Annotated in this window: 376 protein-coding genes, 6 tRNA genes, 6 pseudogenes and 1 riboswitch (1 of these 389 only partly in view); of the genes and pseudogenes, 187 read left to right on the top strand and 201 right to left on the bottom strand. The window is 73.6% G+C overall.

Translation table 11 applies throughout. The annotated features are described in order from the left end of the window. The 9 genes from FH609_RS01945 to FH609_RS01905 all read right to left on the bottom strand — a co-directional run. A protein-coding gene (locus tag FH609_RS01945; RefSeq protein ID WP_139665560.1) for a histidinol-phosphatase crosses the window boundary here: on the bottom strand, positions 1-942 show its 5' portion. It extends 768 nt beyond the left edge of the window; 942 of the gene's 1,710 nt are visible here — the first part of the coding sequence; its start codon is at positions 940-942; the stop codon falls past the left edge of the window. A gap of 234 nt (positions 943-1,176) precedes the next feature. Then, positions 1,177-2,700 carry an alpha-N-arabinofuranosidase gene (locus tag FH609_RS01940; RefSeq protein WP_139665561.1) on the bottom strand — a complete coding sequence of 508 codons (1,524 nt, stop codon included), beginning with the start codon at positions 2,698-2,700 and terminating at the stop codon, positions 1,177-1,179. Between the two features lie 179 nt (positions 2,701-2,879). Beyond that, positions 2,880-3,731: a carbohydrate ABC transporter permease gene (locus FH609_RS01935; RefSeq protein ID WP_139665562.1), complete on the bottom strand. Its 852-nt coding sequence runs from the start codon at positions 3,729-3,731 to the stop codon at positions 2,880-2,882. After that, a complete protein-coding gene (locus tag FH609_RS01930) occupies positions 3,728-4,675 on the bottom strand; it encodes a carbohydrate ABC transporter permease (RefSeq protein WP_139665563.1) in 948 nt (315 codons plus the stop codon). The genes FH609_RS01935 and FH609_RS01930 overlap by 4 nt, the downstream gene beginning before the upstream one ends. Further along, positions 4,672-6,012: an extracellular solute-binding protein gene (locus tag FH609_RS01925; RefSeq protein ID WP_139665564.1), complete on the bottom strand. Its 1,341-nt coding sequence runs from the start codon at positions 6,010-6,012 to the stop codon at positions 4,672-4,674. The genes FH609_RS01930 and FH609_RS01925 overlap by 4 nt, the downstream gene beginning before the upstream one ends. Before the next feature lie 187 nt (positions 6,013-6,199). Next, complete coding sequence (locus FH609_RS01920; RefSeq protein WP_139665886.1) at positions 6,200-7,225, bottom strand: NADP-dependent oxidoreductase; 1,026 nt, start codon at positions 7,223-7,225, stop codon at positions 6,200-6,202. A 163-nt stretch (positions 7,226-7,388) separates the two neighbouring features. Continuing rightward, on the bottom strand, positions 7,389-8,243 hold the full coding sequence (locus tag FH609_RS01915) for an SMP-30/gluconolactonase/LRE family protein (protein ID WP_139665565.1): 855 nt from the start codon (positions 8,241-8,243) through the stop codon (positions 7,389-7,391). Positions 8,244-8,337: 94 nt separating this feature from the next. Then, positions 8,338-9,108: an IclR family transcriptional regulator gene (locus tag FH609_RS01910; protein ID WP_139665566.1), complete on the bottom strand. Its 771-nt coding sequence runs from the start codon at positions 9,106-9,108 to the stop codon at positions 8,338-8,340. 205 nt (positions 9,109-9,313) lie between these two features. Continuing rightward, positions 9,314-9,616 carry a YtxH domain-containing protein gene (locus FH609_RS01905; RefSeq protein WP_139665567.1) on the bottom strand — a complete coding sequence of 101 codons (303 nt, stop codon included), beginning with the start codon at positions 9,614-9,616 and terminating at the stop codon, positions 9,314-9,316. A 167-nt stretch (positions 9,617-9,783) separates the two neighbouring features. Here FH609_RS01905 and FH609_RS01900 point away from each other — a divergent pair. Both FH609_RS01900 and FH609_RS01895 read left to right on the top strand, forming a co-directional pair. Further along, positions 9,784-9,856 (top strand) — tRNA-Asn (locus FH609_RS01900). A gap of 188 nt (positions 9,857-10,044) precedes the next feature. Further along, a tRNA-Ile gene (locus FH609_RS01895) sits at positions 10,045-10,118 on the top strand. A gap of 83 nt (positions 10,119-10,201) precedes the next feature. Here the strand turns inward: FH609_RS01895 and FH609_RS01890 are convergent. Continuing rightward, on the bottom strand, positions 10,202-11,254 hold the full coding sequence (locus FH609_RS01890; protein WP_139665568.1) for a LacI family DNA-binding transcriptional regulator: 1,053 nt from the start codon (positions 11,252-11,254) through the stop codon (positions 10,202-10,204). A gap of 240 nt (positions 11,255-11,494) precedes the next feature. On the opposite strand from FH609_RS01890, the gene FH609_RS01885 reads away from it, so the two are divergent. The 5 genes from FH609_RS01885 (at position 11,495) to FH609_RS01865 (ending at position 17,388) form a co-directional block, all read left to right on the top strand. After that, entirely contained in the window at positions 11,495-12,610 is a 1,116-nt protein-coding gene (locus tag FH609_RS01885; RefSeq protein WP_139665569.1) for a glycoside hydrolase family 172 protein, read from the top strand. 42 nt (positions 12,611-12,652) lie between these two features. Further along, positions 12,653-14,035 carry an ABC transporter substrate-binding protein gene (locus FH609_RS01880; RefSeq protein WP_139665570.1) on the top strand — a complete coding sequence of 461 codons (1,383 nt, stop codon included), beginning with the start codon at positions 12,653-12,655 and terminating at the stop codon, positions 14,033-14,035. Beyond that, positions 14,032-14,994: a carbohydrate ABC transporter permease gene (locus FH609_RS01875; RefSeq protein ID WP_139665571.1), complete on the top strand. Its 963-nt coding sequence runs from the start codon at positions 14,032-14,034 to the stop codon at positions 14,992-14,994. Before FH609_RS01880 ends, FH609_RS01875 begins: the two co-directional genes overlap by 4 nt. After that, complete coding sequence (locus tag FH609_RS01870) at positions 14,984-15,805, top strand: carbohydrate ABC transporter permease (RefSeq protein ID WP_139665572.1); 822 nt, start codon at positions 14,984-14,986, stop codon at positions 15,803-15,805. The genes FH609_RS01875 and FH609_RS01870 overlap by 11 nt, the downstream gene beginning before the upstream one ends. An 80-nt stretch (positions 15,806-15,885) precedes the next feature. Then, a complete protein-coding gene (locus tag FH609_RS01865) occupies positions 15,886-17,388 on the top strand; it encodes an FGGY-family carbohydrate kinase (RefSeq protein ID WP_139665573.1) in 1,503 nt (500 codons plus the stop codon). 37 nt (positions 17,389-17,425) lie between these two features. Here the strand turns inward: FH609_RS01865 and FH609_RS01860 are convergent, their stop codons facing one another. The 7 genes from FH609_RS01860 to FH609_RS01830 all read right to left on the bottom strand — a co-directional run bounded on the left by FH609_RS01860 (position 17,426) and on the right by FH609_RS01830 (position 25,329). Continuing rightward, positions 17,426-18,220: an SAM-dependent methyltransferase gene (locus tag FH609_RS01860; RefSeq protein WP_139665574.1), complete on the bottom strand. Its 795-nt coding sequence runs from the start codon at positions 18,218-18,220 to the stop codon at positions 17,426-17,428. A 195-nt stretch (positions 18,221-18,415) separates the two neighbouring features. Then, a complete protein-coding gene (locus FH609_RS01855; RefSeq protein ID WP_226961318.1) occupies positions 18,416-19,324 on the bottom strand; it encodes a decaprenyl-phosphate phosphoribosyltransferase in 909 nt (302 codons plus the stop codon). After that, the gene (locus tag FH609_RS01850; protein WP_139665575.1) at positions 19,321-20,520 is read right to left on the bottom strand and encodes a glycosyltransferase family 4 protein; all 1,200 of its coding nucleotides are present in this window, start codon (positions 20,518-20,520) and stop codon (positions 19,321-19,323) included. The genes FH609_RS01855 and FH609_RS01850 overlap by 4 nt, the downstream gene beginning before the upstream one ends. Beyond that, positions 20,517-21,500 (bottom strand): lysylphosphatidylglycerol synthase domain-containing protein, encoded by a 984-nt coding sequence (locus FH609_RS01845; protein WP_139665576.1) that lies wholly within the window; start codon positions 21,498-21,500, stop codon positions 20,517-20,519. The genes FH609_RS01850 and FH609_RS01845 overlap by 4 nt, the downstream gene beginning before the upstream one ends. Then, entirely contained in the window at positions 21,478-22,587 is a 1,110-nt protein-coding gene (locus tag FH609_RS01840; RefSeq protein WP_226961317.1) for an NAD-dependent epimerase/dehydratase family protein, read from the bottom strand. The genes FH609_RS01845 and FH609_RS01840 overlap by 23 nt, the downstream gene beginning before the upstream one ends. 109 nt (positions 22,588-22,696) lie before the next feature. Further along, positions 22,697-24,073 carry an ABC transporter substrate-binding protein gene (locus tag FH609_RS01835; protein WP_139665577.1) on the bottom strand — a complete coding sequence of 459 codons (1,377 nt, stop codon included), beginning with the start codon at positions 24,071-24,073 and terminating at the stop codon, positions 22,697-22,699. Further along, entirely contained in the window at positions 24,070-25,329 is a 1,260-nt protein-coding gene (locus FH609_RS01830; protein WP_139665578.1) for an endonuclease/exonuclease/phosphatase family protein, read from the bottom strand. Before FH609_RS01830 ends, FH609_RS01835 begins: the two co-directional genes overlap by 4 nt. 554 nt (positions 25,330-25,883) lie before the next feature. On the opposite strand from FH609_RS01830, the gene FH609_RS01825 reads away from it, so the two are divergent. From FH609_RS01825 to FH609_RS01805, 5 genes are all read left to right on the top strand, one after another. After that, positions 25,884-27,344, top strand: coding sequence for an NB-ARC domain-containing protein (locus FH609_RS01825; protein ID WP_226961316.1), 1,461 nt, complete (start codon positions 25,884-25,886; stop codon positions 27,342-27,344). Positions 27,345-27,550: 206 nt separating this feature from the next. Continuing rightward, on the top strand, positions 27,551-28,195 hold the full coding sequence (locus tag FH609_RS01820; RefSeq protein WP_139665579.1) for a hypothetical protein: 645 nt from the start codon (positions 27,551-27,553) through the stop codon (positions 28,193-28,195). A 340-nt stretch (positions 28,196-28,535) separates the two neighbouring features. Next, the gene (locus tag FH609_RS01815) at positions 28,536-29,249 is read left to right on the top strand and encodes an SDR family oxidoreductase (protein ID WP_139665580.1); all 714 of its coding nucleotides are present in this window, start codon (positions 28,536-28,538) and stop codon (positions 29,247-29,249) included. Between the two features lie 205 nt (positions 29,250-29,454). Next, positions 29,455-30,402, top strand: coding sequence for an RDD family protein (locus tag FH609_RS01810; RefSeq protein WP_139665581.1), 948 nt, complete (start codon positions 29,455-29,457; stop codon positions 30,400-30,402). Between the two features lie 143 nt (positions 30,403-30,545). Beyond that, complete coding sequence (locus FH609_RS01805) at positions 30,546-33,722, top strand: DUF6531 domain-containing protein (protein WP_139665582.1); 3,177 nt, start codon at positions 30,546-30,548, stop codon at positions 33,720-33,722. Positions 33,723-33,782: 60 nt separating this feature from the next. Here the strand turns inward: FH609_RS01805 and FH609_RS01800 are convergent, their stop codons facing one another. Further along, on the bottom strand, positions 33,783-34,199 hold the full coding sequence (locus tag FH609_RS01800; RefSeq protein WP_139665583.1) for a VOC family protein: 417 nt from the start codon (positions 34,197-34,199) through the stop codon (positions 33,783-33,785). A gap of 187 nt (positions 34,200-34,386) precedes the next feature. Here FH609_RS01800 and FH609_RS01795 point away from each other — a divergent pair, with 187 nt between their 5' ends. Beyond that, on the top strand, positions 34,387-34,869 hold the full coding sequence (locus FH609_RS01795) for a hypothetical protein (protein WP_193317738.1): 483 nt from the start codon (positions 34,387-34,389) through the stop codon (positions 34,867-34,869). On the opposite strand, the gene FH609_RS01790 is transcribed toward FH609_RS01795, so the two are convergent. Next, positions 34,847-35,317, bottom strand: a complete 471-nt coding sequence (locus tag FH609_RS01790) for a nitroreductase family deazaflavin-dependent oxidoreductase (RefSeq protein ID WP_139665584.1) — start codon at positions 35,315-35,317, stop codon at positions 34,847-34,849. The genes FH609_RS01795 and FH609_RS01790 overlap by 23 nt on opposite strands. Positions 35,318-35,470: 153 nt before the next feature. Here FH609_RS01790 and FH609_RS01785 point away from each other — a divergent pair, with 153 nt between their 5' ends. Further along, the gene (locus tag FH609_RS01785; protein ID WP_139665585.1) at positions 35,471-36,187 is read left to right on the top strand and encodes a TetR/AcrR family transcriptional regulator; all 717 of its coding nucleotides are present in this window, start codon (positions 35,471-35,473) and stop codon (positions 36,185-36,187) included. 9 nt (positions 36,188-36,196) lie between these two features. On the opposite strand, the gene FH609_RS01780 is transcribed toward FH609_RS01785, so the two are convergent. Continuing rightward, positions 36,197-37,501 (bottom strand): MFS transporter, encoded by a 1,305-nt coding sequence (locus FH609_RS01780; RefSeq protein ID WP_139665586.1) that lies wholly within the window; start codon positions 37,499-37,501, stop codon positions 36,197-36,199. 70 nt (positions 37,502-37,571) lie between these two features. Between FH609_RS01780 and FH609_RS01775 the strand changes: the two genes are divergently transcribed. Then, complete coding sequence (locus tag FH609_RS01775) at positions 37,572-38,609, top strand: GlxA family transcriptional regulator (RefSeq protein ID WP_226961315.1); 1,038 nt, start codon at positions 37,572-37,574, stop codon at positions 38,607-38,609. A 780-nt stretch (positions 38,610-39,389) separates the two neighbouring features. Here the strand turns inward: FH609_RS01775 and FH609_RS01765 are convergent. From FH609_RS01765 to FH609_RS01745, 5 genes are all read right to left on the bottom strand, one after another. Continuing rightward, positions 39,390-41,318, bottom strand: a complete 1,929-nt coding sequence (locus FH609_RS01765) for a glycoside hydrolase family 127 protein (protein WP_139665589.1) — start codon at positions 41,316-41,318, stop codon at positions 39,390-39,392. 187 nt (positions 41,319-41,505) lie between these two features. Continuing rightward, positions 41,506-42,852: an ABC transporter substrate-binding protein gene (locus tag FH609_RS01760; RefSeq protein WP_139665590.1), complete on the bottom strand. Its 1,347-nt coding sequence runs from the start codon at positions 42,850-42,852 to the stop codon at positions 41,506-41,508. Positions 42,853-42,889: 37 nt separating this feature from the next. Next, entirely contained in the window at positions 42,890-43,861 is a 972-nt protein-coding gene (locus FH609_RS01755; protein WP_139665591.1) for a carbohydrate ABC transporter permease, read from the bottom strand. A 13-nt stretch (positions 43,862-43,874) separates the two neighbouring features. Beyond that, positions 43,875-44,822 (bottom strand): carbohydrate ABC transporter permease, encoded by a 948-nt coding sequence (locus FH609_RS01750; RefSeq protein WP_139665592.1) that lies wholly within the window; start codon positions 44,820-44,822, stop codon positions 43,875-43,877. A 3-nt stretch (positions 44,823-44,825) separates the two neighbouring features. Then, a complete protein-coding gene (locus FH609_RS01745) occupies positions 44,826-47,054 on the bottom strand; it encodes an alpha-galactosidase (RefSeq protein ID WP_139665593.1) in 2,229 nt (742 codons plus the stop codon). A 299-nt stretch (positions 47,055-47,353) separates the two neighbouring features. On the opposite strand from FH609_RS01745, the gene FH609_RS01740 reads away from it, so the two are divergent. From FH609_RS01740 to FH609_RS01715, 6 genes are all read left to right on the top strand, one after another. Further along, a complete protein-coding gene (locus FH609_RS01740; RefSeq protein ID WP_139665594.1) occupies positions 47,354-47,884 on the top strand; it encodes a DinB family protein in 531 nt (176 codons plus the stop codon). Positions 47,885-47,984: 100 nt separating this feature from the next. Further along, positions 47,985-48,473, top strand: coding sequence for a MarR family winged helix-turn-helix transcriptional regulator (locus tag FH609_RS01735; RefSeq protein ID WP_139665595.1), 489 nt, complete (start codon positions 47,985-47,987; stop codon positions 48,471-48,473). A 277-nt stretch (positions 48,474-48,750) separates the two neighbouring features. Then, positions 48,751-50,109 (top strand): MFS transporter, encoded by a 1,359-nt coding sequence (locus FH609_RS01730; protein WP_139665890.1) that lies wholly within the window; start codon positions 48,751-48,753, stop codon positions 50,107-50,109. A 38-nt stretch (positions 50,110-50,147) separates the two neighbouring features. After that, complete coding sequence (locus FH609_RS01725) at positions 50,148-50,654, top strand: pyridoxamine 5'-phosphate oxidase family protein (RefSeq protein WP_139665596.1); 507 nt, start codon at positions 50,148-50,150, stop codon at positions 50,652-50,654. A gap of 89 nt (positions 50,655-50,743) precedes the next feature. Further along, entirely contained in the window at positions 50,744-51,574 is an 831-nt protein-coding gene (locus tag FH609_RS01720) for an alpha/beta fold hydrolase (protein ID WP_139665597.1), read from the top strand. Beyond that, positions 51,571-52,302, top strand: a complete 732-nt coding sequence (locus FH609_RS01715) for an alpha/beta hydrolase (protein WP_139665598.1) — start codon at positions 51,571-51,573, stop codon at positions 52,300-52,302. Before FH609_RS01720 ends, FH609_RS01715 begins: the two co-directional genes overlap by 4 nt. Positions 52,303-52,312: 10 nt before the next feature. Here the strand turns inward: FH609_RS01715 and FH609_RS01710 are convergent, their stop codons facing one another. Then, a complete protein-coding gene (locus tag FH609_RS01710) occupies positions 52,313-52,768 on the bottom strand; it encodes a MarR family winged helix-turn-helix transcriptional regulator (protein ID WP_226961314.1) in 456 nt (151 codons plus the stop codon). Between the two features lie 202 nt (positions 52,769-52,970). On the opposite strand from FH609_RS01710, the gene FH609_RS01705 reads away from it, so the two are divergent. The 10 genes from FH609_RS01705 to FH609_RS01660 all read left to right on the top strand — a co-directional run bounded on the left by FH609_RS01705 (position 52,971) and on the right by FH609_RS01660 (position 65,530). Next, positions 52,971-54,422, top strand: coding sequence for an MFS transporter (locus FH609_RS01705; RefSeq protein ID WP_226961313.1), 1,452 nt, complete (start codon positions 52,971-52,973; stop codon positions 54,420-54,422). 237 nt (positions 54,423-54,659) lie between these two features. Then, entirely contained in the window at positions 54,660-55,433 is a 774-nt protein-coding gene (locus FH609_RS01700; protein WP_139665600.1) for a DeoR/GlpR family DNA-binding transcription regulator, read from the top strand. 45 nt (positions 55,434-55,478) lie between these two features. After that, positions 55,479-57,050: an APC family permease gene (locus FH609_RS01695; protein WP_139665601.1), complete on the top strand. Its 1,572-nt coding sequence runs from the start codon at positions 55,479-55,481 to the stop codon at positions 57,048-57,050. Beyond that, a complete protein-coding gene (locus FH609_RS01690; RefSeq protein ID WP_139665602.1) occupies positions 57,047-58,471 on the top strand; it encodes an FGGY family carbohydrate kinase in 1,425 nt (474 codons plus the stop codon). Before FH609_RS01695 ends, FH609_RS01690 begins: the two co-directional genes overlap by 4 nt. An 89-nt stretch (positions 58,472-58,560) precedes the next feature. Then, a complete protein-coding gene (locus FH609_RS01685) occupies positions 58,561-60,060 on the top strand; it encodes an NAD(P)/FAD-dependent oxidoreductase (RefSeq protein ID WP_139665603.1) in 1,500 nt (499 codons plus the stop codon). Next, on the top strand, positions 60,057-61,373 hold the full coding sequence (locus FH609_RS01680; RefSeq protein ID WP_139665604.1) for an NAD(P)/FAD-dependent oxidoreductase: 1,317 nt from the start codon (positions 60,057-60,059) through the stop codon (positions 61,371-61,373). The genes FH609_RS01685 and FH609_RS01680 overlap by 4 nt, the downstream gene beginning before the upstream one ends. A gap of 133 nt (positions 61,374-61,506) precedes the next feature. Beyond that, the gene (locus FH609_RS01675; RefSeq protein ID WP_139665605.1) at positions 61,507-62,346 is read left to right on the top strand and encodes an LAETG motif-containing sortase-dependent surface protein; all 840 of its coding nucleotides are present in this window, start codon (positions 61,507-61,509) and stop codon (positions 62,344-62,346) included. Positions 62,347-62,398: 52 nt separating this feature from the next. Beyond that, positions 62,399-63,226, top strand: a complete 828-nt coding sequence (locus tag FH609_RS01670) for a hypothetical protein (protein WP_139707819.1) — start codon at positions 62,399-62,401, stop codon at positions 63,224-63,226. Between the two features lie 107 nt (positions 63,227-63,333). Continuing rightward, positions 63,334-64,545 (top strand): hypothetical protein, encoded by a 1,212-nt coding sequence (locus tag FH609_RS01665; RefSeq protein ID WP_139665607.1) that lies wholly within the window; start codon positions 63,334-63,336, stop codon positions 64,543-64,545. Continuing rightward, positions 64,535-65,530, top strand: coding sequence for a hypothetical protein (locus FH609_RS01660; protein WP_139665608.1), 996 nt, complete (start codon positions 64,535-64,537; stop codon positions 65,528-65,530). The genes FH609_RS01665 and FH609_RS01660 overlap by 11 nt, the downstream gene beginning before the upstream one ends. Here the strand turns inward: FH609_RS01660 and FH609_RS01655 are convergent. Then, positions 65,502-66,122, bottom strand: coding sequence for an RBBP9/YdeN family alpha/beta hydrolase (locus tag FH609_RS01655; RefSeq protein WP_139665609.1), 621 nt, complete (start codon positions 66,120-66,122; stop codon positions 65,502-65,504). The two genes, FH609_RS01660 and FH609_RS01655, sit on opposite strands and share 29 nt — an antisense overlap. A gap of 77 nt (positions 66,123-66,199) precedes the next feature. On the opposite strand from FH609_RS01655, the gene FH609_RS01650 reads away from it, so the two are divergent. Further along, complete coding sequence (locus FH609_RS01650) at positions 66,200-66,586, top strand: MerR family transcriptional regulator (RefSeq protein ID WP_139665610.1); 387 nt, start codon at positions 66,200-66,202, stop codon at positions 66,584-66,586. On the opposite strand, the gene FH609_RS01645 is transcribed toward FH609_RS01650, so the two are convergent. Both FH609_RS01645 and FH609_RS01640 read right to left on the bottom strand, forming a co-directional pair. Next, entirely contained in the window at positions 66,563-67,012 is a 450-nt protein-coding gene (locus FH609_RS01645) for a DUF1992 domain-containing protein (protein ID WP_139665611.1), read from the bottom strand. The two genes, FH609_RS01650 and FH609_RS01645, sit on opposite strands and share 24 nt — an antisense overlap. Before the next feature lie 110 nt (positions 67,013-67,122). Next, complete coding sequence (locus FH609_RS01640) at positions 67,123-67,746, bottom strand: hypothetical protein (protein WP_139665612.1); 624 nt, start codon at positions 67,744-67,746, stop codon at positions 67,123-67,125. A 367-nt stretch (positions 67,747-68,113) separates the two neighbouring features. On the opposite strand from FH609_RS01640, the gene FH609_RS01635 reads away from it, so the two are divergent. Continuing rightward, the gene (locus tag FH609_RS01635; protein ID WP_139665613.1) at positions 68,114-69,427 is read left to right on the top strand and encodes a YeeE/YedE family protein; all 1,314 of its coding nucleotides are present in this window, start codon (positions 68,114-68,116) and stop codon (positions 69,425-69,427) included. Between the two features lie 73 nt (positions 69,428-69,500). Here FH609_RS01635 and FH609_RS01630 read toward each other — a convergent pair whose 3' ends face one another. The 12 genes and pseudogenes from FH609_RS01630 to FH609_RS01575 all read right to left on the bottom strand — a co-directional run bounded on the left by FH609_RS01630 (position 69,501) and on the right by FH609_RS01575 (position 86,951). Next, positions 69,501-70,586 carry a hypothetical protein gene (locus FH609_RS01630; protein ID WP_139665614.1) on the bottom strand — a complete coding sequence of 362 codons (1,086 nt, stop codon included), beginning with the start codon at positions 70,584-70,586 and terminating at the stop codon, positions 69,501-69,503. Continuing rightward, positions 70,583-71,236, bottom strand: coding sequence for a hypothetical protein (locus tag FH609_RS01625; protein WP_139665615.1), 654 nt, complete (start codon positions 71,234-71,236; stop codon positions 70,583-70,585). The genes FH609_RS01630 and FH609_RS01625 overlap by 4 nt, the downstream gene beginning before the upstream one ends. Before the next feature lie 130 nt (positions 71,237-71,366). After that, positions 71,367-72,230 (bottom strand): fructosamine kinase family protein, encoded by an 864-nt coding sequence (locus FH609_RS01620; RefSeq protein ID WP_139665616.1) that lies wholly within the window; start codon positions 72,228-72,230, stop codon positions 71,367-71,369. 58 nt (positions 72,231-72,288) lie between these two features. Next, positions 72,289-72,942 carry a class I SAM-dependent DNA methyltransferase gene (locus tag FH609_RS01615; RefSeq protein WP_139665617.1) on the bottom strand — a complete coding sequence of 218 codons (654 nt, stop codon included), beginning with the start codon at positions 72,940-72,942 and terminating at the stop codon, positions 72,289-72,291. Between the two features lie 70 nt (positions 72,943-73,012). Continuing rightward, positions 73,013-73,327 (bottom strand): annotated as a pseudogene (locus FH609_RS31345) (hypothetical protein); the annotation flags it as partial. Next, positions 73,324-74,133, bottom strand: coding sequence for a helix-turn-helix domain-containing protein (locus FH609_RS01605; protein ID WP_139665618.1), 810 nt, complete (start codon positions 74,131-74,133; stop codon positions 73,324-73,326). The gene FH609_RS01605 and the pseudogene FH609_RS31345, both read right to left, overlap by 4 nt. A gap of 96 nt (positions 74,134-74,229) precedes the next feature. Further along, a complete protein-coding gene (locus FH609_RS01600) occupies positions 74,230-78,228 on the bottom strand; it encodes a discoidin domain-containing protein (protein WP_139665619.1) in 3,999 nt (1,332 codons plus the stop codon). Continuing rightward, entirely contained in the window at positions 78,212-81,406 is a 3,195-nt protein-coding gene (locus FH609_RS01595; protein ID WP_139665620.1) for an alpha-mannosidase, read from the bottom strand. Before FH609_RS01595 ends, FH609_RS01600 begins: the two co-directional genes overlap by 17 nt. A gap of 1 nt (position 81,407) precedes the next feature. Then, a complete protein-coding gene (locus FH609_RS01590; protein ID WP_226961312.1) occupies positions 81,408-83,375 on the bottom strand; it encodes a DUF2264 domain-containing protein in 1,968 nt (655 codons plus the stop codon). Between the two features lie 17 nt (positions 83,376-83,392). After that, positions 83,393-85,009 (bottom strand): extracellular solute-binding protein, encoded by a 1,617-nt coding sequence (locus tag FH609_RS01585; RefSeq protein ID WP_139665621.1) that lies wholly within the window; start codon positions 85,007-85,009, stop codon positions 83,393-83,395. A gap of 29 nt (positions 85,010-85,038) precedes the next feature. Then, a complete protein-coding gene (locus FH609_RS01580) occupies positions 85,039-85,917 on the bottom strand; it encodes a carbohydrate ABC transporter permease (RefSeq protein ID WP_226961311.1) in 879 nt (292 codons plus the stop codon). A gap of 89 nt (positions 85,918-86,006) precedes the next feature. Beyond that, on the bottom strand, positions 86,007-86,951 hold the full coding sequence (locus tag FH609_RS01575) for an ABC transporter permease (protein WP_139665623.1): 945 nt from the start codon (positions 86,949-86,951) through the stop codon (positions 86,007-86,009). A gap of 214 nt (positions 86,952-87,165) precedes the next feature. On the opposite strand from FH609_RS01575, the gene FH609_RS01570 reads away from it, so the two are divergent. Continuing rightward, positions 87,166-89,340 (top strand): ROK family protein, encoded by a 2,175-nt coding sequence (locus FH609_RS01570; protein ID WP_139665624.1) that lies wholly within the window; start codon positions 87,166-87,168, stop codon positions 89,338-89,340. A gap of 180 nt (positions 89,341-89,520) precedes the next feature. Then, a complete protein-coding gene (locus FH609_RS01565) occupies positions 89,521-92,568 on the top strand; it encodes an alpha-mannosidase (RefSeq protein ID WP_139665625.1) in 3,048 nt (1,015 codons plus the stop codon). Between the two features lie 188 nt (positions 92,569-92,756). On the opposite strand, the gene FH609_RS01560 is transcribed toward FH609_RS01565, so the two are convergent. Continuing rightward, positions 92,757-93,251, bottom strand: coding sequence for a MarR family winged helix-turn-helix transcriptional regulator (locus FH609_RS01560; RefSeq protein ID WP_139665626.1), 495 nt, complete (start codon positions 93,249-93,251; stop codon positions 92,757-92,759). A 105-nt stretch (positions 93,252-93,356) separates the two neighbouring features. Here FH609_RS01560 and FH609_RS01555 point away from each other — a divergent pair, with 105 nt between their 5' ends. Continuing rightward, complete coding sequence (locus tag FH609_RS01555) at positions 93,357-94,184, top strand: SDR family NAD(P)-dependent oxidoreductase (protein ID WP_139665627.1); 828 nt, start codon at positions 93,357-93,359, stop codon at positions 94,182-94,184. Positions 94,185-94,280: 96 nt separating this feature from the next. Beyond that, positions 94,281-95,273: a phosphotransferase enzyme family protein gene (locus FH609_RS01550; RefSeq protein WP_139665628.1), complete on the top strand. Its 993-nt coding sequence runs from the start codon at positions 94,281-94,283 to the stop codon at positions 95,271-95,273. A gap of 54 nt (positions 95,274-95,327) precedes the next feature. On the opposite strand, the gene FH609_RS01545 is transcribed toward FH609_RS01550, so the two are convergent. Both FH609_RS01545 and FH609_RS01540 read right to left on the bottom strand, forming a co-directional pair. Further along, positions 95,328-96,539: an ROK family transcriptional regulator gene (locus FH609_RS01545; protein WP_226961310.1), complete on the bottom strand. Its 1,212-nt coding sequence runs from the start codon at positions 96,537-96,539 to the stop codon at positions 95,328-95,330. A gap of 342 nt (positions 96,540-96,881) precedes the next feature. Continuing rightward, entirely contained in the window at positions 96,882-98,177 is a 1,296-nt protein-coding gene (locus FH609_RS01540) for an enolase C-terminal domain-like protein (protein WP_139665629.1), read from the bottom strand. Positions 98,178-98,306: 129 nt separating this feature from the next. Between FH609_RS01540 and FH609_RS01535 the strand changes: the two genes are divergently transcribed. From FH609_RS01535 to FH609_RS01515, 5 genes are all read left to right on the top strand, one after another. Next, on the top strand, positions 98,307-99,704 hold the full coding sequence (locus tag FH609_RS01535) for an ABC transporter substrate-binding protein (protein ID WP_226961309.1): 1,398 nt from the start codon (positions 98,307-98,309) through the stop codon (positions 99,702-99,704). Next, positions 99,701-100,726, top strand: coding sequence for a carbohydrate ABC transporter permease (locus FH609_RS01530; RefSeq protein WP_139665630.1), 1,026 nt, complete (start codon positions 99,701-99,703; stop codon positions 100,724-100,726). Before FH609_RS01535 ends, FH609_RS01530 begins: the two co-directional genes overlap by 4 nt. 43 nt (positions 100,727-100,769) lie before the next feature. Beyond that, positions 100,770-101,687, top strand: coding sequence for a carbohydrate ABC transporter permease (locus FH609_RS01525; protein ID WP_139665631.1), 918 nt, complete (start codon positions 100,770-100,772; stop codon positions 101,685-101,687). 150 nt (positions 101,688-101,837) lie between these two features. After that, positions 101,838-102,761: an NAD-dependent epimerase/dehydratase family protein gene (locus FH609_RS01520; protein ID WP_226961308.1), complete on the top strand. Its 924-nt coding sequence runs from the start codon at positions 101,838-101,840 to the stop codon at positions 102,759-102,761. A 57-nt stretch (positions 102,762-102,818) separates the two neighbouring features. Beyond that, positions 102,819-104,093, top strand: a complete 1,275-nt coding sequence (locus tag FH609_RS01515) for a glycoside hydrolase family 71/99-like protein (RefSeq protein WP_139665632.1) — start codon at positions 102,819-102,821, stop codon at positions 104,091-104,093. Positions 104,094-104,368: 275 nt separating this feature from the next. Here FH609_RS01515 and FH609_RS01510 read toward each other — a convergent pair whose 3' ends face one another. Next, positions 104,369-104,839: a hypothetical protein gene (locus tag FH609_RS01510; protein WP_139665633.1), complete on the bottom strand. Its 471-nt coding sequence runs from the start codon at positions 104,837-104,839 to the stop codon at positions 104,369-104,371. Between the two features lie 57 nt (positions 104,840-104,896). Continuing rightward, positions 104,897-105,856: an SDR family NAD(P)-dependent oxidoreductase gene (locus tag FH609_RS01505; RefSeq protein WP_139665634.1), complete on the bottom strand. Its 960-nt coding sequence runs from the start codon at positions 105,854-105,856 to the stop codon at positions 104,897-104,899. Between the two features lie 123 nt (positions 105,857-105,979). Here FH609_RS01505 and FH609_RS01500 point away from each other — a divergent pair, with 123 nt between their 5' ends. Then, on the top strand, positions 105,980-106,654 hold the full coding sequence (locus FH609_RS01500; RefSeq protein ID WP_139665635.1) for a TetR/AcrR family transcriptional regulator: 675 nt from the start codon (positions 105,980-105,982) through the stop codon (positions 106,652-106,654). Between the two features lie 46 nt (positions 106,655-106,700). On the opposite strand, the gene FH609_RS01495 is transcribed toward FH609_RS01500, so the two are convergent. The 12 genes from FH609_RS01495 to dgoD (FH609_RS01445) all read right to left on the bottom strand — a co-directional run bounded on the left by FH609_RS01495 (position 106,701) and on the right by dgoD (FH609_RS01445) (position 121,694). Then, positions 106,701-107,669: a sugar kinase gene (locus FH609_RS01495; RefSeq protein ID WP_226961307.1), complete on the bottom strand. Its 969-nt coding sequence runs from the start codon at positions 107,667-107,669 to the stop codon at positions 106,701-106,703. After that, positions 107,666-108,298 (bottom strand): bifunctional 4-hydroxy-2-oxoglutarate aldolase/2-dehydro-3-deoxy-phosphogluconate aldolase, encoded by a 633-nt coding sequence (locus tag FH609_RS01490; RefSeq protein WP_139665636.1) that lies wholly within the window; start codon positions 108,296-108,298, stop codon positions 107,666-107,668. The genes FH609_RS01495 and FH609_RS01490 overlap by 4 nt, the downstream gene beginning before the upstream one ends. 94 nt (positions 108,299-108,392) lie before the next feature. Next, positions 108,393-109,538, bottom strand: a complete 1,146-nt coding sequence (dgoD, locus tag FH609_RS01485; RefSeq protein ID WP_139665637.1) for a galactonate dehydratase — start codon at positions 109,536-109,538, stop codon at positions 108,393-108,395. A 75-nt stretch (positions 109,539-109,613) separates the two neighbouring features. Next, on the bottom strand, positions 109,614-110,339 hold the full coding sequence (locus tag FH609_RS01480) for a FadR/GntR family transcriptional regulator (protein ID WP_139665638.1): 726 nt from the start codon (positions 110,337-110,339) through the stop codon (positions 109,614-109,616). Between the two features lie 186 nt (positions 110,340-110,525). Then, positions 110,526-111,836 carry a phosphopyruvate hydratase gene (gene eno, locus FH609_RS01475; RefSeq protein WP_139665639.1) on the bottom strand — a complete coding sequence of 437 codons (1,311 nt, stop codon included), beginning with the start codon at positions 111,834-111,836 and terminating at the stop codon, positions 110,526-110,528. Next, positions 111,836-112,879, bottom strand: a complete 1,044-nt coding sequence (locus tag FH609_RS30755) for a phosphotransferase (protein ID WP_193317740.1) — start codon at positions 112,877-112,879, stop codon at positions 111,836-111,838. The genes eno and FH609_RS30755 overlap by 1 nt, the downstream gene beginning before the upstream one ends. Next, positions 112,876-115,137 carry a hypothetical protein gene (locus FH609_RS30750; protein ID WP_193317741.1) on the bottom strand — a complete coding sequence of 754 codons (2,262 nt, stop codon included), beginning with the start codon at positions 115,135-115,137 and terminating at the stop codon, positions 112,876-112,878. Before FH609_RS30750 ends, FH609_RS30755 begins: the two co-directional genes overlap by 4 nt. Positions 115,138-115,243: 106 nt before the next feature. Next, a complete protein-coding gene (locus FH609_RS01465; RefSeq protein ID WP_139665641.1) occupies positions 115,244-116,158 on the bottom strand; it encodes a carbohydrate ABC transporter permease in 915 nt (304 codons plus the stop codon). Continuing rightward, entirely contained in the window at positions 116,155-117,150 is a 996-nt protein-coding gene (locus FH609_RS01460; RefSeq protein ID WP_139665642.1) for a carbohydrate ABC transporter permease, read from the bottom strand. Before FH609_RS01460 ends, FH609_RS01465 begins: the two co-directional genes overlap by 4 nt. Position 117,151: 1 nt before the next feature. Further along, entirely contained in the window at positions 117,152-118,636 is a 1,485-nt protein-coding gene (locus FH609_RS01455) for an extracellular solute-binding protein (protein ID WP_139665643.1), read from the bottom strand. Positions 118,637-118,940: 304 nt separating this feature from the next. Beyond that, entirely contained in the window at positions 118,941-120,458 is a 1,518-nt protein-coding gene (locus tag FH609_RS01450) for an alpha-N-arabinofuranosidase (RefSeq protein WP_139665644.1), read from the bottom strand. Positions 120,459-120,554: 96 nt separating this feature from the next. After that, positions 120,555-121,694, bottom strand: a complete 1,140-nt coding sequence (gene dgoD / locus FH609_RS01445) for a galactonate dehydratase (RefSeq protein WP_139665645.1) — start codon at positions 121,692-121,694, stop codon at positions 120,555-120,557. A 235-nt stretch (positions 121,695-121,929) separates the two neighbouring features. Between dgoD (FH609_RS01445) and FH609_RS01440 the strand changes: the two genes are divergently transcribed. Genes FH609_RS01440 through FH609_RS01430 form a run of 3 tightly spaced genes read left to right on the top strand, consistent with a single transcriptional unit; the run spans position 121,930 to position 124,372 of the window. Beyond that, positions 121,930-122,679, top strand: coding sequence for a FadR/GntR family transcriptional regulator (locus FH609_RS01440; RefSeq protein ID WP_139665646.1), 750 nt, complete (start codon positions 121,930-121,932; stop codon positions 122,677-122,679). A gap of 53 nt (positions 122,680-122,732) precedes the next feature. After that, the gene (locus FH609_RS01435; protein ID WP_139665647.1) at positions 122,733-123,611 is read left to right on the top strand and encodes a fumarylacetoacetate hydrolase family protein; all 879 of its coding nucleotides are present in this window, start codon (positions 122,733-122,735) and stop codon (positions 123,609-123,611) included. Beyond that, positions 123,608-124,372, top strand: a complete 765-nt coding sequence (locus FH609_RS01430; RefSeq protein ID WP_139665648.1) for an SDR family NAD(P)-dependent oxidoreductase — start codon at positions 123,608-123,610, stop codon at positions 124,370-124,372. The genes FH609_RS01435 and FH609_RS01430 overlap by 4 nt, the downstream gene beginning before the upstream one ends. Here the strand turns inward: FH609_RS01430 and FH609_RS01425 are convergent. Beyond that, on the bottom strand, positions 124,335-124,982 hold the full coding sequence (locus FH609_RS01425; RefSeq protein WP_226961306.1) for a TMEM175 family protein: 648 nt from the start codon (positions 124,980-124,982) through the stop codon (positions 124,335-124,337). The genes FH609_RS01430 and FH609_RS01425 overlap by 38 nt on opposite strands. A gap of 118 nt (positions 124,983-125,100) precedes the next feature. Between FH609_RS01425 and FH609_RS01420 the strand changes: the two genes are divergently transcribed. Continuing rightward, on the top strand, positions 125,101-125,901 hold the full coding sequence (locus FH609_RS01420; protein WP_139665650.1) for a phytanoyl-CoA dioxygenase family protein: 801 nt from the start codon (positions 125,101-125,103) through the stop codon (positions 125,899-125,901). A gap of 99 nt (positions 125,902-126,000) precedes the next feature. On the opposite strand, the gene FH609_RS01415 is transcribed toward FH609_RS01420, so the two are convergent. Continuing rightward, the gene (locus FH609_RS01415) at positions 126,001-129,756 is read right to left on the bottom strand and encodes a S8 family serine peptidase (RefSeq protein ID WP_139665651.1); all 3,756 of its coding nucleotides are present in this window, start codon (positions 129,754-129,756) and stop codon (positions 126,001-126,003) included. Between the two features lie 239 nt (positions 129,757-129,995). Between FH609_RS01415 and FH609_RS01410 the strand changes: the two genes are divergently transcribed. Then, entirely contained in the window at positions 129,996-131,000 is a 1,005-nt protein-coding gene (locus tag FH609_RS01410; protein ID WP_139665652.1) for a helix-turn-helix transcriptional regulator, read from the top strand. A 32-nt stretch (positions 131,001-131,032) separates the two neighbouring features. Here the strand turns inward: FH609_RS01410 and FH609_RS01405 are convergent, their stop codons facing one another. The 4 genes from FH609_RS01405 to FH609_RS01385 all read right to left on the bottom strand — a co-directional run bounded on the left by FH609_RS01405 (position 131,033) and on the right by FH609_RS01385 (position 135,861). Then, entirely contained in the window at positions 131,033-131,689 is a 657-nt protein-coding gene (locus FH609_RS01405; RefSeq protein WP_139665653.1) for a response regulator, read from the bottom strand. Then, a complete protein-coding gene (locus FH609_RS01400) occupies positions 131,686-132,894 on the bottom strand; it encodes a sensor histidine kinase (RefSeq protein WP_226961336.1) in 1,209 nt (402 codons plus the stop codon). The genes FH609_RS01405 and FH609_RS01400 overlap by 4 nt, the downstream gene beginning before the upstream one ends. Positions 132,895-133,708: 814 nt before the next feature. Continuing rightward, positions 133,709-135,178 carry an MFS transporter gene (locus tag FH609_RS01390; RefSeq protein ID WP_139665655.1) on the bottom strand — a complete coding sequence of 490 codons (1,470 nt, stop codon included), beginning with the start codon at positions 135,176-135,178 and terminating at the stop codon, positions 133,709-133,711. Then, the gene (locus FH609_RS01385) at positions 135,175-135,861 is read right to left on the bottom strand and encodes an ArsR/SmtB family transcription factor (RefSeq protein ID WP_139665656.1); all 687 of its coding nucleotides are present in this window, start codon (positions 135,859-135,861) and stop codon (positions 135,175-135,177) included. Before FH609_RS01385 ends, FH609_RS01390 begins: the two co-directional genes overlap by 4 nt. 179 nt (positions 135,862-136,040) lie before the next feature. On the opposite strand from FH609_RS01385, the gene FH609_RS01380 reads away from it, so the two are divergent. The 3 genes from FH609_RS01380 (at position 136,041) to FH609_RS01370 (ending at position 139,565) form a co-directional block, all read left to right on the top strand. Then, positions 136,041-136,520: a cation:proton antiporter regulatory subunit gene (locus FH609_RS01380; protein WP_122184457.1), complete on the top strand. Its 480-nt coding sequence runs from the start codon at positions 136,041-136,043 to the stop codon at positions 136,518-136,520. A gap of 146 nt (positions 136,521-136,666) precedes the next feature. Continuing rightward, positions 136,667-137,884: a cation:proton antiporter gene (locus FH609_RS01375; protein ID WP_139665657.1), complete on the top strand. Its 1,218-nt coding sequence runs from the start codon at positions 136,667-136,669 to the stop codon at positions 137,882-137,884. Between the two features lie 256 nt (positions 137,885-138,140). Further along, complete coding sequence (locus FH609_RS01370; RefSeq protein ID WP_139665658.1) at positions 138,141-139,565, top strand: FGGY family carbohydrate kinase; 1,425 nt, start codon at positions 138,141-138,143, stop codon at positions 139,563-139,565. A gap of 203 nt (positions 139,566-139,768) precedes the next feature. Here the strand turns inward: FH609_RS01370 and FH609_RS01365 are convergent. From FH609_RS01365 to dnaG, 3 genes and pseudogenes are all read right to left on the bottom strand, one after another. Further along, positions 139,769-140,071: pseudogene (locus FH609_RS01365) on the bottom strand (thioredoxin domain-containing protein); the annotation flags it as partial. Between the two features lie 116 nt (positions 140,072-140,187). After that, positions 140,188-141,306 (bottom strand): RNA polymerase sigma factor, encoded by a 1,119-nt coding sequence (locus tag FH609_RS01360; protein WP_405378816.1) that lies wholly within the window; start codon positions 141,304-141,306, stop codon positions 140,188-140,190. 78 nt (positions 141,307-141,384) lie between these two features. Beyond that, entirely contained in the window at positions 141,385-143,316 is a 1,932-nt protein-coding gene (gene dnaG, locus FH609_RS01355) for a DNA primase (protein WP_139665659.1), read from the bottom strand. 70 nt (positions 143,317-143,386) lie between these two features. Between dnaG and FH609_RS01350 the strand changes: the two genes are divergently transcribed. Next, positions 143,387-143,866, top strand: coding sequence for a GNAT family N-acetyltransferase (locus FH609_RS01350; RefSeq protein WP_139665660.1), 480 nt, complete (start codon positions 143,387-143,389; stop codon positions 143,864-143,866). An 82-nt stretch (positions 143,867-143,948) separates the two neighbouring features. Continuing rightward, positions 143,949-145,691, top strand: a complete 1,743-nt coding sequence (locus tag FH609_RS01345; protein ID WP_139665661.1) for a pyruvate dehydrogenase — start codon at positions 143,949-143,951, stop codon at positions 145,689-145,691. Between the two features lie 30 nt (positions 145,692-145,721). Here the strand turns inward: FH609_RS01345 and FH609_RS01340 are convergent, their stop codons facing one another. The 4 genes from FH609_RS01340 to FH609_RS01325 form a co-directional block, all read right to left on the bottom strand. Next, positions 145,722-146,714: an Acg family FMN-binding oxidoreductase gene (locus FH609_RS01340; protein WP_139665662.1), complete on the bottom strand. Its 993-nt coding sequence runs from the start codon at positions 146,712-146,714 to the stop codon at positions 145,722-145,724. Between the two features lie 52 nt (positions 146,715-146,766). Beyond that, the gene (locus FH609_RS01335) at positions 146,767-148,062 is read right to left on the bottom strand and encodes an NAD(P)/FAD-dependent oxidoreductase (RefSeq protein WP_226961305.1); all 1,296 of its coding nucleotides are present in this window, start codon (positions 148,060-148,062) and stop codon (positions 146,767-146,769) included. A gap of 73 nt (positions 148,063-148,135) precedes the next feature. Further along, on the bottom strand, positions 148,136-149,455 hold the full coding sequence (locus tag FH609_RS01330) for a deoxyguanosinetriphosphate triphosphohydrolase (RefSeq protein WP_139665664.1): 1,320 nt from the start codon (positions 149,453-149,455) through the stop codon (positions 148,136-148,138). Positions 149,456-149,488: 33 nt separating this feature from the next. Further along, the gene (locus tag FH609_RS01325) at positions 149,489-150,220 is read right to left on the bottom strand and encodes a sirohydrochlorin chelatase (protein WP_139665665.1); all 732 of its coding nucleotides are present in this window, start codon (positions 150,218-150,220) and stop codon (positions 149,489-149,491) included. A 183-nt stretch (positions 150,221-150,403) separates the two neighbouring features. Between FH609_RS01325 and FH609_RS01320 the strand changes: the two genes are divergently transcribed. From FH609_RS01320 to FH609_RS01305, 4 genes are all read left to right on the top strand, one after another. Next, entirely contained in the window at positions 150,404-152,611 is a 2,208-nt protein-coding gene (locus tag FH609_RS01320) for a molybdopterin oxidoreductase family protein (RefSeq protein WP_139665666.1), read from the top strand. Between the two features lie 157 nt (positions 152,612-152,768). After that, positions 152,769-153,122 (top strand): cupin, encoded by a 354-nt coding sequence (locus FH609_RS01315; protein WP_139665667.1) that lies wholly within the window; start codon positions 152,769-152,771, stop codon positions 153,120-153,122. Positions 153,123-153,465: 343 nt separating this feature from the next. Then, positions 153,466-154,860, top strand: a complete 1,395-nt coding sequence (locus FH609_RS01310) for a hypothetical protein (RefSeq protein ID WP_139665668.1) — start codon at positions 153,466-153,468, stop codon at positions 154,858-154,860. A 1,604-nt stretch (positions 154,861-156,464) separates the two neighbouring features. Next, positions 156,465-157,928 (top strand): bifunctional phosphatase PAP2/diacylglycerol kinase family protein, encoded by a 1,464-nt coding sequence (locus FH609_RS01305; RefSeq protein WP_139665669.1) that lies wholly within the window; start codon positions 156,465-156,467, stop codon positions 157,926-157,928. Between the two features lie 22 nt (positions 157,929-157,950). Here FH609_RS01305 and FH609_RS01300 read toward each other — a convergent pair whose 3' ends face one another. Both FH609_RS01300 and FH609_RS01295 read right to left on the bottom strand, forming a co-directional pair. Beyond that, the gene (locus FH609_RS01300; protein ID WP_139665670.1) at positions 157,951-158,460 is read right to left on the bottom strand and encodes a GNAT family N-acetyltransferase; all 510 of its coding nucleotides are present in this window, start codon (positions 158,458-158,460) and stop codon (positions 157,951-157,953) included. Between the two features lie 162 nt (positions 158,461-158,622). Continuing rightward, the gene (locus FH609_RS01295) at positions 158,623-159,597 is read right to left on the bottom strand and encodes an AraC family transcriptional regulator (protein ID WP_139665671.1); all 975 of its coding nucleotides are present in this window, start codon (positions 159,595-159,597) and stop codon (positions 158,623-158,625) included. An 81-nt stretch (positions 159,598-159,678) separates the two neighbouring features. Here FH609_RS01295 and FH609_RS01290 point away from each other — a divergent pair, with 81 nt between their 5' ends. Next, complete coding sequence (locus FH609_RS01290) at positions 159,679-160,620, top strand: NmrA family transcriptional regulator (protein ID WP_226961304.1); 942 nt, start codon at positions 159,679-159,681, stop codon at positions 160,618-160,620. A gap of 113 nt (positions 160,621-160,733) precedes the next feature. Continuing rightward, the gene (locus FH609_RS30745) at positions 160,734-162,212 is read left to right on the top strand and encodes a hypothetical protein (protein WP_193317742.1); all 1,479 of its coding nucleotides are present in this window, start codon (positions 160,734-160,736) and stop codon (positions 162,210-162,212) included. 24 nt (positions 162,213-162,236) lie between these two features. Here FH609_RS30745 and FH609_RS01280 read toward each other — a convergent pair whose 3' ends face one another. Together FH609_RS01280 and FH609_RS01275 are read right to left on the bottom strand one after the other, a co-directional pair. After that, positions 162,237-162,782 carry an AAA family ATPase gene (locus FH609_RS01280; protein WP_139665672.1) on the bottom strand — a complete coding sequence of 182 codons (546 nt, stop codon included), beginning with the start codon at positions 162,780-162,782 and terminating at the stop codon, positions 162,237-162,239. Next, positions 162,772-163,317: a GNAT family N-acetyltransferase gene (locus FH609_RS01275; protein WP_405378790.1), complete on the bottom strand. Its 546-nt coding sequence runs from the start codon at positions 163,315-163,317 to the stop codon at positions 162,772-162,774. The genes FH609_RS01280 and FH609_RS01275 overlap by 11 nt, the downstream gene beginning before the upstream one ends. A gap of 344 nt (positions 163,318-163,661) precedes the next feature. On the opposite strand from FH609_RS01275, the gene FH609_RS01270 reads away from it, so the two are divergent. The 5 genes from FH609_RS01270 (at position 163,662) to FH609_RS01250 (ending at position 169,881) form a co-directional block, all read left to right on the top strand. Beyond that, positions 163,662-164,918 carry an NAD(P)/FAD-dependent oxidoreductase gene (locus tag FH609_RS01270; protein WP_139665674.1) on the top strand — a complete coding sequence of 419 codons (1,257 nt, stop codon included), beginning with the start codon at positions 163,662-163,664 and terminating at the stop codon, positions 164,916-164,918. After that, positions 164,915-167,539, top strand: coding sequence for a nitrite reductase large subunit NirB (nirB, locus tag FH609_RS01265; protein ID WP_139665675.1), 2,625 nt, complete (start codon positions 164,915-164,917; stop codon positions 167,537-167,539). The genes FH609_RS01270 and nirB overlap by 4 nt, the downstream gene beginning before the upstream one ends. Then, on the top strand, positions 167,536-167,943 hold the full coding sequence (locus FH609_RS01260) for a nitrite reductase (NAD(P)H) small subunit (RefSeq protein WP_139665676.1): 408 nt from the start codon (positions 167,536-167,538) through the stop codon (positions 167,941-167,943). The genes nirB and FH609_RS01260 overlap by 4 nt, the downstream gene beginning before the upstream one ends. 157 nt (positions 167,944-168,100) lie before the next feature. After that, positions 168,101-168,991: a universal stress protein gene (locus FH609_RS01255; RefSeq protein ID WP_139665677.1), complete on the top strand. Its 891-nt coding sequence runs from the start codon at positions 168,101-168,103 to the stop codon at positions 168,989-168,991. Between the two features lie 194 nt (positions 168,992-169,185). Then, on the top strand, positions 169,186-169,881 hold the full coding sequence (locus FH609_RS01250; protein WP_193317743.1) for a D-Ala-D-Ala carboxypeptidase family metallohydrolase: 696 nt from the start codon (positions 169,186-169,188) through the stop codon (positions 169,879-169,881). A gap of 1,275 nt (positions 169,882-171,156) precedes the next feature. On the opposite strand, the gene FH609_RS01245 is transcribed toward FH609_RS01250, so the two are convergent. The 3 genes from FH609_RS01245 to FH609_RS01235 form a co-directional block, all read right to left on the bottom strand. Beyond that, the gene (locus tag FH609_RS01245; protein WP_193317762.1) at positions 171,157-173,601 is read right to left on the bottom strand and encodes a glycoside hydrolase family 65 protein; all 2,445 of its coding nucleotides are present in this window, start codon (positions 173,599-173,601) and stop codon (positions 171,157-171,159) included. A gap of 65 nt (positions 173,602-173,666) precedes the next feature. Then, complete coding sequence (locus tag FH609_RS01240; RefSeq protein WP_226961303.1) at positions 173,667-174,401, bottom strand: HAD family hydrolase; 735 nt, start codon at positions 174,399-174,401, stop codon at positions 173,667-173,669. Positions 174,402-174,612: 211 nt separating this feature from the next. Next, complete coding sequence (locus FH609_RS01235) at positions 174,613-175,299, bottom strand: helix-turn-helix domain-containing protein (protein ID WP_139665680.1); 687 nt, start codon at positions 175,297-175,299, stop codon at positions 174,613-174,615. A gap of 157 nt (positions 175,300-175,456) precedes the next feature. On the opposite strand from FH609_RS01235, the gene FH609_RS01230 reads away from it, so the two are divergent. Beyond that, a complete protein-coding gene (locus FH609_RS01230; RefSeq protein ID WP_405378793.1) occupies positions 175,457-176,461 on the top strand; it encodes an arabinan endo-1,5-alpha-L-arabinosidase in 1,005 nt (334 codons plus the stop codon). 121 nt (positions 176,462-176,582) lie between these two features. Here the strand turns inward: FH609_RS01230 and FH609_RS01225 are convergent, their stop codons facing one another. Beyond that, positions 176,583-177,194, bottom strand: coding sequence for a DedA family protein (locus FH609_RS01225; RefSeq protein WP_139665901.1), 612 nt, complete (start codon positions 177,192-177,194; stop codon positions 176,583-176,585). 216 nt (positions 177,195-177,410) lie between these two features. On the opposite strand from FH609_RS01225, the gene FH609_RS01220 reads away from it, so the two are divergent. From FH609_RS01220 to FH609_RS01210, 3 genes are all read left to right on the top strand, one after another. Then, on the top strand, positions 177,411-178,568 hold the full coding sequence (locus FH609_RS01220; RefSeq protein WP_139665681.1) for a sensor histidine kinase: 1,158 nt from the start codon (positions 177,411-177,413) through the stop codon (positions 178,566-178,568). Continuing rightward, entirely contained in the window at positions 178,559-179,209 is a 651-nt protein-coding gene (locus FH609_RS01215) for a response regulator transcription factor (RefSeq protein WP_193317744.1), read from the top strand. The genes FH609_RS01220 and FH609_RS01215 overlap by 10 nt, the downstream gene beginning before the upstream one ends. A 206-nt stretch (positions 179,210-179,415) precedes the next feature. Further along, a complete protein-coding gene (locus FH609_RS01210; RefSeq protein ID WP_139665682.1) occupies positions 179,416-180,408 on the top strand; it encodes a peptidoglycan-binding protein in 993 nt (330 codons plus the stop codon). On the opposite strand, the gene FH609_RS01205 is transcribed toward FH609_RS01210, so the two are convergent. The 6 genes from FH609_RS01205 to FH609_RS01180 all read right to left on the bottom strand — a co-directional run bounded on the left by FH609_RS01205 (position 180,401) and on the right by FH609_RS01180 (position 185,842). Continuing rightward, the gene (locus tag FH609_RS01205; protein ID WP_139665683.1) at positions 180,401-180,916 is read right to left on the bottom strand and encodes a hypothetical protein; all 516 of its coding nucleotides are present in this window, start codon (positions 180,914-180,916) and stop codon (positions 180,401-180,403) included. The two genes, FH609_RS01210 and FH609_RS01205, sit on opposite strands and share 8 nt — an antisense overlap. 90 nt (positions 180,917-181,006) lie before the next feature. Continuing rightward, complete coding sequence (locus FH609_RS01200; RefSeq protein WP_139665684.1) at positions 181,007-181,231, bottom strand: DUF397 domain-containing protein; 225 nt, start codon at positions 181,229-181,231, stop codon at positions 181,007-181,009. A gap of 60 nt (positions 181,232-181,291) precedes the next feature. Continuing rightward, positions 181,292-182,122, bottom strand: a complete 831-nt coding sequence (locus FH609_RS01195) for a helix-turn-helix domain-containing protein (protein WP_226961302.1) — start codon at positions 182,120-182,122, stop codon at positions 181,292-181,294. Continuing rightward, positions 182,119-182,646, bottom strand: coding sequence for a DUF6879 family protein (locus FH609_RS01190; RefSeq protein WP_139665686.1), 528 nt, complete (start codon positions 182,644-182,646; stop codon positions 182,119-182,121). The genes FH609_RS01195 and FH609_RS01190 overlap by 4 nt, the downstream gene beginning before the upstream one ends. Further along, positions 182,630-182,821 (bottom strand): hypothetical protein, encoded by a 192-nt coding sequence (locus FH609_RS31335; protein ID WP_139665687.1) that lies wholly within the window; start codon positions 182,819-182,821, stop codon positions 182,630-182,632. The genes FH609_RS01190 and FH609_RS31335 overlap by 17 nt, the downstream gene beginning before the upstream one ends. Positions 182,822-182,941: 120 nt before the next feature. Next, positions 182,942-185,842 carry a CHAT domain-containing protein gene (locus tag FH609_RS01180; RefSeq protein WP_139665688.1) on the bottom strand — a complete coding sequence of 967 codons (2,901 nt, stop codon included), beginning with the start codon at positions 185,840-185,842 and terminating at the stop codon, positions 182,942-182,944. Between the two features lie 1,283 nt (positions 185,843-187,125). Here FH609_RS01180 and FH609_RS01175 point away from each other — a divergent pair. Further along, positions 187,126-188,356: pseudogene (locus FH609_RS01175) on the top strand (IS4 family transposase). 360 nt (positions 188,357-188,716) lie between these two features. On the opposite strand, the gene FH609_RS01165 reads toward FH609_RS01175, so the two are convergent. Continuing rightward, positions 188,717-189,478, bottom strand: a complete 762-nt coding sequence (locus FH609_RS01165) for a barstar family protein (RefSeq protein ID WP_226961301.1) — start codon at positions 189,476-189,478, stop codon at positions 188,717-188,719. Between the two features lie 386 nt (positions 189,479-189,864). On the opposite strand from FH609_RS01165, the gene FH609_RS01160 reads away from it, so the two are divergent. The 11 genes and pseudogenes from FH609_RS01160 (at position 189,865) to lysA (ending at position 199,118) form a co-directional block, all read left to right on the top strand. After that, positions 189,865-190,182: a Dabb family protein gene (locus FH609_RS01160; RefSeq protein WP_264372745.1), complete on the top strand. Its 318-nt coding sequence runs from the start codon at positions 189,865-189,867 to the stop codon at positions 190,180-190,182. 74 nt (positions 190,183-190,256) lie between these two features. Further along, positions 190,257-191,267: a DMT family transporter gene (locus tag FH609_RS01155; RefSeq protein WP_139665690.1), complete on the top strand. Its 1,011-nt coding sequence runs from the start codon at positions 190,257-190,259 to the stop codon at positions 191,265-191,267. Continuing rightward, complete coding sequence (locus FH609_RS01150) at positions 191,264-191,686, top strand: DUF2000 domain-containing protein (RefSeq protein ID WP_139665691.1); 423 nt, start codon at positions 191,264-191,266, stop codon at positions 191,684-191,686. Before FH609_RS01155 ends, FH609_RS01150 begins: the two co-directional genes overlap by 4 nt. Before the next feature lie 151 nt (positions 191,687-191,837). Beyond that, positions 191,838-193,262 (top strand): phenylacetate--CoA ligase family protein, encoded by a 1,425-nt coding sequence (locus FH609_RS30740; RefSeq protein WP_193317745.1) that lies wholly within the window; start codon positions 191,838-191,840, stop codon positions 193,260-193,262. Next, on the top strand, positions 193,259-194,275 hold the full coding sequence (locus FH609_RS30735) for a branched-chain amino acid transaminase (protein ID WP_193317746.1): 1,017 nt from the start codon (positions 193,259-193,261) through the stop codon (positions 194,273-194,275). The genes FH609_RS30740 and FH609_RS30735 overlap by 4 nt, the downstream gene beginning before the upstream one ends. A gap of 231 nt (positions 194,276-194,506) precedes the next feature. Beyond that, on the top strand, positions 194,507-195,190 hold the full coding sequence (locus tag FH609_RS01140; RefSeq protein ID WP_226961300.1) for a prephenate dehydratase domain-containing protein: 684 nt from the start codon (positions 194,507-194,509) through the stop codon (positions 195,188-195,190). Further along, a complete protein-coding gene (locus FH609_RS01135; RefSeq protein ID WP_193317747.1) occupies positions 195,187-196,188 on the top strand; it encodes an ornithine cyclodeaminase family protein in 1,002 nt (333 codons plus the stop codon). Before FH609_RS01140 ends, FH609_RS01135 begins: the two co-directional genes overlap by 4 nt. Before the next feature lie 163 nt (positions 196,189-196,351). Continuing rightward, positions 196,352-196,756, top strand: a complete 405-nt coding sequence (locus FH609_RS01130) for a DUF6879 family protein (RefSeq protein WP_139665693.1) — start codon at positions 196,352-196,354, stop codon at positions 196,754-196,756. Beyond that, positions 196,690-197,160, top strand: a pseudogene (locus FH609_RS01125) (tetratricopeptide repeat protein); the annotation flags it as partial. The gene FH609_RS01130 and the pseudogene FH609_RS01125, both read left to right, overlap by 67 nt. A gap of 213 nt (positions 197,161-197,373) precedes the next feature. Further along, positions 197,374-197,724 (top strand): SAV_915 family protein, encoded by a 351-nt coding sequence (locus FH609_RS01120; protein ID WP_139665694.1) that lies wholly within the window; start codon positions 197,374-197,376, stop codon positions 197,722-197,724. Between the two features lie 41 nt (positions 197,725-197,765). Beyond that, positions 197,766-199,118 (top strand): diaminopimelate decarboxylase, encoded by a 1,353-nt coding sequence (gene lysA / locus FH609_RS01115; RefSeq protein WP_139665907.1) that lies wholly within the window; start codon positions 197,766-197,768, stop codon positions 199,116-199,118. A 27-nt stretch (positions 199,119-199,145) separates the two neighbouring features. Here the strand turns inward: lysA and FH609_RS01110 are convergent, their stop codons facing one another. The 10 genes from FH609_RS01110 to FH609_RS01065 form a co-directional block, all read right to left on the bottom strand. Then, entirely contained in the window at positions 199,146-200,528 is a 1,383-nt protein-coding gene (locus tag FH609_RS01110) for an alkaline phosphatase family protein (RefSeq protein WP_139665695.1), read from the bottom strand. Between the two features lie 48 nt (positions 200,529-200,576). After that, positions 200,577-201,761, bottom strand: coding sequence for a metabolite traffic protein EboE (gene eboE / locus FH609_RS01105; protein ID WP_139665696.1), 1,185 nt, complete (start codon positions 201,759-201,761; stop codon positions 200,577-200,579). 16 nt (positions 201,762-201,777) lie between these two features. Next, positions 201,778-202,635: a TatD family hydrolase gene (locus FH609_RS01100; RefSeq protein WP_139665697.1), complete on the bottom strand. Its 858-nt coding sequence runs from the start codon at positions 202,633-202,635 to the stop codon at positions 201,778-201,780. Then, on the bottom strand, positions 202,635-203,258 hold the full coding sequence (locus FH609_RS01095) for an EboA domain-containing protein (protein ID WP_139665698.1): 624 nt from the start codon (positions 203,256-203,258) through the stop codon (positions 202,635-202,637). The genes FH609_RS01100 and FH609_RS01095 overlap by 1 nt, the downstream gene beginning before the upstream one ends. Beyond that, positions 203,255-204,172, bottom strand: coding sequence for a sugar phosphate isomerase/epimerase family protein (locus FH609_RS01090; protein WP_193317748.1), 918 nt, complete (start codon positions 204,170-204,172; stop codon positions 203,255-203,257). Before FH609_RS01090 ends, FH609_RS01095 begins: the two co-directional genes overlap by 4 nt. Continuing rightward, positions 204,169-205,026, bottom strand: coding sequence for an SCO3242 family prenyltransferase (locus FH609_RS01085; RefSeq protein ID WP_139665699.1), 858 nt, complete (start codon positions 205,024-205,026; stop codon positions 204,169-204,171). The genes FH609_RS01090 and FH609_RS01085 overlap by 4 nt, the downstream gene beginning before the upstream one ends. Continuing rightward, complete coding sequence (locus tag FH609_RS01080; RefSeq protein ID WP_139665700.1) at positions 205,023-206,144, bottom strand: inositol-3-phosphate synthase; 1,122 nt, start codon at positions 206,142-206,144, stop codon at positions 205,023-205,025. The genes FH609_RS01085 and FH609_RS01080 overlap by 4 nt, the downstream gene beginning before the upstream one ends. Positions 206,145-206,416: 272 nt before the next feature. After that, positions 206,417-208,375 (bottom strand): family 16 glycoside hydrolase, encoded by a 1,959-nt coding sequence (locus tag FH609_RS01075; protein WP_405378796.1) that lies wholly within the window; start codon positions 208,373-208,375, stop codon positions 206,417-206,419. A gap of 5 nt (positions 208,376-208,380) precedes the next feature. Next, positions 208,381-210,807, bottom strand: coding sequence for a PQQ-dependent sugar dehydrogenase (locus tag FH609_RS01070; protein WP_226961298.1), 2,427 nt, complete (start codon positions 210,805-210,807; stop codon positions 208,381-208,383). A 301-nt stretch (positions 210,808-211,108) separates the two neighbouring features. Then, positions 211,109-211,714 (bottom strand): TetR family transcriptional regulator, encoded by a 606-nt coding sequence (locus FH609_RS01065; protein ID WP_405378799.1) that lies wholly within the window; start codon positions 211,712-211,714, stop codon positions 211,109-211,111. A 250-nt stretch (positions 211,715-211,964) separates the two neighbouring features. On the opposite strand from FH609_RS01065, the gene FH609_RS01060 reads away from it, so the two are divergent. Next, positions 211,965-213,449, top strand: a complete 1,485-nt coding sequence (locus tag FH609_RS01060; protein ID WP_139665702.1) for a glycoside hydrolase family 30 protein — start codon at positions 211,965-211,967, stop codon at positions 213,447-213,449. A gap of 158 nt (positions 213,450-213,607) precedes the next feature. Here FH609_RS01060 and FH609_RS01055 read toward each other — a convergent pair whose 3' ends face one another. Further along, positions 213,608-214,183, bottom strand: coding sequence for a DUF5919 domain-containing protein (locus FH609_RS01055; RefSeq protein WP_139665703.1), 576 nt, complete (start codon positions 214,181-214,183; stop codon positions 213,608-213,610). Positions 214,184-214,286: 103 nt separating this feature from the next. Between FH609_RS01055 and cutA the strand changes: the two genes are divergently transcribed. Then, positions 214,287-214,634, top strand: coding sequence for a divalent-cation tolerance protein CutA (cutA, locus tag FH609_RS01050; RefSeq protein WP_193317749.1), 348 nt, complete (start codon positions 214,287-214,289; stop codon positions 214,632-214,634). A gap of 1 nt (position 214,635) precedes the next feature. On the opposite strand, the gene FH609_RS01045 is transcribed toward cutA, so the two are convergent. Further along, complete coding sequence (locus FH609_RS01045) at positions 214,636-215,952, bottom strand: XRE family transcriptional regulator (protein WP_139665704.1); 1,317 nt, start codon at positions 215,950-215,952, stop codon at positions 214,636-214,638. Positions 215,953-216,212: 260 nt separating this feature from the next. On the opposite strand from FH609_RS01045, the gene FH609_RS01040 reads away from it, so the two are divergent. The 6 genes from FH609_RS01040 (at position 216,213) to FH609_RS01015 (ending at position 224,687) form a co-directional block, all read left to right on the top strand. Beyond that, positions 216,213-216,923, top strand: a complete 711-nt coding sequence (locus FH609_RS01040; protein WP_264372748.1) for a hypothetical protein — start codon at positions 216,213-216,215, stop codon at positions 216,921-216,923. 299 nt (positions 216,924-217,222) lie between these two features. After that, positions 217,223-217,627, top strand: coding sequence for a ChaB family protein (locus FH609_RS01035; RefSeq protein ID WP_139665705.1), 405 nt, complete (start codon positions 217,223-217,225; stop codon positions 217,625-217,627). Positions 217,628-217,746: 119 nt separating this feature from the next. Further along, a complete protein-coding gene (locus tag FH609_RS01030) occupies positions 217,747-220,119 on the top strand; it encodes a phosphoketolase (RefSeq protein ID WP_139665912.1) in 2,373 nt (790 codons plus the stop codon). Positions 220,120-220,341: 222 nt separating this feature from the next. After that, complete coding sequence (locus FH609_RS01025) at positions 220,342-221,610, top strand: glycosyltransferase family 4 protein (protein WP_139665706.1); 1,269 nt, start codon at positions 220,342-220,344, stop codon at positions 221,608-221,610. After that, complete coding sequence (locus FH609_RS01020; protein WP_139665707.1) at positions 221,607-222,452, top strand: transferase; 846 nt, start codon at positions 221,607-221,609, stop codon at positions 222,450-222,452. The genes FH609_RS01025 and FH609_RS01020 overlap by 4 nt, the downstream gene beginning before the upstream one ends. A gap of 111 nt (positions 222,453-222,563) precedes the next feature. Continuing rightward, entirely contained in the window at positions 222,564-224,687 is a 2,124-nt protein-coding gene (locus tag FH609_RS01015; protein WP_139665708.1) for a tetratricopeptide repeat protein, read from the top strand. Between the two features lie 268 nt (positions 224,688-224,955). Here FH609_RS01015 and FH609_RS01010 read toward each other — a convergent pair whose 3' ends face one another. After that, a complete protein-coding gene (locus FH609_RS01010; protein WP_226961296.1) occupies positions 224,956-226,560 on the bottom strand; it encodes a hypothetical protein in 1,605 nt (534 codons plus the stop codon). 350 nt (positions 226,561-226,910) lie between these two features. On the opposite strand from FH609_RS01010, the gene FH609_RS01005 reads away from it, so the two are divergent. The 3 genes from FH609_RS01005 to FH609_RS00995 all read left to right on the top strand — a co-directional run bounded on the left by FH609_RS01005 (position 226,911) and on the right by FH609_RS00995 (position 230,860). Next, positions 226,911-227,777, top strand: a complete 867-nt coding sequence (locus FH609_RS01005; protein WP_226961295.1) for an alpha/beta fold hydrolase — start codon at positions 226,911-226,913, stop codon at positions 227,775-227,777. Positions 227,778-228,092: 315 nt separating this feature from the next. Further along, positions 228,093-229,394 (top strand): histidine--tRNA ligase, encoded by a 1,302-nt coding sequence (gene hisS / locus FH609_RS01000; RefSeq protein ID WP_139665709.1) that lies wholly within the window; start codon positions 228,093-228,095, stop codon positions 229,392-229,394. Between the two features lie 197 nt (positions 229,395-229,591). Beyond that, the gene (locus FH609_RS00995; RefSeq protein WP_139665710.1) at positions 229,592-230,860 is read left to right on the top strand and encodes a phosphoribosyltransferase family protein; all 1,269 of its coding nucleotides are present in this window, start codon (positions 229,592-229,594) and stop codon (positions 230,858-230,860) included. 1,005 nt (positions 230,861-231,865) lie between these two features. Here the strand turns inward: FH609_RS00995 and polX are convergent. Then, on the bottom strand, positions 231,866-233,593 hold the full coding sequence (polX, locus tag FH609_RS00990) for a DNA polymerase/3'-5' exonuclease PolX (protein WP_139665711.1): 1,728 nt from the start codon (positions 233,591-233,593) through the stop codon (positions 231,866-231,868). Positions 233,594-233,739: 146 nt separating this feature from the next. On the opposite strand from polX, the gene FH609_RS00985 reads away from it, so the two are divergent. Further along, complete coding sequence (locus FH609_RS00985; RefSeq protein WP_226961294.1) at positions 233,740-234,981, top strand: site-2 protease family protein; 1,242 nt, start codon at positions 233,740-233,742, stop codon at positions 234,979-234,981. A gap of 133 nt (positions 234,982-235,114) precedes the next feature. Here FH609_RS00985 and FH609_RS00980 read toward each other — a convergent pair whose 3' ends face one another. The 4 genes from FH609_RS00980 to FH609_RS00965 all read right to left on the bottom strand — a co-directional run bounded on the left by FH609_RS00980 (position 235,115) and on the right by FH609_RS00965 (position 238,565). After that, the gene (locus FH609_RS00980; RefSeq protein WP_139665712.1) at positions 235,115-236,125 is read right to left on the bottom strand and encodes a glycoside hydrolase family 5 protein; all 1,011 of its coding nucleotides are present in this window, start codon (positions 236,123-236,125) and stop codon (positions 235,115-235,117) included. Between the two features lie 667 nt (positions 236,126-236,792). Then, on the bottom strand, positions 236,793-237,488 hold the full coding sequence (locus FH609_RS00975) for a cation transporter (protein ID WP_139665713.1): 696 nt from the start codon (positions 237,486-237,488) through the stop codon (positions 236,793-236,795). Next, positions 237,488-237,823, bottom strand: coding sequence for an ArsR/SmtB family transcription factor (locus FH609_RS00970; RefSeq protein ID WP_139665714.1), 336 nt, complete (start codon positions 237,821-237,823; stop codon positions 237,488-237,490). The genes FH609_RS00975 and FH609_RS00970 overlap by 1 nt, the downstream gene beginning before the upstream one ends. 82 nt (positions 237,824-237,905) lie before the next feature. Further along, positions 237,906-238,565, bottom strand: coding sequence for a TetR/AcrR family transcriptional regulator (locus FH609_RS00965; RefSeq protein WP_139665715.1), 660 nt, complete (start codon positions 238,563-238,565; stop codon positions 237,906-237,908). An 81-nt stretch (positions 238,566-238,646) separates the two neighbouring features. Between FH609_RS00965 and FH609_RS00960 the strand changes: the two genes are divergently transcribed. Continuing rightward, positions 238,647-240,161 carry a DHA2 family efflux MFS transporter permease subunit gene (locus tag FH609_RS00960; protein WP_139665716.1) on the top strand — a complete coding sequence of 505 codons (1,515 nt, stop codon included), beginning with the start codon at positions 238,647-238,649 and terminating at the stop codon, positions 240,159-240,161. Here FH609_RS00960 and FH609_RS00955 read toward each other — a convergent pair. Then, on the bottom strand, positions 240,134-240,676 hold the full coding sequence (locus FH609_RS00955; RefSeq protein ID WP_139665717.1) for a GNAT family N-acetyltransferase: 543 nt from the start codon (positions 240,674-240,676) through the stop codon (positions 240,134-240,136). The two genes, FH609_RS00960 and FH609_RS00955, sit on opposite strands and share 28 nt — an antisense overlap. A gap of 160 nt (positions 240,677-240,836) precedes the next feature. On the opposite strand from FH609_RS00955, the gene FH609_RS00950 reads away from it, so the two are divergent. The 8 genes from FH609_RS00950 to FH609_RS00915 all read left to right on the top strand — a co-directional run bounded on the left by FH609_RS00950 (position 240,837) and on the right by FH609_RS00915 (position 247,459). Then, the gene (locus FH609_RS00950; protein ID WP_139665718.1) at positions 240,837-241,448 is read left to right on the top strand and encodes an RNA polymerase sigma factor; all 612 of its coding nucleotides are present in this window, start codon (positions 240,837-240,839) and stop codon (positions 241,446-241,448) included. Further along, entirely contained in the window at positions 241,435-242,271 is an 837-nt protein-coding gene (locus FH609_RS00945; protein ID WP_139665719.1) for a hypothetical protein, read from the top strand. The genes FH609_RS00950 and FH609_RS00945 overlap by 14 nt, the downstream gene beginning before the upstream one ends. A 199-nt stretch (positions 242,272-242,470) precedes the next feature. Beyond that, a complete protein-coding gene (locus FH609_RS00940) occupies positions 242,471-243,421 on the top strand; it encodes an AurF N-oxygenase family protein (RefSeq protein ID WP_139665720.1) in 951 nt (316 codons plus the stop codon). Positions 243,422-243,507: 86 nt separating this feature from the next. Then, positions 243,508-244,236 carry a TetR/AcrR family transcriptional regulator gene (locus FH609_RS00935; RefSeq protein ID WP_139665721.1) on the top strand — a complete coding sequence of 243 codons (729 nt, stop codon included), beginning with the start codon at positions 243,508-243,510 and terminating at the stop codon, positions 244,234-244,236. Positions 244,237-244,273: 37 nt separating this feature from the next. Further along, positions 244,274-244,552, top strand: coding sequence for a hypothetical protein (locus FH609_RS00930; RefSeq protein ID WP_139665722.1), 279 nt, complete (start codon positions 244,274-244,276; stop codon positions 244,550-244,552). 123 nt (positions 244,553-244,675) lie between these two features. After that, entirely contained in the window at positions 244,676-245,743 is a 1,068-nt protein-coding gene (locus FH609_RS00925; protein ID WP_139665723.1) for an NlpC/P60 family protein, read from the top strand. A gap of 91 nt (positions 245,744-245,834) precedes the next feature. Beyond that, positions 245,835-246,482 (top strand): RNA polymerase sigma factor, encoded by a 648-nt coding sequence (locus FH609_RS00920; protein ID WP_139665724.1) that lies wholly within the window; start codon positions 245,835-245,837, stop codon positions 246,480-246,482. Between the two features lie 5 nt (positions 246,483-246,487). Then, entirely contained in the window at positions 246,488-247,459 is a 972-nt protein-coding gene (locus FH609_RS00915) for a CU044_5270 family protein (RefSeq protein WP_226961334.1), read from the top strand. Between the two features lie 113 nt (positions 247,460-247,572). On the opposite strand, the gene FH609_RS00905 is transcribed toward FH609_RS00915, so the two are convergent. Both FH609_RS00905 and FH609_RS00900 read right to left on the bottom strand, forming a co-directional pair. Next, entirely contained in the window at positions 247,573-248,097 is a 525-nt protein-coding gene (locus FH609_RS00905) for a roadblock/LC7 domain-containing protein (RefSeq protein ID WP_139665726.1), read from the bottom strand. Next, positions 248,094-250,859: a nitrate- and nitrite sensing domain-containing protein gene (locus FH609_RS00900; RefSeq protein ID WP_193317750.1), complete on the bottom strand. Its 2,766-nt coding sequence runs from the start codon at positions 250,857-250,859 to the stop codon at positions 248,094-248,096. The genes FH609_RS00905 and FH609_RS00900 overlap by 4 nt, the downstream gene beginning before the upstream one ends. A 403-nt stretch (positions 250,860-251,262) precedes the next feature. On the opposite strand from FH609_RS00900, the gene FH609_RS00895 reads away from it, so the two are divergent. The 6 genes from FH609_RS00895 (at position 251,263) to FH609_RS00870 (ending at position 260,217) form a co-directional block, all read left to right on the top strand. Further along, on the top strand, positions 251,263-252,060 hold the full coding sequence (locus FH609_RS00895; RefSeq protein WP_139665728.1) for a protein phosphatase 2C domain-containing protein: 798 nt from the start codon (positions 251,263-251,265) through the stop codon (positions 252,058-252,060). A 265-nt stretch (positions 252,061-252,325) separates the two neighbouring features. Next, on the top strand, positions 252,326-253,198 hold the full coding sequence (locus tag FH609_RS00890) for a lysozyme (RefSeq protein ID WP_139665729.1): 873 nt from the start codon (positions 252,326-252,328) through the stop codon (positions 253,196-253,198). 53 nt (positions 253,199-253,251) lie between these two features. Next, positions 253,252-254,001, top strand: a complete 750-nt coding sequence (locus tag FH609_RS00885) for a spermidine synthase (RefSeq protein ID WP_139665730.1) — start codon at positions 253,252-253,254, stop codon at positions 253,999-254,001. A 116-nt stretch (positions 254,002-254,117) separates the two neighbouring features. Then, positions 254,118-254,987 carry a response regulator transcription factor gene (locus tag FH609_RS00880; RefSeq protein ID WP_193317751.1) on the top strand — a complete coding sequence of 290 codons (870 nt, stop codon included), beginning with the start codon at positions 254,118-254,120 and terminating at the stop codon, positions 254,985-254,987. Between the two features lies 1 nt (position 254,988). Then, positions 254,989-256,080: a sensor histidine kinase gene (locus FH609_RS00875; RefSeq protein ID WP_139665732.1), complete on the top strand. Its 1,092-nt coding sequence runs from the start codon at positions 254,989-254,991 to the stop codon at positions 256,078-256,080. 342 nt (positions 256,081-256,422) lie between these two features. Next, positions 256,423-260,217 carry a multifunctional oxoglutarate decarboxylase/oxoglutarate dehydrogenase thiamine pyrophosphate-binding subunit/dihydrolipoyllysine-residue succinyltransferase subunit gene (locus tag FH609_RS00870; RefSeq protein ID WP_139665733.1) on the top strand — a complete coding sequence of 1,265 codons (3,795 nt, stop codon included), beginning with the start codon at positions 256,423-256,425 and terminating at the stop codon, positions 260,215-260,217. A 924-nt stretch (positions 260,218-261,141) separates the two neighbouring features. On the opposite strand, the gene fxsT is transcribed toward FH609_RS00870, so the two are convergent. From fxsT to FH609_RS00830, 8 genes are all read right to left on the bottom strand, one after another. Further along, complete coding sequence (gene fxsT, locus FH609_RS00865; RefSeq protein ID WP_139665734.1) at positions 261,142-264,159, bottom strand: FxSxx-COOH system tetratricopeptide repeat protein; 3,018 nt, start codon at positions 264,157-264,159, stop codon at positions 261,142-261,144. A 237-nt stretch (positions 264,160-264,396) separates the two neighbouring features. Further along, a complete protein-coding gene (locus FH609_RS00860) occupies positions 264,397-265,797 on the bottom strand; it encodes an aKG-HExxH-type peptide beta-hydroxylase (protein ID WP_139665735.1) in 1,401 nt (466 codons plus the stop codon). After that, positions 265,794-267,005: an FxsB family cyclophane-forming radical SAM/SPASM peptide maturase gene (locus tag FH609_RS00855; protein ID WP_139665736.1), complete on the bottom strand. Its 1,212-nt coding sequence runs from the start codon at positions 267,003-267,005 to the stop codon at positions 265,794-265,796. Before FH609_RS00855 ends, FH609_RS00860 begins: the two co-directional genes overlap by 4 nt. A gap of 204 nt (positions 267,006-267,209) precedes the next feature. Further along, positions 267,210-267,407, bottom strand: a complete 198-nt coding sequence (locus FH609_RS00850; protein ID WP_139665737.1) for an FXSXX-COOH protein — start codon at positions 267,405-267,407, stop codon at positions 267,210-267,212. Between the two features lie 360 nt (positions 267,408-267,767). Further along, on the bottom strand, positions 267,768-271,073 hold the full coding sequence (locus FH609_RS00845) for an SAV_2336 N-terminal domain-related protein (protein ID WP_139665738.1): 3,306 nt from the start codon (positions 271,071-271,073) through the stop codon (positions 267,768-267,770). A gap of 6 nt (positions 271,074-271,079) precedes the next feature. Then, positions 271,080-272,087 (bottom strand): AAA family ATPase, encoded by a 1,008-nt coding sequence (locus FH609_RS00840; RefSeq protein ID WP_226961333.1) that lies wholly within the window; start codon positions 272,085-272,087, stop codon positions 271,080-271,082. Positions 272,088-272,297: 210 nt separating this feature from the next. After that, positions 272,298-274,391, bottom strand: coding sequence for a trypsin-like peptidase domain-containing protein (locus tag FH609_RS00835; protein ID WP_139665739.1), 2,094 nt, complete (start codon positions 274,389-274,391; stop codon positions 272,298-272,300). Then, positions 274,388-274,789, bottom strand: a complete 402-nt coding sequence (locus tag FH609_RS00830) for a CU044_2847 family protein (RefSeq protein WP_405378802.1) — start codon at positions 274,787-274,789, stop codon at positions 274,388-274,390. The genes FH609_RS00835 and FH609_RS00830 overlap by 4 nt, the downstream gene beginning before the upstream one ends. 273 nt (positions 274,790-275,062) lie before the next feature. Between FH609_RS00830 and FH609_RS00825 the strand changes: the two genes are divergently transcribed. The 3 genes from FH609_RS00825 (at position 275,063) to FH609_RS00815 (ending at position 277,362) form a co-directional block, all read left to right on the top strand. After that, complete coding sequence (locus FH609_RS00825) at positions 275,063-275,242, top strand: DUF6104 family protein (RefSeq protein ID WP_122185515.1); 180 nt, start codon at positions 275,063-275,065, stop codon at positions 275,240-275,242. Positions 275,243-275,498: 256 nt separating this feature from the next. After that, on the top strand, positions 275,499-276,359 hold the full coding sequence (locus FH609_RS00820) for a DUF4097 family beta strand repeat-containing protein (protein ID WP_139665740.1): 861 nt from the start codon (positions 275,499-275,501) through the stop codon (positions 276,357-276,359). Position 276,360: 1 nt separating this feature from the next. Beyond that, a complete protein-coding gene (locus tag FH609_RS00815) occupies positions 276,361-277,362 on the top strand; it encodes a PadR family transcriptional regulator (protein WP_139665741.1) in 1,002 nt (333 codons plus the stop codon). 43 nt (positions 277,363-277,405) lie between these two features. On the opposite strand, the gene FH609_RS00810 is transcribed toward FH609_RS00815, so the two are convergent. Next, entirely contained in the window at positions 277,406-278,368 is a 963-nt protein-coding gene (locus tag FH609_RS00810; protein WP_139665742.1) for a zinc-binding dehydrogenase, read from the bottom strand. A 243-nt stretch (positions 278,369-278,611) separates the two neighbouring features. Here FH609_RS00810 and FH609_RS00805 point away from each other — a divergent pair, with 243 nt between their 5' ends. Next, positions 278,612-279,160, top strand: coding sequence for a GNAT family N-acetyltransferase (locus tag FH609_RS00805; protein WP_139665743.1), 549 nt, complete (start codon positions 278,612-278,614; stop codon positions 279,158-279,160). A gap of 38 nt (positions 279,161-279,198) precedes the next feature. Here the strand turns inward: FH609_RS00805 and FH609_RS00800 are convergent, their stop codons facing one another. The 3 genes from FH609_RS00800 to FH609_RS00790 form a co-directional block, all read right to left on the bottom strand. Further along, positions 279,199-279,951 (bottom strand): amino acid ABC transporter ATP-binding protein, encoded by a 753-nt coding sequence (locus FH609_RS00800; protein ID WP_139665917.1) that lies wholly within the window; start codon positions 279,949-279,951, stop codon positions 279,199-279,201. A gap of 31 nt (positions 279,952-279,982) precedes the next feature. Next, positions 279,983-280,885, bottom strand: a complete 903-nt coding sequence (locus FH609_RS00795) for an amino acid ABC transporter permease (protein WP_226961292.1) — start codon at positions 280,883-280,885, stop codon at positions 279,983-279,985. A 106-nt stretch (positions 280,886-280,991) separates the two neighbouring features. Next, positions 280,992-281,960 carry an ABC transporter substrate-binding protein gene (locus FH609_RS00790; RefSeq protein ID WP_139665745.1) on the bottom strand — a complete coding sequence of 323 codons (969 nt, stop codon included), beginning with the start codon at positions 281,958-281,960 and terminating at the stop codon, positions 280,992-280,994. Positions 281,961-282,587: 627 nt separating this feature from the next. Between FH609_RS00790 and FH609_RS00785 the strand changes: the two genes are divergently transcribed. Next, positions 282,588-283,826, top strand: coding sequence for an NADP-dependent malic enzyme (locus tag FH609_RS00785; protein ID WP_405378805.1), 1,239 nt, complete (start codon positions 282,588-282,590; stop codon positions 283,824-283,826). Positions 283,827-283,885: 59 nt separating this feature from the next. On the opposite strand, the gene FH609_RS00780 is transcribed toward FH609_RS00785, so the two are convergent. Continuing rightward, on the bottom strand, positions 283,886-284,644 hold the full coding sequence (locus FH609_RS00780; RefSeq protein WP_139665746.1) for a class I SAM-dependent methyltransferase: 759 nt from the start codon (positions 284,642-284,644) through the stop codon (positions 283,886-283,888). A 113-nt stretch (positions 284,645-284,757) separates the two neighbouring features. On the opposite strand from FH609_RS00780, the gene FH609_RS00775 reads away from it, so the two are divergent. Further along, entirely contained in the window at positions 284,758-285,480 is a 723-nt protein-coding gene (locus FH609_RS00775) for a CGNR zinc finger domain-containing protein (protein WP_226961291.1), read from the top strand. Between the two features lie 92 nt (positions 285,481-285,572). On the opposite strand, the pseudogene FH609_RS32355 reads toward FH609_RS00775, so the two are convergent. Continuing rightward, a pseudogene (locus tag FH609_RS32355) lies at positions 285,573-285,743 on the bottom strand (nickel-type superoxide dismutase maturation protease); the annotation flags it as partial. A gap of 278 nt (positions 285,744-286,021) precedes the next feature. On the opposite strand from FH609_RS32355, the gene sodN reads away from it, so the two are divergent. Continuing rightward, positions 286,022-286,417 (top strand): superoxide dismutase, Ni, encoded by a 396-nt coding sequence (gene sodN, locus FH609_RS00765; protein ID WP_139665748.1) that lies wholly within the window; start codon positions 286,022-286,024, stop codon positions 286,415-286,417. 118 nt (positions 286,418-286,535) lie between these two features. Here the strand turns inward: sodN and FH609_RS00760 are convergent, their stop codons facing one another. Continuing rightward, positions 286,536-288,959, bottom strand: a complete 2,424-nt coding sequence (locus tag FH609_RS00760) for a HelD family protein (protein ID WP_319789545.1) — start codon at positions 288,957-288,959, stop codon at positions 286,536-286,538. Between the two features lie 260 nt (positions 288,960-289,219). Between FH609_RS00760 and FH609_RS00755 the strand changes: the two genes are divergently transcribed. The 4 genes from FH609_RS00755 (at position 289,220) to FH609_RS00740 (ending at position 292,576) form a co-directional block, all read left to right on the top strand. Next, complete coding sequence (locus tag FH609_RS00755; RefSeq protein ID WP_139665750.1) at positions 289,220-290,344, top strand: hypothetical protein; 1,125 nt, start codon at positions 289,220-289,222, stop codon at positions 290,342-290,344. A 102-nt stretch (positions 290,345-290,446) separates the two neighbouring features. Then, positions 290,447-290,929, top strand: a complete 483-nt coding sequence (locus FH609_RS00750) for an NUDIX domain-containing protein (protein ID WP_139665751.1) — start codon at positions 290,447-290,449, stop codon at positions 290,927-290,929. 274 nt (positions 290,930-291,203) lie between these two features. Continuing rightward, positions 291,204-291,617, top strand: coding sequence for an anti-sigma regulatory factor (locus tag FH609_RS00745; RefSeq protein WP_122182798.1), 414 nt, complete (start codon positions 291,204-291,206; stop codon positions 291,615-291,617). Between the two features lie 47 nt (positions 291,618-291,664). Then, entirely contained in the window at positions 291,665-292,576 is a 912-nt protein-coding gene (locus tag FH609_RS00740; protein WP_405378808.1) for an RNA polymerase sigma factor SigF, read from the top strand. Positions 292,577-292,626: 50 nt separating this feature from the next. On the opposite strand, the gene FH609_RS00735 is transcribed toward FH609_RS00740, so the two are convergent. Further along, on the bottom strand, positions 292,627-293,085 hold the full coding sequence (locus tag FH609_RS00735) for a hypothetical protein (protein ID WP_193317753.1): 459 nt from the start codon (positions 293,083-293,085) through the stop codon (positions 292,627-292,629). A gap of 61 nt (positions 293,086-293,146) precedes the next feature. Here FH609_RS00735 and FH609_RS00730 point away from each other — a divergent pair, with 61 nt between their 5' ends. Beyond that, on the top strand, positions 293,147-294,115 hold the full coding sequence (locus FH609_RS00730; protein WP_139665753.1) for a diacylglycerol/lipid kinase family protein: 969 nt from the start codon (positions 293,147-293,149) through the stop codon (positions 294,113-294,115). 335 nt (positions 294,116-294,450) lie between these two features. Further along, the gene (locus FH609_RS00725; RefSeq protein ID WP_062206726.1) at positions 294,451-294,708 is read left to right on the top strand and encodes a WhiB family transcriptional regulator; all 258 of its coding nucleotides are present in this window, start codon (positions 294,451-294,453) and stop codon (positions 294,706-294,708) included. Positions 294,709-294,902: 194 nt separating this feature from the next. On the opposite strand, the gene FH609_RS00720 is transcribed toward FH609_RS00725, so the two are convergent. Both FH609_RS00720 and FH609_RS00715 read right to left on the bottom strand, forming a co-directional pair. After that, entirely contained in the window at positions 294,903-296,387 is a 1,485-nt protein-coding gene (locus FH609_RS00720; protein ID WP_193317754.1) for a sensor histidine kinase, read from the bottom strand. A 311-nt stretch (positions 296,388-296,698) separates the two neighbouring features. Further along, entirely contained in the window at positions 296,699-297,331 is a 633-nt protein-coding gene (locus tag FH609_RS00715) for a TetR/AcrR family transcriptional regulator (protein WP_139665755.1), read from the bottom strand. A 117-nt stretch (positions 297,332-297,448) separates the two neighbouring features. Here FH609_RS00715 and FH609_RS00710 point away from each other — a divergent pair, with 117 nt between their 5' ends. Further along, positions 297,449-298,207 (top strand): SDR family oxidoreductase, encoded by a 759-nt coding sequence (locus FH609_RS00710; protein WP_139665756.1) that lies wholly within the window; start codon positions 297,449-297,451, stop codon positions 298,205-298,207. A gap of 14 nt (positions 298,208-298,221) precedes the next feature. Here FH609_RS00710 and FH609_RS00705 read toward each other — a convergent pair whose 3' ends face one another. From FH609_RS00705 to FH609_RS00685, 5 genes are all read right to left on the bottom strand, one after another. After that, positions 298,222-299,274 carry an SIS domain-containing protein gene (locus FH609_RS00705; RefSeq protein WP_139665757.1) on the bottom strand — a complete coding sequence of 351 codons (1,053 nt, stop codon included), beginning with the start codon at positions 299,272-299,274 and terminating at the stop codon, positions 298,222-298,224. A gap of 144 nt (positions 299,275-299,418) precedes the next feature. Then, a complete protein-coding gene (locus tag FH609_RS00700) occupies positions 299,419-300,972 on the bottom strand; it encodes a glycoside hydrolase family 3 protein (protein WP_139665758.1) in 1,554 nt (517 codons plus the stop codon). A 6-nt stretch (positions 300,973-300,978) separates the two neighbouring features. Continuing rightward, positions 300,979-301,791 carry a carbohydrate ABC transporter permease gene (locus FH609_RS00695; RefSeq protein ID WP_139665759.1) on the bottom strand — a complete coding sequence of 271 codons (813 nt, stop codon included), beginning with the start codon at positions 301,789-301,791 and terminating at the stop codon, positions 300,979-300,981. After that, positions 301,788-302,771: a carbohydrate ABC transporter permease gene (locus FH609_RS00690; protein WP_139665760.1), complete on the bottom strand. Its 984-nt coding sequence runs from the start codon at positions 302,769-302,771 to the stop codon at positions 301,788-301,790. Before FH609_RS00690 ends, FH609_RS00695 begins: the two co-directional genes overlap by 4 nt. Positions 302,772-302,848: 77 nt before the next feature. Further along, positions 302,849-304,108, bottom strand: coding sequence for an extracellular solute-binding protein (locus FH609_RS00685; protein WP_139665761.1), 1,260 nt, complete (start codon positions 304,106-304,108; stop codon positions 302,849-302,851). Between the two features lie 274 nt (positions 304,109-304,382). Here FH609_RS00685 and FH609_RS00680 point away from each other — a divergent pair, with 274 nt between their 5' ends. The 6 genes from FH609_RS00680 (at position 304,383) to FH609_RS00655 (ending at position 313,266) form a co-directional block, all read left to right on the top strand. After that, the gene (locus FH609_RS00680) at positions 304,383-305,144 is read left to right on the top strand and encodes a GntR family transcriptional regulator (RefSeq protein WP_139665762.1); all 762 of its coding nucleotides are present in this window, start codon (positions 304,383-304,385) and stop codon (positions 305,142-305,144) included. Between the two features lie 209 nt (positions 305,145-305,353). Continuing rightward, the gene (locus FH609_RS00675) at positions 305,354-307,510 is read left to right on the top strand and encodes a carbon starvation CstA family protein (RefSeq protein WP_139665920.1); all 2,157 of its coding nucleotides are present in this window, start codon (positions 305,354-305,356) and stop codon (positions 307,508-307,510) included. Then, positions 307,507-307,713: a YbdD/YjiX family protein gene (locus tag FH609_RS00670; RefSeq protein ID WP_319789540.1), complete on the top strand. Its 207-nt coding sequence runs from the start codon at positions 307,507-307,509 to the stop codon at positions 307,711-307,713. Before FH609_RS00675 ends, FH609_RS00670 begins: the two co-directional genes overlap by 4 nt. Positions 307,714-307,857: 144 nt before the next feature. Then, complete coding sequence (locus FH609_RS00665; protein ID WP_139665763.1) at positions 307,858-309,291, top strand: DUF2079 domain-containing protein; 1,434 nt, start codon at positions 307,858-307,860, stop codon at positions 309,289-309,291. Between the two features lie 241 nt (positions 309,292-309,532). Further along, positions 309,533-309,678, top strand: a riboswitch (cobalamin riboswitch). 118 nt (positions 309,679-309,796) lie between these two features. Next, on the top strand, positions 309,797-312,202 hold the full coding sequence (locus FH609_RS00660) for a ribonucleoside-diphosphate reductase subunit alpha (protein ID WP_139665764.1): 2,406 nt from the start codon (positions 309,797-309,799) through the stop codon (positions 312,200-312,202). A 71-nt stretch (positions 312,203-312,273) separates the two neighbouring features. Next, positions 312,274-313,266 carry a ribonucleotide-diphosphate reductase subunit beta gene (locus tag FH609_RS00655; RefSeq protein ID WP_139665922.1) on the top strand — a complete coding sequence of 331 codons (993 nt, stop codon included), beginning with the start codon at positions 312,274-312,276 and terminating at the stop codon, positions 313,264-313,266. 79 nt (positions 313,267-313,345) lie between these two features. Here FH609_RS00655 and FH609_RS00650 read toward each other — a convergent pair whose 3' ends face one another. The 6 genes from FH609_RS00650 to FH609_RS00625 all read right to left on the bottom strand — a co-directional run bounded on the left by FH609_RS00650 (position 313,346) and on the right by FH609_RS00625 (position 318,336). After that, positions 313,346-314,080: a D-Ala-D-Ala carboxypeptidase family metallohydrolase gene (locus tag FH609_RS00650; protein WP_139665765.1), complete on the bottom strand. Its 735-nt coding sequence runs from the start codon at positions 314,078-314,080 to the stop codon at positions 313,346-313,348. A 134-nt stretch (positions 314,081-314,214) separates the two neighbouring features. Continuing rightward, complete coding sequence (gene def / locus FH609_RS00645) at positions 314,215-314,838, bottom strand: peptide deformylase (protein ID WP_139665766.1); 624 nt, start codon at positions 314,836-314,838, stop codon at positions 314,215-314,217. Between the two features lie 149 nt (positions 314,839-314,987). Further along, complete coding sequence (locus FH609_RS00640; protein ID WP_139665767.1) at positions 314,988-315,980, bottom strand: tetratricopeptide repeat protein; 993 nt, start codon at positions 315,978-315,980, stop codon at positions 314,988-314,990. A 269-nt stretch (positions 315,981-316,249) separates the two neighbouring features. Next, entirely contained in the window at positions 316,250-316,564 is a 315-nt protein-coding gene (gene rsrA / locus FH609_RS00635; RefSeq protein WP_139665768.1) for a mycothiol system anti-sigma-R factor, read from the bottom strand. Further along, positions 316,561-317,211: a sigma-70 family RNA polymerase sigma factor gene (locus FH609_RS00630; RefSeq protein WP_193317765.1), complete on the bottom strand. Its 651-nt coding sequence runs from the start codon at positions 317,209-317,211 to the stop codon at positions 316,561-316,563. Before FH609_RS00630 ends, rsrA begins: the two co-directional genes overlap by 4 nt. A gap of 306 nt (positions 317,212-317,517) precedes the next feature. Beyond that, complete coding sequence (locus FH609_RS00625) at positions 317,518-318,336, bottom strand: SOS response-associated peptidase (protein WP_139665770.1); 819 nt, start codon at positions 318,334-318,336, stop codon at positions 317,518-317,520. Positions 318,337-318,544: 208 nt separating this feature from the next. On the opposite strand from FH609_RS00625, the gene FH609_RS00620 reads away from it, so the two are divergent. Then, positions 318,545-319,405 (top strand): hypothetical protein, encoded by an 861-nt coding sequence (locus FH609_RS00620; protein WP_139665771.1) that lies wholly within the window; start codon positions 318,545-318,547, stop codon positions 319,403-319,405. Positions 319,406-319,684: 279 nt separating this feature from the next. On the opposite strand, the gene FH609_RS00615 is transcribed toward FH609_RS00620, so the two are convergent. Next, positions 319,685-321,754 carry a glycoside hydrolase family 48 protein gene (locus tag FH609_RS00615; protein WP_139665772.1) on the bottom strand — a complete coding sequence of 690 codons (2,070 nt, stop codon included), beginning with the start codon at positions 321,752-321,754 and terminating at the stop codon, positions 319,685-319,687. Positions 321,755-322,333: 579 nt separating this feature from the next. Here FH609_RS00615 and FH609_RS00610 point away from each other — a divergent pair. Further along, positions 322,334-323,728, top strand: a complete 1,395-nt coding sequence (locus tag FH609_RS00610) for a glycoside hydrolase family 6 protein (RefSeq protein ID WP_139665773.1) — start codon at positions 322,334-322,336, stop codon at positions 323,726-323,728. Between the two features lie 260 nt (positions 323,729-323,988). Here the strand turns inward: FH609_RS00610 and FH609_RS00605 are convergent, their stop codons facing one another. The 3 genes from FH609_RS00605 to FH609_RS00595 all read right to left on the bottom strand — a co-directional run bounded on the left by FH609_RS00605 (position 323,989) and on the right by FH609_RS00595 (position 329,211). After that, the gene (locus FH609_RS00605; RefSeq protein WP_139665774.1) at positions 323,989-326,664 is read right to left on the bottom strand and encodes a WD40 repeat domain-containing protein; all 2,676 of its coding nucleotides are present in this window, start codon (positions 326,662-326,664) and stop codon (positions 323,989-323,991) included. Between the two features lie 195 nt (positions 326,665-326,859). Then, on the bottom strand, positions 326,860-327,915 hold the full coding sequence (locus FH609_RS00600; RefSeq protein WP_139665775.1) for a hypothetical protein: 1,056 nt from the start codon (positions 327,913-327,915) through the stop codon (positions 326,860-326,862). A 258-nt stretch (positions 327,916-328,173) separates the two neighbouring features. Further along, a complete protein-coding gene (locus tag FH609_RS00595) occupies positions 328,174-329,211 on the bottom strand; it encodes a LacI family DNA-binding transcriptional regulator (protein ID WP_122182792.1) in 1,038 nt (345 codons plus the stop codon). Positions 329,212-329,448: 237 nt separating this feature from the next. Between FH609_RS00595 and FH609_RS00590 the strand changes: the two genes are divergently transcribed. The 4 genes from FH609_RS00590 to FH609_RS00575 are packed head-to-tail and all read left to right on the top strand — an operon-like array spanning position 329,449 to position 334,215. After that, positions 329,449-330,777: an ABC transporter substrate-binding protein gene (locus tag FH609_RS00590; protein WP_139665776.1), complete on the top strand. Its 1,329-nt coding sequence runs from the start codon at positions 329,449-329,451 to the stop codon at positions 330,775-330,777. A gap of 13 nt (positions 330,778-330,790) precedes the next feature. Further along, positions 330,791-331,816: a carbohydrate ABC transporter permease gene (locus tag FH609_RS00585; protein WP_139665777.1), complete on the top strand. Its 1,026-nt coding sequence runs from the start codon at positions 330,791-330,793 to the stop codon at positions 331,814-331,816. Further along, positions 331,816-332,739, top strand: coding sequence for a carbohydrate ABC transporter permease (locus FH609_RS00580; RefSeq protein ID WP_139665778.1), 924 nt, complete (start codon positions 331,816-331,818; stop codon positions 332,737-332,739). The genes FH609_RS00585 and FH609_RS00580 overlap by 1 nt, the downstream gene beginning before the upstream one ends. A 57-nt stretch (positions 332,740-332,796) precedes the next feature. After that, entirely contained in the window at positions 332,797-334,215 is a 1,419-nt protein-coding gene (locus tag FH609_RS00575; protein ID WP_139665779.1) for a GH1 family beta-glucosidase, read from the top strand. A 316-nt stretch (positions 334,216-334,531) separates the two neighbouring features. Here the strand turns inward: FH609_RS00575 and FH609_RS00570 are convergent, their stop codons facing one another. Both FH609_RS00570 and FH609_RS00565 read right to left on the bottom strand, forming a co-directional pair. Next, positions 334,532-335,398 carry a spermidine synthase gene (locus tag FH609_RS00570; RefSeq protein ID WP_139665923.1) on the bottom strand — a complete coding sequence of 289 codons (867 nt, stop codon included), beginning with the start codon at positions 335,396-335,398 and terminating at the stop codon, positions 334,532-334,534. A 173-nt stretch (positions 335,399-335,571) separates the two neighbouring features. Then, positions 335,572-335,946, bottom strand: coding sequence for a hypothetical protein (locus FH609_RS00565; protein WP_139665780.1), 375 nt, complete (start codon positions 335,944-335,946; stop codon positions 335,572-335,574). A gap of 174 nt (positions 335,947-336,120) precedes the next feature. Between FH609_RS00565 and FH609_RS00560 the strand changes: the two genes are divergently transcribed. Further along, the gene (locus FH609_RS00560; RefSeq protein ID WP_139665781.1) at positions 336,121-337,545 is read left to right on the top strand and encodes a hypothetical protein; all 1,425 of its coding nucleotides are present in this window, start codon (positions 336,121-336,123) and stop codon (positions 337,543-337,545) included. Between the two features lie 124 nt (positions 337,546-337,669). Here the strand turns inward: FH609_RS00560 and FH609_RS00555 are convergent, their stop codons facing one another. Then, positions 337,670-338,275 carry a histidine phosphatase family protein gene (locus FH609_RS00555; RefSeq protein ID WP_139665782.1) on the bottom strand — a complete coding sequence of 202 codons (606 nt, stop codon included), beginning with the start codon at positions 338,273-338,275 and terminating at the stop codon, positions 337,670-337,672. A 198-nt stretch (positions 338,276-338,473) separates the two neighbouring features. Between FH609_RS00555 and FH609_RS00550 the strand changes: the two genes are divergently transcribed. The 3 genes from FH609_RS00550 to FH609_RS00540 all read left to right on the top strand — a co-directional run bounded on the left by FH609_RS00550 (position 338,474) and on the right by FH609_RS00540 (position 340,011). Then, positions 338,474-339,421 (top strand): phosphatase PAP2 family protein, encoded by a 948-nt coding sequence (locus FH609_RS00550; protein WP_139665783.1) that lies wholly within the window; start codon positions 338,474-338,476, stop codon positions 339,419-339,421. A gap of 19 nt (positions 339,422-339,440) precedes the next feature. Beyond that, positions 339,441-339,797, top strand: coding sequence for a hypothetical protein (locus tag FH609_RS00545; protein WP_139665784.1), 357 nt, complete (start codon positions 339,441-339,443; stop codon positions 339,795-339,797). A 140-nt stretch (positions 339,798-339,937) separates the two neighbouring features. Then, positions 339,938-340,011: transfer RNA gene (locus FH609_RS00540), tRNA-Lys, on the top strand. A 69-nt stretch (positions 340,012-340,080) separates the two neighbouring features. On the opposite strand, the gene FH609_RS00535 is transcribed toward FH609_RS00540, so the two are convergent. Further along, entirely contained in the window at positions 340,081-341,298 is a 1,218-nt protein-coding gene (locus FH609_RS00535) for a M6 family metalloprotease domain-containing protein (RefSeq protein ID WP_226961290.1), read from the bottom strand. A 403-nt stretch (positions 341,299-341,701) separates the two neighbouring features. Between FH609_RS00535 and FH609_RS00530 the strand changes: the two genes are divergently transcribed. Beyond that, positions 341,702-343,453 (top strand): putative bifunctional diguanylate cyclase/phosphodiesterase, encoded by a 1,752-nt coding sequence (locus tag FH609_RS00530; RefSeq protein WP_139665785.1) that lies wholly within the window; start codon positions 341,702-341,704, stop codon positions 343,451-343,453. A gap of 106 nt (positions 343,454-343,559) precedes the next feature. Further along, a complete protein-coding gene (locus tag FH609_RS00525; RefSeq protein WP_139707816.1) occupies positions 343,560-344,012 on the top strand; it encodes a hypothetical protein in 453 nt (150 codons plus the stop codon). A 123-nt stretch (positions 344,013-344,135) separates the two neighbouring features. On the opposite strand, the gene FH609_RS00520 is transcribed toward FH609_RS00525, so the two are convergent. Together FH609_RS00520 and FH609_RS00515 are read right to left on the bottom strand one after the other, a co-directional pair. Further along, positions 344,136-344,897: a decarboxylase gene (locus FH609_RS00520; RefSeq protein ID WP_139665787.1), complete on the bottom strand. Its 762-nt coding sequence runs from the start codon at positions 344,895-344,897 to the stop codon at positions 344,136-344,138. An 8-nt stretch (positions 344,898-344,905) separates the two neighbouring features. Further along, entirely contained in the window at positions 344,906-345,826 is a 921-nt protein-coding gene (locus FH609_RS00515) for an aspartate/glutamate racemase family protein (protein ID WP_139665788.1), read from the bottom strand. 171 nt (positions 345,827-345,997) lie between these two features. Here FH609_RS00515 and FH609_RS00510 point away from each other — a divergent pair, with 171 nt between their 5' ends. Then, complete coding sequence (locus FH609_RS00510) at positions 345,998-346,969, top strand: D-2-hydroxyacid dehydrogenase (protein WP_139665789.1); 972 nt, start codon at positions 345,998-346,000, stop codon at positions 346,967-346,969. Beyond that, positions 346,966-348,393: an amidase gene (locus tag FH609_RS00505; protein WP_139665790.1), complete on the top strand. Its 1,428-nt coding sequence runs from the start codon at positions 346,966-346,968 to the stop codon at positions 348,391-348,393. The genes FH609_RS00510 and FH609_RS00505 overlap by 4 nt, the downstream gene beginning before the upstream one ends. A 28-nt stretch (positions 348,394-348,421) precedes the next feature. On the opposite strand, the gene FH609_RS00500 is transcribed toward FH609_RS00505, so the two are convergent. Then, positions 348,422-348,955 carry a DUF3830 family protein gene (locus FH609_RS00500; RefSeq protein ID WP_139665791.1) on the bottom strand — a complete coding sequence of 178 codons (534 nt, stop codon included), beginning with the start codon at positions 348,953-348,955 and terminating at the stop codon, positions 348,422-348,424. 647 nt (positions 348,956-349,602) lie between these two features. Between FH609_RS00500 and FH609_RS00495 the strand changes: the two genes are divergently transcribed. Together FH609_RS00495 and FH609_RS00490 are read left to right on the top strand one after the other, a co-directional pair. After that, entirely contained in the window at positions 349,603-350,091 is a 489-nt protein-coding gene (locus FH609_RS00495) for a DUF4365 domain-containing protein (RefSeq protein ID WP_226961289.1), read from the top strand. Beyond that, positions 350,088-351,245 carry a hypothetical protein gene (locus FH609_RS00490; RefSeq protein ID WP_139665793.1) on the top strand — a complete coding sequence of 386 codons (1,158 nt, stop codon included), beginning with the start codon at positions 350,088-350,090 and terminating at the stop codon, positions 351,243-351,245. Before FH609_RS00495 ends, FH609_RS00490 begins: the two co-directional genes overlap by 4 nt. 456 nt (positions 351,246-351,701) lie before the next feature. On the opposite strand, the gene FH609_RS00485 is transcribed toward FH609_RS00490, so the two are convergent. From FH609_RS00485 to FH609_RS00465, 5 genes are all read right to left on the bottom strand, one after another. Further along, positions 351,702-352,358 carry a hypothetical protein gene (locus FH609_RS00485; RefSeq protein ID WP_226961288.1) on the bottom strand — a complete coding sequence of 219 codons (657 nt, stop codon included), beginning with the start codon at positions 352,356-352,358 and terminating at the stop codon, positions 351,702-351,704. 183 nt (positions 352,359-352,541) lie between these two features. Continuing rightward, positions 352,542-353,267, bottom strand: coding sequence for a GntR family transcriptional regulator (locus FH609_RS00480; protein WP_139665794.1), 726 nt, complete (start codon positions 353,265-353,267; stop codon positions 352,542-352,544). A gap of 2 nt (positions 353,268-353,269) precedes the next feature. Then, positions 353,270-353,518: a hypothetical protein gene (locus tag FH609_RS00475; RefSeq protein WP_139665795.1), complete on the bottom strand. Its 249-nt coding sequence runs from the start codon at positions 353,516-353,518 to the stop codon at positions 353,270-353,272. Then, entirely contained in the window at positions 353,518-353,766 is a 249-nt protein-coding gene (locus FH609_RS00470) for a hypothetical protein (RefSeq protein WP_139665796.1), read from the bottom strand. The genes FH609_RS00475 and FH609_RS00470 overlap by 1 nt, the downstream gene beginning before the upstream one ends. Next, positions 353,763-354,035 (bottom strand): hypothetical protein, encoded by a 273-nt coding sequence (locus tag FH609_RS00465; RefSeq protein ID WP_139665797.1) that lies wholly within the window; start codon positions 354,033-354,035, stop codon positions 353,763-353,765. The genes FH609_RS00470 and FH609_RS00465 overlap by 4 nt, the downstream gene beginning before the upstream one ends. An 80-nt stretch (positions 354,036-354,115) precedes the next feature. Between FH609_RS00465 and FH609_RS00460 the strand changes: the two genes are divergently transcribed. Further along, positions 354,116-354,874 (top strand): GntR family transcriptional regulator, encoded by a 759-nt coding sequence (locus FH609_RS00460; RefSeq protein WP_139665798.1) that lies wholly within the window; start codon positions 354,116-354,118, stop codon positions 354,872-354,874. On the opposite strand, the gene FH609_RS00455 is transcribed toward FH609_RS00460, so the two are convergent. After that, a complete protein-coding gene (locus FH609_RS00455; RefSeq protein WP_139665799.1) occupies positions 354,861-355,643 on the bottom strand; it encodes a glycosyltransferase family 2 protein in 783 nt (260 codons plus the stop codon). The two genes, FH609_RS00460 and FH609_RS00455, sit on opposite strands and share 14 nt — an antisense overlap. A 5-nt stretch (positions 355,644-355,648) precedes the next feature. Beyond that, complete coding sequence (locus FH609_RS00450) at positions 355,649-356,440, bottom strand: GntR family transcriptional regulator (protein ID WP_139665800.1); 792 nt, start codon at positions 356,438-356,440, stop codon at positions 355,649-355,651. A gap of 224 nt (positions 356,441-356,664) precedes the next feature. On the opposite strand from FH609_RS00450, the gene FH609_RS00445 reads away from it, so the two are divergent. From FH609_RS00445 to FH609_RS00395, 11 genes are all read left to right on the top strand, one after another. Continuing rightward, positions 356,665-357,033 (top strand): hypothetical protein, encoded by a 369-nt coding sequence (locus FH609_RS00445; protein ID WP_139665801.1) that lies wholly within the window; start codon positions 356,665-356,667, stop codon positions 357,031-357,033. Between the two features lie 101 nt (positions 357,034-357,134). Continuing rightward, complete coding sequence (locus FH609_RS00440; RefSeq protein WP_139665802.1) at positions 357,135-357,413, top strand: hypothetical protein; 279 nt, start codon at positions 357,135-357,137, stop codon at positions 357,411-357,413. After that, positions 357,410-357,730, top strand: a complete 321-nt coding sequence (locus FH609_RS00435; RefSeq protein ID WP_139665803.1) for a DUF6303 family protein — start codon at positions 357,410-357,412, stop codon at positions 357,728-357,730. Before FH609_RS00440 ends, FH609_RS00435 begins: the two co-directional genes overlap by 4 nt. Beyond that, a complete protein-coding gene (locus FH609_RS00430) occupies positions 357,727-358,602 on the top strand; it encodes a DUF2637 domain-containing protein (RefSeq protein ID WP_139665804.1) in 876 nt (291 codons plus the stop codon). The genes FH609_RS00435 and FH609_RS00430 overlap by 4 nt, the downstream gene beginning before the upstream one ends. Before the next feature lie 87 nt (positions 358,603-358,689). Beyond that, a complete protein-coding gene (locus FH609_RS00425) occupies positions 358,690-360,810 on the top strand; it encodes a cell division protein FtsK (RefSeq protein WP_139665805.1) in 2,121 nt (706 codons plus the stop codon). A 143-nt stretch (positions 360,811-360,953) separates the two neighbouring features. Beyond that, a complete protein-coding gene (locus FH609_RS00420; RefSeq protein ID WP_139665806.1) occupies positions 360,954-361,205 on the top strand; it encodes a hypothetical protein in 252 nt (83 codons plus the stop codon). Positions 361,206-361,240: 35 nt separating this feature from the next. Further along, the gene (locus FH609_RS00415) at positions 361,241-361,444 is read left to right on the top strand and encodes a hypothetical protein (protein WP_139665807.1); all 204 of its coding nucleotides are present in this window, start codon (positions 361,241-361,243) and stop codon (positions 361,442-361,444) included. Positions 361,445-361,766: 322 nt separating this feature from the next. After that, complete coding sequence (locus FH609_RS00410) at positions 361,767-362,642, top strand: bifunctional DNA primase/polymerase (protein ID WP_226961287.1); 876 nt, start codon at positions 361,767-361,769, stop codon at positions 362,640-362,642. After that, positions 362,639-363,688 (top strand): AAA family ATPase, encoded by a 1,050-nt coding sequence (locus tag FH609_RS00405; RefSeq protein ID WP_139665808.1) that lies wholly within the window; start codon positions 362,639-362,641, stop codon positions 363,686-363,688. The genes FH609_RS00410 and FH609_RS00405 overlap by 4 nt, the downstream gene beginning before the upstream one ends. Then, a complete protein-coding gene (locus tag FH609_RS00400) occupies positions 363,688-363,906 on the top strand; it encodes an excisionase family DNA-binding protein (RefSeq protein WP_139665809.1) in 219 nt (72 codons plus the stop codon). Before FH609_RS00405 ends, FH609_RS00400 begins: the two co-directional genes overlap by 1 nt. An 11-nt stretch (positions 363,907-363,917) precedes the next feature. Then, on the top strand, positions 363,918-365,195 hold the full coding sequence (locus FH609_RS00395) for a tyrosine-type recombinase/integrase (RefSeq protein WP_226961286.1): 1,278 nt from the start codon (positions 363,918-363,920) through the stop codon (positions 365,193-365,195). A gap of 517 nt (positions 365,196-365,712) precedes the next feature. Here FH609_RS00395 and FH609_RS00390 read toward each other — a convergent pair. The 3 genes from FH609_RS00390 to FH609_RS00380 all read right to left on the bottom strand — a co-directional run bounded on the left by FH609_RS00390 (position 365,713) and on the right by FH609_RS00380 (position 367,654). After that, positions 365,713-365,784: transfer RNA gene (locus FH609_RS00390), tRNA-Cys, on the bottom strand. A gap of 84 nt (positions 365,785-365,868) precedes the next feature. Next, on the bottom strand, positions 365,869-366,942 hold the full coding sequence (locus tag FH609_RS00385) for a Gfo/Idh/MocA family protein (protein WP_139665811.1): 1,074 nt from the start codon (positions 366,940-366,942) through the stop codon (positions 365,869-365,871). 142 nt (positions 366,943-367,084) lie between these two features. After that, complete coding sequence (locus FH609_RS00380) at positions 367,085-367,654, bottom strand: DedA family protein (RefSeq protein ID WP_139665812.1); 570 nt, start codon at positions 367,652-367,654, stop codon at positions 367,085-367,087. Between the two features lie 234 nt (positions 367,655-367,888). Between FH609_RS00380 and FH609_RS00375 the strand changes: the two genes are divergently transcribed. Then, the gene (locus FH609_RS00375) at positions 367,889-368,101 is read left to right on the top strand and encodes a heavy-metal-associated domain-containing protein (RefSeq protein ID WP_139665813.1); all 213 of its coding nucleotides are present in this window, start codon (positions 367,889-367,891) and stop codon (positions 368,099-368,101) included. Positions 368,102-368,402: 301 nt separating this feature from the next. Here the strand turns inward: FH609_RS00375 and FH609_RS00370 are convergent, their stop codons facing one another. Next, entirely contained in the window at positions 368,403-369,716 is a 1,314-nt protein-coding gene (locus FH609_RS00370) for a citrate synthase (protein WP_139665814.1), read from the bottom strand. Positions 369,717-369,855: 139 nt separating this feature from the next. Then, positions 369,856-372,114, bottom strand: coding sequence for an ATP-dependent RecD-like DNA helicase (locus FH609_RS00365; protein WP_139665815.1), 2,259 nt, complete (start codon positions 372,112-372,114; stop codon positions 369,856-369,858). A gap of 437 nt (positions 372,115-372,551) precedes the next feature. Here FH609_RS00365 and FH609_RS00360 point away from each other — a divergent pair, with 437 nt between their 5' ends. Both FH609_RS00360 and FH609_RS00355 read left to right on the top strand, forming a co-directional pair. Next, entirely contained in the window at positions 372,552-374,810 is a 2,259-nt protein-coding gene (locus FH609_RS00360) for a PEP/pyruvate-binding domain-containing protein (RefSeq protein ID WP_226961285.1), read from the top strand. Further along, positions 374,807-375,727: a hypothetical protein gene (locus tag FH609_RS00355; RefSeq protein ID WP_226961284.1), complete on the top strand. Its 921-nt coding sequence runs from the start codon at positions 374,807-374,809 to the stop codon at positions 375,725-375,727. Before FH609_RS00360 ends, FH609_RS00355 begins: the two co-directional genes overlap by 4 nt. Positions 375,728-375,812: 85 nt before the next feature. On the opposite strand, the gene FH609_RS00350 is transcribed toward FH609_RS00355, so the two are convergent. The 3 genes from FH609_RS00350 to FH609_RS00340 form a co-directional block, all read right to left on the bottom strand. After that, complete coding sequence (locus tag FH609_RS00350; RefSeq protein ID WP_139665817.1) at positions 375,813-376,397, bottom strand: hypothetical protein; 585 nt, start codon at positions 376,395-376,397, stop codon at positions 375,813-375,815. 77 nt (positions 376,398-376,474) lie between these two features. Then, positions 376,475-377,698, bottom strand: coding sequence for an AAA family ATPase (locus tag FH609_RS00345; protein WP_139665818.1), 1,224 nt, complete (start codon positions 377,696-377,698; stop codon positions 376,475-376,477). 229 nt (positions 377,699-377,927) lie between these two features. Next, a complete protein-coding gene (locus FH609_RS00340; protein ID WP_139665819.1) occupies positions 377,928-378,980 on the bottom strand; it encodes a LacI family DNA-binding transcriptional regulator in 1,053 nt (350 codons plus the stop codon). A gap of 88 nt (positions 378,981-379,068) precedes the next feature. Between FH609_RS00340 and FH609_RS00335 the strand changes: the two genes are divergently transcribed. From FH609_RS00335 to FH609_RS00310, 6 genes are all read left to right on the top strand, one after another. Then, a complete protein-coding gene (locus tag FH609_RS00335) occupies positions 379,069-380,244 on the top strand; it encodes a Gfo/Idh/MocA family protein (RefSeq protein WP_139665820.1) in 1,176 nt (391 codons plus the stop codon). A 110-nt stretch (positions 380,245-380,354) separates the two neighbouring features. Next, positions 380,355-381,545 (top strand): dihydrodipicolinate synthase family protein, encoded by a 1,191-nt coding sequence (locus FH609_RS00330; protein WP_139665821.1) that lies wholly within the window; start codon positions 380,355-380,357, stop codon positions 381,543-381,545. Further along, positions 381,542-382,399 carry a sugar phosphate isomerase/epimerase family protein gene (locus FH609_RS00325; protein WP_139665822.1) on the top strand — a complete coding sequence of 286 codons (858 nt, stop codon included), beginning with the start codon at positions 381,542-381,544 and terminating at the stop codon, positions 382,397-382,399. Before FH609_RS00330 ends, FH609_RS00325 begins: the two co-directional genes overlap by 4 nt. A 184-nt stretch (positions 382,400-382,583) precedes the next feature. Further along, positions 382,584-384,647, top strand: coding sequence for a SpoIIE family protein phosphatase (locus FH609_RS00320; protein ID WP_226961283.1), 2,064 nt, complete (start codon positions 382,584-382,586; stop codon positions 384,645-384,647). A 29-nt stretch (positions 384,648-384,676) separates the two neighbouring features. Beyond that, positions 384,677-385,192 (top strand): NUDIX domain-containing protein, encoded by a 516-nt coding sequence (locus FH609_RS00315; RefSeq protein WP_226961282.1) that lies wholly within the window; start codon positions 384,677-384,679, stop codon positions 385,190-385,192. Then, positions 385,189-385,407 (top strand): hypothetical protein, encoded by a 219-nt coding sequence (locus FH609_RS00310; RefSeq protein ID WP_139665823.1) that lies wholly within the window; start codon positions 385,189-385,191, stop codon positions 385,405-385,407. Before FH609_RS00315 ends, FH609_RS00310 begins: the two co-directional genes overlap by 4 nt. Positions 385,408-385,873: 466 nt before the next feature. Here the strand turns inward: FH609_RS00310 and FH609_RS00305 are convergent, their stop codons facing one another. Further along, positions 385,874-389,611, bottom strand: coding sequence for an ABC transporter ATP-binding protein (locus FH609_RS00305; protein WP_226961281.1), 3,738 nt, complete (start codon positions 389,609-389,611; stop codon positions 385,874-385,876). Positions 389,612-390,092: 481 nt separating this feature from the next. On the opposite strand from FH609_RS00305, the gene erm reads away from it, so the two are divergent. From erm to FH609_RS00280, 5 genes are all read left to right on the top strand, one after another. Then, positions 390,093-390,962: an ErmE/ErmH/ErmO/ErmR family 23S rRNA (adenine(2058)-N(6))-methyltransferase gene (erm, locus tag FH609_RS00300; protein ID WP_139665825.1), complete on the top strand. Its 870-nt coding sequence runs from the start codon at positions 390,093-390,095 to the stop codon at positions 390,960-390,962. Positions 390,963-391,036: 74 nt separating this feature from the next. Further along, positions 391,037-391,588 carry a hypothetical protein gene (locus tag FH609_RS00295; protein ID WP_139665826.1) on the top strand — a complete coding sequence of 184 codons (552 nt, stop codon included), beginning with the start codon at positions 391,037-391,039 and terminating at the stop codon, positions 391,586-391,588. 1 nt (position 391,589) lies between these two features. Beyond that, entirely contained in the window at positions 391,590-392,030 is a 441-nt protein-coding gene (locus FH609_RS00290; protein WP_139665827.1) for a phage holin family protein, read from the top strand. Continuing rightward, a complete protein-coding gene (locus FH609_RS32035) occupies positions 392,006-392,542 on the top strand; it encodes a DUF3618 domain-containing protein (RefSeq protein ID WP_139665828.1) in 537 nt (178 codons plus the stop codon). The genes FH609_RS00290 and FH609_RS32035 overlap by 25 nt, the downstream gene beginning before the upstream one ends. Positions 392,543-392,692: 150 nt before the next feature. Then, positions 392,693-393,490, top strand: coding sequence for a phosphatase (locus FH609_RS00280; RefSeq protein ID WP_139665929.1), 798 nt, complete (start codon positions 392,693-392,695; stop codon positions 393,488-393,490). Positions 393,491-393,515: 25 nt separating this feature from the next. Here FH609_RS00280 and tesB read toward each other — a convergent pair whose 3' ends face one another. From tesB to FH609_RS00265, 3 genes are all read right to left on the bottom strand, one after another. Further along, on the bottom strand, positions 393,516-394,397 hold the full coding sequence (gene tesB, locus FH609_RS00275; protein WP_139665829.1) for an acyl-CoA thioesterase II: 882 nt from the start codon (positions 394,395-394,397) through the stop codon (positions 393,516-393,518). A gap of 123 nt (positions 394,398-394,520) precedes the next feature. Next, a tRNA-Met gene (locus tag FH609_RS00270) sits at positions 394,521-394,597 on the bottom strand. Between the two features lie 42 nt (positions 394,598-394,639). Next, positions 394,640-395,059, bottom strand: coding sequence for a Fur family transcriptional regulator (locus FH609_RS00265; protein ID WP_122184074.1), 420 nt, complete (start codon positions 395,057-395,059; stop codon positions 394,640-394,642). A 142-nt stretch (positions 395,060-395,201) separates the two neighbouring features. Between FH609_RS00265 and FH609_RS00260 the strand changes: the two genes are divergently transcribed. Then, a complete protein-coding gene (locus FH609_RS00260) occupies positions 395,202-396,665 on the top strand; it encodes a catalase (RefSeq protein ID WP_139665830.1) in 1,464 nt (487 codons plus the stop codon). Between the two features lie 131 nt (positions 396,666-396,796). Here FH609_RS00260 and hisN read toward each other — a convergent pair whose 3' ends face one another. Beyond that, positions 396,797-397,591 (bottom strand): histidinol-phosphatase, encoded by a 795-nt coding sequence (gene hisN / locus FH609_RS00255; protein ID WP_139665831.1) that lies wholly within the window; start codon positions 397,589-397,591, stop codon positions 396,797-396,799. Positions 397,592-397,734: 143 nt separating this feature from the next. On the opposite strand from hisN, the gene FH609_RS00250 reads away from it, so the two are divergent. Continuing rightward, positions 397,735-398,259: a TetR/AcrR family transcriptional regulator gene (locus FH609_RS00250; RefSeq protein WP_139665832.1), complete on the top strand. Its 525-nt coding sequence runs from the start codon at positions 397,735-397,737 to the stop codon at positions 398,257-398,259. Positions 398,260-398,278: 19 nt separating this feature from the next. Here FH609_RS00250 and FH609_RS00245 read toward each other — a convergent pair whose 3' ends face one another. The 4 genes from FH609_RS00245 to FH609_RS00230 form a co-directional block, all read right to left on the bottom strand. After that, a complete protein-coding gene (locus tag FH609_RS00245) occupies positions 398,279-400,588 on the bottom strand; it encodes a protein kinase domain-containing protein (protein ID WP_139665833.1) in 2,310 nt (769 codons plus the stop codon). Between the two features lie 89 nt (positions 400,589-400,677). After that, positions 400,678-401,685: a ribosome small subunit-dependent GTPase A gene (rsgA, locus tag FH609_RS00240; RefSeq protein WP_139665834.1), complete on the bottom strand. Its 1,008-nt coding sequence runs from the start codon at positions 401,683-401,685 to the stop codon at positions 400,678-400,680. A 17-nt stretch (positions 401,686-401,702) separates the two neighbouring features. Further along, positions 401,703-403,073: a 3-phosphoshikimate 1-carboxyvinyltransferase gene (gene aroA / locus FH609_RS00235; protein ID WP_139665835.1), complete on the bottom strand. Its 1,371-nt coding sequence runs from the start codon at positions 403,071-403,073 to the stop codon at positions 401,703-401,705. Positions 403,074-403,114: 41 nt separating this feature from the next. Further along, positions 403,115-403,828, bottom strand: coding sequence for a M50 family metallopeptidase (locus FH609_RS00230; RefSeq protein ID WP_139665836.1), 714 nt, complete (start codon positions 403,826-403,828; stop codon positions 403,115-403,117). Between the two features lie 225 nt (positions 403,829-404,053). On the opposite strand from FH609_RS00230, the gene FH609_RS00225 reads away from it, so the two are divergent. Beyond that, positions 404,054-404,734 (top strand): DUF2637 domain-containing protein, encoded by a 681-nt coding sequence (locus FH609_RS00225; RefSeq protein WP_226961279.1) that lies wholly within the window; start codon positions 404,054-404,056, stop codon positions 404,732-404,734. Positions 404,735-404,783: 49 nt separating this feature from the next. Here FH609_RS00225 and FH609_RS30730 read toward each other — a convergent pair whose 3' ends face one another. From FH609_RS30730 to FH609_RS00205, 4 genes are all read right to left on the bottom strand, one after another. Then, positions 404,784-405,236: a hypothetical protein gene (locus FH609_RS30730; protein WP_193317757.1), complete on the bottom strand. Its 453-nt coding sequence runs from the start codon at positions 405,234-405,236 to the stop codon at positions 404,784-404,786. A 186-nt stretch (positions 405,237-405,422) separates the two neighbouring features. Next, a tRNA-His gene (locus tag FH609_RS00215) sits at positions 405,423-405,498 on the bottom strand. Positions 405,499-405,611: 113 nt separating this feature from the next. Continuing rightward, on the bottom strand, positions 405,612-406,223 hold the full coding sequence (gene orn / locus FH609_RS00210; protein ID WP_139665838.1) for an oligoribonuclease: 612 nt from the start codon (positions 406,221-406,223) through the stop codon (positions 405,612-405,614). Between the two features lie 65 nt (positions 406,224-406,288). Further along, positions 406,289-407,395, bottom strand: coding sequence for a GlxA family transcriptional regulator (locus tag FH609_RS00205; RefSeq protein WP_122184058.1), 1,107 nt, complete (start codon positions 407,393-407,395; stop codon positions 406,289-406,291). A gap of 743 nt (positions 407,396-408,138) precedes the next feature. On the opposite strand from FH609_RS00205, the gene FH609_RS00200 reads away from it, so the two are divergent. Continuing rightward, the gene (locus tag FH609_RS00200) at positions 408,139-408,660 is read left to right on the top strand and encodes a universal stress protein (protein WP_139665839.1); all 522 of its coding nucleotides are present in this window, start codon (positions 408,139-408,141) and stop codon (positions 408,658-408,660) included. 359 nt (positions 408,661-409,019) lie between these two features. On the opposite strand, the gene glmS is transcribed toward FH609_RS00200, so the two are convergent. The 8 genes from glmS to FH609_RS00160 all read right to left on the bottom strand — a co-directional run bounded on the left by glmS (position 409,020) and on the right by FH609_RS00160 (position 418,755). Then, a complete protein-coding gene (gene glmS, locus FH609_RS00195) occupies positions 409,020-410,840 on the bottom strand; it encodes a glutamine--fructose-6-phosphate transaminase (isomerizing) (protein WP_139665840.1) in 1,821 nt (606 codons plus the stop codon). A gap of 79 nt (positions 410,841-410,919) precedes the next feature. Continuing rightward, positions 410,920-411,195, bottom strand: a complete 276-nt coding sequence (locus FH609_RS00190; protein ID WP_139665841.1) for a hypothetical protein — start codon at positions 411,193-411,195, stop codon at positions 410,920-410,922. A gap of 97 nt (positions 411,196-411,292) precedes the next feature. Continuing rightward, positions 411,293-412,216: a DUF4429 domain-containing protein gene (locus tag FH609_RS00185; protein WP_139665930.1), complete on the bottom strand. Its 924-nt coding sequence runs from the start codon at positions 412,214-412,216 to the stop codon at positions 411,293-411,295. A 164-nt stretch (positions 412,217-412,380) separates the two neighbouring features. Further along, positions 412,381-412,815: an ASCH domain-containing protein gene (locus FH609_RS00180; RefSeq protein WP_139665842.1), complete on the bottom strand. Its 435-nt coding sequence runs from the start codon at positions 412,813-412,815 to the stop codon at positions 412,381-412,383. Between the two features lie 28 nt (positions 412,816-412,843). Beyond that, positions 412,844-414,001 (bottom strand): acyl-CoA dehydrogenase family protein, encoded by a 1,158-nt coding sequence (locus FH609_RS00175; RefSeq protein WP_139665843.1) that lies wholly within the window; start codon positions 413,999-414,001, stop codon positions 412,844-412,846. Positions 414,002-414,015: 14 nt separating this feature from the next. Beyond that, positions 414,016-414,957, bottom strand: coding sequence for a hydroxymethylglutaryl-CoA lyase (locus FH609_RS00170; RefSeq protein ID WP_139665844.1), 942 nt, complete (start codon positions 414,955-414,957; stop codon positions 414,016-414,018). Next, on the bottom strand, positions 414,957-417,125 hold the full coding sequence (locus FH609_RS00165) for an acetyl/propionyl/methylcrotonyl-CoA carboxylase subunit alpha (protein WP_139665845.1): 2,169 nt from the start codon (positions 417,123-417,125) through the stop codon (positions 414,957-414,959). The genes FH609_RS00170 and FH609_RS00165 overlap by 1 nt, the downstream gene beginning before the upstream one ends. A gap of 13 nt (positions 417,126-417,138) precedes the next feature. Then, a complete protein-coding gene (locus FH609_RS00160; RefSeq protein ID WP_139665846.1) occupies positions 417,139-418,755 on the bottom strand; it encodes a carboxyl transferase domain-containing protein in 1,617 nt (538 codons plus the stop codon). Between the two features lie 46 nt (positions 418,756-418,801). Between FH609_RS00160 and FH609_RS00155 the strand changes: the two genes are divergently transcribed. Then, positions 418,802-419,437, top strand: a complete 636-nt coding sequence (locus tag FH609_RS00155) for a TetR/AcrR family transcriptional regulator (RefSeq protein ID WP_139665847.1) — start codon at positions 418,802-418,804, stop codon at positions 419,435-419,437. 690 nt (positions 419,438-420,127) lie between these two features. Here the strand turns inward: FH609_RS00155 and FH609_RS00150 are convergent. Both FH609_RS00150 and FH609_RS00145 read right to left on the bottom strand, forming a co-directional pair. Further along, on the bottom strand, positions 420,128-421,789 hold the full coding sequence (locus FH609_RS00150) for a sel1 repeat family protein (protein WP_405378811.1): 1,662 nt from the start codon (positions 421,787-421,789) through the stop codon (positions 420,128-420,130). A 386-nt stretch (positions 421,790-422,175) separates the two neighbouring features. After that, a complete protein-coding gene (locus FH609_RS00145; protein WP_193317766.1) occupies positions 422,176-425,130 on the bottom strand; it encodes a UPF0182 family protein in 2,955 nt (984 codons plus the stop codon). Positions 425,131-425,266: 136 nt separating this feature from the next. Here FH609_RS00145 and FH609_RS00140 point away from each other — a divergent pair, with 136 nt between their 5' ends. Then, complete coding sequence (locus FH609_RS00140; protein ID WP_139665849.1) at positions 425,267-425,830, top strand: PPA1309 family protein; 564 nt, start codon at positions 425,267-425,269, stop codon at positions 425,828-425,830. 87 nt (positions 425,831-425,917) lie between these two features. On the opposite strand, the gene FH609_RS00135 is transcribed toward FH609_RS00140, so the two are convergent. The 4 genes from FH609_RS00135 to FH609_RS00125 all read right to left on the bottom strand — a co-directional run bounded on the left by FH609_RS00135 (position 425,918) and on the right by FH609_RS00125 (position 428,946). Then, positions 425,918-427,012, bottom strand: coding sequence for a PDZ domain-containing protein (locus FH609_RS00135; RefSeq protein ID WP_139665850.1), 1,095 nt, complete (start codon positions 427,010-427,012; stop codon positions 425,918-425,920). Positions 427,013-427,037: 25 nt separating this feature from the next. Next, positions 427,038-427,211: a hypothetical protein gene (locus FH609_RS30725; protein WP_193317758.1), complete on the bottom strand. Its 174-nt coding sequence runs from the start codon at positions 427,209-427,211 to the stop codon at positions 427,038-427,040. Between the two features lie 63 nt (positions 427,212-427,274). Further along, positions 427,275-427,760: a molybdenum cofactor biosynthesis protein MoaE gene (locus FH609_RS00130; RefSeq protein WP_139665851.1), complete on the bottom strand. Its 486-nt coding sequence runs from the start codon at positions 427,758-427,760 to the stop codon at positions 427,275-427,277. 28 nt (positions 427,761-427,788) lie between these two features. Further along, positions 427,789-428,946: an SDR family oxidoreductase gene (locus FH609_RS00125; protein ID WP_139665852.1), complete on the bottom strand. Its 1,158-nt coding sequence runs from the start codon at positions 428,944-428,946 to the stop codon at positions 427,789-427,791. A 145-nt stretch (positions 428,947-429,091) separates the two neighbouring features. Between FH609_RS00125 and FH609_RS00120 the strand changes: the two genes are divergently transcribed. Both FH609_RS00120 and FH609_RS00115 read left to right on the top strand, forming a co-directional pair. After that, a complete protein-coding gene (locus FH609_RS00120; RefSeq protein ID WP_139665853.1) occupies positions 429,092-430,570 on the top strand; it encodes a zinc-dependent metalloprotease in 1,479 nt (492 codons plus the stop codon). After that, positions 430,567-431,094: an NUDIX hydrolase gene (locus tag FH609_RS00115; protein ID WP_139665854.1), complete on the top strand. Its 528-nt coding sequence runs from the start codon at positions 430,567-430,569 to the stop codon at positions 431,092-431,094. Before FH609_RS00120 ends, FH609_RS00115 begins: the two co-directional genes overlap by 4 nt. A gap of 49 nt (positions 431,095-431,143) precedes the next feature. On the opposite strand, the gene FH609_RS00110 is transcribed toward FH609_RS00115, so the two are convergent. The 4 genes from FH609_RS00110 to FH609_RS00095 form a co-directional block, all read right to left on the bottom strand. After that, entirely contained in the window at positions 431,144-431,893 is a 750-nt protein-coding gene (locus tag FH609_RS00110) for an AIM24 family protein (protein WP_139665855.1), read from the bottom strand. A gap of 15 nt (positions 431,894-431,908) precedes the next feature. Further along, positions 431,909-432,595, bottom strand: a complete 687-nt coding sequence (locus FH609_RS00105; protein WP_139665856.1) for an AIM24 family protein — start codon at positions 432,593-432,595, stop codon at positions 431,909-431,911. A gap of 12 nt (positions 432,596-432,607) precedes the next feature. Continuing rightward, positions 432,608-434,242, bottom strand: coding sequence for a TerD family protein (locus FH609_RS00100; protein ID WP_139665857.1), 1,635 nt, complete (start codon positions 434,240-434,242; stop codon positions 432,608-432,610). Between the two features lie 93 nt (positions 434,243-434,335). Then, on the bottom strand, positions 434,336-434,938 hold the full coding sequence (locus FH609_RS00095) for a M48 family metallopeptidase (protein WP_139665858.1): 603 nt from the start codon (positions 434,936-434,938) through the stop codon (positions 434,336-434,338). A gap of 211 nt (positions 434,939-435,149) precedes the next feature. Here FH609_RS00095 and FH609_RS00090 point away from each other — a divergent pair, with 211 nt between their 5' ends. Then, a complete protein-coding gene (locus FH609_RS00090; RefSeq protein ID WP_139665859.1) occupies positions 435,150-436,235 on the top strand; it encodes a ThiF family adenylyltransferase in 1,086 nt (361 codons plus the stop codon). 50 nt (positions 436,236-436,285) lie between these two features. Then, positions 436,286-437,779: an ABC1 kinase family protein gene (locus FH609_RS00085; RefSeq protein WP_139665860.1), complete on the top strand. Its 1,494-nt coding sequence runs from the start codon at positions 436,286-436,288 to the stop codon at positions 437,777-437,779. Positions 437,780-437,868: 89 nt separating this feature from the next. On the opposite strand, the gene FH609_RS32350 is transcribed toward FH609_RS00085, so the two are convergent. The 4 genes from FH609_RS32350 to FH609_RS00065 form a co-directional block, all read right to left on the bottom strand. Further along, positions 437,869-438,039, bottom strand: coding sequence for a hypothetical protein (locus tag FH609_RS32350; protein WP_405378814.1), 171 nt, complete (start codon positions 438,037-438,039; stop codon positions 437,869-437,871). A gap of 170 nt (positions 438,040-438,209) precedes the next feature. Continuing rightward, complete coding sequence (locus FH609_RS00075) at positions 438,210-438,560, bottom strand: WhiB family transcriptional regulator (protein ID WP_122399379.1); 351 nt, start codon at positions 438,558-438,560, stop codon at positions 438,210-438,212. 127 nt (positions 438,561-438,687) lie between these two features. Then, positions 438,688-439,005, bottom strand: a complete 318-nt coding sequence (locus FH609_RS00070; RefSeq protein ID WP_139665862.1) for a hypothetical protein — start codon at positions 439,003-439,005, stop codon at positions 438,688-438,690. A gap of 144 nt (positions 439,006-439,149) precedes the next feature. Further along, complete coding sequence (locus FH609_RS00065) at positions 439,150-441,306, bottom strand: UvrD-helicase domain-containing protein (RefSeq protein ID WP_226961332.1); 2,157 nt, start codon at positions 441,304-441,306, stop codon at positions 439,150-439,152. A gap of 293 nt (positions 441,307-441,599) precedes the next feature. Here FH609_RS00065 and FH609_RS00060 point away from each other — a divergent pair, with 293 nt between their 5' ends. After that, complete coding sequence (locus FH609_RS00060) at positions 441,600-441,854, top strand: mycoredoxin (RefSeq protein ID WP_139665864.1); 255 nt, start codon at positions 441,600-441,602, stop codon at positions 441,852-441,854. Positions 441,855-441,875: 21 nt separating this feature from the next. Here the strand turns inward: FH609_RS00060 and nudC are convergent, their stop codons facing one another. The 4 genes from nudC to FH609_RS00040 form a co-directional block, all read right to left on the bottom strand. After that, positions 441,876-442,823, bottom strand: a complete 948-nt coding sequence (nudC, locus tag FH609_RS00055; RefSeq protein ID WP_139665865.1) for an NAD(+) diphosphatase — start codon at positions 442,821-442,823, stop codon at positions 441,876-441,878. A 10-nt stretch (positions 442,824-442,833) separates the two neighbouring features. Further along, positions 442,834-446,298, bottom strand: coding sequence for an ATP-dependent DNA helicase (locus FH609_RS00050; protein ID WP_139665866.1), 3,465 nt, complete (start codon positions 446,296-446,298; stop codon positions 442,834-442,836). A 67-nt stretch (positions 446,299-446,365) separates the two neighbouring features. After that, positions 446,366-449,659: an ATP-dependent helicase gene (locus FH609_RS00045; protein WP_139665867.1), complete on the bottom strand. Its 3,294-nt coding sequence runs from the start codon at positions 449,657-449,659 to the stop codon at positions 446,366-446,368. A 135-nt stretch (positions 449,660-449,794) separates the two neighbouring features. After that, positions 449,795-450,157, bottom strand: coding sequence for an MGMT family protein (locus FH609_RS00040; protein ID WP_405378819.1), 363 nt, complete (start codon positions 450,155-450,157; stop codon positions 449,795-449,797). 113 nt (positions 450,158-450,270) lie between these two features. Here FH609_RS00040 and FH609_RS00035 point away from each other — a divergent pair, with 113 nt between their 5' ends. The 7 genes and pseudogenes from FH609_RS00035 to FH609_RS00005 all read left to right on the top strand — a co-directional run bounded on the left by FH609_RS00035 (position 450,271) and on the right by FH609_RS00005 (position 461,186). Then, the gene (locus FH609_RS00035) at positions 450,271-452,949 is read left to right on the top strand and encodes a lysylphosphatidylglycerol synthase transmembrane domain-containing protein (RefSeq protein WP_139665869.1); all 2,679 of its coding nucleotides are present in this window, start codon (positions 450,271-450,273) and stop codon (positions 452,947-452,949) included. A gap of 93 nt (positions 452,950-453,042) precedes the next feature. After that, entirely contained in the window at positions 453,043-453,444 is a 402-nt protein-coding gene (locus FH609_RS00030) for a TOBE domain-containing protein (RefSeq protein ID WP_139665870.1), read from the top strand. Positions 453,445-453,452: 8 nt separating this feature from the next. Further along, a complete protein-coding gene (gene modA, locus FH609_RS00025) occupies positions 453,453-454,286 on the top strand; it encodes a molybdate ABC transporter substrate-binding protein (RefSeq protein ID WP_226961278.1) in 834 nt (277 codons plus the stop codon). A 32-nt stretch (positions 454,287-454,318) separates the two neighbouring features. Beyond that, positions 454,319-455,101, top strand: a pseudogene (locus tag FH609_RS00020) (ABC transporter permease); the annotation flags it as partial. Between the two features lie 1,118 nt (positions 455,102-456,219). Next, on the top strand, positions 456,220-457,818 hold the full coding sequence (locus tag FH609_RS00015) for an alpha/beta hydrolase (protein WP_139665871.1): 1,599 nt from the start codon (positions 456,220-456,222) through the stop codon (positions 457,816-457,818). Between the two features lie 90 nt (positions 457,819-457,908). After that, positions 457,909-459,549 (top strand): alpha/beta hydrolase, encoded by a 1,641-nt coding sequence (locus tag FH609_RS00010; protein WP_139665872.1) that lies wholly within the window; start codon positions 457,909-457,911, stop codon positions 459,547-459,549. A gap of 8 nt (positions 459,550-459,557) precedes the next feature. Continuing rightward, a complete protein-coding gene (locus FH609_RS00005) occupies positions 459,558-461,186 on the top strand; it encodes an alpha/beta hydrolase (protein ID WP_226961277.1) in 1,629 nt (542 codons plus the stop codon). Positions 461,187-461,373: the final 187 nt, after the last annotated feature.

Here is a 461,373-nt window from a genome sequence, read left to right as displayed (position 1 = left end):
CGTCATCCAGTCGAAGCCGCCCCAGGTGCGGTAGCTCTCCGCCGGGTAGCCGGGGAACGAGTTGGGGCCAGGGCTTCCGGTGTAGTAGCCACGGCCGCTGCCCTGGCCGTGCGGCGCGGGGATGCCGGCGGCCTGGTGGCCGGGGGCGCCCTCGAAGCCGACGGCGATGCGGGGCTGGGCGTCGCGCCAGGCGCGGATCTCGTGGGGCGAGTCGACGCCCTGCCGGGCCGGGTGGTTGGCCAGCATCAGGGCGTCGCGCACGGTGCGGCGGCGGACCTGCTCGGCGAGGAAGTCGAGGCCGGCGATGGCGAGCGCCTCGTTGGCGGGCGAGTTGCCGCTGGCGCCGTTCACGCTGCCGTCGTAGTCGACCTCGAACTGCTTGAGCACCCGCACCTCGTCCGAGCCCGGGTGGACGAAGACGGTGCCGTGCTCGGCGGACGGGATGTTCCACTCCAGGCCCTGGAAGACCAGGGTCTCGTCGTAGGTCTCGCGAGCGGCGCGGATCTCGGGGTTGACCTTCTCGACGCCGATCCGGCTGTGGTTCTCGCCGCCGTGGTCGGTGATCACCATCCAGCCCAGGCCGAACCGTGAGCCGTTGCGCACCTGGTCCTCGACCCGGTACATGGCGTCCGAGCTGAACTGGGTGTGGATGTGGTGGTCGCCGGCGATCCAGCGCAGCCGGCCGCCCCGGCCGCCGCCCCGCCCGGCCCGGCTCGCGGCCGCAGCGGGCGTGGCGACGGCTCCGGCGGCCAGCCCGGCCCCGGCCATGCCGGCGCCGAGCAGCCCGGCGGAGCGCAGCACGCCCCGGCGGGAGAGCTGGCCCGGGCTCAACTCCTCGTCGGGAACGGCCGGATCGAGCGCCTCCGGCAGCGGTCTCGCCTCGGCCTCGTGGTGCGGGTGGTGGTGGTCGTGACCGTGATGGTGGTGGTGCCCGTGGCCCATGATGCTGCTCCCGGCGGTTGGTTGTGCCCTGAACAACCGCACTCTCCGACCGCCGCGTGAACGGCGGATGAGCGCAAGGGGACACCAACGCGCCCGCAGAGCGGCTGTTTTCGGACACTCCGGGTCATGCGCGAACGCCGCGCCGCCCGACAGCCCGCCGCCGCCCGGACGGCGAGGTCGACGGGCGGCGGCGGGGGCTCGGACGGGACGGACGCGCGGATCAGGCCGGACGCATCACGCCAGGCGGATCACGTTCCAGGAGAGCGGCTCCAGGGTGGCCCTCAGCGTGCCGTCGCTCAGGGTGGTCCCGGTGCCGGCGTGCGGGGTGACGCGGTCGGGCTCGTCCGCGGTGTTGCGCGCGTCCGGGTCGGCGTCGGAGAGCACGCTGTGCTCCACGACCTCGCCGAGGCCCAGGCCGGCCAGCGTGACCTCCAGCGGCAGCGCCTCGCGCTGGTCCCGGTTGACGGCGAACACGGTGACGGCGCCGGTCTCCTCGTCCCGCACGGCGGTGGCGTGCAGCAGGTCCACCTCGCCGTATTTGGCGGTCTCGTGGGTCGGGCCCTGCGGGCGCACCTCAAGGACGGTGCCCCGGCCGTACCTCGACGCCTGGGCGAACGGGTGGAAGATGGTCTGCCGCCAGGCCGGGCCGCCGGGCACGGTGGCGATCGGCGCGATGACGTTGACCAGTTGGGCCTGGCAGGCGACCTTGACCCGGTCCGCGTGGCGGAGCAGCGCGATCAGCAGCGAGCCGACGACGACGGCGTCGGTCACCGAGTAGTTGTCCTCCAGCAGGCGTGGCGCCTCGGCCCAGTCCTCGCCCCGGCCCTCGTCGCTGAGCTGCGGGGCGCTGCCGTCCTGGTACCAGACATTCCACTCGTCGAAGGAGAGGTTGATGCGCTTCTTCGACTTCAGCCGGGCGCCCACGTGGTCGGCGGTGGCGACCACGTTCTCGATGAAGGACTCGGTGTCCACGGCGGAGGCCAGGAACGAGTCCCGGTCGCCCTCCTGCTCGTAGTAGTAGGCGTGCAGCGAGATGTGGTCGACCAGGTCGTAGGAGTGTTCAAGAACGGTCGACTCCCAGCTGGCGAACGTCGGCATCCCCTGGCTGGAGCTGCCGCAGGCCACCAGCTCGACGTCCGGGTCGATCTGCCGCATGGCGCGGGCCGTCTCGGCGGCCAGCCGGCCGTACTCCTCGGCGGTCTTGTGGCCGGTCTGCCAGGGGCCGTCCATCTCGTTGCCCAGGCACCACAGGCGGATGTCGAACGGCTCCCGGTCGCCGTGCTCGGCCCGCAGCTCGGACAGCGCGGTGCCGCCGGGGTGGTTGGCGTACTCCTGGAGCTCGATGGCCTCGGCGACGCCCCGGGTGCCCAGGTTGGCGGCCAGCATGGGCGCGGCGCCGACCTTGCGGACGAAGTCGACGAACTCGCTGAGCCCGAACTGGTTGCTCTCGGTGGACCGCCAGGCCAGGTCGAGCCGGCGCGGCCGGTCCTCCCTGGGGCCGACGGAGTCCTCCCACTTGAAGCCGGAGACGAAGTTGCCGCCCGGGTAGCGGACGACCGTGACGCCCATCTCCTTCACCAGGTCGAGGACGTCGGTGCGCAGCCCGGCCTCGTCGGCGCTCGGGTGGCCCGGCTCGTAGACGCCGTTGTAGACGCAGCGACCCAGGTGCTCGACGAAGGAGCCGAAGATCCGCTCGTCCACCGGGGAGACGGCGAAGGCGGGGTCCAGGGTGAAACGGGCGGTGTGCTCAGAACTCATGCGGGTCCCTGCTTGCTCAACGGGGCGTTCGGTGCGGTCAGTCCCGCGATCGCATTCGTTCGATATTTCGCACTGCGATCGCAACTTCGAACAAAATCTATGGTCGGGAACGATCCCCCGTCAACGGCTCACGGGGGATCGTTCCGACCCGGCTCGGCCGCGCGTTCAGCGCGGGAACGTCACTGGCCGGCGATCCCGGTGTGCGCCACGCCCCGGACGATCTGTCGCTGGAAGAAGACGAAGACGATCAGCAGTGGAAGCGCGGCCAGCAGGGCGCCCGCCATCACATGCGCCCAGCGCACGCCGAACGAGGACTGCACGGTGGCCAGTCCGACCGGCAGCGTGGCCAGGTCCGGATCGGTGGTGACCAGATAGGGCCACATGAAGTTGTTCCACGATCCGATGAAGGTGAAGATCGACACGGCGGCGAGCACCGGCCGGGAGAGCGGCAGCACGATCTGGAGGAAGATCCGCCACCGCCCGGCCCCGTCGATCCGGGCCGCCTCCTCCAACTCCCTGGGCACGCCCTGGAAGAACTTGTACAGGATGAAGACCGTCGCCGGCGCGGAGAGCTGCGGCAGGATGATGCCCCAGTAGGTGTCCACCAGGCCCATCGCCCGCACGTTGGCGAAGAGCGGCGCGGTGATCACCGTTCCCGGCACCAGGATGCCGGCCATCGCCAGGCCGAAGAAGAACCGCTTGTAGCGGAAGTCGGTGCGCGCGAAGCCGTAGGCGGCCAGCGCCGAGACCGCCACGGCCAGCGAGGTCACGCCGACCGAGACGATCACCGAGTTCAGCAGCCAGGTGATGATGTCGCCCTCGCCCAGCACGTCGCGGTAGGCGTCCAGCGTCATGTTGGACTGGAGCCACTTCAGCGGCAGCTTCTGGGTGTCGCCCTCGGGCTTGAGCGAGGTGGACAGCGACCACAGCAGCGGCACCAGCCAGAGCGCGGCGAGCGCGCTCGCGACGGCGGTCAGCACGATCTGTCCGGCGTTGCGCCGCAGCCGGACGGTCAGGGTCGGGTCGCTCACTGCGTTGCCCCCTCACGGTTCCGGCGCGCCAGCAGCAGCCGCAGCAGCGTCACCGAGACGATCAGCACGAAGATGATGTAGGAGACGGCCGAGGCGTAGCCGATCCGGTAGCCGGTGAAGCCCTGTTGGACGACGTACTGCACGACGGGGGTGGTCTCGCCGTTGGGTCCGCCGTTGGTCATCAGGAAGATCTGGTCGAAGACCTGGAGCGAGGCCAGGATCTGGAGGATCACCAGCAGGCCGGTGATGTTGCGGACCATCGGCACCGTGATGTGCCACATCCGCTTCAGCGGCCCGGCGCCGTCCAACGCGGCGGCCTCGTAGAGGTGTTCGGGGATGGACTGGAGCGCGGCCAGATAGAGCAGGAAGCTGAAGCCGACGGTCCACCACAGCGTCGCCAACACCACCGAGAACATGGCCCAGTCGGCCTCGATCAGCCAGGGCACCCGGTGGTTGAGCGTGTTGTTCAGCAGCCCGAAGTCCGGCTCGTAGAGCCACTTCCACAGGTCCGACATGACGGCGGACGGCAGCAGGAACGGCGCGAAGAAGGCGAGCCGCCAGAACCACTTCCCGTGCCGGATGTTGTGCGCCAGCATCGCCAGCAGGAAGGCCGTCAGGATCACCATCGGGGTGATCATCGCGGTGAACTTCAGGGTGTTGCCGAACGCGTCCCACATCTCGCCGTCGCGGAACGCCTCGCGGTAGTTGTCCAGGCCGATGAAGTCGGTGTCGATGCCCGCCAGGTTGGTGTCGGTGAAGCTGTACCAGAGCCCGGAGACCAGCGGCCAGATCAGGAAGATCCCGTAGAGCAGCAGGAACGGGGCGACGAACCAGCCGCCGTGCTGGAGCACCCGGCTGAGCCGGCTCGGCTCGCGCGGCTCGGTCGCGTCCGGGCGGGCGCCGGCGGCCTCGGCCGGCCGGCTGACGGGGGCGACGGCGGTCATGCGGTGCTCCCTTCGCCCCACGGGTTCGGGGTGTTGAGCAGCCGGTCGACGGCCCGGCGGACGTCGCGCACGGCGCTGGCCGGGTCGGCGAAGCCCATCGCGGCGGCGGATATCGCGTTGCCGACGTCCTCCTGGAGGCTGGAGGCCGGCCCGGAGAACCAGGCCGGCGGGTCGAACGTCGCCTGGTCCATGGCGTCCCGGTACTCGACCTGCGGCTGGAGTTCCAGGTACTCCGGCTCCGCCAACACCGGCAGATACGCCGGCACATGGCTGGCCTTGGCCCACTCCAGGCTGTTGCTCACCAGCCAGGCCATCAGCTGGTGCGCGGCCCGGTTGGTCTCGCCGCCCCGACCCTCCTGGTGCGGCAGGACCAGGGTGTGCGACTCGGACTGGCCGGCCGGGATGTCGCCGAAGAACGTCGGGAAGCGCTGAACTCCCACGTCGGCCTGGGCGTTGAGCATGTCCACCACCAGCCAGCTGCCGAACCAGGCGAACGGGCCGCCGTTGACCAGGAAGGCCACGATGTCCCGGCCGGGGATCGTGTAGCGGTCGGCCACCAGCCGCGCCAGGAAGGCGATGACCTCCTCGGCCGCCGCGTCGTCCAGGGTGATGTCGGTGGCGTCCTCGTCGATGATGGTGCTGCCGGTCTGGGAGTAGAGGGAGAGGAAGGCCCACCAACACTCGCCCGGCGCCAGCGCGTTCCAGCCCAGCGGGCCGTCGCCGTAGACCTCGCGGGCCGCGTCCAGCATCCCGAGGTAGTCGTCCACGGTCTCCACCGGGAGCAGCCGGCGGTCGGCGTCGAGGAGCCCGATCCCCTCCAGCACCGGCCGGTTGTAGAAGTGGACGAACGCGTGGATGTCCAGCGGCAGCCCGTAGAGCTGGCCCTCGACCATCGCGCCCTGCCAGAGCCGGGGGTTGAAGTCCTCCTCGCGGACCCCGAACTCGGCCAGCAGGTCCACGTCGATGGGGTCGATCAGCCGCCCCGGCGCGAAGCCGGGGATGCGTCCCAGGTGGAGCACGCCCAACTCGGGGGCGCGGCCGCCGGAGCCGGCCATGGCCAGCTTGGTGTAGTAGGGCTCGCCGGCGGCCAGCGTGGTGTCGCGGACCTCGATCCCCGGGTGCTCGTCCCGGAAGACGTCGAGCATGGCGCGCATGTTGGCGCCGTCGCCCCCGGTGAACGGGTTCCAGAACCGGACCCGGTTGTCGGCGGCGCCCAGCGAGGCCGCCGAGCCACAGGCCGAGGTGCCACCGAGCGCGGCGAGACCCCCCAGTCCGGCCAGGCCGTGCAGGAGTTGACGCCGCGAGAAGCCTGGCGGCGACAGGGAACCTGGGGACATAGTTCACCCCTCGTTCGGAATGTCGGACGTTGACCGGATATCCGAACCGCAAACTATGAGCCCGCCGCAGGGCGGTCAACAGCTTGAACCAAAAACCGCAGAAACTCTAGAAGTTCCGCCAGAAACCAACAGGTCAGCGGGCGGGGCGCCCCGCCGCGCGGCGAAGCGCCCCGCCACCGGCGGGTGGTCAGCCCTCCAGGGCGACCAGCATCTTCCCGACATTGCCCCCGCGCATCATGGCGAGAAACGCCTCCGTCGCCCGCTCGATGCCCTCGAACACCGTCTCCCGGTACCGCAGTTGACCGGAGCGCACCCACTCAGCCGTCTGCCGCAGGAACTCCGCACGCCGCGCCTGGTGATCCGTCACCAGAAAGCCCTCGACCCGCAGCCGCCGGCCCAACACCAGGCCCAGGTTGCGCGGCCCCGGCACCGGCTCGGTCGCGTTGTAGGAGGAGATCAGCCCGCAGACGGCCACCCGGCCGAAGACGTTGAGCGCGTCCAGCGCGGCCTCCAGGTGATCGCCGCCCACATTGTCGAAGTAGACGTCGATCCCCTCGGGGGCGGCCTTCGCCAGCTGCTCGCCGACGGGCGCCGCCTTGTAGTCGATGGCCGCGTCGAAGCCGAACTCCTCGGTCAGCAGCCGCGCCTTCTCCGGCCCGCCCGCGCTGCCGATCACCCGGCTCGCCCCCAGCAGCCTGGCGAGCTGCCCGGCCGGGCCGCCCACCGCGCCGGCGGCGCCCGAGACGAAGACGACATCCCCCTCCCTGACCCGGGCGATGTCCTTCATCCCCACATAGGCGGTGAGCCCGGTCATCCCGAGCACGCCGAGGAACGCCGTGTCGGGCACGCCGAGGTCCCGGGGCACCACAGCGGCGTCGGCGGCCGGCAGGGTCGCGAACTCCCGCCAGCCCAGCTGGTGCACCACCAGGTCGCCGACCGCGACGCCGTCGGCCCGCGAGGCCACCACCTCGCCCAGCGCGTCCCCGAGCATCGGCTCGTCGAGTTCGAAGGGCGCGACATAGGACCTGCCGGCGTTCATCCGGCCGCGCATATAGGGGTCGACGGAGAGATACCGGTTGCGCACCAGGATCTCCCCCGCGCCCGGCTCGCTGACCGGCGCGGTGCGCAGGGCGAAGTTCGCGTCGGTCGGCCAGCCTGTCGGGCGCGCGACCAGATGCCACGCGCGGCCGGTGGTGGGCAGGGTGCTGGGCAGGGCCATGGGGAACCGCCTCCTGAGACGTCGTTGTTCGCGGTGACCGCGCCGCGCGCGCCGGCGCGGTTACGGCCCCCGGGGCAACGAGCGCCCGCCCCCCGCGCATTCCGGTGCGCGCCAACTCCCCCTCGAACGGGCTGAGTTCAGCCAGGTTCAGCCGGATTCAGCCGGCGAACGCCGGCTGCGGCAGCCCCCGGCCGATGCCGGGCAGCACCAGCAGCGAGCCGGCCAGCGGCTCGGCCTCCGGCTGGATGCCGATCCGCGCGGTGCTCACATACAGGTCGGTCAGCCCGGGCCCGCCGAACGCGCACGCGGTGGTCCTGGTGGCCGGCAGCTCCACGGTCCGGTCCAGCGCCCCCTCGGGGGTGAACCGCCGCACCGCGCCGCCGTCCCAGAACGCCACCCACAGGCAGCCGTCCGCGTCCACCGTCATCCCGTCGGGGAAGCCCGACAGCCGCCCGGTGTCCACCAGCACCCGCCGCTCGGCGATCGAGCCGTCCTCGGCGACCGCGCAGGCGTCGATGCGACGCGTCGGGGTGTCGATGTAGTAGAGCGTGCCGCCGTCCGGGCTCCAGCCGAGCCCGTTGCTGACCGTCACCTCGGGCAGCACGGTCGTCACCGCGCCGTCCGGCGCGACCCGGATCAGGGAGCCGCCGCCCGGCCGCTCGTCGTACCGCATGGAGCCGGCCCACAGCGAGCCGTCGGGCGCGACGGCCGCGTCATTGCCCCGCCGGCCCGGCACCGCCTCGCGGTGCAGCCAACGGAACGCGCCGTCCGCTTCGTACACCCCCACCCCGTCGCGGAGGTTGACCACCAGGCCGCCGCCCCGCCGGGGCTTGGCCGCGCCCACGTGCTGCTCGGTGGGCAGCACCACCCGGCGGCCCGTGGCCGGATCGAACGAGTGGACGCGGGCGGAGAGGATGTCCACCCACAGCAGCCGCTCGGCGGCGGGGTCCCAGGTCGGCCCCTCCCCCAGCTCGGCCCGTGCTCGAACCGCGATCTCCCAGCCGTGTGCCACGGCGACTCCCCTTCCCCGCCTGCTGTTCGCGTACTGTGCCGAAGCGCCCCGTGCCGGCGCGCGCACGGTGTTCGCGCGCCGCCGGAAGGTGCCGTCAGCCGGCCCGGTGGTGGCCCAGCCGTTCGGAGAGCCGCCCCGCGCCCTCCCGGGCCAGCTCGGTCAGCTCCCGCTGCCGCGCCTCGCTCCAGCGGATCATCGGGACCGAGACGCTCAGCGCCGCGACCACCCGGCCCGAGCGGTCGCGCACCGGCGCGGCCACGCAGGTCACGTCGGCGTTGGACTCCTGGCTCTCGGTCGCGACCCCGCGCTCGGCGATCTCGGCCAGGGCCCTGCGCAGGGTCGCCACGTCCGTGATCGAGTTGGGCGTCATGGCCGGCAGCTCGCCCTCGGGCAGCCGCGCGTCCAGCTCCTCGGCGGAGAGCGAGGCCAGCAGCATCTTCCCGACGGCGGTGCAGTGCGCCGGCAGCCGCCGGCCAGCGGCCGAGACCATCCGCACGGCGTGGGTGCTGTCGACCTTGGCGATGTAGATCACGTCGGTGCCCTCCAGCACCGCGACATGGACCGTCTCCCCGCAGGTCTCGGCGACCGAGCGGGCGACCTGCTGCCCCTCGGCGGCCAGGTCCAGCTGCTCCGCGTACCGGCTGCCGAGCTGGTAGGTGCGGACCCCCAGCCGGTAGCGGCCCGGCTGCTCGGCCACCGGCACCAGATAGGAGCGCGCCGCCAGCGTGGTCACCAGCTCGTGCACCGTGGTGCGCGGGAGTTGGAGACGGCGGGTGATCTCGGGCGCGGACAGCGTTCCGTCACCTTCGAGAAAGAGTTCCAGTATGTCCAGTGCCCGGCTGACCGCCGGTACCCGTCTCCCCATGCCCGTTGCCTCCCCGACCGCACCGGTCCTGCTCCACCATGTTCGCGCTGTTCGGCATCCCGACCATGCGACGACATGCCGAACACCACGCTAGCCATCGGCGCGACTCTCGGCAATGCCCACCCGATGTCCGGGACTCCCGGACGCCCTCCCCACCGACCGGACCCGAGGCGGAGGCGACGGGGCCGGCCGGTTCAGCGGCCGGTCAGCGGGTGCCCCAGTCGTCGGCGAGCGAGGCGTCGGCGGCCTCGCGCCCGCCGCTCACCGCCCGCAGCCGCCCGGCGACGCCCTCGGGGAGGCGGTCCCCGGCCCGGTCGGCGACCACCTCGGCCGCCTTGGCGGCAGCCTGCCGCCCGGCGTGCGCGGCGGAGTCGACGCTGTTCCGCACGGCGGGGTTGGTCCGCAACCGCTCGGCCGCCGCCGCCAGTTGCTCGTAACGCTCACGCCCGGCCCTGGCACCCAGGACGTACCCGACCGCCACTCCCGCGATGAACACCAGCTTGCGCATGGGATGCTCCTCTTCTCGCTTCCGTTGATCTTCTCCTGACCCGCCGGGCCCTCCATAAGCGGGTGGCTCGGATACGGATTTCGAAGCACCCCCTCACATGCGCTAATGTATGGCCCGCAGCGCGGTGTCGCCTCCGCCCCGGTGGTGGCCGACTCCGAGCGGAGCAGTCCCCTGTAGCTCAATTGGCAGAGCAGCCGGCTGTTAACCGGCAGGTTACTGGTTCGAGTCCAGTCGGGGGAGCATCACTCCAAGGGCCCCGTTCGGGGCCCTTCGTCGTATCCGCGGCATCTCTCCCCGAACCCCGGGAACCGATCACCCCGTGCCCGGTGTCCCTGCCTGCGTACGCCCGGGCCGGCCCGGGCGGCAGATCGTATGAGCAGCTATGCTGCGGCAGACGGCGCGCACAGATGTGCGCGGCACGCCGAGAAGGGGCAGTAGCTCAGCCGGTTAGAGCAACGGACTCATAATCCGTCGGCCGTGGGTTCGAGTCCCACCTGCCCCACCTTCTCGCAGCGCGAAGCCCGCGCGAGGACACGCCCCCGGCGCGCCGAACCGCCGGCCGCGCGGGCCGACGGGCCGCCCGGCTCACTCCAGGGCGGCGGCCGGGAGGCGTGCGCCTGGCCCTGCGGTGGAGTCACGGACGCTCAGCCCGGTGCGCAGGACCACCGTCTGGAGCGGCTTGGCGGAGCCGGCGATGCGCTCCTGGAGGAGGGTCGCCGCAGTGAACCCCAGCTCGTAGGACGGGAGTTCGACGGTGGTGAGGCTCGGCCGCACCAGCCCGGCCCAGGGCACGCCACCGAAGGAGAGCACCCCGAACCCGGGGGGCGTGCGCCCGGCCGCGCGCAGTGCCTCCAAGGCGCCGACCGTCATCAGGTTGTTGGCGACGAAGGCGGCGTCCGGCGGCCGTTCCATGGCAAGCAGGTCAGCCATCGCGGAACGGCCGCCGCCCACGCGGAAGTCGGCGTGCCGGACATAGGCGGTCAGCAGGTCGTCGGGCCCGTCGGACGGCAGGGTGCCGTCGGCCAACGCGTCGCGGATCGCGGCGCGGTAGCCGGCCAGCCGCTCCTCCGAGGTGGAGGCGCCCTCGGGGCCGGTGACGCAGGCGACGCGTCGGTAGCGGGAGCGCAGCAGGTGCTCGGTCGCGGCCTCGCCGCCGTGCTGGTTGTCCACCAACACGGCATCCACGGACGCCCCCTTGGGCCTGCGGTCCACGGCCACCACCGGCATCCCCCGGGCGGCCAACGGGGAGAGGTCGGTCCCGACGCGGGAGGCGGCGGCGACGATGACGCCGGCCATCTGCTCGGCCAGCGCTATGCCGAGGTAGCGGCGCTCCTTGTCGACGTTCTCGTCGGTGTTGCACAACACCACGGACAGACCGGTCTGTTGGGCCGCGTCCTCGACGCCCCGGGCCAGCGAGGTGAAGAACGGGTTCTCGATGTCGGGGATCAGCAGCCCGATCACACTGCCGCGCTGCTTGCGCAGCGACTGGGCCACGCGGTTGGGCTCGAAACCCAGCTCGGCCGCCGCGCGCCTGACCCGGGCGGCGCGCTCGGGGGTGACCCGGCCGCCGTTGAAGACCCGGGAGACGGTGGCCGGCGAGACGCCGGCGGCCCGGGCCACGTCCGTGATGGTCGTCATGCGCTCCGCATCCCCACCCCGGTTCGCCGACCGGGCTCTTGACACCGCTGTAGGGCGACCCTATGTTCGCGTGAAATGGATTTCAAGCGAGGTCGGGCGAACCTCGGGAAATCTCGACGCGCAGCCCCATACAACCCGTTCTCTCACTGCGGGATTACGCTTCCCCATCTTTGAAATCGATTTCACGCACCGGGGGTTCCCGTTTCTCCGCTACCGGCCCGAGGGGTGACCTGAAAGACGATGACGTACCTGGGAGTTGGACTCGAAGGACTGGCCCGCCGGCGCCGGGCGGTGACCCGTTCCCTCAGCGCCGAGAACGTCACCGGCGCCAAGGGGGCCGGCGGCATGGCCACGGAGGGAACGGGCGCCCGCGCGGCGAGCCTGCTGGGGCGCGGCTGGAAGGTCTCCCCCAGCATCGAGATCGCGCCGGGCGAGACCGCCACCCTGGCGGACGTCGAGGGCCCGGGCACCATCACGCACCTGTGGTGCACCACGTCCCCGCACCGGGCGTGGCGCGGCACGCTGTTGCGGATGTACTGGGAGGGCGAGGAGAGCCCGGCCGTCGAGGTGCCGCTGGGCGACTTCTTCTGCAACGGCTGGAACGCCTTCAGCCAGGTGTCGTCCGTGCCGGTGGCCGCCAACCCCAACGGCGGGTTCAACGCCTACTGGCCGATGCCGTTCCGCGCGGCGGCCCGCGTCACGTTGGAGAACCTGTCGGCCGAGACCGTGACCCTCTACTACCAGATCGACTACGAGCTGACGGAGGCGGACGAAGCGCCGGGTGAGGACGAGGCGTCCTGGTTCCACGCGGTGTGGCGGCGCAGCCGTCCGGTGCCCGAGGGGGAGGTGCACACGCTGCTGCCGGGGGTGCGCGGCGCCGGGCACTACGTGGGGACCTACCTCGCCTGGGGCGTCAACAGCCCGGGCTGGTGGGGCGAGGGAGAAGTCAAGTTCTACCTGGACGGCGACGAGGAGTTCCCCACCATCTGTGGCACGGGCACGGAGGACTACTTCGGCGGCGCCTGGAACTTCGACGTCCCCGGGCAGGGCTACACCGCCTACTCCACGCCCTACCTGGGGCTGAACCAGATCCTGCGCCCCGACGGGCTGTACGCCAGCCAGCAGCGGTTCGGGATGTACCGCTGGCACATCCCCGACCCGGTGCGGTTCGCCGAGGACCTGCGGGTGACCGTGCAGAGCCTGGGCATCGGCCCCGGCCACCACAACGGGCTGCCCCACCGCTACCGGCCGACCAGCGACGACATCGCGTCGACCGCGCTGTTCTACCTGGACGCGCCGAGCGCCCCGGGACCCCGGCCGGCCGCGCCCACCCTGCTCGCGCTCGAAGTGGACTGAAGACGGCCCCCACATCCGACTCCAAGGACGGGAGCACGGACCATGCTCCAGCACGACAACGACGTCGCGCGCCCCACCCGGCCGCCGGGCCGCGGCAGTTCGCGCCGGGGCTTCCTCGCGCGGGCGGCGGGCGCGGCCACGGCCGCCGCGACCCCGGCGCTGCTCACGGGGTGCGGCACGGCCGGCGGCAGCGGCTCGGCGCTGACCTTCTGGAACTTCTACGCGCCGCAGAACACCGACGACCCGGCCGTGCGGCGGCAGGCCCGGTGGTTCGTCGACCTGGTGGCGGAGTGGAACGCCACCCACGACCGGCGCGTCGAGCTGGTCTTCGTCCCCGGCACCACCTACACGGACGGCTTCAAGCTGCCGTCCGCGTTCGCCGCCGAGGCGGGCCCCGACATCTTCCTGCTCTCGCCCGGCGACTTCCTGCGCTACTACAACGGGGGCGTCCTGGCGGACCTCACGCCGTACCTGGAGCGGGAGGCCATCGCGGACTTCGGGATCGCGCTGGACACCCGCACCGTGGACGGCCGGGTCCACGCGCTGCCGATGGAGGTCGAGCCGCTCGCCGTCTACTACTCGGTCGCCGCCTTCGAGCGGGCCGGGCTCTCCGAGGGGGACATCCCCACCACCTGGGACCAACTGCTCGACGTCGGCGACCGGTTGCGCGGCGACACCCGCGCGGGGATGGTCTTCGACACCGAGCCCGGCTACTACCAGAACTTCACCTGGTACCCGTGGATGTGGCAGGGCGGCGGCGAGATCCTCGGCGAGGACGGCTCGGTGACGGTGAACTCGCGCGCCACCCGCGCGGCGCTCCAACTGTGGCAGGACGCCGTCGAGTTCGGCATCGCGCCGCGCACCCTGCCGGCGGCCGGCGACGTGATCAGCGCCTTCCGTGGCGACCACGTCGCGATGTGGCAGTCCGGCATCTGGGAGGTCTCCAGCTTCCGCGCCTACGCCCCGGACTTCGAGTACGGGATCTTCCGGCTGCCGGTGCCGGACGGCGGCACGTACACCACGGCCATGGGCGGCTGGGCGTTCTGCGCCAACGCCCAGGGGCGCGACCCCGAGACGGCCGCCGAGTTCTGTGCCTGGGCGCTGGGCACGATGGACGAGCGCTGCATCGACCGGATGGTCGAGTGGTGCGTCGGCGCCAAGTCGGACATCGCGCCGCGCGACACGGTGCTGGAGCGGGGCGAGGCGGCCGGCGGCTACGACCTGTGGGCGATGCGGAAGTTCAAGGACGAGATCCTTCCCGGCGGGCGGCCCGAACCGCGCTATCCGCCGGTGGTCTACAAGGCCGTCTCCGACGCCATCCAGGGCGCCATGCTCGCCGGCCGGGACGTGGCCGGCGAGGCGGAGCGGGCGGCGGCCTCCATCGACGCCTATGTCAGGAGCTACGAGGGGGCGAGTCTCCTATGACCGGGGTGATCGCGCCCGAGGAGCGGACGGCCGCCCCCGGGAAAGGGGCGCCGCGCCGTCGGGGGCGGCGCGCGTTGAGCAGGCGGCACCGCGAGTGGGTGGCGGCCGGGCTGTTCCTCGCGCCGGACGTGCTGGGGCTGTTGGTCTTCGTCGGCGTCCCGATGGTGCTGTCGATCGCGCTGGGCTTCTTCCAGGTCAGCGGCTTCGGTTCCTACACGTGGGTCGGGCTCGGCAACTACGAGCGGATGATGAACGACCCGCTGTTCTGGGAGTCGATGCGGATCACCGGGCTGTATGTGGTGGTGCTGGTCCCGGTGTTGTTCGGGGTGAGCCTGGGCCTGGGTCTGCTGGTGAAGCAGCGGCTGCCGGGCATGGCGGTCTACCGGGCGGCGCTGTTCCTGCCGTATGTGATCAGCCTCGTCGTGGTCGGCCTGCTGTGGAAGTTCATGTTGGACGAGCAGGTGGGCGTCGTGAACCGCGCGCTGCGGACCGTCGGCCTGGAGGGCGAGTCCTGGCTGGGCGACCCCGACTTCGCCCTGCTCTCCGTCATCGCCGTCATGGTCTGGGTGATGATGGGCTACTACATGATCATTTTCCTGGCGGGGCTCCAGGACATCCCCACCGAGTACTACGAGGCGGCCCGGATCGACGGCTCGGGCCCGTGGTCGACGTTCCGCCACATCACCTGGCCGCTGCTCCGCCCCACCAGCTTCTTCGTGCTGCTGATGTCCACCGTCGCGGCCATCACCGGCGGCCTCGACCTGATCTTTGTGCTCACCAACGGCGGGCCGGCCAACGGCACCTCGCTGGCGATCTTCTACATCTACCAACAGGCGTTCGGCTTCGGCGAGTACGGTTACGCCTCGGCCATGGGCTCGTTCCTCGTGCTGGTCATGGTCGCGTTCTCCGCGGTGATCTTCGCGGTCACGCGCGGCGGGAGGTTCGACCATGACGGCTGAGAACCGGATGCGACGACCCGCGCTGACCGCCCTGGCGATCGTGCTGTCGGCGGCGAGCGTCTTCCCCGTGCTGTGGATGGCGACCTCCTCGCTCAAGCCGCGCGACACCGTCACCGACGGGCGGCTGATCCCCCGCGAGGTCACCTTCGACAACTTCGTCTACGTCTTCACCGAGGTGCCGTTCGCCCGCTACCTGTGGAACAGCTTCTTCGTCTCCGCCGTGATCACCGTGGCGGCGCTGCTGTTCCACTCCATGGCGGCCTACGCGCTGGCCCGCCTGCGGTTCCCCGGCCGGGAAGCGATCTTCCTGTCGATCTTCGCCACCCTGCTGGTCTCCGCGCCCGTGGTGCTGATCCCGCTCTTCCTGGTGGCCCGCGAGCTGGGCCTGCTGGACAGCTACGCGGGGCTGATCATCCCGGCGATCTTCAACGCCTTCGGCATCTTCCTGCTGCGCCAGTTCTACCTGGCCTTCCCCCGGGAGATCGAGGAGGCCGCGATCGTCGACGGGGCCGGCCACTGGCGGATCTACTGGAGCATCGTGCTGCCCATGTCGCGGCCGATCCTGGCGGCGCTGACCGTGTTCTTCTTCCTCGCCAACTGGAACGCGTTCGTCTGGCCGTTGGTGGCCACCAGCAGCGAGGAGCTGACGGTGGTGCAGCTGGGCATCGCGTCCTTCCAGACGCAGTACGCCTCCAGTTGGAACTACATCCTGGCCGCCGCCACCGTCGCGGCGCTCCCCATGCTGGCGCTCTTCTTCGCCTTCCAGCGCCAGATCGTCGAGTCCATCAAGACGTCGGGGCTCAAGTCCTGACGGACCCGTCGCCTGCCGGACGCGGGGCGCGCGCGGCACACTGGGGACCCGTGAAGCCGGCCGCCGTGAAGGAGCCCCGCGTGACCCTGCTGCTCGGCATCGACATCGGCACCTCGGGCGCCAAGGGCGTGCTGGTGCGGCCCGGCGGGGAGTTGGTGGCCACGGCCGCCCGTGAGCACCGCACCGCGACGCCGCGCCCGGGCTGGGTGGAGCACGACGCCCTGGACGTGTGGTGGGCCGATTTCCTCGCGTTGAGCGGGGAGTTGACGGCCCGCGCCGGCGGCGAGGAGATCGCCGGCGTCGGGGTCAGCGGCATCGGCCCGTGCCTGCTGCCGGCGGACGCCGAGGACAACCCGCTGCGGCCGGCGATCCTCTACGGCGTGGACACCCGCGCCGGGCGGCAGATCGACGCCCAGCACGCCCGCTTCGGCGAGGCGGCCGTGCTGGCGCGCTGCGGCTCGCGGCTCACCAGCCAGGCCGTCGGGCCGAAGCTGGCCTGGGTGCGGGAGGAGGAGCCGGCGGTGTGGGCGGCCACCCGCCGCTGGTACATGGCGACATCGTTCCTGGTGCGGCGGCTGACCGGGGCGTATGTGCTGGACCACCACTCCGCCAGCCAGTCAACGCCGCTCTACGACCCGGCGGCGGGCGCCTGGATCGAGGACTGGTGCGAGGAGATCGCCCCCGGCCTGGAGTGGCCCGAACTGCGGTGGCCGGCCGAGGTCGCCGGCGAGGTCACGCGGGAGGCGGCGGCAACGACCGGGCTGCGGGCCGGAACTCCCGTGGTGGCGGGCACCGTTGACGCCTGGGCCGAGGCCACGGCCGCCGGCGTCAGCCGGCCCGGCGACCTGATGCTGATGTACGGCTCGACGATGTTCCTGGTGAACGTCGTCACCGGGCCCCGGCCCACGCCCCACCTGTGGACGACGCGGGGCGTCTTCCCCGGCACCTCCTGCCTGGCCGGCGGGATGGCCACCTCGGGCGCGGTCACCGGCTGGCTGCGGGACCTGACGGGCGCGGCGTTCGACACCCTCGTCGAGGAGGCGGCGGCGATCGGGCCGGGCGCGGAGGGGCTGGTGATGCTGCCGTACTTCGCCGGCGAACGGACCCCGCTCCTCGACCCGGACGCCCGGGGCCTGGTGCTGGGGCTGACGCTGCGCCACGGCCGGGGCCATCTGTACCGGGCGGCGCTGGAGGCCACGGCGTTCGGGGTGCGGCACAACCTGGAGGTGATGGCCGCCTCCGGCGGGGAGTTGGGGCGGCTGGTGGCGGTCGGCGGCGGCGCGCGGGAGCTGTGGACGCGGATCGTCTCGGATGTCACGGGCCGGGCGCAGGACGTGCCGCGCCACACGATCGGCGCGCCGTACGGGGACGCGTTCCTCGCCGCCGTGGGCACCGGGCTGGCGGCGGCCGGGGACCTGCCGGCGTGGAACCCGGTCGAGCAGACCGTGACCCCCGACCCGGCGGTCACCGCCCGCTACGACCGGTTCTACGCGCTCTACCGCGACCTCTACCCCGCCACCCGCGAGGCCGCGCACGCCCTGGCGGCCGAGCAGCGGGCGGCCGTGGCCGAGGACCGGGGCTGACCGCCGGCCGGGCACCGGGCCGGCGGGGATGCCGTGGTCAGGGCTTGCGGGCGACCGCGCCGTACTGGTGGACCTCCTCCGGCAGGCCGAGGGCCAGGGTGTCGGGCCGCCAGCGGGAGCAGGAGATCAACCCCGGCTCCAGCAGTTCGAGTCCGTCGTAGAACGGCCGCAGCTCCTCCGGGTCGCGCAGGATGTACGGCACCGGGGCCTGCGCGTTGTACCCGGCGATGGCCGCCACATAGTCCTCGCTGGTGCTGGTGCTGTCGTAGTGCACCAGATAGCTCCCGGACGGCAGGCCGGCGACCAGGCGGCGGGCGATGGACCTGGCCTCGTCGAGGTCCTCGATGTGCCCGAGGATGCCCATCAGCATCAGCGCGACGGGGCGGGTGAGGTCCAGGTGCTCGGCGGCGCGTTCCAGGATGGTCTCGGGTTCCCGGATGTCGGCCAGCAGGTAGCGGGTCGTGCCCTGCGGCGCGCTGGTCAGCAGCGCCCGCGCGTGGGCGATGACCAGCGGGTCCTTGTCCACGTAGAGGGTGCGGGCCCGGGGGTTGGCGCGTTGGGCGATCTCGTGGGTGTTGTCCACGCTGGGCAGCCCCGTCCCGATGTCGAGGAACTGCCGCACGTCGCGCTCCTCCGCCAGGTGCCGCACCGCGCGGGCGAGGAAGTACCGCGCGGCCCGCGCGCCGACGGTGATGCCGGGAAAGCGGTCCCGGAACGCGTCCCCCGCCACCCGGTCCACCTCGTAGTTGTCGCGCCCGCCCAACCAGTAGTTCCAGATCCGCGCGGAGTGCGGCACCGTGGTGTCGATGGCGTCACCGGTGTTCTCGTTCACGTGCTGCTCTTCCTGACGACTGCTGCGCACTGCCGGCCCGCCGGCGCTTCTGCCGCGCGGGCCAAGTGACGATTATGCGCCCGGAGTTCGCTCATCCGCACGGCGACGGGGCGCCGCCGGCCGAGGCGGCCGGCCGGGCGCCGGACGGGCCGCCGTTCCCCAACCGGTCGCCCGGGCCCGGCCGTTGGCGTCGGGTCAGCCGTACCCGACCACGCCGAGCGTGCCGATCCAGACCACGGCCAGCGTCTGCAACACCCGGTCGCCCAGGACGACCTCCTCGGGTTCGCCGGCCCGCCCCCGGTCGACCTCCATGGCATAGCGCAGCACCGCCATGACGAACGGGGCGATCGACAGCAGCGGCCACACCGCGCTGTTCTCGGCCTCCCGGATCTCGAACGCCCACATGCTGTAGGTGGTGACGAGCACCGTGGCCGAGAGCGCCCACACGAACCGCAGGTAGGAGGCCGAGTACGCCTCCAGCGACCGGCGGAACCCGGTGTGGGTGCGCTCGGCGAGCATCCGCTCGGCGTAGCGCTTGCCGGTCACCATGAACAGCGACCCGAAGCCGGCGACCAGCAGGAACCACGGCGAGAGCGCGATGCCGGTGGCCACTCCCCCGGCGATGGCGCGTAACAGGAAGCCGGCGGAGACGCAGCAGATGTCGAAGACCGGCTGGTGCTTGAGCCAGAGGCAGTACGCGAGCTGGATCACCACATAGGCGCCGAGCAGCGCCGCCAGCTCCCAGCGGGCCAGCGCGGCCAGCGCCACCGCCCCGGACAGCAGCACCCCGGCGACGGCGAGCGCCAGTTGGACCGGCACGACGCCGGCCGCTATCGGCCGCTCCCGCTTGGTGGGGTGCGCCCGGTCGGCCTCGACGTCCCTGGCGTCGTTGACGAGGTAGATCCCGGAGGCGGCCAGGGAGAACGCCGCGAACGCGATCGCCAGGCGCGGTCCGGTGCCGCCGTCCAGCAGCGCGCCGGCGGCGAACGGCGCGGCGAGCACCAGGACGTTCTTCGTCCACTGGCGCGGGCGCATCGCGCGGAGCAGCCCCATGGCGGTGGTGCCGGGGCGGGCGGGCGCGCCGGTCTGGGTCGTCGCGCTCACGCGGCCTCCCCGTTCGGTCGGCTTCCGGGCGGGGACGCGGGTCGGTGCCCGAGGGGCACGCCGGAGGCGGCCCGGTCGAAGAGTTCCTGGTAGGCGTCCAGGCAGGCGGCGACGCCGAAGCGGTCGCGCGCCTCCTTGGCGTGCACGGCCCGCTGTTCGGCGGGCAGGTCGCGCAGCTCCTCGACCGCCCGCCAGATCGCGTCCGGGTCGCGGGGCGGCGCGAGCCGGCCGAAGCCGGTGGCCACCACGGGGTACCGGCCGCCCGGCAGGTCGGAGGTGACGCAGGGAACGCCGGCCATCATGGCCTCGGCCTGCACGATGCCGAAGGACTCGGCCACCGAGGGCAGCGCGAAGACGTCGATCGAGGCGTAGAAGTCGGCGATCTGCCGGCCCTTCAGGAAGCCCAGCAGGGTGATCCGTTGGTCGTCGCCGATGGCTGCCCGCACCTCGGCGACGGCGCTCCGGCCGCGCACGTCCTGATGGTCGCCGCCGATGAGCAGCCGGTCCTGGGGCGCGGCGTGCCGGCGGAAGGCGCGCACCAGGTACGGGATGCCCTTGTCCTCGACGATGCGGCCCAGGAACCCGACGTGCAGCCCGTCGGACGAGCGGTGGACGGGCCGGCCGTCCTCGCGGTGCACGCAGGGCGCGGAGATCGCCTGCCACGGGCGGCCGCGGATCACCGGCCACTGCGACGAATATCTGGCCTGGTCCTCGCTGTTGACGACCACGGCCGTCGAGCGGGCGAGCGCGCGCCGGGCCGAGCGGTTGACGGCCGCCACCTGGAGCGGGGTGGTCAGCGTGCGGGGCACCCAGACGTCGATGTGGTAGGTGCTCACCACGGGGACGTTCCCGCAGCGGGCCGCGATCCAGGCCGCCTCCAGCATCGGCAGGTGCAGGTTGAGCACGCGGGAGCGGCGGGCGACTTGGGCGACCAGCCTCGGGAAGCCGGGGGCGACCACGCCCCGGCCGACCTGGGCGAGGACGGGGGCGCGGAACACCTCGACGCCCGCGATCCGTTCGCGGCGCGGCAGGGAGCGGTCGTGGCGGGAGGTGACGACAGCGACGGACCGGCCGCGCGCGGCCAGCCCCTCGGCGAGCACCCGGGCCACCTCGGTGAGCCCGCTGACGTAGGGCGCGTAGTAGTTGAGGGCGATGCAGACGTCGTAGCGCGGGTCTTCCGTTCGCGCGTCGTTCACGGTCCTGCTCCTTCCGGGACGGGAACGCCGGCCCGCTGGGGTGCGCGCCGGTCGGCGAGGGTGGCCGCGAGGGCGACCAGGCACTCGCCGAAGAGGGTGAGCAGCCGGCTGGCGGCGGCGACCACGCCGGCGGCCGGCAGCGGCAGCAGGGTGGCCAGCACGCCGACGAGCACGGCCTCCCGGGCGCCGAGGCCGCCGGGCGCGATGACGACGAGGCTGCCGACGACGGTCGCCAGGGCCAGCCCGCCGACGGCGGGCGCCAGGGCCGCCAGCGCGGGCGCGCCCAGCGCCAGCGCGAGGAACCACACGTGCAGCCCGGTGACGACCCAGCCGAGTACCGACAGCAGCAGGCAGGCACGGACCGCGCCGGGCCGCACCCGCTCCGCCGGGCCGCCGGTGACCCGGGCCAGCAGCCGGCCCAGCCCGTGGGTGATCAGCCGGGGCCTGGCCAGCACGGCGAGGAACGCGGCGGCGAGCGCCGCGACCAGCGCGGTGGGCCAGGGGCCGCTGGCCCAGCCGCCGCCGAGCACGGCGACCGTGCCGACCAGCGCGCCTGCGCTGAGCGACGCCCCCAGGCTGACGGTGAAGGCGGTGACGACCAGCAGCCGGGGAACGCCCCGCCGCCCCGCCAGTTCGGCCTGCACCATCGCGGGCCACAGCGAGCCCGGCAGGTACTTGCCGAGCTGGCCCACCAGGCACACCCGCAGGCAGGCGCGCAGCGGCAGTTGGGCCCCGGTCCCGCTCAGCGCGGCCCGCCAGGCCAGCGCGGCGACCACCGCGCCGGCCGAGGTCGCCAGCAGCGCGGCGGCCAGCGGCACGGGGTGCAGGGAGCGGGCGGCGTCGAACGTCTCGGCGCCGTTGCCGACCAGCCAGGCGACCAGCCCGGCCAGCACGGCCACCAGCGCCAGGGCGGTCCAGACCGCACGCGCCGGCCGGCGGGCGGGGCGGGCCGCCCGGTCAGAACGCCAGCTTCGCGACACGGAGGGCCCCCTCCCGCCAGGGTGAGCGGTGGGTGCGCCCGGCGGGGGTGGCGGCCAGGGCCGCCTGGTTCTCCCGCCACCAGCGGTAGGTGCGCAGGATCGACGCGCGGTTGGACCAGCGGGGCCGGAAGCCCAGCACGGCGGCGGCCCGGTCGGTCGTCACATAGGAGTCGCGACGCAGCTTGGCCAACAGCCGGCCGTACACGGGCGAGAGCCCGGTGGAGTCCAGCAGGCGCAGCAGCGGCAGCGCCGGCGCCGCCGGCACGGAGCGGATGCGGCGGCCGTAGCCGGCCTCGTCGAGGACCGCCTGGAAGTCCTCGGCGAGGGTGCCGAACTCGGTCGCGGCGATGTTGACGTCGGTGTTCACCCGCTTCGCCGGGCCGCGCACGGCGGCGCAGGTCGCGGCCACCAGGTCCTCGACGTCGAGCATCTGGGTGCGCACCCGCCCGCCGTCGAGGAGCGGGAAGTGCCGGCCCTCGTCGGCCCACTGGAAGAGCATGGCGAAGAGGCCGAGGCGCTGCGGGCCGAGGAAGGTCTTGGGCCGCAGCACCGGCACCGTCAGGCCCTCGGCGCGGGCCGCGCGGCAGGCCAGCTCGGCCTCGATCTTGGCCCGGCTGTAGGGGTCGACGGGCCCGAAGTCGGCGGTCTCCGGGGTCGGTACGTGCTCCGGCAGGCCGTAGACCGCCGTCGAGGAGACGTGCACCACGCGCGGCACGCCGGCCGAACGGGCCGCCGCCAGCACCGACTCGGTGCCGCGCACGTCGACGTCGACGATCTCGGCGGCCGGGTAGCTGGGCAGCGCGGCCGCCGCGTGGACCACGACGTCGGCGCCGGCCACGGCCGCGCGCACGGCGGCGGCGTCCCGCACGTCGGCCCGCACCGTGCGCGGCCGGGGGCCCGGCGCCCCGGCGGGCGCCAGGTCGTGCACCTCGGGGGCCACGTCCAGGGCGACGACGGAGTCGCCGTCGGCCACCAGCCGTTCGACCAGGTGCCGGCCGAGCATTCCGGCGGCCCCGGTGACCGTGACCGTGAGCGGGGTTCGCCGCTCGTCGTCGCGCGTCGGTTCGCCTGCCTGTCGTCCACTCACCGCTGCCTCCGCCCTGGTCGTGGTCGCCCGCCGGGGTGGCGGACCCGCCCGTGCCCCTCGGCCGCCGGGCACCGGTCGCCGGCGCCGGCCGTGGGGTTCGTCCGGCCGCTCACTCCGCCGGCCAGCCGGTCTCGATCGCGCGCAACACGTCCTCGGTGTCCGCGCCGAGGAGCCAGTCGGTCATGCCGGACCAGAACGACCCGGTGCCCACGGCGGACGGCATGAGGTCGGAGCCGTCGAACCTGACGACGGCTTCCGGGTGTTGCAGCAGCTCGGCGGCCAGTCGCTCGGCCTCGCCCGGGATGCGGTCGGCGTCGAGTCCGCCGTTGGGCGAGACCCAACTCCCCAGTTCGGCACGGCTGTTGGCGAACTCGGGGCCGGCCAGGTAGGCCCGCACCGCCTCGACCTCCGGGCGGTCGGCGAGGCCGACGACGAAGTGCCCGCCGACCACCGTGGCGGGCGCCGCCCCGGCGTCGATCGGCGGCAGCGGGAAGGCCGCCACGTCGCCGTCCGCGCCGATGTCGGTGCCCGAAGGCCAGTGGGTCGCGAACGACGACGCCTGGTTGTACAGCGCGCAGCCGCCCTCCAACAGGCGTTGGCCGGCCACCTGGTACGGCGTCTCGGCGATCGCGGCGGCGTCGCCGCCGGCGCCGTCCCCGGCGAGGTCCGGGTCGCGGAGGATCGCGCCGGCCCGCTCGGCCGCCGCCACGACGCGCGGGTCGTCGAACGGGATGGCGTGCTCGACCCAGGCGTCGTAGACCTCGGGCCCCTCGGCGCGCAGCAGCACGTCCTCGATCCAGTCGGTCGCCGGCCAGCCGGTCGCGACCCCGGACTCGATGCCGACGCACCAGGGGGTCGTGCCGGTGGCGGCGATCTCGGCGCTCAGCTCGGTCAGTTCGTCCCAGGTGCGCGGGACGCTCCAGCCGTGCTCCCGGAACAGGGCGGCGTCATACCAGACGAAGCCCTTGACGGTGGCGTCCAGCGGCGTGGCGTACAGCTCGTCGGCGACGGTTCCGTAGGCCAGCCAGCTCGGCGAGAAGTGGGCGCGGGCGGCCGTCGCCACGTCGCCGGCGGCGGGCGCCAGCACGCCCTGCTCGGCGAGGGCGCGGACCAGGCCGGGCTGGGGCACGAGGGCCACGTCCGGCGGGTTGTCCTCGGCGACCAGCTCGCCGATCCGGGTCTCGAAGTCGTCGCTGCCCTCGTAGGCGAGCCGGATGCCGGTGCACTCGGTGAACGTCGCCCAGGACTCCTGGAACCGCTCCGCCTCGGCGCCCCGGACCGGGCTGAACAGGCTGACGGTGCTGCCCTCGTGGCCCTGGTAGGCGGCGTAGGCGGCGCAGGGGTCTCCTTCGCCTGCGGCGGCTTCGGTGGCCTCGGGGTCGGGGGCCGCCTCCTCGGCGGCGGGGGCGGACGAGCAGCCGGCGGCCAGCGCCACGGCGGCGGTGAGGGCGACGACCAGGGTCACCCCACGGGGCGTGGTGTTCAACGGTCTTCCTCCGGTGCGGTCGGCACGGTCAGTTCGAGCAGCTGCGCGGTGTGGTCGGAGTTGCCGCGCGGGTCGAGGAACTCGTAGTTCCGGACGCCGAGTCCGCCGGCGACGAGCGCCCAGTCGTTGCGCCACAGCCGCGGGACGCCGCCGCCGACCCGCCAACTCGTCGGGTGGAGCAGGCCGGTGCTGGCGACGGCGTCGGTGGTGACGTCGAGCAGCGCGCGGTTGTCGCCCATGGCGGGGCTGGTGTTGAAGTCGCCGGCGACGAGCAGCGGCCTGGGGTTGTCCTCGACCGCCTCGGCGAGCGCCCGGTACTCCTCGGCCCGGCGTTGGCCGCGCTCCCTGATCTCGCGGTAGAAGTCCGGCGTCAGCGGGTTCTCCTCCATCATCAGCTGGACGGGCATGTGCACGTTGTAGGTGGAGACCACCTCGCCCCCGACCGCGAGGTCCACGCGCAGCCCGTAGGGCGCGGGGAAGGCGAGCGCCGGCTCGTCGCGGGAGTGCACGACGTCCCGCCCGGCGACCGGCAGCCGCGACAGGGTGAGCAGGGTGCCGTCGGCGACCGCCTCGTACTCGGGGAACGCCTCCCGCACGTCGGCGACTTCGGTGATCGGCACGGGCGTCTCGTCGACGCGCCGCATGTGCTCCTGGAGCAGGTAGACGTCCGCGTCGAGGGACCTGAGGTAGGCGAAGAGCGCGCCCCGGTCGCGGCGGTCGGTCCAGATCCCGTCGCGGTTCTGGGCCCAGTAGTCGGTGTTGAGGGTCACCACCCGCACGGTCGGCCCGGGGCCGGCCGACCAGTCGGGCCCGTCGAGCGCGGCGAGGTTGATGCCGGACCAGGGCAGGCCGACCACCAGGGCGATGGCGGCCCGCCCCAGGACCAGCGGCCGCCAGCCGCGCAGGAACACGCCGGCGGCGAGCAGCAGGAGGGGAACGGCGAGGAAGGTGATCGGCGGCAGCGTCCCGGGGATGACCCAGAGCCAGAAGTTCCCGGTCAGCAGGTTGTGGGCCAGGGCGAAAACCATCCAGGCCAGCGCCGCCGTGGCGACGACGCGCACCAGGAGCGGGCGCGATCGTGGCGGGGCGTCCTCGGGGACGGGCGCGGTCTCGGGGACGGCCTCCGTCTCGGGGACGGCCTCGGACTTGGGGGCCGGCTCGGGCTCGGGGACGGCCTCCGTCTCGGGTACGGCCTCGGACTTGGGGGCCGGCTCGGGCTCGGGCCCCTCGGTGCGGGTGTCGGCGGTGGTGGTCACGAAGCGGTTCTCCTCGGGGGCGCTGAACGGACCGGTTCCCGAGCGGCGCGGGAGCGGACCTCGGCGGTTGCTCTTCGCTTTCGTAACTGCGACATGGCGTGAACCAGGAGTTTGCGGTGACCGGGTGTGGCCGGCAAGGGCGGGCGGTTGTCCCGGACGGCCTGTCCGTCCTTTTCCGGCGCCCTTTTCGGCGTCCTTTACGACGTCTTCTCCGGTGCCTTTTCCGGCGTCGTCGGCGGCCTGTCCGGATGCCCGTCCGGTCCGTCCGGCGCTTTCGGACCGGACAGCGGAACGCACCGGACTGCGTCACTCTTCACGGGGAGTCCGACCAATTTCGTTCATCTGAGGCCGCTTTCATGCCACATGGCATCGAAATTCCGCGAACTCCCCATGAGGAACCGTCCCAACCGGTCCGGGCCGAACTGGGGGACATTCGGGCACCGACGGTCCGCCCGCCCCTCGAAGGGAGCGCCATGGAAGGTGATATGCATCCCATGATTCATCGCCCGTGCAATGGGTCAGGCTTGCGTGGATCGCTCGTTGAGGGGAGATACATGCAGCGCTTCCGATCGCACCCCGACATGCCCTGCCCGCAGCAGATCACCACCGTTGGCGAGTTCGTCCACGCCCTCGGGAAACTCAAGTCCGCCTCGCGCCTCACCTTCCGGCAGTTGGCGGAGCGCGCCTCCCGCTGCGGCGAGTCCCTGCCGCGCAGCACCGTGGCGGACATGCTGAGACGGCCGACCCTGCCACGGGCCGAGCTGGTGGCGGCGTTCGTGCGCGCCTGCGGCTGCTCGCCGGGAGGCGTCGACGCCTGGCTGGCCTCGCACCGCCGGATCGCGCTCCTCGACCGGACACCCCCCGCCGGCCTCCTCCCCTCCCCCGCCCTCGGCGCCAGACCCGGCCGCCCGTCGCCGCCAGCCGGCCGGGCCGCTCCCGGAACGGCGCTGCCCAGTCAACTCCCCTCGGTGCCCGGCGCGTTCACCGGCCGGGAGGCCGAGCTGCGCGCGCTCGACCGGGTCACGACCGGGGCCGACGGCGTCGGCCTGGTGGTGGTCACCGGGGCGCCCGGCATCGGCAAGACCAGCTTCGCGCTCCGCTACGCCCACCAGGTGGCCGAACGCTACGCCGACGGCCATCTCCACCTCGATCTGCGCGGCCACTCGCGCGCCCCGGCGCTGCGGCCGATCGAGGCGCTGGCACGCCTGACGCGCAGCCTCGGCGACGAGGCGTGGCGCGCGCCGGCGACCGAGGAGGAGGCGGCGGCGCGCTACCGGTCCCTGCTGGCCGACCGGAAGGTGCTACTCCTGCTCGACAACGCCGCGTCCGCCGAGCAGGTGCGGCCGCTGTTACCCGGCACGCCGCACGGCCTGACCCTGGTGACCAGTCGCCGGCGGCTCTCAGGACTGCTCATCTGGGAGGGCGCGCACCGGATCAGGCTGGGCGTCCTGCCGGCCGATGACGCCCGCAGGCTGCTGGCCCGGCTGCTCGGCACCCGGCGGGTGGCCGCGGCGCCCGAGCAGACCCAGGCGTTGATCAGCGCCTGCGCCGGCCTGCCGCTGGCCCTGCGGATCGCCGCCACCCAGCTCGCCGACGAGCCCTGGCGCCCCCTCGCTGACTACGTGGCCGAGCTGCGCGGACACGGGCTGGCCGCGCTCTCCCTCAACGACGAACGACGCACCGTCAGTTCGATCTTCGACCTCTCCTACCGGAAGCTCGACGCGGTGACCCGGCGGGTGTTCCGGCTCCTCGGGCTCGTGCCGAGCCGGGACATCACGGTGGACGCCGTGGCGGCCATCAGCGGCACCACACCGGCCACCGCGCGCGGGCTGCTGCGCTCGCTCACCGAGGCGCACCTGCTGGACGAACACGCGCCCGGCCAGTACCGCTTCCACGACCTGCTGCGCCAGTACGCGCGGCAGCTCGCCGAGCTGGAGGACCCGGCCGACGCCCGTGCCGAGGCGCGCGAACGGCTGTCCGCCTGGCTCTACCGCACGCCGACGGCGGCCGGGTAGCCCCCGGCTCCCCGACTCCCCGGCTCGGGTGGCCCGTTCGGTTGCCGAGGCCGACCGACGCATCCCCGCCGCCCGGCACCGGGCGGCGCGGGCGCGTTGTCACGGAAACACAACCAACGGCCGCAAGCGTGGAGCTTTTTCACCCGGGTGCCCTCATCATCTCAAGTCCCCCCACACCGTTGGCCTTTCACCCAGAGGGGGACACCATGACCCATCCGGAACAGCAGCCGGCCCCGTCCGTCTGGAACGGTCCGCACAACCCGACCGGGCCCCGGCCGCCGATGCCGCCGAGTCGACCGAGGCGGACGCGGGCCGTGCTCAGCCACGTGGGCGTCGGCGTCGCGTGCCTGATCATCGGCGCTGCGATCGGCGGGGCGGGCGACGAACCCGCCGGGAACGAGCCGGGCGGGGCGGCGGCCGACCGGGCGGCGCCGGGCGCCGAACCGGAGCCGGCGGCGAGTGCGGGGACCGAGGAGGAGGCCGAGGAGGAGGCCGTCGAGGCCGAGCCGGCCGACGAGGCGTCGGAGGCGTCGGGGGAGACGGAAGAGACGGAAGAAACGGAAGAGACGGAGGCGGACATCACGGAGGAACCGGCCGTGGACGAGGGCGGGCCGGTGACGTCGTTCCGCGACGGGACCTATCTGGTGGGCGTGGACATCGCCGCCGGGGAGTACTTCACCGAGGGGCCGGGCGACGAGGTGTTCTCCGTCTGTTACTGGTCGCGGAACGCCGACTCCAGCGGCGAGTTCGACGCGATCATCGCCAACGGGCTGCCTGAGGGCCCGAGTCGGGTGACGGTCAACGAGGGCGAGTACTTCGAGACCACGGGCTGTTCCTGGGAGCTGCGCTGAGCCGCCCGGTGCCCGTCCCGCGTGGCGGGAGCCGGGTGGGCCTCGGCCTCCCGGACCAGGGCGCCGAGCGCGACCAACAGCACGGCGGCCCCCGTGCCGCACACCATCCGCCAACCGCCGTTACCGATCATCCCGCACGCACCCCCGTACGCACCCGCACGTTCCGCGTCAGCCCGTTGTCGTGAGGACGCCGCCGGTGCGCCGCGCGGTTCCCGGCGGAGCGCGGTGACCGGGCCGGCCGTGGCATCGGGAGCGACTTGACATCGAGAGCGCTTCAACTGGTGCACTGCGGCGGTCCGTCAAGCGATCGCGGCCGAGCGCCGCGCCAGGAGGTGCCACCATGACCGCCCGCGAAGAAGCGTCCCCGGTCACCCTGATCACCGGCGGCGGCAGCGGCATCGGGGCCGCCGTCACGCGGCGGCTGGTCGCCGCCGGGGGGCGCGTGGCCGTGACCGGGCGCGGCACGGCGCGCCTTGACGCCCTCGCCGAGGAAGTGGACTCCCCCGAACGGCTGTTGACCATCCCCGGCGACGCCGCCAACTGGCCGACGGTGCGGGACGCGGTGGCGGCGACGGTCCAACGGTTCGGGCGGCTGGACCACGCGGTGGCCAACGCCGGGTTCGCCAGCCACGACACGGTCACCGAGGGCGACCCGGAGGGGTGGCGGGAGATGGTGCTGACCAATGTCCTGGGCCCGGCGCTGCTGGTGCGGGCCGCCGTGGCGGCGCTGCGGGAGACCGCCGGGCGGATCGTGTTCGTCGGCAGCGTCGCCGGGACGATCCATGTCCCGGGGAACCTGTACGGGGCGACCAAGTGGGCCGTCACCGGGCTCGCCGAGAACACCCGGCGCATGGTGACGGGGGACGGGATCGGGGTCACGCTGATCGCGCCGGGCCGCACCGAGACGCCGTTCTGGGACGGGCTGGGCGAGTTGCCGGACGGGCGGCTGCTCAGCGCGGACGAGGTGGCGGACTCGGTGGTGTGGGCCCTGGGGCAGCCGGCCGGCGTGGACGTGAACACGGTCACCGTGCGGCCCGTGGGTCAGCCGAACTGAACGGGCCCCTGCGGCGTCCCTGTTGGTGGCGGGGTCGGGCACCGGGCGGCCGGGAGGCTGGGCGGCTTTGGCCGGCGCCCCGGGGCGTTGTCAGTGGGCGCCGCTACGATATGGCATCGGAGAGTAACCGTCTGGCCCTCCCCTCGGGGGGAGTTGGGGCGGGCTCGGCAGGGTGCGGGGTCTCAAGGGGGAATCGGGGGCAGGCATGGACGGCACGGGTGAGGGTTTCGGCGGGGCGGGGGCGCCGGTGGCGGCCGGGGCCGGGCAGGGCGCGGGTGTGGCGCGGGTGCCGGGGTGGCGGCGGGTCTCCGCCTGGCTGGTGGACTATGCGCTGGTCATCACGGTGGCGGTGCTGCTGGGCATCCTCACGTTCAACCGGATCAGCGCCATGCTCGGCGATGTCGAGGGGCTGGCGGGGACCGGGGTGTGGAAGGTCGTCACCTCGGACGGCGATCTCGCGGAGGCGGGGCAGGCGTTGGGCGAGTCGCTGTGGCGGCGCTCGATCCGCGCGGTGCAACAGGGCTTCGCGCTGCTGGTGTTGTGTACCTTCCTCTACCAGTTCCTGGCGCTGGCCTTCGCCGGCACCACCCTGGGCAAGGCGCTGTTGGGGCTGCGGGTGAGCGCGGCGGGCGGGGCGGCCGGCGAGGCGCGCCGGCCGACGCGGCGGGCGGCGGCGGTGCGGGCCGCGGTCACCACGGTGGCCGACGTGGGGCTGCTGTCGCTGGCCTGCTGCCTGCTGCTGTCGGGCGCCTTCCTGGCGGCGGGGGTGGTGCTGGTGCTGACGGTGGTCGGGTATCTGGCCAACGCGATACCGGCGTTGCTGGGCGGCCGGCGCTCGCTCGCCGACCGGTTCGCCGGGACGCGGGTGCACGGCGGCCTGCTCGGGACGACGGCCGCGCTGACCGCGCGGTACACGGCGCAGGGCGGCCGGGCCGCCTGGCAGGCGGCGCAGCGCGTCGCGGAGTCGGAGCGCACCAGGGCGGTGCTCGGCCGGGGGCGTCAACTGCTGCCGCAGGGGCGCCGGGAGGGCGCCGACCCACGACCGGCCGACGGCATACCCGGCAGCGGCATACCCGGCGGCGGCGCGCCGGGCGAGGTGCCGGCGGGTGAGGGTGGGCGGCCGGCGGACGACGGGGCCGCGCATCAGAAATGATCACTCTAACAGCGAACATGGTTGGCTCGGACCCCTGTTGAACGGCTTCGCCCGTCGCCTTACGGTCGGTGAGCACAACAGGCCGATCGGGGGCGGCGTCGGAGAGCGGCCTCGCCGGTGGCCAGGGAAGGTGGAAGAGCGCCATGGCCGGGTCACCGTTGGAGGGTTCCCCACGGGGCGGGGTGCCGGGGGTCGAGGCGCCCTCGCTCGTCGAGCCGGAGGAGCTGTGGCGGGGGCCCTGGCTGGGCCCCGTCGATCCGGAGAGCGGGTGTCCCCGGCTGGCCCCGCTGTGGGGCGGCGAGGAGCGGCCGGCCGGGTGGCCGTTGCCGGGGGCCGACGGCGTGGACCCGCTGCGGGGCCGGCTCCGGCTGTCCTCGGAGGACGTCCGGCTGCCCGGGGTGTTGCCGCTGACGCTGGCGCGCCACCACCGGGGGCGGACCAGGGCCGGGCGGGCGTTCGGCGTGGCCTGGGCCTCGACGCTCGACCAGCGGCTGCTGCTGCGGGACGGCTCGGTGCGGCTGGTGACGGAGACCGGCCGGCTGCTGAACTACCCGAGGCCGGAGGCGGGTTCGGGGCAGCCGGTGCTGCCGGAGCGGGGCGGGCGCTGGCCGTTGACCTGGGACGGCACCCCGGGCGGCACGATCACCGTGCACCGGCCCGAGGCCCGACTGACCCTGCGGTTCCGGTCGTTGCCCGGGAGCGGCGGCGCCGAGCTGCCGCTGGTCGCGGTCGTGGACGGCTGGGGCAACGCCCTGGCGATCCGGCACGACGCCGATGGCCGCCCCCGCGAGATCGCGCACAGCGGCGGCCACCGGCTGGGCATCGCGACGGACGGCGCCGGCCGGGTCGTCGAGGTGCGGCTGCTGAGCGCCGCCAACCGGCCGGCCCTGCTGCGGTGCCGCTACGACCAGGCGGGCAACCTGGCGGAGGTCGAGGACGCGGCCGGCGCGGTCGAGGCTTATGTCTACGACCGGGACCGACGGATCGTCGAGCGCCGGGACCGGGCCGGGGACACCTTCCGGTACGGCCACGATGCCAGGGGCCGGATCACGGCGGTCTCGGGCCCGGAGGGGCTTCGTTCCCGCACCCTGGAGTACCGGGGCCCGGTGACCACGGTGGCCGACGCGCTGGGCAACCGCTGGGTCCACGAGCGCGACGGGGCGGGTCAACTGGTCGCGCTCACCGACCCGTTGGGGAACGTCACCCGCTACACCGGCGACACCGAGGGCCGGGTGCTGACCGTCGAGGACCCGCTCGGCCGCACCACCACGCACCGCTATGACGCGCTCGGCCACCTGGTCGAGACCGTCCGGCCCGACGGCACCCGCCGCACCACCGAGCACGACGCGTTGGGCCGGCCCACCCGCCGCACCGCCGAGGACGGCGCCGTCACCGACCTCGCCTGGGACGAGCGCGGCGGCCTGGCCTCGGTGACGGCCCCCGGCGGCCGGAGCCTCCGGCTGACGTACCACCCGGGCGGCGGCCCGGCCACGGTGACCGACGCCCTCGGCGCGGTGTGGCGGTACACCTGCGACCGCACGGGGCTGCCCGTCGCCGTCACCGACCCGGCCGGTGAGACCACCGGTCTTGAGCGCGACGAGCGGGGCGCCGTGGTGCGGATCACCGGCCCGCAGGGCGACCAACGGCGCCTGGAGCGCGACGCGTTGGGCCGGGTCGTCGCGCTGACCGACGCTCTGGGCGGGACGCGCCGCTGGCGCCGCGACCCGGTGGGCCGCCTCCTGGCGCACACCGATCCGGCGGGCGCCGAGACGACGCTGGAGCGCGGCCCGCTGGGCGTGTGCCGTTCGCTGACCCGCCCGGACGGCTCCGTGCTGCGGTACCGGTACGACGCCGAGCTGCGGCTGTCCGGGATCACCGACGCGGCCGGCCGGGAGTGGGAGTACCGCCATGACGCGGCGGGCCGGCTGGTCGAGCTGGCGGACGTCGGCGAGCGCCAGGTCCGGCTGCGCCGCGACGCGGCGGGGCGCTGCGTCGGCTGGACCAACGGCGCCGGCCAGCGCGTCTCGCTGCGCCTCGACGCCGCCGGGCGGCTGGCGGAGCGGCGCACCGACCTGGGCCGGGACGTGTTCCGCTACGACCCGGCGGGCCGGCTGGTGGCGGCGGAGAACAGCGAGGTCCGGCTGACGGTGGAACGGGACGCGTTCGGCGCCGTGTCGGCCGAGACCGTGACCGACCTGACGGGGGCGGTGGGCGACCGCACGGTGGCGTACGAGCGGGACGCGGCCGGCCGGGTGACCCGGCTGCTGCGGCCCTCGGGCGCCGCGACCGAGCAGCCGCGCGACGCCGTCGGCCGGCTGGTCGGGCTGACCGCCGATGGCCACCAGGTGACGCTGGATCTCGACGCCGAAGGGCGCGAGGTGGAGCGGCGGTTCGGCAGGTCGGGCGGGGTGCGGCAGCGGTGGGACGCGGGCGGCCGGCTGGTCGAGCAGACCCTGCTGTCCGGCGGCTCGCGGCGGCGCCGCGCCTGGGAGTACCGCGCGGACGGCGCGCTGCTCGGGAGCACGGACGAGGTGGCCGGCTCGGTGACGTTCGAACGGGACGCGGCCGGCCGGCCCACGCTGGTGCGGGAGGCGACGGGCGAGGCGCGCTTCGCGTACGACGCGCTGGGTCAACTGGCGGGCGAGGGACGCGAGTTCGACGGGCCGCTGCTGGTCGCCGACGCCTCGGGCGCCGGCTGGCGGCACGACGCGCGGGGCCGGGTGGTCGCGGTGACCCGCAAGCTGCCCTCGGGCGCGGTGGGCACCTGCCACTACACCTGGGACGCGCTGGACCGGCTGACCGATGTGGTGATGCCCGACGGGCGGCACTGGCACTATGTCCACGACCCGCTGGGCCGGCGGGTGGCGCGGCAGTTGCTGGACGAGTTCGGCGAGGTCAGGGAGCGTTCGGTGGTGGACTGGGCGGGCGGGCTCCCGGTCGCCCGCACGGAGCCCGACGGCTCGGTGACGAGCTGGCACTGGGCGCCGGGGGACCATCGGCGGCCGCTGGCGCAGACGGAGAGCGGCGGCCGGTTCCTCGCGGTGGTCACCGACCCGGACGGCACCCCGACGGAGCTGGTCGACGAGTTCGGGGACGTCGCCTGGCGCCGGCGGGCGACGCCCTGGGGCGCGCCGACCGGCCAGGGTTCCGACACGGCCCACTGCCCGCTGGGCTTCCCCGGCCAGCTCTACGACGAGGAGACGGGTCTCTTCCACGACTACCGGCACGGCCACCGGGCCTACGACCCGGCCGACGCCCGCTGCCTCAGCCCGGTGGCCGACCCGGCGGGCCCGTTCACCCTGCTCCCCTGGCGAGGCTGAGCGGCGGGCTGAACGACGGGCTGAACGACGGGCGGCACGGCGGCGGGCGGCACGGCGGGTTCAGGCCCGTTCGGGAGGTTCGGGCTCGGTCCAGAGGCAGAACGGGTGGCCGGCCGGGTCCAGCAACACCCGCACGTCGTCCTGCGGTTGGAACGCGGCGAGGGTGGCCCCGGCGTCGAGCGCGTGGGCGGTGGCCGACGCCAGCTCGTCCACGCGGATGTCCAGGTGGAGCATCATCTGCTGCCGCTCCCGCCCGCTCGGCCAGACGGGCGGCAGATAGGCGGGCTCGCTCTGGAAGGAGAGCCCGGTGCCGCCGCCGGGCGGCGCGAGGCGCACCCAGTCCGGCTCGTCGTCCAGGACCTGCCAGCCGAGCAGCCGCCGGTAGAAGCCGGCCAGCTCCCGCGCGTCGGGCGCGTCCAGCACCACCCCGGTCAGCCGGAACCCCGGCGTCCCCCCGCTCTCCCGCCTCGCGTCCATCGCTCGCCCTTCCCGTGCGACACCCCGCGCGAGCTGCCGTTTCCTCGCTCGCCCACGGGCCGGGCGCACGTTCGTCGGTGGTCCCCTGAGCGTGCCCAGGGCCCGTTCGGGCATTCGCGACACGGTGGATGCGCGAGGCAGGGACCGGCGCTAGGGTCTGCTCTGCGAACCGCACCGAGGAGCACGCATGACGTACTACGCCGACCTCAGCCCGTACACCCGAAGGCCCGAGAGCGTTCCGGCGGGGATCGCGGCGCTCAACGTCGGTTGGCTCTCCTGGGCGCGGCGCTACCCCCGGTTCGCCAGGGGCGAGGTGCCCGGCGACTTCGTGGCGGCGCTGGGGGCGCTGTGCCGGGACGGCCAGCGGGAGCGGACCCGGGGCTTCCACCCGTGCGGGCTCCCCCATCTGGTCGGGGAGCGGCGCCGGCCGGTGCGGATCGAGGTGGGCGACGACGAGGTGCTGCTGGGCAACGCGGAGGTCGCCGTCGTCGCGGCCTCGGGCGCGTGGCTGATCGCGCCGACGCTGGTGCACCACTATGTGACGCGGCACCGCTACCGGCCGCCGGAGGAGTTCGTCGAGGCGGTCCTGGCCGACCGCCCGCTGGAGCGGGACCGCCCGACGCGGCGCCGGGCGGGCGGGGGCGCGGTCAGGGCCGGGTCCCGGCGCTGAAGCTCAGCTCGAAGACCGGGTGGTCGGCCGCCACCGCGCGCAGTTCCTCGTCCGTGGAGTCGGCGGTGACGCCCCGGAAGAACGCGCCGACCTGCTTGCCCCAGCGCCCGAGGTAGGCGCGCAGCAGCTCCGGCTTCCGCTCGTCGGCGACCTCGTCGGCGGTGAAGGGGCTGACCCTGCGGCCCAGGCCGAGCTGTCCCTCGCCGGCGGCGCGCAGGTTGTGCGTCCACTGCACATGGCCGCGCGGCGCCACCAGGTAGTGCCGCCCGTCGACGACGAGCAGGTTGACCGGGGCGCGCCTGGGCTCGCCCGACTTCCGCCCACGGACGGTCAGTTGGCGCGATCCGGCGACCCCGAAGCCGAGCCGGTGCAGCCCGCCCATCAGCGGGTTGGCGATCCTGCGGGTGGTCCAGCCGGGGCGCATGACATGGGGCTGCTGGGCGTTCATGGGAACCTCCGAGGCGGTTGTGTGAGCACTCCTGGCGAGCGCTCCGTGAGCACTGCTCTCCGTTGAGAGCAACTGTGACAGAAGCGCCGCACAGAAGCAAGAGCAGTGCTCTTGTTCTTGGCCGCCGCTCCGGAAACTGGCACACTGCTCGCCATGACCGCCATCCGCACCGCACGGGAACGGGCCCGCGACGAGGTGACCCGCGCCATCAAGGACGAGGCCCGCCGGCAGCTGGCCGCCGACGGCGCGAGCAGGCTCTCGCTGCGCGCCGTCGCCCGCGAGCTGGGCATGGTCTCCTCGGCGCTCTACCGCTACTTCCCCAGCCGCGACGAGCTGTTGACCGCCCTGATCGTGGACGCCTACAACGCCCTGGGCGACGCCGTCGACGGGGCCCTGGGTGCCGCCCCCGACGCCGAACCCCCCGACCGCTGGGCCGCCGTCTGCCGCGCCGCCCGCGCCTGGGCGCTGGCCCATCCGCACGAGTACGCCCTGATCCACGGCACGCCCGTGCCCGGCTACGCCGCCCCCGACGACACCTCGGGACCCGGGGTGCGGCTGCCGTTGGCGCTGGCCGCCATCGCCACCCAGGCCCGGCGGGCCGGCCAGCTCGCCCCGCCCGACGGCGGCCCGCCGCCGGCCCCCGTGCTGGCCGACGCCGCCACCCATGTCCCCGAGCACGCGCCCGGGTTGGCGCCGGAGACCCTGGCGGCGGTGCTGGCGGCCTGGGCGCAGCTGCTCGGCCTGCTGAGTACGGAGATCTTCGGCCAGTTCAACGGGGTGATCGCGGCGCGGGAGCAGTTCTTCGACCACGCGGCGGCCCAACTCGGGCGCTCCGTCGGCCTGCGCCGGGCCGGCGAGGCCACCGGCTGACCCGGGGCGCTACCGCCGCCCCGGCGGCTCCACCGCGACCAGCGCCAGCGGGGCGGCCACCAGGCAGGCCGCGCTCAACACCAGCCACACCGGGTCGTAGCCGCCCAGCAGGTCACGCGCCGCGGCGGCCGCGAACGCCGCGACGCCGGCGCCCAGTTGGTGGAAGGTGGTGACCCAGCCGAAGACGATCGGGCCCGCCGCCCCGAACCGGTCGTTGGCCAGCGCGATCACCGGCGGCACCGTCGCGACGTCCACCAGCCCGTAGACCACGGTGAACGCCAGCAGCGCCGGCCCGGCGCCCGCCGCCAACGCCTGCGGCAGCGCCAGCAGCGTCAACGCCCGCACCGCGAAGTAGCCGACCAGCAGCCGGCGCGGGTCGATCCGGTCGGTCAGCCAGCCGGAGGCCAGCGCCCCCAGCGCGGAGAAGATCCCGATCAGCGAGAGCATCGAGGCCGCCGCCGTCGCGCCCACCCCGTGGTCGTGCGCGGCCGGCACCCAGTGCGACCACATGATGCCGTTGGTGGTGGCGCCGCAGATCGCGTAGACCCCGGCCAACAGCCAGAACGCGCCGGTGCGGGCGGCGCGCAGCAGCACCCGCAGCCCGTGCGCGGCGGCGCCCGGGGCGCGCGGCGGCCGGGGCACCGGGCGCGCGGCGCCGTAGGGCGCGAGGCCCACGTCCGCCGGGTGGTCGCGCAGCGCCAACGCGGCCAGCGCCGCGACCGCCAGCGCGACCAGCGCGAGCGTCACCACCGGCGGCCGCCAGCCGAGGCGGTCCACGGAGGTGGCCAGCAGCGGCAGGAAGAGCAGCTGCCCGAGGTGGCTCGCCGCGCTCAACCCGCCGGTCACCAGCCCGCGCCGGGCGCGGAACCAGTTGGCGCTGACCGTCGCCGCGAAGGTCATGGTCAGGCTGCCGGTGCCAAGGCCGATCAACACCCCCCAGTAGAGGGTGAGTTGCCAGGCGGCCGCCATCACGGAGGTCAGCAGCGCGCCGGCGCCGACCAGGCCGAGCGCGGCCAGCACCACCCGGCGCACCCCGAACCGGTCCATCGCGGCGGCGGCGAACGGCGCCGTCACCCCGTAGAGCACCATGTTGACGGCGGTGGCCAGCGCGATCTGCCCCCGGTCCCAGCCGAACTCCGCGTGCAGCGGCGTGACCAGCAGCCCCGGCACCGTCGAGAACGCCCCGGCGGTGACGATGGTGACGCCCGCCACCGCCGCGATCCCCCACGCGCGGTGCGGGCGGCGCCCCCCGGCCGGTGCGGGGGGAACGGCGGCGGTCGTGGGGGCTTCCGAGGGCAGCGTCTCGCAGGTCATGCCCCCAGCCTCGGCCGCGCGCGGCACCCCGCCCAGTGGCCCGATGGACCAGATGCGCAACAATCGGGCCATGAGCACCCTCGCGACACTCCGAGCCCCAGAAGCGCCGGCCACGCCCCGCCACCGGGTCGCGGTCCTGGCCCGCCCCCGCCTGCTCAGCCTCGAACTGGGCATCGTGCACCAGCTCTTCGGCCAGGCCAGAACGGGCGGCACGGTGACCGGCGAGCCGCTCTACGAGGTGCTGACCTGCGCCACGGAGCCCGGCGAGCTGGAGACCGACGGCGACTTCACGCTCACCGTCCGGCACGGCCCGGAGGCGCTGGCCGAGGCCGACACCGTGGTGGTGCTCTCCTCACCCGAGGACTACGTCCAGCGACGCCCCGAGTTGACGCCGCCGTTGGCGCGCGCGTTCGCCCGGCTGCGCCCGGACGCCAGGATCGCCTCGATCTGCACCGGCGCGTTCGTGCTGGCCTCCGCCGGGCTGCTCGACGGGCACACCGCGACCACCCACTGGCGCTACTCGGAGTCCTTCGCCCGGCTCTTCCCCCGGGTCACCCTCGACCGGGACGTCCTCTACACGGACGGCGGCACCGTCCTGACCTCCGCCGGCTGCGCCGCCGGCATCGACCTGTGCCTGCACATGATCCGCCGCGACCACGGGATGGCGGTGGCCAACGACGTCGCCCGCCGCACGGTGGTGCCCCCGCACCGCGAGGGCGGGCAGACGCAGTACATCAGGGAGCCCGTTCCCCAGCCCGCCTCCCCCGGCACGGCGGCGGCCCGCGCGTGGGCGCTGCGGCGGCTCGGCGAGCCGATCACCCTGGCCATGCTGGCGGACCGGGAGGCGATGAGCGTGCGCAACTTCACCCGCCGCTTCCGGGCCGAGGTCGGGATGGCGCCGATGGCGTGGCTGACCGAGCAACGGGTGCGCTTCGCGCGGGAGTTGCTGGAGGACTCGGACCTGTCCGTGGACCGGGTCGCGGAACGCGCCGGGCTCGGCACGGCGGCGAACCTGCGCCAACACTTTCACGCTGCGCTGGGCACCTCGCCGAGCGCCTACCGCACGACGTTCCGAGGGACGCTCGCCCGGCAGCGCCGGGCGAGCTGAGCCGGCCCGCAGGGCCGGGCCGGCACCGGGGGTTCTCCTTCGCCGGGCGGAGCCCGAGAGCCACGGGTGCCTTCCCGGGCCGGGCCAGGGAAGCCGGGCCCCGCCCGGGCGGGGTGCCGGCACGGCGGAGCCCGGACAGCCGGCACGGCCCGGCCCCAGGCGCGCGGATGCGACCCGAACCGTGGGCGGACAGGCCGACGGCCCCGCCGGGAACGTTCAACGCGGCCGGGCCGGGCGAACCATCGCCTCGTGCGAACTCGCAGGCGGCAGCGGGCAGTACGGGAACCGCGACGACCGGCCGGGACGGGAGCCCGGTGCCGTTCGGGTCAAGCGGTCGCCCGGACGAGCGCGACAGCCGAGGCCCGTCCAACGTGGCGGGGCCGCGCGCGCCGAGCGGCCGCTCGGGGCAGGATCAGACGAACCCGGCACGCCCCGGGCGGAACAACGGTGACCGTGGCGGCGACGAGCGCTCCGCACGCGGAACGCCGGGCGGCAGCCGACCGGTCGACCATGCGCCGGCCAGAAGGCCAACGAGAGCGCGGGCGTTGCCCCGCACCGGCGGCAACCGCCCGGTGCGGGAGCCGCCGGTCAGCACCGGCGCCCCCACGCACAACCAGCCGAGCCCCCCACGACGCCCAACAGGCGCCACCCGTACCGACGTTCCGCGCCTGACCGGACCCCACAGACCGGCGGAGCCGCCCCAGGCGGAGCCGCCCCAGGCGGAGCCGCCCCAGGCGGAGCCGCCGCCAGGGCGGCTCCGCCACCCGCACACACCCCGGCCTAAACGGGCAGCCACACCCGCATCGTGCCCTGGTCGCGGTGGCCCCACAGGTGGTAGGGGATCAGCGTCAACTCCACGTCCCCGGCCGCCCGTTCGGCGGCCGACGCCGCCTCGTGCGGCGGGTACGCCCACCACCCGTCCGCCGCCGGCAGGCGCCCCGTGCCCGTCGCGCGCACGGCGACCGCGACGCCCGGCGCGTCCGTCTCCGCGCTGTCGCGCAGCGGCGCGCCGGCGTTCAGCCGCAGGTCGTCGAGGACGGTGCCGTCCGGCTGGTCGGCCGCCTCGGCGCAGTAGACCAGCGGGCCGCGTTCCACGGCCACGCAGCCGCGCAGCGCGTCCGCGCGACTCGGCGGCGCGGTGAGCCTCGGCGCCACGTCCACCTCCAGGACCACGCTGTCGCCCGGCTGCCAGCGGCGGGCCAGCCGCAGCCACCCCTCCTCGGCCGCGAGATCCTGCGGAAGACCGTTGACCGAAAGGCGCCAGCCCTCGCCGGCCCAGTGCGGGACGCGCAGCGTCAACGCCCGTTCGTCCGAGGGCGCTTCGAGGATCTCCACGGAGACCCGGCCCTGCCACGGGTAGTCGGTGGCAACCCGCACCCCGAGATCGTCGGCGGCGAAGCGGCCCGGCGCGTACTGGTGGACCAGCAGCCCGCCCGCCCCGTCGGAGGCGGCGAAGGCGTGCGGCAGCGAGGCCAGCAGCCGCATCACGTTGGGCGGGCAGCAGGCGCAGGTGAACCAGCGCACCCGGAACGCGCCGTGGTCGCCGCCCTGGGCGTCCGGCCGGTGGCCCTCGCGCACCTGGAGCGGGTTGCAGTAGCTGTAGTGCTCGCCGTCGAGGCCGACGCCGGACAGGAAGCCGTTGTAGAGCACCCGCTCCAGGTGGTCGGCGTAGCGGGCGCGGCCGGTGGCGAGCAGGAGCCGCCAGCTGAGGTGGACGGCGGCGATCGCCGCGCAGGTCTCCGTGTAGGCGCGCTCCGAGGGGAGTTCGAACGGGTCGCCGAACGCCTCGTCGCTGTGGTGGGCGCCCAGACCGCCGGTCACATACGACTTCCTGGCGACCATCTCCTCCCACAGTCGCTCACCGGCCGCCAACAGGGTGTCATCGCCGGTCTCGGCGTAGACGTCGACGACGCCGGCCAGCAGATAGAGCTGACGCACCGCGTGCCCGGTGACCGCCTCGGCCTCGCGGACCGGCGCGTGGTCCTGCCAGTACCCGGCGCCGAACCGGCCGGGCGGCAGCGTCCCGTGCCCGCGCCGGTCCACGAAGAAGCGCGCCAGGTCCAGGTACCGGGGCTCGCCCGTGACCCGGAAGAGTTCCACCAGCGCGGTCTCGATCTCAGGGTGGCCGCAGACCGCGTCCCGCCGGCCGGGGCCGAAGACGGAGTCGATGTGGTCGGCGAACTTCCGGGCTATCTCCAGGAGTTCGGTGCGCCCGGTGGCGCGGACCCGCGCGACGGCGGCCTGGATCAGATGGCCGGCGCAGTACAGCTCGTGGCCCCAGTCCAGCTCCTGCCAGCGCCGGTCGGGGCGCACCACCTGGTAGTACGACTGGAGGTAGCCGTCGGGTTCCTGGGCGTCGCGCAGCAGCCCGACGATCTCGGTGACCCGCTCGTCGAGCCGGGCGGCCAGCTCGGGGTCGGTGGCCGGGTCGCCGAGTTGCCAGGACACGGCCTCCAGCCACTTGTAGACGTCGGAGTCGAGGAACGGCAGTTCGTTGACGTAGGAGCCGGTCGTGGTGCCGGCGGCGAGCCGGAGGTTGTGCAGGTTGCCGGCGTCGACCAGGCGTTGGTAGCCGTCGGGCACGCTGGTCCGTTCGTTGACGGCGCGGCGTTCCGCCCACAGACCGCCGTCGATCACCGCCTCGTCCGCCGGGCGCAGCGCCCCCCGGGCGGTGGCGGTGGGCAGGACGGGACCTGGGCGGGCGGGCATGAGCACTCCTGAACACGGCCGGGAACAGCGGACAGCAACGGACAGCGGCGGGCCATGAGGGGCCGCGCCGCCCGCGAGAAAAGCCTTTCTCCCGTGCGAATCTAGGCATTTCCGCCAGCTCGGGTCAAGGCCGCACGGAACGCGACCGGCGGCCGGCGCCCGGCGGAGCGCGCCGGGCGCCGCCCGGCTACTCGAAGAGCCGGTTGACCTGTTCGTTGACGCGAGTGAACGAGTCCACCGACGCCTGCCCCGACATCACCGACTCCAGCGCGGGTTGCATGATGGCGGCCACCTCGGAGGCGTGGTCGGTGATCGGGAACAGTTCGGTGGTGCCCTCCTCCACGTGCCGGGTGAACGGGGTGACGTCGATCCCGTCGGCGGCGAACTCCTCGCGGGCGACCTCCCACGCCTCGGTGATCGCGGGGAAGACGACATGGTGTTCGCCGACGATCCGCTGGCACTCGGGCGAGGCCAGGTACTTCACCCAGCGCCAGGCGGCCTCCGGGTTGTCGGTGCCCTTGTAGACGGAGTCGGCCAGCCCGTTGAACATGGTGGCCCGCTCGCCGGTCGGCCCGACCGGGGTCGGCGCCAGGCCCACGTCGAGGCCGTCGTAGGAGAAGAACGTGCCGGTCATCCAGGAGCCGTTGGTGGCCATCGCCGCCCGGCCCGCCGCGAGTTGGTCGCTGGACTGCACGCCGCGCGAGGCGGCGAGGCTCGGCATGTAGCCCTTCTCGATCAGGCCCTGCCACCAGGCGATCGTGTCCTGGAACCTCGGGTCGTCGAAGTTGAACTCCGTGCCCCAGGGGTTGGTGTCGGTGGCCTGCCAGCCGTTGGCGTAGGCGTACATGGAGTACTGGGTCTGGCCGTGCGCGAAGCCGTCGGTCATCTCCAGCCACAGGCCGTAGGTGGCGACGCGGTCCTTGTCGAAGCCGGGTTCGTCACCGCGCACCCCGTTGACGTCGACGGTGAGCCGGGCGATCAGCTCCTCGTAGCTGCCGCCGTCCTCCGGGTTCCAGGTCAGCTCGGACAGCTCGGCCTCGTCGACGCCGGCCTCGGCGAGCATCGCACGGTTGTAGAAGATGCCCACCGCGTCCCAGTCCTTGGGCAGGCCGTAGCGCCTGCCGTTCTCCCCGACCCACAGGTCGGCCAGGCCCTCCTCGTAGATGTCCAGCGGCATCTCGTCCCGCTCGACATACTCGTCGAGCGGCAGCAGCAGGTCCCTGGTCACGTACTCCGGGTACTTGTTGAGGTGGTTGGTGAAGACGTCCGGCGCCGACTCGGCGACGAAGCCGAGGGCGAGGGAGTTCCAGTAGTCGTCCCAGCCGCGTTGCTCGATGCGGATGGTCAGGTCCGGGTTCTGCTCCTCGAAGCGGTCGGCGCACTCCTGGTAGGCGGGCTGCTGGTTGGCGTCCCAGAGCCAGTAGTCCACCGTGTTGGGGTCGCCGCCGCCCATGGTGTCGCCGCAGGCGGTCAGCGTCGCGCCCAGGGTCAGGCAGGTGAGGACGGTCAACGTCCGTCGTGTGGTGGTGCGCATGGTGGGTGCGCCTCCCCTCTCGTGGTCCACGGTGGCCTCACTTCACGCCGGTGAACTGGATGGAGTTGACGATCCGCCGCCCGAACGCCAGGAAGAGCAGCATGGTGGGCACGGCGGCGACCAGGGTCGCGGCCATCAGGCCCGCCCAGTCGGGGCCGGTGTTGGGCGTGGCGGAGTGGAAGGCGCTGAGCGCGACGGTCAGCACCCGGACGCTCTCCTCCTGGCCGACCAGCTGCGGCCAGAAGTACTCGTTCCAGGCGTTGATGAACGTGAGCACCGCGAGGGTGGCGATGGGCGCGGAACTCATCGGCAGGATGACGCGGAAGAAGATCCGGAAGTAGCCGGCGCCGTCGATCATGGCGGCCTCCTCGACCTCGCGGCTGATGCCGAGGAAGAACTGCCGCAGGAAGAAGACGGCGAAGGGCGTCATGAAGAAGAAGGGGGCGATGATGCCGGGGTAGGTGTTGAGCAGGCCCAGGTTCTTGATCAGCACGAAGTTGGGCAGCATGGTGAAGACCGGGGGCACCATCAGCGCGGTGAGGAAGGCGAAGAAGACCTTGTCCCGGCCCGGCCAGCGCAGCCGGGCGAAGGCGTAGGCGGCCATGGCGCTGAAGAAGACCTGGCCGAGGGTGATCAGGGTGGAGACGATCACCGAGTTCCGCAGGTAGACCCAGAACCGCAGCGAGGCGCCTGAGCCGCCCTGGGCCTGGGCCTCCTCGGTGGTGGCGGAGCCGAGCACGCGCTCGAACGGACCCCAGGTGAAGTCGACCGGCAGCCAGGAGCCGGGGTCGGTGAACAGGACCCGGTTGTTGGACAGGGCGGTGCGGGCCATCCACAGGAACGGCGCCAGGGTGATCACGATCATCACGAAGAGGGCCACCCAGGCCAGCAGCCGCCCGACGTTCAACCGGCGTGCGGGGGACGGGCGTTCCCGGGCGGAACGGGTGGCGGACGGGGTGGCGGACGGGGTACGGGGTTCGGCCGGGGCGGGCCGTCGCTGGGTTCGCATCGTGGCTCCTCCTTCAGGCCTGGTCGGACTCGCCGGCCCGCAGCAGCTTGAGTTGGGCCAGCGCGACGCCGGCCAGGATCAGGAACAGCACCACGGAGATCGCCGAGGCGTAGCCGAAGTCGAAGCGGTTGAACGCCTGGTCGTAGATGTAGTACTGGACGACCCGGGTGGCGTCGACGGGTCCGCCCTGGGTGGTGACGGCGACGGTGTCGAAGATCTGCCAGGAGCCGATGACGGTGAGCACCAGCACCAGGGCCATCACCGGGCGCAGCAGCGGCAGGGTGATGCGGAAGAAGATCCGCACCTCGCCCGCGCCGTCCACGGCGGCCGCCTCATAGACGTCGCGGTTGATGAACTGGAGCCCGGCGAAGATCAACAGCGCGGTGTAGCCGAGGTGCCGCCAGACGTTGACCAGCGCGATGCTGGGGATGGCCCAGCTCTCGTCGCCGAAGAAGGCGACGGGGTCGAAGCCGACCCAGCCGAGCATCTCGTTGATGATGCCGAGGTTGTAGTCGGCCATCCAGTACCAGAGGAGGGCGACCACGACATTGGATATGAGGTACGGCAGCAGGATGATGCCGCGCAGCACCACGGAGCGGGTCAGCCGGTGGATCAGCACGGCGAGCAGCAGCGCCGCGACGGTCTGCACGCCGATGTTGATCAGGACGTACTGGAGCGTCACCCACAGGGAGTTCCAGAAGACGTCGTCATCGAGGAGCCTGCGGTAGTTGTCGAGGCCGCTGAACTCGGCCGGGGTGAGCAGGTCGTAGTCCGTGAGGCTGAGGTAGAGGCCGCGCACGGTCGGCCAGGCGAAGAAGACCAGGAAGCCCAGCAGGGCGGGGGCGACGAAGACCAGCGCGGCGCGGGTCTCCCGGCGGCGCCAGCCGGGCGTTGGGTTGTCGACGCGGGCGGGGCCGTCCTTGCTGGCCGCACCGGGGACGGTGGGGGCGGCGGATGCCATCGCTCACTCCTTCGTGAGGTGGAGCAGTACGAGCTGTTCGGGGTGGAGGGTGGGCAGTTGGAGGCCGGCCCGCTCCAGCACGGAGCCGCGCAGCCCGGTGACGCCCTCCTCGACGCACCAGGCGGGGCGGCCCCGGCCGAGGCCCGGCGTCTCCGGGCCGGGCGGCAGCACCGCCAGCCGGTAGCCGGCCGCCGGGTCGAGCCCGGGCAGCCGCACCCGGCCGTGCGGCCAGGTGGCGGAGGTGCCGACGGCGACCAGGGCGAAGACGGCCTCGGCGCGGTCGGGCGCGACGACGCCGTGCATCCACAGCGCCGGGTCGGGGTGGTCGACGCGGACCACCCGGCCGCCGTGCAGCAGGCCGCGCAGCCGCTTGTGGTGGGCGATCCAGCGGGCCAGTTCGCGGCGTTCCGCTGCGGAGGCGCGGGTCAGGTCCCACTCGATGCCGAGGTGCCCGAAGAGCGCGGTGCCGGCGCGGAAGGCCAGGTCGTGGGTGCGTCCCGTGGTGTGGGAACGGGCGGCGCCGACATGGGAGCCGACCAGCTCGGGCGGCACCAGGGCCATGGTCCAGCGGTTGATGGACTGCCGTTCCAGGGCGTCGTTGCAGTCGCTGCCCCAGATCCGGTCGGCGTGCTCCAGGATGCCGAGGTCCACCCTGGCGCCGCCGCCGGAGCAGGACTCGATCTCCAACCCGGGGTGGTCCGCCCTGAGTTGGTCCATCAGCCGGTAGACGGCGAGGGTCTGGCCGTGGACGGCGGCCTCGCCGCCCGGCTGGTGGCCGGCGTCGGCCAGCTCGCGGTTGTGGTCCCACTTGAGGTAGTCGATGGGGTACTCGCTCAGCAGCGCGTCCAGCCGCTCGCGCACATGCGCGTAGGCGCCGGGGTGGGTGAGGTCGAGCACCTGCTGGCCGCGCAGCTCGCCGGGGAGCCGGCCGCCGGTGGCCATGATCCACTCGGGGTGGGCGCGGGCCAGGTCGGAGTCCGGGTTGACCATCTCCGGCTCGACCCAGAGGCCGAACTCCAGGCCCAGGCCCCGCACATGGTCGACGAGCGGGTGCAGCCCATCGGGCCAGACGGTCTCGTCCACATACCAGTCGCCGAGCCCGGCGCTGTCGTCGCGTCGGCCACGGAACCAGCCGTCGTCCAGCACATAGCGCTCCACGCCGATCTCGGCGCCGAGGTCGGCGAGTCGCCTGAGCCGGTCCAGGTCGTGGTCGAAGTAGACGGCCTCCCAGGTGTTGAGGACCACGGGCCTGGGCTTCCTCGGGTGGTGCGGGCGGGCGCGGAGCTGGTCGTGGAAGCGGGCGGTGAGGCCGTCAAGGCCGGCGTCGCTGTGGCCGGCGTAGAGCCAGGGCGCGGTGTAGTGCGCGCCGGGGGCCAGGGAGATCTCGCCCGGCATGGGCAGCTCGCCGGCGCCCAACACGGCCTGGCCGGTGGGCAGTCGCTCCGCCCACAGCCGGTGGTTGCCGCTCCAGGCCAGGTGCAGCGCCCAGATCTCGCCGTGCCGGAAGCCGAAGCCGGCGGTGCCGGCGGCCAGCAGCAGCGGGGCGTCGTGCCCGGGCCGGCCCCTGCGGGTCTCCCTGGTCCAGGTGCCCTGGTGGAACGGCTGGCGCTGCGGGGAGCGTTCCCTGGTCCAGCGGCCGGTGAGGTCGAACAGCTCGTCGGCCTGGGTGGGCACGGGCAGGGTCAGGCCCAACCCGTCGAGGGTGTAGGGCAGTTCGGGGTGGTCGTTGCGGACGGTGGCGCGGGTGCGGAGCAACCCGGCGTCGGTCAGCTCCAGTTCGACGGTGAGCGCCAGGGCCGCCACGGGGTCGGCCGCCTGCACCCGGATCGCGCGGGCGGCGCCGGGGCGCGGGGCGAGGCCCACGGCGTCGACGTCGCCGGCCGGCGCGGTGACCGCCACGGTCTCGACGGCCAGCAGCGGGGACCAGTCGGCGCCGCCGGGCCGGTGCCCGAGCAGCCCGGGGAAGCCCTGCCAGCCGGCGCCGTGTTCGGCGAGCAGGCCGACGGCGGGCGGGATGTTCCAGTTGCCCGGCCGGCGCGGGTCGTCGGGGTCGCCGGGCGAGGCGGGGAACGCGCCGTGGGCGGCGAGCGCGGCCAGCCCGTCGGGGCAGAGCGGGCCCAGGTCGGAGCCCCAGTGCAGGAGGCGGGGCAGGCGCGGCCCGGTGATGTCGACGACCAGGCTGACGCCGGCGGAGCGCAGCTGCACCAGGGACGGGGACTCGGCTGGCGCCACGGCGGCGGACCTCCTTGGAGCGGGGGCGCACGGCGACGCCGCACCCCAGTGAATCTGTTCGGACGTGGGCGGAAATGTTGTCGGTGTATCGATCCATGTCAAGAGTTTGATCAACGGCTTTACTTGACGGAGGAGCGCCCAAAGCCGCTTATTTCCATCGGTGTAACGGCCGCTACCTGGAGTTTTGTTGACTTCGGCGGCGGGCAGAGCGGCGGCCGCGGAAGCGAAAACGTTTCACAGCCCGCCTCGTTGACGGGTCCGGCGGCGGGCCTGACGGCGGCCCGGCGTAGGGTGCGGGAATGCCCGAGGGAGAAGCACGGCCGCAGCCGGTGGAGCGGGTCGGCCCGCCCCTGGTGGCGGACGAACGCACCATGCTGCGCGCCTATCTGGACTTTCACCGCGCGACCCTCGCCGTCAAGTGCGAGGGGCTGGACGACGACCAGCTGCGGCGCGCGGCCTCGCCGCCCTCGACGCTGACCCTGCTCGGGCTGGTGCGCCACATGGCCGAGGTGGAACGCGCCTGGTTCCGGCGGACGATCAACCGCGAGGACGTCCCACTGGTCTGGTCGGAGCGCGGCGACTTCCAGGCCGCCTACGACGCCTCGTCCGCGAGCGGCGCGGAGGCGTTCGCCGCCTGGGAGGCGGAGGTCGCGGCGGCCCGCCGGATCGAGGAGGCGGCCGCCTCGCTCGACGTGACCGCGCCGCACGCGAAGACCGGCGAGCCGGTCTCGCTGCGGCTGGTCATGCTGCATCTGATCCACGAGTACGCCCGGCACAACGGGCACGCCGACCTGATCCGCGAGGCCGTCGACGGCACGGTCGGCGCCTGAGGGACGGCGCGCGGCGCCCAGGCGCCGGGACGGCCGGCGCCGGTTTCGTCCGTTCGCGGATGATCCGCGAACGGACGATTGACTGGCTATCCTCGACCCCATGACCAGCATGGCGCCCACCAGCGGCGAGCCCGACCTCTCCTACCTCCTCGACCACACCAGCCATGTGCTGCGCACCCGGATGGCCGCCGCGCTGGCCGAGTTGGGGCTGACCGCGCGGATGCACTGCGTGCTGGTCCACGCGCTGGCGGAGGAGCGCACCCAGATCCAGCTCGCCGAGATCGGCGACATGGACAAGACGACGATGGTGGTGACCGTCGACGCCCTGGAGGAGGCGGAGCTGGCCGAGCGCCGCCCGTCGAGCACCGACCGCAGGGCCCGGATCATCGCGGTCACCGAGAAGGGCGCCGAGCTGGCGCGCCAGAGCCAGCGGGTGGTGGACCGGGTGCACCGGGAGGCCCTGGCCGAGTTGGGGGAATCCGGGGCGAAGGACCTGGTGAGGGCGCTGACCAGGCTGACCGAGGGCTCGCTGGGCACCCCGGCCCCCACCCCGCAGCCGGCCCGCAGGGCGCGCCAGCGGGGGCGCTGAGCGCCGGCCCCGAGCGTTCCGACCGTTCCGACCGAGATAGATAGTCTGCAACAGAACTATCTGTTAAGGTCTCTCCTGTCGTCGTCCCCTCCGGACGGCCCGGCCGTCGCGGCCCGCCACGGCCCGTCGCGACAGACAGGAGACCCCGGTGTCCCACGCCCCGAGCACCACCCGCGTTCCCCCGCCCCCCGACCCCGGCGTCGAACCCGCCGCCGGCGCCCGACTCCCCGGCCCGCGACGCCGGTTGGCGCTCGGCGTGCTGGCGGGCGCGGTCCTGATGACCGTCCTGGACGGCAGCATCGTCACCGTCGCGCTACCCGCGATCCAGCACGACCTCGGCTTCTCGCCCGGCGGGCTGAGCTGGGTGGTCAACGCCTATCTGATCGCCTTCGGCAGCCTGCTGCTGCTCGCCGGCCGGCTCGGCGACCTGCTCGGCCGCCGCTCGCTCTTCCTCGCCGGGATCGCCGTCTTCACCGGCGCCTCGCTGCTCGCCGGGGCCGCCGGCGAACCCGCGCTGCTGGTCGCCGCCCGTTCCCTCCAGGGCGTGGGCGCCGCGCTCTCCTCGGCCGTCAGCCTCGGCATCCTGGTCACGCTCTTCCCGGAGCGGTCCGAACGGGCCGGCGCCATCGCGGTGTTCAGCTTCACCGGCGCGGCCGGCGCCTCGCTCGGCCAGGTGCTGGGCGGGGTCCTCACGGACGCCATCAGCTGGCACTGGATCTTCCTGATCAACCTCCCCATCGGCGCCGCGATCCTGCTGGCAGCGCGCCACGTGCTGCCCGCCGACCGGGGTCTGGGGCTCGCCGCCGGCGCCGACCTGCCCGGCGCGCTGCTGGTCACCGGCGGGCTGGTGTCCGGGATCTACGGGGTGGTCCGGGTCGAGTCCGTGGGCTGGACCGCGCCGAGCACCCTGGCCTGGGGCGCGGTGGGCCTGGCACTGCTGGCCGGCTTCGTGGTGCGCCAGGCGACGGCGGCCACCCCGTTGATGCCGCTGCGGGTGCTGCGCTCCCGGCGCGTGGCGGGGGCCAACCTGGTGCAACTGCTGCTGGTCGCCGCGCTGTTCTCGTTCCAGGTCATGCTGGCGCTCTACCTCCAGCAGGTGCTCGACCACAGCGCGCTGGCCACCGGGCTGGCCATGCTGCCGGCCGCCGTGACCATCGGCGCGGTCTCGCTGGGGGTCTCCGCCCGGCTCAACGCGCGGTTCGGCGAACGACGGGTGCTGCTGGCCGGGTTGACGCTGCTGGTCCTGATGCTGGCGCTGCTCTCACGGGTGCCGGCGGACGCGGACTACGCGACCCAGGTGCTGCCGCTGCTGCCGCTGGCCGCCGGCTTCGGCCTGGCGCTGCCCGCGCTGACCACGCTGGGCATGTCGGAGGCGCGGGAGGACGACGCGGGCCTGGTCTCCGGGATCTTCAACACCACCCAGCAGGTGGGCATGGCCATCGGCGTGGCCGTTCTCACGACGCTCGCCGCGACCAGGACCGAGGAGGGACTGGCCGCCGGCCTGCCGAGGGCCGAGGCCCTGACCGAGGGCTACCGGCTGGCCTTCGGGGTCGGCGCCGGCCTGCTGGTCGTGGCGCTGCTGGTGGCCCTGAGCGTGCTGCCGCGCCGCACCGGCCGGGCCCGTTCCGCCCGGTGAACCACCCCCGACACCGCATCGACGCAGGGAGCGAGACCATGACCGACGAGCAACGCAGGCCAGGGCCCAGGCCGTTGACCGAGGCGGAGACCTCGAAGCTGCTGGCGGCGGGGAGGTTCGGGGTGCTCGCCAGCCTCCGCCGCACCGGCGGGCCGCACCTGTCCACCGTGGCCTACCACTGGCTGCCAGAACGCGGCGAGATCCTGGTCTCCAGCACCGCCGACCGCCTCAAGACCCGCCAACTCCTCGCCGACGGCCGGGCCGCGCTCCATGTGCGCGGCCCCGACGAGTGGTCGTTCGCCGTCGCCGAGGGAACGGTCGAGGTGCTCGGGCCGACGCTGGAGGCGGGCGACGCCGCCGGCCGGGAGATCCTGGCGCGCACCGCCGAGGCGGCGGGCGCGGCGGGCGCACCCTCGACGACCGAAGCGGACGAGGCCGCCACCCTGACCGAACTGGCCGAACTGGCCGAACTGGCCGCCGAACGCCGGGTGTTGTTCGTGCTGAAGGTGGGCCGGCGCTATGGCACGGCGCTGGACTTCGGCTGAGGCGGGCCGGCGCGCCCCGAAATTCCCGGGGGCCGGGACCGCAGGACCCATAGGGTGCGCCCAGCAGCCACACACGAGGAGCGGTCAGGGTGAACGCGGGAGTCGTCGAGGAAGTGCCGGTGCCGCACGGGCGGTTGACGGTGGAGACCACGGGCGGCCCCGGCGCCGGCACGGTGGCGCTGGTGCACGCGGGGGTCGCCGACCGCCGCTCGTGGGACGGGGTGGTGCCGGCGCTCGCCGAGCGCTACCGGGTGGTCACCCACGACCTGCGCGGCTTCGGCGACTCGCCGCCGCCCTCGGCGCCCTACAGCGACGCCGAGGATCTGCTGGCGGTGCTCGAAGCGGCGGGCGCCGGGCCGACGTTCCTGGTCGGCAACTCCTATGGCGGCCGGGTGGCGTTGGAGGCCGCCGGGCTGGCGCCGGAGCGGGTCGCCGGCCTGGCGCTGCTGGCCGCGCCGCTGCCGGACCACGACTGGTCGGCGGCGGTGGCGGGCTACGCCGACGCCGAGGAGGCCGCGCTGGAGCGCGGCGACCTGGACCTGGCGGTCTCGCTCAATCTCGACATGTGGGTGCGCGGCCCGGTCCGCTCCTGGGACGCCGCGCTGCGCGGGCACGCGGCGGCGGTGCGCGAGGCGGTGCGGGTCTCGCTGGTCAACCAGCACCTCACGGACCGCCATGGCGTGAGCGCCCTGCCCGAACTCCTCGACGGGCTGGGCGGCTGGGACGTTCCGACGCTGGTGGCCCACGGCGAGGCCGACGTGCCGGACTTCCGGGTCATCGCGGAGCGGCTGGCCGGCGCGATCCCCGGCGCTCGGCTGCGCGCGCTGGCGGGCGTCGGCCATCTGATCCCGGTCGAACAGCCGGCCACCACGGCCGCGTTGCTGCTCGACTTCCTCGCGGAGCGCGGCCGAGCCGGATGAACGGAGTCGGCTACGGTCCGAGCGGGCAACGCCTGGACGTGCACCGGCCGGAGGGCGCGCGGGAGGGGCTGCCGGTCGTGCTGCTCTGGCACGGCAGAGGCCCGGACGAGCGCGGGGTGCTGGCGCCGCTGGCGCGCCTGACCGCGTCGGCGGGCGTGCTGGTTCTCGTTCCGGACTGGCGCTCGGACGCGCCCGACGGCGGGCGGGCGCACCTGCGGGAGTCGGTGGCGTTCGCCCGCGAGCGCGCCGCCGAGTGGGGCGGCGACCCGGGGCGCGTGGTGCTCGCCGGCTGGTCGTTGGGCGCCAAGGCCGCGCTCGGCGTGGGCCTGGCCGCCGAAGGGCTGGACGGTTGGCATCCCCGGGCGGTGGTCGGCATCGCCGGCGGCTACACCCGGCCGGCGCCCTCGACGGGCCGCGCGCCGATCGACGAGTTGGACGGCGCTGCGGCGGCGGGCCACGCCCTTCCCGTCTGGCTGGTGCACGGCACCGCCGACGAGATCGTGGACGTGGCGCACACCCGGCACCTGAACGCGGCGCTGCGGCAACGGGGTTGGCCCGTCGCGCTGGAGGAGTTGGACGCCGATCACGCGGGCGTCGTCCTGGCCGCCTACGACCGGGGGCTCGGGCGGTGCGTTCCGGCCGGCGCTGCGCGGGCCGTTCGGGCCGGGGCGCGGACGGCCGGCGTGCTGGCCCGGGCCGCCGGCGTGGCCCGGGGCGTGCGGGGCTGAGCGAACGGGGTCAGGGGCGGGGCCAGGGGCGGCCCTCCAGCCGCTCGATGTCCTCGTTGAAGCGGTGCAGGAGCGCGGTGAAGTCGGCCACGTCGTCGGCGGTCCACTCGCTGAGGATGCGCGCCAGGGCCTCGGCGTTGCGCCGCCGGTCCTCGGTGAGCCGACGACGGCCCTCGTCGGTGATGCTGAACTTGCGCGCGATCCCGCCGTCCGGGTCGGGGATGCGCTCGACCACTCCGGCCCTGAGCATCGCCGAGGTCTGCCGGCTGAGGGTGGAGGAGTCCAGGCCGAAGGCCGCGCTGAGCTGCGCGATGGACATCGGTCCTTCGATCTCGATGCGACTGAGCAGGACATAGGCGCTGCGGTCCAGCCCTCGACTGGCGCGCCTGGCCGGCGCGTTGAAGAGGTGGGCGTGGCGGGTGAGCAGCATCGTCTCGAACTCGAGCCGGCGGATGGGCATGTTCACTGGCGCATCCTCCTGCTTCCGGCGAACAGGGGGCGCCGGTTTGTTCATGGGGTTCTCCCAGGCAGGTATAGCACGAGCAATATGCACGATACATCCGGCGTGCATGATGCACGCGATATGTATGCTGCATATCGCCTCACGGCCCCCGCCGCCGCGCGGTCCGTGCGTCCACCGTCAGCTCCACCCGTCAGAAGGGACCCCCGTGTCCGTCTCCCCACCCGCCGCCCGTCCCGGCGGCATCGTCGGCATCCTCGCGTTCGCCGGCATCACCGCCGCGCTGATGCAGACCCTGGTGGTGCCGCTGCTCGGCGAGTTGGCGACCCTGTTGGACACCTCGGCTTCCAACGCCTCCTGGGTGGTCACCGCGACCCTGCTGGCCGCCGCCGTGGCCACCCCGGTCTCGGGCCGGCTCGGCGACATGTACGGGAAGCGGCGGATGCTGCTGGTCTCCGTCACGCCGCTGGTGGTCGGCTCGGTGGTCTGCGCGCTCTCCTCGTCCGTGGCGCCGATGATCGTCGGCCGTGGCCTCCAGGGGCTCGGCATGGGTGTGGTGCCGCTGGGCCTGAGCCTGCTGCGCGACGTGCTGCCGCCCGAACGGCTGGGCACCGCCATCGCGTTGATCAGCGCCTCGATGGGCGTCGGCGGCGCGCTGGGGCTGCCGTTCTCCGCGGCCGTCGCCGAGAACACCAGCTGGCGCGCGCTGTTCTGGGTCGCCGCCGCGCTGAGCGCGGTCGTGGGCCTGCTGATCTGGCTGTTCGTGCCGGCCGGCCGGCGGGCGACCGAACCCGCGCGGTTCGACGGGGTGGGCGCGCTGGGACTCGGCGGCGGGCTGGTCTGCCTGCTGCTGGCGGTCTCCAAGGGCTCGGACTGGGGCTGGGGTTCGGCCACCACGCTCGGGCTGTTCGCCGCGGCCGCCGCGCTGCTGCTGGCCTGGGGCCGCTGGGAGTGGAGGTTCGCCGAGCCGCTGGTCGACCTGCGGCTGGCGGCCCGCCCGCAGGTGCTCTTCACCAACCTGGCGTCGGTGCTGGTCGGGTTCTCGATGTACGCCCAGTCGCTGGTCGTGCCCCAGCTGCTCCAACTGCCCGAGGAGACCGGCTACGGCCTGGGGCAGTCGATGATCGCCATGGGCCTGTGGATGGCGCCCGGCGGGCTGATGATGATGGCGCTCTCCCCGTTCGGCGCCCGGCTCTCGGCCGCCCGGGGGCCCAAGGTGACGCTGGCGGTGGGCAGTCTGGTGATCGCCTGCGGCTACGCCCTGTCGCTGCCGCTGCTGGGCTCGACCTGGGGGCTGCTGCTGGTGACGGTGATCTCCTGCTCCGGGGTCGGGCTCGCCTACGGCGCCATGCCCACGTTGATCATGGGCGCGGTGCCGCAGTCGATGACGGCGTCGGCCAACAGCTTCAACACGCTGATGCGTTCGGTCGGCACCTCGGTGGCGGCCGCCGTGGTGGGCGTGGTGCTCGCCCAACTGACCGTGGACTACGGCGGGTTCGCGCTGCCGTCGGAGAACGGCTTCCGGGTGGCGATGGTGATCGGCGCGGGCGTCGCGCTGGCGGCGGCCGCCGTGGCCACGCTGATCCCGGCGCGCGGCGCGGCCCCGGCCGAGACGCCGGCCGAACACGCGGCGCCGACCCCCTCCGGAACCGCCGCCTGACCGCGCCTGACCGCGCCTGACCAACTCTCTCCTCGGCCCCCGCCGTCTGCCCGACGGCGGGGGCCGAGGCGTGCGCGCCCCCGGATGCGATCACAAGCCGTCATCGCCTCGACCCTCTTCTGTCACTTTTCCCAAGGGGGTTGACGCGACTCGGGCAGAAGTCCACACTCTCGGCTAAGTTCAGTCATCAATCCACAGCTCCGGTCATCCACAGGGCCGGTCATCCAGGGGGCCGACATGCTGCCAGCCGAGCGTCACCGGCGGATCACCGCAGCCGTCAACCAGGCCGGGACGCTCAGCACCGAGGCGCTCGCCGCCGAGTTGGGGGTCTCGGCGGAGACCGTGCGGCGGGACCTGGCGCAGCTGGAGGGCCGAGGGGCGCTGAGCCGGGTGCACGGCGGCGCGGCCGCGCTGTCCGTCGCGCGCGGACTGACCGGCGAGGAGGCCCCGTTCGACGAACGGGCGCGGGCCGGCGTCGAGGCGAAGGCGGCGATAGGCCGGGCGGCGGCCGGGCTGGTCAGCTCCGGCATGACGGTGGTGATCGACCTGGGGACCACGGCGGTTCAGGTGGCCCGCGCGCTGCCGGTCGACTTCCGTGGCCTGGTCGCCACCGCCTCGCTGCTGGTGGCCGGCGAGTTGGCCGGGCGGCCCGGGGTCGAGGTGCTGATTCCCGGCGGCCGGGTGCGCGGCGGCGACCTGGCCTGCTCGGGCCCGGGCGCGGTCGCGTTCTTCGACGGCCTCAACGCCGACCTCGCCTTCATCGGCTCCGGCGGCGTGACCGCCGAGGCCGGGGTGACGGACTTCCACTACGACGAAATCGCCACAAAAACGGCGATACTCCGCCGAAGCGCTCGCACCTATGTCCTGGCCGACGCGAGCAAGCACGGTCGGATCGCGCCCCACCGGGTCTGCGATCTCGACGGTTGCGCCGGGGTGGTCACCGACCTGGTGGGGGACCAGGCGCTGGCCGAGGCCGTCGGCCGGGCGGGCGGCGCCGTGATCACGCCCTGATCCGCGCCTCCCCCCTCTCCATCCGCTTGAAAGGCAACACCCCCCATGGACCACGTGACACACCGGGACGGCGCCGACCCCCGGCCCTCGTCCCCGACCACCGCCACCTCCCCGGGCCAGGCCGGCTACCGGCAGGAGATGGCCCGCGAACTGGGCTGGTACGCGTCCTTCTCGATCGCCTTCGGCTTTGTCTCGATCGCGACCGGAATCTTCACCGCCTACGGCTCGGTCCTCAACACCTCAGGCCCGCGCGGCATCTGGGCCTGGCCGATCGTGGTGGTCGGGCAGCTCGCGGTGGCGCTGATCTTCGGCGCGCTCGCCGCCCGCATCCCCATCAGCGGCTACGCCTACCAGTGGGTCTCCCGGATCGTCGGCCCCGTCTGGGGCTGGATCATGGGCTGGATATCGTTCGCGTTCCTGGGCGTGGTGGTGGTCGCGGTCGACTACACCATCGCCTCCACGATCCTGCCCGAGCTGTTCCGCTACCAGGGCACCGCGCAGAACGCCTGGTTCATCACCGCCGTGGTAATCCTGCTCCAGGCGGTGCTGGTCGCCGCCTCCACCCGGGCCACCCACCGGGTCAACAACGTGGCCGTCACCGTCCAGCTGATCGGGATGGTCTCGCTGACCGTGTTGCTCTTCGTGGTCGGCGCGGTCACCGGCAAGCTGGACTTCGGCACCCTCTTCGAGTCGGCCCCGGCGGAGTCGGCGGGCTACTACGCGTTGGGCGACATGACCCACGCCGGCCCGTTCGCGCTGGCCTTCCTGCTGGGCGCGTTCACCATCGTCGGCTTCGAGTCGGCGGCCAACCTCGCCGAGGAGACCAAGGAGCCGGCCCGCGTGATCCCCAAGGCGATGGCCCAGGCGGTCCTCTCGCTGGGCGTGCTGGGCTTCCTCTTCCTGATCGCCATCACCGCGCTCGCCGGCGACCCGGCCGAACTGGCCGCCTCCGACACCCCGGTGGCCACCGTGATCACGGCGGTGCTCGGCTCGGTCGTGGGCAAGATGCTGCTGGTCCTGGTGGTGCTGTCGATCTTCTCCTGCGGGCTGGTGATCACCCTCTCCGGCACCCGGCTGGTCTGGGCGATGTCCCGCGACGAGCGCTTCCCCGGCTGGCGTGCGCTGCGCCGGGTCAACCGGCGGCGCGGCACCCCGCTCAACGCGTCGATCTTCATGCTGGTCGTCGCGCAGGCCGTGCTGCTGGGCTTCTCCGGCTCCACGGACGCGCTCTTCGAGCTGTTCTCGGCCGCCACCCTGCTGCCGGCGATCATCTACGCCAGCACCGTGGTGATGTACATCGCCAAGCGCCGCTCGCTGCCGCCCAGCCAGGGCTTCACGCTGGGCCGCTGGGAGCTGCCGGTGATCGTGGTCGCCTCCGTCTGGCTCGGCTACGAGCTGCTGCTGTTCCGCGACGCCTCGTTCCGCAACCCGTGGCTGTATGTCCTGCTGCTCTTCGCGATCGGCGCGGTCTACTTCCTCTACCTGCTGGCCACCCGGGGCCGGGCCGGCCTGTCGATGCCCGAGATGCGGGACATCGACCGGGAGTTGGACGAGTCCCCCGATGCGCCGGAGGCGTCGGACGACGGGCGTCCCGCCGGCGTCGGCGGTGACCGATGAGCACCGTCCTCGCCATCGACCAGGGCACCTCCGGCACCAAGGCGATCGTGGTCGCCGAGGACGGCACGGCGCTGGCCGTCGCCGAGGAGCCGGTGCGGCCCCGCTACCTCGACGGCGGCCGCGTCGAGCAGGACCCCGACGAACTGCTCGACTCGGTGCTGACCGCCGGGCGGCGCGCGCTGGCGGAGGCCGGGCGGCCGGTCGACGCGGTGGCCCTCGCCAACCAGGGCGAGACCGTGCTGGCCTGGGACCCGGACAGCGGCGAGCCGCTGACCGACGCCCTGGTCTGGCAGGACCGCAGGGCCGAGTCGGTCTGCGCCGAACTCGCCGACCACGCCGAGCTGGTGGCGCGCCGCACCGGACTGGTCCTCGACCCGTACTTCTCCGCGCCCAAGATGGCCTGGCTGCGCCGCCACCGCACCCGCGAGGGCGTGGTCACCACCACCGACACCTGGCTGGTCCACCGGCTGACCGGCGCGTTCGTCACGGATGTGACCACCGCCAGCCGCTCCCTGCTGCTGGATGTGGACACGTTGACCTGGGACGGCGAGCTGCTGGAGCTGTTCGGGCTGGCCGGGGAACGGCTGCCGAGGCTGGTGGACTGCGACGAGATCGTCGGCACCACCGAGGCGTTCGGCGGCCGGCTGCCGGTGGCCGGGCTGGTCGTGGACCAGCAGGCCGCGCTGGTCGCCGAGGGCTGCCTGACGCCGGGCAGCGCCAAGTGCACCTTCGGCACCGGGGCGTTCCTGCTGGCCAACACCGGGACACGGGCGGTCCGTTCGCGCTCCGGGCTGACCTCCTCCGTCGCCTGGCGGGCCGGCGGCGAGACCGCCTACTGCGTCGACGGGCAGGTCTACACGGCGGCCTCCGCGATCCGTTGGCTGACTGATTCGGGGCTGCTGTCCGCGCCGGGCGAGCTGGACGCGGTGGCCGCGCCGGACGCCGGGGGCGTCCTCTGCGTGCCGGCGCTCGCCGGGCTCGCCGCGCCCTGGTGGCGCCCGGACGCCACCGCGAGCCTCACCGGCATGACGCTGGCCACCGGGCGCGGCCAGCTGGTCCGGGCGGTGCTGGAGGGCGTGGCGGCGCAGGTCGCCGAGGTGTGCCGGCTGGTCGCCGACGACCTGGGCGCGCCGCTGAGCCGGCTGCGCGCCGACGGCGGGCTCACCCACAGCCGCGCCCTGATGCAGGCGCAGGCCGACCTGGCCCAACTGCCCGTCGACGTCTACCCGTCGGGGCACGCGACGCCGCTGGGCGCGGCGGCGCTGGCCAGGGTGGCGCTCCGGCCCGGCCTCCCGCTCGCCGAGGCGGTCGGCGACTGGCGCCCGAGCACGGTCTACGAGCCGGCCTGGTCCCCCGACCGCGCCGCCGCCTTCCGCGACCGCTGGCGCCGCGCCGCCGAACTGGGCCTGCCCGGCGGATGAGGCGGCCCGCCCGGTGAACGACCGCCGCCGGGCCGGCCGTTGACCGACCGCGCCCGACCCCACCTGAGAAAGACAAGGAAGCACCCGCCATGGACCCCACCTCAGCCAGCAGGAACCCCGGCGACCCCGGCGTCCCCGACGCCTTCGACACCGGGGAGGTGTTCGACGTCGCGGTCATCGGCGCCGGCATCGTCGGCGCCGCCATCGCCCGCGAACTGTCGGGGCACCGGCTGTCGGTGGCCCTGGTCGAGGCGCGCGACGACGTCGGCGACGGCACCAGCAAGGCCAACACCGCGATCCTGCACACCGGCTTCGACGCCAAGCCCGGCACCCTGGAATCCCGCCTCGTCGCCCGGGGCTACGCCCTGCTGGGCGACTACGCCGAGCGGACCGGCATCCCCGTGGAGCGCACCGGCGCCGTGCTGGTCGCCTGGAACGAGGAGGAGCTGGCCGCCCTGCCCGGCCTTGCGGAGAAGGCCGAGGCCAACGGCTACCGCGGCTGCCGGCTGATCGGCCCCGACGAGGTGTACGCCCAACTGCCCGCGCTCGGCGAGGGCGTGCTCGGCGGGCTCACCGTGCCCGACGAGTCGATCATCTGCACCTGGACCACCAACCTGGCGCTGGCGACCGACGCCGCGCGGCGCGGCACCACGGTGCTGCTCGGCCACGCCGTCACCGAGGTCGCCGTGGGCGAGGAGCACACCACGCTCACCACCAACGGCGGCCCGGTGCGGGCCCGTTGGGTGGTCAACGCGGCCGGACTCGGCGCGGATGTGATCGACGGGCTCTTCGGGCACCGGCGGTTCACCGTCACGCCGCGCCGGGGCGAGCTGTTCGTCTTCGACAAGCTGGCCAGGCCGCTGGCCGACCGGATCGTGCTGCCCGTGCCGACCTCGCGCGGCAAGGGCGTGCTCATCTCCCCCACCATCTACGGCAACGTGATGCTGGGCCCCACCTCCGAGGACCTGAACGACAGGGCCGCCACCGGCACCTCGGAGGACGGCTTCGCGTTCCTGCTGGGCAAGGGCGAGCGGCTGATGCCCCGGCTGCTGGCCGAGGAGGTCACCGCCAGCTACGCCGGGCTGCGGGCCGCGACCGAACACGGCGACTACCTCGTCGAGGCCACCCCGGGGCAGCGCTATCTGCTGGTGGGGGGCATCCGTTCCACCGGGCTGACCGCCGGGATGGCGATCGCCGAACACGCCGCCGGACTCCTCGCCGAGGCCGGGCTGCCGCTGGTGGCGCGCGACGACCTGCCGGAGCCGCCCCGGATGGCCAACATCGGCGAGGCCGCCCCCCGCCCCTACCAGGACGCGGCCCGGATCGCCGCCGACCCCGCCTACGGCACCGTGGTCTGCTTCTGCGAGCGGGTCACGGCGGGCGAGATCAGGGACGCCTGCCACGCCACGCTGCCCGCCCGCACCCTGGAGGGCCTGCGCCGCCGCACCCGCGCGATGAACGGCCGCTGCCAGGGCTTCTTCTGCGGCGCCGAGGTCGGCCGGCTGCTGGCCGACGAGACCGGGCGGGCCCCACGGGACGAAGGGGCGAGCACGTCCACCCCGAGCGAGCGACAGGACACCACGGCATGAGCAGCACCGAACCCACCGGAGCCAACGGAGCTGCCGGCCCCGCCGGACCCGCCGGAGCGGCAACTCCCCGGCGCGAGACGGTCGATGTGCTGATCGTCGGCGGCGGCCCCGCCGGGCTCACCGCCGCCGCCCGGCTGGCGCCCCGGGTCGCCGGCCGGGTCCTGGTCCTGGACCGGGAGGCCGACGCCGGCGGCATCCCCCGGCACAGCGACCACCCCGGCTACGGCCTGCGCGACCTACGGCGGATGCTGTCGGGCCCGTCCTACGCCCGGACGCTGGTGGCGCGCGCCGCCGAGGCCGGCGCCGAGATCCGCACCCGCGCCATGGTCACCGGCTGGTCCGGCGAGCGGACCGTCGAGGTCACCAGCCCCGAGGGCCGATACGAGGTCGCCGCCGGGGCCGTGGTGCTGGCCACCGGCGCGCGGGAACGCCCGCGCACCGCGCGGCGCGTCCCCGGCGACCGGCCGCAGGGCGTGCTGACCACCGGCCAGTTGCAGAACATCGTGCACCTGCACCACGGCACGGTCGGCGAGCGCGCCGTGGTGGTGGGCGGCGAACTCGTCAGCTGGTCGGCGGTGTTGACGCTGCGCGAGGCGGGCTGCCGCACCGCGCTGATGGTCAGCCGCTACCCGAAGGCCGAGTCCTACGCCGCGTTCACCGTTCCCGGCCGCACCGTGCTCGGCGTGCCGGTCGCCACCCGCGCCCGGGTCACCCGGATCATCGGGAAGGGGCGGGTGAGCGCCGTCGAGATCGAGCACCTGGACACCGGACGGCGGCGGACCGTCGCGTGCGACACCGTGGTCTTCACCGGGGACTGGATTCCCGACCACGAGCTGGTCAGGTCCGCCGGGATCGACCTCGACCCGCACACCCTGGGCCCGCGCGTCGACCCGGCGCTGCGGACCAGCCGGCCGGGCGTCTTCGCGGTCGGCAACCTGCTGCACCCCGTGGACACGGCGGACATCGCCGCGCTCGACGGAGCGCATGTGACGGAACAGGTGCTGCGCTGGCTGGCCGCCGACGGGCGCCCCGGCACCGGCGAGGGCGTGCCGATCCTCGCCGAGGCGCCGCTGCGCTGGATCGCGCCCAGCCTGCTGCGGCCCGACTCGCCGGCCCCGGCGCGCAACCGACTGCTGCTGTGGACCGACGCGTTCGTCCGGGTGCCCCGGGTGACCGTGCGGCAGGACGGCCGGGTCGTCGCCCGCCGCACCCTGCCCTGGCCGGCGGCCCCGGGCCGGGTGCTGCGGATTCCGTCCTCGGTGCTGCGCGACGTCGATCTCCACGGCGGCCCGGTGCGGGTGAGCGTGCGGTGAACGGTTGCCCCCGTCCTCGGTGACGGGCTCGTGACACGCTCGTGACACTGCGGGGGCAACCTTGACGGGGGAACGTCCGTCGAACGTGTGTCGGGCCGGATATTCCGAACGGCCCGAGGCACGAGGAGAGTTCATGAGTCGTAGACGTTCCACCGGACGCCGGGTCGCGGCGGCCACCGTGGTCGGCGCGGTCGTCGCCCCCGGGCTGCTGTTCGCGGCATCCCCCGCCCTCGCCGACCAGGCGCCCGTCGAGCCGGCGCCGCTCGACGAGTTGCCGTGGTGCCAGACGGACGCCGAGGAGGAGTCGCTGGCCGTCTCCCTGACCGGCGTACCCGAGCGGCAGGCCGCGCCGACCGACTGGACCGAGTTCACCTACGAGGTCGTCAACACCGGTGCGGAGCCCCTCGTCCCGGTCTTCCTGCGCGCCGCCACCTGGTACGAGGCGGCCGACGGCGGGGAGGACGGGTTCGGCTACGAGATGGAGTGGCAGTACAACGGCGAGTGGCGCGAGCTCCAGTGGGAGTCCGACGCCGCCGACGGCCACTTCGGAATGGTCGACGAGCTGGCCCCGGGCGACTCCGCCGAGGTGCCGATCCGCACCCGCGCCCTGGAGGACCGGACCGGCTGGGTGACCGCGACCGCCTATGCCAGGGGCTACGACCCGGAGACCACCAGCGTCTGCCACTTCTCCAACGGCGTCGAGGCCCAGTGGGCCCTGGTGCCGGAGGACGCGGAGGCACCCGGCGAGCCCGACCCGGAGGAGCCCGGCCAGCCCTCCGAGGAGCCCCAGCCCGGCGAACCCTCCGAGGAGCCCAACGCCCCCGCCCCACAGGGCGGTTCGGACGACGACGCCGAACTCGCCGAGACCGGCGGCTCGAACGCCCTCCCCGTCGCCGCCGGCATCGGCGGAGCCGCCCTCGTCGCCGGAGCCGGCGCCCTCCTCATCGCCCGCCGCAGCCGCACGGCCGCCTGAGCCGAAGTCCGTCGGCCGAAGTCCTTCCACCGAAAAGAGAGTGACCCATCCCGTGAAGCGTTCCCAGCGCCGTGCCCTCGCCGCCCTGACCGTCGGTGCCGTGTCCCTGCCCGCCCTGTTGCTGGCCACGGCGCCCGCCGCCCAGGCGGCCGGCGTGCCGATCGAGCCGGTCGGCCCGATCGGCGAACTGCCGTACTGCGAGGACACGGTGGACTCCGAGGACGTCGCCGTCTGGCTCCAGGACGTCCCCGAGGACCACGCCTCGCCCACCGCGTGGACCGAGTTCCTGTACACCGTCGAGAACGGCGGCGACGAGCCGGTCGACACCATCTACACCAAGCTGGAGGGCTGGTACAACGCGGCCGACGGCTCCGACGAGCCGTTCCCGTTCCAGATCCAGTGGTTCGTGGACGGCGAGTGGCGCGACGTGCCGTTCGAGAGCGACGCCGCCGACGGCCACTTCGGGGTGATCGACCAGCTCGCCCCCGGCGACTCCGCCGACGTGCAGATCCGCACCCGCGCCGAGCAGGACCGGCCCGGCTGGTTCGAGAGCTGGGCCAGCATCCGCTACTACGACGCCGAGGACGAGACGCTGTGCGTGCGGGACAGCGTCGAGGCCGAGTGGGCGCTGGTGCCCGAGGGCGACGAGGCGCCCGGCGAGCCCGACCCGGAGGAGCCCGGCCAGCCCTCCGAGGAGCCCCAGCCCGGCGAACCCTCCGAGGAGCCCAACGCCCCCGCCCCACAGGGCGGTTCGGACGACGACGCCGAACTCGCCGAAACCGGCGGCTCCCACGCCCTCCCCATCGCCGCCGGCATCGGCGGAGCCGCCCTCGTCGCCGGAGCCGGCGCCCTCCTCATCGCCCACCGCAACCTGGCCTGACCAACCGGCAGGACCCCCTGGGCCGCGCCCCGCTCATCCAAAGCGGGGCGCGGCCCTCGCCGTTCGCTCTATCCTGACTCCGGGTCAGACGGCGGGGGGTGACCGGAGTGCGCTGGGGACCACCCGGGCGAACGGCGAGTGCGCTGGTGGTGCTGACCGCCTGCCTGCCGTTCGGCACGCTCTTCTGGGCACAGCACCAACTCGCCGCCGAGGGCCGCAGGTTGAAGCTGAGCCTGGCCGGCCTCGACCTCGACGCGTTCACCGTGGTCGAGAGCGGCGCCGTCGAACACTGGGTGCCGCAGCTCGTCTTCCTGCTGCTGTTCGTCGGCCTGGGGTACGCCGTGCTGCGGTCCTCGCCCCGGCGCGGGCCCACCGCGCGCGGCGTGCTGCTGGTGGTCGGCGCCGCCCTGCTGGCCGGCGCGGTCAGCGACCTCACCGACGTGGTGCTGGAACGCCGCACCTGGTCCGGGCCGCCCACCTGGGGCGACGTGGACGACATCCTGGGCACCGTCCACTCCTACGGCGAGGCCACGGCGTTCGCGCCCTGGGTCGCCGTGACGCTGCTGGCGGTCTGGCTGGAGTGGCGCCTGCTGTCCTGCGTGCTGTGGACGCTGCGCCGCCTGCCCCAACTGCGCCACCACGCCGACCTGAAGCCGCTGCCGCTGCTCGTCCGGGCGACGCTCGGCCGGCCCGCGCGCGGGCTGGCGGCGCCGCTGCCGCCGCCGGGCCGGCGCGAGCGGCGGGACGCGGCGCTGGTCGCGGTCGGGCCGATGCTGCTGCTGGCGCTGGCCGGCGGCCGGGTGCTCGGGCACGGCGCGGTCGAACCCTTCCGCTCCGAGGGCCCGTTCATCGACCCGGCGTTCTACGACCGGTCGCCGCCCTCGTTCACCGAACGCTGGTCAGGGGCGCTCTACCCGGCGCTGCGGCTGCGCCCGCTGGAACGGGAGCGGCCGGCCGCCTGGCTGGCGACGCTCACGGTGGCGCTGGTCTTCCTGGTGCTGCTGGGCTGGCTGGTGTACCGGCTGCGCTGGCGGCCGAGGCCGGCCGGCGCGGGCGCGGTGGTGGCGCTGGGCTGGGCGGCGACCACGGTGGCCGCCGCCGTGGCGTCGGTGGCCGACCACCTGTGGCTGACGGCGCTGGACGGCGGGAGCCCGCCGGGCACGACGCTGCTGGAGGCGGTCAGGTTCGCGCTGCTGTGGGGCTGGCTGCCCGGCGCCGCGCTGCTGGCGTGGGAACGGCACCGGGCGGGCGGCTCCGTTGCCGTCTCACGGGACGCCCGGCCGGTGGAGAGTGCGAGGGAGCGGGCCGATGTCGACTGACCGCAGGCCGGGCGGCGCGCGGCGCCCCCGGGTGCGCCCCGGGCGGGCGCTGACCCGGAGCAGCGTGCGCCGGGGCGCGCGCCCGCCGGCGCCCGAGCCGGAGCCCTCGCGGCTGCGCCGGCTGCTCAACTCGCCCCTCAACTGGCTGCTCGCCGTGGTGCTGGTGGTGGCCACCACGACGTTCCAGGACGTGTTGGGCTCCACCCTGGGCGCGCTGCTGCCGCTGGACCGGGTGCCCGACCGGGTCGCCGCCGGCGAAGCCATCGACGTGGTCACCGTGCGCTCCGAGCGGGAGATCGGCACCTGGATGGCGCGGGACGCCACCGTCTCCGAGATCGATGCGGCCCTCGAAGACCCGAACTGGCCACGGGAGTTGGACCTGATCGACGTCGGCTGGGGCTCCTGGATCATCACCCTGGAGGGCCGGGCCCAGCAGCAGGTGCGGATCACCGACATCGTGCCCGAGCTGGAGAACGGCCGCTGCGGCGAGCCCCTGACCGGCCCGCTGCTGCTGACCGCGCCCGAGGGCGGCGGCCCGGTGGTGCAACTCCAGGTCGACATCGACCAGCCGGGCGCCCGCCTGCACGGCTCGACCGACACCGGCGAGGACACCGGCCCCTACTTCACCGGCCCGACCGCCCAACACGTCACGCTGGACCGCAACGAGTCCGTCGCGTTCCGCATCACCGCCCGCGCGGACCAGGGCCACTGCCGCTGGACCTACCGCGTCGAGTACGAGGTGGCCGGCGCCGCCCACACCACCCGCATCGACGGGCCCGACGGCGCCCCGTTCGAGATCACCGCGCCCCGCCGGGACGCCGCCGACTACCCGGTGGTCTGGTTCTCGCCCCAGGGGTGCGGCCCCGGCCCGGAGTTCAGCGCCGAGCGGGTGCGGGGCACGGGCGAGGACTACGCGCGGGCGCTGGAGGAGTTCGATGCGCCCGTGGGCCAGCCGGTCAGCTGCCCGGAGCACCTGCGGCGTTGAGGTCCGCGTCCCGGTCCGGCGAACGGGGCGCGGCGACGGCCTCGTACGCCTCGGGCAGCGAGATCACGCCGTCGGAGGCGAGGAAGTGGCCGGCCCCCGGAACCACCCGGGCGGAGCTGCCGAGCAACCTGGCCAGCCGGTCCGTGTGGCCGGCCGGCACCAGCGGGTCCGCGTCGGACCGCAGCACCGCGAGCCGGTCCACGCGCTCGGCGAGCCCGGCCACCTCGGGGCCCTCGCCGATGAACGGGTCCAACTCCGGGAGCGCGGGCAGCCGGTCCACGAAGCCCGCGACCAGCACCAGGGTGCCCAGCCGCCAGGGGCCAGGGAGCGACCGCAGGTGCCGCAGCACGGTCAGGCAGCCCAGGCTGTGCGCGACGACGACCGTGTGCGCGTCGGGGACGCCCACCTCGGCCCGCAGCACCTCGGCCCACCGCGCCGGGTCCGGGGCGTCCGGGTCGGGAAGGGCCGGGACGGCGGTCGGCACGCCGTCCGCCGCCAGCCGCTCGGCCAGCCAGCCGAACCAGTGGTCGTCGGGGCTCGCCCCAAGCCCATGGATGATCGCGGCGCGGCGCACGGTTGTTCCAGGTGTCATGCCGTCGGATGGTACGGCCTCACGCCGGCGTGAAGGTCAAGGGCCCACGGCCCGAGACACGGAGGGGAGCAGCGGCGGTGCGGATCGGGGAACTCGCGGAGCTGGCCGGCGTGAGCGCGCGGGCGCTGCGTCACTACGAGGACCGGGGGCTGCTGGTCCCGGCGCGCGACGGGAACGGGTACCGGCGCTACGCCTCGGACGATGTCGCCCGGGTGGCCCGGATCAGGGCGATGATCTCCGCGGGCCTCGGCACCGCGACCATCCGGCGGTACCTGGACTGCGCCCGCGACGGCGAGCGAGGCGTCTCGCTGGAGATGTGCCCCGGGCTGCGGGCCGAGCTGGACGCCCTGGCCCGGCGCATCGAGGTCCGGCAGGCCGAACTCGCCGAGACCCGGCGGCGGTTGGCCGCGCTGGCCGGGGCTCCGCCCGGACCGGGCGTTTCAGCCGCGCCCGTTGCCCGCTGACCGTGGGGACGCGTTCTCACGCAGCCGGGCCGCGACCGCCGCCCGCCACTCGGCGACGACGGCCTCCTCGTCGAACGGCACCAGGTTGAGCGGCGGGCCCTCCAACGGGCCGCGCAGGCCCCGCCTGATCCGCTCGTTGATCTCCGCGAGAATCCGCCGCACCGCCCGCTCGGTGGGCGCGGCCAGCGCCGCCGCGTGCGCGTCCTCGGCCTCCCTGCGGAGCGCCAGGCTGGGCGGCAGGGCCGAGAGGTGCTCCCTGGCCATCTTCTCGCGCACCCACCACAGCTCGTCATAGGGCTGGGAGGCGTGCGGCAACGGCTTGCCCGCGCCCGGCAGGTCGCGGAACGCGCCGCGCTCCTCGGCCTCCCTGATCTGCTTGTCCACCCAGGACTCGAAGCTCAGCCCCGCCGGCTTCCGCTCGGTCATCAGCGCCTCCCGAAGCTCTGCCGCCAGTCTCGCACGCCGCCCCCGTCCCGCCCTGGCTCGGGGCAGGGGGCGGGGGCGGGGCGGCGCTCGAAGGGCGCCCGGGGCACGGATCAGATCGGCGGGACGGAGACCCAGAACCTGGTGTCGTTGCTGAGGTTGGCCGGGTCGCTGGTGAGCTGCTCCTGAATCCAGTTGATGGCCGTTCGGTAGGCCTGGATGTCGGGGGTGTTGGGGTTGTTGAGGCCCGACTCCCCGTTGCGGTGACCGGCGAACCAGCGGTCGATGCCGTAGTGCGCCTGGCTCTGGTTGAGGCAGGCGACGTCGGCGGCGAGGTCGCTGTTGAGCGCGGCGCCGTTGTTCCAGGAGTCGGCCCCCTGGCCCTGGAACCTGCCGCAGGCGTTGCGCAGCATGTGCCAGTTCTGCTTGAAGATCCCGAAGTTGGCGGCGTCGCCGGTCTTGTTGTCGCCGTAGGGGTAGTCGGTGCTCATGCCGTCGGTCTCCAGCATGGCGACGGCGAGGTCCTGGCTGTCCGCGCCCGCGCCGGTGACCTGCTGCTTGCGCGCGCCGAGCCCGGGGATGTCGTACGAGCCGCACTCCATCCCCGAGGGACAGGCGAGCGCGCCGACCTCCTCCGCGGCCGCCTGGCGCTCCGCCCCGTTCGCCTGCCCGGCGGGCAGGACGGCGCCGGCGGCGGCCACGGTGATGGCCGCGAGCAGCGTGAGTTGTCTCTTCATGGGCACAGTGCTCCTTTGCATGTACACGACTAGCCCTCGCCGCCGGCCAGCATGGTCTCGTTAACCGGTTTAGTCAACGCTCCGCACAGCGCGGAGACCGCGCGTCCCGCGCGGCCAGCGATGGGCGCAAAGGTGCCCCGGGGGTACCACCGGGCAGGGGGGACATTTAGGATGGCGCGCATGTTCGCACCAGGCCGCTTCCTCTGCCTCGCGCTCTTCGCGGGCTCGGCCTGCTGTGTCGACGACGGCCTCTGTCGCCGCTGACGGATTCCGCTCCCCTCCCCCGGCCCGGCCGCCGACGGCCGCGCCGCTTGGGGCGGTCCCTCCCCCTGGTCCCCGGGCCCGTTCGTTCCGTTGGAGTTCACCCATGACCACCGTGTCACCTCCCCCCTCGCCGTCCGATTCGTCCTCGGCTCGCGGGTCGGCGAAGCCGGCCGTCTCCTGGCTGGCGCCCGCGCCCACCCGGGTGCCGCCGCCCGAGGCGCCCGAGGCGCCGCCGGTGCGGCGCGGCCCGCTGGCCGGCGCGCTGCTGATCGGCGCCGCGCTCGACGCCTATGTCTTCGCCCGGCACGGCGCCAAGCCGGGCGTCCTGCTGCTGCTCGGCCTGGGCCTCGGCTTCGCGCTGTTCCACTCGCGGTTCGGCTTCACCTCCGCCTGGCGGCAGCTGATAGCCGTCGGCAACGGCGCCGGACTGCGCGCCCACACCCTGCTGCTCGGCACCACCGCCACCCTCTTCGCGCTGATCATCGGCACCGGCACCGGCCTCTTCGGCTCCGAACCCGCGCCCTCCGCCGGCTCGTTGGGCGTCGGCCTGCTGGTCGGCGCGTTCGTCTTCGCCATCGGGATGCAGCTCGGCGGCGCCTGCGCCTCCGGCACGCTCTTCGCCGTGGGCAGCGGCCAGACCTCGATCGTGCTGACGCTGGGCGGGTTCATCCTCGGATCGACGCTGGCCGCCTGGCAGTTCGACCTCTGGAACGACCTGCCGGCGCTCGACCCGGTGGTCCTCTCCGACCATGTCGGCTGGTTCGGCTCCTGGGGCATCACCATCCTGGCGCTGGCCGGGATCTACGGCCTGACCCGCCTCGTCCAGCGGCGCCGCACCCCGCCGCCCACCGGCGCGGTGCCGACCGCGCGGGGCGTGGCGCGGCGCGCGCTGCGCGGCTCCTGGCCGCTGGCGGCCGGCGCCGTTGCGCTGGCGGTGCTGGGCGCGGGCGTGCTGCTGGTCTCGGGCGGCCCCTGGGGCGTGACCAGCGCGTTCGCGCTGTGGGGCAGCGAGCTGGTGGGGGCGCTCGGCGGGCAGCCGGAGAACTGGAGCTTCTGGCAACAGCCGGGGAACGCCGACATGTTGGCCGGCTCGGTCCTCGCCGACAAGAACAGCCTCACCGACATCGGGATCATGGTGGGCGCGGCGATCGCCGCCTCGCTCGGCGGGACCTGGGCGCTGCACCGGGGCGTGCCGTGGCGGACCGGCGTCGCCGCCGTCCTCGGCGGCGTGCTGATGGGCATCGGCGCGCGGCTGGCCGGCGGCTGCAACATCGGCGCCTACCTCGCGGGGATCGCCTCCGGCAGCCTGCACGGCTGGATCTGGGGCCTGACCGCGCTGTTGGGCACCTACGCCGGGCTGAAGCTGCGCCCGCTGTTCGGGCTGGCCAACCCCAAGCCCAGCGACGGCGTCTGCTGAGCCGGCGGCCCGGCCCCGTGGCGGGGCCGGGCCGTTCCACCTCGGTGGGCACGTCCCTCTCCGGGCGCGCGGCTCAGCGGACGATCGCCTGGGACTCCGACACCACGATGTCGTAGGTCGTCTCGAAGACCCCGCCGGGCAGCGGGTGCGGCCCGCCCGACTGGGAGCCGGTCCAACTGACCTCCCAGGTCAGGCTCGCGGTCAGGGTGAACGAACCGTCCCGGTGCGTGGAACGCTCGTACCGCACCCCGCACGGCGGGTCCTCGCCCTCGTCGCCCCGCGTCCACGGCGCGCCGATCCGCCCGCCCTCGCTCACCGCGCACTCGCCGGAGGCGGGGAAGACCACGGCGTCCTCCGAACCCGGGTCGATGGTCAACGCGACCGGCTCGGCCGTGGTCTCCGCCCACACCCCGCTGATCGGCAACTCGGCCCGCACCGTGCGCGGTTCGAGGAGCGCCTCCTCCATCCAGATCCAGGTGGCGAGGTTGACCAGCTGCTCGCCGTCCGGGCTCAACTCGATCTCGGTCTCCGGGATGCCGATCTCGTCGTAGGCGTACTCGGCGAGCACCTCGTCGTCGATGGCCTCCGGCAGCTCGGGGACGTCCGTCGGGTCGCCCCAGAAGATGGGCTCGACGCAGTCGGTGCCGGCGCGGTAGTCGTTCCGCCGGTTGGGGTTGATCACCCCGTGCCACCAGAGTCCCTCGTCGGCGATGTCGAGGTTGTAGTTGTCGTAACCGACGCCGCTGTAGACGCTGTTGAAGTTCTCCGCCCAGTCGGCGGGGTTGTTGTCGCGGTAGATGTCGGTGAACGCCTGCGCCGGCGACCAGATGTTGAGCGCCCGGTTGGCGTGGCCGTCCAGGCTCTCGACGGCCGCCTCGAACTCCTCGGCGGTCATGAACGGTTCGTACCAGCAGACGGGCGGGGTCCACCCGGTGTCGATCGGCGCGAGGCTGCCGTCGCCCTCACCGCCGGTGTCCCCGGTGATCACGACCTCCGTCCGCGCCTCGGCGGTGAGCGTGTCCCCGTCCTGCCCACCCCCGTCGGTGTTGCCCCGGGAGTCGTCGTCGCCGTTGCCGAGTCCAACCGCCGGGCTGGTCAGCACCGTTGCCAGCATTCCTGCGGCGCACAGGACCACGGCGCCGCGTCTGAGTGGTCTCATCCGCACTGCCCACGTTGGGACTGGGCCGAGGTGGTGACCCACACGCCCCGCTCGTCCTTCTCCAGCAGGTTGGTGTAGGAGACGAAGGGCTCTCCCCCGTCCTCGGGGATCGGCTCCCCGGTGTTCACGTCGGTGGCCGTCGCCTCGCTCTCGTCGGCGCAGTAGGTCAACGAGGCCGCGTTCTCCGCCTGAAGCGTGACCTGCGGCGCGAAGTACCGCACGCTGCCGGCGATCGAACGGTCGTTCCGCACGAAGCCGCCGATCCAGTCCTGGGCGCTGGTCAGCGCCTCGGCGCGGTGGTAGAAGGCCAGGTGGTCGGCCTCGGGATCGCGCTCCAGGATCGCGAGGTCCACGCTGTTCTGCGCCTCCCTGGCGTCGTTGAGCACCTGCTGCTCCGTCGGGTCGTCCGACTCCCAGTCCTCGTAGACGTTGGTGAACCCCTCCGGGAGGGTGATCTCCGGGCGGTCGGCGACCTCGTCCGGCGGGGCGTCGGTGGGGGTCTCCGCCACCTCGGAGGTGCCGCCCTCGTCGACGCCCGGGATGTCGTCGCTGCCGCCGTCGTCCGAGTCGTCGCCGCAGGCGGTCGTGGCGGTCAGCAGCAGCGCGGTGGCGGTCGCGGCGAGGAGAGCGGTGCGGAGGCGGCGCGTCACAGGAGTCCCCGTTTTCGGTGAATGGGAGGCGGTATCGGACAGACCCACCGCCACTGTACCGACGCGCGGTGACAGCACCGGGTAACTCCGGGTGCTTGTTACCAACTTGCCGCGCCGCGCGCAGGCGCGCTCAGCGCCGGCGGAAGGGGGCGACCAGTCGTCGCACCATCGCCGCCGCGCCCCAGGTGTCGTCCTCGTGGGCGAGCGCGCTCAGCAACTCGCGCAGATACAGCAGCGGCATCCGCTCGCGCCAACCGTCCCGCAGCGGGGCCGCCTCCCCGTAGGCGGCGAAGAACGCGTCGGCCTCGGGCGGGCGCGGGCTGCACCAGAACATCGCGAGGTCGACCTCGGGCCAGGTGTGGGAGACCGCCGGGTCGATCAGCACCGGGGCGCCCTCGGCGGTGGCGAGGACGTTCTGGCTCCACAGGTCGCCGTGGGTGAGCGACGGCGGCTGGGCCGGGACGAGTTCAGGGAGGGCGGCGCAGAGGCGTTCCAGGGCGCGGCGGTCCTCGCGGTCCAGGGCGGCCTCGGCGCCGGGTTCGGGCAGCCAGCGCAGCAGGCGGCGTTCCGCGAAGAAGCGGTGGCCGTCGGTGTCCCAGGTGTTGTCCTGCCGCATCCGTCCGAGCCAGCCGTCGCGGTGCCAGCCGAAGCGGTCCCCGACGGTGGAGGTGTGCAGGGCCGCCGTCCGGCGGCCGAGCGCGGCCCAGAACTCGGGGGTGTCGGGGCGGGGTTGGCAGACGTCGAGCACCAGCAGGTGCGCGGACGCGTGGCGGACGGCGGGGACGGTGGCGCCGCCCTCGGCCCGGAGCGTCGCCAGCCCGGTGGCCTCGACCTCGAACAGGTCGCCCACCGGGCCGTCGACGGTCTTGGCGAAGACGCGCCGGCCGTCGGCGAGGAGCGCGATGCCGCCCTCGGCGATCGCGCCGCCCTCGGTCGGGGTGATCTCGACGACGGGAAAGCCGGCGGCCCGCAGCCGTTCCGGGAGGGTGCCCATGCCGCCCAGCACAGCACGGGCGGCGACCCCGGTCCAGGGGCCGCCGCCGGGGCGCACCCTAGCGGCTGGCCCGCACGATCAGGGTGCCGATGTGCCCAGGCGTCGGGGCGTCCAGTACCCGTGCCTCGACGCGGGTGAAGCCGGCGCGGCGCAGCAGGTTCCGCCACCCGCGTGGGGTGTGGCTGTAGCGGTAGGTGAACAGGGCGGGCCCGGCGAAGCCGCCCTTGTACATGCCCTGCGGGCCGTACGCTCCGGGAATGGCGGGGGGTTGGGAGAACGCGAACACGCCCCCGGGGGCGAGCCGCCGGGCGACGAGCGGGAACAGCCTGCTCGGGTCCGTGAACCAGGCGGCGCCGAAGACCGAGTACACCGCGTCGTAGGTGGCGCCGTCCTCGGCGAGGAAGTCGAGGACCTCGGCGCACTCGAAGCGCGCTCCGGTCGCCCGCCACCGCTCGCGGGCCTTGGCCACCATGACCGGGGACAGGTCAACTCCCTTCGCGTGCACGCCCCGCTGGGCGAGATGGGCCACCGCGCGGCCGGTGCCGCAGCCGATCTCCAGCACGGAGCGAGGGGCGCCCAGGAGTTCCGGCCCTGGGCCGTGATCCGCGTACTGCGTCCAGCGGAAGCGGGGCTCCGCGTCGTGGGCGAAGACGCTCTCGGCGTAGGCGTCCCAGAGTTCGCGTTCGGCGGCGATGTCGTGTCGGGCGGGCAACGGGGCTTCCTCCGAGGGGCGTTGGGCGGCGCCCGGTCTCGCGGGCCGCGCCCGGCACCGGCGTGAAGAAGGCGAACAGGACCGGGGTGTCCAGATAGATCTGGTGGACGCCCCGGTCGACGAGCTTGCCGACACCCAGGTGCCAATCCGGGCGCTCGATCGAAGTGATCATGTACATCACGGCGTTGCCCAGGATGCGCTCGGCCATGTCGCGCACCATCTCGTTGTCCCGCAGCAGGAGCGCCACCTCGCGGTCCCAGAGAGTCATGCCGCAGTCGAAGACGTTGATCGTGAGGTGCTCCACATGGGGCTTCACGGCGTTGAGGAGTTCACGCGGGTCACGGGTGTCGGGTGGCGCGAGTCGGGGTTCGACGGTTGCGGTCACGTCATGCGGTCCCTTCTGTCGGTGGGGACGCCGAAACACGCGCTCGCATAGGTGGCGATCTCACTGGGCGCCGTGACGTTCACGGCGGCCGTGAGCAGTTCCGTACTCACCTGCCGGTCGTCGAAGAGGTAGAACGCCTCCAACGGCCACATCCGGCGCTCGGCGTCGGCGGGGATGACGCCCAGGCTGACGTTCGGCAGGGCCATCACCGCCAGGAGATAGCCGAGTTGGGAAGCCATGGCCTCCGGGGGTCCGATGCGATAGCGGAGGACCGTTTCCTCGAGCACGAAGGCGAATCGGTGGTCTCCCTCGTACAGCACGCGGGAGCGCTCGATGCGGGAGGCGGCCGCCTCCGGGGCGTCGTCGGGCGTTTCCTGGAAGCGGGCTATCGACGAGAGCAACGCGCTGGCGTAGGCCTCGGTCTGGAGGATGCCCGGCACCACGTTGGAGCAGTAGACGCGGAAGCGTCTGGTGCGGGCGTACAGGGGCAGCACCTCGTCCTGGGCACGGCGCATCCCGTGCCGGTGGAGCTTCTTCCAGTGCACATACATCTGGTCGGCCTGCCGGTTGGCCGAGACCAGGTCGGCGGTCTGGTCCTCGGCGCCGCAGGCGGTGCACCAGTTCCGCACGTCCGCGTCGGACGGGGAGGTCCTGGCGTTCTCGATCCTCGAACGCTTCGAGGGGCTCCAGCCGCACCGAAGAGCCAACTCCTCGCCGCTGAGCCCGGCTTCGCGGCGGATGTCCCGCAGCCTCGCGGCCAAGCGTTCGCGAGCGGCCTGAGCGGCTGAGGACGGTGATGCGGTCATTGGTTCGGCCAGTTTTTCACGCGCGGGGAGCGGTCGCGCCCCCGGCGGCGCGCGCCCCCGTCGGGTGGGGGTCGCGCCGCCGGGGTGCGGGAGCGGTCACTCCTCCGTGAAGTGGGCCTCCAGGTGCAGCGGGCCGTCGACCGGGAGGGTCAACGTCGGGGTGTCGCCGAGGGGTTCGCCGGCGTGTTCCCAGTGGTCGAAGCGGTAGCCGGGGGCCGGTTCCGCCGTGGCGGTGATGTGGCTGTTCTCCTCGTAGGCGCCGGGCTCGGTCATGTTGCCGGTGACGGTGACCTCGCCGCCGTTCTCGGGCACCGGGCCGGCGGTGACGGGGTGGTTGACCATGTAGAGCGCCATCACGTTGAGCAGGGTGACCGGGCCGGTGCTGGTGGTGCCGTTGTAGCGCATCACGTTGACGGCCGTGACCTCGGCGTCGTCGCCGGCGGCGACGGTGTACCCGTCCTCGTGCAGGTTGTCGGAGCCCAGGTTGAACGCCGTGACCTGCCCGGAGTGGACGACCAGCGCGCTGTGGTAGCCGTAGCCGAAGACGTTGAGGGTCTGGAGGTCGACCGCGCCCTCCACCGTCACCAGGTCGGAGTTGGCGCGGGTGTGGCTGTCGATGACCTGCGGGAAGATGTGCTTCTCCAGGCCCCAGTCGGGCAGCGCGTAGCCGACCCTGGCGGTGGCGTTGCCGTTGGAGAGCACGCCCTCGATCCGGCCGCCCTCGCCCTCGCCGACCGCGATGCCGCCGGCGAGGAAGGCGCCGGAGAGCTTGCGGACGACGAAGGCGTCGTTGCGGTGGGTGGCGAGGTCGACGCCCAGCCAGGCGTTGGGCATTCCGACGTTGACCACATAGGTGCCGGTGCCGTTGCCCCTGATGGTGTACGGGTAGGGCGCGAGGCCGTCCGCGACGCCCGGGTTGTTCTCCGGGTAGAAGACCCGCAGGCCGCTGACGCCGGCGCGGTCGCCGTCAAGGGTGATCAGCGCGGTGGCGGTGGTGGGTTCGGCCGTGTCGCGGCCCTCGTGGGCGAAGAGCACGGTGCCGCCGCTGGCGCCCAGCAGGTCGCGGTGGGCGACGGGCGAGGCGCCGCGCAGTTCGACGTCGGTCGGCACGGTGAGGTGCCCGTCGACCCGGTACCAGCCGGCCGGCAGGTAGACGATGCCGCCGCCGTCCTCGGCGGCCGCGTCGAGCGCGTTCTGGATCGCCCCGGTGGCGTCCGTCTCGGGCAGCACGCCCACGGTGTGCGGCACCTCGGGGACGTAGAGCGCGCCGCGTTCGGCCCTCGGCGTGGTCGCCGGCTGGTACTCCGGTGCCTCGCCGGGGAGTTCGTACACGGTGCCGCTGGTCGGCCCGGTCAGCTCGGTGTCGGTGAGCTTGACATACAGCTCGCCCCGGTTCTGGACGGCGGCCTCGCTGCCCTCCAGCACGCTGTCCACCAGGCCGAAGCCCCAGCGCGAGGTGAAGTCGGCGGTGCGGACGGCGATGTCGGTGTCGGTGACGGAGGTGCGGACGAAGGAGCCGGCGAAGTTGATCCGCTGGCCCTCCACCACGTCGATGCCGATCCGGTAGTCGGCCACGGAGACGTCGATGAACTCGTCCCACTCCAGGTCGCCGAGGACCAGCCCGGTGCCGTGGGCGCGGGTGAACGCGTCCAGCGTCGCGCGGGCCGGCGGCCGGTAGGCGTCGGGGGCCTCGGCCCAGACGGCGTTGGTGAAGTGGACGTCCTGCCAGGTGCCGACGTCGGCGCCGTTGTAGGCGCGGACGCCTTCGAGGAGCGCGGTGCCCCGGATGTCGCGGAGGGTGGTGGACTCGTGGGTCTGGCCGCCGGAGGCCGCCTCGCCCTGGTCGTTGGGCATGGTGGAGATGCCGATGCCCCGGTAGGAGTTGAGCAGGTTCACTTCGGCGACGGTGGACATCATGTAGTTTTCGTTGCCGATCCAGGCGCGGCCCGGGATCTCGAACGTCGGGCCGTAGGGCACCGGGTCCTCGGCGTTCTGGTCCGGGTAGTAGGTGGTCAGCCCGATGACGCCGGCGCTGCCGCCGATCCGGAAGAGGCTGGGCCCTTCGTCGCCGGGCGGCAGCTCGGCGTGGACCACGGTGCCCAGGCCGGCGTCGGCGGCGCTTCCGGGGTCGGGGTTGCGGTCGCCGCGCACGGTGCAGAACGCGTGGACCTCGATGGTGTCGGTGACCCGGTAGCTGCCGGCCGGCAGCCAGACGGTGCCGCCGCCGGCGTCCACGCAGGCGTAGACGGCCTGTTGGATGGCGTCGGTGGAGTCGTCAGCGCCGGTGGGGTCGGCGCCGAAGTCGGTGGCGTCGAAGTCGGCGACGATCCAGTCCTCGGTGGGGAACTCGGTCTCCACGAGCCGGGGTTCGGGGCTGACGACCCGCTCGTGGCGGACCTCGAACTCGGTGACGCTCTGGCTGGCGGCGCCCTCGCCGTAGCCGTGGAGCTGGACCCGGACGTAGCGGGCCTCGACGGGTGCGAAGCGGACCTTCACGCCCCGGTCGGGCCCGGTGCCGCCGGCCTCGCGGACGGCGGTGAAATCCTCGCCGTCCGGGGAGGTCTGGACGGTGAACGCGGACGGGTAGCGGTCGTCGAAGGAGAGCCGCACGTCGTTGACGGGGGTGGTCTCGCCCAGGTCGACGGTGAGCCACTCGCCCTCGCCCGCGTCGCCGCTGTGCCAGGCGGTGTCGAGGGAGCCGTCCACGGCGGCCTCGGGCGCCTCGCCGCTGCTGGCGGTGATGGCGGCGCCGCGCGCCAGGTTGGTGACGACGGCGCTGTCGGTGACGGCGGTCAGCTCGTCGAGCAGCGCGCGCAGCGCGTCCCTGGCGGTGTTCTCGTCCGTGGCGGGGTCGTCGGCGACGGGCGTCGCGGCGTCGATGGCGGCGCGCAGCGCGTCGCGGCTGCCCGGCGGGTACTGGCCGTCGCGGTCGCCCTCGCGGAGCGCGGACCAGATCCGTTCGGCCTCGGCGAGCTGGCGGCGGAGCCCGCCGGCCGGGTCGAGTTCGTCGGCGAGGACGGCGATCCGCACGGCGGCGACGGTGAGTTCGCTCTCCGGGCCGCCGGGCGCGAGCCGGAAGTCGTTGTTGTTGGCGCGGTTGGTGAGCTGGGCGTCGTCCAGCGCGAAGGTGTGGGTGGCCCAGGCGCCGGTGTCGGTCAGCTCGGCGGGCTCGGACGGCTGGAAGGCGTTCTCCGGCGCGTCGTACTGGAGTTGGAAGGTGCCGGTGCCCTCGTCCAGGTAGTCGACGCTGACCAGGGTCGGGCCGCTCACCTGGTAGGCGAGGGTGTCGGCGACGTTGGCGTAGAAGTAGAGGGTGTTGGCGGCGCGGTCGGTGCGCCAGTAGCCCCGGCCCTCGTGCTCGCCGGTGACCAGCCCGGTGGCGTCGTCGCCCGCGGTGAACGTGACCTGCTCGGCGGTCGGCGAGGCGCCGAGCGTGGCGTGGGCGCCGGCGGTGCCCACGCGCAGCGCGGCGACGGTCAACGGGGCGGGCTCGCCGTCGGTGACGCCGGCCAGCCGCAGCTCGCCGTCCGCCTCGGCCGGCAGTTCCAGGGCGGCCGTGCGCCAGGCGTCGGTGCCGGTGAGCGGCACGCGCAGCTCCGAGTCGCCGCCGGTGAGGAGGAGTTCGTCGGCTCCGGTGTCGCGGAAGGTGACGCTGAGGGCGCGGGGCGCGTCGTCCGGCAGTTCGGCGAGCCAGTCGGCGTCGGGGGCGAGCGCCAGGTGGTCGGCGCCGGCGGCGGGGTCGGTGGCCCAGTAGCCGAGGCCGTCCAGCTCGCCGGCGGTGACGCCGTCGGGGTTCTCGCCGGCGGTGACCGTCAGGCCCAGGGTCTCGGGCTCGGGGCCGAGGTCGGCGCCCAGGCCCTCGGGGTACATCAACAGGGCGAGGGCTTCGTCGGGTTGGGCCGGTTGCGCCGGTTGCGCCGGTTGGGCCGGTTGGGCCGGAGCTGCTGACGTGGGGGCGGCGGTCGGCTCGGCGGCCCGGGCGGGCAGGGCGGGACCGGCCAGGGCCAGGCCGAGGGCCAGCAGGCCGGCGGTGCGGCGGGTGCCGGCCCCGGGTCTGGTCGGGGTTCCGGTCGGGGTTCTACGGGGTGTGCGCACGGACTTCCTCCCGGTGGGTGGGGGACGGGCTGAGTCGGATGGTGCGGATCTCGAACGGGCGTAGCCGCAGCGGGACTTCGCCGCCCGCCCCGGGCGCGGCGGGCGGCCGGAGCGGCTCCTCCAGCAGGTCGCAGTCGGCGACGGCGGCCAGCGGGAAGGCGGTGGTGAGGGTGGCGCGGGCGGCCCCGCCGTGCGCCTCGTAGAGGCGGACCACCAGGTCGCCGGAGCGGTCGTCGGCGAGCTTGACTGCCTCGACGAGCACCTGGTCGTTGTCCAACGCGACCAGCGGGGCGACGGGTCCGGCGCCGGCCAGGGCGCGGGGCGGCAGGTTGAGCTCGTAGCCGCCGGCGAGGGCGGCGGCCAGGTCGGCGCCGACCTCGACGGCGTAGGTGAAGGCGTGCGTTCCCCGGTCGGCCTCCGGGTCGGGGCTGTGCGGGGCGCGCAGCAGGCTGAGCCGGACCGTCGTGGTCGTTCCCCCGGTCCAGCCGGCTCCCCCGGTCCCGTCGTCGTCGACGCGGGTGGTGCGGGTGATGTCGTGGCCGTAGGTGGAGTCGTTGAGCAACGCGGCGCCCCAGCCGGGTTCGCCGACGTGGACCCAGCGGTGGTTCCACAGCTCGAAGCGGGCCGCCTCCCAGCTGGTGTTGGTGTGGGTGGGCCGCCGCACATGGCCGAACTGGATCTCGGCGCTCTCGTGCTCGGCGTGCACGTCCAGCGGCCAGGCGGCCTTGAGCACGGTGTCGCGGTGCTGCCAGTCGATCTCGGTGCGGACCGTCAACCGGCGGCTGCCGGCGGCCAGTTCGAGGTACTGGGTGATCCGGGTCGGGCCGGGGGCCCGGACCACGCGGACCACTGCCAGGTGGGGGCCGGTCTCCAGCAGGGTGACGGACTCGGCCTCGGTGAGGTCGGTGACGGTGTTGCGGTAGGAGGGGTCGATGTTCCAGGCGCTCCACCTGGTGGGGTCGTCGGGGTGGAGTTGGAGCAGGTTGCCGGCCGCGCCGGGCGCGATGGCCTCGCGGTCGGCGGCGCGGTCGTGGAGGGAGGTGACCAGGCCGCGCTCGTCGACGACGACCCGCAGCAGCTCGTTGGCCAACTCGATCCGTCCCTCGGCCGCGACGGCGGTGACGGGCTCGGGCGGGTCGGCCGGGGCGGCCGGGCCGCCGCCGAGCGCGGGGGCGGTGGCGGGCACGGCGGTCCGGCCGTCGAACAGCCGCTGGGCGCCGGCCGGTTGGGGCGCGCCGGGCGGCAGCACGGCGATGCCGGACCGGGGACAGGGGCCCGCGTTGAGCACGGTGACCCCCTCGCCCCCGCCGCGCGGCGTCGCGAGGGCGGCGAGGGCGGTCTCGATGATCCGCTCCAGCTCGGCGTGGATCTCGCCGTAGACCACCTCGGCCTCGCGGTGCACCCAGGCGATGGAGGAGCCGGGCAGGATGTCGTGGAACTGGTTGAGCAGCGTCCGCTGCCACAGCTCGGTCAGCCGCTCGTGCGGGTAGGCGAGCCCCGTCGTCAACGCGGCGGTGGCGGACCAGAGTTCGGCCTCGCGCAGCAGCGACTCGGCGCGCCGGTTGCCCCGCTTGGTGCGGGCCTGGCTGGTGTAGGTGCCCCGGTGGGTCTCCAGGTACAGCTCGCCGCGCCAGACCGGGAGCGGTTCGCCGCGCTCGGCGTACTCGGCGCGGGCGGCGGCGAAGAACGCGTCCGGGTCGGAGAGTTGGACGCGGGGCGAGCCCTCCAGGTCGGCGAGCCGGGCGGCGCGCTCCAGCATGTCCCGGGTCGGCCCGCCGCCGCCGTCGCCGTAGCCGAAGGGGGCAAGCGAGCGGCCGGCGACGTTCTTGTCGGCGAAGGTGGCGACGGCGTGGGCGAGTTCGGCGCCGGTCAGCTCGGCGTTGTAGGTGTCGACGGGCGGGAAGTGGGTGAAGATCCGGGTGCCGTCGATGCCCTCCCAGTCGAAGGTGTGGTGCGGCAGCCGGTTGGTCTCGTTCCAGGACAGCTTCTGGGTGAGGAACCAGCGGGCGCCGGCGAGGGTGGCCAGCTGCGGGTAGGCGGCGGTGTAGCCGAAGGAGTCGGGCAGCCAGACGCCCTCCTGGCGCACCCCGAACTCCTCGGCGAAGAAGCGCCGCCCGTAGACCAGTTGCCGCGCCAGCGCCTCGCCGCCGGGCAGGTTGCCGTCGGCCTCCACCCACATCCCGCCGACCGGCGCCCAGCTGCCGTCGGCGACGGCGTCCCTGATCCGTTGGAAGATCTCCGGGTAGCGCTCCTTGATCCAGGCGTACTGCTGGGCCGAGGAGCAGGCGAAGACCAGGCCCGGGTACTCGCGGGCCAGGGTGGTCATGTTGGCGAAGGTGCGGGCGCACTTGCGGATGGTCTCGCGGACCGGCCACAGCCAGGCCGAGTCGATGTGCGCGTGGCCGACGGCGTGCACGGTGTGCGCCGAGGCGTGCGCGGGGCTGGCCAGCGCCTCGGCCAGCTCGGCGCGGCCGCGCGCCGCCGTGCCGGCGACGTCGCCGGTGTCCACGGCGTCCATGGCGCGCTCCAGGGCGCGCAGGATCTGGTGGCGGCGCGGGGTCGTCTCGGGCAGCTCCCGCATCAGCTGGTCCAACACCCGCATGTCGTGCAGCAGGTGCCAGACGTCCTCCTCGCGGACGGCGATCTCGGCGACGCGCAGCGGGTACAGGGGCTCGTCCCCGGCGGTGGCCCGGTCGCCGTAGTGGGTTCCGGTGCCGGTGGAGCCGGCGATGGGCGGGTTGGCGGCCAACTCCACCAGCAGCGCGACGGGTTCGCCGCCGGCGGCGGGCTCGGCGAGCGGCACGGTGCGGTGGTAGGGGTGGAGGCCCTGGAGGGGCGTGCCGTCGGCGGTGTGGACCAGGCCCTCGGCCTGCCCACCGGGGCCCCTGGCGTAGTCGAAGCCCAGGTCGAAGACGGCCTCGACCCGGCGGCCCGCCCACGCGTCCGGCACGGTCGCCTCGGCCCGGAGCCAGGTGGTGCCCCAGGGCCCGCCCCAGAACTCGCCCTGGGCGAGCGGCCGGTAGGTGGCGGAGAGCGCCTCGGCGACCGGCACCGGCTCGCCCGGCACCCGCCAGGCGGACAGCGTCAGGGGCAACCGTGGCCCGTGGACCGCCGGTTCGATGTGGCGGGCCAGGAAGACGGTGACCCGTTCCTCGATGAGTCGTCGGTTGTCGTGCACGTCAGTCGCTCTCCGTCGCTTCGGGCGCGGCGGGCAGCCGCACCGTGTCGTGGGTGCCGTCGGGCCAGTCGACGGCGACGGTCTCGGCGGAGACCTGCCGGACCGTGGGCAGCGCGGCCGGGTCGTGGGGCGCGCCGCCCAGGTGGACGGCGGCGGCGTACAGCGCGCCGAACCGCACCGCGCCCTCGGTGCTCAGCAGCGGTGTCGCCGAGCGCGGGCCGAGCGGGTTGCTGTCGGCGGCGTGCCGCACCTCGGCGCGGTCCAGGCCGCGCAGGCCGACCAGGGTGGAGACCAGCCCGTCGGCGCCGGTGACGGTGGCGAGCGGGCCGGTGCGAGTGCGCGTCGGCCCGGCGGCCCGGCCGGCGCCGGCGTCGCGCACCGGCAGCGCCCAGCCGCCGAAGCGGAGCGTGAACGGGCCGCCCACGGCGCCGGGTTGGTGGCCGCCCGGGGCGCCGGCCGGCTCGACCCGCGCCAGCCGGATCTCGGTGGCGCCGCGCAGCACGGAGGCCACGGTGATCCAGGGGCCGAGCCGGTAGTCGGTGTCGGGGCCGCCGAACGGGTCCCAGCGCTCGTCGGCCGGCCAGTGCGCCCGGCTGCGGGAGACGCCGACGCGGCCCCGGACGCTGATCCTGGTCAACGGCCTGCGGTGGGCGGCGCGGCCGGCCGCGTCGACGAGGGTGACGGTGGAGTCGAGCGGCCCGCCGGTCGGATCGGCCGGCATCTCGGGCGCGGTGTGGGTGGAGTAGGCGAGCCGGGCGTAGACCGGGTCGTCGGAGGCGGGGCGGGCCGGGTCGGCGTGGTCGCTGCCGTGGTTGACGACCCGGACCACGCCGTCGGCGGCCGTGCCGGCGACCAGCCAGCCGGGCGCGTGCAGGGTTCCGGCGAAGTCACCGCGTTCCACCGGCAGTTGCTCCTCGGGCGCGGTCCACACGGGGTGGTCGGGCGGCAACAGCAGGCCGGCGAAGCCCTTGCTGGCCCAGTACGGCGAGGCGGGGCCCGAGTAGACCTGGCGGATGCGCGGGAAGGCGTGGTGCCAGCCGAGGGTGAGCAGCCCGCGGTCGTCGAGGGCGTTTCGGGTGAGGAAGTGGTCCAGGGTGGCGCCGGCCAGCCGCCGGGTCAGGCCGGGCGGCAGCGGGCTGGCGTCGAAGAGCGCGCCGGCCCAGACCGGCGCCAGCGCCGCCATCCGGTAGGTGAGGGAACGGCCCTGCACCAGCGGGGAGCCGTTGCCGCCGAAGAGGCGCGCGAGGTCGGGCAGCAGCCGGCGCAGCCGCTCCCGGTAGTGGTCCAGGCGCCCCGGCGGGGCCTGGTCGCCCAGGACGCGGCAGAACCACAGCGGGTAGAAGTGCATGGCCCAGCCGTTGTAGTGGTCGTAGTTGCGGTGCGCGCCGCCGGTCAGGCCGTCGCTGTACCAGCCGTCGCCGGCATACCACTGGTCGGTGAGCGCGATGGTCCGTTCCAGGTCGGCCGGCTCCCAGGGGCCGCCGACGGTGACGTTGAACGCCTCGGTGACCGCCTGGAACCAGATCCAGTTGTTGCCGGGCATCGCGTCGCCGACCATCCGGCCGAGCCATTCGCTGAGCAACGCCCGGGTGCGGTCCGGCAGTCGGTCCCAGATCCAGGGGCGGGTCTCGTGCAGCGCGATGGCGACGGAGGCGGCCTCGACCTTGGCCTGGTTGCGCTCGGCGAAGGTGGGCCAGCGCTCCGGCCCCTCGGGCTCGACGCCGGCGGCCAGGCCGCGCGCGTACCACTCGGCGTGGCCGTGCGGGTCGGCTCCGCCGGCGCCGGCGAGCCGGAAGGCGGCGAGCAGAAAGGTGCGGGCGAAGCCTTCGAGGCCGTCGCTCCACCGGCCGTTGGCGCTGGCCGGGCCCGGCAGGTGGATCAGCCCGTGGTGCGGCGTGGCGTGGGGGCGGACGGCCAACAGCAGCCGGTCGGCCGTGCGTTCCCACTGTTCGCGGGTGTTGGTGGGCAAGGTAGGCAAGGGCGCGGTCACGCGAAGTTCTCCCAGGACTCTTCGTACTCGGCGCGGATGGTGTCGCCCGCCTCGCGGCGCCACTCGGCGATGGTGTCGGACCAGGAGGAGACGGGCGCACGGCCGCGCATGATGCCCTTCAGCTCGTCGAAGAGCCGGGTCTCCAGCTGGGCGCCGAGGGTGACGTCGGTGTCGGAGTAGAGGCCCTCGGCGTCGTTGCGCACCAGCACCTCGACGGCGCGGCGGTGGAAGTCGTGCTGCACGGGCACCACCTCGGGCCACTCCGGCAGATAGAGCGTCTGGGGCGCGTCGGTGACGAAGATGGTGGGCAACGTGGTCTCCACCCGACCGGTCTCGGTCAGGATCGGATCGGAACCCTCCATCTCGTGGTCCACGCCGGGCACCCCGTACTTCCGGAGCCGGTAGGCGTCGGTGCCGAACGGCGCGGCCAACGCGTCGCAGGCGCGCAGCAGTTGACGGATGCGCTCCTTGGGCGCCTTCTTGAGGACGAGGGTGCCGAAGCTGGCCGGGCCGGCCCAGTGGGTGCCGGGCCCGCCGTCGAAGCCGGGGGCCACCATGGCGTCCAGCGCGAAGCCCTCGGTGCCGGGGGCATAGGTGCGGTAGTAGTCGTTCCAGCCGGCGACGCCGTCGTAGTTGATGGCGATCTGCCCGCTGCCGAACCAGTCCTTGAACCGGCCGACCACGTTGAACCCGTCCGGGTGGATCACCTCGTCGGCGACCAGCAGCCGCATGGCCTCCAGGGCCTGCTCGACGACCTCGGACTCCAGCCAGTAGCTGAAAAGGCCGTTCTCCTGCCGCCACTTGTTGGGCGCGCCCAGCATCTCCAGCACGAAGTAGAAGGTGGTGAGCGGGTCGCCCACCGCGTACTGGCGCGCGCCGGTGTCGGTGAGGCCGACGCACAGCTCCCGGAACTCCTCGAAGCTGCCGGGGCGCGGGTCGAGGGAGCGCTCCTCGGCTCGGTCGGCGCGCAGCAGCATCGCCGATCCGGCGGCGGCGCGCGGCATGGGCAGCCCGTAGATGCCGCCGTTGTAGACGGTGGTGCGCCAGCCCTGGGTGGGCAGGTTGGCGAGGAACGGATAGTCGCGGACGGCGCTGCCGGAGAGGTGTTCGCTGAGGTCCTCGAAGAGGGCGTGGAACATCGCCGGGCGCTGCGCGGTCTGGGGCAGGATCGCCATGGCGTCGGGCAGGTCGCCGCCGGCGACCACCACGGAGAGCTTGGTCGGGTAGTCGCCGACCGGCACGATCTCGAACGACAGGTCGGTGCCGACCTGTTCGTTGAGGGCGCGCCAGTAGGTGTTGCGGCCGACGGGCGGCGGCACCGGGTTGAAGATCAGGGTCATGATCGAGATGCTGGGGCCGGTGGCCGGCGGCCCGTCGGGGAAGGCGACGGTCGGCTCGGCCGGGTAGTGCAGGTGCCCGTCGAGCACCCCCTCGGGGGTGCCGGGCAGCGGCGTCTCGACGCCCCGGTAGGGGATGTACTCCGGCAGCCGCACATCGGCGTTGAGCGAGGCCGGCGGCAGGTCGGGGCCGTCGCCGCAGCCGGCGAGAGCCAGGCTCGCGGTGAGCCCGAGGCCGCCTCGGAGCAGGTTTCTGCGGGTCAGGGCGTGGCCCATGAGCGGTGTTTCCTTTCCATGCGGCGGGCTCATCCCTTGACGGCGCCGAGCATCACGCCCTTGGTCATGTGCCGTTGCAGGAACGGGTAGACGAGGACGACGGGGATGATCGACAGGACGAGGATGGCGGCCTGGAGCGCGTAGGACGGCGGGAGCGCGGCGCCCGCCGCGTTGGCCTCGCCGGCGCCGATGGCCGCGTTGTTGACGACATAGGTGCGCAGCACCAGCTGCATCGGCCACTTGGCCGACTCGTTGATGAAGAGCATCGCGTTGAAGAAGCTGTTCCAGTACGCGACGGCGTAGAAGAGGCCGATCACGGCGAGCGCCGCCTTGGAGAGCGGGGCCACGATCCGGGTGAGGACGGTGAGTTCGCTCGCCCCGTCGATCTTCGCGGCGTCGAGGAGTTCCCCGGGGATGCTCATGAAGAACGAGCGGAGCACGATCACGTTGAACGCGTTGATCAGCATCGGCAGGATCAGCGACCAGTAGCTGTTGATCAGGCCCAGCTCCTTGACCAGCAGATAGCTGGGGATCACGCCGGGCACGAAGAGCATCGACAGCACCAGCAGCAGCAGGATCGGCCGGTGGCCGAACGAGCCGGGGCGGGAGAGGCCGTAGGCGAGCAGCGCCGTGGTGACCAGGCTGAGCAGGGTGCCGACCACGGTGACGCCGACGCTGACCAGCATCGCGCGGGAGACGATCCCGCCGCCGAGGATCGCCCGGTAGGCGTCGAGCGAGGGGTTCTCCGGCCAGAGGACGAACCCGCCGGTGGCGTTGACCTGTTGGGCGTCGGCCAGCGAGGTGGAGACGATCGAGGCGAAGGGGACGATCACCAGCAGGCAGCAGACCAGCAGGATCAGGGCGCGCAGCACGCGCCAGGCCGGCGAGGCCGGGGTGCGGCCGGGCACCGGGCTGTGGCCACGGGCTGGGGTGCGGGCGCGGGCGCGCTCCCGACGGGGGCCGCTACGGGGACGGCGCTGGGACAACGGTGCGGCGGTCATCGCTTCTGGTAGATCCCTTCCTCGCCCATCAGATGGGCGAGTTTGTTGGCGCCGAGGACGAGCGCGACGCCGACCACGCCCTTGACCAGGCCGACGGCGGCGCTGGCGCCCCACTGCCCGGCGATCAGGCCGTTGTTGTAGACATAGGTGTCCAGCACCTCGCTGTTCTCCAGGCCGACCGCCGTCTGTTGGAGGATGATCTGCTCGAAGCCGACGCTCAGCGCGTCGCCGAGGCGGAGGATGGCCAGCAGCACGATCAGGCCGCGCAGCGAGGGCAGCGTGACGTGCCAGGTCTGCCGCCAGCGGCTGGCGCCGTCCACGGCGGCCGACTCGTAGAGGTCGCTGTCCACGCGGGCCAGCGCGGCGAGGAAGAGGATGGTGCCCCAGCCGGTGTCCTTCCAGATGACCTGGGAGGTCAGCAGCGCCTTGAAGGTGTCGGGGTCGCCGATGATGTTCCAGGTGCCCAGGTCCTGGGCTTGGAGGAAGACGTTGAGCAGGCCCGAGTTGCCGAGCATCTGCTGGAAGATGGCGACCACCACCACCCAGGACAGGAAGTGCGGCAGATAGAGGATGTTCTGCACCACGCGCTTGACCCGCTCGCTGAGCAGCCCGTTGAGGAGCAGCGCCAGCGCGATGGGGGCGGGGAAGACGAGCACCACCTGGATCAGCGTCAGTTGCAGGGTGTTGACGAGCGCGCGCAGGAACTCCTGGTCGCCGTCGAAGATCACGGAGAAGTTGTCGAAGCCGACCCAGCGGCTGTCGGTGATGCCGATGAACGGCTGGTAGTCCTGGAAGGCGATGACGTTGCCGAGCAGCGGCACATAGTGGAACAGCAGCAGCACGGCCGCCCCCGGCAGCGCGAACCAGAAGAGCGTCAACTCCCGTGCGCCACGCCGTCTTTGCCGGCCCTCCCGGCCCACCGGGTCCTTGAGTGTGCTCATACGTGCCCTTTCCTCCGCTGAGACGGAGGTCATGTAAATCCAATGGATTGATTAAGTCAATGCTTCGGGAGCGAAAGGCTCAGGTTTCCGCCGAAGATCGGGGCAACCATGCCCCAACGAAGCCGACAAACCGGGCGGTTGATGGAGCGGGCCCGGCGCGAGGTGGCCAGTTAGTACTTTTACAGCGGGCGGGCGGAGGGTGTTGGATGGGGCCATGCATGACCATCCCGAACTCCCGCTGACCGAGGCGGAACGCGCGGCCCTCCTCGCCTGGGCGGCCGAGCGCCCCGAGCGTGAGGTACGCGCGCGGATCGTGCTGGACGCCGCTGACGGCGTCTCGGTCTCGGACAGCGCGCGGGCCCTGCGGGTCTCCCGCCCCACCGTCACCTCCTGGCGCCGTCGCTACGCGGCGCAGGGCCTGGCCGGCCTCGAACACCGGCCGCGCAGCGGACGGCCGCCGCGCATAGACGAGGCGGACGTGGTCGCGGCGACGCTCGCCGGCCCGCCGGCGCCACGCCGCTCCTGGTCGGCCCGCGCCCTCGCCGACCATCTGGGCATCTCCCACACGGCGTTGAGCGCGGTCTGGCGCCGCTGGGGCATCGACGGCGAGACGCACTCCCCATTGACCCTGCCCACCAACCCGCCGCTGACCTGCGAACAGCCACTGCTGCTCGGGCTGTGGACGCACGCGGAGGCGGTGGCGCTGGTGGTCGCCGAGTCACCGGCGGAGGCGCGCAGGGCCGGGCCGCCGGCGCCGGTCGCCGAGCGGATGGCGCGCAACGCCGCGCTCACCGCCGAGCTGGCTCTGCCCCGGGTCAGCCGGGTGCGGTTCACCGCCGAGGGGCGCGCGGAGTTGACCGCGCTCCTCCACACGCTGTCACAAGCCCCCCAACGTGGGGGCCCACTGCGGGTGTTGCTCTGGGACCCGACCGGCGAGGTCGAGCCGGAGCCCCGGGTAGACGACGAGACCTGGCATCTGGCCTCGGACGCCATGAGCTGGCCCGCCACGCTCAGCGCGATCTGCTCCCTTGAGCTGCTGCACGGACCCCTGGCCGCCCGTCCGGTGCTCGACTCCCTGCTGGCGGCGCTCCGTTCGGACGGCACGGTCTGGCGCCGCCCCGACGAGGGCGTCGCCCCAGGCCCTCCGCCGCGCACCCCGCGCGCCTTCGACCAGCTGGCGTTGGGCTCGTTCAACGAGAAGCTGGTCATCGAGAGCATCAGGGAGGCCGGCGCGCTCTCCCGGGTGGAGATCGCCCAGCGCACCGGGCTGACCCCGCAGGCCGTGTCCCGGATCACGCGGAACCTGCTGACCAGCGAGTTCCTGGTGGAGGACGCCCACAGGCCGGCCGGCAAGGGCAAGCCGAGGGTGCCGCTGCGGCTGCGCGCCGACGCCTCGCACGCCGTCGGCATCCATCTGGACCCGGAGATGATCACCCAGGTCGTGGTCGACCTCTGCGGCGGGGTGGTCGCCAGGCGCCAGGTCTCGCTGCACGAGCGGAGCGACCCGGAATGGGTGATCTCGCTGGTGACGCGGATGGCGAGCGAGGCCATCGAGGCGGCGCGCCCGGCCACCGACCCGCTGCTGGGCGTCGGGATCGCGGTGCCGGGGCCGCTGGACGCCGAGGCCGGGGTGATCAAGAACCCGCCGCTCTTCGACGGTTGGGAGGACGTGCCGCTGCGCGAGGAGCTGTCCCGGCGGCTGGCGATGCCGGTGATCCTGGAGAAGGACGTCACGGCGGCGGCGATCGGCGAGCGGTGGATAGGAGCCGCCGAGCGCGCCGGGGACTTCGTCTATCTCTATCTGGGCACCGGCGCCGGCTGCGGCGCCTTCCTCAACGGCGACGTCTACCGGGGACGCACCGGCAACGCCGGGGAGTTCGGCGAGCTGTGCGCGCTCAGCGTCAACCGGCTGACCGAGGAGGGCGGCCCGGCGATGGTGGAGGAGTGCGCGCCGATCCCGACCGTGGTGCGCCGGGCCGCCGAGGCCGGGCTGGTCTCGGCCGACGACCCCAGGGCCTACGAGCTGGCCTGCCGGGCGGCGTTCGCCGGGGACGCCAAGGCCGTGGAGATACTGCGGTCCGTGGCCCGGGTGGTGGCACGCGGCGCGGTGGGCGTCACCGACCTGTTGGACACCGCGCTGCTGATCGTGGGCGGCCCGGCCGTGCGGCCCGAGGTGGCCGAGATCTATCTCGCCGAGATCGACACGGCGGTCAACCGCTTCCCGGTGGCGCGCGCCGTGCGGCCGGTGCGGGTGGCGCACTCGCTGCTCAACGAGTCGGCCGCCGCCGTGGGCGCCGCCTCCAGCGTCTTCCACGCCGCGTTCGCGCCCCGGCTGCGCACCCATGTCAGCCCGCAGGGCGCGCCCCAACCCCCTCCTCTCGGAAACTAACTCCCTTTACAGCCACGCGCTGTCGGCCCGCCGCGCCCGCCCCGCGTCTCCGCACCTGGGACCCCGCCTTGGGCAGGTAAGTTCGCGGCAGGCCCGGCGCCCGGGCGGCGCCCGTGGGGTCGGCGACCGGCGGGCGAGACGGCGTTGACTAACTCCATCCATTGGCTTTTCATAACAGCCATGCATCGTGACCCCGTCCTCATCGAACGACGCCTGCACCGCGTGCTCACCCAGCGTCTGCTCCCCGCCGTGCACGCGCACGGCGTCCCGCTCGACGTCGGGGTGTGGCCCGTCGGCGGCGAGCCGGTGCCCGTGGCCGAGGGCCTCAAGGCCGACTACCAGCCGGTCTCCGTCGGCCACCGCTGGGGCCCTGCGTGGTCCACCTGCTGGTTCCGGATCAGCGGCACCGTGCCGAAGGAGTGGGCCGGCCGCCGCGTCGAGGCCGTGCTCGACCTCGGCTTCGACGCCACCAAGGCCGGCTTCGCCGCCGAGGGCCTCGCCTACCGCGCCGACGGCACCCCCGTGAAGGCGCTCAACCCGCGCAACGCCTGGCTGACCGTCGCCGAGGAGGCCGTCGGCGGCGAGGAGTTCACGTACTACGTGGAGGCCGCAGCCAACCCCGTGATCCTGGACGACGGGCCCGGCGGCGTCCCGTTCCTGCCCACCCGCTCCGGCGACCGCGCGCCCTGGCTGACCGGCGAGGCGCCGGGCGCGGCGGGCGAGCCGATCTACCGGCTGGCCAGGGCCGACCTGGCCGTCTTCGACCGCACCGTCTGGGAGTTGACCCAGGACCTCGACGTGCTCGGCGGGCTGCTCGCCGAGCTGCCCGAGGAGGACACCCGCCGCTGGCAGCTGCTGCGCGCCGTCGAGAGCGCGCTGGACGCCGTCGACCTGCACGACATCGCGGGCACCGCGCCGGCCGCGCGCGAGCTGCTGGCGCCCGCGCTCGCCGTGCCGGCGGGCGAGCGGGCGCACCGGATCTCCGCCGTGGGCCACGCGCACATCGACACCGCCTGGCTGTGGCCGCTGCGCGAGACGGTCCGCAAGGTCGCCCGCACGGTCTCCAACGTGACCGCGCTGATGGACGAGCACCCGGAGTTCCAGTTCGTCATGTCCCAGGCCCAGCAGCTGGCCTGGCTCAAGGAGCACCGGCCCGAGGTCTACGCCCGCGCCCAGGAGAAGGCCCGCACCGGGCAGTTCCTGCCCACCGGCAGCCTGTGGGTGGAGCCGGACACCAACATCACCGGCGGCGAGTCCCTGGTGCGGCAGTTCGTCCACGGAAAGCGGTTCTACCTGGAGGAGTTCGGGGTCGAGACCGAGGAGATGTGGCTGCCCGACACCTTCGGCTACAACGCGGCCCTCCCGCAGCTGATGAAGCTGGCCGGGGTGCGCTGGTTCCTCACCCAGAAGATCTCCTGGAACACCACCAACGACTTCCCGCACCACACCTTCTGGTGGGAGGGCATCGACGGCACCCGGATCTTCAGCCACTTCCCGCCCGTCGACACCTACAACGCCGACCTGTCGGGCGCCGAGATCGCCCACAGCGAGCGGAACTTCCGCGACAAGGGCCTCGCCAACCGCTCGCTGGTGCCGTTCGGCTACGGCGACGGCGGCGGCGGCCCCACCCGGGAGATGCTGGGCCGTGCGGCGCGCCTGGGCGACCTGGCCGGCTCGGCCAGGGTCGCGATCGAGGGGCCGGCGGAGTTCTTCGCCAAGGCGCACGAGGAGTACGGCGAGCGAGCGCCGGTCTGGGTCGGCGAGCTGTACCTGGAACTGCACCGGGGCACGCTGACCAGCCAGTTGGGCACCAAGCAGGGGAACCGCCGCGGCGAACACCTGCTGCGGGAGGTCGAGCTGTGGTGCGCCACGGCGACGCTGCGCACCGGCGCCGCCTACCCGTACGAGGCGCTGGACCGGCTGTGGAAGACGGTGCTCACCCACCAGTTCCACGACATCCTGCCCGGCTCCTCCATCGCCTGGGTCCACCAGGAGGCGGAGGAGACCTACGCCGAGGTCACCGCCGAGCTGACCGAGCTGCTCGACGCGGCCCAGCGGGCGCTGGCCGGCGGCGGCGAGGGCGGCGGCACGGTTGTCTTCAACGCGGCCCCGCACGCGCGCGGCGACGTGCCCGCGCTGGGCGCGGCGCCGGCGCCCGCCGTGGAGCCGGTGCCCGCCCGACCGGCCGAGGCGCGGGCCCCGTTCACCCTGGACAACGGGCTGTTGCGGGTCACCGTGGACGAGCGCGGCCTGGTCACCTCGCTCTGGGACATCGCGGCGGAGCGGGAGGCCGTGGCCCCCGGCTCGGCCGCCAATCTGCTCCAGCTGCACCAGGACTTCCCCAACCAGTGGGACGCCTGGGACATCGACGCCTTCTACCGCAACGCGGTCACCGACCTCACCGAGGCGGACGAGGTCTCCGCCCTGCCGGACGGCGGGGTGCGGGTGGTGCGCACCGTGGGCGCCTCCCGGATCGAGCAGACCCTGACGCTGCCGGCCGGCGTGCGGCGGCTGGACGTCGACACCCGGGTGGACTGGCGGGAGCGGGAGAAGCTGCTCAAGGTCGCCTTCCCGGTGGACGTGCGGGCCGAACTGTCGCGCGGCGAGATCCCGTTCGGCCACACCCCGCGCCCCACCCACGCCAACACCAGCTGGGAGGCGGCGAAGTTCGAGTTCTGCGCGCACCGCTGGCTTCAGGTGGAGGAGCCGGGCTTCGGCGTGGCGCTGGTCAACGACTCGTCCTACGGCCACGAGGTGACCCGGGACGTGCGCGAGGACGGCGGTTCGACCACCACGCTGCGGCTCACCCTGCTGCGCGCCGCCAGCTTCCCCGACCCGGAGGCCGACCTGGGCGAACACCGGCTGAGCTACGGGCTGGTGGTGAACGCCTCGCTGGGCGACGCGATCCGCGAGGGGTACCACTTCAACCTGCCGGAGCGCCGGGTGCCGGGCGACCGCGCGGTGGCGCCGCTGGTCACGGTGGACAACGAGGCGGTGGTGATCGAGGCGGTCAAGCTGGCCGACGACGGCTCGGGCGACCTGGTGGTGCGGCTCTACGAGTCGCTCGGCGGGCGGGCGACCGCCCGGCTGGGCTGCGACCTTCCGCTGGCCGGCGCGGTGGTGACCGACCTGCTGGAGCGGCCGCTGGCCGACGAACCGGCCCCGGATCTCGGCCGGTTGCGGCTGCGCCCGTTCGAGATCCGCACCCTGCGGCTGACGCCGGCCTGACGCTCGGGCCTGAGCCAGGGCCGGCGTGCGGCGGCCGGCCGAGGGTCGGTGCACGCCGAGGCCCGGCCGGGCCTCGGCGTGCGCGCGGCGGAGGCCGCCCTGAACGCCCCCGCCCACCGCCCGGAAGAGGGTCGGTGGGCGGGGGTACGCGCATGTGGGGCCGGGGCCGCGTTCCGATCGGCCCGGGGTCAGCCCCCGTGACCGGGCTCGACGCAGGAGGTGGCGCCGGGGTCGCCGCCGTCGAGCCCGGCCGCCGGCGCGCCGGCCAGCTCGCGCAGCGTCGCGCGCAGCGCCTCGGCGGCGCCCGGCTCGCAGCCGGCCAACAGCCGCCGCTCGACGGCCGCCACCTCGGCCCTGGCCGCGGCGAGCACCCGGGTGCCCTCCTCGGTGACGGTCACGATCCTGGCCCGGCGGTCGGCGGGGTCGGGGCGCCGCGCGAGCAGCCCGGCGCGCTCCAACTCGTCGAGGATCTGGACGAGTTTGCTCTTGTCGACGGAGACCGCGCGGGCCAGCGCGAGTTGACTCCCGGCGGGGCTCTCGGCCACCGCGAGCAGCACCGTGTATCCCCAGTGACTCAGCCCGTGGCGCGCCAGCACGGGCGCCTGCGCGCTGGCCAACGCCTGCTTCAACCGCGCGAACACCCAGTGCAGGTCGTCGTGCAGCCGGGCCGGGGGAGCGCTCATGCCCAGGAGATTAACAAAGCGGCAGACCATCGCGGCCGGAGATGGTTTGTTTTCGAAACCGTATTGAACTCAACTCATTGTGGTCTACCCTGATCCGCGTCTCCCATGAGCCGTTCCCAACGAACGGGCGAGAAGGGCGGGTTCACCGTGCAGACCGAACTCAACGACCGCGTGGTGCTGGTCAGCGGCGCCTCCAGCGGCATCGGCGCGGCGACCGCGCGCGCCTTCGGCGCCGAGGGCGCGCGGGTGGCGCTCACCTACCGCTCGGGCCGGGAGCGCGCGGAGCGCGTGGCCGCCGAGGTGGCGGCCGCCGGCGGGCAGGCGCTGGTGGTCCCGTTGGACCTGACCGACCTGGACACCGTGGCCCGCGCCCACGCCACCGTCGTCGAACGCTGGGGCGGCGTGGACGTGTTGGTGGCCAACGCCGTGCGCTGGGGCGGCGCGGCGCCCGACCCGACCGCGCGCTTCGAGGACGTGCCGCTGGCCGAGTGGCGGGCCATGATCGACGCCAACCTCGTCGGCGCCGCCGCCCAGGTCCGTGAGGTGCTGCCGACGATGCGCGCCAGGGGCTGGGGGCGGATCGTCCTGGTCTCTTCGGGCGTGGCCGACGAGGGGCTGCCGGGGCCCGGCCCCTATGGCACGGCCAAGGCCGGACTGCACGGCATGGCGCGGGCGTTGGCCTGGCAGGCGGGCCCGGACGGCATCCTGGTCAACGTCGTCGCGCCCGGGTTCACCCTGACCGAGAGCCGGCCGCCGTTCCCGCAGTCCCTGATCGACGAGCTGGCCGCCGGCACCCCGACCCGACGGCTGTCGGACGCCGCCGACGTGGCCTCGCTGATCCTCTTCCTCGGCTCGGCCGCCAACGCGCATCTGACCGGGGAGTTGCTGCGCGAGGGCTCCTCGGCGGCCCGCGCGCACCGGGTGGGGCCCTGACCGCCGGGACGCTACCGTGTCCGGGCCCGCCTGCCCGCTCGACGGGCGGCGGGCGAGGGGCAGCGGCGACGGGCGACGGGCGAGGGGAGCAACGGGGTGACGGCGACGGCGGGTTCGGGCGAGTCGGGTTCGGGGGCGGGCGACGCGGGCCCGGGCGACGCGGGGGTGCGCCCGGGCCCGGGCGCACCTGAGATTCCCGAGGAGCTGCGACACCGGTGGCGGCTGACCGCGCCCGAGCACCTGGGCGAGCCGCACTCCCCCACCTGGCGCGTCACCAGGGACGGCGTCCCGCTGGTGGCCAAGTGCCTGAGCACGGCGCACTCCCCCGACTGGCAGTACCCGTGGGAGGTGGGCCTGGCGCTGCGCCGCCTCGGCTGGCCGACGCCGGAGCCGGTCGAGGAGCCCTGGGTCGACGGTGACGGTGCCTGGGCGCTCTTCGCCTTCCTGCCGGGGCGGCCGGCCGAACGCCCGGAGCCGCCGGCGGAACAGCGGGCGCGCGGACGGCTGTTGGCCGCGTTCCACGCGGCCGGCGCGGAGACCGGGATCGTGCGCCGCCGGGTCGGCTACCCGCCGCTGGAACGGATCGTGGCCGACCCCGAGCTGGCGCGCCGGGTCGCGGCCCACGAGCGGCGCCGGCCGGAGGAGGGCGCGCTGCTGCGGCGCCACCTCGACGCCGCCCGCGCGCACCTCGCGGAACTGGCGGACGCGGCGGTGCCGGTCGGCGTCGTGCACGGGGACTTCGCGCCCTGGAACCTGCTGCGCGAGGCCGGGCGCCTCACCGGGCTGCTCGACCTGGCGGGCGCTCACCGCAACCCGCTGGTCACCGACTTCGCCCTCGCCTGGCGCGGCCACCACGACGAGGTGTTGCGCGGGTACGAGGAGGTCCGCCCGCTCTCCGAGGCGGAGTGGCGGCTGCTGCTCCCGACCTACTGGGCCTGGCTCTTCCTCGGGGTGCGCGACGCGCTGGCCGCCCACCAGGCGGCGGGCGGCGACGGCCCCTCGCCGCTCGCCTGGCAGCTGGGACACCTGCGGCGGGTCTCGCCGCTGGTCGCCGAACGGTCCGGCCTCCGGTACCCGACCGCCGACTGAGCCGGGCCGGGCCGGAGTCCCCGGCCGGGCGGGGTGCCCTGCGGCCGGGCGCGGTCAGTGCAGCAGCAACGAGCGCGGCTGGGCGGAGAGGGTCTGGTCCAGCACCAGGCAGGCCGCGCCGACCGCGCCGACGTCCTCGCCGACTCCGGTGCTGGTGACGGCCGTCGGGTGGATCTTCTTCACAAAGGGCGACTGCGCCACCATGTCGGGGATGATTCGCAGGAAGCGCTCCTGGAGGTGCGGCCAGATCGGGCCGCCGAAGACGATCATCTCCGCGTCCACCAGGGTGGCCGCCGCGCACACGCCCCGGCCGACCCGCACCGCCCACCGGTCGATGATGTCCCCGGCCTTGGCGCTGTCGTCGCCCCCGCCGGGCGCCTCGGCGATCCGGCTCAGCTCCACCAGCCCGCGCTCGGCGTCCCTGGGCCCCGTCGGAGTGAACTCGTGGCCCAACACGCCCAGTTGCATGGCCTCGTCGACCATCGCCCGGGTGGTGCAGGCGGCGCCGAGGCCGCCGACCTCGCCCGCGTTCCCGGAGACCCCGCGCAGCACGGTGTCCTCCACGACCAGGCCCATCCCGGAGCCGGTGCCCAGATAGAAAAAGAGAAAGTTGCCGGTGTCGGTCGCCGCGCCCGCCCAGCGCTCCGCTATCGCGGCGGCGATGACGTCCTTGTCCAGCAGCACGGGCAGCCCGGTCTCCGCCGCCAGATAGTCCCGCAGCGGCACCCGGCGCCAGCCCTCCAACTCCGGTGGGTCGACGACCAGTCCGGCCGCCATGTCAACCGGTCCCGGGGCGGCGATGCCCAGGCCCAGGATGCGGTCCCGAGGAACGCCCGACTCGGTGACCAGCCGCCGCACGGAGGCGCTGATCCCCGCCAGGGTCTCGTCCGGGTCGGCCACCCGGGGCGTGGGGGTGCGGAGATGGGTCACCACCCGGCCCAGCAGGTCGAGCACCACATAGGTGATCACCGCCGGGTCGAGGTGCACGCCGAGCGCATAGCGCGCCTCGGGGCTGACCTGGAGCAACGTCCTGGGCTTGCCGCTTCCGGTGCTCTTCTTGCCGGTCTCCCTGGCCAGCCCGTGGTCGAGCAGCCGACGGCAGATGTTGGAGACGGTCTGCGCGGACAGGCCGGTGGCCTCGGCCAGTTCGACCCGGCTGAGCCCGTCGGGGACCCGGCGGATCGCGTCCAGCACCACGGACTCGTTGAAGTCGCCCATCTTCGGCAGGTTGGTGCCGCGCCGGATCGTCAACTGCTGACTGCCCATGGCCAAGGTCCTCCAAGGCGGAACGTGGGGAGCGCGTCGGATGCCCCTGGTCGCCGGGGTTGACGCCCCGGTTCGGCTCTCCCGTCCCGCCCCGCCCCCGCGCCGTCGCCCCCAGCCGTGCGCGAGGTCAGGGACGGCCAGGCCGTCATGACCGTGTTGCCCACCCAACCTACTCCGGGCCGCCGGAGGACTCGTTGCCCGGCCGCCCGGGGGCATTCTAAATCAAGACGATGGATGATGGAGAGGTCTCCCGGCACCGGAACTCCGCCCGCCCGCCCACGCGTCCGCCCACCCGCCCGCGCACCGCGGCGCGGCGGCCGCGCCCGTTCCCGCGCGGCGGGCTCAGGGGCGGGCCACGCTGCCGTCGCCCGCGCGCAGCAGCGCCCAGCGGTCGTGGGTGAGCGGCTCGGTCACCGGGTACCGGGCGGCGGCCCGCTCGTCGAAGTCGACGCCGAGACCCGGCCGTTCCGAGGGCCGCAGGCCCCCGCGCTCCGGCACCCGGGCGCCGGGGAAGACCTCCAGCGTCGCGTCGGTGAACCGCGCCGCCTCCTGGACGCCGAACGCCGGCGAGGAGATGTCCAGCGCCACGTTGACCGCCATCCCCACGGGGCTGACGTCGCCCGGGCCGTGGGGCGCGATGCGGACCCCGAACAGCTCGCAGGCGGCGACCAGTTTGCGGGTCGGTGTCAGGCCGCCCAGGGTCGGGACCCTGATCCGGGCGAAGTCGATCGCCCGCTCCCGCAGCAGCGGCAGGTACTGCGCGGTGTCGTGGTACAGCTCGCCGACGGCCAACGGAACGGTGCCGGCGGCGCGCAGCCGGGGGAAGTGCGCGGCGTCCTCGGGGGCGAGCACGTCCTCCAGGAAGAACAGCCGGGCCGGCTCCACCTCGCGGACCAGGGTCAACGCCTCGGCGGGGGTGAGGCGTTCGTGCACGTCGTGGAGGAGTTCCACGTCGGGGCCCACCCGTTCGCGCACCGCGTTGAGCGCGGCGGGGACCTGGCGCAGATAGGACAGGGAGTCCCAGGTGCCGGTGCGCAGCCGGCGCCGCTCGGCCTCGGCCGGGTCGGCGGGGCCCGCGCCGTAGGTGTCGGAGCCGGGCACGGCTATCTGCACCCGGACATGGCGGTAGCCGCGCGCGACGGCGGCGGCGACCCGCTCGGCGACCTCCTCGGGGTCGCGGCCGTCCACATGGGTGTAGGCGGCGGCGAACTCCCTGGCCCGGCCGCCCAGCAGCGCGTGCAGCGGGAGCCCGGCGACCTTGCCCTTGATGTCCCACAGGGCGACGTCCACGGCGGCCAGCGCGTTCTGCGCGATGGAACCGCCGCGCCAGTAGGCGCTGTTGAGGAGCAGCCGGTGGATGTCCTCGATGTCGGCGGTGTCGCGGCCGACCAGCAGCGGGCCGAGGTAGTCGTCGAGCACGGAGCGGATCGCGAGCGGGCGCTGGGGGTCACTGGCGCAGCCGAGGCCGTGGAGGCCGGGCTGGTCGGTCTCGACGCGGACGATCACATAGGGGCAGCCCTGGGGCGCGCACAGGAAGGTGCGGACGGCGGTGACGCGGGGGGAGCCGGGGGCCCCGGACCAGGGCGCGGGGGCGAGGAGTTCAGGGGCGGGGGCCTGGGGGTGCTCTGGTGATGCCATGGGGATCTCCGGAAGTCGGCCGCCGAGCTTGTTTCGGCGTGTGACGAGCGTTGACACCGTACATCAAGTCGATTTAGCTTCCGGGGCACACCGCTCCCCGCGGGTCGACTCCCGGGAAAGGATGGGCAGATGGGCGCTGTGGCCCTACGACGCCCCCGCCGCTTCACACGGCGCGGGAGAACTCTGGGTGTTGCCGTCGCGCTGACCACCGTGTTGGCCGCCTGTGGCGGTGGCGGCCAGGGCAGCGACGACCCGAACCAGCTGGAGATGTGGACCTTCAAGCAGTCCCATGTCGCCGGCCTCGAGGTCGCGGCGGAGATGTTCGAGGAGGAGACCGGCATCTCGGTGCGCGTCCAGGCGTTCACGCCCGACGACGCCTACAACACCAAGGTCGCCGCGTCCGCCAGGACCAACGACCTGCCCGACGTGCTGGAGGTGCACGCCAACGGCAGCGACTTCAGCTTCGGCGGGGCCGGCCTGCTGGAGGACCTCTCGGACGAGGTCACCGACGAGTGGACCGCCCCGTTCCTGCCGACCGTGGCCCAGGAGGGCACCGTCACCCGGCAGTACTACGAGCAGTCGCTGGCCCCGGGCGCCGCCACGGTGGGCATCGAGGAGGGGCAGCGCTACAGCGTGCCGTTCACCGTCGGCACCTTCGGCATCGTCTACGCCAACAAGGAGCGCCTCGCCCGGGCCGGCTACACCGAACCTCCCGCCACCTGGGAGGAATTCATCGAGATGCTCGACGCGGTGGGCCGGGAGTTCCCGGAGAACGGGGGCGTCACCATCGGGATGAAGGTGCCGTCGACCGGCCTGGAGTGGATGCTCCAGCCCATGGCGTACGGGCAGTTGGGGCCGGACGCCTATCCGGAGCTGTTCTCCGAGGACGAGTCGGCCAACTGGGCCTCCCCGGCCGGGGTGACGGCGCTGGAGACCTTCGGGCAGATCACGCCGTACTGGACCCCGGGCACCGGGATCATGGCCATCGACGAGGCGGACCTCTCCTTCGCCAACGGGGAGTCCTCGTTCGTGGTCGGCGGCACCTTCACCCTGGCCTTCCTCGCCGAGAACGGCTTCGACCCCGACAACATCCTCACCTTCCCCATCCCGCCCCCGGCGAACGGGGCGATGGAACGGACGGACCTCAAGCCGTTCGCCCTGACCGGGCTCTCCGTGGTCAGGGAGGGCGGCAACCAGGAGGCCGCGCTGGAGTGGGTGCGCTTCCTGGCGCGGGACGACGTGGCGCGCGGCTTCGCCCAGCGGGCGCTGGACCTGCCGCCCAACGACCTGGGCGAGAACCCGGAGGAGGCCGTGGGTCCGCTGCTGGGCTCGATGGCCGCCTCGCTCGGCGAGAGCGAGGACGCCTACCACGCCGGCGACACCAGCTACAAACCGAACGGCTACGACGGGGCTGATGTCGGGGCCGTGCTCGCCGAGTTCACGCCGCTGGAACGCGCGGACGCCGAGGGCACCGGCCGCGCCCTGGCCCAACTCATCAACTCCTACTGGGCGGAGTCACGGCGATGAGCGGCGAGACCATCGCGTCGGACGCGACACGACCGACCGCATCGGGGCGCGCCGGCGGCCCCGGGCCACGCGGAGGCGGGCAGCTCCCCGCCGTTCCGGAACGGGCCGAACGCGCCTCCCGGCGGGCACGGCTGCGGGAGGCCGCCTGGGGCTACGCCTTCGTGGGGCCGGCGCTGGTGCTCTTCGGGGTCATGGGTGTCTACACCATCGTCTATGGCTTCCTGTTGAGCTTCGCCGAGTGGAACGGCTTCTGGCCGCAGTGGAACTGGGTCGGCCTGGACAACTACGCCGACCTGCTCTGGCGCAGCCCGGTGCACGCGCCGGCCGTCCGGGAGGCGGGCGTCAACACCCTGTGGGTGATGATCGCCGTGCCGCTGCTCACGGTGGCCATCAGCTTCCCGCTGGCCGTGATCCTCAACTCGGCCCGGCGCATGGGCGGGCTGCTGCGCTCGGTCTACTTCCTCCCGTATGTCACGACCGGCATCGCGGTCTACTTCGCCTGGCAGTACATCCTGGAGCCCAACGGCGCCATCAACCTGCTGCTGCGCAGCGTGGGCCTCGGCTCCCTGGAGCAGCCGCAGGGCTTCCTGGGCAACCCCGACACCGCGCTGCCGACCATGATCGTGGTGATGGTCTGGTCGTCCGTGCCGGTGGCGATGCTGCTCTATCTCACCGGGCTCCAGGCCCTGGACAACTCCCTCCTGGAGGCCGCCCAGCTGGACGGCGCCGGCTGGTGGCGCACTCAACTGAGCGTGGTATGGCCGCTGTTGCGGCCGATCACGGCGGTGATCGTGCTGTTGAACCTGCGGGACTCCCTCCAGGGCTTCCAGGTCTTCCTGATCATGACCAACGGCGGTCCCGGCAACAGCACCAACGTGCTGGGGCTGGAGACCTATCGACTCGCCTTCCTCGCGGAGCTGGCTCCCACCCTCGGGCTCGCCAGCGCCCTGGGCTGGCTGCTGTTCCTGGCGGCCCTGGTCGTCGCCCTCGTCAACCAACGCGCGCTGCGCAGGGTCGGTTGATCCCCGTGCGGACGGCCGGGAGCTTCCAGGCAAGGAGATTGCGATGAGCGACACCGTGCGGACCGTTCCCCTGCGGGGGCGGGCGGGCGCGAGCAGCGACGCCGCGGTCCGGGGGCGGCGACCGGGCAGCCGGCCGGCCGCCGGGACCGTGGTGGCCAGGACGGTGATCGGCCTGCTGCTGGCCGCCTATGCGGCGATCAGTCTCTATCCCTTTCTGTGGATGGTCTCCGCCGCCTTCAAGGACAACCAGGAAGTGGTCTCGGGCGGCCATCTGATCCCCAGGTCGCCCACGCTCCAGACGCTGGCCGACACCTGGAACCAGCTCAACTTCTTCGACTACTTCCTCAACAGCCTCAAGGTCACGGTCCTGACCACGGTGTTGGTGGTGGTGATCTACGCGGCCGCCTCCTACGCCTTCGCCGTGCTGCGCTTCCCCGGCCGGACCGCGCTCTACCGGCTGTTCCTGGTGCTGTTGTTCGTGCCGGGCGTGGTGACCCTGCTGCCGATCGTGCTGTTGGAGCACGAACTGGACATCCTGGGCACGCACTGGGGCCTGGTGCTGCCCTTCGTCAACGGCAGCGCGCCCCTGGCGGTGCTCCTGCTGACCAGCTCGTTCTCCTCGATCCCGGGGGAGCTGCGCGAGTCCGCCCGGGTGGACGGCGCGGGCGAGCTGCGCATCTTCGCCACCATCTATCTGCCGCTGGCCCGGCCGGCGTTGATCACCATCGCGCTGCTCACGGCCATCCCGACCTGGAACGAGTACCAGCTGACCCGGGTCTCCCTCAACGACCCGGACACCTACACGCTGCCCATCGCCCTCCAGGCGATGCAGTCGGAGAACGTGGTCCAGTACAACTCGCTGATGGCCGCCGCCCTGATCATGGTCGTGCCCGTGGTGATCCTCTTCTTCAGCGCCCAGCGGTACTTCGTCAACGGGCTGATGGGGGCGGTCAAGGGCTGACGCATCCTTCTCCGGCGCCTCGCCGGCGCCACCCGGACTCCCCCACGCATGAGCCCCCGGACCGCGCGAACCCCCTTCGGAAGGAACCCTGTTGAGGTGTGACAGCTGTTCTCGGCGCCACTGGCTGGAGCCCGGTGGAAGGAGGCGGGCGTGAGCACGGTCACGGCAGGCGGCGGCGCGCGGTGGGCACCGCTGGGCCCCGGTGACACGGTGCTGGTCACCGGTGCCGCCGGCGGGATCGGCCGCCGGGTGGTCGGAGCCTGCGCCGGCGCCGGGCTGCGGGTGGTGGCCGTCGACCGGGTGCCGTTCGAGGACGACCGGGCCGCGCGCTGCCTGGTGGGCGACATCAGGGACCGGGAGTTCGTCGCCTCCTGCCTCACCGGGGAGGCGGGCGGCGTCGCTGGCGTGGCTCATCTCGCGGCCATCCCCGCGCCCGGGCACCACCCCGAGGAGGAGATCCTCGACACCAATGTCCTGGGCAGCTATGTCGTCTGCCAGGAGGCGGGACGGTCGGGCGCCCGACGGCTGGTGCTGGCCTCCAGCGTCTCGGCGTTCGGCCTGGCGTGGGCCGACCGCGACCTCTCGCCCCGCTACGCGCCGGTGGACGAGGACCATCCGACGCTCGCCGTCGACTCCTACGGGCTCTCCAAGGTCCTCGCCGAGGAGGTTGCGGCCTTCACCACCCGACGCTGGGGACTGCCAACGGTCGCCCTGCGCTTCCCCTTCGTGGGCTCCGGCGAGCGGCTCGCCCGGCAACTCGCCCAGGTCCACGCGGACCCCGGTGGCCACCGCCGCGACCTGTGGGGCTGGCTGGACACCGGGGACGCGGCGGACGCCGTCCACGCGGCGCTGACCGCTCCCCTGACCGGACACCATGTGATCACCGTGAGCGCGCCCGACACCTCGGCCCGCCAGCCGACCGGGGAGCTGCTGCGCGCCCACCACCCGAACACCCCCCTCACCGGCGAACTCGGCGGCCACAGCACCGTGTTCGACACCTCCAGAGCCCGAGAGCTGCTCGGGTTCGTGCCGCGCCACCGCTGGCGCGGCGAGCCGCCGCCCCAGGGCGGCTGAAGAGCGACGCCCGCCCCAGGGGCCACCCCCACACCGTCCCTCGAAAGGACCCCCACGATGGCAGTCTCCCGCCGCACCTTCGTGACCACGGCGCTCGCGCTCCCCGCCGCCGGCGCCGTGTTCGGCGCCGCCTACGCCCAGGCCGACCCCACCGAGACCCCGGAGCCCCGGGCCAACGGGCCGCGCGCCAGCGAACCCGGCGACGTGGTCGGCAAGATCACCACCGGCTACCAGGGCTGGTTCGCCGCCGCCGGCGACGGGTCCCCCATCGACGCCTGGTGGCACTGGGCGCCGGACATGGGGCGCACCCCCTCCCCGAGCAACAACGGCATCATCAGCTGGCCCGACATGCGGGACTACGACCGCACCTACCAGACGGACTTCCCGGCCCTGGGCAACGGCCAGCCCGCCACGCTCTTCTCCTCCCACGACGACCAGACCGTGGACACCCACTTCCGTTGGATGGCGGAGAACGCCATCCACACCGCCGCCCTCCAGCGCTTCAACCCCAACGGGCACGAGGGGCCGATCCGCGACGCGATGACCGAGAAGGTCAGGCTCGCCGCCGAGGCGCACGGGGTGAAGTTCTACGTGATGTACGACATCACGGACTGGTTGGCCATGCGGGAGGAGATCAAGGTCGACTGGACGGAGAAGATGTCGGCCTACACCGCATCCGGCGCCTACGCCGTCCAGAACGGCAAGCCGGTGGTGGGCATCTGGGGCCCCGGATTCGCCGACGAGAAGCGCCCGTTCACCCCGGAGGAGTGTCTGGATGTCATCCGCTGGTTCCAGGACCAGGAGTGCTACGTGATGGGCGGGGTGCCCACGCACTGGCGCACCGGGGACCGGGACTCCCGGCCCGGCTTCGACGAGGTCTACCACGCGGTCGACATGCTGTCCCCGTGGATGGTCGGACGGCTGGGCACCGTCCAGGAGTTGGACGCCTTCTACGAGTCCAACCTCGTCCCCGACCAGGCCGAGTGCGACGCCTCGGGGATCGACTACCAGCCGTGTGTGATGCCGGGCAACCTCCAGGAGGGGCACCGGGCGCACGGCGACTTCATGTGGCGGATGTTCTACAACACCATCCGCGCCGGCGCGCAGGGCCTCTACATCTCGATGTTCGACGAGTACAACGAGGGGAACCAGATAGCCAAGACCGCCGAGACGAGTGCCGACGTACCGGCCGGCACGGACTTCCGCGCCCTGGACGAGGACGGCACCGCCTGCTCGGCCGACTACTACCTCCGGCTGACCGGAGACGGAGGGCGAATGCTGGCCGGGGAGATCGAACTCACCGAGACCCGTCCCACCTCCCCCACGCTCTGATCCGCCACCCGCTCCCGATCCCCCGGGCGGCCCTTTACCTGCCGGAAGGGCCGCCCGGGCCCCGGCCGGACCTACGGCGGAGGCGGACGACGGCCAGATCATCGCCACGGCCAGCAGCAGGCCCAGCGCCACCAGCCACCCCGCCCACCGCACGTGTTTCCCCAGCCGCGCGCGGGGCCCGCGCCGCCCGGAACTCCCCAGCCGCGCGCGGGGCGAGGCCGCCCCCGTCACGTCCGTGCGGAGCACGGGAAGTTGACCGGGAAGTCGGCGCCCGCTCAGCCCACGCCGTGGAAGATGAACCCGAGGATCTCCCCCGACGCCAGATCCATCGACGCGTTCCAGAAGCAGGACCCGCCGTCCATGACCTCCAGCCAGCGCGTCTCCCACTCCGGGAAGCCCTCGGGATCGCAGATGCCCTGCACCAGCAGTCGGCGCTCCTCGCCGGCCACCAGTTCCGAGTACTGGCGGACGTAGGACTCGTCGAGCTGGATCGTCTCCGGGGCGTCCGGCACTCCCGTGAACACCTCGGTCGGGGGCAACGCCTCCTCGAACCGCTCCACATCCGACCGCTCGGGTATCCGCGGGTCCGCGTCGACGACCGAGCCGTCGGACAGCCTGAGGGAGCCCACCGAGGCCCTCAGCAGCGTGCCGCGCCAGCCGTCGCCCTCGACGACACCGCCCGAACTCTCCTCGCCCCCGCACGAGGTCAACACGATCGCGGCGGCCAGGCCGGCGGGCAGGAGCACTGCCTCTCTGATCCTCATGCCAGAGGGACGGGGCAGTCACCCGTCCGGTTCCCCCGGTCATGACGCCGACGCCCCGGGCGCGGGCACGGCCCGCTCGGCGGCCCGGCTGACCTCCTCCCAGGCCGCCCAGGTGTCCATGCGCTGTTGGGAGATCTCGAAGGCCAGGTCGTAGACCATGCTGCCCAACAACAGGTGCAGCGGCGGGTCCTCGGCCTCGACCAGGGCGAGCAGGGCGCGGGCCGCCAGGTCGGGCGGGCTGTCCACCGAGCCCTCGGCGAACCGCCGCTCCAACTCCGCGCGCAGCGGCGCGTACTGCGGCTGGGGCTCGGTGGCGACCAGACCGGTGGTGTAGAGATCGGTCCAGTAGCCGCCGGGCTCCACGATGGTGAGCTTGACGCCGAACTCGGCGACCTCCGCCGCCAGGGCCTCGCTCATCCCCTCGAGGGCGGACTTGCTCGCGCCGTAGATGCCGGTGAGGGGATGGCCGGCGAGGGCGCCGATGCTGGAGATCTGCACGATGTGGCCGGAGCCCTGCTCACGCAGGGTGGGCAGCACGGCCTGGCTCACCCACAGGGCGCCGAAGAAGTTGACCTCGAACTGGGCGCGGGCCTGCTCCTCGGTCAACTCCTCGACCATGCCCATGGTGAGGAAGCCCGCGTTGTTCACCACGACGTCGAGCCGCCCGAAGCGGGCGACCGCCTCGGCGACGGCGGCGAAGACGGCGGCGCGGTCGGTGACGTCGAGCGAGAACGACAGCAGCCGGTCCCGGTGGGCGGCGGCCAGGTCGTCCATCGAGCCCACCGTGCGGGAGATGGCGACCACCCGGTCGCCTGCGGCCAGCGCCGCCTCGGCGAAGGCGCGGCCGAGTCCCCGGCTGGCCCCCGTGATCAGCCAGACCCGGCCCTCGCGTTGCGCCCGGACGCGGGCGGCCACGGTGAGGTGGGAGGGCGTGGCCGGCGGGGTGGTGGCCTGGTCCGAGGCGGCCGACGGGAAGGACGCGGCGGATGCGGTGGTCATGTGGGTCCCTTCGACGGAGATCGAGACGAGACGGTGCGTCTCAACTCGTGACGAGACCCTACACACACCTCACCCGAAAAACAAGACGGTGCGTCTCGTCTCGTTATGGGGTACGCTGCGCACATGACGCCATCACGCAGAGCACCCGACAACGCGCGACGCAACGAGTCCACCCGCCAGGCGATCCTCAACGCCGCGCTGGAGCTGGTGAGCGAGGTCGGCTACGCCAAGCTGAGCGTCGAGGGGATAGCGGCCAGAGCCGGCGCCGGCAAGCAGACGATCTATCGCTGGTGGCCCTCGAAGGGAGCCGTGCTGTTCGACGCGCTGCTCGCGCTCTCCGGAGGCCAGGAGGGCGAGACCGGCGAGCTTCCCGACACGGGAGACCTGGAGGCGGACCTGCGGGCCGTCCTCCGCGCCACGGCCGACGAGTTGAACGACCCGCGCTACAGCGAGCCGATGCGCGCCCTGACGGTCGAGGTCCTGGTCGACCCGGATCTCGCGGCCGACTACCAGCAGCGCCTCGAGGAGCCGGTCCGCGAGATGAAGCGCCGTCGGCTGCGCAGCGCCCAGGATGTCGGGCAGCTCTCCCCCGGCGTGGACCTCGACGTGGCCGTCGACATGATCTGGGGGCCGGTGCGCAGCCGCTGGCTCCATCGGGACGGGCCGCTCACCGAGGAGTATGTGGACGTGGTGGTGCGCACGGCCCTCCAGGGCCTCCGCGCCCCCGACATCCCCGAGGAGGCGCTGGGCGACCAGGGCGCCGGGCGCGTCGACTCGCGGGGAGGTGACGGGGGATGAGGGCCGGGGAGGCGGTGGTTGGTCGGACGGTCGGTCTGGCGTCTGGTCAGCGGTTGACGGCCTCGGTCTGCTGGGTGAAGGACCGCAGCGCCCGGTCCAGGCCAGGCCGGTCCGGCAGTCCGTCGGTGTCGTTGGCGCTCTGCACCACCAACGCGGCCGTGGCGGCGGCCTGTTCGAGGGCCAGCGCCGGCGTGGCTCCCGCCAGCCAGCCGTCGAGGAAGCCGACCGCGAAGGCGTCCCCCGCGCCCACCGGATCGACCACGGGCACGGTGAACGCCTCCTGGCGCCAGGCCCCTTCCGCCGTGTGGCAACTGGCCGACTTGTCCCGGTGCTTGATCACCACGGCGGCGGCCCCGGCCGCCAGCAGCCGCCCCGGCGCGGACTCCGTGGGCTGCCCGGGATGGAGGAGTTCCAGCTCGTCCTCCCCCGCCAGCACCAGGTCGGCGCGCTCCAGCAGCGGGCCGACCACCTCGCGCCACCGTTCCGGCGGCCCCACCTTGAGGCGGATGTTGGGGTCGAAGGAGACCAACGCCCCGGCCTCACGGGCCAGTTCGAAGAGGCGCTCCGTGGCCTCGCGGGTCGGGTCCGAGAGCATCGGAGTGATCCCCGTGACATGGAGCAGTCGGGCGCCGGCCAGCGCCCCGGGGCGCAGTTCGTCGGCCGTCAGCCGGGAGGCAGCCGAGCCGGCCCGGTAGTACTGCACGTCGATGGCCCGCGCCGGGTGGCTGTCCCTGACCAGCATCCCGGTGAAGGCCGAGGAGTCCACGATCGCGTAGGAGGTGTCAATGCCGTCGGAACGCAGCTTCGCCAACACGGCCCGCCCGGCCGGGTCGTCGCCCACCCTGCCCAGCCAGCGGCTGTGGTGCCCCAGCCGGGCCAGGCCCGCCGCGACATTGCTCTCCGCGCCGGCGATCGAGCGACGGAAGGTGGTGGCGTGCTCCAGCGGCACGCCCGGCTCGGCCAGCAGCAGCGTCATCGCCTCGCCACAGACCACGATCTCGGCGGTCCCGCTCACGCCGACCGCCCCTCGACGAGGCGCACATGGGCACGCGCCCGATCCCGCAGGGCGTTCAGGTCTCCCCCGTGGGCCGCGTCCCCCAGCAGCGGGGAGCCGACGCCGATCGCCAGGGTCCCCTCCGCCAGATACGTCCGCGCCGCCTCCGCGTCCACCCCGCCCACCGGGATCAGCGGGACGTCGAGGAAGGGGCCCCGGAGCGCCCGGAGATAGCGCGGCCCGCCCATCGCGTCTGCGGGGAACACCTTGATCGCCGTGGCGCCCGAGGCGCGGGCGGCGATGATCTCGCTGGGCGTCAACGCGCCGGCCAGGGTGGGCAGTCCGAGGCGGTGCGCCTCGTCAAGGCCGGCGCCGAGCCCCGGGGTGACCACGAAGTCGGCACCCGCCTCGCGGGCGGCCCGCGCGTCGTCCGCCGTCAGCACGGTGCCGGCGCCGAGCGGGGCGTCCGGTCCCAGTGCGGCGCGGGCCGAGGCGATCACGTCCAGGGCGTCCCGCCCGGTCAGGGAGACCTCGACCAGGGGCACGCCCTCCTCGACGAGGGCGAGGACCGCGCGCAGCGAGGCGTCCCGGTCCGAGCCTCGGACGATGGCCAGCAGCCGCTTGGTGCGCAGGAGTTCGAGCAGGTTCATCGATCAGCCTTCTTCCGGAGTCACGGGGCGCTGTCCGGGGCACAAGCCTCGCAGATCGCCAGGGGCGGCGAGCCGAGGCCCGGTGCCCGGCCGGTCACCACTCGGCGAAGCCGCCGTCGGCGTGCCGCCAGACGGGGTTGCGCCAGGCGTGCCCGGCACGGTCCGCCGCGCGCACCGCGCCCTCGTCCACGGTCACGCCCAGCCCCGGGAGCCGGGTGCGGGTGGCGTGGCCCTCGGTGAAGCGGAAGGGCTCGGGGTCCACCACGTAGGAGAGCAGGTCGGCCTCCCGGTTGTAGTGGATGCCGAGGCTCTGCTCCTGGATCAGGAAGTTGGGGGTGGCGAAGACCACCTGGAGGCTGGCGGCCAGGGAGATGGGCCCGAGGGGACAGTGCGGCGCCAGGTGGGCGCCGAAGGTCTCGGCGAGCGAGGCGATGCGGCGCACCTCGGAGATGCCGCCGGCGTGCGAGAGGTCCGGCTGGACGACGGCCACCCCGGACTGGAGGACGGGCAGGAAGCCGGAGCGGTCGTAGATCCGCTCACCGGTCGCGATCGGCACGGGCCCTGCCTCGACCAGGCCGCCGAGGACGTGGTTCTGCTCGGGCGGCAGGGGCTCCTCGACGAAGAGCGGGTGCAGCGGCGCTATCTCGTGCAGCAGCCGGCGGGAGCTGGCGGCGCTGAAGCGGCCGTGGCAGTCGATCGCGATGTCGCGTTCGGAGCCGAGCACGTCCCTGGCGGTGGTGACGCGTTCCACCACCGCGTCGATCTCGGCGACGCTGGCGTGCGGGCGGGTGCGGCCGGCGGCGTTCATCTTCACGGCGGTGAAGCCGGCGTCGACCTGGGCGGCGATCTGGTCGGCGAGTTCGTGGGGGTCGTCGCCGCCGACCCAGGCGTAGACCCGGGCGCGGTCCCGCACCGGGCCGCCGAGCAGCGCGTGCACCGGCGCCTCGTAGTGCTTGCCGGCGATGTCCCAGAGCGCCTGGTCGATGCCGGCGACGGCGCTGGAGAGGACCGGGCCGCCCCGGTAGAAGCCGCCCTTGGTGAGCACCTGCCAGTGATCCTCGATCCGCAGCGGGTCCTGGCCGACGAGGTACTCGGCGAGCACGTCGACGGCGGCGCGCACCACCTCGGCCCGGCCCTCCACGACGGGCTCGCCCCAGCCGACCAGGCCCTCGTCGGTTTCGACCCGGCAGAAGAGCCAGCGCGGCGGGATGAGGAACGTCTCGATTCGGGTGATCTTCATGTGTGGTGCCTCGTGCGTGCTTTCCGTGCTGTCGGTGCGGGGTGCGCGGTCGCGGTGGCGGCCGCGCTGGGGGTGCTAGTCGTGGGGGCGTTGCTGCTCGCTGGCGCGGTCGAGGTCGCGGGCGGCCTGGGCGAGCAGCGTCCGCATGAGCGCCTCGGCGGCGTCGGCGTCCCGCTCGCGCACGGCCGTCAGGACGGCGCGGTGTTGGGGCACCGGGTCACCGGCGGCGGCGGAGCTGTGGACCAGCAGGTCGCGTCGTTCCAGGCCGGACTCGATGACGAGTTCCATCCGGGCGAGGAGTTCGTTGTGGGTGGCCGCCAACAGCCCCCGGTGGAACGCCAGGTCGGCGGCGGCAGCCTCGGTGGGAGAGGCCGCCCGGCCCATGGCGACCAGGGCCTCCTCCAGGACGGCGAGGTCGTCCGGGTCGCGGCGTTCGGCGGCGAGCCGGGCGGCGGCCGGCTCGACGATGGCGCGGACCTCCCCGAGATCCCGGTGGAGGGCGGCGTCTCCGCCCTCGCCGGCGGGGGTGGCGGCGAGCCGCCAGCGGAGCACGTCGGGGTCGAGCAGGTTCCAGTGGGCTCGGGGGCGGACGAAGGTGCCGCGCCGCTGCCGGGCGTCGACCAGGCCCTTGGCGGCGAGCACCTTGAGCGACTCCCGGAGCGCGGTGAGGCTGACGTCCAACTCGGCCTGGAGCGCGACCAGATCGAGCGTGGCGCCCTCGGGCCACTCTCCGCCCAGCAGGCGCCGGGCGAGCGCCTCGACGGTCTGGCCGTGGACGCCCCGGGAGGCGTAGCGCGTCATGCGCGTCCTCCCCGGGATCGTCGGTCCTCGTCCGTGCCCCAGCCTGCTTCCCGGCCCGCCCCCTGTCAACAATTCTTGGTAATTAATGAGTTTCTGGAGGGCGATCGGGCCGGCCCCGACCGTCCGGCCGGGCGCGGCGCCGGGGCCAGGGTCGGTGCCCCGGGGGCGGCCGGACCGGCGTCGGCCTCAGTCCCGCCCGGTGTCGGTCCCGCCGAGCGGCGCCAGGGAGGCGGCGCCGGCGAACTCGGCTGCGGCGCCCAACTCCCGCTCGATCCTGAGCAGTCGGTTCCACTTGGCGGTGCGTTCGGAGCGGGTGAGCGAGCCGACCTTGATCTGCCCGGTCCGCCAACCGACGGCCAGGTCCGCGAGCCAGCTGTCCTCGGTCTCGCCCGACCTGGCGGAGAGCACCGTGGCGTAGCCGGCGGCCTGGGCGGTCCTGACCACAATGTGGGCGTCGGAGAGGAGCCCGCACTGGTTGGGCTTGACCAGCACGGCGTTGCCGGCGCCGGACTCGATCCCGCGCCGCAGCCGGGTGGCGGTGGTGACGAAGAGGTCGTCGCCGACGAGTTGGTGGCCGCCGCCGAGGCGTTGGGTGATCCCGCGCCACCCGTCCCAGTCGTCCTCGGCCAGCGGGTCCTCGACCGAGAGCACGGGGAAGCGGGCGCACCAGTCGGCGACCAAGTCGGTCAGCTCGCCGGTGTCCAGCCGGCGCCCCTCGGCCGCCAGGTGGTAGTCGCCCCCGTCGAGGAACTCGGTGGCCGCCACGTCGATGGCGATGCCCACCTGGTCGCCCGGGCGCAGCCCGGCCCGTTCGATGCCGGCGGTCAGCACCTCAAGTCCCGTGGTGTTGCTGGGCAGCGGGACCCCGAAGCCGCCCTCGTCGGCGACCAGCCTGATGTCGTGGCCCGCCTCCGTCAGCACCTCGCCCGTGGCCCGCCGCACGCGGGCCACCCACTCCAGGGCCTGGGCGAAGCTGTCGGCCCCCACCGGCACCGCCAGCAGGTCCTGGATGTCCAGGGCGCCGCCGGCGTGGGCGCCGCCCGAGAGGATGTTGACCATGGGCATCGGGAGCAGCGGATCGCTCCCGGCGCCGAACCACCGGTAGGGCGGCTGCCCCAGGGAGGCGGCGGCCGCAAGTGAGGAGGCCAGGGAGACCGAGAGCACCGCGTTGGCGCCCAGCCGGCCGAGGTCGTCGGTGCCGTCCAGCGTTCTGAGCGCCGCGTCCAGGCCGATCTGGTCGGTGGCGTCCAGGCCGACGACGAGTTCCGCGATCTCGCCCTCCACCGACGCCACCGCCCGGCGGACGCCGCGACCGGCGTAGCGGTCGCCGCCGTCCCGGAGTTCCACCGCCTCGTGCGAGCCGGTGGACGCGCCGGAGGGCACGCTCACCGTGGCGCTGGCCCCGCCGCGCAGCCTGACCTCGCACGCGACGGTCGGGTTGCCACGGGAGTCCAGCACCTCGCAGGGCAGCAGGGCGTCGATGGTGGTCTCGGCCATCAGGGGGCAAGTCCTTTCAGCAACCGGCGCATTCCCCGCGCCGGGTCGGATGAGGTGAGGAGGTCCAGTGCCAGGCTCCGCACGGCCACGCCCTGGCCGGCGGTGAGATAGCCGGCGGGCGAGGTGCCGTCCACCCGGGACAGCAGCAGGCAGGCCAGTTGGTCCGCCAGGTGGTCGGGATCGCTCAGCCCGGGTCCGCCGGCCTGGCCGTAGGCGTCGAGGAAGCGCCGCGCCGCGTCGAGCAACGCGTCGGCGTGGTCCGGCAGATGAACGCTCTTGAGCAGGAGGTGACAGAGCAGGAACGCCACGTCGAACGTGGGGTCGCCCAGGTGGGCCACCTCGAAGTCCAACACCCAGCAGCCGAGTTCTTCGGCCGCTGGAGGGGTGCCGTCCGGCCCCACGGGTCCGGTCAGCACGTTCTTGGGCGAGAAGTCGCCGTGCACCAGGCACTGTCGCGCCTCGGCCGTCCGCCGCTCGCACGCGGTGATCCGCGCCGCCACGCCGGGGTGGCGCCCGGCCACGGTGCGGTGGAACGGCGCCAGCCGCAGCTGGTCGAAGGCCTCCGGGTCGTCCAGGCGCTCCGGCAGCCCGGCGCCGCCCTCGGTGGCGACCGCCCAGCGGCCCAGCAGCGTGCCCAGCCGCTCGGCCACCGACGGCCACACCTGGCCGGCGAGGAGCACCTCCTTCCAGTTGCCCCAGTCGGCCGGGGCCCGTTCGATGGTCATGGCCAGGCGCCGATGGTCGGTGTCCAGCACCGCCGGCACCGACCTCGGGGTGAGGCCGGCGGCCAGCGTCAGCGCGGCGGCCTCGTTGAGCGTGCGTTCCCGCTTGGCGTGCCAGGTCATCTCGGTGCGGAGCTGGGGCAGGGCCTGCTTGACCACCAGCCCGCGCCCGTCGCCGGTGTCGACGACCAGCGCCACGCTGGAGACGCCGCCGGAGAGTTCGTCGGCCGTGGCCGGTGCGCCGGGGGCGAGCAGGCCGCGCCGCCGGAGGTAGGGCAGCACGGTTCCGGTGTCGAGCAGGGGCTCGTTCTCCTCGGTCACGGCCGCTGCCCCGCCCTGCGGTTGCGCTCCCGGCGCTGTTCGGCGCCGAGTCGGTCCTCGATGGTCTCGATGTCCATCTCGCCGAATATGTCCTGGAGTTGGGAGAGCGGCTCGACCTGCGCGACGGTGACCCAGGGCAGCCAGGTGCCCACGCCGGAGTAGGTCATGTCGGTGAGCGAGATGGCCTCCTCGCAGAGCCCGTCCTCGCCGTAGCCGAGGTCGTTGCCCGGGTACTGGGTGGTGCGGTGCGCGGTGCCGGTGAGCAGTCGGGCCACCTCGCGGTAGTGCTCGTCGCCGGTGAACAGGTGCAGCCGGTAGAAGTTGGCCCCCTCGTAGGTGATCCAGTTGTCCATCCCGGAGTGCCCGGCCGCGATCAGGCTCAGCCCCAGCGGGCCGTCCTCCCGGTAGGCGGCCCGTTCGGTGGCGACCGGCCACCCCCTGGCCATGATCCAGGTCTCGGTGAAGTCCGCCGCCTCCCGCGCGTCCTCCAGCCAACTGTCGTCCTGCGTCACGTCGTACAGCGCCAGCGCCGCGTGCAGCGCCATGGCGCCGGCTTCCTTGTCCACCACGTTGGGATTGTCGGCGGTGCCGCCGATGAAGCGGAAGGTGCCGCGGGTCGCTTCGCGGTGGAAGCGTCCGGCGCGCAGCGCCGCCCGCAGATAGCGTTCCTCCCCGGTGAACAGGTGCAGATAGGCCAGGAAGCGAATCGGGTGGCTGGTGTTGGTCTTCTCCGGGCTCTCGATGGTCCCGTCCCAGGCATAGGCGCGCGGGAACGATCCGTCCTCGCCCTGGTTGTCGACCAGGAAGTCGCCAAAGGTGGTCAGATACCGCTCCCACGCGCGCACCGGCTCGCCTCTGCGTCGCATCAGCCGGGCGGCGTCGAGCACCCCCTCCATGCCGTCGGCCGCCACCCGGATGAACACCGGGTACCAGTCGCGCCAGCGAAGTTCGTCGCCGTCGGTCCAGAGCCTCGGCAGCCCGTTGTCCAGCGGGGACTCGGCCACCCAGAAGTCGATGATCGAGCGCCCCTTGGCGGTCAGCTCAGCGTCCCCCGAGGCCAGCCCGGCACGCAGCATCTGGTAGCCGGCCGGCGCCTGTTGACCGATGAAGCCCATCACATAGCTGACGGCGTCCGGCCGCCCGTGCGGCAGCTGGCAGCTGAAGGGCAGCCCGGGGTACCCGTTGTAGTCCCTGGTCAGCCGCCCGAGCCGGGCGAGGCCCGCCGCGTGGACCGGTTCGGCCGAGCCGCCGCCGAGCGGCGGCGCGAAGTGGTCCCAGTAGGCCCGCCAGTTCTCCCGGCCGGCCGACGGCAGCCCCTCGTGGACGCCCAGCCGCAGCAGCAGCGTGTACCGGTGGCTGAAGCCCTCGACCACCGGGTGGCTCCGGCGCATCCAGGAGTCCGAGCCGTACGCCTTCTCTCCCTCGAACGCCGGGTAGACGCAGGCGAGTTGGGGTTCGGGGGTGCGCTGCACGCCCAGTCCCGCGTACTGGATGCCCTCGTTGGTCCACCAGGTGCGGGCGTTCTCCTGGACCACGCCGTCCCGCGCGGTCGCTGGCGGGTCGCCGATCCGGCCCAGGGTGACGGTGCGTCCGCCGTCACGCTGCCGCAGCAGCACGAAGGGCAGGGTGAGCCGGGTCTCCTTGACATAGAAGTAGGTGTCCTCGGGGTCGCTGCCGATGGCGCCCTCGGGCAGGCCGGTGGAGTCGCCGTACCACATGCCGGGGTAGAGCACGTCGTAGTCGGCGAGTTCGGTGGGCCCTTCGGCGGTGCCCAGCGCGAAGCGGGAGTTGAAGCAGGTCTCCTTGAGGTCGACCGCGTGCTCCACGGTGACGGTGCGGTCGAGGGTGAGCGCGGCCCCGTCGAGGGCGTAGCGGTCGTCGAAGCGGTAGCGGCTGCCGGCGGCCGTGGTGACGGTGCCGCTGGCCTCGGCGCCGGTGTCCGTGATCTCGACGCTGGTGTAGCCGGTCGAGGTCTCCGCCGGCGTGTCGATGATCCTGACCATGATCTGGAGCGGCGCGAGGGAGCGGACGACGGCCGTGCCGGTGGCGCTCTCGACGACGGCGATGCCCTGTGTTCCGTCGTCGGCCGGCTCGGCCACCAGGGCGTAGGCGGGCCCGTCGCCCGAGGCGGCGGACGCGGCGTGGGCGCTGCCCGTGGTGGAGCCGAGGCCGGCGGGCAGTCCGGCGGCGAGGGCGGTGCCCGTCACGGTGCCGGCGACCAGCACGCTGCGGCGGGCGACTTCGGGGGGTGGGGTCATCGGGACGGCTCCTCGGATCGGTCGAGAAACGGGTGCGGCGGGAACACGGCAACGGGCGGGGAGGGGGCAACGGGGGGGGAACGGGGCAACGGGCGGGAGGGCGCGGCTACTTGATGCCGGTGGTCGCGATGCCCTCCACGATCCGGCGCTGGAAGAGCACGAAGACGAAGAGCAGGGGCAGCGCGCCGAGGATGGCCATGGCCATGTTCTGGGCGTACTGGACGCTGTAGCTGGACTGCACGGTGGCCAGCCCGACCGGGATGGTCATCAGCTTGGTCGAGGTCAGCACCAGCAGCGGCCACATGAAGCTGTTCCAGGCGCCGATGAAGGAGAAGATCGACACCGCCGAGGTCGCCGGCTTGCACAGCGGCATGTAGAGGGTCCAGTAGATCCGGAACCAGCCGGCCCCGTCCGCGCGGGCCGAGTCGACGATCTCCGAGGGGATGCCCCGGAAGAACGACATGTAGATGAAGACGGCGATGGGCGAGGCGACGCCGGGGAGGATCATCGCCCAGTAGGTGTTGAGCAGGTTGAGCGCGCTGAACTGCTGGAACATCGGGATGATCAGGATCTGTCCCGGGATGACAATCCCGGCCAGCATCAGTCCGATCACCAGGCGCCGGCCGGCGAACCTGGTGCGCGCCAGGGCGAATCCCGTCATCGAGCAGACAAGAACGGTCAGCAGCGCGGAGAGCGAGGCGACCACGAAGCTGTTCACGTACCAGACGGGCATGTTCCCCGCCCGCCAGACCGAGGTGTAGGCCTCGACCGTCCAGGTCTCGGGCAGCCAGGAGGTGGGGTTGGCGGTGGCGTCCTCCTCGGTCTTGAGCGAGGTGATCAGGGCGAAGACCAGGGGCACCAGCCAGATCACCACGAAGGTGCCGAGCACGGAGGCGCAGAGCACGTTGAACCAGCGCACCCGGTTCCCGCGCCACTGGTTCCGGTCGTCCAGCGCGCTCAGCCCGCGCCGGCGCGTTGAGTTCCGTCCGCCGTCGGCGGTCCGCAGTTGGGGAGCAGTCATGCCGCGCGCCGCCTTCCCGGCGTCGAGGCCCTCCGGTCGAGGTAGCGGGAGGTCAGCTGCCAGCCGAGGGAGAGCAGAAGGATGAGCAGGAAGTAGACCATCGAGGCGGCGCTGGCGTAGCCCGCCCGGTAGTCGGTGAATCCCGTGTCGTAGATGTACTCGAGGACGGGGCGGGTAGCGTAGTCGGGTCCGCCGGCGGTGAGTTGGTAGATCTGGTCGAAGACCTGGAGCGAGCCGAGCACCTGGAGCATCGAGACCAGCAGGGTGGTGCGGCGCAGCAGCGGGATGGTGATGCTCTTCATCTGCTGGAAGGTCGAGGCCCCGTCGATGTCCGCCGCCTCGTACACCTCGCGCGGGATGTCCTGGAGCGCGGCGGTGAAGAGGATGAAGTTGAAGCCGATGGACCACCAGACGGTGAGCACGGCGACCGAGAGCATGGCCCAGTCGGCGTCGCCCAGGAAGTCGGGCGGGGTGAGCCCGACGGCGGTGAACCAGTCCTGGAGCAGCCCCGACTGGGGGTTGTAGAGCCAGCCGAAGATGATCACGGCCGAGGAGACCGGGATGATGCCCGGCGCGAAGAAGACGAACCGGTAGAACCACTTGCCGCGCCGCATCCGGTTGACCAGCAGGGCCAGCAGCATGGCGACGGCGACCAGCGCGGGGGCCGTGAGGAGGGTGAAGTGGAGGGTGTTCCACATCGAGTCCCAGAAGGCGGGCTCGGTGAGGACCCTGGAGTAGTTCTCCAGGCCGACCCAGCCGCCGAAACCCGGCCTGAGCGTCGAGGAGTTGAAGAAGCTCATGGCCAGGCCGTAGAGGGCGGGGCCCACCATGAAGATCACATAGAGCGCGATGCAGGGCGTCGAGAGCAGCAGCCCGGAGCGGGACTCGTGCCGGGCGGCGGGGCTGCGCCGCTGGCGGCGGCCCGTTCCCCGGGGCCCGCCGGCCCCCTCGACGGGGCGCGCTCCCGAGTGGGGCGCGGTGCTGGCGGCCATGTCAGGTCCCCTCTCCCTGAGTTGTCTCTCCCCGGGCCGGCTCTCCCCGGGCGGTCGAACCCCGGGACCAGCCCGGGGACCAGCCCGGTGCCGCTCCCCGTGACGGGCCCTGGGCCAAGCCCCGGGCGGAGGCGTCGGGATGGGCCACGGGCGGCGGTATCTCGGCGAGCCGGCGCAGCCCGGCCCGCATCTCGTCGGCGGCGCGCTCGGGGCTGGTGTCCCCGTTGAGCACGGCGGCGGCCTTGAAGCCGATCATGGTCTCGAACTCGGAGCCCGCGCCCGAGTACCAGGCGGGAGGGTCGAAGACCGCGTTGGCGCCGGAGTCCACATAGAAGCGCTGGGGCTCCAGCTCGCCGAACGCGGCCGACTCCCTGACCTCGGCGAACGCCGGCAGGTGCCCGCCCTCCGCCCACAGCAGGCTGTTGCGCAGGCAGGACTCGACGAAGTCGAGGCACAGCTCGCGCCGCGCGCTGCCGCGCTTGGCGGAGCGGGGCAGGATGAACGAGTGCCCGTCGCCGTAGGTGCGGAACTCCGTGCCCCAGACGGCCGGCATGTTGGTGATGCTGAACGGGGTCCCGGTGGACTGGAAGAGCGGCACGTCCCAGTCGCCGTTGATCAGGAAGCCGACCTTCCCGAGCGTGAAGCGGTTGAGCGAGCCGGAGCCGTCGTTGCGGGCCGGCAACAGCTCGCGTTCGATGGTCAGTTCGCGCATGAAGGCGAGCGCCTGGACCGCCCTGTCGCGGTCGAGGACCACGGTGCGGCCGAGGTCCTCCAGGAAGGCGCCGCCCAGCTGGTAGTAGAGGGTGGCGAAGAGGTAGAAGCACATCGCCGGGGCGCCGTTGATGTTCATCACGCCGCCGAACTCGCCGGTGACCTCGGCGGCGGCCGCCAGGGCGTCCAGCAGCCCCTCGGCGCCGCTGATCGGCAGCAGCCGACCGTCGCCGTCGAGCAGTCCGGCCTGCTCGCAGACCTCCGTGTGGTAGTAGAGGACCAGCGCGACGGTGTCCAGCGGCACCGCCCACAGCTGGTCGTCGACGAGGGCGCTGTCCCAGCCGGCCTCGCTCATGGTCCCCCGGGTGATGCCACGGCGCGCCAACTCGTCCAGGTCGAACGGTTCGAGCAGGTCGCCGGCGGCCATGGTGGGCACCCGGGAGACATGGGCGACGCCGACGTCGGGCGGCATGTTGCCGACCGTGGAGAGCGCGACCTTGGTGTAGTAGGGGGCGCCCCAGGAGAGGGTGCTGGACTCCAGCCGGATCTCGGGGCGTTCGGCCTCGAACCGGTCGGCCATGGCGACCATGCTCGCGCCGTCGCCGCCGCCGAAGAAGTTCCAGAAGGTCAGGCTCTCCGCCGGGGCGCCGGCGCCGCCGAGCCCCATCAGCAGGGACTCGGGGCTGAGGCGCGCGGCCAACCCGGCCGCCGCGGCCACGCCGGTGGCACGCAGAAGGGTGCGCCGGCTGAGGGAGCCGGGCAGCGAAGCGGACACGTCGTTCACCTCACGTCGGTGGGAGGAGTGCGGACCGGCCCGTGGCAGCGCCGGTTCGGAAGCGACCCGCGGTCGGGAACCGGCGGGACCGGAATGCTCAGCGGCCGGGATCGGCCGGGATCGGCCGGGACCGGCCGGGACCGGCCGGGACCGGCCGGCATCGACCAACTGCCGATCAACCCACGGTCGGCGACCGTTCCGATCGGGAACCGGAACGGTCGGCGACCGGGATGGTCAGCGACCGGGATGGTCGGGAACGGCCGAGGGAGGTCAGCGGCCGAGGGAGGTCACCGACCGAGGGAGGTCACCGACCGGGGAACGTCAGGACGCTCCAGGAGACGGGTGGCAGCGTGACGCCGGCCCGCCCGTCGACCGGGCGCACCGCCGGGCCCTCGGCCGGCAGCACCCGGTCGGGGTCCAAGGCGTCGTTGACGACGTGCGGGTCGCCGTCGCCGTGCAGGACCCGCAACCGGCCCTCGCCGAGCGGGCCTTCGAAGGCGCGCAGGTCGAGGTCGAGGGTGACCGGCTGCTCGGTGTCGCGGTTGACGACGAAGACCGCGAGCGCCCCGGTCTCCGGGTCGTGGGTGGCGACGGCGTCCACCAGCGGCACCTCGCCGTACTTGGCGGTGTCGTAGCGCGGCGCGTCGAGACCGACGTCCAGCACCTGGCCCCGCGCGTGGGCGGAGGTGAGCGCGAAGGGGTGGAAGATGGTCTGCCGCCAGGCCGGCCCGTCGCCGGGCTCGGTGCGGATCAGGCCGAGGACGTTGACGAGTTGGGCCTGGCTGGCGGCGGTGACCCGGTCGCTGTTGCGCAGCAGGGAGATCAGCAGGCCGCCGACCACCACGGCGTCGGCGACGGTGTAGTCGTCCTCGGCGATGGGCGGGGCGGTGACCCACTCGCTGGGCGGGCCGGAGGTGTCGAACCTGGTCTGGTACCAGACGTTCCACTCGTCGAAGGAGAGCATGATGCGCTTCTCCTTGCGCCGAACCGATCGCACATGGTCGCAGTGGGCGACCACATCGGCGATGAAGCGGTCCATGTGGACGCCGCTGGCCAGGAAGCTGCCCAGGTCGCCGTCGCGCTCCTGGTAGTAGGCGTGCAGCGAGACATAGTCGACCTGGTCGTACGCCTCGGTCAGCACTGCTCGTTCCCAGGTGCCGAACGTTTCCATCTCGGGGCCGGAGCTGCCACAGGCGACCAGTTCCAGATCGGGGTCGATCATGCGCATCGCGCGGCCGGTCTCGGACGCCAGCCTGGCGTACTGCTCCGGCGTCTTGTGGCCGATCTGCCACGGCCCGTCCATCTCGTTGCCCAGGCACCACATCCGGACGTTGTACGGCTCGGCGCTGCCGTTGGCGATCCGGGCGTCGGCGAAGTGGGTGCCGGAGTCGAGGTTGGCGTACTCCAGCAGGTCACACGCCTCCTGGACGCCCCGGGTACCCAGGTTGACGGCCATCATCGGCTCGACGTCGGCCTTCTTCGCCCAGCGCATGAACTCGTCAAGGCCGAACTCGTTGGTCTCCACGCTGTGCCAGGCCAGATCCAGGCGTCGGGGCCGCTCCTCGCGCGGGCCGACGCCGTCCTCCCAGCGGTAGCCGGAGACGAAGTTGCCGCCCGGATAGCGAACGGTGGAGATGCCCAGCTCGCGGATCATCTCCAACACGTCGGTGCGGAAGCCGTCCTCGTCGGCGCTGGGGTGGTCGGGCTGGTAGATGCCCTCGTAGACGCAGCGGCCCATGTGCTCCACAAAGGAGCCAAAGGTCCGCCGCCGCACGGGGCCCACGGTGAAGGCGGGATGCAGGGTCAGTACGGCGTTGGGCATGACGCTCTCTCTCAGGGAAGGACCTTCGGGGGAAGGGACGGAAAAAGGGGGAACGGGCGCGGGCGGGCGGCGTTCGCGGCCCGGGTCACGCCCGGGTCACCACTCGGCGTGGGAGCCGTCGGCGTGGCGCCAGACCGGGGCGCGCCAGCCGTGTCGGCCGGCGACCTCGCGCACCCGGGCCTCGTCGATCTCGATGCCGAGCCCGGGACCGGTCGGCGGCAGCATGTGCCCCTCGTGGAGGGCGAACACGGACCGGTCCAGCAGGTAGTCCAGCGGTTCGATGGTGTTGTAGTGGATGCCGGTGCTCTGCTCCTGGATGAGGAAGTTGGGCACCGCGAGGTCGATCTGGAGGCTGGCGGCCAGGGCGATCGGCCCCAGTGGGCAGTGCGGCGCCAGCGTCACGCCGTGGGTCTCGGCGGCGGCCGCGATCCTGCGGACCTCGGAGATCCCGCCGGCGTGGCTGAGGTCGGGCTGGGCGACGGCGATGCCCGAGCGCAGCACCGGGTCGAAGTCCCAGCGGGAGTAGAGCCGTTCCCCGGTGGCCAGGGGGACGGAGCTGGCCGCCGCCAGCTCCGGCAGCCGGGCGGACAGCTCGGGCACGACCGGCTCCTCGACGAAGAGGGGCAGGTGCGGCTCCAGCAGCGGCAGCACCCGGCGGGCCATCGCCGGGCTGAACCTGCCGTGGAAGTCGACGGCCAGGTCGAGTTCGTCGCCGAGCGCCTCGCGCACGGTGGCGACGCGTTCGACGACCGCCCTGACCCGAGCCGGGGTGTCGACGGGCCCCAGCTCGGCCGAGCCGTTCATCTTGACGGCCGTCAGCCCCATCTCCGCGCTGGCGTTGGCCTGTTCGGCGAGGTCGGCGGGGCGGTCGCCGCCGATCCAGCCGTAGACCCTGATCCGGTCGCGGACCGGGCCGCCGAGGAGTTGGTGCACCGGGACGCCGTGCGCCTTGCCGGCGATGTCCCACAGGGCCTGGTCGATGCCGGCGACGGCGCTGGAGAGGACCGGGCCGCCCCGGTAGAAGCCGCCCTTGGTGAGGACCTGCCAGTGGTCCTCGATCCGGGAGGCGTCCCGGCCGATCAGGTACTCGGACAGCTCGGCGACGGCCGCCTCCACGGTGCCGGCCCGGCCCTCCACCACGGGCTCGCCCCAGCCGACCAGGCCGTCGTCGGTCTCGATCCGCAGGAACAGCCAACGCGGCGGCACCTGGAAGGTCTCGATGCGACTGATCTTCACGGCGGCCCTTTCGGGAAACGGGGGAACGGAGGGGTGAGGGGGCGCGAGGACGGCGGCGAGGCGCCCCAAAGGTGTATGACACGTTGACCCTAGGCAGGGGTGTCAGACACGTCAACGGGTCTGCGTCCACTTCCTCAACTGACCCATTGTGACGTGATTTGCTCCGTTTTTCGCCGCCCTCGACGAGGTTCGTTCACCCCTGGGCCGGCCGAAACCTGACTGATAGGATCGCCCGGTGAGTGAGCCACAGACGTCCAACACCACCCCGCCCACGCTGGAAGCGGCCGTGTCCGGGATCGAGGCGATGCTCTTCGACGAGCTGGAGCCGGGCATGTTGCTGCCCTCCGAGGCGGAGCTGGCCAGCACCCTCGGCGTCAGCCGCCTCACGGTGCGCGAGGCGCTCAAGGTGCTGGCGGCGCGTGGCCTGGTGGCCCTCAGCAAGGGCCGCAGGCCACGGGTCCTGGAGCCGGACAGCTCCGTGCTCTCCGGCCACTTCCGCGCCGCGATCCGGCGCGACCCCGGGGCGCTGCTGGAGTTCGCCGACGTGCGCGAGGCGTTGGAGATCCAGGCGGCCACGCTGGCCGCCCGGCACGCCTCGCGCTCCGCGCTCCAGGCCGCCGAGTCAGCGCTGGACGGGATGGTGGAGGCGGCCGCCGACCTGGCCGACCCCGCCAGGGTCGAGCGCTACCACCAGTGCGATGTCGCCTTCCACGAGTCGCTCGCGCTGGCCAGCGGGAACCGCATGTTGGTCTTCATACTGGAGGGCCTGCGGGACTCGCTGCGGCAGAGCTTCGAACGCAGCATCCAGGGCCACGCGCTGCGCGGGCGTTCCGTGGACGTCGTACTCACCGCGCACCGCACCGTGTTGGCCAGAATCCGCGCCCGGGACGCCGAGGGCGCCGCCGAGGCCATGCGCGGCTGCATCAGGGACGCCCGCAGCGACCTGCGCGCCGCCCTCGACCCCCGGTCGAAGTCATCGCCCTAGAGACGGTGGCCCACCCTGAAACTCCCGCACCGCACGCCCGTGGAGAGATCCCCATGAAACTCATACGCACCGGCCCGGCCGGCCGGGAGACGCCGGCCGTGCTGCTCGACGAGGGCCGCGCCGTGGCCGTCGGCGAGCTGCTCGACGACTACACGCCGCGCTGGCTCGCCGAGGACGGTCTCCAACGGCTGGCCGAGGAGCTGCCGGGCCGGCTCGACCGGCTGCCGTCGTTCGACCCGTCCACCACCCGGCTCGGCCCGCCGCTGGCCCGGCCAGGGAAGATCGTCTGCGTGGGGCTCAACTACCGCGAGCACGCCAAAGAGGCGGGCGCCGAGATCCCCGCCGAGCCGATCCTCTTCATGAAGGCGCCCGACACCGTGGTCGGCCCCGACGACGTGGTGCTGATCCCGCCCGGCAGCGAGGCCACCGACTACGAGGTGGAGCTGGCCGTGGTGATCGGCCGCACCGCCCGCTATCTCGCCGACGACGCCGACCCGTTGGCGCATGTCGCCGGGTACGCGATCAGCGACGACGTCTCGGAGCGCGTCTTCCAGATGGAGCGCGGCGGCCAGTGGGACAAGGGCAAGAACTGCGAGACGTTCAACCCGCTCGGCCCCTGGCTGGTCACGGCGGACGAGGTGCCGGAACCACAGGCGTTGGACCTGCGGCTGGCGGTCAACGGCGAGGTCCGGCAGGACTCCAGCACCTCGGACATGATCTTCCCGGTGGCCGAACTGGTCCGCTACATCAGCCAGTTCATGCCGCTCTACCCCGGCGACATCATCAACACCGGCACCCCGCAGGGCGTCGGCGCCGGCTTCGACCCGCCGCGCTTCGTGCGCCCAGGCGACGAGGTCACCGTGGCCATCTCGGGCCTTGGCGCGCAGCGCGGCCGCTTCGAGCGGGCCCTGGTGGAAGGCGACGAGCGATGAGCGGCGCTGGCGGGCCGGCCGGGCAGCGGGTCGCCGTGGTCGGCGCCGGCGCCGGGATCGGCGCGGCGACGGCGGCGCTGCTGGCGGCGCGCGGCGCCGAGGTGTGCTGCGTGGACCGGGACGGCGCGGCCGCCGAGGCCGTGGCGGCGGCGGCGCGGGAGGCCGGCGGCCTGGCGTCGGCGGCGCGCGCGGACGTGACGGAGCCGGCGTCGCTGGCGGCGGCGTTCGACGCGGCGGCCGGCGGGCCCGGCGGTCAGCTGCACGCCGTCGTCAACTGCGCCGGTGTGCAGGGCCCGTTGGGCCGGCGCAGCCACGAGGTGACGCTGGACGAGTTCGACGCGACCTACGCGGTCAACCTACGGGGCGCGCTGGCGGTCTCGCAGGCCGCTGTGGTGCGGATGCTGCCGTTCGGCTACGGGCGGATCGTCCATGTCGCCTCCATCGCCGGCAAGGAGGGCAACCCGGGGATGATCGGCTACTCGGCGACCAAGGCCGGGATGATCGGCATGGTCAAGGCGCAGGGCAAGGAGTACGCGGAGGACGGCATCACGGTCAACGCGCTGGCGCCGGCCGTGATCCACACGGCGTTTCTGGACACCCAACCCGCCGAGGTCGTCGCCTATATGACGGAGCGCATCCCGATGCGGCGCACCGGCAGGGTGGAGGAGGCGGCCGCGCTGCTGGCCTGGATGGCGTCGCCGGAGTGCAGCTTCACCACCGGCTTCACCTTCGACCTCTCCGGCGGCCGGGCCACCTACTGACCCGGCCCTCCGCGCCGTTGGCGGGGTCCCGGGTGAGCAGCCACTGGAGCGGGAAGACGCTCACCCACAGCACGGGCGCGAGGCCAGGACTGACCAGCGCCACCGGGATGCTGACGGCGAAGACGGAGGTCAGCGCCGTCAGCACCCGCAGCGAACGGCGGCGCTCCGCCGCCCGCCCGTCGTCGGGCGGCGGGCCGGCGCGGCGGTGGGAGGTGCCCAGCACCCCGAGATGGGCCGCGTTGGCGGCCGCGACGTTGGCGGCGTAGCTGGCGGCGGCGAGCGGCTGGTCGCCGTACTCGGCGACCAGCCCGGTGGGGAAGGGCAGCAGCGCGACCAGCGCGAGGCCGAGCAGGGTGAATCGGGTAACGGTCTCGTCGTCGCCCGGCGCCTGCGCCAACAGCGCGCGGTGGGAGCGCCAGAACTGCGCGATCACCGCGAAGCTCAGCGCGTAGGCGGCGAGATGGGGGCCGGTGTCGCGCAGCGCGGCGCGGAAGCCGGCATCGTCCAGCCCGTCGGGCACGGAGATGTCCAGCACGAGCAGGGTCATGGCGATCGCGAAGACGCCGTCGGAGAGCGCGGACAACCGCTCGGTGGCTGCGGAGCGTTGCACCTCGCGCACTCTAGGCGCTGCCCCGGGGCGCGGCGGGGCGCGGCGCGCCAGGCGGGGTGGAACGCGGCGCGCCAAAAGGGTTTGCCCGGGCGACGGTCCTGTTCCAGCATCGACGGCCATGAGCATCCAGGGCGGGACACTCGGCGAGCGGCAGATCGAGGACTTCGTGCGGGACGGCTTCGTCCGGGTGCCGGAGGCGTTTCCCCGGGAGGTCGCGGAGGCCGGGCAGGCGGAGCTGTGGCGGATGGCGGGCGTGGACCCGGACGACCCGGCCACGTGGACCGAACCGGTGATCAGGATCGAGGGATCGGCGGCCGAGCCGTTCCGTCGGGCGGCCAACACCGAGCGGTTGCGGACCGCTTTCGACCAACTCGTGGGCGTCGGGCGGTGGGTACCCCGGCTGGGGCTCGGTACCTTCCCGATCCGCTTCCCGCACCCGGACGACCCGGGCGACGCCGGCTGGCATCTGGACGCCGGCTTCGCCGGCGGGAAGGACTTCACGGAGCCCCGGATCAACCTGCGGTCGCGCGGCCGGGCGCTGCTGCTGCTCTTCCTGTTCACCGATGTCGGCGAGGAGGACGCGCCAACGAGGATCAAGGTCGGCTCGCACCGCGACGTGCCGCCCTTCCTGGCGGACGCCGGCGAGGAGGGGCGGGAGTTCTTCGAACTGTGCGGGGCGCTGGACGCCGCCGGGCGGCTGGACGCGCCGGACCGGTCCGTCGCGTTGGCGACGGGCCGGGCCGGCGACGTCTATCTCTGTCACCCCTTCCTGGTGCACGCGGCGCAGCCGCACCGGGGCAGCCGGCCGAGGATCATCGCGCAGCCGCCGCTGGAGCCGGTGGCGCCGCTCCAGTTGGCGCGGGCGGACGGCGCCTACTCCCCGGTGGAGGCGGCGGTGCGGCTGGGCCTCGGGCTGTGAGGGCCCGGCCGCGCCGCCGCCTCGGCACCGGCGCGGCCGGACCAACCGGCGTGGCCGGCGGGCCTCAGCCCCGGTGCGGGCCCGCGTGGCCGGCGGGCCTCAGCCCCGGTGCAGGTAGGCGTTCTCCACGGTCTGGGTGACGCGGTTGCCCGCCGCGTCCCGCGCGGTGACCCGCAGGGTGACGGGCGCGTCGCCCCGCACCGCGCGCGGCCGCTCCAGGGTGACGCGGAAGCCGTCGCCGTGGCCCGGCCTGATCCGTTCGGCCTCGACAAAGGACGCGCCGCCGTCCCAGGACGCCTCGACCGCGAGGCGCACGCCGCGCGGCGCGCGGAGCCCGTCCTGGTGCCTGACCCCGATCTCCACGGTGTGGGCGCGGGCCCGGCCCAGGGCGTTGTCGGCGCCGGTCCCGAGGTCGTAGTCGAGCTGGAGCAGCGGCAGCACGGCGGCCTCGTCGCCGGTCGCGGTCTCCGAGCGGAACCGCCAACTGGTCGTGGTGGCCGTGGAGTAGGCCCAGGCGGCGGAGGACCGGCCCGTGGTGAGGTCCAGCCGGTAGTCGGCCGGACCGGCCGGGACCGGCAGGTTGGCGTGGCCCGAGGTGGCCTCGCCGACCGGCTCGCCGTCCGCGCTCAGCGACAGCCGCACCGCGTCGCCGCCGATCGGGCGGGCGGTGTGGCCGTCCGCGTCGGTGAACTCCGGTATCCGCAGGGACAGCGTGTCGCCCTCGCGCACGGCCGCCGGACCGTCGCCGGCCGGGATCGCGGGCCGGACCGGGCCCTCGAACCAGGACTCCACAAGCCGCTCCCCAGCCCGGTAGTCGCGCTGCTCGCCCCGGATGCCGATCCCCGTGACGGGCAGGTCGTACTGCCACGGCAACACGAAGTGCACGAAGTGCTGCCAGACGGTGTCCCCGGCGGTCACATACTCGGTGCGCTCGGTGCCGGTGACCACGTCGCGGGGCGAGTCCAGCATCGCGACGCCCTGGTGCGGGCGCCAGCTGATGCGCTGCGCCGAGGCCCAGTCGGGCTCGCCGGTGTCGGTGTAACGGGTGTCGATCCGCGCGGACGCCCGCTCGTTGACGGTGTGGACAACGCGCTCCGGAATGTACCCCGGCGACACCTGCATCACGTCATAGAGATAGGGACTGGCCGCCTGGGTGCGGAAGGTGACCTCGGTGCGTCGCGAAGTGGCCCGTTCGCGCAGCGCGTTGCCCTCCTCGTGACCGACCCTGATCAGCGGCACGGCGGTCCTGGTGCTGCCGTTGGGCCGGTAGCGCGACCAGGCCGGCTGGCCCTCGTCGGCGACCATCAGCACGCCGCGCGCGCCCGCCTCCTCGGCCCGCCGTGTGAAGCCCAGGTAGTCGCCCGGGTCGCCCGTGACCAGCGCCAGCCGGCCGCGCACCCCCGAGAAGTCCGGGTCGTCGGCCGACCCGGCGTCCGCGACGCGCAGCCGCTCCCGTTCGTCGAAGAGCGACGAGGACGGCAGGTACCAGGGCGTCAACGCCAGCCGGCTGCCCGGCACGTCGGCCGTGAGCAGCGGCGCGACCAGCTGCCAGCGGGAGGCGAACTCGAAGCTGCCCTCGGTCACCGGCTCGGTCGGCGAGACCAGCAGATGGGCCTGCCCGACCGGATAGGTCACCGAGTGGGTCCAGCTGTGCCCGTCGAACTCGCGGTAGCTCTGGTAGTTGGACCAGTTCCGCTGCTCGGCCGGCCGGGGCGTGCGGATGTCCACCTCGGTGACCTCCCGCAGGTCGAGGGTGACCTCGGTGTCCTCGGTGATCTCCACCTCCGGCCGGTAGACGGCCCGGAGTTGGGGCAGCCCGTCCTCGGGATCGTGACCCGAGGAGCTGATCTGCGTGAACATGTAGGTGCCCTCCTCGACCTCGGCGCGCGCCGGGCCGGTGGCGTCGGGCACCACGAAGCCGTCGGGGCTCCAGATCAGCGGCCAGTACCGCTGGCTGGGCTCGCCCTCGGGCGTGATCACCGTGGGCGTGAGGGTGTGGGTGGGGCCGTTGACCACCAGGCTGACGGTGGTCCGCAGGGTGACCGCGCCGTCGGCCGAACGGGCGGTCAGCCGCCCGTAGTAGTCGCCGCGCGGCGCCGCCGCCGGGTCGGCGGCGAGGGTGACCTCGGCGCTCTCCCCCGGCGCGACGGTCACCGCTTCGGCGCTCAACGCCACCGCGTCGGCCGGCAGTTCCCGGCCGCCGCTGGTGGCGAGCCTGAGGTCCAGGTCGAGGGTGACCGGCGCCTCGGTGGTGTTGCGGTAGCGCACCGGCGCCGGCTCGGCCGCCGCCGCCCGCTGCTCGGTGGTGAACGGGCCCAGCGCGACCGTGCCGGTCGCGGTCAGGCCGCCGGTCGCGGTCGCCAGGTCGATCCGACCGCCGCCCTGCTCGGTGACGGCCGCGCCTTCGGCCGGCAGCGATGTGCTGATCAGCGCGTCCTTGAGCGCGGTCGCGTCCCAGTCGGGCCGCTGCTGCGCCAACAGCGCGGCGGCGCCCGCCACATGGGGCGTGGCCATCGAGGTGCCGGAGGCCGCCGTGTAGGAGTCGTCCACCGGGCTGCCCAGGGCGGTGCCCTCGGCGCGGGCCGCGACGATGTCCACGCCGGGCGCCGTCACATCCGGCTTGACGGCGCCGTCGCCGGGGCGCGGGCCCCGGCTGGAGAACGGGGCCAGCACGTCGTCGCGGTCCACCGCGCCCACGGTCAGCGCCGCGTCGGCCGCGCCGGGCGAGCCGACGGTGCGCGGCCCCGACTGCCCGTTGTTGCCGGCCGCGACGACGAAGAGGGTGTCGGTCTCGGCGCTGAGCGCGTTGAGTGCCTGGCTCATCGGGTCGGTGCCGTCGGTGGCCGCGTCCGAGCCCAGGCTCATGTTGACGACGTCGGCGCCCTGTTCGGCGGCCCACTCCATGCCGGCGATCACCTGCGACTCCGAGCCGCTGCCGTTGTCGCCCAGCACCTTCCCGACCAGCAGCTCGGCCCCTGGCGCCACGCCGCGGCGGGCGCCGTCCGAGCCGGCGCCGGAGCCGCCGACGGTCGCCGCCACATGGGTGCCGTGGCCGTGCGCGTCATGGGCGCCGCCGCTGTTGGAGAAGTCCTCGGCGGCCGCGATCCGGCCGGCCAGGTCCGGGTGGTCGGCGTCGGCGCCGGTGTCCAGCACCGCGACCCGCACGCCCGCGCCGTCCAGGCCGGCCTCCCAGGCGGCGGGCGCGTTGATCTGGGCGGTGCTGCGGTCCAGGTCGGCGGTGACCCGGGCGTCCAGCAGCACGCGCGGGCGCCGCGCGGCCTCGGCGAGGCCGACGTCCGCGCCTCCCCGGGGCGCCAACTCGGCCCAGAACGCGTCCAGTCGGTCCTCGGGTATCCGCACCGAGCGCGCGTCGAGGCTGTCCAGCGCGTGGCTGGGCGCGGACGCCTCGTGCAGCGCGGTCAGTTCGTCGACGGCGGCGGCCGAGACGCCGGGCGCGCGGCCGACCAGCAGCGGCAGCGCGTCGGTCGACCCCGTGTCGTAGCCCTGCTCGATCAGCGCGCTGACGTTGAACAGCCGCCGGTCCAGCACGCCGGCGGCCACCAGCGGCCAGGCGTCGGCGGGCAGCACGGTCAACTCGCCGTCGACCTCCAGGGAGTGGAAGAGGACGTCCTCCCGGTCGGGCGCGGGGCTGACCTGGGCGACCTGGCGCCCCTCGCCCACGGTCAGCACGGTGACCGCGTCGCCGGTCACCAGCCGCACCGTGTGGCCCTCGGCGGGCGCCGGTTCGGCCGGCGGGGCGCCGGGCCCCGGTTCGGCGGCGGCCGGGCCGGCGAGGCCCGCCGTCAGCAGTGCTCCCATGGCTGCCGCCGCGACGCGGCGGACGGATCGTCTCATCGGCGTGGTGCCTTCCTGTGCGGTGTCCACCCCCGGAACTCGCGCGCTCGGCACCAGAATCCGATGCCCGCCGGGCCCGTGTCACCGGCTGGCGCTGGCGCAGTGGCGACATGTCAGCGAAGCGACAGTGCGCACGCCGGGGCGGCCGGCCGGGTCCGCCGCCGGGCGGGAGTGCGAGGATGTGGGCACCGGCGGGCGCCCGGGCACGGTGGCCGGATGCCGCCGGCGGGAGGCAGCTGATGCTGGAGGCGGCGGGGGTCACGGCGGACGAGGAGGCCGTCTACCGGCTGTTGGTCACGGTGCGCTCGGCCACCGCAGAGGAGGTCGCGCGCCGCACCGGGCGCGCCCTGGGCGAGGCCGTCGGGCTGCTGGTCCGGCTGGAGCGCAAGGGGCTGGCGCACCGGGTCGACGACGAGGACGGCGGCGCGTTCGCCGCCAGCGCGCCCGATGTGGCGCTGCTGCCCGAACTCCAGCGGAACGCCGTGGCGTTGGACCGGGCCAGGGCCGCCGTCACCGATCTGCTGGACGTCTACCGGGGAACGCTGCGGCGCCACGACGCCGGCCAGCTGATCGAGGTGGTGACGGGCGCCGAGGCGCTGCGCCGCCGCATCCAGCAGGTGCAGGGGAACGCCCGCCACGAGATGATGTGGTTCTGCAAGGCGGAGTATGTGGCGATGTCCTCGGAGAGCAACACGGAGGAGTTCGCGGCCCTGGCGCGCGGGGTGCGCTACCGGGTGCTGTACGAGCGGGCCTATCTGGAGGGGCCGGGGGCGGTGGACAGCCTGGTCGCCGGGGTGCGGGCGGGCGAGGTGGCCCGCTCGGTGCCGACGCTGCCGCTGCGGATGGCCATCGCGGACCGGGAGTTGGCGATCTGCCCGCTGGTGCCGGGCGGGCCGCAGGGCAGCCCGGAGCGGCCGACGGCCGCCGTGGTGCGCGGCAGCAGCCTGCTGGAGGCGCTGCTGGCGCTCTTCGAGAGCTACTGGGAGCACGGCGTGCCGCTGCGGGTCGACGCCTCGGGCGCGGTGACCGGCGCCTCGGGCGAGGGCCCGGGCGCGGAACTCTCCGCCAGCGACCGGCATCTGCTGTCGCTGCTGGTGGCCGGGGTCACGGACAAGGCCATCGCCAGTCAGCTGCGGCTGAGCCAGCGGACCGTGCAGCGGCGGGTGCGGGACCTGATGACGGCGACGGGCGCGGCGACCCGGATGCAGCTGGCCTGGCTGGCGGCCCGCCGGGGCCTCATCTGACCCTCCCCGAAAGGGACATGGCCAACGGTCGGTCAGGGTCGGTCGGCGGCCAGGCCGTGTTGGACGGCGAAGACGGCCAGCCTGACCCGGCTGGGGCTCTCCGTCTTCCGCATCAGGCTGCCGACATGGGTCTTCACGGTGGTCAGCCCGACGTGCATCCGCGCGGCGATCTCCGCGTTGCTCAGCCCGGCGCCCACCCAGGCCAGCACCTCCCGTTCGCGCTGGGTCAACGCCGGCGGAACGGCGGCCGGCCGCTCGGCGCGCCAGGCCGTCGTCGCCTGCCCGACCAGCCGCCGCAGCACCGGCCCGCTGAACGGGCTGCCGCCGGCGGCCGCCTGGCGCACGGCGTCGAGCAGTTCGCCCGGCGTGGCGTCCTTGGCCAGGAAGCCGCAGGCGCCGGCCGCCAGCGCCGGGTAGAGGTGGTCGTCGTCGTCGAAGGTCGTCAGCACCACGACCCGGGTCGCCGGCCGGTCGGCGAGGATGCGGGCGGTGGCGGCGGTGCCGTCCATGCCGGGCATCCGCAGGTCCATCAACACCACGTCGGGGCCGGCCGAGTGGACCAGCCGCACGGCGTCGGCGCCGCCGGCGGCCTCGCCGACCACGGCGATGTCCTCGGTCGACTCGCAGAGCATCCGCAGCCCGGCGCGGACGAGTTGCTGGTCGTCCACGAGCAGCACCCGAATCGTCACGGTCCCTCCTCGTTCCTCGGCGCCCCGCCGCCGCCCGGCCCCTCGCCGGCGGGCACCGTGGCGCGCAGCCGCCAGCCCCGGCCCTCGGGCCCTGCGGTGACCGTGCCGCCGAGCAGCGCGACGCGTTCCCGCAGCCCCTCGATGCCGTAGCCGGAGTCCACCAACAGCCGGTCGGGCGCCGGTACTCCGTCTCCCCCGTCGTGGATCTCGACGTCGGCGGCGCCGTCGGCCAGCGCCACCGAGACCCGGGTCCTGGTGCCGACCCCGGCGTGCTTGGCCACGTTGGTCAGCCCCTCCTGGACGACGCGCAGCACCGCGAGCCCGCGCAGCGCGTCCAGCGCGGCGACGCCCGGGTCGACGCGGCTGGTCAGCACCAGCCCGTGGCGGCCCGAGCGCTCCACCACGGACGCGATGGCGGCGGGCAGTTCGGCCGGCTCGACCAGCAGGGAACGGGTGGGGTCGGTGACGGACGCGGGGTCGCGGAGCACGGCGACCAGCCGGCGCAGGTCGACCAGCGCGGTGGTCGCCGAGCCGTGCACGTCGTCGAGGACCGTGCGCACCCTCGGGTCGAGGTCCGGCAGCACCTCCCTGGCCACGCCGGCGCGCAGCGCCATGGAGGCGACATGGTGGGCCACCAGGTCGTGGACCTCGCGGGCCAGCTCGGCGCGCTCGGCGAGGCGGGCGCCGACCGCGGCCAACTCCCTGCGCTCCTCCGCCTCCTGCGCCCTGGCCTCGGCCTGGGCCAGGTTCTGGCAGGCGGCGCGCAGCCAGCAGCCCAGCAGCAGCGGCGCCGCGACCAGCACCACCAGCACATAGCCCAGGCCCACCGCGTCCCCGCACTCGACGCACCCGACGCGCACCACCACGTGCGCGGCGACCGGCGCCAGGCCGCCGAGCAGCGCCACCCTCGGGGCGCGCCGGGCCGCCAGCTCGACGAGGGCGAGGGCGGCGGTCACCTTGACGACGACCGGGGTGGCGTCGCCCAGCGCCTCGGCGGCGACCAGCAGCGCGGACTGGGCGACCAGCATCGACAGCGGCGCGTACCCGCCGGGCACGAAGAGCAGGGCGGAGGCCAGCGCGAACGCCCAGTCGGCCGGGGTGGGTTGGCCGGCGTGGAGCAGCAGCAGATAGCCGGTGCCGACCAGCAGCGGCAGCAGCCGCACCGGCCCCCTCCGGTCGCTCACGGCCTCGGTGAGCCAGGTCATCCGCACGCCCCCGACGGTAGTCGGCTCCTCGGGCGGACGGGTCATCCCGGGGAAGGACCCGGGGCTCCTCCCTTCGGCCGGGCGACCCGGCCGACCGCCCGATGCGGACGGCGCCCCCGACACCGAGGCTGGGCGGAGTACCGCGCCGCACCCCCAGGAGCGGCCAGCGCACCCCCACGAGCACGAACCCGAGGAACGCCATGACCGCCCCCGTCGCCCCCGTCCGGCCGCAGCCGTCCCCGTCCTCGCCCGAGGCGCGCGCGGAACGGGCCCTGTTCGCGCGGGAGTTCCTGCGGAGCCCGCTGCGCACCGCCTCGCTGGTGCCCAGCTCGGCGGCGTTGACCGCGCGGATGGTGGCGGGGCTGCCGGCCACCGGCGATCCGGTGGTGGTCGAACTCGGGCCGGGCACCGGCGTCTTCACCGCCGCCATCGCCCAGCGGCTGGGCGGGCGGGGCCGTCAGCTGGCGGTCGAGGTCAACGAGCGGCTGGCCGGGGCGCTCCGCCCGCGCCACCCGGGCGTCGAGGTGATCACCGGGGCGGCCGCCGAGCTGCCCCAGCTGCTGGCCGAGCGCGGGATCGGCCCGGTGGACGCGCTGGTCAGCGGGCTGCCCTGGACGGTGTACTTCGACGGGCCGCGCCCGCTGGCGCCGATCCTGGCGGAGGTGTTGGCGCCGGGCGGGGTGCTGACGCAGTTCAGCTATCCGTGGACCGCTTGGACGCCGCCCGCGCGGCGGCAACGGGCGCAGCTGCGGGCGGCGTTCGAGGAGGTGCTGGTCACCAGGACGGTGTGGCGGAACCTGCCGCCGGCCCTGGTCTATGTGGCCAGGCGGCCCCGTCCGTCGTCCTCACCGCCCTCGGCCGCCTCCCCCACCGTCTGGGAGGCCGTGCCGGACTCGCCGCCGGCACCGGCGCCGGCGGCCGGCTCGGCCCCGGCGGCCGGCTCGGCCCCGGCGGCCGGCTCGGCCCCGGCGGCCGGCTCGGCCCCGGCGGCGGGCTGACGGCGGCGGGCGCGGTCCATCTCCCGCCACTCGGGCCGCAGTCCGGCGACGGTGGTGGTCAGCAGATAGAGGCCGCCGGTCACCAGGAGCACCGGCCCGAGTCCGGCCGCCGTGACCGCGAGGCCGCCGAACAGGCCACCCAGCGGGATGCCGGACCAGGCCAGCGAGGTGGTGAGGGCCTTGGTGCGGCCGAGGAGGTGGCGGGGTATCAGCTCGAACATCACCGCGCCCATGATCGGGTTGAGGAAGCCGGCGCCCAGCCCGCCCAGCACGAAGACGACGGCGACCAGCGGCAGTTGACCGTCCGAGTTCAGCGCGATGGCCATGACCAGATAGCGCGGCAGGCCGCAGGCGGTGTAGCCGATCAGCAGCACCGGCCGGCGGGGCAGCCGGTGGCCGAGCGCGGTGGCGATCACGCTGCCGGCCACGGCGCCCACGCTGAACGTCGCCACCAGCAGGCCCATGCCGGAGGGGCCGACGTCGGTGCGCTCGGCCCAGACCGGGAGCAGCACCGCGCTGAACGCGGCGTCCAGCAGGTTGGTGACCGCGACGGTGAGCATCAGGGCGAACAGCAGCGGCGTGCCGCGCAGAAAGCGGAAGCCCTCCGCCATCCGCCGCCAGTACCCGTCGTCGGCGTCGTCGGTCTCGTCCGCCTCGCCGTCGGCGGCGGCCTCGGCCCGCACCGGCCGGCCCATCCCGGCGGGCAGGGTGAGCGCGATCACCAGCGAACCCGCCACGAAGCAGCCCGCGTTGACATAGAGCCCGGCCAGCGGGCCGATCAGGGCGATGAGTCCGCCGCCGGCCAGCGGCCCCACGGTGGTGGCCAGCCGTTCGATCACGCCGGCGGAGCCGGTCGCGCGCTCCAGCGGCAGCGCGCCGCGCTCGGCGGCCTCCGGGATCATCACCTCCTTGGCCAGGTCGCCTGGCCCCCGGGCGGCCCCGACCAGGGCGACCAGCGGCAGCAGCGCGCCCAGCGGCAGCGCGCCGGCGGCGTGCAGCAGCGGCACCAGGCAGATGGCGAACGCGCTGACCAGGTCGGTGGTCCAGGAGATCACCCGAGGTCCGAGCCGGTCGACGACCGGGCCGCTCGCCGCCTTCACCAGGACATAGGGCGCCATCTCGCAGAACGCGACCAGCCCGGTCCGCGCCGCGCTCCCGGTGGAGGTCAGCACGAACCAGGGCAGCGCGATCGCCGCGATCCGGCTGCCGGTGTAGGCGATGCCCATCGCCGTCAACACGCCGACCAGCGGCCGGAGTCGCCCCTCCCCGACGGCGGCCCCGCTCATGGCGCGGTGCCCGTCGCCTCGGCGCCGCCCGCCCCGTTGTCGTCGAGGCCGTCGTCGCCGTCGAGGCCGGGCAGGACATGGAAGACGACCGCGACCCGCTCCGCGTTCTCGGGCGCCGCCTCGCGCGCGGTCGGGTCGTGCGGCCGGTAGCGGCCCACCACCTCGGTCAGCTCCCGGCGCAGCGCGACGGCCTCCTCCGGGGTGAGGCACAGCTGGGCGTCGTTGAGGCTGACCGCCTCCCGCCAGGGCTCCGGCAGGGTCTCCAACTCGTTGAGCGCCCGCTGGGCGAGCAGGGTGTGGGCGGCGACGACCGAGCGGAGATAGCCGAGCGCGGCGTCCAACTCCCGGAAGGCCAGCTCCCGGTCGGTGAAGGACGTGGACTGGTGCACGGCGCGCCACCATCGCTCCCGCCCGTTGCCCCGTTCGGTGTCCTCGGCGACGAAGCCGGCGGCGGCCAGCTGGCGCAGGTGGTAGCTGGTGGCGCCGCTCGTCAGCTCCATGCGCTGGGCCAGACGGGTGGCGGTGGCCGGGCCGTGGGTGCGGAGCAGCCCGAGCAGCCGCACCCGGACCGGGTGGGCCAGGGCGCGCAGCCCCCGCGCGTCCAACTCGACGCGGGAGACGGGGGCCTCGGACGGGCGGGGGCGTCCCCCGGAGGCGTGGGCGTCACGCGGGTCATCGGTCATGACGCCCCACCCTAGAACCGCCAACACTTCTTTGCAAAGGGTTGTTGGCGGTTCGCTGACCGGCCCGCTTTACCTTTCCCATGCCTCGCTTTGCCAGGACTTTTCTTGACTGCGGAAACAGGCTGGTTTCCTCTTGACGTTATGCACAGCGCGAACCCCCGCCTGAGGAGGGCAATTTCATGGTGACTCGGCGCACGCCACTGCCGGGCGTCGGCACCCAGTACGACCTCGCCACCCGGGACGGTCGACACATCTCGGTGGTGGCCCACGACGACGGACGGCGGTTCATCGCCTTCTACTCACCGGACGATCCGGACGCCTGCCAGGGCACGGTGCCGCTGGACGCGCAGGAGGCCGCCCGACTGGCCTCGATCATCGCGCCGGACCGCGCGGACCACGCCCTGCCCGGCGGCGAACTCGGTCTCGACCTGGTGACGGAGCGCATCCCCATCGGGCCCGACTCCCCCTACCGGGGGCGCCCGTTGGGCGACACGCGGGCCCGCACCCGGACCGGGGCGTCCATCGTCGCCGTGCTGCGCAGGACGAGTACGCACCCCTCCCCCAGCCCCGACTACCGCCTGGAGGCGGGGGACACGCTGCTGGTCGTCGGCACCCGCGAGGGCGTGGACGACCTGTCCGACATCATCGCCGGCGCCTGATCAACGCGGTCCGGCGATCCGGGACCGCCAAGCGCTGGAACCCGGCGTTCGCGCGCCCCCGCGCGGGACGCCGTCCGCCGGGTCAGCGACCACCGACGACACGCGGCGCCCGGCGCGGCAGGGCGAACTGAAAGGTGCGGTGACTCTTGCACGACACCACCATCATGCTGATCGAACTGGGGGCGGTCGTCCTGGGCCTCGGCCTGGTCGGGCGACTGGCCGGCCGGCTCGGTCTCTCCCCCATTCCCCTCTACCTGTTGGCCGGACTCGCCTTCGGGCACGGCGGGCTGCTCCCGCTGAACACCACCGAGGGCTTCATCGAGGTGGGCGCCGAGATCGGCGTCATCCTGCTGCTGCTGATGCTCGGCCTGGAGTACACGGCGCCGGAGCTGGTGGACAGCCTCAAGACGCAGTACCCGTCGGGCCTCGTCGACCTGTTGCTGAACGCGACCCCGGGGGCGCTCGCCGGTTTCCTGCTGGGCTGGGGCCCGGTGGGCGCGCTGGCGCTGGCCGGCGTGACCTACATCTCCTCGTCCGGGGTGATCGCCAAGGTCCTCACGGACCTCAACCGGCTGGGCAACCGGGAGACCCCGGTGATCCTGGGCATCCTGGTGATCGAGGATCTCACCATGGCCGTCTATCTCCCGGTGCTCTCCACGGTGTTGGCGGGCGTCGGGCTGGTCAGCGGCAGCGTAACCCTGGCCATCGCGCTGGGCACCGCCAGCATCGCGCTCTTCGTCGCGCTCCGCCACGGCCGGTGGATCAGCAAGGCGGTCTCCTCGGACAACCCGGAGATGCTGCTGCTGGTGGTCCTGGGCCTGACCCTGCTGGTCGCCGGGATCGCGCAGAAGCTCCAGGTCTCCGCGGCCGTCGGCGCGTTCCTGGTCGGCATCGCGCTCTCCGGCGAGGTGGCGCACACCACCCGTCGGCTGTTCATGCCGCTGCGTGACCTGTTCGCCGCGGTGTTCTTCGTGTTCTTCGGGCTGTCCACCACGCCGAGTGACATACCGCCGGTGCTCGTTCCGGCGCTGCTGCTCGCCGTGGTCACGGTGTTCACCAAGATCGCGACGGGCTGGTACGCGGCCCGCCGTGCGGGCATCGGCCCGCGCGGCAGGCTGCGGGCCGGCGGCGCTCTGGTGGCGCGCGGGGAGTTCTCCATCGTGATCGCCGGGCTCGCGGCGGCGACCGAGCCACGGATCGCCCCGGTCGCCACCGCCTATGTGCTGATCCTGGTGATCCTGGGCCCGTTGGCCGCCCGGTGGACCGAGCCGGTCGCCCGGAACCTGATGGAACGCCGCGCCGCCAAGCAGGCGGAGTCCGCGGTGATGAGCGAGGTCAGGCCGGCGACCGAGGCCGGCTCGTAACGGGCGTTCGGCCCCGTGAGGGGAGACGCCGGGTCCCGCGCACCGGGGAGCGCGCGGGACCCGGCGGCCCCCGGGGGCCGTGATGTGGGAGCCGAACTCGCAGCGGAACGTGGGCTCGAAGTGCGCCCCCTCCCCGGCGGAACGCACCAACGCCCGCAGCGGCGCCAGCCGTTCGGCCGCCGGGGCGCCACAGGCCCGGTGCGCGAGCTGACCGGGTGTCCCGGGCCCCCGAACGGATGAGGCATCATTCGGACTCATGGGAATCGTCGCCGGCCTCGACTGCTCGTCCGCCTACACCCGCATCGTCGTCTGTGACGCGGAGACCGGAGAGGTCATCCGCCAGGGCCACGCCCAGCACCCCGACGGCGAAGCCCCCCCGGAGTCCTGGCTGTTGTCGCTCGGCGAGGCGGCCGACGGCGGGATGCTGGAGGACGTCTCCGCGATCGGGGTGTCCGCCCAACCCCACAGCGTGGTCCCGCTGGACGCCGACGGCCGGCCGGTGCGCCCGGCGCTGGCCGGCGCCGACGACCGGGCCCGCTCGGCGGCGTTCGCCCTGGTCGACGCGCTCGGCGGCAAGGCCGCCTGGGCCGAGGCGGTCGGCGCGGTGCCGCAGGCCACGCACCCGGTGGCCCAACTGCGGTGGCTGGCCGGCCAGGAGCCGGAGGCGGCGCGGCGCACCACCCATGTGCTCCAGCCGCAGGACTGGCTGGTGTGGCAGCTGCTGGGCCGGCCGAACCGCTGGACGACGGACCGGGGCGGCGCCTCCGGCACCGGCTACTGGTCGGCGGTCTCAGGGGCCTGGCGCCACGAGCTGGCCGAGCTGGCCATCGGCCATCCCGTCAGCCTGCCCGAGCTGTTGGGCCCGGCGGAGGCCGCCGGGCGCACCCCCGAGGGCCTGTTGATCTCCGCCGGCACCGGCGAGACCATGGCCGCCGCGCTCGGCCTGGGCGTCGGCAGGGGCGACGCGGTGGTCGCGCTGGGCGCCTCGGGTTCGGTGTGCGCGGTGCACCACGAGGCGCTCACCGACCCGAGCGGCACCATCACCGGCTTCGCCGATGCCACCGGCCACCACCTGCCCATGGTCCGCACCCTCAACGCGACGCGGGTGCTGCGCGGCACCGCCGAACTGCTCGGCCGGGACCTGCCCGAGCTGTCCGAGCTGGCCCTGACCTCGACGCCCGGCGCGCACGGCCTGGTGCTGCTGCCCTATCTGGCCGGCGAGCGCACCCCCGACCTGCCGCACACCGCCGGCACCCTGTCCGGGCTGCGCCGGGAGTCGATGAAGGCCGAGCACCTGGCCAGGGCGGCCTTCGAGGGGATGCTCTGCGGACTGGCCGACGCGGCCGAGGTGTTGCGCCGCCGGGGCGTGGCGATCAACCGGGTGTTCCTGCTGGGCCAGGCGGCCACCCTGCCGGCGGTCAAGACGCTGGCGCCGGCGCTGCTCGGCGCGGAGGTCGTCGTTCCCGAACCGGCCGACTACACGGCGATCGGCGCGGCGCGCCAGGCGGCCTGGGCGCAGGGCGTCGACGCGGGCCGGCTCACCGCCGACGAGCCGCCGGCCTGGGCGGCGGCCAGGGGCGAGCGGTTCGAGCCGGACGAGGAGGAGTCGGCGGTGGGCTCGGCGGTCCGCCAGCAGTACGCGGCGGTCCGCGAGGAGATCCACCCCGGAGCGCTGGGCTGAGCGGCCGGGGGCCGCTCAGCCCGCAGGGCCCTGCGGGGCGGGAACGGTGAACGGTGCCCTGGCGCCGGGCGGTTGTGACGGGGCTTCGGCCGGGACGCCGCCCGGGCGCACCCGGGTGTCGAGCATCCGCCCGCCGGAGGGGCTGCCCGTTCGCCGTCGGGGGTCCAGGACGGGCCCTGCCCCGGCCGCTGTCCCGGGCCCGTTCACAGGTGAGCGTCGAGGAACTCCGTGAGCTGCGTCTTCGACTGTGCGCCGATCCTGGTGCCGATCACCGCGCCGTGTCCGAACAGCAGGAGGGTCGGGACGGCCTCCAGGTCGTACCTGGGGGGCGTGGCGGGGCCGTGGTCGATGTTGTGCTCGAAGACCACGAGCCGCCCGGCGTACTCGGTGGCGATCTCGCGCAGATGCGGCCGCACGATCTTGCAGGGGCCCGCCCACTCGGCCCAGAAGTGCACCAACACCGGCCCCTCGACCCCGGTGACACTGCCGGCGAACGAGTCGTCCGTGAGCTGCGTGACGCTGTCGGACGTGGGGGAATCTCCGTCCGTCGGGGTCGGTGCCGGCCGGCGCCGGCCGCGCCGGCCGCGCCGTCCTCGCCTCGGCCGGCCGGCCGGCGCCTCGACTACTCCAGATAGCCCCGCAGTTGCTCCGCGTACGTGTGGTCGCGGAGCTTGCCCAGCGTCTTGTGTTCGATCTGGCGGATGCGTTCCCTGGTGACGCCGAAGAGGCCGCCGATCTCCTCCAGCGTGCGGGGCCTGCCGTCGAGCAGGCCGTAGCGCAGCTCGACCACCCGCCGCTCCCGGTCGCCCAGCGTGGAGAGCACCGCCTCCAACTGCTCGCGCAGCAGCAGGAACGCGGCCGACTCGGCGGGCGAGGGAATGTCGACGTCCTCGATCAGGTCGCCGAGCGCCACGTCGTCCTCGTCGCCGATCGGCGTCTGGAGCGAGACCGGGTCCTGGGCCAACCGCAGGATCTCGCCGACCCGGGCCGGGGTGAGCCCCAACAGGGCCGCCACCTCCTCCGGTTGCGGCTCGTAGCCGCGCTCCTGGAGGACCCGCCGCTGGACCCGGATCACGCGGTTGATCTGCTCCACCACGTGCACCGGCACCCGGATGGTGCGGGCCTGGTCGGCGATGGCGCGGGACATCGCCTGCCGAATCCACCAGGTGGCATAGGTCGAGAACTTGAAGCCCCTGGTGTAGTCGAACTTCTCAACGGCCCTGATCAGCCCGAGGTTTCCCTCCTGGACCAGGTCCAGCATGGTCAGGCCGCGCCCCACGTAGCGCTTGGCGACGGAGACCACCAGGCGCAGGTTGGCCTCGATCAGCCGGCGCTTGGCCATCCGGCCCCTGACCACCAGCCGGTCGAGGTCCAGGGCCAGTCGCTCGTCGAGTTCGGCGCCGCTGCTCAGCCGTTCCTCGGCGAACAGGCCGGCCTCCACCCGCTTGGCCAGCTCGACCTCGTCGGCCGCCGTGAGCAGCGGTATCCGGCCGATCTCCCGCAGGTACTGGCGGAACAGGTCGTTGGCCGAGCCGCCGCCCGTCTCGGCTCTGGCGGTCGCGGTCGGCCGCTCCGAGGTCTCCTCCCGCTCCGGCGGAAGGGGGGCGGCGGGAGCCGCGCGCTTGAGTGTCGGGGTCTGCACGTGGACGACCTCCAGGAGGGTCGCGGCGGGAGCGGAGCGGCACCGTTCCCCAGTGTGAGGTACACCTGACTCCGGCCACGAGATGCGTGCGGCCACTATTTTATGTTGTTCCGGTTCGGTTCGCGTTCGGTTCCGGTCTGTTCCGTGGCGTCGCGGAACCCGGAGGCCGCCCGGCGCTCAGACCGCGTACAGCGCCTCGACGCCGCGCTCCCGCAGGGCCGTCGCGTACTGCTGGAGCGTCCACAGCTCCTGCCGCACCTCGGCGGCCGTGGTGTTCCCCGACTGGGCCTCGGCGCGGCGGGCGTCGGACTCCAGCTGCGACAGGCGGCGGTTGACAGCGGCGAGCCGCACCTGGACGAGCCGGGAGCCCGCGTAGGCGTCCATCTCGCGCTGCCGCCGCCGGCCGACCTGGAGCGGCTCGACGGCCAGCTCGTTGACCAGCACCCGCACCGCGTCGTCGGGCGCGGCCTCCCGCACCCGGTCCAGATAGCTGTCGTCGGCCGAGGCGACGCCGCCGGCGTCCATGATGACGCGGCGCACCATGGCGTAGGGCGCGGCGGTGAACTCGTCCTCGCCGTAGGCGTCGAACGCGGGCGAGACCAGCTCGGGGAACTGGAGGGCGACCTTCAGCAGCTCGCGCTCCCCGAGGTGCGCCGGGTTTCGCAGGGTGAGCGCTGGTCCGCCGGGCGCCGGGGCCTGGGCGGGAACGGGGCCGGCGGCGACGGGCGCCGGCGGGGCGCCCCGGCCGCCGCGCTGCTGCTGGCGCTGCCGGCTCCACTGCGCCAACTGCCCGACCCTGCGCACCACGAAGCGCTCGTCGGGGATGCCGACCAGCCCGGCCAGCCGGACCGCGTACTCGTGCCGGATGGCGGTGTCCTTGATCTGGGCGACGAGCGGCGCCGCGTACTCCAGGGCGGTCGAGCGGCCCTCGGCGGTGTCCAGGTTGTGCCGGTTGACCACGGAGCGGATGGCGAACTCGAAGAGCGGGGTGCGGGTGTCGACCAGGCCCTTGACCGCCTCGTCGCCCTGGGCGATGCGCAGCTCGCACGGGTCCATCCCGCCGGGCGAGACGGCGATGAAGGTGTAGGCGGCGAACTTCTGGTCGTCCTCGAAGGCGCGTAGCGCGGCCTTCTGGCCGGCGGCGTCGCCGTCGAAGGTGAAGACCACCTCGCCGGCGCGGTGCGAGTCGGAGCTGTCCATCAGCAGCCGGCGGAGGATCTTGACGTGCTCGCCGCCGAAGGCGGTGCCGCAGGTGGCGATGGCGTTGGTGACGCCGGCCAGGTGGCAGGCCATCACGTCGGTGTAGCCCTCGACGACGACGGCCCGGTTGCTGTTGGCGATGTCCCGCTTGGCCAGGTCGATGCCGTACAGCAGCTGGGACTTGCGGTAGATCGGGGTCTCGGGGGTGTTGAGGTACTTGGGGCCGTTGTCGTCCTCGCGCAGCCGGCGGGCGCCGAAGCCGACGACCTCGCCGGTGATGTCGCGGATCGGCCACATCAGCCGGCCCCGGAAGCGGTCGATCGGGCCGCGTTTGCCGTCCTGGGCGAGGCCGGCGAGCAGCAGCTCGGTGTCGCTGAAGCCGGCGCCGCGCAGATAGCGCGTCAGGTGATCCCAGCCGGCGGGCGCGTAGCCGACGCCGAAGTGCTCGGCGGCGGCCTGGTCGAAGCCGCGCTCGGCGAGGAAGACCCGGCCGATCTCGGCCTCGGGCGAGGCCAGCTTCTCGGCGTAGAACCGGGCGGCGGCGCGGTGCGCCTCCAGCAGCCGGGTGCGCTCCCCGGCCTGCCGGTTCGGGCTGTACCCGCCCTGCTCGTACCGCAGCGTGATGCCGGCCTGGGCGGCGAGCCGCTCGACGGCCTCGGAGAAGGAGAGGTGCTCCATCTTCATCACGAAGGCGAGGGTGTCCCCGCCCTCCTGGCAGCCGAAGCAGTGGAAGAGGCCCTTGCTCGGGGAGACGTGGAACGAGGGGGACTTCTCGTCGTGGAAGGGGCACAGGCCCTTGAGGTTCCCCCCGCCGCCGGGCCGCAGCTGGAGGTACTCCGAGACCACGGCGTCGATCGGGACCGCGTCCCTGACCGCCCGCACGTCCTCGTCGTTGATCCTGCCCGCCACGTTCGCAGTCTACGGCGGGGCACCGACACCGCCGCAGGGGCCTTCTCGGGGCCGCGTTAGGTTGACGCGTATGAAGATCAGAACCTCCGTCGTGGATGTCGCCGAGATCCTTCCGCTGCGCTGGTCGGTGCTGCGGCCCGGACTGCCGGTCGAGAGCGCCGAGTTCGCCGAGGACGGGCGGCCGGACACGGTGCACCTGGCGGCCTACGGACCCGAGACGGCGGGGGTGTTGGCGTGCATCACGCTCTTCCCCGACCCGTTCCCCGAACCGTTCGCCGCCGAGGCGCCCGGGGAACCCGGTCGGGCCTGGCGGTTCCGGGGCATGGCCAGCGACCCCTCGGTGCGCGGGCGCGGCTACGGGGCGGCCGTGCTGGACGCCGCGAGCGAGGTGGCGGCCGAACGCGGGGCCGGGCTGCTGTGGTGCAACGGGCGCACCGAGGCGCGCGGCTTCTACGAGCGGCAGAAGTTCGCGGTGGTGGGCGAGGAGTTCATGATCGAGGGCGTGGGGCCGCATCTGGTCTTCGCCCGGAGAACCCACCTTTCCGGGTAATACGGATAATCCAGGTAATTCGCGTCATCCGGGATAAATTGCCCACTGGTCGGGAGGAACGTCCGAGAGGTGGTCGATGGCCATGGCCAAGCAGACGGTGGCGGAGCAGCTGGTGGACACGCTGGTGCGCTCCGGGGTGAGACGGCTGTACGGGGTGGTCGGCGACAGCCTCAACCCGGTGGTCGACGCGGTGCGCAGGACGAAGAACATCGACTGGGTCCAGGTGCGCCACGAGGAGACCGCCGCGTTCGCGGCCGGCGCCGAGGCCCAGCTCACCGGCGTGCTGGCCGCCTGCGCCGGCTCCTGCGGCCCGGGCAACCTGCACCTGATCAACGGCCTGTACGACGCGCACCGTTCGATGGCCCCGGTGCTGGCGCTGGCCTCGCACATCCCCAGCGCCGAGATCGGCACCAGCTACTTCCAGGAGACCCACCCGGAGCGGCTGTTCGTGGAGTGCAGCCACTACTGCGAGCTGATCTCCAACCGCCAGCAGATGCCCCGGGTGCTCCAGACCGCGATCCAGCACGCCATCGGCAGGGGCGGGGTCAGCGTGGTGGCGCTGCCCGGCGACATCGCGGCCCAGCAGGTCCCCGAGCAGGCCGAGGAGCACGCGCTGGTCACCGCCAGGCCGACGGTCCGCCCCTCCGACGAGCAGATCGACCGGCTCGTGGAGATGGTGGACCAGGCCCGGCGCGTCACCCTCTTCTGCGGCCACGGGGTGGCCGGCGCGCACGAGGAGGTGATGGCGTTCGCCGAGAAGGTCAAGTCCCCGGTCGGGCACGCGCTGCGCGGCAAGGAGTACATCCAGTACGACAACCCGTACGACGTGGGGATGAGCGGCCTGTTGGGCTATGGCGCGGCCTACGAGGCGACCCACGAGTGCGACCTGCTGATGCTGCTGGGCACCGACTTCCCCTACAACGCGTTCCTCCCCGACGACGTGCGGATCGTCCAGGTCGACGTGCGGCCCGAGCACCTGGGCCGGCGCTCCAAGCTGGACCTCGGGGTGTGGGGCGACGTGCGGGAGACGCTGCGCTGCCTGACGCCCCGGGTGAAGGAGAAGAGCAGCCGCCGGTTCCTGGACCGGATGCTGAAGAAGCACGTGGACGCGCTGGAGGGCAAGGTCCACGCCTACACCCGCAAGGTGGAGCGGCACACCCCGATCCACCCGGAGTACGCGGCGTTCGTGCTGGACGAGGAGGCGTCCGAGGACGCCGTCTTCACCGTGGACACCGGGATGTGCAACGTGTGGGCCGCGCGCTATCTGACGCCCAACGGGAGGCGGCGGGTGATCGGCTCGTTCCGGCACGGCTCGATGGCCAACGCGCTGCCGCAGGCCATCGGCGCCCAGTTCCTGGACCGGAGGCGCCAGGTGATCTCGATGTCGGGCGACGGCGGCTTCACCATGCTGATGGGCGACTTCCTGACGCTGGTCCAGTACGACCTGCCGGTGAAGGTGATCCTCTTCAACAACTCCTCGCTGGGCATGGTCGAGTTGGAGATGATGGTCGGCGGACTGCCCGCGTTCGGCACCGGCTACCGCAACCCGGACTTCGCGGCGATGGCGGAGGCGGTCGGGGTGCACGCCAGCCGGGTGGAGAAGCCCAAGGAGCTGCGGAAGGCGCTGCGGGACGCGCTGAAGCACAAGGGGCCCGCGCTGGTCGACATCGTCACCGACCCCAACGCGCTCTCCATCCCGCCCAAGATCAAGGCCGAGATGGTCACCGGCTTCGCGCTGTCCGCCGGGAAGATGGTCCTCGACGGCGGCGTCGGCCGGATGGCGCAGCTGGCCCGCTCCAACCTCCGCAACGTGCCCCGGCCCTGACTTTCGGCCGGACCGTTCTCGGGGGCCGCCTCAGTGGATGTCCAGCACCTGGTGGAGCGGGCGGCGCGGGGTGGGCGAGGCCGGCCCGCCGTAGCCGAGCCGCAGCACGGCGTGCACCTGGCCGGCGGGCAACAGCGGGTCGCGGGCCGTCCAGCCCAGCTCCGTCCAGGCCAGCGACTCGGAGCTGACCGCCGCCGACAGCGCGTGGCCCGTGGCCACCAGCAGCGCCCGTTCCAACGCCTGTCCGGCCCGCACCCAGTCCCCCGGGCGGTCCTCCACCGTGGACAGCAGCGCCAGCTGCGGCGGCGGGCCCTCCTCTCCGGCGGGCAGCCGCTCGGCGGGTGCCCTGCGGCCGGCGAAGTCCCGCACCGGGGACGGCTGGTGAGCCTGGTCGCCGGGCGGCGACTCGCGCTCGACCTCCACCTCGGTCCACTCGGCCAGCTCGGCCAGCCGCCCCGGGTCGGCGAAGTCCCGGCCCTCCGCGTCCCTGGCCAGCTCCAGCACCGCCGGCGCGTGCCAGGGCGAGGCGAACAGCAGCCGGGCGCCCTCCCGTTCGGCCGCCACCCGCAGCTCGTTCCGCACCGGGTCGGGCACCCGGTCGTCGGCGTAGGGCTGGCGGCTGGTGTGGCGGCGCGGGATCTGCTCGGCGAGCGCGGCCAGCGCCGCCAGCTCCCGCTCCCGCACGGTGCTGTCGTCGGCGGCGTCGTCGACGCGGCGCAGCCGCACGGAGGCCAGCAGCCTCGGGTCGTAGGGGTCGGGCAGCACCCGGAACGCCGCGCACCAGCCGGCGTCGGCGGCGGCGACCCGCAGGTTCAGCAGGGCCGCGCCGCAGCCCATGTGCAGCGCCCGGCCGTGCGGGTCGGAGTGCGGCAGGCAGCGGTCCATCGCGGCCCGCAGCTCCAGCCGCCCGCTCTCGGCCAGATAGTGGAACCGCCAGGGCTGCGCGTTGTGCAGCGAGGGGGCCGCCGTCGCGGCCTCGACCAGCCGGGAGACGGTCCGCTGCGAGGGACTCTCGGTGGCCACCGCACCTCCCGGAGGGGAACGTCGTCGAGGCCGGTTGGGCCTCGTCCCCTTTCTAACCCCCCTGGCCGGATCTCGCCTGCCCGGCGGGCTCCTCGCCGAGCAGCCCGGCCAGCGGGACGTCCGGGTCGGCCAGCACCTCCGGGTCCACCTCGCGGCCGGAGCGCACCAGCCGCTGCACGGCGTCGGTGACGTCCCACACGTTCATCGAGAGGCCGGCCAGCACCCGCCGGCCGCGCAGCCAGAACGCGACAAAGGTGCGCCGCTCCCGGTCGCCGCGCCACACCACCCGGTCGTAGTCGCCGGCCGGCGCCCAGCCCGAGTACTCCAGGCCCATGTCGTACTGGTCGGAGAAGAAGTACGGCACCCGGTCGAAGACCACCTCGCGGCCCAGCATCGCGCGGGCGGCGGCCGGGCCGGCGTGCAGCGCGTTGGCCCAGTGCTCGACGCGCCGCCGGTCGGGGCCGCTGCCCAGCTCCTGGGCGGCGACGTCGCCGGCCGCGAAGATCGCGGGGTCGCTGGTGCGCAGCGAGGCGTCCACGGCGATGCCGCCGACGCCCTCGTCCGCCAGCTCCAGGCCGGCCGAGGCGGCCAGCGCGGTGCGCGGCCTTGCGCCGATCGCGGCGAGCACCGCGCGGGCCGGCAGCCGCTCGCCGCCCTCGGTGCGCACCCCGGCGACGATCCCGTCCCGGCCCTCGATCGCGGCCAGCCGGTCGCCGAAGCGGAACGTCACCCCGTGCTCGGCGTGCAGCCCCGCCAGCACCTCGCCCAGCTCGGGCCCCAGCACCCGGTGCAGCGGCCCGGGCTCCGGCTCGACCACCACCACCGGAACGCCCAACTCCCGGGCGGCCGCCGCCACTTCCAGGCCGATCCAGCCGGCGCCCGCGATCACCAGCGGGTCCTCGTCCCGGCCTGGCCCGGTCAGCGCCCCGCGCAGATGGTCGGCGTGCGCCAGCCGCCGCAGATGGTGGACGCCCGCCAGCTCGGTGCCGGGGATGCCCAGCCGGCGCGGCTCGGCGCCGGTCGCCAGCAGCAGCCGGTCGTAGGGCAGCCGGGTGCCGTCGCCCAGCCGCACCTCGCGCCGCTCGCGGTCGATCGCCACCGCCGGCTGCCCCAGGTGCAGCTCGACGCGGTGCGCCGCGTACCAACCCGCCGGGTGCACGAAGACGCTCTGCCGGTCGGCCCGCCCGGCCAGGTAGTCCTTGGACAACGGCGGCCGCTCGTAGGGCTGTTCGTGTTCGTCGCCCAGGAGTATGACCCGCCCGCCGAAGCCCTCGGCGCGGAGGGTCTCGGCCGCCTTGGCGCCCGCCAGCCCTCCGCCGATGATCACGAACGTCCGTGTCCCGTCCACGCGCATTCCTCCCAGCGGCCTTGTCCACCCCCAAGGAGCCTGCCCCACCTCGGGCGACACCGGAAGGGGGATGTCAGCCTGTCAGGCGCGCGTGCCGGGCGCGGGCGGCCGAGTCGGTCAGCGCCGCGACCTGGTCGACCAGCACCCGCAGCCGCGCCCGGTCGTCGCCGGCCGCCGCGAACAGCGCCCGGTACTGCGGGTCGAGACCTTCGGGCGCACGGTGGCGCAGCGCCTCGCACAACTCCTCCAGCAGCGCGCGCTGTTCGCCGCGCGCCCGCGCGTGCTCCGGACGCTGCATCACATGAACGTCCGCCACCGCCTTGAGCACCGCGCACTCCAGCCGCGTCCCGCGCGGCACCACCACGTCGGCCCCGTAGCGGCGCAGCGGCCCCGGGCCGAACCGCTCCCGGGTGGCCCGCTCGGCGGCCAGGCAGAACCGGCCGATCAGCTGGCTGGTCGCGTCCTTCAGCCGGGCCTGCGCCAGCGCGCCCCCGTCGTAGCCGTGCGGCCACCACTCCTGCGCCAACAGCCGGTCCAGCGCCTCGGCCAGCTCGGCCTCGGCCACCCCGGACGGCGCGTAGCGCTTCGCGGCGACCTCGAAGACCGCCTCCCGCTCCGGGTCGGCGAGCAGCGCCGCCGGGTCGAGATGGCCGGCGTGCAGGCCGTCCTCCACGTCGTGCACCGAGTACGCCACGTCGTCGGCCCAGTCCATCACCTGCGCCTCGAAGCAGCGCCGGCCCTCGGGCGCGCCGAGCCGCAGCCAGCCGAAGACCGGCAGGTCGTCGTCGTACACCCCGTACTTGGGCGAGGACGGGTTCCCGGGCTGACCGCCGCGCGGCCAGGGGTACTTGGTGGCCGCGTCCAGGGTGGCGCGCGTCAGGTTGAGCCCGAAGGAGCGTAGGCCGGCGCCGTCGCCGGTGTCGGTGAGCCGCTTGGGTTCGAGGCGGGTCAGCAGCCGCAGCGACTGCGCGTTGCCCTCGAAGCCGCCGCAGTCGGCGGCCACCCGGTCCAGGACCCGCTCCCCGTTGTGGCCGAACGGCGGGTGCCCCAGGTCGTGTGCCAGGCAGGCGGCCTCCACGACGTCCATGTCGCAGCCGAGGGCGGCGCCGAGGTCGCGGCCGATCTGGGCGCACTCCAGCGAGTGGGTCAGCCGGGTGCGGGGCGCGGCGTCCCAGTCCTGGCGGGTGGCGGCCTCGTCGAGCGTCACCACCTGCGTCTTGCCGGCGAGCCTGCGCAGCGCTGAGGAGTGCTGCACCCGGGCCCGGTCCCGCTGGAACGCGGTGCGTCCCGGCCGCTTGTCCGGCTCGGGATCGAACCGCTCGGCGGCGTGCGGGTCGTAGCCGCCACCCGCGCCGCTCACCGCGTCCTCGACTGTTCCCGCGCCCTTGCCCATGCCCCGACCGTAGCGCGCCGGGCGGGACGGCTCTCAGCCGGTGGTGGCCGCCAGCGCGGGCGCGCGCCAGGCGGCGCGCGCCTGGTCGTAGCGGTGCAGCAGCAGCCGGGCGAGCGCCGGGTGGCTGCCCAGCGGGGCGGCCACCACGCCGGGCGCCGCCTCGGCGCAGCGCTCGGCGAACCGGCCCGGCGCCACGAAGCAGGACGCCACCGCGACCTCCCGGTGCCCCCGCGCGCGCAGCGCGGCGACCGCCTGCGGCACGGTCGGCGCGCTGGCGGAGGCGTACGCCGGCACGACCGGCACGCCGCCGAGCCGGGTGGCGAGCATCGCCGCCGTGTAGCGGGTGCCGGCGGCCGACTCCGGGTCGCGGGAGCCGGCGGCGGCCAACACCACGGCGCTGCCCGGCCGGTAGCCGGCCTCGACCAGCCGGCTGTGCAGCGCCTCGGCGAGCAGCGGGTGCGGGCCGAGCGAGCCGGCTACGGTGGCCCGCAGCCGGTCGGCCACCGTCGCCAGCGTGCCCGGGATGTCGTGCTTGACGTGGTAGCCCCGGCTGAAGAGGAGCGGCACCAGAACGGCCGAGCCGTGCAGCCGGTTCAGCGTCTCGCCCAGCAGCGGCCGGTCGCTCTCCAGGTGCCCCAGCTCCACGCGGACGGACGGCCGCAGGGCGCGGACCAGCCGCACCAGCGCGCGGACGACCGGCTCGGCCCTGGGGTCGGGCGAGCCGTGGGCCACGGCGAGGAGGGTGGGCTGGCTGCGGTCGGTCATGGGCACCAGCCTGCGCCCGCGAGATTGCCGCCGTGTTGCCGAGTCGTCACGACCGCCGGCCCCGTTCCTCACCCCTCGCGCGCCCGCGAGCTGAGGGGAACGCCGCCGACGGGTAACGCCCGGGGCCGTGCTCCGTAACCCAGGGCGTTGCCTTCCGTAACACGCCCGACAGACGATGGCGGCATGACGCGCCCCACGACCCCCGAGGCCCGTTCGGAACCCGGCTCCCTCTCGGCAGACGCAGCCGTCGACGCGGCCGCTGCCCCAGCCGTCGACGCGGCCGTTGACGCGGCCGTCGACACGCACTGTCCGTACTGCGCGCTCCAGTGCGGAATGCGGCTGGCGCCCGCGCCGGCGACGGCCGGCGGGGTCGAGGTGGTGGAGCGCGACGCGTTCCCCGTCAACCGGGGCGCCCTGTGCGGCAAGGGCCGCACCGCGCCCGAGGTGCTGGCGCGGGGGCTGCGGCTGACCCAGCCGCTGGTGCGGGACCCGGGCAGCGGGGCGCTGGTGCCGACCGACTGGGAGACCGCACTCGACCGGGTGGCCGCCGGCCTGTCCGGCGTCCGCGAGCGGCACGGCACCGACGCGGTCGGGGTCTTCGGCGGCGGCGGTCTCACCAACGAGAAGGCGTACGCGCTGGGCAAGTTCACGCGGCTGGTGCTGGGCTCGTCGCAGATCGACTACAACGGCAGGTTCTGCATGTCGTCGGCGGCCGCCGCCGGGAACCGGGCGTTCGGCGTGGACCGGGGGCTGCCGTTCCCCCTCGCCGACATCCCGCGCACCGGCTGCGTGATCCTCGTCGGCTCCAACCTCGCCGACACCATGCCGCCGGCGCTGCGCTACTTCACCGAGCTGAGGGAGAACGGCGGCACCCTGATCGTCATCGACCCGCGCCGCACCCGCACCGCCGAGCAGGCCGACCTCCACCTCGCCCCGCGTCCCGGCACCGACCTGGCGCTGGCCCTGGGGATGCTGCACCTGGTGGTCGCCGAGGGCCGGGTCGACGAGGCGTTCGTCGCCGAGCGCACCTCGGGCTGGGAGGAGGCCAGGGCGGCGGCGATGGCGCACTGGCCCGAGCTGGTGGAACGGGTCACGGGGGTGCCCGTTCCCCGGCTGCGCGAGGCGGTGCGGATGTTCTGCGCGCCGGAGGCCGCGATGGTGCTGACGGCCAGGGGGCCCGAGCAGCACTCCAAGGGCACCGACACGGTGGGCGCCTGGATCAACCTGTGCCTGGCCACCGGCCGCGCCGGCCGGCCGCTGTCCGGCTACGGCTGCCTCACCGGGCAGGGCAACGGGCAGGGCGGGCGGGAACACGGGCAGAAGGCGGACCAGCTGCCCGGCTACCGGATGCTCGCCGACCAGGCCGCCAGGGAACACGTCGCCGGCGTGTGGGGCGTCGATCCCGACACCCTGCCGGGCCCCGGGCGCAGCGCCTACGAACTGCTCGACGCGCTGGGCCGCGACACCCCCGACGGGGTGCGGGCGCTGCTGCTGATGGCCTCCAACCCGGTGGTCTCCGCGCCCAGGGCGGCGCATGTCGAGGAGCGCATGAGGGCGCTGGACTTCCTGGCGGTCTGCGACGTGGTCCTCTCGGAGAGCGCGCGGCTGGCGGACGTGGTGCTGCCCGTGACCCAGTGGGCCGAGGAGACCGGGACGATGACCAACCTGGAGGGCCGGGTGATCCTGCGGCAGCGCGCACTCGCCCCGCCGCCCGGCTGCCGCGGCGACCTGGAGGTGCTCAACGCGCTGGCGGCGCGGCTGGGTTGGGAGAAGGGCTTCCCGACCGACCCGGCCGAGGTGTTCGACGAGCTGCGGCGCGCCTCGGCCGGCGGCAAGGCGGACTACTCGGGGATCACCTACCGGCGGATAGCCGAGGAGGACGGGGTCTTCTGGCCCTGCCCCGAACGCGCGGAGGGGCCGCCGCACCCGGGCACGCCCCGGCTCTTCCTCGACCGGTTCGCCACGCCCGACGGCCGGGCCAGGTTCGCGCCGGTGCTGCACCGGCCGGCGGCCGAGGAGCCGGACGCGGAGTACCCGCTGCTGCTGACCACGGGGCGGGTGCTGGCGCAGTACCAGTCGGGGGCGCAGACCCGGCGGGTCGCGCGGCAGAACGCGGCGGCACCCGGGCCGTTCGTGCAGCTGCACCCGAGGCTGGCCGACCGGCTGGGGGTGACGGAGGGTGAGCGACTGGCGGTGGTCTCGCGGCGCGGCCGGGCGGTGGCGCCGGCCAGGATCAGCGCGGACATCCGGCCCGACACCGTCTTCATGCCGTTCCACTGGCCGGGTGAGGGGCGGGCCAACTCGCTGACGAACCCGGCGCTGGACCCGACGTCGCGGATGCCGGAGTTCAAGGTCTGCGCGGTGCGGGTGGAACGCGCCGACGAGGCGTGACGGGTGCGGGCGCGGTCCGGGTGCGGCGCGGGCGACGGGCGACGGGCGAGGGTGACGGTGCCGCCGGTCCGGTTGCGGCGGGCGACGGGCGACGGGCGGGGGTGACGGTGCCGCCGGTCCGGTTGCGGCGGGCGGTGGGGCGGGCAGCATGGAGGGCATGAACGACCTCACCCGGCTCGCCGACGAGCATCTGGCCCAGGCGCTGCGAGCCGAACACGGCCGCAGCGCCCATCTCTTCCTGCGGGACGGCCCGTTGCGGCAGAGCGTGATCGCGCTGGCCGGCGGGGCGCGGCTGGAGGAGCACGAGGCGCCGCCGGCGGCCAGCCTCCAGGTGCTGCGCGGCGAGGTGCGGATGCGCTGCGGCGAGGAGGATCTCGCGCTGCGCGCGGGGCAGCTGGCGCGGGTGCCGCAGGAGCGGCACGACCTGACGGCGGTGAGCGACGCGGTGGTGCTGCTGACCTCGGTGACGGCCACCGGGGAGCCGGTGGTCGTCACGGACACGCGCCGCTAGCCGCCGGCGCGGCGGGCAGTCCGGCGCGCTGGCCGCGCTGGCCGCGCCGGGCGGTGGTGCCGGCGGCGGACCGGCCCGGTCGGCCCGGGCGGCCCGGGCGGCCGAACGGGTGGGGCGGCGCCGGGCGTTGGCGGGCGGCGCCGGCCGTTGGCGGTCGGCGGGGGCCGTGCGTGCTTGGCGGCGCCGGGCGACGTCGTGGCCGGCGCCGTCGGCTCCCAGCCGTGCTGTCCCGGTCCTGGCCCGGCTGTCAAGGGGGATGGGCCGGTGTCATAGGCGGCCGCTAGGGTGACGGTGAGCAACGGCTCGGGAACACCCGAGGTCACAGCGGGGGAATCGCGGGGGGATGGGGCAGATGGAGGAGCAGGCGCGTCAGCCGGGGCAGGAGCGACTGCCGCCGTGGCCACCCGCGTTGCCCGCCGAGTTCGCCGACCCGCGCTATCCGCCCGGGGTGCCGCCCGAGGCCGGCGAGGCGGCGGCCCGGCTGCTGCGGCGGGTGCTCTCGCCGCTGCGACTCCTGGGGCATATGACACTGGCCGCGTTCTTCGCCCTGATCGCGATGATCTTCGTCGTCGCCAGCGAGTCCAGCGCGGACGGCGACGACATCAACGCCCAGACCGGCCTCGCCGTCGGCCTGCCGATGCTCGCCGTCGCCACCCTGCTGCTGGTCCTGCTGCTCCGCTCCGGGCACCGGGCCGTCGTCGAACTGAACGCGCTGCTGCGCCAGGTGCCGCAGGCGGTGCCGCCGATGCCGGGACGCCGGGCCCTGTGGGGCCTGGCCTCGGGCCTGGGGCTGCTGGCCTGCCTGGCGTGCGGGGCCGCCGGCATCACGGAGGTCGTGTCCGGGTCGGACGGGGAACCACCCGACCCGTACAAGGCGTTGGGGCTGTTCTCCTGGACGGCGGTGGCGCTGCTCTGGTCGGTGCCCGGGCTGGTGCGGGCCTTCGGGCACCGCGCCCCGCGCCGGCCGCCGATGCCGGCGATCCCGCCGGCCGGCTGGGCGCCACTGGGCATACCGGCGCCGCCGCCGGACAGTCACGAGGGGCGCACCCGGCGCCTCTACGCGAGCTATCGGGGCGCGGCGGAGCCGTTCGCGGTGAGCCGGCTCAGCGAGCGGCTCAGCCGCTGGATAACCAGCCTCTCCCGGGGTGGGGTGCTGGCGTTGACCGGGGCGTTGACGCTGGTGGGTTGTGGGCTGGCCCTGCTGGCCGCCGTGGTGCCGTGGCAGGTGGACGACTGGCTGATATGGCCGCTGCTGGTGGTGCTGATCGGCTATCTGGTGCTGCTGCTCATGGAGATCACGCACTACGGCACCCGCCCCGGCTACCTGGTGGTCTACGTCCTGGCGGGGGTGGCGCTGGTCGTCATGTCCTGGCAGGGCCACCAGGACCTGACGCTGCGGGAGCGCGGCGAGTGGGCCACGGCGGAGATCGTCAGCAAGCGGAGCCCGGCGCGCGGCAGCACCACGTGCGAGGTGCGGCTGGTCGACACCGAGGGCGCGGCGGCCGGGGCGGGCCGGGAGCTGTCCCAACGGCTCGGCAACTGCCGGTCGTTCGAGCCCGGCGACCGCCTGGACCTCTTCTACGACCCGCTCGACCGGGTGCCGCCCGCCCGCGAGGAGCCGACCCTGGTGATCCCCGCCTGGTTCGGCGCCATCGGCGCGACGACGCTGCTGGTGACGACGCTGTTCTCGGTCAGCAGGGGGTACACGCGGCGCCGCGAGCTGGATCTGCTCACCTGAGCCGGAGCCGGAGCCGGAGCCGGCGAGGCCCGGGGGCCTCGCCGGCGTGCGGTGGCCGGGGCCGGCCGCCGGGCGCCTGCCGCCTGCCGGCGGGGCTTCGGGGACGGGTCGCCGGGCCCGGCGACCGTGCCCGGCCGGCGGCCGGCCCGCCGCCGGCGCGCGTCCTGGGGACATGGGCAACGGCCGCTGCCAGGCCGGGACTTGACCGGCCCAAACGGGCGGGCGACGAGCCGGCGGACCCGCGACCGTGCCCGGCCGACGGCCGGATCGGCTCCGGGGCGCCTCCCCGGCGCCGGGCAAGGGCCGCTGCCGGGCGGGGACCTGGCCGGTCGGAAGGGCGCACCGCACGGGTCCGGCCTAGGAAGCGCCGTTCGCGCGTGGGGGCCAACCGGCCGGTGGGTACGGTGCGTTGCTCCGGCCGCCTGGTGGTGGGCCCACGGCGAGAACTCGGACAACGCACCAAGGCGGCGACGCCGAAGGCCCGGTGCCCAGCCAGGCGCCACCCGCTCGGGGCGGTCCGTGCTTCGCCGTGGGGCACCGGTGAGCCGGGGCCCAACCCCGACGGACCCGTTCCGCGTCTCACACGCCGTCACGGCACGACACCGGAACCCGCCGGGCACCTCGCCGGCCACCGCCCGGGCCGAAGGCCACGGACCCCCAGGCTCCGCACCGAGCCGCCGACCGGCGGGTCGACGCGGTCGGCGGACCGGCGACCATGCCCGGCCGGCGGGTCGACCCGACGCCGGGCGCAGCTCCTCGGCACCCGAGCAAGAGCCGCTGCCGGGCCGGGACTTGACCGACCGGGACGAGTAGGCAACAGGTCGCAGGGCCCGACGACCAGGCCCGGCCGGCGGCCAGCCCAGCGCCCGGCGCGGCTCCTCGCCACCCGAGCAAGCGCCGCTGCCGGGCGGGGACTTGAGTGGCCGGAACGGGTGGGGTGCACCGGTTCAGCCTGAGGGGTGCCGGTCGCGGGACCGGGGCGCCGGTGTGTGGGGTGCCGCGCTGGTTCGGTCCCCCGGGGGCGGACGGGCGGGCAGCCCCTGCCCGGACCAGCCGCGAGACGGCGGGCCAACGGGGACGGCGCGCCGAACCGGCCGGCCCACGGCGGGAGCCGGGCCCACGCGCCAGGGAAGCGATGGGGAAGACCTGTTGCAACGCCCGTCCGGCCAAGCCCCGTTGCCGCGCTGCGCGCCGGTCACGACGCGGCACGGAGTCGCCGCACTTCGTCGCCCGGAACGGGCCCCGGCCGGGGGCCACCACCCGCCACAGCCCGGACCGGCACCGCTCACCACAGCCACGGAAAAGCCCGGGCACCGCACCACGCGACCCGTCGGCCCAGAACCCGACACGTCCCGCCGCGCAACTCCACACCGACCGTGCCACCGCGCATCGCCCACAATCCGCCAACGTCCGTACCGGCAGGACCCGTTGGCCGGCCGCCCGGCACGGGCCTCGCGCCGCCCGGCGGCGGAGGTCCGGCGAGGCCCCCAGGGGCCTCGCCTCCGGTCCGCCCCGCCGGACGGCGAGCGGCGGAGTTGATCGGGGGCGGTCGGGTACGTTCACTCGCGGTGACGTCGATCGATCGGAAAGGAGCGTGGCCGGACATGTCCACGTTGGGACGGTGGGATCGGCTGATCTTCGCGCGGGTGGCGGCGGCCGAGCCGCCCGGGGTGCAGGCGGTGCTGCCCCGGCTGAGCAAGGCGGCCAACCACAGCCGGCTCTGGCTGGCCTCGGCCGCCGGCCTGGCGGCCCTCGGCGGGCGCCCCGGCCGGCGCGCTGCGGCCCGGGGCGTCGCGGCGCTGGCGCTCGCCTCGTTGACCACCAACGTCTTCGTGAAGTACGCCGCCCACCGGGAGCGTCCGTTGATCGACGGGGTGCCGTTGGCTCGGCGGCTGGCGCGGTCGCCGCGCACCAGTTCGTTCCCTTCGGGGCACGCCGCCTCGGCGGCCGCGTTCGCCACCGGCGTCGCCCTGGAGTCCGGCGGCCTCGGCGCCGCCGTGGCGCCGGTCGCGGCGGCCGTCGCGGTCTCCCGGGTCTATGTCGGGGTGCACTATCCGGCGGACGTGCTGGCCGGGTGCGCGCTGGGCGTGGGCGCGGCGCTGGTCACCCACCGTTGGTGGCCGCGCCGCCCCGCCGACACCACGTTGCCGCACCACGCCGCGCACGCGCCGGCCCTGCCGGAGGGCGCCGGCCTGGTGGTGGTCGTCAACGAGAGCGCGGGGCAGGCCGGTTCGGACGCCGACCGGCTGCGGGAGCTGCTGCCGCAGGCGGAGGTGGTGCAACGCGCCGAGGACGAGGACCTGTTGACGGTGCTGGACGCCGCCGCCGACCGGGCGGCCGAGCGGGGCGGGGCGCTGGGCATCTGCGGCGGCGACGGCAGCGTCAACGCGGCGGCGGCCAGGGCCGTGGAGCGGCGGCTGCCGCTGGCGGTCTTCCCCGGCGGGACGTTGAACCACTTCGCGCTGGACATGGGGATACACGCCTTCGAGGACACGGCGGCCGCGCTGGCGGAGGGCCGGGCGATCGCGGTGGACCTGGCGCGGGTGCGGCCGGTCGGCCGGGCGAAGGGGCCCACCACCCACTTCGTCAACACGTTCAGCCTGGGCCTGTATCCCGAACTGGTGCGGGCGCGCGAGCGGTTGGAGGACCGGATCGGCAAGTGGCCGTCGGCGGTGGTGTCGATGGCGCGGCTGATGCGCACGGGGCAGCCGATCGAGGTGGAGATCAACGGCCACCGCCAGCGGCTGTGGCTGCTCTTCGCGGGGAACGGCCTGTACTCGCCTGAGGGGTTCGCGCCCGCGCACCGCACCCAGCTCGACGACGGGCTGTTGGACGTGCGGACGGTGCGCGCCGACCGGCGGCTGGCCCGCACCCGGGTGGTGGTCGCGGCGCTCACCGGAACGCTGGGCAACTCGGGGGTCTACGCGGCAGCCCGGCTGCCCCGGCTGCGGCTCTCCGGGCTGCCGGGCGACGCGTCCCTCGCCTACGACGGCGAGGCCGGGCCGGCGCCGAGCGACCTGCTGATCGACAAGCACCCGGCGCCGCTGACCGTCTACCGCCGCGCCTGAGCCACGGCGGCGCGGCGGGCGGTCAGGGCTTCAGGTCGAGGACCATGGTGTCGGCGTCGCCGTCCCTTCCGACGGGGACGAAGCCACGGGAACGGTAGAGGGCGGCGACCCCGTTGCCGTCCTCGACGCTGAGGCTCAGCCGCGCGAGGCCGCGCTCGCCGGCGGCCGCCACCACGGCGTCCAGCAGCGCCTTCCCCACCCCGCGCCGCCGGTGGGCCGGCAGCACGCCCAGCGTCAACTCCGGTACGTCGGGCGCCACATAGCCGTAGCCGGGGGTCTCGGGGGGCAGCGGCCTGGCCCAGCAGGCGCCGATCCGCTCCCCCGTCGTCGGGTCCTCGGCGATGACGCCGAAGTCGTCGGGCCCGGGCCAGTCGGCCACATACTGGGCCGACTTGGGGTCGGCCAGCAGCTGCTCGCGGGTGAACCTGGCCTCCCCCGTCCAGTTGAACGCCTCCAGCAGGATGTCGGCCAGGAAGTCGGCGTCCCGCTCGGTGGCGGGGCGCAGGGTCACGGGCGGGCTGGTGTCGGTCATCGACGGCTCCTCACGGGATGGGCCGGGGCTCGGCGCACCCCGGGGACCCGAGAAGATCAACAGGCGGTGGGGGCCTGGTCAAGCGGGATGCGCCGGGGCGGCGCCGGTTCCCACGGGCGGCGCAGCCGGCTCCCCCCGAACGGGGCGCGCGGCCCGGGCTTCTCAGGCGTCCACCGTCGCGGCGGCCGTGGCGGCGGCCGCCGCGGCCGCGTCCCGGTGGTCGCTCGGGGTGATGCCGCGTTCCCGCTTGAACGCGGTGCTCAGCGCGAAGGCGCTGCCGTAGCCGACGCGCCGGGCCACCGCCTCCACCGTCAGGTCCGGGTCGAGCAGCAGCTCGGCGGCCAGGTCCAGGCGGCGGTCGGTGAGATGGGCCATCGGCGGCCGGCCGACCAGTTCGGTGAAGCGGCGGGCCAGGGCCGCCCGCGAGACGCCGACCTTGGCGGCCAGCGCGGCCACCGTCCAGGGGTGCGCGGGGTGTTCGCGGAGCAGCCGCAGCGCGGGGCCGACCACCGGGTCGCCGTGCGCCCGGTACCAGGCGGGCGGCTCGCTGCTGGGCCGTTCGAACCAGGCGCGCAGCACCGAGATCAGCAGCAGGTCGAGGACCCGGCCCAGCACCACGTTCTGCGCGGGCGCCTCCCGGGTGATCTCGGTGGTCAGCATCGGCAGCAGCGCGCAGTCCCACTCCCGGGGCCCCAGCGAGAGCACCGGTGGCAGGGCACGCAGCAGGGAGCCGGTCACCTCGCTGGAGAGCGGATAGGTGCCGATCAGCAGCTCGTTGGGAGCGTCGGTTCCGGTGCCCCAGGTACGGGTGCCCAGGTCGAGCGTCTCGCACAGGTCGGTGCCGTCCGGGGCGACGCCGCATCCGCCGGGCAGGATCTCGGCCTGGAGCGGGCTGGCCGGGTCGTCGGCGACCCGGTAGGGCGCGGGGCCGCGCAGCACCGCGACCGAGCCGGCCGTCAACTGCCGTGGCCCGCCGGGCTCCTCGGGGATCAGCCAGGCGGTGCCGCGCACCACGCACAGCACCGTGAGGGGCGCCTGGTCCCGCACCAGCACGGCCCACGGCGGGCCCAGCAGCGCGCGCAGCAGGAACGGGTCGCGCGCCCTGGGGCCTTCGAGGAGGCTGGCCAACGGGTCCATGCCGGACAGCCTAGACGTTCGCTTATGGCCGCGAGCCGGCCAGCCATGTCGCCCGCGCTCGTCGGGCGCTGAACTGGAGCCATGACAGAGCACACGTTCAACGCGCCCCGCACCTTCCCCGACCCGAGCGGCACCGGGCACACCGGGCACGCCGGGCACCGTGACCACGCCGAACGCCGTGACCGCGCCGGACAGGGCGAACGCATCGACGCCGGGCAGGTGTTGGTCGTCGGCGGCACCGGCAAGAGCGGGCGGCGGGTCGCGGCGCTGTTGCCCGGCGCCCGGGTCGCCTCCCGGGCCGGCAGCCCGCCCTTCGACTGGCGGCAACCCGCCACCTGGCCGGCCGCGTTGGGCGACGCCCTGGCCGTCTACCTCAGCTATCCGTCCGACATCGCCGCCCCCGGCGCCGCCGATGACCTGGCGGACTTCGCCGCGCTGGCGGCCCGCAGCGGCGTGCGCCGGCTGGTGCTGCTTTCCGGGCGCGGGATGCCGTGGGCCGCCGACTCCGAGGCGGCGGTCACCCGTTCGGGCCTGGAGTGGACGGTGCTGCGCGGGAGTTGGTTCGCGCAGAACTTCAGCGAGGAGTTTCTGGTTGATGAGGTGCGCCGGGGCTCGTTCACGCTGCCGGTGCCGGCCACGGCGGCCGAGCCGTTCGTGGACCTCGACGACCTGGCCGAGGTGGCGGTCGCCGCGCTGACCGGTCCCGGGCTCGCCGGGCGGGTCCTGGAGCTGACCGGGCCGCGCGCGCTGACCATGGCGGAGACCGCCGAGGCGCTGGGGTCGGCGATCGGCCGGCGGGTGGCGTTCCGGTCCGTGGGGCCCGCCGCCTACCGGGACGGGCTGGTCGCGCTGGGGCTGCCGGAGGACGAGGCGGAGCTGTTGACGCAGCTGTTCACCGAGGTCTTCGACGGCCGCAACACGCCCGTCACGGCCGACGTCCCCGAGGTGCTGGGCCGCCAGGCCCGGGACTTCGCCGGCTACGCGCGGCGCGCGGCGGCGGCCGGCGCCTGGCCGCCGGCCTGAGCGCGCGGGCGGCGGGGCCGGTCAACTCCGGGCGGCGGGCAACCTTTTGGGCGTCTCGCGGGTCATCTCCTCACCCCCGCCCGAGGACGGGCGGGCCGGGAAGGAGGTTCCCGATGACGAGCACCGCCTCTCCTCACCCGCCGCAGGCCGCCCCGCCGCCGGCCCCCGCGCCCTCGCGCCGCAACGCGGTCCTGCGCCTCTTCGACGCCCCGCTCCACCGCGACTGGTGCTTCTGGTCGACCGTCGGCTGGGGCGCCCTGATGGCGCTGTCCCTGGCGACGAGCGAGCCGGCCGAGGAGCCCGGGGCGCTCCCGGTCTGGCTCGACACCGTGCTGGCCACGGCGTTCGCGATGGCGCTCCTCGGGCTGTTGCCGGCCTGGCTCCGGTTGACGCTGCGCCGCTGGCGGTGGCGGCGTCGGCAGCGCTCGCTGCCGGCGTGGCCGGCGCCGGGCGAGCCGCGCGCCCGTGCGGCGGCCCCGCACCCGCCACACGGCCCAACCCGCCGGACGCGCACGGGCGTTCGGCCGACCGGGCGGCGGCCGGCGCCCGCCGGGCCCGGGCCCGCGGCCCCGCCCCGTGGCCCGCGCCCGCCCCACCCGCAGCCGCACCCGCAGCCGCACCAGCCCCTGCGGCCGGAGCCGGCCGCCCCCGCGCGGCGCGCCCCGGCGGCCGCCGGCCCCGGGCTCGCGCCGTCGGCCCCGCCGCCGCCCGCGCCGGCCCGCGCCGACGACCCGCTCGCCGAGGCGGCGGCCACGTTCCCGCACCCGGTGGCCCGCTTCGCGCGCCGGCTGCAACTGGCGCACGGCGCCCGGGAGCGCCACGAGGCGCTGCTGGACACGGCCGAGGCGCTGGCCGTCGTGCTGGGCGTCACCGCCGCCGGGCTGCTGCGCGCCCGGGCCGAGGACGACGCCACGCCGCCCGGCCCGCTCGCCGCGCTGAGCGCCGCCTGCCTGCGCGGCGGCGGCCTCACCTTCGGCGGCTGGACCCACTTCCTCGAACGGCTGGCCCGCGACGCGAACGCCGGGCCCGGCGAACCGCCGCCCGGGCTGGCCGCGTTGCCCGAGACACTGCGACACGGCGCGCCGCTCGCCGCGCTGCACCGGCTCAGGCGGGAGCGGAACGACTGGGCGCACGGCGGCCGGCCGCGCGCCGAGGGCGAGGCCGCCGCCCGGGTGGCCGACCTGCTGCCGACGCTGGTGGAGGCGTTGGCCGCCAGCCGGCCGCTGGCCCAACTGCCGTGGCTCTACGTGGAGTCCACCTCCTACTCGCCGCGCGAGCGGGTCTTCCATGTCACGGCGTTCGCGATCGCCGGCAGCCATCCGGACTTCGAGCGGGAGCGGTTCACCTGGGCGCGGCCGGTCGGCGACCACACCTTCCAACTCCTCACCGGGCAGGGGCCGGTGTCCCTGGCGCCGTTCGTCGCCCGGCCGTTCTGCCCGCGATGTCAGGCGCCCGAGATCTGCTACGCCCAGCGGGCCCCCCGCGCGGGCGGCCCGGCGACGCTGCGGAGCTTCGACCGGGGCCACGAGATCCCCGACGAGGAGGCGGGCGTCGAACTCCGCGAGCTGGCCGGCCGCCGGCAGCCCGGGTGAACGGGCGCGCGGAACGGGCCGGGCTCACGGCGACGACGACGGCGAAGGCACCGGCACCGGCGGCGCGTCGAAGAGCGCCAGCTCCTCGGGCGTCGGCGCCTCGAACCGCGTCGCCCAGTACTCGAACTCCGCCGGCGGAATGACGAAGGTGTGCCGGTCGGGCGCCGCGTTGCGCGCCGCGAGCCGGCGGCGCAGCTCGGGCAGCGGCGGGTCCAGCACGCACAGCACCACCCCCGCGCCGAGCGCCCGCGCCTCGTTCCGGTACCGGTCGCGCTCCTCGCGGGACCACAGGCCCCAGTCGAGCACCACGTCCGCGCCCAGCCGCAGCACCCGGGTCGCCACCTGCCACTGGAGCGCCTCCACGTCCTCCCGTCGCACATCCAACGCGGCGCCCGGCACGCCGGGTTGGAGGTCGTGCAGCCAGTCGTCCGCCGTCAGGCGCAGCGCGGGGCGCTCGCGCTCCAGCCGGCGGGCCAGCGTGGTCTTGCCGGCGGCCTGGCGGCCGCACGTGAGAAAGAGCGTGCCGGCGGTCCCGGCCGCCTCACCGGACGTCGCCGCGTCACCAGACATCGCCGTCCCGCCAGTCGCACACCAACTCGGCGGTCAGGTCGATCGCGACCCGGGGCAGCGGCAGCACGAAGACGCCGTCGTCGTCCTCCTCGGTGCGGGCGATGCCCAGCGGGGTGAGCGCCCAGGTCAGGCCCTGCCAGCGGCGCCAGCCCCTGGCCGCGTAGAAGTCGAGGGCCTCCTCGGTGGCGGACAGGGCGCCCAACTCGTAGCCGCCCCTGATCACCCGCTCCAACTCGGCCATCATCGCCGCGCCATGGCCCCGGCCCCTGCGGTCGGCGCGGACCACCACGCCCTCCACATAGCCGGTGCGAAGGGCGCGACCGCCGTGCAGCACGCGCCGTTGCACCACCGATGCGTGACCGATCAGCTCCGCGCCCTCCCAGACCAGCGCGTGCACCCCGCCCAGCGCGTGCTCCCAGTCCTGGTCGGTCATGTCGCCGCCGAAGACCGTGTCGAGCAGGGCTCTGGCGGCGGCCAGCGTGCCGGAGTCCAGGTCGGCCGTGTGGGCGATCCGCAGCTCGGTCATGTGTGCCATCCTCGCAGCCACCACCGGCATCGCGGCAGGTCGCCGGGGGCGGGCGTGCTCCCCGGCGGCCGGGCCGGCGCGGTGGCGGCGCCGTGTCGGGTCGGGTTCCGGCTGTGTGTGGTGGGGCCGGTGTGCCCGGTGGAGCCATTGTGGATCAACGGACGGGCCGGGTGAAGGGCGCCTTCGCGCCCGGGAACACGGCGCCCGCCCCCGCCGCGCGCCCCCTCCTCACGGCCGCCCCCGCGCCCCGGCCCGCTCTCTCACACCGCGCCCCGGCGCCCGCTGAGATCAGCGTTGCGCCGGGGAAACGGAGGCGATGCGGTCGGGTAACAGCCGCCCCGATACTGAGAGACATGAGTGAGACAACCCGGGTGGTGATCGTCGGCGGCGGGATGGCCGGCGCGCGGCTGGCCCGCACGCTGGGCGCGGCCCCGGCACTCGCCGTGACGGTGGTGGCGCAGGAGCCGCACCCGGCATACAACCGGGTGCTGCTCGCCGAGGTCGTCGCCGGCCGCTACCCGGCCGAGGTGATCACCCTGCCGTCGGCCGGGCCGGCCGTCACCTGGCGCGGCGGCCTGACCGCCACCGTTCTCGACCGGGAACGGCGGCTGGTGCGCTGCGCCGAAGGCGGTCACGCGGCCGGCGCCGAAATCCCCTACGACGTCCTGGTGTTGGCGACCGGCAGCGAGCCGGTTCCAGCCCCGCCCACCGAGCCCGAGGGCGGAACGGGCGGCCAACCGCCCGCCGGCGTCCACGCGTTGCGCACCCTGGACGACGCGCACGCGGTCGCCGGGGCCGCCGGGCCCGGCGTGCCGGCCGTGGTGGTGGGCGGCGGCCCGCTGGGCGCCTCGGCCGCCGCCGCGCTCGCCGAACGCGGCTGCCGGGTGCTGCTGGTCGAGGCGGCCGAGCGGCTGATGGCCGGCCAACTCGACGCGAACGCAGCCGCGTTGCTCCGCGCCCGGCTGACGGACGCCGGCGTCGCGGTGCGCACCGGGCGCGCGGTGCGCGCGCTGCGCGCCGACGCCGGGAATGTCACCGGCGTCGTCCTGGACGACGGCACCGCGCACGAGGCGGCGCTGGTGGTGGTGGCCCGTGGGGTCCGCCCCCGCGTCGCGCTGGCCCGCGCGGCCGGGCTGGCGCTCGGCGCGCACGGCGGGATCGCCGTGGACGACGCGCTGCGCACCAGCGACCCGGCCGTCCACGCGCTGGGCGACTGCGCCGAACACGCCGGCCGCCTCTACGGCCTGGCCGTTCCGGCCCAGGACCAGGCGGACGTGCTCGCCTCGGTGCTCACCGGCGGCGACCAACGCTACCGGGGCACCAGATCGTTGACCCGGCTCACGCTGGGCGCGACGGCCGACGAGCCGTGGGACCTGGCCGCGTTCGGCGTGCCCGAGGCCGGCCCCGGCGACGAGGAGATCCGGCTGGCCGACGCCACCCGGGGCGCCTACCGCAGGCTCGTGGTCCGGGAGGACCGGCTGCGCGGCGGCGTGCTCGTCGGCGACCTCGGCGGCGTGGGCACCCTGGCCCGCGCCTGGGAGGGCGACGAGCCGCTGCCCGACGCGCCCCTGCTCCATCTGCTGACCGACGACGGAGGGTTGTCAAGATGACCGAGCGGTCGCCGAGTCCCGTCCCGCCCGAGGAGACGGAGGAGACGGTGGTGGTGGTCGGCCACGGGATGGTCGGCCAGCGCCTCCTGGAGGAGTTGGCCCAGCGCGGCGTCACCGCCCGCGCCCGGGTGGTGGTGCTCGCCGAGGAGCCCCGCCCCGCCTACGACCGGGTCCATCTGACCTCCTGGTTCTCCGGCACCGGCGCCGAGGAACTCTCCCTGGTCCCCGACGGGTTCCTGGAGCGGCACGGCATCGAGCTGTCGCTGGGCGACCCGGCCGTCGCCCTGGACCGGGCGGCCCGCACCGTCACCACCCGCTCCGGCCGCGTCGTCCCCTACACGACGCTGGTGCTGGCCACCGGCTCGTCGCCGTTCGTCCCGCCGATGCCGGGCCGCGAGGCCGACGGCTGCTTCGTCTACCGCACCATCGAGGACCTGGAGGCGATACGCGACCACGCGGGCCGGGTCCGCACCGGACTGGTCGTCGGCGGCGGCCTGTTGGGCCTTGAGGCGGCCGGCGCTCTGCGCGACCTGGGCCTGACCACCCACATCGTCGAGTTCCACCCCCGGCTGATGGCCCTCCAGGTCGACGAGGGCGGCGGCAACGCGCTGCGCCGCACCGTCGAGGAGCTGGGCCTGCTGGTGCACACCGGCGTCGGCGGCCAGGAGATCACCACCGACGGGCGGGGCGCGGTCAACGGGATGGTGCTGTCGGACGGTTCGACCGTCGCCACCGACCTGGTGATCTTCTCCGCCGGCATCCGCCCCCGCGACGAGCTGGCCAGGGCGGCCGGGCTGCGGGTCGGCGAGCGCGGCGGGATCGCCGTGGACGAGCGGTGCGTTACCTCCGACCCGAACGTGCTGGCCGTCGGCGAGTGCGCGCTGGCCAGCGACGGAACGGTCTACGGCCTGGTCGCGCCCGGCTACGAGATGGCGGCCACCGCGGCCGACGTGGTGGCCGGCCGGGCGGCCACGCCGTTCACCGGGGCCGACACCTCCACCAAGCTCAAGCTGCTGGGCGTGGACGTCGCCAGCTTCGGCGACGCGCACGGCCGCACCGAGAACTGCCTCGACGTCGTCTACGCCGACTCCCGCGCCGGCGTCTACAAGAAGCTGGTGATCGGCCAGGACGGCACGCTGCTGGGCGGGGTGCTGGTCGGCGACGCCGACTCCTACGGGCTGCTGCGCCCGCTGACCGGCTCGGTGCCGCCGGCCGCGCCCGAACAGCTGGTGCTGCCGGCCGGGTTGGCGCCGGCGGCCGCGCTGGGCCCGGCCTCGCTGCCGGACGCGGCGGTCGTGTGCAGCTGCCACAACGTGACGAAGGGCGCCATCGTGGCGGCCGTCACCGAGGACGGCCGCACCTCGGTGCCCGAGGTGAAGAAGTGCACCCGGGCCGGCACCGGCTGCGGCTCCTGCGTCAAGGTGCTGGGCCAGCTGGTCAACGCCGCGCTGGAGGCCGGCGGGATCGCCGTGGACAACGGGCTGTGCGGCTGCTTCGCGCACACCCGGCAGGAGCTGTTCGAGATCGTGGCCAGCCTGCGGATCACCTCCTACCGGGAGCTGCTGGACGGGCACGGCCGGGCCGAGGCGCGCGGCGGCGACGGCTGCGAGGTGTGCAAGCCGGCGGTCGGCTCGATCATCGCCTCGCTGGCGCCCAGCATCGGCGCCGACAACCATGTGCTGGCCGGCGAGCAGGCCGCGTTGCAGGACACCAACGACCACTTCCTCGCCAACCTCCAGAAGAACGGCTCCTACTCGATCGTGCCCCGCATCCCCGGCGGGGAGATCTCGCCGGAGAAGCTGATCGTGATCGGCGAGGTGGCCCGCGACTTCAACCTCTACACCAAGATCACCGGCGGCCAGCGGATCGACATGTTCGGCGCCCGCGTCGACCAACTGCCGCTCATCTGGGCCCGGTTGGTGGAGGCCGGCTTCGAGTCCGGGCACGCCTACGGCAAGGCGCTGCGCACCGTGAAGAGCTGCGTCGGCTCCACCTGGTGCCGCTACGGGGTGCAGGACAGCGTGCGGATGGCGATCGACCTGGAGCTGCGCTACCGGGGGCTGCGTTCCCCGCACAAGCTGAAGTCCGCCGTCTCCGGCTGCGCCCGCGAGTGCGCCGAGGCGATGAGCAAGGACTTCGGGATCATCGCGACGGCCAACGGCTGGAACCTGCACGTCGGCGGCAACGGCGGCGCCACCCCGCGCCACGCCGACCTGCTGGCGCAGGACCTGTCGGACGCGGAGCTGGTCCGGCTGATCGACCGGTTCCTGATGTTCTACATCCGCACCGCCGACCGGCTGGAGCGCACCTCGGTCTGGCTGGAGCGGATCGGCGGCGGCCTCGACCACGTGCGGGACGTGGTGGTGCACGACTCGCTGGGCATCTGCGACGAGCTGGAGGCCCAGATGGCGGCCCATGTGGCCAACTACCGGGACGAGTGGGCCGAGACGCTCGACGACCCGGAGAAGCTGGCGCGCTTCGTCTCCTTCGTCAACGCGCCCGGCACCCCCGACCCCTCGGTCCGGTTCGTCGAGGAACGGGACCAGCACAAGCCGGATCTGACCGTGCTGGCCGGGCCCACGCTGCCCGTCCGCACCCTGGAAGGGAGCAACCCCTCATGACCACCTCGACCGCCACGCTCGCCCGCCCGGGAACCGTCGCCCCCGGGACCACCGCCCCCGAGACCACCGTGCTGGAGATCGCCCACGAGGGGGCGTGGGTCCCCGTCTGCCGGCTCGCCGAGCTGGTGCCGGGGCGCGGCGCGGCCGTGCTGCTGCCGGACGGGCGGCAGGCCGCCGTCTTCGTCGACCGGCACGGCCGCGCCTACGCGGTGGGCAACCAGGACCCGTTCACCGGCGCCTGGGTGCTCTCCCGTGGCCTGCTGGGCTCAACGGGCAACGAGGACCGCCCGTTTGTCGCCTCACCGCTGCTCAAGCAGCGCTTCGACCTGGTGACGGGTGCCTGCCTGGACGCCCCCGACGACCCGTCGCTGGCGCTGCCGGTCTACCCGGTCCGGACGCGCTGACGCCGATCCGCCACGCCGGGGAGGCGCGGGGGCGTGCCCCGGGCGGGCGCCCCTGACTCGCCGCCCGGCGGGAGACCCGGGATGGTGGGGGCGAGGGTGTGTTCCACGGCGTGGGACCACCGCCGTCGCCGAGAACAAGGCCGGAACGAGGTACGCCATGACCCGCCCCATCACCGTCGGCGTGGACGGCTCCCCGCAGAGCCGGGCCGCCGCCGAGTGGGCGGCCCGCGAGGCGGCGCGTCGCGGACTGCCCCTGCACCTGGTGCACGCCTGGATCAACGAGCCGCTGTACGCGCCGCCGGTGCCGGACGAGCCGGCGTCCCGGCAGCTGCTCCAGGACCACCACGACGAGGTCGCCGACCGCCACCCGGGGCTGACCATCAGCACCGAGCTGCTGGCCGAGATGGCCACGGCCGGGCTGGTGGAGCAGGCCGCGAAGTCCGAGCTGCTGGTGATGGGCTCCCGGGGCCACGGCCCGATCGCCGGCTTCCTGCTGGGCTCGGTGGGCCTGCCGGTGATCACCCACAGCACGCGGCCCGTGGTCCTCGTCCGCTCCGGCCCGTACGGGGAGCCGACCGACCGGGCGCCAGGGGAGGCGACCGAGGGCGACGAGATCGTGGTGGGCCTCAAGGACATGGGCGAACCGGCGGCCACGCTGCTGGAGTTCGCCTTCACCACGGCCTCGGCGCGCGGCGCGGCCGTGCGCGCGGTGCGCGCCTGGGGCACGCCCTCGCTCTTTGGCTCCACGCCCCCGGAGAACCTGGAGAACAACGACGAGCACCTGGACCTCCAGGCCCGCCAGGGCGAGGAGCTGGTCCGGGTGTTGGCGCCCTGGCGCCAGCGCTACCCGGGCGTCCCGGTGATCGAACACCTGCGGTACGGGAACGCCGCCGAGGTGCTGCTGGACGCGGCGTCCGTGCACGCCGCACTGGTGGTCACGGGACGCCGAACGCGCCGCCCGCTGCTGGCCATGCGCGCCGGGCCCGTCACCCACGCCGCGCTCCACCACGCCCGCACGCCGGTCGCCGTCGTCCCGCACGGCGACTGAGCCGGACTCGGGGCACCGCGCGTCGGGTGCCCGGGCCCGGGTGCCGCGCCTCCGCCGCGCCCGAAAGATCCTCAACTACGCGCGTCGCACGCGTGGTTGACGCGCGTTGACTCCCTCGGGCACGCTCGTGTTCCCACTCCCCTCACGGAGGTGCCACCTTGAGTCGTCTCCTTCGCATGTTCCTCACGTTTGTCATGATCGCATCAGCAGCCTTAGTGGGTACGGTGGCCACCGCCGGCACCGCGCAGGCCGACGGGTGCTACACCTGGAACCGCACCCTCAAGGAGGGCCACAGCGGCAACGACGTGACCCAGCTCCAGATCCGGGTCGCCGGCTACCCGGGCTACGGCGCCCAGTTGGCGATCGACGGCAAGTTCGGCCCGGCCACCAAGGCCGCCGTCAAGCGCTTCCAGCAGGCGTACGGCCTGTCGGCCGACGGCGTCGCCGGCCCGAACACCTACAGCAAGATCTACGCGCTCCAGGACAACGACTGCACCCCGATCCACTTCACCTACGCCGAGATGAACCGCTGCAACAGCAGTTGGTCGGGCGGGGCGGTCAGCGCGGCGACCGCCAAACAGAACGCCCTGCGGGCGATGTGGAAGCTGGAGGCGCTGCGCCACGCGCTCGGCGACCGGCCCCTCACCACCAGCAGCGGCTTCCGCTCGCACGCCTGCAACAACGCGGCCGGCGGGGCCGCCGGCAGCAACCACCTCTACGGCACGGCGATCGACCTGACCGGCTCGCCCAGCTTCTGCACGATCGTGAAGCAGGCGCGCTACCACGGCTTCAACCACATCCTGGGCCCGGGCTTCCCCGGCCACAACGACCACGCGCATCTGGCGGGCCAGAGCACGCGCCGCTGGTCGGCGCCGAGCTGCGGGATCTGACCGGACCGCCGTTCGCCCTGGGGGCGAACGGCGGGTTCCCGCCCCGGGAGGCGAATGACGCCTCCCGGGGTCTCTCTTGTGGGTCGTCGCGGATCGGTGGTGGGTGGGTGGGTGGGTGCGGGTGGTGGTGGTCGGGTGCGGGGTTTGTCTGCGGGCCGGTGGCCGGTGCGGGGCAGCCCGACTGATCGTTTGTCGGTCGACGAGGCTGTTGTGGGGGCGGAAGGCTCTGGCGCGGACCACGACGCCTGGCCTAGATGGCACACGACCAGCCGGGTGCGGGCGTAACGAATACCGGCAGGAGGCTGGCTGGGAAGGGGGGCGCGGCTTCCGGGAGGTGGAGTTCGTTGCCGCCAGGGGTGGTGGGTGATGGCGACCGTGCCCTCCGGGCGCGGGGACCGCGCCGAGTTCGAGGGTCGGCCGGCGGCTGGGGGCGTGCGTAGCGCGCACCGGCTTCGCCGGCCTGCCCCGGCATGTCGCCCGTCTCGAACGTGACCGATCGTCGGACGACTCGCAGGCTGGTGCTGGTTCTGTGTTGGGCGGGCGGTGGGTGGGGTGTTCGCTTAATGACCACGCTGCCGCGCGAACATCGCCTGTCGTCTTGGTAGTCCGCGCGCCGGCGACTCCCGAAGGCGGGCGCGCGGGGGGTGGGGGGACCTTTTTTATAGGTGCCCGTTTAGAAGTGAACAGATCGTTCAACTCTAGACGGGCACCTACAGAAAGAGACCCCCACCCCCCTGCCCGGAAGCCGACAAGGCGCGGACTACCTCACCGGCAGGCGATGTTCGCGCGGCAGCGTGGTCGTTGACCGAACGCCCCGTCCTGCCAGCAGGGGTGAGGCGGCGGGCCGTCCCCCTTCAGTCGCCCGACGATCCGCCACATCCGAGACGGGCGACATGCCGGGGCAGGCCGGCGAAGCCGGTGCGCGCTACGCACGCCCCCAGCCGCCGGCCGACCCTCGAACAAGCCGCAGTCCTTGCGCCCGTGGGGCACGGTCGCCATCACCCACCACCCCTGGCGGCAACGAACCCCACCTCCCGGAAGCCCCGCCCCCCTTCCCAGCCAGCCTCCTGCCGGTATTCGTTACGCCCGCACCCGGCCGATCGTGCGCCATCTAGGCCCGGCGTCGTGGTCCGCGCCAGAGCCCCAACCCCTCACAGCGAGTCTCGTCGAGGGACGGCGACCAGTCGGGCTGCCCCGCACCGGCCACCGGCCCGCAGACAAACCCCGCACCCAACCACCACCACCCGCACCCACCACCACTCCGCCCCGGTTCGGCTACCCCTCGGAGAGCCGCAGCGCCGTGTCCTCCCCCGGGGCGACCTCCACCGTGCGGTCCGCCAGGACCACGCGGACCGGGGAGGTCTCCCACGGCGGGACGCCGATCCACAGTTGGCCGGGCCGCATCCGCAGCCGCAGGCCGACGCCCCGGTGGCGCAACGAGAAGCCGAATTCCTGGAGTTGCGGCAGCGGCGACGGGTCGAGCCAGAGCGCGCCCTCCTCGGAGCGGAGCCCGGTCAGCCCGCGTTGCACCAGGTCGAGGGTGCCGGCCATCGCGCCCAGGTGGATGCCCTCGGCCGTCGTCCCGCCCTGGATGTCCGCGACGTCGCTGGCCAGCGCCTCCTTGACGAACGACCAGGCGTCCGCGTGCCGGGCCCGCGCGAGCACCCACGCGTGGACCACGCCGCTGAGCGTGGACCCGTGGCTGGTGCGCCGGAGGTAGTAGTCGACGGTGCAGCGCCACTGCTCCTCGGTGAGTTCGTATCCCATCCGGGCGAACTGCTCGGTGAGTTCGCCCGGCGTCAGCAGATAGCCGAGCATCAGCACGTCGGCCTGCTTGGACGCCTGGTAGCGGTTGACCGAGTCGCCCTCTGACTCCAGCAGCCGGTCGAGCCGGCGGATGTCGCCGTAGCGGCGGCGGTAGCCGTCCCAGTCGAGTTCGGCGAGTTCGCCGTAACCGTCGAACTGGCTGACCACGCCCTGGTGGAACGGGACCCGCAGCAGGCGGGAGACCTCGTCCCAGCGCTCCGGCTCGCCCTCCGACAGGCCGACGCGGTCGACGAGTTCGGCGCGGCGGGAGACCGGCATGGTGCGCACCAGCTCGGCGGCGCGGGCCAGGGTCCAGGACGCCATCACGTTGGTGTACGCGTTGTCGTCGAGTCCGGCGCGCTCGGCGTCCGGGTACGCCTCGTGGTATTCGTCGGGCCCGACGACGCCCCGGATGCGGTAGCGGCCCTCGTTCCGGTCGAACTCGGAGATCGCCGCCCAGAAGCGGGCGATCTGGGTGAGCATCTCGGCGCCCCTGGTGTGGGTGAACTCGGTGTCGCCGGTGGCCTGTCCATAGCGCCACACGTTGTAGGCGACGGCCGAGCCCACGTGGTGCTGGAGGCGGGAGTTGTCGGGCAGCCAGCGCCCTGAGCGCGGGTTGAGGTGGACCTCGGGGGTCTCCTCGCCGCCGTCCGAGCCGGACTGCCACGGGTACATGGCGCCCTCCCGGCCGGCCTCGGCCGCCGCCCGCAGCGCGGCGGGCAGCCGGCGGTGGCGGTAGCCCATCAACGCCCGGGACAGCTCGGGGAAGTGCAGGTTGAGGTAGGGCAGCACGAACAGCTCGTCCCAGAAGACATGCCCCCGGTACGCCTCGCCGTGCAGCCCGCGCGCGGGCACGCCGACGTCCAGGTCGGCGCTGTGCGGGGAGAGCGTCTGCAACAGGTGGAACATGTGCACCCGCAGCACATGCCCCGGCTCGCCCGGCACCTGAAGGTCGGCGCGCCGCCACAGCCGCGCCCAGGCGGCGGCGTGGTCGGCCAGCACGCCCTCGAAGTCCGGCGCGGCGCGCACCCGTTCCAGCGCGGCGGGCAGCGGGCCGACGATCGCCTGGTCGCGCGAGGTGTGCAGGGCGACGACCTTCTCGACGGCCAGCGGCTCCTCGGGGGTGAGGGGGAGGATCATTCGCTGGGCGGCGCGGAAGTCGGTCAGCCGGTCGTGGGTGGCCTCGGGCGGGCCCTGCGGGGTGGCGCGGGTGCGGGCGGCGAGCACGATCCGCACGTCGGAGGTGCTGGTGCGGCAGCGCAGCCACACCACGTCGGGCTCCTCGACGCCGGTGCCCATGCGGGTGAGGTGGTGGCTGGCGAGGTCGCGGTAGCGGGCGACGCCGGTGTTGCCGACCAGGCCGTCGATGGCGGACTCGACCTCGATGGAGCCCGACCAGTCCTCGGCGGTGAACTCGGTGCGCAGCGCCGCGAGATGGGGGTCGGCCATGGAGACGAGCCGGGACTGGCGGATGTTGAGGTGCCGGCCGTGGGGGTCGCGGAAGCGCACCTCGCGGTTGAGGACGCCGCGCCTGAGGTCCAGTTCCTGGTGGTAGCGGAGCAGCCCCTCGGGGTGCAGGTCGGGGGTGAACCACTCGCCGGTGGCGCCCTCGTCGGGGTGGATGCGGAAGCGCAGCGGCAGCCAGTTGGGCAGGTTGACGATCTCCTCGTGCGGCAGCCGGCGGCCGGCGAGCGAGGAGGTCAGCCGGTTGTAGAGGCCGGCGGCGTAGGTGCCGGGGTAGTGGGCGGGGCTGGCCTCGGTCTCGGGCGCGGCGCCCCGGGTCGCGAAGTAGCCGTTGCTGAGCGTGCACAGGGCCTCGCGGAGGCGTTCCTCGCGCGGGTCGTAGCCCTCGTAGGTCCACTCCCAGCCGTCGATCTGCCGCTCCCCCTCGGCCCAGGCGTCCCACCGTTCCATCGGCTCGGCGGGGGTCCACTCCGTCGTCGCGCCCGGGGTTCCGCTGGTCGTGCCGGTCATGTCGGTCACCTCCGCACGAGGCGGGCGAGGTCGTCCACGACCAGGTCGGCGCCGTGTTCGCTCAGGTCGTGGGCGGCGTCCTCGGTCTCGGCGCGGTTGACGCCGACGACCAGGCCGAAGCCGCCGCGCGACCCGGCCTCGACGCCGGCGAGCGCGTCCTCGACGACGGCCGCCGTGGACGGCTCGCAGCCGAGCCGGCGCACGCCCTCGAGGAACAGCGCCGGGTCGGGCTTGCCCGGCAGATCGAGCCTGGCCATGTCGTTGCCGTCGACGACGGTGCCCAGCAGGGAGCGGACACCGGCCCTGGCCAGCAGGTCCCTGGCGTGCCGGGAGGAGGAGACGGCGGCGCAGGGCACGCCGGCCTCGTGCAGCTTGTTCAACAGCCGGACGGTGCCGGCGAAGACGTCGACGCCGCGCTCGGAGAGGCGGCGCATGAACGCCTCCTCCTTGCGGGCCGCGACCTGGCAGACGGTCTCGGTGCCCGGGGTGTCCTCGACGTCGCCGACCGGCAGGTCGATGCCCCGGGCGGCGAGGAACGCGGCGGCGCCGTCCAGCCGGGACTTGCCGTCCACGTGGCGGCGGTAGTCCTCGTCGGCGTCGAACGGCGGGTCCACGCCGGGGACCTCGTCGAACGCCTCCTTCCAGGCCGAGGCGTGCACCGAGGCCGAGTCGGTGATCACCCCGTCGGTGTCGAAGATCACCGCGTGGCACTCCCACAGGTCCGGCACGGTCGCAGTCACCGGGCACCACCGCCTCCCTGGTCGGCCACGGACCGGCCGTGGCGTTCCTTCCATGGGAACCCGCCGCCGCCCGCCCCGCAAACCCACCCGAACGGGCACATCCCGCCGGGCCGCGCCGGCTCAGGGCTCAGGGCTCAGGGCTCAGGGCTCAGGGCTCAGGGCTCAGGGCTCAGGGCTCAGGGCTCAGGGCTCAGGGCTCAGGGCTCAGGGCTCAGGCGAGGGTGACCCGCCGGCCCGTGACCCGGTGCGGCGTGAGGCGCACCCACAGGTCGCGTTCGCCGCCGGCCCACGGCTCGCTGGCGTCGGGCTCGCCCTCGGGTCCGGTCAGCCGCTCGGTGAGCGACTGGATCTCGTCGAGGTCGGTGACCGGCCGGGCCGGGCCGACCAGCAGCACGCTCCAGCCGACGCGCTGCGCCTCGTCGAGGTGGTCGACCTCGAAGGCCAGCTCGTCGGCGTCGACCGCGTGGGCGGGGGCGGCGTCGGGCGCGGTGCGGTAGACCAGCGCGCGGCGGTGCGGCGCGCGGTCGTCCAGCGCGTAGTTCACCGGCACGATCGCCGGGCCGCCGTCGGTGGCCACCGCGACCCGGCCGACGCTGTGCTCGGCGAGCAGCTCCCAGCAGGTGTCCTCGTCCAGCGTCCGCAGCCCCTCGCGGTGGCTGACCTCGGGCGGGGCGGTGCCGCTGGGCGGCGGGCCGCCGCTCAGCTCGGCGACGGTGGTGTCCAGGGCGCGGGCGACCCGGGTCAGCGAGGCGTAGCTCGGCGAGGCCGGCCGTTCCTCCAGGTAGCGCAGGTACTCGGGGGCGACCCCGGCCTTCTCGGCGACCGCGCCCCGGTCCAGGCCCAACTGCTCGCGGCGCAGCGCGATCCTGCGCCCGACGTCCGTGCGATGGTTCTCCACCCCTTCACCCTCGCTGGAACGGGCCGGGCGCGCTCGTTGATCATCGCCGCCCACACCCGCGCCGATGTGACGCCGATCACATGGGCGGCCCGGCAACCTTTTCGCACGGAGAAGCGACCATTCCCACGCCAAATCCTGTCTGAACAAGGAGAGTTCTGTGCGTTTCCCCCCACCGGCGCGCGGGCGAGCCCGGCGTTCCCGACATCTGACGCGCGCCGCGCTGGCCAGCCTCCTCGGCCTGGCCTGCGCCCTGCTGCTGTGGCAGCCCACGGCCTCCGCCGCCTATCCGCCGCCCGGGCTGGTCACCGGCGACATCGGCATCCACGACCCCTCGATGGTGCGCACCGACCAGGGCTACGTGGTCTACGGCTCCAACGACCTGCTGGAGGCGCGGATCTCCCCCGACCGGACCGCGTTCACCGACGCCGGCTCGGCGTTCACCGGGCCGCTGGACTGGTGGGGCGAGATCTCCCCGGACCGCAACCCGTGGGCGCCGGACGTCTCCTTCCACAACGGCCGGTACTACCTCTACTACGCGGTCTCCAACTTCGGCCAGAACAACTCCGCCATCGGCCTTGCCACCAGCGACACGGGCCTGCCCGGCAGCTGGACCGACCAGGGCATGGTCCACCGCACCACCGCCGCCAACGACTACAACGCGATCGACCCCAGCCTGCTGGTGGACGACGACGGCCGCTGGTGGCTCTCGTTCGGCTCCTGGTGGACCGGGATCAAGGTCGTCGAGATCGACCCGGCCACCGGCAAGCAGTTCCCGGGCGACACCGCGCTGCACCCGGTGGCCTCCGCCGACGGCGGCATCGAGGGCCCGGCCCTGGTCAAGCACGACGGCTTCTACTACCTCTTCAACTCGTACGGCACCTGCTGCGCCGGCACCGACTCGACCTACCGCATCCGGGTCGGCCGGGCCAGCAGCCCCACCGGTCCGTTCCTCGACGCGAACGGCGTGGACCTGCGGAACGGCGGCGGCACGTTCGTGCTGGAGAGCCACGGCCGCTGGATCGGCCCCGGCGGGCAGAGCGTCCTGAGCGACGTGGACGGCGACCTGCTCGTCTACCACTACTACGACGGCGAGGACAACGGCGCGCCCAAGCTGGGCGTCAACCTCCTGGACTGGAGCAGCGGTTGGCCGGTGGCCTACTGAGGTCCGAAGACCGGAACGCGGCCCCGTCCCCGGCCGGGCGAACCGGCGGGAACGGGGCCGCGCGTCGCGTGCGGCCGGCCCTTCGTGCGGCCGGTCCCTCGTGCAACCGGCCGGGCGTCGGTCAGCCGTCGGAGCCCCGGCTGGAGGAGGCGCGCCGCTTGCCCCCGCCCGGGCGGGTCGCCCGGTAGACGATGAAGCCGACCAGCGCCAGCACCACCACCACGAGCACCACCTTGGAGTAGACGCTGACGAAGTCGGTCACCTCCTCCCAGTTCTCGCCCAAGTGGTAGCCGGCCACCACGAAAATGCTGTTCCAGATGGCGCTGCCCACCGTGGTCAGCAGCAGGAAGGTGCGGACCGGCATCTTCTCCACGCCGGCCGGGATCGAGATCAGACTTCGGAAGATGGGGATCATCCGGCCGAAGAAGACCGCCTTGTTGCCGTGCTTGGCGAACCACGCCTCGGTCTTCTCGATGTCGGCGATCTTCACCAGCGGCAGCTTCTCCGCGATCGCGATCAGCCGCTCCCGCCCCAGGGCCGAGCCCACCCAGTAGAGCGCCAGCGCGCCGACCACCGAGCCGATCGTCGTCCACACCAGCGCGGCCCACAGGTTCATCTCGCCCCGGCTGGCGGTGAAGCCGGCGAGCGGCAGGATGATCTCGCTGGGCAGCGGCGGGAACAGGTTCTCCAGGGCGATGGCCAGCCCGGCGCCCGGGGCCCCCATCGCCTCCATCAGGTCGGTGGCCCACCCGGCGATGCCGCCCGGGTCCTCGGCCGAGGAAGCGAGTTGGTGCGTTGCGGAGGATACGATCACACGGCAGACGCTACAAGTCGCCGGGGCCCCGCCGCCACGCGGTCCGCCCCCGGGCACGCCGTCCGGCCGACCCCACCCCGCCCTGTGGTCGACCGCAGTACCGGCCGCCCCACGCGTCGCCTACCGTTCACCGATGTGCGAGAACAGCTGCGCCGACGGCTCCGTGAGCTGACCGGCATCACCGCCGGGGCCGGCACCGGGCTTCTGCTGCTGCCCGTCGTCCTGCTCGGCTGGGCGGGGCGCGCGATCGATGTCGCGGGGGGCGCCTTCGGCGGCGCGGAGCGCGCGTTGGGCCGTGTGCGCCGGGCGGACGGGCCGCCGTTCGCGCCGCTCGTCGCGCGCGCCACCCGGCTCGAACGCGCCCGGCTGATCCGCTTCCTGGGCGTCGAGATCGCCGAGACCTGGCCGGCGCACCGCGCGCTGCCCTATCTCACCTGCCGCCTCGCGCTGGCCGCGCTCGGCGCGCTGGTGCTGGCCTCGCTGCTGGTCAGCGTCGTCTACGGCTCGCTGCTCGTGTGGGCGTGGCTGGTGTTCTCGCCGACCGTGACCGTGCCCTCCGGCATCGGCGGCGCGTTCCTGCTCTTCCTCACCGTCCAGGGCATGTCCGGGCTGATCACCCTGGAGGCCCGGCTGGCCCACCACTTCCTCGGGCCCAGCGAACGGGAGACCCTGCGCCGCCGGATCGCCGAACTCGCCGACAGCCGCGCGGGCGTCGTCGAGGCCATCACCGAGGAGCGGCGCCGCATCGAACGCGACCTCCACGACGGGGTGCAGCAGCGGCTCGTCGCCCTCGGCCTGTCCATCAGCCGCGCCCAGCGCTCCCCCGAGCGCGCCGGCGAACTCCTCGGCCAGGCGCGGCGGGAGGCCGCCCTCGCGCTGACCGAGCTGCGCGAGGTCGCCTGGCGGATCTACCCGACGGTGCTCGACGAGGCCGGCCTGGCCGCCGCGTTGGAGACCCTCGCCGAGCGCTGCCCGCTGCCGGTCCTGCTGCGCGCCGAGCTGGCGGACGAGCCGCCCAGGCCGGTGGCGACCGCCGCGTACTTCGTGGTGTGCGAGGCGGTCACCAACGCGGTCAAGCACGCCGACGCCCGGGAGATCGCCGTCACCGTCACCGGCCGCCCCGGGCCGGCCCTGGCGCTGCGGGTCGCCGACGACGGGCGCGGCGGCGCCGACCCGGCCGGCGGCGGGCTGTTGGGCCTGGCCCGCCGGGTCGCCGCCCTCGACGGGCACCTCGCCGTCCACAGCCCGCCCGGCGGGCCCACCGTCATCACAGCGGAGCTGCCATGCGCCTGATCCTCGCCGACGACTCGACCCTGCTGCGCGAGGGCCTCGCCCGGCTCCTCGCGGACGAGGGCCACCGGGTGCTGGCCGCCGTCGGCGACGCCGAGGCCCTGCTGGCCGCCGTCGCCGACGAACCCCCGGACGTCGCCGTGATCGACGTGCGGATGCCGCCCCACCACCGCGACGAGGGCCTGCGCGCCGCGCTCACCATCCGCGAACGCTGGCCGGCGGTCGGCGTGCTGGTCCTCTCCCAGTACGTCGAACGCCGTTACGCCACCGAGCTGTTGACCGGCTCGCCGGAGGGCGTCGGCTATCTGCTGAAGGACCGGGTGGTGGAGATCGAGGAGTTCCTCGACGCGCTGGAGCGGGTGGCCGCCGGCCGCACCGCGTTCGACCCCGAGGTCGTCCGCCAGCTCCTCGCCCGGGGCGGCCACGAACGGGCCCTGGACGCGCTGACCGCGCGCGAGCGGGAGGTGCTGACGGAGATGGCCCAGGGCCACACCAACGCGGCCATCGCCACCCGCCTGTTCATCTCGCGCAGCGCGGTCGAGAAGCATGTCAACGCGATCTTCACCAAGCTGGACCTGACGGCCCTGGCCGCCACCACCCACAGCCGCCGCGTCCTCGCGGTGCTGCGCTACCTCGGCGCATAGCCGCGCGCCGCGTGCGCGGCGCGCGGCGGGAGGGGGTTGGGGCCGGGCGGCCCCCCCTCGCGCTCAAGTCCCCCTCGCACGGGGGCAGTTGACGGGGAACGGGGTGTTGACGCGAGCATGTCTACGCGGGGAGAGTGCGGGAACCAACCGGGCCGGCGCCCACCCGTAGCCGGCTCCGCCCGTGACGCCGCGAAGGAGACACCGCCATGTGCGTCAGCTGCTCGGCGCCCGAACCCCACCCCGCCACCGAACCGGCCGAAGGCCGCCCGTCCCGCAGGCGACTCCTGCTCGGGGCCGGCCTCGGCCTCGCCCTCGCCGGGCTGCACGGCACGGCCCGCGCCGCCGATGGCACCGCCGGCACCGCCAACGGCCCGGCGCCCGCCGCGCTCAACGGCGCCTGGTGCGTTCCCGCCCAGGGCTCGTTCCCCTCCGGCGGCCACTTCGGCGCCCCGCGCGGCAGCGCCCGGCACGCCGGCCAGGACATCTCGAACCCCGTCGGCACCGCCGTCTACGCGGCGGCCGCCGGCACCGTCATCCGCCGGGGCTCCGCCGTGCTGCCCGGCCGCACCGGCAACGGCATCGTGCTCCAGCACTCCGGCGGCCTGTTCACCTACTACGGCCACCTCAACGCGTTCCGGGTCTCCCTCAACCAGAGCGTCTCCGCCGGCCAACGCATCGGCGACATGGGCGCCACCGGCAATGTCACCGGCCCACACCTGCACTTCGAGACCCACTCCGGCAGCCTGGGCGCTGCCGTCGACCCGGTGCCGTTCCTGAACGCCAGGGGCAGCGACCTCAGGGGCGGCTGGTCCCGGATCAACCCCGGCGCCGCCGGCCAACGGGTGCGCGCCATCCAGCACCTGCTCAACCAGCGCGGCGCCGGCCTCGTCGTGGACGGCGCGTTCGGCTCCGTCACGGCGGCCGCCGTGCGTTCCTTCCAGTCCTCCGCCGGGCTGGTCGCCGACGGGCAGGTGGGTCCCGCGACCTGGCCCGTGCTGGCCCCCTCGCTGCGGCGCGGCGCCGGCGGCCACGCCGTGCGCGGCCTCCAGACCGCGCTCAACAAGCGCAGCGCCGGCCTGGTCGTGGACGGCGACTTCGGCGCGGTGACGGACACCGCAGTGCGCGGCTTCCAGAGCGTCAACCGCCTCGTCGCGGACGGCGTGGCCGGCCCGGTCACCTGGCGCGCGCTCGTCAACTGACCGGCCCACGGGGCGGCGGCGCGCCGTCGCCGCCGCCACCGTGACCGCCGGTGGGGCAGGGCAGTTCGGGCGCGGCGCGGTTGGGGGCGCAGGTGACCAGGGCGACGGAGTGGAAGAGGGTGCCCCGCAGATAGTGCCCGAGGGACACGTCCCCGCCCCGCGCCAGCCGCTCGACCGCCGCGTCCACCAGGCCGGCCAGCCGGCCCGCCGACCGGTCCGCCTCGCCCGCGAAACGCGGCGCGACCTCCGCCAGGCGTTCCCCCAACCACCGGCCGGCGTCCCGGGGTTGCGCCCAGGTGCCGCGCACCAGCGCCGGCGGCTTCAGCAGCCAGTGCGAGGTCTGGAGCGGCGGCACCTCCGACGTCGGGTACGCCGCGACGGCCTCCCGATGCCGCTCCCGCACCTCCGCGTCGCACCCGGCCGCCGGCGCCTGCGGCGCGGGCCGCCGAACGCTCTCCCGGTCGAAGGTCCTCTTCTCTCCGAGCCACAGATACCCGTGGTGGTGCACAGCTCTCCGATGCGAGGGGTCGGTTGGACGGTAGAAGGGGCGGTCCTGCCCGGCACCGGGCGGGACCGCCCGCAGGGCTGACGCCCGCGATCAGGCGAGCAGGTCGAACCGCGCCGGGTCGATGCCGGCCGCGTTCAACTCCCCGGTGGTGAACCGCAACGGCTCAGCGTCCGGGCGCTTGCTGTCACCCAGGGCCCACGCGTCCGGCCCGATCCTCGCCAGGGTCACGCACGCCTCCCCGTCGGGATGCGTGTTGCCACCGCACGCCCTCGCGAATTCCGGTTCCCCGATGGGGATTTCATAGAGATCAGTCATGTCCGCGCCTTTCTGGTCCGAACAACGCGAGACCATGATGACCCCGTGAGTACCCGTCTCCTAGCCGGTTTCCTGTTCGCGCAAATACGCGTCCCTGATGCCGGTGACAAGCGTCCGCATCTCGTCACCGTGCACGGCGACCTCGCTGAACCGGTCGAACTTGTCCACATACAGGGCGATGTCCCGGGGGTCCGTCACCACGAGCTCCGCGTGCTCGGTCTCGACGGTGACCATGCGGTCGTCCTTGAGGACGAAGGAGTGCCCAGGGAAGTCGTTCTGTCGCGCGCTGAAGGGGACCACACCGATATCGACGTTGGGCAGCCTGGAGAGGGACACCAGACGGTCCAACTGCCCGACCATCATCAGAGGAGAAACGATCCGCCAGCGAAGAACGGACTCGGTGATGAGAAAGCGAAACCGCTTGCCCTCGGCATAGAGGACACGCTGCCGCGTCAGCCGAGCGCCGATGGTGCGTTCCAACTGCTCCTGGGACAGAGGCGTTCCAGCGAAGATCGCCCGTACATATTCGGGGGTCTGGAGGAGGCCGGGAATCACCGAGGGCTGGAACAGACGCAGCAGACTCATGCTCGACTCAAGCGCCTGGATCTGCTGCTGCTTACGGCTGTAGCCGAGTCGGCCGACAAGGCGCCAGGCCGTCACCTCCGTCGCGGCCTCCCGGGCGGCCGCCATGTACTCGGCCTTGACCTCGGCGGACACGCCCAGGGCCGTGAGGATGCAGTCAACATCCGTGACGCTCGGAGCCGTGTGCCCGTTCTCGATCTTGGACAGCTTGGAGCGCGACATGACGGCGCTGCGGGCGACCGCCTTGGCCTCCAGGCCGGAGGTCTCCCGCAGTTCCCGCAGCGCCGCCCCGAGTCCCGTTCTGTTCACGCGCCGTACTGGGCCCACCATTCGGCGAACGGCACGGCCCGCGCCAACGCCTCGTCCCGGTAGGCGAGGAAGCGGGGAAGCTGGTCCTCGGCGGGGAACTCGGCGCCGAGGAACGCGCCCTCGTCGTCGTACCGCATGGCCCCGACGACGCGCTCGTCGAAGAGCCAGAAGTCCGGGGCATCCGGGATCGGATTCTCCTGGTCGGTGGTGTCGAGGATGAAGAACTCCTCCCCCGCCCTCATGTTGCGCAGATAGCCCCAACCGAGTTCGAACCGCAGGTAGTCGGTCAGGGGGCGAGAGAGGATGTGGACGCGGTACATGCGCTTTCCCGCCTGGACGGCGCCTCCGATCGTCCGCGTCCAATCGGCGTCCCGAAACGACTCTGGCTGCGGCTTACCCGCAAGAAACGCCTGGTAGGCCGCCGAGTCACCGGACTTGCCGTATTCGTCCAGGGTCTCCAGCCGGAACGCCTCCCGCTCGAAGTCGTCGAACCATTCCCCGAGTGACTTAGACGAGGTTGTCACGAACTGCCTTTCGAATGAGGTCCGCCGGAATCTCCACCAGGGTTTCATGTCCGGGAACGCGCAGCCGGTGTCCCTCCACCCTGCGGCCCTGCACGACCAACGTCCCGCGATCCGTCGCGTAGATCGTCGGACAGTCTCCCTTTGTGCACTCCCCCACCAAGCGGGTCAGCTTCACGCCCCCACCCTTTCCCTTGTACGTTGCCAGATCCGATCCTGCCGTTGCTCACCCTGCGGAGCAAGTCCATCCCGTTTCCGTTACTGGAAACCGCGTGGGAGGGCTCCGCGCGGAACGGGGTCACGCTCCGGCGTGGAGGTGGGCGGCCCAGAGGGTGGGGAGGTTGGGGTAGGCGTCCCGCAGGGTGCGGATCGTGGCGTGCAGGGCGGCGGGGGCGTGGGCCGGGGTGGTGGCGAGGCGGGCGTAGAACGACTCGGCGATGTCGAGGGCGATGCGGTCGTCGACCTCCCAGAGGGTGCCGATGACGCGGGGAAAGCCGGCGAGTTGGAACGCCGAGGTGAGGTGCAGCGACTCGTCGGCCAGCCCGTTGGTCGCGCCGGCGGCGGTGTGGCAGGCCGAGAGGTAGGCGAGTTCCGCGCGTTCCAGCCGGGCGGTCGCGAGGGTTCCGACGGTGAACGGGCGCTCGGCGTGGTCGGCGAGCAGCAGCCGGCCGCGCGCCGGGTCGGTGTCCTGGCCCTCGGCGTGGCAGGCGAAGTGGGCGAGGGAGCGGTCGGCGAGTGCGGCGAGGACGCGGTCGGCGGTCGGGGCCCCGGCCGCGTTCGGGTGCCCGTCCTGGGTGGTCAACAACACGGTTTCGGCGGCCTGTTGGGCCACGAGGTCGGCCTCGGCCGCCGCGTGGCGGAGGCGGCCGCCGCCGGGCAGGCCCGGCGTGGTGGGCATGGCGATGACCAGGCCGCGGGCGGGTTCGGCCGGCCGTTCGGCCAGCCGCGCCAGGTGTTCGCGGGCGCGGCGCAGCGCCCGCACGGACGGAACGGTGGAGGGGATCGCGCGGTCCATGACGGTGCGCCGGTTCGGCGCTTCGGCGGGGTCGCTGTGGTGCCCGGCGGCGTGCAGCGGCAGCAGGCCCACCAGCCCGCCCGGCACCCACCACACGCGCGGCCAGGAGCCGTCGGCCCCGGGCCCGGCGATCCCGAGGGCGTCGAGCACGGGCCCGGCCGCCGCGTCCCACAGCCACTCCAGGACGGCGTTGACCGTCGCCTGCCCCCGCAGCCGCTGGGCGCGCAGCCGGCCGGAACGGGCCAGCCGCAGCGCGTGGCGCAGCGCGTCCACCCGGCGCGCGGTCAACGGGGCGGTCAGCGCGGGGAGTTCCAGCGCGCGCACCCCTTCGGGGGTGAGCAGCAGCGCGTGCCCGGCACGTTCCCCGCAGGTCAGGACGACGATGGGCCCCTCGTGGGCCTGCCCGCGCAACTCCTCGACGGTGGGCGGCCGTCCGAACGCCTCGAAGCCGGGCCGGGCGCGGATCTCGGCCAGCACCCGCGCCACCTCGCGCGCCGGCCGCGCCCGGTCGGCGCCCGCCGGCAGCGCGTCGGTGTCGGCCGCGTCGGTGTCGGCCCGGTCCAGCCAGTCGCGCCAGGTGACGAACCGCTCCGCCAACTCCGGGTGGTGAACTCGTAGTTCGGCGAGGTCGTCGCGGGTCTCCAGGGCCTGGCCGAGCAGCACGGCCCGACCGGCCTCCAGCAGGCGCAGCGCCCGTTCGGCGCGGGCGGGCGGGGCGTGGCGCGGGTCGGCGAGCGCCAGCTCGGCGGCGCGGCTGGCCAGGCCCGGGTAGCGGCCGAGCGCGCTCCGCTGCTCGGCCGGGCGCAGCCGGCGCGGGCTGACCAGGGGCAGCAGCGACACGGCCGCCTCCGCCGCGTCGGCGGCCCGCCCGATCTCCCCTTCCTCCTCGTGGAGGTGGGAGAGGCGCGCGGCGGCCTCGACGCGCAGCCCGGCGGGCGCGCTCGCCATGGCGTGCGCCTCCTGCCACGCGCTCGCGCCCTCGGCCGCGTCGGCCGCCGCGCGGGCCTCGTCCGGCCCGCCGAGCCGGTGGCGGGCGCGCAGCGCGAGGCCGTGGTGCAGCAGGTGGCTCGCGCGGGCCGGCCCTGGCTCCGGGGTGGCGGCCAGCGCCGCGCGGCCGGCGTCGATCGCGTCATCCAGGTCGGCGGGGTCGCCCCGTTCCTCGAAGCGGGTGTGCCGGGCGATGCCGAGCGTGGCGAACGCGTGGGCGAACGCCCGGTCGTCGCCGGCCCGTTCGACCGCGCCCGCCAACCAGCCGATGGCGGCGTCGAGATCGGCCGGGTCGCCCCGGTGGCCGTGGCGGGTCAGCAGCGCGTTGGCCAGCCCGACCAGCCGGGCGGGCTGGCGTTCCCCGCCGAGCGCGGCCGCCTCGGCCCAGGCGTCGACGGCCGCGTCGAGGTCGGCCGGGTCGCCCGCCGCCAGGAAGCGGCGGCGGAGCGCGCCGCCGAGGTTGGCCAGGGTCGCCGCCGTCTGACGGGCGTCGGCGTCGGCCCCGGCCGCCTCGGAGAGGAGCGTGACGGCCTCGGAGAGATCGTCGGCCGCGCCGAAGTGCCCGCTGCGGTCGAGCAGGGCGGCGCCCAGGGTGCTCAGGACCGCCGACCGGTGGGGCGCGTCCCGGGGCGTGTCGGCCACGGCGTCGCGGCCGAGTTCGACGGCGGCCTCGATGTCGGGCCAGTCGCCGAGGAGTTGGAAGCGTTCCCGCAGCACGGCGGCCAGGGTGGAGAGGCGGGCGGCGCGGGCGGGGTGCTCGGGCGGGGTGGCCGCGATGACGCGCAGCCAGAGCGCGACGGCGGCGTGCGCCAGGACGGGCTCGGGCTCGGCCGCCAACTCCTCGGCGAGGCGGACGGCCCGGGGAGCGGCGGCGTCCACCACGGCGGCGACCAGCTCCGCCGGCATCCCATAGGTCCCGTTCGCGGCGTCCGGCTCCCCCTCGACGTACCGGAAGTAGGTCGCGAACGCGGCCAGCGCGGCCTCGGCCTCGGGCGGCGCCTGCTCGCTGGGCAGCGCCAGGGTGCGGGCCCAGTGGAACCAGCCGAGGACGAAATGGCCGAGCCCGTCGTCCGCGTCCAGCACGTCGGCCAGTCGGCGCGCCTCCGCCACCGCCTCGGGCTCCAGCACCGGGGTGAAGTCCTCGCCCGCGATCCGCGACAGCCGCGCGTCGAGCGCCGCCAGCAGTTGGTCCCGCATTCGACCCGCCCCTCGGCCGGACCACCCGGCCACGGCGCAAGGATGCCACCATGCCGGGAGCGCGGAGGGGCCGCCGGGTCGGTGACGCCGCCCCAACCCGCAGCCGCCCGGCCTTACTTGAGCGACGTCTCGAGCGCGGCATACCGTCGGGACGGTGGAAGCGAGGCACCGGCCCGCCGCGCGGGTGGTCTGAGGGTCGCGGCGGCGTGCGCGCTGCGGGGCGCGTGCGGCGCCGGGGCCCTGGGGGCCCCGAGCGCCGGGGCCTTCGGGTGCGGGCCGGTGGCCGGTGCGGGGCAGCCCGACTGGTCGTTTGTTGGTCGACGAGACTCGTTGCGGGGGTGGAAGGTTCTGGCGCGGGCTACTACGCCGGGCCTAGATGGCTCACGATCGGCCGGGTGCGGGCGTAACGAATGCCGGCAAGGGGCTGGCTGGGAGGGGGGGCGCGGCTTCCGGGAGGTGGAGTTCGTTGCCGAACGGGGGTCAGCTCTGGCGGTGCGTGCCCTCCGGGCGCGGGGACCGCGCCGAGTTCGGGGGCCGGCCGGCGGCTGGGGGCGTGCGTAGCGCGCACCGGCTTCGCCGGCCTGCCCCGGCATGTCGCCCGTCTCGGACATGACCGATCATCGGGCGACTCAAGAGGCCCGTACCGGTCGTCGTTTCGAAGTGCGGCGCTTCGTCGAGTTCGGTCAACGACCACGCTGCCGCGCGAACATCGCCTGCCGTCTTGGTAGTCCGCGCGCCGCCGACTCCCGAAGGCGGGCGCGCCGGGGGGTGGGGGACCTTTTTTCTAGGTGCCCGTTTAGAAGTGAACAGATCGTTCAACTCTAGACGGGCACCTACAGAAAGAGACCCCCACCCCCCTGCCCGGAAGCCGACAAGGCGCGGACTACCCCACCGGCAGGCGATGTTCGCGCGGCAGCGTAGTCGTTAACCGGCGCCCCGTCCTGCCGGCGGAGTGGAGCGGAGAGGGCCGCCCCCCTTCAGTCGCCCGACGATCGGTCACATCCGAGACGGGCGACATGCCGGGGCAGGCCGGCGAAGCCGGTGCGCGCCACGCACGCCCCCAGCCGCCGGCCGACCCCCGAACAAGGCGCGGTCCCCGCGCCCGGAGGGCACGCACCGCCAGAGCTGACCCCCGTTCGGCAACGAACTCCACCTCCCGGAAGCCGCGCCCCCCCTTCCCAGCCAGCCTCCTGCCGGTATTCGTTACGCCCGCACCCGGCCGGTCGTGCGCCATCTAGGCCCAATACCGGTGTCTTTGGGGTGGGTTGGTCGTTGGGTGGGGTGTGCCTCGTCCTGGTCAGTTGAAGCAGCGGGTGTCTGGTGGTCGGTTTTCGGATCGGATTGCGTTGGGTGTGTTGACGCGTGCGTTTCCGCCGGAGTTGGTGGATGAGGTGGTGGCGGAGTGTGGGCGGGTGGAGCAGCGTCATCGGTTGTTGCCGGCGCGGGTGGTGATGTATCTCGTGTTGGCGATGTGTTTGTTTTTCGGGCAGGGCTATGAGGAGGTCGCGCGTTTGCTCACGCAGGGGTTGGAGCGTGAGGGGCGGTGGAAACGGGGGTGGCGGGTGCCGTCGTCCCCGGCGATCGGACGGGCGAGGTTGCGGTTGGGGGTGGAGCCGTTGCGTGTGTTGTTCGGGCGGGTGTGCCGGCCGGTGGCTGGTCGGGACACGGTGGGAGCGTGGTATCGGTCCTGGCGGGTGGTGGCGGTGGACGGCACGACGTTCGATGTGCCGGACACGCAGGCCAACGTGGGATTCTTCGGCCGTCCTGGGACGGGACGTGGACAGGGCCAGGGCGCGTATCCGCAGGTGCGGGTAGCGGCGTTGGTCGAGTGCGGCACACACGCTGTCTTCGCCGCTGACACCGCACCGCTCTCGGTGGGGGAGACCGCACTGGCTCGGCGGCTGTTCCCCGCGTTGACGCCGGGGATGCTGTTGCTGGCCGACCGCGGGTTTCGCGGTGTCGATCTGTGGCGGGCCGCCCGCGCCAGCGGCGCGGACCTGTTGTGGCGGGTGACCAGTGACGTCGTGTTGCCGGTGGTACGGGAGATGGATGACGGCTCCTATCTCTCCCACACCGTCGCCGCACGGGACTACCACCGCCGCGCCGACCTTCAACCGGTCCGCGTGATCGAGTACACCCTCCAACCAGGCGAAGACGCCGTCGTCTACCGGCTGATCACCAGCCTTCTCGACCCCCGAACAGCACCCGCCACGAAAGCTGGCAGCCCTCTACGCCCAGCGCTGGGAGATCGAGACCACCCTGGACGAGATCAAGACCCACCAAGGCGGTCCCGGCCTCGTCCTACGCTCCCGCCACCCCATCGGAGTGGAACAGGAAGTCTTCGCCTTCCTCCTGGTCCACCACGCGCTACGCGACCTGATCCACCAGGCCGCCCAACACGGCCGGCACGATCCGGACCGGATCTCCTTCACCCGCACCCTGCGCGTCGTCCGCCGCCACGTCACCGGCCAGGCGGCGTTTTCCCCCCTCACGCCTCACCCGCCGCCTTCATGACGCCATCACCGAGATCCTCCAACGACTCCTCCCACCACGACGCCCACGCGCCAACCCCCGCGTCATCAAACGCAAGATGACCAGCTGGAAACTCAAACACCCCCACCACCACAACCCACCCCCACCACCCCACCCCACCCCCGTCCTCACCACCCCAACCAGAACCACACCCACACCACGCAAACCAACCTAAAACACCGGTATTGCATCTAGGCCCGGCGTCGTGGTCCGCGCCAGAGCCTCCACCCCTGTGGGTGCGTCTCGTCGAGGGACGGCGACCAGTCGGGCTGCCCCGCACCGGCCACCGGACCGCAGACAAACCCCGCACCCACCCGCCACCCGCAACCACCCGCACCACCCCTACTCCTCCGTCACGGCCACGCCCGCCTCGCCGAGCAACGTCAACACGGTGTCCAAGAAGCCCCGTTGCGGGTCGCCCGGGGTCGGGCGTGGCCCCAGGTGGGCGCGGGCGACGGCCGCATGGTGCCAGCGCAGGCGAAACGGTGGGCGCGGGCCGAAGCCGCCGGCCAGGCAGTCGTGCAGGGCGTCGAGGTTCGCGCCGTAGTAGCCCGCCGGCCCGTTGAGCGCCTCGCCCAACGCGCAGTACAGCGCCGGCGGGTCGGTGAGGGCGCGGCCGTCGAGGTCGTAAGCGCCGCCGGTGCGCTCGGCCGGGCGCCCCCGGGGCGCGGCGGCGGCGTGCAGCCGGGCCGCCTCCAGCCAGGCGGCGCGGTGTTCGGGCCCGCCCGCCGCCCAGGCGCGCGCCGGGGGCGGGAACGCGCGGGCCCACGCCTCCCACACCGCGCCGGCCGCCGGGTGCGGGTAGCGGTGGAACGCGCAACGCAGCCGCAGATCACGGCCGTTGACCCGGCCGGCGGCCGCCGCCGCGCGGAGCGGATAGGCGCCCAGCACGGTGCCCCGGTCGTCGAGCAGCGCGAGTTCGGCGTCCTCGACGTCGGGGAGCCGGCCGCCCGGCGGAACGAGCGGGGCCCGAACGTCGCGCAGCAGGATCTCCCGGGGTCCGCCCGAGGCCCTGGCCGGCACGAAGAGGCCGTCGACCGCGCGGGCCTCGACGAGCACCGCGCGGGTCCCGCGCTCCCTCAGCTGACAACGCACCACGCACACGCCCCCATTCTGCTTCCCGTCCGGCGCCAGCGCGCGGACCGGGGCGCGCGGGAAATGGCGGGAGCCGGGTCGTTATCGGCCGAACCGCGTCGCGGGGAAAGGATGCTCCCGACCGGCCCCGGCCGGCGCCCTCATTCCGCCGGTTCGGCCCGGGGACACCGGGCTTCGGAGGCATGATCACGTTAACCTGATCATGCCGCCAGAAATACCGTCACACACCCCGGCCCACAAGGGTCATCTCGGCCATATCCGGGCCCTGTTCCAGATCTCAGATAGTGGACGAGGTTGAACGCCTCGGGGTCCGGATGCTTGGATGACGAGTCGCCAGCTTCGCGCCTTTGTTGGCCACGCATCCGGGGGGGTTGCGCATGGGTATTCGCCACGTTGTGTTGTTCAAATTCCGGGACGGCGTCGACTGGTCGGACCCCAGAGCGAAGGAAGCCGAGGCCGCCACGCGGGAGCATCCTCGTCATATCCCCGAGATAGTCGACTGGCAGTGCGGCAGGAACGTGACGGAGCGGTCCATCGCGCATGATTTCGCGCTCGTGGGCGACTTCGCGGACCGCGAGGCCGTCGCCCGTTACCTCGTGCACCCGGACCACCTGCGGGGCGTCGCCCTGTGGCGGGCCATCGCCGACTGGTCGGTGGTGGACTTCGAGGTGAACGATCCGGTCCGAGACGAACGGCCGGGTGCGGACGGGTGATCCGGAATTTGCCGAACGCACGCTGTCGTGCCAGCGTGGCCTGACGTCCGAAGAGGTTGACGGGAGATTCGTCCATGGGCAGAAGTGCGGTGTTATCAGCGAGATCCACCTCCCGGTCCGGTACGCCGTGGGCCGCGTTCCTCGCCATTGTCGCGGCGGCGCTGATCTGGAGCACTTCTTTCGCCGTGACCAAGGTCGTTCTGGAGAATGTTCCTCCGATGACCATCGGCGCCATTCGATTTACTGCGGCGGCATTGATTCTGGCGTTTCTTGTTCGTTTGCAGAAGGGTTGGCAACCGGTCGACCGCAGGGCCGCGTTGACCATGGGCGGCGCCGGGCTGCTGGGCATCACCGCCTACTTCGGGCTGGAGAACATCGGCGTCGACCTGGCCACGGCCGCCGACGCGGCGGTCATCGTGGCCGCGTTCCCGATGATCACCGTGATCCTGGAGGTCGCCGTCAACCGCGAGTGGCCCACGCTCCCCCGGGTCGCCGGCATGGTGCTGGCGATGGCCGGGGTCTGGCTGATCGTCCAGCAGAGCGCGAGCGAGGGCGGCACCAACCGGCTGCTCGGCGACATCCTGCTGCTGGTCGCCGGCGTGGCCTGGGCCGCCTACAACGTGGTCGCCCGCCGCACCAGCGGCGGGCACTCGCCGCTGACCGTCACTTACTACCAGACGGTGGCCGGAGCCCTGGGCTTCGTGCTGCTCAGCACCGTCGAGGTCGGCGAGTGGAGCGCGCCGGACCCGGCCGACTGGGGAATGCTCGCCTTCCTCGCCGGCGCCTGCTCCATCGCCGCATTCGTCCTCTACAACTACGGCCTGCGGGACGTCACGTCGAGCACCGCCGTCAACATCCTCAACCTCGTCCCGGTGTTCGGCCTGGTCTCCGCCGTGGTGGTCACCGGGGAGAGCGTCGGGCTGACCGAGGCCGTCGGCTGCCTGGTCGTCATCGCCGGCGTCGTGCTCGGCGCCGGCGGCCGGTCACGCCCCGCACGCCGGGCGGCCGAGGCCGCCGGCCCCGCCGAAGGCCGGCGGGACCCCGACCATCTGACCGCGAAGAACCCCGAGTTGGAAACGAAATGAGCCACGACATCAAGAACAGCAAGTGTGTGATCGTCGTCAACGGCGAGCTGCCGCTTGGCCTGACGGTGAACGCGGCCTCCGTGGTGTCGCTGACGCTCGGGCGCAGCGTCCCCGAGCTGATCGGCGAGGACGTCAAGGACGCCGAGGGCGGCGTGCACCTGGGCATCACGCTGATCCCGGTGCCGATCCTCAAGTCGACCGCCGAGCGGATCGCGGAGATCCACCAACTGGCCACCGTCGACCCCGAGGTCACCGTGGTCGGCTTCAGCGACCTGGCGCAGTCCTGCCGCACCTACGAGGAGTACATCGAACGGATGACAGGCGCCCAGCCGGCGGAGCTGGCCTACTCCTCGGTCGGCCTCTTCGGGCCGCGCAAGCAACTCAACAAGTGGACCGGCAGCCTGGCCCTGCTGCGCTGACCGACCCCGAGCGACCACCCGAGCGACCACCCGGAAACCGACTCCTACAAGCCGAACTAGCCAAACTAGCCGAACAGAAGCGGGTGCCCGCGGCTCCTACCCCGCAGGCACCCAAGCCCCGTAGCCACCGTTGAACTCACAGGCTGGGACCGTGTTCACTATATTCGACGACCGTCTTGACGCCTTCGCGCGTCGCACCCTCGACGACCACCGCCGCTTCGACGCGGGCGCGTGGCGACCGGAGGAGATCGAGGCGCACCAGCTGGGTGCGCTGCGCGAGACCCTCCGCTATGTCGCCGCCCGTTCCCCCTTCTACGGCGAACTCCTCGGCCACCTCGACGAGTCCGCCATCGCCGACCTGACCTTCGACTCCTTCGCCGAGCTGCCGTTCACCACCAAGGACGACCTGCGCGGCCGGCTGCTGGACATGCTGTCCCGGCCGGTGCACGAGGGGTGGATCTTCTACGAGACGACCGGCACCACAGGACGCGCCACCCCCTGCCCCCGGGACAACGTCGACTCCCTCGTCAACAACACGGCGCTGTCCGTCTGTTACCGGCACGTCTTCGAGGCGCACGGCGACCAGCATGTGATCGCCGTGATGGGGCCGAACGAACTCCACTCGACGGGCGACACGTTCGGCGACGTCTGCCGCAACCTGGGCGCAGCGCACGCCAAGATGTGGCCGCACTCGCCCGTCGTCGGCTTCCCGCGCGCGCTGGAGGTCATCCGGGAGATAGCGGTGACGGGCGTGTTCTGCACGCCGAATGTCGCCATGTCGATGGCCAAGGAGGCGCTGCGCGCCGGCCTGGAGCCGCGCGAACTCGGCATCCGCTTCCTCATGTTCACCGGCGAGCTGGCGACGCCGGGGCTGCTGCGGAACATCGGCGAGCTGTGGGGCGCCACCGCCTACAACTGCCTCTACGCCTCCCAGGAGGCGTCCATCCTGGGCGCGGTGCACGGCGACGGCCGGCTCCGCACCGTGCCGCTCAACGTGTACTACGAGCTGATCGACCCGGAGACCGGCCGGCCCGTTCCCCGGGGCGAGGGGCCGCGCCAGGGCGAACTTGTCGTCACCCACCTCTACCAGGGCAGCAAGCCCCTGGTCCGCTACCGCACCGGCGACCTGGTGCGGCTGACCCCGGCCGCCGCCACGGCCGACGGCGGCTACCCGTCCGAGGTACTGCTCCCGCTCGGCCGGGTCCGGGACCTGATCGACCTCAACGGGCACGGGGTGACCGCCTACGAGCTGGAGTCCACCATCCTGGACCGGCTCGCCGGCGCCATGGACTACCAGCTGGTCATCGACCGGGAGGACGGGACGGACACGCTGACCGTCGAGGTCGAGACCAGGGAGGGCCGGCCGCTGCCGCCCGACCACGTGACGGACCTGGTGCGGGCCGCGCGGGACGCCTGGGGCTGCCCGTTGACCGTCGCCTACGGCCGGCTGGGCGGGGTCACCACCACGGGCGCGATGGTCAGTTGGAAGGCCGCCCGGGTCCACGACCGGCGCCGGGCGCCGGACGCCGAGCGGCAGGTGGCGCTCGCCATGGCCGGCCAGCGGGAGGCCAGGTGAACGCCGCACCGGCGGGCGCCGCGCCGCGCGACCGTTGGGTGTTCCACCAGGGCGCGTTCGTGCGCGCCGGGGAGGTGGCGCTCGGCCCCGGCACCCAGGGACTCCACTACGGAACGGGCGTCTTCGAGGGCATCCGCTCCTTCGCCTCGGCGGCCGGCGGCGGCGAGGCGCTGATCTTCCAGGCGCGGGAGCACTTCGAGCGGCTGCGCGCCTCCTGCCGGCTGCTCCGACTCGACCTGCCGCATGGGGTTGACGAACTGGTCGACATCGCGCGGGAGTTGCTCCGCCGCAACGACCTGTTCGGCGACTCCTACCTGCGGCCCGTGGTGCACAAGCTGGCCCTGGAGCCCGGCACCCCGTTCGGGGTCAGGCTGCGCGGGGTGTCCACGGCGGTGACCGTGCTGGCGCTGCCGATGGGCGACTACGCCAACCCGGACGGCATCCGGTGCGGCGTCAGCTCCTGGCGCCGGGTGCCGGACTCCGCCCTGCCGGCCCGGGCGAAGATCACCGGCGGCTATGCCAACAACGCGCTGGCCGTGGACGAGGCCACGGCCGCCGGCTACGACGACGCGATCCTGCTCAACCAGCGCGGCACGGTCGCGGAGGCCAGCACGGCCAACGTGTTCGTCGTCCACGCCGGGCAGGTCGCCACGCCGGGACCCGACTCCGACATCCTGCCCGGGCTCACCCGCGCCGCCGTCACGCGCCTCCTCGCCGACGAGGCGGGCGTCGCGGTCGTCGAGCGCGACGTGCTGCGCTCCGAACTCCTGACCGCCGACGAGGTGTTCCTGACCGGCACCGGCTGCGGAATCGTTCCCGTGGTCGAGATCGACGGCCGCCCGATCGGCGAGGGCTGTCCCGGTCCTGTCACCACGCGGGTGCGCGAGGCGTACCGGCGCGCGACGCGCGGGGCCGAACCGCGCTACCGGCGCTGGAACACGCCGGTCGGCGTCGCCGAAGCCGCCGACGCCGACGCCGCCGCCGCGACCGCTCCGACGGGCGCCTCCGCCTAGGCCGGCGCCCGGCCGAACCGTCCGCGCCCCGGCGCGGGCCGGCGGCTGCGCGCCCCGGCGCGGGCTGAACCGTCCGCGCTCAGGCGCGCGGAAGCCGTCCGCGCGCCGGCGCGCCCGTTCCTCAAGTCCCGCCCCGTTCCTCTCCCGTGCCCGTGCCTCATCGGCCCGGCCCGTTGGCCGCGCCCGACCGTTCGCGCTCCGCGCGTCCCGTGCCTTCCTGAGGGGGAAACCATGACCATCCGTTCCCGACCCGACACGTCCGACGGCCAGGAGATGACCGATGTCGCGCTGCTCCGGCTGCCCGCCACCGGGCCGCTCCGGATCACCTCGCTCGGCCCCGCCGGGACCAGCAGCGAACAGGCCGCCCGCGCGCTCCAGGGCCATCTGCTGCGGCGCGGCCACGAGCGCGTGCCCATCGAGCTGTGCGACCGCTACGAGGAGGCCGGGGACCGACTGCTCGCCGGCGACTGCGAGTTGGTGGTGGTCGCCAACGCCTACTCCGGCATCGACCGCTTCTACATGGACCCGTCGCTGCGGCTGGCGGCGGTGTTCGTGAAGGACACCCCGCACTACGGCATCGCCTCCGTCGCCGGCGCCGAACTCGAACAGAAGACCCGCGTCATCACCCATCCCGCGCCCCGCGCGCTCGTCGGCGAGTTACTGCCCGAGCGGTTCGACCTCGCCGAGGTCGTCTTCGCGACCTCCACCAGCGCGGCGGCCGAGGCCGTGGAGCGCGGCGAGGTGCCGCTGGCCCTCACCACCGCGCTCGCCGCGCGGCTGCACGGCCTGGAGTTCCTGTCGCGGACCCGCCCCATTCGCATGGTGTGGTCGGTGTTCACCCGCGCCGACCTGCTCGACGAGGAACGCCCGGCGCCGCGCCGCCCGGCCGCCACCGCCCGGAGCCTGGCGTGGTGAGCGGCGCGGGACCGGTCTTCGTCAGCGACGCCGAGGTCAGGGAACTCCTGCCCGTCTCCACGGCGATCGCCGCCATGCGCGAGGTGATGCGCGCGTTCTCCACGGGCGAGGTGACCCAGCCGGTGCGCACCGTGCTGCGCCCGCCGGCGCGCGGGGGCGCGCACCCCGGCCTGTTCGGGTCGATGCCGGCGCATGTGCCGTTCGACGGCGAACGGTGGTTCGGCATCAAGTCCGTAGTGGTCCGCGAGGACAATCCGGCGCGGGGCCTGCCCACCCATGTCGGCACGGTGACGGTGTTCGCGCCGGACACCGGCCTGCCGGTGGCGGTGCTGCCCGCCGACACCGTGACCGAGCTGCGCACGGCCGCCGTGTCGGCCGTCGCCGTCGACGCGCTGGCCCTGCCAGGGCCGACGACGCTGGCGATCGCCGGCGCCGGCGCCCAGGCCAGGGCGCATGTGGCGGCGGTGGCGGCCGTCCGGCCGGTCCTGCGGGTGCGGCTGTGGAGCCGGCGGCGGGAGAGCGCGACGAAGCTGGCGGAGTGGGTGCGGGCCGAACACGGCCTGGACGCCGAGGTGTTCGGCACGCCGGCCGAGGCGGCCTCGGGCGCCGGGGTGATCTGCACGACCACCGCGGCGCGGGAGCCCATCCTCGACGACGCGGATGTCGCGCCCGGCGCGACGGTGTGCGCGGTCGGCGCCAGCCAGCCGGGCGCCAGGGAACTCTCCTCCCGGCTGGTCGCCGGGACCACCGTGGTCCTCGACAGCGCGGAGGCGGCGGCGCAGGAGGCGTCCGAACTGCTGGTGCCACGGCGGGAGGGCCTGATCGGCCCGGACCACCCGCGCGGCGAACTCGGCGCGGTCCTCGCGGGCGAGGTCCCCGGGCGGGGCGACGAACGGGAACGGATCGTCTACCTCTCCCTGGGCCTCGCCGCGCAGGACGTCGCGACGGCGGTGCTCGTCGCGAAGCGCCACGGCGAGTGGACAGGCCCGAGGCCCTGACCCACCGCCCCACCCACCGGCGTGGGGCCCGCCGGGGCCCACGCCGGTGACCGACCGAACTCACGTCCGCCCGGCGGGGGGCGCGCGCCGGCGCGACGGTTTGGCAGGTCGGCGCGGGAGTCGGGGGATTCCGAGGACAAGAACGGCTGTCCGGACGTCCCCGATGCCTGAGGCGCGCGGGCTCCGCCTCGACCCCGCGTGCGGGACGCGCCTCGCGTTGGAGGCCTACCGGCGGGACTTCGCGGAGCGCGATGGGGCCGTGCGGGATCACGCCTCCTGGAAGTGCGAGCGGCGCCAGCACTTCGACGAGCGGGGCGACCCCAGTCGGGAGGCCCTTCGCCGGGGCCACTGGGACGAGGCCCTGCGGCTGCTGGACGTGGAGCGGGACCGCTGGCTCGCCATCGCGCGCCAGGACGCGGCGCGCGGCGCCCCGTTCTCGCGGGTCCGGGTCGTGGAGGAGCCGCTGAGTGCCTATATGCGCTGGGAGTTCCCCCCGACGCCGTGCCGACCGATGTCGACGCGGCGGCCGCCCTGTACCGGTCGCAGCTGGCGGACCGTTGGGTTCTGATCGTTCTGGACAACGCCGCCACGACCAGCCAGGTGCGTCCGCTCCTGCCGGGAAGCGGCCGTTGCCTGACCATCGTGACCAGCCGCAACCGGCTGTCGGGGCTGGCCATAAGGGACGGCGCGCACCGCCTGACGCTGGGCACCCTGCCGGAGGGCGAGGCGGTGGCGCTGCTCCGGGCGGTGACGACCGGGTTCCGGCCGAGGGACGACGAGCGGGCGCTCGCGGAACTGTCGCGGCTGTGCGCACGGCTGCCCCTGGCCCTGCGGATCGCGGCCGAACGGGCAGCGAGCCACCCCCACATGCGGCTGGAGGAGTTGATCGCCGAGCTGCGCGACGGGTCCGCGCTGTGGGACGCGCTCAGCTCCGGGGACGAGGAGGAGGCGGAGGCGGTGCGGACCGTGTTCGACGATGCCCGGGCCGTCGCGCTGCGGGCGCGGCTCGCCGGTGGGTCGGAGGGCGGCGGCCGTGTCAACGGGCCGTAGGGATCGGGGGGCTGCCGCGCCAGGGGCGCGTCAGGGTCGGGTCAGGCCGGTTCGGGGCGGCCCTAGCGTCGGGTGAAGCGGAACCTGGTGGCTCGGCCCCGCGAGGGGGCCGGTCCGGTGCGGGAGGCGGAGACCATGACGCGGACGACGGAGCGGGACGACGAACCCGAGCCCGGGGCGCCGACCCGGCGAGGGCGCCTGTGGGTGCCGGTGCGCACGGCGGCCGGCGGCGGGGCGGTGGTGCGGCTCTTCCGCACCCCGCTGGGGGAACGGACGGCCGTCGCGTTCACCGGCCCGGAGCGGCTGGTGGCCGCCCTCGGCGCCGGGCACGGCTGGGTGACGCTCGGGGAGCCCGCGCTGCGGGCCCTGGTGGCGCCGTTGGGTGTCGAGGCGCTGTGCGTGGACCCGGCGCTCACGGCGAGCGCGCCCGCGCCCGTGGCGGAACGCGCGCCCCGCGTGCGGCCGTTGGCCGGCGCGTCCCGCTGAGCGCGGCAGCGGAGTCGGGCGTGGAAAGGGAGTTGATCGGGATGACGTTCGCCGCGCGTGACGCGGCCGCCGCCGGGGTGGTGGGCGGCGGGGACCCGCAGTGGCTGTCCGTCTGGCCGGCCGGCACGGCCGAACCGGCGGCGGGGCGGGTGACGGTCGGCGGGGTCGCGCTGGCCGCGCTCGCCGGGGAGCACGGCACGCCGCTCTATGTACTGGACGAGGCGGAGGTCCGCGCGCGGTGCCGGGCCTACCGGGACGCGTTCCCCGAGGCCACGGTCCTCTACGCGGCCAAGGCGTTCCTCTGCCGGGCGCTGGTGCGCTGGGTCGGGGAGGAGGGCCTGGGCCTGGACGTCTGCTCGGCCGGGGAGTTGGGGCTCGCGGTCGCGGCCGGCCTGCCGCCGGAGCGGATGGTGCTGCACGGCAGCGCCAAGTCGCCGGCCGACCTGCGGGCCGGGATCGAGCATGGGGTGGGCCGGGTGGTGATCGACGGCGCCGCCGAGATCGGCCGGATCGCGGCGGCCGTCGGGCCGACCGGGCGGCAGCGCGTGCTGATCCGGGTGACCCCCGGCATCGGCGCCGGCGCGCACCCCAAGGTGCGGACGGCCACCGACGACCAGCACTTCGGGCTGTCGATCGGCGACGGGCACGCGCAGCACGCGGTGGCCCGCGTGCTGCGCCAGCCGAACCTCGAACTGACCGGGCTGCACTGCCATCTGGGCTCGGGCATCACCGACGCCCGCCCCTACCTGGTGGCGGTGCGCCGGCTGGTGGGCCTGATGGCGCGGGTGCGGGACACCCACGGCGTGCTGCTGCCGGAGCTTGACCTGGGCGGCGGCCACGGGGTCGCCTATCGGCCCGGCGATCCCGCGCTGGACCTGCCGGCGTTCGCCCGCCGGGTGCGGGGCGCGCTCATCGCCGCCTGCGCCTCGGCCCGGCTGCCCGTGCCCCGGCTGCTGATCGAGCCGGGGCGGGCGATCGTCGGCCCGGCCGGGGTCGCGGTGTACCGGGTGTTGGCGGTCAAGCACACCGGGGGCCGGACGTTTGTCGCGCTGGACGGCGGGATGAGCGACAACCCGCGCCCCGCGCTGTACGGCGTCCGCTACGCGCCCCGGCTGGTGGGGCGCCACTCGACGGCCGAGCCCCGGCCGGTGACGGTCGTCGGGCGGCACTGCGAGGCGGGCGACGTGCTGGCCGAAGGCGTCACGCTGCCGGCCGACGTGCGCCCGGGCGACCTGCTGGCGCTGCCGGTCGCCGGCGCCTACCACCTGTCGATGGCCTCGACCTACAACCTGGTCGGCCGCCCCCCGGTGGTGGCCGTCGCCGGGGGAACGGCGCGCCTGCTGGTGCGCCGGGAGACCCTCGCCGACCTGGGCGCCAGGGACGTGGGCCGGTGAGGCTCCCGGCGTTCGCGCCGGGTGCGGCTACTCCTTCGCCAGCCCGGCGAGGCGCAGCAGCAGGGACTTGACCTCGGTGGCGGCGACCTCGTCGCCGGTGAGGGCTTCGGGGTCGGAGCAGATCAGCACCGGCTGTTGGCGCGGGTCGGTGGGCAGCCGGCCGTGGCTGCCGCGCACCTGGGCGCCGTCGAGGGGGACGACGTTGAGGCGGTAGCGCATCCCGATCTTCTTGCGGAGCAGCGCCGCGCCGGCGCGGGCCTTGACCAGGCGGTCCTCGGGGTTGAGGAACAGCTCCGCCGGGTCGTAGCCGGGCTTGCGGTGGATCTCGACGGTGGGCGCGAAGTCGGGCGCGTTGGCGTCGTCGAGCCAGTAGTAGTAGGTGAACCAGGAGTCCTCGTCGGCGACGGCCACCAGGTCGCCGGCGCGCGGGTGGTCGAGGCCGTGTTCGGCCTTGCCCTCGGCGTCGAGGAGTTGGGCGATGCCCGGCAGGTCGGCCAGGGCCTCGCGGGCGGGCGCGAGGTCCTCGGGCCGGCGGACGTAGACGTGCGCGACCTGGTGGTCGGCGACGGCGAACGCGCGGGAGACCCACGGGTCCAGGTACTCCATCCCGGCCTGGGTGTGGACCTCCAGCAGCCCGGCCTCGCGGAGCCTGCGGTTGATGTGGATCTGCCGGCTGACCGGGGTGATGCCGTACTCGGACAGCGCGACGACGGTGGCATCGTGGGCGCGGGCGGCGTCCAACAGCGGGGCGAGTTCGCCGTCGAGTTCGGCGGCGGCGGCGCGGGCCTGGGGCGAGTCGGGCCCGAAGCGTTGCAGGTCGTAGTCCAGGTGCGGCAGGTAGACCAGGGTGAGGTCGGGCTTGCGGGTGGAGAGGATGCGGCGGGCGGCGTGGGCGATCCACCGCGATGAGTCGATGGCGGCGGTCGGGCCCCAGTAGGTGAAGAGCGGGAACGCGCCGAAGCGCGAGGTGAGTTCGTCGTGCAGCTCGGGCGGCCTGGTGTAGCAGTCGGGGTCCTTGCGGCCGTCGGCGTGGTAGATCGGCCGGGGCGTGACGGTGTAGTCGGTGTCGGCGCCCATGGCGTACCACCAGCAGACGTTGGCCACCGTGTAGTCGGGGTCGACGCGCCGGGCGGCGTCCCACACCTTCTCGCCGCCGACCAGCGCGTTGTGCTGGCGCCACAGCAGCACGTCGCCCAGCTCGCGGAAGTACCAGCCGTTGCCGACGATGCCGTGCCCCGAGGGGAGTTCGCCGGTGAGGAACGTGGCCTGGGCGGAGCAGGTGACGGCCGGCAGCACGGTGCCGAGGGGGGCCTGGGAACCGGCGGTGGCGACCGCCTTGAGCGTGGGCATGTGGTCGAGCAGGTCGGGCGTGAGTCCCACGACGTCGATGACCACCAGTCGGCGGCTCATGGCGCGTTCCTTTCGCTGGGGGGCCGGGGGAACCTGGGGCGGGTGGCCTCAGGCCACCTCCTTGAGGCCCAGGTCGGTCAACAGGTCGCGGGCCAGGGAGAGTTCGGCGGCGATGCCGTCGGCGAGCTGGTCGGCGTCGCTGGGGCGCAGCTCGGGTGGGAGGACCTGCCAGGTGTAGGTCTCCACCTCCAGGTGGCGGGTGAGCGGGCGGCGCCCGCCGACCAGCCGGGCCAGGGTGCGGCGCAGCACCGGCAGCGTGGTGGACAGCGGCTCGGGCGGGGTGGCGTGCAGCGGGATGTGGTGGTGGACGCGCCACGGCCCGGAGCCGCTGAGCGGCGCGTCGCCTTCGAGGGCCTCGTCGAGGTCGTCGCGGGCGGTGACCGTGCCGTCGAGGGCGCGTTCCCTGGTCTGGTGGAGGAAGCGGTCCTCGACGAACTCGGCGAGCGCGGCCCGCACCTCGGGCCGCTCGGGGTGCTCGGCGTGCAGCGCGGCCGACAGCTGCGCCTTGTAGACGGGGATCTCCTTGCGGGTGAGGCGGTCGACGGCCTCGTCGGGGTCCTCGAAGGCGGTGGCCAGGTGGCAGGTGTCCAGGCAGAGCCCGATCCGGTCGGTGGGCGGCGCGTCGGGCCCGGTGAACATGCGGGTGGCCTGGTCGGTGGTCTCGATGACGCAGCCGGGCTCGGGCTCGACGGCGATCCGGATCTGCCGGCGGGTGCCGCTGGCCAGCAGGTCCAACTCGCGGGAGAGCCGGTGGAGTTGCTTCAACGCGGCGGACTCGGCTGCCGCGTCGTAGGGGGTGCGCCAGGCCAGCGGCAGGGTGGAGATGGTGCCCTCGGTCACGTCGTCGGGCAGCAGCCAGGCGAGCAGGGTGGCGAGCCTGAGGGTGTGGTCGTGGCGGGCGTCGGTGGTCCAGTCCGGGTGGTAGACCCGGTGCTTGACCTTCGCCGAGCCGAAGCCCCGGTAGGGGAAGCCGTTGAGGGTGACCACCTCCAGGCCCTCGCGGCGCAGGGTCTCGGCGAGGGCGGCGCGCGCCCTGGAGTGGGTCATCAGGGTGCTGACCACGTCGGCGGACAGCCACAGGCCGATGCCGAGGCGCTCCCTGCCCAGGCGGTGACGGACCGGGGCGCAGTGGTCGGTGAGCTGCGCCATCACCCCGTCGAGGGTCTCGGCGGGGTGGACGTTGGTGCAGTAGGCCAGGTGTATCAGCCCGCCGCTGGGGTGTCGGAAACGCACGGTGTCACAGTCCCTCTCAGCTGTCGGCGGGCGCCCCGCGCCGCAGCACATTGCCGGCGTAGTCGTCGCGTGTCGGCCGCTCGCCGAGGTCGAGGCGGCCGCTGAGAGAGTAGAACGCCACCGGGTTGCGCCAGAGCACCAGGTCCACCTCGTCCTCGGTGAAGCCGTCAGCGAGCATGGCCTCGCCGACCTTCCGCGTCTTGAGCGGGTCGCTGTTGCCCCAGTCGGCGGCCGAGTTGACCAGCACCTTCTCGGTGCCGTACTCGTGGAGCAGCCGCACCATCCGCGCCTCGTCCATCTTGGTGTCCGGGTAGACGGAGAAGCCGAGCCAACAGCCGCTGTCCTTGGCGGCCTTGACGGTGGTCTCGTTGAGGTGGTCCAGCAGGACGCGCTCGGTGGACAGGTTCGACTCGTTGACGACGTCGACGGTGCGGGCGACGCCGGCGGCCTTGTCGCGGTGCGGGGTGTGGACCAGCGCGGGCAGCCCGTGGTCGACGGCGAGCTGGAGCTGGGCGGCCAGCGCCTCGTCCTCGGCGGGGGTCAGCGAGTCGTAGCCGATCTCGCCGACGGCGACCACGCTGTCCTTGCGCAGGTAGCGGTCGAGTTCGGCGAGCACCGGCGTGCAGCGCGGGTCGTTGGCCTCCTTGGGGTTGAGGGCCAGCGCGCAGTGGTGGGCGATGTCGTACTGGGAGGCGCGGAACGGCTCCCAGCCGAGGAGCGCGTCGAAGTAGTCGAGGAAGCTGCCCACGTTGGTGCGGGGCTGGCCCAGCCAGAACGAGGGCTCGACCAGGGCCTGCACGCCGGCGTCCCGCATGGCGCGGTAGTCGTCGGTGGTGCGGGAGGTCATGTGGATGTGCGGGTCGAAGATGCGCATCAGGACTCCTGGGGGTGCGGCGTCTGGGCGAGGACGTCGCGCACGTCGTCGGGCACGGGGCGGCCGGCCGCCTCGCGTTCGGCGGCGTAGTCGGCGAGCATCCGGAGCAGTTCGGCGTCGGTGCGCGGGGCGAGTCCGGAGACGGCGGACAGCGGGACGCCGGTGAAGACGCACTTGAGGACGGCGTGCCGCCACTGGTGCTGGTCGAGGTGGGCGGCGGCGTAGTCGCCGACGGCGGCGACGATCAGCCGGGTGTCGTTGGTGCGCAGCGCGTCCTCGACCAGGCCGATCGCCTCGGGGCCCAGGCGCAGCCAGGGCAACGCCTGGAGCACGGCGCGGCGTTCGGCGGCGTCGCCCTGCTGGTAGAGGCGGGTGACGGTGGCGAGGTCGGCGTCGACGGCGTGCAGCAGCAGGACGCGGGCGGCGTCGGTCGCCGGCATCCCGGCGCGGGGCAGCGCGGCGCGGCCGACGCGGCGGGTGGCGACGGCGAACGACGACTCCCAGTCGGCGTCGGCGGCCCAGCGGAGGGTCGCCGCCAGCCACTCGGCGGCCTGTTCGGGCAGCGCCTCCACCAGTTCGGCGTGGAGCGCGGCCAGCGCCTCGGGCAGGGTGGGTGAGTTCATCGGGGGACCTCCGAGGGGCGGCTCGCCCGGGCGTCGGCGAGCGCGGCGGTCAGGAACGCGTGGGACTCGGCCGCCAGTTGGGGGCCGGCGTGGGAGTGGCGCGGCAGCTCGACGGAGAGCAGGCCGGCGTAGCCGGTGGTGGCGAGCGCGGCCAGCACCGGCGGGAAGTCGATCTCGCCGGCGCCGAACGGGAGGTGCTCGTGGACGCCGCGCCGCATGTCCTCGATCTGGACGTGCGCCAGCCAGGGCCCGGCCGCGGTGACGCAGTCGGGCACGGGCCCCGGCTCCAGGCAGCGGCAGTGGCCGATGTCGAGGGTCAGGCGCAGCGCCTCGGGCGAGCCGAGGAGCCGGCGCAGCCGGTGGAAGCCGGCGAGGTCGGCGAGGAGGTGCCCGGGCTCGGGCTCGACGGCGAGCGGCACGCCGGCGGCGGTGGCGGCGTTGACAAGCGGGGTGAACGAGTCGGCGAGCCGGCTCCAGGCGGTCTCCTCGGGCGTGCCGGCGGGTTGGTGGCCGCTGAAGCAGTGCAGGGCGGTGGCGCCGAGGTCGGCGGCGACGGTGACGGCGTCGGTGAGCATCCCGATCCGGCGGGCCCTGGCGTCGGGGTCGGGGTCCAGGAGGCTGGGGCCGTGCTTGCGGCGCGGGTCCAGCACATAGCGGGCGCCGGTCTCCACGGCGACGGCCAGGCCGAGTTGGTCGATCCTGGCGGCGACGGCCGCCGTGCGGCGGGCGAGGTCGGGCGCGAGCGGGTCGAGGTGCATGTGGTCGAGGGTGAGCGCGACGCCCCGGTAGCCGAGGTCGGCGAGCAGGGCGAGGGCGTCGTCGAGGCGCAGGTCGGTGAGGCCGTTGGTGCCGTAGGCGAGGCGGAAGCCGTGCGGCTCGTGGGTCACGTGGGGCTCGCGGGTCTCCTGGGTCACGTGGGGCTGACCTTTCTCGACAGACGCCGCGCCGCGCCCAGCAGCGTCAGCAGCACGGGGACGGGGGCGCGGGCGCCGGCCCTGGCGGCGAGCCCGGCCTGGAGCGGCACGAGCGCCTGGAGGCCGGCAACCACGCCGGCCTTGGTGCGCTCGCCGGTGGGCTCCCCGGCGGCGCGGGTGAGGGCGGGCGCGGCGGTGAGCAGGTAGCTGGCGGCGCAGCCGCGCGCGGTGCCGGCCTCGGGGCCCGGGCGGGCGACGGCGGCGGCGACGCCGGCGGCGGTGGCCAACGCGGCCAGCGGAGCGGCCCGGTTGCCGCCGTCCACCTCTTGCCGGGAGACGTGGGTGACGGCGGCGGTGTGGGCGGCGAGCAGCGCGGCCGGCGGCAGCGCCGCTGGCGCGACGCGGCCGGCGCCCGCCGCGCCGAGCAGCAGGTCAAGGCCCCGGGCGGCGCCCATGGCTGCGGGTCCTGCGGCGGTGTGTTTCAGCTTCAGGTCGTAGGCCCAGACGGTGGCCGCCAGGGCGGTGGCGGTGGCGAGTTGGGCGCGGTTGCCGCGGGCCGCCAGTGCCAGCCCGGCGGCGGTGAGGCCGGCGGCGGCGCCGAGCGCGGCGGCCGGGGCGATGCGGCCGGACGGCAGCGGGCGGTGCGGCCGGTCGCGGGCGTCCTCGGCGCGGTCGGCCCAGTCGTTGAGGGCCATGCCCGACCAGTAGAGGCAGACGGAACTGGCCATGGCGAGGGCGGTGTTGCGGGCCGGGGCCCGGCCGGCGGCCGCGCCGGCGAGGGCGTCGCCCGGCACGGTCAGCGCGGCCGGCCCGCGCACCAGCTCCAGCCAGGCGCGGGCCCTGCCGCCCGTCACGAGCGGCCAGCCAGCCGGTCGGCGAGCGCCAGCAGCTCGCGGTGCTGCTCGGCGAGGCCGGGCGGCGGCAGGTCCGGGTCCTTGAAGAAGAAGCCGAGCCCGGGCACGGGCCCGGACAGGCCCAACGCGTGGGCGCGGGCCAGGAGTCGGACCAGGTCCAGGACGAGCGGCGCGGCGAGCGCGGAGTCGCAGCCCTGCCAGATGGTCTGGAGCACCATCCGGGTGCCGAGGAAGCCGTCGAACGCGACGTGGTCCCAGGCGGTCTTCCAGTCGCCGAGCGCGGGGACGTGGTCGATGTGGGTCTCGCCCTCGGGCGCGTCGCCCAGGTTGTCGGCGAGCGCCCTGGCCTTGCCCGCGTTCTTGGCGGCGGCGGCCCTGGGGTCGGCGAGGGTGGCGCCGTCGCCGCCGCCCAGCAGGTTCGTTCCCGACCAGGCGCGGACGGCCAGCTCGCGCTGCGCGAACATCGGCGCGAGCGCGGCCCGCAGCAGGGTCTGCCCGGTCTTGCCGTCCCGTCCCGCGTGCGGCAGACCGGCGCGGGCGGCGCGCTCGGCGAGTCCCGGGGCGTGCATCCCGGTGGCGGGCGTGAAGTTGACGTAGGCACAGCCGGCCTCGATGGCGGCGGCGGCGTACAGCGCGCTGGCCGGCGCCCTGGGGTCGTCGGCGGCGGGCACCGGCTCGGTGGAGGCGAGGTGGACGACCACGGTGCGGGCGAGATCGTTGTGGGCGGCGAACGCGGTGAGGTCGGCGGCGAACGCGGCGACCAGCTCCTCGTCCGTGCGCGGGTCGTCGGGCTGCGGCCCGCCGGGGCGTATCTCGGCGTCGGCGCGCGCCAGGTCGTCGGCGACGGCCAGCGGCAGGCCGTGTGGCAACACCCCGGCCTCGGCGAGCTGTTCGGCGCGCTTGGGCAGCGGGGTGGGGTGGGTGTCATGGCCCCCGAACACCAGCTGTTCCAGCGGGGGCAGGCCGGCCCCCGCGAACGCGGGCCCTGCGGTGACCAGTCCGGTGGGTGGGTGCAGTCCTGCGGCGAGGGCGGCACGGCCGGCGACGGTGGTGGTGGCCACCGAGCCACGGGCGCCGATCAGCCAGACTCCGACGCGTTCTGGGGGTTCTGTTGTCATGACGCGGCTTTCTGTGCAGCTGCGGAAGGGGCGAGGGCGCGGTGCCCGGCCACGTGTGCGGCATGGCCGGGCACCGCGCGGGGCGGGCGACAGGGCGGGTTCGGCGTCTCCGCCCTGCCGTCACCCTCCGGCCCGGTGAGGGGCCGGCCTCCGTCCCCGCCGCCCCTCGCGGCGGTGGACGGAGTTCGGTGGTCGTGCGGTGGTGCGTTGCGCTGTGCCTTGGTTACCGGTCCGTCGTCGTAGATCGGTGGGGGTCGGTTTCCGTGGTCGGATCAGTCGGTCGTGGGGGCGAGTTCGGCGATCCGGACGTCCCTGAACTGCACGGTGTCGGCGTCACCGTGGTTCTGGAGCCCGATGTGTCCCGCCAGGCTACGGCCCTCCTCGGTCGAGGTGAAGTCGTTGATCAGGACGTCGTTGAGGTAGATCTTCAGGTTGTCGCCCTCGACCACCAACTCGTAGGTGTTCCACTCCCCGTTGGGGTTGAGCGCGGCGTCCCTCGCCTCGATGTCGGCCGACTGGAACGTGTAGACGGCGCCGGTCGTCTTGTCCGGGTCGTCGGTGTCGTCGATCTGGATCTCGTAGCCCTGGTTCACGGCGTCCCAGGGGTCGTCGCTGACCGGGGCGCCGAGGAAGATCCCGGAGTTGGAGTCACCCTCCTGGCGCCAGTCCAGCACCAGCGAGAAGTTCTCGTACTCCGCCGCCTCGTAGTAGAACAGCCCCATGCCGCCGACACTCGTCAGCGTGCCCTCCTCGGTGTCCAGCGCGAACTCACCGGGACCGGCCTGGGTCCAGCCCTCGGTGGAGGTCCCGTCGAAGAGCGAGGTGTACTCGTTCGCCGGGGTCAGCTCCTGGACGCGGATGTCGCGGAACTGCACCGTGTCGGCGTCGCCGTGGTTCTGGATGCCGATGTGGCCGGCGAGGCTGCGGGCCGGGTCGGTGTTGGTGAAGTCGTTGATGAGGACGTCGTTGAGGTAGATCTTCAGGTTGTCGCCCTCGACCACCAACTCGTAGGTGTTCCACTCCCCGTTGGGGTTGAGCGCGGCGTCCCTGGCCTCGATGTCCGCCGACTGGAAGCCGTAGACCGAGCCGGTGGTGCGGTCGGGCTCGTCGGTGTCGTCGATCTGGATCTCGTAGCCCTGGTTGACCGCGTCCATCGGGTCGTCGCTGACCGGGGCGCCCACGAAGATCCCGGAGTTGGAGTCACCCTCCTGGCGCCAGTCCAGCACCAGCGAGAAGTTCTCGTACTCCGCCGCCTCGTAGTAGAACAGCCCCATGCCGCCGACGCTCGTCAGCGTCCCTTCCTCGGTGTCCAGCGCGAACTCACCGGGACCGGCCTGGGTCCAGCCCTCCGTTGAGGTGCCGTCGAAGATCTGGGTGTAGCCGGGGTCGGGGTCCTCGCCGCCGTCGACCGAGCAGTCGGCGTCGGTCTGGCCGGCCGCGTACTGGATGCCGCCCAGCAGGTGCTGCTGGAACTCCGGCTCGGCGAACGACTCGATGGTGTGGCCACCGCCGGTGTAGAAGGCGAGGCCGCCCTCGTACTCCTTGCACCAGGCGATCGGGTGGTCGCCCTCCATGTTGCCGCCCTCGTAGGAGGACTCGTCGAGCGAGGCCAGCACGCGGGCGGTTTCCCTGGGGTTGGTGCGGTAGTTGTACCACTCGTCGGTCCGCTCCCAGGTGTCGCCCAGGTGGGCGGTCGCCGGGTGGTCGTGGTCCTCGACGTTGATCGTGGCCTGCTGGATGTGCGGGTGACTGTCGAAGAGGGCGCCGGCCAGGCCGTCGTACCAGGCCCAGTCGTACTCGGTGTCGGCGGCGGCGTGGATGCCGACATAGCCGCCGCCGTTGCCGATGTAGCCCTCGAACGCGGTCTGTTGGGCCTCGTCCAGGACGTCGCCCGTGGTGGAGAGGAAGATCACGGCCTCGTACTGGGCCAGGTTCTCCTCGGTGAACTGGGCCGAGTCCTCGGTCGCGGTCACCGTGAAGTCGTTGGCCGCGCCCAGCTCCGTGATCGTCTGGATGCCGGCCTCGATCGAGTCGTGGCGGAATCCGGCGGTCTTGGAGAAGACCAGGACGTCAAACGGGTCGGCGGCGACCTCCTGGTCGGAGCGCTCCGAGGTCTCGGAGGCCCCCGCCGCCATCGCGGGCAGCGCGGTGGCGCACAGGGCGCCCCCGACCAGCAGGTAGCCGGCTCGTCTCAACCGGGTGGTGCGGGTGGTGCGGGTCGTGTCGGGCATGACGCTCACTCCTCACTTCCGGTGCTGAAGGTGAAGTCGTCCAGGTTGAACGTGCCCCCCGTGAACACCAGGTAGAGCGTGGTGGATTCGGCGGGCTGGTTCGCCAGCGCGGTGCTGACGTCCTGGTAGGTCTCGGCTCCGCCGGTGTCACCGACCTCGACCGTGCCGAGGACCTCGCCGTCGGGGGCGCCGGCGCGCACCTCGATGGCGCCGCTGCCGCCCGCCGAGGAGACCCGCGCGGTGAAGTCCGTCGCGTTGCTCAGCAGGTACGGGTCGAACGAGATCCAGCCGCCGTCGGTGACCTCAACCGCGCGGCCGCCGTTGGCGCCGCCCAGGTCGATCGCCGTCGGGCCCTCGCCCTCGCCGAAGTGCTCGGCCTGCCGCTGCTTGGTCTGGCTGACGACCTCGTCGCTGCCGGTCAGCGGCGGCGCGTCGCCGGCGCCCGAGTCGGTGTACTCGGCGTTCCAGACCCCGAAGATGTTGGCGTTGGGGTCGTGTTCGCCGTCGGCCAGCGTCTGGAGCGTGCCGGAGCAGCCGGTGGCCGAGGTCTGCGGGTGGCCGTGCGAGTCGTGGCCGAGGATGAACGTGACGGTCACGTTGTCGCAGTTGATCTCCTCGTCCTCGGCGTCGGTGACCTCCACCTCGAACGGCACCGCGTCGCCGAAGTCGACCAGCGCTCCGTCGCCCGGCAGGACGATGTTGACCTCGGGCGCGCTGTTGCCGACCGCGACCTGCACGGAGGCGTTGCCGGAGGCGCCGGACGGGTTGGTCACCGTCAACTCGACGCTGTAGGTGCCCGCCTGCTCGAAGACGTGGGTCGGGTTGGCGTCCTCCGAGGTGCCGCCGTCACCGAAGTCCCAGGCGTAGCTCAGCTCGGCGCCGCCCGGGTCGGTCGAGCCCTCGGAGCTGAAGTTGACCTCCAGCGGGGCCGGGCCCGAGGTGACGTCGGCCGAGGCCCTGGCCACCGGCGACTGGGTGCCGGCGGTGTACTCGATGCGGTACAGCGCGCTGTTCTCGTCGCCGGAGAACCAGCCCAGGCCGTAGTCGAGGACATAGAGCGCGCCGTCGGGGCCGAAGGCGCTGTCCATCACCTGGGTGCCTTCCCAGAGGAAGTCGTAGATGCCGGAGACGTTGCCGCTGTCGTCCTGCTCCACGGCCTTGATCCACTGGCGGCCGAACTCGGTGGCGAAGAAGGTGCCGTCCATCGACTCGGGGAACTTGACGTTCGACTCGAGGTCCGGGTCGTAGTTGTAGACCGGGCCCGCCATCGGCGACTCGGAGCCGCCGCCGAACTCGGGGACGGAGTTCCCGTCGTAGGGAATCCACGCCGGCTGCGCGGGCGGCAGCTCGGTCAGGCCCGTGTTGTTGGGCGAGTTGTTGACCGGGGCGTCGCAGTTGAAAGCGCCGTTGGACGCGCCGCTGCCGAAGTCGAAGTCCACATAGGCGTCGTTGGCGCCCGTGCAGTAGGGCCAGCCGAAGTTGCCCGGCTCGGTGATCCGGTTGAACTCGACCTGCCCGGCCGGGCCACGGTTCGGGTCGGCGGCGCCGGCGTCCGGGCCGTAGTCGCCGACGTAGACCGTGCCGGTCGCCTTGTCGACGCTCATCCGGAACGGGTTGCGGAAGCCCATGGCGTAGATCTCGGGGCGGGTGCCCTCGGTGCCCTCGGCGAAGAGGTTGCCCTCGGGGATGGTGTAGCTGCCGTCGTCCTCGACGTGGATGCGCAGCACCTTGCCCCGGAGGTCGTTGGTGTTGCCTGAGGAACGCTGGGCGTCGAACGCCGGGTTGCGGCCGTCCCGTTCGTCGATCGGGCTGTAGCCGTCCGAGGCGAACGGGTTGGTGTCGTCGCCGGTGGAGAGGTAGAGGTTCCCCTCGGCGTCGAAGTCGATGTCACCGCCGACATGGCAGCACTGGCCCCGGCTGGCGGCCACGTCGAGGATCTCGACCTCGCTGCTGTTGTCGAGCGTGCCGTCCTCGTTGAGGACGAAGCGGGAGAGCCGGTTGACCCCGTCGTAGGGGGCGAAGTCCTCCGGGGTGCCGTCGCCCGGCGAGTCGCCGCCAGGGGTGTCCAACGGCGGGGCGTAGTAGAGATAGACGAAGCGGTTCTGCTCGAAGTCGGGGTCGACCCCGACGCCCTGGAGGCCCTCCTCGTCGTGGCTGTAGACGGGGACCTGACCGGCGACCTTGGTGGAGCCGTTGGCGTCGGTGATCCTCAGGGTGCCGTCCCTGGAGGTGTGGAGCACCGAGGTGTCGGGCAGCACGGCGAGCGACATCGGCTCGCCCATCTCGGCCTCGCCCTTGGCGAGTTCGACCTGTTGGAACTCCTCCAGCGGCGGCGGTGCCGCCGTCGCCGACTGTTGGCTGATCACCACACCCGCGGAGGCGAGCGTCATGCCCGCCACGGTCGCGAGTACGGCTTTGATTCTCCTGTGCACGAGCGTTCCTCCGTTAGAGCGCACGGGGGTGGGGGTGAAGCTGTCGCACAGGCGCGCGCCGTCGCGCCAGGGTGAACGGTGCGGCCGTCAGGTGAGGGGGGCGACCGCGCTGTTCGGTATTGACCGGTACACCACAGGGACGGTAACGACTTTCTCCCTGGCTGGAAACCCCTTTGAAACAAGCTGGACCGACTTCATCCACCTGCCGGACAAAGTAGGCGCGTTGGACTACGCACGCCGCCCCGGTTTGGCGGCCTACGTCCGGTATCTTCCGTGCGGGCGAGGCCGGTTCGCCCCTCGGTCACTCCTCGGGCGGCAGCGGGACCCCGATCAACGCGGTGATCACCTGCTCGGTGGTCTCCACCATGTCCACGGCCGCCGGCTCCAGCAGCCACTGCACCTGAAGGCCGTCCATCACGGCGATGATCCCGTTGGCCACGCTCGCCACGGGCAGCGCGGGCGCCAACTCCCCCGCCTCCACCGCCTCCCGGAGCGCGGCGACCACCAACTCCCGCAGCCCCGCGTAGCGGCTGCGGAAGTAGCCCTGCGCCGGATGGCCCTCGGTGACGCTCTCGGCGGAGAGCACCGCGTAGAGCCGCACGATGCCCTCGCGTTCGGCGTTGAGGCGCGCGGTGTTCACCAGGTGCCGTAGCAGGCCCAGGCCCCGGGGTCGGCCGTCGCCCAGCGCCTCGATGTCCGACTTGTCGCGCAGCTCCAACACCCCGGTCAGCAGGCCGGCCTTGGTGCGGAAGTGGTGCAGGACGCCGGCCTGGGTGAGCCCGGAGCGCTCGGCTATCTCGGCCAGCGAGGCGTTGTGGTAGCCACGGGTCGCGAAGGTCTCCATGGCGATGCGCAGGATGTCGTCCCGCCGCTGGGCACCCATGGGGCGTGGGGGTGCTTTGGGCATGAACCGCTCCTACCTTCGGTTTTGCGGGGGACTTCGCAGTCTACGGCCGGGTCAGCCGGGTCCCCAGGTTCCGGAACCGGCCCCCCGGGTTCCGGAACCACCGCGATATCGGTCCCGGCCCTTACTAAGTGGTCAGTCAGTCTGCTTACATCCTCGCTGTCTCCCTCGCCGTCCCGCAACGCGACGAGGCATCCGCAGCATTCGCACATCCCGGAAACCCCCACCCCCCACACCCTTCAGGGAGCCGCAGATGACAGCACAGCCCGCACCACATCCCGCATCACACCCGGCCCACCACCCGGCGCGACGCCCCACGCGGCACCGTTCGCCGCTGCGCGTCGGCCTGTTGGGCCTGAGCGCCGCCGCGCTGGTCGCCGGCGGGCTCGGCGTGGTCGCCAGCGGCTCGGCGCAGGCCGCGCCGACCACGGCCCGGGCCTGGCTGACCACGTCCGACGGCCAGAACCGGCTCGCCGACCAGGGCGAGCTGTCCTTCGACGGCCAGCCGGCCGGCACCAACATCGAGGTCAACGCCGGCCAGCGGCACCAGCAGTTCAGCGGCGCCGGCGCCTCCGTGACCGAGGCGTCCGCCAGCCTGATCCAGGGCCTGCCAGGCGGCGAGCGCGACGCGCTGCTGGACGCGCTCTTCTCCCGCGACGGCGACGGCATCGGGCTGAGCTACCTGCGCCAGCCGCTGGGCAGCACCGACTTCAACTCCGGCGACTTCTACACCTACGAGGACACCCCCGGTCAGTTCAGCATCGACCGGGACCGGGAGCAGATCATCCCGGTGCTCAGCGACGCCCTCGACCGCAACCCCGACATCCGGCTGATGGGCAGCCCCTGGTCACCGCCGGCCTGGATGAAGTCCGGCAACTCCCTCAACGGCGGCAGCCTGCTGCCCGAGCACTACGAGGACTACGCCGACTACCTGGTCAACGCGGTGCGGGCGTACGCCGACGCCGGCATCGAGCTGACCGACCTGACCGCGCAGAACGAGCCGCTCTTCGCGACCAGCTACCCGTCCACCTCGATGAGCGCCGCCGAACAGGCCGAGTTCTTCCGGGTGTTGGACGCGGCGCTGACCGAGGCCGGGCTGCCGACCAACCTGTTCGCCTACGACCACAACTGGGACCAGCCGGGCTATCCGCTCGAAGTGCTGGGCGCCACCTCCGACATCGACCGGGTCGCGGGCGCCGCGTTCCACTGCTACGGCGGACAGCCGGAGGCGCAGGGCGAGTTGGTGGCGGCCGGCGAGCGGGTGTTCTTCACCGAGTGCTCGGGCACCGACAGCGAGAACGGGTCCCAGACCTTCGCGGACACGCTGCGCTGGCAGGCCGAGAACCTGGTGGTGCGGAACATGCGGCACGGCGGCGAGACCGTCATCACCTGGAACCTCGCCCTCGACGCGAACGGCGGCCCGCACCAGGGCCACTGCGACAACCGGTGCAACGGCGTCGTGGAGATCGCCGGCGACCAGGTGACGCGGAACGCCGAGTTCTATGTGCTGGGCCACCTGACCAAGTTCCTCGACCCGGGCGCCGTGCGGCTGGAGTCCTCCAGCGAGGGGCCGGGCGGGCTCCAGAACGTCGTCTTCGAGAACCCGGACGGGACGCGGGTGGCCTATGTGGTCAACGCGTCAGGTCAGCAGCGGGACTTCTCGATCACGGAGGACGGAGCGTCCCTCAACGCGAGCCTCCCGGCTGGGGCGGTCGCGACGTACACCTGGACGGTGTGACCCGGTGACCCACCTGGGTCGTGCCGGCTAGCCGGCACGACCCAGGTGCACGCTCGTATCGCGCTCGCCGCCGCCCGCTTCGAGCATGGCCCGCACAACAGCCGATGCCACCAGACGCATCAGGGCACACCTCCTGAGCAGGCTCGACTGCCAGCCCCTCAGACCCTCCGGCCTCGTTCCCACAGTTCCTCGACGTGGTCGGCGAACCGGTCGAACAGGCCGCGTTCCTCCTGTCGCCGCAGGTGCAGCATCGGGGAGTCGTGGCCGACGCCCCGGGCCAGGTGCGGGGTGACCAACGCGTCGCGGTCGAACCGGAAGACGGAGAGTGACACGTGGTTCGTCGCGTCCGAGGCGGCGGAGAAACGGGCCTCGACGCCCGGGACTTCGCCCAGTTTCGCCAGGTGCTCCAGCGTGATCCTGATGCGAGTGGACACCGACAGCGCCACGTCCTCGACGGCCTCCCGTTGCCGCGTCACCTCCCCCTCGGGGTCGCCGATCAGGAACCGCACGCGGCACCCCGCCTCGGCCTTGCGCCGCAGGGTGTCCACATAGGCGGGCTGGTCCAGCCACAGGAAGTAGTTGGTGTACCCGGCCAGAGTGATGTCCTCGGTGGCCGCCTCGGTCAACTCCCCCCAGACGGAGGAGGGACAGGCCGAACGGTAGGGATAGCCGCGAACGATCTCCCGGTCCGTCCCCGTCCTGACGTTGTTCCTCACGACCCTGGGCCACAGCATCTCCGCCTCAACTCCCAACGCCGCAGCGGCGTCCTCTCGGTTTCGTAGCCGACGTTCCGTAAGGCTTACCCGGCCGGGTATCAGCATCAGTAGCCTCGACGGCATGACTGACTGCGTGCAGGTGTCCACCGCCGTCGAGAGCCGGGAAGCGGCCGAGACCCTGGCCCGGAGCGCGGTCGCGGCGCGGCTCGCCGCCGGCACTCAGATCGTCGGTCCGGTGACCTCCGTGTTCTGGCACCTTGGTGAGATGGGCACGGGCGAGGAGTGGCAGCTCCTCCTGCGCACCACGGCCGACCGGTATCCGGCGCTCGAAACGCATCTGGTGGCCCATCACCCCTGGGACAACCCGGAAGTCGTCGCCGTCCCCATCACCGCCGGTACCGCCGACTACCTCGACTGGATTCGCCGGACCGTGACCGGGAACGGCAGGGGCTCAAGCTCCGGAGGGTGATTTACGCCACTGCCTCTTCAAGAACCGTGGCTACCTCGGGCAGCGCGCGATGCGGCTCCAGTCGGTGCACCAGCGTTTGCACCCGCTCCCGGGGCCTCACCGAACCAACTCCGTTGGCCAGTTGCAAAGATCGGCCCGTGATCACTGCGGCCTGCTCGATCTCCCCAGCATCGAAGTAGGCATGGGCGAGCCAGGTCAGGTAGAGGGATTTGTCACGGGCGTGGGTGTCCGAGAAAGTCCGGAGAGCCGATTCCAGTGCAGGTACCGCACGCAACGGACGACCGAGTTCCGTCCAGCAGCGCCCCGTCATGATCTGGTGCTCCCGCATATCGACCCACGAGGCCCAGTGTGGAGCCGCTCCTGTCTCCGAGGATCGGATGAGTTCCGCCTCGCCTTCCGCGAGGGCGCGTTCCGTCTCCTTCGTCTCTCCGGCTCGCGCGTGTGCCCAGGCCCGGCGTTCGAGAAGCAGAGCACGGACTGTGGCCGGCACTTCCCTCCCCATGCGCTCGCAGGATGCCGAGGCCAGCTCCACACCCGACCTTTCCGTGCTGACCTGCTGATAGGCCAGAAAGGCCAACGAGTTACACATCAGCGCTTGGTCCTCTGCCTGGATGGCCATGTGGTGGGCGGTGCGATAAAGACGTTCCGCCTCTGGATGGCGGCCGGCATCAAACGCTGCCCAGCCTGCCTGTTGCGCCTGCTCGGCGCTCAGGCTCAACAGGGCCCGGCCGACCACCTCGTTGTAGCTACTCTTCTTCAGGAGACTCGTAGTTGCCTCGAACTCACCGAGGTAGATGGGATAGGTGTCAGCGCCCCCAAGGAAATCATCGAGGCGGCGCAGCCTCGCCGTCCGCTCCCTCAGCCGCTCCACGGTGGTCGCACCGATGCGCCCGCCTGCCGAGAAGGGAAACGTCGCCGGTATTCCCGCCGCGACCACTGACGCCGCGATGAACTTCCTGCGTCGCACTGCCTCATCCTCCGCTTCCCCTGCGTCATTGGAACATGAACTGGGCGCCGAATCGAGACGTCCGCCTTCCCAGGGTCGCGGCGCCAGCCCGATCAGGGAACCTGGGATACGCAGAGCGTCCGCGATGACTGCGATCTTCCTATAGCTGGTGATCGTCCCCGTTCCCTTGGCCAGCTTTCCCACCCGTTCCGGGCTGATATCGCAGGCATCAGCGATCTTCAGGAAGCTGATACCGCCCCACTTGCGAGCGAGGGCGAAGACCTTCCCGAAGTCGTGACGGGACAACGCATCACGAACATCGGACCGTTCCAGCACGCTGGGCGGCAGTGCTGCCGGAGAGCGGTAGGTCATCTCACATCCCCCGCAGAGAGCTGATCAAGAGGTATCACGAGTCACGGCCGCCGAGTCTACCCACGATGGGTATCCCCATCGGACCGGTTCATATGCACCCGTGGTCCGGCAACACTCGCATCTCCCCGAGAAAGATGGGAGATCGACGTGCGGAACTCGATCGCGTGGATTGTCGAACGGCTGTCGCGCCCCTTGATTCCCTGCCCCGATGCCACCGAGCCGCCCATGCCGGGCGTCCGAACGTCGCGGAGGGCGGCGTGATGCTCACCCCCCACCAGGAACGCCCGCCGTTGGGGGCGCTGCCCCGGCCCGATGTCGTTCCCTATATCGCTCAGTGGAGTGAGGAGCGGGAGGAGCGGACCGTTGTGGTGGGGCGGGCCGGGGGTATCGCCTACGCGGACGAGGTGCTTCAGGACCGGGACGCGGACGGGGTGTTGTGGTCGCGGATCGCCTCGCGGCCCGGTCGGGGGCGGCCGGAGTTCGGGAAGGTCCACGGGTTGCGGCAGCGCCGCGCGATGCGCCGGCTGCTGTGTCAGGTCTGCGGCGGCGCGGCCGACGAGAACGCGGATGGGGTGCTCTGGCTTCTGGGCGAGAACCCGGACAACCCAGAAAACTCAGACAACCAGGACAACTGGCTGCCGGGCCTGGAGACCACCCACCCGCCGCTGTGTCTGCCCTGCGCCGCGTCGGCGGTCCGGCTCTGCCCGCACCTCGCCCGGGGTTATGTCGCCCTGCGCGTGCGGGACTTCCGCCCGGCCGGGGTGTGGGGTGCGCTGTACCGGCCCGGGTTCCCGCTGCCCGTCGGGGCGGGCCCGGCCGGCGTTCCCTACGGGGACGCCCGGCTGCGGTGGGTCCGGGCCAGCCAACTGGTCGTGCGGCTCGACGCGTTCAGCGTCGTGGACCTGGTGGCGGAGGCGCGCCGGGGCGCCGCGCGCCGGCGCCCGGTGGGGACGCCGGGGCGGCCGACCTGACGGCACGCTCCGGCCGGCACGCGCCGCGCGCGTGGCTCAGGCGCCGGCGCGTGCCGCGCGCAGTTGGTCCCGGAGGGCGGCGCCCCGGCCCCGGGCGGTCCGGGTCGGGGCCCGCCGGCCGGGCGGGCGGCGGGCCCCGCCGGTCTCGGCGGGCCCCTCGGCGGCGCCCCCGCGCGACCGGCTCCGCCCGGCCCCTGCGGTTTCCGGCGCCGGGAGGCGGGTACTCGGGGCCGGCCCGTGCGGCTAGCACAACCCGTCGCCCGCCCAAAGGCCGCGGGATCGCAGGAGGTGAAGTGATCATGCCGGGACGGAAGGAACTTCCCGCGACGCTGGAACGCTCCCCCGCCGGGGCCCAGCGCACCTGGATCGCCGCGCACGACAACGCGGTCACGGAGTACGGCGAGGGCCAGCGCGCCCACCGGGTGGCCTACGCCGCGCTCAAGCACACCCACGAGAAGGTCGGCGACCACTGGGAGCGCAAGGAGCGCGGCCGGAAGGCGCCGTCCGATCCGCGTTCGGCGCGGCCCCGCCAGTTCGGCGGGCGCAGCGCGCAGGGCGTGGACGAGCGGGACACCAAGGCGCACCTGTACGAGATGGCCAAGCGGCTGGACGTGCCGGGCCGCTCCGGGATGAACCGGGGCGAGCTGCTGGACGCGGTCAAGGCCGCCAACCGGCGCGCGACCCGGCGCGCAAGGTCCCGTTGACCACCGGGGAGCGCGCCGAGCGTGCGGCCGCCGCGCACGCCGGGCGCACGACCAGGACACGCGCCGGCGCCACACCCGGCGCACCCGCCACCCCCGACGCCGGCCACGCCCCCGTCGCCGTGCCGGACGAGGCCACGCTCGCCGCGCTCGACGCCCAGTGGCGGGCCGCCAACTACCTGTCCGTGGGCCAGATCTACCTGATGGCCAACCCGCTGCTGGCCGAGCCGCTGCGCCCCGAGCACATCAAGCCCCGGCTGCTCGGCCACTGGGGCACCACGCCCGGGCTCAACCTCGTGCACGCCCACCTCAACCGGGCGATCGTGGAACGGGACCTGGACACCATCGCGATCTGGGGTCCAGGACACGGCGGGCCGGCGCCGTTGGCCAACTCCTGGCTGGACGGCTCCTACACCGCGGCCTATCCGGACGTGACCAGGGACGCGGCGGGGATGGGGCGACTGTTCAAGCAGTTCTCGTTCCCGGGCGGGGTGCCCAGCCATGTGGCGCCGCAGACGCCCGGCTCCATCCACGAGGGCGGCGAGCTGGGCTACTCCCTCGCTCACGCCTACGGCGCCGCCTGCGACAACCCCGATCTGCTGGTGGCCTGCGTGATCGGCGACGGGGAGGCGGAGACCGGGCCGCTGGCCGCGTCCTGGCACGCCAACAAGTTCCTCGACCCGGTGCACGACGGCGCGGTGCTGCCGATCCTCCATCTCAACGGCTACAAGATCGCCAACCCGACGCTGCTGGCCCGGATTCCCGAGCCGGAGCTTGACCAGCTGCTGCGCGGCCTGGGCCACGACCCGCTCTATGTGGCCGGCGAGCAACCGGCGCAGCTGCACCGGGAGTTGGCGGCGGCGCTGAACACCGCGCTGGATCGGATCGCCGATCTGCGCTGGGCGGCGCGGGAGCAGGGCGTGCGGGCCCGCCCGCGCTGGCCGATGATCGTGCTGCGCACCCCGAAGGGCCTGACCGGCCCCGCCGAGGTGGACGGGCTGCCGGTGACCGGCACCTGGCGCGCGCACCAGATCCCGCTCTCGGACCCGAGGGGCAATCCGGCGCATCTGCGGCAGCTGGAGGAGTGGCTGCGTTCCTACCGGCCCGAGGAGCTGTTCGACGCGGACGGCCGGCCCACCGCCGGGGTGCTGGAGCGACTGCCGGTCGGCGACCGCAGGTTGGGCGCCAACCCGCATGTCAACGGCGGGCTGCTGCTGCGCGAGCTGCCCCTGCCGCCGCTGGAGGAGTGCGCGGTGGAGGTGCCGACGCCGGGCGCCGAGAGCCACGCGCCGACCCGGGCGCTCGGCGGGATGCTGGCCCGGGTGATGGCGGCCACCGCCGAACGCCGCGACTTCCGGCTGGTCGGCCCGGACGAGACGGCCTCCAACCGGCTCCAGGACGTCTACCGGGCCACCGACAAGGTGTGGCAGACGGCGATCCTGCCGGTGGACGAACACCTGGGTCACGACGGCCGGGTGATGGAGGTGCTCTCCGAACACCTCTGCCAGGGCTGGCTGGAGGGCTATCTGCTGACCGGCCGGCACGGGCTGTTCTCCAGCTACGAGGCGTTCGCGCACATCGTCGGCTCGATGGCCAACCAGCACATCAAGTGGCTGCGCACGTCCCGCCGGCTGCCGTGGCGGCGGCCCATCGCGTCGCTGAACTACCTGTTGACCTCGCACGTCTGGCGGCAGGACCACAACGGGTTCTCGCACCAGGACCCGGGCTTCGTCGACCAGGTGCTCAACAAGGCGCCCGAGGTGGTGCGGGTCTATCTGCCGCCGGACACCAACACGCTGCTGGCCGTGGCCGAACACGTGCTGCGCAGCCGGGACTACGTGAACGTGGTGGTCGCCGGCAAGCAGCCCTGCTTCGACTGGCTCGACCTGGACGCGGCCCGGGCGCACTGCGCGGCCGGCGCCGGGATCTGGGAGTGGGCCGGCTCCGAGGGCGGCGCCGGCGGCGCCCCGCCCGAGCCCGACGTGGTGCTGGCCTGCGCCGGCGACGTGCCGACCCAGGAGGTGCTGGCCGCCGCCGACCTGCTCCGCCGTCACCTGCCCGAACTCGCCGTCCGGGTGGTCAACGTGGTGGACATCGCGCGGCTGATGGCGCCCGAGGACCATCCGCACGGGATGTCGGACCGCGACTACCACGCGCTGTTCACCCGCGACCGGCCGGTGATCTTCGCGTACCACGGCTATCCGTGGCTGATCCACCGGCTCACCTACCACCGCGACAACCACCCGCAGCTCCATGTGCGGGGCTATCTGGAGGAGGGTTCGACGACGACGCCGTTCGACATGGTGGTCCGCAACGACCTGGACCGCTACCGGCTGGTGATGGACGTGATCGACCGGGTGCCCGGGCTCGCGGTGCGGGCCGCCCGGGTCCGCCAGCGGATGGCCGAGACCCGCTACCGGCACGGCCGTTGGGTCACCGAGCACGGCACCGACCTGCCCGAGGTCGCCGACTGGCGCTGGGGCGCCCTGGCCTGAGCGGGCACCAGCCGTCGGCCGGCCCGCCGCCCCGATCCGACGCCACTGACGTTGCGTCACCGTTCGAGCACGGTTCGTCAACGTCGGGCGCATCCTCCCGCTGGGGCGCTCGTTGATGACTTCGCCGGAGCGCCCCCGGGGCGAACCCCCCGCCCCGGGGCCCGTGACCAGCGTCACCCCGCCAACGGCAAACCAAGCGGCTCCCCAGGAGGTCACACCAGCATGAGGATCTCGTTCCTGCTGCACAACGCGTTCGGGATCGGGGGCACGATCAGGACGACGTTCAACCTGGCCCAGGCCCTCGCCGAACGCCACGAGGTGGAGATCATCTCCATCCTCCGCCACCGCGAGGAGCCCAACTTCTCGCTCGACCCCCGGGTGCGGGTGCGCGCCCTCGTCGACCTGCGCACCGAGCGCGACGACCCGCGCCACCGCAGGCCGCCCAAGGTCTTCCCGGCCGCCGAGTACCGCTTCGACCAGTACAGCGCCCTCACCGACGAGCGGATCGCCAACTGCCTGGCCGGCCTGGACTCCGACGTGGTCATCGGCACCCGCCCCGGGCTCAACGTGCACCTCGCGCTCCAGGGCCCGCGCCACGCGGTGCTGGTCGGGCAGGAGCACCTCACGCTCGACAACCACCCGCCCGGGCTGCGCAACGAACTGCGCCGGGTCTACCCGCGGCTGGACGCGTTGACCACCGTCACCCACGCCGACGCCGACGCCTACCGGCGCAAGATGCGGCTGCCCGGGGTGCGCGTCGAGGCGCTGCCCAACAGCGTTCCGCCGCCCGCGCTGCCGCCCGCCGACTCCTCGGCGAAGATCGTCGTCGCCGCCGGCCGGCTGGTCCGCGTCAAGCGCTACGACCTGCTGATCCGCTCCTTCGCCAGGGTCGCCGCCGAGCGCCCCGACTGGCAGCTGCGGATCTACGGCCGGGGCGAGGAGCGCGAGAAGCTGCGCGCCCTGATCAACGAACTCGGCCTCTACAACAACGTGTTCCTGATGGGCCCGGCGCCCGCCATGGAGGCCGAGTGGGTCAAGGGCTCCATCGGCGCCTCCACCTCCAGCTTCGAGCCGTTCGGGATGACGCTGGTGGAGGCCATGCGCTGCGGGCTGCCCGTGGTCAGCACCGACTGCCCGCACGGGCCCGGCGAGATCATCACCCCGGGCAAGGACGGCCGGCTGGTCCCGGTCGGCGACCAACACGCCCTCAGCGAGGCGCTGTTGGACCTGATCCAGAACGACGAGCTGCGCCGCACGATGAGCGAGGCCGCGCTCGCCAACTCCCGGCGCTTCGACCCGGTGCCGATCATCGAACAGGCCGAGGCGCTCTTCACCGAGTTGCACGAGGCCAAGGCGAGCGGCCGCAGGGCGAAGCCGCCGCTGCGGGTCAGGGTCGGCGCGCGGCTGGTCAACCGGGGCCATCTGGTCCGGGACGCCGCGTTCGCCGCCGCCGTGTCCACCATGCGCACCATGCGAAGGGGTAACCGTTGAGCCAGGCCACCGTCGAGGAAGCGCCGCGCGTCGACTGTCGCGTCGACCGGGAGGGGCGGATCACCTTCGAGCTGAACCTCCCCGAGGCCCGCGCGCCCCAACTGCTGCTGCGGCTGCGGCCCAAGAAGGGACAGGAGGAGACGACGGGGCACGCCGTCGAGCTGGTCGCGGTGCCCGGGACGCCGGGCCGCTGGCGCGCCGAGCTGGGCGCCAACCCGCGCCTGGGCGAGGGCCGTTGGGACGCCTATCTGCTGCCGGAAACCGACCGCCCCCGGCTGCGGGCGCTGCCCGGGCTGCGCGACCTGCGGATGCTGGCGCCGACCACCTCCGTCGAACCCGCGCTGGACGAGGGCGTGTTGCGGGTGCGCCTCCCCTACACCACCAAGGACGGCTTCCTCTCGGTCCGCGCCTGGCAGCGCGCCGGGCACGCCGAGGTCGACCGGCTGGAGCCGGGCCAGCACGCGGTGACCGTGCACGGGCGGCTGCTGGGGCCGGAGTTCGGGCCGGGCGCGGCGGCGATCCTGCGCCGCAGGGGCAAGGAGGGGCCGGAGCGCGAGACCGCGCTGACGGCCGGCGAGAACGGCGCGTTCACGTTCACCGCCGACTACCGCGAACTGCCCACCGAGCCGGGCGCGGCGGCGGTGTGGAACGTGTTCGTGCGCCCCGCCACCGACGCCGGGCCGGTCCGGGTGGGCCGGCTGCTCGACGATGTCGCCGACCGCAAGAACGTCTTCGTCTACCCGACCTCGACGGTGCGGGGCTTCACCTACTGGCCCTACTTCACGCTCGACAACGACCTCTCGATCCAGGTGGACCCGGCGACCGAGGTCCCCGGCGACTGACGCCCCGGGCGCGCCGCCCCTCCGGCGACTGACACCCTGGAACGAGGGAAGGCTCGTCGGGCGGGGCCCGGCGGCGCGCCCGGGGAGACACGCGGAGGAGCGGGGAGAGCGATGAGCGGTGGGGACGGGCACGACGGCGTGAACGAGGGCGCGCGCGACGGCGTGCCCGGTACGCCCGGTGCGCCCGGTGCGCCCGACGTGCGCAACCAGGCGACGGGCGTGGTGCACGGCGGGCTGATCCAGGCCGGGACGATTCAGTCGCTGACCGTCCGGCATCCGTCCGAAGCGCCGCCCGTTCCCCGGGAGCTCCCGGCCCCCGACCCGGGGTTCGTCAACCGCGCCGCCGAACTGGCCGTGCTCGACGAGGCGTTGCGCCGCTGGACGGCCGAGGAGGCCCAACGCCCCGCGTCGCTGGTGCTCGTCGGCCCCGACGGCCTGGGCAAGACGCAGCTGGCCCTGGAGTGGGCCGACCGCAACAGCGCGCACTTCCCGGACGGCCAGCTGTATGTGGACCTCGCCGCCGTGCGCCAGCCGGGCGGGGCCGTCGACCTGGGCGAGGTGGCCGCCGGTCTCGCCCGACGCCTCGGCGTCAGCGCCGACTTCATCCCGCCCGACGCCGCCGGGCGGGTCGCCGCCTACCGCTCCGCCACCTTCGGGCGCCGGCTCCTGCTGGTGATCGACAACGCCGAGCACGAGGCCGAGGTGCGCGCCCTGCTGCCGCGCCACGGGATGGTGATCGTCACCAGCCGCCGGCCGCTGGCCAGGCTGCGGTTCGACGGCGCCCGCTCCCTGGTGCTCGACGGGCTCGACACCGCCGCCTGCCGCGCGCTGGTCCGGTCCTGGCTGGACGAGAGCGAGGTCAGCGACGCGACGCTGAGCGCGCTGGTACGGGTGTGCGGCGGGCGTCCTTTGACGCTGCGCGCCGTGGGGGAACGGCTGCTGGACGGCTCGGGCGCCAGCGTCCAGCGGGTGGTCGCCGAACTGACCGCCGACGCGGCCGAGCAGCGGCGCCTGGCCCGGGCCAGCGACGGAGGGGACACCACGATGTCGGACGCGTACACCCGGGTCTACCGGAGCTTCCCGCCGGCCACCCGCCGGCTCTACCGGCTGCTGGGCGCGCTGCCCGGGCCGACCTTCCCGCACGAGCTGGCGCTCGGCCTGGGCGGCCAGGACCGCTCGGCGGCCAGCGCCGGCCTTGCCGAGCTGGCCGGCGCCCGGCTGGTGCGGCAACTCGCCCCGGGGCACTGGGCGTTCCCGGACGCGATCCACCGGCACGCGGCCACGCTCGCCGACCAGAGCGAACGGGAGGAGGCGCTGCGCTTCGGCATCGACTTCGCGGTCGCCGCCTGCGAGCTGACGGACTGGACGGTGCTGGGTGAACGGCTCCGCCTGGCGGGCACCGAACGACGGCCCGAGATCCCCATCCTTCCCGAACTCCGCTCCCCCGGCGCCGCGTTGGACTGGACGGAACGCGAACTCGCGACCCTGCTCGCCCTGCTGCGGGCGGCGGCCGAGCGCGGCCGCCACGAACCGGTGTGGCTGATGTGCCAGGCGCTGTGGGCGTACTTCCACAGCCGCAAGCCGTACGCGGCCTGGATCGAGGCGCACCTGCTGGGCATCGAGGCGGCCCGCTGGGCGGCCAGGCCCGACGCGGAACTCCGCATGGTCAACCAGCTGGCCCGTGCCTATGTCGAGCTGGGGGACCACCCGGCGGCGCGCGAGGCGCTGGAGCCGGTGGAGGCGCTGCTGACGACGGTGGAGAACCCGCAGCTGCGCGGCACCATCCACGAGACCAGGGGCGTCCTGGCCCGCGCCACCCACCAGCCGGCCGAGGCGGCGGACCACTTCCGCGCGGCCCTGGAGGCCAACGCCGGCGACGAGCGGGGCATGGCCCTCCAGGGCTACCAGCTCGCCGGCGCGCTCCTCGACCTCGGCCAACCGGAGGCGGCGCTGGCCGAGTTGGACCGGGCCCAGGCCCGGGTGCCGGACGCGCGCCACGCGGCGCTGCACGCGCGGATCGGCATCGTCAGGGGCGAGGCGCTGCGCGACCTGGGCCGCCGCGAGGAGGCGGTCGCTGCCCTGGACGCCGCCGCCGGGCTCGCGGAGCGGCTTGGCCTGTGGGCCAAGGCGGAGGGGGCGCTGAAGACGCTGAGCGAGTGGGTCACCGATCCGGCGGCGCGGGCGCGGGTGGAGGACCGCCGCGCGGCGATCCTCCGCCGGGCGGGTGTTCTCTAGCGGACGGCGCGGCGCCGGCGGCCGCGCCGACGGCCGCGCGGCGGGACGAGAGCCGTCCCCGGGCGGGGAGCGGGGGCAGTAGCCCCGCGTGGGCGACACCGTCGTGCCGGCCCTCGACCGGCACGCGGCCCGGGCGTTCACGGCCGGCGGGCGGGGCGACGCCGAGCTGAGCGGACGACGCCACGGGCGTGGCGCCCAGCCCGTCAGGACGACCGACGGCCAGCTCGTCAGGCCCCGCGCGCCGGCGGCCCCCCGGGCCGCTCGGCCGCTACCGGTCAACCCCCGGAGGGAGAACCCGCACCCGGGTCTCCGTCGTGCCCGTGCGGATGGTCAGGCGTTCGGGGAGGTCGCCCGTCTCCAGGGCCAGGTGGACGGCCGCGCCCAACAGCACCGGGTCGAGGACGGGCTCGGGCGCGCCCCAGCCGCGCGGGGCGTGGGCCTCGGCGACGGTTCCGTCGCGCAGCCGCAGCAGATGGCGGCTCTCCCCCAGCGCGGCGACCGCGACCGAGAGCCACGGCTGCTGGGCGAAACGGCGCTCCAGCCAGCGTTCCGGCGGCAGTTCGCCGCGCGGCTGGCGGCGGGCCGCCACCTCCGCCGTCTGGGCCACCGCCGACCGCGTGCCCTCCTCCGCCGTCACCGCGAAGAAGCCGCGCGCGCCGGCCCGCGCGGGGTCCACCGGATGGCGGGTCAGCCCGACGGTCTCGCCCTCGGCGCGCCCCACGACGTCGAAGGCCGTCGGGCCGGCGCCGGTCGCCGGCGTCGGGTCGGGGTAGCGGGCGGGGCGCGGATCGTCGGCGGGCGGGCGGACGCGTTCGCCGAGAAGTTCGTAGAAGAGGCGTTGCAGCACGGCCGCCGAACGGTCGGTCAGCCCCAGCGCCTGCCCGGTCACCGGGCGCAACACCTCGGCCTGGTGGGCGCGTTCGGCGGCGCGGAGCTGGTCGAGCAGGTCGCCCCCGGGGTCCAGCCGGGGCGCCGACGTGCCGAAGGCGTGCATCGGGGAACGCGGGTCCAGCTCCGCCTCGCCGCTGGCGGCCAGCAGGGTGGCGCGCTCCAGGCCGGCGCCGTAGAAGGTGACGGAGCCGGTGTCGCCGACCACCACGTCGGCGGCGATCAGCGCGGCCTGCCAGCCGCGCTCCGGACTGACCAGCCGCAGCCCGGCGTCCAGGGCGTGGCGCAGCCGCCGGTCCACGCCGAAGGGGGTGTCGTCGGACCAGATGTTGGGGTGCAGCACGAGCGCCACCACGTACTCGTCCACGGGCAGCGCGCGGACCAGGCGCTCCGGGAGTTCGGGGTGGCGGCGGATCAACGAGTGCGGACCCCAGGTGGAGTTGAGCACCACCAGCCGCCGGCCGCCGGTCGCGCCGAACGGCTCCCTGAAGTGGTCGCGCCAGTCCAGGTTGGCGCGCATCCGGTCGAAGCAGGGGTCGCCGACGACCCGGGCGTGCGGCAGGGCCGGCGGGCAGCTGACGGCCAGCCGGTCGAGCTGCTCCTCGTGGGAGAGGCCGATGACGTCGGGCACCACCCGCCCCCGGTGGAGCAGTTCGCGGGGCGAGAGGCCGGCCGACGAGGTGGCGTCGCCGGTGGAGCGGCGGGTCAGCCGGTTGTAGCCGACGCCGTGCGGCAGCACCACCAGCGGTCGGCTGAGGCGGCGCATGGAGCGGTTGACGGCGCAGGCCACCACGAGGTCGAAGCGGCGTCGGGTGGCCTCCCGCCAGGGGAGCACCGTGCCGCGCTGGTGCGCCAGATAGTCGGCGAGCCCGCCGTCGAAGGTGGAGCCGGGGTTGACCGTGAAGGAGACGGTGATGCCGTCCTCGGCGCGCAGCAGCGGCAGCACGTCGAGCAGTCTGGTCGCCGAGGTGAGGTTGCGCACCACGCCCAACACCTCGACCGGCCCGCCCCGTTGCCCGCCACCTCGCCGCCCCACGGGGGCGCGGCGGCGGGGAGCGACGGGGAAGAGGGGCACGGGAACTCCGGGGCTCCGGGGGACGGTGAGACGGGCTGGGGCGGCGGGCCGGGATGGTGGTCCTGGGGTGGTTGGGCCTGGGGCGTTGGGCGGTCGGAGCAAAGGGTAGCCAACAGGGGGCGACAAGGCCCCCGTTCGTCCCCGTGTCCCCCCACCACCCGCGTCTTTGGCGTTCGCGCGCCATCAACCTCCCGCCACGCGTTGGCGGATGCAAAAGCCGATCCCGCCGGCTAGCGTGGAGAAGGCGTGGGGAACGGGACATGGGCGGGGTGGGGAAGATGGACCTGCTGGCCGAGATGGGAACGGTACTGGTCGAGGGTCGGCGGGTGCCGGTCATGGACTCCGGGGGCGGGGCCAGGGTCCCGGTGATGGTGGCGCTGCACGGCACGTTCGGGCGCGGCGCGGTCTTCAAGCGGCTGGCGCGTGACCTCTCCGGGCTGGTGCGGGTGATCGCCCCCGACCAGCGGGGTCACGGCTGGAGCGAACCGGTCTCCGACGGCTACGGCCGCGAGGCGTTCGTGGCGGACGCCGCCGCGCTGATCCGGGCGTTGGGGACCGGCCCCGTGGTGCTCTACGGGCACTCGCTGGGCGGCATCACCGCCTATCAGGTGGCGGCGCGCCACCCGGAGTTGGTGTCTGCGCTGATCGTCGAGGACGTGGGCCCGGTGATGCGGCGGCCCGAGGTGCCGCATCCCACGCTGGACGTGCGGGGCTGGCCGCGCAGGGCGGGCACCCGGGCCGAGCTGAGCGAGCTGATCGAGCGGCGGGGCGTGCCGGACCCCTCCTATTTCCTCCGGAGCGCGGTGCCGGACGAGGACGGCTGGCGGATGCTGCTCGACTGGGACGTGATGATGGAGGTGCAGCGGGGCGGGGTCGGCGACTGGTCGGCGGACTGGCGCGGCTCGTCCTGCCCGGCGCTGCTGCTGCGCGGCGAGGAGTCCACGCTGCTGCCGGCCGCGCTGGCCGACCGGATGGTGGCCGAGCGCCCGGGCACCGAGCGGGTGGACTTCCCGGGCGCCGGCCACTGGGTGCACGACGACGCCCCCGTCGCGCTGGCCGGCGCGGTCACGGCGTTCCTCCGCGACCACGGCCTGCTGAGGACGGCCCCGAGCGCCGGCGGGGCCTGACCGGTCACGGCGAACGGTTTCCCCGAATCCGTTCCCTTTTCTTCTTGCGCGAGTGAGCCAGGAAAGCGACGGAAAACGCCTCCCGAATTCCGGGGGGCGATACGGGACAACGCCTCCCGAGTAACGCGTTCGCTTGACGACGCGAAAAGCGCGCGGGAAATGCGCGGCGGCCGGCGCCACCGGTGGTGTCCACGGGGTGAGATGGGTCCCGGGGCCCGCCGTCCGGCCGTCGCCGGACGACCGTGCAGCGACTTCGTGGCCGCCCGCGCGGTCTGCTACCGTGCATCTCTCAACTCACCCTGGAAGGATCACGCGGTGACTGACCTGCTCCCGACCACCCCCTATCGCGGTACCAGAGATCTCCTGCCGCAGGAGATGTCGGTCAGGCAGCAGTTCTTCCATCCGCTCTTCGAGGTTATCGAGAGTTATGGCTTCGGCCGCTATGACGGCCCCATTCTGGAGCCGGTCGAGATCTACGAGGCGAAGTCCGGCGAGGAGATCGCCAACCAGCAGCTCTACTCGTTGACCGACCGGGGCGGGCGGCGGCTGGCGCTGCGGCCGGAGATGACGCCCTCCGTGGCGCGGATGATCGCGCGGAACCTCGGCAGCCTCCACCTCCCGGCCCGCTGGTACAGCCATGTCATCTGCCACCGCTACGAGCGCCCCCAGCGGGGCCGGCTGCGCGAGCACTGGCAGATCAACGTCGACATCTTCGGCTCCGACAGCGTCAACTGCGAGATCGAGCTGTTCGAGCTGATCCACGACATGATGGGCTCGCTCGGCGCGACCCGGGAGATGTGGGCGCTGCGGGTCGGCGACCGGGTGCTGCTGGAGAGCATCCTGCGGGACATCGTCAAGGTGCCCGAGGACCGGCGGCAGGAGGTGGCCTCGCTCGTCGACCGGTGGGCGAAGTACCCGCGCGAGAAGCTCGCCGAGGACGCCGAGAAGTTGTCGCTCACCCCGGCCCAGTTCGACCTCCTGGAGGAGACCCTCGCCAGCGGCGCCGAGGTGCTGCGCGCGGTGCCCGACGAGGTGGCCGAGCGGTCCCAGGTGGTGAGGCTGCTCAACAGCGAGGCGCGCGAGCTGGTCACGTTCGACCCGTTCATCGTGCGCGGCCTCCAGTACTACACGGGCACCGTCTTCGAGGTGTTCGACCTGCACCCGGAGAACCGCAGGTCGCTCTTCGGCGGCGGCCGGTACGCCGACCTCGCGGGGCTCTTCACCAAGCAGCGCATCCCGGGCATCGGCTTCGGCATGGGCGACGTCACCCTCCAGGACTTCCTGGAGACCCACGGGCTGCTGCCGAAGCCCAGGCCGCAGGCCGACGCCGTGGTCATCCCGCTGGGCGAGGCGCTGCTGGCCGAGACCCGGCGGATGGCGGGCGTGCTGCGCCGGGCCGGCGTCCGCACCAGCACCCCGCTGGAGCCGCGCAAGCTCAGCAAGGAGCTGTCGGTGGCCGACCAGCTGGGCGCCAGGGTCGCCGTGGTGGTGGCCGAGGACGAGTGGCGCAGGGACGCGGTGCTGGTCAAGGACCTCGCCACCCGGGAGCAGCACGAGGTGCCGGTCGCCGAGCTGGCCGACCGGGTGACCGCCGTGCTGGCCTCCCCCGCGCCGTAGCCCTTCCCGCTCGCGAACTCCCCGTCGCCGGCGGGGAGTTCGTCGTTTCTCGGGCCGGGCCGCCCGCGCGCGGGTGTTCTCCGGGGTCGCCCGGCCTCGCCCGGGCGACGGCGTTTGACGGGCGCCGGGGACGGTCACGCGGTTCGATGGGACGAACGGGCGCCCGCGCCCGGCGAACCGAGGAGGTGGCCGAGACGATGCGCTTCGCTGATCGGCGGGAGGCCGGGCGGCGGCTGGCCCGCGAGCTGGCGCCGCTGCGCGGCCGGAACGTGGTGGTGCTCGGGCTGCCCCGGGGCGGCGTCCCGGTGGCCGCCGAGGTGGCGACCGCGCTGGGCGCCCCGCTCGACGTGGCGGTGGTGCGGAAGCTGGGCCTGCCGGCCCAGCCCGAGCTGGCGATGGGCGCCATCGCCGAGGACGGCGCCCGGGTCCTCAACGACCAGGTGGTGGGCGGTGCCCGGGTCAACGAGGACGCGCTGGACGGGGTGGAGGCCAGGGAACGCGCCGAGTTGGACCGCCGCTCACTCGCCTACCGGGGCGAGCGGCCCCGGGTCTCCGTCGTGGACCGCACCGTGGTGGTGGTCGACGACGGGATCGCCACCGGCGCGACGGCCAGGGCCGCGTGCCGCTCGGCGCGCACCAGGGGCGCGGCCCGGGTGGTGCTGGCGGTGCCGGTCGCGCCGACCGACTGGGAGCGGCGGATCGGCGGCGAGGCCGACGAGCTGGTCTGCCCCGAGGTGGTGGACGACTTCCTGGCCGTTGGCCAGTTCTACGCGGACTTCGCGCAGACCACCGACGAGGAGGTGGTCGAGCTGCTGCGGCGCGGCAGCGCGCGGGCGGTGGAGATCCCGGCGGGCGGGGTCACCCTGCCCGGTGAGTTGACGCTGCCGGCGGAGGCGACCGGCGTGGTGCTCTTCGCGCACGGCAGCGGCAGCGGGCGGCACAGTCCGCGCAACACCTTCGTCGCCGAGGCGCTCGCCCAGGCGGGCCTGGGCACGCTGCTGTTCGACCTGCTGACCGAGGGCGAGGCGGCCGACCGGGCCAACGTCTTCGACATCGGCCTGCTCGCCGAGCGGCTCGGCCACGCCACCGACTGGGTGCGGGAGCACGGCGCGCCGCACGACGGGCTGCGGATCGGCTACTTCGGCGCCAGCACGGGCGCGGCGGCCGCGCTCTGGGCGGCGGCCGACCCGGCCTCGCCGGTCGGCGCGGTGGTCTCCCGGGGCGGCCGCCCCGACCTCGCGGACCGCCGGCTGTCCGAGGTCCGCTGCCCGACGCTGCTGATCGTGGGCGGCAACGACGAACGCGTCCTGGAACTCAACCGCGCGGCCGAACAGTCCCTCCAGGGCCCGCACGAGCTGACGGTGATCCCCGGCGCGACCCACCTCTTCCCCGAACCGGGCGCGCTCTCCGAGGTGACGGCCCTGGCCAGGGACTGGTTCCTCACCCACCTGGGCCCGAGGCCCTGACGGGCCTCGGGCCGAAGGACCGCTGGCGGTCCGGCGGGACGGGAGGTTGGTGGGTGGGGGCGACTGGGAGGCGTCGGCCGGCCGAGCCGGCCGGCCGCCGGGCAACGAACGGGCCGACCCGGCAGGGGCGAACAGGCCCACCGGCACGGGACGAACCGGCCGGCCGCCGGGGGACGAAACCGGCCGGTCGGGCGGGAACCAACGGCCGCCCGGGCGGGACGAGCAGCCGAGCGCCCTGGGACGAACCGGCCGACCAGGCAGGGACGAACAGCCGAGCGCCCTGGGACGAACCGGCCACTCGCCCGGAGGCGAACGGGCTTACCGGGCGGGAACCATCGGGCCGACTGGGCGGAGGCAACCGGCCGCCCGGGGCAGGGACGAACAGCCAACCGGTGAGGCGAACGGGCCGGCCGGGCGGGGACGAGGTGGCACGCCGACGCGTCGAGGGGGCGGTGGGCCGGCCGACGCGCGGTGGGCGGGGCACGGTGAGGGGCGGGACGCGGACGAGCCAGCGGGGTGGGACCCTGAGGGGCCGGCGGGGTGGGGCGTGCTCGTGAACCGGGGAAGCGGAGGGCGATGAACGGGCGGGACAACGGGGGTCGTTGGGCGGCGCGTTGGTGGGCGCCGATCCGGCGGACGCTTCGCCTTCGGCGGGAGGGGCCGGCTCGGCCAGGCACCTCCCGGGCCCGCTGCCGCCCGCGCGGCGAGAGCCCGCACCCCCGGCGTTCCGTGGGCCGCCGCGTCCGAACACCGCCCCCACCCACGGCCGTTGACCACCCTGCGGCGGCAGTCCGAACCCGCGACGGGCAACCGCGGGCCGGGCCAGGAAGGCACGGGCAGCGGCGCCCGAAGGAACGACACCCGCCGACACACCACGCGCGACCCCCAACCCGGCCGGAGGCCGTTCGCGCGACAGCAACGCCCCACCGGCCGCAGGCCGGAAGACCACCCGAACCACCCGCCCGCTGAGCGGGCCGTCACGCGCCCCCGGCGCGTGACGCCCGCTCAGCGGGCTCCCGTCTTCCGCAGGAAGCGGCGCAGACGCGTCAGCGGCCACGTGTTGATCACGTCGTCCGGGCCGAGCCACCCGCGCTGGGCCTGCGCGACGCCGAACCGCACATGCCCCAGATGGGTGGGCGCGTGCGCGTCGGAGTCGATGGAGAAGCGCACGCCGTGCTCGCGGGCGCGCAGGATGTGTTCGTCGTTGAGGTCCAGCCGGTTGGGGTGGCTGTTGATCTCCAGGGCGGTGCCGGTGCGGGCGCAGGCCGCGAAGACCGCGTCCAGGTCGGCGTCGATCCCGTTGCGGCGGCCGAACTTGCGGGTGGTGGGGTGGCCGATGATGTTGACGTGCGGGTTCTCGCAGGCCCTGATGAGCCGGCGGGTCTGGGCGTCGCGGTCCAGCTCGAAGTGGGAGTGGATGGACGCCACGCACAGCTCGAACTCGGCCAGCACCTCCGCCGGCCAGTCCACGTTCCCCTCCGGGTCGATGTTCAGCTCGGTGCCGTGCAGCAGCTTCAACCGACCGTGTTCGCCGGCCAGTTGGCGCAGCTGTTCGCGCTGGGCGCGGGCCTTGTCCAGGGTCATGCGCTGCATCCGCAGCTCGGGCGCGTGGTCCGTGACGGCGTAGTAGTGGTAGCCGCGCCGCGCGGCGGCGGCGACCATCTCGGTCAACGGGGCGATGCCGTCGGTCAGGTCGGTGTGGCTGTGCAGGTCGCCCCGCAGGTCGTCGACGGTGACCAGCCGGGGCAGCGCGTCCCGTTGGGCGGCGGCCACCTCGCCCCGGTCCTCGCGGAGCGTCGGCGGAATCCAGGGCAGCCCGAGCCGGCGATAGACCTCCTCCTCGGTGCGGGCCGCCCGTTTCCGACCGGTCTTGGCGTCGAAGAGTCCGTACTCGGAGAGTTTGAGCTTCTTGCGGACCGCGATCTCCCGGATGCGGATGTTGTGCGCCTTGGAGCCGGTGAAGTAGATCATCCCAGCGCCCCAGGAGTCCTCGGCGAGCACCCGCAGGTCCATCTGGAGCCCGTCGACCGTCCGCACCGTGGTCTTCTTCCTCCCGCGCAGCACCACCTCCGCCACCAGCGGCAGTGCGCAGAACGCGGCCATCACCGGCTCCGGGTCGTCGGCCGCCGCGAGCACGTCGATGTCGCCGATGGTCTCCTTCATCCGCCGCACCGACCCCGCGTAGGCGCAGCGCACGCAGCCGGCCGCCTCGCCCAGCCGCGCGACCGTCTCCTCGGCCACGCCCAGCGCGGTGTCAAGGCCGATCCGGCCGCCGGACTGCCGCAGCACGGCCAGGCCGTGCTCGATGTTCTCGCGCGCCTTGGGGCCGAAGCCCTTCAGCTCAGCGAGCCGGTCCTCGCGCAGCGCGGCCGCCAGTTCGTCGACGGAGGAGACGCCCAGCTCGCGGTAGAGGGTCATCGCCTTCTTGGGTCCGAGCGTCGGCACGTCCAGCAGCGCCCGGACGCCGGGCGGGATCGACGCCCTGGTCTCCTCGACGGCCGCGACCCGCCCGGTGCGCAGATACTCCTCGACCTTGTCGGCGATCGACGAGCCGACGCCGGGAATCTCCCGCAGGCTCTTGGAGTCCAGCGTGGCGACGTCGGCCGGGTGCCCGCCGATCGCGCGGGCAGCCCGCTCGTAGGCGCGTTGCTTGAACGCGCCCTTGCCGGTGATGGCGATGAGGTCGGCGTACTCCCGGAGCAGCGCCTCGACCTCGTCGTTCGGCCGGGCCATAACCGCCAGTCTAGGAAGCCGGCGCCCGTCCCGCGCGGCGAGACGACGCCCGTCCCGCGCGGCGAGCGGACCGACCGGAGGCCCGGGGCATGGGCGGGCGCCACCGGGGTACTCGCCGCGCCGACCAGACGGACGGAACGAGGCAGGTGAGCGAGGTGCGGGCCACCTTCAGGCTGGGCCGGATCGCCGGCGTCAGGATCGGGGTGCACTGGAGCGTCGCCGTGATCTTCGCGGTGATCGCGATCGGCCTGGGAGCGGAACGGCTGCCCGCCGCCTACCCCGACCGCAGCGCCCTCAGCTACACGCTGCTGGCGCTGCTGGCCGGGGTGCTCTTCCTGGCCTCGCTGCTGGCGCACGAGATGGCGCACGCGGTGGTGGCCCGCCGCGACGGGGTGCCGGTGCACGACATCGTGCTGTGGCTGCTGGGCGGCGCCACCCGGACCAGGGCCGAGGCGCCCGACCCGGGCTCCGAGTTCCGGATCGCCGGCGCCGGCCCGGCGACCAGCCTGGCGCTCGGCGTGTTCTTCACCCTGGTCACCTGGCTGCTGGTCGCGGTGGACGCGGGCCCGATCGTCGAGGTCGTCGCCTGGTTCGCGGTGATCAACTTCCTGTTGGCGCTCTTCAACGCCTTCCCCGCCGCCCCGCTCGACGGCGGCCGGCTGCTGCGGGCCGCGCTGTGGCGCCGTTCCGGCGACCGGCCCCGGGCCACCGCGCAGTCCAGTGCGGCCGGTCAGGTCTTCGGCTGGCTGCTGGTGGGCGCCGGGCTGGTGGCGTTCCTGTGGACGGGCGCGTTCGGCGCGCTCTGGCTGGCGCTGGTCGGCTGGTTCGTGGCGGGCGCCGCCTCGTTGGAGGGCCAACAGGCCCGGGTGCGGCAGCTGTTGGCCGGCGTCCCGGTGCGGGAGACCATGACGCCCCGGCCCGCGACCGTGCCGGCCGACGAGACCGTCGGCGGCCTGCTCAGCGAGACCAGCCCCGGCCTCGACCACCCCGCGCTGCCCGTGGTCGCGGCGAACGGCGCGCCGATCGGCCTGGTCACCAGGGAGCGGCTGCGGGAGGTGCCCGTCGAGAAGCACCGGGCGCTGACCGTCGCCGAGATCATGGTGCCCCTGGACCGGGTGCGCACCAGCGCCCCCGAGCAGGATCTCGCCGAGCTGCTGCCCCGCCTCGAACCCGGCCCCGAGCACCGGGTGTTGGTCATCGAACGCGACGGCGAACGGGACGGGGACGGGCGGGACGGGGACGGGCGGGACGGCGAACGGGACGGTGCGGCGCGGGACGGGCGGGAGCGGCTGCTGGGCATCGTCTCGCCGTCGGACATCAACCGCACCATCCGCCGGCTGACCGACCACCCGCCGGGCGCGCCCACCACCACCGGCAACGGTCGCTGAGCGACGGGAGCGACGGGAGCGACGGGGGGACAGGGGAGACGGGGCCGCCCGGCGTCATCCCCGGGCGGCCCCGCCGCACACACCCCCGCCTCGCGCCGCACGCTGTTGGGAGTCAACGGGCGGCGGGCCGGCGTCAGTTGTAGATCGTGGCCTCCTCGGAGGTCTCCGCGACGCCGTTGGGCCCGTTGAAGAAGCGCTCGCCCCACTCGGTCAGCTGGTTGGGGTCGAAGTTGACCGACATGTCCAGGTACCCGACGTCGCTGCTGTTCCCGCTCCACGACCAGCCCAGATAGCCCAGGTCCAGCTCCTCGGCGGTCGCCATGATGGCGTCCTCGTCCGGGTCGCCGTCCGAGTGGTTGTGCCCGAACTCGCCGACCAGGATGGGCAGTCCGGCGTCCACGAAGGAGCCGAGGTAGTCCTGCACGGCGGCGGCGGTGTTGTAGACGCCGTACATGTGGATGGAGAAGATCGTGTTGCCGGTCGGGTCGGAGTCGTAGACCTCCTGGGCGTCCGCCCGCATGGTCCCGCTCCAGTCCTGGCCCCAGTTGGGGGCGTCCACCATGATGGTGTGCTCGAAGCCGGCGCTCCTGAGCTTGCCGATCGCGGCCTGGGTGTCGGCGGACCACGCCTCGTAGCCGGTGTTGCCGAACGGCTCGTTGCCGATGTTGACGATGATGTGGTCTTCCTCGCCCCGGAGTTGGTCGAGGACGCTCACCCAGTAGTCGGCGGCCGCGTCCAGCGAGACGGCGGCGGACTGCTCGCCGTACCCGGTGGTGTCGTGCACCTCCAGCACGCAGATCAGCCGGTTCGCCTTGCACTCCGAGACGATCTGGGCGACCTGGTCGGGCGTGGTCTGCTCCCACTGGTGCCCGCTGCTGAGCACCACGCGCACGGTGTTGGCGCCCAGCGCCTTGATGTCGGCCAGCGAGCCGAGCTGGCTGGTGTACCAGGCGTGGGCGTGGTTGGCGCCGCGCATCACGAAGTCGTTGCCGGTGCTCTCCACCAGCCGGCCGTCCTCGATGTGCAGGCCGACGGCCTCCGCCTCCGGCTCACCCGCCGTGGCCGGCTGCACCGCGAGGGCCACCGCCAGCGCCCCGGCGACGCCGGCGGCTGCCACAACTCCGAGTCGTTTTCTGCTGTTCATGGTCGTCTCCTCAAGGGGGGTCCGTCCCGGGACCCCGTTGGGGTGGGGGTTGACGAGTGCGCGAACACGGCGAGAGAAGAGATTGGGAGCGCTCCCATGCCTCGCCCACCCATCAGGCCACCGTGACACCACCATGTCAAGGAGCGGGACGCCGTCGAATGGATTCGACGGCGGAATAAAACGCCTGGGCGGGTGGTGAGTTCGCTTTTCGGACGACACTTAACCGAGTAACTTGTCGCTGCGTGTTGCATGTTGGCGCCGCAACGTCACTGCCTCGGGGGCGAGTTCGGGTGTCCGCCACGCTCCGCGCCCGCCCGTTGGGCGGGCGCGGGTGGGGGGTTGGGGGCCGGTGGGTGCGCACATCGTTGGAAACGTTCCACGCCGTGGGCGACGGCGGGAGGGGGTGGTGCGGGCGCGTGGTCGTCTGCGGCACCGTCGACGGATGCCCGCGCCCCCGACGGGTCAGGGGCGCGGGGAACTGCGCGAAGCACTCGGGACGGGGTGCAGACGACGATGGTGAGCGGGTGGCCAGGGCGCGTAGTCGACTGCGGCACCGGCGACGGTTGCCCGCGCCCCCGACGGCCCAGGGGCGCGGGGGAACTGCGCGAAGCACTCGGGACGGGCCGCAGACGACAACGGACAACGGGCAACCCCGACGCGCAGTCGACTACGGCCCGCCGCCCGCGCGCTCAGCGACCGTTTCGGGGACCGGGCAGCACGCCTCGCCGCGCCAGGCGTCGCGCCCCTCCCGGACCGCCAACCCGGCGATGGCCAGCGCCGCCAGCGGGTCGGCCCAGGCCCAGCCGAGGGCGGCGTTGGCCAGCAGGCCGGCCAGCAGCACGGCGGAGAGGTAGGTGCACAGCAGCGTCTGCCGCGAGTCCGCCACCGCCGAGGCGGAGCCGAGTTCGCGCCCGGCCCGCCGCTGCGCGGCCGACAGGAAAGGCATGATCGCCAACGACAGCGCGGCCAGCGCGATCCCGGTCGGCGAACCGTCCGGCTCGTGGCCGCCCGCCAGGGCCCGCCCCGCGTCGAGGGCGACATAGACGGCCAGCGCGAAGAAGGAGCAGGCGATCACCCGCAGCGCGCGGGCCTCGCGCGCCTGCCGCACCGCCGGGTCGGCGGCGGAGAACTGCCAGGCGACGGCGGCGGCCGAGGAGACCTCGACCAGCGAGTCCAGCCCGAAGCCGATGAGCGCGGCGGAGGAGGCGGCCGCGCCGGCGGCGAGCGCGACGGCCGCCTCGACCAGGTTGTAGGCGATGGTCGCCGCGACCAGCCATCGCACCCGGCGGGCCAGCGTCTCGCGCCGCGCGAGGTCGGGGGCGTTCGGGCCCGACACCCCCTGGGGAACGGAGAGTTGGGCCATCAGCAGCAGCCCTTCTCCGCCGCTTCGGCGCAGCTGCGGTCGGCGGCGACGGCGACGACGGCGGCCCGCAGGTCGTCCAGCGCGTGGCCGAGGCGCGGGTCGGCCAGCTCGTAGCGGGTGCGGCGGCCGACGGGCACGGCGACGACCAGTCCGCAGTCGCGCAGGCAGGCCAGGTGGTTGGACAGCCGGGTGCGGGAGATGCCCAACCGGTCGGCCAGGTCGGACGGATGGGCCGGCGCCTCGCGCAGCGCGAGCAGCAGCCGGCAGCGGATCGGATCGGCCAGCGCGCGGCCGAACCGCGCGAGCACCTCGATGTCGGGGGCGACGGTCAGCATAGGGAGCACGTTAGTACACGATGCCCTGAATTCATAGTGTGCTGAACCGTCGACCCCGGCCGACCCCGGCCGGGGCCGGCGCTCAGGCCGCGTAGGCGCGCAGGAAGGTGGCCGTGGCGGCGGCGGCGACCTCGCGCAGTTCCTCGTCGGGGACGGGCCGGACGCCCATCCGGGAGCGCGCCTCCAGCGGGCCGATCAGCAGGGCCATCAACTGCTCGGCGGCCAGCACCGGTTCGTTGGCGGCCAGCCGCCCTGCGAGGGTGAGCCGGCCGAGCGGGTCGGCCAGGGCGTGCACCACCCGGTGCGGACCGAAGGCACTGACCAGCTCCAACGCCTCGGGGAACCGGGTGACTTCGGCGTAGAGCAGCCGGCGCAGGGCGCAGGAGGTGGCGTCGCTGTGCAGCTGGACGAGGCGGTGGCCGACGCCCTCCAGGGTCGCGGCGAGGTCGTCGCCCGGCGCGTAGAGCGGCTCGACGGCGGCGATCCGTTCCTCCAGCTTGGCCCTGGCCGTGGCCTCCAGCGCGCTGCGGAAGAGCGTCGCCTTGTCGGTGAGGTGGTTGTAGACGGTCGGCTTGGCGACGCCGGCCTCGGCGGCGATGTCCGCGACGCCGGCGTCGGCGTAGCCCTTGCGCGCGAAGACGGCGAAGGCGCCGGCCAGGATCGCGGCCCGCTTGTCGATGCGCCCGCGCGCGGGAGTCGGCGCACCCCCCGGGGGAGGCGCCGTTGAGGGAGTCGCTGCCATGGGGCCGATGGTAGACCGGCGGGTTCAACGGCGCGGCCTCACGGGTTGCGTTAGAACCAGCCAGATCACTACGTTGAATCCATTAGTTCAGATACGGAGTCCTCGGGGCGGCTTGGCGCCCCTCTGCTCAGGCTGATCGCCGTCGTGCTGCTCGGCGGACTGCTGGGCATCCTCAACAGCACCATGGCCGCCGTCGCCACGCCGACGCTGGCCGACTCGCTCAACGCCTCGCTGAGCACGGTGGGTTGGGCCTCCACCGGCTTCCTGCTCGCGGTCACGGCGACCATCCCGTTCACCACCTGGGCCGTCGACCGGTTCGGCGGGAGACGGCTGTGGCTGATCGGGCTGGCGATCTTCGTGGCGGGCTCGCTGGCCTCCGGGCTGGCGTGGAACGTGGGCAGCCTGATCGCCTTCCGCGCGCTCCAGGGCGTGGGGGCCGGCCTGTTGGACCCGCTGGTGTTGATCCTGCTCGCCCGGGCGGCCGGGCCGGCGCGGGCCGGGCGGGTGATGGGGCTGATGGGCGTGGTGCTCGCGCTGGGCCCGGCCCTCGGGCCGGTCAGCGGCGGCGCGGTGACGGAGGCGCTCTCCTGGCGCTGGATGTTCCTGCTGAGCGTGCCGGTCGGGCTGATCGCCCTGGTGCTGGCCCGGCGGACGCTGCCCGCCGACCCGCCCACGGCGGACGCCGGCGGGGGCGTGCGGCTGGACGTGCTGGGCCTGGCGCTGCTCGCCCCCGGCTTCGCCGGGCTGGTGCTGGCGCTCTCCCAGACGGCCGAGCAGGGCACCGCCCTGACCTGGCACGCGTGGCTGCCGCTGCTCGCCGGCGCGGTGCTGCTGCTCGGCTATGGAGCGCACGCGGCGCGGCTGGGCCGCACCGGGCCGGCGCGGCCGCCGCTGATCGACCTCGGGCTCTTCCGCAGTCGGGGGTTCAGCGCGAGCGTCACCATCATGGGCCTGAGCGGGCTGGTCAACTTCGCCGCGTTCTTCGCCCTGCCGCTGTACTACCAACAGGTGCACGGGCACGGGGTGTTGGCGGCCGGGCTGCTGATGGCGCCGGTCGGGGTCGGCGGCTCCCTGGCCATGCCGGTGGCCGGCCGGCTCTCCGACCGGCTCGGCTCACGCGGCCTCGCCGCCGGCGGCGCCGCGGCCGCCGCGCTGTGCACCCTGGCGCTGACCCGGGTCGACGCGGGAACGGCCGAACTCTGGCCGGCGGCGGGCGGACTGCTACTCGGCGTGAGCCTGGGCTTCATGGCGGCGCCGACCATGGGCTCGCTCTACCGGACGCTGCCGGCGGAGCGGGTGGCGCAGGGCAGTTCGGTGCTGTACATGCTCAACCAGCTGGGCGCCGCGCTCGGCGTCGCCGTCGTCACCCTGGTCGTCCAGACCTCGGACAACGTGATCGACGGGGTGCACCGTTCGTTCTGGCTGGCGAGCGGCGTGCTGCTGGTGATCCTGCTGACCATTCCGCTGCTGCCGGGGCCGGCCCGGCGCTCGACGCCGGTCGCGGGCGGCGAACCGGCCGGCGGTGAACCGGCCGTGGGCGAGGTCGGGGCCGGTCAGGGCACGCTCGGTCAGGGCACGCCGAACGCGGCCGGGTAGGCGATCGTGCCGGCGGGGGCGGGGAGTTCGGGCCGCAGGGCCAGCGCCATCAGCGCCTCGTCCGGCACGTCGAAGGCGGCCCTGACGCCCAGCTCGGACGCCGGCCGGAAGCCGAAGCGCGGGTAGTACGCCGGGTGGCCCAGGACCACGACCAGGTTCTCGCCGCGCTCCCCGGCCGTCGCCAGGGCGGCCCGTACGGCGGCCGAGCCGGCGCCGGTCCGCTGGTGCTCGGGCAGCACCGCGACCGGCGCCAGCGCCAGCGCCGGCGCGCCGCCCACCCGGCAGCGGGTGAGCAGCGCATGGGCGACGGGGGTGCCGGCCGGAGCGCCGACGGCCGCGCCGGCCGCCGGCTCGGCGAGCAGCGAGAGGCCGGGCAGCCAGGCGGCCGGGTCCGCGCGGAGCGCGTCGACCAGGTCGGCCTCCTCGGCGGTGGGGAACGCCGCCAGGTTGATCCGGCGCACCGCCGGCACGTCCGACGCGGTCTCGGCCCTGGTGGCCCAGGCGTGCTCACTCATGCGACTCCGAACTGCTCGACTGCGCGGACCAGCATAAACGCGGCGCCGGGCCGCCGTTGGCCCCCCGGCACACCCCCCGCCCGCCGCCCGTGATGCGATCGTGACCAGCTCCCTCGCGGGGAGCGGTGAGGCGCCACGGGGGTGCCGGACATGAGGGGGCATGAGAAAGGTTCACAGGGCCGAGGACCGGAACGAGGAGTTCGACCGGCTGTTCCGGGCGACCTTCCGCCGGCTGCTCGCCTACTGCCTGCGGCGGACCTCCGAGGCGTCGGCGCACGACGCGGTCTCCGAGGTCTATGCCACCGCCTGGCGGCGGCGCGGGCGCGTGCCCCACGACCCGCACGAGGCCCAGCTGTGGCTCTTCGGCGTGGCGCGTCGGGTGTTGGCCAACCAGGAGCGCGGCCAACGCCGTTGGCTGCGGCTACAGCGCCGGGTCGCCGAGGCGCCGGCCCCGCCGGCTCTGGCACCGAGCGACGACCTGGCCGAGGCGCTGGCCGCGCTGCCGCCCGACGACCGGGAGTTGCTGCGGCTCGCCTACTGGGACGACCTGTCGCACCAGGACATCGCCACGGTGCTGGGCATCTCCACGGGCGCCGTCGCCACCCGGCTCTACCGGGCCAGGGAACGGCTCCGCCCGCACCTGGCGGCCGGCGCCGACCCGCCACCACCCACCGCCGCCCGCCCGAACGTCCACGGCACCCGCACAACCGACCACCGCACCGCGCCCGGCACCGCGCCCCGCACCGAGGAGAAGCTTCATGCACGACGCTGACGACACCGAGCGCCTGGAGACGGCCCTGCGCGCCGCCGACCCGCTGCGCGACCGCGCCCTCGCCGACGACCCCGAAGGCCCGCTGGGACTGCGGGTGTTGACCAGGGCCAGGGGCCGCGCCCGGCACCACCGGCTGCGCCGCGCCGTGCTGGTGCCGGCCACGGCGCTCGCCGTCGCCGGGGCCACCGCCGGCGCCTACGCCTGGACCACCGACCCCGGGCAGCCGCACAGCTCGTGGAGCGTCACGTGCGTGGTCGACGGGATCGAGATCGAGATCGGCCCCTCCCCCGCCGAGCAGGACCCGGTCCTCACCTGCGGCGACTACTGGGCGGACAGCTGGGTCGCCCGCCCGGAGGTCTCGCCGCCGCCGGCCGAGTTGACCGCCTGCGTGGACAACGCCAAGGACGACCCGCTGCGGGTCTACCCCGGCGGCGCCGGCACCTGCGAGGAGTTGGGCATCGAGCCCTACACCGGGCTCTCCGAGGAGCAGTTGCGGCTGGCCGAACTGCGGGAGGAACTGCACCAGAACCCGGACGACTGCCGCTCCCGCGAGGAGGTCGCGGCGCTGGCCGACCGGCTCTTCGACGAGCACCACCTGGACGGCTGGACCACGCGGGCGGTCGAGGCCGACGACGCGCACGCGGTCTCCGACTCCCCGTGCACCATGATCTCCACCTATGACGAGGTCAACCGGACCGTGCTGCTGACCGGGATGCCGGAGATCACGGATTGCCTTCCCGAGAACGACTGCGTGCCCGTCGACCTGGGCACGGGCGGCGCATCCCTGCGCGAGCGGGAGGCGCGGCCGGCCGAACAGGGCTGATCCGGCGCGGCGTTGCCCCCGTCAGCCGGCGCGCCCCCGTGGCTCCGGCGCCCCCGGCGCGCGGTGCCCGGGGGCGCGCTGCCCGGGGGCGCGCTGCCCCGCCCCGTGCGCCGGCGCCCGCACCGCGCGACGCTACCCGCGCGTAACGTCTTCCGCGCGGGGCATTGACGGCCTTGTTGACAGCGAGTCTCATAAGACCATGGCTCTCTCCGGAAACGTGGCCGCCGATCCGGCCGATGTTCCGACGCCGCACGACGCGCTCGGCGCGCTCAAGGACCGTGAGCAGGTCGCCGAACGGTTGCTCGCGGCGTCGGCACGACACTCCTTCGACCCCGACCGTGACCTCGACTGGGACCAGCCCTGGCAGGACGGCCTCTGGTACTGGCCGCCCGAGCTGGTCTCCCTCTACGACACCCCGCTCTGGTACCGGATGTCCGAGGAGCAGCGGATCACGCTCTCCCGCCACGAGGCGGCGGCGCTCGCCTCGTTGGGCATCTGGTTCGAGCTGATCCTGATGCAGCTGCTGGTCCGGCACATCTACGACAAGCCGGCGACCAGCGCCCATGTGCGCTACGCCCTCACCGAGATCGCCGACGAGTGCCGGCACTCGATGATGTTCGCACGCGTGATCACCCGGGGCGAGACGCCCCACTACCCGCCCGCCCGGGCGCACCACAACATCGCGCGGGTCTTCAAGACGGTCTCCACCACGCCGGGTTCCTTCGTGGCGACCCTGCTCGGCGAGGAGGTGCTGGACTGGATGCAGCGCCTGACCTTCCCCGACGAGCGGGTGCAGCCGCTGATCAGGGGCGTCACCCGCATCCACGTGGTGGAGGAGGCGCGCCATGTCCGCTACGCCAGGGAGGAGCTGCGCCGGCAGATGGTCTCGGCGCCGCGCTGGGAACGGGAGTTGACCCGGCTCACCAGCGGCGAGTTCGCCCGGATCTTCTCCGTCGCGTTCGTGAACCCCCAGGTGTACACGAACATCGGTCTCGACCGGCGCGAGGCCGTCGCCCAGGTGCGGGAGAGCGCACACCGGCGCGAGGTGATGCGCGAGGGCGCGCGGCGGCTGACGGACTTCCTCGACGACATCGGCGTGCTGCGCGGCACGGCCCGCCGCATGTGGCGCGGCTCCGGCCTGCTGGCCTGACCGGCCCCGGACCGGCCGGCCCGAACCGGCGGCGCGGCGAAGGGCGTTGCCGCGCCGGCCGGGGCCGTGCGGCTACGCTGCGGAACATGAGCGGCCACCCCGAACCACGCGCGCCGGCCTACCGCCGTCTGAGCGTGGACGAGCGCCGCGCCCAGCTGATCGCCACCGCGCTGCGCCTCTTCGCGCGGAACACCCCGGAGGACGTGTCGTTGGACGACGTGGCCCGGCTGGCCGAGGTCTCCCGGCCGCTGGTCTACCGCTACTTCCCCGGCGGCAAGCAGCAGTTGTACGAGGCCGCGCTGCAACACGCGGCCGACCGCCTGGCCGCCTGCTTCGAGGTGCCGGCCGAGGGCGCGCTGAGCGAGCGGCTCGGCTACGGCCTGGACCGCTATCTGGCGTTCGTCCGCGAGCACGGCGAGGGCTTCACCGCGCTGCTGCGCGGCGGCAGCGTCGTCGAGACGGCGCGCACCACGGCCATCGTCGACGGCGTGCGGCGCTCGGCGGCGCGCGCGGTGCTGAGCCACATGGCCGTGGCCAGCCCCGGGCCCTGGCTGCGCACCGCCGTGCGCTCCTGGATCAGCACGGTCGAGGCGATGTCGCTGATCTCCCTGGACGAGGGCGAGTTGGGGCTGACCGAGCTGCGGGACTATCTGGTCGACCTGTTCGTGGGGCAGCTGATGGTCACCGCCACCCACGATCGGCAGACCGCGCGGATGCTGCGGGCCGCCGCCGAGTTGGAGCCGCCGGACGGTCGGGTGGCCGGCCTGCTGGACCGGGCGCTGCGCGCGGTGGCCCCCCAACCGGCCGGCTCCTGACCCCGGCCCCGTGACGGACACCTCTTACACTGCACCGATGCGAGCTGTGGAGACGCCCTTCGTCGGCGGGCCGCTGGACGGCGAGTCCCTGCCGGTGCTGGTGGGCGCCACCGGCCGGCCGCCCAAGGTCTACGAGGTGCCGGTGCCGGACGAGGCGGGCGGCCTGTCGGCCGTGCACGTCTACCAACTGGAGCCGGCCGGCCACACCCGGCGGCTGCGGCTGCCCAGGGGCTGGCGCTATGTCCACGCCCCCGACGCCGTGCCCTCCCGCACCTACCGCCGGCGGCTGAGGAACGAGGGCGAGCCCGAGGAGTAGTCGGCGAGGCGGCGCGCGCTGACGACGCCGGGGCGGCGCGCGATCACCCGGTCGCGCCTCCCGGCGTGCGCCGGGCGCGCGGCTGTGCACACCATCGCTCCGTCGATCCCGAGGAGCCGCCTGATGTCCCGTCAGTCCACCGCCCTGGCCGCACTCCTGCTCACCGCGACCGCGCTCACGGCCGGGCCGGCCTCCGCCGCCGACCAGCCGCCGGGACAACCCGCCGACCCCACCGCCCTGCTGACCGAGCTGCGCGAGCTGTACCGGGAGGCCGGCGCCGCCACCGAGGCGTACAACGAGGCGGGCGAACGCCTCGCCGAGCAGCGCGCCGAGGTGGAACGCCTCACCGCCCGCCTCGCCGACACCAGGGGCGCGCTGGCCGGCGCCCGCAGAACCGCCGGGCGGCTGGCCGCCGCCGAGTACCGGCACGGCGGCGCACCCGAACTCCCGCCCGTGCTGCGGCTGTTGCTGACCGACGAGGAACCGGCCCGCGCCCTGCACCACACCACCGTGGCCCGCCGGGCCGCCGCCGGCCAACTGGCCGAGGTCCGCCGGCTGGCCGAGGCCGAGCGGACCGCCAGCACCCTCGCCGGCGAGGCGGAGCGGGCGTGGGAGGAGGAACGCCAACTGGTCGAGGAGGAACGCGAGCGCCGCGACGACGCCCACGACCGGATGAACGAGGTGGCCGGGCTGCTCGCCGGGCTGACCGAGGAGCAGCTGACCGGGGTGACCGCGCTGGAGGACCGCGAAACCGCCGAGCGGCAGGCGGAGTTCCTCGCCGCGCACGAGCCCGCCGAGGAGCCGGCCGAGCAGCCCGCCGACGAGCCGGCCGACGCCGAGGGCTCCCCGGGCGAGCGCGCCCTGCGCTGGGCGCTGGCCCAGCGCGGCAAGCCCTACGAGGCGGGCGCCGAGGGCCCGGACGCGTTCGACCCGGCGGGGCTGGCGCTGCGCGCCTGGGAACACGTCGGGGTCACCGTGCCGCGCACCAGCGCCCGCAGCTGGGAGCTGCTGCCCCGGGTCCCGCTGGACGAACTGCGCCCCGGCGACCTGGTGATCTACCACGAGGACACCAGCCACACCGCGCTCTACGCCGGCGACGGCACGGTCGTCCACCCGCCCGCCCCCGGCAGGGCCGTGGCCGTCACCCCGCTCGCCCACGCCCCCGTCAAGGGCGCGGTCCGCCCCCGGTGACCCCCTGAGCGGAGCCGCGCGCCGGCGCGGGAGTGACGTGGGTCACGGGACGGGCGGGGAACGCGGGGCGGCGGGCGGACAGACAGGGTGCATGACGACAGAACTGCGGCCCCGCATCCGGGACGGTGACGAGGACGCCTTCGCCGAGCTGTTCGACGCGTATGCGCGCTCCGTCTACAACCACGCGTTCCGGCTCACCGGGGACTGGGGGGCCGCCGAGGACGCCGTGTCGTTGACGTTCCTCGAAGCCTGGCGGCTGCGCGGGCGGTTGGACGTCGAGGGCGGCTCGTTGCGGCCCTGGCTGCTCGGGATCGCGACCAATGTCGTGCGCAACTCCCGGCGCGCCGCGCGCCGGCACGCGGCGGCGCTGTCGCGGCTCCCCCGGCCGGAGGTCGTCCGCGACTTCGCCGACGAGGTGGCCGGGCGGATCGACGACGCCGCTTCGCTGGCGGCCGTGCGCCTCGCGGTCGCCACGCTGCGGCGGCCCGAGCGCGAGGTGTTGGCGCTGTGCGTGTGGTCGGGCCACGACTACGCGACGGCCGCCGAGGTGCTCGGCATCCCCGTCGGCACCGTGCGCTCCCGGCTGTCCCGCGCGCGGCGCAAGCTCGCCGCGACGGCCGAGGCGCGCGGCGCGGCACCACCGGCGGCCGACGGTGCGGAACCGCCGCCGCGCCGAGGACAGGTGAGAGATGGCCGCCGAGCGGCGGCCTGGCCCGGACAGCGGAAGGACACCCCGTGAACGACATGCCGTCGCTTCCCGAGCGGGACCTCCCGCCGGGTCGTCACCAACAGCTCAAGGAGCACCTGATGCGCGAGATCCGACAGACCCCGGAACCGGGCGGCTTCCGGGCCGGCGGGCGGAGGTGGCTGCTGCCGGCCGTCGGCCTGCCGGCGGTGGCCGGCACGCTGGCCCTCGTCGTGCTGGTGGGCGGCTCCCCCGGCACCTCCGACGACCCCGAGCGCGGCACGGAGACCGAGGCCGGCCCCACGGCGGGCACCGGCGAAACCCCGGGGACCGCCGTCCAGTTGCTGGACCAGGCGGCCGCCCGGGCCGCCGCCGAGGCCCCGGCGGACATCCGCGACGACCAGTATGTGTACGTCTCCAGCGTGGTCAGCTACCCGGGCGAGGCGCCGCAGGAGCGCGAGGTCTGGCACGCGGTGGACGGCAGCAGGGAAGGGCTGCTGCGCCTGGGCGGCGAGCCGGAGGACATCCCGCTCGAACCCGACCCGGTGCCCGCGCCCGGCAGCGAGGGAACGTCGTCCTGCTACCGCTTCCTGGAGACGCTGCCGACCGATCCCGAGGCGATGCTGGCGTGGCTCTACGCGCAGCAGGAGGCGGGCGACGAGGACCACGACGCGGACCAGGACGCGTTCGTCCTCATCGGCGACCTGGTCGGCGAGTCGATGGTGCCGCCGGACGTGGCGGCCGCGCTCTACGGCGCCGCCGCGCTGATCCCCGGGGTGACCCTGGTGCCCGACGCGGTGGACGCGACGGGCCGCCCGGGCGTCGGGGTCGGCCGGGTCGACGCCTACAACCCGGACCAGAGCGAGGAGTTGGTCTTCGACGCGGAGTCGTTCGAACTCCTCGGGCGGCGCACCGTCGCCGTGCGGGACATCGTCTACGAGGACGCCGCCCCGATCCGGGCCGGCGAGACGACGTACGCGACGGCCGTCATCGACCGCTCGGTGGTGGACGAGGCCGGCGCCCGCCCCTGAGCGGCCCGCCCCTTGAGACACCCGTCGTCGGGTCCCGTCGGGGGGCGGGACCCGACGACGGGTCGGCTGCCGGCGCGCCGGCGCGGCCGTTTCCGGAGGGTGCGGCCGGCGGGCTAGCGGGGGGGCGTGGTGGTCGCCTGGCGGAGTTCCGCGCGGAGTTCGGGGGTCAGCAGGTGGCCCGCGCGGCCGACCAGGAGCGCCATCTGGTAGGTGACCACGCTGATGTCGGCGGTCGGCTCGGTGTAGACGCCCAGCAGGGAGCCGTCGGAGATGGCCATCACCAGCAGGTTGCCGGTCTCCATGGCGACCAGCGTCTGCTTGACCTGGCCGCCGTCCATCAGCTCGGCCGCGCCGCCGGTGAGGGAGCCGAGGCCGGAGACCACGGTGGCCAGGTCGGCCGCCGCGCCGCTCGGCGTGCCGCCGGGCCAGCGCGGGGTCGGCGGGCCGGTGAGCCCGACCGGCGCGGGGCCGCCGTCGGGGCCCGACTCCGAGGAGAGCAGCGGCAGCCCGTCGGTGGAGACGACGGCGACGGAACGCACACCCGGCACCTCGTCCACCAACCTGCCCAGCAGCCACCGCAGATCGCGCCCGCCACGGCTGGCGGTGTCCTGCTGCCGCGTTCCGGTCCCGGAGGTCATGACGGCTGTTCCTCTCCATAGCGCCCGGGTCTCTCGCCGGGTCCTTCCCCTACCCCTCGGCCCGGTCCCCGCTCGGGGCGGGCGACCGGGTGGGCGGGGGCCTCCCCGCCGAACTCGCCCGGGGCGCCGAACTCCCCGGTGGCTCCGAACTCCCCGGAGGCCGCCAGGCTGGCGGCGTCCCGGTGTCCTTCCCTGGCCCCTCGCTGGAATCCGCCGAGCCGGCGGCGCAGCTCCTCCGGGTCGACCGTGCGGTTGTGCCCGGTGTCCGTGGCCCCGCCGCCGGCGGAGGCGACCCGGGTGCGGAGCGGCAGGCCGCTGCCGGTCACCACGGGCGCGCTGTCCGGGGCGCGGGCGTGTTCGGGGCCGCGCGAGGCGAGGTCGCGCACCGGCAGCGGCCCGCTGGCCGGGCCACCGGCGTCCCGCTCCCCGTAGCCGGTCCGGTCCGGGTAGCCCGTTCCGGCGGCGTCGCCGTAGCCGGCCTGATGGGCACGGCCGGCCTGCTCCCCGTACGCCCCCTGGTCGCCGTACCCGGTCTGGCCCCCGTGCGCGCCCTGGTCCCCGTACCCGCCGGCCTGCCCGCCGTAGGCCGCCGGCGCGGGGCCGCCGTCCGCCGTCGGAGCCTCGGCCGGATGCGCCGGGCGTTCGGCGCCGAGGGCGTGGCGGCCCGTGGTCCTGGTGGTCGGCCCTATGCCCGCGCGGGCCTCCGGCACGCTCGGGTGCGCCCCGCCGGCCGGCCCGGCCAGGCCCTCGTGGCCGCCGGGCGCGACTCCCGGCGCGACCACGGGAGTCGCACCGGTCCTCGCGGCCGGCACCGTCGGGTGCGCGCCGCTGGCCGGCCCGGCCAGGCCGTCCGCCGGGAAGCCGGCCGGCTCGGCCGCGCCCGGGTGGACCAGCGCCCCGGGGACCAGCACCTCGGCCGTGGTGCCGCCGGCGGGGCGGGCGACCAGCCGGCAGCGCAGCCCGTGCCGGGCCGCGAGCCGGGCCACGGTGTAGAGGCCCATGCCGATGTGCTGCCCGTTCCCGCCGTCGGCGCCGGGCGGCGGGGTCACCGGGTCGGCGAGCCGGGCGTTCAGCTCGGCCAGCCGGACCTCGGCCAGGCCGCGCCCCTCGTCCTCGACGCTGAGCAGCAGCTCCTCGCCCCGCCAGTGGCCGGTCAGCCGCACCCGGGTGCCGGGCGGCGTGGCGACGGCGGCGTTGTCCAGCAGCTCGGCCAGCAGATGGCTGATGTCCCTGGCCGCGTGCGCGACGACCCGCGTCGGCGGCGGCGGAACGGTCTCCACCAGGTCGTAGCGCTCTATCTCGCTGACCGCCGCCCTGGCCACGTCGATCAACGGCATCGGCGAGGCCAGCGAGCGGACCGGCTCGGCGCCGGCGAGCAGCAGCACGTTCTCGCTGTGCCGCCGCATCCGGGCGGCGAGGTGGTCCACGGAGAAGAGGACGGCCAGCTGGTCGGGGTCGGTCTCATGCTCCTCCAACCCCTCGATCACGGACAGCTGTTCCTCGACCAGGTCCAGCAGCCGCTGCGCGTGGTGCGCGAACATGCCGTGCACGGCGCCGTGCAACGCGGCCAGCCTGGCGGTCAGTTCGCGCTGTTCGGCGAGGAGCCGGTCGCGTTCGGCGCGCAGCCCGCCGCTGCTCTGCTCGGCCTCGGCCGCCTGCCGCTGAAGCTCCTCGGCGCGCGCCCGCAGCGCGTTGACCGAGGCGACGACCTCGGCGAACTCGTCGTTGCGGCCGATGTACCTGACCGGCTCCTGGTGCACCGGGTCGGCGGCGACCCGCCGGGTGCCCAGCCGCACGGCGGCCAGCGGCCTGGTCAACGAGCGGGCGGTCCCGACGCTGACGCCCAGGGCCAGGGCCAGGGCGAGCAGGATCACGCCGACCGTGACCAGCAGCCCGGTCAACTCGTCGTCGCGCAGCGCCTCGACGGCCTCGGTGTGCTCGCCGACCAGCGAGGCCAGCACCCCGCGCTGGAGGCCGACGCGGGCCTGGAGCGCCTCGTCCACCTCGACCGCGTCCAGCGCGTGATCGGCCTCGTCCAGCGTGGCGCCGTCGGTCAGTTCGGCCAGGAACGCCTCGGCGGCCTCGACGTCGCCGCCGGTCACGGTGTCCCGGTAGGTGTCGCGGCCCGGCGCGTCGGCGATGGCGAGGAAGTCGGTCAGGGCGGCGGCCTCGGAGACGTGCTCCCGCTGGGCGAGCGCGGTGAGTTCGCCCTGTTCGCCGTCGCCGGCGAGGGCGGCGAGCAGCAGGCCCCTGGTCGCTGAGGCGGCGTGCACGGCGCGGGCGAGGTCGGGCAGCGCGTCGCTGGTGGGGCTGACCGCGTCGGCGGGCGCGGAGCGGCTGACGGAGCGCAACAGCCCGTCGAGGCCCTCGATCGCCGCGGTGTAGGTCTGGTGCACCTCGACCGCCGTGGACTCGCCGGCGAGTGCCCGCTCGCGCGCCTCGGGGAGCGCGGCCAGGCGCTCGCCGAGGGTCGGGTCGACGGCCTCGCGCAGTTCGGCCACCCGTCGGTCGGCGCGCGCCTCGGCGTCGTCGCTCAACGCGCCCTCGCGGTCGGCCCCTTCGCCGGCGGCCGCGACGACGAGGGCGTCGCGCTCGTCGGCCAGGATGTGGGAGAGGGACAGCGCGCGCTCCCCCAACGCCGAGGCGTCGGCCAGCTCCTGGCTGTCGCTCAGGGCGCCGGCCCGCTCGACGAGCGCCGGGACGCCGGCGACCAGCACGGCGGCCCCGGTGAGCAGCAGGGCGATCAGCAGGCGAGTGCGCACCCTGGCGCCGCGTCGGCGGGCGGCGTGGGACCGCAGGCCGGCGGCGGCCGAACCGGCCGTAGCCGGAAGTGTGGAAGGGGCAGAACCACCCTCGTCCCGCGATGTCGTCTTCCGCACCTGTGCTCGCATTCTCGTCACTTCGGCTCCGACCCTGCCAGCGCCGACCGGGGCGGGAGGCGGCCCGGCCGGCCCCGCCACCCGAAGGAGTGAACAACACCCCGGAGTTGGCGGACAAGCTCACGTCACCTGGTCGGGGCACCCCCACCATGAGTTCGGCTGGTTTTCGCTGGAATTCCGACCGTGCTCCTGGCAAGATCAGCGCCCGCCCGGCACCTATCGTGCCTTTCTCTGGCAAACCCCCATCAAACGCAAGCAAGTGCCAGCCTACGGCAGACTGTTGATCATGCGCATCCAGTCGGCCACCGAGCCGGGCACCCCGGGCCAGCCCAACGAGGACTTCGCCGCCGTGGCCACGCCGACCGAAACGGGCGAGGGCGCGCTGGTGGTGCTGGACGGAGTGACCGCACCCAGCGGTGATTTCGGCTGTGCACACGGGGTCGCGTGGTTCTCGGCGCGGCTCGGCGGGACGCTGCTGCGCGCCCTCGCCGAGGGTCCGGTGCGGCCGCTGGACGACAGTCTGGCGCACGCGATCTCCCGCACCGCCGACGCGCATCGGGCCACCTGTGACCTTTCTCACCGACGCACTCCGCAGGCCACGGTGGTGTGTGCCCGCTGGGACGCGATTCGGGTCGAGTATCTGGTGCTCTCTGACTCGGTGTTGCTGGTCGAGGGCCCAACGGGCCTGGTGCGGCCGGTTCTTGACCGACGCTTGGACCGGCTGCGTCCGCTGACCCGTCAGTTGCCGCGCGACCGGCGGGCCGCGTTCGTCGAGGGGCTGCGCAACGCGCCCGACGGGTTCTACACGGCGGCGGCCGACCCGTCGGTGGCCGGGCGCGCCGTGGTCGGGGAGCTGCCGAGGGACGAGGTGCGGACGCTGGCCGCGTTCACCGACGGGGTGGGGCGGTGGGCCGAGACCTTCGGACTCGGGGACTGGCCCGCGCTGTTGGGGGCCCTGGCGGAGCAGGGGCCGGCGGGGGTGATCGCCGAGGTGCGCGCGGCGGAGTCGGCCGATCCGGAGGGCGCGCTCTATCCCCGGGGCAAGACGCACGACGACGCGACGGCGGTGCTGGTCACGCTCTGACGGCCACTCGGGACGGCCCTGCGGCGCCGTCCGCGCGGAGTGCGCGCCGTCAGGAGGGGCTCACGGGCGGCAAGTTGACCCGGTGCGGGCATCGGGCACCGGGTTTCACGCCGTTCAGCGGGCTGTGCGGGCCCGGGGTCGCTCGCCCCGTTCCCTCGGCCGTTCTACCCGCGTTACCGTCGAGTTGGGCCGTTGGCATGGCCACAGCAGGCGTCCCATGCGGCCCAACTGTCCCCCCACACCACGGTTCTCGGAAGGCACATCCATGCCCCTCTCCGACCCGGGGGCGCGCGGCGGGTTCCCCCGCCGCCGCTCCCCCCGCACACTCCGCACTCTGGTCGGCGCGCTCGCCGCCGCGCTGGCCCTGCTGCTGGCCGCCCCTGGCCCGGCCTCGGCCGACGACGACGACCCGCAGGCGCACCCCGACTTCGGCTCAGCGTTCATGGGCTCCACCGTCCTCGAACACGAGGGTGGCAACCGGACCTACGTCCCGCCGGACGTGGACCCGACGGCCACCGTCGAAGGCGTGGACGTCTCCAGCCACCAGGGCAACGTGGCCTGGTCCACGCTCTGGAACAGCGGCGTCCGCTTCGCCTATGTGAAGGCGACCGAGGGCACCGGCTACCGCAACCCCTACTTCACGCAGCAGTACAACGGCTCCTACGACATCGGGATGATCCGGGGCGCGTACCACTTCGCCCTGCCCAACGCCTCCAGCGGGGCGGCCCAGGCGACCTACTTCGCGACCAACGGCGGTGGCTGGTCGGCGGACGGGAAGACGCTCCCCGGCGTGCTGGACATCGAGTACAACCCGTACGGCTCGACGTGCTACGGGCTGAGCCAGTCCGCGATGGTCGACTGGATCAGGGAGTTCAGCGACACCTACCGCGCCCACACCGGGCGGGACGTGGTGATCTACACCACCACGGACTGGTGGACCCAGTGCACCGGCAACAACGCGAGCTTCGGCGCGACCAACCCGCTGTGGATCGCCCGCTACGCGTCAACACCCGGCACGCTGCCGGCCGGTTGGGGCTTCTGGACGTTCTGGCAGTACACCTCGACCGGGCCGACGGTGGGTGACCACAACCTGTTCAACGGCGCCATGGACCGGCTCCAGGCGCTGGCCAACGGCTGACCGGCCGCCGGCCCCCGGGGGTGCCGTGCGGACCCGTGCGGGAAAATCGCCGCATGGCACCCTCCCCCGACCCCACCCCGAGTTCGCGCGGCCCCGGGCCCGACGAGCGGCCCGTCGTGCTGGACCGGCGCACCGGCCCACACGGCGAGGTGGTGCTGCGCCGCCACGGCGGGCTGTTCCAGATCATCGCCAACGGCTGCTTCCTGATGGACACCTCGGACGGCCGCTCCGAACGGCTGCTGGTGCGGGCCGCGATGGCCGCGTTGACGGACCCGGCGGGGCCGGGACGGCCGCCGGCCGCGCCCCGGCTGCTGATCGGCGGCCTGGGCGTGGGCTTCTCGCTGGCCGAGGCGGCGGCCGAGCCGCGCTGGGGCGCCGTCGACGTGGTCGAGCGCGAGCCGGCGGTGATCGACTGGCACCGCTCGGGCCCGCTGTCCGCCCTCTCGGGCGACGCCCTGGACGACCCCAGGGTGACCCTGGTCGAGAACGACCTGCTGGCCCAACTGCACAGCAGCCCGGGCCGCTATGACGCGCTCTGCCTGGACATCGACAACGGGCCCGACTGGACGGTGACCGAGGACAACGACGGCCTCTACGCGCCGGCCGGACTCGCCGCGTGCCGCGCCGCGTTGCGCGACGGCGGGGTCCTCGTTGTGTGGTCCGCACAAGCGTCGGCCACATTTCCGGACAGGTTGCGAAACGCCGGATTCGATCGGGTAAGGACCGAAGAGGTGCCCGTTGCCCGGGGTGTTCCCGACGTGCTGTTTCTCGCCAGCCATCATTTCGCCAGCCGGTCCGCGTAGCCGGGCCTTGAGTTTCCGCTTTACGCTGCTGTTCGGTGCCCCAGGCAGGGCACCATCCGCCAACTGTCCGCCAGCACCAGCCGTCTGGCATCACGAGTTTCCCGGGGGCGGGACAGATGACTCCAACAGAAACCAGGACTGCGCCGATGGACCGAGAGCACCAGGAGAAGCCGCCGCCCGTGGGCGGTCCCACCGAGCCGGAGACGGCGGAGCGGGCCGGTCACCACAGTGCGACCGTGGCAACCCCCGGAGCCCAGCGGCGCGTTCTGGTCGTCGAGGACGACCCCACCATCGTCGAGGCCATCGCCGCCCGACTGCGAGCCGAGGGCTTCCTGGTGCAGACGGCCGCCGACGGCCCGGCCGCCGTGGAGACCGCCAGCGCGTGGCATCCCGACCTGCTGATCCTCGACGTGATGCTGCCCGGCTTCGACGGCCTTGAGGTGTGCCGCCGGGTCCAGGCCCAACGCCCCGTGCCGGTCCTGATGTTGACCGCGAGGGACGACGAGACGGACATGCTGGTCGGGCTCGGCGTGGGCGCCGACGACTACATGACCAAGCCGTTCTCCATGCGGGAGCTGGTCGCCAGGTCCCATGTGCTGCTCCGCAGGATCGAGCGGGCGGCCGTCGCCGCCACCACCCCGAGGCCCGGCAGCGTGCGCCTCGGCGACCTGGAGATCGACCGCACCCAGCGGCGGGTGCGGGCCGCCGGCAAGGACATCCACCTGACGCCGACCGAGTTCGACCTGCTGATGTGCCTGGCGCGCTCCCCCCGCGCGGTGCTCACCAGGGAGCAGCTGCTGGCCGAGGTCTGGGACTGGGCCGACGCCTCCGGCACCCGCACCGTGGACAGCCATGTGAAGGCGCTGCGCCGGAAGATCGGCGCCGAGCGGATCAGGACCGTGCACGGCGTGGGCTACGCCCTGGAGACGCCGCCCGGGTTCGCCGGCGAGGCCGGCCCGCGCGGCCAGGCCGCCGCGGAGGGCTGACCTGAGCGTGCAGCGGGAGTCGACCGCGCGGCGCTACGGCCATCTGCTGTGGCGGGTGCTGCGCCCCCTCGACCCTTTTCGTTCGGTGAAGGCCGCCCTGGGCGGCCTGGTGATCATCTCGGTCGGGATCACGACCGTGTTGTTGCTGCTGGCCTACCGCTCGGACATCGGGCTCCAGGTGATCGCGATCATCGCGATCATCGCCTCGCTGCTGGTCACCCAGTTCGTGGCCCAGGGCCTGGCGTCCCCGGTGCTGGAGATGACCTCGGCGGCCCGGGCGATGGCGCGCGGCCAGTACGAGCGCCGGGTGCGGGTGACCCGCAGGGACGAGCTGGGCGACCTGGCGCACGCCTTCAACCGGATGGCGGCCGACCTCCAGGCCGCCGACCGGCAGCGCAAGGAGCTGGTGGCCAACGTCTCGCACGAGCTGCGCACCCCGATCGCCGGCCTGCGGGCGGTGCTGGAGAACGTCGTCGACGGGGTCTCCGAGGCCGACCCGGAGACCATGACCACCGCCCTGCGGCAGACCGAGCGGCTGGGCCGGCTGGTCGAGCAGCTGCTCGACCTCTCCCGGCTGGAGAACGGGGTGGTGCCGCTCCAGGCCAGGGACTTCCGGGTCGAGCCCTATCTGACCACCGTGCTCGCCGACGCCCGGATGGCGCTGGGCCGTGGCCACGCGCGGACCGACGTCAAGCTGCGGCTCGACGTGGTGCCCGGCGGGCTGCGGGCCAGGGCCGATCCGGAGCGTCTGGACCAGGTGGTCACCAACCTGGTGGACAACGCCGTCAAGCACAGCCCGCGCAACGGCCAGGTCACCGTGGTGGCCCGGCCGGGCGCCGCGCCCGGCGGGCTGGTGCTTGAGGTGCGGGACGAGGGCCCCGGCATCCCGCAGGCCCAGCGGGACCTGGTCTTCGAACGCTTCGGCCGGGGCACCATCGACGGCGTCCAGGCCCACGACGGGGGCACCGGGCTCGGGCTGGCCATCGCCCGCTGGGCGGTCGATCTGCACGGCGGAACGATCGGGGTGGCTGAGTCCCGCAGGGGCTGCCGCATTCGTCTCACCCTGCCGGGTAACGCGCAGGCAAATAATTGACGTAGGGTCGCGGGCAACGCCCCTCGGGGCGCCCGTCGACCTCGGGCGCCGCCGGGCCTGCTCGGCGTGCGCCGCCCGGCGCACGGCGGTGCGGAGTCGCATCGCCGCAGTTGAGCGCGGGAGTCCTCGCGTTCCTGTTCGACCGAGCCAGGGTCGTTGCCATTTTGTTGCCTGTTCACACCAAACCTGATGCGATTCCCGTGCTTTCTTGACGCGAAACCCGGGATTCCGTGTGGTGTAGGCCACGTCTGGCGGGTGCGGACTGCGCCATGGGCGTGGGGAGGCGTAGCCTTGATTTCCGCTGTCCATGACCTTGCGAAGCGGAAGAGGGCGGTTGCCGCCGTGTCGCCACAGTCCCCGAACACCTCAAGCGTTGACGCCGACCGAGAAGCGCAGAAGAACTCTGCCGCCGGCTTCGGAGCCAACGAATGGCTCGTTGACGAGATCTACCAGCAGTACCTCCAGGACCCGAACTCCGTTGACCGGGCCTGGTGGGACTTCTTCGCCGACTACCAGCCGGGAGGCGACTCCGCCTCGGCGCCGTCGGCCGGCGACGGCTCGGCCACCGCCGAGCGGGCCCGGCCCGAGGCGAAGCCCACGACGACCGGGGCCGAGCGGCAGGGGGCCACGCCCGAGCAGCGGACCACGGCGACCCAGCCGAAGCCCCCGGCGGAGCAGCCGGCCGCCGCCAGGCCGGCGGCGAAGCCGGCCCAGGAGAGCCGGCCGGCCGCCAAGCCGGCCCCCGCCCCCGCGAAGAAGCCCGCCGAGCAGGCGGAGGAGCCCGCGGGCCCCGAGCTGGTGACGCTGCGCGGTCCCGCCGCCGCCGTCGCCAAGAACATGAACGCCTCCCGCGACGTGCCGACGGCCACCTCGGTCCGCGCCGTCCCGGTGAAGCTGCTCTTCGACAACCGCATCGTCATCAACAACCACCTCAAGCGCGCCCGGGGCGGGAAGGTCTCCTTCACCCACCTCATCGGCTACGCGATGGTGCAGGCCCTCAAGGCGATGCCGGCCATGAACCACTCCTTCACGGAGAAGGACGGCAAGCCGACCCTGGTCAAGCCCGAGCACGTCAAGCTGGGCCTGGCCATCGACCTGGTGAGCAAGAGCGGCGACCGCCAGCTGGTCGTCGCCGGCATCGAGAAGGCCGAGACGCTCACCTTCTTCGAGTTCTGGCAGGCGTACGAGGACATCGTCCGCCGCGCCCGCACGGGCAAGCTCACCATGAAGGACTTCTCCGGGGTCACCGCCTCGCTGACCAACCCCGGCGGCATCGGCACCGTCCACTCCGTGCCCCGGCTGATGCCGGGCCAGAGCGTGATCCTCGGTGTGGGCGCCATGGAGTACCCGGCCGAGTTCCAGGGCAGCTCCCAGGAGACGCTCAACCGGCTGGGCATCTCCAAGGTCATGACGCTCACCAGCACCTACGACCACCGGGTCATCCAGGGCGCGGCCTCCGGCGAGTTCCTCCGCCAGATCAGCCAACTGCTGCTGGGCGAGCACGACTTCTACGACAACATCTTCGAGGCCCTGCGGATTCCGTACGAGCCGATCCGGTGGAACCGCGACATCGACGTCAACCACGACGACGAGGTCACCAAGGCCGCCCGGGTCTTCGACCTGATCCACTCCTACCGGGTGCGGGGCCATCTGATGGCCGACACCGACCCGTTGGAGTACAAGCAGCGCCGCCACCCCGACCTGGACATCACCGAGCACGGGCTCACCCTGTGGGACCTGGAGCGGGAGTTCGCGGTCGGCGGCTTCGCCGGCAAGTCGGTGCTCACCCTGCGGGACATCCTGGGCGTGCTGCGGGACTCGTACTGCCGCACCACCGGCATCGAGTACATGCACATCCAGGACCCGAGGGAGCGGACCTGGATTCAGGACCGCGTGGAGCGCCAGCACACCCCGCCGGAGCGCGAGGAGCAGCTGCGCATCCTGCGCCGGCTCAACGCCTCCGAGGCGTTCGAGACGTTCCTCCAGACCAAGTACGTGGGCCAGAAGCGCTTCTCGCTGGAGGGCGGCGAAACGGTCATCCCGCTGCTCGACACGGTGCTCGACGAGGCCGCGGCGGACAAGCTGGACGAGGCCGTCATCGGCATGGCCCACCGGGGCCGGCTGAACGTGCTGGCCAACGTGGTCGGCAAGTCCTACGCCCAGATCTTCCGCGAGTTCGAGGGGAACCTCGACCCCAAGTCGATGCACGGCTCGGGCGACGTGAAGTACCACCTGGGCACCGAGGGCACGTTCACCGGGCTGTCCGGCGAGCAGATCAAGGTCTCGCTGACCGCCAACCCCTCGCACCTGGAGGCCGTCGACCCGGTGGTCGAGGGCGTGGCCCGGGCCAAGCAGGACATCATCGGGCGGGGCGGCAAGGACTTCACCGTGCTGCCGATCCTGCTCCACGGCGACGCGGCGTTCGCCGGCCAGGGCGTGGTCGCCGAGACGCTCAACATGTCGCAGCTGCGCGGCTACCGCACCGGCGGCACCATCCACATCGTGATCAACAACCAGGTGGGGTACACCGCGACGGCCGCCGCCGCCCGGTCCTCCACCTACTGCACCGACGTGGCGCGGATGATCGAGGCGCCGATCTTCCACGTCAACGGCGACGACCCGGAGGCCGTGTGCCGGGTGGCGCGGCTGGCGTTCGAGTACCGGCAGGCGTTCAACAAGGACGTCGTGATCGACCTGGTGTGCTACCGCCGGCGCGGCCACAACGAGACGGACAACCCGTCGTTCACCCAGCCGCTGATGTACGACCTGATCGACAAGAAGCGCTCGGTGCGCAAGCTCTACACCGAGTCGCTGATCGGGCGGGGCGACATCACGCTGGAGGAGGCCGAGCAGGCGCTCCAGGACTTCCAGGGCCAGCTGGAGAAGGTCTTCAAGGAGGTCAGGGACGCCACGGACACCCCGGCCCCGGCCGAGGTGCCGGTGCCGATGCCGGAGTTCCCGGTGACGGTGGAGACCGGCGTCTCCGCCGAGGTGGTCAAGCGGATCGCCGAGTCGCAGGTCAACATCCCGGAGCGGATCACGGTCCACCCCCGGCTGCTGCCGCAGCTGCAACGGCGCGCGGCGATGGTCGAGGAGGGCACCATCGACTGGGCGATGGGCGAACTGCTCGCCGTCGGCTCCCTGTTGATGGAGGGCACCCCGGTCCGGCTCGCCGGCCAGGACTCCCGCCGTGGCACCTTCGGCCAGCGGCACGCGGTGCTGATCGACCGGAAGACCGGCGAGGACTACACCCCGCTGCTCTACCTGGCGCCCGACCAGGCCCGGTTCAACGTCTACGACTCGCTGCTGAGCGAGTACGCGGCGATGGGCTTCGAGTACGGCTACTCGCTGGCCAGGCCCGAGGCGCTGGTGATGTGGGAGGCCCAGTTCGGCGACTTCGCCAACGGGGCGTCCACGGTGATCGACGAGTTCATCTCGTCGGCCGAGCAGAAGTGGGGCCAGACCTCCGGCGTCACGCTGCTGCTGCCGCACGGCTACGAGGGCCAGGGCCCGGACCACTCCTCGGCCCGGATCGAGCGCTTCCTCCAGCTGTGCGCGCAGAACAACATGACGGTGGCGGCGCCCACCCTGCCGTCGAACTACTTCCACCTGCTGCGCTGGCAGGTGCACAACCCGCACCACAAGCCGCTGGTGGTCTTCACCCCGAAGTCCATGCTGCGGCTGAAGGCGGCGGCCTCCCGCGCCGAGGAGTTCACCAGCGGCGGCTTCCGGCCGCTGATCGGCGACGAGACGGCCGACCCGCAGCGCGTCACCAAGGTGGTGCTGTCCGCCGGCAAGGTCCACTACGACCTGGCGGCCGAGCGGGAGAAGCGAACCGGCGACGGGGCCGACGATGTCGCGCTGGTCAGGCTGGAGCGGCTCTACCCGCTGCCCAGCGACGAACTCCGCGCCGAACTGGCCCGCTTCCCGCGCCTGGAGCGCGTGGTGTGGGCCCAGGAGGAGCCGGCCAACCAGGGCGCGTGGCCGTTTGTCGCGCTCAACCTGCCGGAACGGGTGGACCTCCCGGGCCGCCTGATCCCGGTGACCCGCCCCGCCTCCTCCTCCCCGGCGGTCGGCTCGGCCAAGCGCCACCAGGCGGAGCAGCAGACGCTGGTGTCAGAGGTCTTCGACCTCTGACACCCCGGTCCGCCCCGGCGAACGCCCGCGCCCCGCGCGGGCGTTCGCCGTTTGGGCCGCCGGCCGCGCTGCGCGCGGGGCGCGTCTGAGCGGTTGCCGCCCGTGCTGCGCGCGGCCGGGCCGGGGCTGTGACGCTCGGCCGGCGGCCGGTGGAAAACTGGGGCGCCGGGCGTACGGGCCCGGCGATGGCCCGCAACGTGCGGGGCGGAGGGTCCATCGGGCCCCGGCAGAATCAGGCACGGCCCGGGTCGTGACCCCGTGGCATGCCACAACCCGCCGGCGGTGGCAACGCCAACCCGCCACGCGAGGTGGCGAGTTACCGGCCACCCCCAGGGGCAGGCACCCCACCGCAGCGCCAATCCGCCGCGCGGGGCGGCAGAGTTACGTCACGGGCTGGCCGCCCACATCCTCCGCTCGCAGCTCGCCCCGCCGAGAGCGCGGGCTCACCGCACAGCCGTTGGGCCGTGCCGCAGCAGAGGTTCCGTGCCTGCTTCACGCCTTCCCTCACCAAGCGCGGCCCGAGCAGTGGCTCTCACCCCGCCCCGCGCGCCGCCCGGCCATCGGCGGTCGTCCCAGCGGCCCACCATCCCGCGTCCAGACCACCGCCGCCGCGAAAGCACCCGCCCGTAGGGCGACACCGGCCCCGCGCAGCGGAAACCCACCCACGGCAGGACCGCCAACCCACCCCGCACAGCGCCGCGTTCACCAGCCACCCCAGGACAACATCGGCCGCGCGTCAACGCCGCGTTCGGCGAACAGCCCACCCGGGCAACAGCCGTCCTTCGACCCCCGTCACGCCAACGCCGCGCGCAGCGCGGCGAAGACTCTCCCCGGCGCCCCCGGCGGGGCCGCCGACCGCCGCGCGCAGCGCGGCGGAGGCTCCCCCCAAAACCCCCGGAGGGACCGGCGGGAACCGCCTCCCTGTCACGTCAGCTGCGGCTCGAAGTCCCAGAACGGCCGAACCCGCGCGCGGGCGCTCACCGTGTGGACGTGCTGCGAGCCCAGCGTGGAGATGAGCCCCGTCAGCGCCTCCTCCTCCGTCTTGTCCGCCTCCGCCCGCTGCCGCAGGTTCCGCAGGTCCGTCGCGTGCGCCACCTTGCAGGAGAGCGTCAGCGGATGCTCCCGCCCCAGCGACGGATGCTCGGCGGCCCGACGCGCCGTGTCGCGGCTCAGCTCGGCCGCGCTCTCCACGTCGCCCGCGATGTTGCGGTCGGCGCTCAGGTTGAGCGCGAGGCCCAGCCGCCACGGGTGGTCCGGGCCCAGCGCGTCGGTCATCCGGATCAGGCACTGCTCGTTCAGCTCCAGCGCCTCCTCCCGTTCGCCGGCCGCGCGCAGCAGCAGCGCGTGGTTGGCGAGCGTGCCGACCGTGAACGGGTGCTCGGCGCCCAGCGCCTGGCGGTAGCGGCGGGTGGTGCGTTCCCCGATCTCCCGGGCCAGGTCGAGCCGCCCGTGGGAGCGCAGCACGAACGCGTAGCAGGCGGCGATCCGTTGGGTGGCGGGGGACGCCTCGCCGAGGGCGCGTTCGGCGCGTTCCAGCAGGTCGGCCAGCCGCTCGTGGGCGGCGGTGCGCTCGCCGGAGCGCAACAGGCAGAGCGCCAGGTTGAGTTCGGCGCTGAGGGTCTGCGGATGGTCGTGGCCCATGACGGTCCGCTGGACCTCGACGTTGGGCTCCTGGATGGACTGGGCCTCCGCGTAGCGGCCCAACAGGCGCAGGTCGATCGCGTAGTTGGTCTCCGAGGAGAGCGTCGAGCTGTTGCGGGCGCGCAGCACCTCGCGGCGGGTCTGGAGGGTGCGGCGGTCCTCGACGAGGGCGTCCCGGTAGCGGCCGAGGAGCCGCAGCGTGACGGCGAGGTTGTTGCGGGAGTTGAGGGTGCGGAAGTCCTCCTCGCCGATCATGCGGCGGCGGCCGGCGAGCACCCGTTCGCTGGTGTCGAGCGCCTCCTCGTAGCGGCCCAGGCCGCGCAGGTCGGCGCCGAGGCCCTCCAGCACGCGGAGCACGTCGAGCGAGTCGTCGCCCCTGCCCTCCTCCTCAAGTCGCCTCAGCAGGCCCCGGTTGATCCGCTCGGTGCGGGCGTACTCGCCGGTGGCGCGCAGCAGCATGGCCTGCTGGGAGGCCAGGTCCCGCAGCAGCGGGTGCCCCTCGCCGAACACCTCGCGCCAGGCGCGTTCGACGCGGTCGGTCAGCTGGATGCCGGCCACGTACTCGCCCGCCAGATACAGGTAGCGCAGGCAGTTGCGGATCAGCGTGTGCATGTCCGCGTGCCTGCTGTAGAGCGCGCCTGAGGCGTCCAGGTGCGGAACGATCCGGGCGTAGCGGGGCCAGAGGCGGGTGTCGGTGGGCACGGCGGGGTCGGCGTTGGCCAGGCCCCGGCGCACGGCGCGGGAGAACACCTCGCGGTCCACCTCGGACATCCCGGAGCGGACCGTCCGCTGCACCATGCCGTGCAGCATGATGGTGCCGGCGGCCTCCGGGTCCTCGTCCGTGTTCGGCGGGTCCCACTGGATCACCGAGTACTGGACGAGCTTGTTGGTCGCGGTGTTCCAGCGCAGCGGGTCGGACATCAGGCCGGCGAGCTGCTCGGGCAGGTGCTCGGCGGGGATCTCGCGCAGCAGTTGGACGGGGATGGCGCCGGGCGCGAAGAAGGCGCACAGCCGCAGCAGTTCGACGGCCTCGGGAACGGTCTCCCGCAGTCGGTTGAGCAGTATGGAGAACGCCGTCGGGTACGAGGTGTCGAAGTCGACGGCGACTCGCAGCCCGACCTCGATGTCCTCGTCGTCGCGGAGCAGGCCGACGTACTCCCGGACGGTCATGGTGGAGTCGCTGAGCCAGCCGGCGGTCTGGTCGAGCGCCAGCGGCAGGTCGCCCAGGGTGCGGGCCAGCAGGTCGGCGTCGTCCCGGCCGATCCTGGGCGCGCGGCGACGGACGAACGCCACCGACTCCTCACGCTCGTAGACGGGGACGGGGAGCAGATGGGTGTTGTTGTAGTCGCCCCAGGCGCCGTTCTGCGAGGTGATCAGCACATGGCCGTTCCCGGTGGGCACCAGGTCGGCGATGGTCTCGGGGCTGTCGGCGCCGTCCAGCACCACCAGCCAGCGGGCGTAGGGCCGGCCCCGGCGGAGCGCGTCGCCGACGGCGCGCAGCCGCTCGCCGTACTCGGGTCCCGTGGTGAGGTTCAGCGAGGGGGCCAGCTCGGCCAACCGCTGGCGCAGCGTGCCGCGTTGGTCGGCGGGGACCCACCAGACCAGGTCGTAGGAGGAGGAGAAGCGCCAGGCGTACTCGGCGGCGACCTGGGTCTTGCCGACCCCGGAGAGCCCGAGCAGAGCAACCACGCCGGTGCCGGGCTCGGCGTTCTGCACCTGGTCGTGGATGCTCTGGAGGAGGCGTTCGCGGCCGGTGAAGCGGCTGTTGCGGCGGGGCACGCCGCCCCAGACGCGGGGCAGTTCCATGGGGAAGCGCGGGCCCTGTGAGCCGCCGAGGGTGTCCCGCGCCGGGTCGCGTTCCTCGAAGGCCCCGACGAGCTGGATCAGCCGCCGCTCGGCCTCCCGGGCGCCCAGGCCCCACAGCTCGGTGGTGCCGCCGAACGCGGCGGTGGCGGAGGGCATCGGCGCGGTGGAGACGGAGACGGCGTGGAAGCGGGCGGAGTTGGGCGCGACCACGGCGCGCAGCGCCTCGTTCCACTCCTGGTCGGTGCGCGGGCCGAGCTTGAAGTACCAGTCGCTGAGCACCACCAGGATGCGGCCCCTGACCAACAGCAGGTCGGTCAGCGCCTCGTGGAGCTGGACGCCGGCCGGGAGGTCGAACCGCTGGAAGGCGACCTGCCAGCCGTACCGCTCCAGCCGGTCGGCGATCCACACCGCCCAGGCGCGGTTGTAACCCGCGTAGCTGATGGTGATGCGCCGGGCCTCAGCCGGTGGGGCCGTGGTGTGAGCCGAACCTTGCACGGAGCCTCCCTCGGCGGTCACCCGACCGACCCCCTTCGCCTTCCGAACGAACCAACTGCCGGACGAACCAGCCGGCCCACTGAACCAACCGGCCCACTGAGCCAACCAGCGGGACGGACCAACCGGCGGGACGGACCAACCGGCGGACGGACCGCGGGCGAGCGGCCAGCGCACCGGCGTCCCCGGGGCACCCGACGCCCCGTCAGCTCCCCCTGGGAAACATACACCGCGCGACTGTCAGGTAACCGTGCCACGGGCGTGACGCCGCAGCCACAGGGCTCGCGCGGTCTCCACATACGCCCGGGCGCGCACCAGGTGGCCCGCGGGCGGCGCGGGCGAGCCCAGCCCACGGTGCTGTTCGGCCATCGCCTCGACGAACACCCGTCCGTCGTCGGTGAGTCGACGGGCGGCGCGCAACGTGGGCAGCACGGCGCCCACCTGCGTGTGGCAACGGCAGTGCGCCGCCCACGCCTGGTCGCGCGCCCCCGGGTCGTCCAGGCCCAGCGCGAGGCGCTGCCAGAAGCCGGCGAGCGCGAGGTGGGCGTAGGCGCCGTGCAGCAGCCCGTCGAACGGGCGCGGGTCGGGGCGCCAGGGGGCCCAGTAGCGGGCGGCCGGGCCCTGCTGGTGCAGCGGGTTGAGGGCGCCGACGGCGGCGAGCTTGGCGTGTTGCAGCTCGTGGGTGAGGCCGGCGGCCAGCAGCGCGGCGCTGGGCGGGGTGCTGGCGAGGACGGCGCCGAAGGCGCCCGGGCTGGTGGAGCTGGTGTGCCCGCCGTGGCCGCCGGTGGGGCGCAGCAGCGGAACGATGCAGTTGAGCAGGGTGAGTTCGGCGGCCCGCGCGGCGCCGCCGAGGCGGAGCAGCGGCAGCGCGTCGTGCCACAGCCGCGACCAGTGGGCGCGTTCGGTGGGCCGCAGCGCGTGGCGCGGCGGGCCGTCGCCGGGGCGGGTGGCGCGGCCGGGCGCGGGGCGTCCGGGGTCCAGGTCGTCGAGGAGAACGGGCCTCGGGCCGCCGTCCAGGGTGTGCAGGGTCAGCCAGCGGGGCGTGGTCGAGCGCCAGTGCCCGGCCGGGTCGCGGCCGAGGGTGACCGGCGCGTCGCCGGGCAGCCGCACCGTCAACCGGCCGTCGCGGGCGGCCAGTTCGGCGGGGGTGCCGTCGGGGGCGTGGGTGTTGAGCGCGCCGAGCGTGGGCAACGCCAGGCGGCCGTCGGCGACGGCGACCCGGACGCGGAAGTCGAGGCCGGCGCGGAGCGCGGAGGCGGCGGCGAGGCCGCCGAGGTGGGCGAGGTCGCGGGCGGCGTCCCGGCCGGCTCCGGTGGCCAGCAGGTGGGCACAGCGCTCGGCCCAGGTGCCGGTCAGCGGATAGAACAGCACCCGGCGCGCGGCCTCGGGTCCCGCGCGCTCGGCGCTCTCCAGCAGCGCGGCGTGCTCCCTGGCGAGGGCGGCGGCGGGCGCGGGCGCGGCGGGGAGCGCGTCGAGCAGCACGCGCAACAGCAGCAGTCGGTGGGTGTGTTGGCCGGCGGCGAGGGTGGCGAGGGTGGCGGGCTCGCCCCCGGTGCGGCCGAGCTGGGCGAGTTGTTCGCGGCTGAGGCCCCCGGGGGTCCTGCGGGGGGCGCCGCCGCTGGGGTCGGGGGTGGCGGTCACGGGGTCACCGTCCGGCGCAGGGCGCGGGCGACATGGTGGATCAGGCGGGCCAGGTCGGCGCAGTAGACGGACGGGTTGGCGAAGCCGTGGCCGGCGCGGTAGCGGTGCACGTAGTTGCCGCCGCCGCAGACCTCCAGCAGGGGGCAGGCGCGGCAGGCGGGGGCCAGGGCGGCGGCGCCGGCCTGCCGGGCGACGACGCCGGGGTGGTCGAGGGCCGCGTCGAAGGCGTGGTCGGCGACGTGCAGCCCGGTGGCGGCCGCGCCGGGGTAGGCGGTCTTGAGCGCGTCGATCTGTTCGATGGCGCCGTCGGTCTCGACGACCACCGCGCTGAACGGGTGCAGCCCGAACAGGCCGCCGGCGGTGGGCTGGTGGAGCAGGGCGGCGAGGCACTCCTCGAAGATCCTGATCCGCACCCGGCGGCGGTCGGCGGCCCACCACCGGTCGAAGACGGCGATCAGCCAGTCCGCGTAGGGGGTGGGGCGGCCGGCCCGGCCCGGCGCGGTGTCCCCGGGCCCGGCGTCCTCGGGCCCGGCGTCATCGAGGCCGGGTGGCCGGGCCGTCCAGTTGCCCTGGGGCAGGCGGAGGTCGAGGGCCGGCGGATCGAGTTCCAGGAGGGACTGGTAGACCTCGACCGGATCGCTTTCGGGATCGATCACGCAGAGCACCCCGGCGTAGCTGTCCCGGTGGCGAGGTTCGGCCAGCAGCCGGGCGGCGCGGCGGATCGCGGGCCAGGCGGGGCGGCCGGCGTGGTCGACGCGGAGCCGGTTGTGTCGGGCGTGCCCGCCGTCCAGGCTGAGGCCGATCTCGATGCCGTGGGCGGCCAGCGCCCGCAGCCGGTCGGGCGTCAGGCGGGTGCCGTTGGTCTGCGCGGTGGCGCGCACCCGGCAGCCGGCCGGCGCCTCGGCCCGCACCAGATCGACGAAGCCGCCCAGCACCTCGGGGTCGGTGAGCAGCGGCTCGCCGCCGTGCAACACCACGGAGACAGCCGGGAGTTGGTGGGTCGCGGCGTGCTCGGCGATCCGGCGGGCGATCCAACGGAACGTCTCGGGGGACGCGCTGACCGGCTGCCGGCGCCAGCCGTCGTCGGCGGCGAAGTACATGTAGCAGTAGCGGCAGGCGAGGTTGCAGCGGCTGTTCACCTTGACCACGAACTGGCGGAACGGCTCCGGTGCAGTGTCCGCCCGGCCGGAGCCCCTCGTCGTCTTCACACGCGTCCGTCCCCTCTGGGCCGCGCCCCGTCCCGGCTGCCGCCCGCCCCCTGAACGAGGACCCTTCCGATGGACGTCACAACGAAAACCCCACCGGTCGTTTCCGGTCGGGCCATCGCGCCAAGTGGACCGAAAGCGAGCGAAGTTGCACTCCCGGCGACGCCAAGAGTCCCGGCGGGCGCCCGGGGGGCGGCGGTGGGCGGCTCAGTCCGGGGCGTCGTCGAAGTCCCAGCGCGTCTCGCCGGGCCGGGCGAGCCGTTCCCGCAGATCCGCGAGGACCGCCTCCAACACCGGGTGGTCCATCCGCCGCACCTCCGCCAGACTCAACGCCAGCAGGTCGGGCAACTCCGGCAACTCGGGCAGAAGCCCCGAGGCCACCGCCTCCCGTGGACCCGTCGACATGCCGTCACCTCGCGCTTCTCCGCGGCTACCGCCGCGACGTCTCCGCGGCCGATTCGCCGTCTTCCTCGAAGACCTTCTCCGCCCCCGTCCCCCGCGCCCGCTCCCCCGGGCTCGCTCGGCGCCAGCCCGGGCGCCGTTCCGCGCCCGCCGCCGCGCTCGTCTCCGCGCGACGCTCCCCACGGCCACGCTTCCCGCGACCGCGCCAGCTTCCGCGGCCCGCACGGGGCAGCGACTCGGCGCCTCATCGGAGATTCCCCCGCGCCCCGCCCGGGAAACAGGACCCGGACGCCGGACGGCCGCCGGGAACGGGCACCGCCGGGGGGCGCGGCCCCGCGCGCACGCGCCGCAGCGCGCGCCGGGTCAACGGTCGCGCAGCAGCACCTCCAGGCGCGCGACCGTCTCCGCGCCCGCCTTCTCCTCGTCCGGCAGCCGGCGCCACTGCTGGAGCGCCGCGCGGTACGCGTCCCCCGCCGCCAACGGCCGGCGCGCGGCCTCGAAGGCCACGCCCCGCTGGTGGTGCGCGGTGGCCGCCAGCCGCACCGCCTCCGCCGGGTCCACGGCCTCCGCCTCGGCGGCCCGGGCGGCGGTCGCGGCCCTGCGGTACGCGTCGGCCGCCTGGTCGAGCCGCTCCAGGCCGTGCGTGTGCCGGAAGACCCGCCGGTGGGTGTCGCCCAGCTCCAGACAGGCCCGCGCCCTGGTCAACGGCTGTTCGGCGGTGCGGGCCGCCCGCTGGAAGAGGTGCTCGGCCTCCCGCAGGTCCACCATGTCCACCGAGTCCCGGTAACGCGCGGTCAGCGCCTGCCCCAGCAGCAACAGCCGCCCCGGCAGCCGGGGATCGCCGGCCGCCGTCTCCATCCGGCAGTCCCGCAACACCCGCACCGCGCGGGAGACGAACGGCCCGCCGTCCTCGCGGTCCGCCCGGCGCAGCAGCGCGGCGCCCCACTCCTCGATCAGCGCGCTGTACTCGGGCCGGTCCCGGGAGACCAGCCGGCTGGCCTCCTCGAACCGGGCCGCCGCCGCGTCCAGCCGCGCCACCTCGCCGTCCACCTCGAAGGCCCGGACCGCCAGCCGGCCCGCCCTGCTCAGGCAGGCCGAACGCGCCGCCGGCTCCTCGGCCAGCCGGCTTGCCGACTCGATCACCTCGCCCGCCCGGCGCCACTCCTGGTCGGTGCGCAGCAGCGCGTCCACCAGATCGAGCAGCGCGCGCACCCGGACCCGCGCCGGCGCGCCCTCGCTCTCCAGCGCCCAACAGCCCTGCCGCAGCGAGTCGGCGGCCTGCCCCGCGTGCACCTCGACGCGCTCCGCATCCTGCGCGGCGTCCGCGAGCAGCAGCAGCGCCCGGCCGTGCGCCAGCCACAGGCCGCTGGGCTGCGGCTCGTCCGTCGGCCAGGCGTCCGCCACCGCCTCCACGATGCCGACGCTCTCCTGCAACAGGGCGCTGTCCCCGCCCAGCCGCCACTGCGCCGTCAACACCTCGACGCGGTCCAGCGTGACGCCCAGCGCGGCCGCCCGGTCCAGCCCCGGCGTGGCCTGCACGGCGGCGAACTCCCGGTCCGCCAGCCGCCACAGCTCCAGCGCGCCCCGGGTGTCCCCGGCGGCCCGCCGCTCCCCCGCCGCCGCGTGCAACACCCGCGCCAGCACCGTGCGCCCCCGGGGCGCGCCGGCGTGCGCCGCCGTCTGCGCCGCCTGCCGCGCCTCGACCAGCAGCTCGCCGTCCCGCTGCGCCCGCCACAGCCGCAGCAGCCCCTCGGCCAGCTCGCTCCACAGCTCCAGGTCGGCCCGCTGCCCCGCCGCCGGCCGCTCGGCCGTCGCCCGGCGCAACAGCTCGACGGCGGCCAGCAGATGGCGGACCTGGCCGTCCTCGTCATAGGCGGCGGCCAGCGCCCTGGCCCGGCCGACCGCGCGGGACGGCGCCGGCGTCGCGCCCCGGTCGCCGGTCTCCCGCGCCGAGAGCGGGGCGACGGGCAGAAAGCGCCGGAGGACCTTCGCCGCCACCTCGGCGAACGGGCGGGGCAGCGCCGGGGCGTGCTCGTCGGCCGACGCGCGCCCGGCCTCGGCGTCCACCGCCTCGGCCCCGGAGAGCTGGGCCAGCGCGAGCGCGGGGAAGTTCGGCCCGGCGCCGCCGAACCGCCTGGTCACATAGCCGGAGCAGTGCTTGAGCACCAACTCGGCCTCGTCCTGGCCGAGTTCGGCGAGGAGTTCCTCGTGCACGCCGTCGACGAAGGCGAACCACAGCCCGTCGACCGGCGAGCCGGGCGGTGGGCCGTCCAGCCGCCGCAGCAGCCCGCTGAGCAACACCTCGGACAGCTCGGCAGGGCCGGAGTCCGGCAGCATGGTGCGCTGGATCAGCTGCATCACCGGCAGCGAGAGCGGCGCCGCCGCGAGATAGACGGCGAGCCTGACCGCGCTGGGCGAGGCCGAGGCGCGGAACCTGGCCAGCAGTTCGACCCCCGAACGCCCGCCGCCCGGCCTGGCGCGCGCCGGCCCGGCCGGCGGCTGGTCGGCGCGAACCCAGCCGACCGCGGCCGGCACCCCGCCGGGCCCCGTGCCGGCCAGCAGCCCGGCCCAGGCGCCGAGCGCGGCGGCGGCCGGCGGCAGCAGCGGCACCGGGACGGCGCCCGGCGCCGGCGGCTGCGCCGCCGCCATGCCATCGGCGACGAACCGCAGCCGCACCGAGCCGGCCGGGCCCGGCTCGCGCAGCAACGTGCCGTGGCTGGCGGGCAGTCGGGTGCGGGGCCACAGCCGCTGCGGCAGCGGCTGGATCACGGCGACGGGGGCGTGCCGGCCCAGCGCGTGCAGCAGCCGGTGCGCCGTCCCCTCGCGCCAGAGCGGGCCGGTGCAGTCGCTCACCACCACGGTCAGCCGCCGCCCGGTCGGGTCGCGCAGCTGCCTGGCCGGGCGCAGCGCGCCGCCCTCCGTGTCGAACCGGCGGCTCACGGCCGCGCTGCCGTCCGGCGAGCGGTGCAGATAGTGCACCTGGATGTCGCGAAAGGCGCCCAACCGGCCGAAGACCTCTGCCAGTTCGCTGACCATCCGCTGCCAGACGCGCATCGCGGGGGCCGCGTCCATCAGCAGCTGGAGGTCGGTGTGGTCGCGCGGCTCGGCCCGGAAGACGGGGGTGAGCAGCCCGCCGGCGCGGGCCGTGCGCTCGGCGGTCGCCGGCTCGTCGAGCACCAGGCCCCGGTGCGGGCGGCGCGGCGGGCCGGTCGGCGGGGTGTAGCGGCGCAGCGGGCGCAGGGCGCGCTCCATGCCCAGCAGCCCCGGCAGCGCCCTGGCCTCCGGCACCCCGACGGGCAGCGCCTCGCCCGGCGGCCGGGCGCCGGCCGCGCCGCCCAGGCCCTCGGGGTCCGCGTAGAGCCGCACCGACGCGTCGTCGGGGCGGGGCAACCGGCCGACGCCGCCCGGCCGTTCCTCCTCGACCGGGCGGGGGCGCGCCTCCTCGTCGGCGCGCTCCTCCGGCGCCGGACGCGCCCCCTCGTGCGCCGACTCGTCGTCCCTCGGCGGCACCCGACCGTCCGGCGCTGCCGCGCCCTCCTCGGGCGCGCCACGCGTGTACTGGGCCAGCCAGAGCGCGTCGGACAGCTCCGTCCACGAGGGGTCGAACCCGGCGCCGCGCAGGGCGGCGATCACGGACGCCAGTCGGTCGGGGCGGGCCGCTTGGGACATGGGTGCCTACCTGGGTTGATCGAGGCGCTGGATGAGCATGTCGGCCAGTCGGTCGCGGGTGGGCAGCTCGGCGTGGTGGGTGAGGTAGATCGCGTTCAACAGCTGGTCGGTGGCGAGTTGTTCGGTGCGGGAACGCTCCAGGAAACGGTCGATCAGATCCTCCCCGACCCGCGTCAACTCATCCCCCAGATGCGCCCGCACCACGGTGGCCAGCCGCTCGTGGTCGGGGCGGCCCAGCCGGAGCGGGATGCAGCGGCGCAGCAGCGGCGCGGGGAAGTCACGCTCGCCGTTGCTGGTCAGCACGACGAACGGGAAGGCGTGGCAGCGGACCCGGCCCTCCCGGACGGTGACCTTGGTGCCGTCGTCGGTCAGCACCTCCACCTCGGGCTCGCGCTCGGCGATCCGCTGCAACTCGGGGATGGTGAACTCGCCCTCCTCCAGCACGTTCAACAGGTCGTTGGGCAGGTCGATGTCGCTCTTGTCCAGCTCGTCGATGAGCAGCACCCGGGGCTTGGCCGTCGGCAGCAGCGCGGTGCCGAGCGGGCCGAGCCGCAGATAGCTGCCGATGCCGCCGGGCACCGCCGCCGAGGCCAGCCCGGCGGCCCGCCCGCTCGCCGCGATCTGGGCGTCCTGGAGGCGGGCGATGGCGTCGTAGTGGTAGAGGCCGTCCTCCAGCCGGCTGCGGCTGACGATCGGCCAGTGCAGCACGCGGCCGAGGCCGAGTTCGAAGGCGACCGAGTGCGCCAGGGTGCTCTTGCCCGTGCCCGGGCTTCCGGTGACCAGCAGGGGGCGGCGCAGATAGAGCGCCGCGTTTATGATCTCCAGCTCCTCGGCGCTGGGCCGGTGCATCTCGGCCAGGTGCCGGAACGCCCCGAGGCGCCGGGCCGACGCGCTGTCCGTGTCGGGTCCAGGCGCGACCAGCGGATGGCCGTGGCCGTCGAAGTCCCGCCAGGGGGGCGGCTTGGGCAGGGCGTGGATGCCCTCGTGCCGCTCCCCGGTGCCCCGGTAGATCAGCCACTCGCCGCCCGCCGGCTCCTCGCCGGCCGGCCCTTCCTGCCCGTTGGTCCCCGACTCGTTGGTCTCAGAGATGGCCACCGCGTCCTCCTCGTCCGTTGTCCGCCGTCCGGATGATCGCCTGGCCCCCGACGCTCCCGACCGTAACCGGGGCGGAGGGCGGCGCGCAGGGGATGGGACCGGATCGCGTCACCCCGGCCCGACGGCCCGTCATGGCGCCTCCAGGAAGTCGTCGTCGAACGCCTTGACCTCGGGGTCCGCGTAGAGCAGCGCCACGTCGGACGACCAGGCGGCGTGCGCCACGCCCCTGGCCGCCGCCTCGCGCAGCCGCCACAGCACGGTCGGCAGCCGGCCCGCGTGACCGGCGCCCCGCGCCGCGCCCACCACCCCGTGGTGGAAGTCGTCGCAGAACGGCTCGCGCGACTCCAGCTCGCGCCGCCACAGGACGACGTTGTACCCGCCGGCCATCACCCGGGGCAGCGCGTCCTGCTGGCCGCCGCTGCGGGGGGTGCGGCACAGCACCGGCACGGTCGCGGTGTCCCGGCCGACCAGCCCGGCCGCCTCGGGCACGGCGCGGGCCTCGCCGTCGTGGCAGTCCAGCGGGTCGACCACCAGACGGCCGAGATGGATCATGGCCCAACGGGCCTGCCGCAGCGCCCGCAGCTCCGGCGAGTCCCCGGCCCCCGGCACCGGGTCGGTGCAGCGCAGCACGACCGGGCGCCGCTCGCCGAGCGTGGGCCCGTCGGGCGTCAGCCACCACCGCTCGAAGGGCGTCTCGAACAGCGAGTAGGGCACGGCCACATGGAGCGGGACCGGGCTGCCCGGCTCGTCGGCGCGCCGGAACGCCTCGGCCAGCGCCGCGCGCAGCCGCTCCGGCGGCTTGTCCAGATCCGTGGCGTGGAAGTCCTCGTCGACCGCGGAGCACCGGCCGCCGATGGTGGAGCTGACCCGCCAGTCGTAGCGGCCGCCCTCCCAGACGCGCGGGAAGATCTCCAGCAGCGCGTGCGCGTCGGGCACGCCGGACGGCACGTCCCGCAGCTCCAGCTCCAGGTCGAACGGCAGCTCCGACTCCCTGGCCACGGCGGTGCGTTGGCGCCTCGCCTCGTCCTCGCGCACCAGCACGTTGCGGACCCGGCGGGGCAGCGTCGGGGACTCCCCGGCGGCGGAGTGCACCCACCCCCGGAGCCGCTCCTCGACGCCGTCGAAGGCGGGATAGGGGCGCTCCTCGGTGGCCGTGCGGAGCGAGTAGTGCAACACGGCCTCCAGACCCGTGCCGCCGGTCCGCAGCTCGTGGAGCAACCCCAGGCCCTCCCGCCAGCACCGGGGCGCGGGCAGGTTGCCCTCGTGCGGCCGGCCGCGCAGGTCGCTGACCAGGTCCACCAGCCGCCGCGTCGAGACCGGCGGGGGCAGCTCGGCCAACATGCCCAGCAGCCTGACCCGTTGGCCGGGGGTGAGCCCGCCGGGGCCGGAGACACCCAGCGCGTTCTGGGCGTCGGTCCAGGTCAACTCGCCGGAACGGGCGGCCCGGTGGCGCTCGGCGTGGTAGCGGTCGTGGCCGTGCATGACCGCCTGGTAGAGGTCGTCGGGGAGGGCCCGCACCGGGCCGCTCGGCGCCGGCATCCGGCGTAACTGGATGACGGAGGTGGCCAGGCCGCCGTCCCGCACGTCCCGGCGGGCCTTGACCACGCCGATCACCTCGCCGCGCGCCAGGTCGACCAGCGGGCCGCCGGAGACCCCGTGCAGGAACTCGTCCTCGCTGCCCAGCCGCAGCAGGCCCTCGGAGCCGTACTCGCCCCGGATGGTGCATCGGCCGTTGACCTCGTCGAACACCCCGGACATCTCGGTGGCGCCGAAGAACGCGACCTCCTCGCGGGTGAACAGGCGGGCAGTGCGCTCGCTCAGCCAGACGCAGCCCGGCCCCTCGGGCGGCGGCGGGGGCGGCCCGAGCAGGCGCACCAGGGCGAGGTCGGGCCCCGGCCACATGGCCCCGTCGCCTGGCGGGCCCTCGGGCCTGGCCCACTCCACCCGGCCAGGCACCGGGCGGTCCACACCTCTGAAGGTCAGCCCCACCTCGCGCCTCCCTCCCTCGGCGCCACCTCCCGAGAGCGCCACATGAGCGCAGGTGAGCACCCACTCGGGAGCGACGAAGAACCCGCTGCCCCACGGAGGGGGCACCGGCTCGCCCTCGGCATACCCGGCCGGCGAGGGATGGATGCGTACCAGGGCGGCGGTGACGAGCGGCGCGAGGAGTTCGAAGGGGTTCTCGTCGCCGGGTCGTGCGCCCCCCTCGTCCCCGCGGGTCATGTGGCGTCCCGGCCGCGCGGCGGCGGGGGCGTGCCCTGCCAGGTGAGGGTGACCGTGATGGCGCCCTTGGCCTCGCCCTCGGCGAGCAGGCCGACGACCTTGCCCGCCTTGGCGGTCAGCTCGATGCCGAAGCTGACGCTGACCTCGTCGGGACGCGCGTCCCGTAGGCCGTCGGCGACGGAGGCCGCGACGCCGCCGATCAGCTCGCGCAGGCTCTCCATCTGGGCGGCGGCCCGCTGGGCGAACCCGGTGTCGACATAGCCGGCGCCCGGCTGGCCGGGGCCGGAGTACCCGGAACGGGGCTGCTGTTCGGGCACGGACACCGGCTCGGCACCCGAGATCCTGGCCCATACCGGCGTCCCGTCCGGAAGGGTGACCCGGGTGACTTCGCTGCTCATGTGACCCCCCGTCGCTCCTGGTGTGCCCGCAGGTTACCGGCCGCCACCGACAGTTGCCTATCCTTGATCCTCCCGTCCGGCCGCATCCCGGTACGCCCGGGGCGCAGGCCGCCGGGCCGCCCCGCCCGACGCGCTCCCGCACGGCTGGTGGAAGAATTTCCGGGCACGTTCCCGCAACCCCTCCGCAGTCGTTCTCAGCTGTTCTCAGTTTGTTCTCAACTGTCCGAAGGAGTCCGGAATCCTTCGGCACCACCGCACACCTTGGAGCACGTCGTGTACTTCACCGATCGAGGAATCGAGGAACTCGCCCAGCGGCGCGGTGGCGAGGAGGTCACCCTGGACTGGCTGGCGGAGCAGCTGCGAACCTTCGTCGATCTCAACCCGGACTTCGAGGTGCCGGTGGAGCGGCTGGCGACCTGGCTCGCCCGGCTCGACGACGAGGACGACGAGTAACGGCGGCCGACGCCTGTCGATCGCCGACGCCTGTCGATCGCCGAGGGCGTGCGCCGGCGGGGGCGCGCGGGAGGGCGACGCGCCTGCGCGTGGCGCGCGCCCGGCGTGCGCGCGTCCCGCGCGCAACGGCTCGCCCCGCCCCGGGCGGGGCCGCCCCTTGACGTGAGCCACACGCGATATATCGTCTTCGGTAAGTTGCGATATATCGGCCAGGCTCCCGGCGGCGGGGGCGGGCCGGGTCACCGAGGGAGGCGCGATGGCGCGGAACGACGAGTGGTCCATCGCCGAGCCGGAGACGCTCTCCTTCGCCGAGGACCCGATCGTTGAGGCGGAGATCCGCGTCATGGGCGGCGCGGTCAACGTGGTCGCGACGGACGAGCCCGTCGCGCGCCTGGAGGTCGCCTCGGTCGACGGGCCGCCGCTGCTGGTGAGGATCGACGGCGAGCGACTGGTCGTGGGCTATCCGGACCTGCCCTGGCAGGGCTTCCTGTCCTGGCTGGCGCACCGCCGCCGGCGGCGGCAGGCGGTGATCTCCCTTTCGCTGCCCAGGAGTTGCCGGGTCTCGGTCGGCGCGGTCACCGCCGACGTGACGCTCGGCGGCCTCGCCGGCGCGGTCTCGGTCGACGCGGTGAGCGGGGACGTCACGCTGGTCGGCCTCGCCGGGCGGACGGGCGTGGAGACCGTCTCAGGACCGGTCGAGGCGCTGGGGCTGCGGGGGCCGCTGCGCTGCCACTCGGTCTCCGGCCCGCTGACGGTCGCCGACGGCACGGGGCCAGCCGTCCAGGCGGACACGGTCAGCGGAGACCTGCTGGTGGACCACGCGAGCGCCGCCGTCCCGCCCGACATCCGGCTCGGCTCGGTCTCGGGCCGGATCGCGCTCCGCCTGCCCGAGGGCGTCGGGGCCACGGTCTCCGGCAGCACCCTGAGCGGTACCGTCACCTGCTCCCTGCCCGGGCTGCGGGTCGGCCCCTGGGGCGCGAAGTCCCTGGCCGGCCGCATCGGTTCGGGCGCGGGCACGATCAGCCTCTCCTCCCTGTCCGGCTCCCTGGCGCTGCTGCGCCACCCCGGCATCGAGGCAGCGCGGCCCGCCCCCTCCACCCTGCGTAAGGACGTCTGAGATGCCTCCCGTCTTCGGCCACGGCCGGCTCCGGCTCTACCTCCTCAAGCTGCTGTCGGAGTCCCCCCGCCACGGCTACGAGGTGATCCGGCTGCTGGAGGAGCGGTTCGACGGGCTCTACGCCCCCTCGGCCGGCACGGTCTATCCCCGGCTGGCCAAGCTCGCCTCCGAGGGGCTGGTCAGCCACACCGAGGAGGGCGGCCGCAAGGTCTACTCGCTCACCCCCGAGGGGGAGCGGGAGTTGGCCGGCCGCGCGGAGGAGCTGACCGCGCTGGAGCGGGAGTTGCGGGACTCGCTGACGGCGCTGGCCGCCGGCATCAGGGGGGACGTGCGGGACTCGGTGCGGGACCTGCGGGACGAGGTCAGGCGCGCCACCGAGACGGCCGGCCGCCCCGAGGGCGGGCCCGGCGAGTTCGGCCCCTGGCGGCGGCCAGGGACCGGCCGGCGGCGCGGCGGCGGCCAGGGCCGCTGGGCGGCGGGCCCCGGGGGGCCACCCGGGTTCGACGAGACGCCCGACGGCGAGGAGCGGCCCGAGTCGCCGGGCCGGGGCCCGGGCGTTCCCCCCGGCCAGGAGCACTTCGAGCGGGCGGCCCGCCGCATCCAGGAGCGGGTGCGCTCCCGGGCCACGGCCGGGGACTGGCCGGGCGCGGTGCGCGCCGGACTCGACGGCCTCGGCGCGGAGTTCGAGGGCTGGGGCAGTCGGGTCGGGGCGCAGGTGCCCTGGCCGGGCGGCTGGTCGGCCGGCCCGGGGAGCGCGGCCGAGGCGTCCGCCGCCGAGGAGTTCGAGGCGGCGCTCGACGACGAGGCCGCGTTCGACGACGACGCCCCGCCGGTTTCCGACCCGGCGCGGGAGTTGGAGCGCCTGCTGGACCGCCTGCGGGACGACGTGCGGGACGCCGCCCGGGACTACGGCGTCAGCCAGGAGCAGCTGCGCGAGGCGCGGCGCCACCTCTCGGTGGCCTCCGCCCACCTGGTGGCCATGCTCCGCTCCCCGCACGCCTGACCGGCCCCCGGGCGCGGGCCCGGCGCGGGCCCGGCCCGGCCGGTCAGCCCGTGAGGACGAGCTTGCCGAAGAGGTCCCCGCGCTCCATCCTGGCCAGCGCCTCGTCGGCCCGGTCCAGCGGCAGCGTGGAGTCGATCAGCGGGCGCACGCCACTGGCCTGACAGAAGCTCAGCAGCGCCGCCAGCTCGTCCCGGTCGCCCATGGTGGAGCCGACCACCCGCAGTTCGAGGAAGAACAGCCGCGTCAACTCGGCGTCCGGCAGCGCCTGTCCGGACGTCGCCCCGGAGATCACCAGGGTGCCGCCCGGCCGCAGCGAGCGCACCGAGTGGCGCCAGGTCGCCGCGCCCACCGTCTCCAGCACCGCGTCCACCGGGCGCGGCACCCGTTCGCCCGGCTCCAGCGCCGCGTCGGCGCCCAGCGTCAACGCCCGTTCCCGCTTGGCGGGATCGCGGCCGGTGACCAGCATTCGCAGCCCGGCCGCCGTCCCCAGGATCACGGCGGCCGTCGCCACCCCGCCCCCCGCGCCCTGCACCAGCACGGTGTCGCCCGGCCGGACCCCGGCCGCGGTGAAGAGCATCCGGTAGGCGGTCAGCCAGGCTGTCGGCAGGCAGGCCGCCTCGGCGAACGACAGCTCGGGCGGCTTGGGCAGCAGGTTCCAGCGCGGCACGGCGACATACTCGGCGAACGTCCCCTGGTACCGCTCGGAGAGCAGCGTGCGGCGCTCGTCGGGCCCGACGCCGTGTCCGGTGGCGCCGATCACGCCGTGCACCACCACCTCGTTGCCGTCCTCGTCGACGCCGGCCGCGTCGCAGCCCAGGATCATGGGCAGCGCCTCCTGCCGCAGGCCGACGCCGCGCAGCGTCCACAGGTCGTGGTGGTTGACGGAGGCGGCGCGCACCCGCACCACCGCCCAGTGTTCGCGGGCCTCGGGGCGGGGCCGTTCGCCCAACCGCAGCCCGTCGAGCGGTCGGTCGGCGTCGAAGTGCGTGGCATAGGCGGCGAACATGCCTCGCACGCTAGCCCGGGTGATCGCCCCGGGCCAGCCCCCACCCCGGGGCCCGCTCGCGCGCGGCGGCGACCGGACCGGCCAGTCGTCGCCGTTCCCGTCGCCGCCGTACGGTGGGAAGATGGTGGCCCCGGCGCGCCGACGCGGGCCCGACCGCCCGCGCACGCGAGTCACCGCCCGTGCGAGCGAAGTCCGTTCGGCCCGGGGGCAGTTCGTGGCCCGTCGAGAATCAGGGGGACCGGCATGGGCACGTTGTTCCTTCGTCGACTCAGCCGCTGGCAGGCCGAGACGGAGCGCGACCAGATCGCGGACCTCTTCGCCACGGCGCTCCGCGACCCGGCGCCGGACGCCGCGCCGCCCGACCGGGCCGGGTTCCTGCGCCGCTTCGTCGACCACGACGTCCAGCAGCCCGAGTTCGACCTGGTGCTCGCCGGCGACCCGAGCCCCGTCGGCTGCGCGTACGGCTTCCTGGCCGAGCGGGACGGCGGCTGGTGGTCCCGGTTCCGCGAGCGCCCCGAGGTGCTGCCGCAACTGGCCGAAAGCCGCCGGGTCTTCATCGTCGCCGAACTGCTGGTGCACCCGAGGCGGCGCGGTCAGGGCCTGGCGGGCCGGCTGCAACGCGAGTTGCTCTCCCGGGCCTCGGCGCCGCTGGCGCTGCTCCTGCTGGAGCCGGGCGACGGGCCGGCGCAGGCCGCCGCCCAGGCCCTGGGCTGGAGCAAGACCGGCCAGCTGACCCCGAACGAGGGCACCCCGCTCGGGGCGTGGACGATCCCGCTGGGCCGGCACGGCTGAGGGGCCGCGCGCCGCGCGGCCCCTGAACCACCGTGCCGTCAGAGCACCTTGGAGAGGAACGCCCTGGTGCGCTCCTGGCGCGGGTTGGCCAGCACCTCGCGCGGGTCGCCCGCCTCGACGACCAGCCCGTCGTCCATGAAGACCAGGCTGTCCCCGACCTCCCGGGCGAAGCCCATCTCGTGGGTGACCACGATCATGGTCATGCCGTCCTCGGCCAGCGCCCGCATCACGTCCAGCACCTCGCCGACCAGCTCGGGGTCGAGGGCCGAGGTCGGCTCGTCGAAAAGCATCAGCTTGGGGTCCATCGCCAACGCCCGGGCGATGGCGACGCGTTGCTGCTGCCCGCCGGAGAGCTGGGAGGGGTAGTTGCCCATCCGGTCGGCCAGCCCGACCCGGGCCAGCAGCTCCTCGGCGCGCTGCCGCGCCTCGGCCCGCCGGAGGCCCTTGACCTGGACGGGCGCCTCCATCACGTTCTCCGCCGCCGTCATGTGCGGGAAGAGGTTGAAGCGCTGGAAGACCATGCCGATGTCGCGGCGCTGGGCCGCGACCTCGCGCTCCCGCATCTCGTAGAGCTTGCTGCCGCGCTGGCGGTAGCCGACCAGCTCGCCGTCCACGTAGAGCCGCCCGGCGTTGATCTTCTCCAGGTGGTTGACGCAGCGCAGCAGCGTGGACTTGCCGGAGCCCGAGGGCCCGACCACGCAGCAGACCTCGCCGGGGCTGACCTCCAGGTCGATGCCCCGCAGCACCTTGACCGAGCCGAAGTTCTTGTGGACCCGCTCCGCCCTGACCATCGGGCGCGGGGAGTTCGTCGTGCTCATGGCGTCAAACCCCTCCGACCTGGCCGCTGCCGGCGCGCCGCGCCCGGAACCCGAACAACTGCGCCCTGGCCCGCTGGAACGGGGTGGGCGGCCGGGACCGCTCGTTGCCTCGGGCGAAGTACCGCTCCAGGTAGTACTGACCGATGCTGAACACCGTGGTCAGGATGAGATACCAGACCGTCACGACGATGAGCATCTCCATGACCGCGAGGTTTCGCGAACTGATCGTGTTGCCGGCCCGGAACAGCTCCGTGTACTGGATCGCATAGACCAGCGACGAGGTCTTCAACATGTTGATGAACTCGTTGCCGGTCGGCGGGACGATCACCCGCATCGCCTGCGGCAGCACGATCCGCCGCAGCGTCCTGCCGTTGTTCATGCCCAGCGCGTGGGCCGCCTCGGTCTGCCCGTGGTCCACGGACTGGATGCCGGCCCTGGCGATCTCCGCCATGTAGGCGGCCTCGTTGAGCCCGAGCCCCAGCAGCGCGGCGAGGAACGGCGTCATGAAGTCGTTCATCTCGTCCTTGTAGAAACCGAGGTTCACGGTCTCGAAGACGAACGACAGGTTGTACCAGAGGAACAGCTGCACCAGCACCGGGGTGCCCCGGAAGAACCAGATGTAGCCCCAGGCCACGCCGGCCAGCACCGGGTTACGGGAGAGCCGCATGATCGCCAGGACCACCCCGAGGACCACGCCGAGCAGCATGGACAGCACGGTGATCCACAGCGTCTTGCCGGCGCCCTCGACGATGGTGTCGTAGGTGAGGAACTCGCCCACCACGTCCCAGTTGATGTCCGCGCCACGGAACGCCTGGAACAGCGCGGCGAGCAGCGCGAACACCACCGCCACGCCGACCCACCGTCCCCAGCGGCGCACCGGCACGGCCCGGATCGCCTCCGGTGGCACCTGATCCTTCAGAACGCCGCCGGACCGGGGTTCGCCCACCGGTTCCTTCGACAGGCGGTCGCGGGAATCTGACACGAAGATCGCCCTCGCTGGCTGTCGGTCGCGGTCACTCGCCGGCGTTGATCGTGGCCTCTTCGATCGCGCCGGCCTCGGCGCTCCACTCGGCCAGGATCTCGGCGTAGGTGCCGTTGTCGATGATCTCCTGGAGCGCGGCCTGGAGGGCGTCGCGCAGCTCCGGGTTCTCCTTGGAGACGGCGATGCCGTAGGGCGCGGCGTCGATCTGCTCGCCGACCACGGTGAACAGGTCGCCGCCGCCCGCGTTCAACTCGTTGTACAGCGCCACCGGGTAGTCGGTGATCACGGCGTCGGCGCGGCCGTTCTGGAGCGCGGTGATCGAGTCGCTGTCGACCTCGTTGATCACCGGGGTGATCGGCTCGTCGCAGTCGGCCTGCGCCTCCTCGATCACCGTCTCGTTGGCGGTGCCCTGCTGGGCGGCGACGCTCAGGCCGCAGAGGTCGGCGACGCTCTCGATGCCCTCGGGGTTGTCGGCGGGCACGAGTATCGCGGAGCCGGCCTGGAAGTAGTTGACGAAGTCGGCGCCGCCCTCGGCGTCCTCGCTGATGCCCTGCTGCCGCTCGGCGGTGTCGGTCATCGCGGACATGATCACGTCGTGGCGGCCGTTGTTGAGGCCCAGGATCAGGCCGTCGAAGGTGCCGTTCTCGAAGACGAAGTCGACGCCCAGCACCTCGCCGAGCGCGGCGCCGATGTCCGGGTCGATGCCGGCGATCTCGTCGTTCTCGTCGATGAACTCGATGGGCGCGTAGGCGATGTCGGAGCCGACCTTGACCTCGCCCGCCTCCTGGATGTCCGCCGGCAGCAGGTCGAACAGCTCGCCGCCCTCGGCCCCACCCTCGTCGGACCCGCCCTCGGACTCGGAACCGCCGGACGAGGCCGCGCTGTCGGTGTCCCCGCCGTCGTCCGTCTGGTCGCCGCAGGCGCCGAGCAGCAGAACGCCGGCTGCGGCGAGAGAACCGGCCGCCGCCAGGCGTGAGCGGCGGGAGAGGCGAGCGGTCATGGCGTGTTCCTCCTGGGGCGGGGGTACCGAGGGGGTCGGGCACGCGTCGTCGAGTGTCGCGACGGGCTGAGCGCTCGGTCGAGCGTCAGTGCCCCGACATCCTGCCATCCGAACCGGAAACGGAACCGGTCGGTAGATCAAGATCGGATAACGGACAGCGGACACCGGTGAACGGAAGTGGACAACTCGCTGGTACGCGTGGTCCCTTGCCGGCCGCCGCCGCGCGCACTGAGAGATACGTCACCCGTGGGGCCACGGGTGCCGGAGGGATCTCCGGGACGTTCCCGCATTCGGCCGACAGCCCACGACAACCCGATCGGAAAACCGCTTCCCCGCCCCTTTCCGGTCGCATCCCTCACGCATCCACGGCGCATCTCCGACGGATCACTGATCGTTTTCCCGCCGGAAACCGAATGCGTTCGTCGGCGCGCCATCTCATCGGGTAGAACCGAGCGGAAGACCCCTCACCCGGGGACCCGGGCGCCCGTGCGAAGCGCCCGGCGTCCGCATCGCGACCCGCGCCGACAAGCCAACCACCGGGCGAACGGCGGACGCGATGCCCGCCCGCACTCCGACCGGAGAGCGGCCATCTCAGACGATGACGTTGTACCAAAGGGGTTACACGAAGTGGCATCGGAGATCATCAATCCGCGTGGGGAGCTGACCCACGTGGGACCCGGCCATCCGCAGCTCACCGACGAGCTGCCCGAGACCGGCCTCGACCCGGCGTTCGCCCTGCACCGGGGCGGCAAGATGGAGGTGCGCGGCACGGTCCCGCTGCGCGACGCCGACGACCTCTCGCTCGCCTACACGCCCGGCGTCGCCCGGGTCTGCGAGGCGATCGCTGAGCGGCCGGAGCTGGTCCACGACTACACCTGGAAGTCGAACACGGTCGCCGTGGTCACCGACGGCAGCGCCGTGCTCGGCCTGGGCGACATCGGCCCGGAGGCCTCGCTGCCGGTGATGGAGGGGAAGGCGATCCTCTTCAAGCAGTTCGGCGGCGTGGACGCGGTGCCGGTCGCGCTGGACTGCCGGGAGGTGGACGAACTCGTCGAGACCGTCGTGCGGTTGGCGCCCTCCTTCGGCGGGATCAACCTGGAGGACATCTCGGCGCCGCGCTGCTTCGAGGTGGAGCGGCGGCTGCGGGAGCGCCTGGACATCCCGGTCTTCCACGACGACCAGCACGGCACGGCCGTGGTCACCCTCGCCGCGCTGCGCAACGCCGCGCGCCTGGTCGGCCGCGAACTGGCCGCGCTGCGGGTGGTGATCTCGGGCGCGGGGGCGGCCGGGGTGGCCATCGCCCGCATCCTGCTGGGCGCGGGCGTCGCGGACGTGGTGGTCTGCGACCGGCGCGGCGTGGTGAGCCGGGACCGGGAGGATCTGACCGAGGTCAAGCGGGAGTTGGCCGAGATCACCAACCCGGCCGGGCGGAGCGGCTCGCTGGCCGACGCGCTCGCCGGCGCCGACGTCTTCGTCGGCGTCAGCGGCGGCACGGTGCCCGAGTCGGCGGTCGCGACGATGGCGCCGGGCGCGTTCGTCTTCGCCATGGCCAACCCGAACCCGGAGGTCCACCCCGAGGTCGCCGCCCGCCACGCGGCCGTGGTGGCCACCGGGCGCAGCGACTTCCCCAACCAGATCAACAACGTGTTGGCCTTCCCCGGGATCTTCGCCGGTGCGCTCCAGGTGCGGGCGAAGCGGATCACCGAGGGGATGAAGCTGGCGGCGGCCGAGGCGCTGGCCGCCGTGGTCGCAGACGAGCTGAGCCCGCGGAAGGTGATCCCCTCGCCGTTCGACCCGCGGGTGGCGCCGGCGGTCGCCGCCGCGGTGGCCGAGGCGGCCCGCGCCGAGGGCGTGGCCCGGGTCTGAGCCGACGGCTCCGGGGCAGGGTTCGGGCCACGGGCCGGAACCCCGCCCCGGGCGCGCGACTACCGCAGGGCCAGCACGGTGGTGTCGCTGAGCGAGGCCCAGGCGGCCCTGGCCTCGGCGAAGCCGGCCTCGCGGAGCGCCCGGACATGCCACTCCAGCGGGAACATCTGCCCCTCGGCGTGGTCGCCCTCGGCCGGGTCGCCGTAGATCCGGTACCGCTCGGCCGTCGCCTCGGCCAGCTCGGGGTCGGCCGCCGCGCTGGCCCACCAGTCGATCCAGTCGGCCTGGCCGGCCGCCTTCTCCCGCCGCTGCCTGGCCGCCTCGAAGGCGCCGACCGCCTCCCCGATCCGGGGCGCGTCCGGGTGCGGCATGTGGTCGGCGTTGAGGAAGACGCCGCCGGGGCGCACCAGGGTGGCGAGCCGGCCGTAGAGCGCGCGGAGCGGCTCCTCGGTCAGCCAGTGCAGGGCGGTCGCCGTGAGGACCGCGTCGAAGGAGTCGTGGGGCAGCGCTTCGGCCCAGTTCGGGTCGGTGAGGTCGGCGGTGACGAAGGTGGCGCGCGGGTCGTCGGCGAAGGTGCCCCTGGCGATGGTGAGCAGCGTCGGGTCGAGGTCCACGCCCACGCTGGCCGCTTCGGGGAAGCGGCGCAGCGCCCGCGCGGTGATGCTGCCGGTGCCGCAGGCCAGGTCGAGTATCCGGGGCCGGTCGCCGACCAGCGCCTCGACCGCGTCCAGCATCACGCGGAAGCGCTCCTCCCGATCGGGCAGGTACCACTCCTGCTGCTGGTCCCAACTCTTCTGCCAGCGCGACCAGTCGGCCATCGTCCCTCCCTTGAGACCGAAGAACAGCGAAGACCACCGGTAAGGGCCATCTATCGTGGCGACCCATTACTATGGCCGCCCCCGACTATAGGCCCGCCAGGTAAGGAACACAATTGGAACTGACCACTTACTCGGACTTCGCCGTGCGCCTGGTGAACACCGAGCGGCCGGCGCGCGGCGAGGACACGCTGACCTCGGTCGAGGCCGTGCGGGACCTCTTCGGCGAGGCCCGGCAGGCCGCCCGGCGGGCCACCGACGCCGACGTGACCCGGCTGCGCGGGGTCCGCGCCCGGCTGCGGGCGGTCTTCACCGAGGCGGCCGAGGGGAACGAGCGCGGCGCCGTTGACCTGCTGAACGCGCTGCTGCTGGAGTACCCGGTCAGCCCGCAGATCTCGGGCCACGACTTCCTGGACGACGCCGGCCGCCCCCGCTGGCACCTGCACCTGGCCGAGCACCCCTCGAACGCCACCGCCGGCTACGCGGCGACCGCCTGCATGGGCCTGGCCGTGCAGCTGACCGAGCTCGGCGTCGACCGGCTGGGCATCTGCGGCGCCGAGCCCTGCCGCAACGCCTATGTCGACACGTCGACCAACCGTTCCCGGCGCTACTGCTCCGACCGCTGCGCCACCCGGGCCAACGTCGCGGCCTACCGGGCGCGCAAGCGCCGCGAACGCGCCGTCAGCGGGCGCACCGCCGACGGCAGCCGCCCCAACGCGCCGGCCAGCGCGCCCACCCGGGAGGGCGCGCCCGAACGGTCAACGCCCGCCGGCTCGGGATCGCCGAGCGCCCGGGCCACCTCGGCCACCCCGCCCGGCCCCGCCGCGTCCGAGCGCTGACCGGCACCCAGCGGGGAACGCAGCCGCAGCACCGCCCTGGCCACCAGCAGTCCGTCGGGCACCACCCCGAACTCCCGGCTGTCGTTGGTCACCCGGGCGTTGTCCCCCAACACCCACCAGCCGCCCTCGCGCCGCTCCGCCGCGCGCTTGACGATCAGCAGGTCGTGCTGGAACGGGTGACGCAGCACCACCACATGCCCGGGACGCACCCGCGCCCCGTAGGCGAGCAGCAACTGGTCGCCGGGGCAGAGGGTAGGCAGCATCGAGGGGTTGTAGACCTCGGCGAGCCCAAACCTCATCGCACCCTCACTCGTCGTCCCTGAGCCATGGTCCCCGTTCCCTCCGGTGATCGCATGTCCGCAGCCTCCCCGCCGGACCATCCTCCCCTCCCGAGCGGCCCGGCCGCGCTCCGCCCCCGGTCCCCGCGCGGCACCGGACTTTTGGCCTAAGCCCCCGGGAACGCCTCGGGTCGGCCGAGAAAACCGCCCCTGCACGGAGTAACCTCGCCCGGGAGAAGACGATCACGAGGAAGGACAGCTCTATGCTTTCCCGCCTGTTCGCCCCCAAGGTCAGGGTCAGCGCGCACTGCGACCTGCCGTGCGGCGTCTACGACCCGGCCCAGGCCCGGATCGAGGCCGAGTCGGTCAAGGCCGTCCAGGAGAAGTACCAGGCCAACGACGACCCTCACTTCCGGGCCCGCGCCACCGTCATCAAGGAGGAGCGCGCCGAGCTGGCGAAGCATCACGTTTCGGTGCTCTGGAGCGACTACTTCAAGCCGCCGCACTTCGAGAAGTACCCGGAGCTGCACCAGCTGGTCAACGAGACCCTCAAGGCCCTGAGCGCGGCCAAGGGCTCGACCGACCCGGCGACCGGCCAGAAGGCCCTCGACTACATCGCCCAGATCGACAAGATCTTCTGGGAGACCAAGAAGGCCTGACCCGGCCTTCCCGCCCGTCCGACCGGCGGCAACGCCGGTCACGGGCCGCACCAACCCCCGCACCCGGGCCGCCCAGGGCGCCGAGCACGGCGTCCCGGAACGGCCCGGGTGCGGTCGTTCACGGCCGGGCGGCCGCGTCCTTCTCCCGTGCCACGCCCGGGAGTTCCGCCACGCCCGGAAGCCCCGCCAGGCCCGGGAGGCCGGCCGGCGGGGCGGCGCCCGGGTGGAGCAGGCCGAGCCGCCTGGTCGGGCGGGTCAGCGCGACATACAGGTCGCCCAGCCCGCGCGGCCCCTCGGTCACCATCCGCTCGGGGTCGACGACCAGCACCGCGTCGAACTCCAGGCCCTTGGCCTCCGCCGGGTCCAGCACCACGATCCCGTCCGCTCCCCCGCCCACGTCCTCGCCCGGGTCCAGGGCCGCCACCGCCCGCCGGGCCTCGGCCAGCAGCCCCCGTGGCACCAGCACCGCGACCCGTTCCGCCGGCCGTGCCGCCCGCGCCGCCGCCGCCAACTCGGCCGCCCCGGCGGCCAGTCCGGCCGGCGAGGCGTCGGCGGCCCGCCGCCACCACGGCCGCTCGCCGGCGGCCCGCACCGCGCGCGGCGCCCGCCGCGCCGGGTCGATCCTGGCCAGCACCCCGGCCGCGACCTCGGCGACCTCGGCCGGCAGCCGGTAGTTGACCGTCAACTCGGCCAGCCGCCACCGGTCCCCCACATGGGGCGCCAGCACCTCATCCCAGGACGCGGCGCCGCCCGCGCTCCCCGCCTGCGCGATGTCCCCGACCAGCGTCATCGAACGGGAGGGACAGCGCCGCATCACCAGCCGCCAGGCCATCGGCGACAGCTCCTGCGCCTCGTCCACCACCACATGCCCGAAGGCCCAGGTGCGGTCGGCCGCCGCCCGCTGGGCCGGGGTCCTGACGTCCACCTCGGCCTGCCGCTCGGCCAGCGCCTCCGCGTCCACCAGGTCCCAGGCGGCCAACTCCTCGGCGTCCTCGGCGTTCTCCACCTCGGCGCCCCGCGAGCCATAGGCCACGTCCAGGGCCTCCCGGGCCAGCCGCACCGCCTCCGCCCGCTCGACCTCCGCCGGGTCGGGCCCGCCCGGCGGCACCGGCCCCAGCAGCTCGGCCGCCTCGTCCAGCAGCGGAACGTCGGCGGCCGTCCAGCCGGCCGGCGCCCCGGGGCGGTGCAGCGCGGCCCGCTCCGCCTCGGTGAGCCCGGGCGCCGCGGCGGCCAGCCGTTCCCGGGAGCCGAGGAGGCCGGCCAGCAGCGCGGTCGGGGTCAGCACCGGCCACAGCGCGTCAGCGGCCCCCAACACCTCGGGGTCCTCGGCCAGTTCCTCCCGGATGACCTCCAGGTCGGCGCCGGTGAGCAGCGGGCTGCCGTCCAGCACGTCGGTCCCGTAGCGGGCGGCGACCCGTTCGACCAGCTCGTCCAGGAAGAGGCCCCGGAAGACCGGCGCCGCCTCGTTGTGCCGCAGCCCGGCCTGACGGGTCCGCTCGACCAGCCGCGCGCACGCCTCGTGCGGAACGGTCAACGGCTGCCGGTCCAGGACCAGCCGGCAGCCCTCGTCCGGCGGCCGCTCGCGGTCCTCGACGGCCGCCGCCAACACCTCGGCCATGGCCAGCCGCCCCTTGATCTCCGCGCTCGCCGCCGGCTCGGCCCGCCGCGCGGTCACCCCGGGGAAGAGCCGGTCGACGGTGGCCAGCAGCACGCCCGTCTCGCCCAGGGACGGCAGCACCTCCCCGATGTAGGAGAGGAACGTCGCGGTCGGCCCGACCACCAACACCCCGCTCCTGGCCAGCCGTTCGCGCCGGGTGTAGAGCAGGTAGGCGGCGCGGTGCAGCGCCACCGCCGTCTTCCCGGTGCCGGGGCCGCCCTGCACCACCAGCACGCCGGCGTGCGGCGCGCGGATCACCTCGTCCTGCTCGGCCTGGATCGTCGGCACGATGTCGCTCATCCGGTCGGTCCTGGCGGCGGTGAGGGCCTCCAGCAGCGCGGCGTCCCCGTTGACCTCGGATGTGCCGCCGGAGAAGTCCTCGTCCCAGATTCCGATCACCCGTCGGCCCCGCGACCTGATGTGCCGCCGCCTTCGCACCCGGTCCGGGTGGAGCGCCGTCGCCACATAGAACGGACGGGCCGCCGGCGCCCGCCAGTCGATCAGCAGCGGGGTGAGTTCCCCGTCGTCGGCGCGGAGTCCGAGCCGGCCCACATAGCGGGTTTCCGCATTCGCGGTGGCCCTGGTTCCGGCCACCTCGCCGATTTCGTCTCCGCCCTTCTCAACGGCGGTTCCCGCCATGTCGAGCCGCCCGAAGCACAGGCCGCTCTCCACCGCGTCGAGCTGGGCCACCCGACGCGCCAACTCGTGTGCGCTCAGGTCGCGTTCGACCAGTCCCTGATGGGTGAGGCCGGTGCTGGCCAGGGTGGCGTCGAGCGCGGCGACGGCCTCGTTCCGCAGGGTGTCGAGACGGGTGTGCAGCCCGTCCACATAGGCCTGTTCGGCCGCGATCTCCGGACTTTCTCCGCCGCTTGACAAGGCAATCACCTATTCGCTAGGATTCGCTTGGGAGTTGACGTGTGACATCCAATCCAGCACGCCAAACCACGTAATATAGCGAGGAATTCACCGCACCCGCAAGGTGCGGTTTTTTGTTGTTCGGCCCCGCCCGCACGCGCCGTTTTCCGCGTCCCCGTGCAACGCCTTCGCAACAGCCCGGGCCCCGCGCCTTCCCCGCGCCCGCGACCGCTGCCATCGTCGAGGAAGCCGCCGACCAGCGGCCTGTCGAACAGCCACGGGGGGAAGCCATGACCGCACCGCCTGAGCCGAGCGCGCCCGGCGCACCACCGCACGCCCCCGCGCCCCTGCCCGCCCCGGCGCCCGCGCCCGCGCGCGCCTCCCTGGAGCACGGCCCCCGGTATCTCGTCGCCGGCGTGCTGCTGTTGGTCTTCGGCGGCGGCGTGATCGCCTGGGTGCTCACCGGGATCAACGACTCCCCCGCCAGCTCCGTCGACGACCTGCTCCGCGCGCTGGTCGACCCGCTCCACGCGGTGGACCTGATGGCGTTGACCCCGTACGAGTGGATGTTCGCCGTCGCCCTGGTCACGGTCGCCGTGCTGGCCCTCTGCCAGCGCCGGGTCGCCAGGGGCGGCGCGCTGGTGCTGGCCTTCCTGCTGCTGGCGCTCTGCCTGCGGCAGGCGGTCGGCGCCCTCGACGAGGACTACCGGGCCGGCTTCGACGCGCCCACCTACGGCCCGTGGACCCTCACCACCTACGGCGTCGGCCTGCTGCTCGCCGCCACCGTGCTGATCCTGCTGCTCCCCGCCCGCGAACCCGCGCCGACCCGCCACACCGCGCCGAGCCGCGAACCGGCCGGCCAGCTCCCGCCGGGCGAACACCCGGGCGGCCCCCGCCCGTTGGGCACCCTCGGCGTCCTCGGCGGCAGCCTGCTGATCGCGCTGGCCCTGGCCGACATCGCCTGGACGCTCGACAACCAGCGGCTGGCCGCCGAGTACGACCTCAAGTCCTGGGGCGAGTACTTCCGGGACCTGGTCGACCCCTCGCTCTTCCACTCGCCCACGTCCCTGACCAGCGGCGTCTACTTCCACGAGGCGGCGCTGGCGGTCTCCATGCTGGTCGTCGGGGTGCTGGCCTGCCTGGGCAGGCCGGTGGCCAGGGGCGCCGGCCTCACGCTGCTGGCCATGGCCGCCTACCTGGAGTACCGGACCGTGGTCCTCACCTTCCGGGTCGGCGACTGGAGCGCGTACGTCGACTCGACCCGGGGCACGCTGATGCTGCTCACCATGCTGCTCTCGGTGCCGGCCCTGCTGATCGCGATCTTCGGCCTGGGCTTCGCCGGTTCGGCCCGCGCGCCCCGCCGCCAGCCGCCGCCGGCCTGGCCGCACCCCGGCCCGCCGCCGTTCCCCCACTGACCCCGCTGGCCCTGCTGACCCCGCGCGTCCGCCCGCCGCCCGCCGCCCGCCGTCGGAGAAACCGGCTCCCGCCCAACGGGCGGCCCGACCTAGGCTGGTGGCATGTCGCAGACCCAGCCCCTGCCGCCCGCCGTCCAGTCGATGACCATGCTCGCCGCCGCCGTTCTCGTCCACGACCGCGCCACGGACCGGGTGCTGCTGCTGCGACGCGGCCCCCGGGCCAAGTTCGCGCCCGGCCTCTGGGACCTCCCCGTCGGCAAGTGCGACGCCGGCGAACCCGTGGCGACCGCCGCCGTGCGGGAGTTGCGGGAGGAGACCGGCCTGGTCGTCGAGGAGTCCTCGCTGCGGGTCGCCCATGTGCTGCACGCGGCGCGCGGGGTCGAGGCGCCCAACGGCTTCCTCACGGTGATCTTCCTGACCGACACCTGGCGCGGCGAGGCCCACAACGTCGAACCGGAGAAGCACTCCGAGGTGCGCTGGGTCGACGTCAACGCCCTCCCGGAGAACATCGTGTTCGGCGCCGACCGCGTGATCGACCGCTGCCTGGCCGACGAGGTGGGACTCACCCAGCTCGGGTGGGCGTGACACGACGACCGAACGGGGCAGTACGATCAACGACCACCGCGTGGTGACCACGCACAACATCTGTCGCCGACAGGGGATTTGACGCGGCCTCACCGGGCACACTACGCACCGAGCGCACTACGATGAGTAATACCGCTGAGGTGGTCAGGTCGGTCGGTCGCGTCCCCGGGCCAGGCGACAGCGCGCGGTGGATCGCGGTAGCGTCGCAGGGCGGCCAGGGCACCAACCGGTGCCAGGGAGCGTCTACGAACTGTGAGTCTCTGTGGAGGTGAGGGTGTCCCCATTCCCAGGTGAGCCCGGATCGCAGGACTTCGTCGAAGTCCGGTTGCCGGCCGCCAGTGCCTATCTGTCGGTGCTGCGCACGGCCACGGCCGGGCTCGCCGCCCGGCTGGACTTCACCCTCGACGAGATCGAGGACCTCCGCATCGCGGTCGACGAAGCCTGCGCGATCCTGCTCCAACAGGCCATCCCCGGAAGCGTGCTCGACTGCGTCTTCACGCTGGTCGGCGACGCGCTCCGGGTGACGGTCTCGGCCCCGACCACCGAGGGCCACGCCCCGGAGCGGGACACGTTCGCCTGGACGGTCCTCACCGCGCTCGCCGGCGAGGTCGAATCGGCCGTCGCCGAGGACAGGACGGTCAGCATCAGCCTGCACAAGAAGCGCGGCGCCGCCCCCGGAACGCCGTGAGAGGCGCCCAGGGGCCGCCACGGGACGAGGGGGCCGAGGTGAACGAGGTGGAGCAGACGACGCGCACGGCGGCAGGGCCCGCCGGCGCCAGCATTCCCGGGCCGAGCGACCCGGTGGACCCGGTGAGTTCGGTGGAGCCGGTGACCCCGGCGGGCCGACGGGAGCGCACCGAGCCGCAGCCGCGCCGCAGGGTCGCTCCCGACCCGCAGGACCGGAGCGCGGCCCGCGGCCTCTTCGTCGAGCTGCGCACCCTGCCCGAAGGCTCGGCCGAGCGCGCCGAGTTGCGCGACACCCTGGTGCGGATGCACCTGCCGCTGGTGGAGCACCTGGCCCGCCGCTTCCGGAACCGGGGCGAGCCGCTGGACGACCTCACGCAGGTCGCCACCATCGGCCTGATCAAGTCCGTGGACCGCTTCGACCCCGAGCGCGGCGTGGAGTTCTCCACCTATGCCACGCCCACGGTGGTCGGCGAGATCAAGCGCCACTTCCGGGACAAGGGCTGGGCGGTACGGGTGCCGCGCCGACTCCAGGAGCTGCGGCTCTCGCTGAGCACGGCCACCGCCGAACTGTCCCAACAGCACGGCCGGGCGCCCACGGTGCACGAGTTGGCCCAGCGACTGAACATCTCCGAGGAGGACGTCCTGGAGGGGCTGGAGTCGGCCAACGCCTACAGCACGCTCTCGCTGGACGTCCCCGACACCGACGACGAGTCGCCGGCCGTGGCCGACACCCTGGGCGCCGAGGACGACGCCCTGGAGGGCGTGGAGTACCGGGAGTCCCTCAAGCCGCTGCTGGAGCAACTCCCGCCCCGAGAGAAGAAGATCCTGCTGCTGCGCTTCTTCGGCAACATGACCCAGTCGCAGATCGCCCAGGAGGTCGGCATCTCCCAGATGCACGTCTCCCGGCTGCTGGCCCGCACCCTGGCCCAACTCCGGGAGAAGCTCCTCGTCGAGGAGTGACGCCCAGCCGGCGCGCGCACCCCGCGCGCACCCCGCCCCCGCTCCGCCCCTCAGGCGGAGCGCGGCCCCACCCCCAGCGCCTCCGTCGCCGTCGGGCTGAGCACACAGCCGAGCACCAGCAACGCCGAGACGGCCAGCGGCAACGCGGCCGCGACCCAGGCGCCCCCGCTCCCCAGCAGCGTGAACGCGATCGGCAGCGCCAGCAGCTGCGCCATCACCCCGGGCCCCCGGCTCCAGCGCCGCAGCCGCCACAGCCCGTGCCCGGCGACCAAGGGCAGCACCGCGAGCGCCACCAGCGTCACCGCGCCGGCCACCGCCTGCGCGAGATCGCCCGGGTCCCCGGTCAGCGCCAACACCAGGATCACCAGCCCGACCCCGACCAGCACCGCACCCTGGGCCGCGCACACCACGGCGGCCACCGCCACCCTGCGCGGCCGCGCGGCGTCGTTCCCTGCTGCGGCCATCTCCCCGCCCGTCCCTCCGGGGCTCCGCGCGCTCTTCTCGCTCACCCGGCCAGGGTATAAGGCACCGCCGACACCTCCCCCGCCCCGACCTGGGTACCCTGCACCCATGCGCGCACTTCTCGTGGTCAACCCGGTCGCCACCACCACCAGCGCGCGCACCAGGGACGTGATCAGTCACGCGCTCGCCAGCGACGTCAAGCTCGACGTCGCCGCCACCGAGTACCGGGGCCACGCCCGCCGGCTGGCCCGCCGGGCCGCCGAGGCCGGCACCGACGTGGTGATCGCCCTGGGCGGCGACGGCACCGTCAACGAGGTGGTCAACGGCCTGCTGCACGAGGGCCCCGACCGGGACGGCCACCTGCCCCGGCTGGCCGTGGTGCCCGGCGGCTCCACCAACGTCTTCGCGCGCGCCCTCGGCCTGCCCAACGACGCGGTGGAGGCCACCGGCGCGCTCCTGGACGCCCTGCACGCCGGCTCCGAGCGCGCCATCGGCCTGGGCCTGGCCACCGGGACGCCCGGCACCCAGGACGCCGAGGTGCCGAGCCGCTGGTTCACGTTCTGCGCCGGCTACGGCTTCGACGCGGGGGTGATCGGCCGGGTCGAGGGCCAGCGCGAGCGCGGCAAGCGCTCCACCCACGCCCTCTATGTCCGCCAGGCGATGCGGCACTTCCTCGGCGACCGCCAACGCACCCACGGCACCATCTCGTTGACGCGGCCGGGCCAAGACCCGGTCGACGGGCTGGTGTTGTCGATAGTCTGCAACACCGCGCCCTGGACGTTCCTGGGCAACAGGCCGATGTACGCGGCCCCCCGGGCCTCCTTCGACACCGCGCTCGACGTGCTCGGCCTCTCCCGTCTCTCCTCCGCCGCCGTCACCCGCTACGGCACTCAACTCCTGCGCTCCAGCCCGGACCGAGGGCCACATGGCCGACATGTGGTGTCGTTGCATGACGAAACGGAGTTCACCTTGCAATCGCAGGTGCCGCTGCCGTTTCAGCTTGATGGTGACCACCTCGGACTGCGAAACAGCGTCTCCTTCACAGGCGTGCGCCGTGCACTGCGTGTGATTGTGTGAGCGGAACCGCCAAAAGTCCTTGTAGTCGAACGTTTAGCGCAGACTCCACCCAAGGGAATTAGGGTTGTGAGCTAGGCGACACCAAGGATTCAAAAAAAACTTCACGGAAGGGGTTGTATCCGTCGCCGAGGTTTGCGAACCTCTTCATGGCGATCGGGACGGCCAAACCTCTGGCCCCCTTGAGAGTCCGAATCCTTCCTCCTCATCCTCCGGGATCGCAGTGAGGTCCTCACCCAGAGTGACGTCCAGCGGCACTCATTGCTTCGTGAGGGGATTCGTGAAAGCGTTCACATTCACAAGCAATGTAACTGCAACGTGCAGGAGATGGAGCAGACATGGACTGGCGTCACAGCGCCGTTTGCCGCGAGGAAGACCCCGAGCTGTTCTTCCCCATCGGCAACACCGGTCCCGCGCTGCTGCAGATCGAGGAAGCCAAGGCCGTCTGCCGCCGCTGCCCCGTGATGGAGCAGTGCTTGCAGTGGGCGTTGGAGTCCGGTCAGGACTCCGGCGTCTGGGGCGGCATGAGCGAGGACGAGCGCCGTGCGATGAAGCGTCGCGCCGCTCGCAACCGGGCACGTAAGGCCACCGCCTGACAGGCTCACCGCCACCACCTTCGCTGCCCCGAGCCGCAGCACCCGCACCGCCCACGGTGCATATCGCGTAGGACGTGATGAGCCCCGGCACCCGGCCGAACACCGGCCAGGACGCCGGGGCTTAGTGCTGCCCGGCGGACTCGCCGGGGACGCGGGCTGACGCCGCGTCAACGCGGCGACGGCCGATTCACCCGTCAGCGCTTCTCCGGTTCCAGCGGCAGGTCCAGCACCACCCGGGTGCCGCCGCCGTCCGACGGCAGCATGTCGAAGCGGCCGCCCAACTCCCCCTCCACCAGGGTGCGCACGATCTGGAGGCCGAGGTTCCCGTCGCCGCGCGGGTCGAAGCCGGCCGGCAGGCCACGCCCGTTGTCCTCCACCGTGACCAGCAGCCGGCTGGGGCCGCGCGGCGCGTCGGTGCGCGCCGCCACCACGTCGATGGTGCCCCGCTCGCCGGGGCCGAAGCCGTGTTCCAGGGCGTTCTGGAGAACCTCGGTGAGCACCATGGACAGCGGCGTCGCCGTCTCCGCGTCCAGAATCCCGAAGCGGCCGGTGCGCCGGCCCACCACCCGTCCCTCCGGGGAGAGTTCGGCGACCATGGTGATCACCCGGTCCGCGATCTCGTCGAACTCCACGCGTTCGTCGAGGTTCTGGGAGAGCGTCTCGTGCACGATGGCGATCGAGCCGACCCGGCGCACCGCCTCCTCCAGCGCGGCCCTGGCGCTGGAGTCCCCGGCGGCGCCGATCCGGCGCGCCTGGAGGCGCAGCAGCGCGGCCACCGTCTGGAGGTTGTTCTTCACCCGGTGGTGGATCTCCCGGATGGTGGCGTCCTTGGTGATCAACTCGCGTTCCCGCCGGCGCAACTCCGTCACATCGCGCAGGAGTATCAACGAACCGATGCGCTCGCCCTTGGGCTTGAGCGGGATCGCCCGGAGCTGGATGACGCAGTCGGCGCCCTCGATCTCGGCCTCCCTGGGCGCCCAGCCGCTGGCCAGCTTCACCAGCGACTCGTCAACCGGCCCGCGGGTGGGCGCCAGTTCGGCGGTGGTCGGGCCCAGCGGGAGGCCCACCAGATCCGTCGCCAGGCCCAACCGGTGGTACGCGGAGAGGGCGTTGGGGCTCGCGTACTGCACCACGCCCTCGGCGTCCAGCCGGATGAAGCCGTCGCCGACGCGGGGCGCCCGGTCCATCCCGACCTGCTGCCCGGGGAACGGGAAGGCGCCGCCGGCGATCATCTGGGCCAGGTCGGACGCGCTCTGGAGATAGGTGAGTTCGAGCCGGCTGGGGGTCCGCACGGTCAGCAGGTTGGTGTTGCGGGCGATCACCCCGAGCACCCGGCCCTCCCGGCGGACCGGGATCGACTCCACCCGCACCGGCACCTCCTCGCGCCACTCCGGGTCCCCCTCGCGCACGATCCGCCCCTCGTCCAACGCCACGTCCAGCAGCGGCCGCCGGCCCCGGGGCACGAGGTGGCCGACCATGTCGTCCTGGTACGAGGTGGGCCCGGTGTTGGGCCGCATCTGGGCGACGGAGACATAGCGGGTGCCGTCCTCGGTCGGCAGCCACAGCACCAGGTCCGCGAAGGACAGGTCGGACAGGAGCTGCCACTCGGAGACCAGGAGGTGGAGCCACTCCAGGTCTCCGGTCCCCAGGGCGGTGTGCTGACGTACGAGGTCGTTCATGGAGGGCACACCCGGAGCTTACCGGCGTACGCCTTGAGACGGTTCCGATGCGCCATGTGATCAACTTGTGACGGGGAACGACGAAACGGGGCAGGAAGTCCGTTCAGAGCATGGACACATGGGAGGCGGCCGGTCCAGAATGAGGTGACCGTTGACTTCTGCTCTCCCCGCACAGGAGAGCAGAGCGGGGCCCGGCGCTTTCTGCCCTGACGGCGCCCCGGGCCCATATCGCTCCGGGCTGCGGTGCCAAGAGGGTTGAGGGTCCCTCTTCGGTGCCGCGGCCCGTGGGTGGTTCCCCGCCGAGGTCCGTTTCACGCCTCCCGTTCGACGTCCTCCTGCGGCAGCTCCCGGGGCCAGGCGGCCATCGCCAGCTCCGCGACGGCGGTCAACTCATCGACGTCGGCGCCGTCCCGTGCCTGCTGGCTCATCCCCTGCATCACCGCGCCCGAGTACCGGGCGAGGGCGTCGGCGTCCACGGTCGCCGGGAGGACCCCGGAGGCGATGTCCACCCTGATCCGGCTGCGGAAGGCGCGCCGGTTCCCGTCGCGCACCACGCGCAGCTCCTCGGCCACCTCGCGCGCCGACTCCTGGTAGTTGGTGACCGCCGAGACGATCATGCAGCCGGTCGGGCGGCCCGGCGTGGTGTACTCCACGGCCGCCTCGCGCAGCACCCTGCCGACGGCCGCGCGGGCGGTGGGCTCCTCGGCCATGGCGCGGCCGACGAAGGAGCCGTAGCGCTCCACGTAGTGCGCCACGACCTGCTCGAAGAGCGTGCGCTTGTCGCCGAAGGCGGCGTAGAGGCTGGGCGCGCCGATGCCCATGGCCGCGGTGAGGTCGGAGATCGAGGTGGCCTCGTAGCCGTGCTGCCAGAAGGTGCGCGTGGCCTGCTCCAGCGCGGCGTCGCGGTCAAAGGAACGGGGGCGTCCACGCGATCGGGTGACCATGCGGCCAATTCTATAGCGCTCGTTCGAGAAGTGGTGCTACGGTCCTTTCTGTAACGAGCACTAGTTAATTCGCCCGGGCGTCGAGCCCGGGCGATCTCAGGGGAAGAGGTGCGCCTCATGGGCACGCTCAGGGGCAGGACGGCGCTGGTCACCGGGGGCAGCCGGGGCATCGGGCGGGGCATCGCCGAGCGGCTGGCGCGCGAGGGCGCCCGGGTCGCGGTGCACTACGCGGAGCGCGAGGCGGCGGCGAAGGAGACGGTCGCCGCCATCGAGGCGGCCGGCGGCAGCGCCTTCGCCATCGGGGCGCGGCTGGGCGAGCCGGGGGACGCGGAGGCGCTGTGGGCGGCCTTCGACGAGCGGGCCGACGGCCTGGACATCCTGGTGAACAACGCGGGCATCAGCGTCGACGGCGGAGGGATCGCGGCGACGACGGCCGAGGAGTTCGACCGGGTCCAGGCGGTCAACGTCCGGGCGCCGTTCTTCGTGATCCAGCGCGGGCTCTCCCGGCTGCGGGAGGGCGGCCGGATCGTCAACCTCTCCTCCGGGCTCGCGCACCGGGCCGGCATGATGCCGGACCTGGTCGCCTACTCGATGACCAAGGCCGCCGTCGATGCGCTGACGAAGGCCCTGGCCAGGGAGTTGGGCCCGCGCCGGATCACGGTCAACGCGGTCGCCCCCGGCGTCGTCGACACGGAGATGAACGCGCGAATGGAGCTGGGCGATCCCGAGCAGAGGGCGGCGATCGCGGGCATGTCGCCGCTGGGCGAGGTGGCGACGCCGGCGTACATAGCCGACGTGGTCGCCTTCCTCGCCTCGGCCGACTCCCGCTGGGTCACCGGCCAGTCCATCGACGCCACCGGGGGCGCGCTGCTCTGAGCCGGGCGTCCCGGCTAGTGGGTCTCGGTGACCTTGGCCAACGCGCGGGGGGCGTCGGGGTCCTGGCCTCTGGCCCGGGTCACCTCGTAGGCGAGGAGCTGGAGCGGGATGATCTCCAGGATCGGCGCCAGCTCCTCGTCCAGGTCGTCGGTGGGCAGGGCGAAGCCCGCCGACGCCCCGGCCAGGGCCCGCTCGGGGCCGACGACCATCAGGTCGGCGCCCCGGTCGGTGAGCCGGTCGAGCACCGGGCGCAGGGCGTCGCCGCCCCTGCCGCCGGTGACGATGGCGATCACCGGGAAGACGTTGTCCACCATGGCCAGCGGGCCGTGGAGCAGGTCGGCACCCGAGTAGGCCAGGGCCGGCACATAGCTGGTCTCCATCAGCTTCAGCGCGGCCTCCCTGGCGGTGGGGTAGCCGTAGCCGCGCGAGGTGAGGACCATGCGCTCGGCGAAGCGGTAGCGGGCGGCCAGTTGGCGCACCTCGTCCCGGCGGGCCAGGACGCGCTCGGCCAGCTCGGGCAGGGGCCGGGCGGCGGCGGTGCCGTCGCCGCCGCCCAAGGCGACGACGAAGAGATAGAGCGCCAGCAGCTCGGCGGTGTAGGTCTTGGTGGCGGGCAGCGCCCGCTCGGGCCCGGCCAGCACGTCGATGGCGTACTCGCTGGCCCTGGCCAGCGGGGAGTCCGGGTTGTTGGTGACGGCGAGGGTGATCGCGCCGCCCTCGCGGGCGGCGGTGGTGGAGGCCACCAGGTCGGGCGAGCCGCCGGACTGGCTGACGGCGATCACCAGGCAGTCGCGCAGGTCGGGCTTGGCCTCGTAGGCGGTGGTGGTGGACATGGAGGTGAGACCACAGGGCAGTCCCAGGCGGACTTCCAGCAGGTACTTGGCGTAGAGCGCGGCGTTGTCGGAGGTGCCGCGCCCGGTCAGCAGGACGAAGCGCGGTCGGCGCTCCGCGATCTGCCACGCGACGTCGGCGACGCGCGGAGCCCCCTGTTCCAACAGGCGGCGCAGCACGGCGGGTTGCTCGGTCATCTCGGCGAACATCAGCCGGCCTGGCTCGGTGGCGGACATCGGGGCTCTCCCAGCCGGAGGGGTGCGGACGAGGACATCGGACGGACAGGCCGCGCGCGCCGCCGGGGCGGCGCGCGCGTCACACGAAGGGGAACGCGAGGAGGGGCCGTGGGACACGGCGACGGAACGGGCCCGCCGCCCGGCTCAGTCGGCGCGGTGGCCGGTGAGGGTCTCGGCGGCGGCCTGGGCGCAGACCCGGGCGGCGCCATAGGTGGCCAGATGGGTGCCGCCCACGGGTGGGGCGTGCGGCACGCCCATCTCCACCACGACGGACTCCGGCCTGGCCGCGACGAGTTCGGCGACGGTCTCGGCCATCCAGGCGTGGCGGTGGCGGTCCCTGACGACGACGACCAGGGGCCGCTCCCCCGCCGCCGCCAGGACCTGGCGGGCGAGCCCGGCGGGCCCGGCACGTTCGGCGTCGGCCCCGGCGTGGCCGCTGACGGTGGTGCCGGGGAGCAGCCGGGCCAGCTCGGCGCCCGGGCCCCAGGGGGTCTCCTCGCCCACGGCGATGTTGGCGGCCGGGCTGAGGGTCACCACATGGGCGGGCCCGGTCAGCGGCTGGAGCGGGGCGTCGTCGGGGCGGCTGACGCGCACCGCGCGGCGGGCGGCGGTCAGCCCGATCCCGGTGCCGGCGGCGCCGGCCGGGTCGGCGGCGCCCCGCTCCCGCTCGGCGGCGGTCCAGCGGCCGAGGGCCCGCACCCGTTCCGCCGCCTCGTGGAGCCGTTCCTCCGGGAGCTGGCCGGAGCGCACCGCCCGCACCAGGGCGTCGCGCAGCCGCAGCACCTCGGCCTCGTCGGAGGGGGTGCCGCCGATGCAGAGTGCGTCGGCGCCGGCCGCGACGGCCAGGACGCAGCCCTGTTCCAGGCCGTAGGTCTCGGCCACCGCGCGCATCTCGATGGCGTCGGAGTAGATCAGCCCGTCGAAGCCGAGGCCGCCCTCGGCGGCGGGGGCGCGCAGCAGCCCGGTCAGCACGGCGGGGCTGAGGGTGCCGGGCCGCTCGGGGTCCAGCGCGGGGACCACGATGTGGGCGCTCATCACGCAGCGGGTGCCGGCGGCTATCGCGGCCCTGAAGGGCGCCAACTCCCGCTCGTGGAGCGTCTCCAGGTCGATGTCGATGCGCGGCAGCGCGTGGTGGGAGTCCACGTTGGTGTTGCCGTGCCCGGGGAAGTGCTTGACGCAGGCGGCCACCCCGGCGGACTGGAGCCCGGTCACATAGGCGACGGTGTGCCGGGCGACGAGGTCGGGTTCGGCGCCGAAGGAGCGGACCCCGATCACGGGGTTCTCCGGGTCGGAGTTGATGTCGGCGGACGGCGCCCAGTTGACGTTGACCCCGCAGGCGGCGAGCCGGCGGCCGATCTCGGCCGCGACCGCGCGGGTCAGCTCCGGGTCGTCGACGCTGCCCAGCGCGTGGTTGCCGGGCACCGAGGACCCGCCGTGCACGTCGAGGCGGGTGACGTCGCCGCCCTCCTCGTCGACGGCCACCAGCACGTCGGGCCTGGCCTGCCGCAGATGCCCGGTCAGCTCGGCGAGTTGCTCGGTGGAGACCACGTTCCGGCCGAAGAGCCCGACGCCGGTCATCCCGTTCTCCAACTGGGCCAGCAGCCAGTCGGGCGCCCGGTGGGTGCCGGCGAAGGTGGGTTGCAGAACGGCCAGCGCGTCCCGGGTGACGGTGTCGGAGTCGGGTACCACGGTGGTCATGGCGCGTTATCCCTTCACGGCCCCGGCGGAGAGCCCGCCGGTGGCCCGTCGCTGGAGAAGGAGGAAGACGATCAGCACGGGGATGGTGACCAGGGTGGAGGCGGCCATGGTGGCGCCCCAGTCGTTGCCGAAGTTCGTCTGGAACTGCGTCAGCCAGAGCGGGAGGGTGGCGGCCTCGGGCGACTTGTTGAGGACCAGCACCATCGCGTACTCGTTCCACGCCGCGATGAAGCCGAAGAGCGAGGTGGCCATCAGCCCGGGGCCCAGCAGCGGGAAGATCACCCGCAGGAACGCCTGGGCCCGGCTACAGCCGTCGAGCATCGCCGACTCCTCCAGCTCCTTGGGCACCGCCGCGATGAAGCCGCGCAGCGTCCAGATGGCGAAGGGCAGGGACATCACGAAGTAGATCAGCGTCAGGGTCAGCAGGCTGTTGAGCATCTCGGCGTCCCTGGCGTTCAGGTAGACGACGATGATCAGGATCTCCCAGGGCGCCATCTGCGCCATCATCACCGCGACGACCATGCCCCTGCGGCCCCTGAACTCCAGCCGGGCGATGGCGTAGCTGGCGGCCAGCGCGACCACGAGGGCCAGCAGCACAGCCCCGACGGTGACCACGACGCTGTTGGTCACATAGGTCCAGAACAGGTCGACCCCGGTGGCCGTCGAGTAGTGCTCGAAGGTCGGCGTGAAGAAGAAGACGGGTTCCTTGGTGAGCACCTGGGAGTTGCTCTTGAAGGAGGTGCTGACCATCCAGTAGACGGGGAAGATGAACAGCGCGGACAGCACCAGGGCCGTGCCGTTGAGCCAGAGCTTCCTCATGAGTTCTCCTTCTCCTGCTTGAGGATCAGCCGGAAGTAGAAGGACATGGCGATCAGCAGGATCACCAGCGTCAGCACCGAGATCGCGGCGGCCATGCCGTACTGGTTCTGCCCCATGCCCTCGACGTAGGCCATCACCGGGAGGGTCTCGGACTGGCGGTCGGGCCCGCCGGCGTTCATCGCGTAGATCTGCGCGAACGCCTTGAAGACCCAGATGATCTCCAGGAACGTGGTGATCATGAAGAAGGGCCGCATGATCGGCATCAGGATGGACCAGAAGATCCGCTGCGAGGAGGCCCCGTCGCACCGGGCGGCCTCCCAGATCTCGCCGCTGACGGTGGTCAGCCCCGCGTAGAGGTTGAGGGCGACGAACGGGACCGAGGTCCAGACGATCAGCAGGGTGACGATGGCCAGCGTGGACATGCCGCTGCCGAACCAGTTGTGCTGGTCGTAGCCGGAGAAGCCGAGGGTGCGCATCAGCCAGTTGGCGAGGCCGAACTGGGTGTCGAAGAGCCACCGGAAGACCGTGGTGCTGGGGATCACCGGCATCGCCCAGGCCGCCACCAGGGAGACGGCGAGCACCAGCCGCATCTTCTTGCCGAGGGCGTTGAGCAGCAGTCCCAGCAGGGTTCCCAGCACCATGATCAGGACCACGTTGGCCGCGGTGAAGAAGAAGGTGCGGACCAGGGAGTCCCAGAAACGTTCGTTCTCCAGGACCGCCTTGAAGTTGTCGAGCCCGGTCCACTCGGTGGTCCGGGAGATCAACTGCCGGCGGCCGAACTCCTGGAACGAGATGAGCACGTTCCGGGCCAGGGCGTAGCCGAGGACCGCCAGCAGGGCGAACACGGCGGGTGCCAGCAGCAGATACGGCACCAGGCCCGAGGGCACCCGCCGGCGCGGCGGCCGCCGGCCCTCCCCTGGTCCCCGGCTCCCCTTCACCGGGGGCGGTGGTGCCGGTGCTTCCTCGATGTGCACGGTCATGCGCGTCTTCCCTCGGGTGGCGAACAAGGGCGAGGGGGTGCCGTCGCCGGTGACGGCGGCACCCCCCGGGGGCCTGGCTACTCGCGGTTGATCCGCTCGGTGATCTCCGCGTCGGCCTCCTCGGCGGCGGACTGGTAGTCCTCGCCGTTGATGGCCTTGGTCATGAGTTCCTTGATCGGGTTGGGGTCGGTCTCGACGTTGGCCCATCCGGTGGTCAGCGGCGGCAGGTAGCCGACGTCGGCGGAGGCGACCATCGCCTCGGCGAAGCTGCCCTCCTCCGGGGTGGCGGTGACGTCGGTGCGGTTGGGAACGACGCCGCCGTTGTTGGCGTCGACGTACTTCTGCGCCCACTCCTGGGAGGTGGCCATGCGCAGCCACTCGTCGGCCATCTCGGGGTTGCCGGCGCGCTCGTTGATCGCGAGGTTGGAGCCGCCGAGGAAGACGTGGCCCAGCTGGTCGGGGGTCTTGCCGGGGATCGGGAAGTAGCCGAGGTCGGCCTCGCCGCCCTGCTCCTCGATCGCGGCGATGGCGCCGGCCGCCTCCCAGCCGAGGCCGACCCACGAGGCGACCTCGCCGTTCGGCACGACCTCGGTGGACTGCTGCGGCTCGGCCTCGTCGATCTCGGCGGGGGCGCTGGAGAAGGACTGGAGTTCGGCGTAGAACTCCATGCCGGCCTGCGCCTCGGGGGTGGCCAGCGCGCCGGCCCAGCCGTCGCCCTCCTCCACCGCGAAGCTGCCGCCCTCGTCCGCGACGAACCCGCCCATCACGTAGTAGCTCTGGCCTGGCAGGTAGATCGGTTCGGCATCGGTGTTCTCCTGGATGGTCTCCAGCGCGGTGATCCACTCGTCGCGCGTGGTGGGCACCTCGGCGCCGGCCTCCTCCCAGATGCTCCTGTCATAGATCACCACGCGGTTCGCCCCGTACCACGGCACCGCGTAGAGCGTGTCGTCCACCTGGGCGGACTCCAACATGGCCTCGTTCCACGGCTCGCCGGCGAGGTCGCCCAGGTCGGCGAGGCCACCGGTGTTGGCGTAGCCGACCGTCTGGGTGTTGCCGATCTCCAGCACGTCGACGGTGCCGTCCTCGGAGAGCGCGGTGGTCACCCGGTCCTGGATGCCGTCCCACTGCTGGATCTCGACGTTGACGGTGACGCCGTGCTCCTCCTCGAAGGCGGCGTTCAGCTCCTCCAACCACGCGTCGGGGGCGGAGCCGTCCATCAGCCAGACGGTGATGGCGCCGGGATCGCCGCCACCCCCGCCGTCGTCGCCCGAGCCGCAGGCGGCGACCGTGGCCGCCATGGTGGCCACGCCGATAGCAGCGATCAGCTTGCGCTTCACGTCACCCTCCTTCTCGTGCCGGCACCCGTCCACATGGTGGTGGCGCGGGGCGGCCGTCGCGATAGTGGTGTAGACAAGAGGTTTAGACCAGTTGCACGGGAGCCTGGACCAGACCAGGAAGGGTGTCAAGAGCCCACGGGCCGCCGGGCGGGTCCGTTACCGGACCGACATCTGCCCTGGGGCGGCGGCCCGGCGCGGCCCGTGCCACGATGTCAGCTGCGATCTTTCGGAGGAGCCGGTGACGGCAGAACACAACGAGTCGGAGGGGTGGGACATGGCCAGCGAATCGGGTGCCGCCGACGCCGCCGACCGGGTTCGCACGGCACGCGTCCCCAAGTACTACCGTCTCAAGCGCCATCTTCAGCAGATGACCGAGACCATGCCACCCGGCACTCCCGTGCCGCCGGAACGGTCGTTGGCGAGCGAGTTCGACACCTCCAGAACCACCGTGCGTCAGGCGCTCCAGGAGCTGGTGGTGGAGGGCCGACTGGAACGCATCCAGGGCAAGGGCACCTTCGTCGCCAAGCCCAAGGTCTCGCAGACCCTGCAACTCACCTCCTACACGGAGGATATGCGCGCGCAGGGCCTGGAGCCCACCTCTCAGCTGCTGGAGATCGGCTACATCAACGCGGACGAGCGGCTCAGTCGGCTCCTCGACCTGCCCGAGGGCGGGCGGGTCCTGCGGATCGAGCGGCTGCGGCTGGCCAGCGGCGAGCCGATGGCCATAGAGACCACCCACCTGTCCCAGGAGCGCTTCCCCGCGCTGCGCCGCAGCCTGGTCCGCTACACCTCGCTCTACACCGCGCTGGCCGAGGTCTACCAGGTCCATCTGGCGCACGCCGAGGAGACCATCGAGACCTCGCTGGCCAACCCGCGCGAGGCCGGGCTGCTGGGCACGGACGTCGGGCTGCCGATGCTGATGCTCTCGCGGCACTCTCGGGACACCCGGGGTGAGCCGGTCGAGTGGGTGCGTTCCGTCTACCGGGGCGACCGCTACAAGTTCGTGGCCAACCTGGAGCGCCCGCACCCCTCCTGACCGGTGGTGATCCGCCGGCGCGTGCGCCGGGCGCGCACGCCCCATGGTCAAGGCGGCTCCGGTGGCTTACATTCCCGGGGCAGTCAACGAGGACCAGCCGGCAGACACGGGAGCAAAACGTGCAACTCCTAGGTCAGGCGCGCCAGGCGCGAACGCGTTCGATCATCATCTGGACCGTCGTCTCCGTGATCGGGGCCATCGGCTGGGCCATGCTGGCCCTCTCCCGGGGGGAGGACGTCTCGGCGGCGTGGATGGTGGCGGCCGCGCTCGGCTCCTACGCCATCGGGTACCGCTTCTACTCGCGTTTCATCCTCCGCCGGGTGCTGCGTGCCGACCACACCAGGGCCACCCCGGCCGAGCGGCTGGAGGACGGGCTCGACTACCAGCCGACCGACCGGCGGGTGCTGCTCGGCCACCACTTCGCCGGGATCTCCGGCGCCGGGCCGCTGGTCGGCCCGGTGCTCGCCGCGCAGATGGGCTATCTGCCGGGCACGATCTGGATCATCGTCGGCGTGATCTTCGCCGGGGCCGTCCAGGACATGGTGGTGCTCTTCTTCTCCACCCGCAGGGACGGCAAGAGCCTGGGGCAGATCGCCCGCGAGGAGATCGGCCCGGTGGGCGGCGTGGCCGGGGTGCTGGCCATCTTCAGCATCATGATCATCCTGCTGGCGGTGCTGGCGCTGGTCGTGGTGCAGGCGCTGGCCGAGTCGCCCTGGGGCACGTTCTCCGTCGGCATGACCATCCCGATCGCCCTCTTCATGGGCGTCTACCTGCGCTATCTGCGCCCCGGCCGGGTCTCCGAGGTCACCGCCGTGGGCGTGGCGCTGCTGCTGTTCGTGATCGTCGCCGGCCGCTGGGTGGCCAACTCGGGCCTGGCCGACACGTTCACGCTCGCGCCGCGCACCCTGGTCATCTGGCTGGTGATCTACGGCTTCGCCGCCTCGGTGCTGCCGGTCTGGCTGCTGCTGGTGCCGCGCGACTACCTGTCGACGTTCATGAAGATCGGCACCATCGGGCTGCTGGCGCTGGCGCTGGTCGTCACGCTGCCGACGCTGAAGATGGAGGCGGTCACGGACTTCGCCAGCAACGGGGAGGGGCCGGTCTTCGCGGGCTCGCTCTTCCCGTTCGTCTTCATCACCATCGCCTGCGGCGCGCTCTCCGGCTTCCACGCGCTGATCTCCTCGGGCACCACGCCCAAGATGATCCAGAAGGAGACCCAGGTGCGCAGCATCGGCTACGGCGCGATGCTGATGGAGTCCTCGGTCGCGGTGATGGCGATCACCGCCGCCTGTGTGCTGGACCCGGGCGTCTACTTCGCGATGAACGCGCCGCCGGCGGTGATCGGCGACACCGTTCAGGCGGCGTCCGAGACGATCACCTCCTGGGGCTTCGTGGTCACGCCCGAACAACTCAGCGCCGCCGCCGAGTCGGTGGAGGAGGGTTCGCTGCTCTCCAGGACCGGCGGCGCGCCCACGTTGGCGCTGGGTCTTGCCGCGATCCTCTCGGAGATCCTCGGCGGCGACACGATGATGAGCTTCTGGTACCACTTCGCGATCATGTTTGAGGCGCTCTTCATCCTGACCGCGATCGACGCCGGCACCCGCGTCGGCCGGTTCATCCTCCAGGACGCGCTGGCGAGCACCCACCCGAAGATGGCCAGGTTCCGCGCCACCGGCTGGCTGCCCGGCATCGCGCTGACCAGCGCCGTGGTGGTGTGCCTGTGGGGCTGGCTGCTGTGGGTCGGCGTCAACGACCCGCTGGGCGGCATCAACACGCTCTATCCGATCTTCGGCATCTCCAACCAGCTGCTCGGCGCACTCGCGCTGGGCCTGTGCACGGTGCTGCTGATCAAGTCCGGCCGGCTGAGGTACGCCTGGGTCACCGCCGTGCCGATGGCCTGGGTGGCCACGGTCACCCTCACCGCCAGCTGGCAGAAGGTCTTCTCCGGCGATCCCGCCGTCGGCTTCCTGGCCCGCCGCGACCAGTACCAGGACGGCATCGACGCCAACCAACTCCTGCCGGGCGCCCAGGACATGGGCGACATGCGGACCATCGTCAACAACGCGACGCTGGACGCGGCGCTCAGCGCCGTGCTGGCGCTGCTGGTGATCATCGTCTTCCTCGACGCGTTCCGGGTGGCGCTCAAGGCGATCCGCACGCCCGACGAGGTGCGGCTGCACGAGGCGCCCTATGTGGCCTCCCGGCTGATCGCCCCGGCCCAACTGATCGCCACCCGGGAGGAGAAGGCCGAACTGGCGCGGGCCGGGCTCGGGCCCGGCGGCGGGATTCCGGCGCAGCGCGCGGCGGACGGCGACGGGGCCGACGACGGGGCGTCCGTCACCACCGAGAAGGGCGAGCGGGAGTGAACGCGCTGACCGCGCCGCGCCGGGCGCTGGCCTGGCTGCGCTGGTATGTCACCGAACTCACCGGCGAGAACGCCTACCAGCGGTACCGGGAGCGGGCCGAGGCCGCCGACCCCGGCGCCCCGCTGCTCAGCCGGCGCGAGTTCGAGAGGATGCGCACCGACCGCCGGTACGCCGACCCGACCTCCCACCACGGCTGCTGCTGACCGCACCACACCTTCGGCCCCCGGCTCCCGGAACGCGGGACCGCCGGGGGCCGAGATGTGCGAACCAACCGGCCTCGCCTAGCGTTTCTGTCTGTTGAGGCCGTCGCGAGACCTTCGCGCACGGTCGGCGGGCGAAGGAGGGGCATGGCGACCATCGAGCGGGACCTGGCGGGCGAGGCCGAGGCGCCGCCGGCCGGGCCGGGCCGCCGACCGCCCGGGGCGCGCGACCCCTATCTGCTGGCCGGCGTGCTCTTCGCGCTCTACACGGTGCTCTCCGTGGGGCGCTACCGCGACCTGCGGACCCGCTCCTGGGACCTGGGCATATTCGAGCAGGCCATCGCCTCCTACGCGCGGCTGGACCAGCCGGTGGCCGACCTCAAGGGCCCCGGATTCCTCATCCTGGGCGACCACTTCAGCCCGGTCACCGCGCTGCTGGCCCCGTTCTACCGGGTCTTCCCCAGCCCGGTGACGCTGCTGGTGGCGCAGGCGGCGCTGTTCGCGCTGGCGGCGGTGCCGGTGACCCGGGTCGGCATCGCGCTGCTCGGCCGGGCGCGCGGGCTGACGGTCGGGGTGGTCTTCGGGCTCTCCTGGGGCGTGCAGCAGGCCGTCGACTTCGACTTCCACGAGATCTGCTTCGCCGTGCCGCTGATCGCCCTCGCGCTGGAGGCGCTGCTGCTGACGCGGTGGCGGGTGGCGTTGGCCTACGCGCTGCCGCTGGTGCTGGTGAAGGAGGACCTCGGGTTGACGACGGCCGCCATCGCGTTGGTGGTGGCGCTGCGGTCACGCGACCGCGACCCCGGGGCGGCGCGGGCGGCCTGCGCGGCGGCGGTGCTCGGGGCGGCGCTGTGCGCGCTGACGCTGCTGGTGCTGATCCCCGCGTTCAACAACGCCGGGGACTACGACTACTGGACCAAGCTCAGCGAGGAGGGCGGCGGGGGCGGCCCGTTGGGCGCGCTGCTGGACGGGATCGGCGAGAAGGCCAGGACCCTGCTGTGGCTGCTGCTGCCGACCAGCGGGCTGCTGGCGTTGCGCTCCCCGCTGCTGCTGGTGGCGCTGCCGACGCTGGGCTGGCGGTTCGTCTCCCACGAACCGCACTACTGGGGCACCGACTTCCACTACAGCGCGGTCCTGATGCCCGTGGTGGCCCTGGCGCTGGTGGACGCGCTGGCCAACTCCGGGCGTTCGCAGCGGCGTTGGCTGCGGGACTACGCGCGCTTCCTCCCGGCCGGGCTGCTCGGGGCGACGCTGGCGCTGAGCCCGTCGCTGCCGGTGGCGCAGCTGACCGAGGCGGAGACCTGGCGTCACGGCGAGGTGGCCAGGGCGGCGGAACGGGTGCTCGCCGCCGTCCCCGACGACGCCGAGGTGGCGGCCAACGTCCGGCCGATCGCCCAACTCACCGGCCGCTGCCGGGTGTTCTGGATCGGCGATCCCCATGTGCCGGCCCCCGACTATCTGGCCTACCACGGCCCCGGCATGTCCCCCACCGGCATGGTGCGGCGCGCCGCCCAGCTCTACCCCGAGGCGGAGTACGCGATCGTCGAGCACGGCGCCGGCTACTTCGTGCTGCGCCGGGAGTAGCCCGGGAACCGGGGGTGACCCGGGAACGACCGCGCGGCGACCCGGGAAAGCCCCCGGAGCGACCCGGCGGCGCGACACGCCCCGGCCCCGTGGCGCGGGTTTCGGAACGCGGAACGCGTCGCAACCGCACACGCTCCGGGGGCGTCCCCGGTGCCCACCGGGCCCGCGAGCCCCGTGGGCGTTCGCAGGTGAACGCGCCATGCGACGAGACGGAGAACACAACATATGGGGCTGCTCGTTGGGAGCGGCACAAGATGTATGCTCGACCTCGCTGTCGCCGCAGGGGAATCCGGTGGGAATCCGGAGCTGTCCCGCAACGGTGTGTCATGGCCTGCTTTGCTTTCGCCCTGACGAGTCCGAATGCCTGCCGACGGCTGATCACGTCCAAGCCCCGAGGGCTGGGCCGAGGGACGCGGTGCGGTTGAGCCATGCCTGGCACAGCCCTGCGCGCGTGTCGCTCGCGCCCGGCTCGCGGAGCGCATCGCGTCCCGAGGGAGAGCACCGAGTGACCATCGCACCCGCCGCCCCCGCAGAGCCGGCCTCAGCGGCGTTGCCCCGCATCCTGGCCGACCTCACCGCCGACCTCCCGGCCGCCGACCCCGCGCGGGTCGCCGCCGCCGTCGAGCGGGGCCGCCATCCGGGTTCCGACGAGGCCGAGTTGCGGGAGTTGGCCATCGAGGCGGCGGCCGGGTTGATCGCCGAGGAGCCCGCGTACTCGCGGCTCGCCGCCCGGCTGCTCACCCTGGCGATCCGCGAGGAGGCCGCCGGGCAGGGCGCGGTCACGTTCGCCGAGTCCATCGCCGTGGGCCACCGGGAGGGGCTGATCGGCGACGCCACGGCGGCCTTTGTCCGGGTCCACGCCGAGGAGTTGAACGCGCTGCTGGCCCGCACCGTGGCCGAGGGCGCCGACGACCGCTTCGAGTACTTCGGGCTGCGCACCGTCCAGTCGCGCTATCTGCTGCGCCACCCCATCACCCGGCGGGTGATCGAGACCCCGCAGCACTTCCTGCTGCGGGTGGCCTGCGGCCTGGCGCCGGACGAGACGGCCGACGCGCTGGCGCAGGTCGCCGAGCTGTACCGGCTGACCAGCTCGCTGGCCTATCTGCCGTCCTCGCCGACGCTCTTCAACTCCGGCACCCGGCATCCCCAGATGTCCTCCTGCTATCTGCTGGACTCGCCCGCCGACGAGCTGGACTCGATCTACGAGCGCTACCACCAGATCGCCCGGCTCTCCAAGCACGCCGGCGGCATCGGCCTCTCCTACAGCCGGGTGCGGGCCAGGGGTTCGCTGATCCGGGGCACCAACGGCAAGTCCAACGGCATCGTGCCGTTCCTGCGCACCCTGGACTCCTCCGTGGCGGCGGTCAACCAGGGCGGCCGGCGCAAGGGCGCGGCCTGTGTCTACCTGGAGACCTGGCACGCGGACATCGAGGAGTTCCTCGAACTGCGCGACAACACCGGCGAGGAGGCCAGGCGCACCCACAACCTGAACCTCGCGCACTGGATTCCGGACGAGTTCATGCGCCGGGTGGACGCCGACGCCGACTGGTCGCTCTTCTCGCCGGTGGACGTGCCGGAGTTGACGGACCTGTGGGGCGCGGAGTTCGACGCCGCCTACCGGGAGGCCGAGGCCCGCGGCCTGGCCCAGCGCACGGTGCCGGCGCGGCAGCTCTACGCCCGGATGATGCGCACCCTGGCGCAGACCGGGAACGGCTGGATGACGTTCAAGGACGCCGCCAACCGTACCGCCAACCAGACCGCCAGGCCGGGCAACGTGGTGCACAGCTCGAACCTGTGCACCGAGATCCTGGAGGTCACCGACGACGGCCAGACCGCCGTCTGCAACCTGGGCAGCGTCAACCTCGCCGCGCACCTGGGCGAGAACGGGGCGATGGACTGGGAGCGGCTGGACGCCACTGTGCGCACCGCCGTGCTCTTCCTGGACCGGGTGGTGGACATCAACTTCTACCCGACCGGGCAGGCCGAGGCGTCCAACTCCCGCTGGCGGCCGGTGGGTCTGGGCGTGATGGGCCTTCAGGACGTGTTCTTCCGGCTGGGCCTGCCGTTCGACTCGCCGGCGGCCCGCGAGCTGTCCACCCGGATCGCGGAGCGGGTGATGCTGGCCGCCTACGAGACCTCCGCCGAGCTGGCGGAGCGGCACGGCCCGCACGCGGCGTGGGAGGACACCCGCACCGCCCGTGGCGTGCTGCACCCCGACCACTTCGCGGGCGTCGCGCACGCCTGGCCGGAGCGCTGGGAGGCGCTGCGCGCCCGCATCGGCCGGGTCGGGATGCGGAACTCGCTGCTGCTGGCCATCGCGCCGACCGCCACCATCGCCTCGATCGCGGGCGTCTACGAGTGCATCGAGCCGCAGGTCTCCAACCTGTTCAAGCGGGAGACCCTCAGCGGTGAGTTCCTCCAGGTGAACACCTATCTGGTCGCGGAGTTGAAGCGGCTCGGCCGCTGGGACGAGGCGACCCGGCAGGCGCTGCGCGCGGCCAACGGCTCCGTGCAGGACGTGCCAGGCCTGCCCGAGACGGTGCGGGACCTGTACCGCACGGCCTGGGAGATCCCGCAGCGTTCGCTGATCGACATGGCGGCCGACCGCACCCCCTACCTGGACCAGAGCCAGTCGCTGAACCTGTTCATGGCGTCGCCGACCATCGGCAAGCTCAGCTCGATGTACGCCTACGCCTGGAAGCGCGGCCTGAAGACCACCTACTACCTCAGGTCGCGGCCGGCGACCCGGATCGCCGCCTCCGCGCGGTCCAGCGCGGCGGCCGTGCCCGTTCCCTCTCCCGAGCCGGTCACCACTCCGGTGGCCGTCTCCGTCACCGAAGACCTGTCCGTCCCCGAGCAGGCCGTCGCCTGCTCCCTGGAGAACCCCGAGTCCTGCGAGGCCTGCCAGTGAGCGTCCCCACCCAGAACACCCGCGAGAACACCCCGTCGGCCGAGGGCGCCGGTGCCGCCGGCCAGAAGAACCTGCTCGACCCCGGCTTCGAGCTGACCCTGCGGCCGATGCGCTACCCGCAGTTCTACGAGCGCTACCGGGACGCCATCAAGAACACCTGGACCGTGGAGGAGGTCGACCTCCACTCCGACGTGGCGGACCTGGCCAAGCTGTCGCCGGGTGAACAGCACCTGATCGGGCGGCTGGTGGCGTTCTTCGCGACCGGCGACTCGATCGTGGCCAACAACCTGGTGCTCACCCTCTACAAGCACATCAACTCCCCCGAGGCGCGGCTGTACCTGTCCCGGCAGCTCTTCGAGGAGGCGGTGCACGTCCAGTTCTATCTGACGCTGCTGGACACCTATCTGCCCGATCCGGACGAGCGGGCCGCCGCGTTCGCCGCCGTGGAGAACATCCCGTCGATCCGGGAGAAGGCCGAGTTCTGCTTCCGCTGGATGGACTCCGTGGAGGACATGCGGCGCCTGGAGAGCAGGGCGGACCGGCGGCGGTTCCTGCTCAACCTGATCTGCTTCGCCGCCTGCATCGAGGGGCTGTTCTTCTACGGGGCGTTCGCCTACGTGTACTGGTTCCGCTCCCGTGGGCTGCTGCACGGCCTGGCCACCGGCACCAACTGGGTGTTCCGGGACGAGAGTATGCACATGGAGTTCGCGTTCTCGGTGGTGGACACCGTCCGCCGGGAGGAGCCCGACCTCTTCGACGAGGAGCTGGGCGGGCAGGTCACCGAGATGCTCCGCGAGGCGGTCGAGGCCGAGTTGCAGTTCGCGCGCGACCTGTGCGGCGACGGGCTGCCGGGGATGAACACCGCCTCGATGCGCGAGTACCTGGAGTGCGTGGCCGACCAGCGGCTGGTGCGGCTGGGACTGAAGCCGATCTACGGCTCGCAGAACCCGTTCGCCTTCATGGAGTTGCAGGACGTCCAGGAGCTGACCAACTTCTTCGAACGGCGCCCCTCGGCCTACCAGGTCGCCGTGGAGGGCAACGTCTCCTTCGACGACGACTTCTGAGGACGGCCCCTCGACGGGGACCGTCCCGTGGCTGGGTGCGGCCGGCGCGTTGCGACGCGCCGGCCGCACGGCCGGGTGCTCAGATGCCGCAGCTGGGGGCCGACCAGTAGCGGCTGCTCATGCTGCCGAGGTGGGCGTGGTCGTTGTGACCGGGGTAGCCCGGGCCCAGGATCTCGTTGAAGCCGTGGTAGCGGGCCTGCTGCACGATCTGGCAGAAGGTCGGCGAGCCGACCAGGTCGATGCCGCGACCGTAGAGGTGGTTGCTGTTGGCGGCGCCGCCGACCGCGCTGTTGCAGGAGTAGGAACGGAAGCCGCTGCTGGTGTTGAGCGGGCGGTCACCGAGCGCGTGGCGCAGGGCCTGGAGCTTCCACATCTGCTGGAGCGCGTTGGCCCGGGCGGCCGATGCGCTGACCGCACCACCTGACCAGTCCGAGTTGCAGCGGTTCATCTCGGCGTAGGTGAAGTTGACCGGGGTGCAGTCGTTGTCCTGCAACTCGTAGATCTTGTTCTGGGTCTGCGGGCCGGCGATGCCGTCGGCCGACAGGCCGTAGGCCTGCTGGAAGCGGGTGACGGCGGCGGCCGTGGCCGGGCCGTACTGCCCGTCGATCGCCAACACCGCGCCGTAGCCCGGGTAGCCGGCGACGCGGATCTGGAGCTGACGGACGTCCTCGCCGCTGCTGCCCTGGCTGAGGGTGCGGTTCCAGGTGTAACAGCCGTCCGCCTGCGCGGTTCCGGCCGTGGCGACCGTACCGACCAGGGCCGCTGATGCGACCATGACAACAGTGAGCAGAACTCTCACGAAACGTCTGAACATGGTGCCTCCGAGGGGGGAGAGGGAGGGACGCAACGAGAGTGCCCGAGGTTGTCAACGCGCGTCAACTCCCCCCGGAGCGCCAGTGGTTGAGCCCACTGGCGCTCGGGGAAACGCGGGGGAAGAGGTTCGCCTGGTCAGTCCTCGTTGGGAACGGTCTCGTAACGCGGCGTTCCCTCGGCCATCATCTTCAGCGCGTTCTTCCGGTCCCGCTTGGAGAGCCGGTCGATGTAGAGCCGGCCGTAGAGATGGTCCGTCTCGTGCTGGAGGCAGCGCGCGAAGTACCCGGTGCCGCGCACCAGGATGGGCCGGCCCTCGGCGTCCTGGCCGCGCACCACCGCGTAGTCGGGGCGCGCCAGCTCGGCGTAGGCGGTGGGCACCGAGAGGCAGCCCTCGTTGTTGTCGTCCAACACCCGCCGCTCGGCGGGCAGTTCCTCCAGGACCGGGTTGCAGACCACGCCGACGTGCCGCACGCCCTCGTCGTCCTCGCAGTCGTAGACGAAGACCTTGAGGTCGACGCCGATCTGGTTGGCGGCCAGGCCGACGCCCTCGGCGGCGCGCTGGCTGGCGAACATGTCGTCGACCAGCGCGGCCAGCTTCTCGTCGAACTCCGTGACGTCCCGGCACTCCCGGTGCAGCATCGGGTGCCCCACCACCGTGATGGGCCGGACCGTGCCGCGCTCCCGGTGCGCCTGCTCCCGCTCCCCGGCGTCCTGGGTGTCGTCGATGAACTCGCGCTCGTCGGTCTCTTGCTCCGCCATGGTCCGCCGTTCGCCTCTCGGTGCTGCTCGCGGGGCGGTCCCCGCACTGCCGGGACAAGCTTACGGCGCCCCGCGCCGTGCTCTCCCGCGCCCCGGAACGTCCGCGGAACGCCCCCGGAACGCCCTCGCCGCGCCCCCAACGGGCGGGCTCAGCAGACCTCTTCGAGATCCCGCCAGGCGCGCGCGTCGGGCCGGTCGCGGACCCAGCCGTCCAGCAGCCCGCGCACCAGCCCGCTGGGCGCGGCGATCCCGCACTCCCGCTCCGGCGACCAGAGGGCGCCGGCCCCGGTGTGGCCCAACGGGCCGGGGCGGCCGGGCACGCTGTGGTCGTGCGGGTCGTGCTGGGCCAGCCCGTCGCCCTCCTCGCTCGGCATCCGGCTCTCCGAACAGGACCGGCACAGCAGCCGCACCGAGGACGACCAGTCCTCGGCGGCGTAGCCGGCGTCGGAGGCCAGCCGCTCCAGGGCGTTCCGGTCCTCCGCGGTGGCCGCCTCGATCAGCACCACCCAGGTCGGGACGGCCGAGGGGGCCCACAGCTCGATCTCGTCGAAGACCGGGAAGACGGCCGAGCCGCTGGCGACGGCCGTGGTCCGCTCACCGCGCGGAACGCCGTCGTGCAGCACCACCTCGCCCCAGCGGCGGCCCGAGGACGGCAGCGGGATGTTGCGCACCTCGATCCTGGCCGGATCGAGGCGGCGGCCCCACACCACCTCGGCCTCGCCCTCGGGCGAGAGCCGCACGGCCGCGCCGCCCAACTCCATGCCCAGCGGCTCGTCCGCGACGGAGGACGCCCCCGGCACCGGCAGCCCGTACGCCTGCCAGGCGCGCCGGGCCAACGGCCAGTCCTGGAGGGCGGTCGCGGCGATGCCCACGTTCCACCAGTCGGGAGCGCCGGCGTCCTTCTCCAACAGGGCGACGGCGCGCAGCCCGGCGGAGCGCGCCTGCTCCCAGTCGTGCCGGAACTTGTGCAGCAGCGCGAGGTTGAACCAGGACTCCGACAGCCACGGCTCCAGATCGGCGGCACGGGTCAACAGCGCGTCCGCGTCCTCGTAGCGGCCGTCGTCGATGAGGGTGAAAGCCCGGTTGGTGGCCAGCCGCCAGTCCGTGGACGGGCGCTGCCGCACCCTGCCGAAGATCCTCACGGTGTCCCGCCTGATTCCCGCCTCGTAGCGTGCACTTCACAGTTCTCCTGTCCGTCCCGAACCGCATCCAACCATGGGGCGACAGGTGCCTGCTCACAGCATGGGTCAGCGGGGGGCCGCGCGCGAGACGGCGGAAGAGCGCGGAAGACCAGGGGGGTGAAGGGCGCGTGCGCGGGCGGCGCCCCGGCGCGCGGAAACGACGACCGCCCGGGCGCGGGATGCACGCGCTCCGGGCGGTCGATGCGTGGCCGGATGTCAGCGGTCGGATGTCAGCGGTCGGCCTCGGCCCCGGACTCCCGGCGGCCCTCGGCCGAGCCGGGGCCGCAGTCCTCTTCCCTGATCGCGTCGATCCGCTCAAGGACCTTGGCACGGAGGTCGGCCGGCACCTCGTCCTGGCCGCAGCAGCGCTTGACCAGCTTCTTGACGGCCTGCTCCAGACCGTACTTCTCCAGACACGGAGAGCACTCGTCGATGTGCTGGCGCATCTTGTCGCTGTCCCGGTCGGGCATCTCGTGGTCGAGATACTCGTAGAGGTGGTCCAGGACCTCAGAGCAGTCCGTGGCGCGCGGCTCCTCGCCGGTCATGACTCCGAACCCTTCTGCTGCGCCCCGGCCGGGACCAGGCCGCGCTCCCGCGCGTAGTCCTCCAGCATGTCGCGCAGCTGACGCCGACCACGGTGCAACCGGGACATCACCGTGCCGATGGGGGTACCCATGATGTCGGCGATCTCCTTGTACGCAAAGCCCTCGACGTCCGCGAGGTAGACCGCTATCCGGAACTCCTCGGGGATGGCCTGGAGGGCCTGCTTCACGTCGGAGTCCGGGAGGTGGTCGAGGGCCTGGGACTCGGCGGAGCGCAGGCCGGTCGACATGTGCGACTCGGCCCTGGCCAACTGCCAGTCCTCGATGTCCTCGGCCGCGCTGCGCTGTGGCTCGCGCTGCTTCTTGCGGTAGGAGTTGATGAAGGTGTTCGTGAGGATGCGGTACATCCACGCCTTGAGGTTGGTGCCCCGGCGGAACTGGTGGAACGAGCCGTACGCCTTGGCGTAGGTCTCCTGGACGAGGTCCTCCGCGTCGGCCGGGTTGCGGGTCATCCGCAGCGCCGCCGAGTACATCTGGTCCAGGTAGCCGAGGGCGTCGCGCTCGAACCGCGCGTTCCGCTCGGCCTCGGTCTCCTCGGCCCTCTCCGTCTCATCGAACACGCCGTCGTCGGTGCCGGTGACCGGACCCACCTCCCTCGGGTAGCCGCGAAGCCCGAACGCGGGCTCGCTCGACTGGGAGGATAGACGACGAACCGGTCGTTCCGCCGATGTGGAGGCGCCCTCGGCGGCGAGCCGCAGCGTCGCCCAGTCCACCTCGCTGGCGCGCGGGGTGCGCTGCTCGGTGGGACGTGACGGGCAGGCGATGGAACCCATCTGGCGGTCTCCCTCTCTCGCCGCCGGGCGAGTCATGGGTGGTTGACGCGGTCGCCGGGCACAACGCCGAACCGCCCCCGGGTATTCCGGAGCCGCCTCGGGGCCCGGCGTTCCCCGGCCGCCTCAGAAGAGGGTGACCTCCTCGGGGCTGGGCAGCTCGGCCACCAGCTCGGGGCCGTTGTTCCGCACGTTGCTCACGCCGGTGGAGACCGGGTAGGCGCGGAAGGTGCCGGCCGGGGGCGGGGCCAGCAGGGGGCGTATCGCCTCGGGCTCGCGGCGGGCCAGGTCCAGCCAGGCGTCCCAGCGGTCCGGCGGCAGGGCCAGCGGCATCCGGGGATGGATGTCGGCCAGGGTGCGCGGGCCCTCGTCCGCCTCGGCGCGGCCGGGAAGCGGCGTGACCTCGGCCTCGGTGGTCACCACCGTGCAGGTGGCCCACCAGGCGGAGGGGTGGTCGTCGGGCAGCGTCGTGTCCCGCCAGAACTCGTAGAGCCCGGCCAGCGCCATCACCGAGCCGTCGACCGGCGTGACGAAGTACGGCTGCTTGCGGGGGCGCTTGCGCTTGCCCTTCTCCTCCTCCGCACGCTCGGCGTCACCGGTGACCCACTCGTAGTAGCCGTCTGCGGGGAGCAGGCAGCGCCGGGCGGCGAAGGGGCGGCGGTAGGACGGCTTCTCGTGCACGGTCTCCGCCCTGGCGTTGATCATCCGGGCGCCGCCCTCGGGGGACTTGGCCCAGGAGGGGACCAGGCCCCAGCGCAGCTTCCGCAGCTGGCGCACCGGCTCGGGGCCGCGCTCCTTCACCGGGCGCTCCATGACCGCGTAGACCTCCTTGGTGGGCGCCACGTTCCAGTCGGCCGGCAGGGGCTCTCCCGGGTCCACCAGCTCCACGTCGAAAAGTCCGGCGAGATCCTCGGGCCTTCGGCTCGCCGCATACCGTCCACACATGGCGCCCAAGGGTAGCGGCGGGGTCTGACAACGGCCCCCGGCCGCCGCCCGGAGGCCGGCGCGACGTTCACACAACGGCGTTGCGCGAAGGAACAGTTGATGACTCATGGGGCTCGCGTGGCCGTTCCGTCACCATCCCGTGGGTGCGCTTCCACGGCGCTAAGGTGTTCGAAACCCCCACCGGTCCATCGCAACGAAACGGGGACCCATGGACTACTGCGAGACGTGCCGCCGCCATATCAACGGCGCGCTGATCTGCCCCGGCTGCGGGGAGTTGGTGTCCTGGCCGGGGACCGGCACGGACGACACGGACCAGGGTGACCAGACCCCGCGCCACGGCGTCCCCGCCGTCGGCCGGCACGAACGCGAGCACGGGCACGGGCACGGGCACCAGCACGAGGAGCGGCACACCGCGGCGCTCCCCGTCGTCGCCGACACCCGCGACGGCCAGGGCGACCACGAGGGTCACGACGGCCACGACGCCCCGGACGACGACCGCCCGCGCGGCCGCTCGGGCCGGCGCGCCAGCCACGCGGCGGGCGGCCGGGGACGACGCCGCTATCTGCTCGCCGGGCTGTTGGGCGTCGTGGTGCTGGGCGTCGCGGTGGCCGAGGTCGGCGAGGTGGTGCTGCCCACCAGCGACTCGGCGGAGGAGCGCGAGGCGGAGGCGGGCGAAGCGGCCGCCTCGCCCGACGGCGAGACGGCCGACCCCTCCGACCCCGCGCCCGAGCCGACCGAGACCTCGCCCGAGGCCACGACGGACTCCTCCGCGTCCTCCGACGCCACCGAGACCACGGAGGCGGCGGACGCCGAGGAGTCGGCCGAGGCCGAGGCGACCACCGAGGAGCCGCCCCCGGCCGAGCACGGCGGAACCGTCCAGCCGACGCCGACCCCCGACCCCTCCGAACCGTCCCCGCCGTCCGAGCCGGCCGACCCCGGCGACCCGTCGCAGCCGGGCAGCCCCGACCCCACCCCGCCGCCCGGCGACGGGGACGGCTCCACCGGAGGTGGCGGTGGCGGTGGCGGCGGCGAGGACGACGACACCTGCGTGCTCTTCTGGTGCTGGTGACCCCGCGCCACCGACCCAACCGGCGCCCGGCGCCGGCCCGTTGACCAACTGACGGCCGGCGCACGCCCGTTGCGCCGCCCGAAGGAGCCCATGCCGAGGGCCCTGGTGCGCTCTCACCAGGGCCCTCGGTGGTGCGTGGAACCGGCGGGAGGCCGGGGTCGTGCGCGGTCCCGCTCCCGCCGCCTTCACTCCCGCACAGAGGCTACGCCTCCGGGCGGGTGACTATGCCTCTCGACTGCCTCTCGGCCGCCGAACGGCCGCCGCACGGTCGCCTCGCTCCTACGCCTCTTCGCCGAAGAGGTTGGTGTAGGTCGCCAACGCGATCGCGATGTCGGCCTGCGCCCAGAAGCGGTGGTAGGTGAACGTCGGCGCGTCCCCGCCGTTCAGGTACTCCTCCACCTGCGGCCAGTTGGGGTCGTCGTGGTAGAAGGACCGGAGCGACTCGAAGGTCGCGCCGGGCTCGATCACGTCGCCGTTGGGCATGGTGCCGCTGAAGCCCGACGGGATGTAGACCTCGTCGTCGAAGCGGCTGAAGTCCTCGCGGACCTCCTCGGTGGCCACGCCGATGTCGTCGGAGTTGGCCAACAGCGCGTCCAGCAGGCCGGCGGCGGTCTCCTGTGCGGCCGTGTCACCGGTCGCCGCGGCGTAGAACGAGAGCGCGTTGGCCAACGAGCCGGCCACGCCCACGTCCTGCGAGTGGTTGCTGACCTCGACGTGCAGGTCCGCGTTGTCACCCGGGTTGTCCGGGTCCCAGGTGTCCGGCTGGCCGGACCAGGAGAGCGTGGAGGGGATCGCGAAGTCCGCGCCCTCGCCCACGGTCACCTCGGGCAGCACCCAGGCGACCCACTTGTCGAGCACCTCGCCGGCCAGCTCGTCGCCCGACTCGTAGTAGTACTCGGCCAGGCGCTGCATGGACCACGCCTGCATCCCGAACCACTGGTTGGACGGCGGGTCGTGGTAGACCGGGTCCTCGTCGTACCACATGCCGTAGAACGTCGAGGTGTCGGCCGGCGGCTCGCCGTAGGAGCCGTCCCAGCTGTTGTTGGCGCCACCGGCGATGCCGCCCTCGTCGGACTGGAGCCAGCGGTAGAACTCCACCATCCGGTCCAGGCTCTGGCCCCAGTCCTCGCCCGCGCTCGGCGAGTCGGGAACGAGCGCCTCGTCCGAGGAGAGCGCGTAGGCGGCGAGCGGGTTCTGGTACCCGAAGTGGTTGAAGCTGGAGCCGATCCGCCAGGCCCAGCCGGCGGAGGAGTCCAGCGCGCCGCCCCAGGCGTAGTACCAGGACATCAGGTACTGCGAGCTGTTCTTGCCGTTGCCGGCGGGGCAGGTGGTCGGGCCGACGCAGTCGCCGACCTGCTTGAAGTACTTGTCGTACATCGAGTACCGCAGGTAGTCGCCCATCTGGGCGGCCTTCTCCACGGTCTCCGCGACCTGCGCCTGGTTGCCCTGCTCGGAGGCCCACTGGTTGGCCCAGTAGGCGGCCTGCACGGCGCGGGCGTCCGCGTCCGGCGCGTTGGTGTAGCGCCACTGCTGGGCGTACTGCGCGTCGTCGGTGAACAGGTCCAGGTAGCCGTTCTCGCCACCGAAGGTGAAGTCGTCACAGGACGGGTGCGGCACGGTCTCCCACACCGACTCCTGCGGACCGCGCTGGAAGGTGTTGATGAACGAGGGCCCCTCGGCGTTGCCGCCGCACGGGTCGCCCGGGGTGTTGCCGTAGCCGTAGACGTTGTCCACGTCCTGGAGCCAGTGCATCCCGTAGATGTCGTCCGTGCCGTAGGTCGACGACAGCTCGTTGGCCAGCGGGTCCTGGCCGACGGGAACGCTGGGGTCCAGCGTCGCCGGGTAGTTCGACGGGTCGTTGGACTCCGGCGCGTAGGTCGCCGGGGACGAGGGGTTGTAGAAGCTGTTGGTCGGCTGATCCTCCGACCCGGGGATCATGTACTCCTCCATCAGCGCCCAGGCGTCGTTGAACGGCTCCCAGTCACCGGTGACCTGGCCGTACTGCGCCTCCAGCCAGATCAGATAGGAGTAAGCCTCGGACGTGGTCTCGTGACCGTGGTCCGGGGCTTCGACGATCAGCGTCTCGACCGCGTGGTAGGGAATCCCCTCGGGGGAGAAGTACCCGCTGGCCGGGTCCTTGATCTTCGCGTACAGCTCAAGGAACTCGTCCTCGTACTGCTGCACACCGATGCCGCCATCGGCCGTCGGGCTGGCGCTGCCACTGCCGGCCAGGGTCAGACCCAGGGGCAGGGACAGGGCTACGGCTCCGGCGACCCACAGGCGGCGGCTCTTCTTGCGTGATCTCGCTCTTGTTGAAGTCCCGATGGGAGATCCACGTTGGATTCGCATCGAACCTCCTCGCGGCTCGGCGATGGGAGAACGTGCTTGTCTGCGTGCTCACGTGCAGGCCAGTGGGAGCGCTCCCAAGAATCCGAGCATTGCCTGAACACGTCAACCCCTCCAACAAATCCCATGCTTAAGCGGCAGGTCAGCGGCGAATTCTTGAACGACCCCTTGGCGCGGAGGGGTCAGTTGCCCTACGGTCCCTTCAACCAGTGGGAGCGGTCCCAAGCCGTGAAGGGCGCCGAGGACGGGCGCCAGACGAACCGGAGCCGCTTCCGAACACACCCCCAGTCCCCCACCACCCCCACCAGCTCCCAGGAGAGTTCGGCCACCGTCCCGGCCCGCCGCCACGCGGACCGGGAGCACCAGGGACTCCCCAAGTCCCCCGGCCGGTCTCACCGAACGACGCGTGGGCGTGTGACGGGAACGGGGTTCGGCGGTGCCGCTCAGGCTCGTCCGGGCTCTGTCCTCGTCGTCACGGCACGGGTCCGGTGAGCCCACCGGTTCACCTTCCTTGCTTGACGCACGACGGCCCCAACTCGCACGTCCGTTGGGCCGACGCAACCATCTGGAGGAAGTACCGCAATGAGCCGCACCAACCCCCCACGGCACAGAGGCAGGAAGCGGACCGCGCTGGTCGCGGGCGCCCTGCTGGGCGCCGGCGTCATGACGCTCGGCACCCTCAGCATGGCGAACGCCAACGACGACGTCCGGCCGCTCGAGCGCGTCGACAACCCCTACGAGGGCGCCGGCGTCTATGTGAACCCGGACTGGTCGGCCAACGCGGCCGCCGAGCCGGGCGGCGAGGCCATCGCCGACGAGCCCACCGCGGTCTGGCTGGACCGCAGGGCCGCGATCGAGGGCGGCTCGGCCGGCAACAGCACCGGCCTGCGCGAGCACCTCGACAACGCCCTGGTCCAGGCCCAGGACCACGAGAACTTCGTGTTCCAGGTCGTGGTCTACAACCTGCCGGGCCGCGACTGCGCGGCGCTCGCCTCCAACGGTGAGCTGGGTCCGGACGAACTCGACGTCTACCAGTCGGAGTTCATCGACCCGATCGCCGAGATCCTGGGCGACCCGGCCTACGCCGACCTGCGGATCGTGACGGTCATCGAGATCGACTCGCTCCCGAACCTGGTCACCAACGTCAGCCCGCGCGAGACCGCCACGCCCGAGTGTGACGAGATGCTGGCCAACGGCAACTACGTCAACGGCGTCGCGTACGCGCTGGACAAGCTGGGCGACATCCCGAACGTCTACAACTACATCGACGCCGGCCACTACGGCTGGATCGGGTGGGACGACAACTTCGGCGCCTCGGCCCAGCTGTTCGCGGAGACCGCCAACACCGGCGGCGCCTCCGTGGACGACGTGCACGGCTTCATCGTCAACACGGCCAACTACGGCCCGGCGGTCGAGCCCCACTACAGCATCACCGACACCATCAACGGCACCCCGGTGCGGCAGAGCGACTGGGTCGACTGGAACAACTACGTCGACAACCAGTCCTTCGCGCAGGCATTCCGTGAGGAACTGGTCTCCCAGGGCTTCAACTCGGACATCGGGATGCTGATCGACACCTCGCGCAGCGGTTGGGGCGGTCCTGACCGTCCGACCGGCCCCGGCCCCGAGACCGACGTGAACGCCTACGTCGAGGGCAGCCGCGTGGACCAGCGCTTCCAGACCGGCAACTGGTGCAACCAGGCCGGCGCCGGCCTGGGCGAGCGGCCCGAGGTCGCGCCCGCCGCTGGCATCGACGCCTACGTCTGGGTGAAGCCGCCGGGTGAGTCCGACGGCTCCAGCGAGGAGATCCCGAACGACGAGGGCAAGGGCTTCGACCGGATGTGCGACCCCACCTATGAGGGGAACCCGCGCAACGGCTACAACATGTCGGGCGCCCTGCCGGACGCCCCGCTCTCCGGGCACTGGTTCTCCGCGCAGTTCCAGGAGCTGCTGGCCAACGCCTACCCCCCGCTGTGATCGACCCGTCGATCACCGTGTGACCCATGCCCCGCCGGCCGGGTGACCTGCCCGGCCGGTGGGGTACCGGTGGCGCACACCGATGGGAACCCCCCACACACCCGCCCCCGTTGCCTTCCCGGCAGCGGGGGCGCGGTGCGTCGCGGGGGCGCGGTGCGTCGGCGGTGTGTCCGGTGCCGTTCACCCGGTTCAACGTGCCGGGGGCGGCGGGGCGTTGAACGGCGGGCGCGTTCCCGGGGTGACGGCGAGAGCGGCGCGGCTCAGGGCGCGGGCAACGGCCAGAGCCGGGCGCCGAACTGGGTCACGGTGACCAGCGTCCCGCCGTCGGGCGAGAGCGCCACGCCGCCGTCGGCGCAGCCGAAGGGTATCTCCGCCAGCGTCTGCCCCGAGCCCGCGTCCCAGACCGCGCCCCAGCCGTGGCTGCCGGGGAAGTACGCCCGGGGACCGGTCGCCGACCAGACCAGCTGGCCGTCGGGCTGGTCGTGCATGGGCAGGTCCCGCACGGCGGTGACCGGCGGGACGGCCTCCTCGCCCGGCTCCCCGTCGAGCGCGAGCCGCCAGAGCCCGGCGTGGCCGCGCTGGGTGGCGCCGGCGACGGCCAACGTCCGCCCGTCGGGCGCGAAGGCGAGCCCGGTGACCTGCCGCAGGCCGGCGGGCGCGGCGACCGGGACGGCGGGGCCGCCGACCTCGCGAACCACCACTCGACTCGCGGCGTCCCTGACGCCGAAGGCGACCCGTTCGCCGGTGGCGTCCAGCGCCGCCATGTCGATCCGGGCGCCCCGCCAGGAGACGGTCTGGGTGGCGGACTCCGCCAGGGACAGCAGCGGCTTGCCGTTCGAGACGTCCAACACCACGACGCGGCCGGTGACATGGGCCGCCAGCACGACCCGGGAGCCGTCGGCGCTGAACGCGATGCGCAGCCGCTCCTCCTCGTCCCAGGCGACGGGGGGCAGGGTGTAGACCCAGCGGGTCGCGCCGCCGGCCACCTCGTCCAGCGCCAACGCGGACTCGTCGCCGAGCAGGCCCCTGGCCAGCACCTCCCCCGTGGGGGAGAACGCCAGGTCGGAGAGGTAGGAGGAGCCGTCGACCTCGGGCAGCAGGCCCGTCTCCGGCGGCGCCTGGCCCGGCACGGTCCCGGCCGGCCAGCGGCAGAGCACCTGCGGGCGGCCGACGGAGTCCCGGTCCAGCTTGGCGCAGAAGGCCAGCGCCCGCGCCCCGTCCGCCACCGCGGCGACCCGCACCGACCAGTGCGAGCAGGGCAGTTCGGCCGGCCGGCCGTCGCCGGCCGCGACCGGCCCGGCGAGCGCCGGCGGTAGCCCGGTGAGCAACACCCGGCCGGGCGCCGGCTCCTCGGCGGGCGCCGGCTCCTCGGGGCGTTCGAGGCCGGCCAGGAACCAGACGTCGATGTCCTCCTGGACCACGACCAGCGCCCGGCCGTCGGGGGTGAACGCGCCGACGGCGGCGGCCGGGTCGGCCCACAGGGTGCGGCCCTCGCCGTCGAAGAGCAGGGAGCCGAAGTCCGCGCCGACGAAGGCGAACGGCCCGTCCGGCGTCCAGCAGGCCCGCGCGGTGATCGCGGCCGACGGCGAGTCGGCGTCCAGGCCCTCGGTGAACTCCTCGGGCCGCAGCAGGGGTTGGCCGGTCAGCACGGCCCGCCCGCCGTCCCGGCGCAGGGTGAACCTGCGGCCGGCCGGCCGGGCCGTCGTCGCCAGGCCGGCGCGCTCGGGAACGCCGCCGACCGCACCGCCCACGACGAACAGCTCGTCGCCGCCCGGCGCCAGGACCAGCGCGGCGATCGAGCTGAGCCCGGTGTCGGCGACGGCCAGCACCCGCCCCTCGGGCACGGACCGCAGCACCACCCGGCCGGCGGGGCCGGTGTGGGCCAGCAGCTCGCCGGTGGCGTCGAGGGCGACGGGGCCGAAGGCGTCCTCCCCCTCGGGGACCCGCAGCAGGACCTCGCCCGTGTGGCTGGCGAGCACGGCCACCACGTCGGAGCTGCCGGTGCCGACGGCCAGCCGGCGCCCGTCGGCCGAGAAGCCGAAGCGCACCAGGTCGTCCATGCTGACCTCGACGTCCTCCGGGTCGAACGTCAACTCCTCGGCGTCCGCCGCCTCTTCGGCGGCGTGCGGGCGGACCCGCCACAGCGGCTCGCCGGTCGCCGCCGACCAGGCCCGCCAGGCGCCCTCCACGGCGGCGACCACGATCGCGCCGTCCGGGGAGAGTTGCAGGTCATAGGACTCGTCGTGGGTCCCGGAACCGTCGAGATACCAGACCAGCGGGGCGTCCCTGGTGGTCTCCCAGCGGGCGATGTCCCCGCCGTTGTGGTGCCACTCGGCAGCGGCCGCCAAGGCCAGCCAACGCAGCCCGGCGGGGGCGGCCACCGCGCTGGCGCCGTTGTAGAAGTACGCCGTGCGGACCTCCGCCGGGTCGGCCGAAGGCGACGCCGGGTCGACGCCCCCCGGGCCGGTCCCCCACGGGTGTCCGGGGCCGTCGCCGTTCCGCCCGTCCGCCTCGTTCCGGTCGTCGTCCCGGTCCTCCGCCCAGTCCTCGGCCACCGGGTACGGGACGGTGCCCGTCTCCACGTGGTCGAGCCGGCCCAACGCCCGGGTGCCGGCGAGGGCGTGGTGCGGGCGGACGTCGCCCGAGGTCCACTGCGCCCACCAGCGGTCGGGCATCGGCCGGTGGGCCGCCGGCCAGCGCAGCGCCGCCGGGCGGATCGCCGCGAGCCCTTCCGGCGTCATGCGCTCCAGCTGGCGGCAGATCTCCCACCAGCCTTCCTCGCTGGGGCGCGCGGCCAGCAGCGCCCGCGCGACGGCCTCGGGAGCGGCGCCCGAAGTGTGCTGCGGGGAACGGGGCTTCGGGTGTGCACGGTCGGGGCCCTGGGCCCGGTCGGGGTGGGCGGGGGCGCCGGGTCCTCGGGGGTCGGAGGGATTCATGACGTCCGTCCTAGGTTCGGCGGGCGATCAGGTCTCGGGGGCGGGGCTCGGAGGCGGATCTTGTCGGTCGGGTCTCGGGGTCGGAATCTTGTTGGTCGGATCTCGGTGCCGGGTCTCGGTGTTCGGTCCCGGGGTCAGCGCTCGGGCGGTCGGGGTTCGGGGGACGGGTCGCGGCGAGGCCGGGCGGGTCCTGGATCAGCCGAGGTCATGGCCACGCACCTCGGCCGGCGACGCCACCACCAGGGCGCGGCCGTCGGGGGTCAGGGCCCAGGCGGTGGAGCGGCCCAGGTCGGACACGGAGCACAGCGGCTCCCCCGCCGCCAGGTCCCACACCGTGACGGTGCGGTCGGCGCGCAGCGCCGCCCTGGGGCCGGCGGCGCCCCAGACCGGACGCGCCGTCTGCTGGGCGGCCTCGGCGGGCAGCGCGGCCAGGCGACGGCGCTCCACCACCGCGTCGGCCGGCTGCCGGGCCGGGTCGAGAAAGACCGCCTGCGCGGCGCCGCCGGCCGTGCCCAGCACGACCAGCAGCGCGCCGTTGGGCGCGAAGGCCAGGCCGGCGCACCAGTCGAGGCCGGTGGGCAGCACGCTCAACGCCCCGCTGTCCGGGGTCAGTACCGCGATGCCGCCGTCGGGAGCGCGCTCGTAGGGGCGGCAGAGCCGGAACGCGAGCCGGGAGCCCTCGCCGTCGACCGCGATCGCCTCGCTGCCGCCGACGCGGGGCGGCTCGGCGGCGCCGTCGACCAGCCGGGACCCGTCGGCCGCCGACCAGGCCAGCACGGAACGGCTGGACTGGTCGCAGCCGGCGACCACCCGCCCGTCGCCGCTGACCGCGAGCCGCAGGCCGCCGCACTCGCTGAAGCCGGCGTAGACCGGCCGGCTGAGCGAGCGCCGCCAGCGCTCGACGGGCCGGGGCCGCAGCGCGAAGTGCGCGACCTGGCCCAGCTGTTGCTCCTCGGAGCCGCCGAGCGAGACGGTCAGCGCGGCGTCGTCCGAGCTGAAGACCATGTCCCGCACCACGGCCCCCTGCGGTCGCCGGGCCATGGGCAGGCGTAACGGCGGGGCGTCCTCGCCCGGGGTGAGCACCAACAGCTCGGCGAGGCCGGGGAACCAGGGCGCCGCCGTGGCCACGGCGACCCGGCTGAGCCCGGCGGTGGCCGCGACGGCCGTGACCCGCTGCGCGGCGGCGGGGCGCCCGGGCAGCGGCCGGCGGAGGTCGAGATCGCCGGGCGCACAGAGTGGTCGAACAGCCATGCAAGGGACCATAGACCGAGGCACCGACAGCGGATGCCACCTTGCACAACCTTCTGGCAACGGAAGGCCACTCGGGCATGGCCGATAAGCACTCCCGTGGGAGCGCTTTCACGGACACCCGGGCGCCGGGATGTGGCCAGCGCAACACCGACCGGGCGGACGCCGGAGGGGCACTTCGGCCGACTCCCCCCGACGTCCCCGACATTCCGACGTCCTGAGGTTCGGGCCTCGCCCCGCCGGCGGGGCGAGGCCCGAACCTCAGGACGAGGCCCGGCGCACCAGCTCCGTGGGCAGCACCAACCGGGGGCGGTCGGGGCCCGAGTCGCCGATCTCCGCCAGCAACGCCCTGGTCATCGCCCGGCCCATGCCCTCCATCGGCTGCCGCACGCTGGTGAGCGCCGGGTCCATGTGCCTGGCCAGCGCCGAGTCGTCGAAGCCGACCAGCGCCACGTCCCCGGGCACGGACCGGCCCAGCTCCCGCAGCGCGCGGCGGGCCCCGATGGCCATCAGGTCGGAGGCGCAGAAGACCGCGTCCAACTCCGGTCGCCGCTTGATCAGTTTGTGCATCGCGGCATGGCCGCTCTCCTCCGAGAAGTCGCCCTTGGCGATCAGGTCCTCGTCGGGTTCCCGGCCGGCGGCGCGCAGCGCCTCCTTGTAGCCGTCGACGCGGCAGCGGGCCACATACATGTCGGACGGGCCCGTGATGGTGGCCACCGTGGAACGCCCACGGCCCAGCAGGTGCTCGACGGCCAACTGCGCGCCGCCGACGTTGTCACAGTCCACGTGGGGGACCATCTCGTCCGAGGAACGACGTCCGTTCATGACCACGGGGATGCCCATTTCAGCCAACTGGTCAGGCATCGGATCGTCTCCATGGACCGAGACCAGCAGCACGCCGTCCACCCGGTGGCTGGCCGCGTACTGCGAGAAGCGCTGCCGCTCCTTCGGGGTGCGGATGAGCGTGAGCAGCAGCTGGATGTCGGTGTCCGCCAACTCCGCGCTGACGCCCCGGATGATGCCCGAGAAGTACGGCTCGGCGAAGAGCCGGGTCTCGGCCTCGGGGACCACGAGGGCGATCGCGTCCGAGCGGTTGGCGGCCAGCGCCCTGGCCGCGCGGTGCGGCACATAGCCCAGATCGGCGATGGCCTGCTGAACGGCCGCGCGCGTGCGTTCGCTGACCCGGGGCGAGCCGTTGATGACACGGGAAACCGTGCCCCGCCCCACGCCGGCACGAGCGGCGACCTGTTCCAGGGTCGGTCTTCCGTCGCGCCCCATGCCGCGCCTTGTCACTGCCATCGGTTCCTCCCGTTTGCGCCCCAGAGTCCAACTACATCACGGATACCGAAGCGACCTGTTCTATGACTTGACACTTGCCGAGGGCTCAGGAAGCCTTCAACCCATCACAGCTGGGAGCGCTCCCACGCGTCGAGAACCCTACAGAACCCGTACGTTCCGAGCCCAGGCCCCATCCCCCACAGCCGCACCACTGGCCGGGAAGGCAACGTCATGTGTGCGCCAGGAGGACAATCCGTCATGCGCGATAGAGCACGCACTTTTCACCGGCCCAACCGCAGAACCACCCGGGTCTTCGCCCTCGGGATAGCCGCCACCCTTGCCACGGGCCTCCTCGCGGGCTGCGGCAGCGACGACGAGGAGGGTGGCGACGGCGACGGCAACGTCGAGATCAGCATCGGCGTCTTCGGCCAGTTCGGCTTCGAGGAGGCCGGCCTGTACGACGAGTACATGGAGCTGAACCCGAACGTCACCATCACCCAGGACTCCATCACCGAGAACGGCGACTACATCGCCCAGCTGCGCACCCGCCTCGCGCAGAACAGCGGTCTGATGGACATCCAGGCCATCGAGGTCGGCAACATCGCCGAGATGACCGGCGACCTCAACAACCGCTGGGTCGACTTCAACGAGTACGAGGACGTGGACACCAGCCACTTCCTTCCCTGGAAGCTTGACCAGGCCACCACCGAGGACGGCCGGGTGATCGGGCTCGGCACGGACATCGGTCCGACCGGCATCTGCTACCGCACGGACTACTTCGAGGAGGCCGGGCTGCCGACCGACCGCGAGGAGGTCAGCGCGCTCTTCGCCGACTGGCAGTCCTACCTCGACGTCGGCGAGCAGTTCCTCGCCAACGGGCCGGACGACGTGGCCTACCTCGACTCCGCCGGCGGCATGTTCAACGCCGTCGTCTCCGGTTACGAGGAGCGGTACTACAACGCGAACGGCGAGGTGAACTACCAGGAGAGCGAGGCCGTCCAGACCGCCTGGGACCTCTCCGTGCAGGCCGCCGAGGGCGATCTGACCGACCGTCAGCAGCAGTTCAGCGACGAGTGGAACACCGCCTTCGCCAACGGCGCGTTCGCCACCGTGGCCTCCTGCCCGGCCTGGATGCTCGGCTACATCCAGTCCGAGGCCGGCGCGAACGGCGAGGGCGCCTGGGACGTCGCCCAGTCCCCCTCGCCCTCCAACTGGGGCGGCTCCTTCATCGGCGTCCCCGACGCCAGTGACAACAAGGAGGAGGCCGTCAAGCTGGCCGCGTGGCTGACCGCCCCCGAGCAGCAGGCCAAGCTCTTCACCGAGCGCGGCAGCTTCCCCAGCTCCGCGGCGGCGCACGAGCTGCCCGAGGTGCTGGAGGCCACCCACGAGTACTTCCAGGGCGCGCCCATCGGTCAGATCTTCACCGAGGCGGCGGCCGAGATCCCGAGTTCGGTGATCGGCCCGCAGGACCAGGTGATCCAGCAGGGCATCACCGACGGCCTGGCCGCGCTGGAGCAGCAGGGCATCTCCGGGGACGAGGCCTGGGACAGCGTCGTGAGCCAGCTGGACAACGCACTCGCGGAATGACCAGGACAGGTAGATGACAACTGACCACGCCTCGGCCGCGCCCCCCGTCACCTCGGGGGGCGCGGCCCCGCGCCACGATTCCGGCAAGGCCGACGGCCCTTCCTCCCAGGAGCAGAAGCGGACCGAGCGCCGCTCCCGCTGGTACCGATGGGACCTGAAGTACAGCCCCTACGCCTTCATCTCCCCCTTCTTCCTCTTCTTCGCCGCCTTCGGGCTCTTCCCCCTCCTTTACACCGGGTGGGCGGCGATGCACCAGGTGTCGATGACCAACCCGAACGAGATGGAGTGGGTTGGTTTCGAGAACTTCTCGCGGCTCTGGGACGACGAGTTCTTCTGGAACGCGCTCCGCAACACGTTCACCATCGGCCTGATCTCCACGGTCCCGCAGCTGCTGATGGCGCTGGGCCTGGCGCACATCCTCAACTACCGGATGCGCGGCAGCATGATGTTCCGGGTGGCGATGCTCACGCCGTACGCCACCTCGGTGGCGGCGGCCACGCTGGTCTTCGCCATGCTCTACGGCCGCGACTACGGCATGATCAACTGGGCGCTCGACCTGGTCGGGATCGACCCGGTGAGCTGGGAGGCGGGCACCTGGTCCTCGCAGTTCGCGGTCTCCTCGATCGTGATCTGGCGGTGGACGGGCTACAACACCCTGATCTATCTGGCCGCGATGCAGGCGGTGCCCAACGACCTCTACGAGTCGGCCTCCCTGGACGGCGCCTCGCGGTGGCAGCAGTTCCGCCATGTGACCATCCCGGCGCTGCGGCCCACCATCCTCTTCACCGTGGTGGTCTCCACCATCGGCGCCACCCAACTCTTCGGTGAGGCCTTCCTGTTGGCGGGCAGCGAGAACGGTGGCTCGCAGAGCCAGTACCAGACCCTGGGCCTCTACATGTACGAGACGGGCTGGTTCAACCTGCACCTCGGCCGGGCGGCGGCCATCGCCTGGACGATGTTCCTGCTGCTGATCATCATCGGCATTCTCTACTGGGTGCTCACCCGGCTGGTGGGCAAGAGCAACGGCGAGGAGGCGTGATGGCGACCGCACCTGTCATCGCCCCGAACACGCGGGAGGCGACGGACGACCCGCCGTCGGGCGGAGGCCGCCGCAGGCGGGCCGGGAGGGCCGGCCGGGCCGGGGGCCACCTGCGCGCCGGCTGGCTGACCTATCTCATCCTCACCGTCTTCACGGTCGGCTCGCTCTTCCCGCTGCTGTGGTCGGCGATCGCGGCCTCGCACACCAACTCCCGGCTGGCGGAGACGACTCCGCCGTTCTGGTTCGGCGGGCGGCTGTTCACCAACCTGGAGGCGGCCTGGACCGACGCCAACATGGGCACGGCCATGATCAACACGATCTTCGTGGCCGGGACCGTGACCATCTCCACCGTGCTGTTCGCCACGCTCGCGGGCTTCGCCTTCGCCAAGCTCAGGTTCCGCGCGAAGAACCTGCTGCTCCTGCTGGTCATCGGCACCATGATGGTGCCGCCCCAGCTCACCGTGGTCCCGCTGTTCATGGCGATCGCCAAGCTGGAGTGGACCAACCAGCTCCAGGCCGTGATCCTGCCGACCATGGTCAGCGCCTTCGGCGTCTTCTTCATGCGCCAGTACCTGGTGCAGGCGCTGCCGACGGAGCTGATCGAGGCGGCCAGGGTGGACGGGGCCAACAGCCTCCGGGTGGTCTGGCACGTGGTCTTCCCGGCGGCCCGGCCGGCGATGGCCGTGCTGGGAATGCTGACCTTCGTCGCGGCCTGGAACGAGTTCTTCTGGCCAATCATCGCCCTGACCCAACAGAACCCGACGGTGCAGGTCGCGCTGACCGGGCTGGGCCAGGGCTACGTACCCGACCGTGGCGTGATCATGGCGGGCGCCTTCCTGGGCACACTGCCTCTGCTCATCGCCTTCGTGCTGTTCGGCAGGCAGATCGTCGGCGGCATCATGCACGGCGCACTCAAGGGCTGAGCACCCCGCCAGCCCGGCTTCGATACCCTCTCTACGAGCAAGAATGGGAGCGCTTCCATGACTGAAAAGCAACCACGGGTCTTCCCGGCCGACTTTCTGTGGGGATCGGCGACCGCCTCCTACCAGATCGAGGGCGCGGCCAGCGAGGACGGCCGTACTCCGTCCATCTGGGACACCTTCTGCCGGACCCCCGGCAAGGTCTTCCAGGGCGACAACGGCGACGTGGCCTGCGACCACTACCACCGCTGGTCCGACGACCTCGACCTGATGTCCGAACTCGGCCTCCAGGCCTACCGCTTCTCGGTGTCCTGGTCCCGGGTCCAGCCCACCGGGCGCGGCCCCGCCGTCCAGCGCGGGCTGGACTTCTACCGGGCCCTGGCCGACGGGCTGCTGGAGCGGAACATCACCCCGGCCATCACCCTCTACCACTGGGACCTGCCCCAGGAGCTGGAGGACGCCGGCGGCTGGCCGGCCAGGGAGACCGCCGAGCGCTTCGCCGAGTACGCGCAGCTCGTCGCGACGGCGCTGGGCGACCGGGTCAAGCTGTGGACCACGCTCAACGAGCCCTTCTGCAGCGCGTTCCTCGGCTACGGCTCCGGGGTGCACGCCCCGGGGCGGACCGAGCCCGAGTCGGTGCTGAAGGCGGCCCACCACCTCAACCTCGCGCACGGGCTGGGCGTTCAGGCGCTGCGCACGGTGCTGCCGGCGGAGGCGCAGATCGGCATCACCTTCAACCCCGGGGTGATCAGGGCCCGCACCGAGTCCCCCGAGGACCAGGACGCCGCGCGCCGCATCGACGCGCTGCACACCCGGATCTTCACCGACCCGGTGCTGCACGGCGCCTACCCCGGCGACCTGAAGGAGGACACCGCGCACGTCAGCGACTGGTCCTTCGTGCGGGACGGCGACGAGGCGGAGATCCACCAGCAGATCGACTTCCTCGGGCTCAACTACTACACGCCGACCGTGGTTTCGGCGCCGGTGGAGGGCCGGGAGGCGCCCCGCAACGACGGGCACGGCGCCTCCGACCACTCGCCCTGGGTGGGCTCGGAGACCGTGGAGTTCCACCTGGCGCCGGGCGAACGCACCGACATGGGCTGGGTCATCGACCCGACCGGGCTGGTGCAGCTGCTGCGGCGCTTCGGCGAGGAGCGTCCCGACCTGCCGCTCTACATCACGGAGAACGGCGCCGCGTTCGACGACAAGGTCGACGCCAGCGGGGTCGTCCAGGACCCGGACCGCATCAGCTACCTGCACGGCCACCTGGACGCGGTGCACCAGGCGATCGCCCAGGGCGTGGACGTGCGCGGCTACTTCCTGTGGTCCCTGTTGGACAACTTCGAGTGGGCGTACGGCTACAGCAAGCGCTTCGGCGTCGTGCACGTGGACTTCGAGACGCTGCGGCGCACCCCGAAGGCCAGCGCGCGCTGGTACGCGGGGGTGGTCGGCTCCGGGCAACTGCCCGCCGCCGGCTGACCCCTGGCGGCCGGCGCCGCCATGCTCCCCCCGCCCTACCCGGAAGCCCTCCCGCAGCGCCCCGCCACACCGGGCGAGCCATCGCCCCAGGCGGGCGCCGTGGGAGGGAGGGCGGGGGAGACAGGCCCCCGGTCCGGCACCGCGCCCAGCGCGGCCGGGCCGGGGGCGTCCTCGTCCCAGGGCCCGCCACCTCCCGTGACGCACCGCCCGACTCACCCGATCGAGGCCCCGCACGCTCATCCCCCCACCCCTTGTCACACTCGAAGTCTCCGTTCGAGCACACACTGTGACACGGGGGTCTGACAACGGCCCTCGATCAGGGAAAAGTCCCCTCCGGCGGGGGTGGTGACGGCCGGGCCGTGGCGTCCGTGACCACGGCCGCGCCGCCGGTGAAGTCACCCAGCTCCCGCCCGGTCAACAGCCGCGCGGGGAACGGGTCGCCGGCGGCCCTGCGGGTCAACTCGGCGACTGGCAGCGGGTGGTCGGCCGCGCAGAGCACGCCGTTGCCGAAGCGCCGGCCGCGCAACACGGCCGGCTCGGCCATCAGACAGACCTCGGGGAACCGGGCCCGCAGGGTGGCGACCTGCCCCCGCAGATGCGCGAGCGGCGGCCCGTCCGTGCAGTTGACGGCGTACCAGCCGCCGACGGCCAGCGCTCCCCTGACCGCGTCGAGGAACTCCAGGCTGGCGCAGTGCGCCGGGGTCCTGGCGTCGGCGAAGACGTCGGTGATGACCAGGTCGGCCCAGCCGGGCGGGACCCTGGCCAGCGCCTGCCTCGCGTCCACGGCGCGTACCCGCACCCGTGCGCCGTCCGGAAGCGGCAGGTGCCGGCGCACGAGGGCGGTGAGCGGGGCGTCCGGCTCGGCCACCTGTTGACTGGAGCGCGGCCTGGTCACGGCCACATAGCGCGCCAGGGTGAGCGCCCCGCCGCCGAGGTGCAGCACCCGCACGGGGCGTCCGGCGGGGGCCATCAGATCGACGAGGTGCCCCAGGCGGCGCTGGTACTCGAAGGTGAGCCGGGTCGGATCGGCCAGGTCCACATGCGACTGGGGGGCGCCGTCCAACAGCAGTTCCCAGGCGTCCGCCCGGTCCGGGTCGGGCACCAGCCGGGCGACCCCGCCCTCGACCGTCTCGGTCACCTGTCCCCGGTCGGCCGCCCGCCGCGCTCTTCTGCCCGCCACCAGGCCAGTCTCCCCCGGGCGCGGCACCGTGGCGCACCCGGGGCACGGGCGGCGTGCGCGGCCAGCATGTGCGAACGGCGTGCGCGGCCGCGCGCGGGGCGGCGGGCACGGCCGGCGTGCGCGGCGCGCGGGCCCGGCGCGTCCCCGGCCCCCACGCCGGCGGACGCGCCGGCGTCTCAGCGGCGGACCACGCCCCCGCAACGGTCAACGACGGCCAGGGTGTTGACCGCCTCGTAGATCGCGGCCCGCAGCCGCTCGGGCTCGGTGGCCCGGGCGACGGCCCCCTCCGGGGGCACCAGCCAGCAGCTTCCCGCCACCGAGGGGCGGCCGCCCACCGGGGCGTCCGAGCCCGCCCTGGTGCAGGCGCTGCCCGGCAGGTTCCAGCGCGCGGCGGTGCCGGGTGGCACCAGGAAGCCCAGGGTCTCGCCCTCCCGGTCGTGGAGCACTGGGCCCACTCCGTGCCGCAGGCGCAGCAGATCGACGGCTTCCAGTCCTTGCCGCGCCGGGACCGTGACCACGTCGCAGGCCGCCGTGTCGCCGGTGTCCGCCATGGGGTCCTCCTCCAGGGTGCTGTCGAGTGCGTTTGTTTAACGGCGGACCACTGTCAACGGCTACGGCTCGGAACCCCTCCTTTGGATGGCAGTTCATGGCAGATCGACGGGCCGGCGGCCGATCCTCTCCGAACGGGCGGTGAACGACCCGCTACAGCCGGTACCTTCCCGGCCATGGCGAGGTCATCATCCACGTCCAGGACGACCACACCCAACGAGGCGTTCCGCTCGCTGCGCGGCGGGCTCTCCCCCGGCGAGTTCGCGGCCGCGGTGCGGCGGGCGGCGCGGGAGATCGGCGAACGGGTCTCCTGCGACGCGCGCTACGTGGGGCGCGTGGAAGCAGGCGAGATCCGATGCCCTAACTACGCGTACGAACGGGTATTTCTTCATATGTTCCCGGGGCGCACCCTGACCGACCTTGGCTTCGAGCCACGACAGACCGTCCGAGGACGCGGCGCGCGCGCCATCCCCCCACCCCGCGCCGAGCCGATTCCCCCCCACCGCACCCCCCGGGCGTTCGACGGCCAACGGCCGTCCCGGCACGGGCGCGACGCGGCGCCCCCGGGTGAGCACATCCACGACACCGAGGAGGGCGACGTGCTGCGTCGCGCGTTCATGACCGGCGGCCCGGCCGCCATCGCGTCCCTGGCCGCACTGGGCTCGGCGCCGCACGCCTCGGCCGCCGGCCGGGGGCGCCCCGGCGCCGCCGAGGTGGCCCGGGTCCGCCAGGCCGTGCGCGACATCCGGCTGCTCGACGACCAACACGGTGCGCTGGCGCTGTACCGGCCGGCCGGCGAGGCGCTGCGGACCGCCTACGAACTCCTGGACACCGGCGCGAAGCGGTCGGCGGTCGACGACGAACTGCACTCCAACACCGGCGAGTTGGCGATCTCGGTCGGCTGGCTGGCGCACGACTCGCGGCGCTGGGTCGAGGCCCGTTCCTACTACGCCGAGGCGCTGGCCACCGCCCGGGTCGGCGGCGATCCAGCCCTGGAGGCGCACGCGTTCTGCAACACCGCCTTCCTCGCCAGGGACACGGGGCGCCCGAGGGAGGCGGTGCGCGCCGCCCAGGCCGGCGCGCGCGCCGCGCGGCAGGTGGGTTCCGAGCGGCTGCGCTCCCTGTTGGCGCTGCGCGAGGCGGCCGGTTGGGCGGGCATGGGCGACCGGGGCGGTACCGAGCAGGCCATCGCGCAGGCCCAGCGGGCGTACGAACGGGGCGAGCCGCCGGAGAGCCCGGAGTGGATGACCTTCTTCGGGGACGGCGAGTTCGCCAGCCTGGAGGGGCAGTGCTGGGCGTTGCTCGGCGACTGGCGGCGCGCCGCCGAGTGCGCCGGGAGCGCGGTGGAGGCTGCCAGGCGCGATCCGCACTTCGCCCGCAACATCGCGCTCTACTCGGCGGAGTTGGCCGGCTGCCTGGCCAGGTCTGGGCGCCCGGAGGAGGCGGCGGCCGTGGGCAGCCAGACGCTGGACCTGATGGACCAGGTGCGCTCCACCCGGATCACCGAGCTGCTCGCCGACACCGCGACCCGCCTCCACCCGGCCCGCAGGGACGCGGGCGTCGCCGCGTTTCTCGAACGGCAGCGCTCGGGACCCGTGTAGTCGCCCGTTCCTTCACCCCGCGTGCGCCTCCCGCCGGCCGCCTCCCCCTGCGCCGGCGCGTGATCTCCCCGCGCACACTGGCGCGTTGACCGCCCGCGCACCGGGGCGCACGCCCGCGCGTTCCTCAGGCGGCGTCGGGCAGGTGCGCGGTGTCGTTCCACCGCTCGATGGCCGGCTCGCCGTAGGCCCAGGAGAGCACCGAGAGCGCGGCGGCCTCCAGCTTCAGCCGGGCCGCGAAGTCGACCTCCTGGCCCAGCCAACGGGCCGCCACCGCGCGCAGGATGTGCCCGTGGGCGAAGACCACGGTGTCCCGGTCGGCGGCGCGTGCCCAGGCCACGACCTCGTCGGCCCGCTCGGCCAGCCGGGCCATGCTCTCGCCGTCCCGCACCCCGTCGCGCCAGATCACCCAGTCCCCGCCGCGCTGTTCGGCGATCTCCTCGGTGGTCAGGCCCTCCTCGCGCCCGTAGTCCCACTCCAGCAGCGCGTCCCAGGGCGTGGCCCGGTCGCCGAAGCCGGCCAGCGCGCAGGTCTCGGCTGCCCGGGAGAGCGGGCTGGTGCGGACCTCGGCGCCCGGCAGGTCGTTCCAGGGGACGCGCCGCAGCCGTTGCCCCAACACCCTGGCCTGCTCGCGCCCCTCGTCCAGGAGCGGGACATCCGTCAGCCCGGTGTGCCGTCCCGAGACCGACCAGGCCGTTCGTCCGTGTCGGACCAACAGGATGCGCCCAGGCATGGATTTCCTCTCGTGACATGACCGATGGTGACCGGTCGCGACCGCCGGTGCGATCACTCGCGTCTCGAACGTCACACATCATTCCTCACGCAACCACACGGGGCGCCCCGGGCGTCTCACCGAGAGCGGTCCGCCTTACGGTGGACTGACGTACACCTGACCAACAGCCGAAGACGAGATGATCCGGAGTTCGCGCCGATGCCCAAACAGCGGCCACGCTGGTGGACCGAGCTGCTGCTGATCCTGGTGGCCTACGCGGCCTACTCGGGCGCGAGGCTGCTGGCCAGGGGGGACGTCAGCACGGCCGTGGACAACGGGCTGAGCATCCTGCGACTGGAGCGCGCGCTGTGGCTGCACGCCGAGGAGCCGCTCAACGAACTCTTCACCCAGGAGCCGTGGCTCGGGGTGCCGTCCTCGTTCGCCTACGCGTCGCTGCACTACGTGGTCACCCCGATCGTGCTGGTCTGGCTCTTCCACTGTCGCCCGAGCCGCTACCGGCTGATGCGCACCTGGCTGCTGACCTCGACGATGCTGGGCCTGATCGGTTTCACGCTGATGCCGACCAGCCCGCCCCGGCTGCTGCCCGGCGGGCACGGCTTCGTGGACAGCCTCGCCCAGTACAGCGGTTGGGGCTGGTGGGCCGACGACGCCAGCGCGCCGAGCGGGATGGGCGACTTCACCAACCAGTACGCCGCCATGCCGAGTCTCCATGTGGGCTGGTCGGTGTGGTGCGGGGTCGCGTTGTGGCACTACGGGGGGCGTTCGCTGTGGGTGCGCGCCGCCGCCGTCCTCTATCCGCTGATCACGGTGATCGTGGTGATGGGCACCGCCAACCACTACTTCCTGGACGCGCTAGCCGGGACGACCGTGATGGTCGTCGGGCTGCTGCTGGCCAGGCCGCTGCTGGTGCTGTCGGGGCGGCTGCGGAGCCGGTTCGGCTGGGACGAGAACCGGGAGACCGCGCCGGACTACCGCACGCTCCCCACCATCGACGACCAGGACCGGCGCCCGCGCCGGCGTGAGATGGGCGACAGCGCCGGCGCGAGCGCCCCCGCCGTGCCCTCGCCGATCCCCAGGGCGCGGCACAATGGAACGTCGGCCGCACCGTCGACCGCACCGGAAAGCCAGATGACTCCGCCGTCCTGACCAGGAGGCTGATCCCCGCATGACCGACTCCGGCCAGGGCCGCGAACCCTCCGGCACACCGCCCCAGTTCCGCCGCCCGGCCGCGCTCTTCTTCGAGCCGCCCGCCGGCTCCTCCGACGAGGAGCACTTCTTCTCGCTGGAGTCGATCAGCGAGCCGCGCGAGCTGCTGGACCGGGCCACCGAGCTGGCCACGGCCTTCCAGAACGCCGCCGACCGCTCCGTCGAGTACCAGGCGATGGCCGCCGCCCAGCTGGCCGACACCGCCCGGTTCGACTCCCTCACCCCGGCCGCCGTCGCCGACCGCGCGGGGTGGACCGAGGACTACGCCGTCAAGATGATCGAGTTCGGCCGCGAGCTGCTGCGGCGCCGGGCGTGACCCCCGCCCCAGCCGGGTCCGGGGCGTCGGCGCACCGCTCCGGCAGCGGCCCTGTGGGCTGGGCAAACGCCCCGCTGGCCGCCCGCGAATCCGATTTTTGCTTCACCGGTTCGGGGTGCTAGTGTCTACGACGTCAGCAGGCGCCGCTAGCTCAGTTGGTTAGAGCAGCTGACTCTTAATCAGCGGGTCCGGGGTTCGAGTCCCTGGCGGCGCACCTGATGAAGGGCCTCCGGTCGACAGACCGGAGGCCCTTCGCCATGCGGCGGTCCGGTGTGAGGGGGCCCTACTCCTCCTTGTCCACCCTGATGTGCCAGCCGCCGCTGGCCGTCCGTTCGCCGACCTCGACGCGCACCCCGTTGGCCGCGTCGACATAGCTCTCGCCGGTCTCCAGCGGGGCGTCGGCCAGCCGGGGGTGGACCGAGGTGCCGTGGCAGGCCTCCGTCTCGGGATGGCCGTCGATCACCTCCACCGGGCCGTCCGCGGACGGCACGTCGCTGCGCACCCGGTAGAGCAGCACGCCCCTGGTGCACAGGTCGCGGTCGTTGCCGATCGGGGTGCGCGCCTCGGCGACCAGCGCCTCCGCCGGGCCGGTGCGCACCACGGCGAGCCGGGTGTCGGCGGTCGGGTTCCGCTCGTCGAGCGGGGCGCCGAGCGGTTCGAGGGTGTGCAGGCTGGTGCCGGCGGAGCGGACGCAGGCGATGTGCTCGGCGTCCAGCCAGCCCATCTTCCACTTGTGCCAGCCGAAGAGATCGGGCGCGAGGCCGAACTGGCTGCCCATCAGGTCCCAGTCCCCGACGTGGGTGTCCCAGTCGCCCGTGCCCTCGGTCGGCCGGTTGTAGAGGTCGGGCAGGTCGAAGACGTGCCCCGTCTCGTGGGCCAGCACGTTGCGGTCGGGCCTGCGGTGCTCGAAGACGGTCACCAGGCGGCGGATCTCGGCCTCCCCGACGGTGATCGGGGAGTTGAAGTTGACGACCTTGGTGGCGTCGGAGTCCACGCCGGGCGCGTCGGGGTCGGCGACCAGGTAGACCACGTCGAACGCCGACAGGTCGATCCTCGGGGCGATGACCGAGAGCGCGTCGTGGAGGTAGTCGGCCCGCAGCTCGGACGGCCAGTCCCGCTGTATGCCGTAGTCGACGGAGTCGGCCGGCATCTCCAGCCACTCCCCCACGATCTCGGTCTCCAGGGTGAGCCGGCCGTAGGAGGAACGGTCGAAGTACTCGGCGGTGGCCGGGAAGTAGTCCTCGGCGATGCGCTGGGGGCTCAGCTCCGGCTCGGCGTCGGGGAAGGAGAGGAAGAGCATCACCGCGTCGAGGGTGCCGACCGGGCGCGGGTAGTCGTCGTTCCAGCTGTCCAGCCCCAGGGAGTGGTGGACGGTCGAACGGGGCAGGCCGCAGGGCTCGTCGGCGAGCGCGCCGGTGCCGGGGGCCGAGGTCATGGTGGTGGCGAGCAACGCGGCGAGCGCGGTCAGGACGGCCGCTGGGCGGCGATGGTCACGGCGCACTGCGACCTCCCGTCGAGCCGTTGGATACGCCGAGTCCACTTTGTTCGTTTTTGCCGGCTTACGCCCTGTTTCGCTAGCCCGGTCAGGTAACGCGTCGGCGATTACCCTGCGTAGACATCAGTCCCGAACGATCGCGGGAGAAAAGCGCCCGAGCAGAAACGATCAACTGGTCGAAAGCATGTCTGAGGGTCGTCCGGGACATGACCGGAAGCTGGACGAAAATTGACTGGAGCCCATCAAAAACGTGCCCTCGGGGAATCGGGACAGGCCCACGGGGCACTGGCTCAGCCCACGCCCGAACCTCTATGATCGGCACATTTCCAGCGTGGATACGCCAGGCGGGCAGCCGGGGAGTGCCCGACGGCACCATCCGCGGGCGCCCCATCCCCTCCCGGAGCAGTCGGTGAACGGACCCTTCAAAGGACCGGGCGAGAACCCCGGAGGCGGCCTCGCCGCGACTCCCCACGCCCTCACGGAGAGTGATGTTCTCCGGGACTACCAGGCCGCGTTCCACATCGCCGCGCTGCCCATGGCCATGGTCGGCAGATCGGGGCAGATCATCTCGGCCAACCCCGCGCTGGGCTCCCTCCTCGGCGTGCCGTCCGAGGAGTTGGCCGGCCGCTCGGCGGACGCGATCGCCGGCATCGGCATCGACGACCGGACCCAGGGCTCCTACCACGCGGTGCTCGCCGGCCAGCGCGAGCTGCTGCGCTGCGTCCGCCGGCTCAAGCACACCGACGGGCACACGCTCTGGGCCGACATCACCGTCGCGCCCACCGGCGGGGCGCGCACCGTCGCGCTGCTCACGGTCGCCGACATCAGCGAGCGCAGGGAGCTGAAGGAGCGCCTGCGCCACATCCAGATGCACGACCCCGTGACGCGGCTGCCCAACCGCACCCTCTTCTTCGAGCGGCTCACCAACGCCCTCGCCGACTCGGCCACCGGCCGGATCGGGCTGTGCTACCTGGGCCTCGACGGCTTCAAGGCGGTCAACGACACCCTCGGGCACCGGGTCGGCGACCAGCTCTTGGGCGCGGCGGCCAAGCGGCTCACCGAGTGCGCGACCGGGGCCGGCGGCCATCTGGTGGCCCGGCTCGGCGGGGACGAGTTCGCGGTGCTGGTGGAGAGTTCCACCAGCACCGAGCAGTTGACCGTGCTGGCCGGCGCGATGCTGGCGGCGCTCCAGCACCCGTTCGACCTGGCCGGCCAGCGGCTGGCGGTTTCGGCCAGCATCGGGGTGGTGGAGCGAGAATGCGCCAGCACGACGCCCACCGATCTGATGCAGGCCGCCGACACCACGCTGTACTGGGCGAAGGCCGACGGCAAGGCCCGCTGGACGCTCTTCGACCCGGAGCGCAACGCCCACCGGATGACCCGGCAGTCGCTCTCCTCCACCCTGCGCCACGCGGTGGAGCGCGGGGAGTTCACCCTGGAGTACCAGCCGATCGTGGGGCTCGCCGACGACATCGTGCGCGGTGCGGAGGCGCTGGTGCGCTGGCGGCACCCGCAGTTCGGGATGCTGGGGCCCGACCGGTTCATCGGCCTGGCCGAGGAGAACGGCGCCATCGTGCCGCTGGGCCGCTGGGTGCTGAACGAGGCCTGCCGGCAGGCCCGCCGCTGGCAGCTGGAGCACCCGGGGCCGCCGCTCTTCGTCTCGGTGAACGTGGCCGTCCGTCAGGTCTGGGACTCCGACCTGGTCAACGACGTGGCCTGCGCGCTGCGCGAGTCGGGGCTCCCGTCGGGGCTGTTGCAGCTGGAGCTGACGGAGTCGGACGTGATGGGCTCGGCCGGCCGCCCGCTCCAGGCGCTCCAGGCGCTCTCCGACATGGGGGTGCGGATCGCCATCGACGACTTCGGCACCGGCTACTCCAACCTGGCCTATCTGAGTCGACTGCCGGTGCGGGCGCTGAAGTTGGACGGCACCTTCGTGCGCGGCTTCCGCACCGCGCGCCATCTCAACCCCGCCGACGAGACCATCGTGACCTCGCTGGTGCAGCTCGCCCACAAGCTGGGGCTCACGGTGACGGCGGAGTGCGTCGAGGGCCCGGCGCAGGCGGAGCGGCTGCGCCGCATCGGCTGCGACACGGGCCAGGGCTGGCACTATGCCAGGCCGCTGCCGCCGGACCACCTGGCGGCGATGCTGGCGGGCCGTTGACCCCACGCCCTCGACGGGAGTGACGGGACGTCAGCGAAGCGCTCCGCCGGCCCCAACCCCTGTACGGCGCCCGGCGATGGCGGAATACTGCCCATCTATGACGATCATGGCTGAAACCATCACCCCGGAGAGACTTGACGCCCTGCTGGCGGAGGACTCCATCCCCTCCCTCCATCGGGCGCTGTGGCAGCTGCTCTGGGAGACCGACATCCGCGTGCTCGACCTGCTCTCCCTCGACGTGGCCGAGGTGGACCAGGACGGTGGGCTGATCGCGCGGGCCGGCGCGCCGTTCCCCGTCGCGCTGAGCGCGCGGGCGCTCGACCTGCTCGCCCCGCTGATCGCGGGCCGCGCGGCCGGGCCGCTCTTCGGCACCGGCAACGAGCGCCTGCGGGCGCTGAGTTGGGAGGAGGCCGTGCGCGGGGCGCGGGAGCACGGCCTGGCGATCCACGCCTTCCGCACCGCCGGCAAGCGCCACCGCTCGCGCGCCGGGGCGCGCGAGGCGGCCCGCGCGACCGCCGCCGACGCGGCGACGGACGCCGCCGCCCCCGGCCTCGCCTGAACCGGCCGGCCGGCCGCTCCACCTCGGGACCGTGCAACGTCCGTGATGCGCGCCCGGGTTCACGCCGGGAGGCGCCGCCGAGCAGCCCGTTCCGATCCGTACCGAACCATTCCGCGCCCCCGTTCAGACGCCGCGCGCCGAGAAGAGCGTGCCGAGCGCCGGGCACACCGCTTGGTGGTCCAGCAGGCGCAGCCCCTCCCAGACGGTGACCTGGTTGGCGGTCAACACCGGCTTGCCCAGTGTCTCCTCCACCTCGGCGACCCAGGCTGCGGTGTGCAGCGCCGTGTCCGGCAGCAGCACCGCCTCGGCCTCCGGGTCGTCCCCCGCCTCCGCCAGCCGCAGCACCTCGTCCCGGCCCCAGGTGCCCACCTCGGCCGCCGTGATGATGCCGCTGCCGCGCGTCGCGACCACCTCGATCTCGGCGGCCTTCAGGAAGTCGGCGAAGAGCCCGGCCACATCGTCCGGATAGGTCGCCGCCACCGCCACCCGGCGCACGCCCAGCGCCGCGACCGCGCGGGCGAACGCGAACGACGTCGAGGAGGCCGGCAGCCCGGCCGCCGCCGAGAGCCGGCGGACCTGCTCCAAGGCGCCCTCGTGGCCGAAGACGAAGCTGGCCGAGGTGCACGCCCAGACGACCGCGTCCACGGCCGTCCCGTTCCCTCCGGCCGCTCCCTCGGGAGCGGTCAACTCGCCCAGGACGGCGGTGAGTCGGTCGACCGAGCCCATCTCCAGCAGCGCCTCGACCCGGTGTGCGTCGGTGCCGATGTCGGTGTGGACGAGCGGCAGCCGCGCCCCGGCGCCGGCCTCGTTGAGCATGGCCTCAAGGCGCGGATAGTCGTCCTCGGCCGAGTACCCGGGGTACAGAAAGCCAACCGTCGCGACCATCGGTCACCTCACCTCTCGTCGTCGGGGAACGCGTCGGGCAGGCCGTCGCCGAACGGGTCGGGGTAGCCCTCCTGGAAGCCCTGCGGCGGCTCGACCGCCTCCGCCAGCGCCGGCTCGGGCAGCGGCGGCTCCGGCAGCGCGTCCGCGGCCACGGGCGGCAGCGGGAGCGGGGCCATCGAGGCCGGGCCGCTGCGCGCCGCCGAGTCCAGCAGCGCCTGGTAGGGGCCGACCGCCGCCTTGCCGATGCCCCGCAGCGCCGCCCACATGGTGACCTGGTTGGCGGAGATCACCGGCATCCGCAACTCGGCCTCCAGCTGCGGGATCACGTCGTAGGTCGGCAGGTTGGTGCAGCTGATGAAGAGCGCGTCCGGCGCCCCGCGCACCGCCTCGCGCGCCATGTCCACCACGTCCCGGTAGCCGACCCGCCAGATCTCCCCGGTCAGCCCGAGATAGCTGCGGCCCGAGACCTGGATGCCGGCCTCCCGCAGGTAGTCCTCCAGCGCGTCGGTGACCGATCTGGTGTAGGGCGTCACCACCGCGACCCGTTCCGCGCCCAGCTCGCGCAGCGCGGACAACAGCGCGCCCGAGGTGGTGAACGCCGGGACCTCGCCGGCCTGGGTCATGGCGGCGGCCATCGCCCGCTCCCCGGCGAGGCCGCCGACGAAGCTGCCCGAGGTGCAGGCGTAGGCCACGGCCTCGGGAGAGACGGCGATCAGCGCCCGCACCGCCTCGCGGAGCGTCTCGTGCTCGCTGACCAGCCGCGCGAGGTCGAGGCTGACCTCGACGGGGACGAACGGGGTGCGGGTCAGATGGAGCGAGACGTCGTCCGGGACCCAGCGCCACAGTTCGCGGTCGAGGGCGAAATCAAAGGGTGCGACGACTCCGACACCGCGCTGCGGTTGCGGCCCGCCCAAAAAGGAGACATCCATGTCGGGACCCCGATTCACAACGGAGGGGCGGCTTGGGGGAGGGGGAAACCCCGGCCGGGATACTGGCTTTCGCTAGATGCCTTCGTTGACGAAGGTAGTTCCGGTTCCTAGCGTGGTCAATCCTCGCTCTACCAATCAAACAGCCATTCGTTTCGGAACGGTTTCTCCCTCATGACCGCACCTCGTGTCCTGGTTCTGGACGACGATCCGCCACCCCGCCTCGACCGGCTCGCCGGCCGCGCCGACGTGCTGTACAGCGACGCGAACTCGCTGGCCAAACGGCTGCCCGAGGCCGATGTCCTGCTTGTCTGGGACTTTCTCTCCGACGCCGTACGGCACGCCTGGCCGGGTGCCGGGGCGCGACCGGTCTGGGTGCACACCGCCAGCGCCGGAGTCGACCGGCTGCTCTTTCCCGAACTTCTGGAATCCGACGCGGTGATCACCAACGCGCGCGGCGTCTTCGACCGCCCGATCGCCGAATATGTGGCCGGGCTCGTGTTGGCTCTGGCAAAGGATTTTCGGGGAACGTGGGTCGCCCAGTCCCAGCGCCGTTGGCTGCACCGGGAGACGGCAAAGGTCTACGGGAGCAACGCGCTGGTCGTCGGCTCGGGACCGATCGGCCGCCGGATCGGCGCCCTCCTCCAAACCCTGGGCGTGACCGTCGAGTTGGTGGGCCGCCGGGCCAGGGAGCGGGACCCCGCCTTCGGCCGGGTCCACTCCGCCGACTCACTCCCCGAACTTCTTCCCGAGGCCGACTGGGTGATCTGCGCGGCGCCGTTGACCCCGCAGACCGCCGGGATGTTCGACGCGGCGACGCTGGCGCTGATGCGGCCCACGGCGCGGCTGATCAACATCGGCCGGGGCGCGCACGTGGTCGTGGACGACCTCGCCGAGGCGCTGCGCGCAGGACGCATCGCCGGGGCGGCGCTGGACGTGCTGCCCGACGAGCCGCTGGGCCCCGACAGCCCGCTGTGGGACGTGCCCAACCTGCTGATCTCGCCCCATATGAGCGGCGACACCTTCGGCTGGCGGGACGACCTCGCCGAGCAGTTCGTGGACAACTTCGATCGCTGGCACGCCGGTCGCCCCCTGTTCAACGTCGTGGACAAGCGGCTCGGCTATGTCCCAGGGGAGGAAACATGACGGATCTGGCCACGTTGACCGCCGCCGAGTTGGGGGCCGCGTTCGCGGCCGGCGACGCCTCGCCCAGCGAGGCGACCGCCGCCGTGCTGGAACGCGCCGAGGCGGCGCACGCGGCGGTGAACGCGTTCACGCTGATCGACCACGAGGGCGCCGCCGAGCAGGCCCGGGCGGCGACCGAACGGTGGCGGCGGGGCGCGCCGTTGAGCCCGCTGGACGGGGTGCCGGCGACGGTCAAGGACATCCTGTTGCAGCGCGGCCATCCGACGCGGCGCGGCTCGGCCGCCGTGCCGGCCGGGGACCGGTGGGAGGAGGACGCGCCCTCGGTCGCGCGGCTGCGCGAGGCGGGGGCGGTGCTGGTCGGCAAGACGACCACGCCCGAGTTCGGGTGGAAGGGCGTCACCGACTCGCCGTTGCACGGCGCGACGGGCAACCCGTACGCGCCCGAGCGCACCTCCGGCGGGTCGAGCGGCGGCAGCGCGGCCGCCGTCGCGCTGGGCGCCGGGCCGCTGAGCCTGGGGACGGACGGCGGCGGCTCGGTCCGCATCCCGGCCGCGTTCTGCGGGATCTTCGCGCTCAAGCCGACCTACGGGCGGGTGCCGCTCTACCCGGCGAGCGCCTTCGGCACGCTGGCCCATGTCGGGCCGATGGCCAGGGACGCGCGGGACGCGGCGCTGCTGCTGGACGTTATCAGCGGCCCCGACTCCCGCGACTGGTCCCAACTGGCGCCGGCCACCAGCAGTTTCGCCGGCGCCCTGGTCGGCGGCGCGGAACGGGTGCGGGGGTTGCGGGTCGCCTACTCGCCGAGGATGCGGGAGGTCGCGGTGCGGCCCGAGGTGGCGGACGCGGTCGGGCGGGCCGTGGCGCGGCTGGCGGAGCTGGGCGCCGAGGTGGAGGAGGCGGACCCGCCGCTGCCCTCGTTCGACGAGATGCGCGAGGCGTTCCATGTGCTGTGGTTCAGCGGCGCGGCGCGGGTCACCGAGTTCTTCGACGAGGAGCAGGTGGCGGCGCTCGACCCGGGGCTCGCGGAGATCCGCGCGCGGGGCGCGCGCTACAGCGCGCTGGACTATCTGGCCGCCGTGGATGTGCGGATGGGCATGGGCCGGGCGATGGGCGCCTTCCACGAGCGGTACGACCTGCTGGTGACGCCGACGCTGCCGATCACCGCGTTCGCCAAGGGAGTTGAGGTGCCTGAGGGTTCGGGGCAGCGGCGGTGGACGGAGTGGACGCCGTTCACCTATCCGTTCAACCTGACCCAGCAGCCCGCCGCCTCGCTGCCCGTGGGGCGGGACGCGGCGGGGCTGCCGATCGGGCTGCACCTGGTCGGGCCGCGGCACGGCGACGCGATGGTGCTGCGCGCGGCGCACGCGCTCTACGCGGCGGGGATCGCGGGGGTGCCGGAGCCGCCGCTGCCGCCGTCGCCCTAGCGATCGGCGCGCTGTCCGGGGCCGGGGCCTAGGCGCGGCGGAAGCTGAGCGTCTCGCCCAACGCGCCGGCGCGCCAGAGGTCCTGGCAGGCGTCGGCCATCCGGTCGAGGCCGTCCACGACGGCGCCCCAGACGATGCCGGGCACCCAGCCGGCGTCGCCGTTGATCAGCAGGTTGTTGCGCTCGTAGAACAGCGCGAGGTCGACGACGGTGGTGCGGCCCTGGTGCTTGGCGTCGTTCTCGTAGCCGTAGGAGCTGGTGCCCAACTGGGTGTCGGTGAACGTGAAATAGCACAGGTCGCCGGGGATGGGGGTGATGGTCGGGTTCTCCAGCGGCGGCTCCTGGGGGGCGAACGGCGGGACCAGGGCGTAGATCTCGTTGCGCGCGTACTTGGCGTGGTAGACGTCCCCGCCGAGGGGCAGCGCGTTCCACACCGCGTCGCAGGTGATCGGCGCCCGGTCGTCGAGCAGCCTGGCGGTACAGCTGACGCCTCGCTTGTCCAGCGAGACGGTGATGAAGCGGTCGGCCGTCCGCTCGGGGCTCCCGGGCTCGTTCTCGGACATCGCGGCTGCCTCCTTGGTCGTGCGCGGCACTGTCCGGGCATGGTCGCACGCCATGCCCACCGGGGAGGTTTCCCCGAGAACGCGGGGACGTGTCCGGCCGGTTCGACGAGACCGGCGACGAGACCGGCGACGAGACCGGCAGGGGGGAGGAGACCGCCTGAAGAGGCGGAACGGGGAGGCCGTGACGGGAATCGAACCCGTGTAACTCGCTTTGCAGGTCTGTGGGGTGGGGAGGGCGTACGTTCGCCGGGGTTCGGGGCGGTGCGCGACGTGGGGCAGCGCGGGGCGGCGGACGCGGGCGGACCTGGGCGGACGGCGGCGAATGAGACGGGAAGTGAGACGGGACGGGACGGCAGGGCATGGAGCATCGCTATGTTCTGATCCATAGCTCGAAAGTGACCAGTCGTCTGGGGTCGTTGCGGGCGCTGTTGTGACAGTGGGGACCAGTGCCGACCGATGCTGGCTGTTCCAGTGTGACACCCAAGCCCGACACCGGAACCAGCGACGACAACGACGCTAGGTAGTGACACAACTCCACGCAGTGGGTAAGCTCTCGATGGCTGCACCGTGAACTCGACGAGGGCAGCGAGCGGTATGCACCGAACGGAAGCCACCATTCAGGATTCGCTGCCGACTGGGGGGCAGGCGTGGGGTCAATTTCCACCTTAGATGCGTCAGCCGCGAAAGGGAGATACGGCGTCGCATATGTGCGATCGATATTCAGCCAGGCCGCCGTAGGGTTCAACGAGACGTCGCCAGATGAAGACGCCATTGCCGTCGACGGGAGCCTTGAGTTCGCGATAGCAGCAGCACGCGTTCAGGTCAAATGTAGCTCACAGTTCAAGATCGCCGGAAAAAGTGCGACATGGAATTCGGAATTACATTGGCGCGAGAGTTGGGCGACATCAAGGGTGCCAGTTTATTTCATCCTTGTCATTCTTGAACACAATGATGCTTCAAACTGGATTCAACACCACGCCACAGGAACCGACCACAAGGCTGCGGCATTTTGGGTAAGGGTCAATGAGGTCACCCCCTCCGATAAAATCGTGGTACCTAAAACGCAGCGACTGACTGTCGAAACTCTGACCCAGTGGGAAAAAGAGGTGAACTCATGCTTCACTCCCACACTATGAGTCCACGCACCACAAGAATGCCGACGATACCGCAGATCCACACATACCTTCGCGCCAATGGGTGGGAAAGCCAGCCTCCCGGAATCGCGGGGACGATTTGGAATCGTCATGACGCGATGATCGGCATTCCTTCCGACATCGCTGACGCTCCGGGGATTTCGAAGGGAATTGTTGAGCGGATTGCAAGATTTGAGCGCAAGAGTATCTCCGACGTCGCTCTAAGCATTCGTTACCACCTCATGGACGTGACCTACTTACGCGCAGCGAACGATCGCGCGATCACAGACACAATCCCTTTCGAGTCTGCATCGACGCTGATCGCATCCGCGCGCAGATTGCTCCGGGCAGTGGGCACCACAGCGTGGAGAGAGCGCGGAGACATCGGAGGAAACTACGCCCGTCAGGGGGATTCGGTTCTCCGCAAGAGTCGCATGGACCATACCCAGGAAGGCTCTTTCATCATTCCGATCCTGATTCCGCTGCCGCCAGTCGAAGAGACGGGCACCATTACGCAGCCACAGATCGAGGGCCTTGAGTTACTCCGCGCTGCACCGGAACCTTTCGAGCGACGCGTGACACGCACCCTCGCGCAGTCTCTTATGGCTGTTCGGGAAATCATCGTCGAACCTGAACGGTCGCCAAGCGGGGATGACCTGCATGCCGTCATCGCGAGAGGCGTTAGCAAAGAATTCTGTTCAGCGCTAGCTAGGATTCTCTCAGAGCCTTCGGTTAGCGAGTTCGAGACCAGTTTTGATTGGGCTCCGGCTGTTCCCGCCCCAGAGACTATACCGGAATCGGTGACGATCGAGTCAGACGCCTCGGGTAAAATCGAGGAGGTTGCCAATAGACTCAAAAAGCATCGCGACGACTCCACATCAACGTTTTCTGGCAATATCGTGGAGTTGAGGCATGTCGGCAACGATGAGTTTGGCTTCGCCACGATCTCGACCATCCGACGGGGTAGGCGATCAGAGATTCGCGTTCGCCTCCCTTATGAAGCCTATCAGGAAGCTGTCATCTGGCATCGCGCCAGGAGAGCTGTCATCGTACAAGGAGAGGTGCGACACGGCTCGGGAAGAAAACTAGTCGTCGAGCACCCAGTTAACTTTCGACCAATCGACGAAATACTCCTTCAATTTCCGGCCGAGCAGTAGCGGTGCGGCCCCTCTCCGGCCACCGTGCGTGTCGTCCGCAACAACGTCCGCTAAACAGGTAATAGTGGGGGTTTCGCTGGGGACGATAGGCAAGGCCGGTCGGCGCGCACCGGTCGCTCAGAGGACCGGGGGAACAGATCCGGCGGAGCCGGCTTCAGGCAGGGCATCGGGCCCCTTACGCAGGCCGGCGGATCGGGCAGGCCTTGGACCTGCCCGAAAGTGCCCGATGTGGGCCCCGATCTTCGTGGCTCGCCCCAAGCGGGCTGCCTGAAGCCGTGGAGCCGCCCCCCAGCCACGACGGTGCGCCAGACAACAACCTTCGACGGCTGATGGCTGGTTGGTGCGCGGCCGGCGTTTCCGGGCCGGAGCGGGCCGGAGACAGCGGGGCGGCCCAGGAGGCCGCCGCCGCTGTGTGTGCCGCGCTTGCGCGGTGCGTTGGTGTCGTGGAGAGGGTTGTCACTCACGCTGTGGGCGGTCGCCGGTGAAGCCCCCGGCCTCCCCAACCTCGGATTCGAGGTCGGTGAAGGTGAAGCGGTTGAGTCGGGCGATGAGTTGGGTGGCGATGATCCAGTCGATGTCGGGGTCGCCGAAGGGGAGGCCGGCGGCGCCGGTGAGGATGGGGCCGTTGAGGCCGGGGCGGTAGAGGGCGCCTTGGACTCCGGCCAGGGTCCAGCGCTGGACGCGGAGGGCGACGAAGCGTTGCCTCAGGTGTGGGCAGGCCCGGACGGACAGCCTCGCGCACGGCAGGCAGACGGGCGGGTGGGCCGTCTCCAACCCCTGGGGCCAGTCACCGGGGTTGTCCGTGGCGTCTCCCATGAGCCATAGCACGCCGTCTTCGTTCCGGTCTGCGGGCTTGGCGCAGATCTGGCACAACAGGCCGGCCAGAGCGACGCGTTGGCGTAGTGGGTGTACGGCGCCGAACTCCGGCTTGCCTTTCCCCGGGGTGGAGGGGACGCGGCGCCAGAGCACCCCGTCCCCGTCCCGGTCGAAGAGGCGTTCGTCGGCGTAGGCGAGGCGGCCGTGTCGGGCCACGACGGGCGTGGCCGCTGGGTGTTCGCCGGTCCATTGGGTGATGTAGGGGACGGTGGTCCTGACGGCGGCTGCTGGGCGCATCACAGGCACCCCATGTCCTCGCTGACGATGGTCAGGGAGAGGGCGAGGTTGGGCATGGTGGGTGGGTCAACCTTCCGGGCGGGGCCGACGCCGGAGATGGGTCGGCGGAAGTTCAGGGGTGTGCGTCTCGTCGGCGATGGGCCGGACAGTGGGACCGGTGGGACAGGCGGGGCGTGTTGCAGCTCAGTTGGGTTGTGGGGCCGGTCTGCTGAAGATGGCCTCGGTGCGGTCGCCGGCCAGGTGGAGGCGGGCGGCGGTGATGATGCGGCCGGTGGTGTCGGTGGTGGTGCGGGTGATCTCCAACAGGGCGACGCCGCCGGGGAGGTTCATGGCCTGGGCCTCGTCGGCGGTCGGCGGGCGGGCCGTGAGGCGTTCGGTGACGGTGGCCAGCTCGATGCCGGCGGTGGTCAGGGCCCGGTGGAGGTCGTCCGCCCACGGGTCGGGTGCCGTGGCGGGCCCGGGGCCGGGGAGGAGGTCGGGGAGGACGTAGGCGTGGACCACGATGTGGGGTGCCCGGTCAGGGGTGTTGGTGGTGTAGCGGCACTCCGTGATGGGCGTGCCGAGGGGCACGGCCAAGAGGGCGGACAGGGGGCGGTCGGCCTCGCGCCGGCGCACGGTGCGGTGGGTGGTGTGCGCGGGGGTGGGTTTCCACTCGGTCCAGGCGTGGCGGTCGTCGCGGTACTGGGTGCGTGGTTGCTGGGCGCGGACGAAGGTTCCCCGGCCGTGGCGCTTGTCCACCAGCCCTTCGGCTTCGAGTTGGGTGGTGGCCTGGCGGACGGTGGGGACGCCAACGCGGTAGGTGCTGGCCAACTGCTGCTCGGAGGGGAGTCGTTCGCCCGGGGCGAGGTGTCCGCCGGTGATCTGCTGGCGGAGTTCGTCGGCGATGCGCTGGTACTGGACGGTGCGCATGGTCAGACCCTCCCCCACGGTCCGGGCGTTCGACGCCACGGCGACTCGTAGGGGACCGCGCGCCCTCCGTTCAACAGGCTGCGGGGCGTGAGGGTGAGGGTTTCGCCCGTCTCGAAGATCAGCAGCTTGTGGCCGGCGCGGAGTGCGCGGAGGTCGATGACGCGGAGCTGACGGCCGCCTATGTCGAGGACGTCCAGGAGGCGAACCGTGTCCGGGGTGATGGTGATGGGGGTGAGCGCTTCGTCCCTCATCAGCGCTCCGCCGGCGACGTGTCCGCGAGAGCGGTCAGCCCCTCGTTCTTCACGCAGGGCGGGCAGGCGTGGACGCCCCAGGCCGGGCCGGTCACGCCGCCGATGATGTCGATGAGCGCGAGGTCGTCGGTGGCGACGTCGCACCAGTCGCAGCGCGGGTCGGGGAGGAATCCGGGCCGTTCCCTGATGGTCGATTGGTGGGGCTGGAACACGCCGGAGGTGGCGCGGGCGGTGGTGTGGAGATTCACGTCGTCGGTTCCCTGTGGTGAGTGGCCGTCGCGGACTGGCCGTGGTGGATATGCGCCCAGGCCGTTCGTTGTTCGGCGTCGCCCGTCAGCCCGAAGCGGTCGCCGAGGGCGAGGGCAGCCAGCAGCAGGTGCCAGCGCTCGGGGCTGACCGTGGCCGGCACGTCGGCTTCGATGCGGATGTGGGTGGGGTGGCGGGTGAGGCGCGGGGTGAATCCGGCAGCGCTGAGGCGTGCTGCGATGTCCTGCGCGCGGGAAGCAGGTGCGGGCACGGCGAATCCTCCGTCGCTGTGGAGTCACTGACGGTAAAGCTAGTTAACTAGATTAGAGCTAGTGGACTAGATTTGGCTACATGCCAGAGCAGCCGCCCTATCTCCGCATCGCTGACGTGCTCCGGCAGCGCATCGCCAGCGGGGAATGGCAGCCCGGGGACCGACTGCCCTCCCGAGCCCGCTTCGCCGAGGAGTACGACGTCGGCGACAACGTGGTCCGCAGAGCCCAGGAACACCTGATCTCCCAAGGCCTCCTCGAAGGCCGGGCCGGCTCAGGGACCTACGTGGCCGAGCCACGGGCGCGACTGCGCATGGTCCGCAGCCTGGCCCGGGAGAAGCGCGGCGGCTCCCCGTTCCGCGCGGACATGGCCGCCCTCGGCCGGGCCGGCACCTGGGAGCACCGCACCGAAGCCAAGGTCCCCGCCCCCGAGGACATCGCCCGCCGACTGGGCATCGAGGCGGGCGCGCTGACCGTGCGCACGGCGTACGAATTCCTCGGCAACGGCAAACCCGTGCAGCTCTCGACGAGTTGGGAGCCGTACGACCTGACCGGCGGAACCCTGATCGTCCTACCCGAGGGTGGACCCTACGCCGGGAAGGGCGTGGTGGAACGCATGGCCGCCATCGGCATCACCATCAGCCACGCCGTCGAGCAACCGGAGCCCCGCACGGCGACGACGGAGGAAGCCCACCTGCTGGGCGTTCAGCGCGGGGCGCTGGTCACCGCGATCGAGCGCACCTACTACGCCGAGGACGGCCGCCCGGTCGAGACGGCCGACATCGTGGTGCCGGCCGCCCACTGCGAGATCGTCTACGAGATCCCGATCAACCGCCCGTAGCGGTAGCCACGGACGACGGGAAGCGCCAGCCGCCCAACGCCTCAAGGGCCCGCACGCGGGCTTCCGCGACGGCGGCGCGGGCGGCGCGTTCCTCCTTGTCGACGTGCGGGGCCTGGCTGGTGACCTGGCCGGGCCACTTCCGGTAGTACAGGCCGGGTTCGCGGATGAACCACCCCCTGCTGACCGTGTTCAACGCCAGCAACAGCCCGGTGTCCTCCGAGGCCGGCAACGCCATCCAGCCGCCCAGGGCCAACACCAGCTCGGTCCGCACGCACAGCGAGCCGGGGATGACCTGGGGCCGGTGGTCGTTGGCCCGCCAGTGCCGGAAGACCTCGCCGCGTTCCAGCGGCCCGTCCTGCGGGTCCTGGTCGAAACCCTTCGTGGACCCGTCCGGGAACAGGTCGAGAGCCCGCGAGGTGGTCCAGCCGACGCTTGGGCTGCGGGTGAGCACCGCCAGGTCGCGGGCGAGGGTCCCCGGGGTGAGCATGTCGTCGGAGTCCAGCACCTTGAGGAAGGCGCCCTCGGCGCGGGCCAGGCCCATGGTGCGCGCGACGCCGGGGCCGCCGGGTCGGCCCTGTCCGAAGCTGATGCGTGGGTCCTCGGGGACGGCCTGGCGCACGGTGTCGCTCACGCCGTCTTCCTGGATCACCCACTGCCAGTCCCAACCGGCGGGCAGCTCCTGGGCGCGGATCGACTCGTACGCCTCCGCCAGGAACGGCGCGCTGGGCGCGTGGACGGCGGTGACGACCGTGACCAACCGCTGGTTCATCGCCATCACCAACGCACCAGCGGGGTCACGAACTTCATCCGGGTTCGGTCGCCGGGGAGGGTGATGTCGGAGAGTTCGACCACGCGGCCGTCGGTGTCAATGCACGTCTTGCGGAGGTGGATGATCGCCATGCCCGGGGACATCCCCAGCTCGCGCGCCTCCTCGTGCGTGGGCGGGCGGGCCGCTATGACCTCCTCCACGATCCGGTCCAACTCGATGCCCACGGTGTGGAGTTGGTTCTGGGTGCCCCCGGGCCAGGGCTCCTTGGTCTCGTCGAGCAGGTCCGGGTTGCCGGCCACCAGGTCGCGGACCAGGTAGGAGTGGGTGAGGTTGAACGGGGCCGGTTCCCTGGCGTACCGAGTGCGGTAGACCCGCTCGACCAGCGCGGTTCCCACGGGCACGCCGAACGCCTCGGCCAACTCCTCGCCGGCCTCGACCTCGTAGAAGCGGGCGTTGAACACGAGGTCGTTGACGGTCAGGCCCGTGTCGTGCTCAGTCACGCCGGTCTGGGCGCGGACCTCCTCGGCCTGGCGAGCCCGGTCCTTCTCCCACTGGTGACGTTCGTTGGTGCGCAGCACCTTCCGGCGCGGAACACGGACGAAGGTGCCCTTGCCGTGGCGCTTGTCGATCAGCCCCTCCGTCTCCAGCTCCGCGAGCGCCTGACGGATAGTGGGCACGCCCCGGTCGTAGGTGCGGCGCAACTCCTCCTCGGAGGGGAGGCGTTCGCCTGGCTGCCACTTGCCGGCCTGGATCTGTCGCCGCAGGTCATCGGCGATCTCTTCGTACGCCTTCGGCATGACGTGTTCACCACCCGGTCGTAGGTCCCTGGTGAGTGACGGGTTCAAGTCCCGTCACTCACCAGGACTTCAGCTTATCAACTCCTCTTGAGGACTTGACCTCTACCTGAGTGACCGTCATAGTCGTCTCATCAACTCCTCAAGAGGAGTTGATGACTTGAGGTCTTGATGACTCAAGTCCTCTGCTGTGCCTTCCTCTTCACACACCCAACAGGGGGTTCGTCATGCGCATCGCCATCGGTGACGTGGTTCGCGTCCGCAGTGACCAGACGCTCGGCATGGTCGTCAGCATCACCAACACCGGCGGTGGGGCCGTCCTTCACCTCCACACCAACGGGCGGGGTTCGCTCACGGTCAGCCCGCGCGCCGTGGAGCACGTGGCGCGGGTCCGCGACCGTATGAGCACCCCTCGGGCCGTGGTCACGCTCGTCGTGATCGTGATCGCCCTGGTCATCGCCATTGCCAACGGCAACGAGATCCACGGCCTGGGCGCCGCGCCGCTGATGTCGGTCTTCGTGGCGTTCGCCTCGTTCCTGACCATCGGCGGACTCCTCGTCCACGTCGTGAACCGCCCCCGCACCGTGCGGGTCTGACGCCGCAGCTTCCGAACTTCGCCCGGCCGGTGGGACTCCCCGCCAAGGTCGCCCACCGGACCGCGAACCTTCCCCGCCTCCCACGACACAGGAGAAATCCCATGACCCCCTACCGCGACAGCGCGGTGGACGACCCGGAGCACGCGGGCGTGCCGATCGGCATCGACCTGGACCTGTTCCGGGGCCCGCTGGGGCACGAGAGCGACGAGGAGCGGGCGGCGCGCGTCGCGGCCGCCGCCGACAACCTCGACGAGCTTCGCCACGCCGGCCAGGACGACGAGATCACCGCCCTGGACGCCCAGTACGCCGAGGCTCTGATGCGCACCGTTCCGCTGCGTCCCCGGGCGCGGACCCACAGGCGGCGGGGTGCGGTCGCATGAGCAACGCCCCGACCCACACCGCCCTGTTCGGGCTCCGTTGCTGCGGGGCGCTGTTCCCTGAGCCCACCTGGAACCTCACCGTGGCGACCTGCCCGGGCCAGGTCTCGGACTGGCCCACCCACACCTGGTCCGGAGCCGCCGACACCCCCACGCTGCCGGAGCGAGACGAGGCCCTGGCGTCGCTGGGCTTCGCCGTCGTGCCCGGCGAGGAGTGGAGTTGGACCGAGGCCATGTGCGGGTTCCGCCCCGACGGCCCGCCGCACGTCAGGCTGTTCGCGGCGGTCCCCGTCCGTCCCCTCGGCGGTGGTCTCGCATGACCGCCAAGCCGCTGAGCCGGGGCGAGCGTTGGTTGCTCGGCGCGACCTCGGTCGGTGCCGTGGCCGTGGGCGCGCTCGGGTTGGCGTCCTCGTTCGACGCCGTCTCCGGGGCCGCCGTCCGCTGGGGCTTCGACGCCCCGTGGATGCTGCCGGCCGGCATCGACCTGGCCATTCCCGTCTTCACCGTGGCGCACCTGCTGTTGGTGCGGATGAACATGGCCCTGGCCTGGGTGCGGGCCGTGCCCTGGGCGTTGACCGGGGTGACGTGCTGGCTGAACGTCGCGGCCGGCGCCACGGTGCCCGCCCGCATCGCCCATGGCGTGATGCCGCTGCTGTGGGTGGTGTTGTCGGAGATCGCCGCCCACGCCTACGCCGTGCGCATCGGCGCCGCGACCGGCACCCGCATGGAGCGCGTGCGTCGCTCGCGCTGGCTGCTGGCCCCGTTCGCCACGCTGGCGCTCTGGCGCCGGATGGTGCTCTGGGAGACGACCAGCTACCGCGAGGCTCTGGCCCGCGAACGGCAACGGCAGTTGGTCCGCGCTGAGTTGCGCGAGCGGTACGGCCGGGCCTGGCGCCGCCGCGCCCCGGTCCGCACCCGGGTCCTGTTGCGCCTCGGCGAGCTGTCCCCGGACGGCCCGACCGCCGGCCAGGACCAGCGGCCCGAGCCGGAGCCGGGGCCGCCCACGGCCAGGGCCTCGCGCTCACCCGCCGAACTCCTCGCCCAGGCCCGGGAGATCACCCGGGACTGGCCCACGGACCAGCTCACCGCCGATGCCATCCGCAAGGCGGTCCGCACCTCACAGCACAACGGCCGGACGCTGCGCGACACACTCCGCGCCGAACGCCGGGCCCGCCTTCCGCACCCCGCCTAGGAACCGCGCGAACCGGGGGCGACCACGCCGCTGGTCGGGCCCCGGCCACCCGCCCCATCGAGAGATCCACGGACAAGGGAAACGCCAGTGGACCACGAACCGGAGAAGACCTCCTTCCTCCGCCTGAGGGCCGTGCCCCCGCCCGCCCCGGAGAGCGCCCCGTCGTTCGACGACCACGAGTCGGCCGACGACCGACCGCCGCTCGCCGACCGACCCGACGCCCCCGAGCCCGGTCGGTTAACCCGACTGAAGTCGGCCACCCGCCGACCCATCCGCCCCGACTGGATGCGCTCGAAGGCCGGCTTCCTGGACGGCGCCCGGTGGCTGGCGGGCCACGTCGGTCACACCTTCGCCTTCCACACGCTCCGCTTCCCGGTCTACCTCGGCCGGCTGCTGGTGCGCTGCCCGAGTGGCGCCAAGCGCACGCTGGTCGGGTTGGGCCGGTGGGCGCGCGACGCCGAGGGGATGCCGCTGCGCGAGGCCGCCGCCCGCCGCGAGGACACGGCGGAGTGGCTGCGCCTGTCCTTCCGGCGCGACGCCCGGGTGCGCTGGCGCGGCACCTGCCTCGCCGTCGGAACCCCGCTCGCCCTCGTCCTCCTTGCCGTCCTCGCCTACGCCGCACCGCCGTTGGTCCAGGTCACGGCCGTCGTCGCGGCGGTGGCCGCCCTCGGCGCCACCGGGGCGCCGGCCGACGCCCCGCTCACCTCCCGGGCGGTGATCAGGACCGAGGTCGCCAAGCTCACCTCGGACATCGTGGTGCGCGCCATGGCCGCCATCGGCATCACCCAGATCACCAACGAGGTCAACAAGGGCCGCGACGGCATCCGCTTCGTCGCCCCGATCACCCGCGAGGGCCCCGGCTGGCGCGCCGACATCGACCTCCCGTTGGGCGTCACCGTCGCCGACGTGATCGACCGCCGCGCCCGACTCGCCTCCGGACTGCGCCGACCGCTCGGGTGTGTCTGGCCCGACCCAGACCCGACCGAGCACGAGGGCCGGTTGGTCCTGTGGGTCGGCGACCGCGACCTGTCGAAGACCGGCCCGGTGAAGTGGCCCCTGGCCGCCGGCCAACGCCACGACGTCTTCCAGCACATCCCGTTCGGCATCGACCCGCGCGGCCGGCCCCAGTCGGTTCCGCTGATCCAACACAATGTGCTGGTCGGTTCGTTGCCCGGCCAGGGCAAGACCGCGACCGTCCGCGTGCTGGCGTGTGGCGCGGCCCTGGACCCCACCGCCGAACTGTGGATTCACGAGAACAAGGGCACCGGCGACCTGGACGCCCTGGAACCGGTCTGCCGCCGCTTCGTCTCCGGCCTCGACGACGAGTCGATCCAGTACGCCGCCGACTCCCTGGCGCTGCTGCGCCGCGAGGTCGAACGCCGGGTCAAGGTGCTCAAGAGCCTGCCGCGCGACCTCTGCCCGGACAAGCGGATCACCCGCGCCATCGCCGACCGCCGCTCGCTCCGCCTGTGGCCGCTGGTCGCCGTCTTCGACGAGTGCCAGAACGTCTTCCTCTCGCCCCGGCACGGCAAACAGGCCGCGATCGACGCCGAGTTCGTCATCAAGCTTGGCCGTGCCCTGGGCGTGGTGCTGGTCCTGTCCACCCAGCGCCCGGACAAGGACAGCCTGCCGACCGGGGTCAGCGGCAACGTGTCCATCCGGTTCTGCCTCAAGGTCGCCGGCCAGACCGAGAACGACATGGTGTTGGGCACGTCGATGTACAAGAACGGCGTCCGTGCCACCCAGTTCCGGCCCGAGATCGACGCCGGCACCGGCTACCTCGCCGGCGCCACCACCCTCCCGACCGTCGTGCGCACCGCCTACCTGGACGACCCGGCCACGGCCCGCATCGCCGCCAAGGCGATCGCGCTCCGCCGCGCCGCCGGCACGCTGGACGGCGAGGCCATCGGCGACGACGAACGCCCGGACGGGGCCGGCCTGGACGTGCTGGCCGATCTGCTGGCCGTGATCCGCCCGGAGGAGTCCAAGGTCTGGACGGAGACCGCGCTTGAGCGGCTGGGTGAACTCCGCCCGTCCTTCTACGGCGACTGGCCGGCCGAACAACTCACCGCCGCGTTGAAGCCGTTCGGGATCAGCACGGTCCAGGTCGGCCGACGCGTCAGTGGCAAGGTCGTCAACCGACGCGGCCTCGAACGCGCCCGCCTCGAAACCGCATTGACCCAACGTGACGAGCAGCGCGCCGCCTGAGCCGGCGCACGCGCCCCGGAGTTAGCGAGCGCCGCCGCTAACGTTAGCGGCTTCGCTAGCGCCCCAAACCCCCATCAACCAGGCCGTCATCTGTTAGCGGGCCCTACCCCCGCCATGCCCGAAACCGGCCCAGAGGAGCCCCGATGCCCCCAGAACTCACCGCTAGCGCCCTGATCTTCCTCATCACCCTCTGCTACCTCGTGCTGTGCTACGCCAGCCCGTACGGCCGCTGCCGCCGCTGCGACGGCTTCGGCTTCCACATCGGCACCACCCGCAAGGGCCGCCCGCTGCGCGGCAAGGACTGCCGCCGCTGCAAGGGCCACGGCTTCCGCCTCCGCCCGGGCCGCCACGTGGTGAACGCCCTCATCCGCTACTGGCAGCACCGCGACCGCTGAGCCGTTCAACCCGCCCCGAGAAAAGGAGTCCGCGCATGGTCACCCTCTCCCTCGTCGTCATCTTCGGCGTCCTCGTCGGCTTCCTGCTGAAGTTCCAGGCCCTCGGCTTCGGTTCCTTCCTGGCCGCCGCCCTCTTCGGGTTCTGCCTCGCCCAGACCGGCGCCGCCGACGCCATCAACGACGTGACGGCTTCGCTCGTCGAGGCCGTCTCCTCGATCGGAGCGACGGGGGAGGCGTAGGGCTGTTGTCGTTATCGGCCAGCGAACGGACTCAGAAAGTAGGTCTCGGCACAGTCTCTACGGCTAGTTGCAAGGTAGCCGTGCGCATCGAGCCTCAACGAAAGCTCACTTTGTAGGTCCAGAAGACCTAGAAACTGCGCACGAGACCTGACGAGCCGCCCCCTAGGGCCCGAAGAAAAGTGTCCTGAATCGCCTAGCGAAAGGTCCACCGTTATGTGAATTCTCTTATGAGTAAACCGGCGTGGCGGAACTCCCCGCCAAGGTCGTCCGCCACGCCGGCCCTTCCCCGTTCCATCCGAGGACAGAACAGGAGACACCAAGCATGACCCATGCCGTCATGCCCGAACAGCCCGCCCCCGGCCACACTGCCGCCCTTGACCTGGCCCGCCGTGGCTGGCACGTCTTCCCCCTCATCCCGGGCAGCAAGCGGCCGGCGATCACCCGGTGGGAGTCCCGCGCCACCACCAACGCCGAGCGCATCGCCCGGTGTTGGGACCGGGCCCGCTTCAACATCGGTCTGGCCACGGGCCCGTCGAACCTCGTCGTGATCGACCTGGACGTGCCCAAGCCCGGCGGGAACGGTCCCGACGGCGCCTGGTTCCTGGCCGACCTCTGCGAGCGACACGACCAGCCCTATCCGGGCGACACCTTCACCGTGGCCACGCCCTCCGGCGGCACCCACCTCTACTTCGCCGCACCGGAGGACGGGCCGCGACTGCGCAACAGCGCCGGCCGCCTGGCGCCCATGGTGGACACCCGCGCCCACGGCGGGTACGTCGTCGCCCCGGCCAGCACCATCAACGGCCGCCCCTACACCGTGCTCAACGACGCGCCGCCGGCCCCGCTGCCGGACTGGCTGGTTCCCCTCCTCGCCCCGGCCCCGCTGCCGCCCCAACGCCCCATCACCGTGCCCATCACGGCGGCGGATCGGCGCGGCCGGTACCTCAAGGCGGCCGTCGATGGCGAGTTGAAGCGCGTCACCCACTCCGCGCCCCACCAACACAACCGCGACCTGTTCCGCGCCTCGGTCGCCCTCGGGCAGCTCGTCGCCGGCGGCGCCCTCAACCAGGCCGATGTCATCGCCTGGTTGACCGAGGCCGCCGCCCAGGTCGGCCAGCGGCCCCGCGAGACCGACCGCACCATCCGCTCCGGCCTCCGGGCCGGCGCCCGCCGCCCCCGACAGGTGGCTGCCTCATGAACGACACCACGTTCCCGAACCCCATCGAGCCCGCCCAACAGCGCGTCCGGACCGCCTGGACGGCTGACGAGCTGCTGGCCGCCGAGTTCCCCGAACCGCGCTGGGCGGTCCCGGGCATCCTCGCCGAGGGCGTCAACCTGCTGGCCGGATCGCCCAAGGTCGGAAAGTCCTGGCTCAGCCTGGGACTTGGGCTGTCCGTCGCGGCCGGGGGCCGCGCCTTCGACACCGTGGCGGTCGAGGGCGGCCCCGTCCTCTACCTGGCACTCGAGGACACCCCGCGCCGCCTCCAGACCCGGATGCGCAAGATCCTCGGCGGCCAGCCCGCCCCGGCGAACCTGACCCTGGCGACCTCCTGCCCGCCGCTCCCGCAGGGCGGGGGTGAGGCCATCGCCCAGTGGATCGAGCGCAACGCGGACGCCCGCATGGTCATCATCGACGTCTTCGCCAAGATGCGCGGACCCTCGGCCCCCGGGGCATCGGCCTACGACGCGGACTACGCCGCCGTGGGCCGCGCCAAGAGCCTCGCCGACCACTACGGCCTGGCCGTCGTCCTCGTCCACCACGTCCGCAAGGCCGGCGCCGACGACTTCCTTGCGGAGGTCTCCGGCACCAACGGCCTGGCCGGCGCCGCCGACGCCACGTTGGTGTTGAAGCGCGCCCGGGGCCAGGCCGACGGCGTACTCCACGTCACCGGCCGCGACGTGGACGAGGCCGAGTACGCCCTTCGCTTCCACTCCGCCGCCGGCGCCTGGCAGCTCCTCGAAGGCCCCGCCACGGACCACACCATCGGCGACACCCGCGCCGCCATCCTCCGCCACGTCCGCACCCACCCCGGCGCCCGCCCCAAGGACATCGCCGACGCCCTCCCGGGCCTGGACCCCGACACCATCCGCCGCACCTGCTCCCGCATGGCCGCCGACGGCCAACTCACCAAGGACACCAAGGGTCGCTACTTCCCCGACCTCGACACCAAGCACGAGGACCTGTCCGCCGTGTCCCACCTGTCCGACCGCCCGGCCACCACGACCGACGAGGGGAACCAGTGATGAGCGAGAACACCGCCGACCCCACCTTGGCCCTTCTCACCGTCGAGGAAGCCGCCCGGCGCCTGAGCATTGGCCGCACCACCTGCTTCGGCCTCATCAGCTCCGGCGAACTCGAATCCGTCCCCGTGGGCCGCCTCCGCCGCGTCCCCGCCGACGCGATCACCGCGTTCGTCGCCCGGCTCCGCACCGCACACCGCACGGGAGAGGTCATCGCATGAGGGGCACCGCCGTGGCAGACGACGATGAGCCGAACAACGACAAGCCCGCGCAGAAGAAGCGCACCCGCCAGCCCAACGGCCGTTCCTCCATCTACCTCGGCAAGGACGGCAAGTGGCACGGCCGGGTCACCGTCGGAGTCCGGGACGATGGAAAGCCCGACCGCCGGCACGTCGAACGCAAGACCCGCGCCGAGGTCACCGAGGCCGTCAAGAAACTCGAAAATCTCCGCGACACCCGCAAGGTCCCCAAGGCCGGGGTCCGCTGGACCGTCGAAACCTGGCTGACCCACTGGATCGAGAACATCGCCCCCAAACGAGTCAACGAGAACACCATGGTCGGCTACGGCGTCGCCGTCCGGAAACACCTCATCCCCGGACTCGGCGCCCACCGCCTCGACCGCCTCGAACCGGAACACGTCGAACGCCTCTACGCCACCATGCAGTCCAACGGCGCCAAGCCCGCCACCGCACACCAGGTGCACCGCACCTTCCGCACCGCCCTCAACGCGGCCGTGCGCCGTGGCCACCTGGTCGAGAATCCCCTCAGCAAGGTCACCGCTCCTCGCGTCGACGAAGAGGAGATCGAACCGTTCAGCGTGGCGGACGTCCGCCGACTCCTCGAAGCCGCCAACAAGCGGCGAAACGCGGCGCGGTGGGCGGTGGCCCTGGCCCTCGGACTCCGCCAGGGCGAGGCCCTCGGACTCAAGTGGGTTGACGTGGACCTGGACAACGGCATCCTGTGGATTCGCCGCAGTCGGTTGCGTCCTCGTTATGCCCACGGGTGCGAGTCGCCCTGCGGTAAGAAGGCGGGCTACTGCCCCGACCGCCGCCGGACCAACGGCAAGACAGCAAGTACCAAGTCACGGGCCGGACGCCGGCGGGTAGGACTCCCGCCCCAGGTGGTTCAGCTCCTCCGGGTTCACCGAGCGAAGCAGAACGCGGAGCGAGAGGCCGCAGGCGAACGGTGGACCGACGAGGGTTGGGTGTTCTCGACCCCAAACGGGTCGGACATCTCGCATCGTCACGACTGGAGCGAGTGGAAGACCCTCCTCCATGACGCGGGACTTCGAGACGCGCGCCTCCACGACGCCCGCCACACAGCAGCCACGGTGCTCCTGATCCTCGGCGTCCCCGAACGCGCGGTCATGAACCTCATGGGCTGGTCCACCACGGCCATGGCGGCGCGGTACCAACACATGGTGGACTCCGTCAGGTCGGACATCGCCTTCCAACTCGATGCACTGATTTGGGTGAATGAGAGAGAATGCGACGAACGCGAAGGAGAGTAGACTGTCGACACTCAAGGCGCTTGATGGCCTGAGAGCCTGTAATATTGTCAATGTCGGAACGGTAGCGAGGCGGTTTTCGCCTGACAGCCCGGTCCATAGGTGAGGATGAGGCCCGGATTGCCGCCGAGCCTCATCCCTAACGAGGCGCCCGTCTGGCGGTCGTGTGGCCTGCTAGCCCCTCCCGCATACCTCATAAATGAGGCGCGCGAGGTTGACCACGAATGACCAGAACTCCCAGACTGGGCGCTTTCGTTTGCGATGTCGCTTTTGATGCATCTGTACTCCGCAGGTTGTTTCTCATCACAGTTCCGACCAGCGGAGGACGGAGCGGCGTCAAACGCCATACCGCGAGATCATCCTAGCTAACATTCAGTCAGAGAGATCGTCGTCGCAGCACAAGGGCGGGCCGAAAACCCCGAACTGAGACGGAAACTGAGACGGCGCATACGTGTGGGGCGGACCGCTTGGCGGTCCGCCCCACACGTATGCGCAGCTCAACGCCGCAAAGGAACAACAGAGGCCGTGACGGGAATCGAACCCGTGTAACTCGCTTTGCAGGCGAGTCCCTGAACCACTCGGGCACACGGCCGGGGTGTCGCTGGTTCGAGGGTGCCCGGGTGGGGGCGGTGGTTCAAGGGTGGGGCGGGGGTTGCCATGGGATTGGCATCGGGGGTCACACGGCGTTCATGAACGGGGCCGGGCGGGGGGCCAGTTCGACGGGGACGCGGCGGCCGGTGCGTTGGGCCTCGACGCCGGCGGCGCCGATGGCGGCGGCCGCGTAGCCGTCCCAGGCGGTGGCGCCGGCGGTGGCGCCGCGTCGGACGGCGGCGACCCAGGCGCGCACCTCGCGGTCGTAGGCGTCGGCGAAGCGGGTGAGGTAGTCCCGGGCGATCTCGCCGCCCCAGCGTCCCGCCGCGTTGGTCATCAGGCCGTGGGCCTCGCCGATGCGGGCGGTGCCGCGTTCGCAGACCGCCTCGGTCTGCACCTGGTAGCCGAACCCGCCGTTGGCGAGGATCTCGACGTCGACCACGACCCCGCCGTCCGTCTCGAAGACCACGAGCTGGGGGTCGTTGACGCCGGTGTGGCCCGGCAGCCCGGCGGTGGGGCGGAAGACCTGGACGGCGGTGACCTCCTGGCCGAGCAGCCAGCGGGCGGCGTCGAACTCGTGGGCCACCGAGTCGGTGATCAGCATCTCCTCGGTGAAGTACGGGTGCACCGCGAGGTTGCGGTGGCGGCAGTGGAGCAGACGCGGGGCGCCGAGTTCGCCGGCGTCCAACAGGGCCTTCAGGCGCAGGTGTTCGGCGTCGAAGCGGCGCATGAAGCCGACCGAGACCAGCGGGCGGCCGCCCTTGGCCTCGGCCTCGACGACCCGGAGGGCGGCCTCAGGGTCGGGCACCATCGGCTTCTCGCAGAGCACCGGGAGGTCCCGGTCGAGCGCGGCCAGCAGCGCCTCCTCGTGGGCGGGCCCCGGCGAGGCGATCAGCACGGCGTCCACACCGGCCGCGTCCAGCGCGGCCAGCGGGTCGGGGAACGCCCGGCAGCCGTCGATGCCGGCGGCCAGCGCGGCGGCGCGCGCCTCGTCCGGGTCGGCGACGGCGGCGACCCGGGCGCCGCTGATCAGCTGGTCGACACGGCGGACGTGGTCGGCGCCCATGGCGCCCGCGCCCAGAACGGCCACGCCCAGCGGCGCGGCGGACGGCGGCACCGGGGAGGGCGGCGCGGCGGGCGACGGGCCGGGTATGGGCATGGGAACGTCCTTCGTGCTGTGGGCGCGGGTGTGGGTGTCGGGCGACCGATCCGGACCAGGGTGCACCACGGCGCGCGACACCCGGCGCGCGGGGTGCGGTCACGCGCCGACAGCCGTGCGAGCGCGAGTCGGGAGGCGCGGGTCAGGAGGCGCGTTCGGGGGGCTCGGGCGCCGGCGTGCGGGAGCTGATCAACTGGGCGACGCCGGCGACCAGCAGGGAGAGCAGGGTGCCGAGCAGCACCCCGCTCCACGCGCCGTCCAGCGCTGCCCCGCCCCAGTAGCCGAGGGCGACGCTGTAGGAGGCCCAGAACGCCTCGGCGATGCCGGCGCCCAACAGGAAGCGGCGCAGCGGGTATTCGACCACGGCGGCGGTCAGCCCGCCAATCAGCCGGCCGCTGGGCAGGAACCGCATCCCCACGACGAACGGCACCCCGTGCCGGGTGATGCGGTCGGCCATCCAGTCCAGGGCGGCCTTCCGCGTCGGGCGGCGCTGAAGCCAGTCCCGCACGCGGGGCCCGGCCAGCTTGCCCACGCCGTAGACGAGGGCGTCACCGGCGAGGGCGCTGCCGGCGACCACCGCGAGCACCAGCCAGAGGTCGAGTTCGCCGGCCTGGGCGAGCATTCCGGCCGTGGCGATCAGGGCGGCGTTGGGCACCAGGGGCGGCGCGGTGCTCAGGGCCAGCAGGAAGTACATCCACAGCGCGCCGTCCATCCCGGATCGGTCTCCCCTCCCGTGTGGCCGTCACCCTGGTGAGCGACCTGTCAGTCAAAGCTGACACGTCGCTGGGGCGGGCGGAAGATCTCACGGGCGATACCAGGGGACGCGCCGGGACGCCCCTAGGGGGGCACGAGTGCGGCTCGACCGGAGGGACGAGATGTCATACCCGGTAGGGGTATACACTCGGGCCGCCAGACGTCCTACGCACGAACGACTGAGGAGCGCGTGATGAGCAGCGTGACCTACCGGGTCTCCGGCATGTCCTGTGGCCACTGCGAGGGTGCCGTCCGGGCCGAGTTGAAGTCCCTGCCCGGGGTCACCGAGGTGTCGGCCGCCGCCTCGACGGGCCTGGTGACCGTCACCACCGAGGCCCCGCTGGACGACGACGCGGTCCGCGCCGCCGTGGACGAGGCCGGGTACGAACTGGTGGGACGCGCCTGAGCCGCCGCCCCCGGACCGGGTCAACGGCCGGCGTCGCGGCGCCCGTTGACCCGGACGGGCCGGAGCGTGGGCAGTGGCGAAGGCGCGGAAACGCGAGCATGGGAAACGCCCCGCCGGCGGGTCCCCCCACAGGGCCCGGCGCGGGGCGTTTCCTGCCGTCCGCTCAGAGCGTCCCCCCACGGGACCCCGGCCGGACGACCGTTGGCGTGAATCCAGCCGAATCCGCGCCAACTCTGACCGGTTAGACCCACAGCTCCATCAAAGGTTGCACACCTTATGGTGTGACCTACGTCACATCGCCTCAGCGCTGCTCGACGGGCAGGTAGGGACGCTCCACCACGCCGGTGTAGATCTGCCGTGGGCGGCCGATCCTGGTGCTCGGGTCGGTGATCATCTCGTGCCACTGGGCGATCCAGCCGGGCAGCCGGCCGAGCGCGAACAGCACGGTGAACATGCTGGTCGGGAAGCCCATGGCCCGGTAGATCAGCCCGGTGTAGAAGTCCACGTTCGGGTAGAGGTTGCGCGAGACGAAGTAGTCGTCGCTCAGCGCCCGCTCCTCCAGCCGCAGGGCGATGTCCAGCAGCTCGTCGGACTTGCCCAGCGCCGAGAGGACGTCGTGCGCGGCGGCCTTGATGATCTTGGCGCGCGGGTCGAAGCTCTTGTAGACCCGGTGCCCGAAGCCCATCAGGCGGACGCCCTGCTCCTTGTTCTTGACCTTGGTGATGAAGGAGTCGACGTCACCACCCTGCGCCTGGATGCTCTCCAGCATCTCCAGGACCGCCGCGTTGGCGCCGCCGTGCAGCGGGCCCCAGAGCGCGTTGATGCCGGCGGAGATGGAGACGAACAGGTTCGCCTGGGAGGAGCCGACCATCCGCACCGTGGACGCGGAACAGTTCTGCTCGTGGTCGGCGTGCAGGATCAGCAGCTTGTCCAGCGCGTTGACCACCACCGGGTCCAGCCCGTACTCCTCGGCGGGGACCGAGAAGGTCATCCGCAGGAAGTTCTCGACATAGCCCAGGTCGTTGCGCGGGTAGACCACCGGGTGTCCCGCTGCCTTCTTGAAGGCGTAGGCGGCGATCGTCGGCAGCTTGGCCAGCAGCCGGATCGTCGAGATGTGGCGCTGCCGCTCGTCGAACGGGTTGTGGCTGTCCTGGTAGAACGTGGACAGCGCGCTGACCACCGAGGACAGCATCGCCATCGGGTGCGCGTCCCGGGGGAAGCCGTCGTAGAAGCGTTTGACGTCCTCGTGCAGCAGCGTGTGCTGGGTGATCTCGTCGCGGAAGCCGGCGAGCTGGTCCACCGTGGGAAGCTCGCCGTTGATCAGAAGGTAGGCGGTCTCCAGGAACGTGCCGTGCTCGGCGAGCTGCTCGATCGGGTAGCCCCGATAGCGCAGGATGCCGTTCTCGCCGTCCAGATAGGTGATCGCCGACTCGCAGGCCGCCGTGTTGCCGAAACCGGAGTCCAGGGTCACCAGACCGGTCTGGGCACGCAGCTTGCCGATGTCGAAGCCACGGTCGCCGACCGTGCTCTCGACGATGGGGTAGCGGTACTCCCCGTCGCCGTACCGCACTACTACTGCGTTGTCTGCGTTGTCGCCGTAGCGGTTTTCGCTCACGTCATCCCTCACCGACGTAGTGCCTCTTCTTCGAGGTGCCCTGACTCACCTCTACTGTCCCCCATCTGGCGCCAAGATGTGCACTCGGGGTCGGCCAAGAGACCAATTTCTGGCACGCCGTGCCGCGCGATTCGGGACCTTAGGTGTGTATCGCACCGGAGAGGCGGGCGTCCAGAGCCGTGCAGCGACGGCCGGCGGAGACGCTCCGCACCGCCTGGCCCAACGCGCGCCGCGAACCCACCAGCACCACAAGGCGCTTGGCCCGGGTCACCGCCGTGTACAGCAGGTTACGTTGCAGCATCATCCAGGCACTGGTGGTGACGGGAATGACCACGCACGGATACTCGCTGCCCTGCGAGCGGTGGATGGTCACCGCGTAGGCGTGGGACAGCTCGTCCAACTCGGCGAAGTCGTAGGGGACCTCCTCGTCCTCGTCGGTCAGCACGGTCAGCCGCTGCTCGTCCACGTCGAGGCCGGTCACCACGCCGACCGTGCCGTTGAAGACGCCGTTGGCGCCCTTGTCGTAGTTGTTCCTGATCTGGGTGACCTTGTCGCCGACGCGGAAGACCCGGCCGCCGAACCGCTTCTCCGGCAGGCCGGGGCGGGCCGGGGTGACGGACTCCTGGAGCAGCCCGTTGAGCGCGCCGGCGCCGGCCGGGCCCCGGTGCATCGGGGTCAGCACCTGGACGTCCCGGCGCGGGTCGAGCCCGAACCTGGCCGGAACGCGACGGGCCGCCACGTCCACCGCGAGCCGCCCAGCCTGCTCGGTGTCCTCCTCGACGAAGAGGAAGAAGTCCTTCAGGCCCGAAGTGACGGGCGGCAGGCCCTCGTTGATCCGGTGCGCGTTGGTCACCACGCCGGACTGCTGGGCCTGCCGGAAGATCCGGGTCAGCCGGACCGCCGGCACCGGGCTGCCGGGGGCCAGCAGGTCCCGCAGCACCTCGCCGGCGCCGACCGAGGGCAGCTGGTCCACGTCGCCCACCAGCAGCAGGTGCGCGCCGGGGGCCACGGCCTTGACCAGCTTGTTGGCCAGCAGCAGGTCCAGCATCGACGCCTCGTCGACCACCACCAGGTCGGCGTCCAGCGGCCGGTCCCGGTCGAAGGCCGCGTCGCCGCCCGGCTTCAGCTCCAGCAGCCGGTGCACCGTCGACGCCTCGGCGCCGGTCAGCTCCGCCAGCCGCTTGGCGGCCCGGCCGGTCGGCGCGGCCAGCACCACCCTGGCGCCCTTGGCGCGGGCCAGCTCCACCACGGACCGGACAGTGAAGGACTTCCCGCAGCCCGGGCCGCCGGTCAGCACCGCGACCCGCTCGGTCAACGCCAGCCGCACCGCCTCCTCCTGCTCCGGCGCCAGCTCGGCGCCGGTCCGGCCGGCGAGCCAGCCCAACGCCCGGCCCCAGTCGACCGTCCGGAACGCGGCGAGCCGGTCCTCCTCGGCGCGCAGCAGCCGGCGCAGCTGGCCGGCCAGCGACAGCTCGGCCCGGTGGAACGGTGGGAGGTAGACCGCCGTGACCCGCGCCTCGGTGCCGCGCTCGCCCTCCGGGTCGGGCACGGGCTCCCGGACCGCGCCCTCCGGGTCCTCGGTCAACTCCCCCAGGCAGTCGATGACCAGGCCGGTGTCGACGCCCAGCAGCTTGACCGCGTCGGCGATCAGCCGCTCCTGGGGCAGATAGCAGTGCCCCTGGTCGCTCGCCTGCGAAAGGGCGTACCGCAGGCCGGCCTTGACCCGCTCCGGACTGTCCTCGGGGATGCCGACCGCGCGGGCGATCCGGTCGGCGGTCAGGAAGCCGATGCCCCACACGTCGGACGCCAGCCGGTAGGGCTCGTTCTTCACCACGGAGATCGAGGCGTCGCCGTACTTCTTGTAGATCCGGACGGCGATGGAGGTGGAGACCTCCACGCTCTGGAGGAAGACCATCACCTCCTTGATCGCCTTCTGCTCCTCCCAGGCGGCGGCGATCAGCGCGGTGCGCTTGGGGCCCAGGCCCGGGACGGCGATCAGCGCCTTCGGGTCGGCCTCGATCACCTCCAGGGTCTCGGTGCCGAAGTGCTCGACGATGCGCTCGGCCGTCTTCGGCCCGATGCCCTTGATCAGGCCCGAGCCGAGATAGCGCCGGATGCCCTGCACCGTCGCCGGCAGGACGGTCGTGTAGTTCTCCACCAGGAACTGGCGGCCGTACTGCGGGTGCGAGCCCCAACGGCCGGTCATCCGCAGGGACTCGCCGACCTGGGCGCCCAGCAGCGAGCCCACCACCGTCAGCAACTCGCCGCCGCCCCGGCCGGTGTCCACGCGGGCGACCGTGTAGCCGTTCTCCTCGTTGGCATAGGTGATGCGCTCCAGCACGCCCTCCAGCACGGCGCCGGCCCCGCCCGCGCCCCGCGCGTTCGCACTCCCCGACATGCCCCGACCGTAGCGCCCGCCACCGACAACGCGCGGAACGGGCCGGGGAGTCGGGCCGGCCGGGCGGTGGAACGGGACGGGTCGGCGGAACGGCCCAGGGGGTCGGCCCGGGCGGGGCCGACCCCCTCGGCTCCCCTCCTGCTCCCCCCACGAACAGCGGAGCCAGGTCACCGGGACCTCGGGTCACCGAAGCATGAGACTCTCCCCGCTCCGGAACGGTTGCGTCCTCCTCGCCACGCGGCGACGTTCGCCTTCGCACACGGACCGGCCGGAACCGGCCCCTCCCGGCGCGCGCGGCCCCTTCCGCGCCCCTCCCCCGCCCGTTCCTCCCCCGTGATTTCCCGCCATTTCCAGTTGGTCCCGATTCCAGTCAGGTGCCGGGCCGCGCTGGGCGTCCTTCCCCGGGGGCGGCCGTGACGTGGTTACGGAGGCTCATGATGAGTGGCAGGGACGGCGTGTGGGGCGAGGGCGCGGCCGGCGCCTCGGCTGCTCCGCCGTTGGATGTGGCGTGGGAGTTGCGCGACCCGCGCGCGACGCGGGCGGATGTGGTCGGCGGCAAGGCGGCGGCGCTGGCGCGGGCGTTGGGAGCCGGGCTGCCCGCGCTGCCGGGCTTCGTGGTGCTGCCGACGGCCAGCGGCCAGCGCGGCGAGGACCCGTTGACGCTCTGGCGCCGGCTGAGCGACGACGGGCGGCGGCCGCTGGTGGTGCGTTCCTCCTCGGTGGCCGAGGACACGGCGGACTCGGCGATGGCCGGCCGCTTCCTGTCGGTGCTGGACGTGCGCGGGCCCGACGCGTTCCGGGCGGCGCTGCGCGCGGTGCGGGACTCGGCGGCCTCGGTTTCGGTTCCGACTGCGGCTTCGGCCTCGGCCTCGGGCTCGGCCTCGGCTTCGGTTTCGGTTTCGGGCGGCGGGCCGACGGCGCCGATGGCGGTGCTGGTGCAGCCGATGGTGGAGAGCCGGCTCGGCGGGGTGCTCTTCGGCGCCGACCCGGTGACAGGAGAGACGGACCGGCTGCTGGTCAGCGCCGTCGCCGGCGGGCCTGACCGGCTGGTGGGCGGCGCGGAGCAGGGCGAGAGCGTCCGGCTGAGCCGGCGTGGCCGGGCCGTCGAGGGGCCCGGGCCGCTCGACCGCCGCCAGGCCCGCGCACTGGCGGCGCTGGCGCGGCGGGCCGGCCGGGTCTTCGACGGTCCGCAGGACATCGAGTTCGGCTTCGCGGCCGACGACGGTCGGCTGTGCCTGTTCCAGTCCCGGCCGATCACGGCGATGGGGCAACGCCCGGCGCGCCGGGCCCGGTTGCTCGGCCCAGGGCCCGTGGCCGAGACGCTGCCCGAGCCGTTGGCCCCGCTGGAGGAGGACCTGTGGGTGACGCCGCTGGCCCAGGGCCTGGCCACCGCGCTCGACCTCGCCGGCGCCGCCTCGCGTCGCCGGCTGCGCCGCCTGCCGGTGGTGCGCACGGTGCAGGGGCGCGCGGTGGCCGACCTCGCGCTGCTCGGCCTGGTCGCGCCCCGGCACCGGGTGCTGAACTGGCTCAACCCGCTGCCGCCGGCCCGCCGCCTCACCGCAGCCTGGGGCATCGGGCGGCTGCGCGGCGCCCTGCCCGGGCTGGCGTTGACGCTTCAGGCCGATGTGGACCGGGAGTTGACCCAGGCGCCGGCGCCGGGCGAGCTGAGCCCGACGGATCTGGTGGGCGCGTTGCGCTGGTCGCGCGCCGCCCTGCTGGCGCTGCACGCCCAGGAGGCGCTCGCCGGCGCGCTGCTTCCGGAGGACGACCCGGGCGGCGTGGGCGGCGCCGGCGGCGGGGCGGCCGCCGCGCTGGCCGCGCTGCGGCACGGCCGCGCCGAGGGCCTGACCGACGCCGAACTGGCCGCCGCCAGGCCCGAGGTGCTCGCGCTGGTGCCGCCGAGCCTGACCCGCCCGCTGCGGCTGCCGCCCCAGCGCGGCCTCGCCGGCGCGCCGGCGCCCGGCGCGCTCTCCACCCGGGAGGGGCTGCGGCTGCGGGTGCGGTGGGTGCAGGAGTACCAGACGCGGCTGGTCCGCGAGATCGCGGCGCGGACCGTGGCCATCGACCGGCTGGCGCTGCTGCGGTGGCCCGAACTGCTCGACGTGGTGCGCGGCCAGCCGCTGCCCACCGACCTCGCCTGGCGGCGGGCCCGCCCGACCGGGCCGCCGCTGCCGGACGCCTTCCGGCTGGCGGCCGACGGGACGGTCGTTCCCGAACGGGCCGCGCGCGACGACGGGGCGGCGGTGGGCGCCTCCACGGGGCGGGCCTCCGGCGTCGCCTGGGACGGCACGGGCGAGCCGCCCGAGGACGCGGTGCTGGTGGTCCGCCACCTGGACCCGGGGCTGGCCCCGGCGCTGCCCACGGTGGTGGGGCTGATCGCCCAGACCGGCAGCCCGCTGTCCCATCTCGCCGTGCTGGCGCGGGAGTTGCGGCTGCCAACGGTGACCGGGGCGGCCGACGCGGTGGAACGCTTCCCGCCGGGCACCCGGCTGCTCCTCGACGGCGCGACCGGCGAGATAGCGGTGCGGGGCGGCGCGCGGGCGGCGGACGAGAGCGACGTGCGCGGGAGCGGAACGCGCGGCAGCGGAACGCGCGGGAGCGGAACGCGCGGCAGCGGAACGCGCGGGAGCGGAACGCGCGGCAGCGGAACGCGCGGCAGCGGGACGCGCGGGAGCGGAACGGAGGTGCGGGGATGAGATCGGCGCGGATGGCGGCCTACCTGTTCGGCGGGGTGGCCGCGCTGGGCGCCGCCGGCTACCTGGTCGTCTACCTCTACCGCTGGCAGTGGCAACGCACGCTGCTGTGCGGGGTGTTGCTGCTGGTGATCGAGGTGCTGCTGCTCGGCTTCGCCACCCTGGACCGGCTCGGCCGGCTGGAGCGGCAGGCCCGCGAGAACGACCGCCGGCACGAGGAGATCCTCGCGCTGCTGCGCGCCGGCGAACGGGAGCGGGCCTCGGAACGCGAGTCGACCCGGCGCGCCGAATCCCGGTTCAGCTGGCTGGAGGAGGGCCACACCCATGTCTTTGTCCCGGTGCTGATGGCGGCCGGCGCCGCGCTCTCGGGGCTGGCCTGGGCGGTGGAACGGATCGCCCGCGCCACCACCAGGCCGTTGGGCCGCCGCCGGCTCGCCGGCCGGCTGGTGCCGCTGTCCGCGCCGAGCGGCGGGGCGCTCGGCAGCGTCACGGCCGACCTGGCCGAACGGCCGCCGATCGGCCCGCCGCGCTGGCGCGCGCCGACGGCGGTGGGGGTCGCGCTGCTGCTGTGCCTGGGCCTCTACGCGGTGCTCGCCGAACTGACCGAGACCCGACCGCCGGAGCGCGGCACCGAGACCGCGACCTCGGTGCTCTTCACGGTCACCGCCAAGAACGTCCCCGACGAACGCGCCGACCTCGCCGCGCACCAGCTCTGGGAACGCTGCCGGGACGCGACCGCGATCCCGCTGTCGCAGGCCGGGATGGCGACCCTCGACACCCGCCTGTACGCGGCGACGGTCCACCCGTCGCTCAGCGACCACGACCGCCACCGCCTGGTCGGCTGCCTCCAGGACGCGGGCCTGGACCGCGTCCAACTGACGGTCCTGGGCACGGGGGCGATCTCGCCCGACCCGGACTGACGCCGGCCCGGGGCCGGCGTCAGAACGGCGGGGGCGCGCGGGGCGCTGCGCGCGGGCGTGCGCGGGAGCGCGCTGCGCCCGTGCTTCAGCGCGGAATCTCCCAGCGCGTGAGGTCGCCGATGAATTCGTTGTAGGAGCGGTTGGACCCGTTCGGCTTGTCCAGGAGTCCGTTGGCCAGACCTCGTGCGAGCACCTCGGGCCCGTCACTTTCCCTGAAGGAGGGGTTCTTCAGGACGGACATCAGGTCCTCTTTCGGGTTCCTGCGACGCCCGGTGTCCTTTCCCTGGAGTTGCTTGGGAATTCTCCAGGTGGGCCGGTGGAGCGGGAAGGCATCGGGGAAGAGCAGCAGCCATGCCTCGGACTCCGCAGCCGCCAGCGCGTACACGGTCGACACCCCGTCGCTCTCTCGGGCGAGAACCGCCGAAACGGCTCGCCGCACGGAGTCGTACGAAGGACCGACGCAGTCGTCCATGTCCTCGTGGATGACGATGCCGGCTAGGACCCCCTCCTTGAGTCTGGCCTTGCCGAACGCCTTCCGCACCAGCGCACCCACGGCTCTGCTCAGGTCGGGTCCTGATTTCTTGCGCAGTCTCACCTGGTCGGTGATCTCGGTCAACGTCACCGCCTCGGCCAACTGCGGATGGGCCGCTCTGATGAGGGCAGCCAACATCCTGCGGTCGTTGGAGCTTTCGCCCGCGATGACGACGATGGCGCTCTTCCTCGATGCCTTCTTACTTCGCCCGCGACTCACAGGTCGTCCTCGGTGAGGTCGCCACCCAACACTCCCGAGAACCACAGTTCGCCCAGGGGTTCGTCTCCACTCTCCGCGACAACTTCCTCGATCCGGTCGGTCGTCAGAGCGGGGATGATGGAGGCACCGGACGCGTCCCGTTCGCAGACCACGAACTCCTCGGGAACCAGACGATCAACAAGCGCGGGTGAGTGGGTCGCCACGATCAACTGTGTCCGTTCGGACGCCTCACGCAGGCGCTCCACGATCAGTTCGAGAGCCTGAGGGTGAAGACCGTGGTCAATCTCCTCGACACAGGTGAGCGCCGGCGGTCGGGGATCGTAGAGCATGGCCAGCAGACCGAGGAGCCGCACCGTGCCGAACGAGGCATCGGCGAGCGGCGTGGTGCGACGCAGTCCTCGTTCGTGAAGCACCACGGCCAATCTCTCGGCATGGCCGCCAACCTGCTCGAACTCGATGCCCTGCAACGACGGAAGAATGCGCCGAGCGTCGTTCGTGAGGTCGTTCCAACGCTTCTCGTCAGCGCTCAGCCGCACGAGAAAGGCCGCCAGATTCTCCGCCCGCGCATCCAGGTGGTCCGCGCGGACAGAGCGGGCGCGGGTAGGTTGCCGAGCCGCGGTGACATTCACGTCGAAAACCCTGAAGGACGATAGCCGCTCCGCCACTCTGGCCACCTCTTCACCACCGTCGGAACGGCCGAGCCGAGGAAGGGTGGACAGCCCGCTACTCAGCGGCTGAATCCCGAAACTGCTGCCATCCGCACCACCACCACTCCCCGCGTCGATGACCCTCGCCTCATTCCCGGAAATGGTGATACGCCGCCCCCGCCCCCGCGTTCGCTTGAACTGGAAGCTCTCCTGACGCGACAGGGTGTAAGCGCCGTCCCGGTTGGGATTGGATCGTCTTCGGATGGTCAACGAGTACTCGTCCGGAGCCTTGGTGCTCGCGTGCGTGGTCCAGTTGGCCTTGAGGTGGATAACCATCGAAGTGGGAGGCCGCTCTCCGCCCCAGAAACCAACCTCGTCGAATCCACCATGCTCTTCGAGGGCAGGCCGCAAATCGGTCCTGATCATCGCGGCGAGGAAATCAAAAACCTTGAGGACATTGGATTTCCCCGCCCCGTTCGGACCCACCAGAACAGTGAGTGGCCCGAGCGGAATGGTGACGTTCCGCAGGCTACGGAAATTCTCGACGTGCAGTTCCAACAGGCGGCCAGGCATGAGGCGAACCTATCGGATCGGCGATCCCGGGGTGAAGTGACTCACGAGCCCTCCCGGCGTCAACGCCCCCCAGCAGCCGCCCGCAGGCGCGTTCGGCGAGCAACTGGTCGAGGAGATCGGGCCGTTGGGCATCGAGGAGGCGTCCATCGCCCCGGTCTACCAGCCGGACGAACCGCCCCACAAAGCCGTTTCGGCCGGCGCGGTCCTCGTGCGAGCCGAGGGCCCCCGGTCAGGCGTCCCTCGGCGGGGCCGTCGAGTCGCGCACCATCAGCTCGCCGCCGCAGGTCACGACCCCGTCCGCCGGCGGCTCCTCGCGGCCGAGGGCCAGCTTCCCGGCCCGTACCCCGGCCTCGTGCAGCGGCAGCCGCACGGTCGTCAGCGCCGGCGTCGCGTCCACCGCGAACGGCAGGTCGTCGAACCCGGTGATCGACACGTCCTCCGGAATGCGCACGCCCCGGTCCCGCAGCGCCGCGCAGGCGCCCAGCGCCACGGTGTCGTTGGCCGCCACGATGGCGGTCAACTCCGGTTCGCGGGATAGCAGTTCGAGCGCGCCGGCGTAGCCGGCCGAGCGCCCGTAGTCGCCGCGCACGGTCAGCCGGCCGGCGTCCCCCGCCAGCCCGGCGGCGGAGAGCGCGGCCCGGTGGCCCTCCAGCCGGTGCCGCGTCGTGGTGCGGGCCTGCGGCCCGGCGAGGTAGCCCAGCCTGCGGTGCCCCAGCGTCAGCAGGTGCTCGGTGATCAGCCGCGCGCCCTCGCGGTTGTCGAAGGTCACGGCAGGGAAGTCGGTGTCGGCCAGCGGCGGCCGGCCGCAGAGCACGACCCGCGCGCCGGCGGACTCCAGCCGGCCGAGCCGGCCGGTCAGCGCCACCCGGTGCGCGTCGTCCTCCAGCGCGCCCCCGGTGAGCACCACGGCGGCGGCGCGTTGGCGCTGGAGCAGGGTGAGGAAGGTGAGTTCGCGCTCCGGGGAGCCGCCGGTGTTGCACACCACGGCGAGCTTGGGACCGCCCCGCTCGGCGGTCGGCTCGCCGATCTCGGTCTGGACCGCGCCGGCCATGATCCCGAAGAACGGGTCGGCGATGTCGTTGACCAGCACGCCCACCAGGTCCGAGGTCGCGGCGGCCAGGGCGCTGGCCGGGCCGTTGACGACGTATTCCAGCTCCTCGACGGCCCGCAGCACGCGGTTCCTGGTGGCGCCGGCCACCGGGTAGTTCCCGTTCAGCACCCGCGAGACCGTCGCCGCGGACACCCCCGCACGGACCGCAACGTCCGCCAGCGTCACTGCCATGCCTCTGCTCCCACTTGCCTAGCCCGCTGCGAAGAGGTTAGCTTCTCCCCCAGTAGAAAGCGCTTACCGTCCCGGGAGGGCAAGCAACATGACGACGCACTCGGCCGCCGAGCGCAGAACCGTCCGGATCGCCATGAACGGCGTGACCGGCCGGATGGGATACCGCCAGCACCTGGTGCGCTCGATCCTCGCCATCCGCGAGCAGGGCGGCGTCCCCCTCGGCGACGGCACGGTGATCTGGCCGGAACCGCTGCTGGTCGGCCGACGCCCGGCCGCGCTGCGGGAGTTGGCCGTCCGGCACGGCCTGGACCCGGAGGCGGTCAGCACCGACCTCGACGCGGTGCTCGCCGACCCGGGCGTGGAGGTCTACTTCGACGCCCAGGTGACCCTCGCCAGGGAGGAGGCGATCAGCAAGGCGATCGCCGCCGGCAAGCACATCTACACCGAGAAGCCCACCGCCACCGGTCTGGAGGGCGCGCTGGCGCTGGCCCGGCAGGCCAGGGACGCCGGGGTCAAGCACGGGGTGGTGCAGGACAAGCTCTTCCTGCCGGGCCTGCTCAAGCTGAAGCGGCTGATCGACGGCGGCTTCTTCGGCCGCATCCTCTCGGTGCGCGGGGAGTTCGGCTACTGGGTCTTCGAGGGCGACTGGCAGGCGGCGCAGCGTCCCTCCTGGAACTACCGCGCCCAGGACGGCGGCGGAATCGTCGTGGACATGTTCCCGCACTGGGAGTACGTGCTACACGAGCTGTTCGGCCGGGTGGAGAGTGTGCAGGCGCTGGCCACCACCCACATCCCGCGCCGCTGGGACGAGGCCGGCGAGCCCTACGAGGCGACCGCCGACGACGCGGCCTACGGCGTCTTCCAGCTGGCCGGCGGGATCGTGGCGCAGATCAACTCGTCCTGGGCGGTGCGGGTCAACCGCGAGGAACTGGTCGAGTTCCAGGTCGACGGCACCGAGGGCTCGGCCGTCGCCGGGCTGCGCGGCTGCCGCGTTCAGCACCGTTCCGCCACCCCCAAGCCGGTCTGGAACCCGGACATCCCCGCCACCGAGCGGTTCCGCGAGCAGTGGCAGGAGGTGCCGGACAACGGCGAGTTCGACAACGGGTTCAAGGCCCAGTGGGAGCTGTTCCTGCGCCATCTGGTGGCCGACGAGCCGTATGGCTGGGACCTGTTGGCGGGGGCGCGCGGCGTGCAGCTGGCCGAGCTGGGCCTGCTCTCCTCCGCCGAGGGCCGGCGGGTCGAGGTGCCCGAGCTGAGCCTGTAGGCGACGCGGCCCCAGCCCCAGCCCCAGCCCCAGTCCCGGCCCCCGTGCCCGCTCCCGTTCCCGCGCCCCTTCCCGCAGGCGCGACCGCTCCCGAAGGAGATCCGACCGCCGTGATCCGACTGCCCGACGCCACCGGCGCGTTGCGCGCGTATGTCCCGCGCGCCGAGCCGACCACGTTCACGCCCGGGCGCCCGCCGCTGCGCTCGCGCGTCGTCTACTCGGCCGCCCATGTCGTCGCCGACCCGTTCGCCGACAGCACGCCCGACGGGCCGGCGGCCGTCGACTGGGAGACCACGTTGGCCTTCCGCCGCCACCTGTGGTCACACGGCCTGGGCGTCGCGGAGGCCATGGACACCGCGCAGCGCGGCATGGGCCTGGACTGGGCCGGCGCGGCCGAGCTGATCCGCCGCTCCGGCGCCGAGGCGAAGGCGGTCGGCGGGCTGATCGCCTGCGGCGTGGGCACCGACCAGCTGACCGGGCCGGCCACGCTGGCCGAGGTGCGGGCCGCCTACGAGGAGCAGCTCGCGGTGGTCGAGGAGACCGGGGCGCGGCCGATCCTGATGGCCTCCCGGGCGCTGGCGGCCACGGCCGCCGGGCCCGAGGACTATCTGGAGGTGTACGGCGCGCTGCTGCGGCAGTCGGCGGAGCCGGTGATCCTGCACTGGCTCGGGCCGATGTTCGACCCGGCGCTTGGGGGCTACTGGGGCTCGGGCGACCTGGACCGGGCCACCGACACGTTCCTCGCCATCATCGAGGCCAACGCCGACAGGGTGGACGGCGTGAAGGTCTCGCTGCTGGACGCCGGGCGCGAGGTCGCGTTGCGCCGGCGCCTGCCGGCGGGCGTGCGCTGCTACACGGGCGACGACTTCCACTACCCCGAACTGATCGCCGGCGACGAACAGGGGTACAGCGACGCCCTGTTGGGGATCTTCGACCCGCTGGGCCCGCTGGCCGCCGAGGCGGTGCGGACGCTGGACGCCGACGACCCGGCGGGCTTCCGGGCGCTGCTGGACCCGACGGTCCCGCTCTCCCGCCACCTCTTCCGGGCGCCGACCCGCTACTACAAGACGGGCGTCGTGTTCCTGGCGTGGCTGGCCGGCCACCAGGACCACTTCACCATGGTCGGCGGCGTCCAGTCGGCCCGTTCGCTGCCGCACCTGGCCCGCGCCTACGAACTGGCCGACGGCCTCGGCCTGTTCCCCGACCCGGAGCGCGCCCGCGCCCGGATGGCCAGGCTGCTGGCCGTGCACGGAGTGGACCCGGCCGTGCACGGAGTGGATCAGGAAGGTGAGACCGCATGAACCAGGCAACGCCGCCGGCCGCAGCCGACGATCTGGCCGGCTTCTCGATCAACCAGATGACCGTGCGCCAGCTGACCCTGCCCGAGCTGGTCAAGGGGCTCACCGAGCAGGGCGTGCCGGGCGTCGGGCTGTGGCGGGAACCGGTGGCCACCTACGGGCTGACCGCCACCGCCCGGCTGGTGCGGGACGCCGGCCTCACGGTGACCTCGCTGTGCCGGGGCGGCTTCTTCACCGCCGAGCACCCGGCCGAGCGGGCCGCCGCGCTCGACGACAACCGCGCCGCCATCGACGAGGCCGCAGCGCTGGGCACCGACACGCTGGTGCTGGTCTCCGGCGGCCTGCCGCCCGGCAGCAGGGACCTGTTCGGCGCGCGGGAACGGATCGCCGACGCGCTGGCCGAGCTGGCGCCCTACGCGGCGGAACGCGGCGTGCGGCTGGCGATCGAGCCGCTGCACCCGATGTACGCGGCCGACCGCTGCGTGGTCTCCACCCTCGCCCAGGCGCTGGACCTGGCCGGGCGCTTCCCGGCCGAGCGGGTCGGCGTGGTGATCGACACCTACCACCTCTGGTGGGACGACCAGCTGGCCGCCGGCATCGCCAGGGCCGGCGCGGAGGGCCGCATCCACTGCTTCCAGCTCGCCGACTGGACCACCCCGCTGCCCGAAGGGGTGCTCAACGGGCGGGGCCAACTGGGCGACGGCGCCGTCGACTTCCGCTGGTTCGACCGGGCCGTCCGCGCGGCCGGGTACAGCGGGCCCGTCGAGGTCGAGCTGTTCAACGAGGGGCTGTGGGCGCGCGAGGGCCTCGGCGTGCTGGCCGAGACGGTCGCCCGCTACCGCGCGCACGCCCGCTGACCGGGGCGGCCCGGGGCTGGGACCTGGGCGGCTCCCGCCGGGCAGGCCCGGCCGGCCCGACGCCCGGGGCCCCTCCCCCGGGCGGACCGCAGCCGTCGCCGGCCCGGCGAAGCGCGGCTACGGTGGACCGCAGGGCACGGAACGTCACCGGCCCCTTGGATGACCGGGCCGGGAGGTGCGTTTCGTGGCTTCCCTCCGACGCGGTGGGCAGAACGGCCTCTTCGTCCTCCTGCTGCTGGCCGTCGTCCTGATCAGCCTGTACCAGAACTGGGCCGGGCAGCCGGAGGCCACCGTCCGCTACGCCAGCCTCTCGCTGCTGCCGCCGCTGGTGGCCAGCGCGCTGCTGCCGCTGCGGCCGACGGCCGTGCTGGGCGCCCTCTCCATCGCCTCCGTCGTCGCCAACTTCGGCTTCCTCCTCCCCGTGCAGCGCACCGGCGCCCGGATGGTGGTGATCGTCACCATCGTGCTGGCGGTGATCGTCAGCCTGCTGAGCTGCTGGGCGCGGGCCAACCGGGAGGCGAAGCTGCGCCGGGTGATGATCGCCCGCGACCGGCTGACGTTGCTGAGCGTGGCGACCACCCACATCGGCAACACGCTGGAGGTCGACACCACGGCGCGCGAGTTGGCGGAGGCGGCGGTGCCCCGGTTCGCCGACCTGGCCACCGTCGACCTCGCCGACCCGGTGCTGCGCGGCGAGGAGCCGGTCGCCGGCTGGTCCGGCGGTCGGCCACCGTACGCGCTGCGCCGGGTGGCCCAGCAGTCGGTGCTTGAGGGCGCGCCCGAGGCGGTGCTGGAGCTGGGCGACACGCCGCGCTGCCCGCCGGAGTCGGTGCCGGCGAGGGTCCTGACCAGCGGCGAGCCGCTCCGCGCCGCCACCATCGAGAGCGCCGCCGAGCTCGCCACCTGGCTCTGCGTTCCCCCCGAGCGAGCCGAGGAGCCCTGGCGACGACACGGCGTCCACTCAGGCATCGCCGTTCCGCTGCGCGCCCGGGGCATCACCCTGGGCGTCGCCGTTTTCCTGCGGCACCGCACCGAGGCGCCGTTCGACGAGGACGACCTGCTGATGGCCCAGGAGATCGCGGCCAGGGCGGCGGTCTGCGTGGACAACGCGCGCAGCTTCACCCGGGAACACCGCACCTCGCTGGCGCTCCAGCGCAGCCTGCTGCCCCGCCGGCTGCCGCAGCTCGCGGCCGTCGACGTGGCCACCCGCTATCTGCCGGCCGACTCGGCGATGGGCGTCGGGGGCGACTGGTTCGACGTGATCCCGCTCTCCGGCGCGCGGGTCGCGCTGGTGGTGGGCGACGTGGTGGGGCACGGGGTCTACGCCTCCGCCACCATGGGCCGGCTGCGTTCCACCGTCCGCACCCTGGCCGACATCGACCTGCCGCCGGACGAGTTGCTCACCCACCTGGACGACGTGGTGATCCGGCTGCGGTTCGAGACCGAGCCGGACGAGAGCGAACGCGAGGACCCCTCGGGCGAGTTCGGCGCGACCTGCCTGTACGCGGTCTACGACCCGGTGTCGCGGCACTGCACCATGGCGCGCGCCGGGCATCCGGCGCCGGCGCTGGTGCGGCCCAGCGGCGAGGCCGAGTTCGTGGACCTGCCGGCCGGGCCGCCGCTGGGGCTGGGCGGGCTGCCGTTCGAGTCCACCGAACTGGACCTGCCCGAGGAGAGCCTGCTCGTCCTCTACACCAACGGGCTGGTGGAGTCCCGAGGCCGGCAGGACCCCAACCGCAGCTTCAACGACCTGCGCCAGGTCCTCGCCCAGCCGGCCGCCTCGCTCGAACAGCTCTGTGACAGCGTGCTGAAGACCGTGCTGGCCGAGCAGCCGACGGACGACGTGGCGCTGTTGATCGCCCGCACCCACAAGCTGGACGCCTCGCACGTCGCGACCTGGGAGATCCCCGACGACCCGACCGCCGTCGCCAGCGCCCGCGACCTGGCCACCAGCCAGCTCGCCGGCTGGGGCATGGCGGACGCCGCGTTCACCGCCGAGCTGGTGGTCAGCGAACTGGTCACCAACGCGATCCGGCACGCCGACGGGCCCATCCAGCTGCGGCTGATCAGGGAACGCGGGCTGATCTGCGAGGTCTCCGACTCCACCAGCACCTCGCCACACCTGCGCCGGGCGCGGGCCTTCGACGAGAGCGGCCGTGGCCTGTTCATCGTGGCCCGCCTCACCGAACGCTGGGGCACCAGGCACCGGCCGGGCGGCAAGACGATCTGGGCGGAACTGGCGCCCTGATCCCGGGCCTTCGGCCGTACGCTGGACGGGTGAGCGAGCACACGGAGGTCGGGGGCGCGGGAGCCGGCGGGGCGGCGCCGGCGTTGGCGAGCGGCCCGCTGGGGATGCGGCTGCTGGCGTTCGACGAGGCGCCGGAGGACGCCGTTTTCGCGACCGCGCCCGTGCGGTACGCGCTGGTCGCGGCCTGGCGCGGGGGGCGACTGCTGCTGGTGCGCGTCCGGGACCGGGACTGCTGGGAGCTGCCGGGCGGCGGCATCGACCCGGGCGAGAGCCCGCGCGCGGCGGCGGTCCGGGAGCTGTGGGAGGAGACGGGGCAGCGCCTCGCGCCGGAGCGACTGCGCTTCGTGGGCTTCGCCCGCACGCTGCTGGCCGGCAGGGGCGAGCTGCGCGGCGCGGTCTACGCGGCGCGGGTCGAGGAGCCGGCCGGCTTCAGCCCCAACGAGGAGATCGCCGAGGTGTGTTGGTGGCGGCCGGGGAGCGAGCCGCCGGGCGGCGGCTCGCTCCAGACGGTCGACACCTATCTGGCCGGGCTGGCCCGGCCATGAGCAACCGACCCGGTGGCTTCGTCCACGTCACCCGCGCCGACGGCACCGTGCTGATCACCCACCACGGCCGCCCGGCCGCGACGCTGCGCGGCGCGCAGGCGGCACGCTTCCTGAACGAGGTCGAGACGGGCGACGCCCAACTGGTGATGGCCCGCTGGACCGGCAACTACAAGCGCGGCAACGAACGGGCCGGCCGCAGGCGCGGCAGGGGGTGAGCGGGGGCGCTGCGCGCTGGCGTTCCGGGGTGGGGGCCCGTGGCCCCCGGGGCGAGGCGCTGCGCGCTGGCGTTCCGGGCGCCCTGCGCACCGGCGGCCCGGCGCCGCCGGGCCGCACCTCGCCTGTCTCGTGGTCTCCTCGCGACACACGCCCCAACGCCCCACCCGCACACGTCACTTCGAGCCGCACACGCCGTCAGGTCAGGGCGGACCCGTGGGCCACGAGCCACCCGCAGGATCACCCGCCGGCGCGGACCGCGCCGGCCCCCAGGGCCGGCCGGCCGCCGCCGGCTCCCACAAGCCGCCGGCAGGAACGCCGCCCCCGGGCAACGCCGCACCCACGGCCGACGGCGACCGATCCCCGCCCCGCCCGCAGGGCCACCCGCCGGCGCCGACCGTGCCGGCCCCCAGGGCGGCCCCCAGGACCGACCGGCCGCCGCCGACTCCCACAAGACGCCCGCAGGGCTTACCCCACCGGGGCCGCCGGTTCGGCGGCATACGCTCGCCACAGCGCCGCGTAGCGGCCATCCGCCGCGAGGAGTTCCGCGTGGGTGCCGTCCTCCACCACGCGCCCCTGGTCGAGCACCACCACTCGGTCCGCCCGCGCCGCCGTCGTCAGCCGGTGCGCCACCACCAGCGTGGTGCGGCGGCCGGCGAGCCGGTCCGTCGCCTCGTTGACCAGCGCCTCCGTGGCCAGGTCCAGCGCCGCCGTGGCCTCGTCGAGCAGCAGGATGTCGGGGTTGACCAGCTCCGCCCTGGCCAGGGCGATCAACTGCCGCTGCCCGGCCGAGAGGTTGCGGCCGCGCTCGGCGACCCGGTGCCGGTAGCCGCCGGGCAGCGCCGCGATCATGCGGTGCGCGCCGACCGCCCTGGCCGCCGCCTCGACCTCGGCGTCGGTGGCCTCCGGCCGCCCGTACGCGATGGCGTCGCGGATCGTCCCCGCGAACAGGTACGGCTCCTGCGGGACGACGCCCAGCCGGTGCCGGTAGCTAGTCAGGTCGAGTTCACGCAGGTCGACGCCGCCCAGCCGGACCGCGCCGCCGGTCGGGTCGTAGTACCGCGCGACGAGCTTGACCAGCGTGGACTTCCCGGCGCCCGTCTCACCGACGAAGGCGACGGTCTGCCCGGCGGGGATGGTCAGGTCGACGCCGGCGAGGGCGTGCTCGTCGGCGCCCGCGTAGGTGAACCTGACGCGTTCGAAGGACAGTTCGCGGGCCGCCGACGTCACCGGCAGCGGCCGCTTCGCCGGCGGCGTGGTGGGCCGCTCGGCCAGCAGCTCCCTGACCCGGCCGAGCGAGACCACCGCCTGCTGGTAGCCGTCGAAGACCTGCGACAGCTGCTGCACCGGCGCGAAGAACAGCTCGATGTAGAGCAGGTACGCGACCAGCGCGCCCGCCGTCAGCGTGCCGTCGCCGACCCGGCCGGCGCCCACCACCAGCACCCCGGCGGTGGCCAGCGAGGCCAGCAGCTGAACGAATGGGAAGTAGACCGAGATCAGCCACTGCCCGCGCACCCGCGCCTGCCGGTAGCCGTCCGAGCGGGCCGCGAACCGCTCGCGGCCGTCCCGTTCCCTGCGGAACGCCTGGACCACCCGCAGCCCGGCGACCGACTCCTGGAGGTCCGCGTTGACGCCGGCGATCCGTTCCCTGGCCAACTCGTAGGCGCGGGTGCTCAGTCGGCGGAAGAAGACGGTGCCGACGACGAGCGGCACCAGGGTCGCCAGCACCACCAGCGCCAGCTGCGCGTCGAGCGCCACCAGGACGACCAGGATGCCCAGGAACGTCAGCACCGCGACCAGCGCCTGGACCAGCCCGGTCTGGAGGAACGTCGTCAACGCGTCGACGTCCGTGGTCATCCGCGTCATGACGCGGCCGGCCAACTCCCGCTCGTAGAAGTCGAGTCCGAGCCGTTGCAGATGGGCGAAGATCTTCACCCGCAGCGTGTAGAGCGCGCGCTCCCCCACGCGCCCCACGGCGCGCGTCGAGCCGTACTGCGCCCCCCACTGCACCACCACCACGCCGAGCGCCAGCAGCGTGGCCGCCCACACCGCGCCCAGCGCGGTCTCCCGCACGCCCTCGTCGATGCCGTACCTGATCAGCACCGGCAGCAGCAGCGAGGCCAGCGCGTCGACCACCACCAGCGCCAGCGCGCCGGCCAGCGGCAGGCCGAGCCCGGACAGCAACCGCCGCAGGCCGTAGGTGCGTTCGGCGCCGGCGGCCCGTTCCTCGTCGATGGCCGGCCGGTCGTCGGCCGGCGGCAGGGCGGCCAGCCGCTCGCGCAGCTCCGGCGTCAGCGGCGAGCCCGCGCCCTCGGCGGCGGCCGCGTCCAGCTCGTCCAGCTCCCGCGACCCGGTGGCGGCGGATGACGCGCCACCCGAAGGAGCCGGCCAGGCGGCCTCGGTGAGCTGCCCCGGCGCCCAGCCGGCCTCCCGCCCGGCCGCCGCCAGGCCCGCAGGGTCGGGGGCCGCGCCGCCCAGCCGCTCCGGGTCGGCCAGCAGCCGCCGGTACAGCTCGCAGCGCCCCGTGAGCTGCTCGTGGGTGCCGATGTCGACCAGCCGCCCGCCGTCCAACACCGCGATCCGGTCGGCCAGGCGCAGCGTCGAGGCGCGGTGCGCGATCAGCAGCGTGGTCCGGCCGCGCATCACCGAGCGCAGCGCCTCGTGGATCTCGTGCTCGACGCGGGCGTCCACGGCCGAGGTGGCGTCGTCGAGGATCAGCAGCCTGGGGTCGGTGAGGATCGCGCGGGCCAGCGCGAGGCGCTGCCGCTGGCCGCCGGAGAGCGTCATGCCCTGCTCGCCGATCACCGTGTCATAGCCCTCGGGCAGCTCCTCGACGAACGCGTCGGCCCGCGCCGCCCGCGCCGCCGCCCTGATCTGCTCGTCGGTGGCCTCGGGGTGGCCGAGGGCCAGGTTGTTCCTGATGGTGTCCGAGAAGAGGAAGCTGTCCTCCGGCACCAGCCCGATCGCGGCCCGCAGCGAGTCGAACGTCAGCTCGCGGACGTCCCGGCCGCCGACCCGCACGGTGCCCGCGTCGGGGTCGTAGAAGCGGGGCAGCAGCAACGAGACCGTCGACTTCCCGCTGCCGGACGGGCCGACGACGGCCAGCGTCTCGCCCTCGCCGACCCGCAGCGACACGTCGCGCAGCACCGGCTCGTCCTCGGCGTAGCCGAAGGTGACCCGGTCGAACTCCACGGTGGCCGGCGCGTCCGCCGGCAGCGCGGCGGCGTCGGGCGCCTCGTGGATCGTCGGCCGGGTGTCGATCAGCTCCAGGACCCGCTCCACGCCGGCCCTCGCCTGCTGGCCCACGGTGAGGATCACCGTCAACATCCGGACCGGGCCGACCAGTTGCGCGAGATAGGTGGAGAACGCGACAAAGGTGCCCAGCGTGATCTCGCCCCGGGTGGCCATCCAGCCGCCCAGCGCCAGCATCCCGACCTGCCCCAGCGAGGGCACCGCCTGGAGCGCCGGCGTGTAGCGGGCGGAGAGCCGCACGCCGCGCATCCGGGCCGCGAAGAGCCGCTCGCTGACCCGGCGCAGCCTGGTCATCTCCTGGGTCTCCTGCCCGAAGCCCTTGACCACCCGGACCCCGCCGACCGCGCCGTCCACCACCCCGGCGACGGCGGCGGCCTGCGCCTGGGCGTACCAGGTCGCGGGGAAGAGCCGCACCCGGCTGCGGAGCGCGATCACCCACAGCGCCGGGGCGACCGCCAGCGCCACCAGGGTGAGCAGCGGCGAGAGGGTCAGCATCACGACCAGGGAGACGACGAAGAGCATCACGTTGCCGATGGTCATCGGCATCATGAAGAGCAGGCCCTGGATCAGCTGGAGGTCGCTGGTGGCCCGGCCGACGACCTGCCCGGTGCTCAGCCCGTCCTGCCGCCGGCCGTCCAGCCGGGTCAGGGTGTCGAACATCCCGGTGCGCAGGTCGTGTTGGACGTCGATGCCGAGCCGGCCGCCGTAGTAGCGGCGCACGAAGGTCAACGCGTAGACCACGACGGCGGCGGCCAGCAGCAGCCCCACCCACAGCCCGAGGCCGCCCTCCTCGCCGATCACCACGTCGTCGATGATCACCTTGACGATCAGCGGCATCAGGGCCATCACGCCCATCCCGACCAGGGACGAGCCGACGGAGAGCAACAGGTTGCGGCGGTACCGCCAGCAGTAGCCCACCAGCCGCCGTATCCAGCCGACCTCTCGCTCAGCCACCGTGGCGCCTCCCGTGCCCAAACCGCTCGCCCCCCTTGATCAACGACGCTCGACCTTGATCGACCGACCAGTGCCAACACCGCCGACCGGCCGTTTCATCCCGCCGCAACAATATGAACGTGCCATTCGCGGGTCGCGGGCGCACTCGGGAGCGCGCGGGCCGCCGCCGGCGGAACGGGCTTGCCCCGGGCCCGACCGGCGGCCTAGGGTCGCCTCCCATGGGAGCCATCACGCTGATCAACGGATGCCGCGCCGGCGCGCGGACGTCCGTTGCGGCCACCATGACCCGACGTCCTCGCATCCGGCGCCCGGCCCTGGCCTGACAGGTCACGCCCGGCGCCCGAGCCCGTCTCGCGCTCCCCCGCGTTCCCCCTTCACCGGCCCAGGGCCGTCCGTGTCCCCACCGACCCGGACAGGCCGTCGGCTCCATTCCGCGTTCCCACGCGTTCCCGGCCTGTCCTCGCGCCCTTCGAGGACCCGCATGGCCAGCCACCACCACCGTCACCACCGTCACCACCGCGATCACCGCGATCACCGCGACCAGCCGCGCCGTCGGCACGGCCCACGCCCCGGACGCCGGGGCGACAACCGCCGCGCCCTGTCGCAGAACTTCCTGCGCGACGCCGGCGTGCTGCGCCGCATCGTGCGCGCGGCCGACCTCCCGCCGTCCGCCCTGGTGTGGGAGCCGGGCGCCGGCGAGGGCCGGCTCACCAGGGCGCTGGCCAGGGCCAGCCGCGAGGTGGTCGCCTACGAGCTGGACCCCGCGCTCGCGGCGGCCCTGCCCGGGCGACTGGCCGCCGAGGGCAACGTCCGGGTGGTGCGCGGCGACTTCCTGACCGCCCGCCCGCCGGCCCGCCCGTTCGCCGTGGTCGGCAACATCCCCTACTCCCGCACCACCGACATCGTCCGCTGGTGCCTGGCGGCCCGGACGTTGACCTCGGCGACGCTGGTCACCCAGCGCGAGTTCGCCCGGCGGCGCACCGGCGACTTCGGGACCTGGCCGCTGCTGACCGTCCAGTCCTGGCCGGAGTTCGCCTGGCAGTTGGGGCCGCGCATCGAACGGCACCACTTCGACCCGGTGCCGCGCACCGACTCGGCCGTGCTGCGGCTGGTGCGCCGGCCGGCGCCGCTGCTGCCGCCGGGCGAGCTGGCCGGCTACCGGGCGCTGGTCGCCGAGGGGTTCACCGGCGTCGGCGGCTCGTTGGCCGCGACGCTGCGCCGGGGCCGGCCAACGCGCCGGGTGCGCGCGGCGCTGGCCGCCGCCGGCGTGCCCGATGACGCGCCGGTCGGCCGGGTCACGCCCCGGCAGTGGCTGACGCTGCACCGCGCGCTGCGCGGCGGCACGGGCTGAGCGGGCGGGGGTTTCCGTTCCCCGGTCCCGGTTACCCGGGCCACTCGAAGCGAGCCGCCACAAGGAAGCGAACCATGACTGACTCACTCAGCGGCGACCTCTGGGCCGGCGAGCGGGAAGCCCCCGCCGACAAGGCCAGGGCCGCCGCCCACACGGTGCGGGACCGCGCCGACGAGCAGGCGCGGGCCCAGTCGCACCGGGCCGCCGACCGGGTGCGGCAGGTCGCGGACGAGCTGTCCCAGCTGGCGCGGCAGGCGCCCGACGACTCCCCGACCAGGGCCCTGGTCGCCCGCGCCGCCGACGGCGGCCACCGGGCCGCCGGCTATCTGGACCGCCGTGGCCTGAACGGGCTGCTGGACGACGCCTCGCGCATGGCCAGCCAGCGCCCCGCCGCATTCGTCGGCGCCACGGCGCTGGCCGGATTCGCCATGGGCCGCCTGGCCAAGGCGGGCCGGGCCGCCGGCCAGGACCAGGCACAGGACGGGGACCGGCGCGGGAACCGGGACCGGCGCGGGGACCGGGACCGGGCGTGGAGCGACGCCTCGGACCCCGTGGAGCGCTCCGCCCGCCACGGCACGTTCGACGAAGCCGCGCACCCCGAGCGGACCGGCTATCCGGAGGCGTGAGATGGCACAGCACACAGCGCGCGACACGGCGGCCGACACGGCCAGGGACACCGGGCGGCGCGGGAGCGACGGCTCGATCGGGTCGCTCTTCGCCGACGTCACCTCCGACGTCCAGCGGCTGGTCCGGCAGGAGGCCGAGCTGGCCAGGGCAGAGGTCAAGGAGGAGTTCGGCCGGGCGGGCAAGGCCGCCGGGATGATGGGCGGCGCCGGCTTCGCCGGCTGGATGGTCGTCTTCTTCCTGTCGCTGGCCGCCCTGTTCGGCCTGGGCAACGTGATGGACCTGGGCTGGGCCGGCCTGATCGTGGCCGGCGGCTGGGCGCTCCTCGGCGCGGCCCTCTTCCTGCTGGGCCGGGGCCGGCTGCGCCGCTTCTCGCCGAAACCCACCAAGACCATGGAGAGCCTGAAGGAGGACGCAGCATGGGCACGTCATCCGACCGGATAAGGACCGACATCGAGTCGACCCGTCAGCAACTGGCGGGCGACCTGGACCGGTTGGCCGACCGGGTCAGCCCGATGGGCTCGGTCCGCCGCAACGGCGGGGCGCTCAAGGAGTCGGCCACCGGGGCCCGCGACCGGGTCCGCGAGGCCGCCACCCACTCCACCGAGCGGGCCAGGCAGCGCGGCCAGGGCGGTGCGCAGTCGCTGCGCGACGGCGCCGGCCAGGCCGCCGAGCAGGCCAGGGGCAACCCGCTGGCCGCCGGCGCCGTCGGGTTCGCCGTGGGCGTGCTGGCCGCCGCCGTGCTGCCGGGCAGCGACCGCGAGCAGCGCGCCGCCGGCCGCATCGCGGAACGCGCCGCGCCCCAGCTGGACCCGCTGCGCGACGCGGCCACCCGCTCGGCCCGCGAGTTCGGCAGCGAGGCCAGGGAGTCGATGCGCCAGGCGGCCGACGAGATCCGGCTGTCCGCGACCGAGGCCGCGCGCCAGACCAGGGAACGCGCCGGGCACCCCGGCTGACCGGGGTCACCCCGGCCGAAACGAGCCATGCGACGCCCCCGGCCCCGACCGGCCGGGGGCGCGCCTTCGTTCGGCGTTCCGCAGATCACAGCTCGGCGACTCCCCCACCGGAAGCGGCCCCTCCGGGCGATACTGGGCATCATGCCGACCATCGCCGCCCCCTCCCGTCCGGAACTGATCGAGCACCTGATACGCACCCGGATCGCCGGCGAGGTCGCCACCCCGAGGGAGAACAACCTCGCCCACTACCGGGAGCTGGCCAACGGCAACCGCTACTACTGGCTCGGCCTGGAGCTGGGCGACCGGTGGAGCGACGAGCAGGACGTGCTGGCGGTGATGGCCGAGCGCTGCGGCGTGGACGGCGATCCGGAGCACCGGCAGGGCCAGGACACGATCGACCCCGAGCTGACCGTGGAGGGCCTGGACCGGGCGGCCGCGCTGCTGCGCAAGGCGGCCCAGGACCGGCAGCGGGTCCTCGTCGCCACCGGCCACCCGGGCGGCCTGCTCGACGTCCACGCGCAGACCGCCGCCGCGCTGAGCGCGGTCGGCTGCGAGCTGGTCCGCGTCCCGCTGGGCCTGACCGCCGACGAGGGCGTGGTCGCCCAGCTCGCCGGGGTCGCCATGTACGAGCGCGGCGCGACCCTCTGGCACACGCACTCCCCGCAGCCGATGGCGGAGATCCTGGCGGCCCTGCCCCAGGAGGGCGAGGAGCTGCCCGACCTGGTGATCGCCGACCACGGCTGGGCCGGCTGCGCCGCCCAGTTCGGCATCGAGACCATCGGCTACGCCGACTGCAACGACCCGGCCCTCTTCCTCGGCGAGAACGAGGGCACCCTCAGCGTCTGCGTCCCGCTCGACGACCACGTCATCAACCCCCGCTTCTACGAGCCGATGACCGCCTATCTGCTGGACGCCGCCGGCCTGGCCGGCCCCAGCCCGCTGGTCTGAGCGCTTCGGGCCGGCCACCGACCGTTCAACGCGGGACCCGCATCAGCCCCTCCTGGATCACCGAGACCGCCAGCCGCCCGTCCCTGGTGAAGATCCGCCCGCGCGCCAGGCCCCGCCCGCCCTGCGCGGTGGGCGAGTCGGTGTCGTAGAGCAGCCACTCGTCCGCCCGGAACGGCCGGTGGAACCACATCGCGTGGTCCAGGCTGGCCCCCACGATGTCGCCGACCGTCCACCCGCCCCTGCCGTGCGCCAGCAGCACCGAGTCCAGCAGCGTCATGTCCGAGACATAGGTGGCCAGGCAGAGGTGGGAGACCGGGTTGTCGTGCTCCCCGTCGAGCTTGCCGTTGACCCGGAACCACACCTGCGAACGCGGCTCGCGCCGCACCCCGGCGGTGGCGAACGGCGGCTCGTTGACATACCGCAGGTCGATCGCCCGCCGGGCGTCCAGCAGGAGTTCGACGACGGCCGGGTCGACGAAGCGGTCCGCGTAGCGCGGCAGCAGCTCGTCCGCCGTGGGCAACGTCTCCGGGTCGGGCACCTCGGGCATCGGCTCCTGGTGTTCGAGGCCGTCCTCGACCGTCTGGAGCGAGGCGGAGAGATGGAAGATCGGCTGCCCGTGCTGGACGGCGACCACCCGCCGGGTGCTGAACGAACGCCCGTCCCTGATCCGGTCCACGGTGTAGACGATCGGCGCGCCGGGGTCGCCGGGCCGCAGGAAGTAGGAGTGCAGCGAGTGTGCCAGGCGGTCCTCGGGAACGGTGCGACAGGCCGCGACCAGCGCCTGCGCGGCCACCTGCCCGCCGAAGACCCGGGGAACGACGGAACGGTGGCTGTCCCCCCGGAAGATGTCGCGCTCGATCGGCTCCAGGTCGAGAAGACCGAGAAGGTACTGGAGAGTAGCGTCCATGGTCCGATTCTCCACGGCCCGGGGCGCCGGCCCACGACCGGAGGTGCGAAACCCGGGCCGTTCGCGCAAGGGCCCGGCACGCCGAAGGCCCGGTCCCTGGATCAGGAACCGGGCCTTCGCGACTGGTAGCGGGGACAGGATTTGAACCTGCGACCTCTGGGTTATGAGCCCAGCGAGCTACCGAGCTGCTCCACCCCGCGTCGTGTTCTCCACTCTAGCCCGCCGGCTCGGGGCCAGGCAAATCAGCCGCCCCGCACGCAGTCCGGGCAGCGCCCGTAGTAGGTGACGGCCACCTGCGAGACCTCGAAGCCGAAGCGCCCCTCGGCCGGCAGCGCCCGGAGCGGGTCCTCGGTCAGCCGCACGTCCCGCATCGCGCCACAGCCCGAGCAGACCAGGTGCTGGTGCGGGTCGTGGGCGTTGGGGTCGTACCGCTTGGCGCGGCCGTCGGTGGTGACCTCGATCACCTCGCCGAGGGCGACCAGCTCGCCCAGGGTGTTGTAGACGGAGGCCCGGGAGATCTCCGGCAGCCGGTCGGCGGCCCTGGCGTGCACCTCGTCGGCGGTGAAGTGCACGTGCTCGCCGTCCAGGACCTCGGCGATGACCCGCCGCTGGGCGGTCAGTCGCCAGCCACGGGCACGCAGTCGCTGAAGCAGGTCACTCATGGTCACAGCCTAGCGCGGCCCGGCCCGCCGGCCGACACTGTACGTTTCTGATGACGATCTCGATTCGACTCTCATCTTGACTTGGACAAAGTCCAATATAGGATCGGCTCAGAACACCGAGTCGAAGGGCGTGGACCGACACATGACCGACCAGATCCCAGCGGGCCCCCTCACCACCGAGGCGGGCGCTCCCGTGGCGGACAACCAGCACAGCCAGGTCGCGGGCGTCGGGGGTCCCGTGCTGATCCAGGACCAGCACCTCATCGAGAAGCTGGCCCACTTCAACCGCGAGCGCATTCCCGAGCGCGTGGTGCACGCGCGCGGCGCCGGCGCCTACGGCACGTTCACCGTGACCGCCGACGTGACCCCGTACACCAGGGCCGCGTTCCTCTCCGAGATCGGCAGGGAGACCGAGGTCTTCCTCCGCTTCTCCACGGTGGCGGGCAACCTGGGCGCCGCGGACGCGGTGCGCGACCCGCGCGGCTTCGCGCTGAAGTTCTACACCGAAGAGGGCAACTACGACCTGGTGGGCAACAACACCCCGGTCTTCTTCGTCAAGGACGCCATCAAGTTCCCCGACTTCATCCACACCCAGAAGCGCGACCCGTACACCGGCTCCCAGGAGCCGGACAACGTCTGGGACTTCTGGGGCCTGTCGCCCGAGTCCACCCACCAGGTCACCTGGCTCTTCGGCGACCGGGGCATCCCGGCCTCCTACCGGCACATGAACGGCTACGGCTCGCACACCTACCAGTGGACCAACGCGGCCGGCGAGGCGTTCTGGGTCAAGTACCACTTCAAGACCGACCAGGGCATCAGGAACCTGACCGCCGATGAGGCCGCCGTGCTGGCCGGCCAGGACCCGGACAGCCACCAGCGCGACCTGCGGACCTCGATCGAGAACGGCGACTTCCCGAGCTGGACCGTGCAGGTCCAGATCATGCCGGTCGCCGACGCGCCCACCTACCGGTTCAACCCGTTCGACCTGACCAAGGTCTGGCCGCACGCCGACTACCCGCCGATCGAGATCGGCCGGCTGGAGCTGAACCGGAACCCGCGCAACGTGTTCGCCGAGGTCGAGCAGTCGATCTTCTCGCCGCACCACTTCGTGCCGGGCATCGGCCCCTCGCCCGACAACATGCTCCAGGGCCGGCTCTTCGCCTACGGCGACGCCCACCGCTACCGGGTCGGCATCAACGCCGACCAGCTGCCGGTCAACCGCCCGCACGCCGCCGAGGCCCGCACCCACGGCCGGGACGGCCACGCCTACGACGGGCGGCACGGCGGCGCGAAGAACTACGAGCCCAACAGCTTCGGTGGCCCGGCCCAGACGGACCAGCCGCTGTGGGCGGCCACCGCCGTCTCCGGCCTCACCGGCGACCACCCGGCGCCGGCACACGCCGAGGACGACGACTACCGCCAGGCCGGCGCGCTCTACCGGCTGATGTCCGAGGACGAGAGGGAGCGGCTGATCGCCAACCTGGCCGGCTCCATCGCTCAGGTCTCCCGCGACGACATCGCCGAGCGGGCGATCGAGAACTTCCGCAGGGCGGACGAGGACTACGGCAAGCGGCTCCAGGCCGCGGTCCAGGCCCTCCGCGGCTGATCACCGGTCGATCACCCCCCGATCGACCGGTCCACCACGGAACCGCTTGCCGTACACCCCGGAGCGGCCGGCTGCCCCGAGGCGCCGGCCGCTCCGGCCTGTTCCGGGGCGGCGGCGCGCCGGTCGACCGTTCAGCCGCGCAGCGCCGCCAGCAGCTCGTCGTGGAGCAGCCCGTTGGAGGCGGCGGCGTCCACCCCGTGCGGGCCGGCCGCGCCGTCCAGGCCGGTGAACCGGCCGCCGGCCTCGGTCACCACGATCGAGGGCGCCGCCATGTCCCACAGCGACAGCTCCGGCTCGGCACAGATGTCCACCGCGCCCTCGGCGACCATCATGTACGACCAGAAGTCCCCGTAGGCGCGGGTCCGCCAGCAGGAGCGGGTCAGGCCCAACAGGCCGTCCAGCATTCCGCGTTCCTCCCAGCCGCCCAGCGAGGAGAAGGAGAAGGACGCGTCCGCCAGCGTGCCCACCTCCGAGACCCGCAGCCGGCTCGCCGACGTCAGGCTCCGCCCGGTGTAGGCGCCGCCGCCGAGCGCCGCCCACCAGCGCCGGCTCAGCGCGGGCGCCGAGACCACGCCCACCACCGGCACGTCGCCCCGCGAGCCGCGCTCCAGCAGCGCGATCAACGTGGCCCAGACCGGCACCCCCCGAACGTAGTTCTTGGTGCCGTCGATCGGGTCGATCACCCAACGGCGCGGCCCGTGGCCCTCGTTGCCGTACTCCTCGCCCAGCACGGCGTCGCGCGGCCTGGCCCGGCGCAGCGCGGAACGGATCAGCTCCTCTGCGGCCCGGTCCGCCTCGCTGACCGGGGTCATGTCCGGTTTGGTGTCGACCTTGAGGTCGAGTGCCTTGAACCGGTCCATGGTCGCGGCGTCGGCGGCGTCGGCCAGCACATGCGCGAGGCGCAGATCATCGTGGTAGTCGGGCATGTCCCCCAGTATCGCGGGCGCCCGCCGCGCCCCGGCCTTCCCCCCGGCGGCCGGCGGCCGCGACCACCCTTGACACCCCGCCCGGGCGCGTCAATTCTGTGCCCGGACCAGGCCGGTGCCGCACCTGGAGCGAGGAGGCGACGATGCCCACCGCCCGCGAGTCCCTGCTGGAAGCCGCCAGAACCGCCGTCGACGAACGCCCGTGGCCCCTGGTGCGGATGGTGGAGGTCGCCGCGTCGGCCGGCGTCTCCCGACAGACCCTCTACAACGAGTTCGGCGACAAGGCCGGGCTCGGCCGGGCCCTGACCGACCATCGGGTCACCGGGTTCCTGGAGGCGTTCCGCGAGCACTGCGCCCGGCGCGCGGCGGACGCCGGCGACCCGCTCGCCGACGCGGCCGACTGGATCGTCCGCACCGCGCGCGCCGACCGGCTGGTCCGCGCCTCGCTCACTGGCTGCCGCTGCACCGGGATGCCGCCGGCCGACCAGCAACCGGGCCGGCTCGTCGCCGAGTTGCGCGAACGCGCGCTGCGCGCCCTGGCCCCGCACACCGCGCCCCCCGCCCGCGAGGAGCTACCCGACTCCTGCGAGACCGCGATACGGCTGGCCATCTCCCGACTGATCGCGCCGCCCGACCAGGCCGACCGGTCCGCGGAGCGGGCCGGTTGACCCGGGGCCGGTCGGCCGGTCACACCCGCAGCGACCACAGCGTTCCGTCGCGGTCCAGGACCACGAACCGGTCGCCCGCGATCGCCGGGCCGCTCAGCTCCCTGCTGTTGAACGTGCCAGCCCACGCCTCGCGGCCGGTCTCCGCGTCGAGCACCCGGAGGGTGGTCCAGCGCTTGAACAGCCGCTCGTCCCTGGTCCGGTAGAGCAGGACACGGTCGTCGGCGGCCCGCACCAACTGGGTGTCGCCGGCCTCGTCGCGCCACAGCTCGGCGCCGTCCTCGGCGGCCAGGCACACCGTGCCCTCCCCGCCGGTCGGCAGGACGAACCCGCCCGCCACGCCGACGGCCTGGCCGGACCCGGGCGGGTTCCAGGCGCCGTCGTAGGTCCACCGCGGCTCGCCGGTGAGCGCGTCGACGGCGGTCGGCCGCCGGCGGTCCCCGGCGGCGTGCGGCAGAAACACGGTGGTGCCGGACAGCAGCGAGGCGAGGGGCGGGGTGTCCCGCAGCGCGTTCCCCGGCTCTCCGTCGAGGAACGCGGCCCGCCAGACCTGCTCGCCGGTGCCCGCCGCGCGGAGCACGAGATCGACGCCGGCCGTCGTCCCGGCGTGCTCGTAGCAGAGGAAGCCCTCGCCGACGGGGCACGGCGCACCCGCCCCGTGCTTCAGGGGGATGTCGGGCCTCTCCCACAGCAGTTCGCCCGTCCCCGCGTCCAACATCGCGGTGGAGTCTCCCGAGCACAGCACCAGGTCCCCGACCAACGCCAGGTCGCCGCCCTCCAGCGCGCTCGTCCCCCACCGCCCCTCACCGCTGCTCGGAACCCTCCCGCTGACATAGGAGTCCTCGCGCTGGATCAGCAGACCGCCGGGCCGGTGCACGACGAACTCGGCGCCGTTGTCGACCCCCAGGTCCCACCGGTCCTCGCCGCTGGCCGCGTCGAGGGCGTGCAGCGTCAGGCCCTCGTTCCCGTTCCGCGTCACCGCGAGCACGGTGTCGTCCACGACGTTCAGGATCATGCCTCCGCTGGCCAGCGGCGCGTTCAACGGCACCTGCCACAGCGGCTCGCCGTCGGCCAGGTCGACGGCGTGGATCGCTGCGGTGTCCTTGTAGTCGTGGCCCGCCGCCACGAAGCAACGCCCGTCGGCCAGAATGTCGTTGCCGTGGCTGCCCAGTTGGCTGATGTCGTCGATGGTCCGCGACCAGGCCACCGGGCCCTTGCCCGGGTCGGCGGTCAGATAGAGCGCGCCGGCACCGCCGGCCGCCGCGAGCGCGGCGAGGCCGGCGCCGCGCACCAGCAGCTCGCGTCGGCTGGTGCCGCCGGCCGGCGCGCGGCCGGTCGCGGTCGGCGTCGGGGCGTCGGCGGTCGAGGCCATGGCGTCGACCGTCGGGGCGTCGGCGGTCGGCGCGGTCGCGGTGGTGGGCGCGGGCCGCTCGCCGCCGCCGTCGACCACGGTCGGGGCGTGGCGCGGCGGCGCCGGCTCGGCGACCGCCCCGCCGTCGAGGCCACGCAGCGCCTCGGCGAGCGCGGCGGCCGAGGCGAACCGCTCGTTCGGCTCCTTGGCCAGCAGCCGCAGGATCACCGCGTCCCAGGCCGCCGAGACCTCGGGGGCGAGGGTGCTCGGCGCCGGCGGCCGGTCGTGCAGGTGCGCCGTGAGATAGCCCAGCGCGTCGGGGGAGGTGAACGGCGGCCGCCCGGTGCGCAGTTCGAACAGCACACAGCCCAGCGCGTACAGGTCGCTGCGCGGCTCGGGGCGGCCGCGCGCCTGCTCGGGCGCCAGATAGGCGGCGGTGCCGACCAGGAACCCGGTGTGGGTCAGCCGGTCCTCGGTGCCCACCGGGTCGGCGGCGCGGGCGATCCCGAAATCCAGCACCTTCAGGTTGCCCCGCGAGGTGACGAACAGGTTCGCCGGCTTGATGTCGCGGTGCAGGATGCCGGCGGCGTGCGCCTCGGCCAGCGCGTCACAGACCTGCGCGCCCCACCGGGCGGCGTCCACCGCGCCGACCCTGCCCCGCGCGACGACCGCGTCCAGGCCCTCGCCCCGCAGCAACTCCATGACCAGGAACGGCGTGGTGCCCTCCTCGGTCGCGGCCTCGCCCAGGTCATGCACCGTCACGATGTTCGGATGCTGGAGCGCCGCCGTGATCCGCGCCTCCCGCAGGAAGCGGGCGCGCGCCTCGTCGGCCCGGCTTCCGCCGCCGGCCAGCGCTGAGACGACCTTGACCCCGACCTGCCGCCGCAGCCGCTCGTCGCGCGCCTCCCACACCTCCCCCATCCCGCCCCGCCCGAGCGGGCGCAGCAGCCGGTACCGGTCGGCGAGTATGCGGTCTTCCACGGCCCCAAGTCCCCCCTGGACGCGCCCTTCTCGGTCAGCAGGCGCATCGTAGTCCCGCGCCGCAGGCGCGGTACTCCCCGCTCGGCGCCTCAGTCGCCCTCGTGCCGCTCCCTGGTCGCCAGCAGCCGGCGCAGCGAGTAGAGCCGGGCCGGCTCGGCGTGGCCCTCGGCCACCCAGTCGTCCAGCGCGCAGTCCGGCTCGTCGTGGCCGCACGCGCGCGGGCAGTTCGCCGCGCCCGGCGCCAGGTCGGGGAACGCGTGGATCACCCGGGACGGATCGACGTGGTTCAGCCCGAACGACCGCACGCCCGGGGTGTCGATCACCCAGCCGTCGTCGTCGGGCAGCGGCAGCGCCAGCGCGGAGACCGTGGTGTGCCGGCCGCGCCCGGTGACCGCGTTGACCCGGCCGGTCGCCCGCCGCCGCTCGGGCACCAGCGCGTTGACCAGGGTGGTCTTGCCGACCCCACTGTGCCCCACGAAGGCCGTGATCCGCCCGGCCAGCAGGGCGTGCACCGGCTCGACGGCCTCCTCGTCGTCGAACCGCTCGGCGGTGGTCACCACATGCCGCACCCCGAGCGGGGTGTAGGTGTCCAACAGCGGCTTCGCCGGCGCCAGATCGGCCTTGGTGAGGATCAACAGCGGCTCAAGACCCGCGTCGTAGGCGGCCACCAGGCAGCGGTCGATCAGCCGGGGGCGCGGCTCCGGGTCGGCCAGCGCGGTCACGATCGCCAGCTGGTCGGCGTTGGCGACGACGACCCGCTCGTGCGGATCGTCGTCGTCCGCCGTGCGGCGCAGCACGGAGCGCCGCTCCTCGACGCGCACCACCCGGGCCAGGGTGTCCTTGTCGCCGGAGAGGTCCCCGACCACCGCGACCCGGTCGCCCACCACCACGCCCTTGCGGCCCAGCTCCCGCGCCTTCATGGCGAGCACCGTGCGATCCTCCACCAGGCAGGTGATCCGGCCCCGGTCCACCGTCACCACGAAGCCCTCGGCCGCGTCCTCGTGGGCGGGCCTGCGGTGCGTGCGCGGCCTGGTGCCCCGGCGGCTCGGCCGGACCCGAACGTCGTCCTCGTCCGTGTGCTTGCCGTAGCGGCGCATCGCCGGCCCGCCCGCGCCTAGTCCCCGGCCCCCGCCGCGCCGGGCCCCTCGGGCGCCAGCATCCCGTGCCACAGCTCGGGGAAGTCGGGCATGGTCTTGGCCGTGGTGCCGATGTCCTCGACCTCGACGTCCTTGACCACCAGGCCCAACAGCGCGCCGGCGGTGGCGAGTCGGTGGTCCTCGTAGGTGTGGAAGACGCCGCCGTGCAGCGGGCGCGGCCGGATGCGCAGCCCGTCCTCGGTCTCGGTGACATCGCCGCCGAGCGCGTTGATCTCCTTGGTGAGCGCGGCCAGCCGGTCCGTCTCGTGGAGCCGCAGATGGCCGACGCCGCGCAACGTGGACTCGCCGTCGGCGAGGGCGGCGACGGCGGCGATGCCGGGCGTCAGCTCGCCGACCTCGCTGAGGTCCGCGTCGATGCCCCGCACCCGGCCGGTGCCGGTCAGCGTCAGGCCCCGCGCGTCGAGGCGGCACTCCCCGCCCATCTCGGTGAAGATCCGGCGCAGCGCGTCGCCGGGCTGGGTGGTGTGGGTCGGCCAGTCGGGGATGGTGACCCGGCCCCCGGTGACCAGCGCGGCGGCCAGGAACGGCTGGGCGTTGGAGAGGTCGGGCTCGACGACCAGGTCCCGGCCGAGGAGCGCCCCCGACGTCACCCGCCACACGTTGGGCTCGCCGCCGGAGTCCGGCGCGTCGACCTGGGCGCCGGCCCGGCGCAGCATGTCCACGGTCATCCGGATGTGCGGCATCGACGGCAGCCGCTCCCCGACGTGCCGCACCTCGACGCCCTGGTTGAACCGGGGCGCGGACAGCAGCAGGGCGCTGACGAACTGGGAGGAGGCGGAGGCGTCCACGTCCACCCGCCCGCCGTCCAGCGAGCCGGCGCCGTGCACCGTCATCGGCAGCGCGCCCCGACCGCCGTCGTCGATCCGGGCGCCCAACGCGCGCAGCGCGTCGATCACCCCGTGCAGGGGGCGCTCGTGGGAACGGGGGTCGCCGTCGAACCGCACCGGCCCCTCGGCGAGCGCGGCCAGCGGCGGCAGGAAGCGCATCACCGTGCCGGCGTTGCCGACGTCAACCGTGGCCGGCGCCTGCGGGTGGGCCGGGATGACCCGCCAGGCCTCGCCCCGGCCGACGGGCAGCCCCGAGACCGCCGAGTTCGACGAGACGGTCTCCTCGATGCCGATGCCGAGCGCGCGGAGGGCGTCCGCCATCAGCAGGGTGTCCCGGGAGCGCAGCGGGCGGCGCAGCCAGCCGGGGTCGGCGGCCAGCGCCGCCAGGATCAGGGCACGGTTGGTGACCGACTTGGAGCCGGGCACCGTTACCGTCGCGTCCACCGCGCCGGAGGCGAAAGGCGCGGGCCAGAGGGCCGGGGTCTCGCTGTCGTCGGTCATGAGCCTCACTCTAGTGCGTGACAGTCCGTGATCGCCGGTGTTCAACGGTCAAGCAACCACCGGGCGCCACCGATCAACGACGTCAGCGTCACCGCGTGAAACAGAATCAGCCAGAAGAAGGCGGGCGCGTGCGTCAGCCGGGCGAGCTGGTCCGCGTCCGAGTCGCGCGCCTGCCCGCGCCGGCGCTTGGTGTGTAGCTCGAAGACCGGCCGCACGCCCCCCAACAGCAGGAACCAGACGACCACATAGGCGAACGCGGCCTGCACGTCCGGCTCGGTGAGCCAGCTGACCAGCAGGAAGAGCGCGCAGGTCAGCAGCACGGTGAGCAGGCCGTAGGCGTTCCGCACCATCACCAGCAGCGCCAGCAGCAGCGCGGTCGCACCCCACAGCAGCGCCGTGATCCGGCCGTCGGCCAGCAGCGCCGCGCCCCCGAGCCCCAGCAGCGACGGCGCCACATAGCCGGCCGCCGCCGTGAGGATCATCCCGAATCCGGTGGGTTTGCCCCGGGAGACCGTGAGGCCCGAGGTGTCGGAGTGCAGGGTGATGCCGTCCAGCTTCCGCCCGGTGAGCAACGCGACCAGCCCGTGCCCGCCCTCGTGCGCGATGGTGACGGCGTTCCGCGCCACCCGCCACGGCCCCCGGGAGACGACCACCGCCAGCGCGACGACGGCCGTCCCCACTATCAACCACATCTCGGGCGCGGGCTGGGTGCCGGTGACCCGGTCCCACAGCTCCTCGATATCAGCGATGTCCATGACTGCCCGATCCTAGGCGGTCCCCTTCCGGGTGAGCCCGACGCGGCCCCCGACCGGGCGGCGCTAACGACGCGGGCGGCAGGAAGAAACGGTTCGGTCAAGGGGCCGCCCGCTGGGCCACCCGCAGGACGCCATTCACTCCAATGCCTCACATCCCGGCCGGGGCGGCGTCGTTTGGCGGAATGTGACCGCACTGCCAGCCGAGGGCGAGGACCGCGACCGATGATGCACGACTCCCGAGGCGCGGCCTGGCCGCACGGCACCGAGGAGATGGGGGTCTTCGTCCCCCCCGAACTGCGCACGGGGCCGCACCCGGACCTGCACCCCGTGGGGAACGCCTGGGGCTTCGGCGACGACACCGCCCGGCTGACCGACCTGCTCAAGACGGAGGAGCTGGCGGAGCCCCCGATGCCGCCCCGGCACCGCAGGACCCGCCACCGGGTCTCCGTGCCCCGGGAGTCGGCCAAGGTCAGGTGGCTGCGCTGGGCCAGCCTGCTGCTGGGGGCGACGACGGCGGTGCTGGTCGCGATGTTGAGCGTGCTGGGCGGGCTGATCAGCTACCAGCCGCTGCGCGACGCGGCGGCCCCCGGCCAGTCGGGCCTGCTCAACGCGTGGTGGCCGCTGCTGGTCTACGGCCCCTGGCTGGTCGCCTCGCTCTCCATCCTCCGGGCCGCCCTCCACCAGCGGACCGTGCGCCACTCGTGGGTGGTGGTGATCCTCTTCTCCGGGCTGGCCGTCTGCCTCTCGGTCGCCCAGGCCCCGATGACCGCGGTGGACATCGCGGTGGCCGCCGTGCCGCCGATCTCGGCGCTGGTCGCCTTCCACCAGATCGTCAAGCAGATGACGCTCACCAACCCGCCGCGCCATGCGCTGCCCCGCCAGCGGACCGGCCACCACCGGGGTTGAGCGGAGCATTCTTACCCCCTGTCGACCCGGCTGGGCCGCCCGTTCGACGCTATGTGGCCAACTCGTAGGCGGCGCCGCGCTGTTGACCCGGGCCGGCGAAATGGACAAAGGGCGCGAAGATCCGGGCGCCGTCGTGGAACTCGACGCCGAAGCCCGGGGTGCTGGCCGGCTGCTCCCGCTCCGAGTACCCCCTGACCCGCGCCACCCCGTCCAGGCCCGCGTTGGTCACGGCCGCGACCAGGAAGCGCTCGACGGCCAGCGGCGTCGGCCGGCCCGCCGCCAACTCCGGCTGCGGCACCGGCTCGGGGGCCCGCCCCGCCGGCGCCTCGGCGTCCGCCGGCGGCTGCGCGGTGACCGCGTGCCACAGCCTGGTCCCCGAGGCGAACGTCACCAGCACCCCGAAGGGCCGGACGTTCCCCTCGGACCAGGGCTCGACCTCCTTCACCCCGGCGACGGCCGGATAGCGGTCACAGGCGAACTCCACGAACCGCTCGGGACGCATGACCCTCCCCTGCGTCACACGGGAGAACGCTGCCCCCGTCGACCCAACTGACCTGCCAAGTCTAGGAGTTGATCGCCCCGCACCGGGGTCCCTCGTTCGGGTGAGAACGGCCGTCGATCCCGGCCGGCAGCCGGGCACGAAGAAGCCCCCCGGCGGCGTCTCCGCTGCTCGGGGGGCTCTCGTTCCTGGGGTGAGTGACGGGACTTGAACCCGCGGCCACCTGGACCACAACCAGGTGCTCTACCAGCTGAGCTACACCCACCATGACCGGCCTGAACGGCGCGTTCGCCGTCTTCAACCGCTCCACGAGTGTACAGGGTTCCAAAGGGTGCTCGCACGCCCCGCCCGGGGGCCGGGAGGCCCGCCGCTAGGGCCTCAAGAGAGGCCCTGGCTCGGCGCGACGTGCTGGGCGGCGATCCTGCGGGCCGCCTCGGAGTCGGGTCCCGGCTGGGGCACGAAGACCGCCTCACGGTAGTAGCGCAGTTCGGCGATGGACTCCCTGATGTCCGCGAGCGCGCGGTGGTTGCCGCTCTTCTCCGGGCTGTTGAAGTAGACCCGCGGGTACCAGCGGCGCGCCAGCTCCTTGATCGAGGAGACGTCGATCACCCGGTAGTGCAGGTGTCCCTCCAGGCGCGGCATGTCCCGGGCCAGGAAGCCCCGGTCGGTGCCGACCGAGTTCCCTGCCAGCGGGCTCTTCCCGGCCTCCGGGGCGTGCTGGGCGACGTAGTCGAGCACCAGGTCCTCCGCCTCGGCCAGGGTCCGGCCGCCGGCCAGCTCGTCCAGGAGCCCGGACGCGGTGTGCATGGCGCGCACCACGTCCGGCATCGACTCCAGGGCGGCGTCCGGTGGCCGGATCACCACGTCCACGCCGTCGCCCAGCACGTTCAGCTCGGAGTCGGTCACCAGGGCGGCGACCTCGACGAGAGCGTCGTCGGCCAGCGAGAGGCCGGTCATCTCACAGTCGATCCACACCATGCGATCGTTCATGCGACAACCTTACGTCGCGCACCGCGACGGCTTCGTCGCGGTGCACGACCGGCACGCGTGCGGCCTCAGCGCTCCGGGCGCGGCCGTTGGCCGGGCACCCGGGGCGAGTAGCCGTCGGTCACCGGCTTGCTCCGGCCGGTGCCGTCCTGCTGGCGGGCCCGGTAGGCCGCCCGGTAGGCGGCCGGCGAGGCGCCCAACTGCCGCCTGAAGTGGCCGCGCAACGCCACCGGGCTGCGGAACCCGCAGCGGCCGGCGACCTCGTCGACCGAGTAGTCGGAGACCTCCAGCAGCCGCTGGGCCTGGAGCACCCGCTGGGTGATCAGCCACTGGAGCGGCGCGCTGCCGGTGAGCGAGCGGAACCTGCGGTCGAAGGTCCGCCGGCTCATGTAGGCGCGGGCCGCGAGCGTCTCCACATCGAACTGTTCGTGCAGGTGTTCCAGGGCCCAGGCCACCACCTCGGCCAGCGGGTCGGCGCCGATGTCCTCTGGTAAAGACCGGTCCAGATGGCGGTGCGGGCCGACCTCCGTCCCGTTGCCCCGCCGGGGCGGGAGCACCAGGCGGCGGGCCAGCGCGGCCGCCGCCTCCGGGCCGTGGTCCTGCCGGACTATGTGCAGGCACAGGTCGATGCCCGCCGCCGTCCCGGCCGAGGTGAGGATGTCACCGTCGTCCACGAACAGCTCCCTGGGGTCCACGTGGACCGAGGGATAGCGCTTGGCCAGCGTCGGGGCGTACATCCAGTGCGTGGTCGCCGGCCGGCCGTCGAGCAGGCCGGCGGCGCCCAGGGCGAAGGCCCCGGTGCACAGGCCGACGATCCGGGCGCCCTCGCTGTGCGCCCGCCGGAGCGCCGCCAACGCGGCCGCCGGGGGCGGCCCGGTGATGGATCGCCAGGCGGGCACGATGACGGTGCCGGCACGGGCCACCGCGCCCAGCCCGTAGGGCGCGCGCAGTTCCAGACCGGCGGTGGTGCGCAGGGGTCCGTCCTCGCCGGCACAGGCCAGCAGACGGTAGCGCGGCACCCCGGCATCCTGGCGGTCGACGCCGAAGACGGACAACGGGATGGAGCTTTCGAACATCGGACTGCCGCTGAACAGCAGCACCGCGACGACTTCGCGGCGGCGTCGGGCAGCCAGCTTGACAGCGGGCTCGGGGCCGTGCGTTGGGTCCTGGCTCATGCTCCTCAGTTCCCTCGGTCGTCGCATCCTCTCGGTCCTGCACGTTTCCCCCGACGTGTTTGCCAAGATCGAATCTACTGTGTCAGGCGAGGTCGGCGGGACAAGTTCATCACTCGGCGCTAAATCGACATGACAACGTGGCGCGAAGCATTCGATCAGGAAGCGTTTCACGTGGCGGCAGTTGGGGGAAGTGCGCCTCCCTCCGGGAGCGCCCGCCGGAGGGGGCAGCAGGCCAGGGATGGCCCATCCACCGGGTATACCCCAGGTGTTGAAGGGGTGGGTGAGCAAGGTGGGGCGGCCACACGGAAGTTGGCTGAAAATAAAAGCCGTCAGCAAGAACTTCAGACCGCGCGCCCGGCGTGCGCCGGGGGCGCTCGGGGGTCGCTCGTGCCGCAACCCCCCGAGCACGCTCGGTGATCATGTCCAGAACAGGAGCACCCATGCGCCCCCCGGCCCCGGAACGGCCGCCGCCCCGGCGTCGATCACCGGGCGGGTTCACCGGCGCCGGAAAGTGTCCGAAAGCGTTGCCTGGGCGGCCGGGGATGCGGCATCCTGCACGGTCACGGTCGCGGGACCGGTTTCCAGGGTTGTACACACCATCTCTGGGAACTAGGTACCTGAACGCCGTACCCTGGAGGTGGAACCTGTGACGAAAGGGAGTACCCTCCTCCTTCCCCACGCGCTCCGCCCCCGTTTCCCACACATTCCCGAGGTCTCCTCACCGACTCCCCGCTGAGGCTCCGATGGCTGGATACGAGTTCCCCGAACCAGCGGATCGCAGGCGCGTCGTAGAACCCTCCGATACGCCCGACCCGGCGACCGAGGACCACGCGGCGCGTGATCCCGCGTTCCAGCACGGCGTGGTGGTGGGCTTCGACGGCTCCACCTCCAGCGAGCGCGCGCTGGCGTACGCCGCCGGCCTCGCGCAGCGCTCCCACGCGGGCCTGATCATCGTGCACGTGGCCAACCGGCTGCCGACCACCGTCTGGGCCGGCTGTGAGCCGCCCGCGCTGGTCGACGTCCCCGACCACCGCACCGAGGTGCTGGGGCTCGAACTGTCCTGCGCCGAGCACCTCTCCGACCTGCCCTGGGTGCTGCTGGAGCGCGGCGGCGACATCTGCCACGAGCTGGAGGAGGTCGGGCGCGAGTACGCGGCCAACGCGATCGTGGTCGGCACCACGCACGGGCTGTTGAGCCGGATCTTCGGCTCGGTCTCCGGACGGCTGGCCCGCCGCGCCCAGCGCCCGGTGATCGTGATCCCCTGACGGGCCCACCAGCGTCCGTCGGGGGAAGCGGCGGCGAATCCCCACTGACCATTCACCAAATTCACCGGGCATGGGACGTGGATTGTGCGTTTGTGATGGGCATAAAGCTGACACCAGCTCCGCCAGCCGCCGCAAGGCGGCGGCGGACGGGTCGGCTTGGGCCGACGGCCGGGAGGTGACGGACCCGGCCCCGGCCTTCCCCTGCCGGCGTAATGGGCGACGCCGGCAACCTGGGGCGGCCCCCGGGGTTGCGTTTGGTGGCACGCACTTCCCCGGGGGCCGCCGCCTGTTTCCCGCGCCGCCTCCGCGCCCCGCAGCGGCCTCGGACGCCGCGCGGTCAGCGCGTTCTCATTCCACGGTCACTCCACGGTGACGGACTTGGCGAGGTTCCGGGGCTTGTCGATGTCCCGGCCCAGGGCCAACGCCGTGTGGTAGGCGAGCAGTTGCAGCGGGATGCCCATCAGCACCGGGTCCAGCTCCGGCTCGTTGCGGGGCACCACGATGGTGTCGTCGGCCTTGGCCTGCTCCTCGTGCGCGACGGCCAGGATGCGCCCGCTACGCGCCTTGATCTCCTCCAGGGTGGCGCGGTTCTTCTCCAGCAGCTCGTCGTTGGGCATGATCGCGACGGTCGGCACGGCCGGCTCGATCAGGGCCAGCGGGCCGTGCTTCAGCTCGGACGCCGGGTACGCCTCCGCGTGGATGTAGGAGACCTCCTTGAGCTTGAGCGAGGCCTCCTTGGCGACGGGGAAGCCCCGCACCCGGCCGACGAACATCATGCTCTTGGCGTCGGCGAAGTCCTTGGCCAGCGCCGCGATCCGGTCCTCGTCCCGGAGGATCTCCGCGATCTGCGCCGGCAGCCGCCGCAGGCCCTCGATGATCCGCCGCCCGTCGGCCACCGACAGGTCCCTGATCCGGCCGAGGTGCAGCGCCAACAGGGCGAACGCCACGGCGGTGTTGGTGAAGCACTTGGTGGAGACCACGCAGACCTCGGGGCCCGCGTGGACGTAGACACCGCCGTCGGTCTCCCGGGCGATCGCCGAGCCGACGACGTTGACCACGCCCAACACCATGGCGCCCTTGCGCTTCAGCTCCTGGACGGCGGCCAGGGTGTCGTAGGTCTCGCCGGACTGGCTGGTGGCGATGTAGAGGGTGTCGGGGTCGACCACGGCGTTGCGGTAGCGGAACTCGCTGGCCGGCTCGGCGTCGGCCGGGATGCGGGCCAGCTCCTCGATCAGCTGGGCGCCGATCAGCCCCGCGTGGTAGGCGGAGCCGCAGCCGAGGATCTTCACCCGGCGCACCCCGCGTGCGGCCCTGGCGTCCAGGTTGAGCCCGCCGAGGCGGACGGTCGCGAAGCGGTCGTCGATCCGGCCGCGCAGCGCCCGGTCCACGGCGTCGGGCTGCTCGGCGATCTCCTTGTGCATATAGGTGTCGTGGCCACCCATGTCGTAGCTCTCCGCCTCCCACTCCACCGTGGTGGGCGAGGCGGCGGTGCGGCTGCCGTCGGTGGTGTAGGTGCGGTAGTCGTCGGCCTTGAGGGTGGCCATCTCGCCGTCGTCCAGGGTGATCACCTGGCGGGTGTGGCTGACCAGGGCCGCCACGTCGGAGGCGACGAACATCTCCTTCTCGCCGATGCCCAGCACCACGGGCGAGCCGTTGCGGGCCACCACGATGCGGTCGGGGAAGTCGGCGTGCAGCACGGCGATGCCGTAGGTGCCCTCGACATAGCGCAGCGCCTCGCGGACCTTCTCCTCCAGCGTGGCGGCCTGGGCGCGGGCGATCAGGTGGGCGAGCACCTCGGTGTCGGTCTCGGAGGCGAGGGCGATCCCGTCGGCGGAGAGCTTGGCGCGCAGCTCGGCGGAGTTGTCGATGATGCCGTTGTGCACGACGGCGACCTTGCCGGCGTCGTCCAGGTGCGGGTGGGCGTTGGTGTCGTTGGGCGCGCCGTGGGTGGCCCAGCGGGTGTGGGCGATGCCGCCGGTGCCGGCGAAGCGGGCGGGGAGGCGCTCCTCCAGCTCGCGGACGCGGCCGGCGGCCTTGACGGTCTTCAGCCCGCCGTTCCTCCCGCTGCTGTGGATGGCGATGCCGGCGGAGTCATAGCCCCGGTACTCAAGTCGTTGGAGCCCCTCCAGCAGGAGCGGGGCGACATCTCGTTTGCCGATGTATCCAACGATTCCGCACATCCTGGTTCCTCCTGCTGTCGAATCTTCCGGCTGCCCGTCGTCCCCCTGCGCGCCCCGGGCGGGGCGAACGGCCGTTCCGTCACCCGTAGACGATCCGGCGCAACTGCCGCAGCGAGAGCGTCGGCGGGGCCACCGCGCGGTGCGGCAACTCCTCCGCGACGCGCTCGAAGATCCCCTCGTTGGTCAGCCCCTGGGCGCGTAGCTCCCGGTGCCGCCTCCGAACGAACTCCTCGGTGGTCTCGTCGAAATACGCCAGCACATCGAGGACCACGCGGGCGGCTTCGCCACGCCCGAGGGGGGTACTGCGGACCAGGTGGTCCACGAGGTCCTCGTGGGGCGTTCGACGTTCGGGCACCCCTCGATACTGCGGACCGCGGAGGACTTTCGCAACATTCCTGCCCGATATCGGGCAGGGATGTGTCGCGAGCGGGCCGCGAACGGACTGCGGACGCCTAGAGCCGGTCGATCATGGCCTTCTTGGCGGCGGTGAACTCCTCGTCGGTGAGCACCCCCGAACGGTGCAACTCGCCCAACTCCCGCAGCCGGCGCAGGATGGTGTCGTGGTCGGGCGCGGCGCCCTCGCCGGCCGGCAGGGCGGGCGCTTCCGGCGCCTTCGCCAGCCGGCCGCCGGCACCCCGGCCCGGGCCGCCGGCCGAGGAGTGCGCCGAGGGGTGCGGCAGCCGGGCCAGCACGGCCGCCGTCAACAGCGCGGACTCCGCGATGTCCTTGGCCATCCGCAGGCCCCAGAGCACCACGGTGTTGGGGTCGTGCGCCGGCTTCACGGCGGCCGGGGCGACGCCCTTGGGCAGGAAGCGGACGAAGCCGTTCTCCCAGCCCACCGGCGGGGTCCACTGGACCTCGGCCAGGTCGTCCAGGCCCAGGGTCCTGGGGCCGGCGCTCTTCTTGCTCTCCTCGGCGCCCCAGCCCCAGGTGATCCGCAGCTGCTCCCCGTCGAACGTCACCTCGCCGTCGGAGGCGTGCAGGGTCAGCGGCACGCTGGGCCCGGGCAGCAGATAGCGGTCGCAGGGCTCGCCGGGGACCTGCTCGATGAGCAGCGCGTTGCGGACGGACTCGACCAGGTACTCGGCGACGCCGGAGCGGTCCCGCGCGACCTCCAGCTGGTACGGGTCGGCGGCGTCGGGCAGCCGGCCGCCGGTCGCCTGGACCAGCGGGTCGGCGCCGTGCCGCAGCCGCAGGCGCAGCCGGCCGCTCTTGCGGCCCGACTCGTGGGAGACGGAGGCCACGGCGGTGAGCGGCACGACCAACTCGCCCAGCGAGGAACGCAGCAGATGAACGCCCTTGCCGTGGCCCGGCACGATGCGCAGCACATCGCCCTCGAAGTACCAAGCGCCGGACGGTTGACTGATCTCTGCCATGGCGACCATGGCCCCGATTCTTCCAGCCGGCCCCGACAATCGGGGCGGCGCTGTCGAGCTGACGACCGAATTGGCGTGCGGGGTGAGCGAGTTGACACCGATAGTGACCTCATGCTGATCGACCACTGGCCCCTGGCCGCCCTGCGGCGACCGTTCTTCGGAGTTCAGCCGGGGGCGGGCTGATCGGTGGGGGCGGTCAGGCGCCGCAGCACGCGGAACCGTTCCAGGACCACCTCGGTGGTGTCGTCCACCGTGAAGGCCGGGTCGCCCAGCTCGGCCCGGCTGTCCGGGCCGTGCCAGAACGCCTCGTGGTCCGCGCGCCAGGCGGCGAGGTCGGTGTGGCCCTCGCCCTCGGCGAGGGCGTGCGCGAGGTCGACCGCGCCCAGCGGCACCACCCGGACCTCGGTGATCTCCAGCTCGGCCACCGGGCGTTCGGCCGAGTCGACCAGCAGCCACCGTTCCCCGGGCGTCGGCAGCGGCTCGTCGGCGGCCAGGTAGCCGGCGAGCAGGCCGGTGGTCGCGGTCTTGGCGCCGCCGAGCACGGCGGCCACCAGCCGGTCCCGCAGCGGCCCGGGGAAGCCCAACTCGTAGCGTTTCACGGTGCTTTCACGTTCACCACCCCCGGCCTCACGCCGCCTTGAGGTGGCGTGCGATCAGCATCCGCTGGACTTCGCTGGTGCCCTCGCCAATCTCCAGGATCTTGGCGTCCCGCCACATCCTGGCCACCGGGTACTCGTTCATGAAGCCGTAGCCGCCGTGGATCTGGGTGGCCTCGCGGGCGTTGGTCACGGCGATGTCGGAGGCGTGCAGCTTGGCCATCGCGGCCTCCGTCTTGAACGGCTCGCCGGCCAGCAGCCGGGAGGCCGCGTCCCGCCAGGCGATCCGCGCGGTGTACGCCCGGGTCGCCATGTCCGCGAGCTTGAACTCGATGGCCTGGTTGTCGCCGATCGGCCGCCCGAAGGCGACCCGCTCCCGCGCGTAGCGCACCGACTCGTCAACGCAGCCCTGGGCCAGCCCGGTGGCCAGCGCCGCGATGGCGATCCGGCCCTCGTCCAGGATGCTGAGGAACTGGGCATAGCCCCGCCCCTCCTCGCCCAGCAGATGGTCCGCCGGGACCCGCACGTCGTTGAAGGACAGTTCGCGGGTGTCCGAGGCGTTCCACCCCACCTTGGAGTAGCCGGGCGCGACGGACAGCCCGGGCGTGCCGGCCGGCACGACGATCGCCGAGATCACCGGGGCGCCGTCCGCCCGGCGGCCGGTCACGGCCGTGACCGTGACGAACGCCGTGATGTCCGTTCCCGAGTTGGTGATGAAGCTCTTGGTGCCGTTGATCACCCACTCCCCGCCGTCCCGCACCGCCGTGGTGCGGGTGCCGGAGGCGTCCGAGCCGCAGTCCGGCTCGGTCAGCCCGAACGCCCCCAGCGCCTCGCCCGAGCACAGCGCCGGCAGCCAGCGGCGGCGCTGCTCCTCGGTGCCGAAGCGGAAGATCGGCATCGCGCCCAGCGAGACCCCGGCCTCCAGGGTGATCGCCACCGAGGAGTCCACCCGCGCCAACTCCTCGATGGCCAGGCACAACGCGAGGTAGTCGCCGCCCATCCCGCCGTACTCCTCGGGGAACGGCAGCCCGAAGAGGCCCATCCGGCCCATCTCGCGGACGATGTCGTAGGGGAACTCGTGTCGCTCGTAGAACCCGCCGATCTTGGGCGCGACCACGTCGTGTGCGAACGCCTCCACGGTGCGGCGCAGTTCCTCGTGTTCGGGGGTGAGGCGGTGGTCGAGAGACATGGTGGGGCTCCTTCTCAGGTCTCCTCGGGGGAGGGGTTCTCCTCGGGGGAGGGCGGTGCGAGCGCGGTGACCGTGCGCGAGGGGCTGGGTCGGCCCAGGCGTTCGGCGAGCCAGCGGCTGGTGGCGGCGAGGGCGTCGAGGTCGACGCCGGTCTCGACGCCCAGCCCGTTGAGCATCCACAGCAGGTCCTCGGTGGCGAGGTTGCCGGTGGCGGAGCGGGCGAACGGGCAGCCGCCGAGCCCGCCGGCCGAGGCGTCGACGGTGGTGACGCCGTGCTGGAGGGCGGTCAGGGTGTTGGCGAGGGCCTGGCCGTAGGTGTCGTGGAAGTGGACGGCGAGCCGGTCGGCGGTCAGCCCGGCCGCGTCCAGCGCGGCCAGCACCTCGACCACCTGGCCGGGCGTCGCGACGCCGATGGTGTCGCCCAGGCTCAGCTCGCCGCAGCCCAACTCGGCCAGCCGGCCGGCGACCTCGACCACCCGCGCGACGGGCACCCGGCCCTCCCACGGATCGCCGAAGCACATCGACAGATAGCCGCGCACCGGAACGCCGGCGGCGGTGGCCCGGGCCACCACGGGCGCGAACATGGCCAGCGACTCGTCGACCGTGCGGTTGAGGTTGGCCCGGGCGAACGACTCGGTGACCGAGGCGAAGACGGCGACCTCGCGGGCGCCCAGCTCCAGCGCCCGGTCCAGCCCGCGTTCGTTGGGCACCAGCACGGGAAGCCGCGCCGGCAGCTCGCGGACCAGCGGGAACAGCTCGGCGGCGTCGGCGAGTTGGGGCACCCAGCGCGGGTGCACGAAGCTGGTGACCTCGACGGTGTCCAGCCCGGCGGCGACCAGCCGGCGCACCAGTTCGGCCTTGACCTCGACGGGGACCAGCGCCGACTCGTTCTGGAGGCCGTCCCTCGGGCCCACCTCGTGGACGCGGACCCGGGCCGGCAGCGTGTCGAGCGCCATCAGGACTCCCCGCCCGCCTCTGGGGTGACCACGGCGAGAACCTGGTCCATCGCCACGGTGTCGCCGGGCGCGACCTCCAGCGCGGTGAGGGTGCCGGCGTGCGGGGCGACGATCGGGTGTTCCATCTTCATCGCCTCCACCACCAGCAGGCTCTGCCCGGCCGCCACCGCGTCGCCGACGGCCGCCTTGACGACGGTGACGGTGCCCGGCATGGGCGCGGTCAGCGATTCGGCGCCCGGCTCCTTCGTGCCGCCCCGTGAGACCACCGGGTCGTGGTCGAGCAGCCGCCAGGCGTCGCCGTCCAGCCCCAGCCAACGGCCGCCCGGCACGGGGGCGTGCGTCACCCGCAGCACGCGCCCCGCGTACTCCAGGCGCGCGTCGCGCTCGCCAACAGACAGCAGCCGGGCGGGCGTTCCACGTTCCTCACCGGCCGCCGTCCCGGTCCCGGTATCCGTCCCGGTCCCGGTATCCGTCCCGGTCCCGGTATCCGTCCCGGTCCCGGTATCCGTCCCGGTCCCGGTATCCGCCCCGGCCTCCGTCCCGCTCCCGGCGGGCCCCTCGATCCGGACCTCGCCCTCCGCGACCCACACCGTCACCGGCTCGGCGCCGGCGGCCCGCAGCCGGTGCGGGACGGGCGCGGGCCGGCCGCCCAGCCGCCAGCCGGACGGCACGGCGAACGGGTCGAGCCAGCCGTCGGGCCCCGGCGTCGGCGTCAGTTCGGCCTGGCGCAGCAGCGCGGCCGCCGCGTACACCGCGTCGGGCACGCCCGCCGGCAGCAGCTGGGCCGCCTCCGCGTCGACCAGCCCGGTGTGCAGGTCGCCCGAGCGCACCCGGGGATGGTCCAACAGGGCGCGCAGAAAGGCCGTGTTGGTGTCGACGCCCAGCACCGTCGTGCGGCCCAGCGCGGCCCGCAGCCGGCGCAGCGCGGTCGGCCGGTCCGGGCCGTGCGCCACGACCTTGGCCAGCAGCGGGTCGTAGTGCGCGCCGACCTCGGTGCCGGCGGCGATGCCCGAGTCCACCCGGACGCCCTCGCCGGACGGCTCCTCGACCAGCAGCACGGGCCCCGTGGACGGCAGGAAGTCCACCCGGCGCTCGCCGTCCGCCTCGGTCAGCCGCGCGGTCTCGGCGCAGAGCCGGGCCTCCACGGCGTGCCCGGTGAACGCGATCTCGTCCTGGTCGAACGGGAGTTCCTCGCCGGCGGCGATCCGCAGCTGCCACTCCACCAGGTCGAGTCCCGTGACCAGCTCGGTCACCGGGTGCTCCACCTGGAGCCTGGTGTTCATCTCCATGAAGTAGTGCTCGCCGCCGACCCCGTGCCCGGCCACGATGAACTCCACCGTGCCCGCGCCCCGGTAGCCGCACGTCTCGGCCGCCCGGACGGCGGCGCGGCCCATCGCGGCCCGCGTCGCCTCGTCCAGCAGCGGGCTGGGCGCCTCCTCGACGATCTTCTGGTGGCGCCGTTGCAGGGAGCACTCGCGCTCCCCCAGGTACAGCACCCGGCCGGCGCCGTCGGCCAGCACCTGTACCTCGATGTGGCGCGGCCGGTCGACCCACCGCTCGACGAGCAGCGTGTCGTCGCCGAACGCGGAACGGGCGGTGCGCCGGGCCGCCTCGATCTCCTCGGGCAGCCGCGCAGCGTCCCGCACCAGCCGCATCCCCTTGCCGCCCCCGCCGGCCGACGGCTTGAGCAGCACCGGCATCCCCAACTCGCGGGCCACCGCGAGCAGATCCTCGCCATGCCCGCCCGGCACCACCGGGACGCCGGCCGCCGCGACGGCCTCCTTGGCGCGGATCTTGTCACCCATCACCTCGATCGCCTCGGCCGGCGGGCCGACGAAGACCAGCCCGGCGTCCGTGACCGCCCGGGCGAACGCGGCGTTCTCGGCGAGGAAGCCATAGCCCGGGTGCACGGCGCCGGCGCCGGTGCGCTCGGCCGCCGCCAGCAGGCGCTCGACGTGCAGATAGCTCTCGACGGCCGGCGCCGGGCCCAGCCGGACGGCCACGTCGGCCTCCGCGACATGGCGGGCTCCGGCGTCGGCGTCGCTGTGCACGGCGACCGAGGTGAGGCCCATCCGGCGCAGGGTGCGGATGATCCGCACCGCGATCTCGCCCCGGTTGGCCACCAGCACCGTGTCAAAGCCCGTGCCCCCGCTGCCCGTTGCGGTCATCGGCTCCCCTCCCCTACATCCGGAAGACGCCGAAGCCGGCGTCGCTCAGCGGGGCGTTGGCGCAGGCCGTCAGCGCCAGGCCCAGCACCGTGCGGGTCTCCAGCGGGTCGATCACGCCGTCGTCCCAGAGCCGGGCGGTGGCGTAGTAGGCGTCGCCCTGCGCCTCGTACCGCTCCCTGATCGGCGCGCGGAACGCCTCCTCGTCCTCGGCCGGCCACTCCACGCCGGCGGCGGCCAGCTGGTCCCGCCGGACGGTGGCCAGCACGGCGGCGGCCTGCTCGCCGCCCATCACCGAGATCTTGGCGCCCGGCCACATCCACAGGAAGCGGGGCGAGTAGGCCCGGCCGCACATCGAGTAGTTGCCGGCGCCGTAGGAGCCGCCGATCACCACGGTCAGCTTGGGCACCCGGGCGCAGGCGACGGCGGTGACCATCTTGGCGCCGTGCTTGGCGATCCCGCCCGCCTCGTAGGCGCGGCCGACCATGAAGCCCGCGATGTTCTGGAGGAACAGCAGCGGGATGCCACGTTGGTCGCAGAGCTGCACGAAGTGCGCGCCCTTCTGCGCCGACTCGGAGAACAGGATGCCGTTGTTGGCCACCACGCCCACCGGGTGGCCGTGGAGCCGCGCGAACCCGGTGACCAGCGTCGTCCCGAACTCCGCCTTGAACTCCTGGAACCGCGAGCCGTCCACCAGCCGGGCGATCACCTCCCGCACGTCGTACGGGGTGCGCGGGTCGGCCGGCACCACGCCGTAGAGCCCGGCCGGGTCCAGGGCCGGCGGCTCGACGGGCTCGACCGACCAGGGCAACGGGCCGCGCCCGGGCAGCGTGGCGACGATGGTCCGCACGGTGCGCAGCGCGTCGGCGTCGTCCTCCGCGAGGTGGTCGGTCACCCCCGAGGCGCGGGCGTGCACCTCGCCGCCGCCCAGCTCCTCGGCGGTGACCTCCTCCCCGGTGGCCGCCTTCACCAGCGGTGGCCCGCCGAGGAAGATCGTGCCCTGACCGCGCACGATGACCGCCTCGTCGCTCATCGCGGGAACGTAGGCGCCCCCCGCCGTACAGGAACCGAGCACGGCGGCGATCTGCGGGATGCCCTCGGCGGACATCCGGGCCTGGTGGTAGAAGATCCGGCCGAAGTGGTCGCGGTCGGGGAAGACCTCGTCCTGCATCGGGAGGAACGCGCCGCCGGAGTCCACCAGATAGACGCAGGGGAGGCGGTTCTCGCGGGCGACCTCCTGGGCGCGCAGATGCTTCTTGACCGTCAGCGGGAAGTAGGTGCCGCCCTTCACGGTCGCGTCGTTGGCGACGACCATGACCTCGCGACCGCTGACCCGGCCGATGCCGGCGATAACCCCGGCGGCCGGGGCCTGGCCCTCGTAGAGGCCGTGCGCGGCCAGCGGGGCGAGTTCGAGGAACGGGGAGCCGGGGTCGAGGAGCGTGTCCACCCGGTCGCGGGGCAGCAGCTTGCCCCGGGCGAGGTGGCGGGCGCGGGCCCGCTCGCCGCCGCCGAGCCGGGCGGCGGCCAGGGTCTCGCGGAGCCGGGCGGCGCGCTCGCGGTGGACGGCCTCGTTGGCGCGGTACGCCTCGGAGGCGGGATCGGCGGTGCTGCTCAGCGTCGTTGCCTGCCGCATACCCGTTAGGTTAACGCTCGCTAACCGCCATGTCTACAATAGCTTTATGAGCGCGCACGAGCCGTCCGGCTCATCAACCTCCTCACCGCCCGCAGGGCTCTCGCGTCGCGAGCAGATCCTGCGGGAGGCCTCCAGGCTCTTCGCCGCGCACGGTTTCCACGGCGTGGGCGTCGACGAGATCGGCGCGGCGGTGGGCATCAGCGGCCCGGCGCTCTACCGCCACTTCGCCGGCAAGGACGCGATGCTCACCGAACTGCTGGTCGGCATCTCCACCCGACTGAGGGACGGCGGTCAGCAGCGGGTCGCCGAGGCGGCGGAGGCCGGCGAGCCGGCCAGCGCGGCGCTGGAGGCGCTGGTCGCCGGGCACATCGACTTCGCCCTCGACGACCGGGACCTGATCACCCTGCACGACCGCGAACTGGACCGCCTGCCGGCGGACGACCGCCGACGGGTGCGTCAACTCCAGCGGCAGTACGTCGAGTTGTGGGTGGAGACGCTGCGCGGGGTGCACCCCTCGCTGGCCCCGGAACGGGCGCGCGCCGCCGTGCACGCGGTCTTCGGCCTGCTGAACTCCACCCGCCGCCTGTCCCGCCCCACCGCCCTCCCCGACCGCGAGGAGACGGCCCAACTCCTGCACCGCATGGCGCTGGCCGCCTTCACGGAGGCGGCACGGCGCGGGTGACGGGACCGGCGGCCCTGGGGGCCGCCGGGCGCGCGGCGCGCGCGCCGGGGGCGGCGAGCGCCGATCCACGCACGGCTCGCGCCGCGCCGACCCGACGGCCGGTGGAATGCGCGGGTTCGCGCGACACCGACGGGGGCATAGGCGGGCCCGGCACGGCCGACGAGTTACCTGGGCGAGGCGACTTCGGCGGACAACGGGCCGGTGCCGGACCGGAGCGGCCGAGCGGCTCCCGGGAAGCTCAACCACCGGCAGGCACCGGGCCATGCCGGCCGGGCCGGTGCCGGACCGGCGTGGCGGTCGGGTGCCGGAGGGTCGGGTAGCCATCGGCGGCCACCCAGCCCGTGCCAACGAGCCGACCACACACGCGACACGACCTCGACTCCGCCCCCGGCCGGCCAGGCCAGGCCAGGCCACCCGAGTGCGCCGGCGACACCGCCCCGAGCGTTCGGCGGACCGTTCACGACCACGGAACCACCGACCGGCCGCCCGGCCGCGTTCCTCACGGAACGCGACGGGGCGAACGCCAACTCGCCGGCGGCGGGCCGGAATCCATCACTCGAACGAGCGACCCGACTCTGCCCACGCACCACCCCCGACACCCCCGCCGGGGCGCCGGCCGCGCCGGCGCCCCGCGCCGGCGCTCCCGAGACGCTCAGGCCGTCAGGCCGCCACCCGTCAGGCCGCCACCCGTCAGGCCGTCAGCTCCTGCGCCAGCGCATCGCGCAGCCTGGCCGCGCGTTCGGCCACCTCGGCGGGGCCCAGCTCCATCGCGCGGGTGCACCAGTCCCCGCCCTCGGCCAAGTCCCCGTGGCGCGAGGCCAGCAGCGCCAGCCGCAGCGCCGCCCGGCCGTGCCCGGCCTCGGCCGCCCTGCGCCACCACAGCGCCGCCTCCGGCTCGCTGCCCTCGCGGGCCAGCAGCAGCCCGAGGTTGAACGCGCCGTTGCGGCTGCCGGCCTCGGCCGCCTCGCGGTACCAGCGGGCCGCCGTGACCACGTCGTCCCGCCCGGCCGCGCACATGCCACAACGCACCTGCGCGCGACGGTGCCCGGCCTCCGCCGCCCGCTCGTACCAGCGCTCGTACTCCGCCGGCCCCTCGCCCTGCTCCGCCGCCTCGCCGTACCGCTCCAGCAGCACGGCCAGCCGGAAGGCGCCCTCGACGCTGCCGCCCTCGGCGGCCTGCCGCAGCCACCGCTCCGCGAGCCGCTGCTCGGCGTCGCCGGTGCCCGACCGCAGCAGCCCGACGGCGAGTTGCAGCGCGGCCTCCGCGTGCCCGGCCTCGGCCGCCCTGCGGTACCACCGCGTGGCGGCCTCCTCCTGGCCACGCCCGGCGTACAGGATGCCCAGGTTGAACGAGGCGTCCACGCTGCCCGCCTCGGCCGCCTTGGAGAACCACGGCTCGGCGCCGTCCGCGTCGCCGCGCTGCAACAGCAGCACCGCGAGCGCGTTGGCCGCCTCGCGGTGGCCCGCGTAGGCCGCCCTGCGGTACCACTGCTCGGCCTGGGCGGTGCGGCCCTGACCGGCGCTCAACAGGGCCAGGTTGAAGGCCCCGTTGATGTCGCCGGCCTCGACCGCCGCCCGGTACCAGCGCTGCGCCTCCTGCCGCTCGCCGCGCCGCGCGTGCAGCGCGCCCAGCGCGTTGGCGGCGGGCCCGTCGCCGTCCCTGGCGGCGCTCCGCCACCAGGTCTCGGCGCCGGCCTCGTCGCCGGAGTCGCGCAGCAGGAAGCCGAGCGCGCTGGCGGCCCGCGCCTCGCCGGCCTCCGCCGCCTCCAGGTACCAGCGCCCGGCCTCGACCGTCTCGCCGCGCCGCTCCAGCAGCGCGCCGAGCCGCAGCGCCGCCCGCCGGTGGCCGCGCGCCGCGGCCTGCCGGAACCAGGGCTCGGCCGCCGACTCGTCACGGCCCGCCAGCACGCAGGCGTGCCGGTAGGCGCCCTCGCGGTGGCCGCGCTCGGCGGCGGCCAGGAACCAGCGCGCCGCCTCCGCGTTCCCCCGGTGGTCCAGCAGGTCCGCGAGGGCGTAGGCGCCGGAGGCGTGGCCGGACTCGGCGGCCTGGCGCAGCCAGAACTCGGCCGTCACCTCGTCGCCACGCTCCCGGCAGTAGCGCCCCAGCGCGTGCGCGGCGGGTGCGGAACCGGCCACCGCCGCGATCCGCCACCACTCCGCAGCCTCCTGGGAACGACCGGACTGGTGCAGCAGAACACCCAGGTTGTTGGCCGCCGACCGCTCGCCGTCCGCCGCCGCCTCCCGCAGCGGCCCCTCGGCCCCGTCCAGGTCCCCGAGGCGCAGCAGCCGCGCGCCCTCCCGAGCGGCGGCTCGACTGCTCTCGAACCTCGCCTTGTCCCCCATAAGGTCCATAGTCGCACCACCCGAAACCTGCGTACACCTGGTATACCGCAGCCAGTGAAGTCACTTCAGCGGTTTGTCGACTTCCCGATATGGATACACCCAAACACCTGCGGCGGTGGGGAGTTACCGAGAATCGTCACGCAGTATGGCCCCTGGCACCGACATCGCCGGTCACGGCAACGGCCGGGCAACCGCCGAACACACGCCCAGGGTTGACGCAGCCTCGGTTTCCGCGACGCCCCGCGCCCCCACGCCCCGGGGGCGTGCGCCCCGCCCCCGAGTTGGCCGGAAACGGCCGGGAAGCCCCCGGGAAAACGCGGGAGCCCGGCGCCGCACCACGGCGCCGGGCCCCCCGGGTCGCTCACCCGGGGACGTGTTCAACGTCCCCTTCCGGACTAGGAGTTGGCGTCAGGAGAGCCCTCCTCGTCGGGCGGGGTCTCCTCCTCCTCGTTGCGCGCCGGGTCCTGGTCCTCCATCTGCGCGAGGGCCTCCTCCAGGCGTGCCTGGGCCTCGCCGAAGGCCTCCCAGTCGCCGTCCTGGAGCGCCTGTTCGCTGTCCTCCCAGGCCTGCTGGGCCTCCGCGATGGCCTCCTGGAGGGTGGCCTCGCCGTCCGGCGGCTGCTCCTCCTCACCCTCTTCGGGGGGTGGTGTCTCCTCGGGGTCCTCACCGGATTCGGTGACACCGAAGACGACGTCCAGGGCGTCCTCAAGGGTGTCCTCGAAGGCCGTGCGCTCGCCGTAGGTCACCAGCACCCGCCGCAGCAGCGGGTAGTTGGTGCCGGCGCCGCGCACATAGACCGGTTCGACGTAGAGCAGGCCGCCCTCCAGGGGCACGGTGAGCAGGTTGCCGTACTCGACCTCGGAGTCGCCTCTGGAGAGCAGGTTGATGCTCTCGGCGATCTCGGGATCGGAGTTGAACCGGCTCTGCACCTGTTGTGGACCCCAGACCGTCGTGTTGGACGGCAGGGTCAGGATTCTCATCGTGCCGTAGTCGTCGCTTCTGGCGTCCGCCTCCACCGCCATGTACGCGGCCAGGGTGTCGCGGTTGAGCGGGGTGAACGTGGTCGTCAGCGAGAAGACCTGCTCGTCCTGGTCCGGCATCCGCATACTCAGGTAGTACGGCGGCACCGACTGCCCCTGGTGCGTCGGGTCGTCGGGCACCGCCCACCGCTCCGAACCGCTGTAGAACTGGCCGGCGTTGTCCACGTGGTACCGCTGGAGCAGGTCGCGCTGGACCTTGAACAGGTCCTGCGGGTACCGCAGGTGGTCCAGCAGCTCGTCGCTGATCTCCTCGCGGTCCAGCACGGTGCCGGGGAACGCGCTCCGCCAGGTCTTGAGCACCGGGTCCTCGGTGTCCCACTCGTAGAGCACGACCTCGCCCGAGTAGGCGTCGACCGTCGCCTTGACCGAGTTCCTGATGTAGTTGACGTTGTTCTCCTGGGCGATGACCTCGCCCTGGTTCTCCGTCAACGAGGTCTCGGTGACGTCCCCGAGCGTGGTGCGCGAGGAGTACGGATAGCCGTTGGTCGTGGTGTAGGCGTCGACGATCCACTGGATGCGGCCGTCGACCACCGCCGGGTACGGGTCGCCGTCGATGGTCAGCCAGGGCGCCACCGCCTCGACCCGCTCCTTGGGCGTGCGGTTGTAGAGGATGCGGGAACCCTCGCCGATCGCGCCCGAGTAGAGGATCTGCGGCTCGCCCAGGGTCAGCGCGTAGGCGGCGCGGTTGAAGTAGTTGTCCAGGTTGACCCCGGCGTCGCCGGAGTAGCTGTACTCGACCTCGCCGTCCTCGCCCGCGTAGTCGATCTCCTGCTGCGGGCCGCCGACGATCGAGTACTGGGTGGTGTACTCGCCGAAGTAGACGCGCGGCTCGTAGTCGCCCAGGTCGCCCTCGGGCGGCAGGTCGCGCTCCAGGAAGTCCGGCTGGCCGTTGGACTGGATGTCCGTGCCGCTCGCGGCCACCATGCCGAAGCCGTGGGTGTACCGGAAGTGGTCGTTGATCCAGTTCCGTTCGGGAGCGTTGTTGACGTTCATCTCCCGGAGGCCGACCACGGTGTCCCGCTCCGACTCGTCGATCGAGTAGCGGTCGACGTCCAGGGTCGGGGAGAACTGGTAGTAGCCACGGACCTGCTGGATCTGCTGGAACGCGGGCGAGACCACGCTCGGGTCCAGCAGCCGGATGCTGGCGGTCTCGGAGACCGAGTTCCGCAGCTCCTCCGCGTCCGCCTCGCTGGTGCCCGAGTAGTCCTCGACCTGTGCGTCCGCGATGTCGTAGGCCTGGGTGGTCGACTCCATGTGTTTCTGGATGTACGGAGTCTCCTTGGCCTGCTCGTTCGGCTTGACCTGGAACTGCTGCACCAGCGCCGGGTAGACGCCGCCGATCAGCACCGCCGAGAGGACCATCAGGCCCAGGCCGATGACCGGCAGCTGCCAGCCCCTGCGCCACAGGGTGGCGAAGAACAGCACCGCGCAGATCGCCGCGATGATCGCGAGGATCGTCTTCGCGGGCAGATAGGCGTTGGCGTCGACGTACCGCAGGCCCGTCCAGCCCTCGTTGTCGCGGAAGTCGCCGCTCTTGAGCGCCAGCCCGTAGCGGTCGAACCAGTAGGCGACCGACTTGAGCGCCACGAACAGGCCGACCAGCACGGAGAGATGGCCGGTGGCCGACGAGGTGATCCGGCTGCCGGGGGTGGTCAGCCGGATGCCGCCGTAGAGGTAGTGGGTGAGCGCGGCGGCCAGCGTGGACAGCACCACGACGGCGAAGCCGAAGCCCAGCAGGAAGCGGTAGAAGGGGTAGTCGAACGCGAAGAACGCCACGTCCCGGTTGAACTGCGGGTCGGTGACGCCGAACGACTCACCGTTGATCCACTGAAGCCAGGTGCGCCACTGGCTGGAGGCCGAGCCTCCGGCGATCAGCCCGATCACCACCGAGACCGCCAGCACCACCCACTTCTTGAAGGGGGCGATGCTCATGCGGTAGCGGTCCAGGTTCTGCTGCTCCATGGACATCGCGCTCAGCGGCGGCCGAAGCCGGTGCGCCAGCCAGATGTTGAAGCCGACCGCGACCGCCATCAGCAGGCCGAAGATGGCGAACATCGTGGCCCTGGTCAGCATCTGGGTGCGGTAGACGCTGGTGTAGTCCACCGAGCGGTACCACAGCCAGTCCGTCCAGAACCCCGCGAACATGGCGAAGAGGATGGCCAACGCGGCCAGGATCGCCGCTGTGATCAGCAGGGTCCTTGCGCCTCGGGACGGGCGCCCGACGCTGAACCGTGGCCCTCCCGGGCCTCTCGGTCCTCTGGGTCCGTTCGGACCGTTGGGGCGGCCCGAGCCCGAGCCCCGGTCCGGCATCTGGAAAGCCAAGGTGCGCACCTCAAAGATTCGCGGGATCTGAAGCCGGGCCAGTCCACAGAACGGCCCACTGAACTAACTTACTCAACCTTTACTCGGTTCCCGTTTTCGGGGTGTGAGACGGCACGATATGCCCATGGACAACAATCGCCCCGACGTACCCGCCACTCCCCCGCTGGCGGCCGACCCGCTCACCAGGACGGTCCTGGAGATCGACTCCTATGCCGCCGGGTTGGGCTGGGACCGCCCGGCACAGCTGTTCGCGCTGGTGGACACCGTGCGGCTGCGCGCCGAGGAGCCCGGCCTCGCCGAGCGACTCGACCTGGGCGAGTCGGCGGGCGAGGGGCTGACCCCGGTGGAGCAGGACGAACTGCCGCCCGACGTACCGCTCGACGAGTTCCTCGCGACCATCGCCTGGCCCGACGCGGTGGCCGGCTGCGCCATGACCGTGGAGCGGCTGATGCTGCCGCCCTCGGCCGAACGCGCCGTCCCCGAGGGGCTGGACGAGGGCCAGCTGAACCGCTGGGTCGCCGAGCACCCCGAACGCCGGGAGGTCCGGCTGACGGTGGCCGTGCTGCGCGACGGGCGGCGGGAGTCGGCGGTGCGGCTGCGCGAGAAGGACAGCGAGACCGACGTGCTCACGGGGCCCGACCTGGTGCCGGGACTCGCCGAGGCGCTCGCGGCCACCTTCGCCGACTGACGCAGGGCCGGGCCCGACCCACGGGCCCGTTCCGCCCGACGCACCGGGGAACGGGGCGACGCCAACCGGGTCGCCGGGGCCGAGCCGCTATCCGGCGGCCTGGCACTCCGGCAGCGCGTCGGTGTCGCCCCCGCGTATGAGCCGCAGCGCCTCCAGGGCGTCGTCCAGGGTGTCGACCTCGACCAGGGTCAGCCCGTCCGGCACGTGCTCGGCGGCGGTCGCGCAGTTGTCGCTCGGCGTCAGGAAGAACTCGGCGCCGGCCTCCCGGGCGGCGATGATCTTCATCGAGACGCCGCCGATCGGCCCGACGTCGCCCTCGTTGTCGATGGTCCCCGTGCCGGCGACGAACTCGCCGCCGGTCAGGTCGTCCTCGGTGAGCCGGTCCATCAGGCCCAGCGCGAACATCAGCCCCGCGCTCGGGCCTCCCACGTCGGCCAGCTTGATGTCGACCTCGAACGGCAGCGAGTACGCCAGGCCGGCCTGGATGCCGACGATGGCCCGCTGGTCGTCGGGCGCCTCGGCGGTGGTGACCGTGATCTCCTCGGTCTCGTCCGGGAGTTGGCCCCCGCCGTTCATGGCCTCCTCGGCCTGCTCGGCCGGCACCACGCTGAACACCACGTCCTCGCCCGGCTGGTGCCGGGTGACCAGCTCGGCCACCTGCCCCGGCTCGGTGACCGGGGTGCCGTCCACGGCGATGATCGCGTCCCCCGCGTGCAGCCGGTCCTGCGCCGGGCTGTCCTCCACCACGGCGGCCACCACGGTCTGCTCGGGAACGTCGTAGCCCAGCTCGCGCAGCGCCACCACCTTGGCGCTCTCCTGGGACTGGGTGAACTCCTCCGCGTTCCGCTCCTCCACCTGGTCCGCCGAGACGTCCTCCGGGTAGAGCGTGTCGTGCGGCACCACGGCGCGGTCGTCGGCGAGCCAGCCGTGCATCGCCTCCAGCAGGTTCATCCGGTAGTTGATGCCGGTGACCCGGACCGTCGTCATGTTGAGGTGGCCGCTGGCCTCGAAGGTCTCCTCGCCCTCCACGGTGAGCACCGGCTCGCCCTCGTGCTCGCCGAGGGTGTTCACCGTGGGGCCCGGGGACATCTCCGAGTAGGGCACCTGGATCAGCACCCCGGCGCAGAGCATCCCGATCAGCAACAGAACCGATGTCAGCAGAGTCGCGGTGCGGCGTGGCATGGCTTGACAGTACGTGACGGCACTGTCATCCGTCGGCCGGGGCCCGTTCCATCGCGGCCCGGAAGGCCTCGTACCCCCGCACCCCCACGCTGTCGCGCACGTTCCGCGCCCCGTTGCCACGACGGGTGGCCCAGGCGCTCCATATGCCGGCCACCACGCCGCCGGCGACCGGGATCAACAACCAGACGAGAACAGCCATCTCCTACCTCCCACCTGCGCCGACCACGGCGTCGTCACTCCAACGCTCGGCCGGGTCCGCGAGTTACGCAACCGGAGCCGTCGGCGCCGAACAGCCGACGCCGGCCCCCACCCATTCCTCGCTGCCGTCGGCGAACCGCTGGTGCTTCCAGATCGGCACCCGCCGCTTGAGGTCGTCGATCAGCCGCCGCGAGGCGGCGAACGCCTCCCCGCGATGGGCCGCCGACACGGCCACCACCACCGCGAGGTCGCCCACCGCGAGCCGGCCCAGCCGGTGCGTGGCGGCCAGCGCGCAGCCGGGGAACTCCGCGACGACGTCGGCGGCGACCCGGCGCAGCTCGGCCTCGGCGGTCGGATGCGCCGAGTACTCCAACGAGGTGACGGCGGCGCGGTCCGCTCCCTCGACGGTGGGCCCGTCGTGGTCGCGCACGCTGCCCACGAAGAGGACCGTGCCACCGGCGGCGTCGTCCGCCACCGCCCGGTGGACCTCGTCGACCGACAGCGGCGTCTCGCGCAGCGCCAGGAGCCGGATGGGGTCGTCGCTCGTCATGGCCCCATGATCCCCCATGGCCCCGCGCTCATCTGCGGCGGGCCCTGCGGGCGCGGCGCACCAGCGCGGCGGTGCCCACCAGGGCCACGGTGGCGCCGGCGGCGCCCAGCGTCGTCGCCGCGTCCTTGCGGCCGAGGCGCCGCCCGACGACGGTGTGCCGGCCGGCCACCTCGGCCAGCAGCTCGGCGAGCACCTCCTCGTTGCTCCACGTCGGCCGCCAACCCGCCTCGTAGAGGCGGCTGCCGCTGACGACCCAGGGGTGCATGGTGTACGCGAGGTCGCCGGCGGGCGAGGGCGTCAGGCCCAGCCGGTGCAGCCGGGTGGCGGCGCCGAGCGCGACGGAGGGCGGCAGCTCCATGCGGCGGATGCCGGACAGCTCCTCCACCTCCTCCTGCTCCAGCCAGCCGTCGCAGCCCACCGCCAGCTCCCCGTCGACCTTTTCGAGCACCGCGTACTCCAACGCGCTGACCAGGTCGTCGACATGGCAGAACTGCCAGCGGGGGCGGGAGCCGGCCACCACCAGCAGCCGGGGCGACTCGAAGTAGCGGGTGAGGGCGGTGTCGGTGCCGCCGACGAGCACGGCGGGGCGCAGCACCGTGACGTTGAGCCCCGGGTGTGCGCGGGGCGCGCGCTGGGCGAGGCGTTCGATCTCCAACAGGTCGCCCACGCAGGTCGCGTCCTCGGTGGCGCGCAGCTCGGCGTCCTCGGCGAGCGGGACGTCGTTGTCCGGCAGGGCGCCGTAGACCATGGCCGAGGTGCACAGCACCACCCGGCGCACGCCGGCGGCAGCGGCGGCGGTGAGCACGGTCTGGGTGCCGCGCACGTTGAACGCGGTACGGGCGGCCGGGTCGCTCTCGACGTCCAGGTCGAGCGCCAGGTGCACCAGGACGTCGACCGGCGCGTGCGACGGCTCGGTCTCGCCGGCGTCCTCGGCGTCCCTGGTGGCGCCCGAGGTGCGCAGCAGGTCGGCGATGGCGGGATCGCGGACGTCCAGGGTGTGCCACTCCGCGCCCCCGGCCTCGCCGAGCCGCTCGTCCAGCGCGAGCACCCGCCGGATGTCCGGCGAGTCCAGCAGCCGCTCGGTGAGGCGGGCGCCCAGCCCTCCGGCCGCACCGGTCACCGCGACGGTCAGGGGGGCGGTTGGTCCGTTTCGCGGTGCGCGAACGGCTGGTTCCGGGGAACTCACAGGACCTCTCCAGCGGTTGTTCCAGTACGACGTGCGCACGCCCATCCTGCCTGAGAGGTGTCTAGGCTTGGGGCACAGACCAGCGAATGCCCGGCGCGTCCGCTTCCGTTTCGACGACGTCCGATGACAAGACCCGAGGATTCCCGTGAGTGACTTTCCATTCGGATTCGGCCTCCCGCAGGAGCCGGAGGACGGCGAATCCGGCAAGAACAGGGGCGGTGGCCAGGGGCCGGCCGACAATCCTCTGGCGGCGTTGTTCGGCGCCGGCGGGATGAACGCGCAGGACCTGGGCGCGGCCTTCCAGCAGCTGGGCCAGCTGCTGTCCAACGACAGCGGCCCGGTCAACTGGGAGCTGGCACAGAACGTGGCGCGGCAGACGGTCGCGCAGGGCGCGCCGGACGGTTCGAAGGACCGCTCGGTGAGCACGGCGGAGGCCGAGCAGGTGCGGGAGGCCGTGCGGCTGGCCGACCTGTGGCTGGACGGCGTGACCTCGCTGCCGTCCGGGGCCTCGTCCACGGTGGCCTGGAGCCGCGCCGAGTGGGTGGAGGCGACGCTCCCGGTCTGGCGTGAGCTGGTCGACCCGGTGGCCGAGCGGGTCGGGGCGGCGATGAGCGAGGTGCTGCCCGAGGAGATGCGGGCCATGGCGGGGCCGCTGATGGGCGTGATGCGCTCCATGGGCGGCGCGATGTTCGGCACCCAGATCGGCCAGGCCGTCGGCGTGTTGGCGAGCGAGGTCGTCGGCTCCACGGATGTCGGGCTGCCGCTGGGCCCGGCGGGCCGGGCGGCGCTGCTGCCGCAGAACGTGACGGCCCTGGGCGAGGGTCTGGGGGTGCCCCAGGACGAGGTCCGGCTGTATCTGGCGCTGCGGGAGGCCGCGCACCAGCGGCTGTTCGCGCATGTGCCGTGGCTGCGCTCGCACCTGTTCGGCGCGGTGGACGGCTATGCCCGGGGCATCCAGGTGGACACGGACAAGCTGGAGGGGCTCGTCGGGCAGATCGACCCGAGCCGGCCGGAGGAGCTTCAGGAGAAGCTTCAGCAGGGCCTGTTCGAGCCGGAGGACACCCCGGAGCAGAAGGCCGCGCTGGCCCGGTTGGAGACGGCGCTGGCGCTGGTCGAGGGCTGGGTGGACGCGGTGGTGCACGCGGCGGCCGAGCCGCATCTGCCGTCGGCCTCCGCGCTGCGGGAGACGCTGCGGCGGCGGCGCGCCTCGGGTGGGCCGGCCGAGCAGACCTTCGCGACGCTGATCGGCCTTGAGCTGCGGCCCCGGCGGCTGCGGGACGCGGCCCGGCTGTGGGCCTCGTTGACGGACGCCAGGGGCACCCAGGGGCGGGACGCCCTGTGGACCCATCCGGACATGCTGCCCACGGCCGAGGACCTGGACGACCCGGACGGCTTCGTCCACCGCGAACAGCTGGACTTCTCCGAGTTGGACCGGCTGTTGGGCGAGGCGGCCGACGGCTCCGAAGGGCCGGCCGGCGGCGGTGAGGCCCCGCGCCTGGCCAAGGAGGACCGGGGCGAGGGCGGCGCCAGGGGCGACGGCGGCAACGACGGCAACGGCGACGGCCGGGACGACGACGGCCGGGACGGGCGGGGCCGCGACGGCGAGGGCGGCCGGGCCGGGTGAGCGCCCTGCGCGAGGACGCCGCCCGGGTGTTGTCGGACTGGGCGGCGCCGGACGCCGGGCAGGACGCGCTCCGCCGGGAGTACGCCGCGCATCTGGCGGCGCACCCGGACGGCATGTGGCAGAGCTGCGCGGCCGGGCATCTGACGGCGAGCGCCCTGGTGGTGGACGCGGCCGGGGGCCGGGTGCTGCTGACCCTGCACCGCAAGCTCCGCCGCTGGCTCCAGACCGGCGGGCACTGCGAGCCGGACGACGCCACGCTGGCGATCGCCGCGCTGCGCGAGGCGACCGAGGAGTCGGGCATCGAGGGGCTGCGGCTGCTGCCGGCGCCGGTCCGGCTCGACCGGCACGACACCCCGTGCGCGCCCCATCTCGACGTGCAGTACGCCGCGTTGGCCCCGGCCGGGGCCACGCCAGTGATCAGCGAGGAGTCCGTCGACCTGCGGTGGTTCGACTTCGCCGAGGCGGAGGCGCTGCCCGACGCTTCGGTGCGGCGGCTGGTGGCCGGGACGCGCGCGCTGCTCTGAGCGCGGCGCGTGCCCCGGCGCACCGTTCAACAACAGCCGGCTCGGGTGGTCAGCGCGGGCCCCAGGCCCCGCCCTGGCCGAGGCCGGGCCCCTGGCCCTGCTGGAACTGCAACCGCTGCCCGAACGAGGTCTGTTGGGGCGGCAGCAGCTCGCTGGGCTGCACCACCACATGCCCGTCGCCCATGAAGTTCAGCTCCCAGCCCTCGCCGGTGGTGCCCCGGCGGCGCCAGATGGACTTGCTGCTGGTCTGCGCCTGCATCTGCACCCGCAGCGAGGAGGACCACGCCACCACGGCGTCGGCGTCCACGCTGCACACCTGCTGCGGGGTCACCCGCAGCACCAGCGGGCTGCCCGAGGTGGTGATGGCGACCTTGCCCTGCCCGGTGATCAGGGTGTTGTAGGCGCCGACGCCGGGGATGCCGTGCTGGCTCTCCACCGACACGACGTCCCAGTGCAGATGGGGGTCCATGGCCAGCACATAGCCGCTGTCCACGGTGAGGCCCTCGTGGTCGACGTCGAGGATGTGGACGTGCTGGGCCAGGTTGGCCAGATAGACCACGCCCTGCCCGAAGCAGCGCATCAGCGGCAGCACCTCGCCGGTCATCCGCTGGGTGTGCCGCTGCCGGTGCGACTGGTACTCGCCGTCGAACTCCACCATCCCCTCGAACGCCACCATGCTGCCGGACCTGGCGACGACCTCCTCCCCCTGGGAGAGGTTGACGCGGAGCATGTGGAGGCCCTGGAGGGTGAAGTGCTCCTGCGTCTGGGTGGCCGCGTTGTTGAAGATCGGACTCAGCATCTCGCCGCTCCCCCGTCAGTTCTGTGCGCCGGAAAGGCGCTCGGTGCTGTCCTCGCTGGGCTGCACGATCACGAAGCCCTGTCCGGAGAAGCCGAGTTGGTAGGCCTCGCCGCTGCCCCTGCCGATCAGCGAGGAGGCCTTGAAGCTGCGCTTGCCCCGCACCTCCAGGCCGGTGGACCAGGCGACCAGCGCGTCCGGGTCCACATAGGTCTCGCCGCCGGCGGCGCCGCAGTCCACCACCACGGGGATGCCCCGGCTGGTGATGGCGACCCAGCCGGTGCCGGAGATGCCCAGGTTGAACAAGCCCTGGCCGGCGAACTTGGCTATGCCCTTGACCCGTTGCACGCCCCAGTCCAGATGGGCGTCGAGGGCGAGGACGTTGGTGGCGTTGACCGAGATGTTCTCCCCGTTCAACGGGAGGCACACCACGTTGGCGCCGTAGTCGGCGAGGAAGAGCTGGCCGTCGCCGTGGCAGCGCATCAGGGGGACGTTCTCCCCGGTCAGCCGCCCGGCGACCGCGCGGCCGAGGGCGGAGGGGTTCGACTCGTACTGCACATAGCCCTCGTAGGCCACCATCGATCCGGCCCTCGCCAGGAGGTCCTGCCCGGTGCGCATCGCGACCCTGGCCATGGTCGGGCCGTGGTTCTCCATGCGCGCCGTGGGCGCGGCCGGGACATGGCTCGTGGTCATCCGCTGGTCCATCACCGGCTCCTGTCAGATCTCGTAGGGCTGGACGATCACGAAGTTCCCCGGGGCGCCGCGGAACTGGAGCTGGGTGCTCTCCCCCGTGTCGCCGGGGAACGCCTGCCGCCGCAGCCGCACCTGGTTGGCGACCAGCACCTGGGCGCCGGCCGACCAGGCGACCAGCGCGTTGGCGTCGGCGAAGGTCATGGCGGTGACGGGCATGACCAGCGGCTCGCCGTGGGTGGTGAGCACCAGCGTGCCGTGGCCGGAGAACTGGAGCGCGAAGAGGCTGCCGCCCGGCAGCCCGTGGCCGTCGATCCGGCGCACGTCGTAGTCGAGCGACTCGTCGAACGCGAGGACCCGCTGGGAGGAGACGCATATCGCGTCGCCCTGGAGCTCGACGGGGAAGAGCCGGGTGGCGTCCTCGGCGAGGTAGACCCGGCCGCTGCCGGTGCAGCGCATCAGCGAGGGGAAGCCCTCGCCGGTGGCGTTGGCGACCATCCGGCGCTTGAAGCCGCCGCCCTTGAAGCCGAACTCGACCTCGCCCTCGTAGAGCACCATCGCGCCCTGTCTGGCCATCACCGGCTGGCCGTCCAGGCCCAGGTCGGCGCGGACCAGCTGCGGGTTCTGGAGGCTCCAGCGCTGCCCGCCGGCGGCGGCGGCCTGGTACTTGTCGAGGACGCTGGCCAGGCTGCCGGTCCCCTGGGGGATCGGCTGGGTCGCGGAAGGGCCGGGCTGCGGCGGGACCTGGCCGAACTGGGGCTGGGGCGGCGCCTGGGGCGGCGCGGCCGGCTGTTGACCGAACGGTGGCGGGGACGGCGCCTGCGGTGGCGCGGCCGCGGGCTGGCCGAACGGCGCGGCCGGCTGCGGCGGTTGACCGGGCGGCTGCCCGAACTGCGGCGCGGGCGGCGCCGGCTGCGCGGGGGCGGGCGGCGACGCGGGGCTCGGGGCGGGCGCGGGTGGCGCGGCGGCCGCCGGGGCCGGTGCGGGCTGCTGGGCGGCGGGGGCCGGGGCCGGCGGGGCGCCGCCGCCGGGCGGCGGCGCGAACGCCGGGGGTGCGGCGGCCGCCCCGCCGGGCGGGGCGAAGCCGGGCGCGGCGCCCTGCGGCTCCGGCTCGGGGGCGGCGTCCTCGGCGTCCTCCTCGACCTCGCCGCCGAAGTGCCGCAGCAGCGCGGCCAGTCCGCCGTCGAAGCCCTGCCCCACGGCGGCGAACCGCCACCCGTCCTTGCGGTAGAAGTCCCCGATCATCAGCGCGCGTTCGGTGGTGAAGGCGGAGCCGTCGAAGGAGTAGCGGGCGACCTCCTCGCCGCCGGCGACGATCCGCAGATAGCCGGGCGCCGCCTGGGACATCGTCCCCTCACCGTCGATGGTGGCGGTGAACGCCAGCCGGTCGATGGACGGCGGGACCTTGTCCAACGTGATCCGGAACGACTCCGTGTCCCCGGCCTGGGCGCCGAGCAGCTGGAGCGACCCCTCGGGCGAGGCGGGTTGGTTGTAGAAGACGAAGTACCGGTCGTCCGAGAGCTGTTCGGCCGCGTCCAGGCCGAAACAGCTGATGTCGAAGACCATCCCCGGCCCCGAGACCTGGACCCCGACATAGAGATCCGTGCCCAGGGTCAGATCGGTGAGCCGGGCCTTCTGGCCGCGCTTGAATTGCGTCACCATCGGTAACGACCGTCCCCCATCCGCTAGCTGCACATCCGGCATCGCCAGACTAGCCAATGCCACGGACAGTGGTCGCTTCTCGGTCGGTCCCGGTCAGTCCCGTTGCGGGCAGGGACTGTGCGGCAGCCGCTCGGCGGCGACGACGCCCTCCAGGAAGCCGCGGGCCCGCTCCGTGCGCGGGTAGCGCTCCAACAGCGCCCAGAAGCCCGGGCCGTGACCGGGCACCAGCAGATGGGCCAGCTCGTGCAGCAGCACGTAGTCGATCACGTACTCGGGCATTCCCTGGAGTCGGTGGGAGAGCCTGATGGTGCCGAGCGCCGGCGTGCAGGAGCCCCAGCGGGCGTTCTGGTTCGTGACCCAGCGCACGCTGTCCGGCCGCGCGCGCCCCTCGAAGTACCGCTCCGACAGCTCCCGGGCGCGGCGGAAGAGGTCCTCGTCGTCGAGCAGCCGCCGCTCCTCCTGGGCGGCCAGCTTCTCCAGCATCACCCCCACCCAGCGGCGCTCCTCGTCGGCGGACATCCGGGCGGGGATCAGGACCACGGTGCGATCGGCCTCGCGGTAGGCCGATACCGTGCGACGACGCCGTGAGCTGCGGCGAACCTCGACGCGCTCCGGCTGCTCCCCGTCCAGCACCGGGCGGCCCACCGAGGGCGTGCGCTGCGGTGGGCCGGCGCTGTTCAGCGGGTCGGCGGACACATGCCGACGTTACCCGGTGCGAGCCGGATATGTCCTGCTCGTCGATCACCGGGTGGGGGGCGCCAAAAGTCAACCACCCACAGGTATGCACTATTTGTAATATTTTCTCGGCTTCCTGTGGATAACTTTCCGCATGTCCCGGTGCGTACCCAGCATGATGGGGCCCGACAGTGAGCCGAGGGCCCGCAGGGGCTCGAAGGGGGGCCATCCCATGCATCCGATGATCAAGCCGTCGCTGCGCCGAGGCTGGCGGGACCAGAAGACCGTCCGCTACGGAGTGACGCCCGCGCACTCCGTGCTGTTCGGCCCGCTGGACCCGGCGACGGAGAGCTTTCTCTCGCTGCTCGACGGGACGCGCGGCCTGCCCGCGCTGCGGGACGCGGCCGCCTCGCTCGGGCTGGGCGCCGAGGCGGCGGACCGGGTGACCAGCAAGCTGGCCGGTGCGGGCGTGCTCGACGACGCGACGGCCGAGCCCCAGGCCGCCGGGGAGATCACCGACGCCATGCGGCCGGACCTGGCGTCGCTCTCCCTGCTCCACTCGCGTCCCGGCGACGGGCTCCGCGCCTGGATGGCCCGCCGCACGGCCAGGGTGCTGGTCAGGGGCGCCGGCCGCGTCGGCGCCGCCGTCGCGGGCGCCCTCGCGCAGGCCGGCGTGGGCCGGGTCGAGGTGGCGGACGGCGGGCGGGTCGCGCTGACGGACACCTCGCACGGCGGTCTGCGGCCCGAGAGCGTGGGCGAGCGCAGGGCCTCGGCGGCCCAGGCCCTGGTCCGCTCGCTGTGCCCGTGGCGCCGGGTCCCGACGGAGGAGCGGCGCGGGCCGCGGCTGGTGATCATCGCGCCCAGGGACGGGCTGGCGGCCTATGTCCCCGATCCGAAGCGGGACGAGGAGCTGATGGCCAGCAGGACCCCGCACCTGTACGCGGGCGTGGTCGAGGCCACGGGCTTCGTCGGCCCGCTGGTGCTGCCCGGCACCACCGCCTGCGCCGGCTGCCTGCTGCGCACCCTCGGGGACTGGGAGCCGTCCTGGCCGATCCTGGTCTCCCAGTGGCGGAACGCCCGCAGCCCAGGGGTGCCCGCCTGCGACAGTGCCCTGGCCACCACCATCGCGGGGCTGACAGCCTGCGCCGCGCTCGCCTTCCTCGACGGGCACGCGAGCCTCCCCGCGCACAGCAGGACGGAGTACGTGCTGCCGGGCCCGACGCCCACCACCCAGACGTTCTCCCCACACCCGGAGTGCTCCTGCGGCGCCGCCCCCGCCGAGGCCCCGCGCCCCTCGACGCCGGCGGGTCCACAATGAACGGAAGACCTGGCGCGACGGCCGTACGCCTGCCGGGAGTTGGAGGGGACATGTCTGATCTACCTCGCAAGGCAGTGACCAGGACCGCGAAGCTGGCCACGCTGCCGTTGAGCTTCGCCGGCCGGGCGACCTGGGGACTGGGCAAGCGGATCGGCGGGCGGTCCGCCGAGCTGGTCGGGCAGGAGGTTCAGCAGCGCACCGCCCAGCAGTTGTTCTCCGTGCTGGGCGAGCTGAAGGGGGGCGCCATGAAGCTGGGCCAGGCGCTCTCGGTCTTCGAGTCGGCGCTGCCCGAGTCCGTCGCCGGCCCCTACCGGGCCGCACTCACCAAGCTCCAGGAGGCCGCCCCGCCGATGCCGGCGAGTTCGGTGGTGCGCGCCATGGCCGAGCGGCTCGGCGAGGACTGGCGCGAGCGCTTCGAGGAGTTCGACGAGCGCCCGGCGGCGGCCGCCTCCATCGGACAGGTGCACCGGGCCGTCTGGGCGGACGGCCGGGAGGTCGCTGTGAAGATCCAGTACCCGGGGGCCGGCGAGGCCCTGCTCTCCGACCTGACCCAACTGAGCCGCTTCGCCCGCGTGTTGGCGCCCTGGGCGCCGGGGCTGGAGATCAAGCCGCTGCTTGAGGAGATGCGGGACCGGGTGGCCGAGGAGCTGGACTACGCCCTGGAGGCGGACTCCCAGCGGATCTGCGCCGACGCCTTCCGGGGCGACCCCGACGTGGTGGTGCCCGAGGTGGTCTGCCAGCGGGACGGGCTGCTGATCACCGAGTGGCTGGAGGGCACCCCGCTCTCCGAGGTGATCGCCGAGGGCGAGCCGGCCGAGCGGGACCGCGCGGGTCAGCTGCTGGCGCGCTTCCTGTTCTCCGGCACCGCCCGCACGGGGCTGCTCCACGCGGACGCGCACCCGGGCAACTTCCGGCTGGTGCCTGTCGAGGGCGAGCCGGTGGAGCGCTGGCGGTTGGGCGTGCTGGACTTCGGCGCGGTCAACCGGCTGCCCGAGGGCCTGCCGCCGGCCATCGGCAGGGCGCTGCGGCTGTCGCTCGACGGCTCGGCCTCGGAGGTGTACGAGCAGCTGTGCGAGGAGGGCTTCGTCAAGGCGTCGATCGATCTGGACCCCGAGGAGGTGATGGACTACCTGCTGCCGATGACGGAGCCGGCTCGGGTGGCGGAGTTCACCTTCACCCGGGAGTGGCTGCGCACCCAGGCCGCGCGGATAGCCGATCCTCGGTCGTCGGCCCACCAGTTGGGGCGGCGCCTCAATCTGCCGCCGTCCTATCTGCTGATCCACCGGGTGACGCTGTCCACCATCGGCGTGCTCTGCCAGCTGAACGCGACGGTCAGACTGCGGGACGAACTGGTCGCCGGCCTGCCCGGCTTCGGGGACGCGGACCTCCCGGGGCCCAGGGAGGCGACCGGGTCCGAGGACCCGGCCCGGGACGAGGAGCCGGCCGGCGGCGGGACGTTGGCGGCGGAGCGGGCGGACGGGGTGGCGGACGACGCCGGGGAGCCCGGGGAGGAGCCGGCGGGTCCGGGGCGCGAGCGCACATGAGAGAACCGCCGGACGGCGCGCGGGCCGCGAGACGCGGCCCGGCCGTCCGGCGGTCGGATGGTGGGTTCAGTCGAGCGGGCGCCCGACGGTCACTGCATGACCGCCCGGGCCAGCGCCCGGCGGGCGCGCCGGGAGGCGCGCTCCGCTCGCCGCTGGAGCCGCTCGGACCGGCGGGCCTGGCGCTGGGCGTCGGCCAGCCTCCCGGCCATCCGGTGCGATGTGGCTTCCCTGGTGCGTTCTTCCATATGGGAACGCGCCATGGCTTCTGGGATGAGTTGCAACTTCCTGGTCCTGTTCTGTTCCTGTCGGGACTGACGTCGTCCGACGGGTCGGTGGCTGGGAGCCACCTCGGTGCGAGGGTCGATGGCGCGCAGCTGGTGGTGCCGTCGCGGCCCATAGGGGGCCGGTCGGCCGATGGTTCCGTGAGTGCTCATGCCGAGACCGGGTTCTTCCGGGGGCGGCCACGGGGCCGCTTCCTGGGCACGACCACGCCCTGGACGAACAGCTCGCCGCCCCAGACGCCCCAGGGCTCGCGGCGGTCCTTCGCGCCGGCCAGGCAGGCCTCGCGCAGCGGACAGGTCCGACAGAGGGACTTGGCGTACTCGACGTCGGCGGGCGACTCGGCGAAGAACACCTCGGGGTCGTACGAACGACAGGGCACGCTCTCGTCGAGGCGCTCAATGGCCTCGTCCAGCTCGTTCAGCGTGAACAGCGGGGTCACAGAAGTCTCCGGATCGGGTGGTGGGTTCAGGTCAGGTCGGGCGTACGGCGCGAGTGGCACGGTGTCGTCCTCGTGTCGTGTGAGTTGTCGAACCGCTCGACGGCTGCCGGGCGGCGGGGAAAGCAAAAGGGCCGCGAAACCCGGTGTGGGTTCCGCGGCCCCTGAGGTGCCGACCTGATCTCGCCGATCAGGTTGGATCACTCCAGGGATCGAGCCCGCGGAGGGCCCACATCGAGTGAAACTTGGTCCGCTGTCCGAAAATCCGGTGGCCGGCGCCGGCGAGATTGGCGTTGGCCGCGTAGGCGTCCACACCTGCGGCTGCCGCCACTACTGCCATCTCGGGCGCCGAAATCGTTCGCTCCTCGCGAGAGACACCCCTGGCGTCGGACTCCACGCGGGCAGACGGCACGCGCGGCAGGACGACCATGGACGGCAGGGCAGCGCAGAGCGCGGCGGAGCGGGCGACCACAGAACCGGTCACTTTGGTGTCAGTCGACACGATCACTGGAATCGCCTCCTTCGCGGCGTCTCAGGGGCGGCCTCTGCCAACCCGGGATGTTCTCTCAGTAGAGCATGGGACCGCAGGAAGGGAAACCCTCCCCGGGCGCCACGTGGAGCACGCTATGCGGATTCCTCGCGCGGACGCAATCTATTTTTCGGGGTCCTCTTCGGAAGATTCCTCGGCCCGCTCCGGGAGTTGCTCTCCGGCGCAGAGCGCCAACACTTCGTCGCCGAACTGGCGCAGCTTGTGCGGGCCCACCCCGGAGATGCGAGACAACTCACGTTCGTCGCCCGGCGGCTGCTCGGCGATGGCCATCAGGGTGGCGTCGGTGAAGACGGCGTACGCCGGGCGCCCCAACTCCTGGGCGCGCGCCAGGCGCCACTCCCGCATCCGCTCGTACAGCTCCTCGTCCATGGTCGACGGGCAGTCGGCGCACCGCTTCAGCTTCAGCTCGGTGGCCTCCGTCAGCGTCCGGCCGCAGACCCGGCACGGCACCGGCCCGCGTGGCTTCCGCCCCCGCGCCGCGCCGCGCTCCACGCCCCCGGCGCCGCCGCGCCCCCGGGACCCGTCGGCCGAGGAGCCCGGGCGCAGCCCGTCCAGGAAGCGGCTCGGCCGGCGGCCGGCCCGGCCGCCAGGGGAACGGGCCAGCGCCCAGGACAGGCAGAGGTGGAACCTGGCCCGGGTGACGCCGACATAGAGCAGCCGACGCTCCTCCTCGACCTGCTCCGGGGTCTTGGCGTGGTTGATGGGCAGCATCCCGTCGGTGAGCCCGACGAGGAAGACCGCGTCCCACTCCAGGCCCTTCGCGGTGTGCAGGGAGGCCAGCGTGACGCCCTCGACCGTCGGCGCGTGCTGGGCGGCGGCCCGCTCGTCCAGCTCGGCGACGAAGTCCACCAGGGTGGCGCCGGGGCGGGCGCGTTGGAAGTCCTCGGCCAGCCGGACCAGCGCGCGCAGCGACTCCCAGCGGTCCCGCACCGCGCCCGAGCCGGCGGGCGGCTCCGGCGTCCAACCGGTGCTCGCCAGCACCGCGCCGGCCTCGGCGGCGAGGCCGTCGGCGCCGGCCAGGACCGCGTCGTTCCCCCCGGCGCGGGAGGCGCCGCGCAGGGCGAGGATCGCCTGGCGGATCTCCTGCCGGTCGAAGAACCGCTCGGCGCCCCGGAGTTGGTAGGGCACGCCGGCGTCGGCCAGGGCCTGCTCGTAGATCTCGGACTGGGCGTTGACCCGGTACAGGACGGCGATCTCGCTCGGCGGAACGCCGGCGCCGCCCTCGGCGGCCGGGGTCATCAGCTCCCTGATGCGGCGGGCCGTGGCCTCGGCCTCGGCCGGCTCGTCCGGGTGCTCGGCGAAGACCGGCTCGGGCCCCGGGGACCGCTGGGAGATCAGCTCAAGGCGGTGCTCGGCGGCGCGGCCCCTGGCCTGGGCGAGCAGCCCGTTGGCCAGATGGACGACCTGGGGCGAGGAGCGGTAGTCGCGCACCAGCTTGACCAGGGTGGCTTCGGGGTGGCGGGTGCGGAAGTTCAGCAGGTGGTCGGGGGTGGCGCCGGTGAAGGAGTAGATGGTCTGGCTGGCGTCGCCGACCACGCAGACGCTGTCCCGGTCCCCCAACCAGAGCTGGAGCAGGCGCTGTTGGAGGGGGCTGACGTCCTGGTACTCGTCGACGGTGAAGTGCTGGTACTGGCGGCGGACGGTGTCGGCGATGTCCTGCCGGTCGGTGAGGATGCCGACCGTCAGCAGCAGCACGTCCTCGAAGTCGATCAGGCCCCGGTCCTGCTTGAGCCGCTCGTAGGTGGCGTAGACCCTGCTGGTCTCGGCCGGGTCGCGCGGGGCGTCCCGGCCGGCCTTGACGACGGCCGCCGGGTAGTCCTCCGGGGTGGCCTGGGTGACCTTGGCCCACTCGATCTCGCCGAGCATGTCCCGCAGCTCGGCCCGCTCCAGCCGGATGCGGCAGCGCGCGCCGGCCTCGGCGACCAGCTGCTGCTTGCGCTCCAGCAGCCGGGGCGGCTCCCCGCCGATCGCCTTGGGCCAGAAGAACTGGAGCTGCCGCAGCGCCGCCGCGTGGAAGGTGCGGGTCTGCACCCCGCCCGCGCCCAGCTGCCGCAGCCGGCCGCGCATCTCGCCCGCCGCCCTGGCGGTGAAGGTGACGGCGAGCACCGTGTTCGGCTGGTAGACGCCGGCGCGCACGCCGTAGGCGATGCGGTGGGTGATGGCTCTGGTCTTGCCCGTGCCGGCGCCGGCGAGGACGCAGACCGGGCCGTGCAGGGTGGTCGCGACGGTGCGCTGCTCGGGGTCGAGCCCGTCGAGCACGGCGTCCGCCGAGTCAGGAACGGCCGGGAAGGCACCGTGCGGTAGCGTCCCCTGCGGGACGCCGGCCGCGTGACTCCCCGGCGGAGTGCTCCCGGGCAACGGGCTCTCCGGCGGGACGGCTGAGGCGTGCGGTGCTGAAGTCACCCCGCCATGCTGCCAGGTCCCACGGGGCGCGTGCGTCGGGTTGTCCACAGCCCGTGGAATTTGTCGCACCGCCGGGGACGTTCCCCCAGCACGCAGCGGAATCCCCGTGCGGTAACCGGACGTAGGTCATGTCGCGAAGGAGTCGGACGATGCCGGGCACAGTGACGATGTACAGCACGACCTGGTGCGGATACTGCCGTCGTTTGAAGAGTCAGATGGACCGCGAGGGCATCGCCTTCACCGAGGTCGACATCGAGCAGGACCCGTCGGCCGTCGCCCTGGTGGAGCGGGCCAACGACGGGAACCGGACCGTTCCGACCGTGGTCGTCACCGGCGAGGGCGGCACCGAGACGACCATGACCAACCCCTCGCTCAACCAGGTCAAGGAGGCCCTGGCCGCCTGAGGCCGCCGGGCGCCCCGCCGCTCACCAGATCGAGGTGACCAGCGGCTTGCCGTACCACTGCTCGACCAGCCGGGAGGCGATGGAGACGCCGGACGGGGCCAGCACCTCGCCGGACTCCATGGCCTCCCGCAGGTCGTCGCGGGAGAACCAGCGGGCCTCCTCGATCTCGTCGCCGTCCACCGTGACCTCGGTGCTGGTGGCGCGGGCGACGAAGCCGAGCATCAGGCTGGAGGGGAACGGCCAGGGCTGGCTCGCCTGGTAGCTGACCTCCCCGATGGTGACGCCGACCTCCTCGGCGACCTCCCTGATCACGGCCTGCTCGATCGACTCCCCCGGCTCGACGAAGCCCGCCAGCGTCGAGAACCGGCCCTTGGGCCAGTGCAGTTGGCGCCCCAGCAGGGCCCGGTCTTCGTCGTCGAGGACCAGCATGATCACGGCCGGGTCGGTGCGCGGGTAGTGCTCGGCGCCGCAGGCCGGGCAGCGGCGGATGTGGCCGGCCGCCGCGATCACGGTGCGCTCGCCGCAGCGGGAGCAGAACCGGTGCAGCCGCTGCCAGTTCTCCAGGGCCACCGCGTGCACCATCAGCTCGCTGTCGCGGTCCGAGAGCAGCGCCGCCGCCTCGCGCAGCCCGGCGGGGCGCGCGGCGGCGTCCATGCGCCCCGGGAGTGCGTCCTTCTGGAGCGCGAAGTACCGCACGCCCTCCTCGTCGGTGCCCAGGAAGTACCGGTGGGCCTCGGTGAGCGGGGCGTCGAAGGACGGCATCATCACCAGCTCGGTGCGGCCGTCCGGGGTCTCCTCGATCAGCGCCTGCCCGCCGGAGACCACGAAGACCCGGGTGCTCGGATGGCTCCAGGCGGCCCCCAGCCATGCCTCGTCCAGGCGGTGACCGGAGTCCCGGTCGATGCCTCCGGTGACGGTGAGAGGGATCGGCTGGACGACGCTGTCCTGGCTCGCCGGGGTGGTACTCATACCGGAAAGCCTAACCGGGATCGTTGGGCTCCCAGGAGTCCTCCCCCAGCAGCAGCCGCTCCAGGCCGCGCCGGCCGGGGAGCACGCTGGGCCGCACCAGCTCGCCGCTGCGCACATAGAGGAAGGCGGCGCTGACCTCACTCAACGGGAGCTGGTGGCGCTCGGCCCAGGCCAGCCGGTAGATGGCCAGCTGGAGCGGGTCGGCGTCCTGGCGGCGGGCGGTCTTCCAGTCGATGACCTCGAAGCGCGGGCCCGGCCGGCCCGGGGCGGGCGGCAGCCGGTAGACCGCGTCGATCCGGCCCCGGATCACCCGGCCGGCGAGCTGGAGCTGGAACGGGGCCTCGATCCGGTAGGGGCGGCGGCGGGCGTACGGGGTGCGCTGGAACGCCTCCTTGAGCGCGGCCAGTTCGCGTTCGTCGCGGATCTCGGCGTCCTCGTCGGGGTCGCCGCCGGGCAGCTCGTCGGGGCCGAGCAGGGGCAGCGGCAGCGTCTCGAAGCTGGACTGCACCCAGGCGTGGAACCGGGTGCCCCGGCGGGCCGCCGGCTGGGGCGGGCGGGGCATCGGCCGGGCCAGCTCGCGGGCGAAGCCCTCCGGGTCGGAGGCGAGCCGCTGGAGCTGGGTCGCGGTCAGCGACAGCGGCAGCCGCACCTCCCGCACCCCGGCCCTGGCCTGGCGCAGCTCCTCGGCGAGCACGGGGAGATCGCGGTCCCAGGAGGCCACGGTGCGCCGCTCCTCGGGCGTCAGGGCCTCGGGCGTCAGGGCCTCGGGGGCGGCGGGGTCTTCGGCCGGGTCTTCGGTGGGGTCTTCGGTGGGGTCTTCGGCGCGGTCTGCGGGGAACGCCCCCGCGCCGGCCGGCTCCCCGGACCGCGCGGGCGAACCCGCCCGGGGGGCCGTCCCGGCGGCGGGCTGCGCCGGGATGGCGGCGCCCTGACCGCCGTCGGCGGCGCGCCGGGCGGCCAGGTGGGACAGCACCGCGCGGGCCGCCACGCGGCGGCGGGCCAGCGCCGCCGGGTCGAGCGGCAGCGGCCAGGCCAGCTCGGCGGTCCTGGCGGCGGTCAACGCCGGGTTCTCCACGTCCTCCTCGGGCGGCTCCGCCCAGCGTTCGACCTCGCCGTGGCTCGGGTCGGCCTCGCAGTGCGCGCGCAGCGCGGCCAGGAAGCCGGAGGGGCCGCGCGGCTTCTTCTGGCTGGGGCCCCACCAGTGGCCCGAGCCCAGCAGCAGCCGGCGGGGCCGGGTGAACGCGACATAGCCGAGCCGCAGCTCCTCCAGCTCCAACTCCTCGGCGGTCCTGGCGCCGTACTCCTTCAGCCCGGCCGAGGTCCACTCAGGCGTGGGCGGCAGGGTGGCCGCGTCGCCGCGCAGCGGGTGCGGCAGCGTGCGGGGCTGGCGCAGCCAGGAGTCCCTGGCCCGGACGGCCGGGAAGACCCCGGCGCACAGCCCGGGCAGCGCGACCACGTCCCACTCCAGGCCCTTGGCCTTGTGCGCGGTGAGGACCTGGACCGCGTTCTCGCCGCTGGGCAGCGAGCCGTCCAGGCCACGGTCGAACTCCTCGGCCGCGCGCAGGAAGGCGAGGAACGCGGGGAGGGTGGCCTCCCCGCGCACCGCCGTGCCGGCGCGGCCGGCGGCGAAGCCGGCCGCCACGTCGAGGAAGGCGCCCAGGGTCTCCCGGCGGCGGGCGGCCAGGGCCTGCGGGGAGGCGGCCAGCTCCACCTCCAGGCCGGTGACGCCCAGCACCCGGTGCAGCACATCCATCAGCGGGTCGCCCAGCGAGCGGCGCAACTCCCGCAGCTCGGCGGCGAGATGGGCGAAGCGGACCCGGGCCTGGGCGGAGAACGGCAGCCGGTCGTCGGGCTCGCCGCCGCCCGGTTGGTCCCCGCCGGCGCCGACGAAGGTGTCGAGCGCGTCGGCGAGCGAGACCACCTCGGCCGGGTCGGTGCCGGCGACGGCGTCGGCCAGCCTGGCCAGGGCCGCCGCCTCGCCGTCGCCCTCGTCGGCGGCGGAGCGGCGCACCATCAGCCGGGCGCGGCGGCCCAGCAGCGCCAGGTCGCGCGGCCCGATCCGCCAGCGCGGGCCGGTGAGGAGCCGGACGAGGGGGGCGTTGGCCGTGGGGTCGGCGAGCACCTGGCAGACCGCGACCAGGTCGGCGACCTCGGGCAGGTGCAGCAGCCCGGACAGGCCGACCACCTCGACGGGCACCCGGCGGGCCACCAACTCGGCCTGGATCAGCGGGAAGTCGCCGGCGGTGCGGCAGAGCACGGCGATCTCGCCGGGCGGGGTGCCGGTGTTGACCAGGTGTGCGAGGGAGTCGGCCAGCCAGGTCAGCTCCTCGGCGTGGGTGGTCAACAGCGCGCAGCGGACCAGCCCGTCGCGTTCGGCGCCGCCGGCCGGGCGCAGCGGGCGGACCGCCGGGTGGCGGGCGCGCAGCGGGGCGGCCAGGTCGTTGGCCAGGGCGAGCAGCCGGCCGCCGCTGCGGCGGTTCTCCGTGAGGGTGAGCACGGTCGCGGGGCGGCCGGCGCGGTCGGCGAAGTGCTCGGGGAAGTCGTCCAGGTTGGCGACGGAGGCGCCGCGCCAGCCGTAGATGGCCTGGCAGGGGTCGCCGACGGCGGTCACCGGGTGGCCGGTGCCCTGGCCGAACAGACCGGCGAGCAGCATCCGTTGGGCGACCGAGGTGTCCTGGTACTCGTCGAGGAGCACCACCCCGAACTGCTCGCGCAGCAGCCGGCCGACCTCGGGGCGTTCGACGGCGAGCCGGGCGGCGAGGGCGATCTGGTCGCCGAAGTCCAGCAGGTCGCGGGCGCGCTTGCGGGCGCGGTACTCCTCGACCAGCTCGACGAGGGCCAGCCGGCCGGTGGCTGTCTGGGGCACCTGGCGGAGTGCGGCGTTGCTCAGGCGGGCGTTCGCCAGCTCCGCCAGCAGCTCGCCGTCGAAGGCGCGCAGCCGCTCGGGCGGCACGAGGTGTTCGGACAACTCGGCGTCCAGCGCGACCAGGTCGGCGACCAGGGTGGTGAACCCGGTGGCGGGGGGCTCGAAGTCGGCGGGCGCGCCCCGCAGCACCTCGGCCGCCAGCTGGTAACGGCCGGCGTCGGCCAGCAGCCGGGAGGAGGGCTCGATGCCGAGCCGCAGCCCGTGCTCGCTCAGCAGCCGGCCGGCGAACGCGTGGTAGGTCGAGATGGTGGGCTCGCCCGACTCGGAGGTGTCGATGCGGGCCCTCGCCAGCGCGGCGCGCACCCGCTCGGCCAGCTCGGCGGCGGCCTTGTTGGTGAACGTGAGGCCCAACACCCGCTCGGGCGCGACCTGTCCGGTGCCGGCGAGCCAGACGACGCGCGCCGCCATCACCGTGGTCTTGCCCGAGCCGGCGCCCGCGACCACGGCCTGGGGCACCGGGGGCGCGGTGACACAGGCCAGCTGCTCTGGGGTGAACGGGACGCCGAGCAACTCGGCGAGCTGCTCGGGACCGGTGAGTCGCGCGGGCACCCGAGTGAGGGTAGTCGCCGCCACCGACAACGGGCCGCGAGGCGGCCGAGCACACGAACGGCCCGGCTCACTCCACGGTCTGGCGGCCCTCGGGCCTGGCGGCGCAGGAACTCCGGAACGCGCAGGTGCCGCAGTGGTTTCCGGTGCGCGGGGTGAAGCGTTCGTCCAGGACCCGGCCGGCGGCCTCGGCGAGCAGTTCGCCGACCCAGTTCTCCGAGGCGCCGGTCAGCGGGTCCTGCCGCTGGACGGCGGGCAGTTCGTCGCCGCCGTCCCGGCGGGCGGCGCCCTGGCGGAGGTGGACGAGGGCGGCGCCGGCCGTCTCGGCGTCCGGTCCCGCGACCGACTCGTCGTGGCGGACGGCCAGTTGGTAGACGGCGAGCTGCGGGTGGCGGGCGACCTCGTCGGCGGTCGGCCGGCCCTTGCCGGTCTTGAAGTCGACGACATAGGCGCGGCCGTCGGCGTCCCGTTCCACCCGGTCCAGCACGCCCCTGATGCGGACCTCGTGCGGGCCGGCCGGCAGGGTGACCTCGAACTCGCGCTCGCTGGCGACCGGTTCGGCGCCGGACTCGGCGCGCAGCACATGCCAGCGCAGGAAGCGTTCCAACGCGGCCCTGGCCTCGGCCTGTTCGCGGCGGGACTGCCAGGGCGCCTCGAACGCGAGGGAGTCCCAGACCGACTCCAGGCGCGCCATCAGCACCGACAGGTCGGCCGGGCTGGTGCCCGAGGCGACCTCGTCGGCGAGGACATGGAGGACGTTGCCGAAGCCCTGCGCGGTGCTGGGGGGCGCGTCGGCGTGTGCTTCGCGCCCCAGGAACCACTGGAGGGAGCAGGTGTTGACCAGCTGGTCGAGGGCGCTGCCGGTCAGCGCGACGGGGCGCTCGGGGTCGCGCAGTGGCGCCTCGGAGCGCGTGGGCTCGCGCAGGCCCCACCAGCGCTCCGGGTGCGCGGCCGGGACCAGCGGATGGCCGTCGTCGTCGGCGAGCGCGGCCAGCCGGGCCAGCCGCTCGGCGGCGGCGGCGCGCAGCGCGGGCGAGGCGTCCTGGTCAACGGTGGTGGCGCGCAGCTCGGCGACGAGCGCGGTCAGCGACAGCGGGCGCGGCGGGCGGCTGCTGACCTCTTCGGGCTCGACGCCCAACTCGCCCAGGAACCGGGAGGGTTGCTCCCCGTCGTCGGTGCCGCGCACGGCGGTGACCACCAGCCGGTCGCGGGCGCGGGTGGCGGCCACATAGAACAGCCGGCGCTCCTCGGCGAGCAGCGCGGCAGGGCTGAGCGGCTCGGCGAGCCCGTCGCGGCCGATCCGGTCGGCCTCCAGCAGCGAGCCACGGCGCCGCAGGTCGGGCCAGCTGCCCTCCTGCACCCCGGCGACCACGACGAGGGACCACTCCAGGCCCTTGGCGCGGTGGGCGGTCATCAGCCGCACCGCGTCGGGCCGGGTGGGGCGCGCGCCCAGGGTGTCGGCCAGGATGTCGTGCGCCTCCAGCTCGGCCAGGAAGTTGAGCGCCCCCCGGCCGCCGATGCGCTCCTCCGCGCGCGCCGCCGCCTCGAAGAGGGCGCACACGGCGTCCAGGTCCCGGTCGGCGTTGCGGCCGGCGGCGCCGCCGCGCCGGGCGGCGCGCTCCAGCCGCCCCGGCCAGCCGGTGCCGTCCCACAGCAGCCACAGCGCCTCCTCGGCGGTGCCGCCGCCGGCCAGCGACTCCCGCGCCTTGCGCAGCAGTTGGCCCAGGCGCTGGGCGGCGCCGGCGTACGCCGGGTCGTGCGTGACCAGCCGCTCGGGCTCGGCCAGCGCGCGGGCGATCAGCACGTCGGACGGCGGGGGCGGGCCGCCGCCGGCCGCCCGTTCCTCCGCGCGCAGGGCGCGCCCGAGGCGGCGCAGGTCGGCGGCGTCCATGCCGCCCAGCGGTGAGGTGAGCAGCCGGGTCGCGGTCTCCGGATCGAGCGCGGCGTCGGCGCCGCCGGGGCCGGCCGCTCCCTCGGGGCCGGCCGCGCCCGCCTCGGCGACGACGCGCAGCGCGGTCAACAGCGGCGCGACCGCCGGCTCCTGGCGCAACGGAAGGTCGTCGCCGTCCACCTCCAGCGGGACGCCCGCCGAGGTCAGGGCGCGGCGCACGGCCGGGATGGTGTGCCGGCCGGCGCGCACCAGCACCGCCATCTCGCCCCAGGGCAGCCCGTCCTCAAGCCGGGCGCGGCGCAGCAGGTCGGCGATGTTCGCCAACTCGGCGCCCGCCGTCGGGTAGGTGAGGACCTGGACCGTGCCGCCCTCCCTGGTCGGCTCGGGCGTGCGGTGCCGGCGCACCGCATCGGCCGGCAGCCGGGAGAGCGGCATCCGCGCGGCAAGGGTCCTGGTCGCGGCGAGCAGCCCGGCGCCCGAGCGGCGCGCCACGCGCAGCGCCAGCACGGGCGCCGGCTCGCCCGCGCGGGTGCGGAAGGTGTCGGGGAAGCCGAGGATGCCGCCGAGGTCGGCGCCCCGGAAGGCGTAGATGGACTGGTCGGGGTCGCCGAAGACGGTGAGGTCGCGACCGTCGCCGGCCAGCGCCCGCAGCAGCGCGACCTGCGCCGGGTCGGTGTCCTGGTACTCGTCGACGAAGACCGCGTCGTAGCGGGCGGCGATGGCCCCGGCGTGCTCCGGCCGCTCGGCCAGCGCCACGGCCTCCCGCAGCAGCTCGGTGTAGTCGATGACGCCCTGCGCCTGGGTGACGTCCAGGTACTCGGCGAGGAACTCGGCGGCCACCGACCAGTCCTGGCGGCCGGTGCGGCGGGCGAACTCGCCCAGCGTCCCCGGGTCCAGGCCCAGCTCCCTGCTGCGCGCCAGCACGGCGCGCAGCTCGTCGGCGAAGCCGCGCGTGGTCAGGCAGGCCCGCAGCTCGGCCGGCCAGCGCGGGCCGCGCCCCGTCCGTTCCAACTCCTGGTGTCCGGCGAGCAGTTCACGCACGAACAGGTCCTGCTCAGGGCCGGACAGCAGGCGCAGCGGCTCGGCGAACAGCTCCCGGTCCTGGTGGGCGCGGACCAGCGCGTAGGCGAACGAGTGGAACGTCGTCGCCTGGGGCGCCCGGCCGCCCAGCTCGGCGGTGAGCCGGTCGCGCAGCTCCACGGCGGCCTTGCGGCTGAAGGTGAGGACCAGCAGCCGCTCGGGGTCGGCGCCGGCGCGCACCCGGCGGGCGACGGCGGCCACCAGGGTGGTCGTCTTCCCGGTGCCGGGGCCGGCGAGGACGAGCAGCGGACCGCCCGGGTGGTCAACCACGGCGCGCTGGCTGGCGTCCACAGCGGTGTCGCGTGCGTCGACGACCGGGGTGCGCACCAGTCGGTACGCTCCCGGGGCGGGCGGCGGCCGGTCAGTGGACGGGACGGAGAGGCTCACGTGCATCGCGGATTCTCGTGGAGGTTGGGGTCGACGGTACGCCAGTCGACGGGCGGGGCGCGGGGTTTCCGGTCGAGAACGGGCGCCGGCGAACCCCGGCCCGGCCCCCGGCGGGGCGCGCGCGGGCGCTCGGGCGCCGGCTCAGCGCGGGTCCGCCCAGCGCGCGCGGCGCAGGTCCACGCGGATGGTGCCGGAGTCCCAACCGGGGCGCAACGGCGTGCTCTCGGCGCGGTAGTGCTCCAGCGCGCGCCGCTCGTGCCCGGGCGCCGGGCGGCCGTCCGCGCGCACCACGCGCCACCACGGGACGGCGCCCCCGTAGCGGGACAGCACCGTGCCGACCTGGCGCGGCCCGCCCTCGGCCACCACGCCCGCGATGTCGCCGTAGGTGAGGACGCGCCCCTCGGGGATGCGTTCGACGACGGCGAGCACCGCGTCGGCGTGGTCGGACAGGCGGTGCGGCGGCTCGTTCGCCGGCGCTCGGGTGGCGGGCGTCATGCCGCCCATGGTGCCGTATGTCACGGAGCCCACCGCGCTGTCGGTGTCTCGTGCCAGTATCGTCCCCGTACGGGGGAGAGCTGGTCGAGAGCAGTCGCTCCAGCGCGAGATCGTTTCCAGGGATGCGGCCAGTGATACGGGGCGAGGAAGAACGGGCAGAGCGGGCGGACGAACGGCCGGACGAGGGGCCGCCGCCGCTTGAGGCGCTGGAGCGCGCCGATCCGACCAGGAGCGACCTGGTGGAGGTGGACGACCCGATCCTCACCGCCCGGGTGCACCGGCCGGCCGACCTGTTGCGCGCGTTGCTGGGGCTGTTGGCCATCGGGGTGCTGCTGGCGGTGGCCACGTTCGCCATCGGCACCACCGAGGGCATCGAACAGGACGTGGACAAGGGCTCCGAGCAGGCGCCCTCGCTGCTGATCGACTTCGCGGGCTTCGCCTCGGCCGTCGCAGTGCTGATCGTGCCCATGGCCTTCGCCATCGAACGGCTGATGCGCAGGGACGGGCTGCGGATCGCGGACGGGGTGCTGGCCGCCGTACTGGCGCACGGGGTGTCGCTCTCGTTCAGCCTGTGGGTGGCCAGGATGGCGCCGCAGTCCGTGCAGGACGCGCTGATCAGGGACGCGCCGGGCGGCAGCGGGCTGACCGAGCCGGTGCACGGCTATCTGGCGCCGGTGATCGCCTACGCCACGGCCGTCGGGATGACGCACCGGCCCGGCTGGCGGCTGGTCATGTGGTCGGTGGTGACGCTGGACGCGGTGGCGGTGCTGGTCGCCGGGTACACCACGCCGTTCTCCATCGCGGTCACCGTGCTGATCGGCTGGACCATCGCCTACGCCACGCTCTACGCCGTGGGCTCGCCCAACGTCCGCGCCACCGGGCAGCAGTTGCTCGCCGGGCTGCGGCACGTCGGCTTCCGCCCGGTCACCGCGCTGCGCGCGGAGGAGCCCACCCCGTCGGAGGACGGGGAGCGCGGCACGAACGAGCCGACCCGCCGCTATCTGGTGACGCTGGAGTCCGGGCCGCCGCTGGACGTGACGGTGGTGGACCGGCAGCAGCAGGCGCGGGGCTTCTTCTACCGGGCGTGGCGGCGGCTGGCGCTGCGCGGCATCACCCAGCGGCGGAGCCTCCCGTCGCTGCGTCAGGCGCTGGAGCAGGAGGCGTTGCTGGCGTACGCGGCGATCGCCGCCGGCGCCAACGCGCCCAAGCTGATCGCCACCTCGGAGCTGGGCCCCGACGCGGTGATGCTGGTCTACGAGCACATCCCGGGCCGCGACCTGGACTCGCTGCCGGACGACGAGATCACCGACGAGCTGATGGAGGCGACCTGGCGTCAGGTCACCGCGCTCCAGTCGCGCCGGATCGCGCACCGCAGGCTGGACGGCCGCGCGGTGCTGGTGGACCGGGCGGGCACCGTCTATCTGACCAGCCTGCGTGGCGGCGAGATCGCCGCGGGCGACCTGCTGCTGCGGATGGACGTGGCGCAGCTGCTGACCACGTTCGGACTGCGGGCCGGGGCCGAGCGCGCGGTGGCGGCGGCCGTGACGGTGCTCGGCCCCGACGCGGTGGCCGACAGCCTGCCGCTGCTCCAGCCCATCGCGCTCAGCCGCGCCACCCGGGCGACACTGCGGCAGCTGGCGAAGGAGCGCGCGCAGCGGGAGCGGCAGGCGGTGTTGGACGCCACCCGGGCCTACCGGGAGGCGCGCGGCAGCCTCCCGGAGAACGCGGACCGCAGGACGGTCAAGGCCGCCAAGCAGGCCGAGAAGCAGGTGATGGAGGAGGCCCTGGAGAACGCCAGGGAGCCCGACCTGTTGGCGCTGATCCGGCAACAGGTGCTGCTCATCCGGCCGCAGGCGCCGATAGAGCCCGCCCGGATCGAGCGGATCAGGCCGCGCACCCTGGTGAGCCTGATCGCGGCGGTCTTCGCCGGGTACTTCCTGATCAGCCAGCTGATCAACCCCGAGTTCCAGCGGGTCTGGGAGGACGCCAACTGGGGCTGGGTGATCGTCGCGGCCGGCTTCTCGGCGCTGACCTACTTCGCCGCCGCCATCAGCCTGTTGGGCTTCGTGCCCGAGAAGGTCAACTATCCGCGCACGGTGATGGCGCAGGTCGCGGGCTCCTTCGTGAAGCTGGTGGCGCCGGCGGCGATCGGCGGCGCGGCGCTCAACGCGCGCTTCCTGCAACGCCAGGGGCTGCGCCCGGGCCACGCGGTGGCCAGCGTGGGCGCCTCGCAGCTCTTCGGGCTCGGCAGCCATGTGCTGCTGCTGCTGACCTTCGGCTATCTCACCGGGACCGAGCACACGCCGAACCTCTCGCCGTCCCGCACGGTGATCGCCGGGCTGTTGACGGTGGCGGTCGCGGCGCTGATCGTGACGGCGGTGCCGACCCTGCGGAAGGCGATACTGGAGCGGGTGCGCAGCCTGTTCGCCGGCGTGGTGCCCCGGATGCTGGACGTGGTGCAGCGGCCGAAGAAGCTGCTGGCCGGCATCGGCGGGATGCTGCTGATGACGCTGGCGTTCGTGATGTGCCTGGACGCCTCGCTGCGGGCCTTCGGCTGGGAGCTGAGCTATCCGACGATCGCGGTGGTCTTCCTGGCGGGGAACGCACTGGGCTCGGCGGCGCCGACGCCCGGCGGCATCGGCGCGATCGAGTTCACGCTGAGCGCGGGGTTGACCGCGTTCGGCGTGCCGCCGCAGGTGGCGTTGGGCGCGGTGCTGCTGTTCCGGCTGATGACCTTCTGGCTGCCGGTGCTGCCGGGCTGGCTGGCGTTCACCCAACTCACCCGCAAGGAAGCGATCTAGCGGAGCCACCCGGAGAAGGCAGGCCCGCAACTGCGAGCCGCCGGGCCCGAACGCGCTTGTGAATGCCACCCGATTGGCCGTACTGTCCCGCACATGCGGTTCTACAGCATGGGGCGGGCGGCGCGGCTGCTCGGGGTGAGCCCGGACACGGTGCGGCGCTGGGCGGACAACGGCCGGCTGCCGACGCGGCGGGACGAGGCGGGCAAGCGGCAGGTGGCGGGCGAGGATCTCGCCGCGTTCGCCGTGGAGTTGGGCGCCGAGGGCGCGCCCGGCGGGGACCTGGGCGAGCCGTACACCAGCGCCCGCAACGCCTTCCCCGGGATCATCACCAAGGTCACCGTCGGCGATGTCGCCGCGCAGGTGGAGATCCAGGCCGGGCCGCACCGGCTGGTCTCGCTGCTGACCCGCGAGGCCGTCGAGGAGTTGGGCCTGGCCGTCGGCGAGGAGGCCGTCGCCCGGGTCAAGGCCACCAGCGTTCATGTCGACCGGATGTGAGGACCTGCGTGTTCCGTTCCCGTGCCGTTTTCCGTTCCCGTTCGCGCCTGGTGGCGCGGCCCCGGCGTGCGCTGGCCGGCGCGCTGCTGGTGCCGGCCGTCGTGCTCGGCCTCGCCGGCTGTGGCTCCGACGACGCGAACGACGCGTCGGGGGGCGGCGGCGCGGACGGCGGGTCCGAGGTGACCCTCACCGTGTTGGCCGCCGCCTCGCTGACCGACGTCTTCGAGGAGGCGGGCGCCGCCTACGAGGCGGAGAACCCGGGCACCACCCTGCGGTTCTCGTTCGCCGGCTCCCAGGAGCTGGTCGCCCAGCTCGACGGCGGCGCGCCCGCCGACGTGCTGGTCACCGCCGACACCGACACCATGGCGAGCGCGGCCGAACTGACCGGCGAGCCGTCGGTGATCGCCCGCAACGCGCTGACCATCGTCACCCCGCCCGACAACCCGGCCGGCGTGGACGGGTTGGCCGACCTCGCGGACCCGGAGCTGCGGCTGGTGCTGGCCGCGCCCGAGGTGCCGGCCGGCCGCTACGGCCAGGAGATCCTCGCGGCCGCCGGCGTGGCGGCCGAACCGGACTCGTTGGAGGCCAACGTCCGCGCGGTGCTGGGCAAGGTCCAGCTGGGCGAGGCCGACGCGGGCCTGGTCTATGTCACGGACGCCACCGTCGCCGGCGACGAGGTCCATGTGGTGCCCATCCCCGAGGACCAGAACGTCGTCGCCGAGTACCCGGCGGCAGCCCTGAACGACTCCGAACACCCCGACGAGGCGGCCGCGTTCGTGGCCTGGCTCAACGAGGAGGCCGCGCGGGGGCTGCTCGCCGAGGCGGGCTTCCTCGCTCCGTGAGGCTTCCCCGCTCCGTGACGCTTCCCCGCTCCGTGAAGGGCGCGCCTGGCCGGCGCCGGCCGCCCCTGACGCTGGCGCTTCCCGCGCTGGTCGCCGTCGGCTTCCTCGGCGTTCCGCTGCTGGGGGTGCTGGTCGACGCGCCGTGGGGCGAGCTGACGGAACGGCTGACCGAGCCGGCGATCACCGAGGCGCTGCGGCTCTCCCTGGTGGTCTCCGGCTGGGCGCTGCTGCTCTCCGTGCTGCTGGGGGTGCCGCTGGCCTGGCTGTTGGCGCGGACCGACTTCCGTGGGCGCACGCTGGTGCGCTGCCTGGTGCTCCTGCCGATGGTGCTGCCGCCGACGGTGGCGGGCGTGGCGCTGGCCCAGGGCTTCGGCCGGCGCGGGCTGCTGGGCGAGCACCTCGAACGGCTGGGCGTGACGCTGTCGTTCACCACGCCGGGCGCGGTGGTGGCGGCGACCTTCGTGGCCATGCCGTTCCTGGTGATCAGCCTGGAGGGCGCGCTCAACGGGATCGAGCCGCACTTCGAGGAGGCGGCCGCCACGATGGGCGCCGGGCCGCTGCGCACGCTGTGGCTGGTGACGCTGCCCCTGGTGCGCCCGGCGTTGGCGGCCGGGGCCGCGCTGTGTTGGGCGAGGGCGCTGGGCGAGTTCGGGGCGACGATCACGTTCGCGGGGAACCTGCCGGGCACGACGCAGACGCTACCGCTGAAGGTGTACCTGCTGCTCCAGGGCGACCCGGCCGGCGCCACGGCCGTCTCCCTGCTGCTGCTGTTCGTCGCGGGCGCGGTGCTGGTCGCGCTGCGGGGCCGCTGGGTCCCTGCCGGGGGCTGAGGGAGCTGCGACGGCCCGGGGGGCCGCGCAGTGCGCTGGCGCGGTGCGCTGGCGCGCGGCCCGACGTGGGATCGGCCCTGCGGACCGGGGTGGAACCGCCAACGGCGGCGGTTGCCCCTCCGGGCCGGGCCGGTGCGCAAAGCGCTGGCGCGGGACCGGCCCTGCGGGGCGGGGCGTGAGCGGCTGACGCCGGCCGTCAGCCCTGCGGGGCGGTGCGCTGGCGCGCGGCCCGGCGCGGGATCGGCCCTGCGGACCGGGGGGTGAACGGCTGACGCCGGCGGTTGGCTCTGCGGCCGGGGTGCCACAGCCATGAGCCGTCGCCTCGCCAAGTCGCTGGCCCAGCGGAGTAGTTCGACCAGGAACCGGCTCCGCGTAAAGTCGGCGCCTGCCCGGCCGGAAGCGCAACCGCCGGGCCCAGCCAAGCCGCCCCACATCCGCAACGGGCACCGCACGAAGCCGTGCCTCGGCCGAAGGCCAACCCCCGGACCGCCTGTTCGGAGACCGCACCGGCTGCGCCATCGCAACGACGTCCCGCCCGGCGAGGGTCGACCCCTGTCGCCGGACCAAGCGGCCCCCGCGTCCGCGACCGGCTCCGCGTAAAGTCACGCCCCCGCCCCAGCGGGGCCACCCCGCCCCGCCCAGCCGGACGCTCAACCAGCACCACCCAACCAAGCGCCCCCACCCGCGACCGGCCCGACACAAAGCCACACCCCGGCCAAAGGCCGAACTCGCCCCGCTCAGCCGTACAGCCGCACAGCACCCCGAGCAACGGACGCACCCCGGCCGAAGGCCAACCCCGCCGTGTCCGACGGGAACCACACCGGCCCCGCCACCCCGGTGAAGTCCCACCCTCGGCCGGAGGCCAACCCACCCGCACCACCCCAACCCCCGTCCCGGCGAAGCCGCCCCGCCGGAGGCCAACCCACCCGCACCACCCCAACCCCCGTCCCGGCGGAGCCGCCCGGCCCCCCGGGCCGGGGGCGGGCTCCGGGAAGCCCGGCCGGCAAGGCCGCCGGTCACTCGGATGACTCCCGCCCGCTCGCGGCCCCGCCGCGTCCGCGTCGACCATGGAGCGGTCGGAGCCAACCGATGGGAGCCGCCTGATGACCCGAGCCCGCCTGCTCGTTCCCGCGCTGCTGACCGCCGGCGCGCTGGTGGGCGGCTGCGCCGGCGCCTCCGCCGAGGCCGAGCGGCCGGCCGCCGCTCAGGACGGCGCGCGGGACACCGACGACCTGCCGGCCTCGTTCACCGGGCAGAAGCTCGACTGGGCGACCTGCCCGGCGCCCGACAGCTCCCAGGGCGACGACACCACCACGCCCAGCCCGTTGCCCGACGGCGCCGACTGGGAGTGCGCCACCCTGACCGCGCCGCTGGACTACACCGACCCCGAGGGCGACACCATCGAGCTGGCCATGGTGCGGGCGCGCAGCGAGGCGCGGGGGGACGACCGGATCGGCTCGCTGTTCTTCAACTTCGGCGGCCCCGGCGGTTCCGGCGTGGTGACGCTGCCGGCGTTCGGCCAGGACTACGCCGAACTCCGCGAGTCCTTCGACCTGGTGAGCTTCGACCCGCGCGGCGTCGGCGACAGCGAGGGCGTGCGGTGCCTGCCGGACGAGGAGTTGGACGAGTTCTTCGCGTCCGACCTGTTCCCGAACGACCGCGCCGAGGAGCGGGAGTACGAGGACCGGCTGGCGGAGTTCTCGCGCGGCTGCGAGGAGCGCTCAGAGGACCTGCTGCCGCACCTGACCACCACCGCGACCGCCCGCGACCTGGACCTGATGCGGGAGGTGCTGGGCGACGACCGGCTGTACTACTTCGGCGTCTCCTACGGCACCGAGCTGGGCGGGGTCTACGCGCACCTCTTCCCGCGCCGCGTCGGCCGGGCCGTGTTCGACGCCGTGGTCGACCCGTCGGGCGGCACCGAGGAGGGCGCCAGGGGGCAGGCGTCGGGCTTCCAACTCGCCCTGGAGAACTACCTGGAGCAGTGCGCCGAACGGGACGACTGCCCGCTGGGCGGCGACGAGGACGAGGCGGAGGAACGGCTGTCGGGGCTGCTGGAGCGGCTGCGCGAGGAGCCGTTGCCGACCAGGGACCCGGACGACCGCAGGCTCACCGAGGCGCTGGCGTACAACGGGATCGCCCAGTCGCTGTACTCGGAGGACTTCTGGCCCTATCTGACGCAGGGCCTGTCCGACGCACTCGACGAGGAGGACCCCGACGGCACCGTGCTGCTGGCCCTCGGGGACGCGATGAACGGCCGCAATCCAGACGGGAGTTACACCACGCTCCAGTCCTCGTTGACGGCGATCAGCTGCGCCGACTCCAACCGCCGCTACGAAGCGGGCGATGTGCGGGACGCGCTCGGCGAGTTCGAGGACTCCTCGGCGATCTTCGGCCCGCCGATGGCCTGGTCCCTGCTGACCTGCGCGCACTGGCCGGTGGACGGCGCAGCCGAGCACCCGGACGTGTCGGCCGACGGCGCGGAGCCGATCCTGCTGATCGGCACCACCGGCGACCCGGCCACGCCCTACGAGGGGACCGCGCGGATGGCGGAGGCGCTCGGCGACGACGTGGCCGTGGAGCTGACCTACGAGGGCGAGGGCCACGGCGCCTACAACGGCGGCAACTCCTGTGTGCGGGACGCCACCAACGCCTATCTGATCGACGGTGAGGTGCCCGACGACGGCACCACCTGCGACTGACCTGGGCGTGGAGCGGGCCCCTCGGGCCGGGTAGCCTCCAGGGAGGGGCCGGCGCGACGCGGCCCGGAGCACGAGGGGGTTCGTTCGCGCATGACTCGGGGTGGCATACGCGGCGCCGCACCGCTGGCCCTGGCGCTGGTGCTGCTGGTCGGCGGCTGTTCCGGCTCCTCGGGAACGGAGGAGCCGTGGAGCCCGCCCGGCACCACCGACGCCGCGCCCTCCCCGGAGCAGGAGGAGGACCCGGCGAACCCGGCGGACCCGGCCGACCCCGCGAACGCTGAACTCCCGCCGCTGCCCGAGCGTTTCACCGGGCAGACGCTCGACTGGTCCGAGTGCCCCGCGCCCTCCCCCCTCCAGGGCGCGGGCCGGCCGCCGGGCGATCCCTGGCGCTGCGCCTCGTTGACCGTTCCCCTGGACTACGCCGAGCCCGAGGGCGAGACCATCGACCTGGCGCTGATCAGGGCGCCGGCCACGGAACGGGACGAGCGGATCGGCTCGCTGGTGTTCAACTTCGGCGGGCCCGGCGGCTCGGGCGTCGCCTCGCTGCCGCGTTCCGCCGAGCGCTACGCGGAGTTGGGCGAGCGCTTCGACCTGGTGAGCTTCGACCCGCGCGGGGTCGGCGAGTCGGCCGGCGTGGTCTGCCGGGACGACGAGGCGATCGACGCCGCCGCCCAGGACGCGACGGGCCCGCCGCGCACGCCCGAGGAGGAGCGCGAGTTCCTCGCCGCCAACCGCGACTACGCGATCGCCTGCACCGAGCGCAACGGCGAGCTGCTGGGGCAGGTCGGCACGGTGAACGCGGCCCGCGACCTGGACCTGCTGCGGCAGGTGCTGGGCGAGGAGCGGCTGCACTACTTCGGCGTCTCCTACGGCACCAAGCTGGGCGCGGTCTACGCGCACCTGTTCCCCGACCGGGTCGGCCGCACCGTGCTGGACGCGGTGGTGGACCCGACCAGGGACCAGGTGGAGCGGCTGCTGCTCCAGACCGAGGGCTTCCAACTCGCCCTGGACAACTACCTGGAGGACTGTGGCCGCGCGCCCGACTGCCCGGTGGGCGGCGCCGGCGCGGAGGGCAACGCGGCGCTGGTCGAGCTGTTCGAGGCGGCCCGCGATGAGCCGCTGCCCACCGAGTCGGGCCGCCGGCTCACCCAGGACCTCGCGGTCACCGGGGTGCTGGCCAGCCTCTACTCCCGGGCCTCCTGGGACTATCTGACCGAGGCGCTGCGCGAGGCGCGCGAGGAGGGCCGGGGCGACCTGCTGCTGCGGGCCGCCGAGCAGTACAACGGGCGGGACGCCGAGGGCCGTTACCGCAACCTCAGCTCCGCCAACACCGCCGTCAACTGCGCCGACTTCGCCTCCCGGCCCACCCTGGAGACCGTCCACGAGCAGGTGGACACCTTTGTCGACGCCTCCCCGGTCTTCGGCGAGCACCTGGTGTGGGGCCTGCTGTCCTGCGTCAACTGGCCGGTCAACGGGGAGCGCGACCAGCCCAGCGTCGAGGCCGAGGGCGCCGGGCCCATCCTGCTGCTGGCCACCACGGGCGACCCGGCCACGCCCCGGATCGGCGCCGAACGGATGCGGCACGCGCTGGGCCCGGGCGTCGGGGTGCTGCTGACCTACGAGGGCGAGGGGCATGGCGCGTTCAGCGGCGGCGACCCCTGCGTGACGGCGGCGGTGGCCGCCCATCTCCTGGACGGGGACCCGCCGGGCGACGGTACCGTGTGCTCCTGATGAGACATATGCGGACACACATATCCCGGGCGGTGGCCGCGACGGCGCTGCTCGCGCTCACCGCCGCCTGCACCTCGGGGGGTTCGGACCGCCCCGGGGAACGTTCCGGGGACCGGTCGTCCGAGCCGGCCGCCGGCTACCAGGGCCTCCCCGACGAGCTGGGCCGGCAGAGCCCGGAGTGGGTCGAGTGCCCGGCGCCGTCCGCCAGCCAGGACCCGCTGGCCACCGCGCCGCCCGAGGGCCTCGACGACGGCACCGGCTGGGAGTGCGCCGACCTCACCGTCCCCCTCGACTACGACGAGCCCGAGGGGGAGACCATCGAGCTGGCCCTGCTGCGGGCCGTCTCCCCCGCCTCGGACGAGGAGCGGCTCGGCTCCCTGGTCTTCAACTTCGGCGGCCCCGGCGGCTCCGGCGTCGCCACGCTGCCCCAGACCGGCGAGAGCTTCGACGCGCTGCGGCAGGGCGGCTGGGACCTGGTGAGCTTCGACCCGCGCGGCGTCGGCGAGAGCGAGGGCGTGGTCTGCCTGAGCGATGCGGAACGCGACGCCGCCACCCAGGAGTTGGGCTCCCCGCCGGACACCGCCGAGGAGCGGCGGATCGCGGAGCGGCAGGAGGAGGAGTTCGTGGACGCCTGCGTCGCCAACTCCGGCGACCTGCTGCCCCATGTCTCCACGGCCAACGCGGCCCGCGACCTGGACCTGATGCGGCATGTGCTGGGCGACGAGCGGCTGAACTACTTCGGCATCTCCTACGGCACCCAGCTGGGCGCGACCTACGCGAACCTCTTCCCCGACCGGGTCGGCCGCACCGTGCTGGACGCGGTCGTCGACCCCAGCGACGATCCCGTTCAGCAGGGCCTGTTGGACGCCCAGGGCTTCCAGCGGGCGCTCGACCACTATCTGGAAGACTGCGTCCAGCAGCCGGACTGCCCGGCGGGCGAGACGCCGGCCGAGGGCAGCCGCTGGATCAGCCAGTTCCTCGCCGAACTGGAGGAGGAGCCGTTGCCCACCCGCCAGGACCCGGCCGGCCGGGAGCTGACGGCCGTCCTCGCCTACACCGGCATCGCCTCCACCCTCTACTCGGAGGAGAGCTGGCAGTACCTCACCCAGGGCCTGGCCGAGGCCCGGGACGAGGGAACCGGCGATCTGCTGCTGTTGCTCAACGACATCTACAGCGGCCGCGATCCGGTCAGCGGCGCCTACTCCACCCAGGAGCCCTCGTTCACCGCGATCCGCTGCGCCGACCGGCCCGGCGGGATGAGCGAGGAGGAGGCGCTGGCGCACGAGGCGGAGTTCGTCGAGGCGTCCGAGGTGTTCGGGCCCTACATGGTATGGTCGCTGGCCGGCTGCGCCGAGGACTGGCCGGTGACGGAGGCCGCCGACCCGCCGGACTACGACGCGACCGGCGCGGCCGAGCCGCTGCTGCTCCTGGCCACCACGGGCGACCCGGCCACCCCGATCGAGGGCGCCGAGCGGATGCGGGAGGCCATGGGCGGCGGCGAGGTGGCGCCGCTGCTGCGCTGGGACGGCGAGGGCCACGGCGCCTACCTCAGCGAGGACCCGTGCGTGCTGGACGCGGTCAACTCCTGGCTGCTGGACGGCGAGATCCCCGCCGACGACACCAACTGCCCGGCCTGAGCGGCGCGTTCGCCCGGCCCGGGCCGGCACGTCGAAGGCCCCGGCCTCCCGCGCGGCGGGCTTGGGTTCAAGGGGTCGTCGCAACACCACTTGGTTTCAGGTGGTGAGTAGATCACGTAGACGCTCGGCTGGGGTATCCCAGCCGAGCGTCTTGCGTGGGCGGCCGTTGAGTTCCTGGGCGACGTGT

Source organism: Streptomyces sp. 3MP-14 (assembly GCF_006334905.2).
Lineage (GTDB): Bacteria > Actinomycetota > Actinomycetes > Streptomycetales > Streptomycetaceae > Streptomyces > Streptomyces triticirhizae.
The sequence above is the reverse complement of the archived record's forward strand: the minus strand, read 5'-3'. Positions and strand labels throughout refer to the sequence as shown.

Excerpts from the sequence above, each read along its gene's own strand:
- FH609_RS01180 (WP_139665688.1), bottom strand. The coding sequence starts at position 185,842 with ATGCGGGACCAACTGCTGGCGGCGCTCGACGCGCGGCTGTCGCGGATC.
- FH609_RS01400 (WP_226961336.1), bottom strand. The coding sequence starts at position 132,894 with ATGACCTGGCTCACCGAGGCCGTGAGCGACCGGAGGGGGCCGGTGCGG.
- FH609_RS01330 (WP_139665664.1), bottom strand. The coding sequence starts at position 149,455 with ATGGGCAAGGGCGCGGGAACAGTCGAGGACGCGGTGAGCGGCGCGGGT.
- FH609_RS00365 (WP_139665815.1), bottom strand. The coding sequence starts at position 372,114 with ATGTCGGGGAGTGCGAACGCGCGGGGCGCGGGCGGGGCCGGCGCCGTG.
- FH609_RS01685 (WP_139665603.1), top strand. The coding sequence starts at position 58,561 with ATGGACCCCACCTCAGCCAGCAGGAACCCCGGCGACCCCGGCGTCCCC.
- FH609_RS01095 (WP_139665698.1), bottom strand. The coding sequence starts at position 203,258 with ATGAACTCACCCACCCTGCCCGAGGCGCTGGCCGCGCTCCACGCCGAA.
- FH609_RS00355 (WP_226961284.1), top strand. The coding sequence starts at position 374,807 with ATGAGATCGGCGCGGATGGCGGCCTACCTGTTCGGCGGGGTGGCCGCG.
- FH609_RS00665 (WP_139665763.1), top strand. The coding sequence starts at position 307,858 with ATGGCGACCATCGAGCGGGACCTGGCGGGCGAGGCCGAGGCGCCGCCG.
- FH609_RS01885 (WP_139665569.1), top strand. The coding sequence starts at position 11,495 with ATGACGTACCTGGGAGTTGGACTCGAAGGACTGGCCCGCCGGCGCCGG.
- FH609_RS00430 (WP_139665804.1), top strand. The coding sequence starts at position 357,727 with ATGACCGCCAAGCCGCTGAGCCGGGGCGAGCGTTGGTTGCTCGGCGCG.
- FH609_RS00755 (WP_139665750.1), top strand. The coding sequence starts at position 289,220 with ATGACCGCACCGCCTGAGCCGAGCGCGCCCGGCGCACCACCGCACGCC.
- FH609_RS00385 (WP_139665811.1), bottom strand. The coding sequence starts at position 366,942 with ATGCCCATACCCGGCCCGTCGCCCGCCGCGCCGCCCTCCCCGGTGCCG.
- nudC (WP_139665865.1), bottom strand. The coding sequence starts at position 442,823 with ATGAGTACCACCCCGGCGAGCCAGGACAGCGTCGTCCAGCCGATCCCT.
- FH609_RS01450 (WP_139665644.1), bottom strand. The coding sequence starts at position 120,458 with ATGCCCAACGCCGTACTGACCCTGCATCCCGCCTTCACCGTGGGCCCC.
- polX (WP_139665711.1), bottom strand. The coding sequence starts at position 233,593 with ATGGCCCGGCCGAACGACGAGGTCGAGGCGCTGCTCCGGGAGTACGCC.
- FH609_RS00015 (WP_139665871.1), top strand. The coding sequence starts at position 456,220 with ATGACCCGAGCCCGCCTGCTCGTTCCCGCGCTGCTGACCGCCGGCGCG.
- FH609_RS01380 (WP_122184457.1), top strand. The coding sequence starts at position 136,041 with ATGGTGACTCGGCGCACGCCACTGCCGGGCGTCGGCACCCAGTACGAC.
- FH609_RS00110 (WP_139665855.1), bottom strand. The coding sequence starts at position 431,893 with ATGCTGAGTCCGATCTTCAACAACGCGGCCACCCAGACGCAGGAGCAC.
- FH609_RS00265 (WP_122184074.1), bottom strand. The coding sequence starts at position 395,059 with ATGAGTGACCTGCTTCAGCGACTGCGTGCCCGTGGCTGGCGACTGACC.
- FH609_RS01480 (WP_139665638.1), bottom strand. The coding sequence starts at position 110,339 with ATGACGCGCTACGCCTCCCGGGGCGTCCACGGCCAGACCGTCGAGGCG.
- FH609_RS00145 (WP_193317766.1), bottom strand. The coding sequence starts at position 425,130 with ATGCCGGACCGGGGCTCGGGCTCGGGCCGCCCCAACGGTCCGAACGGA.
- FH609_RS01660 (WP_139665608.1), top strand. The coding sequence starts at position 64,535 with ATGTCGACTGACCGCAGGCCGGGCGGCGCGCGGCGCCCCCGGGTGCGC.
- FH609_RS00915 (WP_226961334.1), top strand. The coding sequence starts at position 246,488 with ATGCCGTCGCTTCCCGAGCGGGACCTCCCGCCGGGTCGTCACCAACAG.
- FH609_RS01620 (WP_139665616.1), bottom strand. The coding sequence starts at position 72,230 with ATGGGCACCCTCCCGGAACGGCTGCGGGCCGCCGGCTTTCCCGTCGTC.
- FH609_RS00450 (WP_139665800.1), bottom strand. The coding sequence starts at position 356,440 with ATGCCGAAGGCGTACGAAGAGATCGCCGATGACCTGCGGCGACAGATC.
- aroA (WP_139665835.1), bottom strand. The coding sequence starts at position 403,073 with ATGACCGACGACAGCGAGACCCCGGCCCTCTGGCCCGCGCCTTTCGCC.
- FH609_RS00400 (WP_139665809.1), top strand. The coding sequence starts at position 363,688 with ATGAGCGAGAACACCGCCGACCCCACCTTGGCCCTTCTCACCGTCGAG.
- FH609_RS01370 (WP_139665658.1), top strand. The coding sequence starts at position 138,141 with ATGGGAATCGTCGCCGGCCTCGACTGCTCGTCCGCCTACACCCGCATC.
- FH609_RS00085 (WP_139665860.1), top strand. The coding sequence starts at position 436,286 with ATGTCTGATCTACCTCGCAAGGCAGTGACCAGGACCGCGAAGCTGGCC.
- FH609_RS01305 (WP_139665669.1), top strand. The coding sequence starts at position 156,465 with ATGTCCACGTTGGGACGGTGGGATCGGCTGATCTTCGCGCGGGTGGCG.
- FH609_RS01805 (WP_139665582.1), top strand. The coding sequence starts at position 30,546 with ATGGCCGGGTCACCGTTGGAGGGTTCCCCACGGGGCGGGGTGCCGGGG.
- FH609_RS00160 (WP_139665846.1), bottom strand. The coding sequence starts at position 418,755 with ATGCGGCAGGCAACGACGCTGAGCAGCACCGCCGATCCCGCCTCCGAG.
- FH609_RS32350 (WP_405378814.1), bottom strand. The coding sequence starts at position 438,039 with ATGGCGCGTTCCCATATGGAAGAACGCACCAGGGAAGCCACATCGCAC.
- FH609_RS00345 (WP_139665818.1), bottom strand. The coding sequence starts at position 377,698 with ATGCCTGGCCGCCTGTTGGAACTGCACGTCGAGAATTTCCGTAGCCTG.
- FH609_RS00565 (WP_139665780.1), bottom strand. The coding sequence starts at position 335,946 with ATGGCGGACACCGGCGACACGGCGGCCTGCGACGTGGTCACGGTCCCG.
- FH609_RS01725 (WP_139665596.1), top strand. The coding sequence starts at position 50,148 with ATGACCGACGAGCAACGCAGGCCAGGGCCCAGGCCGTTGACCGAGGCG.
- FH609_RS00935 (WP_139665721.1), top strand. The coding sequence starts at position 243,508 with ATGAGCGGCCACCCCGAACCACGCGCGCCGGCCTACCGCCGTCTGAGC.
- FH609_RS01730 (WP_139665890.1), top strand. The coding sequence starts at position 48,751 with ATGACCGTCCTGGACGGCAGCATCGTCACCGTCGCGCTACCCGCGATC.
- FH609_RS01645 (WP_139665611.1), bottom strand. The coding sequence starts at position 67,012 with ATGACCGAGCGGAAGCCGGCGGGGCTGAGCTTCGAGTCCTGGGTGGAC.
- FH609_RS01735 (WP_139665595.1), top strand. The coding sequence starts at position 47,985 with ATGACCAGCATGGCGCCCACCAGCGGCGAGCCCGACCTCTCCTACCTC.
- FH609_RS01420 (WP_139665650.1), top strand. The coding sequence starts at position 125,101 with ATGAGCATCCAGGGCGGGACACTCGGCGAGCGGCAGATCGAGGACTTC.
- FH609_RS00230 (WP_139665836.1), bottom strand. The coding sequence starts at position 403,828 with ATGGACATCGCTGATATCGAGGAGCTGTGGGACCGGGTCACCGGCACC.
- FH609_RS01315 (WP_139665667.1), top strand. The coding sequence starts at position 152,769 with ATGAACGACCTCACCCGGCTCGCCGACGAGCATCTGGCCCAGGCGCTG.
- FH609_RS01035 (WP_139665705.1), top strand. The coding sequence starts at position 217,223 with ATGCCGGGACGGAAGGAACTTCCCGCGACGCTGGAACGCTCCCCCGCC.
- FH609_RS01605 (WP_139665618.1), bottom strand. The coding sequence starts at position 74,133 with ATGACCGCATCACCGTCCTCAGCCGCTCAGGCCGCTCGCGAACGCTTG.
- FH609_RS01905 (WP_139665567.1), bottom strand. The coding sequence starts at position 9,616 with ATGCGCAAGCTGGTGTTCATCGCGGGAGTGGCGGTCGGGTACGTCCTG.
- FH609_RS00150 (WP_405378811.1), bottom strand. The coding sequence starts at position 421,789 with ATGGACCTTATGGGGGACAAGGCGAGGTTCGAGAGCAGTCGAGCCGCC.
- FH609_RS01100 (WP_139665697.1), bottom strand. The coding sequence starts at position 202,635 with ATGCGCATCTTCGACCCGCACATCCACATGACCTCCCGCACCACCGAC.
- FH609_RS00815 (WP_139665741.1), top strand. The coding sequence starts at position 276,361 with ATGCCTCCCGTCTTCGGCCACGGCCGGCTCCGGCTCTACCTCCTCAAG.
- FH609_RS01080 (WP_139665700.1), bottom strand. The coding sequence starts at position 206,144 with ATGACAACAGAACCCCCAGAACGCGTCGGAGTCTGGCTGATCGGCGCC.
- FH609_RS00880 (WP_193317751.1), top strand. The coding sequence starts at position 254,118 with ATGACTCCAACAGAAACCAGGACTGCGCCGATGGACCGAGAGCACCAG.
- sodN (WP_139665748.1), top strand. The coding sequence starts at position 286,022 with ATGCTTTCCCGCCTGTTCGCCCCCAAGGTCAGGGTCAGCGCGCACTGC.
- erm (WP_139665825.1), top strand. The coding sequence starts at position 390,093 with ATGGCCAGCCACCACCACCGTCACCACCGTCACCACCGCGATCACCGC.
- FH609_RS01515 (WP_139665632.1), top strand. The coding sequence starts at position 102,819 with ATGGCAGTCTCCCGCCGCACCTTCGTGACCACGGCGCTCGCGCTCCCC.
- FH609_RS01110 (WP_139665695.1), bottom strand. The coding sequence starts at position 200,528 with ATGAGCCGCCGACTGGTGGTCATCGACGTCGTGGGACTCACGCCCGAC.
- FH609_RS00200 (WP_139665839.1), top strand. The coding sequence starts at position 408,139 with ATGGCTGGATACGAGTTCCCCGAACCAGCGGATCGCAGGCGCGTCGTA.
- FH609_RS00625 (WP_139665770.1), bottom strand. The coding sequence starts at position 318,336 with ATGTGTGGACGGTATGCGGCGAGCCGAAGGCCCGAGGATCTCGCCGGA.
- cutA (WP_193317749.1), top strand. The coding sequence starts at position 214,287 with ATGACTGACTGCGTGCAGGTGTCCACCGCCGTCGAGAGCCGGGAAGCG.
- dgoD (WP_139665637.1), bottom strand. The coding sequence starts at position 109,538 with ATGAAGATCACCCGAATCGAGACGTTCCTCATCCCGCCGCGCTGGCTC.
- FH609_RS01785 (WP_139665585.1), top strand. The coding sequence starts at position 35,471 with ATGACCGCCATCCGCACCGCACGGGAACGGGCCCGCGACGAGGTGACC.
- FH609_RS00155 (WP_139665847.1), top strand. The coding sequence starts at position 418,802 with ATGAGCGCGCACGAGCCGTCCGGCTCATCAACCTCCTCACCGCCCGCA.
- FH609_RS00225 (WP_226961279.1), top strand. The coding sequence starts at position 404,054 with ATGCACGACTCCCGAGGCGCGGCCTGGCCGCACGGCACCGAGGAGATG.
- FH609_RS00250 (WP_139665832.1), top strand. The coding sequence starts at position 397,735 with ATGCCCACCGCCCGCGAGTCCCTGCTGGAAGCCGCCAGAACCGCCGTC.
- FH609_RS30750 (WP_193317741.1), bottom strand. The coding sequence starts at position 115,137 with ATGACCCCACCCCCCGAAGTCGCCCGCCGCAGCGTGCTGGTCGCCGGC.
- FH609_RS00135 (WP_139665850.1), bottom strand. The coding sequence starts at position 427,012 with ATGCCACGCCGCACCGCGACTCTGCTGACATCGGTTCTGTTGCTGATC.
- FH609_RS01320 (WP_139665666.1), top strand. The coding sequence starts at position 150,404 with ATGACGCGCCCCACGACCCCCGAGGCCCGTTCGGAACCCGGCTCCCTC.
- FH609_RS01065 (WP_405378799.1), bottom strand. The coding sequence starts at position 211,714 with ATGCCCAAAGCACCCCCACGCCCCATGGGTGCCCAGCGGCGGGACGAC.
- FH609_RS00480 (WP_139665794.1), bottom strand. The coding sequence starts at position 353,267 with ATGCGCACCGTCCAGTACCAGCGCATCGCCGACGAACTCCGCCAGCAG.
- FH609_RS00650 (WP_139665765.1), bottom strand. The coding sequence starts at position 314,080 with ATGTTCAGACGTTTCGTGAGAGTTCTGCTCACTGTTGTCATGGTCGCA.
- rsgA (WP_139665834.1), bottom strand. The coding sequence starts at position 401,685 with ATGCGCCGCTACGGCAAGCACACGGACGAGGACGACGTTCGGGTCCGG.
- FH609_RS01775 (WP_226961315.1), top strand. The coding sequence starts at position 37,572 with ATGAGCACCCTCGCGACACTCCGAGCCCCAGAAGCGCCGGCCACGCCC.
- FH609_RS00790 (WP_139665745.1), bottom strand. The coding sequence starts at position 281,960 with ATGACCGCTCGCCTCTCCCGCCGCTCACGCCTGGCGGCGGCCGGTTCT.
- FH609_RS00010 (WP_139665872.1), top strand. The coding sequence starts at position 457,909 with ATGACTCGGGGTGGCATACGCGGCGCCGCACCGCTGGCCCTGGCGCTG.
- FH609_RS01200 (WP_139665684.1), bottom strand. The coding sequence starts at position 181,231 with ATGACTGATCTCTATGAAATCCCCATCGGGGAACCGGAATTCGCGAGG.
- FH609_RS01930 (WP_139665563.1), bottom strand. The coding sequence starts at position 4,675 with ATGACCGCCGTCGCCCCCGTCAGCCGGCCGGCCGAGGCCGCCGGCGCC.
- FH609_RS01310 (WP_139665668.1), top strand. The coding sequence starts at position 153,466 with ATGGGGCAGATGGAGGAGCAGGCGCGTCAGCCGGGGCAGGAGCGACTG.
- FH609_RS00445 (WP_139665801.1), top strand. The coding sequence starts at position 356,665 with ATGCGCATCGCCATCGGTGACGTGGTTCGCGTCCGCAGTGACCAGACG.
- FH609_RS01280 (WP_139665672.1), bottom strand. The coding sequence starts at position 162,782 with ATGTCTGGTGACGCGGCGACGTCCGGTGAGGCGGCCGGGACCGCCGGC.
- FH609_RS00700 (WP_139665758.1), bottom strand. The coding sequence starts at position 300,972 with ATGACCACCGTGGTACCCGACTCCGACACCGTCACCCGGGACGCGCTG.
- FH609_RS00995 (WP_139665710.1), top strand. The coding sequence starts at position 229,592 with ATGCGCTTCGCTGATCGGCGGGAGGCCGGGCGGCGGCTGGCCCGCGAG.
- FH609_RS00045 (WP_139665867.1), bottom strand. The coding sequence starts at position 449,659 with ATGCACGTGAGCCTCTCCGTCCCGTCCACTGACCGGCCGCCGCCCGCC.
- FH609_RS01565 (WP_139665625.1), top strand. The coding sequence starts at position 89,521 with ATGCATCGTGACCCCGTCCTCATCGAACGACGCCTGCACCGCGTGCTC.
- FH609_RS00130 (WP_139665851.1), bottom strand. The coding sequence starts at position 427,760 with ATGACGAGCGACGACCCCATCCGGCTCCTGGCGCTGCGCGAGACGCCG.
- FH609_RS00750 (WP_139665751.1), top strand. The coding sequence starts at position 290,447 with ATGTCGCAGACCCAGCCCCTGCCGCCCGCCGTCCAGTCGATGACCATG.
- FH609_RS00185 (WP_139665930.1), bottom strand. The coding sequence starts at position 412,216 with ATGGCAGAGATCAGTCAACCGTCCGGCGCTTGGTACTTCGAGGGCGAT.
- FH609_RS01295 (WP_139665671.1), bottom strand. The coding sequence starts at position 159,597 with ATGGACCCGTTGGCCAGCCTCCTCGAAGGCCCCAGGGCGCGCGACCCG.
- FH609_RS00800 (WP_139665917.1), bottom strand. The coding sequence starts at position 279,951 with ATGGTCAGGGCGGAGCGGGTCCACAAGAACTTCGGCTCGGTCAAGGTG.
- glmS (WP_139665840.1), bottom strand. The coding sequence starts at position 410,840 with ATGTGCGGAATCGTTGGATACATCGGCAAACGAGATGTCGCCCCGCTC.
- FH609_RS01755 (WP_139665591.1), bottom strand. The coding sequence starts at position 43,861 with ATGCGAACCCAGCGACGGCCCGCCCCGGCCGAACCCCGTACCCCGTCC.
- FH609_RS01120 (WP_139665694.1), top strand. The coding sequence starts at position 197,374 with ATGACGCGGACGACGGAGCGGGACGACGAACCCGAGCCCGGGGCGCCG.
- FH609_RS01250 (WP_193317743.1), top strand. The coding sequence starts at position 169,186 with ATGATCGCATCAGCAGCCTTAGTGGGTACGGTGGCCACCGCCGGCACC.
- FH609_RS00295 (WP_139665826.1), top strand. The coding sequence starts at position 391,037 with ATGACTGACTCACTCAGCGGCGACCTCTGGGCCGGCGAGCGGGAAGCC.
- FH609_RS01815 (WP_139665580.1), top strand. The coding sequence starts at position 28,536 with ATGACCGCCCGCGAAGAAGCGTCCCCGGTCACCCTGATCACCGGCGGC.
- FH609_RS00890 (WP_139665729.1), top strand. The coding sequence starts at position 252,326 with ATGCCCCTCTCCGACCCGGGGGCGCGCGGCGGGTTCCCCCGCCGCCGC.
- FH609_RS00005 (WP_226961277.1), top strand. The coding sequence starts at position 459,558 with ATGCGGACACACATATCCCGGGCGGTGGCCGCGACGGCGCTGCTCGCG.
- FH609_RS01640 (WP_139665612.1), bottom strand. The coding sequence starts at position 67,746 with ATGAAGAGACAACTCACGCTGCTCGCGGCCATCACCGTGGCCGCCGCC.
- FH609_RS01540 (WP_139665629.1), bottom strand. The coding sequence starts at position 98,177 with ATGGCATCACCAGAGCACCCCCAGGCCCCCGCCCCTGAACTCCTCGCC.
- FH609_RS00500 (WP_139665791.1), bottom strand. The coding sequence starts at position 348,955 with ATGTCCGAGAACGAGCCCGGGAGCCCCGAGCGGACGGCCGACCGCTTC.
- FH609_RS00440 (WP_139665802.1), top strand. The coding sequence starts at position 357,135 with ATGACCCCCTACCGCGACAGCGCGGTGGACGACCCGGAGCACGCGGGC.
- FH609_RS00885 (WP_139665730.1), top strand. The coding sequence starts at position 253,252 with ATGGCACCCTCCCCCGACCCCACCCCGAGTTCGCGCGGCCCCGGGCCC.
- FH609_RS00615 (WP_139665772.1), bottom strand. The coding sequence starts at position 321,754 with ATGCGAATCCAACGTGGATCTCCCATCGGGACTTCAACAAGAGCGAGA.
- FH609_RS00525 (WP_139707816.1), top strand. The coding sequence starts at position 343,560 with ATGGCTGAAACCATCACCCCGGAGAGACTTGACGCCCTGCTGGCGGAG.
- FH609_RS00375 (WP_139665813.1), top strand. The coding sequence starts at position 367,889 with ATGAGCAGCGTGACCTACCGGGTCTCCGGCATGTCCTGTGGCCACTGC.
- FH609_RS00725 (WP_062206726.1), top strand. The coding sequence starts at position 294,451 with ATGGACTGGCGTCACAGCGCCGTTTGCCGCGAGGAAGACCCCGAGCTG.
- FH609_RS00505 (WP_139665790.1), top strand. The coding sequence starts at position 346,966 with ATGACGGATCTGGCCACGTTGACCGCCGCCGAGTTGGGGGCCGCGTTC.
- FH609_RS00290 (WP_139665827.1), top strand. The coding sequence starts at position 391,590 with ATGGCACAGCACACAGCGCGCGACACGGCGGCCGACACGGCCAGGGAC.
- FH609_RS01875 (WP_139665571.1), top strand. The coding sequence starts at position 14,032 with ATGACCGGGGTGATCGCGCCCGAGGAGCGGACGGCCGCCCCCGGGAAA.
- FH609_RS01005 (WP_226961295.1), top strand. The coding sequence starts at position 226,911 with ATGGGCGGGGTGGGGAAGATGGACCTGCTGGCCGAGATGGGAACGGTA.
- FH609_RS01800 (WP_139665583.1), bottom strand. The coding sequence starts at position 34,199 with ATGGACGCGAGGCGGGAGAGCGGGGGGACGCCGGGGTTCCGGCTGACC.
- FH609_RS01245 (WP_193317762.1), bottom strand. The coding sequence starts at position 173,601 with ATGGAACGGTGGGACGCCTGGGCCGAGGGGGAGCGGCAGATCGACGGC.
- FH609_RS00205 (WP_122184058.1), bottom strand. The coding sequence starts at position 407,395 with ATGAGCCAGGACCCAACGCACGGCCCCGAGCCCGCTGTCAAGCTGGCT.
- FH609_RS01210 (WP_139665682.1), top strand. The coding sequence starts at position 179,416 with ATGTGCGTCAGCTGCTCGGCGCCCGAACCCCACCCCGCCACCGAACCG.
- FH609_RS01820 (WP_139665579.1), top strand. The coding sequence starts at position 27,551 with ATGACCCATCCGGAACAGCAGCCGGCCCCGTCCGTCTGGAACGGTCCG.
- FH609_RS01415 (WP_139665651.1), bottom strand. The coding sequence starts at position 129,756 with ATGAGACGATCCGTCCGCCGCGTCGCGGCGGCAGCCATGGGAGCACTG.
- FH609_RS01530 (WP_139665630.1), top strand. The coding sequence starts at position 99,701 with ATGAGCGGCGAGACCATCGCGTCGGACGCGACACGACCGACCGCATCG.
- FH609_RS00965 (WP_139665715.1), bottom strand. The coding sequence starts at position 238,565 with ATGGCAGCGACTCCCTCAACGGCGCCTCCCCCGGGGGGTGCGCCGACT.
- FH609_RS01740 (WP_139665594.1), top strand. The coding sequence starts at position 47,354 with ATGCCCGAGGGAGAAGCACGGCCGCAGCCGGTGGAGCGGGTCGGCCCG.
- FH609_RS01325 (WP_139665665.1), bottom strand. The coding sequence starts at position 150,220 with ATGACCGACCGCAGCCAGCCCACCCTCCTCGCCGTGGCCCACGGCTCG.
- FH609_RS01430 (WP_139665648.1), top strand. The coding sequence starts at position 123,608 with ATGAGCGGCGCTGGCGGGCCGGCCGGGCAGCGGGTCGCCGTGGTCGGC.
- FH609_RS01465 (WP_139665641.1), bottom strand. The coding sequence starts at position 116,158 with ATGACTGCTCCCCAACTGCGGACCGCCGACGGCGGACGGAACTCAACG.
- FH609_RS01075 (WP_405378796.1), bottom strand. The coding sequence starts at position 208,375 with ATGCCCGACACGACCCGCACCACCCGCACCACCCGGTTGAGACGAGCC.
- FH609_RS01585 (WP_139665621.1), bottom strand. The coding sequence starts at position 85,009 with ATGGGCCACGCCCTGACCCGCAGAAACCTGCTCCGAGGCGGCCTCGGG.
- FH609_RS00675 (WP_139665920.1), top strand. The coding sequence starts at position 305,354 with ATGCTGGCCCTCTCCCGGGGGGAGGACGTCTCGGCGGCGTGGATGGTG.
- FH609_RS00730 (WP_139665753.1), top strand. The coding sequence starts at position 293,147 with ATGCGCGCACTTCTCGTGGTCAACCCGGTCGCCACCACCACCAGCGCG.
- FH609_RS00945 (WP_139665719.1), top strand. The coding sequence starts at position 241,435 with ATGCACGACGCTGACGACACCGAGCGCCTGGAGACGGCCCTGCGCGCC.
- FH609_RS00805 (WP_139665743.1), top strand. The coding sequence starts at position 278,612 with ATGGGCACGTTGTTCCTTCGTCGACTCAGCCGCTGGCAGGCCGAGACG.
- FH609_RS00170 (WP_139665844.1), bottom strand. The coding sequence starts at position 414,957 with ATGGCGCTCGACACGCTGCCGGCCCGGGTCCGCGTCCACGAGGTGGGC.
- FH609_RS00325 (WP_139665822.1), top strand. The coding sequence starts at position 381,542 with ATGAACCAGGCAACGCCGCCGGCCGCAGCCGACGATCTGGCCGGCTTC.
- FH609_RS01760 (WP_139665590.1), bottom strand. The coding sequence starts at position 42,852 with ATGCGCACCACCACACGACGGACGTTGACCGTCCTCACCTGCCTGACC.
- FH609_RS00820 (WP_139665740.1), top strand. The coding sequence starts at position 275,499 with ATGGCGCGGAACGACGAGTGGTCCATCGCCGAGCCGGAGACGCTCTCC.
- FH609_RS01545 (WP_226961310.1), bottom strand. The coding sequence starts at position 96,539 with ATGGGCAGTCAGCAGTTGACGATCCGGCGCGGCACCAACCTGCCGAAG.
- FH609_RS01925 (WP_139665564.1), bottom strand. The coding sequence starts at position 6,012 with ATGTCCCCAGGTTCCCTGTCGCCGCCAGGCTTCTCGCGGCGTCAACTC.
- FH609_RS00475 (WP_139665795.1), bottom strand. The coding sequence starts at position 353,518 with ATGAGGGACGAAGCGCTCACCCCCATCACCATCACCCCGGACACGGTT.
- FH609_RS01155 (WP_139665690.1), top strand. The coding sequence starts at position 190,257 with ATGGGCAGAAGTGCGGTGTTATCAGCGAGATCCACCTCCCGGTCCGGT.
- FH609_RS01810 (WP_139665581.1), top strand. The coding sequence starts at position 29,455 with ATGGACGGCACGGGTGAGGGTTTCGGCGGGGCGGGGGCGCCGGTGGCG.
- FH609_RS30730 (WP_193317757.1), bottom strand. The coding sequence starts at position 405,236 with ATGCGTCCCGAGCGGTTCGTGGAGTTCGCCTGTGACCGCTATCCGGCC.
- FH609_RS01825 (WP_226961316.1), top strand. The coding sequence starts at position 25,884 with ATGCAGCGCTTCCGATCGCACCCCGACATGCCCTGCCCGCAGCAGATC.
- FH609_RS00460 (WP_139665798.1), top strand. The coding sequence starts at position 354,116 with ATGCCAGAGCAGCCGCCCTATCTCCGCATCGCTGACGTGCTCCGGCAG.
- FH609_RS00690 (WP_139665760.1), bottom strand. The coding sequence starts at position 302,771 with ATGACCGTGCACATCGAGGAAGCACCGGCACCACCGCCCCCGGTGAAG.
- FH609_RS01910 (WP_139665566.1), bottom strand. The coding sequence starts at position 9,108 with ATGGGGAGACGGGTACCGGCGGTCAGCCGGGCACTGGACATACTGGAA.
- def (WP_139665766.1), bottom strand. The coding sequence starts at position 314,838 with ATGGCGGAGCAAGAGACCGACGAGCGCGAGTTCATCGACGACACCCAG.
- FH609_RS00165 (WP_139665845.1), bottom strand. The coding sequence starts at position 417,125 with ATGACCGCAACGGGCAGCGGGGGCACGGGCTTTGACACGGTGCTGGTG.
- FH609_RS00030 (WP_139665870.1), top strand. The coding sequence starts at position 453,043 with ATGCGGTTCTACAGCATGGGGCGGGCGGCGCGGCTGCTCGGGGTGAGC.
- FH609_RS00550 (WP_139665783.1), top strand. The coding sequence starts at position 338,474 with ATGCCCAAACAGCGGCCACGCTGGTGGACCGAGCTGCTGCTGATCCTG.
- FH609_RS00515 (WP_139665788.1), bottom strand. The coding sequence starts at position 345,826 with ATGGATGTCTCCTTTTTGGGCGGGCCGCAACCGCAGCGCGGTGTCGGA.
- FH609_RS01560 (WP_139665626.1), bottom strand. The coding sequence starts at position 93,251 with ATGAGCGCTCCCCCGGCCCGGCTGCACGACGACCTGCACTGGGTGTTC.
- FH609_RS01680 (WP_139665604.1), top strand. The coding sequence starts at position 60,057 with ATGAGCAGCACCGAACCCACCGGAGCCAACGGAGCTGCCGGCCCCGCC.
- FH609_RS00620 (WP_139665771.1), top strand. The coding sequence starts at position 318,545 with ATGGACTACTGCGAGACGTGCCGCCGCCATATCAACGGCGCGCTGATC.
- FH609_RS00555 (WP_139665782.1), bottom strand. The coding sequence starts at position 338,275 with ATGCCTGGGCGCATCCTGTTGGTCCGACACGGACGAACGGCCTGGTCG.
- FH609_RS01140 (WP_226961300.1), top strand. The coding sequence starts at position 194,507 with ATGACCATCCGTTCCCGACCCGACACGTCCGACGGCCAGGAGATGACC.
- FH609_RS00925 (WP_139665723.1), top strand. The coding sequence starts at position 244,676 with ATGTCCCGTCAGTCCACCGCCCTGGCCGCACTCCTGCTCACCGCGACC.
- FH609_RS01435 (WP_139665647.1), top strand. The coding sequence starts at position 122,733 with ATGAAACTCATACGCACCGGCCCGGCCGGCCGGGAGACGCCGGCCGTG.
- FH609_RS01345 (WP_139665661.1), top strand. The coding sequence starts at position 143,949 with ATGGCCAAGCAGACGGTGGCGGAGCAGCTGGTGGACACGCTGGTGCGC.
- FH609_RS00720 (WP_193317754.1), bottom strand. The coding sequence starts at position 296,387 with ATGAACGACCTCGTACGTCAGCACACCGCCCTGGGGACCGGAGACCTG.
- FH609_RS00605 (WP_139665774.1), bottom strand. The coding sequence starts at position 326,664 with ATGAATCCCTCCGACCCCCGAGGACCCGGCGCCCCCGCCCACCCCGAC.
- FH609_RS00845 (WP_139665738.1), bottom strand. The coding sequence starts at position 271,073 with ATGTCCCAAGCGGCCCGCCCCGACCGACTGGCGTCCGTGATCGCCGCC.
- FH609_RS01040 (WP_264372748.1), top strand. The coding sequence starts at position 216,213 with ATGCTCACCCCCCACCAGGAACGCCCGCCGTTGGGGGCGCTGCCCCGG.
- FH609_RS00140 (WP_139665849.1), top strand. The coding sequence starts at position 425,267 with ATGGACAACAATCGCCCCGACGTACCCGCCACTCCCCCGCTGGCGGCC.
- FH609_RS30745 (WP_193317742.1), top strand. The coding sequence starts at position 160,734 with ATGACGAGCACCGCCTCTCCTCACCCGCCGCAGGCCGCCCCGCCGCCG.
- FH609_RS00610 (WP_139665773.1), top strand. The coding sequence starts at position 322,334 with ATGAGCCGCACCAACCCCCCACGGCACAGAGGCAGGAAGCGGACCGCG.
- FH609_RS01700 (WP_139665600.1), top strand. The coding sequence starts at position 54,660 with ATGCTGCCAGCCGAGCGTCACCGGCGGATCACCGCAGCCGTCAACCAG.
- FH609_RS00595 (WP_122182792.1), bottom strand. The coding sequence starts at position 329,211 with ATGGCAGTGACAAGGCGCGGCATGGGGCGCGACGGAAGACCGACCCTG.
- FH609_RS01940 (WP_139665561.1), bottom strand. The coding sequence starts at position 2,700 with ATGAGTTCTGAGCACACCGCCCGTTTCACCCTGGACCCCGCCTTCGCC.
- rsrA (WP_139665768.1), bottom strand. The coding sequence starts at position 316,564 with ATGACCGGCGAGGAGCCGCGCGCCACGGACTGCTCTGAGGTCCTGGAC.
- FH609_RS00950 (WP_139665718.1), top strand. The coding sequence starts at position 240,837 with ATGAGAAAGGTTCACAGGGCCGAGGACCGGAACGAGGAGTTCGACCGG.
- FH609_RS00350 (WP_139665817.1), bottom strand. The coding sequence starts at position 376,397 with ATGTTGGCTGCCCTCATCAGAGCGGCCCATCCGCAGTTGGCCGAGGCG.
- FH609_RS01300 (WP_139665670.1), bottom strand. The coding sequence starts at position 158,460 with ATGACCGACACCAGCCCGCCCGTGACCCTGCGCCCCGCCACCGAGCGG.
- tesB (WP_139665829.1), bottom strand. The coding sequence starts at position 394,397 with ATGGACGCTACTCTCCAGTACCTTCTCGGTCTTCTCGACCTGGAGCCG.
- FH609_RS01715 (WP_139665598.1), top strand. The coding sequence starts at position 51,571 with ATGAACGGAGTCGGCTACGGTCCGAGCGGGCAACGCCTGGACGTGCAC.
- FH609_RS00360 (WP_226961285.1), top strand. The coding sequence starts at position 372,552 with ATGAGTGGCAGGGACGGCGTGTGGGGCGAGGGCGCGGCCGGCGCCTCG.
- nirB (WP_139665675.1), top strand. The coding sequence starts at position 164,915 with ATGACCGAGCGGTCGCCGAGTCCCGTCCCGCCCGAGGAGACGGAGGAG.
- FH609_RS00455 (WP_139665799.1), bottom strand. The coding sequence starts at position 355,643 with ATGAACCAGCGGTTGGTCACGGTCGTCACCGCCGTCCACGCGCCCAGC.
- FH609_RS01890 (WP_139665568.1), bottom strand. The coding sequence starts at position 11,254 with ATGACGACCATCACGGACGTGGCCCGGGCCGCCGGCGTCTCGCCGGCC.
- FH609_RS00100 (WP_139665857.1), bottom strand. The coding sequence starts at position 434,242 with ATGGTGACGCAATTCAAGCGCGGCCAGAAGGCCCGGCTCACCGATCTG.
- FH609_RS00060 (WP_139665864.1), top strand. The coding sequence starts at position 441,600 with ATGCCGGGCACAGTGACGATGTACAGCACGACCTGGTGCGGATACTGC.
- FH609_RS00340 (WP_139665819.1), bottom strand. The coding sequence starts at position 378,980 with ATGGCAGTGACGCTGGCGGACGTTGCGGTCCGTGCGGGGGTGTCCGCG.
- FH609_RS00920 (WP_139665724.1), top strand. The coding sequence starts at position 245,835 with ATGACGACAGAACTGCGGCCCCGCATCCGGGACGGTGACGAGGACGCC.
- FH609_RS01390 (WP_139665655.1), bottom strand. The coding sequence starts at position 135,178 with ATGAGCGGGGCCGCCGTCGGGGAGGGGCGACTCCGGCCGCTGGTCGGC.
- FH609_RS01215 (WP_193317744.1), top strand. The coding sequence starts at position 178,559 with ATGCGCCTGATCCTCGCCGACGACTCGACCCTGCTGCGCGAGGGCCTC.
- FH609_RS01505 (WP_139665634.1), bottom strand. The coding sequence starts at position 105,856 with ATGACCACCGCATCCGCCGCGTCCTTCCCGTCGGCCGCCTCGGACCAG.
- FH609_RS01635 (WP_139665613.1), top strand. The coding sequence starts at position 68,114 with ATGACCACCGTGTCACCTCCCCCCTCGCCGTCCGATTCGTCCTCGGCT.
- FH609_RS01655 (WP_139665609.1), bottom strand. The coding sequence starts at position 66,122 with ATGACACCTGGAACAACCGTGCGCCGCGCCGCGATCATCCATGGGCTT.
- FH609_RS01780 (WP_139665586.1), bottom strand. The coding sequence starts at position 37,501 with ATGACCTGCGAGACGCTGCCCTCGGAAGCCCCCACGACCGCCGCCGTT.
- FH609_RS01045 (WP_139665704.1), bottom strand. The coding sequence starts at position 215,952 with ATGACCTACCGCTCTCCGGCAGCACTGCCGCCCAGCGTGCTGGAACGG.
- FH609_RS00695 (WP_139665759.1), bottom strand. The coding sequence starts at position 301,791 with ATGAGGAAGCTCTGGCTCAACGGCACGGCCCTGGTGCTGTCCGCGCTG.
- FH609_RS01690 (WP_139665602.1), top strand. The coding sequence starts at position 57,047 with ATGAGCACCGTCCTCGCCATCGACCAGGGCACCTCCGGCACCAAGGCG.
- FH609_RS01255 (WP_139665677.1), top strand. The coding sequence starts at position 168,101 with ATGACCCGCCCCATCACCGTCGGCGTGGACGGCTCCCCGCAGAGCCGG.
- FH609_RS00580 (WP_139665778.1), top strand. The coding sequence starts at position 331,816 with ATGGCGACCGCACCTGTCATCGCCCCGAACACGCGGGAGGCGACGGAC.
- FH609_RS01060 (WP_139665702.1), top strand. The coding sequence starts at position 211,965 with ATGACAGCACAGCCCGCACCACATCCCGCATCACACCCGGCCCACCAC.
- FH609_RS00415 (WP_139665807.1), top strand. The coding sequence starts at position 361,241 with ATGGTCACCCTCTCCCTCGTCGTCATCTTCGGCGTCCTCGTCGGCTTC.
- FH609_RS01275 (WP_405378790.1), bottom strand. The coding sequence starts at position 163,317 with ATGGCACACATGACCGAGCTGCGGATCGCCCACACGGCCGACCTGGAC.
- FH609_RS01500 (WP_139665635.1), top strand. The coding sequence starts at position 105,980 with ATGACGCCATCACGCAGAGCACCCGACAACGCGCGACGCAACGAGTCC.
- FH609_RS32035 (WP_139665828.1), top strand. The coding sequence starts at position 392,006 with ATGGGCACGTCATCCGACCGGATAAGGACCGACATCGAGTCGACCCGT.
- FH609_RS00680 (WP_139665762.1), top strand. The coding sequence starts at position 304,383 with ATGGCCAGCGAATCGGGTGCCGCCGACGCCGCCGACCGGGTTCGCACG.
- FH609_RS01490 (WP_139665636.1), bottom strand. The coding sequence starts at position 108,298 with ATGAACCTGCTCGAACTCCTGCGCACCAAGCGGCTGCTGGCCATCGTC.
- FH609_RS00545 (WP_139665784.1), top strand. The coding sequence starts at position 339,441 with ATGACCGACTCCGGCCAGGGCCGCGAACCCTCCGGCACACCGCCCCAG.
- FH609_RS00810 (WP_139665742.1), bottom strand. The coding sequence starts at position 278,368 with ATGTTCGCCGCCTATGCCACGCACTTCGACGCCGACCGACCGCTCGAC.
- orn (WP_139665838.1), bottom strand. The coding sequence starts at position 406,223 with ATGAACGATCGCATGGTGTGGATCGACTGTGAGATGACCGGCCTCTCG.
- FH609_RS01880 (WP_139665570.1), top strand. The coding sequence starts at position 12,653 with ATGCTCCAGCACGACAACGACGTCGCGCGCCCCACCCGGCCGCCGGGC.
- FH609_RS01695 (WP_139665601.1), top strand. The coding sequence starts at position 55,479 with ATGGACCACGTGACACACCGGGACGGCGCCGACCCCCGGCCCTCGTCC.
- FH609_RS01385 (WP_139665656.1), bottom strand. The coding sequence starts at position 135,861 with ATGACCGATGACCCGCGTGACGCCCACGCCTCCGGGGGACGCCCCCGC.
- FH609_RS01535 (WP_226961309.1), top strand. The coding sequence starts at position 98,307 with ATGGGCGCTGTGGCCCTACGACGCCCCCGCCGCTTCACACGGCGCGGG.
- FH609_RS00940 (WP_139665720.1), top strand. The coding sequence starts at position 242,471 with ATGGCTCTCTCCGGAAACGTGGCCGCCGATCCGGCCGATGTTCCGACG.
- FH609_RS01350 (WP_139665660.1), top strand. The coding sequence starts at position 143,387 with ATGAAGATCAGAACCTCCGTCGTGGATGTCGCCGAGATCCTTCCGCTG.
- FH609_RS01015 (WP_139665708.1), top strand. The coding sequence starts at position 222,564 with ATGAGCGGTGGGGACGGGCACGACGGCGTGAACGAGGGCGCGCGCGAC.
- FH609_RS30725 (WP_193317758.1), bottom strand. The coding sequence starts at position 427,211 with ATGGCTGTTCTCGTCTGGTTGTTGATCCCGGTCGCCGGCGGCGTGGTG.
- FH609_RS00600 (WP_139665775.1), bottom strand. The coding sequence starts at position 327,915 with ATGGCTGTTCGACCACTCTGTGCGCCCGGCGATCTCGACCTCCGCCGG.
- FH609_RS00410 (WP_226961287.1), top strand. The coding sequence starts at position 361,767 with ATGACCCATGCCGTCATGCCCGAACAGCCCGCCCCCGGCCACACTGCC.
- FH609_RS00705 (WP_139665757.1), bottom strand. The coding sequence starts at position 299,274 with ATGTCCGCCACCGAGCCAGGCCGGCTGATGTTCGCCGAGATGACCGAG.
- FH609_RS00040 (WP_405378819.1), bottom strand. The coding sequence starts at position 450,157 with ATGGGCGGCATGACGCCCGCCACCCGAGCGCCGGCGAACGAGCCGCCG.
- FH609_RS01525 (WP_139665631.1), top strand. The coding sequence starts at position 100,770 with ATGAGCGACACCGTGCGGACCGTTCCCCTGCGGGGGCGGGCGGGCGCG.
- FH609_RS00830 (WP_405378802.1), bottom strand. The coding sequence starts at position 274,789 with ATGAGCAGCGAAGTCACCCGGGTCACCCTTCCGGACGGGACGCCGGTA.
- FH609_RS00780 (WP_139665746.1), bottom strand. The coding sequence starts at position 284,644 with ATGGCCGACTGGTCGCGCTGGCAGAAGAGTTGGGACCAGCAGCAGGAG.
- FH609_RS00975 (WP_139665713.1), bottom strand. The coding sequence starts at position 237,488 with ATGGCCCAACTCTCCGTTCCCCAGGGGGTGTCGGGCCCGAACGCCCCC.
- FH609_RS00895 (WP_139665728.1), top strand. The coding sequence starts at position 251,263 with ATGCGCATCCAGTCGGCCACCGAGCCGGGCACCCCGGGCCAGCCCAAC.
- FH609_RS00105 (WP_139665856.1), bottom strand. The coding sequence starts at position 432,595 with ATGGACCAGCGGATGACCACGAGCCATGTCCCGGCCGCGCCCACGGCG.
- FH609_RS01460 (WP_139665642.1), bottom strand. The coding sequence starts at position 117,150 with ATGGCCGCCAGCACCGCGCCCCACTCGGGAGCGCGCCCCGTCGAGGGG.
- FH609_RS00710 (WP_139665756.1), top strand. The coding sequence starts at position 297,449 with ATGGGCACGCTCAGGGGCAGGACGGCGCTGGTCACCGGGGGCAGCCGG.
- FH609_RS00590 (WP_139665776.1), top strand. The coding sequence starts at position 329,449 with ATGCGCGATAGAGCACGCACTTTTCACCGGCCCAACCGCAGAACCACC.
- FH609_RS00905 (WP_139665726.1), bottom strand. The coding sequence starts at position 248,097 with ATGACCTCCGGGACCGGAACGCGGCAGCAGGACACCGCCAGCCGTGGC.
- FH609_RS01750 (WP_139665592.1), bottom strand. The coding sequence starts at position 44,822 with ATGGCATCCGCCGCCCCCACCGTCCCCGGTGCGGCCAGCAAGGACGGC.
- FH609_RS01555 (WP_139665627.1), top strand. The coding sequence starts at position 93,357 with ATGAGCCGTTCCCAACGAACGGGCGAGAAGGGCGGGTTCACCGTGCAG.
- FH609_RS00850 (WP_139665737.1), bottom strand. The coding sequence starts at position 267,407 with ATGTCGACGGGTCCACGGGAGGCGGTGGCCTCGGGGCTTCTGCCCGAG.
- FH609_RS01570 (WP_139665624.1), top strand. The coding sequence starts at position 87,166 with ATGCATGACCATCCCGAACTCCCGCTGACCGAGGCGGAACGCGCGGCC.
- FH609_RS01130 (WP_139665693.1), top strand. The coding sequence starts at position 196,352 with ATGCCTGAGGCGCGCGGGCTCCGCCTCGACCCCGCGTGCGGGACGCGC.
- eno (WP_139665639.1), bottom strand. The coding sequence starts at position 111,836 with ATGGCCGAGACCACCATCGACGCCCTGCTGCCCTGCGAGGTGCTGGAC.
- FH609_RS01575 (WP_139665623.1), bottom strand. The coding sequence starts at position 86,951 with ATGAGCACACTCAAGGACCCGGTGGGCCGGGAGGGCCGGCAAAGACGG.
- FH609_RS00835 (WP_139665739.1), bottom strand. The coding sequence starts at position 274,391 with ATGACCCGCGGGGACGAGGGGGGCGCACGACCCGGCGACGAGAACCCC.
- lysA (WP_139665907.1), top strand. The coding sequence starts at position 197,766 with ATGACGTTCGCCGCGCGTGACGCGGCCGCCGCCGGGGTGGTGGGCGGC.
- FH609_RS00560 (WP_139665781.1), top strand. The coding sequence starts at position 336,121 with ATGGCGAGGTCATCATCCACGTCCAGGACGACCACACCCAACGAGGCG.
- FH609_RS00175 (WP_139665843.1), bottom strand. The coding sequence starts at position 414,001 with ATGTCTCTCGACCACCGCCTCACCCCCGAACACGAGGAACTGCGCCGC.
- hisN (WP_139665831.1), bottom strand. The coding sequence starts at position 397,591 with ATGCCCGACTACCACGATGATCTGCGCCTCGCGCATGTGCTGGCCGAC.
- FH609_RS01025 (WP_139665706.1), top strand. The coding sequence starts at position 220,342 with ATGAGGATCTCGTTCCTGCTGCACAACGCGTTCGGGATCGGGGGCACG.
- FH609_RS00980 (WP_139665712.1), bottom strand. The coding sequence starts at position 236,125 with ATGAACAGCAGAAAACGACTCGGAGTTGTGGCAGCCGCCGGCGTCGCC.
- FH609_RS00970 (WP_139665714.1), bottom strand. The coding sequence starts at position 237,823 with ATGCTGACCGTCGCCCCCGACATCGAGGTGCTCGCGCGGTTCGGCCGC.
- FH609_RS00930 (WP_139665722.1), top strand. The coding sequence starts at position 244,274 with ATGCGAGCTGTGGAGACGCCCTTCGTCGGCGGGCCGCTGGACGGCGAG.
- FH609_RS00090 (WP_139665859.1), top strand. The coding sequence starts at position 435,150 with ATGCATCCGATGATCAAGCCGTCGCTGCGCCGAGGCTGGCGGGACCAG.
- FH609_RS01675 (WP_139665605.1), top strand. The coding sequence starts at position 61,507 with ATGAGTCGTAGACGTTCCACCGGACGCCGGGTCGCGGCGGCCACCGTG.
- FH609_RS00435 (WP_139665803.1), top strand. The coding sequence starts at position 357,410 with ATGAGCAACGCCCCGACCCACACCGCCCTGTTCGGGCTCCGTTGCTGC.
- FH609_RS01410 (WP_139665652.1), top strand. The coding sequence starts at position 129,996 with ATGCTGGAGGCGGCGGGGGTCACGGCGGACGAGGAGGCCGTCTACCGG.
- FH609_RS01630 (WP_139665614.1), bottom strand. The coding sequence starts at position 70,586 with ATGAGACCACTCAGACGCGGCGCCGTGGTCCTGTGCGCCGCAGGAATG.
- FH609_RS00585 (WP_139665777.1), top strand. The coding sequence starts at position 330,791 with ATGACAACTGACCACGCCTCGGCCGCGCCCCCCGTCACCTCGGGGGGC.
- FH609_RS01225 (WP_139665901.1), bottom strand. The coding sequence starts at position 177,194 with ATGGAGGCGATGGGGGCCCCGGGCGCCGGGCTGGCCATCGCCCTGGAG.
- FH609_RS00715 (WP_139665755.1), bottom strand. The coding sequence starts at position 297,331 with ATGGTCACCCGATCGCGTGGACGCCCCCGTTCCTTTGACCGCGACGCC.
- FH609_RS01765 (WP_139665589.1), bottom strand. The coding sequence starts at position 41,318 with ATGCCCGCCCGCCCAGGTCCCGTCCTGCCCACCGCCACCGCCCGGGGG.
- FH609_RS01795 (WP_193317738.1), top strand. The coding sequence starts at position 34,387 with ATGACGTACTACGCCGACCTCAGCCCGTACACCCGAAGGCCCGAGAGC.
- FH609_RS00490 (WP_139665793.1), top strand. The coding sequence starts at position 350,088 with ATGAGTCCACGCACCACAAGAATGCCGACGATACCGCAGATCCACACA.
- FH609_RS00420 (WP_139665806.1), top strand. The coding sequence starts at position 360,954 with ATGCCCCCAGAACTCACCGCTAGCGCCCTGATCTTCCTCATCACCCTC.
- FH609_RS00575 (WP_139665779.1), top strand. The coding sequence starts at position 332,797 with ATGACTGAAAAGCAACCACGGGTCTTCCCGGCCGACTTTCTGTGGGGA.
- FH609_RS01790 (WP_139665584.1), bottom strand. The coding sequence starts at position 35,317 with ATGAACGCCCAGCAGCCCCATGTCATGCGCCCCGGCTGGACCACCCGC.
- FH609_RS00035 (WP_139665869.1), top strand. The coding sequence starts at position 450,271 with ATGCGGCCAGTGATACGGGGCGAGGAAGAACGGGCAGAGCGGGCGGAC.
- FH609_RS01260 (WP_139665676.1), top strand. The coding sequence starts at position 167,536 with ATGACCACCTCGACCGCCACGCTCGCCCGCCCGGGAACCGTCGCCCCC.
- FH609_RS01870 (WP_139665572.1), top strand. The coding sequence starts at position 14,984 with ATGACGGCTGAGAACCGGATGCGACGACCCGCGCTGACCGCCCTGGCG.
- FH609_RS00405 (WP_139665808.1), top strand. The coding sequence starts at position 362,639 with ATGAACGACACCACGTTCCCGAACCCCATCGAGCCCGCCCAACAGCGC.
- FH609_RS01150 (WP_139665691.1), top strand. The coding sequence starts at position 191,264 with ATGAGCCACGACATCAAGAACAGCAAGTGTGTGATCGTCGTCAACGGC.
- FH609_RS00485 (WP_226961288.1), bottom strand. The coding sequence starts at position 352,358 with ATGCGCCCAGCAGCCGCCGTCAGGACCACCGTCCCCTACATCACCCAA.
- FH609_RS00260 (WP_139665830.1), top strand. The coding sequence starts at position 395,202 with ATGACCGACCAGATCCCAGCGGGCCCCCTCACCACCGAGGCGGGCGCT.
- FH609_RS01055 (WP_139665703.1), bottom strand. The coding sequence starts at position 214,183 with ATGCTGTGGCCCAGGGTCGTGAGGAACAACGTCAGGACGGGGACGGAC.
- FH609_RS01270 (WP_139665674.1), top strand. The coding sequence starts at position 163,662 with ATGAGTGAGACAACCCGGGTGGTGATCGTCGGCGGCGGGATGGCCGGC.
- FH609_RS00510 (WP_139665789.1), top strand. The coding sequence starts at position 345,998 with ATGACCGCACCTCGTGTCCTGGTTCTGGACGACGATCCGCCACCCCGC.
- FH609_RS00955 (WP_139665717.1), bottom strand. The coding sequence starts at position 240,676 with ATGAGTGAGCACGCCTGGGCCACCAGGGCCGAGACCGCGTCGGACGTG.
- FH609_RS00335 (WP_139665820.1), top strand. The coding sequence starts at position 379,069 with ATGACGACGCACTCGGCCGCCGAGCGCAGAACCGTCCGGATCGCCATG.
- FH609_RS00310 (WP_139665823.1), top strand. The coding sequence starts at position 385,189 with ATGAGCAACCGACCCGGTGGCTTCGTCCACGTCACCCGCGCCGACGGC.
- FH609_RS01290 (WP_226961304.1), top strand. The coding sequence starts at position 159,679 with ATGACAGAGCACACGTTCAACGCGCCCCGCACCTTCCCCGACCCGAGC.
- FH609_RS00520 (WP_139665787.1), bottom strand. The coding sequence starts at position 344,897 with ATGGTCGCGACGGTTGGCTTTCTGTACCCCGGGTACTCGGCCGAGGAC.
- FH609_RS00380 (WP_139665812.1), bottom strand. The coding sequence starts at position 367,654 with ATGGACGGCGCGCTGTGGATGTACTTCCTGCTGGCCCTGAGCACCGCG.